The 461,373-nt window shown below is 56.1% G+C and carries 382 protein-coding genes, 11 tRNA genes and 12 pseudogenes (2 of these 405 running past the window's edge); 209 read left to right on the forward strand and 196 right to left on the reverse strand.

Annotated features, from left to right (window positions below; all coding sequences use genetic code 11):
- Both H6973_01405 and galE read right to left on the reverse strand, forming a co-directional pair.
- A protein-coding gene (locus H6973_01405) for an EAL domain-containing protein (protein ID MCP5124326.1) crosses the window boundary here: on the reverse strand, nucleotides 1-525 show its beginning. It extends 1,815 nt beyond the left edge of the window; only the first 525 of its 2,340 coding nucleotides appear in the window; the start codon lies at nucleotides 523-525; the stop codon falls past the left edge of the window.
- A 33-nt stretch (nucleotides 526-558) separates the two neighbouring features.
- Entirely contained in the window at nucleotides 559-1,530 is a 972-nt protein-coding gene (gene galE, locus H6973_01410) for a UDP-glucose 4-epimerase GalE (GenBank protein ID MCP5124327.1), read from the reverse strand.
- A 159-nt stretch (nucleotides 1,531-1,689) separates the two neighbouring features.
- On the opposite strand from galE, the gene H6973_01415 reads away from it, so the two are divergent.
- Nucleotides 1,690-2,076, forward strand: a complete 387-nt coding sequence (locus H6973_01415; protein ID MCP5124328.1) for a RidA family protein — start codon at nucleotides 1,690-1,692, stop codon at nucleotides 2,074-2,076.
- A gap of 36 nt (nucleotides 2,077-2,112) precedes the next feature.
- Here the strand turns inward: H6973_01415 and H6973_01420 are convergent, their stop codons facing one another.
- The 6 genes and pseudogenes from H6973_01420 to H6973_01445 all read right to left on the reverse strand — a co-directional run bounded on the left by H6973_01420 (nucleotide 2,113) and on the right by H6973_01445 (nucleotide 7,670).
- Nucleotides 2,113-3,435 carry a trypsin-like peptidase domain-containing protein gene (locus H6973_01420; protein MCP5124329.1) on the reverse strand — a complete coding sequence of 441 codons (1,323 nt, stop codon included), beginning with the start codon at nucleotides 3,433-3,435 and terminating at the stop codon, nucleotides 2,113-2,115.
- Nucleotides 3,436-3,450: 15 nt separating this feature from the next.
- Complete coding sequence (locus tag H6973_01425; protein MCP5124330.1) at nucleotides 3,451-4,113, reverse strand: tetratricopeptide repeat protein; 663 nt, start codon at nucleotides 4,111-4,113, stop codon at nucleotides 3,451-3,453.
- A 73-nt stretch (nucleotides 4,114-4,186) separates the two neighbouring features.
- Complete coding sequence (locus H6973_01430) at nucleotides 4,187-4,687, reverse strand: hypothetical protein (protein ID MCP5124331.1); 501 nt, start codon at nucleotides 4,685-4,687, stop codon at nucleotides 4,187-4,189.
- A gap of 70 nt (nucleotides 4,688-4,757) precedes the next feature.
- Nucleotides 4,758-5,429 carry a glycine zipper 2TM domain-containing protein gene (locus H6973_01435; GenBank protein ID MCP5124332.1) on the reverse strand — a complete coding sequence of 224 codons (672 nt, stop codon included), beginning with the start codon at nucleotides 5,427-5,429 and terminating at the stop codon, nucleotides 4,758-4,760.
- 293 nt (nucleotides 5,430-5,722) lie between these two features.
- Nucleotides 5,723-6,334 carry a cytochrome c gene (locus H6973_01440; GenBank protein ID MCP5124333.1) on the reverse strand — a complete coding sequence of 204 codons (612 nt, stop codon included), beginning with the start codon at nucleotides 6,332-6,334 and terminating at the stop codon, nucleotides 5,723-5,725.
- Between the two features lie 161 nt (nucleotides 6,335-6,495).
- A pseudogene (locus H6973_01445) lies at nucleotides 6,496-7,670 on the reverse strand (IS630 family transposase).
- A gap of 432 nt (nucleotides 7,671-8,102) precedes the next feature.
- Between H6973_01445 and rpe the strand changes: the two are divergent.
- From rpe to H6973_01470, 5 genes are all read left to right on the forward strand, one after another.
- Nucleotides 8,103-8,777, forward strand: a complete 675-nt coding sequence (rpe, locus tag H6973_01450) for a ribulose-phosphate 3-epimerase (protein ID MCP5124334.1) — start codon at nucleotides 8,103-8,105, stop codon at nucleotides 8,775-8,777.
- 3 nt (nucleotides 8,778-8,780) lie between these two features.
- Nucleotides 8,781-9,461 (forward strand): phosphoglycolate phosphatase, encoded by a 681-nt coding sequence (locus H6973_01455; protein ID MCP5124335.1) that lies wholly within the window; start codon nucleotides 8,781-8,783, stop codon nucleotides 9,459-9,461.
- Nucleotides 9,458-10,960, forward strand: a complete 1,503-nt coding sequence (locus H6973_01460; protein ID MCP5124336.1) for an anthranilate synthase component I — start codon at nucleotides 9,458-9,460, stop codon at nucleotides 10,958-10,960. Before H6973_01455 ends, H6973_01460 begins: the two co-directional genes overlap by 4 nt.
- Nucleotides 10,961-11,031: 71 nt before the next feature.
- Nucleotides 11,032-11,241, forward strand: coding sequence for a hypothetical protein (locus H6973_01465; GenBank protein ID MCP5124337.1), 210 nt, complete (start codon nucleotides 11,032-11,034; stop codon nucleotides 11,239-11,241).
- Between the two features lie 42 nt (nucleotides 11,242-11,283).
- Nucleotides 11,284-12,414 (forward strand): two-component system response regulator, encoded by a 1,131-nt coding sequence (locus H6973_01470; GenBank protein ID MCP5124338.1) that lies wholly within the window; start codon nucleotides 11,284-11,286, stop codon nucleotides 12,412-12,414.
- 11 nt (nucleotides 12,415-12,425) lie between these two features.
- Here H6973_01470 and pgeF read toward each other — a convergent pair whose 3' ends face one another.
- Both pgeF and rluD read right to left on the reverse strand, forming a co-directional pair.
- Nucleotides 12,426-13,172, reverse strand: a complete 747-nt coding sequence (gene pgeF, locus H6973_01475; protein MCP5124339.1) for a peptidoglycan editing factor PgeF — start codon at nucleotides 13,170-13,172, stop codon at nucleotides 12,426-12,428.
- Complete coding sequence (rluD, locus tag H6973_01480) at nucleotides 13,165-14,121, reverse strand: 23S rRNA pseudouridine(1911/1915/1917) synthase RluD (GenBank protein ID MCP5124340.1); 957 nt, start codon at nucleotides 14,119-14,121, stop codon at nucleotides 13,165-13,167. The genes pgeF and rluD overlap by 8 nt, the downstream gene beginning before the upstream one ends.
- Before the next feature lie 89 nt (nucleotides 14,122-14,210).
- Here rluD and H6973_01485 point away from each other — a divergent pair, with 89 nt between their 5' ends.
- The 3 genes from H6973_01485 to phaC all read left to right on the forward strand — a co-directional run bounded on the left by H6973_01485 (nucleotide 14,211) and on the right by phaC (nucleotide 17,473).
- Nucleotides 14,211-15,002 carry an outer membrane protein assembly factor BamD gene (locus H6973_01485; protein MCP5124341.1) on the forward strand — a complete coding sequence of 264 codons (792 nt, stop codon included), beginning with the start codon at nucleotides 14,211-14,213 and terminating at the stop codon, nucleotides 15,000-15,002.
- 56 nt (nucleotides 15,003-15,058) lie between these two features.
- Nucleotides 15,059-15,580 carry a nitroreductase family protein gene (locus H6973_01490; protein MCP5124342.1) on the forward strand — a complete coding sequence of 174 codons (522 nt, stop codon included), beginning with the start codon at nucleotides 15,059-15,061 and terminating at the stop codon, nucleotides 15,578-15,580.
- 84 nt (nucleotides 15,581-15,664) lie between these two features.
- Nucleotides 15,665-17,473: a class I poly(R)-hydroxyalkanoic acid synthase gene (gene phaC / locus H6973_01495; protein ID MCP5124343.1), complete on the forward strand. Its 1,809-nt coding sequence runs from the start codon at nucleotides 15,665-15,667 to the stop codon at nucleotides 17,471-17,473.
- A gap of 41 nt (nucleotides 17,474-17,514) precedes the next feature.
- Here phaC and H6973_01500 read toward each other — a convergent pair whose 3' ends face one another.
- The 3 genes from H6973_01500 to H6973_01510 all read right to left on the reverse strand — a co-directional run bounded on the left by H6973_01500 (nucleotide 17,515) and on the right by H6973_01510 (nucleotide 19,119).
- Nucleotides 17,515-18,339, reverse strand: a complete 825-nt coding sequence (locus H6973_01500) for a Uma2 family endonuclease (GenBank protein ID MCP5124344.1) — start codon at nucleotides 18,337-18,339, stop codon at nucleotides 17,515-17,517.
- A 148-nt stretch (nucleotides 18,340-18,487) separates the two neighbouring features.
- Complete coding sequence (locus H6973_01505) at nucleotides 18,488-18,862, reverse strand: clan AA aspartic protease (protein ID MCP5124345.1); 375 nt, start codon at nucleotides 18,860-18,862, stop codon at nucleotides 18,488-18,490.
- Nucleotides 18,859-19,119 (reverse strand): hypothetical protein, encoded by a 261-nt coding sequence (locus tag H6973_01510; protein MCP5124346.1) that lies wholly within the window; start codon nucleotides 19,117-19,119, stop codon nucleotides 18,859-18,861. The genes H6973_01505 and H6973_01510 overlap by 4 nt, the downstream gene beginning before the upstream one ends.
- Before the next feature lie 215 nt (nucleotides 19,120-19,334).
- Here H6973_01510 and H6973_01515 point away from each other — a divergent pair, with 215 nt between their 5' ends.
- The 5 genes and pseudogenes from H6973_01515 to H6973_01535 all read left to right on the forward strand — a co-directional run bounded on the left by H6973_01515 (nucleotide 19,335) and on the right by H6973_01535 (nucleotide 23,640).
- Entirely contained in the window at nucleotides 19,335-19,961 is a 627-nt protein-coding gene (locus tag H6973_01515) for a hypothetical protein (protein MCP5124347.1), read from the forward strand.
- A gap of 62 nt (nucleotides 19,962-20,023) precedes the next feature.
- Nucleotides 20,024-21,198, forward strand: a pseudogene (locus H6973_01520) (IS630 family transposase).
- Nucleotides 21,198-21,413 (forward strand): annotated as a pseudogene (locus H6973_01525) (DUF1566 domain-containing protein). Before H6973_01520 ends, H6973_01525 begins: the two co-directional pseudogenes overlap by 1 nt.
- A gap of 25 nt (nucleotides 21,414-21,438) precedes the next feature.
- Nucleotides 21,439-21,705, forward strand: a complete 267-nt coding sequence (locus tag H6973_01530) for a hypothetical protein (protein MCP5124348.1) — start codon at nucleotides 21,439-21,441, stop codon at nucleotides 21,703-21,705.
- A 33-nt stretch (nucleotides 21,706-21,738) separates the two neighbouring features.
- Nucleotides 21,739-23,640: a DUF4214 domain-containing protein gene (locus H6973_01535; protein MCP5124349.1), complete on the forward strand. Its 1,902-nt coding sequence runs from the start codon at nucleotides 21,739-21,741 to the stop codon at nucleotides 23,638-23,640.
- A gap of 269 nt (nucleotides 23,641-23,909) precedes the next feature.
- On the opposite strand, the gene H6973_01540 is transcribed toward H6973_01535, so the two are convergent.
- From H6973_01540 to H6973_01600, 13 genes are all read right to left on the reverse strand, one after another.
- On the reverse strand, nucleotides 23,910-25,661 hold the full coding sequence (locus H6973_01540; GenBank protein MCP5124350.1) for a hypothetical protein: 1,752 nt from the start codon (nucleotides 25,659-25,661) through the stop codon (nucleotides 23,910-23,912).
- A 191-nt stretch (nucleotides 25,662-25,852) separates the two neighbouring features.
- On the reverse strand, nucleotides 25,853-28,078 hold the full coding sequence (locus tag H6973_01545) for an ATP-binding cassette domain-containing protein (GenBank protein MCP5124351.1): 2,226 nt from the start codon (nucleotides 28,076-28,078) through the stop codon (nucleotides 25,853-25,855).
- Between the two features lie 57 nt (nucleotides 28,079-28,135).
- Entirely contained in the window at nucleotides 28,136-29,485 is a 1,350-nt protein-coding gene (locus H6973_01550; protein ID MCP5124352.1) for an HlyD family type I secretion periplasmic adaptor subunit, read from the reverse strand.
- Between the two features lie 53 nt (nucleotides 29,486-29,538).
- Nucleotides 29,539-32,031, reverse strand: a complete 2,493-nt coding sequence (locus tag H6973_01555) for a glycosyltransferase family 4 protein (GenBank protein ID MCP5124353.1) — start codon at nucleotides 32,029-32,031, stop codon at nucleotides 29,539-29,541.
- On the reverse strand, nucleotides 32,028-32,894 hold the full coding sequence (locus tag H6973_01560) for a hypothetical protein (protein MCP5124354.1): 867 nt from the start codon (nucleotides 32,892-32,894) through the stop codon (nucleotides 32,028-32,030). The genes H6973_01555 and H6973_01560 overlap by 4 nt, the downstream gene beginning before the upstream one ends.
- A complete protein-coding gene (locus tag H6973_01565; GenBank protein MCP5124355.1) occupies nucleotides 32,891-33,919 on the reverse strand; it encodes a glycosyltransferase family 4 protein in 1,029 nt (342 codons plus the stop codon). Before H6973_01565 ends, H6973_01560 begins: the two co-directional genes overlap by 4 nt.
- Nucleotides 33,916-36,381: a DUF4214 domain-containing protein gene (locus tag H6973_01570; GenBank protein MCP5124356.1), complete on the reverse strand. Its 2,466-nt coding sequence runs from the start codon at nucleotides 36,379-36,381 to the stop codon at nucleotides 33,916-33,918. Before H6973_01570 ends, H6973_01565 begins: the two co-directional genes overlap by 4 nt.
- Before the next feature lie 77 nt (nucleotides 36,382-36,458).
- Nucleotides 36,459-37,184 (reverse strand): class I SAM-dependent methyltransferase, encoded by a 726-nt coding sequence (locus H6973_01575; GenBank protein ID MCP5124357.1) that lies wholly within the window; start codon nucleotides 37,182-37,184, stop codon nucleotides 36,459-36,461.
- Entirely contained in the window at nucleotides 37,181-39,358 is a 2,178-nt protein-coding gene (locus tag H6973_01580) for an acyltransferase (protein ID MCP5124358.1), read from the reverse strand. The genes H6973_01575 and H6973_01580 overlap by 4 nt, the downstream gene beginning before the upstream one ends.
- Nucleotides 39,359-39,360: 2 nt before the next feature.
- Nucleotides 39,361-41,247 (reverse strand): hypothetical protein, encoded by a 1,887-nt coding sequence (locus tag H6973_01585; GenBank protein MCP5124359.1) that lies wholly within the window; start codon nucleotides 41,245-41,247, stop codon nucleotides 39,361-39,363.
- The gene (locus H6973_01590) at nucleotides 41,244-41,600 is read right to left on the reverse strand and encodes a hypothetical protein (GenBank protein ID MCP5124360.1); all 357 of its coding nucleotides are present in this window, start codon (nucleotides 41,598-41,600) and stop codon (nucleotides 41,244-41,246) included. The genes H6973_01585 and H6973_01590 overlap by 4 nt, the downstream gene beginning before the upstream one ends.
- On the reverse strand, nucleotides 41,591-42,541 hold the full coding sequence (locus H6973_01595) for a flippase-like domain-containing protein (protein MCP5124361.1): 951 nt from the start codon (nucleotides 42,539-42,541) through the stop codon (nucleotides 41,591-41,593). The genes H6973_01590 and H6973_01595 overlap by 10 nt, the downstream gene beginning before the upstream one ends.
- Nucleotides 42,542-42,597: 56 nt before the next feature.
- Nucleotides 42,598-43,566, reverse strand: a complete 969-nt coding sequence (locus tag H6973_01600; GenBank protein MCP5124362.1) for a glycosyltransferase family 2 protein — start codon at nucleotides 43,564-43,566, stop codon at nucleotides 42,598-42,600.
- Between the two features lie 74 nt (nucleotides 43,567-43,640).
- On the opposite strand from H6973_01600, the gene H6973_01605 reads away from it, so the two are divergent.
- The 3 genes from H6973_01605 (at nucleotide 43,641) to H6973_01615 (ending at nucleotide 47,536) form a co-directional block, all read left to right on the forward strand.
- A complete protein-coding gene (locus H6973_01605; protein MCP5124363.1) occupies nucleotides 43,641-44,444 on the forward strand; it encodes an ABC transporter permease in 804 nt (267 codons plus the stop codon).
- The gene (locus H6973_01610) at nucleotides 44,444-45,664 is read left to right on the forward strand and encodes an ABC transporter ATP-binding protein (protein MCP5124364.1); all 1,221 of its coding nucleotides are present in this window, start codon (nucleotides 44,444-44,446) and stop codon (nucleotides 45,662-45,664) included. The genes H6973_01605 and H6973_01610 overlap by 1 nt, the downstream gene beginning before the upstream one ends.
- Before the next feature lie 129 nt (nucleotides 45,665-45,793).
- Nucleotides 45,794-47,536, forward strand: coding sequence for a type I secretion system permease/ATPase (locus H6973_01615; protein MCP5124365.1), 1,743 nt, complete (start codon nucleotides 45,794-45,796; stop codon nucleotides 47,534-47,536).
- A 19-nt stretch (nucleotides 47,537-47,555) separates the two neighbouring features.
- On the opposite strand, the gene H6973_01620 is transcribed toward H6973_01615, so the two are convergent.
- Entirely contained in the window at nucleotides 47,556-49,415 is a 1,860-nt protein-coding gene (locus H6973_01620; protein MCP5124366.1) for an ABC transporter substrate-binding protein, read from the reverse strand.
- Nucleotides 49,416-49,481: 66 nt separating this feature from the next.
- Here H6973_01620 and H6973_01625 point away from each other — a divergent pair, with 66 nt between their 5' ends.
- Nucleotides 49,482-50,267: an enoyl-ACP reductase gene (locus H6973_01625; protein ID MCP5124367.1), complete on the forward strand. Its 786-nt coding sequence runs from the start codon at nucleotides 49,482-49,484 to the stop codon at nucleotides 50,265-50,267.
- 274 nt (nucleotides 50,268-50,541) lie between these two features.
- Here the strand turns inward: H6973_01625 and H6973_01630 are convergent.
- Nucleotides 50,542-50,628 (reverse strand) — tRNA-Leu (locus H6973_01630).
- A 107-nt stretch (nucleotides 50,629-50,735) separates the two neighbouring features.
- Here H6973_01630 and rnr point away from each other — a divergent pair.
- A complete protein-coding gene (rnr, locus tag H6973_01635; GenBank protein ID MCP5124368.1) occupies nucleotides 50,736-52,973 on the forward strand; it encodes a ribonuclease R in 2,238 nt (745 codons plus the stop codon).
- Between the two features lie 5 nt (nucleotides 52,974-52,978).
- Nucleotides 52,979-53,740, forward strand: coding sequence for a 23S rRNA (guanosine(2251)-2'-O)-methyltransferase RlmB (gene rlmB, locus H6973_01640; GenBank protein MCP5124369.1), 762 nt, complete (start codon nucleotides 52,979-52,981; stop codon nucleotides 53,738-53,740).
- Between the two features lie 37 nt (nucleotides 53,741-53,777).
- Here the strand turns inward: rlmB and H6973_01645 are convergent, their stop codons facing one another.
- Genes H6973_01645 through H6973_01655 form a run of 3 tightly spaced genes read right to left on the reverse strand, consistent with a single transcriptional unit; the run spans nucleotide 53,778 to nucleotide 58,129 of the window.
- A complete protein-coding gene (locus H6973_01645; protein ID MCP5124370.1) occupies nucleotides 53,778-54,923 on the reverse strand; it encodes a carotenoid 1,2-hydratase in 1,146 nt (381 codons plus the stop codon).
- 9 nt (nucleotides 54,924-54,932) lie between these two features.
- Entirely contained in the window at nucleotides 54,933-57,440 is a 2,508-nt protein-coding gene (locus H6973_01650; GenBank protein ID MCP5124371.1) for an ABC transporter permease, read from the reverse strand.
- Nucleotides 57,437-58,129 (reverse strand): ABC transporter ATP-binding protein, encoded by a 693-nt coding sequence (locus H6973_01655; GenBank protein ID MCP5124372.1) that lies wholly within the window; start codon nucleotides 58,127-58,129, stop codon nucleotides 57,437-57,439. Before H6973_01655 ends, H6973_01650 begins: the two co-directional genes overlap by 4 nt.
- A 118-nt stretch (nucleotides 58,130-58,247) precedes the next feature.
- Between H6973_01655 and H6973_01660 the strand changes: the two genes are divergently transcribed.
- From H6973_01660 to H6973_01760, 21 genes are all read left to right on the forward strand, one after another.
- Nucleotides 58,248-58,901 (forward strand): polysaccharide biosynthesis/export family protein, encoded by a 654-nt coding sequence (locus tag H6973_01660; GenBank protein ID MCP5124373.1) that lies wholly within the window; start codon nucleotides 58,248-58,250, stop codon nucleotides 58,899-58,901.
- Nucleotides 58,902-58,936: 35 nt separating this feature from the next.
- The gene (locus H6973_01665; GenBank protein ID MCP5124374.1) at nucleotides 58,937-60,556 is read left to right on the forward strand and encodes a chain length-determining protein; all 1,620 of its coding nucleotides are present in this window, start codon (nucleotides 58,937-58,939) and stop codon (nucleotides 60,554-60,556) included.
- A gap of 21 nt (nucleotides 60,557-60,577) precedes the next feature.
- Nucleotides 60,578-61,516: a tyrosine-protein kinase family protein gene (locus H6973_01670; GenBank protein ID MCP5124375.1), complete on the forward strand. Its 939-nt coding sequence runs from the start codon at nucleotides 60,578-60,580 to the stop codon at nucleotides 61,514-61,516.
- A gap of 3 nt (nucleotides 61,517-61,519) precedes the next feature.
- Nucleotides 61,520-63,202, forward strand: a complete 1,683-nt coding sequence (locus tag H6973_01675) for a TIGR03016 family PEP-CTERM system-associated outer membrane protein (protein MCP5124376.1) — start codon at nucleotides 61,520-61,522, stop codon at nucleotides 63,200-63,202.
- A 56-nt stretch (nucleotides 63,203-63,258) separates the two neighbouring features.
- Nucleotides 63,259-64,344 (forward strand): AAA family ATPase, encoded by a 1,086-nt coding sequence (locus H6973_01680; GenBank protein MCP5124377.1) that lies wholly within the window; start codon nucleotides 63,259-63,261, stop codon nucleotides 64,342-64,344.
- Between the two features lie 22 nt (nucleotides 64,345-64,366).
- A complete protein-coding gene (wecB, locus tag H6973_01685) occupies nucleotides 64,367-65,491 on the forward strand; it encodes a UDP-N-acetylglucosamine 2-epimerase (non-hydrolyzing) (GenBank protein MCP5124378.1) in 1,125 nt (374 codons plus the stop codon).
- 56 nt (nucleotides 65,492-65,547) lie between these two features.
- Complete coding sequence (locus tag H6973_01690; protein ID MCP5124379.1) at nucleotides 65,548-66,378, forward strand: DUF3473 domain-containing protein; 831 nt, start codon at nucleotides 65,548-65,550, stop codon at nucleotides 66,376-66,378.
- The gene (locus H6973_01695) at nucleotides 66,368-67,405 is read left to right on the forward strand and encodes a FemAB family PEP-CTERM system-associated protein (GenBank protein MCP5124380.1); all 1,038 of its coding nucleotides are present in this window, start codon (nucleotides 66,368-66,370) and stop codon (nucleotides 67,403-67,405) included. The genes H6973_01690 and H6973_01695 overlap by 11 nt, the downstream gene beginning before the upstream one ends.
- A gap of 19 nt (nucleotides 67,406-67,424) precedes the next feature.
- Nucleotides 67,425-68,987, forward strand: coding sequence for an exosortase A (gene xrtA / locus H6973_01700; protein MCP5124381.1), 1,563 nt, complete (start codon nucleotides 67,425-67,427; stop codon nucleotides 68,985-68,987).
- A 2-nt stretch (nucleotides 68,988-68,989) separates the two neighbouring features.
- Entirely contained in the window at nucleotides 68,990-70,141 is a 1,152-nt protein-coding gene (locus H6973_01705) for a TIGR03088 family PEP-CTERM/XrtA system glycosyltransferase (protein ID MCP5124382.1), read from the forward strand.
- Nucleotides 70,142-70,172: 31 nt separating this feature from the next.
- Nucleotides 70,173-72,095 carry an amidotransferase 1, exosortase A system-associated gene (locus tag H6973_01710; GenBank protein MCP5124383.1) on the forward strand — a complete coding sequence of 641 codons (1,923 nt, stop codon included), beginning with the start codon at nucleotides 70,173-70,175 and terminating at the stop codon, nucleotides 72,093-72,095.
- A gap of 144 nt (nucleotides 72,096-72,239) precedes the next feature.
- On the forward strand, nucleotides 72,240-73,202 hold the full coding sequence (locus tag H6973_01715) for a polysaccharide deacetylase family protein (GenBank protein ID MCP5124384.1): 963 nt from the start codon (nucleotides 72,240-72,242) through the stop codon (nucleotides 73,200-73,202).
- 81 nt (nucleotides 73,203-73,283) lie between these two features.
- Complete coding sequence (locus tag H6973_01720) at nucleotides 73,284-73,973, forward strand: Uma2 family endonuclease (protein MCP5124385.1); 690 nt, start codon at nucleotides 73,284-73,286, stop codon at nucleotides 73,971-73,973.
- A gap of 43 nt (nucleotides 73,974-74,016) precedes the next feature.
- On the forward strand, nucleotides 74,017-74,808 hold the full coding sequence (locus H6973_01725; protein ID MCP5124386.1) for a Uma2 family endonuclease: 792 nt from the start codon (nucleotides 74,017-74,019) through the stop codon (nucleotides 74,806-74,808).
- A 347-nt stretch (nucleotides 74,809-75,155) separates the two neighbouring features.
- Nucleotides 75,156-75,380 (forward strand): hypothetical protein, encoded by a 225-nt coding sequence (locus tag H6973_01730; GenBank protein MCP5124387.1) that lies wholly within the window; start codon nucleotides 75,156-75,158, stop codon nucleotides 75,378-75,380.
- Nucleotides 75,377-76,708 carry an IS66 family transposase gene (locus H6973_01735; protein MCP5124388.1) on the forward strand — a complete coding sequence of 444 codons (1,332 nt, stop codon included), beginning with the start codon at nucleotides 75,377-75,379 and terminating at the stop codon, nucleotides 76,706-76,708. The genes H6973_01730 and H6973_01735 overlap by 4 nt, the downstream gene beginning before the upstream one ends.
- A gap of 441 nt (nucleotides 76,709-77,149) precedes the next feature.
- Nucleotides 77,150-78,466 carry a UDP-glucose/GDP-mannose dehydrogenase family protein gene (locus H6973_01740; GenBank protein ID MCP5124389.1) on the forward strand — a complete coding sequence of 439 codons (1,317 nt, stop codon included), beginning with the start codon at nucleotides 77,150-77,152 and terminating at the stop codon, nucleotides 78,464-78,466.
- On the forward strand, nucleotides 78,463-79,689 hold the full coding sequence (locus H6973_01745; protein MCP5124390.1) for a glycosyltransferase: 1,227 nt from the start codon (nucleotides 78,463-78,465) through the stop codon (nucleotides 79,687-79,689). The genes H6973_01740 and H6973_01745 overlap by 4 nt, the downstream gene beginning before the upstream one ends.
- An 11-nt stretch (nucleotides 79,690-79,700) precedes the next feature.
- Nucleotides 79,701-80,924, forward strand: a complete 1,224-nt coding sequence (locus H6973_01750; protein MCP5124391.1) for a TIGR03087 family PEP-CTERM/XrtA system glycosyltransferase — start codon at nucleotides 79,701-79,703, stop codon at nucleotides 80,922-80,924.
- Nucleotides 80,925-80,984: 60 nt separating this feature from the next.
- Complete coding sequence (locus H6973_01755) at nucleotides 80,985-81,236, forward strand: hypothetical protein (GenBank protein ID MCP5124392.1); 252 nt, start codon at nucleotides 80,985-80,987, stop codon at nucleotides 81,234-81,236.
- A 75-nt stretch (nucleotides 81,237-81,311) separates the two neighbouring features.
- Nucleotides 81,312-82,655 (forward strand): phenylacetate--CoA ligase family protein, encoded by a 1,344-nt coding sequence (locus H6973_01760; GenBank protein ID MCP5124393.1) that lies wholly within the window; start codon nucleotides 81,312-81,314, stop codon nucleotides 82,653-82,655.
- A gap of 26 nt (nucleotides 82,656-82,681) precedes the next feature.
- Here the strand turns inward: H6973_01760 and H6973_01765 are convergent, their stop codons facing one another.
- Nucleotides 82,682-83,953: a glycosyltransferase gene (locus tag H6973_01765; protein MCP5124394.1), complete on the reverse strand. Its 1,272-nt coding sequence runs from the start codon at nucleotides 83,951-83,953 to the stop codon at nucleotides 82,682-82,684.
- Nucleotides 83,954-84,008: 55 nt separating this feature from the next.
- Between H6973_01765 and H6973_01770 the strand changes: the two genes are divergently transcribed.
- From H6973_01770 to H6973_01780, 3 genes are all read left to right on the forward strand, one after another.
- A complete protein-coding gene (locus tag H6973_01770) occupies nucleotides 84,009-84,830 on the forward strand; it encodes a class I SAM-dependent methyltransferase (protein ID MCP5124395.1) in 822 nt (273 codons plus the stop codon).
- 418 nt (nucleotides 84,831-85,248) lie between these two features.
- Entirely contained in the window at nucleotides 85,249-86,571 is a 1,323-nt protein-coding gene (locus H6973_01775; protein ID MCP5124396.1) for a putative O-glycosylation ligase, exosortase A system-associated, read from the forward strand.
- 198 nt (nucleotides 86,572-86,769) lie between these two features.
- The gene (locus H6973_01780) at nucleotides 86,770-87,729 is read left to right on the forward strand and encodes a class I SAM-dependent methyltransferase (GenBank protein MCP5124397.1); all 960 of its coding nucleotides are present in this window, start codon (nucleotides 86,770-86,772) and stop codon (nucleotides 87,727-87,729) included.
- Nucleotides 87,730-87,761: 32 nt separating this feature from the next.
- Here the strand turns inward: H6973_01780 and H6973_01785 are convergent, their stop codons facing one another.
- From H6973_01785 to rpsU, 18 genes and pseudogenes are all read right to left on the reverse strand, one after another.
- A complete protein-coding gene (locus H6973_01785; protein MCP5124398.1) occupies nucleotides 87,762-89,276 on the reverse strand; it encodes a lipopolysaccharide biosynthesis protein in 1,515 nt (504 codons plus the stop codon).
- Complete coding sequence (locus H6973_01790) at nucleotides 89,266-90,336, reverse strand: glycosyltransferase (protein MCP5124399.1); 1,071 nt, start codon at nucleotides 90,334-90,336, stop codon at nucleotides 89,266-89,268. The genes H6973_01785 and H6973_01790 overlap by 11 nt, the downstream gene beginning before the upstream one ends.
- A gap of 47 nt (nucleotides 90,337-90,383) precedes the next feature.
- Complete coding sequence (locus tag H6973_01795) at nucleotides 90,384-91,529, reverse strand: hypothetical protein (protein ID MCP5124400.1); 1,146 nt, start codon at nucleotides 91,527-91,529, stop codon at nucleotides 90,384-90,386.
- Between the two features lie 4 nt (nucleotides 91,530-91,533).
- Nucleotides 91,534-92,724, reverse strand: coding sequence for an FAD-dependent oxidoreductase (locus tag H6973_01800; protein MCP5124401.1), 1,191 nt, complete (start codon nucleotides 92,722-92,724; stop codon nucleotides 91,534-91,536).
- Between the two features lie 70 nt (nucleotides 92,725-92,794).
- On the reverse strand, nucleotides 92,795-93,724 hold the full coding sequence (locus H6973_01805) for a hypothetical protein (protein ID MCP5124402.1): 930 nt from the start codon (nucleotides 93,722-93,724) through the stop codon (nucleotides 92,795-92,797).
- Nucleotides 93,699-95,255, reverse strand: coding sequence for an MBOAT family protein (locus tag H6973_01810; protein ID MCP5124403.1), 1,557 nt, complete (start codon nucleotides 95,253-95,255; stop codon nucleotides 93,699-93,701). Before H6973_01810 ends, H6973_01805 begins: the two co-directional genes overlap by 26 nt.
- A gap of 17 nt (nucleotides 95,256-95,272) precedes the next feature.
- Entirely contained in the window at nucleotides 95,273-95,965 is a 693-nt protein-coding gene (locus H6973_01815) for a tetratricopeptide repeat protein (GenBank protein ID MCP5124404.1), read from the reverse strand.
- A 43-nt stretch (nucleotides 95,966-96,008) separates the two neighbouring features.
- A complete protein-coding gene (locus tag H6973_01820; GenBank protein MCP5124405.1) occupies nucleotides 96,009-97,103 on the reverse strand; it encodes a GNAT family N-acetyltransferase in 1,095 nt (364 codons plus the stop codon).
- A gap of 1 nt (nucleotide 97,104) precedes the next feature.
- Complete coding sequence (locus H6973_01825; protein MCP5124406.1) at nucleotides 97,105-98,331, reverse strand: glycosyltransferase; 1,227 nt, start codon at nucleotides 98,329-98,331, stop codon at nucleotides 97,105-97,107.
- Nucleotides 98,332-98,671: 340 nt separating this feature from the next.
- Nucleotides 98,672-100,501: an asparagine synthase gene (locus H6973_01830; GenBank protein ID MCP5124407.1), complete on the reverse strand. Its 1,830-nt coding sequence runs from the start codon at nucleotides 100,499-100,501 to the stop codon at nucleotides 98,672-98,674.
- Complete coding sequence (locus H6973_01835; GenBank protein ID MCP5124408.1) at nucleotides 100,498-100,656, reverse strand: AAA family ATPase; 159 nt, start codon at nucleotides 100,654-100,656, stop codon at nucleotides 100,498-100,500. Before H6973_01835 ends, H6973_01830 begins: the two co-directional genes overlap by 4 nt.
- A gap of 24 nt (nucleotides 100,657-100,680) precedes the next feature.
- A pseudogene (locus H6973_01840) lies at nucleotides 100,681-101,441 on the reverse strand (MBL fold metallo-hydrolase).
- A 233-nt stretch (nucleotides 101,442-101,674) separates the two neighbouring features.
- Nucleotides 101,675-102,499, reverse strand: coding sequence for a Uma2 family endonuclease (locus H6973_01845; GenBank protein MCP5124409.1), 825 nt, complete (start codon nucleotides 102,497-102,499; stop codon nucleotides 101,675-101,677).
- 119 nt (nucleotides 102,500-102,618) lie between these two features.
- Nucleotides 102,619-102,694, reverse strand: a tRNA-Ile gene (locus tag H6973_01850).
- Nucleotides 102,695-102,738: 44 nt separating this feature from the next.
- Nucleotides 102,739-104,712, reverse strand: coding sequence for an RNA polymerase sigma factor RpoD (gene rpoD, locus H6973_01855; protein ID MCP5124410.1), 1,974 nt, complete (start codon nucleotides 104,710-104,712; stop codon nucleotides 102,739-102,741).
- A gap of 79 nt (nucleotides 104,713-104,791) precedes the next feature.
- Complete coding sequence (locus H6973_01860; GenBank protein ID MCP5124411.1) at nucleotides 104,792-106,546, reverse strand: DNA primase; 1,755 nt, start codon at nucleotides 106,544-106,546, stop codon at nucleotides 104,792-104,794.
- Nucleotides 106,547-106,623: 77 nt separating this feature from the next.
- The gene (locus H6973_01865) at nucleotides 106,624-107,070 is read right to left on the reverse strand and encodes a GatB/YqeY domain-containing protein (GenBank protein MCP5124412.1); all 447 of its coding nucleotides are present in this window, start codon (nucleotides 107,068-107,070) and stop codon (nucleotides 106,624-106,626) included.
- 56 nt (nucleotides 107,071-107,126) lie between these two features.
- Complete coding sequence (gene rpsU, locus H6973_01870; GenBank protein MCP5124413.1) at nucleotides 107,127-107,342, reverse strand: 30S ribosomal protein S21; 216 nt, start codon at nucleotides 107,340-107,342, stop codon at nucleotides 107,127-107,129.
- Nucleotides 107,343-107,449: 107 nt separating this feature from the next.
- On the opposite strand from rpsU, the gene tsaD reads away from it, so the two are divergent.
- Nucleotides 107,450-108,466, forward strand: coding sequence for a tRNA (adenosine(37)-N6)-threonylcarbamoyltransferase complex transferase subunit TsaD (tsaD, locus tag H6973_01875; protein ID MCP5124414.1), 1,017 nt, complete (start codon nucleotides 107,450-107,452; stop codon nucleotides 108,464-108,466).
- A gap of 22 nt (nucleotides 108,467-108,488) precedes the next feature.
- Here the strand turns inward: tsaD and nadA are convergent, their stop codons facing one another.
- Nucleotides 108,489-109,571: a quinolinate synthase NadA gene (nadA, locus tag H6973_01880; GenBank protein ID MCP5124415.1), complete on the reverse strand. Its 1,083-nt coding sequence runs from the start codon at nucleotides 109,569-109,571 to the stop codon at nucleotides 108,489-108,491.
- 308 nt (nucleotides 109,572-109,879) lie between these two features.
- Between nadA and H6973_01885 the strand changes: the two genes are divergently transcribed.
- From H6973_01885 to ruvB, 5 genes are all read left to right on the forward strand, one after another.
- Complete coding sequence (locus tag H6973_01885) at nucleotides 109,880-110,524, forward strand: alpha/beta fold hydrolase (GenBank protein ID MCP5124416.1); 645 nt, start codon at nucleotides 109,880-109,882, stop codon at nucleotides 110,522-110,524.
- Between the two features lie 69 nt (nucleotides 110,525-110,593).
- A complete protein-coding gene (locus tag H6973_01890) occupies nucleotides 110,594-111,337 on the forward strand; it encodes a YebC/PmpR family DNA-binding transcriptional regulator (GenBank protein ID MCP5124417.1) in 744 nt (247 codons plus the stop codon).
- An 8-nt stretch (nucleotides 111,338-111,345) separates the two neighbouring features.
- Nucleotides 111,346-111,867 (forward strand): crossover junction endodeoxyribonuclease RuvC, encoded by a 522-nt coding sequence (gene ruvC, locus H6973_01895; protein MCP5124418.1) that lies wholly within the window; start codon nucleotides 111,346-111,348, stop codon nucleotides 111,865-111,867.
- A complete protein-coding gene (gene ruvA / locus H6973_01900; protein ID MCP5124419.1) occupies nucleotides 111,864-112,472 on the forward strand; it encodes a Holliday junction branch migration protein RuvA in 609 nt (202 codons plus the stop codon). Before ruvC ends, ruvA begins: the two co-directional genes overlap by 4 nt.
- Before the next feature lie 39 nt (nucleotides 112,473-112,511).
- On the forward strand, nucleotides 112,512-113,555 hold the full coding sequence (ruvB, locus tag H6973_01905; GenBank protein ID MCP5124420.1) for a Holliday junction branch migration DNA helicase RuvB: 1,044 nt from the start codon (nucleotides 112,512-112,514) through the stop codon (nucleotides 113,553-113,555).
- An 8-nt stretch (nucleotides 113,556-113,563) separates the two neighbouring features.
- On the opposite strand, the gene H6973_01910 is transcribed toward ruvB, so the two are convergent.
- On the reverse strand, nucleotides 113,564-113,851 hold the full coding sequence (locus H6973_01910; GenBank protein ID MCP5124421.1) for a hypothetical protein: 288 nt from the start codon (nucleotides 113,849-113,851) through the stop codon (nucleotides 113,564-113,566).
- Nucleotides 113,852-113,959: 108 nt separating this feature from the next.
- Here H6973_01910 and tolQ point away from each other — a divergent pair, with 108 nt between their 5' ends.
- The 7 genes from tolQ to H6973_01945 all read left to right on the forward strand — a co-directional run bounded on the left by tolQ (nucleotide 113,960) and on the right by H6973_01945 (nucleotide 119,215).
- On the forward strand, nucleotides 113,960-114,667 hold the full coding sequence (gene tolQ, locus H6973_01915) for a protein TolQ (protein ID MCP5124422.1): 708 nt from the start codon (nucleotides 113,960-113,962) through the stop codon (nucleotides 114,665-114,667).
- Between the two features lie 3 nt (nucleotides 114,668-114,670).
- On the forward strand, nucleotides 114,671-115,117 hold the full coding sequence (gene tolR / locus H6973_01920; GenBank protein ID MCP5124423.1) for a protein TolR: 447 nt from the start codon (nucleotides 114,671-114,673) through the stop codon (nucleotides 115,115-115,117).
- 160 nt (nucleotides 115,118-115,277) lie between these two features.
- On the forward strand, nucleotides 115,278-116,402 hold the full coding sequence (gene tolA / locus H6973_01925; protein MCP5124424.1) for a cell envelope integrity protein TolA: 1,125 nt from the start codon (nucleotides 115,278-115,280) through the stop codon (nucleotides 116,400-116,402).
- Between the two features lie 49 nt (nucleotides 116,403-116,451).
- Nucleotides 116,452-117,651, forward strand: coding sequence for a Tol-Pal system beta propeller repeat protein TolB (tolB, locus tag H6973_01930; protein ID MCP5124425.1), 1,200 nt, complete (start codon nucleotides 116,452-116,454; stop codon nucleotides 117,649-117,651).
- A gap of 134 nt (nucleotides 117,652-117,785) precedes the next feature.
- Complete coding sequence (gene pal / locus H6973_01935; protein MCP5124426.1) at nucleotides 117,786-118,325, forward strand: peptidoglycan-associated lipoprotein Pal; 540 nt, start codon at nucleotides 117,786-117,788, stop codon at nucleotides 118,323-118,325.
- 14 nt (nucleotides 118,326-118,339) lie between these two features.
- Nucleotides 118,340-119,083: a tol-pal system protein YbgF gene (ybgF, locus tag H6973_01940; protein MCP5124427.1), complete on the forward strand. Its 744-nt coding sequence runs from the start codon at nucleotides 118,340-118,342 to the stop codon at nucleotides 119,081-119,083.
- Between the two features lie 56 nt (nucleotides 119,084-119,139).
- Nucleotides 119,140-119,215, forward strand: a tRNA-Lys gene (locus H6973_01945).
- 105 nt (nucleotides 119,216-119,320) lie between these two features.
- Here the strand turns inward: H6973_01945 and H6973_01950 are convergent.
- Nucleotides 119,321-120,643 (reverse strand): homoserine dehydrogenase, encoded by a 1,323-nt coding sequence (locus H6973_01950; GenBank protein ID MCP5124428.1) that lies wholly within the window; start codon nucleotides 120,641-120,643, stop codon nucleotides 119,321-119,323.
- A 4-nt stretch (nucleotides 120,644-120,647) separates the two neighbouring features.
- The gene (gene alaC, locus H6973_01955) at nucleotides 120,648-121,883 is read right to left on the reverse strand and encodes an alanine transaminase (protein MCP5124429.1); all 1,236 of its coding nucleotides are present in this window, start codon (nucleotides 121,881-121,883) and stop codon (nucleotides 120,648-120,650) included.
- 386 nt (nucleotides 121,884-122,269) lie between these two features.
- Between alaC and H6973_01960 the strand changes: the two genes are divergently transcribed.
- The 4 genes from H6973_01960 to H6973_01975 all read left to right on the forward strand — a co-directional run bounded on the left by H6973_01960 (nucleotide 122,270) and on the right by H6973_01975 (nucleotide 126,567).
- Nucleotides 122,270-124,417 carry a type IV pili methyl-accepting chemotaxis transducer N-terminal domain-containing protein gene (locus tag H6973_01960; GenBank protein ID MCP5124430.1) on the forward strand — a complete coding sequence of 716 codons (2,148 nt, stop codon included), beginning with the start codon at nucleotides 122,270-122,272 and terminating at the stop codon, nucleotides 124,415-124,417.
- Entirely contained in the window at nucleotides 124,414-124,788 is a 375-nt protein-coding gene (locus tag H6973_01965) for a response regulator (GenBank protein ID MCP5124431.1), read from the forward strand. The genes H6973_01960 and H6973_01965 overlap by 4 nt, the downstream gene beginning before the upstream one ends.
- Nucleotides 124,781-125,227, forward strand: a complete 447-nt coding sequence (locus tag H6973_01970) for a chemotaxis protein CheX (protein ID MCP5124432.1) — start codon at nucleotides 124,781-124,783, stop codon at nucleotides 125,225-125,227. The genes H6973_01965 and H6973_01970 overlap by 8 nt, the downstream gene beginning before the upstream one ends.
- A gap of 107 nt (nucleotides 125,228-125,334) precedes the next feature.
- Entirely contained in the window at nucleotides 125,335-126,567 is a 1,233-nt protein-coding gene (locus tag H6973_01975) for a D-amino acid dehydrogenase (GenBank protein MCP5124433.1), read from the forward strand.
- 73 nt (nucleotides 126,568-126,640) lie between these two features.
- Here H6973_01975 and H6973_01980 read toward each other — a convergent pair whose 3' ends face one another.
- Both H6973_01980 and H6973_01985 read right to left on the reverse strand, forming a co-directional pair.
- Nucleotides 126,641-128,158 (reverse strand): fumarate hydratase, encoded by a 1,518-nt coding sequence (locus H6973_01980; protein MCP5124434.1) that lies wholly within the window; start codon nucleotides 128,156-128,158, stop codon nucleotides 126,641-126,643.
- Nucleotides 128,159-128,466: 308 nt separating this feature from the next.
- Nucleotides 128,467-129,150, reverse strand: a complete 684-nt coding sequence (locus H6973_01985) for an alpha/beta fold hydrolase (protein ID MCP5124435.1) — start codon at nucleotides 129,148-129,150, stop codon at nucleotides 128,467-128,469.
- 143 nt (nucleotides 129,151-129,293) lie between these two features.
- On the opposite strand from H6973_01985, the gene H6973_01990 reads away from it, so the two are divergent.
- The 9 genes from H6973_01990 to H6973_02030 all read left to right on the forward strand — a co-directional run bounded on the left by H6973_01990 (nucleotide 129,294) and on the right by H6973_02030 (nucleotide 142,163).
- On the forward strand, nucleotides 129,294-129,431 hold the full coding sequence (locus tag H6973_01990) for a lipoprotein (protein MCP5124436.1): 138 nt from the start codon (nucleotides 129,294-129,296) through the stop codon (nucleotides 129,429-129,431).
- 2 nt (nucleotides 129,432-129,433) lie between these two features.
- Entirely contained in the window at nucleotides 129,434-130,681 is a 1,248-nt protein-coding gene (gene lysA, locus H6973_01995) for a diaminopimelate decarboxylase (GenBank protein ID MCP5124437.1), read from the forward strand.
- A 74-nt stretch (nucleotides 130,682-130,755) separates the two neighbouring features.
- Nucleotides 130,756-132,075 (forward strand): hypothetical protein, encoded by a 1,320-nt coding sequence (locus H6973_02000; protein ID MCP5124438.1) that lies wholly within the window; start codon nucleotides 130,756-130,758, stop codon nucleotides 132,073-132,075.
- A 49-nt stretch (nucleotides 132,076-132,124) separates the two neighbouring features.
- The gene (locus H6973_02005) at nucleotides 132,125-133,672 is read left to right on the forward strand and encodes a GNAT family N-acetyltransferase (protein ID MCP5124439.1); all 1,548 of its coding nucleotides are present in this window, start codon (nucleotides 132,125-132,127) and stop codon (nucleotides 133,670-133,672) included.
- Between the two features lie 192 nt (nucleotides 133,673-133,864).
- Nucleotides 133,865-135,802 carry an acetate--CoA ligase gene (gene acs / locus H6973_02010; GenBank protein MCP5124440.1) on the forward strand — a complete coding sequence of 646 codons (1,938 nt, stop codon included), beginning with the start codon at nucleotides 133,865-133,867 and terminating at the stop codon, nucleotides 135,800-135,802.
- A gap of 98 nt (nucleotides 135,803-135,900) precedes the next feature.
- Nucleotides 135,901-137,229, forward strand: a complete 1,329-nt coding sequence (locus H6973_02015) for an SWIM zinc finger family protein (protein ID MCP5124441.1) — start codon at nucleotides 135,901-135,903, stop codon at nucleotides 137,227-137,229.
- Nucleotides 137,230-137,242: 13 nt separating this feature from the next.
- Entirely contained in the window at nucleotides 137,243-138,739 is a 1,497-nt protein-coding gene (locus H6973_02020; protein ID MCP5124442.1) for a hypothetical protein, read from the forward strand.
- 26 nt (nucleotides 138,740-138,765) lie between these two features.
- Nucleotides 138,766-139,845 carry an AAA family ATPase gene (locus tag H6973_02025; protein ID MCP5124443.1) on the forward strand — a complete coding sequence of 360 codons (1,080 nt, stop codon included), beginning with the start codon at nucleotides 138,766-138,768 and terminating at the stop codon, nucleotides 139,843-139,845.
- A gap of 11 nt (nucleotides 139,846-139,856) precedes the next feature.
- Nucleotides 139,857-142,163: a hypothetical protein gene (locus H6973_02030; GenBank protein ID MCP5124444.1), complete on the forward strand. Its 2,307-nt coding sequence runs from the start codon at nucleotides 139,857-139,859 to the stop codon at nucleotides 142,161-142,163.
- A 171-nt stretch (nucleotides 142,164-142,334) separates the two neighbouring features.
- Here H6973_02030 and H6973_02035 read toward each other — a convergent pair whose 3' ends face one another.
- Genes H6973_02035 through H6973_02045 form a run of 3 tightly spaced genes read right to left on the reverse strand, consistent with a single transcriptional unit; the run spans nucleotide 142,335 to nucleotide 147,816 of the window.
- Entirely contained in the window at nucleotides 142,335-145,001 is a 2,667-nt protein-coding gene (locus H6973_02035) for a molybdopterin-dependent oxidoreductase (protein ID MCP5124445.1), read from the reverse strand.
- Nucleotides 145,002-145,017: 16 nt separating this feature from the next.
- Nucleotides 145,018-145,368: a nitrite reductase small subunit NirD gene (nirD, locus tag H6973_02040; protein MCP5124446.1), complete on the reverse strand. Its 351-nt coding sequence runs from the start codon at nucleotides 145,366-145,368 to the stop codon at nucleotides 145,018-145,020.
- Nucleotides 145,369-145,383: 15 nt separating this feature from the next.
- Nucleotides 145,384-147,816, reverse strand: coding sequence for an NAD(P)/FAD-dependent oxidoreductase (locus H6973_02045; protein MCP5124447.1), 2,433 nt, complete (start codon nucleotides 147,814-147,816; stop codon nucleotides 145,384-145,386).
- 377 nt (nucleotides 147,817-148,193) lie between these two features.
- On the opposite strand from H6973_02045, the gene H6973_02050 reads away from it, so the two are divergent.
- From H6973_02050 to mobA, 3 genes are all read left to right on the forward strand, one after another.
- The gene (locus tag H6973_02050; protein MCP5124448.1) at nucleotides 148,194-149,660 is read left to right on the forward strand and encodes a NarK family nitrate/nitrite MFS transporter; all 1,467 of its coding nucleotides are present in this window, start codon (nucleotides 148,194-148,196) and stop codon (nucleotides 149,658-149,660) included.
- A gap of 8 nt (nucleotides 149,661-149,668) precedes the next feature.
- Entirely contained in the window at nucleotides 149,669-151,393 is a 1,725-nt protein-coding gene (locus tag H6973_02055) for a bifunctional protein-serine/threonine kinase/phosphatase (GenBank protein MCP5124449.1), read from the forward strand.
- Nucleotides 151,394-151,475: 82 nt separating this feature from the next.
- Nucleotides 151,476-152,093, forward strand: coding sequence for a molybdenum cofactor guanylyltransferase (gene mobA / locus H6973_02060; GenBank protein MCP5124450.1), 618 nt, complete (start codon nucleotides 151,476-151,478; stop codon nucleotides 152,091-152,093).
- A gap of 411 nt (nucleotides 152,094-152,504) precedes the next feature.
- On the opposite strand, the gene H6973_02065 is transcribed toward mobA, so the two are convergent.
- The 10 genes from H6973_02065 to H6973_02110 form a co-directional block, all read right to left on the reverse strand.
- Nucleotides 152,505-154,643 carry a type II/IV secretion system protein gene (locus H6973_02065; protein ID MCP5124451.1) on the reverse strand — a complete coding sequence of 713 codons (2,139 nt, stop codon included), beginning with the start codon at nucleotides 154,641-154,643 and terminating at the stop codon, nucleotides 152,505-152,507.
- Nucleotides 154,644-154,671: 28 nt separating this feature from the next.
- A complete protein-coding gene (locus tag H6973_02070; protein ID MCP5124452.1) occupies nucleotides 154,672-155,499 on the reverse strand; it encodes a hypothetical protein in 828 nt (275 codons plus the stop codon).
- A gap of 64 nt (nucleotides 155,500-155,563) precedes the next feature.
- Entirely contained in the window at nucleotides 155,564-156,718 is a 1,155-nt protein-coding gene (locus H6973_02075) for a prepilin-type N-terminal cleavage/methylation domain-containing protein (protein MCP5124453.1), read from the reverse strand.
- 34 nt (nucleotides 156,719-156,752) lie between these two features.
- On the reverse strand, nucleotides 156,753-157,178 hold the full coding sequence (locus H6973_02080) for a hypothetical protein (GenBank protein MCP5124454.1): 426 nt from the start codon (nucleotides 157,176-157,178) through the stop codon (nucleotides 156,753-156,755).
- A 55-nt stretch (nucleotides 157,179-157,233) separates the two neighbouring features.
- Nucleotides 157,234-157,755, reverse strand: a complete 522-nt coding sequence (locus H6973_02085) for a hypothetical protein (protein ID MCP5124455.1) — start codon at nucleotides 157,753-157,755, stop codon at nucleotides 157,234-157,236.
- A gap of 88 nt (nucleotides 157,756-157,843) precedes the next feature.
- Complete coding sequence (locus H6973_02090; GenBank protein ID MCP5124456.1) at nucleotides 157,844-158,383, reverse strand: DUF3011 domain-containing protein; 540 nt, start codon at nucleotides 158,381-158,383, stop codon at nucleotides 157,844-157,846.
- 78 nt (nucleotides 158,384-158,461) lie between these two features.
- The gene (locus tag H6973_02095) at nucleotides 158,462-158,650 is read right to left on the reverse strand and encodes a hypothetical protein (GenBank protein ID MCP5124457.1); all 189 of its coding nucleotides are present in this window, start codon (nucleotides 158,648-158,650) and stop codon (nucleotides 158,462-158,464) included.
- Between the two features lie 285 nt (nucleotides 158,651-158,935).
- A complete protein-coding gene (locus tag H6973_02100; GenBank protein MCP5124458.1) occupies nucleotides 158,936-159,757 on the reverse strand; it encodes a DUF4214 domain-containing protein in 822 nt (273 codons plus the stop codon).
- Complete coding sequence (locus tag H6973_02105) at nucleotides 159,754-160,128, reverse strand: hypothetical protein (protein ID MCP5124459.1); 375 nt, start codon at nucleotides 160,126-160,128, stop codon at nucleotides 159,754-159,756. Before H6973_02105 ends, H6973_02100 begins: the two co-directional genes overlap by 4 nt.
- Before the next feature lie 119 nt (nucleotides 160,129-160,247).
- On the reverse strand, nucleotides 160,248-161,045 hold the full coding sequence (locus H6973_02110) for a M23 family metallopeptidase (GenBank protein ID MCP5124460.1): 798 nt from the start codon (nucleotides 161,043-161,045) through the stop codon (nucleotides 160,248-160,250).
- A 173-nt stretch (nucleotides 161,046-161,218) separates the two neighbouring features.
- On the opposite strand from H6973_02110, the gene gorA reads away from it, so the two are divergent.
- The gene (gene gorA, locus H6973_02115) at nucleotides 161,219-162,571 is read left to right on the forward strand and encodes a glutathione-disulfide reductase (protein ID MCP5124461.1); all 1,353 of its coding nucleotides are present in this window, start codon (nucleotides 161,219-161,221) and stop codon (nucleotides 162,569-162,571) included.
- 55 nt (nucleotides 162,572-162,626) lie between these two features.
- The gene (locus H6973_02120) at nucleotides 162,627-163,274 is read left to right on the forward strand and encodes a gamma carbonic anhydrase family protein (GenBank protein ID MCP5124462.1); all 648 of its coding nucleotides are present in this window, start codon (nucleotides 162,627-162,629) and stop codon (nucleotides 163,272-163,274) included.
- Here H6973_02120 and H6973_02125 read toward each other — a convergent pair.
- Nucleotides 163,192-163,824, reverse strand: a complete 633-nt coding sequence (locus tag H6973_02125) for a LysE family transporter (GenBank protein ID MCP5124463.1) — start codon at nucleotides 163,822-163,824, stop codon at nucleotides 163,192-163,194. The genes H6973_02120 and H6973_02125 overlap by 83 nt on opposite strands.
- A gap of 314 nt (nucleotides 163,825-164,138) precedes the next feature.
- Between H6973_02125 and prlC the strand changes: the two genes are divergently transcribed.
- Both prlC and pta read left to right on the forward strand, forming a co-directional pair.
- Complete coding sequence (gene prlC / locus H6973_02130; protein ID MCP5124464.1) at nucleotides 164,139-166,178, forward strand: oligopeptidase A; 2,040 nt, start codon at nucleotides 164,139-164,141, stop codon at nucleotides 166,176-166,178.
- A 109-nt stretch (nucleotides 166,179-166,287) separates the two neighbouring features.
- Entirely contained in the window at nucleotides 166,288-168,447 is a 2,160-nt protein-coding gene (pta, locus tag H6973_02135; GenBank protein ID MCP5124465.1) for a phosphate acetyltransferase, read from the forward strand.
- A 10-nt stretch (nucleotides 168,448-168,457) separates the two neighbouring features.
- On the opposite strand, the gene H6973_02140 is transcribed toward pta, so the two are convergent.
- Nucleotides 168,458-169,030, reverse strand: a complete 573-nt coding sequence (locus H6973_02140; GenBank protein ID MCP5124466.1) for a methyltransferase domain-containing protein — start codon at nucleotides 169,028-169,030, stop codon at nucleotides 168,458-168,460.
- A gap of 435 nt (nucleotides 169,031-169,465) precedes the next feature.
- On the opposite strand from H6973_02140, the gene H6973_02145 reads away from it, so the two are divergent.
- From H6973_02145 to H6973_02170, 6 genes are all read left to right on the forward strand, one after another.
- The gene (locus tag H6973_02145) at nucleotides 169,466-170,254 is read left to right on the forward strand and encodes a GAF domain-containing protein (protein MCP5124467.1); all 789 of its coding nucleotides are present in this window, start codon (nucleotides 169,466-169,468) and stop codon (nucleotides 170,252-170,254) included.
- Between the two features lie 5 nt (nucleotides 170,255-170,259).
- Nucleotides 170,260-171,342, forward strand: coding sequence for an efflux RND transporter periplasmic adaptor subunit (locus tag H6973_02150; protein ID MCP5124468.1), 1,083 nt, complete (start codon nucleotides 170,260-170,262; stop codon nucleotides 171,340-171,342).
- A gap of 233 nt (nucleotides 171,343-171,575) precedes the next feature.
- A complete protein-coding gene (locus tag H6973_02155) occupies nucleotides 171,576-171,836 on the forward strand; it encodes an efflux RND transporter permease subunit (protein ID MCP5124469.1) in 261 nt (86 codons plus the stop codon).
- Nucleotides 171,837-171,852: 16 nt separating this feature from the next.
- Complete coding sequence (locus H6973_02160; GenBank protein ID MCP5124470.1) at nucleotides 171,853-171,990, forward strand: hypothetical protein; 138 nt, start codon at nucleotides 171,853-171,855, stop codon at nucleotides 171,988-171,990.
- Between the two features lie 5 nt (nucleotides 171,991-171,995).
- A complete protein-coding gene (locus H6973_02165) occupies nucleotides 171,996-172,766 on the forward strand; it encodes an efflux RND transporter permease subunit (protein ID MCP5124471.1) in 771 nt (256 codons plus the stop codon).
- A 64-nt stretch (nucleotides 172,767-172,830) separates the two neighbouring features.
- Complete coding sequence (locus H6973_02170) at nucleotides 172,831-173,586, forward strand: PEP-CTERM/exosortase system-associated acyltransferase (protein MCP5124472.1); 756 nt, start codon at nucleotides 172,831-172,833, stop codon at nucleotides 173,584-173,586.
- 289 nt (nucleotides 173,587-173,875) lie between these two features.
- Here the strand turns inward: H6973_02170 and H6973_02175 are convergent.
- Together H6973_02175 and H6973_02180 are read right to left on the reverse strand one after the other, a co-directional pair.
- Nucleotides 173,876-175,050: pseudogene (locus tag H6973_02175) on the reverse strand (IS630 family transposase).
- A gap of 70 nt (nucleotides 175,051-175,120) precedes the next feature.
- Nucleotides 175,121-176,295 (reverse strand): annotated as a pseudogene (locus H6973_02180) (IS630 family transposase).
- Between the two features lie 484 nt (nucleotides 176,296-176,779).
- Between H6973_02180 and larE the strand changes: the two are divergent.
- From larE to H6973_02215, 7 genes and pseudogenes are all read left to right on the forward strand, one after another.
- On the forward strand, nucleotides 176,780-177,538 hold the full coding sequence (gene larE / locus H6973_02185; protein MCP5124473.1) for an ATP-dependent sacrificial sulfur transferase LarE: 759 nt from the start codon (nucleotides 176,780-176,782) through the stop codon (nucleotides 177,536-177,538).
- A gap of 6 nt (nucleotides 177,539-177,544) precedes the next feature.
- Nucleotides 177,545-178,291 carry a nickel pincer cofactor biosynthesis protein LarB gene (gene larB, locus H6973_02190; protein ID MCP5124474.1) on the forward strand — a complete coding sequence of 249 codons (747 nt, stop codon included), beginning with the start codon at nucleotides 177,545-177,547 and terminating at the stop codon, nucleotides 178,289-178,291.
- Between the two features lie 155 nt (nucleotides 178,292-178,446).
- Nucleotides 178,447-179,374 (forward strand): annotated as a pseudogene (locus tag H6973_02195) (IS1595 family transposase).
- A gap of 223 nt (nucleotides 179,375-179,597) precedes the next feature.
- Nucleotides 179,598-180,656 carry an IS110 family transposase gene (locus tag H6973_02200; GenBank protein MCP5124475.1) on the forward strand — a complete coding sequence of 353 codons (1,059 nt, stop codon included), beginning with the start codon at nucleotides 179,598-179,600 and terminating at the stop codon, nucleotides 180,654-180,656.
- Nucleotides 180,657-181,113: 457 nt separating this feature from the next.
- Entirely contained in the window at nucleotides 181,114-181,803 is a 690-nt protein-coding gene (locus H6973_02205) for an IS630 family transposase (protein MCP5124476.1), read from the forward strand.
- The gene (locus tag H6973_02210) at nucleotides 181,804-182,169 is read left to right on the forward strand and encodes a transposase (GenBank protein MCP5124477.1); all 366 of its coding nucleotides are present in this window, start codon (nucleotides 181,804-181,806) and stop codon (nucleotides 182,167-182,169) included. It abuts the gene before it with no gap.
- Nucleotides 182,170-182,259: 90 nt separating this feature from the next.
- The gene (locus H6973_02215; protein ID MCP5124478.1) at nucleotides 182,260-182,571 is read left to right on the forward strand and encodes a transposase; all 312 of its coding nucleotides are present in this window, start codon (nucleotides 182,260-182,262) and stop codon (nucleotides 182,569-182,571) included.
- On the opposite strand, the gene H6973_02220 is transcribed toward H6973_02215, so the two are convergent.
- The 6 genes and pseudogenes from H6973_02220 to H6973_02245 form a co-directional block, all read right to left on the reverse strand.
- Nucleotides 182,545-183,057: an IS630 family transposase gene (locus H6973_02220; protein MCP5124479.1), complete on the reverse strand. Its 513-nt coding sequence runs from the start codon at nucleotides 183,055-183,057 to the stop codon at nucleotides 182,545-182,547. The genes H6973_02215 and H6973_02220 overlap by 27 nt on opposite strands.
- 10 nt (nucleotides 183,058-183,067) lie before the next feature.
- Nucleotides 183,068-183,415: a hypothetical protein gene (locus tag H6973_02225; protein MCP5124480.1), complete on the reverse strand. Its 348-nt coding sequence runs from the start codon at nucleotides 183,413-183,415 to the stop codon at nucleotides 183,068-183,070.
- 507 nt (nucleotides 183,416-183,922) lie between these two features.
- On the reverse strand, nucleotides 183,923-185,230 hold the full coding sequence (locus H6973_02230; GenBank protein MCP5124481.1) for a transposase: 1,308 nt from the start codon (nucleotides 185,228-185,230) through the stop codon (nucleotides 183,923-183,925).
- A gap of 25 nt (nucleotides 185,231-185,255) precedes the next feature.
- Nucleotides 185,256-186,184 (reverse strand): annotated as a pseudogene (locus H6973_02235) (IS1595 family transposase).
- Nucleotides 186,185-186,345: 161 nt separating this feature from the next.
- The gene (locus H6973_02240) at nucleotides 186,346-186,798 is read right to left on the reverse strand and encodes an IS3 family transposase (protein ID MCP5124482.1); all 453 of its coding nucleotides are present in this window, start codon (nucleotides 186,796-186,798) and stop codon (nucleotides 186,346-186,348) included.
- 11 nt (nucleotides 186,799-186,809) lie between these two features.
- The gene (locus H6973_02245; protein ID MCP5124483.1) at nucleotides 186,810-187,091 is read right to left on the reverse strand and encodes a hypothetical protein; all 282 of its coding nucleotides are present in this window, start codon (nucleotides 187,089-187,091) and stop codon (nucleotides 186,810-186,812) included.
- A 358-nt stretch (nucleotides 187,092-187,449) separates the two neighbouring features.
- On the opposite strand from H6973_02245, the gene polA reads away from it, so the two are divergent.
- The 9 genes from polA to H6973_02290 all read left to right on the forward strand — a co-directional run bounded on the left by polA (nucleotide 187,450) and on the right by H6973_02290 (nucleotide 196,450).
- Nucleotides 187,450-190,170 (forward strand): DNA polymerase I, encoded by a 2,721-nt coding sequence (gene polA, locus H6973_02250; GenBank protein MCP5124484.1) that lies wholly within the window; start codon nucleotides 187,450-187,452, stop codon nucleotides 190,168-190,170.
- A 55-nt stretch (nucleotides 190,171-190,225) separates the two neighbouring features.
- A complete protein-coding gene (locus tag H6973_02255; GenBank protein ID MCP5124485.1) occupies nucleotides 190,226-190,477 on the forward strand; it encodes an AbrB/MazE/SpoVT family DNA-binding domain-containing protein in 252 nt (83 codons plus the stop codon).
- Nucleotide 190,478: 1 nt separating this feature from the next.
- Entirely contained in the window at nucleotides 190,479-190,895 is a 417-nt protein-coding gene (locus H6973_02260; protein ID MCP5124486.1) for a type II toxin-antitoxin system VapC family toxin, read from the forward strand.
- An 86-nt stretch (nucleotides 190,896-190,981) separates the two neighbouring features.
- Entirely contained in the window at nucleotides 190,982-192,091 is a 1,110-nt protein-coding gene (lptF, locus tag H6973_02265) for an LPS export ABC transporter permease LptF (protein MCP5124487.1), read from the forward strand.
- Nucleotides 192,088-193,152, forward strand: coding sequence for an LPS export ABC transporter permease LptG (gene lptG, locus H6973_02270; protein ID MCP5124488.1), 1,065 nt, complete (start codon nucleotides 192,088-192,090; stop codon nucleotides 193,150-193,152). The genes lptF and lptG overlap by 4 nt, the downstream gene beginning before the upstream one ends.
- A gap of 213 nt (nucleotides 193,153-193,365) precedes the next feature.
- Nucleotides 193,366-194,745 carry a bifunctional UDP-N-acetylglucosamine diphosphorylase/glucosamine-1-phosphate N-acetyltransferase GlmU gene (gene glmU / locus H6973_02275; GenBank protein MCP5124489.1) on the forward strand — a complete coding sequence of 460 codons (1,380 nt, stop codon included), beginning with the start codon at nucleotides 193,366-193,368 and terminating at the stop codon, nucleotides 194,743-194,745.
- A 17-nt stretch (nucleotides 194,746-194,762) separates the two neighbouring features.
- Nucleotides 194,763-196,175 (forward strand): glutamate--tRNA ligase, encoded by a 1,413-nt coding sequence (gene gltX, locus H6973_02280; protein ID MCP5124490.1) that lies wholly within the window; start codon nucleotides 194,763-194,765, stop codon nucleotides 196,173-196,175.
- Between the two features lie 74 nt (nucleotides 196,176-196,249).
- Nucleotides 196,250-196,325: transfer RNA gene (locus H6973_02285), tRNA-Ala, on the forward strand.
- 49 nt (nucleotides 196,326-196,374) lie between these two features.
- Nucleotides 196,375-196,450: transfer RNA gene (locus tag H6973_02290), tRNA-Glu, on the forward strand.
- A gap of 311 nt (nucleotides 196,451-196,761) precedes the next feature.
- Here the strand turns inward: H6973_02290 and H6973_02295 are convergent.
- The 5 genes from H6973_02295 to H6973_02315 all read right to left on the reverse strand — a co-directional run bounded on the left by H6973_02295 (nucleotide 196,762) and on the right by H6973_02315 (nucleotide 200,746).
- Nucleotides 196,762-196,835 (reverse strand) — tRNA-Cys (locus H6973_02295).
- 65 nt (nucleotides 196,836-196,900) lie between these two features.
- Nucleotides 196,901-196,976 (reverse strand) — tRNA-Gly (locus H6973_02300).
- A 46-nt stretch (nucleotides 196,977-197,022) separates the two neighbouring features.
- On the reverse strand, nucleotides 197,023-197,580 hold the full coding sequence (pgsA, locus tag H6973_02305; protein ID MCP5124491.1) for a CDP-diacylglycerol--glycerol-3-phosphate 3-phosphatidyltransferase: 558 nt from the start codon (nucleotides 197,578-197,580) through the stop codon (nucleotides 197,023-197,025).
- A 14-nt stretch (nucleotides 197,581-197,594) separates the two neighbouring features.
- Nucleotides 197,595-199,406, reverse strand: a complete 1,812-nt coding sequence (gene uvrC, locus H6973_02310; GenBank protein ID MCP5124492.1) for an excinuclease ABC subunit UvrC — start codon at nucleotides 199,404-199,406, stop codon at nucleotides 197,595-197,597.
- The gene (locus tag H6973_02315) at nucleotides 199,403-200,746 is read right to left on the reverse strand and encodes a sigma-54-dependent Fis family transcriptional regulator (protein ID MCP5124493.1); all 1,344 of its coding nucleotides are present in this window, start codon (nucleotides 200,744-200,746) and stop codon (nucleotides 199,403-199,405) included. The genes uvrC and H6973_02315 overlap by 4 nt, the downstream gene beginning before the upstream one ends.
- A 409-nt stretch (nucleotides 200,747-201,155) precedes the next feature.
- Between H6973_02315 and H6973_02320 the strand changes: the two genes are divergently transcribed.
- The 10 genes from H6973_02320 (at nucleotide 201,156) to H6973_02365 (ending at nucleotide 214,296) form a co-directional block, all read left to right on the forward strand.
- On the forward strand, nucleotides 201,156-202,193 hold the full coding sequence (locus tag H6973_02320; protein MCP5124494.1) for a quinone-dependent dihydroorotate dehydrogenase: 1,038 nt from the start codon (nucleotides 201,156-201,158) through the stop codon (nucleotides 202,191-202,193).
- Nucleotides 202,187-203,194 (forward strand): tRNA dihydrouridine(20/20a) synthase DusA, encoded by a 1,008-nt coding sequence (gene dusA, locus H6973_02325; GenBank protein MCP5124495.1) that lies wholly within the window; start codon nucleotides 202,187-202,189, stop codon nucleotides 203,192-203,194. The genes H6973_02320 and dusA overlap by 7 nt, the downstream gene beginning before the upstream one ends.
- Nucleotides 203,195-203,236: 42 nt before the next feature.
- Complete coding sequence (gene ffh / locus H6973_02330) at nucleotides 203,237-204,607, forward strand: signal recognition particle protein (protein ID MCP5124496.1); 1,371 nt, start codon at nucleotides 203,237-203,239, stop codon at nucleotides 204,605-204,607.
- Between the two features lie 47 nt (nucleotides 204,608-204,654).
- A complete protein-coding gene (locus H6973_02335) occupies nucleotides 204,655-207,561 on the forward strand; it encodes an insulinase family protein (protein MCP5124497.1) in 2,907 nt (968 codons plus the stop codon).
- A gap of 58 nt (nucleotides 207,562-207,619) precedes the next feature.
- Complete coding sequence (locus H6973_02340) at nucleotides 207,620-210,121, forward strand: hypothetical protein (GenBank protein ID MCP5124498.1); 2,502 nt, start codon at nucleotides 207,620-207,622, stop codon at nucleotides 210,119-210,121.
- Between the two features lie 6 nt (nucleotides 210,122-210,127).
- A complete protein-coding gene (locus H6973_02345; GenBank protein MCP5124499.1) occupies nucleotides 210,128-210,439 on the forward strand; it encodes a DnaJ domain-containing protein in 312 nt (103 codons plus the stop codon).
- Nucleotides 210,440-210,447: 8 nt separating this feature from the next.
- The gene (gene grpE, locus H6973_02350; GenBank protein MCP5124500.1) at nucleotides 210,448-211,215 is read left to right on the forward strand and encodes a nucleotide exchange factor GrpE; all 768 of its coding nucleotides are present in this window, start codon (nucleotides 210,448-210,450) and stop codon (nucleotides 211,213-211,215) included.
- Between the two features lie 36 nt (nucleotides 211,216-211,251).
- A complete protein-coding gene (locus tag H6973_02355; protein ID MCP5124501.1) occupies nucleotides 211,252-212,997 on the forward strand; it encodes an Hsp70 family protein in 1,746 nt (581 codons plus the stop codon).
- Nucleotides 212,998-213,001: 4 nt separating this feature from the next.
- A complete protein-coding gene (locus tag H6973_02360; GenBank protein ID MCP5124502.1) occupies nucleotides 213,002-213,283 on the forward strand; it encodes a hypothetical protein in 282 nt (93 codons plus the stop codon).
- Nucleotides 213,284-213,525: 242 nt separating this feature from the next.
- On the forward strand, nucleotides 213,526-214,296 hold the full coding sequence (locus tag H6973_02365) for a 2-phosphosulfolactate phosphatase family protein (GenBank protein ID MCP5124503.1): 771 nt from the start codon (nucleotides 213,526-213,528) through the stop codon (nucleotides 214,294-214,296).
- Between the two features lie 26 nt (nucleotides 214,297-214,322).
- On the opposite strand, the gene H6973_02370 is transcribed toward H6973_02365, so the two are convergent.
- Complete coding sequence (locus H6973_02370) at nucleotides 214,323-216,143, reverse strand: ABC transporter ATP-binding protein/permease (protein ID MCP5124504.1); 1,821 nt, start codon at nucleotides 216,141-216,143, stop codon at nucleotides 214,323-214,325.
- Nucleotides 216,144-216,226: 83 nt separating this feature from the next.
- On the reverse strand, nucleotides 216,227-216,754 hold the full coding sequence (locus H6973_02375) for a cytochrome c5 family protein (GenBank protein ID MCP5124505.1): 528 nt from the start codon (nucleotides 216,752-216,754) through the stop codon (nucleotides 216,227-216,229).
- 311 nt (nucleotides 216,755-217,065) lie between these two features.
- Between H6973_02375 and H6973_02380 the strand changes: the two genes are divergently transcribed.
- Together H6973_02380 and H6973_02385 are read left to right on the forward strand one after the other, a co-directional pair.
- Nucleotides 217,066-217,142: transfer RNA gene (locus H6973_02380), tRNA-Arg, on the forward strand.
- A 79-nt stretch (nucleotides 217,143-217,221) separates the two neighbouring features.
- The gene (locus H6973_02385; GenBank protein ID MCP5124506.1) at nucleotides 217,222-217,482 is read left to right on the forward strand and encodes a hypothetical protein; all 261 of its coding nucleotides are present in this window, start codon (nucleotides 217,222-217,224) and stop codon (nucleotides 217,480-217,482) included.
- A gap of 21 nt (nucleotides 217,483-217,503) precedes the next feature.
- Here the strand turns inward: H6973_02385 and H6973_02390 are convergent, their stop codons facing one another.
- The 8 genes from H6973_02390 to H6973_02425 all read right to left on the reverse strand — a co-directional run bounded on the left by H6973_02390 (nucleotide 217,504) and on the right by H6973_02425 (nucleotide 225,950).
- The gene (locus H6973_02390) at nucleotides 217,504-218,364 is read right to left on the reverse strand and encodes an isocitrate lyase/PEP mutase family protein (protein MCP5124507.1); all 861 of its coding nucleotides are present in this window, start codon (nucleotides 218,362-218,364) and stop codon (nucleotides 217,504-217,506) included.
- Between the two features lie 67 nt (nucleotides 218,365-218,431).
- Nucleotides 218,432-218,944, reverse strand: coding sequence for an NADH-quinone oxidoreductase subunit NuoB (gene nuoB / locus H6973_02395; GenBank protein MCP5124508.1), 513 nt, complete (start codon nucleotides 218,942-218,944; stop codon nucleotides 218,432-218,434).
- 11 nt (nucleotides 218,945-218,955) lie between these two features.
- On the reverse strand, nucleotides 218,956-220,563 hold the full coding sequence (locus H6973_02400) for an NADH-quinone oxidoreductase subunit C (protein MCP5124509.1): 1,608 nt from the start codon (nucleotides 220,561-220,563) through the stop codon (nucleotides 218,956-218,958).
- 10 nt (nucleotides 220,564-220,573) lie between these two features.
- Nucleotides 220,574-222,028: a hydrogenase 4 subunit F gene (locus H6973_02405; protein MCP5124510.1), complete on the reverse strand. Its 1,455-nt coding sequence runs from the start codon at nucleotides 222,026-222,028 to the stop codon at nucleotides 220,574-220,576.
- Nucleotides 222,025-222,690 carry a hydrogenase-4 component E gene (locus H6973_02410; GenBank protein ID MCP5124511.1) on the reverse strand — a complete coding sequence of 222 codons (666 nt, stop codon included), beginning with the start codon at nucleotides 222,688-222,690 and terminating at the stop codon, nucleotides 222,025-222,027. Before H6973_02410 ends, H6973_02405 begins: the two co-directional genes overlap by 4 nt.
- Entirely contained in the window at nucleotides 222,690-223,646 is a 957-nt protein-coding gene (locus H6973_02415) for an NADH-quinone oxidoreductase subunit H (GenBank protein ID MCP5124512.1), read from the reverse strand. Before H6973_02415 ends, H6973_02410 begins: the two co-directional genes overlap by 1 nt.
- The gene (gene hyfB / locus H6973_02420; GenBank protein ID MCP5124513.1) at nucleotides 223,637-225,652 is read right to left on the reverse strand and encodes a hydrogenase 4 subunit B; all 2,016 of its coding nucleotides are present in this window, start codon (nucleotides 225,650-225,652) and stop codon (nucleotides 223,637-223,639) included. The genes H6973_02415 and hyfB overlap by 10 nt, the downstream gene beginning before the upstream one ends.
- Nucleotides 225,653-225,704: 52 nt before the next feature.
- Complete coding sequence (locus H6973_02425; GenBank protein MCP5124514.1) at nucleotides 225,705-225,950, reverse strand: helix-turn-helix transcriptional regulator; 246 nt, start codon at nucleotides 225,948-225,950, stop codon at nucleotides 225,705-225,707.
- Nucleotides 225,951-226,106: 156 nt separating this feature from the next.
- On the opposite strand from H6973_02425, the gene H6973_02430 reads away from it, so the two are divergent.
- From H6973_02430 to dauA, 3 genes are all read left to right on the forward strand, one after another.
- Nucleotides 226,107-228,371: an NADP-dependent malic enzyme gene (locus H6973_02430; protein MCP5124515.1), complete on the forward strand. Its 2,265-nt coding sequence runs from the start codon at nucleotides 226,107-226,109 to the stop codon at nucleotides 228,369-228,371.
- A 132-nt stretch (nucleotides 228,372-228,503) separates the two neighbouring features.
- Nucleotides 228,504-228,692: a hypothetical protein gene (locus tag H6973_02435; protein ID MCP5124516.1), complete on the forward strand. Its 189-nt coding sequence runs from the start codon at nucleotides 228,504-228,506 to the stop codon at nucleotides 228,690-228,692.
- Between the two features lie 55 nt (nucleotides 228,693-228,747).
- Nucleotides 228,748-230,493: a C4-dicarboxylic acid transporter DauA gene (gene dauA / locus H6973_02440; protein MCP5124517.1), complete on the forward strand. Its 1,746-nt coding sequence runs from the start codon at nucleotides 228,748-228,750 to the stop codon at nucleotides 230,491-230,493.
- Between the two features lie 57 nt (nucleotides 230,494-230,550).
- Here dauA and H6973_02445 read toward each other — a convergent pair whose 3' ends face one another.
- Together H6973_02445 and thyA are read right to left on the reverse strand one after the other, a co-directional pair.
- Entirely contained in the window at nucleotides 230,551-230,892 is a 342-nt protein-coding gene (locus H6973_02445; GenBank protein MCP5124518.1) for a hypothetical protein, read from the reverse strand.
- A gap of 142 nt (nucleotides 230,893-231,034) precedes the next feature.
- A complete protein-coding gene (gene thyA, locus H6973_02450) occupies nucleotides 231,035-231,829 on the reverse strand; it encodes a thymidylate synthase (protein ID MCP5124519.1) in 795 nt (264 codons plus the stop codon).
- 123 nt (nucleotides 231,830-231,952) lie between these two features.
- On the opposite strand from thyA, the gene H6973_02455 reads away from it, so the two are divergent.
- Entirely contained in the window at nucleotides 231,953-232,267 is a 315-nt protein-coding gene (locus tag H6973_02455) for a helix-turn-helix domain-containing protein (GenBank protein MCP5124520.1), read from the forward strand.
- 24 nt (nucleotides 232,268-232,291) lie between these two features.
- On the opposite strand, the gene H6973_02460 is transcribed toward H6973_02455, so the two are convergent.
- From H6973_02460 to mnmG, 6 genes are all read right to left on the reverse strand, one after another.
- Complete coding sequence (locus tag H6973_02460) at nucleotides 232,292-235,015, reverse strand: histidine kinase (protein ID MCP5124521.1); 2,724 nt, start codon at nucleotides 235,013-235,015, stop codon at nucleotides 232,292-232,294.
- Entirely contained in the window at nucleotides 235,016-235,309 is a 294-nt protein-coding gene (locus H6973_02465) for a hypothetical protein (protein ID MCP5124522.1), read from the reverse strand.
- Between the two features lie 19 nt (nucleotides 235,310-235,328).
- Nucleotides 235,329-237,425, reverse strand: a complete 2,097-nt coding sequence (locus tag H6973_02470) for a PAS domain-containing protein (GenBank protein MCP5124523.1) — start codon at nucleotides 237,423-237,425, stop codon at nucleotides 235,329-235,331.
- Between the two features lie 9 nt (nucleotides 237,426-237,434).
- The gene (locus H6973_02475) at nucleotides 237,435-237,809 is read right to left on the reverse strand and encodes a response regulator (protein MCP5124524.1); all 375 of its coding nucleotides are present in this window, start codon (nucleotides 237,807-237,809) and stop codon (nucleotides 237,435-237,437) included.
- Nucleotides 237,810-237,850: 41 nt separating this feature from the next.
- Nucleotides 237,851-238,189, reverse strand: coding sequence for a hypothetical protein (locus H6973_02480; GenBank protein MCP5124525.1), 339 nt, complete (start codon nucleotides 238,187-238,189; stop codon nucleotides 237,851-237,853).
- A 175-nt stretch (nucleotides 238,190-238,364) separates the two neighbouring features.
- Complete coding sequence (gene mnmG, locus H6973_02485; GenBank protein ID MCP5124526.1) at nucleotides 238,365-240,257, reverse strand: tRNA uridine-5-carboxymethylaminomethyl(34) synthesis enzyme MnmG; 1,893 nt, start codon at nucleotides 240,255-240,257, stop codon at nucleotides 238,365-238,367.
- 174 nt (nucleotides 240,258-240,431) lie between these two features.
- On the opposite strand from mnmG, the gene H6973_02490 reads away from it, so the two are divergent.
- Entirely contained in the window at nucleotides 240,432-241,169 is a 738-nt protein-coding gene (locus H6973_02490; GenBank protein MCP5124527.1) for a phosphoadenylyl-sulfate reductase, read from the forward strand.
- Nucleotides 241,170-241,295: 126 nt separating this feature from the next.
- On the opposite strand, the gene H6973_02495 is transcribed toward H6973_02490, so the two are convergent.
- From H6973_02495 to H6973_02530, 8 genes are all read right to left on the reverse strand, one after another.
- Nucleotides 241,296-241,979, reverse strand: a complete 684-nt coding sequence (locus H6973_02495; protein MCP5124528.1) for an SCO family protein — start codon at nucleotides 241,977-241,979, stop codon at nucleotides 241,296-241,298.
- Between the two features lie 6 nt (nucleotides 241,980-241,985).
- Nucleotides 241,986-242,465 (reverse strand): copper chaperone PCu(A)C, encoded by a 480-nt coding sequence (locus tag H6973_02500; GenBank protein MCP5124529.1) that lies wholly within the window; start codon nucleotides 242,463-242,465, stop codon nucleotides 241,986-241,988.
- A 124-nt stretch (nucleotides 242,466-242,589) separates the two neighbouring features.
- Nucleotides 242,590-243,567, reverse strand: coding sequence for a DegV family protein (locus H6973_02505; GenBank protein ID MCP5124530.1), 978 nt, complete (start codon nucleotides 243,565-243,567; stop codon nucleotides 242,590-242,592).
- 119 nt (nucleotides 243,568-243,686) lie between these two features.
- A complete protein-coding gene (locus H6973_02510; GenBank protein MCP5124531.1) occupies nucleotides 243,687-244,049 on the reverse strand; it encodes a diacylglycerol kinase in 363 nt (120 codons plus the stop codon).
- Between the two features lie 6 nt (nucleotides 244,050-244,055).
- Nucleotides 244,056-245,513 carry an aminomethyl-transferring glycine dehydrogenase subunit GcvPB gene (gene gcvPB / locus H6973_02515; GenBank protein ID MCP5124532.1) on the reverse strand — a complete coding sequence of 486 codons (1,458 nt, stop codon included), beginning with the start codon at nucleotides 245,511-245,513 and terminating at the stop codon, nucleotides 244,056-244,058.
- Between the two features lie 106 nt (nucleotides 245,514-245,619).
- The gene (locus tag H6973_02520; protein ID MCP5124533.1) at nucleotides 245,620-246,204 is read right to left on the reverse strand and encodes a DUF3501 family protein; all 585 of its coding nucleotides are present in this window, start codon (nucleotides 246,202-246,204) and stop codon (nucleotides 245,620-245,622) included.
- Between the two features lie 16 nt (nucleotides 246,205-246,220).
- A complete protein-coding gene (locus H6973_02525; protein MCP5124534.1) occupies nucleotides 246,221-247,549 on the reverse strand; it encodes a Fe-S oxidoreductase in 1,329 nt (442 codons plus the stop codon).
- Between the two features lie 61 nt (nucleotides 247,550-247,610).
- Complete coding sequence (locus H6973_02530; GenBank protein MCP5124535.1) at nucleotides 247,611-248,030, reverse strand: rubrerythrin; 420 nt, start codon at nucleotides 248,028-248,030, stop codon at nucleotides 247,611-247,613.
- Between the two features lie 225 nt (nucleotides 248,031-248,255).
- Between H6973_02530 and glmM the strand changes: the two genes are divergently transcribed.
- From glmM to H6973_02630, 20 genes are all read left to right on the forward strand, one after another.
- Nucleotides 248,256-249,593: a phosphoglucosamine mutase gene (glmM, locus tag H6973_02535; protein ID MCP5124536.1), complete on the forward strand. Its 1,338-nt coding sequence runs from the start codon at nucleotides 248,256-248,258 to the stop codon at nucleotides 249,591-249,593.
- Nucleotides 249,594-249,655: 62 nt separating this feature from the next.
- Nucleotides 249,656-250,408, forward strand: coding sequence for a triose-phosphate isomerase (locus tag H6973_02540; GenBank protein ID MCP5124537.1), 753 nt, complete (start codon nucleotides 249,656-249,658; stop codon nucleotides 250,406-250,408).
- Nucleotides 250,409-250,420: 12 nt separating this feature from the next.
- The gene (gene secG, locus H6973_02545; GenBank protein ID MCP5124538.1) at nucleotides 250,421-250,771 is read left to right on the forward strand and encodes a preprotein translocase subunit SecG; all 351 of its coding nucleotides are present in this window, start codon (nucleotides 250,421-250,423) and stop codon (nucleotides 250,769-250,771) included.
- A gap of 10 nt (nucleotides 250,772-250,781) precedes the next feature.
- Nucleotides 250,782-250,866: transfer RNA gene (locus H6973_02550), tRNA-Leu, on the forward strand.
- A gap of 65 nt (nucleotides 250,867-250,931) precedes the next feature.
- The gene (locus H6973_02555; protein ID MCP5124539.1) at nucleotides 250,932-251,288 is read left to right on the forward strand and encodes an NADH-quinone oxidoreductase subunit A; all 357 of its coding nucleotides are present in this window, start codon (nucleotides 250,932-250,934) and stop codon (nucleotides 251,286-251,288) included.
- Complete coding sequence (locus H6973_02560; GenBank protein ID MCP5124540.1) at nucleotides 251,279-251,755, forward strand: NADH-quinone oxidoreductase subunit B; 477 nt, start codon at nucleotides 251,279-251,281, stop codon at nucleotides 251,753-251,755. Before H6973_02555 ends, H6973_02560 begins: the two co-directional genes overlap by 10 nt.
- An 11-nt stretch (nucleotides 251,756-251,766) precedes the next feature.
- Nucleotides 251,767-252,471 (forward strand): NADH-quinone oxidoreductase subunit C, encoded by a 705-nt coding sequence (locus H6973_02565; GenBank protein MCP5124541.1) that lies wholly within the window; start codon nucleotides 251,767-251,769, stop codon nucleotides 252,469-252,471.
- A 61-nt stretch (nucleotides 252,472-252,532) separates the two neighbouring features.
- Complete coding sequence (locus tag H6973_02570) at nucleotides 252,533-253,792, forward strand: NADH-quinone oxidoreductase subunit D (protein ID MCP5124542.1); 1,260 nt, start codon at nucleotides 252,533-252,535, stop codon at nucleotides 253,790-253,792.
- The gene (nuoE, locus tag H6973_02575; GenBank protein MCP5124543.1) at nucleotides 253,792-254,289 is read left to right on the forward strand and encodes an NADH-quinone oxidoreductase subunit NuoE; all 498 of its coding nucleotides are present in this window, start codon (nucleotides 253,792-253,794) and stop codon (nucleotides 254,287-254,289) included. The genes H6973_02570 and nuoE overlap by 1 nt, the downstream gene beginning before the upstream one ends.
- A 6-nt stretch (nucleotides 254,290-254,295) precedes the next feature.
- Nucleotides 254,296-255,591 carry an NADH-quinone oxidoreductase subunit NuoF gene (gene nuoF / locus H6973_02580; protein ID MCP5124544.1) on the forward strand — a complete coding sequence of 432 codons (1,296 nt, stop codon included), beginning with the start codon at nucleotides 254,296-254,298 and terminating at the stop codon, nucleotides 255,589-255,591.
- Nucleotides 255,592-255,628: 37 nt separating this feature from the next.
- Complete coding sequence (locus H6973_02585) at nucleotides 255,629-257,986, forward strand: NADH-quinone oxidoreductase subunit G (GenBank protein ID MCP5124545.1); 2,358 nt, start codon at nucleotides 255,629-255,631, stop codon at nucleotides 257,984-257,986.
- Nucleotides 257,987-258,004: 18 nt separating this feature from the next.
- Entirely contained in the window at nucleotides 258,005-259,027 is a 1,023-nt protein-coding gene (gene nuoH / locus H6973_02590) for an NADH-quinone oxidoreductase subunit NuoH (GenBank protein MCP5124546.1), read from the forward strand.
- A gap of 23 nt (nucleotides 259,028-259,050) precedes the next feature.
- The gene (gene nuoI, locus H6973_02595) at nucleotides 259,051-259,539 is read left to right on the forward strand and encodes an NADH-quinone oxidoreductase subunit NuoI (protein ID MCP5124547.1); all 489 of its coding nucleotides are present in this window, start codon (nucleotides 259,051-259,053) and stop codon (nucleotides 259,537-259,539) included.
- A gap of 38 nt (nucleotides 259,540-259,577) precedes the next feature.
- Complete coding sequence (locus H6973_02600) at nucleotides 259,578-260,216, forward strand: NADH-quinone oxidoreductase subunit J (GenBank protein MCP5124548.1); 639 nt, start codon at nucleotides 259,578-259,580, stop codon at nucleotides 260,214-260,216.
- A 10-nt stretch (nucleotides 260,217-260,226) separates the two neighbouring features.
- Entirely contained in the window at nucleotides 260,227-260,532 is a 306-nt protein-coding gene (gene nuoK, locus H6973_02605) for an NADH-quinone oxidoreductase subunit NuoK (GenBank protein MCP5124549.1), read from the forward strand.
- Between the two features lie 3 nt (nucleotides 260,533-260,535).
- Nucleotides 260,536-262,488 (forward strand): NADH-quinone oxidoreductase subunit L, encoded by a 1,953-nt coding sequence (nuoL, locus tag H6973_02610; protein MCP5124550.1) that lies wholly within the window; start codon nucleotides 260,536-260,538, stop codon nucleotides 262,486-262,488.
- Nucleotides 262,489-262,506: 18 nt separating this feature from the next.
- Nucleotides 262,507-264,024: an NADH-quinone oxidoreductase subunit M gene (locus H6973_02615; protein MCP5124551.1), complete on the forward strand. Its 1,518-nt coding sequence runs from the start codon at nucleotides 262,507-262,509 to the stop codon at nucleotides 264,022-264,024.
- Between the two features lie 42 nt (nucleotides 264,025-264,066).
- Nucleotides 264,067-265,509, forward strand: a complete 1,443-nt coding sequence (gene nuoN / locus H6973_02620; protein ID MCP5124552.1) for an NADH-quinone oxidoreductase subunit NuoN — start codon at nucleotides 264,067-264,069, stop codon at nucleotides 265,507-265,509.
- Nucleotides 265,510-265,513: 4 nt separating this feature from the next.
- Nucleotides 265,514-265,861: a DUF2818 family protein gene (locus tag H6973_02625; protein ID MCP5124553.1), complete on the forward strand. Its 348-nt coding sequence runs from the start codon at nucleotides 265,514-265,516 to the stop codon at nucleotides 265,859-265,861.
- An 83-nt stretch (nucleotides 265,862-265,944) separates the two neighbouring features.
- Nucleotides 265,945-266,814: a phosphoribulokinase gene (locus H6973_02630; protein ID MCP5124554.1), complete on the forward strand. Its 870-nt coding sequence runs from the start codon at nucleotides 265,945-265,947 to the stop codon at nucleotides 266,812-266,814.
- Here H6973_02630 and H6973_02635 read toward each other — a convergent pair.
- Entirely contained in the window at nucleotides 266,704-267,690 is a 987-nt protein-coding gene (locus tag H6973_02635) for a DMT family transporter (protein ID MCP5124555.1), read from the reverse strand. The two genes, H6973_02630 and H6973_02635, sit on opposite strands and share 111 nt — an antisense overlap.
- Nucleotides 267,691-267,723: 33 nt before the next feature.
- Nucleotides 267,724-270,591 (reverse strand): DUF349 domain-containing protein, encoded by a 2,868-nt coding sequence (locus H6973_02640; protein ID MCP5124556.1) that lies wholly within the window; start codon nucleotides 270,589-270,591, stop codon nucleotides 267,724-267,726.
- Between the two features lie 210 nt (nucleotides 270,592-270,801).
- Between H6973_02640 and H6973_02645 the strand changes: the two genes are divergently transcribed.
- On the forward strand, nucleotides 270,802-271,230 hold the full coding sequence (locus H6973_02645; protein ID MCP5124557.1) for a phasin family protein: 429 nt from the start codon (nucleotides 270,802-270,804) through the stop codon (nucleotides 271,228-271,230).
- A 62-nt stretch (nucleotides 271,231-271,292) separates the two neighbouring features.
- Here the strand turns inward: H6973_02645 and H6973_02650 are convergent, their stop codons facing one another.
- Nucleotides 271,293-271,499 (reverse strand): YdcH family protein, encoded by a 207-nt coding sequence (locus tag H6973_02650; protein MCP5124558.1) that lies wholly within the window; start codon nucleotides 271,497-271,499, stop codon nucleotides 271,293-271,295.
- A 209-nt stretch (nucleotides 271,500-271,708) separates the two neighbouring features.
- Here H6973_02650 and ttcA point away from each other — a divergent pair, with 209 nt between their 5' ends.
- From ttcA to H6973_02665, 3 genes are all read left to right on the forward strand, one after another.
- Nucleotides 271,709-272,590 carry a tRNA 2-thiocytidine(32) synthetase TtcA gene (gene ttcA / locus H6973_02655; GenBank protein MCP5124559.1) on the forward strand — a complete coding sequence of 294 codons (882 nt, stop codon included), beginning with the start codon at nucleotides 271,709-271,711 and terminating at the stop codon, nucleotides 272,588-272,590.
- A 216-nt stretch (nucleotides 272,591-272,806) separates the two neighbouring features.
- A complete protein-coding gene (locus H6973_02660; GenBank protein MCP5124560.1) occupies nucleotides 272,807-274,240 on the forward strand; it encodes an undecaprenyl/decaprenyl-phosphate alpha-N-acetylglucosaminyl 1-phosphate transferase in 1,434 nt (477 codons plus the stop codon).
- A 298-nt stretch (nucleotides 274,241-274,538) separates the two neighbouring features.
- On the forward strand, nucleotides 274,539-275,495 hold the full coding sequence (locus H6973_02665; protein ID MCP5124561.1) for a cellulase family glycosylhydrolase: 957 nt from the start codon (nucleotides 274,539-274,541) through the stop codon (nucleotides 275,493-275,495).
- 11 nt (nucleotides 275,496-275,506) lie between these two features.
- Here H6973_02665 and H6973_02670 read toward each other — a convergent pair whose 3' ends face one another.
- From H6973_02670 to H6973_02715, 10 genes are all read right to left on the reverse strand, one after another.
- Nucleotides 275,507-276,619, reverse strand: coding sequence for a DUF1972 domain-containing protein (locus tag H6973_02670; protein ID MCP5124562.1), 1,113 nt, complete (start codon nucleotides 276,617-276,619; stop codon nucleotides 275,507-275,509).
- A gap of 6 nt (nucleotides 276,620-276,625) precedes the next feature.
- Nucleotides 276,626-277,567, reverse strand: coding sequence for a sulfotransferase (locus H6973_02675; GenBank protein ID MCP5124563.1), 942 nt, complete (start codon nucleotides 277,565-277,567; stop codon nucleotides 276,626-276,628).
- An 88-nt stretch (nucleotides 277,568-277,655) separates the two neighbouring features.
- A complete protein-coding gene (locus H6973_02680; protein MCP5124564.1) occupies nucleotides 277,656-278,570 on the reverse strand; it encodes an NAD-dependent epimerase/dehydratase family protein in 915 nt (304 codons plus the stop codon).
- Complete coding sequence (locus H6973_02685; protein ID MCP5124565.1) at nucleotides 278,545-279,786, reverse strand: glycosyltransferase family 4 protein; 1,242 nt, start codon at nucleotides 279,784-279,786, stop codon at nucleotides 278,545-278,547. The genes H6973_02680 and H6973_02685 overlap by 26 nt, the downstream gene beginning before the upstream one ends.
- A 247-nt stretch (nucleotides 279,787-280,033) precedes the next feature.
- Nucleotides 280,034-280,939, reverse strand: a complete 906-nt coding sequence (locus H6973_02690) for a sulfotransferase (protein ID MCP5124566.1) — start codon at nucleotides 280,937-280,939, stop codon at nucleotides 280,034-280,036.
- 35 nt (nucleotides 280,940-280,974) lie between these two features.
- Nucleotides 280,975-282,309 (reverse strand): O-antigen ligase family protein, encoded by a 1,335-nt coding sequence (locus H6973_02695; GenBank protein ID MCP5124567.1) that lies wholly within the window; start codon nucleotides 282,307-282,309, stop codon nucleotides 280,975-280,977.
- Between the two features lie 64 nt (nucleotides 282,310-282,373).
- Nucleotides 282,374-283,273 carry a glycosyltransferase family 2 protein gene (locus tag H6973_02700; GenBank protein MCP5124568.1) on the reverse strand — a complete coding sequence of 300 codons (900 nt, stop codon included), beginning with the start codon at nucleotides 283,271-283,273 and terminating at the stop codon, nucleotides 282,374-282,376.
- Between the two features lie 123 nt (nucleotides 283,274-283,396).
- Nucleotides 283,397-284,710, reverse strand: a complete 1,314-nt coding sequence (locus H6973_02705; protein MCP5124569.1) for a flippase — start codon at nucleotides 284,708-284,710, stop codon at nucleotides 283,397-283,399.
- 115 nt (nucleotides 284,711-284,825) lie between these two features.
- Nucleotides 284,826-286,223 carry an undecaprenyl-phosphate glucose phosphotransferase gene (locus tag H6973_02710; protein ID MCP5124570.1) on the reverse strand — a complete coding sequence of 466 codons (1,398 nt, stop codon included), beginning with the start codon at nucleotides 286,221-286,223 and terminating at the stop codon, nucleotides 284,826-284,828.
- A 495-nt stretch (nucleotides 286,224-286,718) separates the two neighbouring features.
- On the reverse strand, nucleotides 286,719-287,846 hold the full coding sequence (locus tag H6973_02715) for a hypothetical protein (GenBank protein MCP5124571.1): 1,128 nt from the start codon (nucleotides 287,844-287,846) through the stop codon (nucleotides 286,719-286,721).
- A gap of 303 nt (nucleotides 287,847-288,149) precedes the next feature.
- Between H6973_02715 and H6973_02720 the strand changes: the two genes are divergently transcribed.
- Nucleotides 288,150-289,316, forward strand: a complete 1,167-nt coding sequence (locus H6973_02720) for a polysaccharide biosynthesis/export family protein (GenBank protein MCP5124572.1) — start codon at nucleotides 288,150-288,152, stop codon at nucleotides 289,314-289,316.
- Nucleotides 289,316-291,571, forward strand: coding sequence for a polysaccharide biosynthesis tyrosine autokinase (locus tag H6973_02725; GenBank protein ID MCP5124573.1), 2,256 nt, complete (start codon nucleotides 289,316-289,318; stop codon nucleotides 291,569-291,571). Before H6973_02720 ends, H6973_02725 begins: the two co-directional genes overlap by 1 nt.
- 28 nt (nucleotides 291,572-291,599) lie before the next feature.
- On the opposite strand, the gene H6973_02730 is transcribed toward H6973_02725, so the two are convergent.
- On the reverse strand, nucleotides 291,600-292,037 hold the full coding sequence (locus tag H6973_02730; protein MCP5124574.1) for a low molecular weight phosphotyrosine protein phosphatase: 438 nt from the start codon (nucleotides 292,035-292,037) through the stop codon (nucleotides 291,600-291,602).
- Nucleotides 292,038-292,226: 189 nt separating this feature from the next.
- Nucleotides 292,227-292,322, reverse strand: a pseudogene (locus tag H6973_02735) (PEP-CTERM sorting domain-containing protein).
- Nucleotides 292,323-293,731: 1,409 nt separating this feature from the next.
- Between H6973_02735 and H6973_02740 the strand changes: the two are divergent.
- The 5 genes from H6973_02740 (at nucleotide 293,732) to H6973_02760 (ending at nucleotide 298,186) form a co-directional block, all read left to right on the forward strand.
- The gene (locus H6973_02740; GenBank protein MCP5124575.1) at nucleotides 293,732-294,859 is read left to right on the forward strand and encodes a branched-chain amino acid ABC transporter substrate-binding protein; all 1,128 of its coding nucleotides are present in this window, start codon (nucleotides 293,732-293,734) and stop codon (nucleotides 294,857-294,859) included.
- A 69-nt stretch (nucleotides 294,860-294,928) separates the two neighbouring features.
- Entirely contained in the window at nucleotides 294,929-295,216 is a 288-nt protein-coding gene (locus H6973_02745) for a hypothetical protein (protein ID MCP5124576.1), read from the forward strand.
- 205 nt (nucleotides 295,217-295,421) lie between these two features.
- The gene (locus H6973_02750) at nucleotides 295,422-296,327 is read left to right on the forward strand and encodes a branched-chain amino acid ABC transporter permease (GenBank protein MCP5124577.1); all 906 of its coding nucleotides are present in this window, start codon (nucleotides 295,422-295,424) and stop codon (nucleotides 296,325-296,327) included.
- 171 nt (nucleotides 296,328-296,498) lie between these two features.
- On the forward strand, nucleotides 296,499-297,416 hold the full coding sequence (locus H6973_02755) for a branched-chain amino acid ABC transporter permease (GenBank protein MCP5124578.1): 918 nt from the start codon (nucleotides 296,499-296,501) through the stop codon (nucleotides 297,414-297,416).
- A gap of 2 nt (nucleotides 297,417-297,418) precedes the next feature.
- Nucleotides 297,419-298,186, forward strand: coding sequence for an ABC transporter ATP-binding protein (locus H6973_02760; protein MCP5124579.1), 768 nt, complete (start codon nucleotides 297,419-297,421; stop codon nucleotides 298,184-298,186).
- 96 nt (nucleotides 298,187-298,282) lie between these two features.
- Here H6973_02760 and H6973_02765 read toward each other — a convergent pair whose 3' ends face one another.
- Nucleotides 298,283-300,130 (reverse strand): Hsp70 family protein, encoded by a 1,848-nt coding sequence (locus H6973_02765; protein MCP5124580.1) that lies wholly within the window; start codon nucleotides 300,128-300,130, stop codon nucleotides 298,283-298,285.
- Nucleotides 300,127-300,678: a DUF2760 domain-containing protein gene (locus H6973_02770; GenBank protein MCP5124581.1), complete on the reverse strand. Its 552-nt coding sequence runs from the start codon at nucleotides 300,676-300,678 to the stop codon at nucleotides 300,127-300,129. Before H6973_02770 ends, H6973_02765 begins: the two co-directional genes overlap by 4 nt.
- 246 nt (nucleotides 300,679-300,924) lie before the next feature.
- Here H6973_02770 and H6973_02775 point away from each other — a divergent pair, with 246 nt between their 5' ends.
- From H6973_02775 to H6973_02825, 11 genes and pseudogenes are all read left to right on the forward strand, one after another.
- A complete protein-coding gene (locus H6973_02775; protein ID MCP5124582.1) occupies nucleotides 300,925-301,290 on the forward strand; it encodes a response regulator in 366 nt (121 codons plus the stop codon).
- A gap of 439 nt (nucleotides 301,291-301,729) precedes the next feature.
- Nucleotides 301,730-303,811: a DUF4214 domain-containing protein gene (locus tag H6973_02780; protein ID MCP5124583.1), complete on the forward strand. Its 2,082-nt coding sequence runs from the start codon at nucleotides 301,730-301,732 to the stop codon at nucleotides 303,809-303,811.
- A gap of 734 nt (nucleotides 303,812-304,545) precedes the next feature.
- A tRNA-Pro gene (locus H6973_02785) sits at nucleotides 304,546-304,622 on the forward strand.
- A gap of 39 nt (nucleotides 304,623-304,661) precedes the next feature.
- Complete coding sequence (locus tag H6973_02790; GenBank protein MCP5124584.1) at nucleotides 304,662-305,372, forward strand: response regulator; 711 nt, start codon at nucleotides 304,662-304,664, stop codon at nucleotides 305,370-305,372.
- The gene (locus H6973_02795) at nucleotides 305,372-306,796 is read left to right on the forward strand and encodes a HAMP domain-containing protein (GenBank protein MCP5124585.1); all 1,425 of its coding nucleotides are present in this window, start codon (nucleotides 305,372-305,374) and stop codon (nucleotides 306,794-306,796) included. The genes H6973_02790 and H6973_02795 overlap by 1 nt, the downstream gene beginning before the upstream one ends.
- Nucleotides 306,797-306,863: 67 nt before the next feature.
- On the forward strand, nucleotides 306,864-307,655 hold the full coding sequence (locus H6973_02800; protein ID MCP5124586.1) for a DUF4129 domain-containing protein: 792 nt from the start codon (nucleotides 306,864-306,866) through the stop codon (nucleotides 307,653-307,655).
- 204 nt (nucleotides 307,656-307,859) lie between these two features.
- Nucleotides 307,860-308,897, forward strand: a complete 1,038-nt coding sequence (locus H6973_02805) for a DUF4350 domain-containing protein (protein ID MCP5124587.1) — start codon at nucleotides 307,860-307,862, stop codon at nucleotides 308,895-308,897.
- The gene (locus tag H6973_02810) at nucleotides 308,894-309,898 is read left to right on the forward strand and encodes a MoxR family ATPase (GenBank protein ID MCP5124588.1); all 1,005 of its coding nucleotides are present in this window, start codon (nucleotides 308,894-308,896) and stop codon (nucleotides 309,896-309,898) included. The genes H6973_02805 and H6973_02810 overlap by 4 nt, the downstream gene beginning before the upstream one ends.
- 62 nt (nucleotides 309,899-309,960) lie before the next feature.
- Complete coding sequence (locus H6973_02815; protein MCP5124589.1) at nucleotides 309,961-310,203, forward strand: PD-(D/E)XK nuclease family transposase; 243 nt, start codon at nucleotides 309,961-309,963, stop codon at nucleotides 310,201-310,203.
- A gap of 31 nt (nucleotides 310,204-310,234) precedes the next feature.
- Nucleotides 310,235-310,984, forward strand: a pseudogene (locus H6973_02820) (IS1 family transposase).
- A gap of 299 nt (nucleotides 310,985-311,283) precedes the next feature.
- A complete protein-coding gene (locus H6973_02825) occupies nucleotides 311,284-312,087 on the forward strand; it encodes a 2OG-Fe(II) oxygenase (protein MCP5124590.1) in 804 nt (267 codons plus the stop codon).
- Between the two features lie 18 nt (nucleotides 312,088-312,105).
- Here the strand turns inward: H6973_02825 and H6973_02830 are convergent, their stop codons facing one another.
- From H6973_02830 to H6973_02860, 7 genes are all read right to left on the reverse strand, one after another.
- A complete protein-coding gene (locus H6973_02830; protein MCP5124591.1) occupies nucleotides 312,106-313,209 on the reverse strand; it encodes a class I SAM-dependent RNA methyltransferase in 1,104 nt (367 codons plus the stop codon).
- Nucleotides 313,181-313,474: a hypothetical protein gene (locus H6973_02835; GenBank protein MCP5124592.1), complete on the reverse strand. Its 294-nt coding sequence runs from the start codon at nucleotides 313,472-313,474 to the stop codon at nucleotides 313,181-313,183. Before H6973_02835 ends, H6973_02830 begins: the two co-directional genes overlap by 29 nt.
- A 255-nt stretch (nucleotides 313,475-313,729) precedes the next feature.
- A complete protein-coding gene (locus H6973_02840; GenBank protein MCP5124593.1) occupies nucleotides 313,730-314,749 on the reverse strand; it encodes an HDOD domain-containing protein in 1,020 nt (339 codons plus the stop codon).
- A gap of 34 nt (nucleotides 314,750-314,783) precedes the next feature.
- The gene (locus tag H6973_02845; protein MCP5124594.1) at nucleotides 314,784-315,899 is read right to left on the reverse strand and encodes a hypothetical protein; all 1,116 of its coding nucleotides are present in this window, start codon (nucleotides 315,897-315,899) and stop codon (nucleotides 314,784-314,786) included.
- Between the two features lie 92 nt (nucleotides 315,900-315,991).
- Nucleotides 315,992-316,321, reverse strand: a complete 330-nt coding sequence (locus H6973_02850; GenBank protein MCP5124595.1) for a hypothetical protein — start codon at nucleotides 316,319-316,321, stop codon at nucleotides 315,992-315,994.
- A gap of 63 nt (nucleotides 316,322-316,384) precedes the next feature.
- Complete coding sequence (locus tag H6973_02855; protein ID MCP5124596.1) at nucleotides 316,385-316,627, reverse strand: hypothetical protein; 243 nt, start codon at nucleotides 316,625-316,627, stop codon at nucleotides 316,385-316,387.
- A 79-nt stretch (nucleotides 316,628-316,706) separates the two neighbouring features.
- The gene (locus H6973_02860) at nucleotides 316,707-317,690 is read right to left on the reverse strand and encodes a DMT family transporter (GenBank protein ID MCP5124597.1); all 984 of its coding nucleotides are present in this window, start codon (nucleotides 317,688-317,690) and stop codon (nucleotides 316,707-316,709) included.
- Nucleotides 317,691-317,798: 108 nt separating this feature from the next.
- On the opposite strand from H6973_02860, the gene H6973_02865 reads away from it, so the two are divergent.
- Nucleotides 317,799-318,275: an SUF system Fe-S cluster assembly regulator gene (locus H6973_02865; protein MCP5124598.1), complete on the forward strand. Its 477-nt coding sequence runs from the start codon at nucleotides 317,799-317,801 to the stop codon at nucleotides 318,273-318,275.
- A 36-nt stretch (nucleotides 318,276-318,311) separates the two neighbouring features.
- On the forward strand, nucleotides 318,312-319,760 hold the full coding sequence (gene sufB / locus H6973_02870; GenBank protein ID MCP5124599.1) for a Fe-S cluster assembly protein SufB: 1,449 nt from the start codon (nucleotides 318,312-318,314) through the stop codon (nucleotides 319,758-319,760).
- A gap of 150 nt (nucleotides 319,761-319,910) precedes the next feature.
- Here sufB and H6973_02875 read toward each other — a convergent pair whose 3' ends face one another.
- The 5 genes from H6973_02875 to H6973_02895 all read right to left on the reverse strand — a co-directional run bounded on the left by H6973_02875 (nucleotide 319,911) and on the right by H6973_02895 (nucleotide 334,315).
- Nucleotides 319,911-321,986, reverse strand: a complete 2,076-nt coding sequence (locus H6973_02875; GenBank protein ID MCP5124600.1) for a DUF4214 domain-containing protein — start codon at nucleotides 321,984-321,986, stop codon at nucleotides 319,911-319,913.
- A gap of 139 nt (nucleotides 321,987-322,125) precedes the next feature.
- Nucleotides 322,126-326,634, reverse strand: a complete 4,509-nt coding sequence (locus H6973_02880; GenBank protein ID MCP5124601.1) for a DUF4214 domain-containing protein — start codon at nucleotides 326,632-326,634, stop codon at nucleotides 322,126-322,128.
- Nucleotides 326,635-326,710: 76 nt separating this feature from the next.
- Nucleotides 326,711-327,418: an Rpn family recombination-promoting nuclease/putative transposase gene (locus H6973_02885; protein MCP5124602.1), complete on the reverse strand. Its 708-nt coding sequence runs from the start codon at nucleotides 327,416-327,418 to the stop codon at nucleotides 326,711-326,713.
- A gap of 102 nt (nucleotides 327,419-327,520) precedes the next feature.
- The gene (locus tag H6973_02890; protein ID MCP5124603.1) at nucleotides 327,521-331,945 is read right to left on the reverse strand and encodes a DUF4214 domain-containing protein; all 4,425 of its coding nucleotides are present in this window, start codon (nucleotides 331,943-331,945) and stop codon (nucleotides 327,521-327,523) included.
- A gap of 129 nt (nucleotides 331,946-332,074) precedes the next feature.
- Nucleotides 332,075-334,315 (reverse strand): filamentous hemagglutinin N-terminal domain-containing protein, encoded by a 2,241-nt coding sequence (locus tag H6973_02895; protein ID MCP5124604.1) that lies wholly within the window; start codon nucleotides 334,313-334,315, stop codon nucleotides 332,075-332,077.
- Nucleotides 334,316-334,753: 438 nt separating this feature from the next.
- Here H6973_02895 and H6973_02900 point away from each other — a divergent pair, with 438 nt between their 5' ends.
- Both H6973_02900 and H6973_02905 read left to right on the forward strand, forming a co-directional pair.
- Nucleotides 334,754-335,353: a hypothetical protein gene (locus tag H6973_02900; GenBank protein ID MCP5124605.1), complete on the forward strand. Its 600-nt coding sequence runs from the start codon at nucleotides 334,754-334,756 to the stop codon at nucleotides 335,351-335,353.
- A gap of 68 nt (nucleotides 335,354-335,421) precedes the next feature.
- Complete coding sequence (locus H6973_02905; GenBank protein ID MCP5124606.1) at nucleotides 335,422-336,639, forward strand: hypothetical protein; 1,218 nt, start codon at nucleotides 335,422-335,424, stop codon at nucleotides 336,637-336,639.
- A gap of 96 nt (nucleotides 336,640-336,735) precedes the next feature.
- Here the strand turns inward: H6973_02905 and H6973_02910 are convergent, their stop codons facing one another.
- The 9 genes from H6973_02910 to H6973_02950 form a co-directional block, all read right to left on the reverse strand.
- Nucleotides 336,736-337,092: a hypothetical protein gene (locus H6973_02910; GenBank protein MCP5124607.1), complete on the reverse strand. Its 357-nt coding sequence runs from the start codon at nucleotides 337,090-337,092 to the stop codon at nucleotides 336,736-336,738.
- 15 nt (nucleotides 337,093-337,107) lie between these two features.
- Nucleotides 337,108-337,602, reverse strand: a complete 495-nt coding sequence (locus tag H6973_02915) for a hypothetical protein (GenBank protein ID MCP5124608.1) — start codon at nucleotides 337,600-337,602, stop codon at nucleotides 337,108-337,110.
- A gap of 40 nt (nucleotides 337,603-337,642) precedes the next feature.
- The gene (locus tag H6973_02920; protein MCP5124609.1) at nucleotides 337,643-341,230 is read right to left on the reverse strand and encodes a response regulator; all 3,588 of its coding nucleotides are present in this window, start codon (nucleotides 341,228-341,230) and stop codon (nucleotides 337,643-337,645) included.
- A gap of 12 nt (nucleotides 341,231-341,242) precedes the next feature.
- Nucleotides 341,243-341,911, reverse strand: a complete 669-nt coding sequence (locus H6973_02925; GenBank protein MCP5124610.1) for an urease accessory protein UreF — start codon at nucleotides 341,909-341,911, stop codon at nucleotides 341,243-341,245.
- Between the two features lie 111 nt (nucleotides 341,912-342,022).
- The gene (ureE, locus tag H6973_02930; GenBank protein MCP5124611.1) at nucleotides 342,023-342,523 is read right to left on the reverse strand and encodes an urease accessory protein UreE; all 501 of its coding nucleotides are present in this window, start codon (nucleotides 342,521-342,523) and stop codon (nucleotides 342,023-342,025) included.
- 71 nt (nucleotides 342,524-342,594) lie between these two features.
- Entirely contained in the window at nucleotides 342,595-344,322 is a 1,728-nt protein-coding gene (gene ureC, locus H6973_02935) for an urease subunit alpha (protein ID MCP5124612.1), read from the reverse strand.
- Nucleotides 344,319-344,636 carry an urease subunit beta gene (locus H6973_02940; protein MCP5124613.1) on the reverse strand — a complete coding sequence of 106 codons (318 nt, stop codon included), beginning with the start codon at nucleotides 344,634-344,636 and terminating at the stop codon, nucleotides 344,319-344,321. The genes ureC and H6973_02940 overlap by 4 nt, the downstream gene beginning before the upstream one ends.
- A gap of 11 nt (nucleotides 344,637-344,647) precedes the next feature.
- Nucleotides 344,648-344,950 (reverse strand): urease subunit gamma, encoded by a 303-nt coding sequence (gene ureA / locus H6973_02945; GenBank protein ID MCP5124614.1) that lies wholly within the window; start codon nucleotides 344,948-344,950, stop codon nucleotides 344,648-344,650.
- Nucleotides 344,951-344,969: 19 nt separating this feature from the next.
- Nucleotides 344,970-345,851 (reverse strand): urease accessory protein UreD, encoded by an 882-nt coding sequence (locus H6973_02950; GenBank protein MCP5124615.1) that lies wholly within the window; start codon nucleotides 345,849-345,851, stop codon nucleotides 344,970-344,972.
- A 160-nt stretch (nucleotides 345,852-346,011) separates the two neighbouring features.
- Here H6973_02950 and H6973_02955 point away from each other — a divergent pair, with 160 nt between their 5' ends.
- The 6 genes from H6973_02955 to H6973_02980 all read left to right on the forward strand — a co-directional run bounded on the left by H6973_02955 (nucleotide 346,012) and on the right by H6973_02980 (nucleotide 354,081).
- Complete coding sequence (locus H6973_02955; GenBank protein ID MCP5124616.1) at nucleotides 346,012-348,033, forward strand: SpoIIE family protein phosphatase; 2,022 nt, start codon at nucleotides 346,012-346,014, stop codon at nucleotides 348,031-348,033.
- A complete protein-coding gene (locus H6973_02960) occupies nucleotides 348,030-348,467 on the forward strand; it encodes an ATP-binding protein (GenBank protein ID MCP5124617.1) in 438 nt (145 codons plus the stop codon). The genes H6973_02955 and H6973_02960 overlap by 4 nt, the downstream gene beginning before the upstream one ends.
- 162 nt (nucleotides 348,468-348,629) lie before the next feature.
- A complete protein-coding gene (locus tag H6973_02965; GenBank protein ID MCP5124618.1) occupies nucleotides 348,630-349,268 on the forward strand; it encodes a hypothetical protein in 639 nt (212 codons plus the stop codon).
- 173 nt (nucleotides 349,269-349,441) lie between these two features.
- Nucleotides 349,442-352,207, forward strand: a complete 2,766-nt coding sequence (locus tag H6973_02970; protein ID MCP5124619.1) for a valine--tRNA ligase — start codon at nucleotides 349,442-349,444, stop codon at nucleotides 352,205-352,207.
- 26 nt (nucleotides 352,208-352,233) lie between these two features.
- A complete protein-coding gene (locus tag H6973_02975; GenBank protein MCP5124620.1) occupies nucleotides 352,234-353,313 on the forward strand; it encodes a DUF2333 family protein in 1,080 nt (359 codons plus the stop codon).
- A gap of 12 nt (nucleotides 353,314-353,325) precedes the next feature.
- Nucleotides 353,326-354,081, forward strand: coding sequence for a metal-dependent hydrolase (locus H6973_02980; protein MCP5124621.1), 756 nt, complete (start codon nucleotides 353,326-353,328; stop codon nucleotides 354,079-354,081).
- A 166-nt stretch (nucleotides 354,082-354,247) separates the two neighbouring features.
- Here the strand turns inward: H6973_02980 and H6973_02985 are convergent.
- From H6973_02985 to gyrB, 4 genes are all read right to left on the reverse strand, one after another.
- Nucleotides 354,248-354,323: transfer RNA gene (locus tag H6973_02985), tRNA-Thr, on the reverse strand.
- 95 nt (nucleotides 354,324-354,418) lie between these two features.
- Nucleotides 354,419-355,153, reverse strand: coding sequence for a response regulator transcription factor (locus H6973_02990; GenBank protein ID MCP5124622.1), 735 nt, complete (start codon nucleotides 355,151-355,153; stop codon nucleotides 354,419-354,421).
- A 65-nt stretch (nucleotides 355,154-355,218) separates the two neighbouring features.
- Nucleotides 355,219-356,229 carry a histidine kinase gene (locus H6973_02995; GenBank protein ID MCP5124623.1) on the reverse strand — a complete coding sequence of 337 codons (1,011 nt, stop codon included), beginning with the start codon at nucleotides 356,227-356,229 and terminating at the stop codon, nucleotides 355,219-355,221.
- Between the two features lie 53 nt (nucleotides 356,230-356,282).
- Nucleotides 356,283-358,700 carry a DNA topoisomerase (ATP-hydrolyzing) subunit B gene (gene gyrB / locus H6973_03000; GenBank protein ID MCP5124624.1) on the reverse strand — a complete coding sequence of 806 codons (2,418 nt, stop codon included), beginning with the start codon at nucleotides 358,698-358,700 and terminating at the stop codon, nucleotides 356,283-356,285.
- Nucleotides 358,701-358,760: 60 nt separating this feature from the next.
- Here gyrB and H6973_03005 point away from each other — a divergent pair, with 60 nt between their 5' ends.
- From H6973_03005 to H6973_03020, 4 genes are all read left to right on the forward strand, one after another.
- Nucleotides 358,761-359,261: a transposase gene (locus H6973_03005; protein ID MCP5124625.1), complete on the forward strand. Its 501-nt coding sequence runs from the start codon at nucleotides 358,761-358,763 to the stop codon at nucleotides 359,259-359,261.
- A 94-nt stretch (nucleotides 359,262-359,355) separates the two neighbouring features.
- Nucleotides 359,356-359,664, forward strand: coding sequence for a transposase (locus H6973_03010; GenBank protein ID MCP5124626.1), 309 nt, complete (start codon nucleotides 359,356-359,358; stop codon nucleotides 359,662-359,664).
- Between the two features lie 336 nt (nucleotides 359,665-360,000).
- Complete coding sequence (locus H6973_03015; protein ID MCP5124627.1) at nucleotides 360,001-362,229, forward strand: hypothetical protein; 2,229 nt, start codon at nucleotides 360,001-360,003, stop codon at nucleotides 362,227-362,229.
- A 55-nt stretch (nucleotides 362,230-362,284) separates the two neighbouring features.
- Nucleotides 362,285-362,962: a hypothetical protein gene (locus tag H6973_03020; GenBank protein ID MCP5124628.1), complete on the forward strand. Its 678-nt coding sequence runs from the start codon at nucleotides 362,285-362,287 to the stop codon at nucleotides 362,960-362,962.
- Between the two features lie 211 nt (nucleotides 362,963-363,173).
- Here H6973_03020 and H6973_03025 read toward each other — a convergent pair whose 3' ends face one another.
- Nucleotides 363,174-365,330 carry a DUF4214 domain-containing protein gene (locus tag H6973_03025; GenBank protein MCP5124629.1) on the reverse strand — a complete coding sequence of 719 codons (2,157 nt, stop codon included), beginning with the start codon at nucleotides 365,328-365,330 and terminating at the stop codon, nucleotides 363,174-363,176.
- A 732-nt stretch (nucleotides 365,331-366,062) separates the two neighbouring features.
- Here H6973_03025 and H6973_03030 point away from each other — a divergent pair.
- The 4 genes from H6973_03030 to H6973_03045 all read left to right on the forward strand — a co-directional run bounded on the left by H6973_03030 (nucleotide 366,063) and on the right by H6973_03045 (nucleotide 368,592).
- Entirely contained in the window at nucleotides 366,063-366,827 is a 765-nt protein-coding gene (locus H6973_03030; protein ID MCP5124630.1) for an IS5 family transposase, read from the forward strand.
- On the forward strand, nucleotides 366,811-367,638 hold the full coding sequence (locus H6973_03035; GenBank protein MCP5124631.1) for an IS630 family transposase: 828 nt from the start codon (nucleotides 366,811-366,813) through the stop codon (nucleotides 367,636-367,638). Before H6973_03030 ends, H6973_03035 begins: the two co-directional genes overlap by 17 nt.
- Nucleotides 367,639-367,720: 82 nt before the next feature.
- Entirely contained in the window at nucleotides 367,721-368,101 is a 381-nt protein-coding gene (locus H6973_03040; GenBank protein MCP5124632.1) for a transposase, read from the forward strand.
- Nucleotides 368,080-368,592: an IS630 family transposase gene (locus tag H6973_03045; protein ID MCP5124633.1), complete on the forward strand. Its 513-nt coding sequence runs from the start codon at nucleotides 368,080-368,082 to the stop codon at nucleotides 368,590-368,592. The genes H6973_03040 and H6973_03045 overlap by 22 nt, the downstream gene beginning before the upstream one ends.
- Before the next feature lie 285 nt (nucleotides 368,593-368,877).
- Here the strand turns inward: H6973_03045 and H6973_03050 are convergent, their stop codons facing one another.
- Nucleotides 368,878-369,243, reverse strand: coding sequence for a transposase (locus H6973_03050; GenBank protein ID MCP5124634.1), 366 nt, complete (start codon nucleotides 369,241-369,243; stop codon nucleotides 368,878-368,880).
- Complete coding sequence (locus H6973_03055; protein MCP5124635.1) at nucleotides 369,244-369,933, reverse strand: IS630 family transposase; 690 nt, start codon at nucleotides 369,931-369,933, stop codon at nucleotides 369,244-369,246. It abuts the gene before it with no gap.
- A gap of 184 nt (nucleotides 369,934-370,117) precedes the next feature.
- Between H6973_03055 and H6973_03060 the strand changes: the two genes are divergently transcribed.
- Both H6973_03060 and H6973_03065 read left to right on the forward strand, forming a co-directional pair.
- A complete protein-coding gene (locus tag H6973_03060; GenBank protein MCP5124636.1) occupies nucleotides 370,118-371,176 on the forward strand; it encodes an IS110 family transposase in 1,059 nt (352 codons plus the stop codon).
- Nucleotides 371,177-371,579: 403 nt separating this feature from the next.
- Nucleotides 371,580-372,431, forward strand: a complete 852-nt coding sequence (locus H6973_03065) for an IS5 family transposase (GenBank protein MCP5124637.1) — start codon at nucleotides 371,580-371,582, stop codon at nucleotides 372,429-372,431.
- A gap of 319 nt (nucleotides 372,432-372,750) precedes the next feature.
- Here H6973_03065 and H6973_03070 read toward each other — a convergent pair whose 3' ends face one another.
- Both H6973_03070 and H6973_03075 read right to left on the reverse strand, forming a co-directional pair.
- Nucleotides 372,751-373,809, reverse strand: a complete 1,059-nt coding sequence (locus tag H6973_03070; protein MCP5124638.1) for an IS110 family transposase — start codon at nucleotides 373,807-373,809, stop codon at nucleotides 372,751-372,753.
- 323 nt (nucleotides 373,810-374,132) lie between these two features.
- A pseudogene (locus H6973_03075) lies at nucleotides 374,133-375,307 on the reverse strand (IS630 family transposase).
- Nucleotides 375,308-375,725: 418 nt separating this feature from the next.
- Between H6973_03075 and H6973_03080 the strand changes: the two are divergent.
- The 7 genes from H6973_03080 to H6973_03110 all read left to right on the forward strand — a co-directional run bounded on the left by H6973_03080 (nucleotide 375,726) and on the right by H6973_03110 (nucleotide 382,978).
- Nucleotides 375,726-376,796 carry a glycosyltransferase gene (locus H6973_03080; protein MCP5124639.1) on the forward strand — a complete coding sequence of 357 codons (1,071 nt, stop codon included), beginning with the start codon at nucleotides 375,726-375,728 and terminating at the stop codon, nucleotides 376,794-376,796.
- Nucleotides 376,793-377,923 carry a phosphoribosyltransferase domain-containing protein gene (locus H6973_03085; protein MCP5124640.1) on the forward strand — a complete coding sequence of 377 codons (1,131 nt, stop codon included), beginning with the start codon at nucleotides 376,793-376,795 and terminating at the stop codon, nucleotides 377,921-377,923. The genes H6973_03080 and H6973_03085 overlap by 4 nt, the downstream gene beginning before the upstream one ends.
- Nucleotides 377,923-378,660, forward strand: a complete 738-nt coding sequence (locus tag H6973_03090; protein MCP5124641.1) for a hypothetical protein — start codon at nucleotides 377,923-377,925, stop codon at nucleotides 378,658-378,660. Before H6973_03085 ends, H6973_03090 begins: the two co-directional genes overlap by 1 nt.
- Nucleotides 378,660-379,742, forward strand: a complete 1,083-nt coding sequence (locus H6973_03095; GenBank protein ID MCP5124642.1) for a cysteine protease StiP family protein — start codon at nucleotides 378,660-378,662, stop codon at nucleotides 379,740-379,742. Before H6973_03090 ends, H6973_03095 begins: the two co-directional genes overlap by 1 nt.
- A complete protein-coding gene (locus tag H6973_03100) occupies nucleotides 379,739-380,683 on the forward strand; it encodes an HpcH/HpaI aldolase/citrate lyase family protein (protein MCP5124643.1) in 945 nt (314 codons plus the stop codon). The genes H6973_03095 and H6973_03100 overlap by 4 nt, the downstream gene beginning before the upstream one ends.
- Before the next feature lie 128 nt (nucleotides 380,684-380,811).
- On the forward strand, nucleotides 380,812-382,236 hold the full coding sequence (locus H6973_03105; protein MCP5124644.1) for a threonine synthase: 1,425 nt from the start codon (nucleotides 380,812-380,814) through the stop codon (nucleotides 382,234-382,236).
- Between the two features lie 112 nt (nucleotides 382,237-382,348).
- On the forward strand, nucleotides 382,349-382,978 hold the full coding sequence (locus tag H6973_03110; GenBank protein MCP5124645.1) for a carboxypeptidase regulatory-like domain-containing protein: 630 nt from the start codon (nucleotides 382,349-382,351) through the stop codon (nucleotides 382,976-382,978).
- A 41-nt stretch (nucleotides 382,979-383,019) separates the two neighbouring features.
- Here the strand turns inward: H6973_03110 and H6973_03115 are convergent, their stop codons facing one another.
- Nucleotides 383,020-385,041, reverse strand: coding sequence for a hypothetical protein (locus H6973_03115; GenBank protein MCP5124646.1), 2,022 nt, complete (start codon nucleotides 385,039-385,041; stop codon nucleotides 383,020-383,022).
- A gap of 162 nt (nucleotides 385,042-385,203) precedes the next feature.
- On the opposite strand from H6973_03115, the gene H6973_03120 reads away from it, so the two are divergent.
- The 5 genes and pseudogenes from H6973_03120 to H6973_03140 all read left to right on the forward strand — a co-directional run bounded on the left by H6973_03120 (nucleotide 385,204) and on the right by H6973_03140 (nucleotide 391,711).
- Nucleotides 385,204-388,065, forward strand: coding sequence for an AMP-binding protein (locus tag H6973_03120; protein MCP5124647.1), 2,862 nt, complete (start codon nucleotides 385,204-385,206; stop codon nucleotides 388,063-388,065).
- Between the two features lie 284 nt (nucleotides 388,066-388,349).
- Nucleotides 388,350-389,524, forward strand: a pseudogene (locus H6973_03125) (IS630 family transposase).
- Nucleotides 389,525-389,713: 189 nt separating this feature from the next.
- The gene (locus tag H6973_03130) at nucleotides 389,714-390,403 is read left to right on the forward strand and encodes an IS630 family transposase (protein ID MCP5124648.1); all 690 of its coding nucleotides are present in this window, start codon (nucleotides 389,714-389,716) and stop codon (nucleotides 390,401-390,403) included.
- Nucleotides 390,404-390,769 (forward strand): transposase, encoded by a 366-nt coding sequence (locus tag H6973_03135; GenBank protein MCP5124649.1) that lies wholly within the window; start codon nucleotides 390,404-390,406, stop codon nucleotides 390,767-390,769.
- 633 nt (nucleotides 390,770-391,402) lie between these two features.
- Nucleotides 391,403-391,711 carry a hypothetical protein gene (locus H6973_03140; GenBank protein ID MCP5124650.1) on the forward strand — a complete coding sequence of 103 codons (309 nt, stop codon included), beginning with the start codon at nucleotides 391,403-391,405 and terminating at the stop codon, nucleotides 391,709-391,711.
- A gap of 182 nt (nucleotides 391,712-391,893) precedes the next feature.
- Here H6973_03140 and H6973_03145 read toward each other — a convergent pair whose 3' ends face one another.
- Both H6973_03145 and H6973_03150 read right to left on the reverse strand, forming a co-directional pair.
- Nucleotides 391,894-395,034: a DUF4214 domain-containing protein gene (locus H6973_03145; protein MCP5124651.1), complete on the reverse strand. Its 3,141-nt coding sequence runs from the start codon at nucleotides 395,032-395,034 to the stop codon at nucleotides 391,894-391,896.
- A gap of 203 nt (nucleotides 395,035-395,237) precedes the next feature.
- Entirely contained in the window at nucleotides 395,238-396,176 is a 939-nt protein-coding gene (locus tag H6973_03150) for a hypothetical protein (protein MCP5124652.1), read from the reverse strand.
- 251 nt (nucleotides 396,177-396,427) lie between these two features.
- On the opposite strand from H6973_03150, the gene H6973_03155 reads away from it, so the two are divergent.
- The 4 genes from H6973_03155 (at nucleotide 396,428) to H6973_03170 (ending at nucleotide 399,898) form a co-directional block, all read left to right on the forward strand.
- A complete protein-coding gene (locus H6973_03155) occupies nucleotides 396,428-397,087 on the forward strand; it encodes a fumarylacetoacetate hydrolase family protein (protein MCP5124653.1) in 660 nt (219 codons plus the stop codon).
- A 5-nt stretch (nucleotides 397,088-397,092) separates the two neighbouring features.
- Nucleotides 397,093-397,671: an NAD(P)H-dependent oxidoreductase gene (locus H6973_03160; GenBank protein ID MCP5124654.1), complete on the forward strand. Its 579-nt coding sequence runs from the start codon at nucleotides 397,093-397,095 to the stop codon at nucleotides 397,669-397,671.
- Between the two features lie 119 nt (nucleotides 397,672-397,790).
- Complete coding sequence (gene glgA / locus H6973_03165; GenBank protein ID MCP5124655.1) at nucleotides 397,791-399,038, forward strand: glycogen synthase; 1,248 nt, start codon at nucleotides 397,791-397,793, stop codon at nucleotides 399,036-399,038.
- Between the two features lie 59 nt (nucleotides 399,039-399,097).
- Complete coding sequence (locus tag H6973_03170; protein ID MCP5124656.1) at nucleotides 399,098-399,898, forward strand: DUF2189 domain-containing protein; 801 nt, start codon at nucleotides 399,098-399,100, stop codon at nucleotides 399,896-399,898.
- Nucleotides 399,899-400,033: 135 nt separating this feature from the next.
- Here H6973_03170 and H6973_03175 read toward each other — a convergent pair whose 3' ends face one another.
- The 8 genes from H6973_03175 to H6973_03210 form a co-directional block, all read right to left on the reverse strand.
- On the reverse strand, nucleotides 400,034-400,585 hold the full coding sequence (locus H6973_03175; GenBank protein ID MCP5124657.1) for a transposase: 552 nt from the start codon (nucleotides 400,583-400,585) through the stop codon (nucleotides 400,034-400,036).
- Nucleotides 400,586-400,671: 86 nt separating this feature from the next.
- Entirely contained in the window at nucleotides 400,672-401,004 is a 333-nt protein-coding gene (locus tag H6973_03180) for a DUF5615 family PIN-like protein (protein MCP5124658.1), read from the reverse strand.
- Nucleotides 401,001-401,228, reverse strand: a complete 228-nt coding sequence (locus H6973_03185) for a DUF433 domain-containing protein (protein ID MCP5124659.1) — start codon at nucleotides 401,226-401,228, stop codon at nucleotides 401,001-401,003. Before H6973_03185 ends, H6973_03180 begins: the two co-directional genes overlap by 4 nt.
- 209 nt (nucleotides 401,229-401,437) lie before the next feature.
- Nucleotides 401,438-401,785, reverse strand: a complete 348-nt coding sequence (locus tag H6973_03190; protein ID MCP5124660.1) for a hypothetical protein — start codon at nucleotides 401,783-401,785, stop codon at nucleotides 401,438-401,440.
- 132 nt (nucleotides 401,786-401,917) lie between these two features.
- Nucleotides 401,918-409,357, reverse strand: a complete 7,440-nt coding sequence (locus H6973_03195) for a hypothetical protein (GenBank protein ID MCP5124661.1) — start codon at nucleotides 409,355-409,357, stop codon at nucleotides 401,918-401,920.
- Between the two features lie 38 nt (nucleotides 409,358-409,395).
- Nucleotides 409,396-410,202 (reverse strand): NF038129 family PEP-CTERM protein, encoded by an 807-nt coding sequence (locus H6973_03200; GenBank protein MCP5124662.1) that lies wholly within the window; start codon nucleotides 410,200-410,202, stop codon nucleotides 409,396-409,398.
- A gap of 281 nt (nucleotides 410,203-410,483) precedes the next feature.
- Nucleotides 410,484-411,101 (reverse strand): methyltransferase domain-containing protein, encoded by a 618-nt coding sequence (locus H6973_03205; GenBank protein MCP5124663.1) that lies wholly within the window; start codon nucleotides 411,099-411,101, stop codon nucleotides 410,484-410,486.
- A 149-nt stretch (nucleotides 411,102-411,250) separates the two neighbouring features.
- Complete coding sequence (locus H6973_03210; GenBank protein ID MCP5124664.1) at nucleotides 411,251-412,378, reverse strand: hypothetical protein; 1,128 nt, start codon at nucleotides 412,376-412,378, stop codon at nucleotides 411,251-411,253.
- Between the two features lie 166 nt (nucleotides 412,379-412,544).
- Between H6973_03210 and H6973_03215 the strand changes: the two genes are divergently transcribed.
- Nucleotides 412,545-415,742, forward strand: coding sequence for a hypothetical protein (locus tag H6973_03215; protein MCP5124665.1), 3,198 nt, complete (start codon nucleotides 412,545-412,547; stop codon nucleotides 415,740-415,742).
- Nucleotides 415,743-416,215: 473 nt separating this feature from the next.
- On the forward strand, nucleotides 416,216-418,186 hold the full coding sequence (locus tag H6973_03220; GenBank protein ID MCP5124666.1) for a sigma-54-dependent Fis family transcriptional regulator: 1,971 nt from the start codon (nucleotides 416,216-416,218) through the stop codon (nucleotides 418,184-418,186).
- Between the two features lie 4 nt (nucleotides 418,187-418,190).
- Here H6973_03220 and mftB read toward each other — a convergent pair whose 3' ends face one another.
- The 22 genes from mftB to H6973_03330 all read right to left on the reverse strand — a co-directional run bounded on the left by mftB (nucleotide 418,191) and on the right by H6973_03330 (nucleotide 440,178).
- The gene (mftB, locus tag H6973_03225) at nucleotides 418,191-418,478 is read right to left on the reverse strand and encodes a mycofactocin biosynthesis chaperone MftB (protein MCP5124667.1); all 288 of its coding nucleotides are present in this window, start codon (nucleotides 418,476-418,478) and stop codon (nucleotides 418,191-418,193) included.
- Complete coding sequence (locus tag H6973_03230) at nucleotides 418,475-419,284, reverse strand: mycofactocin-coupled SDR family oxidoreductase (protein MCP5124668.1); 810 nt, start codon at nucleotides 419,282-419,284, stop codon at nucleotides 418,475-418,477. Before H6973_03230 ends, mftB begins: the two co-directional genes overlap by 4 nt.
- 101 nt (nucleotides 419,285-419,385) lie before the next feature.
- Nucleotides 419,386-419,568: a mycofactocin precursor gene (gene mftA, locus H6973_03235; protein MCP5124669.1), complete on the reverse strand. Its 183-nt coding sequence runs from the start codon at nucleotides 419,566-419,568 to the stop codon at nucleotides 419,386-419,388.
- Between the two features lie 77 nt (nucleotides 419,569-419,645).
- A complete protein-coding gene (mftF, locus tag H6973_03240; protein MCP5124670.1) occupies nucleotides 419,646-421,217 on the reverse strand; it encodes a mycofactocin biosynthesis glycosyltransferase MftF in 1,572 nt (523 codons plus the stop codon).
- On the reverse strand, nucleotides 421,166-421,930 hold the full coding sequence (gene mftE / locus H6973_03245; protein MCP5124671.1) for a mycofactocin biosynthesis peptidyl-dipeptidase MftE: 765 nt from the start codon (nucleotides 421,928-421,930) through the stop codon (nucleotides 421,166-421,168). Before mftE ends, mftF begins: the two co-directional genes overlap by 52 nt.
- Nucleotides 421,927-422,799: an electron transfer flavoprotein subunit beta gene (locus tag H6973_03250; protein MCP5124672.1), complete on the reverse strand. Its 873-nt coding sequence runs from the start codon at nucleotides 422,797-422,799 to the stop codon at nucleotides 421,927-421,929. Before H6973_03250 ends, mftE begins: the two co-directional genes overlap by 4 nt.
- Before the next feature lie 11 nt (nucleotides 422,800-422,810).
- Complete coding sequence (locus tag H6973_03255) at nucleotides 422,811-423,098, reverse strand: 4Fe-4S dicluster domain-containing protein (GenBank protein ID MCP5124673.1); 288 nt, start codon at nucleotides 423,096-423,098, stop codon at nucleotides 422,811-422,813.
- Nucleotides 423,092-424,420, reverse strand: a complete 1,329-nt coding sequence (locus H6973_03260) for an FAD-dependent oxidoreductase (protein ID MCP5124674.1) — start codon at nucleotides 424,418-424,420, stop codon at nucleotides 423,092-423,094. The genes H6973_03255 and H6973_03260 overlap by 7 nt, the downstream gene beginning before the upstream one ends.
- Complete coding sequence (locus H6973_03265; protein MCP5124675.1) at nucleotides 424,417-425,484, reverse strand: electron transfer flavoprotein subunit alpha/FixB family protein; 1,068 nt, start codon at nucleotides 425,482-425,484, stop codon at nucleotides 424,417-424,419. Before H6973_03265 ends, H6973_03260 begins: the two co-directional genes overlap by 4 nt.
- Nucleotides 425,485-427,518 (reverse strand): mycofactocin system FadH/OYE family oxidoreductase 2, encoded by a 2,034-nt coding sequence (locus H6973_03270; protein MCP5124676.1) that lies wholly within the window; start codon nucleotides 427,516-427,518, stop codon nucleotides 425,485-425,487.
- Between the two features lie 3 nt (nucleotides 427,519-427,521).
- The gene (locus tag H6973_03275) at nucleotides 427,522-429,495 is read right to left on the reverse strand and encodes an FAD-dependent oxidoreductase (protein MCP5124677.1); all 1,974 of its coding nucleotides are present in this window, start codon (nucleotides 429,493-429,495) and stop codon (nucleotides 427,522-427,524) included.
- Nucleotides 429,496-429,542: 47 nt separating this feature from the next.
- The gene (mftC, locus tag H6973_03280; protein ID MCP5124678.1) at nucleotides 429,543-430,610 is read right to left on the reverse strand and encodes a mycofactocin radical SAM maturase; all 1,068 of its coding nucleotides are present in this window, start codon (nucleotides 430,608-430,610) and stop codon (nucleotides 429,543-429,545) included.
- A 34-nt stretch (nucleotides 430,611-430,644) separates the two neighbouring features.
- Nucleotides 430,645-430,920 carry a DUF4242 domain-containing protein gene (locus tag H6973_03285; protein ID MCP5124679.1) on the reverse strand — a complete coding sequence of 92 codons (276 nt, stop codon included), beginning with the start codon at nucleotides 430,918-430,920 and terminating at the stop codon, nucleotides 430,645-430,647.
- A gap of 35 nt (nucleotides 430,921-430,955) precedes the next feature.
- Nucleotides 430,956-431,345, reverse strand: coding sequence for a DUF779 domain-containing protein (locus H6973_03290; GenBank protein MCP5124680.1), 390 nt, complete (start codon nucleotides 431,343-431,345; stop codon nucleotides 430,956-430,958).
- Nucleotides 431,346-431,464: 119 nt separating this feature from the next.
- Nucleotides 431,465-432,985, reverse strand: a complete 1,521-nt coding sequence (locus tag H6973_03295; GenBank protein ID MCP5124681.1) for an aldehyde dehydrogenase family protein — start codon at nucleotides 432,983-432,985, stop codon at nucleotides 431,465-431,467.
- A gap of 58 nt (nucleotides 432,986-433,043) precedes the next feature.
- Entirely contained in the window at nucleotides 433,044-434,048 is a 1,005-nt protein-coding gene (locus H6973_03300; GenBank protein ID MCP5124682.1) for a methyltransferase domain-containing protein, read from the reverse strand.
- A 19-nt stretch (nucleotides 434,049-434,067) separates the two neighbouring features.
- A complete protein-coding gene (locus tag H6973_03305) occupies nucleotides 434,068-435,588 on the reverse strand; it encodes a VWA domain-containing protein (protein MCP5124683.1) in 1,521 nt (506 codons plus the stop codon).
- A gap of 2 nt (nucleotides 435,589-435,590) precedes the next feature.
- The gene (locus tag H6973_03310) at nucleotides 435,591-436,667 is read right to left on the reverse strand and encodes a MoxR family ATPase (GenBank protein ID MCP5124684.1); all 1,077 of its coding nucleotides are present in this window, start codon (nucleotides 436,665-436,667) and stop codon (nucleotides 435,591-435,593) included.
- A 96-nt stretch (nucleotides 436,668-436,763) separates the two neighbouring features.
- A complete protein-coding gene (mdo, locus tag H6973_03315; GenBank protein ID MCP5124685.1) occupies nucleotides 436,764-438,026 on the reverse strand; it encodes an NDMA-dependent methanol dehydrogenase in 1,263 nt (420 codons plus the stop codon).
- A 405-nt stretch (nucleotides 438,027-438,431) separates the two neighbouring features.
- Nucleotides 438,432-438,857 (reverse strand): DUF1841 family protein, encoded by a 426-nt coding sequence (locus H6973_03320; protein MCP5124686.1) that lies wholly within the window; start codon nucleotides 438,855-438,857, stop codon nucleotides 438,432-438,434.
- Nucleotides 438,857-439,495, reverse strand: a complete 639-nt coding sequence (gene nth / locus H6973_03325) for an endonuclease III (protein ID MCP5124687.1) — start codon at nucleotides 439,493-439,495, stop codon at nucleotides 438,857-438,859. The genes H6973_03320 and nth overlap by 1 nt, the downstream gene beginning before the upstream one ends.
- Before the next feature lie 104 nt (nucleotides 439,496-439,599).
- Nucleotides 439,600-440,178 (reverse strand): superoxide dismutase [Fe], encoded by a 579-nt coding sequence (locus tag H6973_03330; protein ID MCP5124688.1) that lies wholly within the window; start codon nucleotides 440,176-440,178, stop codon nucleotides 439,600-439,602.
- Nucleotides 440,179-440,418: 240 nt separating this feature from the next.
- Here H6973_03330 and H6973_03335 point away from each other — a divergent pair, with 240 nt between their 5' ends.
- The 4 genes from H6973_03335 (at nucleotide 440,419) to H6973_03350 (ending at nucleotide 443,687) form a co-directional block, all read left to right on the forward strand.
- Entirely contained in the window at nucleotides 440,419-440,775 is a 357-nt protein-coding gene (locus H6973_03335; GenBank protein MCP5124689.1) for a BON domain-containing protein, read from the forward strand.
- 32 nt (nucleotides 440,776-440,807) lie between these two features.
- The gene (locus H6973_03340) at nucleotides 440,808-442,601 is read left to right on the forward strand and encodes an N-acetylglutaminylglutamine amidotransferase (protein ID MCP5124690.1); all 1,794 of its coding nucleotides are present in this window, start codon (nucleotides 440,808-440,810) and stop codon (nucleotides 442,599-442,601) included.
- 29 nt (nucleotides 442,602-442,630) lie between these two features.
- On the forward strand, nucleotides 442,631-442,969 hold the full coding sequence (grxD, locus tag H6973_03345) for a Grx4 family monothiol glutaredoxin (GenBank protein MCP5124691.1): 339 nt from the start codon (nucleotides 442,631-442,633) through the stop codon (nucleotides 442,967-442,969).
- 253 nt (nucleotides 442,970-443,222) lie between these two features.
- Nucleotides 443,223-443,687: a hypothetical protein gene (locus H6973_03350; protein ID MCP5124692.1), complete on the forward strand. Its 465-nt coding sequence runs from the start codon at nucleotides 443,223-443,225 to the stop codon at nucleotides 443,685-443,687.
- Between the two features lie 360 nt (nucleotides 443,688-444,047).
- On the opposite strand, the gene H6973_03355 is transcribed toward H6973_03350, so the two are convergent.
- The gene (locus tag H6973_03355) at nucleotides 444,048-444,413 is read right to left on the reverse strand and encodes a transposase (protein MCP5124693.1); all 366 of its coding nucleotides are present in this window, start codon (nucleotides 444,411-444,413) and stop codon (nucleotides 444,048-444,050) included.
- A complete protein-coding gene (locus H6973_03360; GenBank protein MCP5124694.1) occupies nucleotides 444,414-445,103 on the reverse strand; it encodes an IS630 family transposase in 690 nt (229 codons plus the stop codon). It abuts the gene before it with no gap.
- A gap of 61 nt (nucleotides 445,104-445,164) precedes the next feature.
- Between H6973_03360 and H6973_03365 the strand changes: the two genes are divergently transcribed.
- The 5 genes from H6973_03365 (at nucleotide 445,165) to H6973_03385 (ending at nucleotide 453,475) form a co-directional block, all read left to right on the forward strand.
- A complete protein-coding gene (locus H6973_03365) occupies nucleotides 445,165-448,389 on the forward strand; it encodes an alpha/beta fold hydrolase (GenBank protein MCP5124695.1) in 3,225 nt (1,074 codons plus the stop codon).
- 168 nt (nucleotides 448,390-448,557) lie between these two features.
- Nucleotides 448,558-448,923 carry an endonuclease domain-containing protein gene (locus H6973_03370; protein ID MCP5124696.1) on the forward strand — a complete coding sequence of 122 codons (366 nt, stop codon included), beginning with the start codon at nucleotides 448,558-448,560 and terminating at the stop codon, nucleotides 448,921-448,923.
- 172 nt (nucleotides 448,924-449,095) lie between these two features.
- On the forward strand, nucleotides 449,096-449,689 hold the full coding sequence (gene rnhB, locus H6973_03375) for a ribonuclease HII (protein MCP5124697.1): 594 nt from the start codon (nucleotides 449,096-449,098) through the stop codon (nucleotides 449,687-449,689).
- A 2-nt stretch (nucleotides 449,690-449,691) separates the two neighbouring features.
- Nucleotides 449,692-453,210 carry a DNA polymerase III subunit alpha gene (gene dnaE / locus H6973_03380; protein ID MCP5124698.1) on the forward strand — a complete coding sequence of 1,173 codons (3,519 nt, stop codon included), beginning with the start codon at nucleotides 449,692-449,694 and terminating at the stop codon, nucleotides 453,208-453,210.
- A gap of 34 nt (nucleotides 453,211-453,244) precedes the next feature.
- A complete protein-coding gene (locus H6973_03385) occupies nucleotides 453,245-453,475 on the forward strand; it encodes a hypothetical protein (protein MCP5124699.1) in 231 nt (76 codons plus the stop codon).
- A gap of 65 nt (nucleotides 453,476-453,540) precedes the next feature.
- Here the strand turns inward: H6973_03385 and H6973_03390 are convergent, their stop codons facing one another.
- The 3 genes from H6973_03390 to H6973_03400 form a co-directional block, all read right to left on the reverse strand.
- On the reverse strand, nucleotides 453,541-454,692 hold the full coding sequence (locus H6973_03390; protein MCP5124700.1) for a glycosyltransferase: 1,152 nt from the start codon (nucleotides 454,690-454,692) through the stop codon (nucleotides 453,541-453,543).
- Between the two features lie 233 nt (nucleotides 454,693-454,925).
- Nucleotides 454,926-455,654, reverse strand: coding sequence for an esterase family protein (locus H6973_03395; protein ID MCP5124701.1), 729 nt, complete (start codon nucleotides 455,652-455,654; stop codon nucleotides 454,926-454,928).
- Between the two features lie 77 nt (nucleotides 455,655-455,731).
- Nucleotides 455,732-456,685 (reverse strand): acetylxylan esterase, encoded by a 954-nt coding sequence (locus H6973_03400; protein MCP5124702.1) that lies wholly within the window; start codon nucleotides 456,683-456,685, stop codon nucleotides 455,732-455,734.
- Nucleotides 456,686-457,091: 406 nt separating this feature from the next.
- On the opposite strand from H6973_03400, the gene H6973_03405 reads away from it, so the two are divergent.
- The 4 genes from H6973_03405 to H6973_03420 all read left to right on the forward strand — a co-directional run bounded on the left by H6973_03405 (nucleotide 457,092) and on the right by H6973_03420 (nucleotide 461,310).
- The gene (locus H6973_03405; GenBank protein ID MCP5124703.1) at nucleotides 457,092-457,439 is read left to right on the forward strand and encodes a transposase; all 348 of its coding nucleotides are present in this window, start codon (nucleotides 457,092-457,094) and stop codon (nucleotides 457,437-457,439) included.
- A 10-nt stretch (nucleotides 457,440-457,449) separates the two neighbouring features.
- Nucleotides 457,450-457,962, forward strand: a complete 513-nt coding sequence (locus H6973_03410) for an IS630 family transposase (GenBank protein ID MCP5124704.1) — start codon at nucleotides 457,450-457,452, stop codon at nucleotides 457,960-457,962.
- Nucleotides 457,963-458,016: 54 nt separating this feature from the next.
- Nucleotides 458,017-459,993 (forward strand): DUF3131 domain-containing protein, encoded by a 1,977-nt coding sequence (locus tag H6973_03415; GenBank protein MCP5124705.1) that lies wholly within the window; start codon nucleotides 458,017-458,019, stop codon nucleotides 459,991-459,993.
- Nucleotides 459,994-460,170: 177 nt separating this feature from the next.
- Nucleotides 460,171-461,310: an ABC transporter ATP-binding protein gene (locus tag H6973_03420; protein MCP5124706.1), complete on the forward strand. Its 1,140-nt coding sequence runs from the start codon at nucleotides 460,171-460,173 to the stop codon at nucleotides 461,308-461,310.
- On the opposite strand, the gene H6973_03425 is transcribed toward H6973_03420, so the two are convergent.
- A protein-coding gene (locus H6973_03425; GenBank protein ID MCP5124707.1) for a hypothetical protein crosses the window boundary here: on the reverse strand, nucleotides 461,304-461,373 show its 3' portion. The gene runs 341 nt beyond the window's last position; only the last 70 of its 411 coding nucleotides appear in the window; the start codon falls outside the window, past its right edge; its stop codon occupies nucleotides 461,304-461,306. The genes H6973_03420 and H6973_03425 overlap by 7 nt on opposite strands.

Raw genomic sequence — 461,373 nt, forward strand, 5'->3', positions numbered from 1 at the left:
CAATACTTCTACCCAAACTTCGCTTCCATCCAGGCGGCGATGCACCCACTCGAACCGCTGATTGCCTTCCTGGAAGGCGGTGGTAATGATTGCCTGGGCTTTTTCAGCAGAACGCCGGCCATCTGGCTGAAATTCAGGTGATAAATCAGATGGTTGCCGATTAAGCACCTGTTCTTTACTCGTAGCGCGCATTAATCGAACCGTTGCGGCGTTGCAATCGAAAAAGCGCTCGTGATCGAGCAGCAAGTTGGCGTCGCAGGATTGCTCAAATAACTTGCGAAATAACTGCTCGCGTTCTCTCAAGCCCGTCGCTCGCGCCATTGTCACTCTCGTTCGCCGCCACTGGTAAAGACACAACGCGCCCAGGAGCACAACGAAGACCACCATCGCGATCGGCCAACGGTACCCATAGTCGGCGGAACCTGCAATCGATTGATGAGTCCAGCAGTACACTACCCAACACATCAGCACAACCGCCAGAATACTCACCATGAACGACAGGATAGCGTGGACCTTAGCGCTCATCGTCGTTTACCTTGTTCTTCTGTAATCAGCGCCTTAACTTATTGTTTCCCATTGCCAAGCATGAGCGATAATCGTCGCCAGATCGGCGTAACGCGGCGTCCAGGCCAGTTCCGCTTTCGCTTTTCGTGAATCGGCGACCAAGCGAGCCGGATCGCCAGGCCGGCGTTGGCCGTATTGCACTGGAATATCGCGTCCGGTCACCGTGCGAGCGGTTTCAACGACTTCCTGTACCGAGAAACCGTTGCCGTTACCCAAATTATAGGCAACGCTGTCCGCGCCATCCCACAAGCGCTGTAAAGCCAACAAGTGCGCTTCGCACAGATCATTGACGTGAATGTAATCGCGGATGCAAGTTCCGTCCGGGGTGTCGTAATCCTTGCCGAATACAGTGATATGCGGCCGGCGACCGCTGGCGGCTTGCAGCGCCAAGGGAATGAGATGCGTTTCCGGGTCATGCCGTTCGCCCAGTTCGCCTTCGGGATCGGCGCCGGCGGCGTTGAAGTAACGCAGGCAGACTGATTTCAGCTCATAGGCCGTGTCGTAATCCTCCAGGATCTGCTCGACCATCCACTTGCCGCGCCCGTAGGGATTGATCGGTTGTTTGGGATGCTCCTCATCGATTGGAGTTCGCACTGGCTCGCCGAAGATCGCAGCGGTGGATGAGAAGATGAAGTTGTTTACCCGCCGCGCTACCAGCACATCCAGCAGATTCTGGGTCTTAAATACATTGTTACGGTAATACTTGGCTGGATCGCGCACCGATTCGCCGACCTGGATATAAGACGCGAAATGCATGACGCCATCGAAACAGGTTTCCCGGCACACTTCATCCAGAATATCCCGCTCAAACAGATCGCCTAGTACAAATCGCACGCCCTTTGCCACCGCGTTTCGATGGCCGGTAGACAAATTGTCTAGCACGGTCACCTCGAACCCGCGTTGAACCAGTAATTTCACCATGTGGGAGCCGATATACCCCGCCCCACCGACGACAAGTACATGCATCGTCCTTTCCTCGCTAGTGCGCCAAAATTAAAAATTACTGAGTTGATTTAGCATAAACTGAAGTTACAGCCGATCGTTTCCTCTATCGCTCCTCTGCACGATACGCTCTAAATTTATTATCCTTACATCCTTCATCCTTCATCCTTTGAGAACATGCTTATGCCTCGTGAAATCATCAAGACTGATCAAGCCCCGGCCGCCATTGGCGCCTATTCCCAGGCAGTCAAGGTCGGCGACACGGTTTATCTGTCCGGCCAGATTCCCCTTAATCCGGCGACCATGCAGTTGGTAGAAGGCGGCATAGAGGCGCAGATTCGCCAAGTGTTCGATAATCTGGCGGCGGTAGCTCGCGCTAGTGGCGGCGGCCTGGCGGATACGGTCAAGCTCAATGTTTTCCTGACCGATCTCAGCCATTTCGCCCTGTTGAATCAGATTATGGCCGAATATTTCCAGGAGCCTTATCCGGCGCGGGCGGCGATTGGCGTTGCTGCCCTACCGCGCAGCGCGCAGGTGGAAATGGACGCGGTATTGACGCTCAGCGCGTAGCATCGACCTAAAAATCACCCATGCCATCAACTCCCATTAATCAACACGCGGTTTGCCATTCAGCCGCCCGCTTTTCATGCGTTTCGGGTCGAAAAACCTGGAGTTCACGATTTCGGCGGCGGCAATGGCAAAGTTCAGGTTCTGGCCCACCTTAGAGCCGAGCGTGGCGATGCCGATGACCGTGCCATCCCGCAGCAAGACCGGTCCGCCGCTGTTACCGGGACTGATCGGTGCGGAAATCTGGATGTAACGCACCCCATCAATCTCGCGCAAACCACTGATGATACCAGTGGAAAACGTCCCTTCCAAACCATAGGGATTGCCGATCACGAAAACATCCAGACCCACCAGATCCCGGTTGTAGGTTTCATTCAGCACCAGGCTGTCCCGAGTCTTCAGCGAAGTCGCTAGAAGCGCCAGATCCGGGGTTTTGCTGCGGCGGCGCACCTCGGCCCTCGATTCCTGATCGCCGCAGCGCACCGCCAGATTTTCCGCTTTCTCGATCACATGGCTGTTGGTCATAACCAATCCATCTGTGGAAACCAGCAATCCGCTGCCCAGGTTAGCAGTTTTACCATTCTGGAAAGTGACGATGAGACAGGTCAACGGGATGGCGTGTCGATAAACTTTCTGTCGGGGACTTTCCGTACTGCTACCCTCGGTTCGAACAATCTCCCCCGGTTGCGGATCGGGAAGCGGCGCCTGGACAGGACGACCGGTTTCTCCTGGATTGTTGGACGCGCCAGGGGAAGCGGTTGTAGCGGAGATCGCTCGCAAGGCTTGCAATGCGCCGATACGCACCTTATCCGTCTCATGGGTCGTAGCCAATTGCCGTAATTGCGCAGCCATGCGCGGTTGATCCTGAGCAAACTGGTAGGCATTAATCAGCGCGCCCGTCGCTCTTTGGGCGTCCCCCAGCTGACCGTAAATTTCCCCCAGCGTCAGCCAATGCGTTGCCTGCGCTGGCGCTAGAGAAAGCGCATAGACCGCCAGGCGTTCCGCTTCCCGCGGGCGGTTCAAGCGCAAATAGGTTAACGCGAGAGACCCGGCGATATCCGGATCGGCAGGGTCGGCGATGAAGGCTTGGCGGAATGCGGATAAAGCGCTTTTGAGGTTTCCGCGCCCGAGGTTCTCCTGACCCTGCTGGCTGAAGGACCGCGCCTGTTGAAGATCGCCAGGTTCTGGCTGACGCAGACTGCCTAGCAATTCGTGGAAAGTTTGTACGCTGGCCATATCCCCGGCAAGCGCGTGAATGATCATCTGCTGGACATGATAATCAAAGGTTTCGTACTGGCCAGCCACAGCCGGTCGCAACGCCAAGGCGATCGCCAGCGCCAATATTTTAAGCAGGACGCGCATGACGTGTTGATAACATTACTTGAACAGGGCCGGATTGGGCGCTAGGGGCGGGACAATCGCAGGTTGTGCAGGCAGATGGTACAAATGCAGAGTTTCCAGGGCGGCGTTGCGCAAGGCATCCACTGCTTCATCTTCAGCGATATAACGCAAAATTTCCTCGGCTTTCATTGGATTCTGTGCATAAAGATAGGTATTAGCAAGCGCCCCTACCGCTCGGCGCTGGTCGTTCTGGAGACCGTAAATCTGCGCCAACTGAAACCAAGCGCCCGCCCGAGTCGGCTCCAGCGACAGGGCTTGTTGCAAGGCGCGCTCCGCATCAATGAATCGGTTAAGCTTGCGGTAGAGCAGGCCCAGATGGTTGAAAGCTTCCACATGGCCAGAATCGTCCTGAACCGCCTGCTGAAAAGCCTTTAACGCCTCGTCCAGCCTATCCTGTTGTAAAGCGGCCTGTCCCCACTGGACGGAAGCATTAGCCGCCGCTGGATCGAGCGCTGTCGGTCGCGAGTTCTGCTCCAACATGCGCTGCATGGTCTGCACGCCTTGCTGATTGCCGGCGGCGGCCAGGTCGATCATCTGCTGCACGAAAAACCGGTTGCGTTCACTGTCTTGAGCAAATACCAGGCTAATACAGAAACCCGCCGCCAGGAGCGAAATGAACATCAGCCAGACATTTCTCATAACTGTCTTTCCGCATGGAAACCGGACAAATTCAAGAGCAACTCCTGGTTTCCATTCCTGATGCCTGGAACCTTTACAAGCCCTTGATCGCGTCATACTGCCGCTCCAGGCTCAATTGGCGGGTCTCAGCCTGTTGGACCGAAAGCTGACCTTGTTCAAGTTGAACTTCAAACTGCTGGATATTGCGCGTTAGTTGCTGTTGTTGGCGACGCAGTTCCACAGTCTTTTGTTCAGTTATGGATTTGGAGCGGCGCAATTCATTGATTCGGTTGGCCAGCGCCCGGTTTTTCGCTTTGAGCGAGGCCAATTGCCAACGCTGCGCAGCAACATCCTCGGCTTTCATCTGTCGCTCGGCTTCCAGATATGCGCCCTCTTCCCGCAGGGCGCGCAACTCGTTCAAGGTTTCGTCGCGTTCTCCCTGCAATTCCTGTTGACGCATTTCATAGTCACCCGCCGCTAGTCCATGTACGCCGCCGAAGAAACCACCGGTGCGCGGATCGTTGGTTGGATCGGTCGCGCAAGCGCTCAGGATAAGAAGGCTCAGGATACTGCTGGAAATAGTCAAGTTCTTCATTGGCATCAACCTCCTGCTTCCGGCTTCTTTTCAGCAAGAGCAAGGTCTTTCGGAAGCATGCTGGATTGGTTTATATGGATAGATTGTCATAAATTTGATGCAGACTAGCGACGTTTTGGCTTGATTGCTCCTCAGCCTGGCGAAGTTGCACTAAATTGGTTTCTAGTTGCCGGGTGTATTGATCCTCGTTTCCACGCTTCTGCCGCGATTCCTGGTAAACCTGCTGGGTATCGGCCAACTGTTTTTCAGTAAGCGACTGGACCTTCTTGGCTTTGGCGAGTTGCTGTTCCAGGCTGGTTTTTTGCCGGGCCAGAGCATCGCGGGAAACCTGGCCCGCCCGATACTCCTGCGCCAGGCGGCGCGACTCACGATCCAGTCGGGCGATTTCCTGATAGAGCTGACGGTTCTGCGCATCGGCTTCCACAATAAAATCCTGGTTGCGTTGAATTTCCGCGATCAGGAAATCTTCTTCGGTGGCGTACTGGGCCTTGCGTTCGGCGATGGAACTGCCGATGCCCGCGCCAATGATGCCGCCGGCCGCGGCGCCGATCAGAGCGCTCCTTCTGTTGTCACCCATCGCTGCGCCGAGCAATCCCCCCACGAGAGCGCCGACCATGGCGCCCTCGGCAACAGTTTGCTGCTGATCATTCATTGTCCCATCGGGGTTGGTGGCGCAGGCCGATAACAGGGCGGTGATGAGAAGGGTGACAATCATCGGTCTTGTTAATTCGGGAATAAACATTTTGTGTCTCCTGGAAAAACTTTATTCTGTTAAATCGCTGGTTATGATAGTGTCTTGATGAAAGTTGCTCATTGAGAGAAAAATCATCATATACATATTTTGACGCTCTGCTCGATGCGCAGGTTCATCAGGAAGGGAAGCGCGCCAGACTGAATAAAGGAGCCAGAAACGGTATCGTTCAGGCGGATTCAGAGGGGATTGGATGGATAAGGATGGGTGGGGATGGTGCCGGGTTACCTGGGGCCAGCGCCCCAGGTTGACAAGATATCGCGCTGCTGATTTGGAGCAACGGTCTATTCCTGCTGAACGGTCACTAATCCCTTGGGCTGACTAGCGTAGTAGGCGGCCAGATCGGCGATATCCTGTTTTGACAGCGGCTTGGCCATCCCACTCATAATAGGGTTCTTGCGCTTTCCTGACTGATAGTGTTGCAGGACCGTCCGCAGATAGTCCTCATGCTGGCCAGCCAGCCTTGGGTAAATAGGGGCGTTGCCGTTGCCGTCCGCGCCATGGCAGGCAACGCAGGTCGTGTTTTTGGCCTTACCGGCAGCGACATCGCCTTGCACGGGATAAGGCGCAGCGGCCGACTCGAAACTGGCCAGGTAAGCAGCGATATCCTGCATATCCTGTTCACTGAGCTGGAAGGCGTTGGCATGCATGGTCGGGTGTGTGCGCTCGCCCGCCTGGTAGGCTTTGAGCGCGGTCACGATATACTCCGCTTTCTGGCCGCCCAGTCGGGGTACATGATAAGTCGGGTACGCATTGGTATAGCCCGGAATGGCATGGCAACCGGCGCAGGTAGCGAACTTGGTCTTGCCGGCTTGAGGATTGCCGGCGGCCTGGGCGACGCCAGCCAAGCCGCAAATCATCAGGATGGCAAAAGGCCGCAGTAGGGATCGGGTCATGGTGGTCCTCGTGTGGAAGGTCTTTGGATTTGGTTCTAAAACCAGATAAAACTAGCTGGTATAGGGACAGATATCAATCATTAATGCCGAATTCCCGCACTTTTCTCCACAACGTGGCGCGGCTGACGCCCCGCATTGCCGCCGCTTGGTCGCTTTTTCCTCTAGTGGGCTGACACAGAAGTTTTGACAGGTTCAGAGGTTTCTAGGTCCACCGGGGTTTCAGAAGATTTCAAGGGAGGATAGAGGCGCTTGAGTTTGACCCGGGCCAAGTCGGTGCCGAACTGCCAGTGGATTTTGGTCTGACGTAGGTTGCGTGGGCCTTGCCAAGCGGCGATTTCCTTCCGCAAAGTTTCGAGGTTCGCAATGCGGCGATTCAAACACTGGCCGGCGAGAACAGCGAACTCACATTCCGCCATATTGAGCCAACTGCCATGCTTGGGGGTGTAATGAAATTCGAGCTTGCGGGTGATCCGGCGGGCTTCCTCTGGAGAAAAGACACTATACAAGGCCGCAGGAGTGTGGGTATTGAGGTTATCCACGACCAACCGGATTCGCTCCGCCTTCGGAAAGTACACATCAACGAGTTGCTGCATTTGCTGGGCAAAATCGCGTTTGGTGCGCTGTTTCGTGACATTAACATGACGCCACCCGCGCAAGGGTTGTACGAATAGAAATAAATTGGCGGTGCCTTCGCGTTTGTATTCACAGTCATAGCGCGCCGGTTGACCCGGGCGGGCGGGTTGAGGACAGCGGGTTTCGCTGGTCAATTGCACCGGACTTTCATCGAAGCACACTTGGGGGTATTGAGGATCATCGGGTTCGGCGTACAGGTCCAACACATCCTCCATATGCCAAACATAATCGGGACTGACACTGGGAATACACCATTCTTGACGTTGCCAGGGTTTGAGGTCGTTTTTTTAAGGATGCGCCGCACACTCTCACGGGAAATGGCTTCGATGGGCCGGAGTTCCATGAAGCGGTCCGCTAACAATTGGAGAGTCCACTGACAACGGCCAGCGGGCGGGGTACTACAGGCCAAGGCGACCAGAAAGGCGGCCTGTTTGCCGGTCAAGGCCGGGGGCAAACCGACTCGTGGCCGCTCGCTTAACGCCGCCAGCAACCCTTCGTCGACAAACCGTTGACGGGTACGATGAACGGTCGAAATCCCCAAGTGAAGGCTTTGGGCAATGGCCTCATCCGTCGCCCCTTCCGCAGCCTGCAGCAACACATGGGCACGGGCAACCTTGCGCGCCGCTGCCTTGCCTTTATGAATGACCTTCAGCAGGTCTTCCCGCTCCTCTTCAGTTAGATCAACCAGATACTTGTGGGCCATGGTGATTCCTCCTGTTGATCTCAACCATAGGGCACCCACCGCTACCTGTCAAAACTTCTGTGTCAGCCCACTAGCCTGGCTCAAGGCGTCAAGGATACGTTTTTTCCAGACAGCCGGCATCGACTCGCGCACATTCGCGTCAGGCGCAGCTTCGCTAAATGCGTTAGAGCGCTTGATCAGACAGGCCGGCAGATCGTCAATTCCTGTTCCTGGCAAGCGGCTTGAGTAGCCCTCAGCTCCCTTGTAATTACTGGGTTTCCATGCGCGAAGACACGCTGATTTTTCAGGTAATAAATTGATAATTAGATATTTTTATATAGAATTAAGCTAAACTAGTGTTCTCAGTACCTATGAGACGAATTATCTGTCTAAGGAAACTACGGTTAACTGATCGACCTGCCCACTGGAAATTCTTTAAGGTAGCAACTCCTTATGCACAATTATTTGATTGCTCCGTCCATCCTGTCCGCCGATTTCGCCCGGTTGGGCGAGGAAGTCGACGCCGTACTGGCGGCGGGTGCGGACTGGGTGCATTTCGATGTGATGGACAATCATTACGTCCCTAATCTGACCGTCGGCCCTATCGTGTGCGCGGCGCTGCGCAAGCACGGCGTCACTGCGCCGATTGACGCCCATCTGATGATTAAACCGGTGGATCGTATCATCCCCGATTTCGCTGCCGCCGGCGCGACCTACATCACCTTTCACCCAGAAGCCAGCGACCATATCGACCGTAGTCTGCAACACATCCGTGATTGTGGTTGTCAATCCGGCCTGGTTTTCAATCCCGCCACGCCGCTGGATTGCCTGAAATACGTGATGGACAAGGTTGACATGGTGTTGTTAATGGCGGTCAATCCCGGTTTCGGCGGTCAGAGTTTCATTAACGGCACCTTGAGAAAGTTGCGTGAAACACGGCGCTTGATTGATGAAAGCGGTTGCGCGGTGCGCCTGGAAGTGGATGGCGGCGTCAAAATCGACAACATCCGCGCCATTGCCGAAGCAGGCGCTGACACCTTCGTGGCCGGCTCGGCCATTTTCAATACCCCCGACTATTCAGCCACTATTGCCGCCCTGCGCGCGGAATTGGCCAAGACAGACAGCTAAATCATGTTCAAAAACATCACGGCGCTTTTCTTCGATCTCGATGGGACCCTGGTGGACAGTGTCCCCGACTTGACCGCAGCGGTAAATGTCATGCTGCGCCAACTGGGCCTGCCCGCGCGCGAAGAAGATCAGGTGCGCACCTGGGTCGGCAACGGCATGGATAACCTGATTCGCCGCGCCCTGGTGGGGGAGATGGACGCCAGCCAGGCCGATCCTGAATTGTTCATTCGCGCTAAGCCCTTGTACAAAGCGGCCTACGCTGAACATATCAGCGTCTATAGCGCGCTCTATCCGGGCGTTCACGACGGACTGGCCGAATTGCATGGCATCGGTTTCCCCATGGCCTGCGTCACCAACAAACCGGCGGAATTCGCGCAACCCCTACTGGATCGACTGGGCATCGGCGCATTCTTCGCCACGGTCGTTGGCGGCGAATGCGCGCCCAAGCCCAAGCCAGCCCCTGATTCGCTAATGCTGTGCGCTGAACGCTTGGGCATCGCCATTGAACAGGGCTTGATGGTCGGCGATTCGCTGAACGACGTGGGCGCCGCGCGCAACGCCGGTTGTCCGGTGGTTTGCGTCCCCTACGGCTATAATCATGGTTATGATATCCGCGACGCTCAGCCGGACGCGGTGATTGACTCCATTACCGAATTACCTGCGTTGCTTGCTACTAACCCATGACGCCGAATGACTTTAGCCGCCTGGCCAACGAAGGGTTCAACCGTATTCCGGTGGCCCGTGAAGTGCTGGCTGATCTTGACACGCCCCTGAGCGCCTACCTCCGCCTGGCCGATGTGCCCTACAGCTATCTGCTGGAATCGGTGCAGGGCGGCGAGAAATGGGGCCGCTATTCGATCATCGGGCTACCTTGTCGCAAGATCATCCGAGTGCGCGGCCAGCGGATCACGGTTGAGCATTCGGGGGAAATCGTAGAATCGCTGGAATGTCCCGATCCTCTGGACTGGATTGAAAGTTTCCAGAGTCGCTACCGGGTTCCAGCAACCGGCGAGGGGTTGCCCCGGTTCATCGGCGGACTGGTCGGCTACTTCGGTTACGACACGATTCGCTATATTGAACCCCGGTTGGCGCATTGCCCGAATCCCGATCCACTGGATAACCCGGATATTTTGTTGCTGGTGTCCGAAGACATGGTCGTCTTCGACAATCTGGCCGGACGGCTGTATCTGATTACCCTGGTCGATCCGGCTGTGGAGCGCGCCTATCTTCGCGCCCAGCAGCGCCTGGATGAGTGGGTGGAGAAATTGCGCGCCCCTCGTCCGCTGTATAGCCCACGTCGTTCCGCTCCCGAAGCAGGCGAAATTGAATTCGTGTCCGGCTTCACCCAGCAGGGTTACGAAAATGCCGTCGAACGGATCAAAGCTTATATTCTGGCCGGCGACTGTATGCAGGTGGTGCCCTCGCAACGCCTGTCCGCACCGTTCCAGGCTGCGCCGCTGGATTTGTATCGGGCGCTGCGCGGACTGAATCCCTCACCGTACATGTATTTCCTGAACCTAGGGGATTTTCACATTGTCGGTTCCTCGCCGGAGATTCTGACCCGGCTGGAGGACGGCTTGCTGACGGTGCGGCCTATCGCTGGCACCCGCCATCGCGGCGCAACTGAGGAACAGGATCAGGCGCTGGAAGCCGAGATGCTGGCCGATCCCAAGGAACTCGCGGAACATTTGATGCTGATTGACCTGGGACGAAATGACGTAGGTCGGGTCAGCGAGATTGGCAGCGTCCGCCTGACCGAGAAGATGGTGGTCGAGCGCTACTCGCATGTCATGCACATTGTGTCCAACGTGACTGGGCGGTTGCGTCCTGAACTCACGGTGATTGACGCGCTGCGAGCGACTTTTCCGGCAGGCACGGTCAGTGGTGCGCCGAAAATTCGGGCTATGGAGATCATTGATGAGCTGGAGCCGGTCAAGCGCGGGGTTTATGCCGGAGCAGTCGGTTATTTGTCCTGGTCCGGCAACATGGATACCGCCATCGCCATTCGCACTGCGGTCATCAAGGATGGTGTGCTACATGTTCAAGCCGGAGCCGGCATTGTCGCGGATTCCGTGCCGGAAAGCGAATGGCAGGAAACCATGAACAAGGGGCGCGCCCTGTTCCGCGCGGCCGCTTTGGCGGAACGAGGACTGGATGAACCGAGGGCGGTTGAGAAACCCTGAGTGTCCGAGCACACTGTCGGGCAAAAGCGCAGCGTTGCCCGACCTACTGTTCTTATTTTGGGAGAAAAAGCATGGAAACCGCACTGTTATGGATCGGCCGTCTAGCTGGTGCAGTAGGCGTCGTAATATGCCTGATCGCCGCCGGCACGCGGATAACCGGTGCTTTCTGGGTTGGGGGATTCCAGGCTGGAACCCTGTTTCTAGCTGGCGTTGCGGCGATGACGTTCGGTTGCCTGGCGTTGCTGGTGGTGCTGACCCTGCGCACGCATGGCGGCGGATGATCTGACATACCCTCTCATTGCAATTATGGAGGTTAGTCCATTATGAACAGCGCCGCTGATTTCACCGAACGGCAAACCCTCCTGATCGTGGATGACACGCCGGATAACATCGCTCTGCTTAGCGGTCTTCTCAAGAATCGCTATCGAATCAAGGTTGCTACCGAGGGCGAACGCGCCCTCAGGATCGCCGCACTAGACCCGCCACCGGATTTGATCCTGCTCGATATCATGATGCCGGGCATGGACGGCTACGAAGTCTGCGAACGGCTCAAGGCGAATTCTCATACAGCGGACATCCCGGTGATTTTCCTGACCGCCAAGGTACAGGTCGAAGATGAGGAGAAAGGTTTAAAACTGGGCGCGGTGGATTACATCACCAAGCCGATCAGTCCGCCGATCGTGCTGGCTCGGGTGGAAACCCACCTGATGTTGAAAAACGCCCGGCAGTTTCTGCAGGATCGCAACGCCTATCTTGAAGAAGAAGTGCAGCGCCGCACCCAGGAAGTTGTCGCTATTCAGGACGTAACGATCGTCGCGATGGCGTCACTGGCGGAAACCCGTGATAATGACACCGGCGGCCATATTCGCCGCACCCAGCACTACGTTCGGGCGCTAGCCAAAAAGCTGCAAACCCATCCGCGTTTCGCGTCCTTTCTGAGCGACGCAACCATCGAGTTGTTGTTCAAATCCGCGCCATTACATGACATTGGCAAGGTGGGCATTCCCGACCGGATTTTGCTGAAGCCGGGACGTTTTACGCCGGAAGAATTCGAGATCATGAAGACCCACGCCATTCTGGGTCGAGATGCGATTGTGGCGGCGGAGGAACATCTGAATACCCCTAAATCCTTTCTGCAGTTGGCCCGGGAAATCGCCTATTGCCATCAGGAAAAGTGGGACGGTAGTGGTTACCCGCAGGGACTGGCGGGCGAAGCTATCCCTGTTTCAGCCCGGCTTATGGCAATTGCCGATGTGTATGATGCCCTGATTAGTCGCCGGGTTTACAAGGACGGGATGCCCTATGATCAGGCAGTGGCCATTATCCGCGAAGGCAAAGGTCAGCATTTCGATCCGGATATGGTGGAAGCTTTTTTGGAGATCACTGATGAATTTCAGGCGATTGCCGAGCAGTTCGCCGACCATCAGGAGAGTGCAGAACATTCGTCCGGCTGAACAAGCGAGATTTACTCCAGCCAAATCAAACTCGCCATTCGCCCGGTGCGCGGTTCGCGGCGGTAGGAAAAGAACCGCTCCGGTTCGCTGAAGGTGCAAAATTCGCCGCCATAAATGGCTGAAACTCCCAAACTGCGCAACTGCCGCCGCGCCAGTTCATAAAGGTCAGCCAACCAGCGTCCCGCTGGCGAGGGTCGAAAACAAACCACATTCCCCGCGTCCAGTTTCAGGAACGCCGCGCGCACCTCTTCCCCGACTTCAAAGGCATCCGGGCCAATCGCCGGTCCCAGCCAGGCCAGCAGTTCCATCGGTGGCATCCCCAGGCGCGCCACGGTCGCGCCAATTACTCCCGCTGCTAATCCCCGCCAACCGGCATGAGCTGCCGCAACCACCGTCCCGACCCGGTCGCACAACAACACCGGCAGGCAATCCGCGGTCATTACCACGCAAGATCGGCCCGGCGCACGGGTCCAGGCGGCGTCAGCAATAACCGGCGCTGATACGGTTTCGGCCTTAACCACCGTTGTTCCATGCACCTGCTCCAGCCAGGCCGGTTCATGAACTCGGTTCAACGCCGCCGCCAACCGTTGCCGATTTTCAGCAACATTCGCCGGATCATCACCCACATGTCCGGCCAGATTCAGAGATTCATAAGGCGATTGGCTCACCCCACCCCAACGGGTTGTACTTGCCGCCCGCACTTGAGCCGGCGCCGGCCAGTCGGGAATGATGAGCGATTCGCACAAGCGTTCAGGCATTTTCATCATCGGCATCCTCTCCCAGTTTTGCGATTAACTCCGCCAAATCCGCCGGCGTCTCCGCCCGCCATTGCAGCCAGTCGCCGGTCGCCGGGTGCGCCAAGGTTAGTCGTTCGGCGTGCAAAGCTTGACGGCGAAAGCCTTGAACTACAGCAATGCAGTCTGGCGCTGCCCCTGGCGGCAGGCGCGGACGACCGCCGTACACCGGATCGCCCACCAGCGGCAAACGGATATGCGCCAAGTGAACCCGGATTTGATGAGTGCGACCGGTTTCCAGCTTCACGCGCAAGAGCGTATGGGCGCGGAACCGGCGCAGCACCCGGTAATGCGTCACCGCCGGTTTGCCGCCCGGCGTGACCGCCATCCGCTGCCGATCCACCGGATGCCGCCCAATCGGCGCGTCTACCGATCCGCCAGCAACCGGCGTCCCATTAACCACCGCCAGATACTCCCGCTCAATCGCTCGCGCCTGTAACTGCTCCACCAAGTTAGTGTAGGCCGGCAACCGGCGCGCGACCACCAGCAACCCGGTCGTGTCCTTGTCGAGCCGATGCACTAACCCGGCGCGCGGCAGCGTCGCCAACTCCGGAGCATGATGCAACAAGGCGTTCACCAGGGTGCCGTCGCGATTACCCGCCGCCGGATGGGCGACCAATCCGGCCGGCTTGTTGATCACCAGCAGATCGGCGTCCTCATAAACGATCGTCAGCGGAATAGCTTGGGCCACGGCGGCGGTTTCAATTTCTAATACCAGGTCACCGCTAACCCTCTCGCCACCTGCCACGGCATCACGCGGGCGACGAATCGCCCCATTAATCCGTAACTGACCAGTCTTAAGCCATTGTTGCAAACGGCTGCGTGAATAAGCCGGGAGTAACCCGGCCAGCGCCTGATCCAGCCGCATCCCGGCGCAGGCATCCGGGATTTGACAATCAATCCGTTCGGTCAAAGGCATGATGGTTTTTAGCGTTGTGGGCGTTATACTGAGTTTGGTAATCCATGTTACTTTCCGACCTTCGCCATTCCATGTTATTTCCCATGCGCTATCTATCCAAATTATTGATCACTTTGCCACTGGCTGTGATGCTCCTGGCCGGTTGCTCCCTGCTCCCGGATCAAATCGACGAAACCAAAGGCTGGTCGGTCCAGCGCTTGTACAGCGAGGCCAAGGAGGCCATGAACGAGGGCAACTATCAGACCGCGATCGGTTACCTGGACAAGATTCAGGCGCGCTACCCGTTCGGCCGCTATGCGCAACAAGCGCAGATCGACACTATCTACTGCCAGTACAAGGACGGCGAACCGGACGCCGCCATCGCCGCCGCTGACCGGTTCATTAAGGCCAATCCCCGTCATCCCTATGTTGATTATGCCTATTACATGAAGGGCCTGGTGAATTTCCAGCGCAGCAACACCCTGTTCGACCGGCTGGCTCCGGTTGATCGCTCCAAAACCGACACCAACACCGCCCGGCAATCCTACAATGATTTCTCCGAACTGGTGCGGAAATTCCCCAATAGCCAATACGCCGAGGATTCCCGCCAGCGGATTCTGTTCCTGCATAACAGCCTGGCCGCTTACGAGGTCCATGTCGCTGACTATTATTTGCGGCGAGGCGCATACGTGGCGGCGGTCAATCGCGCCACGTACGTGCTGGAAACCTACGCCCGCAGTCCGGTGGTTGAAGATGCGTTGAGCATCATGACTCAGGCTTATATCAGGATGGGTATGCCGCAGCTTGCCGCCGACAGCCTGCGGGTACTGGAGCGCAACTATCCACAATCGCCGGAGCTGCCAAAACTGAATGCGCTGGTCAAGGGAACCGGTTAAAACCCTGCTGCCAGCGACCACTTTTCTCCTGAGTTATCCATAGCGAGAGCTGCGCCATGTGGGATTTTTTCGAAACCGTTCGCCATCGCCACTCGGTTCGTCAATACCAGCTGGATATGCCGGTCGAACCGGAAAAACTGCACGCCATCCTGGAAATGGCCTGCGCCGCCCCTTCAGCCGGCGACTTGCAAGCCTACCGGATCATTGTGGTCAGCGATCCGGTTGAACGGCAGGCGCTGGCCCATGCCGCTCACGACCAGACCTTTATCGCTGAAGCGCCGATCTGTCTAGCGTTCTGCGCTGACCCGGCCCGTTCCGCCACCACTTTCGGAGAACGCGGCGCGAAACTCTACGCGGTGCAGGACACGACCATCGCCGCCGCCTACGCGCAACTGGCGATTGTCGCCGCTGGCATGGGTTCGATCTGGGTTGGCTATTTTGAAGAAGCGCGTGTAAGCGAAATATTGGGGCTGGAACCGGGTTTGACGCCACTGGCTCTTCTCAGCCTGGGTTATCCCGCCGAACTGCCGGAGTCGAGTTCGCGCCGACGATTGGACGAAGTGGTCGTGTGGCGATAGGCAGGTGGGGGCGCTCATTCAACAGCACCCAGTTGCTCACTGTCAAACCGTGAAGATCATCATTTTTTCAAAAGAGGTAACTCAATGGCCACTTCATCCGCCCCTGATCTCAAGAATGTCGATTTCAATAAGCTGGCCCAGAATCTGTCCAAGGTCGTCGAACAGAGCCAGCGGCTCTTGCAGGATTATCTGAAGCGCCAACAGCAGGGCGGCTCGTTGCCGTTAATCGACCCTGCGATCATTGGCAAATCGTTTCAGGAACTATTCCAGCAGCTACTTAAAAACCCAGACAAGTTGATCCAGGCCCAGGTCGACTTCTGGAAGAATTACCTTGACCTTTGGCAACACGCTTCCAGACGCATGTTGGGTGAAGAAACCCAGCCGGTGATCAAGCCGGAACTCGGCGACAAGCGCTTCAAGGACGAGCAATGGGCGGAAAATGTGGTGTTCGACTTCATCAAGCAGTCCTATCTGCTGGCTGCGGACAGTTTGCAGAGCGCGGTGCAGGATGTCGAAGGGCTGGATGAAAAAACGGCGCGCAAAGTGCAGTTTTACACCCGCCAGTTTGTGGATGCGATGGCGCCGACCAACTTTGCGCTCACCAATCCGACCGTGCTGCAAGCCACCTTCGACTCCAATGGTGAGAATCTGCTGAAGGGTTTGCAAAACATGCTGAACGATCTGGAGCGCGGTCGCGGCCAGCTGCAGATCAGAATGACCGATCTGGAAGCCTTCAAGCCAGGCGAAAACATCGCTTCGACGCCCGGCAAGGTCATCTTTCAAAACGAATTGTTGCAACTGATTCAATATGATCCCACCACCCCGACCGTTTATCAACGCCCCTTCCTGTTCGTCGCGCCCTGGATCAACAAGTTCTATATCATGGACCTGCGCCCGAAGAATTCGATGGTCAAGTGGATGGTCGATCAGGGCTTCACGGTCTTCATGACCTCGTGGATCAATCCCGACGAGCGTTTGGCGGAAAAATCATTCGATGACTACATGCTGGCCTGCGCGGCGGCGATGGACGCTATTGAACAGGCCACCGGCGAACGCGAGATCAACACCGCAGGCTATTGCCTGGGCGGCACTCTGTTGTTAAGCACCTTGGCCTACCTGGCTGCGCAGGGCGATGACCGGGTAAAGAGCGCGATTTGTTTTGCCTGCATGACCGATTTCAGCGAACCGGGCGAACTGGAAGTGTTCATCGACGAAGAAATTATCAGCCTGTTGGAAAAGCAGATGGGCGAGCAAGGCTATCTGGACGGCAGTCAAATGGCGGGCGTATTCAGCATGTTGCGGGCTAATGACTTGATCTGGTATTTCGTGGTTAACAACTATCTACTGGGCAAGGACCCCTACCCTTTCGATCTGCTGTACTGGAATTCCGACTCCACGCGAATGCCGAAAGCCATGCACAGTTTCTACCTGCGCAACATGTACCAGAATAACCTGCTGCGCGAACCGGGCGGCATCACTCTGGCCGGTACGCCCATCGACCTGCGCAATATCAAAACTCCGGTTTACTTCCTCTCAGCCAGCGAGGATCACATCGCCCCATGGACCTCGACGTATGCCGGTACGCAACTGGTCGGCGGCCCAGTGAAGTTTGTGCTGAGCGGCTCCGGACACATCGCCGGGGTGATCAATCCGGCAACATCCGACAAATACGGTTACTGGACGAATCCCGACGCCCCGCCTAATCCTGAAGATTGGCAGAAGAACGCGGTCAAGCAGGAAGGCTCCTGGTGGCCGGACTGGCTGGAGTGGCTCAAGCCGAATGCGGGTCTGCAAGTTCCCGCTCGCACCCCCGGCGCGGGCAAACTAAAACCTGTCGAGGATGCGCCGGGTTCCTATGTCAAGATGCGGTATGATCAATCGGTTAGGAAGTGATCAAAGTCCAACGCCTGATATTTCTCCGCATCGCCTGCGTGTCAATCTTCCAGGTGACTGAGATCAACACCCAGGGCGCGCAAGCGTTCGGCTAATCGTTCAGCACGCGAACGTTCTTCTGCTGCATGTTGAGCTTCCTGGTTAGCCCGTTGCGCTTCCTGGTTGGCCCGTGCTTCTGCGGATTCCGCCCGCTGGGCTTCCTGGTTGGCTCGTTGCGCTTCCTGGTTGACCCGTGCTTCTGCGGATTCCGCCCGCTGGGCTTCCTGGTTGGCCCGCGCTTCTGCGGATTCCGCCCAGCGGGCCAACTCCACGGAATTCAAGAAAGGTCGTCCGTCCGGGGTATAGAGTTCGAGGGTCTCTGGGGTCAACGCTAAACGGACGCCCAAGCGGGGACTCACCCAGCCGTTCAGGTGCGAGACCCGTTTCAGCGACGCCCCTTGCCGCAGCCAGATTTCCAGATGATTCTTCTCTGGATCATACAAATAGTATTCCTCGACGCCATACTGGTCGTAAAAGCGCAGCTTGTTGGCCATCTCCATCTGGCTGTTCGACGGCGATAGCACTTCAAAGACCACCTGTGGCGCGATCCCGCCTTCTTGCCACTGCAAGTAGGAGCTGCGCCGTCCTTTGGGCCGGCCAAACGCGACCAGCACATCCGGCGCCAGGGGGCCGGACAGCCGCCGATCCGGCACGGGATACCACAATAGGTCACCGGCGATGAATACGTGGTCGTCATCGGCGAAGAGAATTTCCAGATTCTCCTTGATCTTGACAATCCAGTCATACTGCTCCGTGTTGTCCGCCATGGGTTGACCGTCGCTTTCGGGATAGGGGTTCGCTGGATCAAAATAGGATAGGGGATTCATCGGTTCGTCTCCCTGGGTCTGGGACTCTTCCAGTACCCCGGCATCATCGGGCCTCGTATGGCGCAATTCAAGGGGCGCGGTGGCCGCGCTGACTCCGTGCTGACATACAGACTCTGGCACAACGGCTCGTTGCCTTCAAACAGTTCTTTTAGGTCAGGGTCAAGGCATCGAGATTAATGAGGGCTTTGGTGTGCCGCAAAAAATCCATACCGAGAATGCCCTGCAGGGAGAAACCGTAATCGAGTGCGCCAACTTCGACTGCAAAGGCCGATGCCGATAATGCGCCGGCGGTCAAACGATCCAGCGTTTTGATGAACACGAATTCGGAGCCACCCACGCCGCGAATCCGGCGCAGCGGATCCAGGGGTTCCAGGCAGACGTTGATCTTGAACAGTTCATCGGCGGACAGCAGGCTACCGGCGGAACCAGTATCGAGCAGTACGTCCGGCAATACAAGGCGTTGATCCTGGTGATCCAGGGTGACCTCGACAAAGGGCAGACCGTCTCGCAGGCGAATGTTCATGCGCTTTGCCGGATGCCGAGCCAACGGCGTTCGGTGATGGCCAGTTCATCGCGGTCGGTATGGGCGACATACAGTTCCCGGTCAGGGGCGGCATGGTGCAGGCGGACGTAGTCGCGCAAGGCGGATGTGGAGTCGGGATAGACGCCGATGATGGCCAGGCTGTCGACGATGCGTTGATCCGCTTCGGTATGGGCCTGGACAGCCTCAATCAGGAGCCATTGATGCGGATAGTGGAGACGACTTTGTTGCCAGTTCATGGGGGCGTTTCCAGAGTGGCTGTTAATGACATTCTCTCGTGCTTGGGGAAGCGTGATCGGTAGAAAGGATTGTATCGAGGCGGGTGAGTTTCCTTCAAATGATCCGATCCAGTGGCTATATTTAGTTTTTGGCAAAACAAGCGAAGGTGAATTACGCTGCGCGAATCCATCCTCATGAAATATCTAATTTTCAGTAAGCTGGAGGAATGATGCTCATGTTTTTACCCCAATCCTTGACCTTGACGCTCCCCCCTTTGAAAAAGGGGGGTTGGGGGGGATTCCGCCTCTGCGCTCTTGGGTTGGCTTTACTCATGGGCTTGATAGTCAATGCCCCCGCCCACGCTGCCGGCTTGAACGACACTGGCCAGACCACCTGTTACGATGATACCCAGGCCGTGACCCCGGAACCGAGCACTCATCCTCGTCAGGATTGTACGATTGGGCGAGATGCGGCGGCAGCGGCAGGCGTGTTGACCAAAGTGGGCGGTGGCCGTGCGGGTTTTGATTACACCAAGATTGCCAACGATGGCCGAGAGTTGCCCGCTGATGCGGTGCTCGGTTCCGGCCCCGGCGACTGGGCCTGCACCCGTGACAATGTGACCGGATTGCTTTGGGAAGTGAAGACCGATGACGGCGGTCTGCGAGACAGAGATTGGACCTATACCTGGTACGACGACATTCATACCGATAACAACGGTGGGAATCCCGGATCGCTGGGTTCCGATACCTGCGGCGGAACATTGCCTAACAGCCAATGCAACACCCAGGCGTATGCAGCGGTGGTGAATGCGAGAGGGTTATGTAGTTTTAACGACTGGCGCTTGTCAACGCTAGTGGGCTGACACAGAAGTTTTGACAGGTAGCGGTGGGTGCCCTATGGTTGAGATCAACAGGAGGAATCACCATGGCCCACAAATATCTGGTTGATCTAACTGAAGAGGAGCGGGAAGACCTGCTGAAGGTCATTCATAAAGGCAAGGCAGCGGCGCGCAAGGTTGCCCGTGCCCATGTGTTGCTGCAGGCTGCGGAAGGGGCGACGGATGAGGCCATTGCCCAAAGCCTTCACTTGGGGATTTCGACCGTTCATCGTACCCGTCAACGGTTTGTCGACGAAGGGTTGCTGGCGGCGTTAAGCGAGCGGCCACGAGTCGGTTTGCCCCCGGCCTTGACCGGCAAACAGGCCGCCTTTCTGGTCGCCTTGGCCTGTAGTACCCCGCCCGCTGGCCGTTGTCAGTGGACTCTCCAATTGTTAGCGGACCGCTTCATGGAACTCCGGCCCATCGAAGCCATTTCCCGTGAGAGTGTGCGGCGCATCCTTAAAAAAACGACCTCAAACCCTGGCAACGTCAAGAATGGTGTATTCCCAGTGTCAGTCCCGATTATGTTTGGCATATGGAGGATGTGTTGGACCTGTACGCCGAACCCGATGATCCTCAATACCCCCAAGTGTGCTTCGATGAAAGTCCGGTGCAATTGACCAGCGAAACCCGCTGTCCTCAACCCGCCCGCCCGGGTCAACCGGCGCGCTATGACTGTGAATACAAACGCGAAGGCACCGCCAATTTATTTCTATTCGTACAACCCTTGCGCGGGTGGCGTCATGTTAATGTCACGAAACAGCGCACCAAACGCGATTTTGCCCAGCAAATGCAGCAACTCGTTGATGTGTACTTTCCGAAGGCGGAGCGAATCCGGTTGGTCGTGGATAACCTCAATACCCACACTCCTGCGGCCTTGTATAGTGTCTTTTCTCCAGAGGAAGCCCGCCGGATCACCCGCAAGCTCGAATTTCATTACACCCCCAAGCATGGCAGTTGGCTCAATATGGCGGAATGTGAGTTCGCTGTTCTCGCCGGCCAGTGTTTGAATCGCCGCATTGCGAACCTCGAAACTTTGCGGAAGGAAATCGCCGCTTGGCAAGGCCCACGCAACCTACGTCAGACCAAAATCCACTGGCAGTTCGGCACCGACTTGGCCCGGGTCAAACTCAAGCGCCTCTATCCTCCCTTGAAATCTTCTGAAACCCCGGTGGACCTAGAAACCTCTGAACCTGTCAAAACTTCTGTGTCAGCCCACTAGAGGAACTATACCAACTAGCGGATCTTGATGCGGGTCCGAGTCCGACCATTGATGTGGGCTATTTTCCTGGCACAGCAATCTCTTGGTATTGGTCCTCCTCATCTTTCGCCTACATTCAGAGTTCCGCGTGGTTCGTGGACTTCAACCTTGGCGGCGTGAACGCCTACCCTAAGGCGAATGGCTACGGTGTGCGTCTCGCACGCGGCGGACAGTGATTGGGCGCTTTAGGAGAACCCGACAATGAATAAACGCATTGAAATTGCTCTTGGACTGCTCCTCTTGACCCTGTTGCCTGTCGTAGCCGCCGGGACCTGCCTTTCCACAATCCAGTCGACGACGTCGACCGAAGATTTCATTTTGGACGATCTCAACGGCACGGCCACCCACGCTAAAACCGGCATGACCTGGATGCGGTGTAGCCTGGGCCAAACCTGGGAAAGCGCCACGCAAACCTGTAGCGGCACAGCCACGGGCTACACATGGGGTGAGGCGCTGCGAGCGGCGTAAGGCTATGCTTTTGCCGGAGACAACGACTGGCGCGTGCCGAATGCCAAGGAATTACAAACAATCGTTGAAAAACAGTGCTATTCCCCTTCTATTAATGAGACCATTTTCCCACAAACGCCCCCTTCTAAGCATTGGTCTTCCTCGACCTATGCCAGACGTGTAACCTTTGCGTGGAGTGTGTCCTTCGTAATTGGCGGCGTGTACACCGACTTTAAGACGGGCAACGTCTACGTAGTACGTCTTGTGCGCGGCGGATCGTCCTTTAGCGATTATTCCGGGGACGCGGCTGCACCGCCGCCCACCCCCACCGCCACCCTTCCGCTTCCGATGGCCCGCGACCTCCCCGGTGCCATCACGAACGTCCCCTACGCCACGGTCATCAATGCCGCCGGCGGAACGAGTCCTTATATTTTCACCGCCACCGGCTTGCCGCCCGGTCTCAGCCTGACCGCGGACAACGGCATTTTGAGCGGCCTCCCCGACACCGCCGGCGAGTACACGGTCACGGTTACCGTCACCGACGCCCAAAGCCAAACCGGAACCCGCGACTACGCCCTCACCGTCGCCCCGCTGGTGCTGGGGCAGCGCCGTCTCCCCATTGGCGTACGCAACGCCCCCTACACGCAAACCCTCATCGCGCTGGGCGGCCAACCCCCCTATACCTTCACCGCCACCGGTTTACCCCCCGGCCTCACCCTCGCCGCCGAGGGCGGCCTCAGCGGTACGCCCACCGAAGCCCACGACGCCTCGATTCAAGTCACCGTTCAAAACCAGGACGGGCAAACGATCACGGTACCAGTCGGGTTGACCATTCGTGAAGTCGCCTTCACCCGTGACAACCCGGTCAAACCCGGCCAAACGATCAGCGCCGCCGTGCAGTATCCCGACGGCAGCAGTTGTGCATTGGACGAGCCGAACATTCTCACCCTGCCGATTGGCGATCCCAACGCCCCCGCCACCGGCCCCCAAGGCATCACCCTCACCGACGGCCTGCTGCAAGTCGTCCTGCAAAACTGCACCACCCACGGCATTCCCGCCACCGTCACCCTCGCCTACGGCGACCCGTTACCTGCTGGTGCGCAATACTGGAAATACGGCCCCACCGCCACCGACCCCGAACCGCATTGGTATCTCTTGAATGGCGCGGACTTAGCCGGCAACACCGCCACCTTCACCCTGATTGACGGTCACCTCGGCGACGCCGACGGACTCACCGACGCCCACATCACCGACCCCGGCGGGCGCGGTCTGCCCAACCTGGCCATCAGCGGCGGCATTCTCAGCCGCACCCCCGTCAACCAACCCTACCGCGCCACCCTGCACGCCCGCTACGAAGGCGCGGCCCCACCCGCCACCGAAACGGACGACCCCGCCTACCGCTGGAGTGTGACGGAAGGCGCATTGCCGCCCGGTCTCACCCTGGAAACCGCCACCCCCGACGGCCTCGACACCCTGCTCAGCGGCATCCCCACCCAGGTCGGCGTGTACTTCTTCACCCTCCAGGTCATCGACCCCACCCACGGCCAGGTCTTCGTCCAACAAGACTACCGCATTGAAGTCATCGCCGACGACCCCGCCGTCACCCTCATTACCCACTACTACCGCTCCATCCTCGACCGCGCCCCCGAGGACGACGGCGTCGCCTTCTGGAAAGACCAAATCACCGCCTTGCAAGCGCAGGGACAAGACGCCAAACCGGTGTTTCGCAACATGGCCTACTTCTTCTTCAACAGCCCCGAATACCTCGGGCGCAACACCACAAACCCGGCCTTCATCGGCAACCTCTACCGCACCTTCTTCCAGCGCGAACCCGAAGAGGACGGACTGGCCTTCTGGCTGGAACAACTGGCGGAAGGCAGTCCGCGCAACGACGTAATGGGTGGCTTCCTCTACTCCCAGGAATTTACCGACTTCATGGGGTATTTGGGGTTCTGAACCGGCGTCTCAATGAGCAGCATAGGGTACGCATTGCGCGCCCTATGCCTATGTTTATGATTACCGAACCCTTGCCGGTGGATCGCCGGTCTGGAAATCGTAACCGTTCAGTCCCCCCCTTTTTCAAAGGGGGGCTAGGGGGGATTCTGGCCCCAACGACCATGCGAAATCCCCCCCGACCCCCCTTTTTCAAAGGGGGGAGGTGAATGCTTACTGAAAATCGAGGTGCGGGACCCGCAGGGCTGGACTGGAGGGCGCAAGCTGCGTGTTTATTTTTCGTACAGCTTTTTGGCCGGTGCCGGTGACGCACCCGTCGCCTGACCTAATCCTCTAGCGACCGTGCTGTTGCCCAGAAAACCGAAGACCGCGGCGGCAGCCGGCAATGAACCACTCTCTCCCCCTTCCACTAGCACATTCGGCACTTTCACGGCATCGGGATTGGCGGCGATAAACGCCAACACTTCCTTGACCACCGCCAGTTGGTAAGTCAACTCCTTTCCCAACACCCCGGCCTGCGCTTGCTGACCGGCGGCGATTTCCTGCAAGCGCAGCTTCTCTCCTTCACCGCGTAACTGGGCTGCCGTGCGATCCTGTTTCGCTACCTCCACCTGGATTTCCGCCCGCACCAGTTCCGGTTGTTGTTCAGCAGTCGCTCGCGCTTTCTCGGTTTTAATCCGCTCCTCCTGCGCTTGCTGTTCCTTGCGGAAGGTAGTAATCATTTGCTGAGCCAACTGCTCTCGTTTGCGGGCCAGCAGTAATTCCGGCGGAATAACCGGATCGCCGAACCGCACTTCGCGGATCGAAACGCCAGCGTTGCGCGCCTCGGGAATCAGCGCATCCAGCACCGCCTGTTCCAGTTGGGGTCGTTTATCTTGCAAGTCCAACACCCGGCGCACGCTTTGCAAATTGTCGCCTTCCTGATCAACGGGGATGGGCGCCGTGGAACCGGTGACGTTGCGGACAATGCTTCTCACCGTGGGCGTGATGATCTTATCCTCGACTGCCTGTAAGTCGCCGACCGATGCGACGACAAAAGGCGCGTCTTCCGGCGTCACCTGAGCCAGGATGCGCAAATCCTGGGGAATCTCCCAGCCCTCAACCCGCAGCAGCACCGCGTTATCCGCGGCATTCTCCGGCGTCACGACTTCTTCGCGTTCAGCAGTCTGTTCGATCTGACCATTCTGATTCAGCGTCAGGTTGATGCGTCGCCGGGCATAACCGCCCTGATATTGCCAGGTCTGAATGCGGGTATCGACCAACGCGACCTCGTAAGCGCGCCGGTTCAGATAATAGGTGCCCGGCAACAAGGGTTCGCTCCATACGCCGCGACAGCCTCGGGGCACGAGCGGAATCGACAATTTGGCGGTCTGTTCATCATGAATCGGTTGACAAACATCGACGGACTTTTCCTGCACGTTAGACTTGATCACCGCCACGAAACCCGCTGGCACTGACGTCGCCCGCAAGGCATCCCCCTTGTTATAAACCTCGAACAAATACTGATTCAGCCGATAGCGACCCGGTTTCAACACGGTCAGTTGCGGACCCTTCTGACCCTTGCCGTCAGTGAGAAAGTAGGCAGCGTCGAGCATTTGCTGCTCGTCGGGCCAAGCATCGGCCAGAAATTGATCAGCGCGCAACGGCCTCCCATCACGGGCAACGATGTAGCCGTAATGACCTTCGGGAATTTCAGTCACCGGCAATTGTTCAACGTCGTACAAAATATTGAGCAATGGCTTGAAGTTAAAGCCGGGACCGAGAATCTCTGCCTGAGGTCCGGCCTCGCCGCTCATGGCGATGATATGGCCTGGCGGCAATTCGCTGGCCCCGTAAATCAGCTTGAGATGACCCACCTTGTCCTGGTCGATGATCACGAACGACGTCGCCAGCGCCATGAAGACTGCTGCCAATGACAAGGCAACGCGAGCGCCGGTTTGCAGCCAGCCGAATCGGGCGGGAATGAAGCGCGGGGCGAAAGCAGCGCCGAGCACGAAGAGAATGATTAGAAGTAAAATGCTCATCGGTCATCTCTCGTTTAGCCGTCGAATTTTACGAGTATGCGTTCACCTCCCCCCTTTGAAAAAGGGGGGCCGGGGGGGATTTCGCATGGGCGACGGGGCCAAAATCCCCCCTCACCCCCCTTTGCCAAAGGGGGGACTGAACGGTTACTTTTACGAAATAGCGATGGTTGGCCTTGATCATCATTCTGGCCTTAAAAGAACCCAGAAGACCCGAAAAAAGACAGGATTTTTGTATTCAACACTAACGCTAACGTCAGTGCTCCCAGCACAAGCACCCAGTCCCTTGCCTGGAACCGATATTCGGCCAGCGGAGTGCGAATCGGGCCACCGAAACCACGCGATTGCAAGGCTTCGGCCAAGTCGTCAGCAAAGCGCATCACGCTGGTTAGCAATGGCCCGAGCAGAGCCAGGCCGTTGCGAAACAAATAAACGCCATCGAGTCGAATTCCTCGACTTTCCTGAGCTTCACGCACTTCCTGAGCCAACATCGCCATCGTCGGCGCGAAACGCAATGTTCCTTCCAACAGAAACACGGCTTGAGGCGACAAGCCGCTGGCCAGTAACGATTCACTCAGTTCCTCCGGTGGCGCCAGGGCGAAGAACCATACACTGGCGGTCACCAGCGCCAACAAGCGCAATACCGCACCGATGGCTGCTTCCAGACCACTACCGAAACCAACAATTACCGCAAAAAGCAGCAAGGTTGGCCCGAGCACCCGCACAATCCGCCACCATGCGTCACTGTATCGCCCAAGCGCGATGCCCAGCAGCGCCAAGGTCAGTAACGGCAACAACTCGATCGGTCGGATTGCCAACAGAATCAACCCACATCCCAGCAGATAGACGACTAGCAGGGCGCGAGGGTCGAAGTATCTGGTTTGTAACCGTTCGGTCCCCTCCTTTGGCAAAGGGGGGTTAGGGGGGATTGTAGCCTCGTTGCTCGTGCGAAATCCCCCCCGCCCCCCCTTTTCCAAAGGGGAGAGGGGCGCGATAAAGGGATAATCAACGACAATGCGTCCCTCGGTCAAAAGCGCCCACCGAGAGCAAAGCGACTTGGCCCAGCGCGGGTCATGGGTCGTGACAACGATCGCGACGCCCTCGTCAGCGCATTCCCGGAGCAGGGCGCGCAATTCAGTGCGCGCCGTCGCGTCCTGACCGGCGGTCGGTTCATCCAGCAGCAGCGCCTGTGGCCGCGACCCCAGCACCGCGGCAATCGCCAAGCGCCGCTGTTCTCCTGCGCTGAGGGTATGCGGCGGACGATCCAGCAGCGGATTCAGGCCGAAACGCTCACTCAATCGTGCGCACCAGGCGGAATCATGACGGCGCAGGGCGCGCGGCCCAGCCGCTAACTCGGCTCGCACGGTGGGCGCGAACAGCATGTGGGTCGGCTGTTGCATGACCAGTCCAACGTCGTAGGCGACCTCTGCTACCGGCCGCTGCCCAATCGCTTGCCCCAACACCCGCACCGCTCCTCGCCGGGGACGCAACAAACCATTGCCATGCCGCAATAAGGTGCTTTTGCCAGCCCCGTTTGCGCCTAATAACGCTACAATTTCCCCCGGCGCAACGGATAAACTGGCCCCACACAACACGGGGCGCTCTTCGCGGTGGCATTCCACGCTATCCCATTCGATGATCGGCGTTGCTGTAACCGCAACCGGTAACGGCGATGCAGGCAATCCCTCGGGCGGCTCCAATCCCCAGTCCGTAACGGGACCGGCCAGCACCTGATCCGGCGTTCCGTCCGCCACCAGTCGACCTTGATGTAACACCAGCATCCGGCTGGCCAGTTCGGTGAGATCGTCCAGGCGATGTTCGGCAACGATTATCGTGATCCCGGCTTCATGCAGCTGACGCAATTGCTCACGCAATTGGCGGGCGCCAGCCGCATCGAGAAAGGCAAAAGGTTCATCCAGGATCAGGATGCGCGGTTGCAGGGCCAGCACTCCGGCCAACGCCACCCGCTGCTGCTCGCCACAAGACAGCGTATGGGGGGAACGATTAAGCAGATGGGCGATATCCAGCCGTCCCACTACCTCACTCACCCGCTGAGCGATGGCGAGCCGATCCAGTCCCTGGCAGGCTGGACCGAACGCCAGATCACGCGCGACTGTGGCCGCCAGACACTGAGCCTCGGGTCTTTGCAACAACAAGCCTACTTCCCGATACAACTCATGCGGCGATGCAGTGAGCGGATCGACTCCGATCAGCTGGAGATCACCCTGCCACTCGCCGCCGTGCAGGTGCGGAATCAGGCCATTCAACAACCGGCACAGGGTGGATTTACCGGAACCACTGGCCCCAGCCAGCACCACAAATTCACCGGCTTTGACAGTAAACTCTAGATGTCGCAGAACAGGCGTTTGAAGAGAGGGATAATGGTAAGTAAAATTTTGGAAGCTAATCAGTTCCGACACGCCATCCCCTTTCATCCGGAATGAGCCTGATAACGGATGCCTGGAGCCGGTCTGAGACTAATCCTCACGAAACGCCTGAGCCAGTCTGTCCTGGATCGGCCGCAACAGATAATTGAGGAAGGTGCGTTCGCCGGTCTTGATCATGACCTCAGCCGGCATCCCCGGTAACACCGTCAAACCCAGTTTGCTGAGCGTTTCCTTGCCGGTCGCGGCGACGGAGATCCGCGCCAGATAGTAGGCTTGATGAGTGGCCTGGTCAGTGAGCCGATCTGCGGATACGGTTTCCACGACGCCATCCACCACCGGCGTCGTGCGCGTGCTGAATGCGCTGAAGCGAATATCCGCCACCAGATTTGGATGCACTTTGTCAATATCAACGGGTGAAACCTGCGCTTCCACCACCAGCCGTTCGCCGCGAGGCACAATATCGAGAATCCGGCTGCCGGGACTAATCACGCCACCGATAGTATGAATTCCCATCCCAACCACCACGCCATCGGTCGTCGCGCGGATGTCGGTGCGGTCCAGCGTATCGCGCAACGCCCGTAGCCGCTCTTGCAGATCGAAATACTTCGCCTGAGTATCGCGCAACTGGCTGGCGACGTCCTCCTGAAAGGCTTTCTGTCGCTGGATAATCTGCAAGCGGGTCTCATTGATCTGGAGTTTGACGCGGCTGATGTCCGACAGATGTTCCGCCCGCTCGCCCTCCAGTTCCAAAGCCAACCGTTCCATCTCGCGCAGCCGCAACTTGTCGCCTAGCCCGCGTTCGAACAGTTTTTTCATGTCCCGCACTTCCTCGCCGTAGGAATCAATGCGCTTTTGCTTGATCGCCTGCAAAGCGCTCAGCCCGCGCGTCTGTTCCTCCAGCTGATCGATGCGCTGCTCCAGCACCGCAATTTCACCTTGAAGGGTCGCGTGACGCGCTTCAAACTCGCGTTGCTGGGCCATCATGATCTCTTTCACTCGCGGATCATTGCCAGCATCTTGCAGTTCCTGGGGAAAAACAATTTCTTTATGCTGCTCCCGTTCGGCCTGCAACCGGGCATACAGGGCCAGATACGTCAGATACTGATTGCGCGCCATTTCCAGTTGTGCGCGCACTTGCGTATCGTCCAGGCGCAGCAGCACATCGCCGGTTTTGACCTCATCCCCATCACGCACCAGAATTTCCTTGACGATGCCACCCTCCAGGTGTTGCACGGTCTTGCGGTAGCTGTCCACGGTGACGACCCCGGGAGCCACCACGGCGCTGTTCAATCCGGCCAGGGCTGCCCAGCCACCGAATACGCCAAAAGCCAGAATCAGAATCAGATAACCGGTTCGGCGCACCGGACGGTCGTCAATGGGAGCGTCAGGAATTTTAGGCGTCAATCCGGCAGTCGCTGATCGATGGATAGTGATTTGCATTGGCGTGGAATACTCCAGAAGTTTGAGAAGGACCTGAACGGCTGCGGAAATAATTAAGACAATCCAGCCTGGGCAATAAATCCCTCGGCGATCACCTGCCAGTCGAAGCGCGCAACCACATATTGCCGTGTGGCTTCAATGCGCTGCTCCCGATCGGCCTCTGGCTCGGTACGCAAGGCGTCCAGCGCGGCAGCCAAGTCCACCGGTTCCGCGAACGTTACCTGCTCCGAGGTCAAATCCAGCCCGCGCGCGCCAAATCCGGTCGTGATCACCGGCACTCCAGCCGCCAGATAATCCAACATCTTTAAATTGGTCCCGGAACCCGAAGTTATTGGATTCAGGGCGACATCGACCACGCTAAGCAGCGTATCTTTCATTGTATCGTCCACAACGCCCAGCAAGGCCAGATTAGGCGGCGCAGATCGCCCCTGGAAGGCCAGACCCGCGCTACCGACAACCAGGAATCGCCACTCTGGCCGCGCTGTCGCCAATTCCAGCAGAGATTCCACCGCCTCCAGATTGGGGCCATGCCAACTGCCCATGAACAGCGCAGTGAATGCGTCCGCCAACCCCAGCCGCCGCTGCGCCAACCGCCGCTGTGCCAATGGCGTATAACTGACCGATGCCAAGTCGACGCCATTGGCTACCTCGATCAATCGTGCTGGATCAGCGCCATACAGACGTTGCAAGGTCTCCCCGTCCCGCTCAGCGCAGACCAGGATCAACTGGCTTTCGGCGCAACACTGGGCTTCCAGTTCACGAACCCCTTCCAATAGCGCCCGACCCTGGGTGTTGTCGGGCAAAATCTCGCGCTTGAGCTGCCATTCCACATCCTGCGCTTCGTACCACAATGGCCGCTCGCCGGCTTCCCGCAGGGCTGGCAACAGGTAGGGATGACAGGCCACCACGACATCGGCTCCCGCTACCGAGCGCGCCAGCGCCCGACCGTAGGCCGGAGTTCGCTGATAGAGTTCGGGCATGGTCACATCGCCCACGGGAATATTGCCGACTTCGCCAGCCATTTGCCCCTCTGCGTCCCGGTGCGTCCGGCTCTTGGGCACACGGATTTCCCGCAATCCTGGGGCGATTTCCCGATCCAGCGGCGGTTCGCCGTACTCAGTGAACGTCACCAAATCCACATCACAGACTTTGGCCAAATGACGATAGAGATGATAGACCCGGCTTTGCCCGCCGCCACGGGGCGGGAATACGGGAAAGGTGGTGGCGACAGTCAGCTTGTGGCGATGTCCATTTTCTTTTACCAGAAAGGGGGCAGGAGGAATTTTTGTTTCCTCCTTTGACAAAGGGAGGCCAGGGGGGATTTCTCCCAGCAAAGTCGCCGCCACCCGCTCCCAGCAAATCGCCTGAACCCGACGCCAACCCTGTTCGCCCAGCCGCTGGGCCTCATCCTGATGAGTCGCCAGAAAAGTGATGCGCTCCGCCAGTGCTTCCGGTTCAGGCGCCACCGAGTAGCCAGTTTCGCCATCCACAACCAATTCATTCGGCCCACCGGCATCTAAGGCGGTCAACACCGGCTTGCCGCTAAGCATGGCTTCCAGAGTCACCAGGCCAAAATCTTCCCGGTCTGGCACATACGGCACGGCCAGTGCCTGAGCGTAATAACGCACCACCTCGTCATCATTGACGAAACCAGGAAACTCAATGCGTGGATCATCCCCCGCCAAAGCCCTCAACCGCGCCTCATCAGGACCGGTTCCAGCAATTTTCAGCTTAATCGGAACCTCGACTCGGCGCATGGCCTCGACCAACAAATCAAGGCGCTTGGGCCGATCCAGCCGACTCACGGTAAACAAATACGGCTCCCGTGGGAGAGGGTCAGAGTGGAAGGGGAGAGCAGCGCTAGGGAGGATTCTGGCCCCCCTCTTTGACAAAGGGGGGTTAGGGGGAATTTTCAGCAACGATGGCGGATAAGCGACCGCCACCTCGACATCTGAGGGAAAGTAACCGGTCCGGCCCGCCACCGTGCGCGAAATCGCGGCATAACGGCAAACTGCGCCAGGCGCTAATCCGACTCCATCCAGAAAATGCACTACCGTCCGCGCCAGCGGACCGGGAAAGGCCAGCAATTCCGGCGGATACTGATCGCGCTGCTCGATCAATCGCTCAGCCCGCTCGAATACCTCGGTCAGCGCCGCCCGCTCCCCAGGGTAACGCTCCAGCACCGCCAGCAATCGCCCCAGTTCCCCATCATGCGGCCCCGGCACAGCCAGCAGCCAACCTTCCGGATAGGTGTCATACAAGCCACGCAGGGGATGCAGCATATAACAGACGTGCTGCTCGTGCTGGACCATCCAGGACGGGTACTTGGTGCTGATTATTCGATCAAAATGGTTCAGATCAAGTTGGGAAAACGCCTGATAGCTGGCCAGAACCTCTGCAAAATCGCCCTCCCGACAAGGCAATTTAATCAATTCGGCCCGGTGGGAAGTGCGCTGATTCAAATAATCCAGCAATCCCCAGAACAGCTTTTCCGCTCCGCCGATGGCAAACGGCGCTGGACTGGGCGCAATGATCGCAATATTCATCGGCGAGTGGCGACCAAGGCGAAACGGACGTAGTTGCTCGGATGCAGCTCGGACGCATTGCGAATCCAGAAATAATCGAAGGTAAACGCTTCGGCGACCGGCTCGGCAATGCGCTCTATAAAAGAACGCGGGCTGTAAAACCGGCCATGCCGGTTACCCCAGCCCTCGGCGGCAAACAGGCGCGCACCCGGATCGAACGGCACGGCGTGAACAGCGCTGTAGGTTGGATCGGTCTGAACCGCCGGTTCATGGTATAAATAGAAGGGAATCACACATACCTTGCCGCCCGGCGCCAACACCCTAGCCAATTCGACGAACAACCGGCAGTCGGCGTCGCTCTCGAAATGCTCCAGACTACAGGTCAGCGCCGCTTTGGTGGCGAAACCGGCGGGGACTGGCATCGCGCAGGCATCGCCGCCAATCTGGTAACCGTGGATGCCCTCGGGATACATGATGTCCTGACTATAGCTGGAACAGCCCATCAACCGCCCCACGATCTCTGGCAAGGGCGAATGCTCGCTGGCCAAATCGACGAACACATCCTGCCGCTGGATTTGCAACAACTGAACGCATAAAAAATGTTCTAGGGTTTTCTCGGGACGGTTGCCGACATAATAGCCAGGATATCGCCCATCGTATTCGGCTTGCTGGTAATAGTTCTTATAATCCGCACCGTTCACGTTCAGAGGCGTCCATGACCAACCGCACTGCTCAGCCGTAGTCAGAATGCGCTCGACCTGCGCCGGCGAGGTATTGTCAATGCCGCCTTCAACGAGATCGAAGCCTTGTTCCCGGAACCATTGCACGGCTTCCGCATGAGATAGAGAACCGGTCGCGGGTTGATAGATGTAAGGGGTGCTCATAGCTGACTTCCCAATAATTGCTCCAGCACCCAATCCCATTTCATATTCAGGGACTGGTATTTTTCATAACCGGTTGCGCCCAGTGACGCAGCGACGCGCGGGCGGCTGGCCAGGAACTCAATGGCCTGGGCGATAGCCGCCGGATTCGGATCGACGACCAAGCCAGTCTGCTGATCGGTAATAAACTCCAGGGGACCGCCCGAATCGGTGCAGGTGATCACCGGCTTGGCGGACAACATCGCCTCCAGAGTCACATAACCATAATCTTCGTCGTAAGGACCATAAAACACGCCGAGACAATGGGCGTACAGGGATTGCAATTCCTGTTCGGTGATCGCCCCCAACAACCGCACCCGATCGCCTAGCCTGTGTTGTTCGATCAGTTCAGCGTAACGGATCATCTCGCCACCAGCGCCAGCAATCAACGCAGCTACCGGTGAGCGAACCTGGGCCATTGCTTCGATCAATAGTGACTGCCGCTTGAGTTTTTCCAGCCGGCTGGGAAAAAAGATGTAGGGTAGAGCTTCCGCCCGGTAGAATCGTTCCGGATGCAATGGCGGTGGATACAGCGCGCGCGATTCCAGGCCATTGAACCGCCGCAAGCGGGCGCAAACATTCTCGGCGATCGTAAAACGCTGGGAAATGCGCCCCAAATACGCGCTGTCTCGTTGCCGAATCTCATCGCGCAAAACTACTGACAGTGGGCCATCGTCCCGCCACAGATCGTAGGCGACCCGGTGCTGATGCAACAGCCACAGCCGTTGATTGGGGTGCTGGAGATAGTAAGCGGGAAATTTCAGACCGATCACTACATCCGGCGAATGACCGTTGAGCCGGGTAAAATCTTCGGTTTCCCAGGCCGTCATTGCTCGGGCCACTTCATGGTCGGGAGCGAAACGGAATGGCATTGACACGATTTCCGCCTGGTGATCCGCCGCGCGACAAGCGGCGAGCAGGCCCTCGGCGAGCAATTCAGCGCCACCGCGAATGAAGGGCGCTTGGACCGTGGCAATAGCAATTTTCACGGTTTATGTCCAATCACCGCATAATCCTGCGGACCGCAAAATACTTCATTCAACCAACTCGTCACCTGGGACTGTCCACCTTCGACGCTGAATCGCTGATGTTCGGGATAAGGATTCAAACGCATAATCTCCACCGGCGTCCATCCGCGTCCTTCCAGCAAAAAGCTGGATAGCAGCGGCGGCAGCGGATTACGGTGAGTGGGATCGAAATAGAAGTTGTAGGCGCTAACCATCAGATTTTCCGGGTTGGGGGTCTCGAAAATGACGATCCCGCCCGGACGCACCGTGCGTAGCGCCTCATCCAATACTCCGACCAGAACCGCCAGCGGCAGATGCTCAATGATATGCAGGCCGGTCACCGCCCCCAGACTGCCATCGGGCAAGGCGCGCAAACAGGCCAGGGCTTCAGCCTCATCCACTATTAATCCTCGCTCTCGACACTCCGCCACCATGGTCCGGTTGAGATCGATGCCGCGCGCTACAAAACCCTCCTGCGTCAACAGCTCCAGCCACTCGCCGCGCCCACAACCGAGATCCAGAATGGGATGACCTTCCAGCCCGGCTCCGGTCTGACGCAAATAGGGCAGGTAAAGCTGTAATCGTTGCTGGATATCGGTTCGCGCACCACGGAAATGATCCTCAAAGCTGACGTAAAGGGCATCCATAAGATGATCCTGCTCTCGCGCCAGAGTGGCGAGTTGCTGTTCATCCAGGGGCGCTGGCAAACGCTTGCGCGCTTCTTCCAATAATAAACCCAATCGACGCTGTTGATCGGCCAGGTTGCGCTGATAGGTCAACAGTCGTTGATGCATCTGGTTCAGTTCCTGCCGAGTCCGATCCTGAAATGCCTGATGCATCTGTGTCAGATCGACGGCATCCGCTTTGCCCGCTAAAACCTGCCAAGCTTCATCCAGATGCGCCACCTCAGCCTTGCCCGCCAGCACCCGCCAGGCTTCATCCAAATGCGCCGCCTCGGCTTTGCCCGCCAACGCCCGCCAGGCTTCATCAAGATGGGTGGCTTCAGCTTTATTGGCCAGCGCCCGCCAGACTTCGTCCAGATGCGCGACTTCAGCTTTACCGGTCAGGACCTGCCAGACTTCGTCCAGATGCGCGACTTCAGCTTTGCCGGCCAGGGTCTGCCAGGCCTCGTCCAGATGCGCGGCTTCAGCTTTGCCGGCCAGCGTCTGGCGCATTTCGGCTAAATCAGCGACACTCGCCCTGTCTCGTTCCAACCCACGCAAACTTTGTTGCAAGTCAAGCCACTCGCCGCCATTCGCCTTGGCGTCGGCCAGCCACTTGATTTGGATCAGTTCGTTTGCCAGTTCCCGTACTCCCTGTTTGACCTGCGCTAATTCCAGATTCACAACTTGGAGATCAGCCACCCGCTGGATTAGAGCCAGTTCCTGGGCAAGATGCTGCCGGTTCTTAGCCTCCTGCGCTTGGCTCCAATCATCGCGCGCTTCCAGCCAGCGCAAGCGGGTAATCAAATGTCGGGGACGTAAAATCAGGGTAGCCAGCGCCAATACACTTCCAATCACTGGCAGGCGATAGGCAGTTTGCAACATGAACGGCAGCCGCAGACCACGCACAGTCACGCCAACCCGGTGACCTTCTGGGCTGTACCGCAACTGCCCCAGAATTTCGATCTTTGTAGATCTTCCGCTCCGCAGTTGTTCTAGATGATGGCGTTTACCTGCGGTATCCGGCTCCCGGCGCAGCAACGCGCGATACGCATGGTCCACGAAGGTCTCGTCCAGCGGTTCCAGTAATTCCGGCAACCCATACGACGCTCTCTCTTCAGCCCGGGAAGTGTTCAGGTCAGGAAGAGCGCCTTCTTCCATCTTCGGCCAATCCGTCAACTCGACTGCAATGGCTCGCCCTTCGGATCCCAGCCGCAGTCCCTGAATGATGTCCATCCGGGTGCAAGCGCCACTGCGCAATTTTTCCAGATGATGTTCCCATCCGGCTGCATCCGGTTCACGGTGCAGCAGCGCCCGATAGACATTGCGCACGAACGCATCATCGCGGTATTGCAGCAATTCATCCAGCGTGTAGCGATCCCGGATCGGTAATTCCGCCGGCGACTCCAGCATGGGCGGATCTGGCAACCGCCATCTGGAAGGCGGCAATAAACCCTGCACCTCGACCCCAACCGCTTCACCCTCCGGTGAAAAACGCAGTTCTCGCAACAGATCAATCTTGTTGCATTCACCGTTGCGCAGACGGCTCAGGCGATCCTGCAAGCCGCCCGGATCCGGCTCCCGATGCAAAACACCCCAGTAGATCCCGGTCACAAACTCGGCATCATCGTGGCGCAGTAATTCCCCCAGTGAATAAAGCCACCGACGTGGGGCCGGTGCGGTTTCCGCCGGCGCAGCTTCTTGCTGACGCCGCGCGGCTTCTTCGCGAACCTTTTGAATTAACTGTTCAATGTCCAGACTGGAACTGCTCGATTCGATCACGCTTGACGAGTCCTCATGAGTTAAGGCTATCCGACAAAACCCTTAGCGGAGAAAAGTAGAGTCTGTATCCCTCCGGCTCACTCTCCTGCTACCTGTTGCCGGGTGGCGTGATCACTGAAAATCAGCAGCGTCGATTCCGGATAGGGCAGGCAGGGCGTCAGACCCCAAGTGTGCAAAGTTGGTTGGATGATTTGTCGTAACACTGCCTGATAGCGTCGCCGTCCGGCATTATCAAAGACGATCAGCCCCGGCGTATTTAATTGGCTCAATGCCTGGTGCAAGCACGCGACCCGCGCCCGGCCATCAATGACGATCACTTCATAGCGGTCGGGCGTTGCTGCAATCGCTGCGACATACTCCTGAAAATCCAGCTCCGCATAGCCTTTTCTCCCGGAGGAGCACTGTGGAGCCGCGCTAGGTTGTGGGGTGATCAGTTGACCCTCGATTTGGGAAAAACCAGCCAGATGTGGCTGGAAAATCTGCATCCAGTCCGGATCATGCTCGACAAACTGCACCTGAGCCGCACGTTGCGCCAACCATAAGGTGCTGGCCCCGGCACCGTATTCAAATACTTTAGCGCCAGGATGGAGCACCAGAAACCGCTCTACCAGCCGAGCGCTCGCAAACGTCCACCAGGGTTGCCCCAGCCGGATCAAATCTTCAACATCATAAATCGCCAAGAGCGAACGCAGCCACAATGCCCAGCGTTGATGCTCCATTCGGCGTTCCAGTGCCGCCAACACGCCACCCGACTCGGCATGGCGACGGAGAGTATGCATCAAATGCACATAAGCTGATTTCATATCCATTTCCTGGAGACTTCCTCATTGATGTCCACAGGATCAACTAACCGGCTATTCCTGTCAGTCTGATCAAAGGTCAAATTCGCATTAATCACTGGCGGGACCATCAGCGCAGTGGAATTTTCGAGCAGGCTGATGATAAATTTTTTGAAATCATCGTAAAGAAACATATTTCCATACCCACTGATATGATCGCCATCAAAAAAAAGCGGTTTCCCATCGATTGATGTCTTGCAGGTCTCACCAGGACAAAGGACTGGGAATGGATCCCAAATATGGATTCCTGGCGCTTGTTGGGCAATCTTCTCAAAAGATTCCATTACGGGCTTACGGTATTCCAGCAGATCGCTTCTCTGCATTTCCAGCCCAGGAAGACAAATCGGATTATTTTTATTAAACCAGTCCGAACATCGAAATGCAGGTGCGCGGAAAAGGGGTTTCGGAGCTTCAAAAATAACTTTAATTCCCTTGTCTTCAAGTGGTTTCAATAAATCAATGGCTTCCTGCACTGCCGAAGCACGCTCTTCATCCGAATGCTTATCCGACATGTGTGCCCTGATAATACCTTGTGGAAGCAAGGCCCATTGATCTCCCAAACGGACTAATCGTAACGATGACAAGAAGAGAATATCTCCGGGCTGTGCACGAATTTTAATATCATCAGAAACTGCTTCATAAAATTGTTGGCAATAGGCAGAATTCGCACTATGGCTATTGAAAAAACCGATATACGAACATCCTCCCTCAGTGTAAATAAGCACCTCAATGCCCATTTCCATGCTCAATCGTTTTAGCATTGAATAATAGGCACCCGTATGCGAATCGCCTACTGCAAATAGACGGATTTTTATTTTGCGATTACATTTTGGTGATAATTGCTGAAAAACACTGTCTTGAACCATTATATTACTAATGCTCAAAGGGCAATTAGTTTTACTAGATTCCCATTTGGATGATGCCGGATACCATAACGCTCTATCTTTAGTAACACTCAAAGACCATTCCCACTTATTTTGGAAAATGGCGTGACCCGCAAAATAACTAACAGCGACTACCGCAAGACCAGTCAATACTATGCCTGTCTCTGGCAGAGTTCGGAATATCGGCGAGTAACGAAATGGTCGTTCGATGAAGTAGTAAGAACCCGTCGCTAGAAGAAAGGTAAGCAACAGGACAATGATATAATCATCCATGGAGTCAATCCCTATCGTCCAACGAAACAAAACAATGATTGGCCAGTGCCAAAGATACAATGAATAAGAAATCCGGCCAATGAAAGTGACCCATTGATTACTCAGGCCATTCAAAATAAGACTGTTATCATGGTAGCGTAAAAAAAACAGCAGACCGGCTGTACCTAAAACAGGAAAAAGCGCCCAAGGGAAAGGAAAGTGATCAGTATGGGCAAAGATAAATCCAAGTAATATCAGTCCCAGAGAAGCAGCAACGCCCGTTTTCATCCACGGTCGGCCAAAGGAAGATAAGACACCAGGAAATTGTGAGGAAATCTGATAGAGAATCACACCAGAAGCCAATTCCCAGAACCGGGTGAAAATCATGTAATAAGCGAATGTTGCATCTCTTTTGGCAAACCACCATGCCAAAACAAGCGATAGAGCAGTTAGAATGAAGAATACCAGTGTAGATGCATACTTTCTTTGGTTTTCCTTGCCGACAACCCATAAGAAAAATAGTAGTGGAAAAACCAGATAAAACTGCTCTTCAACACCTAGTGACCATGTGTGAGTATAAGGATTAAAATCGGTTCTCGGTGAAAAATAGTCATCGTTTGTCTGAAATAATATCAAATTACTCAGGCCGAAAAACGCATACAGACCCGTTTTATCATTGGTATCACTAAGCCAACTGCTTGGAACAAACAAAGTCGATAAGAGGCTGGAAAATAATAGACAAATCATCAGCGCAGGTACAATACGCCGAATTCTTCGGGAGTAAAAACGGATTGCAAAGCGGATCAGGTTTAGATTTCCCTGTCGGTCCATCGAAGCGCTGACGACAAAGCCCGAGATCGCAAAAAAAACATCAACTCCAGAGAAACCTCCAGGCAACCATTCATGGTTCAAATGATAGGCAATCACCGAGAGGACGGCTAAAGCGCGAAGACCATCAATATAGGGAAGGTATTCCAGTGAGCCAGTCAATTTGCCAAGCATTGTTAACGGTCTTGATAAATTTGCAAGGCACCAAAACCCAATCCAAGGCGGCGTTCATCGTCGCCGATACCGAGATCCCTCGGACGAACCGGTTCGGGAACCTTGAAAACGAGCGTATCGGTAGGTACAGGCAGAGTAAACGCTAGCTTGTAGGTCTGGGGTCGCGCTTGGGCGGTAAAAATCGCCTGGGCAACACCCGCTGTCACCACAATCGGTGCGCCAACATTTGGACCGAACGCATGGATACCTATAATCAACGTAAATTGCTTGGGCAATGGCTGTTTAAAATGAAAAACTACTTGGTCAGAGTCGCTCCAGCAACCCCAGGATTCGTAATTATATAAGCCGGTGATCTCCGAAATAAAGCTGGAATTTACAGGTTGATTGAATTGTGCATGACCATAAAGTCTGACTCCATAAGGTGCCCCTCCTGCACACCCTTGCGCCGCAATGGCCTCCAGATAAGGTGTTGTTTCAAAACCACCCTTAGGTAATTGAATCGGATCGCAAGGTTCAAAGGGTTGCCAGCGAATGGTCTGCGGATTGTTGCCGATGATAGTGGCAACTCGTCGCTGGGGAGATAAAAGATAACTGATAACAGGATTAGTCCAAACCGAAGATATCTTTTGGAACTCTTCGCGACGGCCAAGTGGCAAGGCGGCAACGGCTTGATCAAACGGAATGAACCCCGCCTGATTCTGGAGCAGTGACCGGAAATCCCGGACATAATCGGTCCAGCGGGACAAACCAATGCTGTGGCTGCCCAAAATGCCTAGGGTCAGCACGACAATCAACACCAGATACAGCCGATCCTGCCAAGCGTATTGGATTGAGGGTTTGAAAATAGAGACTAAGACCAATGTTGCAAGCGGAACAGTCACCAAGGTTGCTTGGGCGCGGGCGGCAAACTGGGTATTCAGCCCATACCAGCGGACGTCGAATAGCAGCAGGATCAATAAAGCCAGCATTACCCCGCCTAACAGAAATGGAGCAACCCAGCGAACGAACCGCGTTTTCGGGAGCATCCCTCGTCCAGCATCGCGTAAATTATCAACAAAGACCCATAATAAAAGAATGGCTGCTAACAGTGACAACACGACGGCAGCATTGATTCCGTCCCAGTAAAGCCATTTCCATTCCAGCAACTGTGATAAAAATCCTGATCGGTTACCGATATCTCGGGGATAAAGGATCGCTATAAACTGGGTATAGCCGATGAACACGAACCAACCGGAGAGCAGCAGAAAAAGGACTCTCAGAAATCGGCTAGTGGCATTTTTAAATCGCCATAACGCCGCGATGATCAGAAATGGCGCCAGAAAGGACAGTGCCTCATGTAGATACAACGCTGGTAGCGCGATCACGGCGCACAATGTTACCGACCAAGCTGTTGTCGATCGGAATAGAATCAGATAAAACAGCATCCAGAAATAAGCGGCGGCGGGCGGCGCGTCAGTCACCGTCGGAAACCAGGATGCCAAGGCGCCAAACAGGTAGTGTAATAGGGGAAAAATAAAAAACGCCTTGTACTGATTTGGCAAAATCCAGTAACAGGATGATGTCAGGAGCAAGGGCAGTAGCAAGTTGCTCAGTCCCGCGATAATCATCAGCGCTTCAAGGTCATGCACCCCAAAACGCAGGGCTAGAATCACTGGTGTCTGTTGAAGCAACTGCACAGTTTGGCTGGTCGGCTCGATCGAGACGAAGTCGCTTCGGTTAATCACCCCAAACAGGTAATAGGCTCCATCCAGAAACAGGACGAGAAAATTCGCTGCCGCGATTGTGTGCATCGCCGCTGTCAAAATCAGTAACCCACCCGCTACCTTGGCAATATCCGCGGCAAACGACTCACGAAATGGCTGTTGTATCCCGACAAACCACGGATTCATGCTGGATGCCCAACGACCTGTTGCAAGATCGCGTGATCGCTAAAAATCAGTAAAGTGGATTCTGGGTAAGGCAGACAGGGCGTCAAACCCCAGGTAGGAATCGTCGGTAAGGTCAGTTGTTGCAATGCTGCGCGATAACGCCATCGTTCCGCATTATCAAAGACAATCAGCCTCGGTGTATTCAATCGGCTCAATGCCTGTTGCAGACAAATATCATAAGTCGCTAACAGTAACCGCAACCACAACCCTAATCGACGTTCACACCGCTGCTCCAGCGCCTCAAAAACTCCAACGCGTTGTGCGATTTGTCGAAGATCACGCATCAGATGCACATAGCTGGACTTCAAATCCATGACCACCCAGTTCCTCTCACTTTTCGTGCACTCCAACTCATGAGCGTCGCCAAGCCTGTAACCAACAATCCCATGACCACCAAAGCAATCAGTTGCGTCGCCGTCGCCGCCACTAAACCACTTTCCCAGCCCTCGCCTAGCGCCGCCAGTACGCCAGCCCAAGCCAGTTGTGGCGGCCCCAAACTGGCCAGACCGTTAATTGGCAACATAAACGCCACGGTCGCCGTCGCCGTCGCCAGGGTCGTCGTTACGAACGGCGCAGCCACCCCAAACGCCAGCGCTGCGGTATGAAACGCAGCGGTAATCAGTATCCAGAGCAACAGGCTGAGCAGCAAGGCCCGCCCGAGTTTTGCACTAGATAAACCCGCTAGACCCGCGCCGAGGTCCCGCCAGATTTGCTGGATTTTGGGCCAGCGCGCCAGTGTCGCATCAACCGCTGGTCGCTGGCGAAAGTAATGACCCACTCCAACCAAAATGGTCAATACTCCAACCGTGACCATCAGACCAGCGAAGCCCAGCCATCGCGCAAAATTCGTTCCGGGATGACCTTGAACCAGCAGAAGGATCGAAGCCCAACTCAGTAACCCAAGAACATCCAGCGCCCGAATTACGATCAGAACTCCCAGCCCCTTAGCCAGACCATCACCCTGATAACGTCGGATCAGCAAGGGCAGGGATAACTCGCCGAGTTTGATGGGTAACAGGGCGTTCAACAGATTATGCAACAAAGCAACCTGAGCGATTCCTGGTGACAGGCGAGCATCCATGACCACCGCCAGGCGCCAGGCGCGCAATATATAAGACAGGATTAGCGCCAGAGCCGTCCACAGCAGGAATGCTGGCGCCGCCGGCCAAAGCGCGCCTTTGAGTTTTCCGACTTCGCTGATCGAGACGGCGATGAAGAGCGAGAGCAGCGAAACGCCAGCAGCGACGCCCAGCAACCATTCTCGCCTACCCCAACTTTTATCCTTCAGGGAAGCAGGGACCTTTTGCCCATTCAACATAACGGCGGCAAGGGCGCGTCAGTCTCGAAGCCGCGTTCTTCAGCGATTAACGAGGTCAAGCGTCGGTCTTCAGTACGATTGAGGATTAATTCCGCCAGTAACCCTAGTGACAGCAACTGCACGGACAGAATGACCAAAAGAATGCCCAGAAATAGCAGGGGCCGGTTACCGATTGGCGCATCGCCCACCAACCAGAGTCCGGTGAGATAAAACAGGATCAGCGATCCGGCCAGGCCCAGAATGATGCCAATACCGCCAAATAAATGGCCGGGCCGCCGACCGTAACGAGTGATCAACAACACGGTGAGCAAATCGAGAAACCCACGGGCATACCGCTCGAACCCGTATTTGGACTGGCCAGCTTTGCGCGGATGATGCAAGACAGCAACTTCGCCAATCTTGTAGCCTTGGTTGTGCGCCAGCACCGGAATATAGCGATGCAACTCGCCGTAGAGGGAAATGTTCTGGTAAACCTCGGCGCGGGCCGCCTTGAATCCGCAATTGAAGTCCCGAAGGCGAATGCCGGTCAGCATCCGGGTGATCTTGTTGAAAAATCGGGAAGGCAAGGTCTTGGAAACCGGGTCCCGGCGATTTTCCTTCCACCCTGAAACCAGGTCATCGCCTTCATCGAGTTTCTGCAAAAATTTCGGAATTTCTCGGGGATCATCCTGAAGATCGGCGTCCATAGTGATAATGATTTCGCCCATCGCGCGATGGCTAGCCAACGCCAACGCGGTCGCCTTGCCAAAATTGCGGCGCAACCGCAACCCTCGGATGTGCGCGTCTCCCTGACTCAGCTCATGGATAATAGACCAGGAATGATCGGTGCTGCCATCATCCACAAAGAGGATTTCAAAGCCTTTATCCAAATCGCCCAACACGGTTTTGATTTGCTCAGCCAGTTCGCCAAGGGTATTTTCTTCATTAAAAACCGGGATCAGGATGCTAATGCTCGGAGTCACGCGGGGTTCCTTTATGAAAAATCATACTACATTGGTTATAATGACACACTTGCCCCGAAATGATAAGGAAGCTAATGATTCAAAGCGTGATGTTCCGCTCCCTGTGGGCGTATCGGGGTTTCATCCTGGCCAATGTGCGCCGGGAATTCCAACAGCGTTATACCCATTCCCTGTTGGGTGGGTTGTGGGCGGTGCTGAATCCGCTGACGCTGATTGTGATCTACACGGTGATTTTCGCCGGGATCATGCACCCCCGACTGGCGGGTCAGGAAGACCAGACCTTCGCCTACAGCGTGTACCTGTGCGCGGGTTTATTGCCGTGGATGGCCTTTGCCGATCTGGTTAGCCGGATGCAGAATGTTTTTCTCCAGTATGGCAACCTGATCAAGAAATCCAGCTTTCCCCGTTCTTGCTTGCCCGTCATCGTGGCTCTGTCGGTGCTAATCGACTTCGGCATTGTATTCACTCTGTATCTGGTGTTTCTACTACTCGTTGACCACTTTCCAGGTTGGACAGTGTTGGCGTTTCTACCGGTTTTTCTGATTCAACTGATTTTCAGCCTCGGCCTGGGGTTGCTGACGGCAACGCTGAATGTGTTTTTTCGCGATGTCGGCCAATTCGTCGGCGTGGTCCTGCAATTCGGCTTCTGGTTGACGCCGATTGTGTATAGCGCCAGCATCCTGCCGGAAGCGGTGCGAGCGCTGCTGTGGTTGAACCCGCTCTATCCGCTGACTGCAGCCTATCAGCGCATTTTCCTGAATCACGCGCTGCCAGAGTGGACAGGATTGTTCGGCGTCGCGGCGCTGGCGTTAACCCTGCTGCTCCTGGCGGGCCGGCTGTTTTTAAACCGAGTCGGCGAAATTGTGGATGAACTGTGATGGGAAAACTGGTTATCAATAACATCGGCAAGGCCTATAAGCGCTACCCGAACCGCTGGTCGCGGTTGCTGGAATGGTCGGACCCGCACGGTCGCCCGCGACACGAAGCCCACTGGGTGTTACGCGGCGTGAGCTTCGAGGTGGCGCCTGGCGAATCGGTAGGAATCATTGGCGCTAACGGCGCGGGCAAGAGCACTCTGTTAAAGATCATCACGGGCACGACCCAGCCGAGCCAAGGTTCGGTTGAGGTGAGAGGCCAGATAGCCGCACTGCTAGAACTGGGGATGGGCTTTCACCCGGACTTCACTGGACGGCAGAATGTACTGATGGCCGGGCAACTGCTTGGACTCTCTGTCGCAGAAATCACCGCACAGATGCCAGCGATCGAGGATTTTGCGGAAATCGGCGACTATATCGACCAGCCGGTGCGAACCTACTCCAGCGGCATGCAGGTGCGCTTGGCGTTCAGCGTAGCGACCACCATCCGCCCTGATATTTTGATCGTCGATGAAGCCCTGTCCGTAGGCGATCTTTACTTTCAACACAAAAGCTTTGAACGGATTCGTCAATTCCGCGATCAGGACACTACCCTGCTGTTTGTCTCGCACAGCCCAGGAGCGATAAAAACTTTGTGCAACCGCGCTATCCTGCTCGACCAGGGAATCATGGTCCGCGATGGCTCGCCAGATGTAGTGCTGGATTATTACAACGCGATCATTGCTAAGCAGGAGGTCGATCAGCATATTCGCCAGGTCGAATCGGAAACCCGGAAAAACACCATCCGCTCCGGCAATCAGGCCGCCGTGATTGAAAGGGTAGATATGATATTGGATGGTCAGAGTGTGCGGGCTGTGCAAATCGGCGAGGCGGTGCGTTTCCGGATTGATTGCGTTATCCATCAGGATCTGGAGGAATTGACGGTCGGTTTTCTAATCCGGGATCAGTTGGGCAATGACGTGTTTGGCACCAATACCTGGTATCTGGGTTCCAGCCGGCGTGGATTGAAAGGAGGTGATCGCTGCTGTTTGGAGTTCGAATTTCCCGAGTTCAATCTGGGCGTGGGTAATTACAGTGTGACCTTTGCGCTGCACAGCGGTCATGCGCACGTCAGCAATAATTATGACTGGTGGAATCAGGCCCTGGTATTGCAAGTAGTGCCAGGCAGCAGCTTCCGGGCAACCGGGGTAGGGTATTTGCCAACCTTGAGCCATTGGATTTAACCTGCTGTCAGCTTAAAAACAGGAACTTTCGCCTGCTATGGAATCCACGCGCCTACTGTTACAATTCGCTTTTGAGAATTTTGTGCTTAATGACCCCTTTTCCGCTGCACCGCCAGGGATCTCTTGCCTATGAAACCCAAACTGCCGCCTTCCGATCTGCAAAAAGCCCTGCGCGTTTGCCGGCAATCCTTCCTTTCTGCTGCTTTCTTCAGTCTGTTTATCAATCTTTTAATGTTGACTCCCACCTTGTACATGTTGCAAATGTACGACCGGGTGCTGTCCAGCCGCAGCGAGTCAACATTATTGATGATCACCCTGATCGCCATTGCCGCATTTATTGTCCTAGGCGGGCTGGAACTGGTGCGCTCCCGCATTCTGGTTCGAACCGGCGCTCGCCTTGACAGCCTGTTGAATCCTCGACTGTTCCAGGCCATGTTTGACCAAAACCTGCAACGCCCCGGCGTCAGCAGTCAGGCGCTGAATGACTTGAACAATCTGCGGCAATTTCTGACCGGCAGTGGTCTGTTCGGCTTCTTCGATTTGCCCTGGACGCCCATCTATCTGGCGGTGATGTTTCTCCTTCATCCAATCCTGGGCTGGTTTGCCATCGGCAGCTCCATTCTGGTATCCAGCCTGGCGATCGCCAACGAATTCGCCACCCGCAAACCACTCAATGAAGCCAACGCCAAGGCAATTGCGAACAATAATTACCTGACCAGCAATCTACGCAATGTCGAAGCTCTGGAAGCCATGGGCATGTTGCCTGACATTCGCCGTCGCTGGCTGGAACGGCACCGCGAGGTGCTGGGTTTGCAGGCGCAGGCCAGCGATCGAGCGGGTTTGCTCAGCAGCACCAGCAAAACCTTGCGTATGCTGTCGCAGTCGCTCATTCTGGGTATTGGCGCCTATCTGACCGTTGAACACCTTATGACAGGCGGTATGATGATTGCGGGTTCAATTCTGATGGGTCGGGCGCTGGGTCCCATTGACCATATCATCGGTAACTGGAAAGGGTTTCTCTCCTATCGCGCCGCCTATAGCCGCCTTAACGAACTGCTGCGCCTTGTGCCGGAGCGGCGACGCTACATGCCGATTCCAGCGCCCGAAGGATACTTGACCCTGGAAAACGTCGTAGCCGCACCACCAGGTACAAACGTCGCTGTATTGCGTGGACTCACCTTCTCGATCGCCCCAGGCCAAGCGCTGGCGGTCATCGGCCCTAGCGCCGCGGGCAAATCCACCTTAGCGCGGGTGATCCTAGGCGTTTGGCCGGTAGCCGGCGGCAAGGTACGGGTGGATGGCGCCGATATCCAGCATTGGAACCGCGAAAATCTGGGTCCCTATATCGGTTACCTGCCGCAGGATATCGAGTTGTTTGCTGGCACAATCAGTGAGAATATCGCCCGCTTCGGCGAAGTGGATCCGGTCAAAGTGGTGGCGGCGGCGCGCCAGGCCGGAGTTCACGAAATGATCCAACGCTTACCGCAGGGCTACGATACCCCCGTTGGCGAAGCGGGCGGTTTCCTCTCGGGCGGCCAGCGCCAGCGCGTCGGTCTAGCCCGGGCGCTGTATGGCGAACCCGTGCTCATCGTATTGGATGAGCCAAATTCCAACCTCGATGACCAGGGTGAGTCGGCGCTCATCCGGGCTATCAACGAGCTGAAGGAGCAAAGACGCACGATCGTGGTCATTACGCATCGCACCAGTATCCTCAACGCCACGGATCACATTCTGGTCTTGCGCGAGGGACAAGCGCAAATGTTCGGCCCACGCGAGCAGGTGCTGGGGCAATTGATCCGTCCGGTGGCGACCCCCCCACCCGCATTGCCTAATTCCCAAGTCGCCATGCATGTTCAGCGTGCTCAGGGTTAGGCCGCGCGTTAAAGGTGGATTAATCGGTTCTCTCCGATCCCGAATCGCGTTGGCCTGACGCCGCCTTGGCGGGATCAATCCACCAGGCGTTCAGTTGCACCCCCTGCAAAGGGGTCACAGCCGGGTAGCCGAACTTGTCCCAAAAGGCGAGTCGGGCGTAGGGAATATGCCAGTGCGGAATCACCAGGTAATTCCATTGCAGCGCCCGATCCAGGGCCCGCACCCGAGTCATCAGGCTGGCGCGATCCGGCGCGGCGATCACCTGCTCGACCAATGCATCCACTGCGGGATTTTTGAGACCGGCCAGATTGCGGCTGCCCGGCTGGTCAGCGGAAGCGCTGCTCCAGAATTCCCGCTGTTCGTTACCGGGAGACAAGGATTGACCCCAGACATGCACGATCATGTCGAAGTCAAAGCTGCGCACCCGGTTCTCATATTGCGCGGAATCCACCGTGCGCAGGCTCATCTCGATGCCTAGCCGCTCCAGATTGCGGGCGAACGGCAGGCCAATCCGCTCCCAGGTCGGTTCGGCAATCAGCAACTCGAACCGGAACGGTTCACCGGTTTTTGCATTAACCAGCTTGCGGTCGCGGAAGGTCCAGCCAGCCTCTTGCAACAGTTCCAGCGCCTTGCGCAGATTAGCGCGCAATTGCGCGTCATCCTTGGCCACCGGCGGCTGGTACTCGGTTGTAAATACTTCCTGCGGCAGTTCCTTGCGCAACGGTTCCAGCAGCGCCAATTCCTTTGGGGATGGCAATCCGCGCGCGGCTAGGTCCGAATTATCGAAATAGCTCCGGGTCCGTTTGTATTGGTCAAAGAACAGGTTGCGATTGCTCCATTCAAAGTCGAAGGCATAGGCCAGCGCCTCACGAACCTTGGAATTTTGAAACAGCGGTCGCCGCAGGTTGTACACAAATCCCTGCATCCCAGATGGCAATTGATTTGGGAAGGTTTCTTTCTTGACCCGTCCCTCGCGCAAGGCTGGAAAGTCGTAACCAGTGGCCCATTGCTTCGCGACGTTCTCCACGCGCAGGTCGTAAGCGCCAGCCTTGAAGGCTTCCAGCGCCACCGTGACATCCCGGTAGTAGTCATAGCGCAAGCGGTCGATATTGTACTGACCTCGGTTCACCGGCAGATCCTTACCCCAGTAGTGTTCATCGCGAGCATAAACAATGAACCGACCCGGTTCAAAGCGCTCGATTTTATACGGACCACTGCCAACCGGCACATCCAACGTAGTAGCGCTAAAGTCCCTGTTTTCCCAATATTTCTTGGACAGGATCGGCATGTGGCCGACAATCAGCGGCAATTCCCGGTTTTCGCCGGGGGCAAAAGTGAATTTTACGCGCCGCTCATCCAGTCGCTCGACGCCGGTCACATTGGCATAGTAGAAACGATAGGAGGGGTGGCCCTTGCTCTTCAACGTCTCGAAGGAAAACAGCACGTCATCCGCCGTGATCGGACTGCCGTCATGAAATTTCGCCTGGGGGCGCAGGGTGAACGTCGCCGAACTGCGATCATCGGGAACTTCCACGCTTTCGGCGATCAGTCCATATTCGCTGAACGGTTCGTCGGCGCTGCTGGTCATCAGGCTTTCAAATAACTGACCAATCTCGACAACGGATTCACCCTTGATATTGAATGGGTTGAACGTATCAAAACTGCCGATCGCCGCGAACCGCGCCTCGCCGCCTTTAGGCGCATCGGGATTAACGTAATCAAAATGCGTGAAATCCGGCCCATATTTTGGCTGACCATGTAGCGCGATGCCGTGCATCGGTTCCGCGAACGCCACCGTCGCCAGCGGCAAGCCGCCGAAGATCAGCAGACTAACGGCAACGGCCAGCCCGCCGGGAAAACAGAATTTTGCACGATTCATGTCTATCCTTTACAGTTTGCCTGTTCAACTCATTTAGACGATAGCAAAACATCAAAGGAGTTCATTATGGGCTTTCTCGCCGGCAAACGCGCCCTGATTCTGGGGGTCGCCAGCAACCGCTCCATCGCCTGGGGCATCGCCCAAGCCATGCATCGGGAGGGCGCCGAACTCGCCTTGACCTATCAGAACGATAAGTTGCAACCCCGGGTCGAAAAAATGGCCGCCGAGCTGGACAGCTCCATCGTTCTGCCCTGCGAGGTGGAGCGGGATGCTGACATCGACGGCCTGTTTGAAGCGCTCAAGCAACATTGGGATGGATTAGACATCATCGTTCATTCCATTGCCTACGCGCCGCGCGAGGCGCTGGAAGGCGATTTTCTGGAGGGGATCAGCCGGGAGAATTTCCGCATCGCCCACGACATTAGTTCCTACAGTTTCGCGGCGCTGGCTAAAGCGTCCCGACCATTGATGAAAGGTCGGCGTGGGGCGCTGGTCACCATGACTTATCTGGGCGGGGCGCGGGCGGTGCCGAACTACAACGTTATGGGTTTGGCCAAGGCCAGTCTGGACGCCAATGTGCGCTATCTGGCCCAAACCTTGGGGCCGGAAGGCACCCGGGTGAACGCCATTTCCGCAGGACCCATCCGCACCCTGGCGGCCTCCGGCATCAAGAACTTCCGCAAGATGCTGGATACTTTTGAACACATCGCGCCGTTGCGTAAATGCGTAACTATTGAAGAGGTCGGCAATACCGCAGCTTTTCTGTGTTCGGACCTGGCTTCCGGCATTACTGGAGAGATCATTTATGTGGATGGTGGTTTTAACACCGTCGCGCTGGGAGCAATGGAATAGGCATTGTTTGCTCCAGATGCAATTCGGGATTCGCTCGGCGAATCTGGAAAAAGCGGCGTTCACTCAAGCGTGGCGGCAAACGCAAGATTAAGCGGACATCACCATTTCCCCAACGACCCTGTTCACTTTCGACGGCTCGCATTTTCCCCAAATCATCAGGTTGAGCGCTGACCATTGACATTGACGCTGACCGGAAATCAGGACGCTGGCGCAGCATGGATTTATCGACGGTGGGAACGCAAAAAAGCCCGGCATTAAACCGGGCTTTTTAATCTGGTGCCGAAGAGAGGACTTGAACCTCCACTGGGTTTCCCCAACTAAGACCTGAACCTAGCGCGTCTACCAATTCCGCCACTTCGGCTTGAAAGCATCGCTTGTATTACGACGGGAGCGGACTATACGGATAGACCCCACAACTGTCAACCCGTTCCCCTTCACCAATTTGTAATTTATCCATAATGATCTGAAATGAAAAATAAAAAACGCAGTTCCTGGCAACAGATTGATCCCTTTGCCGTCCGAGAACAAGAAAAATATGGACGAACCATTCCCAGCCGTGAACTGATTCTCCAGACTCTGGAAGAACGCGGTATGCCGCTGACTTTGGAAGAACTTTGCAAGGAGTGGCGGCTGGATGAATGGGAAGTCGCAGCATTGTCTCGTCGGTTGCGCGCCATGGAGCGGGATGGACAGCTCATCCGCAACCGCCGCGAGGGTTATGGCCCGGTCACCCGGATGAATCTGGTCACCGGTCGCGTCATCGGCCATCCCGAAGGCCACGGCTTCCTCATTCCCGACGAGGGTGGGGACAGCTTGTTCTTCTCACCCCGGCAAATGCGCAAGCTGCTGCACGGCGACCGGGCGGTGGCGCGCGTGATCGGCGTCGATTACCGGGGACGCCGCGAGGGCGCAGTCGTTGAAGTGCTGGAGCGCAACACTGAAACGGTGGTCGGGCGGTTCTGCGAGGAACGCGGCGTCTATTTCGTCATCCCGGACAATAAACGAATCAACCAGGACATCATCGTACCCGCAGAGGGACGTGGCGCAGCCCAGGCCGGCCAGATTGTGATTGCCGAACTGATTGAGCAACCGAGCGCCCAGAATCGACCCCTCGGACGCATCAAAGAGGTGCTGGGCGATCACATGGCCCCAGGTATGGAGATTCGCATCGCCATCGCCAGCCACGGCATCCCGGTGGAGTGGCCGGAGGCGGTGATCGAGGAAGCCCGTCAGTACGGTGAAACAGTCCCGGAGTCCGCTAGTCAGGGACGCTGGGATTTGCGCAACACGCCGCTGGTCACGATTGACGGCGTCACCGCCCGCGATTTTGACGATGCGGTGTATTGCGAGCGGCGCGGGAACAATTGGCGGTTGCTGGTCGCCATCGCCGATGTGTCGTGGTACGTGCAGCCCGGAACGGCGCTGGATCGGGAAGCCCGCAAGCGCGGAAATTCCGTGTATTTCCCAGACCGGGCGATTCCGATGCTGCCGGAAACGCTGTCCAACGGCCTGTGTTCGCTGAACCCGCGTGTTGACCGGTTGTGCATGGTCTGCGAAATGACGATTAACGCCGAGGGCCGCATTATCCGTTCCCGCTTCGCTGAGGGGGTGATGCGTTCTCAGGCGCGTCTGACCTATGACACAGTCGCCGCCATCGTTGCCGAACGCAGTCCTCAGCTCCGCGCCGAGTATGCTGAACAAGTTCCACACCTGGATCGCTTGCTGGAGTTGTATCAAGTGTTGCGCATCTCGCGGGAACAGCGGGGCGCGATGGATTTCGATACCCAGGAAACGGAAATTGAGTACGGCGCGGACCGCAAGATCGAACGCATTTTGCCCACCGAGCGCAACGATGCGCACCGGCTGATCGAGGAATGCATGATCGCTGCTAACGTCGCCGCCGCCCGGTTTCTCCAGCGCCATAAAATGCCGGGGTTGTACCGGATTCACGAGGGACCGACCGAGGACCGGTTGAACAAGCTGCGCGCTTTTCTGGGCGAACTGGGATTAGGGCTGGGCGGCGGCGATAAACCTGCGCCGCGCGACTACACCCGGTTGCTGGAACAGGTCCACGAGCGGCCGGATGCACATCTGATTCAAACCGTAATGCTGCGTTCGCTGGCCCAGGCGGTTTACAGCCCCGGCAATCTTGGCCATTTCGGCCTGGCGCTGGAGACTTACGCGCATTTCACCTCGCCGATTCGCCGCTATCCTGATTTGCAGGTGCATCGCGCCATTCGTCATGTTCTCCAAGGCGGTAAAGCCGTAGATTTTTCCTTTACCCACGCCGATCTGGTGGGGCTGGGCGAGCATTGTTCGATGACCGAGCGGCGGGCGGATGAGGCGGTGCGCGATGCCATGGAATGGTTGAAATGCGAATATATGCTGGACAAGGTCGGACAGGTCTTCGATGGCATTATTACGGGAGTGACAGGATTTGGCTTGTTCGTGGAATTGCGCGGCGTGTATGTGGAAGGTCTAGTGCATGTGACGGCGCTGCGCAATGACTTCTATCGCTTCGATCCCATCGGCCATCGTTTGCAGGGCGAGCGTTCCGGACGGATCTACCGGCTGGGCGATGTCTTGCGGGTTCAGGTAGCGCGCGTGGATCTGGATGAACGCAAGATCGACTTTGAGCCGGTGGAAAGCCAGCGTGGCGAATCAATGCACCGCAATCGCTATCCGTTGCGGCGGCGGAAGGAGTAAATCTCTTGGTTGAAGAACTGATTTATGGCCTGCATGCCGTCGCGGCGGCGCTGGACTATGAGCCGGAACAGGCGCGTGAACTGTGGATTGAGCGCCAGCGCCGGGATCGGCGGATTGAGGCGGTGCTAGATACTGCAACCCGGCTGGGTCTCACCGTTCACCGGGTTGACCGGACGGAACTGGATCGCTTGAGCGGCAGCGCACATCATCAGGGCGTGGTGGCCCGCCTGGCTGCCCGGCAACAGAAATACGGGGAGGATGATCTGCCAGCGCTACTGGCGGCGGTCGAAGGGCCGCTCCTGCTGCTCGTCCTGGACGGGGTGCAGGACCCGCACAATCTTGGCGCATGCCTGCGCAGCGCAGCGGCGGCGGGTGTTCACGCCGTCATCGCGCCGGCTGACCGGGCCGCTGGTTTGAACGCGACGGTGCGGAAAGTCGCCTGCGGGGGAGCGGAAATCGCACCGTTCATACCAGTCATCAATCTGGCTCGCACTCTGCGCGGATTCAAGGAACAGGGCATCTGGGTCATCGGCGCGGCGGGCGCGGCGGGCGCGAGTTTGTATGAGGTGGATTTCACGCCGTCAACAGCGATTGTGCTGGGCGCGGAGGAGAAAGGTCTGCGCCGACTGACCCGGGAAGTTTGCGACCAGCTAGCGCGCATTCCCATGGTCGAAGGCGGCGTCGAAAGTCTGAATGTATCGGTGGCCGCGGGAATTTTTCTGTTCGAGGTTAGGCGGCAGCGGGGCGTAAGAGCAGGATTCGATTAGTAACGGAACCTCGGGTAAAGCCGATTGCAAAGTCAACCTATCGTTCATACCGCGTCATCTCTAGATAACCCTGTCCCTGGATAGGACGCTCTCCGGCGCGACCGGCCACCGCCACCGCCCCTTCCCAATAACGCACAGTCAGCCGCATTTCCTGATCCGCTGCTTTCGGCGTCACCGTCAAATCCAGCTTTTCGTCAGGCAACCGCAACCGCCAACCCGCCGGATACCGGTCCCCAGTCTGCGGGCTGATCCATTCACCCAAAGGTTGCACATCCACTGCACCCCACCGCAGGAGGCGCGCCTGACCCTTCTGGTCAACCAGCACGCCCTTGCTGAACGTGTCCATGCCACCGTTTTTCAGACGCAAGCGGTAGAACATGAGGTCGCGTCCATCGTCGAGTTGCAGCGCGAACCAGTCCCAGCCACTTTGCTCTGACCCCAGGGCGCTGGTGCTCCACTCCCGATCCAGCCAGCTTGAACCCTGAACCTTGAAGATTTGCCCATTCAGGTCAATTGCGCCCATCGTAGGCAATCGGGTATGGGAGTAGTAATACGACGCATTACCAGGTTCAGCGCTTTTCTGGCTCCACCCCCGATCGCCTTGTAAAACCACCGGCTTACCGATTTCGAGGGTCAAATCGAGCGTGATGCCGCCTTCCCGCGCCCGCAACCGCATGGGGAAAGCGTCAGCTGCAGTCCCGGCCAATTCCCAATCCTCCAGCCAGACCCGAAACGGCGTCGCTCGCGCCCCGGCCAAACCCAGCGCACCCCGGCTGAACCGCTCAAAGCTGGAGTGTTTTTCACTGGCAACATCGGTCAGTGCGAAATGGCCCATGTAAACCTGATTCGTTCGCCAGGCTGAATCGGCTGCCGGCGGATTGGGACTCAAGGCGATGCGAAACAGGGTCAATTGATAGCCGAAGGGTCGGCCAGCGGCGTCCGCCAAATTGCCCGTCACATACCACCACTCGTTGCGAAACTCCGGATGCGGCCCATGATCCTCCGGGAAACGAAAGGGACGGGGCTGGTCAGCGCGCTGATAGCCGGCGCTATCGTCGCCGCTCAGCACGCTGCTGACGGTCACGCTCTCAATCGGTTTGAGGTGGGGGCGAGTGAAGTAACCGATCAGGGCTACTCCAAGCCCAACGATGAGCAGACCGTACCCTCCATATCGTTTATTCATAGCAAATCTTCACTCCATCCGCAGCGCTTCCGCCGGTCGGGCGCAGGCCATGCGCCAGATCGGATAGAGTCCAGCAAGCAGCGCCGCGAAGATCGCCAGCGCCACGGTTTCCAGCAACAACCACGGATTGACCTCGAACGGCAAACTCCAGCCAAACGCCCGGCGGTTGATGACAAAAATCAGCACTGCCGCCAACAGCAGTCCGGTCGGAATTGCCAATAATCCCGCCGCCGCTCCCATGAAACCCGTTTGCAACGACACCAGTCCGCCGATTTCGCCCGCGGTCATGCCGGTTGCGCGTAATACCGCGAATTCCCGCGCCCGTTCCAGTTGCAGGGCCAGCAGGGCGCTTAATACCCCGACGACAGCAACCAGAATCGCCAACAATCTTAATACATTGGTTATCGTGAACGTGCGGTCGAATATTTCCAGAGTACGCGCCTGAATATCACGGTTGGAGCGGAACAGCAGCGGCTGAATCGGCCCCAGCCGTTCCTGCAAGCGCTCGCGTAGCACTTTCAGATCTTGACCCGGCGCGGCGAACACTGCGGTTGAACTCACTGCCGGATCGCGCCAATAACGTACATAGCCGGACTGATGCAGCAGAATCCGCCCGTGTTCCGAACCATAGTCCAGGAACACCCCGGCAATCGGGAACGTACGGGGACCCTGGTCGGTCGGCAATGTCACCGTATCGCCAACCCCGAGTTGGCGGCGATAGGCTAGTGGTTCCGAAATCAGCACCGCTTCGCCCGTCTGGAACGCCCGCCATGCCGAATCGGAATCACCGTTGATCAGTCGATAACCGGCCTGAGAAGCTGGCGCGAGATCCGCAGCGATCAGGATCACCGGGCGGTCATCGAGATCAATCCGGATTCTCCGATAGGTGGAAATCGCCGCTACGCCCGGCGTATTGCGCAATACCGCCAGCGCCTCGGGCGCCAGCGCTTCCGAACGGCTGCCGCTCTCCTCGATGCTGGGGGGAGCAATATACAAATCGGCATTGAGCAAGTCGTTGATCCAGATGGTCACCCCACCCCGGAAACTGTCCACCATGACCCCCACGCCCACCGTCGCGGAGAAGGCTACCATCAGCGCGGCTACCGCAATGCCGGTGCGGCTGAGATGACGGGCGACATCCCGGTTGGCCATGCGCGCCAGCAACCCCAACCGGGCGGTCAATAGCTGGTTCAATCGCACCAGCCCGACCACCAGCGGCGGAGTCAGCAACGCACAGCCAATAATCAGCAGGAACAAACCGGCGAAACCGGTCACCAGCGATCGGAAAAACAGCAATACCAGTCCCCCAGCTGCCAACAACGCCACTCCTGCCCACAGGAAACGCGGCATGGACGCATGCCAGCGCTTTTCCAGATAAGCGCGACTTAAAACAGCACCGGGTGGAGCATCCGCTGCCTCGCGCGCTGGCAGCCAGGCCGCCGCCAGCGTCGCCAACACGCCCAGAACCGCGCCCTTGGCCAGTGAGCCGGGATCAATGAAAAACTCGCGGACGCTGAGGACGTAGTACAGATCATTGATGGTGCGCGTGACCAGATGCACCAGCCCGGAACCCAGCCAGAGACCCAGCAATCCTCCCAGCAACGTACCTGCCAGACCGAGTAACAGCGCCTCGCCTAATACGCCAACAAACAGTTCCCGGCGACTGACGCCCAACGCTCGCAACCTGCCCAACAGTGTGCGGCGTTGCACGACCGAAAAAGTGATGGCGTTATAGATCAGGAACATGCCTACCACCAAAGCCAGCAGGCTCATCGCCGTCAGGTTGAGCGAGAATGAGGCGCTTAAATCCGCCATCGCCTGATTGCGTTCACCGGCCCGCTCCACTCGCAGGCCGGGAGGTAATTGGGATTGCAATGCAGCGGCCTGTCGTTCCCCAGCGGAACCGTCGGGCAAGATGAGATCGATGTGACTCAAGCGTCCTGGCAGACCGAGCAAATGTTGCGCCGTCGCCAGGTCGGCAATGATCAACCCGTCCAACTCGGGTCCGAGCAACGTCCCAACACTTTGCAATGGGAATCGTTGCTCCTCGCGCTTCAAGGTCACCCGCCCACCGAGCAACTCCGGCAACAGCGCAGCCTGTGAATCCAGCAGCAGGGCGCGCAGGTTGAAGTCGCTACCGGTCAGATCAGCGGCGGCCTGGCGAAACGGCCCTTCGGCGAAGGGATCGACGCCAAGAATCTGCAAGAGTTGCCCCGGTCGATCCGCATTGGGCAAATAGCCCGTAACCACGGGCGCGGCAGGACGCAGACCCTGCTCAACTCGCAGTTGCACATATAACGCTTCCGGCACGCCTTCGGCGCCGCCGACGATGCGATGGGTTGCAGCGCCGCTGATCCGCTCCATCGCCAGGTCGAAACTCCGGCGGGCGCTGGCATTGGCTAGATCTACCGCCACCACGACAGCGACACCCAGAGCAATGCCCAGAATGGCTAGGCCCAATTGCCAGGGATGGCGCCACGGATGCCGCAGCAACGCCTTCCAGAAGAGTGGAGTCACCGGATCATCTCTCGAATATGGCCAGACTCCAATAACAGCATCCGATCCGCCCGGGCGGCGACCTCACGACTGTGGGTCACCATGACAATCGTAGTTCCCGCCTGCCGATGCAGTTTCAACAGCAGTTCCAGAATCTGCTCACCGGTTTCCATATCGAGATTGCCGGTCGGTTCGTCAGCCAGTAACAGCAAGGGTCCGTGAGCCAATGCCCGAGCAATCGCCAGCCGTTGCTGCTCCCCGCCCGACAACCGCTCGGGAAAACTGCGCCGGCGATCACCCAAACCGATATTGTCCAGCAATTCCAGCGCTCGATCACGTTGTTCCGCTGTGGCAAGTCCATTGAGTTCCAGCGGCAGCAGCAAATTTTCCTCGGCGGTGAGCGTAGGAATCAAATTAAAAAACTGGAAGACAAAACCAATATGACGACGACGAAAGCGGGTGCGGTCGCGTTCATGTAAATCTGTCAGAACCTGGCCGTTAATTTCAATCCGCCCGGCGTCCGGCAAATCGATGCCGCCCAGCAAATTGAGCAAGGTCGACTTGCCGGAACCGGATTGGCCCAACAGGACGATAAACGCGCCGCGCTCAATATCCAGGTCGAGATCGGCGAGGATGACGCGCTGTTGCTCCCCTTCAGCATAGCTGCGAGTCAGCCGGCGAATTTTGATGAAAGCCGATGAATTATGCATGATGACTCTCTATAATCATGGGCGATTATGGTTTATCGATAGTCGACTGGACTCATATACAGTGTCATCGAAACTCAGCAATTCAAGATCAATATTGACGAGCATAAGGCTGTAGAGGATGCGGCGCGCGATGAAATCAAGGCACAGGGCATCAACTGGACTCATGTTGATCGCAGCAGGCTTGCTGGGAGCATGCGCTTCTTTTCAGGGCGGCGAACAGTTGCCCGCTTCAACTAACTATGGCTCTCAAACCACCTCGCCCGATCAGTATAACTATTTGATTGGTCCTGGCGATCAGGTTCAGATTTTTGTCTGGCGCAATCCTGAAGTATCCCAGTCGGTCACCGTCCGACCGGACGGCAAGATTTCCACGCCACTGGTTGAGGATCTACAGGCCAGCGGCAAGACGCCCACGCAACTGGCCCGTGATCTGGAAAAAGCGCTGGAAACCTATATCCGCCAGCCCATTGTCACGGTGATTGTGGCTGGCGGCATCGGACCTTATAGCGAACAAATTCGCGTAGTAGGCCAAGCCGCAAAACCACAGGCCATTGCCTACAAGCGCAAAATGACTTTGCTGGACGTCATGATCGCAGTCGGTGGATTAACCGAATTTGCCGATGGCAATAACGCGAAAGTGGTGCGGATTGTTGACGGCGAGCAAAAGGAATACGTAGCGCGGGTCGATGATCTGCTCAATGATGGCGACATCAACGCCAATGTCGACATGCTACCGGGCGATATTCTGATCATTCCTGAATCCTGGTTCTAAACGCGGCGAATCCTGCAAAAACCGAAGGTGCAGCCATGCAAGAAATCATTGGACAATTACTGGATTATTTACGCGGCATCTGGCGCAACCGTTGGTACGCGATGGTTTGCGCATGGATTATTTGTCTCATCGGCTGGGCGGTGGTTTACCGAATGCCGGATCAATATCAGGCTTCCGCCCGGGTGTTTGTGGATACTCAGTCGGTCTTGCGCCCACTTCTGCAGGGATTGGCGGTGACCGTCAATCCGGATGCTCAAATTGGATTGATGACGCGCACGCTGTTAAGCCGTCCCAACCTGGAGAAGATTGCCCGCAACGCGGATCTGGACATTCGCGCCCAGGATACCGACGCGCTGGAGGATCTGCTCAACAGCCTGCAAAAGCACATTGGACTGGCCAGCGCGGGACGGGAAAATCTGTACACCATCACCTTTACGGATCGCGATCCGCAAGTGGCTAAAAAAGTGGTGCAGGCGGTCGTCACTGTGTTTGTGGAAAATCTGCTGGGCGAAACCCGCCAGGATACCGATACCGCCCAGCGTTTCCTGGAGAAACAGATCGCCGAGTATGAAGGCCGCTTGACCGAGGCGGAAAACCGCCTGAAGGAGTTCAGAATCAAAAACGTCGGGATGATGCCCTCCGAAGGAGAGACGTACTACACGCGCCTGCAGCAGGCCGGCACTGATTTGGACAATGTGAAATTGGAATTGAACCAGGCGGAGAGTCGACGTAATTCGCTGCTGATGCAGATTGGCGGCGAGGAGCCGACCTTTGGCATTGGTCCCCAACCGGGAATCGCTGGTCCCGCCGGCCCGGCTGGCGACCCTGCCTTACCCATTGATGGCCGAATTCAGATCCTTGAGCAAAAGCTTGACGAGCTGCTGCTCAAATACACCGAACGGCATCCCGATGTCGGCATTCTCAAGCAAACCATTGCCGATCTGCGCCAGCAGCGCGAACAGGAACTGGAGCAATACCGGGCCAGCATGGCCGCCAACGCCGCCGCCAGCGCCGCCAGCAGCGGCGCCGGATTGGGCTTTGGCCCGGCAGGGATCGACGCCAATCCGGTTTATCAGCAACTCAAGGTCGCACTCGCTCAGGAAGAGGCGAATGTCGCCTCCCTCCAGGCGCGCCTGGCGGAATATGAAAAGCGTTATAAGGAATTGCAGGATCAGGTCAATACGATCCCGCGGGTTGAGGCAGCGCTGGCTGCCCTGAACCGTGATTATGACATCAATCGCAAGAAATACGACGAGCTGGTCGCCCGACGGGAATCCGCCCGGCTCTCCCAGGAAGCTGAACAAACCAACCAGGATATTCGCTTCCGCATCATCGATCCGCCCCGTGTGCCGCTCGACCCGACCGGGCCTAATCGGCCGCTGTTAATTTCTGGAGTATTGGTCGGTGGACTGGGAGTAGGGGGTGGAATTGCATTTCTGCTGGCGCAGCTTTGGCCAACCTTCGACAGTCGGCGCAGCCTGTTACACGCCACGCAGATTCCAGTCTTTGGCAGTGTCAGGGCGGTGCTTTCCCCGGCCGCTGCTCGTCGCCAGCGCTGGATGCTGCTTGCTTACCTGGCCCTGGGCAGCAGTCTGCTAGCGCTCTATGGCGGATTGCTGGTTGTCGAAACCATGGGCTTCAAACTGCCTGTATGATCCATCCGGGAATATAGATTAATGAATATCATTGAAAGGGCGATGCTAGGCCGGTCGCCGCCGCCCAGGGAGGAATTGGCATCCGTTCCGCCAGGCGACTCTCCAGCGCCACGATCAGTGGACCACATCATCGAACGGGCCGCCGTAATCGCGAAACCCGAACCCTCACGGGTCAATCCTCCGAAACGCACCCAGCGTTCAACCGTGCTGGATTTTGATCGTTTGCGCACCATGGGGATGCTGGTGCCCGACGCCCGGCGCAGCCAGATCAAGGAAGAATACCGGCACATTAAACGACCGCTGCTGATGAATGCGGCGGGCAAGGGCGCTACTCTTGCCAAGCACGCCAACCTGATCATGGTGACCAGCTCCCGGCCGGGCGAAGGTAAAACCTTCACGGCCTGCAATCTGGCCCTGAGCATCGCCGCTGAACGCGATCGTACCGTATTGCTGGTCGACGCGGACGTTATTAAACCTTCGTTAGCTAAAACTCTGGGGTTCGAAACCGACCGGGGATTGGTGGATCTGCTGATTGACGCGCAGTTGGAACTGGCGGATGTGCTGGTCGACACCAATGTGCCCTCGCTGACCGTGCTGCCCGCTGGCAGCACTCACCACTTATCCACAGAGCTGCTGGCCAGCGAGAACATGCGCAAGCTGGCGGTAGAAATGAGCAACCGCTACTCCGACCGGATTATTATTTTCGACTCGCCGCCGTTACTGGTGACGACGGAGGCGAGCGTACTGGCGACGTTGGCTGGCCAGATTGTCATGGTGGTGGAGGCGTCGCGCACCCATCAGTCCCAGGTTCAGGAAGCGCTAGCGTTGCTGGATCCCAACCAAATTGTCGGATTCGTCCTCAACAAGGCGCAAAGAGTGCTGGGCGCAGATTATTATGGCTATGGCTATGGCTATGGCTATGGCTATGGCGCCGATCAGCGCGATGACGCTGAAGAGTGATGCATGTTGGCGCTGAACTTGAGAGGGCATTGCCGGCATCTTTCGCCAGGTTTAGTGCTATTAGCGTTTACATTCGTCGGATTATCGGCTAAGGCCCAGGAAGGAGATGGCCGTCCGGTCAACGAGTGGCAAATTACTCCCAGGATCAGCGTTGGAACCACCTTTTCAGATAATATCCGGTTAGCCCCGTCCGACGAAGCGGAAAGCGATCTGGTTTTGCAGGTCGATCCCGGTGTTTCAGTGCGCAAACAGGGAGGCCGACTTGAGCTGCGCTTTGATTACACCGCCCAAGGTTTGCTCTATACCCAGCAAGGCGAAACGAAACTGAATAACAAATTACTGGGTTCCGGAACGGCGGAGCTTTACCAGGATCATCTATTTCTGGATGTCCAGGGTTCGATTTCGCAAGTCCCTAACACGACCGGTGGGCGAGTCGACGCCAGCAATTTAGGGCTGGGTGGCGGATCGGGATCGTCGTTCGCTACCGGTTTGTTTAACAATCTGAACCTGGGCTTGCCGGGGAGCGCTGATCTGTTTAATCCAGTGGGTCTGTTCAGCGATATTGCCTTAACCGGCGATCAGACGACCGCGAGCAGCTTCAGCCTCAGTCCCTATTGGCGACAGAATTTCGGTGGATGGACCGAGGCGCTGTTACGTTATCGCTACAGCACGACCGGATTTAACCAGGATAGTGGCAGCAATAGTCAATCCGGCGCTTCCGATGGCGATATTCAGCGTGTCGAAATGAATCTCAAGAGCGGCCAACGATTCAGCGCGCTGAACTGGAGCCTGGATTATTCCCGTCAGCAACAAGCCCTGCAGGGAAACAGCAACGATAACCCACAGCAGGAGAGTGGCGACAGCACTGAAGAGAGCGTCAAGGGCCGGGCGGACTACCGGCTCAGTCGACGCTGGGCGCTGCTGGCCGAGGCCGGTTATGAGAATAACGATGTCGCTACTTTCCAGAATGATAATCGCAATGGTTCCTATTGGGGATTGGGTGCGATCTGGTATCCAAACCGGTTTTTTTCGCTGATCGGTTTATACGGACCAGATGTTAACGAAATTGCTGCCCGCTGGACGCCTTCACCCCGACTGAATTTCGAGATTAGCCGCCGCGACCAGGCGGTGGGCGTCAGTCCTGGAGTGCATTGGAATGGATCAATGGATTATCGTAGTCGCTATGGCCGCTGGTCAACCAAGTACACTGAGGAAGTGACCAGCACTCAGCAGTTGTTGAGTAACCCAGTCACGCTGGATGATCAGGGTCAGATCATTGTCGTTGACAGCCCTTTTGGATTGACCGATCAGCAGTTTTTGCAAAAGCGTTTCGAGACCGAATATACCTATCAGCGCGGGCGCAATGGCTGGACGCTGAAAGCGTTCAGCGAAGACCGTCAAGGCGAAGACGATGCCGCTTCGGAAACCGCCTATGGTCTTGGCGGGCTTTGGACCTGGCGATTTGCGTCGCGCACGGCGTCGTTTCTGGGAACCGGCTGGGAACATGACGAATCAGGCGACAACCAGCAGAATGATTATTGGGTGTCGGTGATCGGCCTAGCCCGGGTATTTACTCCGGACTCGGGTGGACTTATTAGTTATCGTTATTATCAGAATGATGCTGAATCCAGCGATCAGGGATTTCGCGAAAACCGACTCAATGTCCGTTTCAGCACGAAATTTTGAACCAGGGCATGCGACTCTGCGCCCCTGCTCCTACAAATATCGATTAACAAGACTCTATGTATATTGATTACTACGGTTTCAGCGCCAAACCCTTCCAGTTGAGTCCGGACCCGAAATTCTTCTTCGGCAGTAGTGGGCATAGCCGGGCGCTGGCCTATTTGCGCTACGGTTTGAGTCAGGGCGAAGGCTTTATCGTCGTCACTGGCGGTATTGGCGCTGGTAAAACCACGTTGGTGAAAAACCTGTTCAGCGAACTTGATTCCCGACAGGTGGTTGCCGCGCAACTGGTGACTACCCAGTTGGAGGCAGACGATCTGTTGCGCACCGTGGTGGCTTCCTTTGGTCTGCCCTACGAAGACGCCAACAAGGCGATTCTGCTCCGGCGTTTTGAAAATTTCCTGCGTGACCATGCCGAGCATGGCCGGCGAGTGTTGCTGGTGGTGGATGAAGCGCAGAACCTGCCGATTCGTTCCCTTGAGGAGTTGCGGATGCTCTCCAACTTTCAAGTCGCCGAACGTCCGTTATTGCAGAGTTTTTTGCTGGGACAGGAAGAATTTCGCTTTACGCTGCAAGATCCCGGCATGGAGCAGCTTCGCCAGCGCGTGATTGCCTCCTGTCATCTGACTCCGCTTAGTCAGGATGAAATTGGTCCCTATATCGAACATCGTTTGCACATCGTAGGCTGGCAGGGTCTTATGCCGCGCTTCAGCGAGGACGCCTACACGACAATCTATCAGTACACGCAAGGTATCCCGCGTCGGGTCAATGTGTTTTGCGATCGCTTGCTGCTCTACGGGTTTCTTGAGGAGATTCAGGAGTTTTCCCATGAATCGATCACTGCAGTAGGCAATGAACTGGCGCAGGACGAACAAAGGGCCGGCGCCCGGGGACAGACCAGTGGCAGTGGTCCGCTGCTGCGCATCGGTCACATCATGGAGCAACGCCTGCTGGAACTGGAAGAAACCGTGGAAACGCTTCTGCGGCATCCCGAATGGCAGGATGCGCAAATAGAACGCATGGAGCGGCGGTTGATGCTTTTGGAGCCGACGGTCCGCCAACTCCAGCGGCAGTTAACCAACCTGACACAGCAAGTCAGCGAACATGATCCAGCGGATGAAACTCCGCCCGAAGAGCACCTTTAATTTTCTAATCTTTGGCCATTTCATGACTGCTACATCTTCCAAAATTCTCTGCGTAGTGGGCGCTCGCCCCAACTTCATGAAGATTGCGCCCATCATGGCGGCGCTGCGTCAAACCTCGGGGCTGGATGCGCGGCTGGTGCATACTGGCCAGCATTATGATGTGGAGATGAATCAACGCTTTTTCGAGCAGTTGGGCATCCCAAATCCAGACATTGATCTGGAAGTCGGTTCCGCTAGTCATGCGGTGCAGACCGCTGAGATTATGAAGCGTTTTGAACCGGTGGTGGATGCCGAGCAACCCGCGGCGGTGCTGGTGGTGGGCGATGTGAACTCGACCATTGCTTGTGCGCTGGTCGCGGCGAAGAAAGGGATCAAAGTCGTGCATGTCGAGGCGGGGCTGCGCAGTTTTGACCGGGCCATGCCGGAGGAAATCAACCGGGTTCTGACCGATCAGATTTCCGATTTGCTGTTCACCACGGAGCGGGAAGCGTTGACCAACCTGACCCGGGAAGGCGTCGACCCGACCCGAGTGCAGTTCGTCGGCAATGTTATGATTGACACCTTGCGGTCTTGTTTACCACGCGCCGTTTCTCCGGAACAGACATTGGCGACCGCTCCGGATCCGGCGGTGTTTCTGAACAATCCGAACGGTTATGGGATTTTGACTCTGCACCGACCGAGCAATGTCGATGATCCCATCATTCTGGAACGCCTGCTGAACGTCTTAGGTGAAATCAGCGCTGATCTGCCGTTGGCCTTTCCCATTCATCCCCGCACCCGGGCCATGATCGACAAGGCTGGCTTGAGCGCGCGACTGGATAGTCCGCATTTTTGTTGTCTCCCGCCGCTGGGCTATCTGGAAATGCTGGGCTTGATGCAGGGGGCGCGGCTGGCCTTAACCGATTCCGGGGGGGTGCAAGAGGAGACGACTGCTTTGGGCGTCCCTTGCCTGACCCTGCGCGAGAATACGGAACGACCGGTGACGGTGACTGAGGGGACCAATACGATCGTTGGCGCCGATCCCAAGCGCATTCGCCAGGCGGCGCAGGAGGTGCTGACAAGCGGCGGCAAGGCGGGGCGGATTCCCGAGTATTGGGATGGGTGTGCGACGGAACGGATTGCTGCGAAGTTAGCGAAATGGCTGTGACGCCCCTCACCCCCAACTCTCCCACGGAGCGAGGGGAGCGTTTGCGGGTAAACGCTATGACCGTGGATGTGGAGGACTATTTCCAGGTCTCGGCGTTTGAGCCGTATATCCGCCGTGAGCAGTGGGATCAACTGCCTTGCCGGGTTGAGCGCAATACCTGCCGGATTCTGGATTTGTTTGCGGAACAGAGCGTTAAGGCGACCTTTTTCACCTTGGGCTGGATAGCGGAGCGATATCCGCAACTGGTGCGCCGCATGGTTGCCGAGGGTCACGAACTAGCCAGCCACGGGTACGACCATACCCGCGCAACTCAGCAAACGTCAGCCGTTTTTCGCGAGGACGTGACTCGCACCAAGGCGTTGCTGGAGGATGTGGGCGGCGTAGCGGTTCAGGGTTATCGGGCCGCCAGTTACTCCATCGGGGCCGGTAATCTGTGGGCGCTGGCGGAACTGGAACAGGCCGGCTATCGCTACAGTTCAAGTATTTATCCCATTCGCCATGATTTGTACGGAATGCCAGAAGCGCCGCGCTTCGCCTTTCAGCCGGATAACGCGCCGGCGTTGCTGGAAGTCCCAGTGACCACGGTGACGGTATTTGGCAAAACCCTGCCCTGTGGCGGCGGCGGCTGGTTCCGGCTCTGGCCCTATCCGTTGTCGCGCTGGGCCTTGCGGCGAGTGAATCAGCAGGATGGACAATCGGGCATCTTTTACTTCCATCCCTGGGAGATCGACCCGGAACAGCCGCGCCAGCCGGGCGTTAATTTCAAAACCCGCTTACGGCATTATCTGAACTTGAGTCGCATGGAGGGACGCTTGCAGGCGTTGTTGCGCGATTTTCATTGGGATCGGATGGATCAGGTGTTTTTGCGAGAGAGATATGAACGATAGCAATTTGCAGATTCATCATCTCGATGCAATAAACGCGGTGCGCTGGGATGCGTTCGTTGATGCTTGCCCGGAAGCGACGTTCTTTCATCGGGCGGGTTGGGCGGAGGTGCTGCACCAAGCGTTTGGCCATAAGGCTCACTTTCTCTATGCCGAGGCAGATGGAGCGATTCAGGGGATACTGCCGCTGGGTCATATCCGCAGCTTGTTGTTCGGCAATGCGTTAATTTCTACGCCATTCTGCGTATTGGGCGGCGCGGTGGGCGATGAGGCTGCATGTGCGGCTCTGGAAAAGGCGGCGATTGAATGTGCGCAATCCTTGCGCGTCGATCATCTGGAATTGCGCCATGCCCAACCGCGCCATCCCGACTGGCCGGCCAAGCGGGAACTCTATGTCAATTTCCGAAAGACTATTGATCCTGACCCGGAAGTTAATATGAAAGCCATTCCCCGTAAGCAACGGGCGATGGTGCGCAAGGGGATTGAAGTCGGTTTGCAAGGTGAAATTGACGCTAGCGTGGAGCGGCTGTATCTGGCTTATTCGGAGAGTGTGCGCAATCTTGGTACCCCGGTGTTCTCTCGTCGGTATTTTGAGACGCTGAAATCGGTATTCGGGCCGGATTGCGAGGTGCTGACCGTGACCCATCAGGGACAAACCGTGGCCAGCGTGATGAGCTTTTATTTCCGTGATGAAGTGTTGCCTTACTACGGCGGCGGCACGACGCTGGCCCGTGATCTCAAGGGTAACGACTTCATGTACTGGGATCTGATGCGCCGGGCCTGCGAACGCGGAGTGCGCGTATTCGATTACGGGCGCAGCAAGGTCGGCACCGGTTCTTACAGCTTCAAGAAAAACTGGGGATTCATTCCTGAACTGCTGCACTATGAATTCCAGTTGGTGAAGGCGACGAAGCTCCCTGACGTTAATCCCCTCAATCCCAAATACCGGCTGTTCATTGACGCCTGGAAACAACTGCCCTTGCCGGTCAGTCGCTGGCTGGGTCCCTTCCTGGCGCGCAGCCTGGGGTAAAGCGAGAGTCGTTGCGTATATGGAAAAAATCGCAGTCTCTCCGACTTGGCGCACCGCACTACCAGCGCTAATTATCGCGCTGCTGGCGATCATGGGGCTGTACTGGCCTACGGTAGCAGTAATGGCAACGAAATGGTGGCATTACGAAACGTATGCGCACGGGATGTTGGTCGCGCCCATTGTTCTGTACATGATCTGGACCCGGCGCGATGAACTGGCGGCATTGCAACCGCATGGCGCGATATTGGGCTTGGCTTTGGTGCTGCTGATCAGCCTCGGTTGGCTGGTTGCCGATGCTGCGCAAGTTGCCGTCGTGCAACATTTTGCGGTCGTCGGGATCATTCAGGCGACTGTTTACGCGCTGCTCGGTGGTCAAGTCGCCTGGGCTATGGCGTTTCCCTTGGCCTATCTCCTGTTCGCCGTGCCGGTGGGCGAGGCGCTGATTCCACCCATGCAGCAGATCACTGCCTGGTTCACGGTTGAAGGCTTGCGCCTGACCGGAATTCCGGTGTTATGGGAAGGGCTGTACATCATGATTCCCTCCGGCAATTTCGAGATTGCCGAAGCCTGTAGCGGCCTGCGTTATCTCATTGCTTCGGTTGCTCTGGGATTTCTCTATGCTTATCTGACCTATCGCAGTATCTGGCGGCGACTGGCGTTCATCGCGTTGTCAGTGATCGTGCCAATCATCGCGAATGGTATCCGTGCTTACGGTATCGTGATGATTGCCCATCTGAGCGATATGAAATACGCGACCGGCATAGATCACCTCATCTACGGCTGGTTTTTCTTCGGCTTGGTGGTGCTAATGATGTTCTGGATCGGTTCGTTCTGGCGGGAAGCGCAAGAAGACAGAGCGCAGGAACTCAAGGACAGGGATCAGGAGGCCAGCAGTCAGTCGACAGGGAGCCTGGAATCCAAAGGCTGGAGACTAAAGACTAGCGTCGGGTGGACTGTGGCGGTGATCCTTGCGACAGCAGTTGGTCCCTTGTGGGCGATGTGGACTGATCGCGAGGGTTTGGCTATTGCGCCGATTGTGTTGCAAGCGCCCCAGGCGGTAGCCCCCTGGCAGGGACCGGAAACGGATACGGGAACCTGGGAGCCGCAATTCAGCGGCGCGGATGTGATCGTCCGCAGCCAGTATCGGCTGAATACCCAGACCGTGCGCCTCTACATCGCTTATTACCGGCAACAGCGCCCGGACGCCAAGCTGGTCAGCAGTCAGAACAATTTGTACGATCGCAAGCGTTGGCGTTATCTGGGCAGCGCGGGCCAGGCGCACATCCAGGCAGGCGATGTCGAATGGCCATTGCAAGCGACACACCTGACCGATGGATTGCGCAAGCGGCTGGTATGGAGCGGTTATTGGGAAGGCGGACGGATGGTGGTTTCCCCCTATCTGGCCAAGGTGTGGGAAGCTTGGGACCGCCTGAGCGGCGCCCGGCGCGGCGCGGCCCTGCTCGCTGTGGCGGCAGATTACGATATTCAACCGGATGAAGCCGAGACTGTCTTGCGGCAATTTCTGCAAGCCATGCAACCGGGTATCGCGGCGGCGCTGGCTGGCGTCAGCGGCGAAAACTAACAATGGCGGACAACCCACTGCCTTTGGTGGCGCACATCATTTTCCGGCTGGATTATGGCGGCCTGGAAAACGGGCTGGTTAACCTGATCAATCGAATACCGCCAGAGCGCTACCGCCACGCGATCATCTGCCTGACCGATTACAACCCGGAGTTTCGTCGCCGCATCCAGCAACCGGATGTTGCAGTGTTCGCCCTGCATAAACGCGAAGGGCATGATCTCGGGTTATACCGGCGCTGCTGGTCATTGTTGCGTCGCTTGCGCCCGGCGATTGCGCATACGCGCAATCTGGCGGCCCTGGAAATGCAGTTACCCGCATGGCTGGCGGGTGTGCGAGCGCGGGTGCATGGCGAACATGGCTGGGATCGTGATCCGGCGCTGATGCACCCTCGCCATCATCGCCTGCGGCGCTGGCTGCGCCCCTTGGTCAGTCACTACATCGCGCTATCGGGTGAAATTGCCAGTTATCTGGAAACGCGGGTTGGCGTAACGCCAGAACAGGTTAGCCGGATTATCAACGGCGTGGATAGTGTGCGTTTTCACCCCGGCGCTGACCGGTCGTTGTTACCGGCGGGATTTACATTGCCGGAAACGTCGGTGATCGGTACGGTCGGACGGCTGGAGAAAGTCAAGGATCAGCTCAATCTGGCGCAGGCGTTTATTCAGTTAGCGCAAAAGGTTCCCAATGCCCGGCAACGCTTGCGACTGGTGATCATTGGCGAGGGTTCACTGCGAGTCGGGATTGAAAGCCTGTTGAATGAGGCGGGACTGCGGGACTTGGCCTGGTTGCCGGGCGCGCGGGATGATGTGTCCGAGATGTTGCGCAGCTTCGATCTCTTTGTGCTGCCCTCTCAGGCCGAGGGGATTTCCAATACGATTCTGGAGGCGATGGCTTGTGGGTTGCCTGTCGTGGCAACCGAAGTGGGCGGTAATGCCGAGCTGGTGGTTGCCGGGAAGACCGGGCGGCTGATTCCGGCCAGTGATCCGGAGGCGCTGGCGTTGGCTATTCGGGAATATATGGATGACCCTGGACGGATGCTTGCCCACGGCGCAGCGGGTCGACAACGGATTGAGGAACGGTTCAGTATGGAGACGATGGTGGATGCTTATCTAAAGGTTTACGACAACGTATTAAAAACTCCTCTCTCCCCTTGAAGACGAGGAGTTGGGGGAAAGAGGGAAAACCATGTGCGGTATTACCGGTATTTTCGACACACGCGGTCGCTGCGAGATCAACCGCGATCTTCTGCATTGCATGAACGAGTCTCAGCATCACCGGGGACCGGATGAGGGCGGTTTGCACGTTGAACCTGGCGTGGGTCTTGGTCATCGGCGATTATCGATTATCGACCTTTCCACCGGTCAGCAACCGTTGTTTAATGAAGATGGCTCGGTGGTCGTGGTCTTCAACGGCGAGATTTATAACTTCCAGGAACTGGTTCCGGAACTGGAAGCCCTGGGGCACGTCTTCCACACGCGCAGCGATACCGAGGTCATCGTTCACGCCTGGGAAGCCTGGGGCGAGTCCTGCGTGGAGCGCTTTCGCGGCATGTTCGCCTTCGCCCTGTGGGATCGTAATCAGCAAACCCTGTTTCTGGCTCGCGACCGGCTGGGCGTGAAACCGCTGTTCTACGCCCTGCTCCCGGAGGGGCAATTGCTCTTCGGTTCCGAACTCAAGTCGTTAATGGCGCATCCCGGATTAGGGCAGGAGATCGATCCCTGCGCGGTCGAGGAATACTTTGCCCTAGGCTATGTCGCCGAACCCCGCACCATTTTTACCGGCGCTAAAAAGCTGCCGCCGGCGCATACGCTGGCGGTTCGCCGGGGGCAACCGTTACCGGAACCGCGCGAATACTGGGAGGCGCAATTCACCCTGAACCAGCAGTTAACGGCGGCGGAAGCAAGCGAGGAACTGGTTGCTCGTCTAAAGGAATCGGTGCGCCTGCGCCTGATTTCGGAAGTGCCGCTCGGCGCGTTTCTGTCCGGCGGCGTCGATTCCAGCGCCGTGGTGGCGATGATGGCTGACCTATCCAGTGAACCGGTCAATACCTGTTCCATCGCCTTCACCGACCCAGCTTTTAATGAGGCGCAATTCGCCCAACAGGTCGCGGATCGCTATCGAACCCAGCATTTCGTCGATACCGTTGAGAGCGATGATTTCGACCTGATTGACACCCTGGCCTGGTTGTACGATGAACCTTATGCGGACAGCTCGGCGATTCCCACCTATCGGGTGTGCCAGTTGGCGCGCAAGCATGTGACCGTGGCGCTGTCCGGCGATGGCGGCGACGAAAGTTTCGGCGGTTACCGGCGTTATCGGTTGCATTTGATGGAAGAGCGGATGCGATCACTATTGCCCTTGGGCATTCGCCAACCGCTGTTTGGTTTATTGGGACGGCTTTATCCCAAGGCTGATTGGGCGCCCCGGGTCTTCCGGGCCAAGACCACCTTTCAGGCGCTGGCGAAGGATTCGGTGCAGGCCTATTTTCATTCAGTGTCGATCCTGCGTGACGAGATGCGCCAACAGTTGTTTTCCGACTCATTTAAAGCGCAACTCGGCGGCTATGACGCTCTGGAGGTGTTTCGTCGTCATGCGCGTCGCGTTGAGACCGACGATCCGCTGGCGCTGATTCAGTATCTGGATCTGAAAACCTATCTGGTCGGCGACATTAACACCAAGGTTGATCGGGCCAGCATGGCGCATTCGCTGGAGGTGCGCGAGCCGTTGATGGATCATCCGCTGGTGGAGTGGCTGGCCGCCCTGCCGTCTGCGCTGAAAATGGGTCAGAGGGAAAGCAAGTATCTGCTGAAGAAAGCGATGGAGCCGCATTTGCCGCACGAGATCATGTATCGCCCGAAAATGGGGTTTGCTGTGCCTTTGATCCGCTGGTTCCGAGGTCCGTTGAGGCAGCGGGTGCGCGATGCGCTGACCGGAGAACGGTTGTTGCGTACGGGGTTGTTCAATGCGAATTATCTGCGCCATCTAGTGGAAGCGCATGAATCCGGGCGGCGGGATTACAGCGCGCCGATTTGGACTACGCTAATGTTCGAGGCGTTCCTGCGACAGATGGATGATAATAAGCGGGTCGTCAATCAGTCCGTCCTATAAGCATAGCTATGGGGCAGCACTGCGCTTTTGCCTGATCTACGGTGTAGATTCCTCTGGGTATCAAGCCTGATGACAATGTTGTATAAAAACTCCGCTCTCCTGGTGAGAACGGATGGAGTTTTAGGAAAACATGACCTTACGCTTATGACATTCCGCACCGCCTTTACTCTAGTTTCGCCGGCAGGCCCCCGCGCCGGTCTGTCCATCCTGATTTTTCATCGGGTGCTGCCGGAACCGGATCCGCTATTTCCCGGCGAGATAGATGCGGCGCGGTTTGATCTGCTCCTGGGTTGGTTGCAGGAGTGGTTCCGAGTGCTACCGCTGGCGGAAGCGATGGAGCGGTTGCGGCAAGGCGAGTTGCCAACACGAGCAGCAGCGATCACCTTTGACGATGGCTATGCCGATAATCATGCGGTGGCGTTGCCAATTTTGCAGCGACATGGCTTGTCGGCGACCTTCTTTATCGCCGTGGGCTTTCTGGACGGCGGGCGAATGTTTAACGATACGGTCATTGAAACAGTGCGCCGTTGTGGGCAACCGGTGCTGGATTTGACCCCGCTGGATCTGGGACGCCATGATGTAAGTTCCCTAGCGGCGAAACGGCAGGTCATTCCGGCGTTGTTGGACCGGATCAAGTATCTGCCGTTCACGCAACGCCTGGAGACGATCGGGGCGCTGGCGGAAATCGCCCAGGTCACGTTGCCGGACGATTTGATGATGACCCGGCAACAGGTGACAGCGCTGCATGGGGCGGGAATGGGCATTGGCGCGCACACCGTGCATCATCCGATTCTGGCGCGATTGGAAAACCGTGAAGCGGAGCGGGAAATCGCGGACAGTCGGGACGATTTGCAGGCGCTGCTGGGTGAACCGGTCACGCTGTTCGCGTATCCGAATGGCAAGCCGGAGACCGATTATCGTCGTGAGCATGTCGAGATGGTGCGGCAGCTGGGCTTCCGGGCGGCGGTGTCGACGGCTTGGGGCGTGGCGCATCGGGACAGCGACAGGTTCCAACTGCCGCGCTTTACGCCCTGGGAGCGGCCGCGCTGGCGATTTGGCTTGAGCCTGTTGCGGAATTATGGACGGGGGTTGGCGGTCTTGGGTTGAGGAACTGGAAACTTGCTCGGATAATCGCAGCCCACGGCAACACCCTGGGCATTCAACGGGATTTTCAATGGAGACCTGGCCATGGCCTTTACCGCGCAACAACTAGCTGAGCGGATGCCGGATTTCCGTGAATTGCTTAGCGATGAACCGGAAATGGAAAGTACGCAGCATTATCAGCAACTGGCGTTGCTGGTCAGTCATCTGGAGTGGCGCTGGCAGGAGCGGCAAGATTTTTTCATCGGCGCCAATCTGACGGTGTATTACACGGACGAGCAATTGCAACACCGGCTGTTTCGCGGGCCGGATTTCTTTCTAGTGCAGGGGGACGTAGCGCGCGCGCCGCGCAATTCCTGGGTGGTGTGGGCGGAAGGCGGCCGTTACCCGGATTTGATTATCGAATTGTTGTCAGATGCGACGGCGGCGGTGGATCGAACTGACAAGAAGAGTCTGTACCAGAATATTTTCCGCACCCGGGAGTATTTCTGGTATTCCCCAAAGACCGGAGAGTTCGCGGGATTTCGGCTGGACCGCCGCCAGCGGTATGAACCGATTGCAGCGAATGCGCAGGGGTGGCGCTGGAGCGATGAATTGGGGTTGTATCTGGGGGTGAAGGACGGTTGGCTCCGGTATTTTGAGCCAGATGGCGCCTTGGTGCTGGGGCCGGAGGAAACGGCGCGGCAAGCGCAGCAATGCGCCGAGCAGGAACGCCAGCGCGCCGAGCGTTTGGCGCAACGCTTGCGGGCGCTGGGGATTGATCCGGACCGCGAATAATTCCTCCGCGCGGCGATCCAACACTGATTTGGAGCTCAACATCATGAGTACAGCCCTTCTCGTCCATCCGCGTCCAGTCGATCTGCCGGAACCCTACGACGGCATGCCGGTTTCCGAGGCCGATTATTGGGAATTTTATTACCTCGGCCATGACGTTACTTATGAATGGAACAATGGGATTCTGGAGGAAAAGGGCGTGTCGGATTACCAAACGTTCCAGGTTTACGATTGGTTCATTCAGTTGTTGACCGAGTTCCTCCATGCGCATCCCATCGCGGATCGAGTCGGGTTGGAAATGGGTTTCCGCCTGACTTTATCGAACAAAACAGCGATTCGTCGCCCGGATTATGGCGTGGTATTGCATAATAATTCGGTTCCGCTGACCGGACCGGCGCAAAGCTACCGGGGGATTTTCGATGTGTGCATCGAGGGAGTTTCCACATCCAGTAAGGCCAAGCAGGAACGGGATACCGTGGTTAAAAAAGGTGAATACGCGGCGGGTGGCGTGGTGGAATATTATCTGTTGCACCATTCCCCTAAACTCCGGCAATTCTACCGCTTGAATGCGCAAGGCGTTTATGAACCCCTGCCAGTTGCGCCGGGTGGGATTATTCGTTCCACGGTGCTGCCGGGTTTTCAGTGGCGGGTGAATGATCTGGATCGGCAACCGTCGCTGGAAACCCTGGTGGACGACCCGGTGTATCAAGGCTATGTGCGGTTGCCGTATCAACAGGAACGCCAGCGCGCCGAGCAGGAACGCCAGCGCGCCGAGCGCCTCGCTGCCCGGTTGCGCGCATTGGGCATTGATCCTGATGTGGAATCGGATCAAGAGTAAGGAAAATTAATGGCATCGACGAACCTGCATGATCGGGATTTCCATGCCTGGATGGTCCAGCAGACGGCGCTGCCCATTTGCGCTGAGCAATTGCTCAACGAAGAATATTGGCCTGAATAGAGATGAAATTGGACTGATGCGTATGCGTAGTTGTGTACTATTATGTATCACTACAGAGGGTTTTAAGTGGTTAATCATAATTCAGAGTCATCGACTCTTGGCCTCTCGGTTGTTATCCCCGTTGTAAGGGTTCAGCCCTCCCTTTCTTTGGGTTGGGCACCGTGGGACACTGGAGGCTGATTTGCGCCTCTCTTGACCGACCCGATTGACCGTGTTTTGATCCGTCCATGCGCCTGAGTGATTATAGTCTTCGACAGATTGACGCTGCCTACCCCCAGTCTTTAGATCGGGAGGGATTGCGTTATTTGTCGTCCCAGTTGCTCGCGGATCTGCACGAGGCGCGGGAACGGTTGGATCAAGGGCCGACGAACAGTTCGCGTCCGCCGAGTAGTCGAGCGCCGTGGGAACGCGGTGATCGGGGGACCCAGCGCATGATGACGGGGTACCGGTGACAGAAACTGAGAATGCCGCACCCTCGACTGAAGCCTTAGCAGCGGCGGTGAACGCCCCGGACGGGACACCGGCGCGCAAGCCCGGGAAGCAACCGGGCGTCCCCGGTTTTGGACGGCCCCAGATTCTGCCTGCCCCTCACACGCAATCGCATTATCCGGCGATATGCGCGGGGTGTGGCCAGTCCCTGATCAACGGGGGGAACGCGGTGGCCTACACCGGCTTTCAATCCATCGATTTGCGCGAGGGTGAACCGGACGCTTTGGGCTTGCAGGTCGACGTGACGGATCATCGCGATTATGAAGTCACCTGCGCGTGTGGACACCACACCCGGGTCACACCCGGCCAAGGGGCCGTGGATGCGGCGCTGACCCACGTCACCCTGAACGAATGGCGGCGGGTCGGCCCCGGGTTGGGCGCACTGATCGTGGCGCTGCGCCTGCGCTTCCGGATGGCGCGCCCGCGCCTTCAAAAATTTCTGCATGATTGGCTGGGGATCGACCTGAGTATTGGAACGATCCATCAAGCCACCCAGGAAGCCGGTGCGGCGGTCCTGCCGGTGGAAGCCGAGCCGATCGCCGCCGTGCAAGCCAGTGGTCCACTCCTTGTGGACGAAACGCTGTGGCTCGAAGGTCGCCACACGGCCTGGTTGTGGGTGTTCACAGCCGCCACGGTGACCCTCTACGCCATCGCCGGTCGGGGTCGGGCGATTCTGGACACGGTGTTGGCCGGCTTTAACGGGTGGTTGATGAGCGATGGGTGGTGCGCCTATCGGCATTTCGAGCCGCGGTTGCGGTGCTGGGCGCATCTCCTGCGCAAGGCGCAGGGGTTGATCGACAGTTACGGTCAGGAGACCTGCGCGTTTGGCCGCCACGTGCTCGACTTGTTGAAAGTCCTGATGGCGGCAGTGTACGCCACCCGGGAAGGATCACCTACCGACGACTTGCCGACCCGGTATGCCGAGGACTTGGCCTGCCTGCGGATGACCTGCGAACCCCTCAAAGACCACACCCATGCGAAGACTCGGGCGTTAGCGGTGGAGTTACTGAATGACTGGGACGCGATCTTCCAGGTCTTGCATCATCCTGAGTTACCGCTCACCAACAACGAGGCCGAGCGTGCGCTCCGTCACTGGGCGATTCTTCGTAAGATCAGCCGCGGCACCCGCACACCCACCGGTTCGCGCACCTTCACCGTACTGGCCAGCGTCATGACGACCTGCCGACAGAGGGGCCATTCCCCGTCGCCCGATCGCCGCGCCGCCATCGCCGATCGCCGCGCCGGACGCCCCTTGGCCTCTCTACCCACTCCCGTTATGCAGGGGGTGTGAACGGTTACGGTAATGTGTACACAACGCCCACATGTACTATATCCTGCTGCAAGAGAATGACAACAAAGGCGCCAACCGACAGGTCAATTTGCCTAAATACGTGATCCTGGACACAGAGACCCTCTCGTGGGGAGCAAGAGAGCCTATTCGTGATATTAATCAGGTGCCATCATGTTGGGTTCAGACTGAGATATTGAAGCCATCAGAATTCGGGCTTGACTGGCAGATTTTAAAAGCTTTGCAGATATCAGGATATTTATTGCCAACGACAGCAAAAGAGAAAATAACCAGGAGCTTAGATAATTTAACTTAGCCGAAGCCTGCTTACGTTTATGTGGTTCCTGAAGGTGAATGTGTTTCGGATACACGCCTAAAAACCACATTAGAGAAGCGATAGCAATTGTTTCGAGTCAAACATCGCGTTAACCAAGGAACATCCCAATGAAAATCGCAATATTTGGTATGGGCTACGTCGGCGCAGTATCCGCTGCTTGTCTGGCCCGTGATGGCCACGATGTAGTCGGCGTCGATCTTGATCAAAACAAGCTTGATCTCTTGCGTAGTGGTCGTTCACCGATTGTGGAGGAAGGTATCCAGGAACTCACTCATCAAGTGGTCAAAGCTGGCCGATTGACGGTCACGGAGAATGTACAAGAGGCTATCGCCCGCACTGATCTATCCTTTGTCTGTGTTGGAACGCCCTCCAAGCCCAACGGCAGTCAGGATTTAAAAGCCATCGAACGGGTGGCGGCTCAGATCGGCGAGGCGCTCGCGCCGGTCGATAACTATCACGTTGTGGTGGTGCGGTCCACGATAAAACCGGGTACGGTTGAGAAACGGGTGAAACCGATTCTGGAGGAACATTCCGGTAAACAGGTAGGCAAACATTTCGGTCTGGGTTTCCAGCCTGAGTTCCTACGCGAAGGCTCTTCCATCAAAGACTATGACCACCCACCGTTCACGGTGGTCGGCGCTGACTCGGAGCGCTCGCTGGCCCAGGTGCGGCCGGTGTTCGAGCACCTGCCCTGTGAATTCATCGGCACCAACATCGGCACCGCAGAAATGCTCAAATATGCCTGCAATGCGTTTCATGCCCTCAAGATCGTATTTGCCAACGAAATTGGGCGGTTATCCCAAGCGATGGAGGTTGACGCCCGCGAGGTTATGCGCTTGGCGACTCTCGACCGGCATCTGAACATCTCTCCTGCTTATCTGCGCCCCGGCTTCGCCTTCGGTGGTTCCTGCCTGCCCAAGGATCTGCGCGCGTTGCTGTACATGGCCAAGGAACAGGATTTGGACTTGCCCATGCTGAGCGGCGTGATACCCAGCAACCAGCGTCAGATTGAACACGCGGTAGAATATGTGTTAGGCAGCGGCAAGCGACGCATTGGCCTGATCGGTTTGAGCTTCAAGAGCGGCACCGACGATTTGCGCGAAAGTCCCCTGGTGGTCATGGCTGAGCGACTGATCGGCAAGGGTCTGCAACTCAAGGTTCACGATCCCAACGTGCAGCTTTCCCACCTGATTGGCGCTAACCGCCGTTACATCGAGGAAACCATCCCGCATATTGCGTCGCTGATGGTCGAGAGTTGCGACGAACTCATTGAACAGTCGGAACTGATGGTGTTGGGTCTGAGCGATGCCGATTTAATGGAGCGTCTCGTGACGCGCGCCAAGCCGGAACAGATCGTGCTGGATTTAGTCAATCTGTCCTATCGCGAGCGGTTGTTGGCCCAGTACCGGGGGATTTGCTGGTGAGCGAACGCCCTCACCTGCTCTTCGTTTCTCCACGCTTTCTATTTCCCACTGATCAGGGCGGCAAGATTCGCACCACGCAAATCCTGCGGGGTATGAAAGGTGGGCGCTTTGAAATCATTCTGGTTTCGCCAGCCTCGATTGGGGCGGAACAGCGGTTCGCCGCCGAGTTACAACAAGTTTGTGATCGCTTTGTCTCCTGGCCATCCGTGGATGACGGGCGGTTTTTTCGGTCGCTGCGTCTGCGGCATCTCGTTTCGCGCTTGCCGGTATCGATCGCAGCGGATTATTCGACGGCTGGCGCTGCGGTTATCCACGCTGAATTGGCGCAGTCACCTACGGTGGCAGTATTCGATTTCCTGCATTCAATGGTCATGGCGCCGGACACTTTGCCGTGCGCATCGGTCTTGTTCACCCATAACGTGGAAGCAGAAATTTTCAACCGCCATGCCCAAGTTGCCGCGAATCGGTTGAAAAAAGCACTGTGGCGCTCCCAGTTCCGCAAAATGAATGCATTCGAGCAGGCAGTGATTCCGCGTTTCGATACCGTCGTGGCCGTGTCGGAGCGGGACGCAGGGGCGTTTGCCCGAATAGACGGCGCGCGTAATATAGAAGTCATCGGCACGGGCGTTGATCTGGAATTCTTTACCTATACACCGCCTGGCGATCAGGAGCGCGTGGTATTCACTGGCGCTATGGACTGGCTGGCCAACATCGATGGCATTGAGTTTTTCATGCAGGAGGTCTGGCCGCAAGTGGCGGAACAGCGCCCGCGAGCGTCGATGACCATCGTTGGGCGCAACCCTTCTCCTGCTTTGATAGAGCGCGCCAAGAGTCGGGGACTGCCATGGCAATTCACCGGCTTCGTCGACGATATCCGGCCCCATATACAGGGCGCGGCGGCGTATGTGGTGCCGCTCCGGGTGGGCGGCGGCACCCGCATTAAGGTGTACGAAGCCATGGCCACGGGTATCCCGGTGGTGTCGACGGGTCTGGGTGTTGAGGGGTTGCCCCTGCTTGCGGACCAGCACTATTTACATGGCGACACCCCGAAGGCGCTGGCCGATGCAATAATACAACTGTTGGAAAACCCGGACTTACGCCAGCGGCTTGCCTTTCAGGCTCGGCATTATATCGAAGAGAACTTTTCCTCTAATGCCATCGCTCGCCAGTTCGAGGATATTTGCTGGCGCACGACGTTTCCAACCGATGATTCTGCAAAGTAATAAGCCCGCTGATGCATAATCTGCTGTTTTTGGTCCACCGCATTCCCTTTCCGCCCAACAAGGGCGACAAGGTGCGTTCCTTTCATCTGCTGCGCCATCTCGCCCAGCATTACCGGGTTTGGTTGGGAACCTTTATAGATGACCCGGATGATTGGCGACATGTCGACGAGGTGCGGCGCTTCTGTGCCGATGTCTATTGCGCGCCGCTGGAGCCGCGTCGCGCCAGGCTGTGGAGTCTGCGTGGTCTGACGACCGGCGAGCCGTTGACCCTGCCCTATTATCGTCATGCTGGCCTGCAAGCCTGGGTCGATCGCGTGGTTACAGAACAACGGATTGAACGAGCGCTGATGTTTTCCTCGGCAATGGCGCAATATGTGCGCTATTCTCCGCATGATCGCTTGCGGCGAGTGATGGATTTCGTCGATGTCGATTCCGCCAAGTGGGCGCAATATGCGGACGGCAAACCGTGGCCCCTGAGCTGGATTTACCGCCGCGAAAGTCAGCGGTTGTTAGCGTTCGAGCGATCCGTGGCGCGGGAATTCGCCGCCAGCGTGTTCGTGACTGAGGATGAAGCTGCGTTGTTCCGCCGCCTGGCCCCGGACGTTCCCGCTGAACGGGTGATCGCCGTGGCGAATGGCGTAGATACTGACTACTTTAATCCTGATCGAGAATGCCTGAATCCCTACTCGATGGACGAGCGAGTGCTGGTGTTCACCGGGGCCATGGATTACTGGGCGAATGTCGATGCGGTGGATGGGTTTGCCCGAGCGGCGTTTCCTGAAATCCATCGCGCCACGCCGGAGAGCCGGTTTTACATCGTCGGGGCGCGGCCTACGGCGGCGGTGCAGGAGTTGGCGACGTTACCTGGCGTTTGCGTGACCGGAACGGTGCCGGATGTGCGGCCTTATATCACCCATGCCGAGTTTTCGGTCGCGCCGCTGCGCATTGCCCGTGGAGTGCAAAACAAGGTGCTGGAAGCAATGGCGATGGGTAAACCGGTGCTAGCGACATCGGCGGCGATGGAGGGCATTGGGTCATCGTCACTCCCCTTTGAAAAAGGGGAGCCGGGGGGGATTTTGGTCGCCGATGATCCCACAGAGCTGGCGCAACAGGCGCTGGCGCTGCTGGCGGACCCGGCGGGAGCACAACAAGAGGGGTACAGGAATCGCGAGTGGGTGCTGCACCATTATGATTGGGATCGCAACCTGAGCCGGATGTTATCGCTGCTGGAGTGATCGTTATGACGATTAACGATGTCCCTGATAGTGTTTGCAGCGATCTACGGAGTGAACCAAATGACTGACCTGAGCAATATTGAAAGCCTGGTGCTGGAGCATCTGCGCGCCATTCGCAGCAAGCAGACTGATCACGATGAGCGGTTTGACCGGCTTGAATCCCGGCTGTCGAGTCTGGAATTGACGGTTGCGGGTATGCGCCGGGATTTGGCGCACATGTATGGCGATATTGTTGAGCAACATGTTCACCATGATCAACCCAATACACGCATTGAAAGACTTGAAAGGCGTCTGGATCTGCGGGAGGGTTAGGCGATCTGAAGGATTAACCATGACGTTTGCTTTCCGGCGCATAATCGGATCAAAGCATTGTTAGGAAATGATTTTATGAGCGAATGGTTGGCGCGCAATCTATTTTTGCCTCTGCATGAACGCCTGCGGGGCCGTTCGACGCTAGTTTGTTACCGGTCGCTGCGGCGCACGGAAAAACTGGATCGCACCGGTCTCCGAGCGCATCAGGATGATAAGCTGCTGACTTTGCTACGTCATTGCTGGAAAGATGTCCCTTTTTATCGGGCGCGCTTTGCGGCACTGGGTATCAAGGATGTCTCGGACATCAGCCTTGACCTGTTTCGGCGATTGCCGCCGGTGGAACGCCTTGATGTGCGCGAGAGCGTCGAAGAGATGGTGGCGCGCGGCTTCAAAGGCCAACTTATTCGTCACACCACCGGTGGTTCCACGGGTCAGCCGCTAGTGTTCTATACGGATTTGGAGAAGGAGTCTTGGCACAACGCAGCCAAGCTGCGCGGCCGGGCCTGGTTCGGGGTGGCGCCGGGCAGCCGGCAGGTGGATTTCTGGGGTTCGCCCGTGGAACTTTCCAAGCTTGACGCGACCCGCCGCTTCAAGGATCGCTGGTTCCTGAATCATATTGTGTTGTCAGCGTTCGATCTGACCGATGAGGGGCTGGCGCGAGATGCCGAGGTATTGCGCCGGTTTCAGCCCCGACTGGTGTACGGCTATCCTACGGTGCTCTATCATGTGGCGCTGTTCATGGAGCGTCGGCTGGAATTATTTGGCGATTGGCGTCCGCAACTGGTGACCTGCACCTCCGAGGTCATGTATCCGAACCAGCGATACAAGATGGCTGAGGTCTTTGGTTGTCCTATTGGTGACGAGTATGGTTCGCGGGATGGCGGCCATTTGGCTCACGAATGCCCGGCGGGCGGGTTGCACATCGCTGCCGAGCATGTGTTGTTGGAGGTCGATCAGCCCAATGAGGAGGGAGTTGGGGAATTGCTGGTCACTAATCTGGATGGTTTCGGCATGCCCTTGTTGCGCTATCGAGTGGGCGATCGGGTGAAGTTGCTGAATGAGCCGTGCCCGTGTGGCATGACGCTACCCACTTTGGGGCAGATCGCCGGGCGCACCAGCGACTTTATTGTGGGCCGGGACGGTGCGCCCATCCATAGCGCGGCTCTGCGGTATGTGCTACGCGAATTGTCGGACCTGAAACAATTCAAGATCATTCAACGTCAGGATCTGTCGCTGGACGTGTTGCTGGTGCGTGATCCGCCGTACCCGGAGAAGAAGTTGCAGGAAATACGGGGTAAGATGCACCGTACATTGCGAATGGAGGTGCCGGTGCGTTTTTCTTTCCCGGAAAATATTCCGCCAGGTAAGTCTGGTAAATATGTGACTTTGGTATCCGAAGCACAACAACTCTGTCAATGAATCAGTGCGCCCAAATGCAAACTGACTCAACGCAGGCTGGTATGGATACGGCAAAATTCCTGCACCAGTGCGGGAATACGGGTCTCCCAGGAATTTTCCCGTCCATGGGCGATAATTGCTTCCCGGTCCCAGGAGGAACGCCCCAGCGCAGTCATGATCGCTTCACGCAGGGTTCCCCAATCGCCATAGGGTACAATGATGCCAAGTTCCGGTTTACCGACCACTTCACGGTTGCCACCCACATCCGTCGTCACTACGGGCAAGCCACACGCGCAGGCTTCCAGGAACACATTAGCCCAACCTTCCATCTGCGTGGCCAGTACAAAGAGATCGCCAGATGAGTAGACGAAGCGCAGGCGTTCCGGGGAAACGGGTCCTAAGAAATGGACACGGTCGTTTAGGCCGATATTTTTAGCCAGAATTTTTAGGCGTTCTTCCCAGTTTCCTTCTGGCCCTGGCCCGCCAGCAATGACGTAATGCAGATTTGGAAAGCGGTCGAGCAGCTTTGGCATGAGGGCGATGACATGATGATAACCTTTGCGCTCGAATAATCCACCTACGGAGATCATCACTAGTGCGTCTTGGGGAATACCGAGCAAGTATCGGCATTCAATTCGATCTTCCCGGTGGAATTTGCCATAATCAACGCCATTGGCGATGACTTGTATTTGTTCCGGGTCGATACCGATGGTATGGATAGCCATTTGGCGCAACGATTCGGATACCGAAAATACCCGGTTTGCGGTGCGCAGCGCCCGCTTAGTCAGCCATTGGCATATCCATGGACGTAAGATGTACGCGCCGCGTAAGGTTGCTGTAAACGGTTGAGTACCGCGTAGGGTTATGGTGAAAGGTTGGCCGAGCCACTTGGCTAGCAACCAGGCTGCAACGCCGTCCGGGTAGCCGAAATGGCTGTCGATGAGTTCGAAACGGAACTTGCGGCGCAAGCGCAGCAGGGTGGGCAGCGAACCCAGTGCTTCAAAGAAAGAATCGGTGAATTTCAAAAGCCCAGGGATTGACAGAAAACGTGGGTGGTACACTTCAATTCCTTGTTGCGCTTCATAGTACGGCACATCAGGCCGAAATCCGGGGCGTAAGCATCGTAACCAGCGCTGTAATGGGAACCACGGTACTGGCGCTACGACGACCAGCGGCAGATGTTGGGCTACTCGGAACATGCGTTCACGCACGAAGGTGCCATAGGTCGGTTGCGCTGAGTTCGGGAAAACGCGAGTGTAAACTAATAGACGAGGGAAGCTATCGGGCCTTATGGTAGCGGATATGTTTCGTTCGTTCATGTAGCAAGGTTCCCGTAGATTTTAATGGTAAGCAGGTACATGGGGAATAACATAAATGACTGGGAAAATGAAGCGTGATACTGAAAAATGGGATTATAGCTCTGATCCGAACTTCTACCGCTATTATGAAGAGCAAAGCTTATCCTCGGCTACACTTGAAAGGCTTGCAACAATCCGGGATAAGATACTCGACTTTCTTGGGAATAGTGGTAAATCGTCCGCAAGTGTGCTGGATGTCGCTGATATCGGTTGCGGCGCGGGAACCCAGTGCCGGATATGGGCCGAACGAGGTTATAACGTTTTTGGCGTCGATATCAATGAGCCGCTGATTGAGTTAGCGCGCCGCCGCACCCACGAGTCTGGGCTTGCTATCCGCTTTGAAATCGGCTCTGCAACGCAGTTGCCCTTCCAGGATGAATCAATGGATGTTTGCTTGTTGCCAGAGTTACTGGAGCATGTTGAGGATTGGCAAGGGTGTTTATGTGAAGCTTCCCGGATATTAAAGCCGGGTGGCGTGTTGTATTTGAGTACTACGAATGTTCTTTGCCCGAAGCAGGAGGAGTTCAATCTGCCCCTGTATAGCTGGTACCCTAGCTTTCTCAAGCACAGGTATGAGCGATTGGCGACGACTACGAGACCGGAATTAGCGAATTATGCTCGGTATCCGGCGGTTCATTGGTTTAGCTTTTATGGACTTTCTTCTTTCTTGGCTGGGCATAAAATTCATTCTTATGATCGCTTCGATATTCTGAATACTGATAAGATGGGAATCGTGCTGCGTCTTTCTATCTCAATGGTCCGTGCGCTCCCACCATTACGCTTTGTAGGACACATCTTCACGCCTTACACCGCGATATTTGGGGTGAAGAATGCTTAGAAGCCGGACCTATCCATGCGGAATGGATATACCACCGATATGGGTTTTTCTAACTAACGGGGCGCGAGCTGAGCGGAATCGGTCTAATACCGGAGAGCGCATAGGCGCTTGCAGGTGATTAGGCCGATTACCGCTCCAGCGAGTTGATAGGCGGAGCGCGCAGCGCGACACCTGCAACTCGCGTCGAGCGAAGCTCGGCTCGCGCCCCGATAAGCGGAGCGCGAAGCGCTCCGCTTATCAAGTGTGTAGTGCTTCATACGAGTTGACTTGACTGCATGGTCACATAAAATATTTTTACAAATATAGATAGAAATTATTATATTTCTATAACCTGTAAAGGACTGCTATATTCCAATTACTGCGCTTCACTCATGGAAATATGCCTTGATTGGTCAAAATCGGTTAGGATCTGGCTAATATGCGTGACTTATTAATTGTTTCCATTGTGCTAGTTTTTGCGGTCATGGCGCTTTGGCGACCGTGGATTGGTATCATGAACTGGACATGGTTGTCAATCATGAATCCGCATCGCTTTTGTTGGGGTTTTGCTTATTCTGCCCCACTCGCGGCAATTGCAGCAGCCTCAACTCTAGTAGGCTTGCTGTTCACTAGAGAGCGGCAATCGCCGTTCAAGAGTGCGCCAGTTTGGTGGCTGCTTGCATTTATCCTATGGATAAATGTGTCGTGGCTCATGGGCATAGACGTAGCAGGAGATTACGCATTGTGGGATAAAGTCATGAAAATTTACCTCATGACGTTCATTGCATTAATGCTCCTGCAAAACCGCTATCAAATAATGACCTTCGTTTGGGTCACTACAGGGTCACTGGCCATTTTAGGGGCCAAGGGTGGCTTATTCACCGTGATAACTGGCGGCAATTACCGTGTGTGGGGACCACCCGGCAGTTTCATCGAGGATAATAACTCGTTGGCGCTGGCGCTGATCATCATTATTCCGCTGCTGCATTTCCTTCAATTGCAAGTGAAGAATAAATGGGGCCAACATGGTTTGAGCCTGATCATGCTGCTCTGCGTGGCAGCAGCGCTGGGTAGCCACTCACGAGGGGCATTGCTGGCTCTGCTTGCTATGGGCGCGATGTTCTGGTGGCGCAGCCAGCGTAAGGGCATCATGAGCATATGGATCATAGTGGTGGTGCTGGCTTTGGTGCCGATCATGCCAGATGCATGGTTTAATCGGATGGAAACGATCGAAACTTATGAAGAAGACGATTCCGCTATGGGCAGAATCAATGCCTGGATTGTCGCTTGGGAAGTCGCTAAGACGCATTTCTTCGGTGCTGGTATGAATTACCAATACCCAGAATTTTTCTATGCTTACGGCACTTACGAGACCGAGGTGCGGGCTGCCCATAGTATCTATTTCCAGGTTCTCGGTAATCATGGATTTGTCGGACTCGGCTTGTTTTTGTTGATCTGGTTTTCAACCTACCGCGTTGCTGACTGGCTTAGGAAGTACGCTCGCGCTATCCCAGAAGCGCAATGGGCAGGAGACTTGGGTGCGATGGTGCAAACCGGGCTGGTCGGTTATGCAACGGGTGGCGCTTTTCTCAGCTTGCCCTATTTTGACCTGCCTTATAACATGATGATCATGGTGGTGTTGGCGAAGCACTGGGTGGAAGCTCGAGGCTGGGAACGCGATTCGCAAATACCATTTTTGGAATATGCTGCTGGGCTAAAGAAGCGACGCCAGTTGGATACGATTACTGGTATAGTACCTTAGTGACCCGATCTTTGGTTCGACGGCGCTTCGCGCCGACAAAAACGGGGCGCGAGTTGAGCTAACTTCGGGTTCTCGGCGCGTAGCGCCGTCGAACCTTCGTTGGAACGTCACCCCTGCGGGACGACGAAGTCGCCCCGATAGAATCTTAAATTGGGTGCTGGACCACATCCAGCCTTAGAAATCAAACGATTGTTAATTATGCATTCATCACAAAACTCTGAAAACTTGCGTTACCATGCAAGTGATCCAGCCTATAGTGGCAAATACGATGTGGTACCGCCTCCAGTCGGACACCGTTTGCGCCCCTTGGTAAAAACATACATTCCTAAGAAGGAAAACGGCGACTGCATCGAAATCGGTTGTTCTCCTGGCGGGTTCCTCACCCTATTCGGGGATTTAGGTTATACGTTGCATGGCATAGATTTCGACCCACGTATTCAAAATGAATTGCCACAGTGGTTAATCAAGAACGGCTACAAGCCTGGCGAATTTATCATCAATGATTTCACCATTCACTCATTCGCTATGCAATATGATGTAGTGTATTCGCTTGGCTTCATTGAGCATTTTACTAACTGGGCTGATATCCTATTGCGGCAGGCTGATTTGGTAAAGGAAGGAGGCTATCTGCTGATTGGAACACCCAACTATGCCGGATTTTTCCAGCGTCTGTTGCACAAACTTTTTGAGAATGAAAATTATATGACACATGTAACATTATCTATGAATCCCGAGCTTTGGCGTAACTTATTGGAAGCTATTGGTTTTCGTGTAATTTTTGCCGGAACCGTAGGTGCTTTTGATCTCTGGACACGAGGGACGGAAACATTACCGCGTATCACCCAGGAATTGCTGTGGACGGTAGAAAAACTGCGTCCGACACTGTCGGCAATTGAAGAATCAAGTCTTTATGCAATGTCTCCTTATTTGGCGATCGTAGCCCAACGGGAAATAGCCGTTTTGCCCTCTGCGCGGTACGCTGATGCGACTGTGCGAGCCGGTTTTGAACCTTTACTGGCACAGGCGAAACAAAATGATCGTCGCACGGAAGAACTGGCTACGACCGTTGTTACGGAATTAGAGAACTACCTGCGGAGACGTGCCTGCTTGACTACCCTACTGAAGGATAAGCTGCGTAGACTGTTGACCCGTAGTTGAGAATTTTGTGTGATTGGCATGAATGACTCCAACTATTCCACTGCGGGCAGCCAATATTTTAACCGAGGCCAACGCTGATTGATCTCCCGCAAAAGAGTATGTTCCGGACCGGCAGGCTTACCCGCTAAGCGCCATAACAGCAGCAGGGTCGTAATATAGACTGTAGCCCCCAATGGCGCTAATATAGCAAGCATCCGCAGTGCCCGCCAAAAATCGGCTGTATCCGCTTCCATCATCAAGCTTAATAAGCTCCAGATGGCAATTACCATACCTAAGCCAGAAAACAAAGGACGATAGGCGTAATGAATGATTACCTTCGCACTTAATTGTAACAGAAGATATGAGCTTGTAAGATAGGCTAGGCTGGATAGTACCATTCCTCCCAAGAATCCGTAGGCCACGCCGATGGCACCAGCCTGCCAAGCGCCAAGTATGGACAATGGCAAGGTCATCAGTAAGCTGAATAAGGCTAGCAAAGCATATAGCTTGGGTCGGCCTTGAGCCAAGATAATGGATTGAGCACCCGTACTGAACAATCGTATTAATCCGGATACAGCCAATACTTCAATAAAGGGCACTGCCTCCAGCCATTTTATCCCCAACAGCACACACACCAATGGTTCAGCGGTGACAGCGATGCCTAGGGCTAAGGGTGTAGCCAAGGTGATGATTAAACCGATGCTGTCCAAATAGAGTTGGCGTATCTTCTCCGTATTGCCCATAACCTTGGAGTAACCTGGATAGAGCGTACGGGCGATGGGCCAGACAAGTTCGGTTGTAGGTAGGTCGGCGACTTCGCGCCCCACCTCGTACAAACCTACACTGCTCACATTGGCGAAGCGCCCGATGATGAGGGAAGGACTTCGGGTAAGCAGGGCACCAAACACGCTGGCCAGCATGATCCAGGTCGAAAAACGGAATATTTCGCGCCAGCGCGCCAGTGTTAAGCTCGGGCGGTAGTCGGACATTATGTAGCTTAATACCACCAGCGCCACCTGACTGCTCAAGGTGCCGATAACCAATGCCCAGTAGTTTTTCCAGACCAACGCCATGCTAATGGTGGTAGCAAAAGCCACTAACTTGGCCGCTAACCTCAGCCGGAATTCACGATCGAAACGGAGTTCTTTGCGAAATTCGACAATGCCAACATTCTCAAAACCGCTGATGAACGAGCCGAGTGCCAAGACGTGGTAAATATCTACGAGTGCGGGGCTGGCATAAAATGCTGCCGCCAGTGGTGCCGCGAGGAAGATCAACAGGCCCATCAAGCTGCCGCGCAACACGGACAGAGTCCAAACCGTATTGTAGAGGCTAGTGTCCTGGCCTTTCTGGCGGATCAGGTAGAGATCGAAACTAAAGTCAAAAACCAGTTCTAGAATACTAATAATTAGACTGGCCAGGGCCACTAGACCGAAGTCAGCAGGAACCAGTAAGCGCGCCAAAATAAGGGTGCTGATCAGCCCCAAACTACGGATGGTGAGGCGTAGCAACACCATCCAAGCCGCACTCTTGGCAAGGCGTCGGCCCATATCCCGATCAATACTCATTAGGCACCAAAACCCTAGGGACAGAAGACCGGAGAGCCTCATGATAGACCGCAACGATCCGCTCGGCGATAGCTGACCAGCGCAGGTCATGTACTGTATCACGGCAGACCGTGGATGATGGTGAAGAATCCAGGAAGCGCTGTATCCCAGCTCGAATGGCTGTGCTGTTTTTAGGATTGACCTCTTGCCAGCAGGCAGGAGGGAAGTTCTGGTCAAAAGCATGGTAAAGAGTACAGACCACTGGGGTACCGGTAGCTAGAGCTTCCAAGGCGACATTGGGCGTTACTTCCGTATAGCTAGGTATCAGCACCGCTTGGGCGGCCGCGAAGGCGGAAACATAAAATGGGTCATTCTGTGCATATGTTCCCAGGTAGTGTACTTGCCCAGCTCCTTCCTTCAGGCAGGCATCGAGATAACTCTGCTGAGATTTTCCCACTGCACCGAACAGGACGAGGTCGACTTCCAGCCCACGTACAGCACGCACCGCTCCGAGTTGATTTTTCTCCGGACTCAGCGAAGCCGACATCAAGACAAAAGGGCGTCTACTCTGCCACGTTTTCAGAAATAGGGCAGGGTCGGCAGAGAAAAAAGCATCGTGGATGCCATTGGGGATGATATGGATGCGCTCGACATTGATACTGAAATTATTGCGTATAGCATTAGCCTCATTCTGCCCAAGAGCAATGATCCGCTCTGCTCCCGCAAAAGCGGAGAAGCTTTGTCCCCAACTCGTGCTTAGCTGGTAGCTAGACAGGTAACGTATCAAGATGTGCAACAAGCGATCACGCCAGCCTTCGAAACGGTTGTAAGGTAAACTTAGCACTGAGGAGAGCACTACCGGAACACCAGCATCACAGGCGGCCTCAACAATACGATGGTTACCCGAGCCAGTGCAGAAGACATGCAAGAGATCAAAATCGGTTAGACAGTCCGTATTGATATCGAACAGACGCGATTCTACTCCTAGCCCACTCAGAGCGACGAGAGTATTATGAATCTTATTTTGTACACCACCCTGACGCTGCCATAGCATAGGATATGAAATCAGGCCAACCTTCATCTTATTTGAACACAAATATTTTCTTATTAATAATCAGTAAGTTGTTTCTAAATCCGCTTGAGTGGGCGTCCTTCGCTCATCTCCAGCATTAACCCGTCCATGAAAAACTTGGTTGCCCAGTTCGGATAACGGAAGCGCATGTAGTCACCATTGATTGGGTAGGAACCAGCCATAGCCCCGCGTATACCAGGGTGGGCGGTTGCAAGATCCTGCAGGGATCTATTAAAGCAGTTAATCCGGCGAGCATGTTCCACCAGCGTTTTGTCACCCGTGATATGCGACAGGCGCATCCAGTTGATCGCCATTTGTGAGTTACCAGTCACACAGGTCCAACGGGTATTACCCGGCTGCCATCGTGGTGTCAGCGATCCGGGTAGGGAACCATCTTGGCGCTGGTTGGATATAACCTTGCGCGCCATGTCTTGCCCACACGCGATAAAATCTTCGCGACCAGCAATGGCTCCAACTTCAAAGATACCACGGATGGTATAAGCAATAGTATGGATAATTGCAGTCTCAGCTTCACTCAGGCAGTTGTCGGGTATCCAGCCATTATCCTGCGCTGTGCCCAGTGCCCAGCTGACGTTAGCCACAGCGGCATCGATGTAATGTTGCTTCTCCAAGGCTACGCCGGCTTGGGCCAAGGCAAAAGCAGAGCGGGTATTGTAAGGGTTAATACTACGAGAGGAAAAAGGTGATGAGAAACGCCGCCAGCACCCATCCGCATCCTGAGCAGCTACCAGCCAGTCCGCAGCCTTAACCAAGGCGGTACGTAAAGTTTCATCGCCGCTTTCGATCCAGGCGCGCGTCCAACCGAATAAAACTTGACCTGTGTTGAAGATAGTAGGAACAACCACTTCAGCATCCATGCGCCCGGCACGCACACCGCCTTCCAGCAGTTGTTCACGCGCCTCCCATCGAGCCATACGCAGGGCGCGCTCAGCATATTCAGGCTGTTGGTAGTGTTGAGCGTAGTCATACAGAGTGGGGATAATGTAGCCGGTAGTCTCTGGATAAGAAGCATGCCAGCGCCCTAGCTTGATGTCATAACTATGCGCTACGCCGTCATCCGGTGTGGCGTCTTGAGCACGGGCCAACCAAGCAGCAGCAGCCTCCAAGTGCTGTTCTATTGATTGCAGTTTAAAACGGCCGCCACCCAGTTTATCTCTGATGGTTGCAATCAAGTATCGCATATTCTTATCCTTTTAGTTTCACGCGGCCAAATGACGTTGCCATAGGCAACCACTTGTTTATGCCTTGTTTGAGGCGTTCACGCAAGACCTCATATTCCAAACCTGGACATGGATCGTTCCAGCGCCAGTAGGCGTCTACTACCCGTACCGGTCCGAGATCAGGAGGCCAAGTAGAACCGGTGATTGCCTCGGCCCAACCATCGGTAACGGGTTCACGCCAGATCCGTGCTTCAGACAAGATTTCCGATTGCGGCAATGCTAACCCTGCCTCGTCGCAGAATTGAATCCAAGGCAGGTTGACGCCATTGATCGTAGCCACTTCATGCTGGAAGTCGGTGCGCGCAACGGTCGGTTCAATCATCAGCAGACGGTCGCTCGGGCCATCCTGCTTGAATTCGATGCCGCCCATACCGATGAAACCGACAGCAGCAAAAAAATCCTCCGTAGCAGCAATGAGTTTCTCCTGAAACTGCCGAGCCACTGTGCAGCTAGCTGTACCGCCTACTTTGGGTGGCCAAGAGCGTAGCTTGCGGCCAACGAAAGAAGCCAGTGCACCAGCCTTACTGCGATATTGCAGGCAGAAATAAATATCGCAGTCTTCACCCTGAATCCACTCCTGCACTATCATTTCGGCCATTACCGGCGCGATCTCCGCATATAGCCGATGTACTTCGGCTGCATCCTGCACAATGTAGCCCTTTTTGAAGCGGGTACCATAATTGTAATTTTTGTAAGCAGGTTTCAGGATGCAAGGGAAGCGCAATTCGGCCAGCCGTTTCAGATCGTCAGCATTGTGCAAGGTAAGCGAACGAGGTAGCGGAGCCTGATACCGCACGGCTAAGGTGTGGAAACGATCCTTGTCCATCAGGGACATCAGCATATTGTGCTCCGGCAATTGGATACGGCATACAGCCTGGATGGCCATACGGTGCTCAGAGACAGTCCTGACCGTGGCCTCCTGGGTCAGAAATAAGATGGGGGGCGTAGGTTCCTGCCGGGCTAAATCAATGATCTGTTCGACGAAGCGTGAGCCGGATAAGGTATCAAATAATACCTTGCGTCCATAACGCGAGCGCATACCGGCTTGGTTAGCGGTAGTGTCGATACAAACACAGTTAACCCCCTGCGGTGCGAGGCTGCGTAACACGCCCAAACCGTTGAGTTCAAGTCCAATGATATAGGCGGAGGGAGTCATTATCTGATGGTTATTCTGTTCGAGGGGCGGTGCATACAAGAGACGACGGTAATTTTAGCACGGGTTGTGATTATGGCTGCTCGAAACAGTCGTTGATGATGCGTTGAGAGAAGATGTGCGCTCCTTTAGGAGCGAGATGATCCATATCGCTGAAATAATCCGGTTGGTCAGCATAGAGCGCGTTGTAGGCCAACAACCGGAGGTTGAGCCGTCGCGCCTGTTCTGCAAACCAAATGCGCACAGCCTGATAGTTAGGTGAGTCGACATAGTGCAGGTATGTGGAAGTGACCGGGAATTCTACCATGCATGTTTGAATGCCCCGGTTCCGTAAATTGCTGAGGAGCGATTGGTAATCTGCGGCGAAGGGGTGGACGGCAAAATCGCTCATAGGAATATGTAAAGCAGCCCGTTCGCGCGCTTTCTGCTCTTGTGCTTCTGTAGTTAGGGCAATCCAATTATCGTTGCCTTCGATCCAGCCACTAGCGTGAAAACGTGTACGACTGGCGAAGGTTCCTTTGCGTAGCCATACTTCCCAATAGGCTAGAAGCTTGGGCCGATGGTAACCGCTCAGAGTGCGCAGGTTGATGGTATCCAGTTCTTGGGGAGACCGCCCGAATTGTTCGTTGTAGCCTAGCATCTGTTTAGCGCGGTACTTGGCAAACATGTGCGCATCAGCCTGTACAATCGCTCGTGTAAGCTCAGTACGCGCCAGTAATACATTTATTTTGTATGCTAAAGTGTCGATGCTTTCGCCTGGGAAAGCCAAATTAACCCAATCCTTCGGCGGTTGAAAACCTAGAGCCATATGTGAATCACCAAAGCCTGCTTGTAAAGCTGTAGTCATTTGAAACAGGCGCAAATGAGTAGGCAGATGATCATTGGGTTCGACGTGGGTACGTATCAGCCATTCCGTTGCTACCAGTGCAAACACACATAACCCAGTAAGCAAGGCTAAGGTGGTAAGGACATAGGATTTAAAACTGGAAGTACAGAAATTCACTGTAGTTTCCGATCAGCAACCAAGTAAGCGACACGAAACCAAGAATGGCGATAAAAACAGTATTAAAGCGACTTGGCATCCAGCGGTACCAACCCCAATGCAGGGCCAGTGGATGTGCGGTGTAACCATCCAAGGTAGGTCGAAATTGCTCCATGATTTGCTGGGTGTTAGGCATAAGCCAGATCACTATAGCCAGTCCAGTTAACCAGATGAGACCGCTTGACCAAGGGGCCAAGTCATGATTGAACATGCCATCGAAGGTTACACTCCAATCGGCCAGCCAAGGAGTCAAATCAGCCAGTCGGCTTGGTAGGGACAACCCATTCAGACCAAACATTGCACCTAGAATTTCTGATGCAGCAGAATAACTCTCTGCACGAAAAGGCACCCAGGCTAGAGTGACTGCAAGGAAAGTAAGTGCGATTGTCAGTACTTTACGCCAGCCATACGCCGGATTAATAGAACAGCCACGCTGATTAAGAAAGGTGTGCCAAATATGGTTTGCCGCCAAATAAAAACCATGCAATCCACCCCAGATCACGAAGTTCCAACTTGCACCGTGCCACAGTCCACCTAAGAGCATGGTGGCAAATAGGTTGAAATGACGCCGGATAGGTCCTTTACGATTCCCACCCAAGGAGATATACAGGTAGTCACGCAAGAATCTCGACAGAGTCATGTGCCAGCGGCGCCAGAATTCGATGATATTGTGAGATTGATAGGGCGAATAAAAATTGATCGGCAGGCGCACTCCAAACAGCAATGAAAGCCCTACTGCCATGTCGGAGTAGCCGGAAAAATCGAAGTAGATCTGAAAACTATAGGATAGCCCCCCCCCCCAAGCCTCAAACAGGGTAAGTGCTACGCCAGCCTGAGCGGCGTTGAATACTGGCGTAGCATAGATTGCGATGCCATCAGCAAGCACTGCCTTTTTAAACAAACCGATAGTGAACACCGTTAGCCCCACGGCTAAATTTTCCCAATTCAATCGATAGGTTTCTGCATGGGCAAACTGTGGCATCATTTCTTTATGGTGCAAAACTGGGCCGGCAATAAGATGTGGGAAATAGGTAACAAATAAGCTGTAGTTGATAAAATTCAGTTCCTTAGCCTTACCACGATAAGCGTCGACTAAAAAGGCAATTTGAGTGAAGGTGAAAAAAGAAATTCCTAGTGGTAAAACTATTTCTGCAGTGGACAGATTTGTACTTAATATAATGTTAGCGTTTTCGATGAAAAAATTAGCGTATTTGTAATATCCCAGTAGAGTAAGGTCGCCGATGATGCCCAATATCAACAATTGCTTGCGGCACTCCTCTCTCACTAAGGCACAGCCAATTATGTAGTTAAATAGGATGGAACCGACTAATAGGCTTAGATAGATTGGGTTCCACCAGCCGTAGAAAAATAGTGATGCAGCTACTAACCAAACTATAGTAGCCCGCTGCCAACCACTTGCACCAATTACATAGAATACTAACAAAACTATTGGCAGAAAGCCAAATAAAAAATTGAGCGAATTAAATAACATAGGTTTAGTATTGTCTATTACCAGTGACCTGCCTGCTTCAATTTTTTGCGGAGACCGGGTAATGGATAACCAAGTTCGTAGGCGCGGATAGCATATTTTTTGGAGCTAGCGAAATCTTTCAATTCGAAATACAATAAACCCATATTGTAGTGTAGCTCAGCGGAATTAGGCATAATCTTTTCGGCTTCTTTGTATTTTTGTTGGGCAGGTACCAGCGCACCAGATTTATGTAAGTAAAGACCAAAGAGCAACCAAACATTGCCATCGTTCAGCTTGAAGTTTAGTGCCCTTTGAAGATAGCATTCAGGATATATATCGCTTTTCTTATAAAGATTAGTTTGCTTAAAATAATAATTTATAAGTGAGTATAATGCCCGATGATGGTTTGGAAATGCTCTTAAGGTATAGTCGATATCACCTATTGGATTTTTTCCCGTGGTTTCACCGCTTTCCAAGTATTCGACTTTTGGCGTGAAGTGATGTTGTTCAACAATTTTCAAAATATTTCCTCGATGATTAGGATTTGTATAATCATAGGGTCCATAACCCTGCCCTTTTCCTTGGCAGGGTGCTCCAGAAAGGGTATTGCCTACCCACGGCGCAGAATCCTTCGGCAAAGGTGGTACCGTGGCCCACACTTGCAATGGTGATAGCATTAATGAAGCTTCTAGAAAGATAAACCAAAAAATTCGATTAGCTATACTTTGCATTAAAATAATTCCAAATAATCCAAAACTATATCCAAATATTTCATCAAAAATCTCTCAAAATTCTTCTCATAAAAACTTTCGCGATGGATTTTAACCGATGGTAATAACTAGCAAGCTTACGGCCTCCAAAATGATGGATAGCAGACATCAAACCTTCCAGGGTGCGTGGATTAAAAGCAATAATGCCATATCGTTCACGGCGATCGCTCATCCAGTCCCGCTTGTAGGGATCATCACCGATAAGATAATCGACTTCATGGACCTTATCTTCATCAATCACCTGTTGCATAAGCGCCGTAGTCAACACCGATCCTGCTGATAAACGTGCATAGTCCTGATGATAGGCAAGTTTGACAATATAGGCTATGCCGCCCGTTACCAACCATAGTTGAGCAGCTAATGGCTGTTCCTCCAATCGCATCACGCCTAACCTCAACCAACCTTCTCGAGCAGCCAGGCGACAGAGTTCTGGAATGAAATCGGGAAAAGGCTCCGGGCGCTTCCAACTATGATTGTAGACCATAACAAAATCCGCAATCATTGATTCAAGCTTATCATCGGACTGCGTTTGAATATCAAGGCGATAGCCGGGCAGCTTTTGCAGCCGCTTTCGCGAACGAACTATAGTGTTCCGCAATTGTGAAGGGCGTTCTGCAAAATAATCTTCAAAATTTTGCTGATTGACTTTTAAATACCAATTGCCAAAGCAGAAGTATTGATCAGCCCACCATCCTGCATTTTGTAAGCCCATCAATAGTCCAGTGAAAAATGGTGTATCCGGATCCAGGGGGCGAAGATTCATTTTTATCCAGGGAGGATTTTCCTGTGTCAACGCCGTAATAAAGTGAGCAATCTTATTTTCATCTATTTCAGGTACGCCCAGTGGCCCGAACAAAGGTGTATAAAAATTCGCCAAGCTATGCAGAGTGCGAGGTTCCTCGCTGACAACCTTGCACGGAAGACATGGCGCATATACATCGTCGGCTGCACCCAGTGGAAAAACTCGAACTTTTGTTCCATCGGGCAAAGATGTACGCGCTAACAGTTCAAACCATTGTGGCGTCAGATGGATATCATCTATTGGTCTATCACCAGAAGTAGTTTTTAGAGATGAACACCACTCAATGCAAAAGCTCATATTAGTGATTATTCTCTAACAAATCAGCAAGTAATTTCGTTCGGTTGCGTCGGGATGCGCTAGTTGCCTGCTCCAGGCGTGGCCTGAGTGCGGTTCCAGTTTCTACACCGCCCAGAAAGCTTAGCAGAACTTTGGCAATCTGTTCAGAAGAGTCAAGGCGCGCCAGATAACGATAACCCGCCTGTCGCAAGACCTGCGCAGTATCGCCGGCTGGATCGGTCAAACCCAGGATCGGCCGGCCCGCACGCAAGTATTCATACAGTTTGGCCGGAATTTGATCATTGCAATTCGCCGCCTGCAAAACCAACAACCCATCCGCTCGCAGCATTTCCTCCAGCGCCTCACGGTAAGGCAGAGGCGGCGCCAGCTCAATGACATCAGTAATCCCGTACTCCACCGCCAAACTTCTCAGCTCATCATCATGCGCTGTAGCGCGTAACCTCAGGATAAAGCGCGCTGGACTCAATTGCCCTGACTTCAACAAAATGCCGATACCTTGAAATAACTGGGTCGGGTCACGCTCGCTCGGATAAACAATGCCGCTATGCAGCAGGGTAATTCTGCCCGGATGTAGCGGCCCCTTGGTTTTAGCGCTGGCATCCAAACCGGCAAAACTCTCTTCATCATAACCGTTCTCGACCAACGCCAAGCGCTCGGACGGTATCGCTGGATAGCGCTGGCCATAATAACGAATCGCCCCTGGCGAGGTAAACACACAATAAGCAGCTCTCTGGAAAGCGGTCTCTTCAATTGCCTTGAAAGACTGCCAAACCTTTGGATGTGCCGGATAACCCTCTTGCGCCATGGGATCGCGGAAATCAGCTACCCAGGGCAACCCGGAACGCTGATGCAAAATCGCCCCAATCTGATGAGCGGTTGCAATTGGATACGTAGACCATAGTACAGCAGGCTGATAGCGCTGGATCAACCGCAGACCTGCCGCGACCGCACCCCAGCGCCAGGACATCCAGCGATCCGGTCGCGCCAGAAATCTCGGATAGCGGCCACCAATGCTCAAATGGCGGGCTGCATCCAGTGCAAACGCTCGATGCACTACTACATCCTCTGGCACCTCCAGCAACAAATCGTTGCTGGTCCGTTCATAAGCACGGGGATGCGCGGTCAACACGATCGGTTCCCAGCCAAAGGTTGGCAAATGCTGGACAAAGCGCAAGGTACGCTGAATCCCACTGCTACCAGCTAGCGGTGGGAAGTGGTAAGCGATCATCAAGATGCGTTTTTTTCGCATATCACGGTTGCCTGCTTCGACTATAATTTCACCCTCTTCCTTGCTCCCCAGCATCCGCCATGAAGGCGAAGAACATGAAAAACACCTATTTAAATCGATTCCTGTACACGCTCAATGATTGGAAAGATTCCATATTAAACTACTTCATGCATCGCGTGAAATGTGCAGGTTACGGTTTTCACAATTTTGCCAACTTTAAACAGCGAGTGCTGATCAGCTTCGCCTAGCTCCAAAAGAACCCTCGAAGAACCACATTGGAGCACAATTTTCTGGTCGCCGCGGGTAGCGACGCTGCCTGCTAGTGGGATTAGCGAAGGCTTCACTGTATGGCGTTGTGCGTATTTCCCCGCAGCCACAACTCCAGCATGGTTAGAATCCACACTAACTCTCCGTAATAAGCCGCATGTACCTCTCGATGCATCTGGCGCGCCTGGTCAAGAAACGCCGGCTGGAACCAGTCGCGCTGTTTCAGAGAGTCCAGAGCGTCATCAGTGATCGCCAGCAAGCGCGGATCGGAGCGGGTCCAGACCCCGAACGGCAGACCGAAACCGTGCTTTTTCTTATTGATGATCGTATCGGGCAAGAAACCGCGCACCGCTTCCTTGTAAAACCAGCGTAAGGTCATCCCACGCAGTTTTTCAGCGGAAGGAATCCGGCACGAGAGCGCTACGACTTCGTCATCCAGCAAGGGATAGGCGATCTCGACCCCAGCCAACCGGCAAGCAGTGTTAATCTTGACCAGATCGTTGTCATGTAGCGTGAAATGCCAGTCCAGATACAGCATCCGGTTCAGATCCGAGGCATCCCTGGGCGCGAAGAATGCGGCCTGTTTTAATTCCAGCGGCTCCAGGGTACTGACCTGGTTCAAAAAATCCGGGTTGAAGACTTCAATCGGCTCATGGCGCACCAGGAAAGCGTAGCTGTCCATCCGGTCCGGCAGAGGAATACGGGCCTGTCTGACATAGCTATGCGCCTTGCGGGCCAGTGGGACCGTGGCCAGCGGTTTAACGGCTATCGCCAGCAAGGCTTGTAGCGCAGAAGGCAAACGTCCGAACAGTTCAAAAATCCCTTGCGTGGCGTAGCGTTCGTTGCCGGCAAACAGTTCATCGCCGCCATCGCCGCCCAGCAAGCGGGTGATCCCCTGTTCCTTAGCAAAGCGGGCGCAACAGAATGCCGGCAACAGCGAGGAATTGCCAAAGGGTTCATCGGTTATATTGGCGATTTGCGGAAGCCACTCCGCCACATCGTCGGGCGTAACGTAGTACTCATGGGGGGTGGTCTGGAAATGGCGCACGGCGGTGCGCGCATAGTCCATTTCGTCATAACCCGGCGCATTAAAACCGATGGAATAAGTGTGGGCTGGTTGAGTCGCGCGGGCCAGCATTCCGGCGACTGTGGAGCTGTCGATGCCGCCGCTGAGAAATGCACCGAGGTGTTCCGCTGAAGTCGCGCCGGCTTCGCGCCGAATGACGGTCTCGATGATCTCCAGCATTTCACGCCCGGTCGCGGTAATGTCAATCGGCGTTTCCGTAAATTCAGGCAGCCAGTACGGCGCCACCTGCACTGCGCCGTCCCGCCATTCGAGAAAGTAACTAGCTGGCAATTTGTGCAGGCCCCGGTAAATGGTTCGGGGACTCGGAATCATATGGCAGTACAGGTAATCGTAGATCGCCTGTGGATCAATGCCGGCGTCAAATCCGCCAACGTGGGTCAGGACAGTGGGCGTAGTAGCGAACAGCAGATCGTCTGCTTGCGGCGCATAATAAAGTTGCTCAATACCGATGCGATCAATGGCCAGCAGAGCCGTACGGCGTTCGGGATCCAGAATCGCCAGGGCAAACGCGCCGGACAGCTTTTGCAGTGCAGCGGTTCCACAGGTGCGGTAGTCCGTCGCCAATCGACGCAGCATCTCCGGCATGTCGTTACCGGCGTCAATATGCCGCGCCCGACCCGCGATGGCCAGCAGCAGACCCTGATCCTCCAGAACTTCGCCGCCGATCACTGCACAGCATGCGCCCGCGACGCTGAGAGCAGCCAGTTCGCGCAGGGGGGGCGTTAATGCAGCCTGAATTCGCTCGACACCCATCGAACGGGCGGGGTTAAAATAGCCGGCAAGGCTGGAAGCACGACTCAAAAGATTTAAGGTCATTGATTAAAACCTTTAAAGACCATATCGCTGTCAAACACTGTCGCTAGACGAGGAATAAAAGCGGTCTTGTCAATATAGTAACGATCCTGAGTACGCACCCGCACAAAGTCGGCAACGCCGTAGGGAAGCGGCGAGACATTGCGTTTTGTTGTCATGGTTTACTTTGGCATGACTGCTCGTCAAGGCAGCACGATATTTATGACGTGATCCCGCTCCCGCGCCATATCCAGCAACTGTTCCCGCAAGACTGCCCGCGCCTCATGATCGCCACGCACCAACCGTACCTCACCAGGTAAGTGGCTTATCCGTTTCACAAAATTGAGAAAATCGCGCTGATCGGCATGGGCGGAATAGCCGCTGATGGTATCCACACGGGTGTGGATGGGATAACGCTGACCGTCCAGATCCACCCAGCCGCCGTGCGGGCCATATTTCTGAATGGCGTACCCCGGCGTTCCCGCCGCCTGATAACCGACCAACAACACCTGATGGCGCGCATCACCCAGCATCGCTTTCGGATAAACGACCCCGCAGCTTGCTGCGGGGTATTAAAAGACGATACTACGCAGCAAGCTGCGAGGTATGTATCCCGAACGAGAATCAAGGCTTCATCGCAAGTGAAGCCGACCTTGAGCGCATCTTCAATCACCAGAGGCAGTAGCTGGGCCGAGGGTTTGGAGCAGAGAATTGATCCCCGGAAGCCGGCGGCCAACAGATACGGCAGACGACCAATATGGTCGATATGGACATGAGTGACGATCAGCGTGCGCACGTCAGCGACCAGAAAGTCAATGCGATGGCGCTCCAAATCGCTCCCATCGCTGGCTTCCTCGCCCTGGAACAGACCGCAATCCACCAACAGCGCATGGTCGGCGTCGAGTTGCAGGCGGTGACAACTGCCGGTGACGCCCCGCGCGCCGCCGTGATGGGTAATTTGCACAGGCATAGGCGGATGATGAGTTCGATTGAATGGTCAGGAAATCATCTTAAGGGATTTTACAACGGTTCACACCCATCATCACAGATCGTTGTAGCTCAGATGAAGCAAAGCAGAATCCAGGCTACAATCCTGACACCTAACGCCTGGCGCCTGAAACCTTTACAGGAAGTTGGATATGGTTGCAATTCTGGAACGAAACCGCGTTACTCCATGCGAATTTGAGTAAATCACTACTACGGTTCAATTCCCAGCGCCCGCAAGCGCGCCATTAATTGTTCAGCCCGTTGCCGCTCCTGCTCCATACGCTGTTCGACTTCGATCGCCCGCTGTTCGGCTTCGATCGCCCGTTGTTGTTCGCGCCGCACCAGCTCCGCCCCGGTGGGAATCAGTTGTCCATCGCGCATCATCCAGCGCAGCCACAGACCGGTTTCCCCTTCGTACTCGCCCTGCCACACGGTCAGACCCAGGCCCACCTGCTCCAGGATGCCGCCGACCTGCTCGATATAGCCTTGGCTCAGACCATGAAATTGATAAATGCGTAGCACCCGCTCGGACAGCCGCCGCCAGGGATCGAAAATCACGTAATATTCAATACCAATAGCGGCGTATTTACACCGCTTTTCGACCTCCTCGCCACCTTCTCGGTTCGAGACAATCTCCACCGCAACCAACGGCGGTTTGCCGTCCTGAACCCAGACAAAGTAGGAACGGTTGGCTTTCTGGCTTAAATCCGGCCCCAGACCAGGAATATCCAACGCCAGCATCATGTCGGGAACGACCGGCGGTTGGCGCAGCGCATGGAACAGACCGACATTGGCCATGGCCAGGAAGGGACGATGGTCGGGCGCGCATGCCGGGGGATCGGTCCAGGCGGTATAAAGCGGCTCGGTTAATAACCGCTGCTGCTTTTCCGAAAGAACGTTATCCACGGGCGTATCGTCCTCGGTCACCAGAGATTCCATCTCGCGCTCGGTCATGGCGCGCACTTCCGCCAATTCTTCTTCCCAGTCCTCCAGGCGCCGGAGTTCCGGCATAGGGGTTGTCACTGTCGCGCTCATTCATTGCATCCTCGGGTCATGGCCTTCCTCGGTATCGGGATCAATCCGTCTAAGAGCAGCGCGAGTGGCGCTGGATCAAGCGGGGAGCGGCGTGGTCACCGATGCCTCGGTGACCGTGTTGGTGGGCCCTGTAGGATTTGAACCTACGACCAAGGGATTATGAGTCCCCTGCTCTAACCGCTGAGCTAAGGGCCCGAAACATCAAATTTTAACTCTAATTCTTCACTGTCGCCAGCCGGTTACTCCAAATCCAGGAAACTGCGCAACTGTTCGGAACGATTGGGATGGCGCAGTTTACGTAAAGCTTTGGCCTCGATCTGACGGATGCGTTCGCGAGTAACGTCGAACTGCTTACCCACTTCCTCCAAGGTATGATCAGTAGGCATGTCAATCCCGAACCGCATGCGCAACACCTTCGCCTCGCGCGGCGTCAAGGTAGCCAGCACCTCGCGGGTCGCTTCGCGCAAGCCTTCGACCGTAGCTGCGTCTACCGGCGACATAACGCTGAGATCCTCAATGAAATCGCCCAGATGCGAATCCTCGTCATCGCCTATTGGCGTTTCCATCGAAATAGGCTCCTTAGCAATCTTCAGCACCTTGCGCACTTTGTCCTCGGGCATTTCCATGCGAATAGCCAGTTCTTCCGGCGTCGGTTCACGGCCCATTTCCTGGAGCATCTGCCGGGAAATCCGGTTTAGTTTGTTGATCGTCTCAATCATATGCACCGGAATACGGATGGTCCGGGCCTGATCGGCAATCGATCGGGTAATCGCCTGGCGAATCCACCAGGTCGCATAGGTCGAGAATTTATAACCGCGCCGGTATTCAAATTTATCCACGGCTTTCATCAAACCAATGTTGCCTTCCTGGATAAGATCCAGGAACTGCAAACCCCGATTGGTGTACTTCTTGGCAATCGAAATCACCAGCCGTAAGTTCGCCTCGACCATTTCCTTTTTTGCCCGCCGCGCTTTGGCTTCGCCGATGGACATGTGGCGGTTTATGTCCTTGATTTCATGCACTGATAATCGCGCTTCCTGTTCAATCGCCTGCAAATGGCGTTGCGCCTCTCGCACCTTCTCGCGACAAACAGCCAGAGCCACCGAATATTTCCTGTCTGCCTGGATCTGTTCATCAATCCAGTCCAAGCGGGTTTCATTCTGTGGGAAAGTCGTGATGAACGTTTTACGCGGCATCTGCGCCTTGCCCACGCAGAGAGACATGACTTGTTTTTCATGGGTGCGGATGCGTTCGGCCATCTCATGTAGCTTGGCAATCAATTGATCGAGGGTTTTGGGCACGAGCCGGAGTTCCAGAAAACGTTCGCCCAGGTGCTGGCGCAGCGCTTGGGTCTGCGGATCCTGAATACCCCGTTCATCTACGCTGGCCAAAGTCTGTTCAAACAGCGCGCGCAGGTCAATGAAACGACGAGTGGCCTCTTCTGGATCAGGACCGCTCTCGATCACGGTATTCTGGGTCCCTTCCTCTCCTTCGCTTTCGTCATCGCCGTCCTCCACTACTTCCTCATCTTCCTCTGGCGTTTCCGACGTTTCCGGCGCTTCCTCCGATGATTCCGAAACCACTTCCGACGCTGGCAGCGTCTCACTTTCCTCTTGCTCTTCTTTCTTCTTACTGGTTACGTCCGGTTCTTCGCCGATAACCGGTGCGCTCTCCTCCGGCAGCGGTGGCGCAGGTTCCTCAATATCATTGAAACCGCTGATGACATCGGCTAATCGTGTGCCATTTTCACTGATGGATTCATAAATTTTTAACAACTCACCAATTGTCAGAGGATAGCTGGCCAGCGCCGATAGCACCTGGCTCATGCCTTCCTCAATCCGCTTGGCGATCTGAATTTCACCTTCGCGGGTTAACAACTCGACGGTTCCCATTTCCCGCATATACATCCGCACCGGGTCCGTGGTGCGGCCAAATTCGCTATCTACTGCCGCTAACGCGGCGGCGGCTTCCTCGGCGACTACATCATCATCGGCGTTGACCGGATTTTCGTTGAGCAGCAAAGTCTCAGTGTCGGGTACGAATTCATGGACTTCGATACCCATGTCATTGATCATGGCAATGATATCTTCGATCTGCTCGGGGTCGACGATATCATCGGGCAAATGGTCATTCACCTCGGCATAGGTCAGGAAGCCCTTTTCCTTGCCGCGGGCGATCAACTTCTTCAATTGTGACTGTTGCTGCTCGCTCATGACCTGTTCACATGCTGGATGGGTAAAAAACTCAAACTAATAATCATACCATGAAATTTCCATTATCCTTATAAAAGGATTATTGGACTTTCCTGAATTGTCCAAAGTTCCGCAATGCTTCTGCGCGCTCTTCTCTGCTCAGAGGGCTAGGCATTCCACGTTGCAACAATGTTTCCAGCCACTGTTTCACCGGGTCGGCGCGCCGCCGCAAGTAATCCAGAATATCGACGAACTCTGTCTCAAATTGATATTCTTCTTCCGGAGTTTCGGCTTCCAGGCGCCATTGCGCCAACCGCTCCAGAATGGCACCCTCGCGTGTGTCGCGATAGCGTTCGAGTAAGGCAGCGGCAGTCAGCTCGGGATGGGCGCGCAGCGTAGCGGCCAATTCCGCTAATAATTTTATGCCAGGTTCCTGGCTATTGCGTAATACCGGGTCATCATCCAGCATTGCCTGTTGCGCCAGTTCCGGTCGATACAACAGCAGGGCAATGGCTTTGCGCAACGGCGTGCGAGCGAGCTGCGCATTATTGTTATCAGCCGGTTGCGGGGTCGGGGCGGGGGGACGCAATCGAGTGTTGACCAACTGTGCTTCCTGTTGCAAGCGCGCACTCATAAGATCACGAAAATGTCCCTCGGGCAGTTTTTCCAGGAGTGGCCGGGCCAGTTCGGCCAGACGAGCGCGCCCCGCCAGCGTGTCGGGATGGGCACGGGCGCGCAATTCGGTAAACAAATAATCCGCCAGTGGCGTCGCATTTTCCAATCGGCGCTCAAAGTTCGTGGAGCCTTCCCGACGCACCAGGCTATCCGGATCCTCGCCCTCGGGTAGAAACAGGAAGCCAATCTGCCGGCCATCGCGCAGGAACGGCAACGCGACTTCCAGCGCCCGCCAGGCGGCCGTTCGTCCCGCCGGATCGCCGTCAAAACAGAACACTAGATCGGCAACCACCCGGAACAAACGTTCGATATGCTCAGCGCTGGTGGCGGTGCCCAGGGTAGCGACGGCATAGGAGATATCATGTTGGGCAAGCGCCACCACATCCATATAGCCTTCGACCACAACCAATCGTTGCAAGCGCTGGGTGCGGGTGCGCGCTTCATGGAGGCCGTATAATTCCAATCGCTTGTGAAATAGCGGCGTCTCTGGCGAATTGAGATACTTCGGGTTAACGTCGGCGTCCAGCGTTCGACCACCGAAGGCGATGGTTCGGCCTCGTGGGTTGCGGATCGGGAAGATAATTCGGTCCCGAAACCGATCACGCAGACGATTTCGTTCGTCGCGGCTGGCCAAGCCGGCGCTCATGAGCTGTTCGGGCGTAGCGCCGGCCTGGCGCAGGATCTGACTCAAGGCGTCCCAGCCTGGCGGCGCGTAGCCAATGCCGAACACGCCAGCGATCTGGCCGGTCAGACCGCGTTGGCGCAGATAGTCCACTGCGCGCTGGCGGGTCGGATGTTCTCGCAGCTGTTGGCGGAAATAGCGGTCAGCCTGGGCCAGCCATTCCAGCAGGGCGCGGGATGAGTCGCTCTCGCCACCACCGCTTTTCGGCATTTCCAGACCCGCCAGTCGGGCCAGTTCTTCAACGGCGTCCAGAAATTCCAGTCGTTCATAGGCCATCAAAAAACCGATGGCGTTTCCGTGAGCGCCGCAACCAAAGCAGTGATAGAATTGCTTGCGCGGACTGACCGAGAATGAGGGCGTTTTTTCGGCATGAAACGGACAGCAGGCCATAAAATCATGGCCGGCGCGACGCAACGGCGTTCGGGTGTTGATCACCTCGACCAGGTCCACTCGGCTGAGCACCTGATCGAGAAATTCCTGGGGAATACGGCCAGCCATAACCCCAAAGCCTAGTCGAAAAACGTCGGTCCGCCAGTCAATGGAGACAAGATGCGTGATCGTTGAAAGATGCAGATTCAGCCGCCGAAGCGGGCTTTAACCCGGGCGCTGACCGTACCTATGTCGACCTGGCCCTGCGCTTGATCCTTGATGACGGCCATGACCTTGCCCATGTCGCGCATGGATTGGGCGCCGGTTACCGCGATTGCATGAGCAATCAGCGTTTCCATCTCGGCTTCGCTCAGCGGGGCAGGCAGATAAGCCTGAATTAGATCGATTTCGAACGCTTCCTGACTGGCCAAGTCTGCGCGACCGGCGTTTTGATACTGCGTCAGGGATTCCCGGCGCTGCTTGATCATTTTCTCCAGCACAGCCAGGGTTTGCACATCGCTCAGTTCAATGCGCTCGTCCACCTCACGTTGCTTGATAGCGGCCAGAATCAGGCGGATAACGCCCAGGCGATTTTTATCCTTGGCGCGCATGGCGGTTTTCATGTCATCCTGAATACGGTCTTTGAGGGACATGCGGACAGACTCGCGATGTGCTTGGAATAGCGGGGGGAGAGGTAAGGCGGCCAAACTCAATAGAGGCGGGTGCGGCGGGCGACTTCCCGGGAAAGTTTCTTCAAATGACGCTTGACGGCGGCGGCCCGCTTGCGCTTGCGTTCCTGGGTGGGCTTCTCGTAAAACTCCCGGCGGCGGACTTCGGAGAGAACGCCAGCTTTTTCACAGGAACGCTTGAAACGGCGCAATGCAATGTCAAACGGCTCATTTTCCTTAATTTTCACGGCAGGCATTAAGACGTCACCTCATTCATTTAGAGTCTGGATCAGGGAAAAAGTGGATTATCAGAAAACATTGTATTGTAATCATACCCTCTACTAAATGCAAAACAGAAAGCCGTATGTTGATACTAGGTCTTGAAACATCCTGTGATGAAACCGGCGTGGCGCTCTATGACAGCGAACGCGGGTTGCTGGCTCACGCCCTGCACAGTCAGGTCAAACTGCATGCGGAATATGGCGGAGTCGTGCCGGAGCTGGCCTCGCGCGATCATGTCCGCAAGACGTTGCCATTGTTGCGGGAAATCTTCCGGCAAGCGCGCATCGAACCACGCGATGTCGAAGGCGTGGCCTACACTCGCGGGCCGGGCTTGATCGGCGCATTGTTGGTAGGCGCAGCGATCGGGCGCAGTCTGGCCTGGGCTTGGGGCGTTCCGGCGATTGGCGTTCACCATATGGAAGGTCATTTATTGGCACCAATGTTGGAAGCCGAGCCGCCGGAATTTCCTTTTGTGGCGCTCCTGGTGTCTGGTGGACACAGCTTGCTGGTGCGTGTGGAGAGCGTGGGCGGTTACCGAATTCTAGGCGAGTCCATTGACGATGCGGCAGGCGAGGCGTTTGATAAAACCGCCAAGCTGTTAGGATTGCCGTATCCGGGTGGGCCAGCCTTGGCCAAGCTGGCTCAGGAAGGCGTTCCGGGGCGTTTCAAATTCCCGCGACCGATGACCGACCGTCCAGGTTGCGATTTCAGCTTCAGCGGGTTGAAAACCGCCGCCATTAATACTTGGCGTAAGCTGGAGCCGACGCCGCAGAATCGGGCCGATGTAGCCCGCGCGTTCGAGGAGGCCGTGGTGGAAACCATGGTCATCAAATGCCGGCGGGCGTTGGAGGAAACCGGATTGCAGCGATTAGTCGTGGCGGGCGGGGTCGGCGCGAATCAGCGGTTGCGGGCGCGGTTGTTGGAATTGGCGGAGGAGCGGAGCGGTCAGGTCTACTATCCCCGCCTGGAATTCTGCACCGATAATGGCGCAATGATCGCCTATGCGGGCTGGCGGCGGCTGGCGGCGGGCCAGGCGGCGGATACCGCGATTGACGTGCTACCGCGCTGGCCGCTGGATCATCTGTCAGCGGTGGATTGAAGTCGATCTTCAACCTCACTCTTCAGGCATCGCTATTCCCCAACACGACCTGCCGCCGTTGCCTGGCAAAGTCCAGCAGGCGGCGAATCGGCAAGGCCGCGCGTTCGCGGATGGCTTCATCGATGTAAATCTCATTGTCGCCGGTCTCCAGCACGCGCGCCAGATTGCGCAAGCCATTCATCGCCATCCACGGACAGTGCGCGCAACTGACGCAGGTCGCGCTCTTCCCCATGATCGGCGCCTCCAGCAGGGTTTTGTCAGGAGCGGCCAGCTTCATTTTGTGGAACAAGCCGTTGTCGGTCGCTACGATGAATTTTTTCGCGGGCAATTCCTGCACCGCCTTAACCAACGCGGTCGTTGATCCCACTAGGTCGGCTTGCGCGATCACGTCCAGCGGCGACTCTGGATGCACCAGCACCTGGGCATCGGGATGCTCGGCGCGCAATTGACGCAGACCGTCGGCCTTGAAGGCTTCATGGACGACGCAAGCTCCGTTCCAGAGCAGCATATCGATGCCGGTTTGCTGTTGCACATAAGCGCCCAGATGCCGATCAGGCGCCCAGATCAGTTTCTCGCCTTTCTCCGCCAGATGCTTGATCAGCTCCAGGGCGATCCCGGAGGTCACGACCCAGTCAGAGCGGGCTTTCACGGCGGCGCTGGTGTTGGCGTAGACCACCACGGTCCGGTCGGGGTACTGGTCGCAAAAGGTGGAAAACTCATCAGCGGGACAGCCCAGATCCAGGGAGCATTCAGCACGCAAGTCCGGCATCAGCACCCGTTTTTCGGGATTGAGAATCTTGGCGGTTTCGCCCATGAACCGCACCCCAGCAACAATCAGCGTACTGGATGGGCATTCTGTGCCGAAACGCGCCATATCCAGAGAATCCGAGACGTAGCCGCCGGTGGCATCGGCCAGTTCCTGCAATTCCGGGGAGGTGTAGTAGTGGGCGACCAGCGTGGCGTCGCGCTCTTTCAACAAGCGCTGGATTCGGTCAACCAGGTCAGCCTTCTCGGTGGCGTCCAGAGTTTCGATCACGGTCAACGGCACCTGGGCCGGCGTCAGACGGTGGTCTTCGATAGCAATTGCAGGGGTAAAGGCGCTCATATCAATACTCCGGCGACGGTGTTTGGCGCATCGCTCAATTATTTTGGAATAGCAAGGGATTCCAGTTTGCTTGCACAGGCAAGATACCAGTTTTATAAATTTGGTCAGCCCCATTTCGAGTTAGTTTCATTTTGACACTATCAAGGAGAAATGGCGAATTTTTTACCGGCTGATGAAACTGGAGCATTGCTGGCGGTTGCGTGGGGCGTTGCCGCTGGCGAATGATGACAATTCTTTTAACCTGTTCCAGCCGACCGGTGGTCAATTTCGGCTAGAATGCTCGCTTTTACTCAAATCACCCGGAGTCAATGATGGCGGCCCAGCGCGAAACGGTAGTACTGGTGCATGGTTTGTATGTCCATGGTCTATGGATGCGCCTGTTGGAGTACTGGCTGGAGGAATCCGGCTATCACACCGTGAATTTTTCCTATCCGAGCATGACCCGTTCGCCGGCGGAAAACGCCGAAGATCTGCATCGATTATTGGAACGGTTGGAGTCGTCTACTGTGCATTTCCTGGCCCACAGCATGGGTGGCCTGGTCGTGCGCTATCTCTTCCATCACTATCCTAAGCAACGACCAGGGCGTATCGTCACGCTGGGTACTCCGCATCAGGGGAGCTATGCAGCGCAGATCATGCACTACAGCGGTCTGGGCTTCTTCGTAGGACGGGCGTTGGAAGAGGGATTGCTGGGCGGCGCGCCAGCCTGGAGCGCGCCGAATCTACTGGGTTCGGTTGCGGGTACGCTGAACATCGGTGTTGGCCTGTTGTTTCCAGCCATGCCGGCCCCGGCCGACGGTATGATTGCGGTGGTTGAAACACAGTTCCCCGGCATGGCCGACCACATTTGTTTGCCCGTCTCGCACATGCAAATGCTGGTCGACCCGTCCACGATTACCCAGTCCTGTGCGTTCTTCGCCACGGGCCGATTTCACCACCCGCGTCATGAGTAGCCGCGCGGCAAAGTGCTAAACTGATGATATTGAACTGTATCGCAAAGCAGACCCGGCAAGAGGCTTCGTATGGCTGGACATAGTAAATGGGCCAATATTCAACATCGGAAAAATACGCAGGACGCCAAACGCGGTAAGTTGTTCACGCGCTTGATTCGGGAGATCACTGTTGCGGCGCGCATGGGCGGCGGCGATCCAGGGGCGAATCCGCGTCTGCGCCTGGCAATGGATAAGGCGCTGACCGCCAATATGCCCAGAGACACGATCGAGCGAGCGATCAAGCGCGGCGCAGGTTCCCTGGAAGGCGTGGAATACGAAGAAATTCGCTACGAGGGTTACGGCCCGGGCGGCGTAGCGGTGATGGTCGACGCTGTAACCGATAACCGCAATCGCACGGTGGCGGAGGTGCGTCACGCCTTCAGCAAATGCGGCGGCAATTTGGGCACCAGCGGCTCAGTCGCCTTTCAGTTCACCGAACAAGGTGTATTGAGCTACCCGGCGGACAGCGACGAGGACCGAATCATGGAAGTGGCTATCGAAGCCGGCGCCGACGATGTCGTCACGAACGATGACAGTTCGGTGGACGTATTGACCGAGCCAGCGGCTTTTCAGCAGGTGCGCGAGGCGATGGCTGCGGCGGGCCTGGAACCGGAGAGCGCCGAGGTCACTCAACGCGCCAGCTCCAACACGATGCTGGGTTTGGAAGATGCGCAGAAAATGGTCAAGCTCCTGGATTTGCTGGAAGACCTGGACGATACCCAGAATGTCTATTCCAATGCTGATATTCCCGAGGATATTCTGGCGAACCTCTGAGCGTGACGATCATACGGCTGATGGGTATCGATCCGGGTTCGCGCATCACCGGTTATGGCGTTATCGACATGGAGGGGTCGCAGGGACGCTATGTCGCCAGCGGTTGCATTCAAACGGCCAGCGATCGCCCCTTGCCGGAGCGCTTGAAAACCATTTTTGAAGGCGTGACCGAGGTGATTCACGAGTATCAACCGGCTGAAGTAGCTGCCGAACAGGTGTTTATGCATCGCAATCCTGATTCGGCGTTAAAGCTCGGTCAAGCCCGGGGCGCGGCCCTGTGCGCAGTCGTGATGGCGGGATTGTCGGTCAGCGAATATGCGGCGCGCGCGATTAAACAGGCGGTGGTCGGCGGCGGCGCGGCGGATAAAACGCAGGTGCAGCGTATGGTCGCCCGGTTATTAAACCTGCCGCAATCGCCTCAGGCTGACGCCGCCGATGCGCTGGCCGTAGCGATCTGTCATGGGCACACCCGGCAGACTCTGAACCGGCTGGGCGCTATCGCTGGGCTGACCCGGAGGCGTCGGCGGTGATTGGGCGTCTGCGCGGACTGCTGGCCTGGAAACAGCCGCCTTATTTAATGATCGATGCCCACGGGGTCGGTTATGAACTGGAGGCGTCGCTAATGACCTTCCAGACCCTGCCGGAAGTCGGGGCGGAAGTGACGTTATTGACGCATCTAACCGTGCGCGAGGACGCCCATACCCTGTACGGCTTCGCCAACCTGGCAGAGCGGAGTCTGTTCCGCCACCTGATTCGCGTGACTGGGATTGGTCCGCGGCTGGCGCTGCTGATTCTATCCGGGATGAGCGTGGAACTGTTCGGGCGCTGCGTGCGCGAAGGCGACGCCACATCGTTGACCCGGCTACCGGGCGTGGGCAAGAAGACCGCCGAGCGGCTGATTATTGAAATGCGCGACCGGATCGGCGAACTAGGAGTGTATCCGGCTACTGTGGTTCTGCGCGGTGAACGAAACGTCGCAACCAAGGCCAATCCGGTCGATGACGCTATTAGCGCCCTGGTGGCGTTAGGGTACAAGTTGCCTGATGCGTCGCGCATGGTGCAGTCGCTGGAGACCGAAGGACTGACCAGCGAAGCGATCATCCGCCAGGCTTTGCAAGCCAGCGTGCGCCGGTAAGCTTTTTCAACCTTTAGCCTTAGCCTTTAGCCTTGGATCATGAACGCGCCAGACCGTCTGATTACACCAGCCGCCAATAACGAGGATACCGTCATCGACCGGGCGGTGCGGCCTCGTCGCCTGGCGGAGTATATTGGCCAACAGGCTATGCGCGAGCAGATGGAGATTTTTATTCATGCTGCTCGCGCTCGGGGCGAAGCGCTTGACCATGTTCTCCTATTCGGGCCGCCAGGGCTGGGCAAAACTACGCTGGCGCACATCGTTGCCGCCGAAATGGGGGTTAACCTTCGGCAAACTTCAGGCCCAGTGCTGGAGCGACCCGGCGATCTAGCGGCGCTGCTGACCAATCTCGAACCACGCGACGTGCTGTTTATTGACGAGATTCATCGCCTCAGTCCCATGATCGAGGAAATCCTGTATCCGGCAATGGAGGATTACCAAATCGACATTATGATTGGCGAAGGCCCGGCGGCGCGCTCGATTAAACTGGATGTGGCGCCTTTTACCCTGGTCGGCGCGACAACCCGCGCCGGGTTATTGACCTCGCCGTTGCGCGACCGGTTTGGGATTGTGCATCGTCTGGAATTTTATACCGCCGAGGAGTTGACCGAGATTGTCGCCCGGTCTGCGCGGATTCTCGGCATCGAGATTGACGTTCCGCCAGGTGCGGCGGAAATTGGCCGGCGTTCGCGTGGTACGCCGCGTATCGCTAATCGCCTGCTGCGTCGGGTGCGCGATTTCGCCGAGGTGCGGGCGGATGGCCAGATCACGGTTGATGTAGCACAGCGGGCGCTCGATTTGCTTAAAGTGGATGCCTGCGGTTTCGATGAAATGGACCGGCGCTTGTTGTGGTTGATGATCGACAAATTCAGCGGCGGCCCCGTGGGACTGGATACTTTGGCGGCGGCGATCAGCGAAGAACGGGGAACGATTGAGGACGTGTTGGAGCCCTACCTAATCCAGCAGGGCTTTCTAATGCGCACGCCGCGCGGACGGGTAGCAACCGCTCATGCCTATCGGCATTTCGGACTCATTCCCACGGCTTCGGCAACGGGCAGCGATTTGTTCAGCGCCGGTTCCTGAACCAGCGATTAAGGTTTGGACGAAGACGGAGGCGGTATAGATTGGGCAGCGGGATTTGGAAGCGTTGATCGAGTTGATTTTGACATTTTTTCCAGGGCGATGTCATATTCATCTACCGTGAGCGTACCATCGTTATCGCTGTCGGCGGTATTGAAGTCCAGTCCTTCGACATCAGCGGCCTCGTCGGCGCTAATCAGGCCATCGCCATCGGTATCGGCTTCTTCGAAGGTTAGTGGCGCTGCAGCTATGACCGGCAGCATAATCAGCAACAAAATCGGTAAAATGAAAGCGCGCATAAGCGATTCTCCATGAAATATTGTTTTTCTGCGGAGCGGTCGTCGGTCATCCGCTCCGCAAAGCAGAATTTTAGTGGAAATAATAAAGGAACCTGAGGGAGATTGCGGGTGACCCATGAGACGTCATTCTGGAGCCTGATCGCCAATGCCAGTGTGATCGTGCAATTGATCATGCTGGTATTAGCATTGATTTCGCTGGGCTCGTGGTGGGTGATTGTTAAAAAGCATCTGGTGCTGAGTTCTGCAAAGGGCGCAGCCGACCAGTTCGAGGATGATTTCTGGTCAGGTATTGATCTGGCGTCGCTATACGCCCGCATCAATCGCCAGAAGGAGCCAGTCTGGGGGATGGACGCCATTTTTCTGGCGGGTTTCCAGGAGTTCCTGCGATTGCGCGCCCAGCCGACCGTCGATCCGGAATCTGTGGTCAGCGGCGCGCAACGGGCGATGCGGGCTACCGGTTCACGGGAGTTGGATGATCTGGAAATGTACCTGCCCATGCTGGCGACCGCCGGCTCGACCAGTCCGTACATTGGTCTGTTTGGCACGGTTTGGGGCATCATGAATGCTTTTATGGCGTTAGGCGTGACCCAGCAGGCGACTTTGGCGCAAGTGGCGCCGGGCATTGCCGAAGCGCTGATCGCGACCGCGATGGGGCTGTTTGCCGCCATTCCGGCAGTGATCTTCTATAACCGTTACGCTCATGACGTGGATCGGTTGGCTAACCGCTACGAGACTTTCATGGAGGAATTTTCCAACATTCTCCAGCGGCAATCCTACCACTTGCGCAGAAACCGCGCTCCGGCAACCCAAAGTTAGCTTATGTCCCGGCGTCGTTCGCATAGTCGCCTGAAGGCGGAAATCAACATTGTTCCCTATATCGACGTGATGCTGGTGTTGTTGGTGATTTTTATGGTCACCGCGCCATTGTTGAACCAGGGGGTTGAAGTAGATTTGCCGCAGGCCCCGGCGGAACCGCTCGAAATGCAGAATCAGGAAACTGAAGTTGTGGTTATGTCCGTGCAAAAAGATGGCTCGTGCCATTTGAATGTCGGTTCGGAACAGGCTCAATCCGTGAACTGCAAGACCCTGGAACCGCGTTACGAAGAGACTCAGGAACATTTGAACCAGAAACCGCAACCGCCGGTGCTGATCCGCGCCGACCGTGAAGTGCGCTATGAACAAGTCATCGAAGCGATGGCGGCCTTGAAAGGGGCGGGCGCCATCAAAGTCGGACTATCCACTGCGCCTCCTGATTCGCCACAATAATTGATTTGATGGGTGAGCGGCGTTGATGTTGCGTTCAGAACAGGGTTCTCGGCGACAGAACTTGATCGCATCCGCTTTCACGGTTGCGGTCCATGTGATAATCGGACTTCTTTTGTTGTTTACATTGAATCTGTCGGATACGCCTCATCCTGAGGGAGTATTGGCTGAATCGATTCCGGCTGAAGTGATTGATGAAATTGCGATCCGGGAAGAACTGGAGCGACTGGCTGAATTGGAACGCCAGCGTCAGCGCGCGGAAGCCGAACGGCAGGCGGAACTAGCGCGAGCAGAGCGGCAAGCCCGTGAAGCGGAGGAGCGCCAGCAAGCGGAAATCCAGCGGCGGAAGGAAGAGGCTGCGCGCCGCAAGGCGGAAGAAGAAGCTGCGCGCCGCAGGACGGAGGAAGAAGCTCGGCGGCGAGAGGTGGAGGAAGCGAAGCGCAAAGCGGCTGAGGAACGCCGTAAGATCAGAGCCGAGGAGCGGCGCAAGGCAGCGGAAGAGGCGCAACGTCAGGCCGAGGAGCAGCGCAAACTTGCGGAACGGCGCAAGGCAGCGGAAAAGGCGCAACGTCAGGCCGAGGAAGCCCGAAAAGCTGAAAAAGCTCGAAAAACCGAGGAAAGACGTAAGGCAATCGCTGAAGCCAAGCAACGCAAGGCTGAGGAAGCCCGAAAGGCCGAGGTTAAACGTAAGGCTACTGAAGCTGAGGCCAAACGCAAGGCTGAGGAAGCCCGAAAGGCCGAAGCTGAGGCCAAACGCAAGGCGGAAGCGGAGGCGGAGGCCAAACGCAAGGCGGAAGCGGAGGCGGAGGCCAAGCGCAAGGCCGAAGCGGAGGCGGAGGCCAAGCGCAAGGCCGAAGCCGAAGCTAAACGCAAGGCGGAAGCCGAAGCCGAAGCCAAACGCAAGGCAGAAGCCGAAGCCGAAGCCAAACGCAAGGCAGAAGCCGAAGCCGAAGCCAAACGCAAGGCGGAAGAAACACAGCGGCTTGCTCAGGAGCTGGCGGCTGCGGAGTTCGCCAAACGCCGTATCGAACCCTACATTAAAAGGCAGTGGAGTCCTTTACTGAGTGGCGGTGCGAAATTGAGTTGCGAAGTTGTCATATCGGTCAACAACACTGGATCTGTAACCAAAGTCAGGATTGTGAAGTCCAGCGGCGACGCTCAGTTTGATGATTCGGTGAAAGCGGCCATTCTCAGCGCTTCGCCGCTACCCATGCCTGCTAACGATTACCAGGCGACTTATATTGCGAAGCAATCCCTGAAAATCAGATTTTCCCTGGATTCTAATTGATGGGAGAATATCTAGTTTTCCGGTTTGCCTGTTCCAGGGGAGTTAACTCTTGAAACTCGTTGAGAAACTTTTTAGCGTCTTGATTCTGTTGTTCGGCGTCGCGAGTCTTGTCCATGCCCAGATCAGTCTGGACATCACCAAGAAAGTCGAAAGCGGCGGTACGCCGATTGCCATTGCCCCCTTCAGCGGCGGCGCACCCGAGGATATCGCGGGCATTGTCGCTGCGGATTTGCGGAGAACCGGCAAATTCGCCCCGCAACCACCCAATGCCCAGGCTAATTATTCGGTTACCGGCCAGGCGAGTCCGGGCGGCGCGCGAGGTTATATCGTGCAGTTTCAGTTGAGCAACGCTCAGGGCAGCGCATTGCTGAACCTGTCCTTTGATATCCCTGCCAATCAATTGCGGCCAGTTGCCCATCGGATCAGCGATCTGATTTATGAAAAGCTTACTGGAGAAAAAGGGTTGGCAGGCACGCGCATCGCCTTTGTCGCGGGCGGCGGCGGCAACTGGTATCTGGTGGTCGCAGACGCCGACGGGCAAAATCCCCAGGTTATTCTGCGTTCTGGACAACCGATTATGTCGCCGTCCTGGGCGCCGGATGGCTCCAAACTGGCCTATGTCTCTTTCGAAGGCCGCCGACCACAAATTGTCGTTCAGGATGTTTATAGCGGAGCGCGACGGGTGGTTTCCGCAGCGCCTGGCATCAATGGCGCTCCATCCTGGGCACCAAACAGTCAGCGGCTGGCGTTCACTTTGTCCAAGGACGGTAATCCGGAGATCTATGCGCTGGATCTGGCGACTGGGTCGCCAGTCCGGTTGACCAGCAATAGCGCAATTGATACCGAACCGGTCTGGTTGCCGGATGGCGGCATTGTGTTTACTTCGGACCGGGGCGGATCGCCGCAGTTGTACCGGATCGGCGCGGGTGGCGGCGCAGCGCAGCGTCTGACCTTCGAGGGTGACTACAATGCCCGGCCAGCGGTTTCGCCTGATGGACGCTATGTAGCGATGATGCACCGGCGTGGAGGCCGATTTTACATTGCCGTAATGGACTTGCAAACTCATCAGTTCCGCGTCCTGACCTCGGGGGGCAATGCCGAATCACCCAGTTTTGCGCCAAACGGCAAAATGATTGTCTATTCCGACGGCCAACGATTGGCTGCGGTATCGACGGATGGAACCATTCAGCAGGATTTTGCCCTGCGTGGCCGAGCGCGCGACCCAGCTTGGGCGCCCTACGGCCGTTGATTTGAATATTGACTTTAAAATTGGGGAGAACCGCGATGAACAATTGTATCCGCATCTTGATGGCTGCCGCCTCGCTGGCGCTGCTTGCCAGTTGTGCGTCAACCGGCGAAAACACGGACCCGATTCCACAGGACATGCCACAATCGGAAACCACGGGACAGCCTGGGCAGGAAGCCTATAGCTATGCTTATGGTCAGGCGCCGGGGGGATACGACACTTATGACACCAGTAGCGGAACCTATGGTAGCTATCCTGGCGGGGGAACATCGGATTATGGACAATCGGGATTGCCAGCCCAACCACAACCGCCGGAACCCGCGATGCCTGGCATGGGCGGCAGCATGGTTTCAGCGGATCGCATCGTATATTTCGATTTCGATAGCGCTAACGTCCGCTCCGATAGTCAGGCTATTATCGAGTCGAATGCGAACTATTTACGAGGAAACCCGCGCATTATCACACAACTCGAAGGTCATACCGATGAACGGGGTAGCCGCGAGTACAACATCGCGCTGGGCGAACGCCGTGCGAATGCCGTGCGTCAGGTCATGAGCGCCATGGGCGTCTCCCCCCAACAAATCCGGGTCGTCAGCTACGGCGAGGAACGCCCGGCGGCCAGCGGCTCCGATGAACAAAGTTATGCGCTCAACCGGCGCGTGGAAATTGTCTATTGATGAGATTAATCATCATGCCAAAATCGGGGCTTGCCTGGCTGGTGGTATTTCTATTAGGCGGCATGGGTTCTGTCGGCGTTGTTCGCGCCCAAGCGCCCGAGAGTTCGCTGACGCTGGAACTAATTCAGCGCATCGAGCAACTGGAACAGGAAGTTCGATACATCCGTGGAGAACTGGAGGTTTACCGTCATCAGGTCGAGTCGCTTCAGCGGGAACGGTCGGCGCCGGATCATCCGGCGCAACCGGCAGCGCCTCTGGCAACTGCTCTGCCATCGGTTGCGCCAGCCACTGAGCAACGGGTTGAAACTGATCAACCGGTATCTGTTCCGTCCTCTACGGGTGATCGGCCACCCGTTATTCAGCCAACGCCGACAGCTGCTGTTGGAACGGAACAGGCGAATTTCGATGCTGCCTTGCGTGAGTTTGGCGAAGGTCGTCACCCACAGGCTATTAACGACTTTCGACAGTTCCTGCAGATGCATCCCGCCAGTCCCTTGGCCAGCGAGGCGCAGTATTGGTTGGGCGAGTCCTACTATGTTGTCCAGGATTACGATGCCGCCAGAGAAAGCTTCATCAATTTGGGGGTGCGTTATCCGAATAGCGAACGCCTCCCTGACGCATTGCTGAGATTGGGCTATGTCTATGAGATAACTGGCGATATCAACCGAGCGCAGGAGGTCTTGCAAAAATTACTTCACGTCTATCCCGATACGCAGGCCGCTGGTTTGGCCAAACAGCGGTTACTATTGTTGCGCTGATCCGGGATCAGGACTTGTGGTTTTGGCGAATTGTTGTAACATAATCATCCCTTTTGGGGCCGTTAGCTCAGTTGGTAGAGCAGCAGACTTTTAATCTGTTGGTCGTTGGTTCGAATCCAACACGGCCCACCAATCTAATCAACGCCTTGGCGGATCATCCGCCAAGGCGTTTTTCATCCCTGTGTCATCCCTACGCAACTCGTTCCGAAAGCCGATCTATTGCCTGCTTCCAATCCATCAGTCAAAGCCCAGATGCTCCAATCGAATGCGCGTGACTGGGGCGGAGATCGCGTCCAGCGCCTCAATAGCGGCAATTGCCTCGTTCATCCACTTTTCCTGAATCTCATAGGTCAACAGGATAATCGGCACATCACTGGCGCCGAGCGCTGGTTCCTTCTGTACCAAGGCTTCAATACTAATATCCCGGTCGGCCAGGATACGAGTCACCTCGGCGAGCACCCCTGGCCGATCCTGCGCCTGCAAGCGCAGGTAGTACGCAGTTTCCACCTCGGTCATGGGCAATACCGGCAGATCGGACAGGGCGTCCGGCTGAAACGCCAGATGCGGCACCCGGTTGTCCGGGTCGGCGGTCAGGGTGCGCACTACGTCGATGATGTCGGCCACCACAGCTGAAGCGGTCGGCTCGGCCCCCGCTCCGGCCCCGTAATACAAACTCTGTCCTAGCGCGTCGGCCTGCACCAACACCGCGTTCATCACCCCATTAACGCTGGCTAATAACTGCTCTTTCGGGATCAGAGTCGGATGAACCCGCAGTTGCGCACCGTGGTCATTGCAGCAGGCAATTCCCAGGTGCTTGATGCGATAGCCCAGTTCTTCAGCATAGGCGACATCTTCGCGGGTGATACGACTAATGCCCTCGATATAAACCCGGTCGAATTGCAAGGGAATGCCAAAGGCAATGGACGCGAGAATGGTCAGTTTATGAGCGGCATCGATGCCCTCAACATCGAAGGTCGGATCGGCCTCGGCGTAACCTAGCGCTTGCGCCTCGGCCAGCACCTCGGGAAAGTCGCGGCCCTTGTCGCGCATTTCGCTCAGAATAAAGTTGGCGGTGCCATTGATGATCCCCGCGACCCATTCGATGTGATTGCCGGCCAAGCCCTCGCGGATCGCCTTGATGATCGGGATGCCGCCGGCCACCGCCGCTTCAAAACCGACCATCATGCCGGTCGCTTGGGCGGTCGCGAAAATTTCGTTCCCGTGCTTGGCAATCAGCGCCTTATTGGCGGTCACTACATGTTTGCCGTTGGTCAGCGCCTGTAAAACCAGACTGCGCGCCGGCTCGTAACCGCCCATCAGCTCGACAATGATCGAAACTTCGGGATCATTCACCACATCCAGCGCTTCTTCGGTCAATTTCATACCGGCGATGTTGGCGGTCGTGGTGTCGAGATTACGCGCAGCTGCATGGGTGATCACGATTTCGCGACCCGCGCGGCGGCTGATTTCCCCGGCGTTGCGAGACAGGACGCGCGTGACGCCGCCGCCGACCGTGCCCAGACCCAGCAGACCCACTTTAACGGGAGGATATGCGCTCATTAATTCAAGCCTCCACTGCTTGCGCCAAGGGGGGCGCGTATTGATCCCGGCTGTCCCGGCGGAACATCTCACGGATGCCGCGCAGCGCTTGCCGGGTGCGATGCTCATTCTCGATCAGGCCGAAGCGGACGTGATCATCGCCGTACTCGCCAAAGCCAATGCCCGGCGAAACCGCGACCTTGGCTTCGGCCAGCAATTTTTTGGAAAACTCCAGTGAACCGAGGGGTTGGTACTGTTCAGGAATCGGCGCCCAGACAAACATCGTGGCTTTGGGTTTTTCCACTTTCCAGCCCAAGGCGTTCAAACCTTCACACAGCACATCACGGCGCTTGCGGTACAGTTCGCGGATTTCCGCGACGCAATCCTGCGGCCCCTCCAGCGCCGCGATGGCCGCCACCTGGATCGGCGTGAACATGCCGTAATCCATATAGGACTTCATACGCGCCAGCGCCGCGATCAGCGTCGGGTTGCCACACATGAAACCCACCCGCCAGCCGGGCATATTGTAACTCTTGGACAAGGTAAAGGACTCGACGGCGATCTCCTTGGCGCCGGGAATTTGCAAAATCGAGGGCGCCGTGTAACCGTCAAACACCAGATCGGCATAGGCTAGATCGTGAATCACCCAGATTTGATGCTCACGGGCGATCTCCACCACTTTTTCAAAGAATTCCCGTTCCACGCACTGAGTGGTAGGGTTGGCCGGGAAGTTCAGCACCAACATCTTGGGATGCGGCCAGGAGTCCTTGATCGCTTTTTCCAGCTCAACGAAGAAATCCACGCCGGGAATCAGCGGCACATGGCGAATGTCGGCGCCGGCGATGACAAAGCCGTAAGGATGAATCGGATAAGCGGGATTAGGAACCAGCACCGCATCGCCCGGCCCCATGGTCGCCAGCGCCAGATGCGCCAGCCCTTCCTTGGAGCCGATGGTGACGATGGCTTCACTGTCCAGATCGAGATCGACGTGATAGCGGGTTTTGTACCAGTTGCAGATTGCCCGACGCAGACGCGGAATCCCGCGCGAGACCGAGTAGCGATGAGTATCGCCGCGTTGAGCGGTTTCAACCAGTTTGGCAACGATATGCTTCGGGGTAGGCTGGTCGGGGTTGCCCATGCCAAAGTCGATGATGTCCTCGGCCCGCGCGCGGGCTTGGGCCTTCAGGTCATTGACGATGTTGAAAACATAAGGCGGCAGGCGTTCGATGCGTTGAAAATCGGCGTTCAAGGTGGTTTCCATAAAGTTGATCCAGGGGGCCGGGCGTGCGCGCCAAATTCAGGGGGTGTGGCGGCCCTTTCAAGCGGCTTGCGATTCTACCCGTCAACAGGGCGTTTGTTGCGTTCGATCATTTCGTCCGGATTAAGTCCTTATGATACTTCAATGCCTTTGAAGAAGCGGTGAAGAATCGTTAACATCACCCGAGTTTTGAAAAACTCACTTACAGTTCGCTTAAATAAAGCGTGACTTCGGAGAATGGAGAATCTTGACAACCTTTTCGTCCCCTGGACCTCAGCGACGATCGTTAACAGGAAATGATTTTTTATTGTTTACCTTTCTATAATAAGTAATATTCGTGACTTGAGGATATCGCGTCAACAAGTCAGCACAGTGCTTAAGGGGGAGGCATGTTTCATCTTGAATTGGGCAAATACCGGAACATCGTTCTGTCGATTGCTCTATTTATTTTCTTCGACTTGGCCGTGCTAGTACTCAATTTCGTGATTTCCAGCCAGATCAGCAATGATGCGTTGATGATTAACCTGGCGGGCCGTCAGCGCATGTTATCCCAACGCATTACCAAGACAGCGCTGCAAGTTGAGTATCGGATCCGCGATGGCAAGCCTTTTAGCAATGAGTTAGCTGAATTCAAGAAGGCGTCGACCGTTTTCGATCAAACATTGACGGCTTTCTCGCAGGGAGGTCGCACCACCAGCGGAACGGGTGACGAAGTGAATCTGGCGGCGATAGGAGATCCGACAGCTCAGGGAATCCTGCGTGAAGCGCGCGACATTTGGACACCGATGATCACTGTCGCCAAATCGCTTACTGATAATACGAACATTATGCAGGCAAGTCAGTTGGCGCGGTTGATGGAAGCGGCCAATTTGCAGCTGCTCAAGCTAATGAACGATCTGACCACACGCGTTGAGCAAATCGCCTCGGACAAGGCGACGATGCTACGCGCGGTACAGGTCACCGGCATTACCCTGGCGACTATCAACTTCATTGTCATTCTATTTCACTTTATTGGCCATCTGCGCCGCAGCGACCGCGAACTGGAGCATGCGCACAAGGAAACCGCCGATATTTTGCGCACGACGCAGGAAGGTCTTTTTCTGCTGGACCTCGAGTTTAAGATCGGATCACAGCACTCGACAGCGCTCAACAGCATCCTAGGCGTCGCTACACTGGCCGGAGCCGATTTCATCGACATTCTTAGGGCGCGCGTTGATCAGAAGACCCTGAAGACTGCTCGGGAATATCTTGATCTTCTACTCAAGCACGATGTCAAGGAAAAATTGGTCACTAGCGTGAATCCGCTTAACCGTGTTGAGATGCTGCTTGACCAGGGTCCAGGCAAACCTGAAACACGCTTTCTCCAGTTCGCGTTCAATCGGGTCAAGGAGAAAGGCAAGATCACCCATCTTCTGGTCACTGTCAGTGACATTACCCGCCGCGTTCTGCTGGAGCAGGAACTCAAAGCGACCGAGGATCGCGCGCGTGGGCAACTCGGAATGCTGATGGAAATCATCCAGATCGAACCATTTGCGCTGCATCAGTTCCTGCGGGCGGCGGCTGATGGATTGCAGAACATCAACAGTCTCCTGCGCGATCAATCCGAACCGGTTACCGGACGGAGTGGTCTCCTGCGCGATCAGTCCGAGCCGGTTACCGGACGGAGTAGCCTCGTGAACGCCCTTTTCCGCCAGGCGCACCGAATCAAAGGCGACGCGGCGGCGCTGGGCATAAGCAGCCTGGCCGATGCATTCCACCAGCTTGAAGACCTACTCTCCGGATTGCGCGAGCAACCCTCGCTGTCGGGTGAGGACTTTCTACCGGTCACCGTGCAGGTGAAAGGACTGTTCGAACAGATCGAGGCCATTGAGAACGCGGTTATCCGTATTTCACAGGTTCGTGGTGTCGCCACCGTCGAAGCGCCGCGGCCACAGCACGATCCCAATACCGCCAAATTGCCCTTCGTGCAGCGCTGGCGGGATTTCGCCAACCAGATTGCTGCTCGTCATGGCAATACCGTTGAGATCAGCTACAAGGGCATCGACGTCGCCACGTTGCCCGATGGGCTGAGTAGCGCGGTCAACACGATCATCAATCAGTTTATCCGCAATGCCATAGTCCACGGCATCGAATCATCCGATGCCCGCAAAGCGTTGGGTAAACCGGAAGCAGGCCGGCTTTCGATCTATATTTCACAGAATGACGATGGATCGGTCGAGTTGAGCTTCCGCGACGATGGCCGTGGTATTTCCGTCCAGCACATCCGCGATACTGCCATCGCCAAAGGCCGTTTGACTGCCGAAGAGGCCGCCGCCTGGGATAACCGGCGCATTGTTGGTCTCATTTTCGAACCCGGAATCAGTTCTCACGCGGAGGTCGACGCGGATGCGGGTCGCGGCGCCGGGCTGGATACCGTCGCGGAACTCGTGGTCCGTTTCGGGGGGAATGTCCGCATTGGGACGACCCCGAACGAGTATTGCCACTTCCGGGTTCACCTGGCGCCGCGCGCGATCATGGAGGGGCCGGCAGCAACATGAAAAAGCTACTCATCGTAGACGACTCGAATATCATTCGTAGCAAGATTGCCCGCTGCCTCGGCAAGTATGGCCTCGAGATCGCCGGCATGGCGTCCAACGGCCAGGAAGCGCTGACTCAGTTTAAGGCGACTCGCTGCGACCTGGTGACCATGGACCTGACAATGCCGCACATGGACGGTATCGAGTGCATCCGTGCGCTGCGCGAGATTGACGCTCATGTGCGTATCCTGGTTGTATCCGCGCTGGCGGATAAAGCGACCGCCATCCTGGCCCTGAAGGAAGGAGCGCAAGGTTTCCTGTGCAAGCCCTTTACCGAAAGCGATCTCACTGAGGCAATCGGTGAGCTTACATCAGACGACGACAATGACTGAAGCAGAACTGCGCATTTTTATCGGTATTGTCCAACATTACTTCGAGCAGCAGACCGGTTGCCCCGCTGAAATGGGAACGCCCTTTCTTGGCGATCCGAATGTACTACCCGTCTTCGACTTTACGGGCGTTATTGGCATTTCGGGCAACCGTCGAGGATGCGTCTATTTCACTGCGCCGAGCGAAATGTTGCGCCAGATTCTCGTGCATGGCGGCGAGAGTGATGTGTCGCGGGAAAACCTGGCCGATCTGGCGGGAGAAATCAGTAACACAATATCGGGGAACGCCCGGCGGGCGTTCGGTCACGAGTTCATGATCTCGGTGCCCATCGTCGTCACCGGGCGAGAGCAGTCAATCTCGCTCCCTGAGAGTGTCAAGGCGTATGTCATGCCATTCCGCTGGCGCGAGCAGGATGCCGCGCTTGTGGTGAGTGTCGTCTAGGCATTTTTCGGATTAACGATGCATTTATTAGTTATACCGTTTCTCGATCTTTGCTGGCTCCACATTCCACAAATGTCTAGACGCGATCTTCAGAGAAAGAACAGAAAATGCATGTAGGTATCCTTGGCGCAGGCGTGATCGGCATCACCACCGCCTATAGTCTCCTACGCCGGGATATACGCGTCACGGTCATCGACCGCGCCTCCGGGGTCGCTCGGGGCGCAAGCTTTGGGAATGGCGGACAGTTAAGCTATTCTTATGTCAATCCACTGGCGTCGCCCGATTTGCTGAAGACGCTGCCCCGCATGATCGCCGGGCGTGATCCAGCATTCCGGGTTCAACCCATCCTCAGCGTGAAATTAGCGCAATGGGGGCTGCAATTTCTCATGAATTGCCGATCGGCGATCACGGCCCGGAATACGACGCGATTGACCCGGCTGGCGCTCTTTTCCAGAGCAGCCTTGCATCGTATCATCGAGAAACACCGCTTCGATTTCCATTTTCGCAAAAATGGCAAAATCGTATTGCTTTCCAGCGCCGCGGAGATGTCTCACGCCCGGAAGGCTTGCTGGATGAAGAATGCGCTGGGCTGTTCAATGCGAGTTCTGGATCGCGCTGCCCTCATCGATTTGGAGCCATCATTAACCGATGGCCCAAACGATTTCGTCGGCGGCATCCATGCGGAGACCGACGAGGCCGGCGATTCCTGCGCCTTTACTCAGGGACTGGTTGATCTTTGTTATCAGTCGCCTGATTTTCAACTCCAGCTCGGAACGGATATTAAACGGATCCGCCACGAGAACCACCGGATCACAGCCATTGAAACCGATCAGGGCGATTTCACCGCAGACGCCTACGTGCTGGCGTTGGGTGCTGAAAGTCCGTTAATGGCTAAAACCTTGCGCCTTAATCTTCCCGTCTATCCGCTGAAAGGCTACAGCGTCACGGTTCCACTCGGTAAGAGCGCGCCGGTAGCCAGTGTTACCGATAGCCGGAACCGGACGGTTTTTTGTGCGCTTGGCCATCATCTGCGGATCGCCGGCATCGCTGAACTGGTTGGTTACAACGATCACGTCGACCGAAATCGAATTGATCAGCTGATCGGACTGGCCCAAAAACGCTTTCCTCGCGGCGGCGATTACACAATGGTGATCAGTCGCTGGCAAGGATGGCGCCCGTTAACGCCCTCTAGTCTTCCCTTGATTGGGCCAGCACCGAAATATGACAACCTGTTCGTCAACACCGGACACGGCTTGTTTGGCTGGACCCTTGCCTGTGGCAGCGCTGAACTGATCGCCGAGTGGATAAATCCCCGCTATCGCTGCTCCATGGAGTTTTGACGGGCTGACCAATTTCAAGCATTACCCACCCCTCTCCGACAGGAAGAGGAGTGGAATGGTTACCGTCCCTTCATCAAGCCGCTTCCACCACTGGTAGCTTCCCGATCTTCATCCGCCATTCCTTCGGCCCGGTTTGATGAACGCTACTGCCCTGAGCATCGACGGCCACGGTGACCGGCATGTCCTTGACCTCGAATTCATAGATCGCTTCCATGCCCAGATCCTCGAAAGCCATTACCTTGGACGCCTTGATCGCTTTGGACACCAGATAAGCCGCGCCACCGACCGCCATCAGATAAACCGCTTTATTATCCTTGATCGCGTCAATCGCGATTTGACCGCGCTCGGATTTGCCGACCATGCCCAACAAGCCGGTCTGCTCCAGCATTTGTCGGGTGAACTTGTCCATGCGGGTCGCCGTCGTCGGGCCAGCGGGACCGACGACTTCATCGCGCACCGGATCGACCGGACCGACGTAATAAATAAACCGGTTAGTGAAATCCACCGGCAGCTTCTCGCCCCGGTTAAGCATATCGGTCATGCGCTTATGGGCGGCGTCACGACCGGTCAGCAACTTGCCATTCAGCAGCAATACTTCGCCGGGCTTCCAGGACGCTACGTCCTCGCGAGTGACTTCGGACAGTTCGATCCGGCGGGCGTTGGTCGGCGCATAGGTCAGCTTCGGCCAGTCCTCCAGACTCGGTGGCTCCAGTTTGGCCGGGCCGCTGCCGTCCAGGTGGAAATGCACATGGCGGGTTGCGGCGCAGTTCGGCACCAGAGCGATGGGCAGGTTGGCGGCATGGGTCGGGTAATCGAGCACCTTGACATCGAGAACCGTGGTCAAACCGCCCAGACCTTGCGCGCCAATACCGAGCGCGTTCACCTTCTCATACAGTTCGATGCGCAGCTCCTCGGCGCGATTTTTTGGTCCACGGGCAATCAATTCCTGAATGTCGACCGGCGCCATCAGCGATTCCTTCGCCAACAGCAACGCTTTTTCCGGCGTACCGCCAATGCCGACGCCCAGAATACCCGGCGGACACCAACCGGCGCCCATGGTCGGTACGGTTTTCAACACCCAATCGACCAGATCATCCGATGGATTCAGCATGGCGAACTTGGATTTAGCTTCCGAACCACCGCCTTTAGCTGCACAAATGACCTCGACATGGTGGCCAGAGACGATTTCGTAATGGACGACAGCCGGCGTATTATCCTTGCTGTTTTGGCGTTTACCGGCGGGATCGAGCAATACCGAAGCGCGCAGCTTGTTATCCGGGTCCAGATAGGCGCGGCGTACGCCTTCGTTGACCATCTCCTGTACGCTCATTGTTGCATCCCAACGCACTTCCATTCCCACTTTCAGGAACACCAGCGCGATACCGGTGTCCTGACAGATCGGGCGATGGCCCTCGGCGCACATCCGCGAATTGATCAAAATCTGGGCAATGGCGTCCTTGGCGGCTGGACTTTCTTCACGCTCATAAGCGGCCGCCAGCGCTTTGATATAGTCTACTGGATGATAGTAACTGATGTACTGGAAGGCGTCAGCAATCGACTGAATGAAATCGTCCTGGCGAATAGTCGTCATGTCATGCTCCCACAGGCGAGTGAAATCCTCTTAGCGAATAGTATTCATACTTGTTCTCTCACGGACAAAAAAGGCGCAAACCGGCGCCTGGAAGCGAGAGTGCGATTAGTTTAACATCCCTGTCTGGATAAGCGTGGCAAGTCCTGAAAATCCGCTTGTATTATAGACTTGCAAAACCCAATCACTTGTTGGCCCTGCGCAAGCATTCATTTGGCGCAAATGCTGAGGGCCAACCGTCCAGCAGCCTGGTTCGATGGAAGCCCAGGCAAGTGGAATTCATGGAGTTTCTTCCTCGATGGTTCGATAGGTCAGGCAGTCGGCGCCGCCAGCACCCGCTTCAACCAGTCGGCGATGTCGCGAATTTCCTGCCAGCACACTTCATGGCCCATACCGTAGTCGCTCCATTCCACGGCATAGCCCAACGCCTTCAGAGCTTCAGCGCTCTGTTGACCATAGCGCATCGGGATCACCGCGTCATAGTCGCCGTGCGCCATGAAGATCGGCGTCGGCTGATTCGCGGGCCGGCGTTCACTGTTCAATTTGCCCACCAGAGGGATATAACACGACAGGGCCAGGATACCGGCCAGTCGATCTGGGTAGCGCAAGCCGGTATGCAGGGCCATCGCGCCACCCTGGGAGAACCCGGCCAGCACGATGCGCTCGGCAGGAACGCCGCGCTGTTTTTCCCGCTCCAGCAGCGCGTAAATCGCGCGCTCCGAGGCATGAACGCCATCTGGGTCTTCCTGGCGTGGTAAATCCATGCTCAGCACGTCATACCAGGCGCGCATCTGCATCCCGTTATTAATCGTCACCGGGCGAATCGGCGCATTGGGGAAGACGAAGCGGACGCCTAGTTCTGCTGGCAGGCGCAATTCGGGGACAATCGGTTCAAAGTCATGCGCGTCGGCGCCCAGGCCATGCATCCAGATCACGCTGGAGCGGACCGGGCCGGTCGGTTCAATCTCAACAGTGGTCAATGCTGGGTCGGTCATGAGTACAGTTCCCGTCTCAGTGAATAAAGAGTTCGCATTAGCCGCAAAGCCTTCCTGCTTGTCAAGCCGCACTCGCGTATGCAAGGCGGGTTATATTCATTCATACTTCCTGCTTTCCGAACCAAGGAATCTACTGCATGCCCATGCCCCGCCCCCTATTCTTCCTAGCCTGCCTACTAGCTACTGCGTTACTTTCCGGCTGTGGCCAGAAAGGCGCTTTGTATCTGCCGGAAAAGCCGCAAGCCCCTGCATCCGAACAGCATCCGCCAGCGAAACCCTGACTATGGATTACTTCGAGTATCGTGATGGCCGGCTGTACGCGGAGGCCGTTCCGGTCGCCGACATCGCCGCCGCCGTCGGCACTCCGTGCTATATCTACTCCCGCGCCACCATTGAACGGCACTGGCGCGCCTTCGATCAGGCGTTTGGAGCGCATCCACATCTGGTGTGCTACGCAGTCAAAGCCAACAGCAATCTGGCGGTGCTGAATGTGCTGGCCCGACTCGGATCGGGGTTCGACATCGTCTCCGGCGGCGAATTGGCGCGGGTGCTGGCGGCGGGCGGCGATCCCGGCAAAATCGTGTTTTCGGGCGTGGGCAAGCGTCGCGACGAGTTGGAGCAGGCGCTACGGGCAGGCATTCGCTGTTTCAATGTCGAATCCGCAGCGGAACTGGAATTGCTGAAAAGAGTTGCGGCGGAACGCGGTCAACGCGCCCCCTTTTCGCTGCGCATCAATCCCGACGTCAACGCCAACACCCATCCTTACATCTCCACCGGACTCAAACAGAATAAATTCGGCATCGATCCCGAGCGGGCGCTGGCTCTCTATGAACAAGCTACCGTTTCGCCACATCTGGAAATCGTTGGCGTGGATTGCCATATTGGTTCGCAACTCACGCAGGTCGCGCCGTTTGTTGATGCCTTGAACCGAGTGCTGGCGTTGGTTGCGCGCCTCGCAGAGCAGGGCATTCGCTTGCGTCACCTCGACCTCGGCGGCGGGTTGGGCATTCGCTATCGTGACGAGGAACCGCCCTTACCCGCCGAACAGGCGGCGGCGCTCATGCAGCGCCTGTGCGGTCAACCCCATGAAATTCTGATCGAACCGGGACGAGCCATTGTGGGCAACGCCGGTATTCTGGTCACCCGGGTGGAATTATTGAAACAGGGCGATGCAAAGAGTTTTGCCGTCGTCGACGCCGCCATGAACGATCTGTTGCGACCGGCGCTCTACTCCGCCTGGCAAGCGATCATCCCGGTTGAACCACGGGCTACTGGCGAATCAAGACGTTATGATGTCGTCGGACCGATTTGCGAAACCGGCGATTTTCTCGGCAAGGATCGAGAATTGAACATCGAAGCGGGTGATTTGCTGGCGGTGCGCTCCGCTGGCGCTTACGGCTTCGCCATGAGTTCCAACTATAATTCCCGACCACGCGCTGCTGAAATCATGGTCGATGGTGAGCAGTTCCACATCGTGCGCCAACGGGAAACCATCGCCGATCTCTATGCCGGCGAATCGGTGCTGGTGTGATGACCCGTACCGGGAGGGACGAAAAATCTCGAAAAATGATTTAAAACAAACTTTTTGCCACCGAGGATAACATCATGCAAGACATCATGCTGTTGGATTGGAATTTGGCGAGTGCGCTACGCTACCAGTCCCCCTACCTACCCAAGCCCGCGCTGCCGGTGCATGTCACGCTGACCGTCCCCAACGAGATCGTCCAGATCATCAGTAACGATCCCCTGCTGCACCAGCAAATGGTGGACGCCTGCCGGCTGCGCCTGTTGGAAGCCGTAACCAAGATCGACAAGGTGCGGGAAGAGACGGACAAGCTGATTAAAAAAGACATGGATGCATTTTTCGAGGAAAACAAGCATAAAGTCAGAATCCTGCGCATGTTGAAACAAAATGTGCCTTTGCCAGATTTTGCCGAAACCTATCAGGAGTTCTTGACCAAGTTCAACAAATTCGAAATAGACCATGCTCTGTACAACGCACAAATCGCCGCTCAGCATCAATGGGAAACCCTAGCGGAACAGCACAAGGAATATAAGAAGTATAAAAAGGATGTGGTCGTCAAGGTTGCGCTGGGCGCCACGGGACTCGGTTTGGCCGGCGCCGGCCTCGCCCTGGCGATACCCACCGGCGGCGCCAGTCTGGCCCTGGCGGTCGTCGTCGCCTGGCGTTCTCTGGTAGATGGTCTTAAGGTGCTAGCCGCGCTCATAAAGGAAGCCGAGACCGTGGGCAAGGAAACCCGAAAACTGCTTGAATCGCTCAAAAATCGCTACGACAATAAAATCAAAGGTAACGTTGCTGTCCAGGAAGTGGCGGCGTCGGTTATCAACTCATTGTTGCAAACGGAAGTTGGCAATATCAGCAAGGCCAAGAGCAAGAACGAGTTGTGGAAGCAAAAGCTGGCGGGCATTCGCACCCGCGCCCACAGCCTCTCCATTCAACTAAACGAATTGCTGGTGAAACAGGATGCGCTGACCGACCTGCTGTTGGCTATGGAGCTGCAAATCGAGGAATTCGCGATTTACTACGGACGCAATCATAAAAACGTGCGCAAAAAGCTCGAGAAGCTCAGAAAGGCCGTCTCGCAAAAAAACACTCTCATACTCAAGGTCAAGCAAATCCTGGACAGCAATAAAATCCCGACCTTTCACCTGCGCGCTGAGGACGGACTCAAAGCGCAGCAACTGGCTGCCCAAGCGCTCGCTGAACTGGAAAACAAAAGCCCCGGCTGGACGCAGAAATTCGATAGCTATTTCGCCCTACTGGTCAATGTTGGCCTAGCCGCCGCCGGCGACACCGTTGGTTTCGTTGGCGCTAAGACCGTAGTGGACTGGGCGCTGACTGGCGCGACGGCGGCCAATGACTTGGCAACCAACATCAAGGATCTCTGCGAAGCCATCGGCTAATGTTTTGATAAACGCCTTATTCGGCCTTTAACCGTCAACCGTTAACCTCATGACTGAACGAACCTCTGAACCGCCTGTTCAACACCGGCTCAAGCTGCGCAATCTGCGCCTGTCGGACTATGACGATGTGCATGACATCATGGAAATCGTTTATCCCAACATGGATGGGGCCTGGAGCCGCGAGCAGTTCGCCTCGCAAATCGCCCGCTTTCCGGAGGGGCAGGTCTGCATCGAGGACAACGGCAAGGTGGTGGCGGCGACCATCAGCCTGATCGTGGATTACGGTCGCTACGGCGACCGTCACACTTACTGGCAAATCATCGGCGACGGTTATCTCACCACCCACGATCCGAACGGCGACACCTTGTACGGCGTTGATATCTTTGTCCATCCCGATTACCGCGACATGCGCCTGGGCCGGCGACTGTATGACGCCCGCAAGGAATTGTGCGAAAAGCTCAATCTGCGCGCTGTTATCGTCGGCGGGCGGATTCCCGGCTATGGCCGTTACGCCCACGACATGACGCCGCAACGGTACGTGGAGCTGGTACGAGCCAAGGAGCTAGTCGATCCCATCCTCACCTTTCAGTTGGCCAACGACTTCCATGTGCGCAAGATCGTGACGGGTTACCTGCCGGATGATGATGAATCCAGAGCCTACGCCGTGCTATTGGAGTGGCTGAATATCTATTACGAGGATAAGGAAATCCTGATCGGCGGCAGCAAATCGGTGGTGCGGATTGGCGTCGTGCAGTGGCAAATGCGCCAGACGGCTTCGCTGGAAGATTTGTTGCAACAGGTTGAATACTTCGTCGATGCGGTAGCCGGCTACAAGACCGATATCGTGTTGTTTCCCGAGTTTTTCAGCGGTCCCCTCATGGCGCTGTTCAATCAGCGCAACGCCGCCGAGGCGGTGCGGCAACTGGCGGAGTACACTGAACCGCTGCGCGAGGCGATCCTGCAGCTCGCGTTGGCCTACAACGTCAATATCATTGCCGGCAGCATGCCGGAATATGTCGGCGGCATCCTGCATAACGCCGCCTATCTGTGCCGACGCGACGGCACCTGGGACAAGCAATCCAAGCTGCATATCACCCCCGACGAACAAGCCTACTGGGGTCTGCAGGGTGGCGATCGACTCCAGGTGTTCGAGACCGATATCGGCAAAATCGGCATCCTGATCTGCTATGACGTCGAATTTCCCGAACTGCCGCGTCTGTTGGCCGATCAGGGGATGCAAATCCTGTTTGTCCCCTTTTGGACCGACACCAAAAATGCCTATTTGCGGGTGCGGCGCTGCGCGCAGGCCCGCGCCATCGAAAATGAATGTTATGTGGTCATCTCCGGCAGCGTAGGCAACCTGCCGAGAGTGGAAAACATGGATATCCAGTATTCCCAGGCGGCGGTGTTTACTCCCTCCGACTTCGCCTTTCCTCACGACGCCATTGCCGCCGAGGCGACGCCGAATACCGAGACGCTGCTCATCGTTGACCTGGACCTGGACAATCTCAAGGAACTGCGCGTGCATGGCAGTGTGCGTAACTTTCGTGACCGACGGATGGATCTTTACAAGATCGCCTGGACTGGTCGAGGCTAAAAATAACGCTAATCCATCGACTTGCGAGCTTGTACCCAAGATCACAACCGGATGGATTGACGAAAGCCGTTCACGTTCTAGACTTAACTCGCAAGTTCCTGAACCGGACCAGCGTCAAACGCCTTCAAGCGGCTGATCTGCCTCTGGCCACGGATATGACAATTCTATGTCCACCTAAGGAGAAACCCTGCAATGTCCGATGTCAAAATTTACCCAGTGCCTGCCGAAGTCGCCGCCCACGCCTGGATTAACAATGATCAATACCTGGAAATGTATAAGCGTTCGGTTGATGATCCCGAGGGCTTCTGGGCGGAGCAGGCGAATCAATTCGTGACCTGGTTCAAGCCCTGGGACAAGGTGCTGGACTGGGATTTCACCAAGGGCCACATTCACTGGTTCGGGGGCGCCGAACTCAATGTCAGTTATAACTGCCTGGATCGTCATCTGGACACGCGCGGCGATCAGGTCGCCATCATCTGGGAAGGCGACAGCCCGAATGAGGACAAAAAAGTCACTTATCGGGAATTGCACCAGGACGTTTGCAAATTCGCCAATGCCTTGAAGAGCCTGGGCGTCAAACGAGGCGATCGAGTGTGCATCTACATGCCCATGATCCCGGAAACCGCCGTCGCCATGCTGGCCTGCACCCGAATCGGCGCTATTCACTCTATCGTCTTTGGCGGCTTTTCGCCTGACTCGTTGAAGGACCGGATTAGCGACGCCGAGTGCAACGTAGTGATCACCTCCGACGAGGGTCTGCGCGGCGGACGCCAGGTGCCGATGAAAGCCAATGCTGACAAGGCGTTGCAAAGCACGCCCAGCGTCCAGAAAATGGTGGTGGTCAAGCGCACCGGCGGTAATGTCTCCTGGGTGGAGGGCCGTGACGTGTGGTATCACGACGTCATGGCCACAGCTTCCGCAGACTGTCCGCCGGAGCACATGGGGGCTGAAGACCCCTTGTTCATCCTCTACACCTCCGGTTCGACCGGCAAGCCCAAGGGCGTGCTGCACACCACCGGCGGCTATCTGTTGCACACCGCCATCACCCACAAGTACATCTTCGATTATCACGACGGCGATATCTACTGGTGCACTGCTGACGTCGGCTGGGTCACCGGGCACTCCTACATCGTTTACGGTCCGCTGGCTAATGGGGCGACCTCGGTCATGTTCGAAGGCGTGCCGACCTATCCAGACGCGGGCCGATTCTGGCAGGTGGTCGACAAGCATCAGGTCAACATCTTCTACACGGCCCCGACCGCGATCCGCTCACTGATGCGCGAAGGCGAAGGGCCGGTCAAGGCTACGTCGCGCAAGAGCTTGCGGCTCCTGGGTTCCGTGGGTGAACCGATTAATCCCGAGGCCTGGGAGTGGTATTATCACAATGTAGGCGACGGTCGCTGCCCGATTGTCGATACCTGGTGGCAGACCGAGACGGGCGGCATTCTGATCACACCGCTGCCGGGCGCTACGGCGCTGAAGCCCGGCTCCGCGACCCGCCCATTCTTTGGCGTTTGCCCTGCGTTGGTTGATGCCGAAGGTCAATTCCTGGAAGGCGCAACGGATGGCAATCTGGTGATCACCCATCCCTGGCCGGGCATGATGCGCACCGTGTATGGCGACCATCAGCGCTTCATCGATACCTACTTTGCGATGTACAAGGGTCTGTACTTTACCGGCGACGGCGCACGGCGCGATGAAGACGGCTACTACTGGATCACTGGGCGGGTAGACGACGTCATCAACGTCTCCGGCCACCGCATGGGCACTGCCGAGGTCGAGTCAGCGCTGGTGCTGCATCCGGCGGTCGCTGAAGCCGCGGTGGTTGGTTTCCCGCATGATATCAAGGGCCAGGGCATCTACGCCTATGTCACCCTGAAGATGGGCGTGACCCCGACCGAGGAATTGCGCAAGGAACTTATCGCGCACGTCCGCAAGGAAATCGGGCCTATCGCTTCTCCTGATGCGCTGCAATGGGCGCCCGGTCTGCCCAAGACCCGCTCCGGCAAGATCATGCGCCGCATTCTGCGCAAGATCGCAGCCAATGAAGTAGATGCGCTGGGCGATACCTCCACTCTGGCGGATCCGAATGTCGTCACCGATCTGGTGGATAACCGGGCGGTGAAGTGATGACCTGAGGTTGGGCTGAGAGTACGCAGCCCAATCAATCAGTAAAATGTAGCGCGGTTCAAGGGCGGATGCCCTGAACCGCGCTACCTTGTCCCGTCATGTTTGCATTAACCACTGAACAGATTATCACGTTTGCCCCCGACGACGCTTCCGTGAAAGCCGCTCGCGGTCTAGCGCGGCCCGGCAAATGGGCGGCGCTTGGTCAGAACAATCGCGCCCTGTGGGGCGAATGCAAGGGCAGCGCGCTTTATCAGGTCTGCGTTGACCCAGATGAACCCGCCTTCAAATGCACCTGCCCGAGTCGCAAATTTCCCTGTAAACACGCCCTGGGTTTGCTGCTCATGGCGTCCGGTCAGCCCGAAACGGTGCAACCGGGCGAACCGCCGGACTGGCTCAATGAATGGCTGGCCAAGCGTGAGCAAAGCGCCAAACGCAAGGCGGCGCGAGCCAGCCCTGATGCTGATCTCGATCCTGAACAACAAGCTAAACGGGCTGCCGCTAAGGATAAACGCACGACAGAACGGCAGCGCAAGGTGGATGCGGGACTGGAGGAACTGGAACGTTGGCTGCGCGATCTCGCGCGGCAGGGACTGGCGCACGTTCAACAACAACCAGCCCGTTACTGGGATGGCATGGCGGCGCGGTTGGTCGATGCCCAGGCCCCGGGGTTGGCTCGCTGGCTACGAAACATGGCCAGTATCCCTTCGAGTGGCGAAGGCTGGAGCGAACGTCTGCTGGCGGAACTGGGTTCTCTATATTTACTGCTGGAAGGCTATCGACGCCTGGAAAGTTTGCCGGAACCTTTGCAAGCGGATATTCGCTCGCGCATCGGCTGGAACTGGCAGGAAAGCGATTTACCTGCGGACGCCTGGGTGCGCGACTGCTGGCTGATGATCGGCCAGCGCAGCTATGAAGAAGAGCAACTGCGCGTGCGGCGTGCCTGGCTCTGGGGGCGGGAATGCGGACGACTGGCTCTGGCGCTGGATTTTGCGTATCAAAATCAGCCGATGCCGCCTATCGCCGCGCCGGGAACCTGGATTGAGGCGGAACTGGGCTTTTTCCCCAGCCATTGCCCGCAGCGCGCCCTGTTGCGCAACCCGGTACTAATCGAGGCACAAGGCAAGCCGCCAGCATTGGCCGATGGCGCGGCTCTGCTGGAAGCCTATTCCGCAGCGCTCGCACAACAGCCGTGGCTGAGCATTTTGCCGGCGGTGTTGGCGGATATGATGCCGGTGCGAGGCGATGCCGATCACTGGTGGCTGCGTGATCAGGCAGCGAACCGGCTGCCGGTGAATCCGGGATTCAGCGAGGGCTGGCGTTTGCTGGCGCTGGGTGGCGGAATGCCGCTGACCGTGTTTGGCGAATGGAATGGGGAACAACTCTGGCCGCTGGGCGCCTGGACGGAAAAACGGTTCGCAGCATTCTGAAGGGGATTCATGCATGGCATGGCAGGAACTGGCGACGTGCGCCCTGCTGGGTACTGAGCGACAAGCGCCGCAGTTGACCGCGGGCGAGAGTGCGCTGGGCGATTTGTTGATCCGCCTGGATGGCGAAGATCGGGAAGACACATTGTTGCGCGCGGCGGGGACGCTGGCGCTGTGGCGGCGAGCAGGCCAGAAACTCGCGTCTGACCCGCGACCGTTGTCACCGCCCTGCCCACCGGACGAAATACCCGTCTGCGGCGCCCGGGCCAGCGAACATCTGACGCTGATGCTGCAAGGCCATTACGTAGAACTGCTGCCTGAGTGGTTGATGTTGTTGCGCGAGACCGGGCGGCGGGTTCCCGAGGAATACCTGCCTGCACTGCTAGACGCCGGCGCGAAACAGGCGGAACTGCGCCCGGCTCTGTTACCGGTATTGGGGCAACGCGGCCGCTGGCTGGCCCAGCAGCAGACGGCCTGGAGCTTTGCCGTCGAAATCGATGATGAACATCTCTGGCAGACCGGCCAATTTGAGGAACGCCTGGCGCTGCTGCGGCAATTGCGCGCGACGCAGCCGGAGCGCGCCCTGGAATTGCTGATGGCTACCTGGAAAGACGAACCGGTCCGCCACCGCAAGCCGTTTCTCCAGGTTCTAGCCGATGGGTTAAGCATGGCCGACGAGCCGTTTCTGGAAACAGTGTTGGATGATCGCAACGCGGAAATTGCCCGGATCACTGCTGACCTGCTGGCCCGTTTGCCGGAATCGCGACTGGCGCAGCGACTGACCGCACAGGCATTGGCGCTACTGCGATTAGTCCCCGGTAAACGCGACCGATTGGATGTTTCGCTGCCCGACGATGACACTGCCCTAGCGCGGGACGGTATCACCGGTTCACCGCCCGCGGCTTCCGTCAAATTGGGCGAAAAGGCATGGCGTCTGAGCCAGATTATCGGCGCGATTCCACCTACGACCTGGCAACAGGAATGGCAACGCACCCCAGCGCAAATCCTAGCCGCCAGCCACGATAATGAATGGCGCAAGGCGCTGCTGGAAGGCTGGGCGCGGGCGGCGGAACGGCATCGCGATCCCGACTGGGCCGAGGCGCTGTTGCCGATCTATTCCGACCATGCGACCTTGACGGCGGCGCTGGCCGCGGCACTGCCGCCGGAACGTCTTGAAGCCTACTTGCTCAATCTGATGAATGAAACTTCGTCGGGCGGCCGGGCGACCGCGTTGGTGGTGCTCAGTCACGTCGAGCGACCCTGGAGCGTCGCGCTGGCCCGGGCGATGCTGGAGCAGGTGCGTCAGCGTATCCGCGAGGACAAACAACCGGATTGGTGGCTGGCCAGCGCATTGCGCGGTTTCGCCCGCTGGATTCCGCCGGAATTGAGCGGGGAAGCGGCGGCAAATTGGCCGAGAGAGGCGAAACAATGGCGTCAATGGGAAAAGGCGGTCGAGGATTGTCTTGATCAGCTACGCTTCCGGCGGAAGATGCGCGAGGCTATTGCAGAATAGAATCTATTCCACCGAGACTTTGAACTATGAGCACCTTACTACGCGAACATGCGGAGCAACAATTTGCCGAGGAACTGCATGTTCTGGCCGAAACCGACCGGCGTCCCCGTCCGCCGAACTGGCATCGCTCACCCCAGGCGGTGGCGACCTACCTGCTGGGCGGCGCGCTGGATAACGGCTTCACCATCACCCCCAAATACATCGGCAACCCGCGCTTGATGGAAATCGCTATCGCCACGTTGGCCACCGATCGCGCCCTGTTGCTGCTCGGTGTGCCGGGCACCGCCAAAACCTGGGTATCGGAGCATCTGGCGGCGGCGATTTCCGGCGATTCCACCGCCCTGGTGCAAGGCACTGCCGGCACCAGCGAAGAGGCCATTCGCTACGGCTGGAACTATGCGCGACTACTTGCCGAAGGACCCTCGCCAGCAGCGCTGGTCGCCGGTCCCGTGATGCGCGCCATGCAAACCGGCTGTATCGCTCGGGTCGAGGAACTGACGCGCATTCCCGCCGACGTGCAGGATTCGCTCATCACCATCCTGTCCGAAAAAACCCTGCCGATCCCGGAACTGGATACCGAAGTGCAGGCGATCAAGGGTTTCAACATCATCGCCACCGCCAACGACCGCGACCGGGGCGTCAATGAACTGTCCAGCGCGCTGAAACGCCGCTTCAATACGGTCGTGTTGCCGACGCCGGACACGTTGGAAGAAGAAGTCAGAATTGTTCAGCAACGAGTGACCGCTCTGGGCCGGGCGCTGGAGTTGCCCGCTGAACCACCGGCGCTGGAGGAAATTCGCCGTCTGGTGACCATCTTCCGGGAGTTGCGCGCCGGGGTGACGCTCGATGGCAAGGCCAAAATCAAGTCGCCCAGTGGTACCTTGAGTGTCGCTGAAGCGATTTCCGTGCTCAATAACGGGTTGGCGCTGGCCGCACATTTCGGCGACGGACGTTTGCAAGCCGGCGATCTGGCCTCCAGCCTGGTGGGCGCAGTAGTGAAAGACCCGGTGCAGGACGCGATTGTCTGGCGTGAATACTTGGAAACCATCGTCAAGGAACGCGACGGCTGGAAGGATCTGTACCGCGCCTGCCGCGATGTTTCGTGAGTCAGCCGGTCATGAGCGATCTTCTTCTGCTCGGCATTCGCCATCACGGTCCCGGCTCGGCGCGTAGTGTATTGAAAGCGTTGACCGAGTGGCAACCGGACCTGATCCTGGTTGAAGGACCGCCGGACGCTCAGGATTTATTGCCGCTGGCTGCGGATCCCAGCATGAAACCGCCGGTGGCCTTGCTGATCTACGATCCCGCCGAACCGCGCCGCGCCGTTTATTATCCGTTCGCCGAATTTTCCCCGGAATGGCAGGCCATTCAGTACGGACTGCGTCGCCAGACGCCGGTGCGCTTCATGGATTTGCCGCAAGCGATCCGCATGGTGCTGGATATTGAAGCAGAGACGGTGGCGGAGCCTACCGGACCGATGGATGAGGCCACTACTGAAACGGAAGATATTGAGTCGCAACATACTGAAGACGAGGCGCAGGACGAGGATGGAGATGGCAATGAGGATTCCATCCTCCCCGACATCCGCCGCGACCCGCTGCGCTGGGTCGCCGAGACGGCGGGTTATGGCGATAGCGAACGCTGGTGGGAACACTTGGTCGAGCAACGCCAGGACAGCAGCGAACTGTTCCAGGCCATTCAAGAACTCATGTCCGCTCTGCGCGCGGAAGCCGACACGCAATCGCCATCGAGCGAGTTGGAGCAACAGCGGGAAGCCGCGATGCGCAGCCACTTACGGGCTGCGCGCAAGGAAGGCTTTGCACGCATTGCCGTAGTCTGCGGCGCATGGCATGTTCCCGCCCTCGCCGAACTGCCCCCGGCGCGCGAGGATACCACCCGCCTCAAGGGGCTGCCCAAGCGCAAGCTGGCCGCGACCTGGGTGCCCTGGACGTATGGCCGGCTGACTTATGCCAGCGGTTACGGGGCTGGCATCGAAGCACCAGGGTTCTACCAACATCTCTGGGAAAATGCTGGGGAACCGACCATTCACTGGTTGGCGCAGGTGGCGCAACTCCTGCGTGAGCGTGATCTGGCGGCTTCCACCGCCAGCGTGATCGAAGCGGCGCGACTGGCCGACGCTCTGGCCGCCCTGCGCGAGCGTCCGCGACCCACACAGGAAGAATTAAACGAGGCCACGCTCTCTGTACTCTGTCATGGCGATGTCACCCCCCTCCGCCTGATTGAAGAACAGCTACTGATTGGAGAACGCCTGGGCGAAGTGCCGGACAGCACGCCGATGCTGCCCTTGCAACAGGATTTGCAGCGCCTTCAAAAGCGTTTGCGGCTGCCACCGGAAGCCGGTCAGCGCGTGCTGGAACTCGATCTGCGCAAACCGAACGATCTGGAGCGCAGTCAGCTTCTGCATCGACTTAATCTGTTGAACATTCCCTGGGGCCAAATCGAACGGGCCAGTGGCAAGGGCACCTTCAAGGAAAATTGGCGCTTGCAATGGCAGCCCGAGTTGGCAGTGGCGGTCATCGAAGCGAATTTGTGGGGCAGCACTATCCTGGCCGCCGCGACCGCTCGGGCCTGTGATCGCGCGCGGAATACCGATCAATTAAGCCCGTTGACGGAACTGGTTGAGCAAACCCTGCTGGCGGAATTGCCCGAAGCCATCGGCGAGGTCATGGATCGGTTGCAAAACGTCGCCGCCTTGACTAGCGACATCCCGCACTTGATGGACAGCTTGCCGCCACTGGCGCGCATTCTGCGTTATGGCAATGTTCGCCAGACCGATGCGGGGCTGGTCGGACACGTCGTAGACGGCCTGGTGACGCGCATTGCCATTGGCTTGCCGGCGGCGTGCAGTGCGCTGGATGACGAAGCAGCGGAAGAAATGTTTGGCCGGGTGCGGGCAATGCAGGACGCCATCAGCGTGTTACAAGACCCCGAACAGACCGAGATCTGGCGAGCGGCGTTGGCAAAGCTGGTGGATCAGGCTAACCTGCATGGATTGCTGGCCGGATACGCCTGCCGCGTGCTATTCGAGCAGGACGTTTTGTCCACGCCGGAAACCGCGCGGCGGATGGGGCTGACCCTGTCGCTGGCCGGCGAACCGGCGCGGGCGGCGGCGTGGCTGGAGGGTTTCCTGCACGGCAGCGGCCAATTATTGCTGCATCATGCGGCGCTGTGGGACATTCTGGACGGCTGGGTCAGTAACTTGTCAGGAGAAGCATTTGTGCCGCTGTTGCCGTTGCTACGCCGCACCTTCGCCCGTTTCCCGGCCCCAGAGCGGCGGCAAATGGGCGAGCGCGTCAAGCGCGGGAGTTCCAGACACGCGCCGACTCCAACCGAAATGGACGTGGATGTGGCGCGGGCGGATCGAGTGTTGCCGATTCTTGCCCAAGTGCTCGGGCTAGCTTAGAGGCGTTTCCACGAGTTTTTCCGCTGTTAGAAAAAAGACAGTATCTAATTTATTAATTAGATACTTATAAAAAATTTGTGGTGCTTCGTTCGCAACATGCAAAGAATTTCTCCATGACCTCACTTGTTCAAAAAAGAGAACCCATGATTCAGAACTGCTCAACAAACAGTATCAAGTTTGGGCAATCAGTTGCCGCAACTCGGGCACACAGGAGCCGCAGTTGGTGCCTGCTTTCAGCGCGGCGCCAATCGCTTGCGGCGTAGTCAATTGCTGTGCACGAATTGCAGTAGTTAATGTGTTCAACCCAACTCCGAAACAGGCGCAGACGATGCGGCCTTGATCGCGCTGGCCCTGGCCCGGTCGGCCTGCCAGCAAGCTGGCGCGTTGGGCGGAATCGAGATTCTGAACAGCAAATAGCCCGGCCAGCCAGCCGCGTAGCGGCAGTTCATGGCTAGGGGCGACAAACAGGCAAGCTTGCAACCGGCCATCGACCAGCACCGCGCCTCGATAGCGGCCCGCACTGGGGTCAGCGAACTCCAGCCATTCCCAACTTGGGTCATCGCCGAGCAGGCCGCGCGCCCAGGTCGGCCAATGCTCGACCACCATTTCCCCCGCCAATTCGTAGCGCCAACAGTCACGGTCACGGATACTGACCCGGTATTCAACATCAGGAGGAGGCATTGCTTGGCGGCAAAGCAGAAACCCGTGCCAGCAGGGACGATAGGCTTGGACGCGCACCGGCGTATGCTTGGATTCAGGCTGGCCGGATAGCGGGTCGACAGCGGGATTTACAGCCGCATTGATCCGCCCGCGCGGCGCCAGCGGCGAACCCCAATGCATGGGGACAAAAACGCTGCCGGGTTGTTGCTCTGGACTGGTGCGCACCCGGACAATCATTTCACCCCAGCGGCTATGGACGCGCGCCAGGGTATTTTCGCTGACGCCGCAGGCCAGCGCATCCGCCGGATGAATCTCCAGATAGGGTTCTGGGATGTGGCTGGTCAACCGAGCGGTCTTACCGGTGCGGGTCATCGTGTGCCATTGATCGCGAATTCGCCCGCTGTTGAGTACCAACGGGAAGCTGTCATTCACGGTATGCGCTGGTCCGCGCGGGCCGACCGCGATGCAGCAGGCTTTGCGATCGGCGGTGAAGAATCCGCCAGCCCCGAACAGACGGGCCGCGCCTGCCGTCGCGCTGCGCGGCAACGGCCACTGCACCGGTTGCAGGGCGTCGTAATCTGCATCGGCTAATTCGGCGAGCGCGGAGATATCGAAGTCGCGGTGGCCCACTTCATTCTCAAACCCCGACAGAGCCGCATGTTCACGGAAAATGGCCGCCGGCGATTCAAAAGGAAACAGCGCGCCGAATCCCAGCCGCCGGGCAACTTGCGTGACCGCCCACCAATCAGGTTGCGCCTCGCCAGGCGGCGGCAGAAAGACCCGTTGGCGAGAAATCCGCCGCTCGGAATTGGTCACCGTGCCCTCTTTTTCGCCCCAGGTCAACGCGGGTAGTTTGATGTGCGCCAAACGTACTGTGTCCGTATCCGCAACGGCATCGGACACAACGACCAGTGGGCAGCACTGTAAGGCTTCACGCGCGCTGTCGGCGTCAGGCAGGCTCACGACAGGATTGGTGCCCATGATCCAGAGAGCCTTGATACGCCCGTCAGCAACCGCCTGAAACAACTCAACCGCTTTCAAACCGGGACGATGGGCGATGACCGGCGCTTGCCAGAAACGCTGCACCCGCTCCACATCATCCGGCGCAAAGTCCATGTGTGCGGCCAATTGATTGGCCAAACCGCCGACTTCGCGCCCGCCCATCGCATTCGGCTGGCCGGTGACCGAGAATGGCCCCATGCCTGGTTGACCGATGCGGCCCGTGGCCAGATGGCAGTTGAGGATGACGTTGACTTTATCGCTGCCGTGTGCGGACTGGTTGACGCCTTGTGAGTAAACAGTCACCACCTTTCGGGTACGTCCCCACAATCCATAGAATTCGGCAATCTCGCTTTCCGGCAAACCGGTTTGGGCAGCCACCGCAGGGACATTGGGCGCAACCTCGCGCGCCGCCTGGTACGCAGACCAGAAACCAGCGACATGTTGATCCAGAAATTCCGGGTTGAGCTGGTCCTGCTGATGAAGATGCACCAGTAACCCGTTGAACAGCGCCGTATCAGAACCGGGTTTGAGGGGCAAATGCGTCTCAGCTGCGTCGCAGGTCGTAGTGCGGCGCGGGTCGATCACCACCAGCTTGGGCTTGCCGCCGCGCCGCTCGCGTGCGGCGAGAATGCGTTGATACAACACCGGATGGCACCAGGCGAGATTGGAGCCAACCAGGACGATCAGATCCGCTTCCTCCAGGTCTTCGTAGCAACCGGGCACCGTGTCCGAACCGAAGGCGCGTTTGTGTCCCGCCACTGACGAGGACATGCACAATCGCGAATTGGTGTCGATATTGGCGCTGCCGATGCCGCCTTTCATCAACTTGTTGGCAACGTAGTAATCTTCGGTCAGCAATTGCCCAGAGACGTAGAAGGCCACGGCATCGGGGCCATGTTCTTCCACCGTGCGGCGAAACCCCTCGGCAACCGCATTCAATGCTTCATCCCATGAGGCGCGCTGCCCGGCGATTTCGGGGTACAGCAGGCGATCATCCAGACTCAGCGTTTCGCCCAGCGCCGCGCCCTTCGAGCAGAGCCGTCCGTAATTGGCCGGATGCGTCTCATCACCTGCGACTTGCGCGCTACCGTCAGCATTAATGGCAACCTTGACGCCACAACCCACGCCGCAATAGGGACAGGTTGTGCGCACGGTTTCGCCAGAACTGTTCGTCACCCTGCTCTCCTGTCATTCAAGCGGTTGCAGGAACAGCCGTTGACAGGCTGACTACGTTGTTCAACCCTAGCCAGAGCCGCCCGTTGTCCAAGCGCACCGGGTAGCGGGTGGCGCAACCCTCATCCGGCGCGACCGCCTGACCGCTTTCCAGTTCCAGCACCCAATTATGCAGTGGGCAGGTGATGCGGTGACCGTGGACGATGCCCTGCGACAGCGGGCCGCCCTTGTGCGGGCAACGGTCGCGCAGAGCGAATACCTGATCGTCCGCCGCGCGAAAAACCGCCACATTGCCGTGCGGCGTATGGACCACGCGCGAACCCAGACGGGGAATGTCGTCCAACGCGCCGATTTCGTGCCAGTCATGCATGATATGGATCTCCTCTTAGCCGACTTGCCGCAAAGGCTGGAATTCGTGAGCATCCACCCGCCCGCTGGCGCGTTCCGTCCAGGGATCGACCTGCGCATATTTTTGCGATTCGAGGAACCGGGCATAAAGCGCCTTGCGGTTTTCTTCGTCCTCGACGATGCGCGATTTTACATAACTCAGGCCCACCCGCTCGATCCACGGCGCGGTGCGTTCCAGGTAGCGGCCTTCTTCCCGGTAGAGTTGCATGAACGCGCAGCAGTATTCCTTGACCTCTTCTTCGGTCGCACACTTGCAGAGCAAATCGGTACCGCGAATCTTGATGCCGCCATTACCGCCGACATGGATTTCATAACCGGAATCGACGCAGACCACGCCAAAATCCTTGATAGTGGCTTCGGCGCAATTCCGCGGACAGCCAGACACGGCCATTTTGAATTTGTGCGGTGTCCAGGAACCCCAGGTCATCTTTTCCAGCTTGACGCCCAGCCCCGTCGAATCCTGCGTGCCAAACCGGCACCAGTCGGTGCCGACACAGGTTTTCACCGTACGCAAGCTTTTGCCGTAAGCGTGGCCGGAGACCATGCCAGCGGCGTTCAAATCGGCCCAGACTTTCGGTAGGTCCTCTTTCTTGACGCCCAGCAGGTCGATGCGCTGGCCGCCGGTCACTTTCACGGTGGGAATTTGGAACTTGTCAGCGACGTCGGCGATGGCGCGCAACTCCTTGGGGTTAGTCAATCCGCCCCACATGCGCGGCACCACCGAGTAAGTGCCGTCTTTTTGAATGTTGGCGTGGACGCGCTCATTGATGAAACGCGACTGTTGATCGTCTTGCGCCTCGCCCGGCCAAGTGGAGATCAGATAGAAATTGATCGCGGGCCGGCAGGAATGACAGCCATCCGGCGTTTTCCATTCCAGGAATTTGAACACCGCGCGCAGACTGGTGAGACGTTGTTCGCGGATCGTCTGGCGGACCTGATCGTGGCTATATTCCGTGCATTTACACATCGGTTTCTCAGCAGGCGTCTTGCCGATGGTGCCGACCGTGGCGGCCAGGATTTGCTCAACCAGGCCAGTACAGGAACCGCAGGAGGCCGAGGCTTTGGTGTAGGCGCGCACTTCGTCGAGCGTAAACAACTTTTTGTCAGCAATCGCCTTGGTGATCGCGCCCTTGCATACGCCGTTGCAGCCGCAGATTTCAGCGTCATCGGCCATGCTCATCACGCTGAAGCCGTCGCGTCCGGAATCCGCCATGTGGGCGTGGCCGAACAACACGGTTTCGCGAAACGCGCCAATATCGGTGTTTTCCCGCAGCAACTGGAAATACCAACTGCCGTCGACCGTGTCGCCATACAGCACCGCGCCCTGTACGCGGTTTTCCTTGACCACCAGCTTCTTGTAAACGCCCCGCGCTGGATCGCGCAGGACGATCTCTTCACAGTCCGGTCCGCCGTTGAAATTACCAGCGGAAAACAGATCGATTCCGGTCACTTTCAGCTTGGTGCTGGTCACTGAGCCTTGATAGCGCCCGATGCCGTAACGCGCCAGGTGATTAGCGCAGACTTTGGCTTGTTCCCACAAGGGCGCAACCAGCCCGTAGCACTGACCACGATGCTGCACGCACTCGCCAACGGCGTACACGCGCGGATCGTAGGTCTGCATGGTGTCGTTGACGACAATGCCGCGCTCGCAGTAAATCCCGGTTTGTTTGGCCAGTTCGATATTGGGCCGGATGCCGACGGCCATCACCACCAGATCTGTCGGGATTTCCAGACCATCCTTGAAATGCACCGCGCGCACCCGTTCTTCGCCGAGCAGAGCGGCGGTTTGCGCGCCCATCAGAAAACGCAGACCGCGCTCTTCCAGACTCACCCGCAACATATCCGCCGCGACCGGATCGAGTTGCCGTTCCATCAAGGTGTCGAGCACATGGATAACGGTGACGTGCATCCCTTGTTTCATCAGTCCGTTGGCGGCCTCCAGACCCAGCAGGCCACCGCCGATCACCACCGCGTTTTTGCCGGTGCGCGCCGCCGCCAGCATGGCATCCACGTCGTGAATGTCGCGGAAGCCGATCACGCCCGGCAAGTCGTTACCCGGAATCGGCAAAATAAACGGATTGGAACCGGTCGCCAACAACAGCCGGTCGTAAGGCGCTACCGTTCCGTCGGCAGACTTGACTTCGCGCCGCGTGCGGTGAATTTCGACGACCGCATGACCTGCGTGTAAGCGAATGCCTTTTTCTGCATACCAGTTCAGATCGTTGATCATGATCTGATCGACGGTCTTTTCGCCCGCCAGCACCGGCGAGAGCATGATCCGGTTGTAGTTGCCGTGTGGCTCCGCCCCAAACACGGTGATATCAAATTTATCCGGGGCCAGTGCGAGCAATTCTTCCACCGTCCGCATCCCCGCCATCCCGTTGCCTATTAGAACCAGTCTTTCTTTCATTGATTGGGCATCTCAAACATAATTGGGAAATCGGTCATTAATCTGATGAGTAATGAAAAACAATACATTGGGCGGGCTGGATTTGCGCCAACGCCATGATTGCTGAGTTAGCAAAGATTATTCCATTTAATAATTTTTATTTAATAAATTGTTTTATATTTAATTTTTTACGAGTGATATACGGACGCCTAATTGCTTGCATGGGTATTGCACTAAAAACATCCGCTGGTTTGCTCGACTCTGATTAAAATGGTGCATCGCAGCAGTATATTTAGTGGGGTCATACAACATTTTTATAATTAAAATAATTACTTAACTTTTTGGCTTAGTTTTTGTAGAGGACATCTCACCTTTTCACCACTTTGGAGCACCGCCTCGTGAGCGTCCCCAAAATCAACCTGTTATCGTTTAGCGGCAGTGTGCGCACCTTGCACTTGGGCTGGGTCGCCTTTTTCATCAGTTTCTTCGTCTGGTTCAATCATGCGCCTTTGATGGCCTCGATTCGTGAAGCGCTCAACTTAAGCGATCAGCAAGTGAAAACCCTGCTAATTCTTAACGTCGCCTTGACGATTCCCGCCCGCATTATCATCGGTATCCTGGTCGATCGCTTCGGGCCACGCATCATGTACTCCCTGCTCCTGGCGATTTCCAGCGTACTCTGCTTCTTTTTCGCCATAGCGGATAGCTTCGAACAGATGGCGCTGGCGCGTTTTCTGCTGGGCTTCGTCGGTGCCGGCTTTGTCATCGGCATTCGGCTGATTAGTGAATGGTTCCCGGCCAAGCAGGTCGGTCTAGCGGAAGGCATTTACGGCGGCTGGGGCAATTTTGGTTCGGCTGGCGCTGCCCTGACACTACCTACCATTGCGCTGATGTTCGGCGGAGCAGACGGCTGGCGCTATGCGCTGGCGCTGACGGGCGTTATTGCGCTGGTTTATTCCGGCATCTTCTACCTAATGGCGCGCGACACGCCGAAGGGTTCAACGTATTTCAAACCCAAGAAAATGGGCGCGATGGAAGTCACCAGCAAGGGCGATATGGTGCTATACATCATCATGAATATCCCCATGTACGCGACGCTGGCGTTGCTGACCTGGAAACTGTCCCCGGCTAATCTAAGTCTGCTCAGTGCAGATATTTCGACCGGCATTTACATCGCCCTGGTCATCCTGTTCGCTTATAACGTTTACAAAATCATTCATGTCAATAGCGAGGCGCTTTCCCAGCCGATCCCCGAAATTCACCGCTACAAGTTCAAGCAGGTCGCGGTGCTGAACCTGGCCTATCTGGTCACGTTCGGATCAGAGTTGGCGGTGGTGTCGATGTTGCCGCTGTTTTTCAAGGACACGTTTAACCTGTCACTGGTCCAGGCGGGTTTGCTGGCTTCAGGCTTCGCTTTCATGAATCTGGCGGCGCGTCCGGGCGGCGGGCTGATCAGCGATCATTTTGGCCGCAAGAAGACGCTGACGATTCTGTTGCTGGGCTTGGCCGTCGGCTATTTCGCCATGAGCCAAATCAATTCATCCTGGCCACTGACTGTTGCGGTCATTACGACCATGGCCTGTTCGTTTTTCGTGCAGGCGGGCGAGGGCGCAGTCTTCGCGATGGTGCCGCTAATCAAGCGTCGTTTGACCGGCCAGATCGCGGGCATGACCGGCGCTTATGGCAATGTAGGCGGGGTGCTGTTCCTCACCGTGCTTTCTTTCGTCGATGCTTCGATCTTTTTCCTGGTGATCGCCGGTTCAGCGGTGGTGGTGCTCGGCATCACGCAATTGCTCGATGAACCCGCCGGCCAGATCGCCGAGATCATGCCGGATGGCACCGTGCAGATGATCGACGTCGCTTAAAGTAAGGCATGACGCGCACCCTGCAAATCCGCCTCGGTCAATTTTCCGACCGAGGCGTTAAACCGGCGAACGAGGATTTTCATGGTGCGCGCATCCCGGAAGGCGAAACGCTAGAGTTGAAAGGCGCCGCGTTTGCGATCGCCGACGGGATGAGTTCCAGCGAATTAGCCCGATTGGCGTCTGAATATGCAGTCAAGAACTTTCTCAACGATTATTTCGCCACCCCGGATTCCTGGACGGTGCGGCATTCCGGTGAACGGGTTCTGAGCGCACTCAACCGCTGGTTGTGCGGACAAAGCGTAGCGTTGCATGACCCCGCGCGGGGCATGGTCACCACCTTCAGCGCCCTGGTGCTGAAATCCACTACAGCCCATATTTTTCATATCGGCGATACGCGCATCTGGCAATGGCGCGACGCCACGCTGGAGCCATTGACGCGGGATCACCACAGTTGGGCCAGCGCCCAGCGGGTTTATCTGAACCGGGCGTTGGGCATCGACACCCACCTGGAAATCGACTATCGCAGCCTGCCGGTTGAGGTTGGCGACCGGTACTTGTTCACCACCGATGGTGTCCATGAATACGTGCCGCCTTTGCAGATCAAGCGCCTGCTAGGCGAATACAACGACAATCTGGACGCCGCCTGCCGCACACTGACCGCGGCTGCCCGCGCTGCCGGTAGCCCGGACAATCTGACCTGCCAATTGCTGTGCATCGATGACCTGCCTGCCCCGGATGTCGACTCGGTCTTCCGGGAATTGACCGAGTTGCCGTTCCCGCCGCCTTTGGAACCGGGCATGATTCTGGACGGCTATCACATTCTGCGGGAAATCCACGCCAGTCCGACCAGTCAGCTTTATCTGGCGCGCGATGAGGATTCCGGAAAACAGGTTGTGCTGAAAACGCCGTCTGTGAATTTTGAGGACGACCCCGGCTATCTGGAGCGTTTCCGCCATGAAGAGTGGGTGGGTCGGCGTATTAACAGTACGCACGTCTTGAAAATCATTGAACCCGTGCGGCGGCGGCGTTTTCTTTACCACATCCTGGAACACCTCGATGGTCAGACCTTGCGGCAATGGATGGCGGACCATCCGCGTCCCTCGTTGCCCAAAGTCCGGGAGATTTTGCAGCAAGTCGCCTGCGGCATCCGCGCCTTTCATCGGCTGGATATGTTGCACCGGGATTTGAAACCGGAAAACATCCACATCGATCATCATGGCACAGTGCGGATCATTGACTTCGGTTCAGCGAAAATCGCCGGTATTGCTGAAATCGCCTCACCCATCCCGCAAGTCGACCTGCTCGGCACCAAGAACTATGTCGCCCCGGAAGTTCTATGTGGGGAGCCGGCTACAACCAGCGCCGATTTATTTGCTTTTGGCGTGATCGCCTATGAGTTGCTGACCGGCCATTTACCCTACGGCGAGCGGTTAGGCCGGGAGGTCAACGCCAAGTGGATGAACCGGTTGCGCTATATCCCGGCTCGGAATGAGCGAACGGACTTGCCGGTTTGGGTGGATGGCGCTTTGGAGAGGGCCGTGCAGCTTAATCCAAAACGCCGCTACGTGGTTGAAACCGAGTTGATCTATGACTTGCGTTATCCCAACCCGGATTTCATCGAACATCCTGTTCGGCCTTTGCTGGAGCGTAATCCCATCGGTTTCTGGCGCGGGGTAGCGCTACTGTCGCTGCTTGGGAATCTGGTGCTCATGTATTGGCTGCATCGCGGTTGATGTGTTCCATATTGGATGGAGCTGTAGAGAAGGCGTCCTGGGTCAGGCAATGGAGCCATCGTTCAGTACGAGGTGATACGTCATGGTGATTGACTGTCAGAAAATGGCAACGGGTCTCATTCTGTCGGGGGGACGCGCTGAGCGTATGGGCGGTCAGGATAAAGGGTTATTGCCACTGGCCGGCGAACCGTTGATCGCCCATGGCGTCCGCCGACTGCGGCCCCAGGTGGCTGAACTTCTGATCAGCGCCAATCGTCATCAGTACCTGTACCGAACATTTGGATGTCGGGTCGTGAGCGATGATCCACAGATGCGGTTTCGTGGACCGCTGGCGGGCGTGCTGGCTGCGATGAGTGTGGCCAAAACGCCCTACCTGCTGACTGCACCCTGTGATTCGCCATTGCTGCCACCGGACTATGCGCAGCGCATGAGCGAGGCATTAGGGCGAAAAAAGGCGACGGTCAGCGTGGCGTTTGGCCGGGGATGCTGGCAACCCGTGTTTGCGCTGTTGCCAGTGGCTTTACAGGATGACCTGACGGCATGGCTGGTTGCTGGTCAAGGCGGCGCCGGTCGTTGGCTGCAGCGCCACCAACCTGCGCAAGTAGCGTTCGCCGATGAAGCGATGCTATTGTGCAACGTGAATACGCCACAAGATCTGGCGCGGCTGGAAGCAGAATTCCAGCCAGACCAAGCGCTTTGAGTAGTGTTCCAGACATGGTCCGAATTACGCATAGGCTAAAATGCGAATTAAGAGCCAACTAATATCATTAAATATCAGGACTTTCGCTTATGGGCTATTTTTTACCATATATAGATATTTATTGATCATTACCATACTTTATATGGTAGCCAAGCGAAAGTCCTGAATATAAATATGTTATGTTACTCATCGAATTGCTGACGAAAATCCAGAATCGGGTTTTCAACGAGTTGAGGATGAAGCTCTTAATTCGCATTAAAGCGTTCCCCTTATAATAGGGGGGATGCTAAAGCCCGTTCCGCCTAAAGGCAAAGGTTTATACCCTGCCGATTAGCAATTAATGCAACGGAACCAGAAATCCGCCTGAGATGACAACTATATATCGCAACTTCTCCAAGCCGATTTCATGCGTTAGCCCTGGCTGATGGGGGCAGGATGTTCTTTAGCCAGCGCCATACGGGCGAACCGAACAATTTCTGCTGGCAATACTGGCTTCATCAGGCAGGGCGCGGTTGCGCCATCGGCAATTAACGCCGCTTCCAATCCATCGCGTCTGGGGGGAAGCAGCAACAACGCTGGCAAGCGCGACCAGTACATGTCGACGCGCGCCTGACGGATATAAGCGACCAATTCTTGATCTGATAGCCGGTCGTCCAGGTTGACGATGACATGCACGATGTTATCGTGGGATTGCAGCTGGGTCTTGGCCTCAGCCGATGACCGGGCGGTGAAGACGCTAAACCAGGCGCGCTCCAACTCGGCAGCGATCAAGTCATCCTCTGTACCGCCTATTCCGAGAATCAGCACCCCCGGCGCATGGCTTTCCTGGGATTCTTCCTGAGAAAACGCGATGTCGGGTATATCCACCCGATATTCGGTCGCCAGAGCCGACCAGAAACGCCAACCGATAACCCGCACCGCTTCATCGACCGAGGTATCGCCGGACACAATATGGCGGGCTGCTGAGGACGACAGAGAACTGAGGTTGTTCAATCCCAGCGGTCCCGCGGACCATTCGGTCCCGCTGCCGCGAGTGATAGCGCTGCGTAGAGACGGCGGGGGTTCGATGATTTCGGTGATGGGGAACCGCCCGGCGTAACCGGTGTAGCCACAATCCTCACAGCCCGCTGCGCGGTAGGGTGGTAGAACGCGCGTCATCGTTTTGAAGGCGGCTTCTTCAGCGCGCAGAGTGTCTTCCTGGATCGGAATCCGGCACGCCGAACATAAACGTCGGCACAGGCGCTGGGCGACGATCCCAACCAGGGTGTCCGCCAGGATGGTGGGCTGGACGCCCAAGTCTAGTAAGCGCGGTATCGTGGATAAGGCGTCATTGGTGTGCAGCGTGGAAAAGACCAGGTGGCCGGTAAGAGCCGCCTGGAAAGCGATGTCCGCGGTTTCTTCATCACGGATTTCGCCGATCAACAATACATCCGGATCTTGGCGCAAGACGCTGCGCAGGGCGCTGGCAAAGGTCAGGCCGGCTTTTTCGTTGACATCCACCTGGGATAAGCCGGGTAGGACATATTCCACCGGATTTTCCACGGTGATGATGTTGCGGTAAGGGGCGCTGAGTTCGCCTAGCAAGGCGTACAGGGTCGTGGTTTTCCCGGAACCGGTGGGGCCAGTCAGCAGCACCAGTCCCGAACTGTTGCGCGACAGGCGGCGCAGGGACTGGATTTCGGCGGTGGAAAAACCGTTTCGGGTCAGTTGGAAACTGCTGCTTTGATCAAGAAACCGGATGACGATCCGCTCGCCGCCGCGCGCTGGCAGCGCGGAGATCCGCAAGTCAAAGTTGCGTCCCTCGACGTCCAAAGACAAGCGTCCATCCTGAGGCGTCCGGTTATTCGATGGATCCATCCCGCTGTTGGCTTTAATATACCGAGCCAACTGGAGATAGACGGGTTCTGGCAGCAAGGCGACGCGCCGTAACATGCCGTCCACCCGAGTCCGAACGGCGCCGCCCCCAAGGAACGGTTGCAGGTGCAGGTCCGAGGCTCCCAGAGCGACCACGTCCTGAAGAAGCTGTTTGGCGAGTCGGATCACGGCGTGTTCATCGCGGCCTGCCGGATGTTTGGGATCCAGCACCAGTAAACCGCTGGAGCGTTTCCCGATCATCGACTGATGCGAGTAGGCGATTTGGATGGCCTCATCAATCTCTTCCGGGGGAGCCAGCAGTAATTGCGCATCGCTTTTGGCGAACCGGATGAATTTGATCAGTTCATCATCACAGGGATTGGCGATGACCACTGACAACACGCCGTCGTCGAGCGCGACTGGCAGGCACAGATTCTTGCGCACCCCGGTGGCGGGCAGGACGCGCAACGCTTCCGGCGTAGCTCTCAATGAAGTGGCTAAAGGCGTTTTGGTCTCCGCCGAGATCGCCTTGGCAAAAACCGGAATACTGACCCCGGCGACGCTCGCTAATTTCTGCCAAGCCGTTTTCAGCGAAGCCGTCAGTTCAATCGAAGCGAGTTGGGGACAGTCGGGAAAGGCGCAACAGGCCGCCTGACGGAATTTTTCGATGGGATTCATGGATGGGGGTAAGGCCATATCAGCTTCTCATGTCTTTGGGAAACGATCATTGCGCCCAGAACCAATGGCCTTCTTGGGTGATCGCGAGGTTCTGCCCTTCGGTCACGGCCATAATGACATAGCTCTTGGATTCTGGGCTGAGGAAGAAATCCACCCCCGCTATGTTGAGGTCAATCTGGTCGGGCAACACGCCGTGTTGCTTGCGATAAGCCTCAACCTTGTTGCGGGCGTTGATCAGGAGAGGCACAAGCTGCTGCTGCGTTGTGCTGATCGCAAACGTAGGTTGATCCTCAGCCAGTGGCGGGGGACCGTCCCAGTAGTGATGAGCCAGGAATCCCAGCGCAACAATCAGGAGAAAGGTCAACATCAGCAGCGATGCCGGGTTGTTCCATCGCGAGCGTTCGTGATCATGCGTGCGATGGCCCGGCGATGGGCTTTCCCCATCCACAGTTTCACGCACGGCCTGATCGATGGCTTCAGCGATGGCAACCGGCGCTTTCGCCTCGGGTTGGCCCAGCGCGGACGCCCAGGCGACGTCCGGTGAAGTTGCCAAGGCGAGCGGCGCTGCGCTATCGCTGGCCTGTTCGATTAGTCCTTGCAGGTCGGTCGGCGAGGCTTCCAAGCGTGAGCCAGGCGCGGCGTGAGCGTCTGCCGGTCGGCGGTCCGACGAGGGGCGGGCGGCCTTCGGCGGGGCCGTAAAATCGGGCGACAGGTTCCGATCCGCTTGCTCGATCAATTCCAACAGGTCTAGCGGCGGGCCAATCGATGACGGCGGCGACGCCTGGGCGACGTCCGCGCAACGGTCCATCGGTTGTATAGACTCGTTCGCGGCAGCCACCAGCGCGTCTAATTCACTTTGGGGTTCCGTGGTCATGGCAGATCCAACGTGATCGATGGGCAGGCGTACTGAGTTAAAGAATTCTGCTCCCCGCTACTTTTTACCTCGTCCAGGCATCGTCCACATAAAGATCCTTGTCAGCGGGTTTCATCCCTTTAGCATTGCATTGATGCCCAGTGCAACACCAATGACAGGTCATCGGAAGATCTGTGTAAGAAGCATCAAAATTTTGCATACATTCATTGACATCCGATGTTCCCTTGTACCACTGGTCATGACACTCATCGACGCTGGCGCATTGCTTTCTCAAAGTCCGACTGCCATCGCCCGGTTGCTCTAATATATTCATGGCAAAGGGTTTGTCAGGAGGGCAAACTACCTCGCGGGGTTTCATGAGGCAATCCATTGCAGTGTCACACAACTGAATCGTGCGCTGTTCCTCGGTCAGCTTTGGCGTTGTCCAGCGAGATGCTGTCGGAGTCACAGGAGGTTGGACAGCGGGCTGAACGGCTGGGGCCGCAGTCGTGACCGGAGCAGGCGTCTGCGCGGTTCCTGTTTGCGCTGAAGGCGATTGCTGAGCGGGCTGAGTTGCGGTCGTGACCGAAGCAGGCGCCTTTGGGGTTCCTGTTTGCGCTGAAGGCGATTGCTGCGCGGGCTGAGTCGCTGTCGCGCCCGGAGTTGCAGTGACCGGGGGGGTGGACGTTACTGTGGTCGCGCTTGAACCAGGCGAATTGCTATGGGACTGCGCCGTCGCTTGCGTACAGGGCAGGTTGCTCAGATAAGCGCTCCCGGCTACGATTGAGGGCCTAATTGCTGAACTAAGAATCATCCCGTCGCGGTCCAGCAAAGCGATGGCCTCCCGTGCTACAGCGACACCCATCGCACCATCCTGAATCCGAGCCCCTATCATCACTGTCGCCATATTGATATTGTTATTGATATTACGCCCAACTGCCACAAGCTTTGGTTGTATGGTTACATATCGATTCTGAAGCCTATCTCGCGGAAACATCTGCATAAAAGCATCCGCATTAGGAATTGTACTTTCTATTCGACATAAATCCCAACCTTTGTCATTTGCTTCGGTGATCGCATAGGTCCGCAACGCATCGTATTGCACCAGGACATCCGCAGCACGGGCGCGGGCGGTGTAATTTAGGTAGGAAGGGATAGCAATCGTCGCCAAAATGCCGACAATCGCGATCGTGATGATCACTTCAAGCAGCGTGAAGCCGCGGGATCTGTCATGTTTCATGAGGATTTCCTGGGTCATCATTGAGCTTGCCGGATTAGTAGCTTTGTTCCTGGGTGACCGGGCCAAGCGTGGCCTTCAAAATGTAATGGTCATCGCCGGCGAGGCGATAAGTGACCAGGTTCGCTAACGCTGGATTCGGCAGTTGATCGGGCAGTGCGCCCGTGCGCTCACGGTAGGCGTTCACCTCTTGGGCGGTTTCCGCTAATAAGCTTTCCAGATCGGCGCGCACCGTCTGGATCGACGGCCCGGCCAACCAGTACCGCAACTCATCTTTCTGCCAGAATAGCACCGCCGCCCAGCCGATCACCGCGATCACCGCGATCACCCGGAGTATGAGCGTCTGAAGCGCGCTTCTTGCGCTAGCACGGCGTTTCTCTTGAGCGGCGGCGATGCGCTCGGCATCGTGGATTTCATTTTGCGTCGCCGTAATGTGCGATTGCAGATTGTTATCGTTACTCATAGTCGGCCCCAAAATAGTCAGCGATTCAGTGGTTGTTCAACGACCCATAATGGTTCTACTGGTTCATGATGCCTTTAACGTCGCCATCCTCGGTCACAGTACAGATTCCTCGATGATGGCCGCCGGCCACCGTCACCTCGTACATGCCGCTACCTGTCGATTTGGATTTCATGGGGATAGCAGTGCCGTTCTCAAGTTGCCAATAGCGATCGGCTTCCTCTGCACAGGCGACTTGCGCTTCCGCTGGCGCGCCCGCGCTTCCGCCGCCGCTGTCCTCGCCACCGCTCAGCGGATTGATAACGAGATCGGTGATGCTCATCCGGGTGCTCACCACACAGTTAAACTCGTACCGTTTGGCGCCTTTAGCAATCTGTCCAGTCAGGCTGTAGCTATTGCGGGAGTCGTTGAATTCGACATCGCGATATCGATAGCCTTTGTAGCCCTTGTCACCGATGGCTTGCTTGCAGATTTGAGTGACATCGGCTTGGGTTTCGCTTTGCAGGTCAGCCATCGCGGCGCCTGAGAGAATCCATGCTGCCGTACCGGCGATGAGCGCTCCAACGATCGATTTCTTCATAAAAGACTTCCTCTGATAACATTGTTGTATTGATTGCCATCACTAAAAGAGTCATCGCGTTTAATCTTTTGATGCTCTCCCATTCTTTTCAGTGTCCAGCCCGACGATAGATGACTTCGTTCTCCCGCTTGCCTTCTTGGGAGGTGACGAAGCCGCCCCGAATGCGATTGATGTCGAAAATGATATTGCCGACATGCAGGCGTTCGTCGTTGATGTAGCCGTTGATGGTTTGTCCATTGGCGTCAGCCCGAACCCGGCCATTCTCCTGGATGGTCATGACCACGTCGGTATCATAAAGGGTATTGTGACCGTGAAAAGTACCAACCATCCATCCCGGCACGTAGGAGGTGTGGCGACTACCATGGTAGGCGTCGTCGTTGTATTTACTGTCGGAATCGTAGTGATTGTTATCGTCGTGGTCCTTATTGTTACTGAGGACGGCCCCAAGAATTGCTGCGCCCAGGATCACGCCAGCTGCTACCTTGGCATCCTTGCTGCTGTCTTTAGAGTGGTCGTCGGATTCGATCCGGAACTTAGCGCGGCAGCCGTCATCCACCCAGATACCTCGGCGGTCGTAATCCCAGGTCTTGCCTTGTTGGCAGGGGGAATTCGATAATTGATGGACCATCGTTACGTATAGTCAAACCGTTTTTAGATAATTTATAAATTTTTAATTAATTACAAACGCTTATTATTGAAAAATCGATTAACATAAAACTGTTTGACTATAGCCGTGCGTCGATGTGGCGCAATGCCGGTAACGGTTGTTATCGCTGGCACAAGTCACGGTTTCATCCGCACTGGCGATTCCTCCCCAAGATGCGGTTAGAAACAGGGCTATCCACGTTGCTGGGTAGCGGGTTTTCAGATGTTTGTCGTTGTTGATGGGGTTCATAATGGACGCTCCTCGGTTGCTCAGGACGATATCGGTATGTTAATAACTCGTGAGTCATAAGTTCTCAATAACTTGTTGAAGTTGTTAAAATTCGCCTATTCGACAAGTTATTGCCATAGGAGTAAGAAACCAATTATCCTTCAAAGGGATATATGCTGTTCAACCCCAATGCTTCATGAGAACTTGTGACTCTCGAGTTAATAAGAATAGTACAAGGGATGGCGCGTAGCGCCGGGGTGGTTCGGGATATCAGCGAATGGGGTCGCGAAATGGCCATCCCAGCGCCTAGAAGCCCAATGCTTCCATAAAGGCCGTAAACTCAGGCGAGTAGAGGAAGCTGCCCATCACCTGATTGCGGGGCGTCCCTTCAGCCAATCGCTCCAGCCAGAAGGCATAACCGCCTTCATCCGGTTCGCGCTGGAAGAAGGTGAGATACAGGTTGGTGATGAATTGCCGATCCGTCGTGTTGCGGCCCAAGTATTCCGCGCTGTTGAAGAAGAAATTGGCCATGTCGCGGAACACCGGTTTTACGTCGGTGTCTTGCGCTTGATTCTGCATGATCCGTTTTCGCCAATAGTCTAATCCATCGATCTCTGGATCACGGCTTAGAATCGAGGCATAGTAGTGAGTAATCAATGTTGTTGTAGGATCATCATTAGGGCAGACACTCCGTACAGGATCAGCTAACTCACTGCACTGTAAATTTGCCTTGAAGCTATCAGTAATGCACATCCGAATGCTGTGCCAGATTCCTTCACTAGCGGAAACGAACGGCTGTTTAATTACGGAGCCGACTGAATTGTCTTGTTCCCACCAGTCAATTTGTTGCCATTGATTCATATCAATAGGCGGAGATTCAGAGGTAGAGCTATAATAAATGTAGTAATGCGGTCTGGATACCGTAGAGTAAATAAAAAAGTCTAATCTTTCATTGTCACAAACTGGCCAAACTATAGGATTTGGCACAATACCATCATCCGCTAATACTGTATATTCAGCGAAGGCACTGACTTCGTTACCCCAAACATCAACAGCAAAAATGCCTATTTTATTAAAACCAAGACTTCCATTTATCAGGAGATGCTTTGCGCCAACGCCCGCTGTCATAACAACAGTTGTTCCATTACATGGGTTTGATAGTTAATACCACTAATCTGATAATTATATTCATCAAGCCATACAGTATCTATTCTATTTATAGAACAATAAAGCGTGTCTGGCATGTACGGCGACAAAGCGGTACATGGCGCTAAATTTACTGTGGCAGTAATATCAGGAAGAGGATCAGAACTCTTAAATACTGGAGGTGAAACTTCAATAGTAAGATTGCTTGCCAGTGCGGATGAAAAACTTGCTCCTAGACCAGCAATGCAGCCTTGGGCTAGACAGAGACTGATGAACCCCTTGCCGACTTTCCTCAAAAGAAAAGTCAACAGGGTGACAGGCTTAGGGGGAGGGTTATGAGAAAGTGACATCATCTGCTTCTCCTTGAAGAGTAAGGTTGAGTGACAAACGAATAGGAAGCAGATTGACTATAGACGAGTGATATAGAACTTTCCTATGTCACTGGAAATTTTTTCAAGAATTCCTGACCCCATCACCTCATGGGCGGCACAAGCAGCGTCGGATCAGTGCGCGCCTCCCGCCAGTTCATGCGCCAATCCAGATGTGGCCCCGTGACCCGGCCACTCTTGCCCACTGACGCAACAATCTCACCTTTATGCACCTTCTGCCCGACGCGGACGTGAATCTGGTCCAGGTGCATGAGTGTGGAACTCACGCGATAGCCATGATCAATGATCAGCGTGGCGCCGCTGTAGTACAAATCCGGCTCGGCCAAAGTCACAATGCCATCGGCAGGCGCGCGCACTGGCGTCCCGATCGGCGCAGCGACATCCACGCCATAATGCGGCTGCCGAGGCTGCCCGTTCAGAATCCGCTGGCTGCCATAGACCCCACTGATGCGTCCGGTCGTGGGCCAGGCAAATCCACTTAGGAAATAAGGGGTAGGAATTTCCTGCTGCCGGGCCGCAGCGACCTGAGCGTTTTCCCGGCGAATTCGCTCCAGCACCGCTGGCGGCGGCGTCACCTTGCTCGGCGGCAGACCATTAAGGCGTTGCGTTTTATACGTCCGCTGAGCAATAGGCAACGATTGTCGCTCTTGATGACCATCAGGAAAAATCGCGCGCAAGCGAACTTGAGGCGGGGCATCGCGGTGAAAGCCGAACACGAACACCCCTTCCGGCGTCACAGGCACCGGCTGTCCATCCAACTCCAGGCGCGTTCCGGGCGGCGCCTGGCCGATGATCAACCCGCCCTGAGTCCACTCGCCGCGCCAATGCAAATTCTCAGTGCCGGCCCATAGCGGCCATAACCATAAACCTGCACAGATCATCCAGATTTGCATCTTCATCTACAAGCACCTCCGATTTCCAGATTTCGCTAACAATAGGCCGCTCAAACAGGCAGAACCACCGATTACACGCTATATTAACCACATTCACTATTGGCTATTCCAGGGCGATTCCATACCATGATCGTATCAAGTCCCATTCGAGGAGGGGATGCATGGCTGAACAGCACTATGATCTGATCGCTATCGGCGGCGGCAGCGGCGGACTGTCCGTCGCCGAGCGGGCTGCCCGTTATGGCGCCCGCTGCGCGCTCATCGAATCAGGCCGGCTGGGTGGCACTTGCGTGAATGTCGGTTGCGTACCCAAAAAAGTGATGTGGTATGCCGCCCATCTCGCCCACGCGCTGGACGATGCGCCAGGCTATGGCTTTCGCCTGGATTACTTCGGTTTCGACTGGAAAAAACTCAAAAACGCCCGTGATTCCTTCATTCAGGGACTCAACGAATGGTATCTGGATTACTTACAAAAAGCTGGGGTTGAACTGATTCGCGGCTTCACCCGATTTATTGACGCCCATACCCTTGAAGTCGACGGCGTACAGTACAGCGCCGATCATATCGTTATCGCCACTGGCGGTCGACCGCAGGTTCCCTCCCTGCCCGGCGCTGAATTCGGCATGACTTCTGACGGCTTCTTTACCTTGCAAAACTGCCCCCCACGCACCGCCCTGGTCGGCAGCGGGTACATCGCGGTCGAGCTGGCGGGGATGCTGAATGCCCTGGGTTCCGAAGTAACGTTGTTGGTGCGCAAGGATCATGTACTGCGCTCCTTTGACGCCATGCTCCGCGAACAGTTGATGGAGCGGTTGCGCGAGGACGGCATCACCGTACTGACGGAAACACAGGTGCGAGCAGTGGCGCGGCTGGCGAACGGCGCACTCAATCTGCATTGCGAAGGTCAAGCCAATGTCTTGCGTGTCGATACACTGATCTGGGCAATTGGCCGTGACCCGAATACGGACGCGCTGAATCTGGCGGCGGCTGGCGTAGCGGTTCAGCCCAACGGCGTAATCCCCGTTGATCCCTTTCAGAACACGAACATTCCTGGCGTCTACGCGATTGGCGACGTGACCGAGCGATTTCACCTGACCCCGGTCGCAATCGCTGCCGGTCGCCGACTGGCGGATCGATTGTTCGGCGGGCAACCGGATCGATGCTTGCCTTACGAAAATATTCCCACAGTCGTGTTCAGCCATCCTCCCATCGGTACGGTGGGACTCACCGAGGAAGAAGCGCGGAGTCAATACGGCGATGCGGTGAAGATTTACCAGACTCGTTTCCGGCCTATGTATCATGCTTTTACCACCCGCCAGCCGCCGATGGTGATGAAACTGGTGTGCGTGGGTCCAGAAGAGAAAATTGTCGGCGGGCATCTCATCGGCGAAGGCGCGGATGAGATGCTGCAAGGCTTTGCCGTCGCCATTCGCATGGGCGCCACTAAGCGCGATTTCGACGACACGGTCGCCATTCATCCCACCAGCGCCGAGGAAATGGTCACCATGCGGTAAGCGATTCAAAGCGTTTCCTGACCTGACCCCTGACCCCTGACCCGTGATAACTACCATGCCTATTCGTTCTTTTGAGCAACTTGCTCCTCGCATTCATCCCACCGCCTATATCGATGAGACCGCCCTGGTCATCGGCGATGTTGAAATCGGCCAGGACAGTTCGATCTGGCCGATGAGCGTCGTGCGCGGCGATATCCAGAGCATCCGCATCGGCGCGCGCACCAGCATCCAGGATGGAACGATCATTCATGTCACCCACGACAGCCGCTTCTGTCCGGGCGGCCAACCGACCGTGATCGGTAATAGCGTTACCGTGGGCCACAAGGTCATTCTGCACGCCTGTACGATCGAGGACTTCTGTCTGATCGGCATGGGCGCGATCGTCATGGACAAGGCCGTCGTGCAATCCCGGGTGACCATCGGCGCAGGCAGCGTCGTGCCGCCCGGCAAGGTGCTGGAGAGCGGCTTTCTCTATGTGGGCAGTCCCATCCGGCAAGTCCGCCCACTGACCGAGCGCGAATTGGAGTTCCTGGAATACTCGGCGCAGAATTATCAACGCTTGAAGGATCGCTATCGGGCGCTGACCGCACCTGCCGAAGCGGCCCACGATCCAGCGCCCATCAAATCTGAAGCATCGCCAGTAGCGCCGCCAGTAGCGCCCAAACCCCGCACCCGCCGATCAACAACCCCGAAACGTGGTTAATCCAACGCAATACTTGAGGACTCAAGCGTCCGCGCATCAACCCGATTCCGCCGGCTAACAGCAACCACCAGAGCAGCGAACCGGCGAATACCCCGAACACCAGGACGCCGGCAGCTATAAAATCCTGACCTACCGCAGCCAGACCCAAGCCCGTAAAAATCCCCACGAAGGCAAGAATGGTCACCGGGTTGGTTGCGGTCAGCGCCAGTGTAGAAAAATAATCGCCCATTAATCCCGCGCGTGTGGGTCGAACCCGGAACTGCTTGGCGACCGGCGACGCTTGCCAAGTTTGCCAGCCTAGACAAAGCAGGAACAATCCGCCGAATACCTGCAACTCGACCCGCCAAGCCAGCAACAGCCCGGACAATGAGGCCAGGCCGAAGCCGGCAATACCGCCATACAAGGCATCGGCGCTGGCTGCGCCCAGTCCCGACAAGATACCCGACCAGCGCCCGCGCGTCAGGGTGCGCTGGATGCATAACAAGCCGGTGGGTCCCATCGGCGCAGCAATCGCCAGTCCGATCAGCATCCCCTTGAACCACAGCAACATCTTTAACCTCGTTTCAGGCTTTGCCTGTTCTGCGTCAGGCCGGGCTATACTTTATCCGTAACCATTCCATCTACCCCCTGCCCGGATGACCCATCATTTAGCCAATGCGTCATGAGGCCCTTCGTCATCACTCTTCTCATCGCCAGCGTACTGTGTGTGCTTTACATCATCATGATCTAAAACCGTCTGGTCAATCTGAAACACAATGCTGGCATGGTCTGGTCCAATGCAGCGCAATGTCTGGTATACCAGCGAGAACTACATGTGCTCCCATGCGCCATGGAGCATCAAAGAAAACCCAGGATTAGCAAAAGATGACCAATTCCTTACTCACCACTGCCGATCTACCTTCGTACCAGGCCATCCTGCCGGAGCACATCGAACCGGCGGTTGATGAACGCCTGACCGCCAATCGCGCCGACCTCGAACGCTTACTGGCCGCAACCACTGAACCCACCTGGGAAAACCTGATCCACCCACTGGAGGAGCTGGAGGATCGGCTGAACAAAACCTGGTCGCCGGTTCGGCACCTGCACGCCGTGCTCGATTCCGAGGCGTTGCGCGCCGCCTACAACGCTTGTCTGCCGAAATTGAGCGCTTACTACACCGAACTCGGCCACCATGAAGGCTTGTATCGCGCCTATCAGCAGATCGCCGAGAGCCCTGAATATGACCGACTTGACGCTGCGCAATGCAAGGTGATCGACGACGCCCTGCGTGATTTCAAGCTATCCGGCATCGCCTTGCCATCGCAACAGCGCGACCATTACAAGACGATCATGCAGGAGTTGGCGCAACTGGGCGCGCAGTTTGCGCAAAACGTCCTGGACGCCACACATGCCTGGACCCGGCAGGTAGCCGACGAAACGGCCTTAGCCGGACTGCCGGAATCCGCGCGCGCCCTGGCCCGCCAGACCGCGCAACAACGCGAACTCGACGGCTGGTTGCTGACTCTGGATTTGCCCTCCTATCTGCCAGTGCTGAACTACGCGGATGACCGCGCCTTGCGCCAAGAGATATATACAGCCTATAGCACCCGTGCCTCCGATCAGGGACCGACTGCCGGTCAATGGGATAATGGGCCGCTGATCGAGCGCATCTTGGCGTTGCGTCATGAACTGGCTCGATTGCTCGATTTCGATGACTACACCGAGTACTCGCTGGCCACCAAAATGGCGGATACACCCGATCAGGTGCTGGATTTTCTGCAGGACCTGGCCCGGCGCGCCCGTCCCCAGGCCCAGTGGGAACTGGAGGAGTTACGGGAGTTCGCCCGCGAACATTTCGGCATGGAGACACTGGAAGCCTGGGATATCGGCTATTACTCGGAGAAGCTGCGCCAGCATCGCTATCAGTTGTCGCAGGAAGAATTGCGTCCGTATTTCCCCATCACGCGCGTACTCCCCGGTTTATTCGCCGTGGCGGAACGCTTGTTCGGCATTGCGATTCGGCCGCTGGATAGCATGGAAGTCTGGCATCCCGACGTGCGGGTTTACCAAATCGTCGATGCTACGGGTAACCCGCGTGGGCGGTTCTATCTGGATTTGTATGCGCGGCCTAGTAAGCGTGGCGGCGCGTGGATGGATGGCTGTCTGGCGCGGCGACGCATCGGGGACGCCATCCGGCCACCGGCGGCCTATCTGGTGTGCAACTTTACGCCTCCGGTAGGCGCTGACCCGGCGTTGCTAACGCATAACGAAGTACTAACCCTGTTCCACGAATTCGGCCATGGCCTGCACCACTTGCTGACCAAGATCGACTATTTGCCGGTTGCTGGTATTCACGGTGTGGAATGGGATGCAGTGGAACTGCCGAGTCAGTTTTTGGAGAACTGGTGCTGGTCGCGGGAGGCGCTGGATTTACTGGCGGGTCATTACCAGACTGGCGAACCGCTACCGGAAGCACTTTATCAGCGGATGCTGGCGGCCAAACATTTTCAGGCAGGTATCCTCATGGTTCGGCAGCTGGAATTCAGCGTGTTTGATTTCCGCCTGCACCGCGAATATGAACCGGCGCGCGGCGGACGAGTGCTGGAGATTTTGGACGAGGTCAGACGGCAGGTCGCAGTGATCATTCCGCCTGTCTGGAATCGGTTCCCCAACGCCTTCACGCACATCTTCTCCGGCGGTTACGCCGCAGGTTACTACAGTTATAAATGGGCCGAAGTGTTATCAGCGGATGCGTTCAGCGTGTTTGAAGAGGATGGAATTTTCAATGCGGCGACGGGCGAACGTTTCCGGAAAAGCATCCTGGAAGTGGGTGGTTCTCGACCAGCATTGACCAGTTTTGTCGAATTCCGGGGACGGGAGCCATGGATCGAGCCGTTATTGCGCTTGAGCGGGATCGTAGCTTGAAGCAGGCGCTGGTTCTTCCTGCCGAAGCATCCGTGTCTGTATCGGCCCGATCTAAACGGGTGTATGCTGCGTTGCACTGCAACATTGCTTACCTCAAGAAGGAACGGCCATGACTACCGCCATCTTTGTCGTCCCTACCGAGCAACGGGTTGGCCTGACCACCGTTGCGCTCGGCCTGGTTCACGCCCTGGATCGCCAGGGCATTCCCGTCGGCTTTTGCAAACCTATCAGCCAGCCCCACGCGACCGATACCGGTCCGGAACGCTCGACCCGTCTGGCGCGCACCGTTACCAGCCTGGTTCCGCCGGAACCGATCCCTATTGCCGAAGCCGAAAACTTGCTGGGGCACGACCAGGAAAACGTGCTGCTGGAAGAAGTCATTACCCGCTACGAGCAGGCGGCGCAGAATGCCAATGTCGTGATCGTCGAGGGTCTGGTCGATACTGAGGAGCAACCCTACAGTACTCACCTGAACGCCAAGATGGCGCTCAGTCTCGGCGCGCATATCATCATTGTCGCCGCGCCGGGTCACGATACGCCGCGCCAAGTCGCCGATACCGTGGAAGTGGTCGCCCAAGCCTATGGCGGCATTCGTCATGAACGGATGCTCGGCTGCATCCTCAATCTGCTGGACGCGCCGGTGGACCCCTCCGGGCATATCCGCTTCGATTTCAGTCGCGCTGCGGATAACCATGATCCCAGCCGCGAGGCCGAATTTCGCGCTGAATGCGCCCGGCGCTGGCCGGAAACTTTCAAGCTGCTGGGCTGCATTCCCTGGCAACGCGACTTGATCGCCCCCCGGGTGCAAGACATCATGCACATGATCAGCGCCCAGGTCCTCAACGAAGGACATTTGAACCGGCGCGTGACCCATGTCGCCCTCGGCGCGCCGACTCTGGTCAATGCCTGTCAGGAACTGCGGGCCGGCGCCATGGTGATCGTTCCCGGCGATCGCGACGATCTGTTGCTGGCCATCTGCATGGCGGCGATGAGCGGCACCCAGGTCGCGGCAGTGCTGCTCACCGGCGGTCTCAAGCCGGATCCCCGCGTCTGGAAACTGTGTGGACCGGCGCTCGACACCGGCCTGCCGGTGCTAACCGTGTCCTACACCGCGCTGCAGGCAGTGCTCTATCTGCCTTACCTTAACCTGGAAGTGCCGCTGGATGACCGCACCCGCATGTCACAGGCGGTGGAAGCGGTCGCCTCGCATATTACGCTGGACTGGAAGGAGCCATTGTTGACCACCATCGAGGAGCGCCGGCTGAGTCCACCAGCCTTCCGGCACATGCTGGCGGAGCGCGCACGCCGGGCTAACAAACGCATTGTTCTGCCTGAAGGCAACGAACCACGCACCATCGAAGCAGCGATTATCTGCCACCAGCGCGGTATTGCTCGTTGCGTACTCATGGGCGATGCCGGACGCATGCATCGGCTCTCCGCCCGTCGCGGCATGAGTATTCCACCGGACATTGAGATCATCGATCCGACCCATATTGAGCAACGCTACATTGACGCCATGGTGGAATTGCGCGCGCATAAGAGTCTAAATGCGGGGTTGGCTGAAGAGCAATTACACGATCCCGTGGTGCTCGGCACGATGATGTTGCAACTGGGCGAGGTAGACGGACTGGTCTCCGGCGCAGTGCATACCACCGCCAACACCATCCGCCCAGCTTTGCAACTGATCCGGACCGCGCCCGACGTCAAGCTGGTGTCGTCAATCTTCTTCATGTGCCTACCGGAACAAGTGCTGGTTTACGGCGATTGCGCCATCAACATCAACCCGAACGCCGAAGAACTGGCTGACATCGCCATTCAGAGCGCCGATTCCGCCCAAGCCTTCGGCATCACCCCGCGCGTGGCGATGTTGAGCTACAGCACCGGCGCGTCCGGCAGCGGCAGTGACGTAGAAAAGGTCAAGGAAGCGACGCGCATTGCCCGGGAGCGGCGGCCGGATTTACTGATCGATGGCCCTCTGCAATATGACGCCGCCACCATCAAGGCGGTCGCGGAAAGCAAGGCCCCGGACAGTCAGGTCGCAGGCCGGGCCACGGTGTTCATTTTCCCGGATTTGAATACGGGCAACACAACGTACAAAGCGGTTCAGCGCAGCGCCGACGTGATCAGCATTGGCCCAATGTTGCAGGGGATGCGCAAACCAGTCAATGATTTGTCACGGGGGGCGCTGGTGGAGGATATTGTTTTCACTATTGCCCTGACCGCGATTCAGGCCGAACAGGCCGCGGTGCGGGAGCGGGGCGCGCGCTGAATTAGCCGATTTATTCTCGTTCAAACACTTCCACCCGCGCAGGCGGCAGGTTGCCCCAAACAATTCGGCTGGACCGCCGGCGGAAATGCGGCAGCAGGCGCAGAGGAACGCCGCGTAAATCGTAGGTGTACTGGATCAGGAGGCCGCCGGGGGGCAACAGCGTTTCAAACTGCTCGGCGATAGCGCGAGTGGTCGTAGGATGCAGGGAGCGCAACGGCAAGCTGGACACGATGCTCCCAACGCCGCGCGACCGGTCATCATCAAGAAGTGCGGTCAGTTGCGCGGCGTCGCCCTGAATGATGCGTAATTGGGGAAAACGCTGACGCAGATGGTGGGCCAAGGTCGGCGAGCGCTCAATAACCACCAGCTTCCACGGCGGCAAGCCATGCTTGAGCAGCGCCGCGGTGACTGCGCCGGTGCCGCCGCCCAGCTCCAGCACCAGTCCATCCCGATCCAGAGGGACATGAGAGGCCATGCGACTGGCCAGCAAAGGCGCGCTGGGACAAGCTGCGCCCATGGCGCGTGGATTCGCCCAGATTTCCCGTGTGAACAGCGCCAGCGAAGCCGCGCCCGGATTTTGCATCAGAACCTTCACGAGACGTTTCATATCCTACCCAATTCAAAAGATCCAAAAGTGCGGTGCTCGCGAAGGCGCCCAAGCGCATCGCCCACGACCGGACATACCCATCAAGCGCAAGAATAATCCTGGAAGCTACACAGCCATCCAATGACCACAAGTCTAACCTTTAGTTCACTTGTGGCGTCTGCCTTGATTCGGGCAAGGCGCTGCTCAATCGCTCTCAGGCTCACCACCTATCAGTTCCTCATCGCGAACAGATCGATAGCTTGCAGCTCGTAACTCGTAGCCTGGATTCCGCTACGCTTCATCCAGGCTACAACATCTAACAACAGCCTGTGATGCGGAACTGATAGGTGGTAAGCGCTCTCAGGATACCCCTTCACGCGGAACCCATGTATCCTTAATGTAGAAATAATGCTGTGCAATGAGACAGGCACGATGCGAACCGAGAAATCCCGTGATGAAGGCAATCCAACCTTGAACCCACTCGGCGACTTGCATGAGTTAGCCGTGTTTTTGAACACCGAGGATGATCTCGAATCTCGGTTGGATGAGCTGGCCCGACTGGCGGCGCGGGCGACGTCCGCCGCGAGTTGCTCCATCATGTTGCTGGCGGACGATGAAAGCGAGACACCCTATCTCAAACTCTGGGCCTGTACGGAAAAGTTGCCAGCCGAGGCATGGACCGGCAAGCTGGATAATGTGGAATCCATCGCCAGCCGGGTTCTGGAGCGGAGCGAGCCTGTTCTCATTCCCGATATTCAGACGTCCGAATTCGCCGCGCTCGCCCGGCGCCGCGTCAATCTGGGCTTCAGCTTTATCAGCACCCCGATTCAAACTGGCCAACAGACTGTGGGCGTCATGAATTTATCCGGACGTCCGGATGCCGCGGTTTTCGGCGACGCCGATTTGATTCTGGCTAACATCGTCGCGGCACTGATTGGACGTTCCGTGCAGGTCGAATGGCTGCGCAAACTGGTGCGTTCGCGCCTTGCCCAGATGGCGGTCGCTCGTCAGGGCGAGCAGGCGGCACTACGGTTAACCGACGGCGGCGTACCGCCATCGCGCCTGGCGAAGATGCTGGCCAAGTCCTTTTATAAAGACATGGCGGCGGCGGGTTTCAGTTCGGGGCAAATCATCGAGGCGGCCTCGGAAATTATTGGGCAGATTTCCGGCGACCTGTCGCGGCATAAGAAACGCCTGGAACGCGAGGGTGGAGAGGATTGAGAGTGATGAAAAATCCATTAGCAATCATGTTCGTCATTGCCGCGTCAACGATGTTGGCCGCCTGCTTGCCCAAACCTGCGGAAACGCCGCCGGCGGTTCGGCCAGTGAAATCCATGGTGGTGGCTGCGGAACCGATCGATCGAGTTTCGCAATACGCTGGTGAGGTGCAGGCCCGCCATGAAATCACCCTGGCGTTCCGGGTCGGCGGCAAGGTCATTGAGCGTCCGGCGGAAATCGGGCAACAGGTTGAACCTGGGGATGTGCTAATGCAACTGGACGCCGGCGATCTGGCGCTGAATGAGGAAGCGTTGCGCGCGCAACTGATCGCTGCCCAAGCTGATCGTAACCAGGCGCACGCCAAATACGATCGGGCTAAAGCGCTGTTAGGCCGTAACTTAATCAGCCGTAACGATTACGATACCCTCAAGGGCGCTTACGAAACCGCCGAGGCCCGGGTGCAACAAGCGGAATCGCAGCTTTCGGGCGGCGCCCGGCAAACCGGTTACACGCAGTTGCAAAGCGACCAGGCCGGGGTGATTACCGCGGTTCAGGCCGAGGTTGGACAGGTCGTCACTGCGGGCCAGCCCGTACTCAACCTGGCGCTGCCTGGCGAGAAAGAGGTTGAGATCAGCGTGCCAGAGAATCGCTACGATGAGCTGCGGGTCGGAGATAAAGTGCAAATCAGCCTGTGGTCGGCGCCGGGCCAGACTTATCAGGGACAGGTGCGGGAAATCGCGCCGCTGGCCGATCCGCTGACCCGCACCTATGCGGCTAAGGTGACTTTCGTGGATGCGGACAGTGCGGTGAAGCTGGGCATGACCGCCTCGGTGCGGGCCAGTCGCCGTCTGGCCTTGCCGGCCATCCGCCTGCCGCTGACGGCGCTGATCGAGCAGGACGGTCAACCGGCGGTGTGGGTGGTGGATCCCCAGAGCCTGAAAGTTTTTCGGCGCCGGATTGAATTGGGTCCCTTCTATGAAAACCAGGTGACCATTGCTCGGGGTTTGGCGCCTGGCGAGCGGGTGGTCACCGCAGGGACGCATAAACTCTACCCGGAGCAGCAGGTGCGCTTGCTGGACGGGACGTTGTGAAAGGCGGTCAAACATTTCCCGGAACAATGTCCATTTACCGTGGAGCAAATTATGGATAACTACTGGCCGGATTAAATGAAATATATCGGGAAAGCGAAAGACCGGCAGACTATACTTTAGTCGCCGATCGCTTTAATGCTCCTTGCTTCCCAATACACTGAACTATCAACTTTCCGTGCGAAACGTGGCCAGTTGTTGAACCGGTAATTTTCTCAGGATCATCGAACCTCATCATGAAAGGCCCCAACCTGTCTGCCTGGGTGATTGGTTATCCCGCGTTGATTCGCTATCTGGTCGGCTTGTTGCTGCTAAGCGGCGCGTATGCCTATTTCGCGCTCGGGCAGATGGAGGATCCCGAATTCACCCTCAGGGGCATGGTCATCACGGTTTACTGGCCCGGCGCGACCGCCCGGGAAGGAGCAACAGGTCACCGACAAGCTGGAGGAAAAATTGCAACAAGCCCCTTGGCTGGACTACATCCGCAGTTACTCTAAACCCGGAGAAGCTGTCGTGTTTATTATTGTCCAGGAATCCGCACCCGCCCAGGAAGCGCCGGGTATCTGGTATCAGGTGCGCAAGAAAGTGGGCGATATGCATCATGAATTGCCCGCCGGAGCGCAAGGCTTGATTAGCCTCTTTCATGGCTAACAAGCATGTTACAGGTTGACCAGGATAAAGCGCGGGTGATGGGGATCGACGCGCAGAATTTTGCGCGCAATCTAAATGCCGTCCTGGATGACTTGCCTATCACTCAATACCGGGAAGGCGACCACACCATTGATGTCTTGTTGCGCACCCGCCAGGACGAACCTGACAATCTGCAGAGTTTTAAGGATCTGTATATCTATACTAATCATCAACGCTTTGTGCCTTTGGGACAAATTGCCTATATGGAGAAAACTTTCGAGGAAGGCATTATTTGGCGCCGCAACCGGTTCCCGGCGACCACGGTGCGCGCAGACATTCCCGATGGCGTTCAATCCCTTGACGTGACAGCTCAGCTTGATCGCGCTTTGGATGCTTTGCGCGCCCGGTCGCCTGATGGTTACCGGATCGAAATCGGCGGTACCCAGGCAGCCAGCGCCAATTCCCAGGGTTCAATTTTCGCGGTCATGCCTTGGATGTTGGCCGCTATCTCCACGCTGCTGATGTTCCAGTTGCAGAGTTTCCAACGCACCCTGATGGTTCTGCTAACTGCGCCGCTGGGCATTATTGGTGTCACACTGTTTCTACTGATCTTTCAACAACCCATGCTGACAGCGCTAACAGCAATTTTGGCCCTGATTCCGTTGACGCAAAGCACCTTCTGGGCGCCGATGGCGGTGGCGATCATGGGTGGATTGTTGGTAGCGACGATTCTGGACCGGTTGGCGCTGCCAGCCATGTATGCGGCCTGGTTTAAGGTGCGGCCACCAGGGTCTTAATTACGTTGGCAGCGAGTTTAGTCCAGCCCGAATCCAGGGCAGAACATCTATTCAAGGTGATTACATGACGACTCTGTCTTTGGATAGCTATTTCCAGAGTTACTTTGACGTACTCTTTGCCAATACGCCGGAATTGCTGGAGCAGGCTCATCGAATTCGCTATGACGTGTATTGTCGCGAGTTTCACTATGAGCGGGAAGAAGACTGTCCGGGCGGTATAGAGCGGGATGAGTATGATAAACATTCTTTACATGTTCTAGTTGCGCATAAGACAACGAAGGTCGGCGCAGGATGTGTGCGGATGGTGCAGCCTCCGGCGGATGATCCGGACTTTTTGCTGCCGATGGAGTTGCATTGCGGCCATACCTTGAATCATCCCGAACGCCATCCTCAGCGCATTCCGCGCCACAGTCTCGCCGAAATTTCCCGGTTGGCGGTGCATACTTCATTCCGCCGGCGTTTGGGCGAATCCGAATCACCATTTGGCGCTCTGAGCTATGAACTGGATCAACAGGAGCGCCGCTCCTTTCCCATGGTCAGCCTGGCGTTATTTGCCGGGGCCACAGCGTTGCTGGCGCTGGCACAACGCCCCCATATGTTCGTGATGATGGAGCCACGCCTGGCGCGGCGGCTGCAGGGTTTGGGCTTCCCTTTTGTGCAGGTCGGAGAACGCATGGATTACCATGGCGTGCGGGCGGCCTATCATGTAACAATTGATGAATGCCTGGAATCCTGGGGAGATACCATGCTGCAAATGTATCATTTAATTCACACTGCTTTGCGGGAACGCGCAGCCCGGCAGGGTTTGCCGTTTGCCTAGTCCAAGTTCGGCTGGAGCTGCTTGCCTCAAAGGCTCTTTGATTTGGATAAATGACTAAATAAAGTCTATATTCAGTCTTGTGAGTCCAATGATTCTGCGGGTTCCATCCCGGATGAGCTGGAGAACCTAGGCTTAAGTCAATACCGACAAATTCTTTCAGGAATGAATAAGATCATCTACGAAGTACGGATGGAGACGATCTACATCCATATTATTTGTGATGCCCGCAGAGATATGAAATCACTTCTCACGAAACGATTATTCAGGCCACATTGATAAGGAACAAGGTCTAGTGGGCTGACACAGAAGTTTTGACAGGTTCAGAGGTTTCTAGGTCCACCGGGGTTTCAGAAGATTTCAAGGGAGGATAGAGGCGCTTGAGTTTGACCCGGGCCAAGTCGGTGCCGAACTGCCAGTGGATTTTGGTCTGACGTAGGTTGCGTGGGCCTTGCCAAGCGGCGATTTCCTTCCGCAAAGTTTCGAGGTTCGCAATGCGGCGATTCAAACACTGGCCGGCGAGAACAGCGAACTCACATTCCGCCATATTGAGCCAACTGCCATGCTTGGGGGTGTAATGAAATTCGAGCTTGCGGGTGATCCGGCGGGCTTCCTCTGGAGAAAAGACACTATACAAGGCCGCAGGAGTGTGGGTATTGAGGTTATCCACGACCAACCGGATTCGCTCCGCCTTCGGAAAGTACACATCAACGAGTTGCTGCATTTGCTGGGCAAAATCGCGTTTGGTGCGCTGTTTCGTGACATTAACATGACGCCACCCGCGCAAGGGTTGTACGAATAGAAATAAATTGGCGGTGCCTTCGCGTTTGTATTCACAGTCATAGCGCGCCGGTTGACCCGGGCGGGCGGGTTGAGGACAGCGGGTTTCGCTGGTCAATTGCACCGGACTTTCATCGAAGCACACTTGGGGGTATTGAGGATCATCGGGTTCGGCGTACAGGTCCAACACATCCTCCATATGCCAAACATAATCGGGACTGACACTGGGAATACACCATTCTTGACGTTGCCAGGGTTTGAGGTCGTTTTTTTAAGGATGCGCCGCACACTCTCACGGGAAATGGCTTCGATGGGCCGGAGTTCCATGAAGCGGTCCGCTAACAATTGGAGAGTCCACTGACAACGGCCAGCGGGCGGGGTACTACAGGCCAAGGCGACCAGAAAGGCGGCCTGTTTGCCGGTCAAGGCCGGGGGCAAACCGACTCGTGGCCGCTCGCTTAACGCCGCCAGCAACCCTTCGTCGACAAACCGTTGACGGGTACGATGAACGGTCGAAATCCCCAAGTGAAGGCTTTGGGCAATGGCCTCATCCGTCGCCCCTTCCGCAGCCTGCAGCAACACATGGGCACGGGCAACCTTGCGCGCCGCTGCCTTGCCTTTATGAATGACCTTCAGCAGGTCTTCCCGCTCCTCTTCAGTTAGATCAACCAGATACTTGTGGGCCATGGTGATTCCTCCTGTTGATCTCAACCATAGGGCACCCACCGCTACCTGTCAAAACTTCTGTGTCAGCCCACTAGTGGGCTGACACAGAAGTTTTGACAGGTTCAGAGGTTTCTAGGTCCACCGGGGTTTCAGAAGATTTCAAGGGAGGATAGAGGCGCTTGAGTTTGACCCGGGCCAAGTCGGTGCCGAACTGCCAGTGGATTTTGGTCTGACGTAGGTTGCGTGGGCCTTGCCAAGCGGCGATTTCCTTCCGCAAAGTTTCGAGGTTCGCAATGCGGCGATTCAAACACTGGCCGGCGAGAACAGCGAACTCACATTCCGCCATATTGAGCCAACTGCCATGCTTGGGGGTGTAATGAAATTCGAGCTTGCGGGTGATCCGGCGGGCTTCCTCTGGAGAAAAGACACTATACAAGGCCGCAGGAGTGTGGGTATTGAGGTTATCCACGACCAACCGGATTCGCTCCGCCTTCGGAAAGTACACATCAACGAGTTGCTGCATTTGCTGGGCAAAATCGCGTTTGGTGCGCTGTTTCGTGACATTAACATGACGCCACCCGCGCAAGGGTTGTACGAATAGAAATAAATTGGCGGTGCCTTCGCGTTTGTATTCACAGTCATAGCGCGCCGGTTGACCCGGGCGGGCGGGTTGAGGACAGCGGGTTTCGCTGGTCAATTGCACCGGACTTTCATCGAAGCACACTTGGGGGTATTGAGGATCATCGGGTTCGGCGTACAGGTCCAACACATCCTCCATATGCCAAACATAATCGGGACTGACACTGGGAATACACCATTCTTGACGTTGCCAGGGTTTGAGGTCGTTTTTTTAAGGATGCGCCGCACACTCTCACGGGAAATGGCTTCGATGGGCCGGAGTTCCATGAAGCGGTCCGCTAACAATTGGAGAGTCCACTGACAACGGCCAGCGGGCGGGGTACTACAGGCCAAGGCGACCAGAAAGGCGGCCTGTTTGCCGGTCAAGGCCGGGGGCAAACCGACTCGTGGCCGCTCGCTTAACGCCGCCAGCAACCCTTCGTCGACAAACCGTTGACGGGTACGATGAACGGTCGAAATCCCCAAGTGAAGGCTTTGGGCAATGGCCTCATCCGTCGCCCCTTCCGCAGCCTGCAGCAACACATGGGCACGGGCAACCTTGCGCGCCGCTGCCTTGCCTTTATGAATGACCTTCAGCAGGTCTTCCCGCTCCTCTTCAGTTAGATCAACCAGATACTTGTGGGCCATGGTGATTCCTCCTGTTGATCTCAACCATAGGGCACCCACCGCTACCTGTCAAAACTTCTGTGTCAGCCCACTAGGGCCATCGCGCTATTTAAGGGCCGCACGACATTGTGCGCTGCCGGAGGCTATTGCGCGCCGGACCATGGTGACGCAGGGCATTCAAAGAATCAGCGCCAGGTTTTCCCCAGAGTGGTCGCGTCGCGTCCGACGCGCATCTTCGCCAAATTGGACATTCAGATGATTTTCAATGCCCAATGCCCGCGGACAGTCACCATGAACCATTTCGATCATTGAATGAACGATCCAACAGCAAGCTGTGGGCTATTAGCCCGGCGTATGCAACATGGGGCCAGTTTTCTGTTTTAATGTTACCCGGATTTGAAGCCACTATAGCCTTCTTGTGGAGCGAACTACCGCCGTGACGACCGAAACGACCTCTGCTTTGGCTGAAGCTGGCTATCGACATCTACTAGACCTCTTACGCGGCATGGAGTCGATCGCCGTGGCCTGCTCTGGAGGACTGGACAGCAGTCTGCTGTTGGCGGCGGCGCACCAGGCGTTAGGTGAACGAGTGCTGGCGTTGACTGTGCAGACGCCTTACATGACTTCCCACGAAATCAGCGAGGCCCGGACCTTGGCCGCCAAGTTGGGAGTGCGTCATCAAGTGCTGGAATGGCCGATTCCGGAAGAAATTTCCCATAATCCCCCGGATCGCTGTTACCGTTGCAAGCGGACGCTGTTTGCCGAGTTGCAAACCATCGCTGCTGCTGAAGACTATGTCTGGTTAGCCGATGGAACGAATCGCGACGATCTCGACGACTACCGTCCAGGTATGCGCGCTCTGCGGGAATTAGGCATTCGCAGCCCCTTGTTGGAAGCCGGGTTGGGCAAGGCTGAGATCCGCCGGTATGCCCAGGCCCTGAATCTGGCGGTTTGGAACAAGCCCGCAGGAGCCTGCCTGCTAACCCGTCTGCCGCATGGGGCCGAGGCGCGTCCCGAATTGCTGCGCCGGGTGGAAGCCGCGGAACAGGCGCTGCTTGACCTTGGGTTCAGTGCAGTGCGGGTGCGGTGCCATGACGATCTGGCGCGTATTGAAGTGCATCGTGCCGAACATGCCCGGTTGCTTGAGGAGACGATCAGCGCCCAGGTGGTTGCAGCGTTGACCGCTTGCGGTTTCCAGCATATCACCCTGGATTTGCAGGGCTACCGGATGGGCAGTTTCAATATCACGCCAACGGCGGAGTGAAGCGCCATGAACGAAGCCACGTTACGAACCCTTCTGGAACAGGTGCGTTCCGGCGACCTGGCGGTTGAACAGGCGGTGGAACGATTGCGCGATCTACCCTTCCGCGATCTGGGCGAGGCGGTGCTGGACAACCATCGGGAATTACGACGCGGCCAGCCCGAAGTCATCTATTGCGCGGGCAAGACCATTGCTCAGGTTCAGGCGATCATCGCCGCCTTGCTGGAAGGCGAAAGTGACATTCTGGCCACGCGCGTCCCACTGGCAATGGCGCAAGCCATCATGGCGGATTATCCCCAGACTCGTCACAATCCCCTGGCCCGCACCCTGGTCATCCAGCGGCGTGAACGGACCTTGACCGAGACGACCATCGCCATTGTCACCGCCGGCACCTCCGATCAGGCGGCTGCTGAGGAGGCTGCGGAAACAGCGCTGTTGTTCGGCAATCGCGTGGCGCGGATCAATGACGTGGGCGTGGCCGGTTTGCATCGGTTGCTGGCCCGGATGGAAATCATTCGTAGCGCGCGAGTGATCATCGTCGTGGCCGGGATGGAAGGCGCATTGGCCAGCGTCGTTGCCGGCTTGACCGCACGCCCGGTCATCGCTGTCCCGACCAGCGTGGGCTATGGCGCGAATTTCAGCGGATTATCGGCGCTGTTGGGCATGTTGACCTCCTGTGCCGGCGGTGTCGGCGTGGTCAACATCGACAACGGCTTTGGCGCGGCTTGTCTGGCCAGCATGATCAATCAGTTATGAACAATGGTGGTGACCTGCGGTATACCCATCTACGCCTCTTGTATTTTAAATATGGCTCAATATGGATTCCAGGCTGTTGAAGATGGCTCGCCCTGCCAAGGGACAGGAGCTACACTGAAGAGGTTTTGAACCGCCGCGCTCCAGGTTTCCCGTCGATGATCAACCTTCAGAATCTACTGGACGATGTCCGGTGTTACGAAACGGTCCGCCAACTGCGCTGGCCCGATGGGGTTCACTGCCCCCATTGTGGGGCGGCGAACGTGACGAAGCAGGGTCACGACACGACCCAACCGGCGCGACAGAAATATCGGTGTGCCGGGTGCCATCGCTCTTTTGACGATCTAACCGGGACGGTGTTGGCCGGCCACCACCCGCCGTTACGAATTTGGATATTATGTTTATATTTTATGGGTTTGAACTTGTCTAATGCCCAGATTGCCCAAGAGTTGGCGTTGAATCCGGAGACGTGCAGCGGATGACCGAGCAACTGCGCCAAGGTATCGTCGCCCGCCAACCCGAACCCACCTTGGCGGGGGAAGTGGAATGCGACGAGGTCTATATGGTGGCCGGGCATAAAGGGCATCCGGACGCGGTGAAAAAAAAGGCCGCCGCGGGCGGCGTCGCCGGCTGAAGGGGGCACGGGGTCGAGGCACCCTGGAGCAGGAAAAGCCGCCGATTCTCGGCATGATTGAGCGCGGCGGCGCGGTGGTCGTCCGGATGCTGGATAATGTCCAGCAAGCGACCATCCAACCGCTCCTTCAGACTTTCATCGCCCCGGGAACCCGGGTGTATACCGATGAATATGCAATCTATAACCCATTGAAGGATTGGGGCTTTGATCATCATACGGTGTGTCACAGCCGGGGTGAATACGCCCGCGACGACGATGGCGATGGCTTCCATGAGATTCATGTTAATACCGCTGAGGGTTTCTGGTCCCTGTTGCGTTCCTGGTTGCGACCCCATCGAGGAATTTCGCAAGAAAAGCTGCCGCTCTACCTGGGCTTCTTTCAGTTCGTGCATAACGTCCGCATTCGGGGCAAAGGCTTGCTCAGACCTCTCTTGGAACTGCTGGTCGCCTAACAACGCCAACTGACTGGAATCCATATTGAGCCTTAAATATATTATTTTTCAAATTTTTTCTTCTTGAGGATTTGTTCTCTCCATTTTTTGCCTATTCGACTATGAAACTCCTCCCTCTCAGAGACTAATGGAATGGTCCGCCCCGCTCCTCCAACGAGCCCAAAGCGGGCAAGATAGTGAATGCTGACTCACATCATATTAACCGAGATAACGGAGCGGACCCATGAAAGAGTATACCAATGAGCGCGTCATTAAGGTTGTCGGCATTGATCTGGCCAAGCGGAGTTTTCACGTTTACGGCGTGGACGAGAACGGTCAACGGGTGATCCGCAGGACCTTCAACCGGGTACGTCTGAGTGAATTCATGGCGAATCTGCCCGCCTGTACGGTGGCCATGGAAGCCTGTGGCAGTGCGCACTATTGGGCGCGGCAGTTCCGGGAGGACGGCCATGAGGTACGGTTGATCGCGCCCCAGTTCGTGAAGCCCTTTGTGAAATCCAATAAAAACGACGCCGTCGATGCCGAGGCGATTTGCGAAGCGGCCCAGCGGCCCAGGATGCGGTTGGTGGCGATCAAGAGCGTGGAACAGCAAGATATCCAGGCGATTCACCGGATGCGCAGTTTGGGGGTGGAACGCCGCACCGCCCAGGTCAATCAGATTCGCGGTTTTTTGTTGGAATACGGCATTGAAATCCCGCAGGGGCGTGTGGCGGTGAACCAGCGCCTGCCGGAGATTCTTGAGGATCCAGAGAACGGCCTCAGCGAGCGCTTCCGGGCTGAGCTACGCGAGTTGGCTGACGAACTCCGTCACTTGGATGAACGGGTTGCTCATTATGACGCCCAGATTGAGACCCTGGCGGAAAGCCATCCGCAGGCGCAAGCGTTGATGACGATCCCCGGTCTGGGCGCCAAGGGCGCGACCGCGTTGGTAGCGGCCGTCGGCGAGGATCCCCGACTCTTTAAGAACGGGCGGGGTTTGGCGGCTTGGCTGGGCCTGGTGCCGCGCCAGCACTCCACCGGTGGACGGGACCGCTTACTGGGTATCAGTAAACGGGGGGATGTCTACCTGCGGCAGTTGCTGATTCATGGCGCCCGCGCCGTGTTGCGCTGGGTCGAGCGCAAGGACGATCCGACGAGCCGCTGGGCCCGGGGACTGAAAGGCCGTCGCCATGCCAACGTGGCGGCCGTCGCGTTGGCCAACAAGATCGCCCGGATCGCCTATGCGGTGATGACGACCGGCCAGCCCTATGATGCGGCCAAAGGCGCTCTGGCTCCGGTTTGAGTCTTTCTACGCTTCATCCGCGACCCGGTCGCTACGACCACCCCAGTACCTCCCACCATAAGTTGCGAAGAGTGAATCTCACGGTGATGGCATGAAAGACCAGTTCTGCATTTCCGAAAACCTGATTCGTACAAAAGCCGGCTCTGCCGAGACTGCGAGACTGATAAGGACGGAGATGCGCGCGAATTCCATCAGGGCACGAGGGCAGGCGAGCGCCTCAACACGATGCCGGATATATGGCCGCAACTTTTCCTTCAGCCAAACGGCGATTTCCTCTTGCATCGCGGGGCGGACCATATATGTACTAAAAATAACATATTTATTTTATTATTGTTTTTTTGATATAGGCTTGCCAACGATTATCCCTACATTATCAACGAACTGAGCGTTAATCAAATTGTCTAATAACTATAGAAGACCTCTTTAGAGACTCTAAATTTATAGAGGAGGTGCGGCAATGAACGCGGAATGGATGTTTGATGCACGTAAAATACCGGATGAAGTGATGAATTACATCCGGCGTATTGCGGTTCGCGCGGTCGAAGAGAAGCATTATGGTCCGGAGCTTGTTGCTGATTTTTTGGGTATCGACCGAACGAGTATTTATGATTGGCTTCGCAACTATCGTTATGAAGGAGAAGAAGCCCTGGATACCCGGAAAGCGCTCGGCGCCACGTGTGTGATGACTCCGGATATTGATCGATGGTTAAAAGAAACGATACTCAATACGACGCCGGCGGATCATGGCTATGATACGGTTTTATGGACTTTAGAGATCATGGTTAATTTATTGAAAGAGTACTTTGGTTTATGGGTATCGGATGCCACGGTTCGTCTGCATTTACATCAATTAGGACTGAGTTGTCAAAAACCTTGTTATCATGCCTTAAACCAGGATCAGGAGGAAGTTAAAAAGTTTATTAATGAAGAATTTAAAGAGATTCAGAAGCGGGCTCAAGAACTTGGAGCGGATATTGCGTTTCAGGATGAGTCATGGGTTCAAGGCCATACGCGTTCTGGACGGACGTGGGGCTTAGTCGGTCATCCGCCTGAAATTAAAGTGAGTGATGACCGGGGTGGGTTTCACATTTTATCGATGGTTACGGCGACGGGCGAGTTAATATTTGAAGTGACCACTCAAAAATGAGTGAGTGGGGTTTTCATTGCCTTTTTAGAGAAGGCATTAGAGGGTCGAGAGCGCCCATTAATTGTCATCACGGACAATGCGTCTTATCATACCTCGAAAGAAGTCAAAGCCTTTCTTGAGACGCATCGAAAACAAATCCGCTTGTTCTTTCTTCCCCCCCACTCGCCAGAGTTAAATCCGGATGAACAGGTTTGGAATGAGATCAAAAATGATCATCTGGAAAAGGAGCCAATTAAAAACCGGGCTGATTTCAGAGCGCGCGTTTATTCTGCTTTGGAAAAGCTAAAAGAATTTCAGGAAAGGGTCAAATCATTTTTTAGGCTCCCTGATACTCAATACGCTAATCCTGAAAAAGCTCCAGCATGATTTTTGTGGGGATAACTATTAGCAAGACAATAGAATTACCCAAAAAAGCCCAAATTATTTTAGTTTCGAAATTTTTGTTCGAGGTGCGCGATGTCTTGGCCGAAGGAAAAACCGTTTAATCGCTATCCCAGTGATCTCACCGATGCGGAATGGGAGAGGGTTCAACCCCTTTTGGAAGAACGCGAGCCAAATACGCGAGGACATCCCCGAGAAGTGGATCTCCGCGAGATTTTAAATGCAATTTTTTACATCAATAAAACGGGTTGTCAGTGGCGATATCTTCCCAAAGATTTTCCGGCGTATACCACCGTCAGCACTTATTATCATCAATGGATCAATAACGGTGTTTTCGAGAAAATTATAGTCAAACAGTTTTTAGATAGTTTGAAAAACCGCTGTTAGTGCATCAAAAAGAGTTTGACAATTTGGAAGAATTTTTTTCAACTTCCCCTTAAGAATAGCCCAGTAGTTTTCAATAGGATTTAAATCAGGTGAATAAGGAGGTAAGAATAACAACTGATGTCCATTTTCTTCAATAATGCTTCTTGTTTCTTCCGATTTATGAAAGCTTGCATTATCCATAACAATAATACAATTTTTTGGGAGTACGGGGATTAAGCACTTCTCAAGCCAAGTATTAAATATCTCCGTATCCGTATAAGATGCATAGGCCAGCGGAGCAATAATTTCATTATTGATGAGACCACCAATCAAATTAAGTTTTTCAGTGGGTTTGCTTTTCCTCTCACCGATAATGATTTCGCCCCTTGGGCTCCAACCCCATTCATTTCTGATATTGTCATGAAATCCAGATTCATCAACATAAACAACATCACGAGACCCATCTTCACGCGACGCATTTTGCTCTAATTGTTGAGTAAACTCCATTCTTTGCTGTTCATCTCTTCCGTCGTACAGAAATGTTTTTTTTATAAGTAATCTTTAGCGCCTTTAATCTTGATTGAACAGATGAAGGTTTAACAGAAAAATGTTCCGCGATTTTCTTTATAGTCACAGAAGGATTGTTTCTAATGTAATCAATTAAATCAGAGTCACGAAACTTTCTTGCACGAAATTTCGTTCTTTTCTTTGGTTTAACATCACCTGTTTGCAAATACTGACGAATCCAACGATTCAGGGTGTCCATCCCGATTTTGAATAAGGTAATTATGTCAATTTTCGACGTACCATTCAAATAATTCTGTATCACTCTTGTTCTTAAATCTTCACTATATGGCTTGGACATTGAGATACTCCTTAGTTTGTCTAGTTTCTCTATTATATAATAACTAACAAAAAACTGTTTGACTATATAACCACAAACGTTTCCATCAATCATTGGACTACCGGACACCCGCTCAGGTGTATCTGGGATCGTTGCAGGACAATGGTGACAGGATACGTGTTTATCAACCCGCCTCTCTCTTAATTTCATAGAATTTTGGTCTTGACAAGGGGGAGTATCTTAGATTTCACACTGCCGTGACTCCAGAATCCGATCAACGGCCTCGATGCAAAAGTCCGCATCCAGGGTGGTGCTGATCGCCCAACCCAACACATAGCGGCTGTACAGCAATTCCCGTTCTCTCTGTTTAGACCTTTTTCGAATAGATCAATTCTAGTGATTATAGAATACAAGAAAAGAAAGAAAAAATATCCCCTAAGCGTTCAAAGACGCTTAATAGCTTATATATTAAAGAGACCCTGATAACCAGACTAAGAAAATAGAACATGCCCACAGTCTAACCAGACGCTAAGAGGTATTCGGCTGTAGGAATCCACCATAATGTCCATAGATAATCGCACGCCAGAGTGATTCCCAAGTATCAATAAAGAATTCGGTAAAAAGTCCTTTTATTTTGATCCATAACGCGGTGCGTGAATGAAAACGCTGGCGAGCAGCCTGGAAAAAGGCACAGCCATATTCCTGGACTTGATCAATAAGAAAAGCCAGCATCATCAACATCGCAAAAACGGTCGCTAAATACTGTTCCCCATGTCCATCGTTGTGTTCAAATTCGTAGTCTTGATTTTTCAGGGTATTGAAGACTTGATTTTCAATGTGCCAGCGGCTGCGCCCTCCTTTCATCACAAGATGGACATTTTTTGCCGTGAGTGTGATGTCCGTCACCCATGAAAAGTTGAATTCCTGACCGTCGCGAATTTCCCAATAATCGAGAAAATTGACCATTAAATCGGGATGTGATTTGTTCAAAGGAATGCCATTGATCCACCGATAGCCTCGGAGAATTTTGTCGTCTCCTAAGACCTCAAATTCTTCATATTGACCCGTGTAAATACGATGTTTAACCTCAGCAAAGAGAGCGTCCTGACCTCCCAGTTTTACCGAAATAATATAACCAATATTTAGTTCTTTCAGTAACTTGATGTGCGGACCGTTCGCGAATAGACTATCTTCCACCACGCGCAAAGGCCAATGAGGAAAGGTTTCACGAAGCGCTTTTAATAGGCGTTTGCCCGCATTCGCTTCACAATCGTTTTTGGTTTCACCATCTTGATGTGTAATGGCTTCGGGAAAAAAAGGGATGACTTGTTTCTGGTTAGGATGAACGATCACCGCGCCTAATAATTGATGATAATAACTCACTTCACCCTTGCGATGCTGACGGGTACAGCAGTGCGGGCAATGAACATTTGATGAAGCGAATTCCCCGGTACCATCAATACTGATTAAAAAATGTCCTAAATAACGAAAATTTTCCAAAAGACCTTGATCATAAAGTCCTTGGTTAATTTGAATAAAGGGGGCGCGAAGTTCGAGGGGATCCACGCGATCCAGCACCGACCGCATCTGGGTATCGCAGGGCGCTTGTTCAACGCCATATAATGATTTTAAATTTGCGCGAATTCGTGCTTCATTGCGGTGTTCATCAAATTTTAACAAGGAAGGATATTTTAAGCTGAAGACCGCTAAACCCGACATTAAGACATCGGTTAATGAATATTGTTGGCCATAACGACGGGGGTCAGGGATGTTTTCAAAGGCCCGCCGCGCCTGATTCAGGAGCGCTGGCGCTGACACCGTTTGATTTAGGCTCAATATGGATTCCAGTCAGTTGGCGTTGTTAGGCGACCAGCAGTTCCAAGAGAGGTCTGAGCAAGCCTTTGCCCCGAATGCGGACGTTATGCACGAACTGAAAGAAGCCCAGGTAGAGCGGCAGCTTTTCTTGCGAAATTCCTCGATGGGGTCGCAACCAGGAACGCAACAGGGACCAGAAACCCTCAGCAGTATTGACATGAATCTCATGGAAGCCATCGCCATCGTCGTCGCGGGCGTATTCACCCCGGCTGTGACACACCGTATGATGATCAAAGCCCCAATCCTTCAATGGGTTATAGATTGCATATTCATCGGTATACACCCGGGTTCCCGGGGCGATGAAAGTCTGAAGGAGCGGTTGGATGGTCGCTTGCTGGACATTATCCAGCATCCGGACGACCACCGCGCCGCCGCGCTCAATCATGCCGAGAATCGGCGGCTTTTCCTGCTCCAGGGTGCCTCGACCCCGTGCCCCCTTCAGCCGGCGACGCCGCCCGCGGCGGCCTTTTTTTTCACCGCGTCCGGATGCCCTTTATGCCCGGCCACCATATAGACCTCGTCGCATTCCACTTCCCCCGCCAAGGTGGGTTCGGGTTGGCGGGCGACGATACCTTGGCGCAGTTGCTCGGTCATCCGCTGCACGTCGTCCGGATTCAACGCCAACTCTTGGGCAATCTGGGCATTAGATAAGTTCAAACCCATAAAATATAAACATAATATCCAAATTCGTAACGGCGGGTGGTGGCCGGCCAACACCGTCCCGGTTAGATCGTCAAAAGAGCGATGGCACCCGGCACACCGATATTTCTGTCGCGCCGGTTGGGTCGTGTCGTGACCCTGCTTCGTCACGTTCGCCGCCCCACAATGGGGGCAGTGAACCCCATCGGGCCAGCGCAGTTGGCGGACCGTTTCGTAACACCGGACATCGTCCAGTAGATTCTGAAGGTTGATCATCGACGGGAAACCTGGAGCGCGGCGGTTCAAAACCTCTTCAGTGTAGCTCCTGTCCCTTGGCAGGGCGAGCCATCTTCAACAGCCTGGAATCCATATTGAGCCAAAAACAAAAATTGAGGCGAAAAATCACTTTTCATAATACACTGATTATATAGAAATTTTCAAGAGACCGGGAATTGCTGGCGGCTGTACCAATCCATGACCGCCATCAGGTAAACAAAGCCGGAGGCCAGTCGGACATAGGTAATATCCGTACTCCATACTTGGTCACAGCGCTCAATGGACAGGCCCCGCAACCGGTAGGGATAGATGGGATTCTCCACGTTCGGTTGACTGGTATTGGGTTTCTGGTACACCGCGTCCAGTCCCATGATGCGCAACAACCGTCGAACCCGCTTGACGTTGACGAGATGTCCGAGACTGCGCAAGTAAGCAACCATGCGCAGAACACCGTAGTAGGGCGTTCGCGTATACTGCTCATCCAGGAGGCGCATCAGGTTCAGGTTTTCCGCGCGCTCACCGACGGGCTGATAGTACAAGCTGGAACGATTCAGGCCCAGTAGTTCGCATTGTTTCCGGAGACTGAAGGTGGAGTTGTGGGGTTCAATCAGCATCTTCCTGACCTCTAATGCAGGGCTGAGGACTTTTTTTTCAGCCAGTCCCGCTCGGCAATCAGTTGTCCAATCTGCCGGTGCAATTCATCGATTTGCCCCTGTTGCGTCTCCTGTACCCGCGCTGGTTTACCCGAGAACGCTTCTGGAATCGCCGCCAGGGCCTGTTTCTTCCAGGCGTTGATCTGAGTGGCGTGAATACCATACTCTGCCGTCAGCTGATTGCTGGTTTTCTGTTGACGAATCGCCTCCAAGGCCCCTTTGGTCTTGAACTCAACCGTATGCCTTTTGCGCACTCCTGCCATATTTCACCTTGCCTTTCGCTGTTGCCTTCTCTCTTAGAGCCTGGTCTAAAATATGGGGAGCATCATAAAGATGCGGAGTGAATGTTTGATTTTTTGATTTTCCAATATTAGACCTGCACTCGTCGATTTTTGTGCAAGCGCCCTCCCAGCGCGAAATATCCTGGTAAAAAAAAGCCCATTTAGGGCGGGCGGGTGAATTGATCGAATGGGTTATCGCTACTGCAAGGTTATTTAACGTGCCGACAGCTACGGCTATTCGTATCCTGGCGCACCCGAAAAACCAGCCGCATGCAGTTCGACCCGCTATCCCTTCCTGCTCTGAAGTGCGGGGTTTCTCGCGGAGAATCTGATGACAATAACCAAACCCCTGCTCTTGGTGGATGGCTCCTCCTGGCTACACCGGGCGTTCAATGCCCTGCCGCCGTTGAGCAACCGAGCCGGTGAACCGACCGGCGCGTTGTACGGAATGCTGAACATGCTGCACAAGCTGCTGGCCGACTATCAGCCAGACTATCTGGTGGTGGTGTTCGACGCGCCCGGCAAGACGTTTCGCCATGAGTGGTTTCCCGATTACAAAGCGAACCGGCCGCCGCTCGATCCCCAATTGGCGCAACAGATCGAACCGGTGCATGCCTGCGTTCGCGCCCTGGGTCTGCCGTTGCTGCAAGTGGCGGGCGTAGAGGCGGACGATGTAATCGGTACATTGACCATTCAGGCCACGGCGCGCGGTCTGCCGGTGCTGATCGTCAGCAGCGATAAGGATCTGGCGCAACTGGTGAGCGACCGGGTTCAACTGCTGGACACCATGAAAAATACCGTCACTGATGTTGCCGGCGTCGAAACGAAATTCGGGGTGCCCCCGAGCTTGATTGTGGACTGGCTGGCGCTGGTTGGCGATACGTCCGACAACATCCCCGGCGTACCGGGCGTGGGCAAGGTCACCGCCGCCAAGTGGCTACGGCAATATGGCTCGCTGGATCAATTAATCGCCAATGCTGCTACCGTTTCCGGCAAGATCGGTGACAAACTACGCGCCGGTCTGGAACAGTTGCCGCTCTCCCGTCGCCTGGCGACCCTGGATTGCCAAGTGGCGTTGCCGGTCACGCTCAATGATCTCTGCCCGGCGTCACCCAATACCGCCGCTTTGCGCGCACTGTACGAACGCTACGAGCTTCGCTCCCTGTCGCGGGAGTTGCCAACAGAGAACGATGCTCCCTCTCCCCCAACCCCTCGCCCGCCAGCGGACGAGGGGAGCGAACAGTCACCACCGACTTATTCCCTGATCCTCGATCCAACCGTGCTCGACGCCTGGCTGAAGCGGTTACAAAACGCTGAATTGTTCGCTTTCGACACCGAGACCACCAGTCTGAATTACCTGGACGCTCGCATCGTCGGCGTGTCCTTCGCAGTGGTTCCCGGCGAAGCGGCCTATGTTCCGCTGGCTCACGACTACCCTGGTGCACCCGACCAGTTGAACCGGGAACAGGTGCTCGAACAATTCCGACCCCTCCTGGAAAATCCCGACCGGGCCAAAGTTGGGCAGCATCTCAAGTACGACCGGCACGTTCTCGCCAACCACGGCATTGCCTTGCGCGGCATCCGCCATGACACCCTGCTGGAATCCTACGTGCTGGATTCCACCGCCCGTCATGATCTCGATTCCCTGGCGGAACGGCATTTGAATCTGCGCACCATCCACTATGAAGACGTTGCGGGTAAAGGCGCAAAGCAGTTGACGTTTAATGAAGTGCCGCTGGAGCAGGCCGGTCCTTACGCCGCCGAGGATGCGGATGTCGCCCTGCGCCTGCACCATTGCCTGTGGCCGCGCCTGGAGCAGGAGCCGGGGTTGCGGCGACTCTACGAAAACCTGGAAATCCCGTTGATCGAGGTGTTAGGCGACATAGAGCGGACCGGGGTTAAAGTGGATGCGGCGGCCCTGCGTCAGCAAAGCGGCGAATTGGCCCACCGGTTAAGAGAACTGGAACAGCAAGCTTGGGATCTGGCCGGCGAACGCTTCAACCTCGGTTCACCCAAACAGTTACAGCGCATTCTGTTTGAGCGACTCAAACTCCCAACCGGCAAAAAAACCCCGACGGGTCAGATTTCCACCGCCGAGGATGTGTTGCAGGAACTGGCGCTGGAGTATCCCTTGCCCAAGGTGATTTTGGAACACCGGACGCTCAGCAAGCTGAAATCGACCTATACCGACCGCTTACCCGAGCAGATTCACCGCATGACCAGCCGGGTGCATACTTCGTATCATCAAGCCGTTGCAAGCACTGGCCGGCTGTCGTCCTCCGATCCCAATTTGCAGAACATTCCAACCCGCACTCTGGAAGGGCGGCGCATTCGCCAGGCGTTTGTGCCAGAACCGGGTTGGGTGATGCTGGCGGCGGATTATTCGCAAATCGAGCTGCGGATCATGGCCCATCTGTCCGGGGACGAGGGTTTACTGCACGCTTTCGCCGCCGGCGCTGACATTCATCGGGCTACCGCCGCCGAGGTGTTCGGAACTACGCCGGAACAGGTGAGCGCCGAACAGCGCCGCAGCGCCAAGGCCATCAATTTTGGCCTGATCTACGGCATGTCGGCCTTCGGACTGGCCCGGCAACTGGGAATCGAGCGCGAGGCCGCTCAGGATTACGTGGCGCGCTATTTCGCCCGTTATCCCGGCGTCAAGGCGTACATGGAGAACACTCGCCGCCAGGCTGCGGAAACGGGTTACGTGGAAACGGTGTTTGGCCGGCGGTTGTATCTGTCCGAGATTCGCGCGCGTAATGGCCAGCGTCGGCAGGCCGCCGAACGGGCTGCGATTAACGCGCCGATGCAGGGCACCGCCGCCGATATTATCAAGCGGGCGATGCTGGCCGTGCATTGCTGGTTGCAAGAGTCAAATATTGAGGCGCGCATGATCATGCAGGTGCATGACGAGCTGGTTTTTGAAGTCGTCGAGGGCGTGGTCGATGCGGCGAGCGCGCAAATTCGCGCGTTGATGGCCGCCGCAGCTGACTTGAAAGTGCCCCTGGAAGTGGACATCGGAACCGGCATGAACTGGGATGAGGCGCATTGACGTAGATGCAAACCAAGCATATGCTTGGCCTATGCTCTTCACCGGAGAAACGATCATGTCTACCTCCACTGCCGAACGCCGCGCCCGCCTGTTCCGCAATGGCCGCAATCAGGCCGTGCGCATTCCGCGCGAATTCGAATTGCCCGGCCAGGAAGTCGTCATCCGCAAGGACGGCGACCGCCTGGTTCTGGAGCCTGTCAGAAAATTCAACAATATCGCTGAACTCCTCGCCTCCTGGGAAACGATTGAGGATGAGGAGTTTCCCGAAATTGAAGATCCACCCATCAAGTCCGAGGACATCTTTTGACATGGACAGGCCACGCTATCTGTTCGACACCAATCAGTTATCGGCATTGATAAAGCATCCCGTAAGCCGGCTGGCGGAGCGCGTTGCGGCGCTGGATAGCGAGGCGTTTTGCACCAGTGTTATTGTTGCCTGCGAACTGCGCTACGGCACCCTCAAAAAAGGATCTCCGCGTTTAATCGACAAAGTCGATAAACTCCTGGCGCAAGTCAAAGTATTACCCCTGGATGCGAGAGTCGAGCCGCACTACGCGGAAATTCGCGTCGCCCTGGAAAAAGCGGGACAACCCATTGGGCATAACGATCTGCTCATCGCCGCGCACGCCCGCGCCCTGACGCTTACCCTGGTGACGGATAACTTGAGTGGGTTTTCCCGCGTATCAGGACTTGCTGTCGAGAACTGGCTGATCGCTGATGTCTGAACCGGGTATAATTCCACCTCACCCATCGACGTTCATTCCAGAAGCCGGTGCGTCACCCGTTGCACTGACAGGGGAAACTATCCAGCGTGCCTTCGATCATCGACCGTTATTTGATCCGCGAGATCGGTTTAACCTTGCTGGCAACAGTGCCGGTTCTCTTGCTCATTGTCCTCAGCCATCGCCTGGCCGGCTATCTGAACAAGGCCGCCAGCGGTTTGCTGGCCCGGGATTCCATCTTCCTGCTGCTCAGTCTGCAATTGATCGAGGTGCTGATCTTCCTAATGCCATTGGCGTTCCTGTTGAGCGTCATGCTAGCGCTGGGCCGGTTGTACCGCGATCATGAAATGGCGGCGCTGGCGGCGTGTGGTCAAGGTCCACTGTCAGTTTATCACGCCGTATTTCTGCTGGCGGCGCCGGTGGCTTTACTCACAGCGGGTCTGGCGCTGTTCGTAGCCCCGATCACCATGGAATGGCAATTTGAAGTGCTGAATCGGGCGCGCAAGGAAGCCGAAGTTTCAATGTTTACACCCGGAACCTTTCGTGAAGTACTGGAGGGCCGCCATGTAGTGTACATCGGCGCTCTTGAAGAGCGTGAGCTGCGCGACGTTTTTATCCAGACCCGTGAAGCTAACGGCGAACTCAGCATTACCACGGGTGAACGGGGTCGGCAGGAAACCGATGGCCAAGGCATCCGCCACATTGTGCTGGAGCAGGGTCATCGTTACCGGGGTGCGCCGGGCCGTAGCGATTATGATCTACTCAGCTTCGAACAAGCCAAGGTGCGTATTGATACCCGATCGCCTACCGAGACGTGGCGCCACCGGGAGACCTTGCCGACGCAAAAATTACTGCATTCTCGCGAACCCGGACATATTGCTGAGTTGCAGATGCGTCTGAACAGCCCGATGCAGTTGCTGCTGATCGCCTTGTGGGCGCCGTTGCTCGCTCGCGCCAATCCGCGTGAAGGCCGTTATGGGCGGATCGTTGCAGCGATGCTGATCTATACGATTCACTTCAATCTAGTCGGGGTCGGCGAATCCTGGCTGACCCATAGCGTCGTGGATGGGCGTCTGGGCCTATGGTGGGTGCATGGGATTTTCTTGCTGTTCGGCCTGGGATTATGGTTGCATTATCAGGTCGGTGGCCAAATCCTGCGCCGGTTGCTGCGCCTGCTACAGCGCTCCAGAATTTCATGAATCGGCTTGATCGCTACATCTTCCGGGCCGTCGCCACGGCAACGCTGGTGACGTTGCTGGCGTTGCTGCTCCTGCAATTCTTTTTGAGCTTGCTGGTGGAGCTGGAAGATGTGGGCAAAGGCCATTACCACTTCCTAGCGGCTTTGCGCTATCTACTGTTAATCCAGCCCCAGCGCATTTACGAATTATTCCCGATGGCTTTGCTTGTGGGCGCTCTCCTCGGCATGGGCGTACTGGCCAGTGGCAGCGAACTGATTGTGATGCGCGCCGCCGGCCTGTCCCTGACCCGGTTGACCGGGTCGGTCTTACAAGCTGGATTGTTGTTGAGTCTAGCGGTCATAATCGTCGGCGAGTTTGTTGCGCCGCCACTGGAACAATTTGCCCGTGAGCAGCGCGCGGTTGACCAGGGCGCTAATCTGGCCATCCGTGGCGGGCGCGGTTTCTGGGCGCGTGATGGCGAGCGGTTCATTCACGTCCAGGGCGTATTGCCGGGTGTCCGTTTGGCGAATATCCATGTGTTCGATGTCGGCGCGGACGCCCGATTGCAAAGCATCCTGCATGCCGAGAGCGCGCGCTATCAATCCGGGCGCTGGCTGTTGGAAGGCGTTGACCGCAGTATTCTGGAGAAGGATAAGGTGCTAACCGAGCATTTGGCTCACCAGGTCTTTGTTTCCGCGATCAGCCCACAGATTCTGGAGGTGCTGGCCGCTGATCCAGACGAGTTGTCAATTCGCGATCTGCAAATCTATGTCGACTATCTGGAGGATAATGGCCTGGATGCGCAAAGCTATCGGCTGGCGCTGTGGCGCAAGCTGCTGGCGCCTTTGGCTTATTTGGCGATGCTAGTCATTGCGATGCCTTTTGTATTTGGCCCCCAACGTTCGACGGGCGCTGGACAGCGTTTGCTGATCGGACTCTTGCTCGGGTTAGTGTTTTTTCTGCTCAACTACATGTTGGGCAATGTGGTGCTGTTGTATGGTTATCCGCCCCTGGTTGGCGCTATGCTGCCGTCCCTGTTGTTCCTGGGCGCGGGTTTTTACACGCTGCGCCGGTTGCGTTGAAAGAAACTCCGATGCGCGCAGAGTTATTCCTTTGTTGAAGGACGACGTTCTGTATGCGAATTAAGAGCTTCATCCTCAACTCGTTGAAAACCCGATTTCTGGATTTTCGTCAGCAATTCGATGAGTAACGTAACATATTTATATTTAAGGATATTAGTTAGCTCTTAATTCGCATTCTGTACAATAAGTACCATTTTCAGGAGAGACTATCCCATGCAACAGCTTTCAGTGTTGATTCTGGCCGCTGGGCAAGGCAAGCGAATGGTGTCGGATTTGCCCAAGGTGTTACACCGCTTGGGAGGCAGTCCCCTATTAGCCCATGTGCTGACCGCCGCTCACCAGCTTGAGAACGCCGCCACCCGGGTTGTCGTGTATGGACACGGCGGTGAGGCGGTGCGCGCTGCCTTTACCGACGAACCTAATCTGTTGTGGGTTGAACAGGTGGAACGACTGGGCACCGGACATGCGGTGGCGCAGGCCCTGCCCCTGCTTGATGATGCGGGAATTACGTTGGTGCTGTATGGCGATGTGCCCCTAATCCAGTCTGAGACCCTGCAGCCGCTGGTCGATGAGGCCCGGCGAGGTCGGCTGGCGCTGCTGACAGCTGAATTGGATAGCCCGACGGGCTATGGGCGCATCGTCCGTGATGATCAAGGTCAGGTCCAGCGCATTGTCGAAGAGAAAGACGCCACTGCTTCAGAACGTTGCCTGTCCGAGATCAATACCGGGATTCTGGCGGTTTCCACTACAAAGTTGCGGAGTTGGGTTGCTGAGCTGCGTAACGACAATGCACAGGGTGAGTATTATTTAACCGATATCATCGCGCTCGCTGTGCGGGATGGCGTGCCGGTCGAGCCATTCACGGTGACTGGCCCGCTTGAAGTCCAGGGTGTCAACGATCGCCGGCAACTCGCCGAATTGGAGCGTTACTACCAGCGCCGGCAGGCGGAAAAGCTGATGCAGGAGGGCGCAACTTTGCTCGATCCAGCCCGAGTCGATGTGCGCGGCGTTCTCGCGGCCGGACGGGATGTGGTGATCGATGTGAATGTCGTATTCGAGGGAACGGTGCGTTTGGGCAACCGAGTCAAAATTGGGCCGTTTTGCGTATTGAAGGATGCGGTCATCGGCGACGATGTGGAAATTCTCTCGCATTGCTGGATCGACGGCGCGGAAGTCGGGCCGGGTTCACAGATTGGGCCATTCGCTCGCCTGCGGCCGGAAACCCGCCTGGCGGCGGGCGTGCATATCGGCAATTTCGTCGAGACCAAGAAGACCCATATCAGCCCCGGCTCCAAGGTCAACCATCTGACTTATCTGGGAGATGCCGAGATTGGCGCCGGAGTCAACGTCGGCGCCGGCACTATCACTTGTAATTATGATGGCGCCAACAAACACAAGACGGTCATCGAAGATGACGCCTTTATCGGCTCTAACAGTTCGCTGGTGGCCCCGGTGCGAATTGGCCGGGGCGCGACCATTGGCGCCGGGTCATCCGTCAGCCGTGATGTGCCGGAGGGCAGCCTGTGTCTGACGCGCGCGCCGCGCAAGGAAGTGACAAACTGGCAACGACCAGTCAAGTCGAAGAAGCTTTGAGAAACGAAGATCAAAAAATGATCAAGACCCGTTTTGCCCCCAGTCCCACGGGGTATCTGCACATCGGCGGCGCGCGCACGGCGCTGTTTTCCTGGTTGCATGCCCGTCATCACGGCGGCGTTTTCGTCCTGCGCATTGAGGATACGGATCTGGAGCGTTCCACGCCGGAAGCGGTCAACGCCATTCTGGAAGGTATGAACTGGCTGGGACTGGATTATGATGAGGGGCCGTTCTACCAGACGCAACGCTTTGACCGTTACCGCGAGGTGTTGCAAGGTTTGCTACGCGAAGGTCTGGCTTATTACTGCTACTGCACACGGGAAGAATTGGAAGCATTGCGCAGCGAGCAAATGATTCGTAAGGAAAAGCCGCGCTATGACGGTCGCTATCGCAATTATCAGGGGCCGCCCCGCGAGGGGGTGGAGCCGGTAGTGCGCTTCAGAAATCCCCTGGAGGGCGAGGTCGTGGTCGAAGATTTAATTCGCGGCAATATCGTATTCAAGAATGCCGAACTCGATGATCTGATTATCGCTCGCGCCGACGGCACGCCGACCTACAACTTCTGCGTGGTGGTGGATGACATGGATATGGGCATCACTCATGTCATTCGCGGTGATGATCACATTAACAATACGCCGCGACAAATTAACATTCTCAGAGCATTGGGTGCGCCCATTCCCCAATACGGCCATGTGCCGATGATTCAGGGGCCGGACGGCCAAAAATTGTCCAAACGGCATGGCGCGGCCAGCGTGATGGAATATCGCGACCTGGGTTATCTTCCGGAAGCGGTGTTGAATTATCTGGTGCGTCTGGGCTGGTCCCACGGCGATCAGGAAATTTTCTCACTGGACGAGATGATTGAGCTTTTTGATCTGAGCCACTGCAACAAGGCGCCCTCGGCGATCAATCCATCCAAACTGATCTGGCTGAATAAGCATTACTTGAAGACGCTGGATCCGGTGCATGTTGCCCGGCATTTAAGCTGGCAGATCGGTCAATTGGGCGTTGATCCGAGTGAAGGGCCGCATTTAACTGAGGTAGTAGCCGCGTTCGCTGAGCGTTCTGATACGCTGAAAGATATGGCGCAAGCGGCGTTGTTTTTGTATCGAGACTTTGCAGATTACGATGCGAAAGCCGCCAGCAAAAATCTGACTGTCGCTGCCGAGGCGCCTTTGCGGCAGATGCATGAGACGCTGGCGGCTTTGCCGGAATGGCGGGCTGGGGACATTCATGAAGCCGTCAAACAGGTTGCCGAAACCTGCGGACTAGCGCTGGGTAAGGTAGCGCAGCCGTTGCGGGTCGCGGTATCGGGTGCTGCAGTGTCGCCGCCGATCGATGTGACTTTGAAGTTATTGGGTCGGTCAAAAACCCTGGCGCGAGTTGCGCGGGCCTTGGGGTCTATTGGCCAACGGACTGGCGGGAATTAATTGAATGATTGAATGATTGAATGGGGATTGACGAGCACCCAGAAGTTTTTTAGAATAGCTGTCTTCGATTTAAAGGGGCCATAGCTCAGCTGGGAGAGCGCCTGCATGGCATGCAGGAGGTCGTCGGTTCGATCCCGTCTGGCTCCACCAAATCAGCCGTCATTGCGATGACGGTTTGTTTTCTTATTCTCACCTCCACGTCCCCATCGTCTAGAGGCCTAGGACATCGCCCTTTCACGGCGATAACAGGGGTTCGAATCCCCTTGGGGACGCCATCCTTTACGGTATCATGCTAGAACTTGCCCAATAAGCGCCCAATTTACGGGGTTAAACGAGTATGGATTATCCTGGATTGATGCGCCATTGAGCCAGGAACATCGCCGGAAACTGATTCAGGCCGAACTGAAAGAGAACCCGAGAACCTTGGGGTAGCGGGTTAAGATATTGGAACGCTGCCCCGGTTTCTACCCCGCTTTTTAGGTTGGATGCTATGAGACAGGTTAAACGTCATTGGACGCTAAAGGCATGAAAAAACCCGCGTTTGAGCGGGTCATTGGACTTCCTTAAACCGTGTTAAATCCTGTAATGGAGGCTAGGGTCGGAATCGAACCGGCGTCCACGGCTTTGCAGGCCGCTGCATAACCACTCTGCCACCTAGCCTGAATGGGCATTCCGGTCCATTCCCGGACGATAAAAAAACCCCGAAGAATCGAGGCCTGGAAATTTGGAGCGGGAAACGAGACTCGAACTCGCGACCCCAACCTTGGCAAGGTTGTGCTCTACCAACTGAGCTATTCCCGCTACGTAGATCGGGCATTTTATCCTGAAAAAATGGCCTGTCAAGCCCCTATTGCCGCCGAAACGCTGGCCAGGCCGCCGCCAGATAATGGAACATCGACCATAGCGTCAACACTGCAGCAACCACCAGCAAACCCAGCCCTGCTTTGAGTGTCGGAAACAATCCGACCGGCTCCCGATACAACAACAGCAACACTGCCACCATTTGCGCAGTAGTCTTGAACTTGCCGATCATGGAGACCGCGACCCGCCCATGATCGCCAATCTGCGCCATCCACTCCCGCAGCGCCGAAATAGCGATTTCCCGCCCAATGATCACTGCCGCCGCAATCGCCATCAATGGCGTCGGAATCGCTTGCACCAACAACACCAGCGCTGTCGTCACCATCAGCTTGTCGGCAACTGGATCGAGAAACGCGCCAAACGCTGAGGTCTGATTCCAGCGCCGCGCCAGATAGCCATCCAGCCAGTCAGTCAGCGCCGCCAACCCAAACAGGGCGGTGCAAAGCAGATTGGCGCCGCGAAACGACAGGAAAAAGACGCCGACGAATACCGGAATCAGGGCAATGCGCAACAGCGTTAATAAAGTCGGCAGATTCAATCGCATAATTCAACGCACGATCAACCATCGCCATGGAAGGCGTCATAAATCCGCTGAGCCAACTCCGCACTAATGCCCTCTACCCGGGAAAGATCCTCGATGCCAGCTTGCGTCATCTGTTTCACGCCGCCGAATTGTCTCAACAAGGCTTGTCGCCGGCGGGGACCAATCCCGGAAATATCATCCAGCGCCGACCCAGTCCGTGCTTTGGCGCGCCGCTGACGATGACCGGTGACTGCAAAGCGATGCGCTTCATCGCGGATTTGTTGAACCAGATGCAGGGCAATCGAGTCGGCGGATAAAATCACCGGACGGCGTTCATTGAACAGATAGAGCGTCTCTAGGCCCGGTTTACGCTCCGGCCCCTTGGCGATACCGACCGGCATGACCCCCGCTATTTGCAGCTCTTCCAGCATTTCACCCGCCTCGGTTAATTGTCCCTTGCCTCCGTCCACAAAAAGAATATCAGGTAAGCGTCCATTTTCCTCAAGCAATCGGGAATAACGCCGGGTCAGGGCCTGACGCAAGGCTGCGTAATCATCGCCGGGCGCGATTCCTTCAATATTGTAGCGGCGATAATCCGCCTTGAGGGGACCTTCGGCGCCAAAAACGACGCAGGCGGCAACCATTGCCTCGCCACGGGTATGGCTGATGTCAAAGCATTCCAGGCGCGACAGTGCATGATCGACGCTCAGCGCTTCCTGCAACGCCGCTAAACGGCGGCGCATTCCCGCCTGACTGGCCCACTGCGCGGCCAACGCCTGTTCGGCGTTGCGCTGCGCCAGTTCCAGCCAACGCGCCCGCTCGCCGCGTGGATGCGGAATAAGCGCAACTCGTCGGCCTGCCCGCTCCTGGAGCGCCTGCGCGAGCAGTGGCGCATCCAGCGGTTCATGGCTCAGTAGCACCTCGGCGGGAATAACCTTGTCCAGATAATACTGCCCTAGAAAGGCGCTCAGGATGGCGCCGGGTTCCTCATTTTCCGGCAACGTCGGAAAAAAGGCTCGGTTGCCCAGCAAACGACCCTCGCGAAACACAAAAACTTGTACGCAGGCTGCGCCATCGCACAACGCGCAAGCCACGACATCCAGATCGCCGCGTTCCCCTTCGACATGCTGGCGCTGTTGAATGCGTCGCAACTCAATAATCTGATCGCGACAGCGCGCCGCTTCTTCGAATTTCAATTCAGCCGCCAGCGTTTCCATACGCTGCGCCAAGTCTTCAATCACCTGACCGCTGCGACCTTCCAGGAACAATACAGCGTCATGCAACTGGCGCTCGTAAGCCTCGTTGCTAACCAAACCCACGCAGGGCGCGGTGCAACGCTTGATCTGGTATTGCAGGCAGGGACGTGCGCGGGCGCGGAAAAAACTGTCTTCGCACGAACGCAAGCGAAAGATTTTCTGCAGCAGATCTAGTGTATCGCGCACGGCGTTGGCGTTGGGATAGGGTCCGAAATACCGACCTGGACTGCGTTTGGCGCCACGATATAGCGACAAACGGGGAAATGCGTCGGCGGAAACATGTATGTAGGGGTAACCCTTATCGTCGCGCAGCAGGATATTGTAGCGAGGCTGCAATTTCTTGATCAACACGCTTTCCAGAATCAGCGCCTCGACCTCGGTGTGGGTCACCGTAACTTCAATGGCATGAATCTGTGAAACCAGACTCCGGATTTTAGCCGAGGTCTGGTTTTCCCGGAAATAACTGGAAACCCGCTGTTTAAGATTGCGGGCCTTGCCGACATAGAGCATCTGGCCATCTTCGCCCAGCATCCGATAGACGCCGGGCAAGGTGGTCAGGGTTCTGAGAAAGGCTTTCGGATCGAATGTCACATACTATCCCGCCGGATATCGTATTTCTCCATCAAGCGGTAGAGGGTCATGCGCGACACACCTAGCTCTTGCGCAGCGCGGGCAATGTTAAAGCGCGTCCGCAACAAGGTTGCTTGTATCACGTCGCGATCCGCCGCCATCCGCGCTTCATCCAGGGTCACAAACTCGCGAATGTCAGTGCGCCGCTCCAGCTCCAGATCAGTGGGAACGATGTAGGGACCTTCGCTCAACAACACCGCACGGCGAATCCGATTCATCAAATCCCGAACGTTGCCTGGCCAATCATAGCGATTGATCACTTCCAGTGCATCGCGGCTGAACCCTTTGGCTGAGGTGCGCGTTTCTGCGGAAAACTTGGTGAAGAAGTGCCGGGACAGGAGTTCGACATCAGCCTTGCGCTCGCGCAGGGCAGGCGTGCGCAAGTGCAATACATTCAGCCGATAATATAAATCCTCGCGAAACCGGCCTTCCTGCACGGATTGTTCGAGATTGGTGTTGGTTGCGGTAATCAGCCGGACATCGCTGGGAATCGGCTTGGTGCCGCCCACCCGGCGAATTTTCTTCTCTTCCAGAAACCGCAACAGATTCGCTTGCAGTTCTGGAGCCAAGTCGCCGATTTCGTCCAGAAACACCGTGCCGCCATTCGCCGATTCCATCAGACCAACATGACGTTCGTTGGCGCCAGGGAACGCGCCTTTCTCATGTCCGAACAGTTCGGATTGAATCAGGTTCGGCGCCAGGGCTGCACAGTTCATCACCGCGAACGGCGACACCGCCCGGGCTGAATAATCATGGATGGAACGGGCGGTCTGCTCCTTGCCGGTGCCGCTCTCGCCGGTAATCAGCACCGGCACATCGACCTCCGCGGCTTTCTGAATCCCGCGAAACAGCGTTTGCATGACGGCGCTGTTGCCAATCATTCCGTATTGTGATTCCAGCTCGTGCTGTTGCCGAAGGGTGCTCTCGCCTAGAGTGGCCATACCGTAGGCATGTCCCAGGGTAACGACGAGGCGTTGCGCGTCAACCGGCAACGTATGGTAATCGTAGCAGCGTTCGGTGACGATACTGGAAAGCTGCTTGCGATCAATGCATTGGCGAGATAAAGCCAGCACCCATTGCATCTTGCGACGGGCCAGGATCAGATCAGTCAGCCATTGAATGGATCGCTCGGATTCACAGCTGAACAGGATGCCCAGTCCGACTTCGAACTGATGTTCCGTCAACAAGGCTCTAGCTGGGGTGACTTCGTCGGCCCAATAGATTTCCCAGTCAGCCGCCGCAATCTTTTGGAGTAGCGTCTCCTCAACTGTTCCCGTGCTCAGAATTAGAAGCTTGCGCATCGTATTTACCTGCTCTTTGTCATTGTCTGTAGGGGTCTCGACCTTGAAGTCTCATGAAGGTTGCCCTTTTGGTCATTTTGACAGTCACGCAAAATCGACAATTATCGCGTAGAGGTCGAATGAAATATATCGGCTTTTCGTCCGATATTTATTTTTAAATCAAAAATATACTGCCATAATGAGCGCGGATTTCAAACTGCCTCACAACCAGGCGTATACTCATTTTAGCTCGTCATACAAGCCAAATCGCTTCATTGACCATGCATGAAACCATTACTGAGCATAATATTACAAAACATTCGGAATAATGAATACTATTTACTCAACAAAAATTTTCCTGGTTACACCAAGTCCGGGATTTGGCAACCGTTGTTATTGATTACTTTTGTTACTTAAGTTGAGAATTTCAATGTCTTATCATTTTCTGCGCACGCTATTGTTTCAACTTGATCCTGAAAATGCTCACCAGTGGATGAGCATTTTTTTGCGTATCACGCCCCCGTTTCCTCTGAAAACATTCTTCATGCGCCGCGTTCCCGCCGCGCCGCTGCAGGTAATGGGACTACACTTTCCAAATCCAGTCGGGTTAGCGGCAGGTCTGGACAAGAACGGTGAGTGCATCAGGACCTGGGAAGCGCTGGGCTTCGGCTTTATTGAGATCGGAACCGTGACGCCTCGTCCGCAGCCCGGCAACCCGAAACCTCGCATGTTCCGGTTGCCAAAGGCCCAAGCATTGATCAACCGCATGGGTTTCAATAACCGGGGCGTTGATTATTTAGTGGAACAGGCGCAGCGGACCCATTTCAAGGGCGTGCTGGGAATCAACATTGGCAAGAATGCCGATACGCCTGTTGAACAGGCAACCGAGGATTATTTGATCGGTCTGCGCAAGGTCTATTCCTGGGCCAGTTACGTCGCCGTCAACATTTCTTCACCCAATACCCCCGGCTTGCGCGATCTGCAGTATGGCGCGGCGCTTAACCGGTTGTTGGCCGCTTTGAAAGCGGAACAGCAGCGCCTGGCGGATCGCTATGGTCGTTATGTCCCCTTGGCGATAAAAATTGCGCCGGATCTGGCCGATGTAGACTTGGCCACCGTAGGGCAGGCGTTGCTCCGTCATCGAATGGATGCGGTGATTGCCACTAATACGACTTTTTCCCGCGTTGGAGTCGAGCACCTACCTGACTCCGAGGAAACGGGTGGTCTGAGCGGTGCGCCTTTGATGGCGCGCTCTACCGAAGTCGTCCGGCAATTAGCGAACATTCTCGGCGGCGAGCTGCCAATCATTGCTGCTGGCGGCATTCTGAGCGGGGCCGATGCAGCGGCCAAGATTGCGGCGGGCGCCCGTCTGGTACAGATTTATACGGGTCTAATTTATCGAGGGCCGGCATTGATCCGGGAAGCCGTTGAGGCGTTGCGTGAGCAGTCCGGGCAGAAATCATGTTAAACCGTCTGATCTCGATTGCCCCTATGCTCGATTGGACGGATCGACATTGTCGGTTTTTTTTGCGGCTGCTCAGCCGTCGGATAGTGCTTTACACCGAGATGACGACGACCGGTGCGGTGTTGCACGGCGATCGGCAACGTATACTGGCTTATGACCCGGCTGAACATCCCTTGGCCCTGCAATTGGGCGGCAGCGATCCCGATGAATTGGCGCAGTGCGCAAGGATTGCAGCGGATTGGGGTTACGATGAAGTTAATCTGAATGTCGGCTGTCCTAGCGACCGGGTGCAATCCGGCCGATTTGGCGCCTGTCTGATGGCAGAGCCGGCTTTGGTCACGGAGTGCGTCGCGGCGATGCGGGCGGCAGTGGAGCTACCTATCACAGTGAAGACCCGGATCGGTATTGACAGACGAGACTCCTATGAGGAGTTGGCGGATTTTGTCGGTCAGATAGCGACAGGCGGTTGTCAGGTCTTTATCATTCATGCGCGCAAGGCTTGGCTACAGGGTTTAAGTCCCAGGGAAAACCGGGAAATTCCGCCCCTGCGTTATGGGGTTGTGCATCGCCTGAAACAGGATTTTCCCGGACTGACGATCGTGTTAAATGGAGGATTGAGGACCCTGGATCAGATTGCGGAACAGTTGCGGCAAGTCGATGGGGTGATGATCGGGCGAGCGGCTTATGAGAACCCGTATTGGCTGGCCGGGGTAGATGCGCGGTTTTTCGGTTCGGATGCGCCGCCGCCGAGTCGTCATCAGATCATTGAAGCGCTGCTTCCTTATATAGAGAGACAGCTGCGGCAGGGAACGCCATTGCACTGCATAACCCGGCATACTTTGGGACTGTTTCATGGCGTACCGGGCGCGCGGGCGTGGCGGCGGACATTGAGTGAGCGGGCCTGCCGGCGCGGCGCTGGAGTGAAGGTCGTCGAGGGCGCTTGCAACTGGCCGCTGCAAGAAGGCCAAGATATCCAATCTTGCTCAATTCACAGCGACCGGTAATATAGTCCATCTGATTCAAAGCGCATTAAAGGTCAATTCCGCATGTTTGAAAATCTCAGCGAACGACTGCTCCGCACCATTAAGAACCTGCGTGGCCAGGGCCGCCTGACCGAGGACAATATCAAGGACGCCTTGCGCGAAGTTCGCATGGCGCTCCTGGAGGCCGACGTGGCGTTACCCGTCGTGCGCGAATTCATCAATCGGGTGCGCGAACGGGCTGTTGGCGGGGAGGTGCTGCTCAGCCTGACCCCTGGCCAAGTGTTGATCAAGATCGTTCATGAAGAACTGATCCGCACGATGGGCGAGGCCAATGCTGAATTGAATCTGCGAACGCAACCGCCGGCGGTAGTGCTCATGGCCGGTCTGCAAGGCTCAGGCAAGACCACCAGCGTCGCCAAGCTGGCCCGCTGGATTAAGGAGCATCAGCGCAAGAAGGCGATGGTGGTCAGCTGCGACGTGTATCGACCGGCGGCCATCGAACAGTTGCGCAAGCTGGCCAGCGAGGTCGGCGCTGAATTCTTCCCCAGCGATCCAGGGCAAGAACCTGAAGCCATTGCCCGCCAGGCTCTGGAGCATGCTCGCTTGCACGGGATGGATGCGTTGATTGTTGATACTGCAGGTCGTCTGCATGTCGATGAGCAAATGATGGCGGAAATCCAGCGGCTGCATGTTGTGCTGGAGCCAATTGAAACTTTGTTCGTGGTCGACAGCATGACCGGTCAGGACGCTGCTAACACGGCTCAGGCCTTCAACGCCGCGCTACCGTTGACCGGGGTGGTGTTGACCAAAACTGACGGTGATGCGCGTGGCGGCGCGGCGTTGTCGATCCGCCAGATTACCGGCCAACCGATCAAATTTCTGGGCGTGGGCGAAAAGACCGCTGCGCTGGAGCCATTTTTCCCCGACCGGGTGGCTTCCCGGATTCTTGGCATGGGCGATGTCCTGAGCCTAGTGGAGGAAATGGAGCGCAAGGTCGACAAGGAGAAAGCGCTCAAACTGGCTCAGAAAGTTCAAAAAGGCAAAGGTTTTGATCTGGAGGATTTTCGTGAACAAATGGAGCAAATGATGGGCATGGGCGGCATTGCCGGGTTGCTGGAGAAAATGCCGGGGTTCAACGCCGCGCCGTCCGCGCTCAAGGAGCAGGCGACTGATAAAGAGGTCAAGCGCTTAATTGCCATCATTAATTCCATGACGCCGGGGGAGCGCCGCTTCCCGGATATTATCAAAGGCTCGCGCAAACGCCGGATCGCAGCCGGTTCGGGAACCCAGATTCAGGATGTGAATCGTCTGCTCAAGCAATTCAGCCAGGCGCAAAAGATGATGAAGAAGATGAAAGGCGGCGGCATGATGAAGATGATGCGCGGCTTGCAGGGCCGGTTACCGCCAGGCAGTTTGCCGCCGATGAAGTTTTAATCCGCTCCTTAGCATTCGCACACGATTCCCAGACTATGACTCATCCTATGACTCATCCAGCCTTTCAGCACCTGCGCAGCCATTCCGTTCCCGCCCTGCGACTGGAATTCCAGGAATATCGCCACACGGCCACCGGCGCCCGGCATCTTCATCTTGCCGCCGACGATCCGCATAACGCCTTCATGGTCGCCTTCCTGACCGTACCCCAGGACTCCACCGGCGTCGCGCATATTCTTGAACACACGGCGCTCTGCGGCAGCCAGCGCTATCCGGTGCGCGATCCCTTCTTCATGATGATCCGCCGGTCGCTCAATACCTTCATGAACGCCTTTACCAGCAGCGACTGGACCGCCTACCCGTTTGCCAGTCAGAATAAAAAGGACTTCAATAACCTGCTGGATGTCTATCTGGACGCCGCTTTCTTCCCGCTGCTCGACGAGCGCGATTTCGCCCAGGAAGGCCACCGGCTGGAGTTCGCCCAGTCCGACAACCCAGAGTCGGAATTATTATTCAAGGGCGTGGTGTTCAACGAAATGAAAGGGGCGTTCAGTTCTCCGGTGCAGCGCCTGGGTCAAGAACTACAACATCGGCTGTTTCCGACGACGACGTATCACTATAACAGCGGCGGTGACCCTGAGGCGATTCCCAGCTTGACTCACGAGCAACTCAAGGCGTTCCATGCCCGGCATTATCATCCCTCAAACGCGCTGTTTCTCACCTACGGCGACATTCCGGCTGATGAACATCAGGCACATTTCGCCACGCGGGTCCTTGATCGTTTCCAGCCGCTCACGCTAAACCTGGCCATTCCTGACGAACGTCGTCGTCCTGCGCCCATCGCCGATCTCATCCACTATCCTCTGGACAGCGTTGCCGATCTGCAGGACCAGACCCATATCGTCCTGGGCTGGCTGCTCGGCCCGATTACTGACCCCCTGGCGACGCTGCGGGCGCGGTTACTCAGCGATATTCTTTTGGATAACAGCAGTTCGCCACTGCGCAATGCGTTAGAAACTTCCGACCTGGGCGCTGCACCCTCCCCCCTGTGCGGTTTCGACACGTCCACCCGCGAGGCCACCTTTGTTTGTGGTCTGGAAGGCTCCAACCCGGAACACGCGGAAGCGGTCGAAGAATTAGTGCTGAAGGTGTTGCAGCAGGTCGCCGCCGAAGGCGCGCCGCAAGAGGCGATCGACGCCGCTCTGCATCAACTCGAATTAAGCGAACGGGAAATCACCGGCGACGGCTTTCCCTACGGTTTGCGCCTGTTGATGGAAGTCCTGACCCCGGCTATTCACGGCGCTGATCCCTTGCCGGCGCTGGACAGTGATCCCCTGCTGGCGCAATTGCAGGTGGAAAGCCGTGATGCTGACTTCGTTCCACGTCTGGTCCGGGAACTGCTGCTGAACAATCTTCACCGGGTGCGGTTGACTATGGCCCCGGACGCCGAATTGAGCGTCCAACAGGCAGCAGCGGAACGGGAACGGCTGGCAACAATCCGTGCGGCGCTGACCGGAGGCGACCAGGCCCGGATTGCCGAACAGGCGCGCATCCTCGCTGAACGCCAACAGCATCAGGATGACCCGGAACTCTTGCCCAAGGTCACCCTGCATGACGTGCCGCCGGAATTGAAGATCGCCGAGGGCGTCGCCCGACCGGTCGGCAAGCTGCCTGCGACCTGGTATGCCCAAGGCACCAATGGCATGGTTTACCTGCAAGCCGTTCTCGATCTGCCCGCGCTGCAACCAGATGAAGTGGATCTGCTGCCGCTGTTCTGCGCCTGTTTAAGCGAAGTCGGCAGCGCCGGGCGTGATTATCGCGCGACCCAGGCCCGCCAAGCGGCGGTCACCGGCGGCATCAGCGCCCGCGCCACAGTGCGCGGCGGCGTCGACGATGTGCATCAGGTCAAAGGCGTCCTGGTTTTAGCCGGTAAGGCGCTGGCCCGCAATCAGGCTGCCTTGTCCGAACTGTTGTGGGAAACTCTGACCCGCCCCCGCTTCGACGAGTTGCCTCGCTTGCGGGAGTTGGTAGCGCAGATGCGCGCCCACCGCGAGGAAGCGATCACCGACCACGGTCATGTTCTGGCGCTCACCGCCGCCAGCGCCGATCTCAGTCCAGTCGCAGCACTCAGCCATCGTTGGGAAGGCTTACGCGGTTTGAAAGACCTCAAGACGCTCGATGATGCACTGGATGACCCCGAGGCGCTAGCCGCTTTTGCCGCCCGCCTGGAGCGGTTGCGCGACCGGCTGCAAAACGCGCCCCGACAATTGCTAGTCGTCAGCGAAGCAGAACGGCAGGAGGACATCGCCGCCGCGCTGGCAACTCATTGGCCGGATAGCGTCATCACCCCAATCGAACCCTTTACCCTGGCCGCCCCGGACGCATCGTCGGCTCGGCAAGGCTTCAGCGTCAACACCCAGGTCAACTTTTGCGCCAAGGCTTACCCGACCGTCCCCCCCAATCACCCCGATGCCCCGGCATTGCAGGTGCTGGGCGACTTCCTGCGCAATGGTTACCTACATCGGGCGATCCGCGAGCAGGGCGGCGCTTACGGCGGCGGCGCTGGTTACCATCCCGACAGCGGCGCATTCCGCTTCTATTCCTACCGCGATCCCCGGCTGGCGGAAACCCTGATGGATTTCGACCGGGCGCTGGACTGGCTGCATACGCATCCACATTCCGCCCAAACCCTGGAGGAAGCCATCCTCGGCGTCATCGCCGCGATTGACAAACCCGGTTCCCCAGCGGGCGAAGCCATTACTGCCTTCTTCGGCGGATTATTTGGCCGCACTCCCGAACAGCGCCGCGCGTATCGGCAACGGGTGCTGGCCGTCACCCTGGACGACCTGCAACAAGTGGCGACCGCTTATTTGCGACCGGAACAGGCGCGTTGCGCCGTGCTTAGCGATGGGCGAACGCTGATGCAACACCAGGATCTGGCCATTACGACCGTTTGAAGGCTTTAACCGGACATGCACAGGTCGCTGCTTCCCAAAGTTCCAAAGGTTCAACCGCATGCGTAAATCGTCTTCATCGCCACGCCTCGATGCGCTACCTACCCCCGAGTTGATCGCTCGCGGCCAAGATTTGTTGTCTGCTCATAACTATAAAGATGCTATCGACGTCTACAAGCTGCTGCTGAAACGCGAACCGCAACCCGAGGCCGGCTGGCGCGAATCGCTGGCCACCGCCTATCTGGAGCGCGCCCGGCAACTGGCGCACAAGGCCATGTATCGGGAAGCGGCGGTGCTGTGGGAAAACATCCCGACGATCTGTGGCCAAGCCCCACATCCGGAGGGGTGCGTGGAATGGCTGCTCCAGTCCAACCAGTATGCCAAAGCCATGCGCGTCTACGCTCAGTATCAGTATACGAGCGCACTGGCCGGCGCAGGCGAGCTGGAAACGCAGTTAGCGGCGCTGGCGCTGGCGGGCCAGAAAGACATCCTGCAGTTACTGCCTCAGGAAACCCCGTTACGGCGGCAACTCGCCACGGCGCAAGCGGCCTTGCGCGCCTACGGAAAAGGCGAGTCGGAAAGCGCGGTGCGCGAGCATTTGCAAAACATCCCGATCCGTTCGCCCTACCGGGATTTGCGCCAAGCGCTGTCCGCTCTACTGAAGCTGGACACCGATCCGGTCGAGGCCGCTAAGCTGGTCGAACGCATCGCCACGACCTCTCCCTACCACGGTCTTGCCGAGATCATCCGCGCTTGCGCGGCCCCGGAACCGGCTCCGGAATTGATGGCGCTGGACGCTGCTCAGCGTGAACTGGCCGCCCACCTGTTGGGTCTGGATGCGCGACAACTCAAACTGCTCAAGGATTGGGCGAAGCTCGGCACGCCTCCTGACGACAAGGCACTGTTCGGATTCATTATTTCTAACTTGACGGTTCTGGATCAGGAACAAGCCCGCCGCGCCTGTCTGGCCCTGCTGTCCGTCTATCCTCGTGGGCAACCGATTTATACGCAGCGCTTTGGGCCGTTGCCGGCCTTTGAAGCTCAGCGCCTGCAAGCGCTGTACGCCGAGCGGGAACATCAAGATCATCGCGCCTTGCGCCACTGGCAAGCGTGCGTCGATGAACTGATCAAGGAACGCCACAACCTCGATCATCGGCTGATGGCGGCGCTCATTCTACGGCACATGGCGGAGTTGGCGAAACACGGCGATTTTGGCTGGGGACAGGACCCGGAACCCGCCCATTATCTGGAGAAAAGTCTGGAATTTGATTCCGAAGACCGTGAGACCTATCTGAAGCTGATCGCGTTCTACAAGGACGGCCACTATGAGAAGGAATACCACCAATGGGTAGAGCGCGCAGTCAAACAATTCCCTGAAGATCCACAGGTGCTGATGGCGGCGGTCGCGACGGCTACGGCGCGCAAAGCCTACAAGAAAGCCGCCGGCTTCGCAGTGCGGGTGCTGGAGCTGGACCCGATCAACACCAAGGCTCGCACGGTCCTCATCAACTCGCATCTCGCACACGCGCGCAAGCAGATGCTGGCGGGTAAATATCCCCTAGCGGAAAAGGAACTGAACAGCGCCGGTCAATGGGAGCGCGAGAACGCCCGCAGCGGCATCATTGAAATCAACCGGGGGTTGCTGGCCTTCAAACAGCGTCAGCGCGAACTGATGCAAAAATGGTTCCAGGAAGGTCTGCGCCTGGCTGGCAGTCCCGTGCTGGGCTGGCTGCGGTTGGCGGTAGAAGCCTATCGCCTCAAACTCGAACCGGTTACCTTTCAACGTGATCTGGGACTGGGTGACCCACGAAAATTCACGGTCCACCGCGCTGAGCTGATGACCTTGATCCAGTGGGTCAACACCTATCGGGAGGAAAGTTTCGCGGACATCGGCTCGCTGCTGGAAGACCTGGAAAAGCCGCTGAAGAAGGCCCTCCGGGAAATCAGCCATCAGGATGACTGGATTTCGATTTGCGAATGTCTGCACGAAGCGCCGCACTATGAATTGCTGGAATACGCGGCTACCCAGGCGCTTGAACAACATCCTGGACGACCGCTGTTCATCTATTATCAAATTTACGGTCGCGCTGAAGGCGACGCGGAAGAGATCAGAGACCGCGACTACGACCGATTGGAGACCGCTCTGGAGACTGCCGATGAGACGGACGACCAGCGCAGCGCGATGCGGATCAAACGGTTCCTCAGTCAGGGGGGGCCGCCGATACCCTTCCGCCGGTCAGGCGGCGGCCCGCGAAGCTTGCCGATTCCTGTTTTGCCTCCCAACATGCGGGCGGAAATGGAGGAAATCCGCCGGGAGTTGGAACGATTACCGCCCATGCTCAGAGGCCCGATGCTGGAGAGGATGCTGGATGGCCTGCCAGAGGACGACGATTTCCCGCCTGAAGTACAACGGGCGCTGATGAAGGCGCTAATTCTCGGCGACAGTCGGCTCCAAGAGATTCTCGACAGCGATGAGGAGGATGACGATGATGATGATGATGATGATGATGATTTCCCGCCGCCTCGGCGCGGTCGCAGCCGCCCCGGAAGACGCCGAAAATAAGCAGCCATGAGCCTGTCAAATCCTTTCAACATACTGGGCGTCGCAGAAACCGCCGATGACGCCGCCATCAAAAAAGCCTACTTGCAAAAGGTGCGCGAACATCCGCCGGAGCGCTCTCCCGAACGCTTCCAGGCCATCCGCGCGGCTTACGAGGCCATTAAAACCCGCCGGGATCGGTTAAGCTATCGCCTGTTCGAGCATGAAACGCCCGACCCAGCCCGCCTGGTGGCGTCCGCCCTGCAAATCGGCGTGCGCCGTCGCCCGACTGAACAACAACTACGGCAATGGCTTAACAACCGCTTGACCGGTCAGAAATAAAAGGCACTATGGACACTGAAACCACTGAACGCCTGCTGGACCGCTTCCGCGCCTATCTGAACGAAGAACCCGAAGCGGTCCCTGCTGAAACAGGTCAGGAAAAAAGTGCGGTTCAAGAAAGGCGGCGCACTGATCTCTACTCGCTGTTCGCCGAATTGGTCGCGTTGAAAAACGAAGTCCGGCTAGAATCGCGCCAGGTCAAAACCGCTCTTGATGAATTCCGGGCGGTGTTTGAAACCCTGCAAATCAGCCAAAATCAACTGAGCGATGAACTGGAGCGCGCCCGGGATGCGATCCCTGAACAGCAACGGGCGGCGCTGAAACCTGTTTTACTTGAATTGTTGGAACTGCGCGACCGTCTGGAAGCCGGGCTGCGCGTTTTGCAGAACTACCACCCCACGCTGATGGTGCGGTTGCTGGGACGACGGCGTCGGGAACGTAATTTTCTGGAGGCGATTGCCCAGGGCCAGGACATCAGTCTGCGCCGGCTGGATCAAATTCTGAATGCGCAACAGGTGGTGGCTCTGGAAGCCGAGGGCAACCCGCTCGATCCCCACACCATGCGCGCCGCCGAGTTGGATCAACGCAGCGACCTGGCTAACGGCATCGTCACCGAAGAACTGCGCAAGGGCTATCTCTGGCAAGGCGAACTGCTGCGATTGGCGGAAGTCAAGGTGAATCGTCGACTAGAACCGGCGGCTGATTCCGCGCCGGTGGAAGAGCATAAACCGCCAAAGGCAAACCCACCGCCAGAACCGCCCGCTACCAGGCCTTAACATGACTTCTCTATTAAAACCCGAGTAATCAATTCCATGACTGAAAAAATCATTGGTATCGACCTGGGCACCACCAACTCTGAAGTCGCGGTGGTGGAAAACGGTCGCGTCACCGTCATCGACATCACCCCCGACCATCCGATCCTCCCTTCCTTCGTCGGTCTGGCCGACGACGGCTCCATCCTGGTTGGCGAACCGGCCAAGAACCAGTACGTGCTGTATCCAGAGCGCACTATCAAGTCCATCAAGCGCAAGATGGGCGGCGCTGACCGGGTAGAGCTGGGCGATGCGACCTACACTCCCCAGGAAATTTCCGCGATCATTCTGCGGCAGTTGAAAACGGTCGCCGAGAAACACCTTGGCGAGCCGGTGCATAAAGCGGTGATCACGGTTCCCGCCTACTTCTCCGACGCGCAGCGCCAGGCAACCCGCGAAGCCGGCGAAATCGCCGGCCTGGAAGTGATGCGGATCATCAACGAACCGACCGCTGCCGCCCTCTCCTATGAAGCCAACCACCAGGATCACAAAAAGGTGCTGGTCTATGACCTCGGCGGCGGCACTTTCGATGTCTCGGTGGTTAGCATCGAGGAAAACGTGGTCGAGGTGTTGGCCAGTCATGGCAATAACCAATTGGGCGGCGACGATTTCGACGCCAAGATCGTGACCCACCTGGTTGAACATTTGAAAAATCACGGCGCCGATCCGATGACTTCGCGCAAGGCCATGGCCCGCATTACCCGCGCGGCGGAAAACGCCAAAATCGCCCTGTCCGATCAGCCTTACGTGCGGATTGAGGAAGAGTACCTGCTGGACAAGGGCGGCATGCCGGTCAACCTGTCCACGGAACTGGCGCGTTATGATTACGAGGCGATGATCGCCGGCTACATCGACGAGACCCTGGAAGCGGTGCATATCGCGCTCAAGGGCGCTAATCTCACCGTGTCCGATATTGACGAAGTGTTGCTGGTCGGCGGCGCGACTCGCACCCCGGTCATTACCGAACGGCTGGAAGCGGATCTGAATCTCACGGTGCGCGCCGAGGTCAATCCAGACTTGTGCGTGGCTACCGGCGCGGCGATTCAGGCCGGAATGCTAGCTGGTGAAGACGTTTCGGCGGTGCTGGTGGACATTACCCCTTACACCTTTGGCACCAGCGCCCTGAGCGAGCAGGATGGCGTCATCTACCCCTACAAATATGTGCCGATCATTCATAAGAATACCCCGATCCCGGTGACCAAGAGCGATGTATTCTATACCGTGGTCGACCACCAGAAACAAGTGCAAGTGGATGTTTACCAGGGCGAGGATCCTGATGCATTGAATAACATTCTGATCGGCGAGTTCATGGTGGAAAACCTGAGCAAGGCGCCGGCGAATAACCCGATCGTTATTCAATTCGCGCTCGATCTGAATGGCATCATGAACGTGACTGCCCGGGAAAAGAACACTGGGCTGGAGAAATCGATCCGCATTGATAACGTGCTAACCCGTTACGAGGAAGGCGAGTTGCAAACGGCGCGGCAACGAATCAGTCGACTGTTCGGCGGCGAGGAGCAGATTGCGGGCAAAACGGAGGACGTCAGCGAGCATCAGCGCATGGTGCAGGCGCGGGCGCTGGTGGAAAAAGCGGAGCGGTTGCTAGATAAAGCCGCCGAGGATGATCGTGAGGAAATAATCAACCTGATTGAAGCGATCAAGGACGCCTTGAGCAGCAATAATCTCGATGCGTTGAAGGAACCGACCTCGGCGCTATCCGAAATTCTGTTCTATCTGGAGTCTTAGCATTATGGAGCGTTGCCCGGTCTGTCGCGCCCGATTCAAGGAAGAACCGATTTGCTATCGTTGTGGCGCTGATCTGGGGCCGTTGCTGGCGATCGAAACCGAAGCCGCCGGTCTGGAAAAACAGGCGGTGACTCTGTTGGGGGTGGGTCAATGGCTTGAAGCTCGCCAGACGGCCGAGCAAGCGCTGACGCTGCAATACAGCCCCCTGGCGGCGGTAGCGCGGAACTTTGCCCATCGCGAGTTAATCGCCAGTGAGACGCGGCGATTGGAGCAGCTTTTGCTGTGAACTGGCTCCCCACAAATTTTCTCCTTTTCTCCCAAGGGACAACGGAGGATTCAGCAACTAAAAGACCCCATACAATCTTTCCACAACTGCCCGATGTCCGTCTGTTTGCAAGAAAGGCCGTCGTTTAGCCAACACTTGCAGCGGATGCATGGCGATTTACGCTGGCGTAGATTAACCTTATGGAAGTAGTGGATACTCAGCTGATTCGACCATAAAGCCAACCACCCATAAGAACTGTCGCCATGGAAATCTTTGTTTATCATACCCCCGACCAGGTCCCCGATTTGAGCAAAAAAGCCCGTAAGGGTGGCCTCCAGCTCGATATGCCAGCCTGTGCGATCGTCATTGACGTGCTGCGCGCCACGACCACCATGGCTACAGCGCTGGAATCCGGCGCAGAAGCGATTCAGGTCTTTGATGACATTGATGAACTGTTCCGGGTTAGCAAACACTGGCCGGCTGGACAGCGCTTGTTGGCGGGGGAGCGCGGCGGCGAAAAGCTGGAGGATTTTGACTTGGGCAACTCACCGGCTGAATGTACGCCGGAACGGGTCGGCGGCAAGCGATTATTCATGAGCACCACCAATGGGACTCGCGCCCTGGAGCGTGTGCGTCAGGTTCCGATTTTGCTGACAGCATCGCTGACGAACCGGGCGGCGGTGGTGCGCTATCTGCTGGAACACCAGCCGCATACCGTATGGATCGTCGCCGCCGGCTGGCGCGGTGGATTCTCTCTGGAAGATACAATCTGCGCAGGGGCTATCGCCTGTGCGCTTAGCGTCGAACGCGACAGCGACTGCGCGGGGGATGATGAATCCATTGCCGCCATGGCGCTGTTCGAGCAGTGGGAGGATCGCCTGCCGAAACTATTGCGCTACGCGCACCACGGGCGCGGCCTGGCCGCGCTGGGTTGTGGCGACGATCTGGATTATTGCGCCCGGATCGATAGCGTCGATGTCGTGCCGGTACAGGTCGAGCCGGGGGTGTTGAAGGCGGCGATGTTGGACGTTTGAAGGATTTTTTGACCCGCAATCTTTTCCTAATCCAATCCTAGCAACCGCTCCTCTTCCCGCGCCGCCTGCTCCTGTTGCTGTAAGGCCCACATTTGCGCATATATCCCATCCTGTTGCAGCAACTCCCGGTGCGTACCCTGTTCTCGCACCTGGCCATGCTCCAAAACCAGAATCTGATCCGCATCGACAATGGTCGACAGCCGGTGCGCGATCACCAGCGTGGTGTGATCGGTGGCCACCGCGCGCAACGCCTGCAAAATAGCCTGCTCAGACTTGCTGTCGAGCGCCGAGGTGGCTTCGTCGAAAATCAGAATACGCGGCCGTTTCAGGATCGCCCGGGCAATCGCCACCCGCTGTTTCTCACCCCCCGATAACTTTAAACCCCGTTCTCCCACTACCGTGTCGTAACCCGCCGGCAGCGCGGCGATGAACTCATGTAATTGCGCCATGCGAGCAGCGGCGACAATTTCTTCGCGGCTGGCATCGGGCCGGGCATAGGCCAGGTTGTAGTACAAAGTGTCGTTGAACAGCACGGTATCCTGTGGAACGATACCGATGGCGGCTCGCAAACTTTGCTGTGTCACCGCGCTAATGTCCTGGCCATCTATCAGGATACGTCCGTCAGTCACATCGTAAAACCGGAACAGCAATCGCGCCAAGGTTGATTTCCCTGCCCCACTAGCCCCGACCACCGCCAGTTTGCGGCCCGACGGCACAGTAAAGCTAACGTCGAACAGAATTTGCCGGTCGGATTGATAACCGAAACTCACCTTCTCAAAACGCAGTTCACCCTGCATGACTTGCAATTCGCGGGCGTTGGGGGTGTTGCAGATTTCCGGAGCGCGTTCAAACAAACGGATCAGATCGTCCATATCCGCCAGCGCATATTTGATCTGCCGATAAACGATGCCGAGAAAATTCAGCGGGATGAACAATTGCAGCAACAAGGCGTTGACCAATACCAGATCGCCTAGCGTCAACTGTCCGGTGGCTACCTGACTGGCGGCGACGAACAGGATCAGCGTCACCCCGACCGCAATGATCGCGCCCTGCCCGAAGTTCAACGCTGACATCGAGGTCTGGCTCAATACTGCGCTATTCTCCCAATCGGCAAGCGTCGCATCGCAGCGGCGTAATTCCCAGTCTTCATTGCCAAAATATTTGACCGTTTCATAATTGATCAGGCTATCGAGAGCTTCATTATTGGCTTGCGATTCCAGGCGGTTCATCAAATGGCGGTGCTCCATGCGCCAGTTGGTGATCGCCAGAGTGAACGTTACATAAAAAGCAACGCTGCCAAATACGATCAGGGTGAACACCGGTGGATAACGGCCCAGCAACAGCGCCGCTGCCAGCAGAAATTCCACCAGCACCGGCAGGATACTGAAAGCCAGGTAATTCAGCAGGGTGCTTAAACTGCGCGCGCCTCGTTCCAGATCGCGGCTAATCGCGCCCGTTTTGCGCTCCACGTGGAAGCGCAGCGATAGATCATGCAGATGGGCCAGGGTGCGCACGGTCAAGCGGCGCATAGCCCGATAGCGCACCCGGGCGAACAGTACATCGCGTAACTCGCTGAACAGCGCGTTGCCTAGTTTCAATACCCCATAAGCCAGCAACAAGATGGCTGGCAGGGTCATCGCAGCCTGTTGCGTGGCGTCCAGGTGATCGACAATCTGTTTGAGCACCAAAGGCACCCCGATATTGGCGACCTTGGCCAGCACCAGACAACCGAGAGCCAGCAACACCCGTCCACGATATTCCCAGAGATAGGGTAATAGCGCCCGGAGATTAGCCCCGTCGCGGCGTTCATGATGGGGTTTTTCGGTATAACGGAGATCGGGACGCATAGCGGTGTCGTTAAATTAAAATGAAAAAGGGCCATCCGCCGAGGATGGCCCTTTATCGGAACAATATCGGTGATTTTCCAGGATTACTTGGCTTCTACCGGGGCCGGAGCTGGAGCCGCTTCTGCAGGCGCTGCTTCGGCTTTGATACCGGATTCGCCCAGCATATAAACAATCGAATCATGGAGATTCGCCTCGGTCAGCGAAGGATCGCCACCCTTAGCCGGCATAGCGCGGATACCGTTAACCGCATGGTTCACCAACGTGTCTATACCCTGTGCAAAACGCGGTTCCCAGGCAGCCTTGTCGCCAACTTTCGGCGCGCCCAGCGTGCCTGCGGCATGGCAGGCCGCGCAGACCTTATTATACACCTCCTTTCCAGACAATTTCACGGCGACTGCCGGTTTGGGCGTTTCAAAGGAAACCTGGCTAACGGGCTTGATACGTTCAAGGATAGCTGCCTGTTTCCGCGAACCATCGTCAGGTGGGACGTTATCAATGACACCAATGAGAGAGGCGCCCATGAACAGAACGGCTGCTAGCAATATTAATGCTGAGATTAAAGTGACGGTCGTGGTCACAACGGAATTATCGACTTGCGGGTTCACACTCATACCTCACTGAACGCATTTGTAACCTGCACATCCCCGAATGCGTCGCAACAGACTCGGTATCGATGGCTCCCCGTCGCCGGGCGCCAGTCCTTGCGTAAGCACTTTGGGTAGGAAGGTTTTGATTTGGGCTTGTTATCTTGTAGTTTGGGCAAGGCCAGACCTGCCAATGATAACGTCATTTGGCTTGATCTGGAAATCGGGTAATAAATAGGATTTTGTTGGATACCGCCGGTATCGCTGGATAAAAATTATGGCCAAACCACTGGACGAAAACCGGTCATCACAGGTATTCTTAATTACTTATTTCCAACGCGCCCGTAGCTCAGTTGGATAGAGCGTCGGCCTCCGGAGCCGAAGGTCATGAGTTCGAGTCTCGTCGGGCGCGCCAAGTTTTTCAGTGGATTGTAAAGATTTACATCAGTCCGTTATCACGATAGGGAGTTTTGCCAATGAGAATGTCTGGACTCTTGGCGATCGGTTTTTTGGCCGCTATCTCGCTGGGTTGCACAACCAGCTATATGGCAGATGATCAGAAATTCACAGAACCCAATATGACAGCGGAGCTGGATGTCGGCGAATCAGCCGAAGCTATTCTCTTGAAATATGGAAAACCCATCTATAAAAAAGGGCGTCTGGATTCCGAGGGGCGGAAAATTGAATACTGGTTTTATCCAAGCGCGGTGCTGTCTTTCAAGGATGGTAGCCTGGATTCCTTCAAGCCCAAGTAGTTTCTTCCCTCTGCGCCGATGTCAACGGCCGCAACGATAGCGGGTTTCACCGGCGTAGTATTCCGGAAAGCCCACCGCTGCTTGTAGCGCTTCAAAATCCAGCGCCTCCGGCGATTGACCCTGCTGAATCTGCGCTAACGCTGTGCGCATAGCCTTGATCGACACATTCAGCAAGGTCAATGGATAGACGGCAATCCGGTAGCCCATCGTTTCGAGTTGCGCAGGCGGCAAAACCGGCGTCTTGCCAAACTCGATCAGATTGGCCATTTTCGGACCGGGAACCTCGTTGCAATAACGGCGCATTTCCGCCTCGCTTTCCGGTGCCTCCAGGAACGTGATGTCAGCGCCGATCCCGGCAAAAGCGCGGCAACGCTCAATGGCTTCATCCAAATCGTCAGTAGCCCGGGCATCCGTGCGCGCCATGATCAGGATATCGCTACCTTCATTACGGGCGTCCACCGCGGCTTGTAGACGTATTAGAGCCTCTTCACGGGTCACCACGGCTTTTCCCTGGGTGTGCCCGCAACGCTTGGGCATGACCTGGTCTTCAAGCATGATGCAGGCGAAGCCAACTTGCGCATAGCCTTGCACGGTGCGTTTGACGTTGAGCGGATTACCGAAGCCGGTATCGCCGTCGCCGATAATGGGGATGGACACGGCGCTACAGACATTGCGACCCTGATCGACCATTTCTCCGTAGGAAATCAGACCGGTATCGGGCAAGCCAAGACGCGCGGCGGAAACGGCGAAACCGCTCATGAACGCCAGCGGAAAACCGGCTTCTTCGATCAGTCTGGCCGAAATGGCGTCATGACAACCGGGCATGAGCAACAGGCCAGGTTGGGCCAGCAGAGCGCGTAATCGGTCAGCGGGAGTAGGCATTGGGGTTGCTCCTCAGTTGTCAGGGAAATTTAAAGCAGTACAAGGTTCTTCTACCGATTATAGAAGATCACTGCTCCTGCAATAACGCCAACAATCCCTCCAACAATTGCGTGGGAGTGGGTGGACAACCGGCAATGTGCAAATCCACGGGTATCACCTCAGTTACCCCGCCGACACAAGCATAGCTCCCAGCAAAGACGCCGCCGTCCCATCCGCAATCACCGACTGCCACGACCCATTTCGGATCAGGCGTCGCCATGTAAGTACGTTCCAGCGCCTCGCGCATATTTACCGTCACGGGTCCGGTGACCAGCAGCACATCGGCATGGCGCGGCGAAGCGACGAAGTGGAACCCAAAGCGTTCCAGGTCATAAAAAGCGTTATTAAGTGCATGAATTTCCAGTTCACAGCCGTTGCAGGAACCGGCATCGACCTCGCGGATCGCCAGACTGCGCCCCAACCGCCGCCGGGCAGCCTGATCGACTTTTGTCCCCAATTCGGCCAGCGCCTGTTCGGAAGGAGCCGGCGCCGGGATCGTGAGCGGCGACTGCCAGAGATTTTGCAATAAAAACTTACGCATGGCGGCGCAGCCTAGAGGTCATGGCCCGAATACGAACCGTTGAACGATTTATTGCACAGTGGAAAATCGGCGACAATATTGTTTTCAATCGCCGCTTCCAGCAACGGCCACTGGAACCAGGACGGATCGCGGGGATGACAGCGCGCCACAGTTCCATCGCCGTTCAACCGCAGCCAGACGAGAATATCGCCGCGAAAACCTTCGACTAACGCCACGCCTTCGCACGATTGACCGAGAGCATTCAACGCTATCCGCACCGGCCCGGATGGCAACTGCTGCAAAATCCGCTCGATTAACGTCAAACTCTGCTCCACTTCACGAATTCGCAACCAGACTCGGGCATTGACATCGCTGTCCGTCAGCAACGGCGTCTCGAATTCCAGCTCATCATAAGGCGGATAGCTGGGAGTGCGCCGGGCATCGAAAGCACGGCCTCCCGCTCGTCCCACATAACCGCCACAACCGAATTGCCGGATCAGCGCCGGTTTAACAAAGCCGGTGTTGGCGGTGCGGTCTTGCATCGAGGCGGTATTGTCATACAACGCGATCAATGGCGGGAACTGGCGGCGAATTTCCGCGACCAGGGAGCGCAAAACATCTATGCCTTCGGTGGACAGATCGGCGGCCACACCGCCGGGAACGATGCGATCCATCATCAGGCGATGGCCGAAACAGGCGGCGCTGGCGCGTAAAACCTGCTCACGCAACACCGCGCAATAGGCCAGCATGACGGCAAACGCCGCGTCATTGCAGATCGCGCCGATGTCGCCGCAATGATTCGCCAATCGCTCCAATTCCGCCATCAGCGCTCTTAGCCAGTGGGCGCGGACGGGAACCTCGGTCTCGGTTGCCGCTTCCGCAGCGCGGGCAAAAGCCAGCGCATAGGCCACGGTGCTATCACCGGAAACTCGCCCAATCAATCGCGCTGCCTGTTCCAGCGAAGCGCCATTGAACAAACTCTCGATACCCTTATGGACATAACCAAGCCGCTGTTCCAAACGCGCCACCGCTTCGCCATTAGCGGTAAAACGGAAATGACCGGGTTCGATGATCCCGGCGTGAACCGGCCCCACGGGAATTTGATGCAGGCTCTCGCCTTCCACCGGCAGGAACCGATAGGGCGGCATTGCCGTAGCCGGTGCAGTGGCTGCGCCCAGTGGATGGCGCACTGGCCAACGCCCATGATCCAACCACGGGCGCAGATCGGGAGCATCGACCGGTTGCAAGCCAAACAGGTCAGCAATCGTCCGTTCCAAGCGCTGTGCCGGAGGGTGTAAGCGACCGACCGAGGGAAAGCGTCCCTCCGGGCAGGGCAGGCTGGCGATGCAAAATCCCCCCGGCGCTTCGCGCCACCCCCCTTTGACAAAGGGGGGTTGGGAGGTCAAATTGCTTCCCCCTTTGACAAAGGGGGGTTGGGGGGGATTTATCGAAGCTTCATACACCGCTAGATGCGCCACACCCCCTTCACCCCACAGCCCCAACAGCGTCCATGCGCCGCTTGCCAAGCCTTCGCTCAAAGTCTTCCAGATTTCAGCCGTCACCACAACTCGGGGCCAGGGACGATGCGCAGCAACGAGTTGACCGGCATCGAGAATCGTCTGCAAAGAGTGTGTACTCATCATGGCGCCCTCACCCCAACAACGCTGCAACGTGCCTGAACCAGTCCACCAACGGCCCCGGCAGCCAGATTCCGGCCACCAGCACCAGCGCCAGATGGGTGATCATCGGCAATGCGGTGATCGGCGCAGGTCCCGGCGCATTCGCGCCCCTCGATTCGCCAAACGCCATCTCATGCAGCCGCCAGAGCAACAGGCCAAATCCCAGCAATAATCCAAGAACCAGCGGCAACGCCAGCCACGGTTCACGGGAAAAGGTGGAGCTAACCACCAGAAATTCGCTCATGAACACCCCAAACGGCGGCATTCCGGCAATGGCGATCACTCCGATAACCAGTCCCCAGCCTAACAACGGATGAGTCGCGGTCAAGCCGCGAATGGTAGAAATCCGTTGCGTCTCCTTGACCTGTGAGATATGGCCCACTGCAAAGAAAATCGCCGACTTGGTCAGGCTGTGCATCGTCATGTGCAGCAGTCCGGCAAAATTAGCCAATGGCCCGCCCATGCCAAAGGCGAAGGTAATAATGCCCATGTGCTCAATCGACGAGTAGGCAAACAACCGTTTGATATCGCCGCGCCGATAGAACATGAACCCGGCGAACACCAGCGACAACAGCCCCAGTCCCACCATCAGCGGCCCCGGCGCTAAAGCGAATGGATTAGCATTCATCAGCATCTTGAAGCGCAGCACTGCATACAAGGCTACGTTCAGCAACAAACCCGATAGCACCGCCGAAATCGGCGTCGGGCCTTCGGCATGAGCATCGGGCAACCAAGCGTGCAGCGGAACCAGACCGGCCTTGGTGCCGTAACCCAACAGCAGGAAAATGAACGCCAGATTAAGCAGGGCCGGATCAAAGGCGTGAGCGTGGGTCAATAACTGATCCCAGGCCATGGCCGGTAGTCCCTGACCCATCGCCGGTTGCGCCGCCAGGTACACCAGGATGGTGCCAAACAGCGCTAAAGCAATGCCGAGACTGCCGAGAATGAAATACTTCCAGGCGGCTTCCAGCGCCTCGCGGGTCCGGTAAATACCCACCATCAGCACCGTGACCAGCGTCGCCAGTTCAATCGCCACCCACAGCAAACCGATGTTATTGGCCAGCAGCGCCAGGTTCATGGCGAACAACAACGCCTGATACATGGCGTGGTAAAAGCGTAGATACTTCGGCGTCAGTCGCCCGGTTTCCAGTTCATGGGCGATATAGCTGGCGCTGAACACGCTGGTGGTGAAACTGACCAGATTGTTGAGAAAGATCAAATAGACATTGAAATCATCGACGCGCAGATAAACATTCGCGTCTGGCCGCGCCTCGAACAAGATGACGGACGCCAACAAGCTGACCAACGCCGCACTGACATTCAGCCATGCGCCCAACCGGTAATGGGATAATCCCACCAACAGCAGCGCTGCTCCGGCGGGAACCGCCAGCAGCGCAGTCAGCGCCATTCCGCCTAAAGCGCTCATCGCCGCCGCTCCCCGCGAAAGGCATCCATGGTTTGCATATCCACGCTGTCGAAACGTTCGCGAATACGGAACAGGAAGACGCCAATCACGATCAAGGCGATCAGCACCGAGAACGCCACGCTGATCTCCACCGCCAGCGGCATCCCCTGCGCTCCGGCCGCCGCCAGCACCAGGCCATTTTCCAGAGACATGAAGCCAATCACCAGGCTCACCGCGTTCTGGCGATTGACCATCAGCAACAGTCCCAACAACACCACCGCCAGGGCAAACGCCAGATCTTCCCGCGCTACTGCATCAGCCCCCGTGGTTACGGGCAACATGACCAGAATCGCCAGCGCCACCAGCGCCGCGCCAGCCAGCATGTCACGACCGACGCCACCGACGACTTCCAAAGTGCGGTGGATGCCAAGTTGCCGAATAATGCGATGCAAGGCGAGCGGAATGAAAATCGCCTTGAACACCAGCGCGATCCCAGCGGTGACATACAAATGGTGGGCTTCCTGAATGTACGCCTGCCAGCCCACCGCCAGCGCCAGTGTCAGTGAATGCAGAGCAAAGACCTTGAGCAGCGCGTACAGACGGTCTTGGTACAGCAGCAGCAGGCTGATGACCACCATGCTGCCCGCCAGAAAGTGGGCGATGTCAAACTCCAGACTGTGCATCACAGGCTCCGCGAAACGAACAGCAACAGCGCGCCGAGCAGACCGAGCATTAGCGCCGCGCTGAGAAATTGATCGACGCGGAATACCCGCATCTTGGCGATGCTGGTCTCGAACAGCGCCAGCAGAAACCCGCCCAGCGCCAGCTTGACCAGATAAGACGCCACGCCGAACAGATAAGCCGTTAAGCTTTCCCCGGCGGTAGCCATGCCCCAGGGCGCGAAGATGCAGCCGAGCAGCGACAGATACAGCAGCAATTTGAGCGAAGCGGCCAGTTCAATCAGCGCCAGATGGCGACCGGAGTATTCCAACACCATCGCCTCATGCACCATGGTCAATTCCAGATGGGTCGCTGGATTGTCCACCGGAATACGGGCGTTTTCAGCAATCGCCACGATCATCAACGCCATCAGCGCCAGCGCCAGCGACACCCTCAGCCCGACATTGGCGGTGAGCATGAACCGGGCCACCGACGACAATTCTGTCGTGCCGGCCAGCAAGGACAAGGTGAACACCATCATCAACATGGCTGGTTCCGCCAAAGAGGCGATCATCATCTCGCGGCTGGCGCCGATGCCGCCGAAACTGGTTCCGACATCCAGGCCGGCCAGCGCCAGGAAAAACCGGGCCGTTCCCAACAGGGCAACGATGGCGATCAAATCGGCGGTCCAACTGAACGGCAAACCGCTGGCGAAGGTCGGCACCAGCGCCGCCGCGACCCAGATGGCGGCAAAAATTAGATAAGGCGCGACTCGGAACAGCCAGGAGGCGGAATCCGCCAGCACGACTTCTTTGCGCAGCAGCTTCAGCAAATCACGGTAAGGTTGCAGAAGGGACGGCCCGCGCCGGCGCAACAACCGTGCTTTCAACGCGCGCACCCAGCCGGTGAGCAGCGGTGCCAACAGCAGGATCAGCAGCATTTGTCCGCCCTGGACCAGATAATCAGCGATTAGCGCCATAACACCATCCCCAGCAGTAGCAACACCAGTGCGCCGAACACCAGACTGAGATAACGGCGAATCGTCAGATATTGCAAATGGTTCGCGCGGGTCGAAATCGTGATAACCGCCTGGGTGATTGGCGCATAGCCATAGTCCCAGACCGGGTCGCGCAGCTTGGCCTCGAAGTGCGCAGCTCGCCCATCACCGGGCGGCGGCATCATCACCTGCTCGCGGGCCTGGAACACCACGCTGCCGAACACCCGGCGAATCGGTTGGGCAAAACTGCCGGCGGTGTACTGGGTTGCCGGATTAGCGTCCGGGAAACCACAATCCCAGGCGGGTCCGCGCCGGATCCGGCCAGAGGCAAATCGGTGAATCAACATCGCCGCCAATACGGCAGAGAATCCCATGAACAGCAGCACCAGCAGCCCATTGTAAGAGGCTTTGACATCGGCCACTGGCGCCAGGCTCAACCAGGGTTGACTGTGTTGCGCTGGCAACTGCGCGCCGCCGTTAATCAGCCCGACCACCGGCCCCAAACCATCCACTACCAGTCCCGGCAGAATCCCAGCCAGCAGGCACAGCGCCGCTAGGATAAACATCGCGGTCAATGAATAACGATCAGTCTCATACGCGCGCGCGGCATCTGGCGAACGCGGGCGACCGAGGAAAGTAATTCCGAAGGCTTTGACGAAACAGGCGGCGGCCAGGGCGGCGGATAACGCCAGCAGCGCTCCGGCTGTCGGGGCCAAGAACTTGAGCAGCCATTGCGGCAATTCCGGGGTGAGCAGAATCGCCTGGAAGGTCAGCCATTCCGAGACAAAGCCGTTCAAGGGCGGCAGCGCCGAAATCGCCGCTGCGCCGATCAGGAACGCCAACGCGGTCCACGGCATCGGGTGAATGAGTCCACCCAATCGTTCCATGTCGCGCTCGCCAGTGGCGGTCAACACTGCGCCGGTTCCCAGAAACAGCAGGCTTTTGAACAGGGAATGATTGAAGACATGAAACAGCGCGGCAGTCAGCGCTAGCGCGGCGCTGGCGTACATCTGACTGCCTTGGAACGCCAGCGCCAGACCCAGGCCAATAAAAATAATGCCAATATTTTCGACGGTGTGATAAGCCAGCAACCGTTTCAAATCGTGCTGCATCAGCGCATACAGCACCCCAAGTACGGCGGTAATTCCGCCCAGCGCCAGCACCAGTCCGCCCCACCACCACGCCACCGGCTCACCTAACAGGTCGAAGACGATGCGGATGAAGCCGTAGAGGGCGACCTTGGTCATGACGCCGCTCATTAATGCTGACACATGACTGGGCGCGGCGGGGTGCGCCAGCGGCAACCAGACATGCAGGGGAACCAGCCCGGCTTTGGAACCGGTTCCCAGTAGCACCAGAATCAACGCCAGCGCCGCCAGTCCCGGCGTCAAGGCATCGGCCCGGATCGTAGCGAAGTCGTAGCCGCCGTTGGGACCCGCCAACAGACCGAAGGCCAGCAACAACGCCAGCGTGCCGAAGCAAGCCATGACCAGATACAGATAACCAGCGCGGGCGTTGGCCGGTTCCCGATGATGGGCCATGACCAGCGCCCAGGAGCTAAGCGACATGAATTCCCAGGCAAACAGGAATGTGAAAGCATCGTCGGCCAGCAGCACCAGGTTCATACCTGCTAGAAAGGCCGGGTAAAACGGCAACACTCGCTCAGGGGCGCGTTCATGCTGGCCATAACCCAAGGCAAACAGGCTGGCGACCGCCCCGCCCAGATTGACCACGATCAGAAAGAAAGCCGATAACGCATCCAGGCGGAAATGTACCCCCAGCCAAGGCAGACCGAGGGGTAAAGTCAGCGTGACGGGCGCGGGGGTGCTTAACAGATGCGCCAATGCCAACCCCAGCAGAATGACGCACATAACCAGACTGATGCTATAGATTTGACGGCTGCAACCTGATCGGCGCAGTACAGTGATCGCATAGAGGCCGAGGGTGAGCAGGGCCACGGATAAGCCGAGTAATATTGACAATGGCATGATAGTGAGATTCATTCGCGGCCCTAAGTCACCCAAAGATTAGTCGATATTCCTAGCGTTTCAACCGAACCCCACGCCCGCCGCTTTCACTGATCGCGCCTTCGCCGATTAATTCCACACCGGCGGCTTCCAACGCTGCGATGAGCTTGACCAGAGAATCAACATTGCCACGGATCGTACCGTCGCTGCCTTCCATGCGCTGGATCGTGGGCAGGGATAAGTCAGCCGCTTCGGCAAGGGCGCGCTGGTCCATACCCAACAACGCTCGCGCTGCTTTTAACTGGGCCGCTGTGATCATGATGGGTTGTCTTTGAAAAATGAAAATTAGCTTATGATAGGTTATTATTGATGTAAAATAAATAATATCTGATGTATTATTATCCATTAACCGCATATTACGCAAACTGTGGACCACCCTTATCCTGCTATCATCGCACCAGGAGTGACTTGAACCATGGCTGACGATTTCAATGAACGCGCCCTGCGTTACCATCGCATGGCCCCCTACGGCAAGATCGAAGTCACCCCAACCAAGCCGCTGGCTAACCAGTTCGATCTAGCGTTGGCCTATTCGCCGGGCGTTGCCGCCGCTTGTGAAGCGATTGTCGACGATCCCCATGAAGTCTCCACCGTCACTGCGCGCAGCAATCTGGTCGCGGTCATCACCAACGGCACCGCGGTTCTCGGGCTGGGCGACATTGGTCCACTGGCGGCCAAGCCGGTCATGGAAGGCAAGGGTGTATTGTTCAAGAAGTTCGCCGGCATCGACGTGTTCGACATCGAAATCAGCGAGCGCGACCCAGATAAACTGGTTGAAATCATCGCCAGTCTGGAGCCGAGCTTTGGCGGCATCAACCTGGAAGACATCAAAGCCCCGGAATGCTTTCAGGTCGAACGCCGGCTACGCGAGCGGATGAACATTCCGGTGTTTCACGATGATCAGCATGGCACCGCCATCATCACCGCCGCTGCCGTACTGAACTCCCTGTTGCTGATGGGCAAGGAGATGGGTGAGGTGAAACTGGTCACCTCTGGTGCCGGCGCGGCGGGCATCGCCTGTCTCGATCTACTGGTGGGTTTGGGCCTGAATCGCAAAAACGTCATCGTTTGTGACAGTCGGGGCGTGATCTATCAAGGCCGGGGTCCGCTCGACCCAGAGAAAGCTGCTTATGCCGCAGACACTCCGGCGCGCACCCTGGCCGAGGCCATTGTGGGCGCTGACATCTTCCTGGGGTTGTCCAAAGCCGGGGTGCTGACCGGGGAAATGGTGAAAACCATGGCGGCGCGACCGCTAATTCTGGCCCTGGCTAATCCGGTGCCGGAAATCATGCCGGAAGAAGCAAAAGCGGCGCGACCCGATGCGATTATCGCTACCGGTCGCTCGGACTATCCCAACCAGGTCAATAATGTCCTCTGTTTTCCCTACATTTTCCGGGGGGCGCTGGACGTGGGCGCCACCACCATCAATCAGGAGATGCAACTGGCCTGCGTCCGCGCCCTGGCGGAACTGGCCTGTGAGCCACATTCCCAGGAAGAAACCGCCGCTTACAGCGATCAGCCGATCAACTTCGGGCCGGAATACCTGATTCCCAAACCGTTCGAGCCGCGCCTGTTGCTCACCCTGCCGCTGGCCGTCGCCAAAGCGGCGATGGATAGCGGCGTAGCGACTCGCCCCATTGAGGATTTCGCTGCTTATCACACTCAACTGAGCCAGCGCGTTTACCGTTCCGGCCTGATCATGCGCCCGGTGTTTAGCCGCGCCAAGGCCGATCCCAAGCGGGTGATTTACGCCCAGGCGGAAGAAGAACGCATGCTTTGGGCGGTGCAAGGCATCATCGACGAGGGTTTGGCTCGGCCCATCCTCATCGGGCGGCGCTGGCGCATCGAACAGCGCATCGCCGAGTTAGGCTTGCGCATCCGTCCTGAGCAGGATTTTGAGATTATTGATCCCCAGCACAATCCTTATTACGAGGAATGCTGGCAGGAATATCATCGGTTGCGTGGACGCTACGGCGTCGATCCCAACAAAGCCCGGGTCCGGGTCAACACGCGCGCTACGATCATCGGGGCGCTGCTGCTGCGCTTGGGTTATGGCGATGCGCTGCTGTGCGGCTTGATTGGCGGCTATCCTGATCATGTGGAATATGTGTTGGATATCATTGGCCTGCGCGAAGGCGTCAAGACCCCGGCGGCTATGAATATGCTAATTAGCGCCCAGGGACCGTTGTTCTTCTGCGACACCGACATTAATGCCGATCCCACTGCCGAAGAAATCGCCGACATCGCTTTGCTGGCGGCGGAGGAAGTGAGCCGCTTTGTACCGCCGAAAATCGCCTTATTGTCCCACTCTAGCTTTGGTTCGCACAAGTCGCCATCGGCGCGCAAGATGGCTGAGGCGATAAAACTCATCCGCCAGCGCGCCCCCGATCTGGAAGTCGATGGCGAGATGCGCGGCGACGCGGCCTTATCCGAAGAGTTGCGCAATCGGGTCTTTCTGCACTCGCCACTGAAAGGCGCAGCCAACCTATTAATCATGCCAAGCGCTGACGCCGCCAATATCTCTCACAACCTGCTCAAGGAAATCACCCATAGCGTCTCGGTGGGACCGATTATGCTCGGACTGGCCAAGCCGGCGCATATTCTGACCCGCTCGGCGAGTGCGCGGCGGATCATCAACATGACTGCGATTGCGGTGGTTGACGCGATGACGGCCTCATGATTAAGAGGTCTTTTAACCAACTGATATATCGACAGAACTGTTGCAAAACCCCTTTCCGTTATACCCACTCAAAGGGGTATGACGGAAAGCATGCGCCTTGGCGCACTTTTACTTAACAAGGTAAACCATCCCATGCCCCTGACCATTTCTGAACTCGAAGCCTTCAAAAATTCCGTGACGTTCCTGACGCAACTTAGAGCGATTCCCCTGCCTATCATCGAGTTTTATCTGGAAAATGAATGTGGTTACCGCATTAAGGAGCCTGATGCAGATGAAGAAAAGACCGTCATGATTCGACCCTCCGGTCTTTCGCAGGAATGATCGATCGCGAAGCCGCGATCCACAGTCATTGAGAGGAGGATGTCCTGGAACCCGTATGAAACCCGATCGACAACACGCACTGTACCTGCCCTTTGGCACAGCCCTGCGCGACAAGCTGCGCGGCGGCTATAACTGGTCAAAACTGCAAGCGGATTTACTGGCCGGCGTTACGGTGGGCATTGTCGCCGTGCCGCTGGCCATGGCGCTGGCCATTGGCAGTGGAGTACCGCCGCAATATGGTTTGTATACGGCCATTGTCGCTGGTCTACTGATCGCCCTGACCGGCGGTTCCCGATTCAGCGTCTCCGGGCCGACCGCCGCCTTCATCGTCATTCTGCATCCCATTGCTGAAAAATATGGACTCGGTGGTCTGGTCACCGCCAGCGGCATGGCGGGCATCATGCTGATCGGTATGGGCGTGGGGCGGATGGGCAAGCTGATTCAGTTCATTCCCTATCCGGTGACCACTGGTTTCACGACGGGCATCGCGGTGGTGATCGCCAGCCTGCAATTCAGAGATTTCTTTGGCTTGCACCTGGCAGCGCAACCGGAACACTTTCTGGAGCGGATCTGGCTGACGGGGCAGGCGCTGCCAGGTTTACATCTACCGGATTTCCTGATTGGCGTGGTGACGCTGACATTGTTGCTGCTCTGGCCGCGTTTGAAAACCGGGTTACCCGCGCCACTGGTTGGCATGGTCGTCGCCACCGCAATAGCCTGGCTACTCAGCCGGACCGTGAACGGTTTCGAGGTCGCCACCATCGCGTCTCGTTTCAGCTACGTTCAGGAGGGACAAACCCTGCCTGGCATCCCGCCCTTCCTACCGCAATTTGTTTTGCCGTGGCAGTTGCCCGGCCCGGATGGTCAACCGTTAGGATTATCGCTGCCATTGCTGAAGGAATTGCTCGGTCCCGCCATGGCCATTGCGTTGCTCGGCGCGATTGAGTCCCTGTTATGCGCCGTGGTCGCTGACGGTATGACCGGGACCAAGCATGATCCCGATGCGGAGCTGATTGGGCAAGGCATTGGTAACACGATTGCGCCCTTCTTCGGCGGCATCGCCGCGACCGGTGCGCTGGCGCGCACTGCGGCGAATATTCGCGCCGGTGCCCGTGGTCCGTTCGCCGCCGTATTTCACGCCCTGTTCATCCTGCTGGTGTTGCTGGCGCTGGCGCCATTGCTGGGCTATCTACCGATGGCGGCGCTGGCGGCCTTGTTGTTGCTAGTGGCCTGGAATATGAGCGAACTGAAACACTTCCGCCACATTTTCCAGGTGGCCCCCGGCAGCGATATCCTGGTGTTGCTCGTTTGCTTTGGCTTAACGGTGATTTTCGATATGGTGATCGCGATCAGCGTGGGCGTGGTACTGGCTGCGCTGCTGTTTATGAACCGGATGGCGGCGCTCACTGGCAGCAAGCTGGTGGAAACGGATCATCCACATCTGGAAAGCCCCCTGCCCGACGGCGTGCAATTATATGAAGTCGCCGGTTCGCTGTTTTTCGGCGCGGCGGAAAAAGCGATGAGCGCTTTACACGATATCGCCGGACGTCCGCGAGCGGTGATTATCGATATTAGCGGCGTCACGGTCATGGACGTATCGGGCCTGGTGGCGCTGGACTCCGCAATTGAACGCTTGCGGGGCGATGGCATTCTGGTCGCGGTAGCGGGAGTACATGGTCAACCGGCGCTGCTGATGCGGCGGGCCGGTTTACACAACATTCCCGGCAAATTGTTGTTGTCCGCCAGCTTGCCGCAGGCCCTGACGCGGGTGCGACGCTATCTTGGCAAAATTATGCAGTGAGTTCGCTCGTGCTGACCGGGAAGATTTCTGAGCGGCCGGATGGATGGTCAATCTTGCTCAATCTTCCGCCAAAGCCCTCTCGATTCGATTGATCCAGATCAATGCCTCGTCCTGGGTCAACAACAAAATTTGCACCTGATTGCGGAAATCCTGCCAAGATTTTTCGATGTGCTCGCCGAAATTGTCTACGGAAACTACGATCCATCTCACCGGCGAATCGGTTGCCTGGACACTCTGCATCGATCTCGCCCCCTGCTGTAGACACAATGAATAAGTGTCCAGCGATCGACGAACCGAACCAATAGCGGCGATGTTCATCAGTCCACTAATCCGTAATGCGCATTGCCAAGCCAGTAGATTCACCGCTTGCTGGCGTTCAAACATTCTTTCAGTATTCATTATCTAGTCCTCGCTGCATTCTCTTATTGTGCATCGCAACATAATTTATCGAAACCGTCAAGCAACTTTTTTTCCAAACAGTCAGCAATCAGAGTCAATCCTTGTTCTGCGATCATTATGACCGCAATAAATAGCTAAACGATCAAACCGCCACCGGCGCCTTGATCGCCGGATGGTGCTGGTAGCCGACGATGGCGAAATCGTTGTATTGATAATCGAACAACGAATCTGGCCGTCGGTCAATGATCAATTGTGGCAGTGGATACGGATCTCGGCTCAACTGCAAGCCCACCTGCTCCAAGTGATTGAGATACAAATGGCAGTCACCGCCGATCCAGATAAATTCACCCACAGTCAAATCCGTTTGCTGAGCAACCAGATGAGTCAGCAGCGCGTAACTGGCGATATTGAACGGTACGCCCAGAAACAGATCCGCGCTGCGCTGATAGAGTTGGCAGGACAGCGCGCCATTGGCGACATGAAACTGAAACAGCAGATGGCAGGGCGGCAACCGCATCTGCTCCAGTTCTCCCACGTTCCAGGCGGATACAATAATCCGTCGTGAATCGGGATCACGGCGCAGCTGTTCAACTACATTGGCTAATTGGTCAATGCGTCGTCCGTCAATCGTGCGCCAGGCCCGCCATTGCGCGCCGTAAATAGGACCCAAATCGCCATTTTGGTCGGCCCATTCATCCCAGATGGTCACACCGTGTTCATGCAGATAGTGAATATTGCTGTCGCCGCGCAGAAACCACAGCAGTTCGTGGATGATCGAGCGCAAATGCAGTTTTTTGGTGGTGACGAGGGGAAAGCCAGCGCGAAGATCGAAACGCAACTGGGCGCCGAACATACTGAGGGTTCCGACCCCGGTTCGATCCTGCTTGCGAACGCCCCGATTCAGCGTCTGCCGCAACAAGTACAGATATTCATTCATTGCCGATGATTCTGATAGCCGGTTTTCGCGTCGGGACAGTAGTATTTTATTGTGCAATGCAATATATTCATTCCTATTCTACGATTGAATAGAGTGACCGTCTGACCGGTCACAGGGTAACGCATGACTGTCAAAGCAACCTCCTCGATTCAGGTTATCACCCGGCTCTCACTGATACTGGACGAACTGGCCGCGCATGACGAGCCGGTCAGCCTCAAAACCTTATCCGGCGCCACAGGACTGCATCCTTCAACCACCTTCCGGATCCTTGCGTCTCTGATCGAACATGGCTTCGTGGAGCGCAGCATCGCAGGTCATTACCGTTTGGGAATCCGGTTGTTGCAGTTGGGCAGCCAAGTGCATGGGCGCATCGGAAAACGTTCGCTGGCCCATTCATTTTCAGCTACTCCCGATGAATGGAGCGAAGCAAACGGCTAAAGCGGCGTTCTTTCTCCCGAGCCTTTATCCGGTTCCCGGCAATTCCACGATAAAGGTTGCACCCCGCCCAGGTTCGCTTTCTACCCAGATACGCCCATTGTGGTGTTCGATGATCTTCTGGCTAATCGGCAACCCCAAGCCAGTGCCCTTTGGCTTACCGGCATGAGCGTTGCTGACCTGATGGAATTTTTCGAAGATCAGCTTATGCTGGTCAGCGGTGATGCCAGGGCCATTGTCGATGACCTCGATGCGCCAGCGATTCAGACTCGGTTGCAAACGAATGGTTACTTCGCCGTCCTGTTCAGGACAGAATTTCACCGCATTGGACAACAGGTTGATGATAACCTGGGTTAGCCGGTCGTGGTCGCCGTCAATGATCACTGGTCCATCTCCCAGATCCTCATGCAACATCACCGCCTTGTCGTAAAACAACTGGCTGGTAGAGTTAATGGCGTCCTGAATCAGCCCGCGCAGATCGATTTGATCGATGTGCCAGTCGATGCGACCGGAATCGATCTTGGCCATATCCAGCACCTGGTTGATCAATCGGGTCAGTCGCTCGCTTTCCTTGACGATGATGCTCAGGAACTTGCTGCGTTGCGCTACCTCCATGTCGGGATTGGCGAGGAGAATCTCTGAAAAGGCGCGGATTGATGTCAGTGGCGTGCGCAACTCGTGAGTTACGGTAGAGATGAACTCATCCTTCAGGCGGTCCAGTTCGCGCAAACGGTTGTTCGCCTCGCGCAATTCGGCGGATGCTGCTTCCAGTTCCCGGGATTTTTGCTCCAGCCGGCGACTGTATTCGAGGACCTGAGTGCTCTCGTCAAGGATCGTCATGACCTCTTCGATGCTGAGCACTTCACCCATCACAATCGACGAGATCATGACCCGGGCGGATGCGGCGCCGATGGCTCCGGCCAGCAAGCGCTCGGTGTAATGAATCAGCCGGGAATCAGCTTGCAACGGATAACCGCCATGATCCTGAGCATAACGGTCGAAGGCTTCGGTCGCGCGCTGTGGGCCGAGAAACCGGGCCAGCAGATCATACAATTCGGCGGTTTCCACCACGCCCCGCCACAGCAGCGAATCGCCGTCATGGCGTTCGCGCTTGAAAATATCGACAAACTGGCTGCCCTGCACTTGTTCCAGAGGATCCGGCTGGCTCAGCATCGAGCCAAATACCAGCCCACCAATGTTGGCCAGCATGCTCCAGAAGACCGAATGCATGTAAGGATCGAGATGCTCCAAACCTAGCAGGGCATACGGTTTGAGTAGCTCCAAGCCCCACGGACCGATTTCCACGAAATTGGTATCGATCCAGCCGGAGCGGGCCATGGCCGGCAACAGCAGGGTATAGGCCCAAACGATGAAGCCGCCGCTCAGGCCGATCAAGGCGCCCCGCCGATTGGCGCGCTTCCAGTACAGCCCGATCAGAATCGGCGGCGCGAACTGCGCAGCGGCGGCGAACGACACCAGTCCGCTGGCAACCAGCGCGTAGGATTCGCCGACAAAGCGGAAATACAGGTAACCCAGCAGGATCAGGATGATGATGCCGACCCGGCGGATACCCAACAGCAAGCCGGATAAATCAGTCTGGCTGGCCAGCCAGCGCGGATTGGCACGCAGCAGGATCGGCATGACCAGGTCATTGCAGACCATGGTCGACAGGGTGACGGTTTCAAACATGATCATGCTGGCGGCGGCAGATAAGCCGCCCAGAAACACAAAGAGCGCCAGCAGGGGCATGTGTTCGGCCATGGGCAACGCCAGCACGAAGGTATCGGCGTCCACGACACCCTGGTTGAACAGCAATCGCCCCCCCAGGGCAATCGGTAACACGAAGAGATTAATGGCGAACAGGTACAGCGGGAATAGCCAGATGGCTTTGCGGATGTGCGTTTCATTGACATTTTCCACCACCAGCACCTGGAATTGCCGGGGCAGGAACAGGAACGCCATCATCGACAGGAAGGTCAGCGACAACCAGCCGCCGTAACCGCCCGGCACCGCTTCAAAGCGCAGCAACGGCGCTAAATCCGGGTGCGCGGCCGCCCGCTGAAATAGATCGCCGGGACCCTCGAAGATCAGGAAGGTGACCATGACGCCGACCGATAGGAAGGCCAACAGTTTGAACATCGATTCGAAGGCAACCGCCGCCACCATCCCTTCATGGCGCTCGGTGTTGTCAATGTGCCGGGTGCCAAACAGAATGGTGAACACGCTCAGCACCAGGGCGACAAAGAAGGTGGTGTCCATCCACACCGGATGCTGCGTGGAGATCGCCAGACGATTGACGTCCGGATATTGGCGCAGCAGGCTGAAACTGGCGGCGACCGCTTTCAGTTGAATCGAGATATACGGCAGAATGCCCAGCATCACGATCAGCGTCACCATCCCGGCCAGCAGACCGCTTTTTCCATAACGGGACGCGATGAAGTCGGCAATGGAGGTAATGCGATGCACCTTGGTGATGCGCACAATCCGCCGCAGCACGAACCAGAACAGCACCGCCATCAGGGTGGGACCCAGATAGACCGGCAGGAAATCCACCCCGCTGACCGCCGCTAATCCAACGCTGCCGTAAAAGGTCCAGGCCGTGCAGTAGATCGCCAGCGACAGCGTGTAAATATAGGGATTGGCGATGATCGAGCGCCCGGCGTCGGCGCGTTGATCGCCGTAATAGGCAATACCAAACATTACGCCCATGTAGGCCAGGGCGCTGGCAATGATAACACCATCGCTCAACATTCAGGAAGGCTCCGGCGGATCCTGTGCATCGGTATCGCTGCCCGGCCGCGAGAAGTCTTTGATGCGGGTCGCTCCAGATTTGGGTGGTTCGGAGGGTTCGCGGATTTCCGAGTGCTCCACCACGATGATTAATAAAACGATCAGCACCAGCCATACCAGATAAAGGTAAAAGTACAGCAAGGGTATCCCGAACGGCGCCCACGAGCGGTTGAATAGGTCCAGCACGGGATAGTTGATGGCCAGAAAGCCGCAGATAAACAGAATCGTGATGTATTCCCGGGATTGTTGCCGCATCGAAAATACCTTTAAACCTCTAAAAATTAGCCTGTGTCTTGCGAATTTCCACCATTTTGTCGGAGGCATCCAGCGCCTGGCCGAGGGTCTTGACGCCTTGTGCTTCCAGCAGATCGAGCAATTTGAGAAAGACCTGCGCGGTGACCAGCGAATCGCCCAGTGCCGTGTGGCGATCGTGGACATCCACTCCCAATCGGTCGGCGATGGCGTCCAGATTGTGATCATCGGTGTAGTCGTGCAGATAGCCGGATAGCAACAAAGTGTCCAATACAGGGTTGTCGAAGCGAACACCAACTTTCTGCTCTTTCATCTTGAGGAATTTCATGTCAAAGGCGGCGTTATGAGCAACCAGCACGGTTTGGTCATCGCCAACAAATTTGCGAAACTGCGTCAGCGCCACATCGACGCTCGCTTGGTCTTTGACCATGTCATCGGTAATGCCATGAAAGCGAATGGATGCTTTGGGAATCGGTCGGCCCGGGTTAACCAGCTGGTCAAAAATTTCTCCTGCCAGAACTCGCTGGTTAACAATGCGCACTCCGGCAATCTGGATGATTTCGTCGCCCTTGGAAGGCGTCAGTCCAGTGGTTTCGGTATCGAACACCACGTAGGCAAGCGCACTGAGTGGGTAATTGAGCAGTTCGCCCCACTCCTTGCGATGTTCGAACAGAGAGAAATCGTAGAATTCTGGACGCTCCGGCAGATTTTTCGGCGGTTCCTTCCATTGACGCGCTGAAGTTGGCAGAGGTAGACGCAACAAGGCATAGCCCGGTCGACGATGAGATTGACTCCAGATGTCGCTGTTATGCCGACGCAGCACTTCGCCGACCGTGGTTGCGCCGACCAGATCCTCCATGTGCGCGCTCAGCCAGTGTTCCAGCCGATCAGCGGACAGGGGCTGGCCCGGCCAGATAATGTCCAGGTAAACCCGGCGGTTGCCCAACAAACATTCAATTTCAAAGGTCGAGCTGACGCCATATGCGTGCAGGTGTTCAAGTGCATGCTCCAGCAGCAGCATGATCGAATGATTGTCGATATTCAGCCAGAGTGGTTCGCCCACCATTTTTACCTGAAGACTGCTGCGCTTCTCCAGGTGGTGGATAACGCTGCCAATCAGATCGGCGGAGTACACATCGTTCATGGGCCAGCGGCTGGCGTACAAGTCCCGCAGTTCCAGGGCCAGGTCTTGCAAGCGTTGGCTAAGCTGTTCGCTTTCCTGCACGATCACCTGCTGAAAGGCTTCCCGCTGCGGTTGTTCCATATCGCCGAAGTTTGTGACCATTTCCGCCGCCGCCCGCAGATTGGCCAAGGGCCTGCGTAAATCCTCGGCACGAGTTTTGAGCAGGGAACGATCGACTTGCTGGGTGACATCGCGGAAGGTTACGACGAAGGTGGAGATGCGCCCGGCAACGCCCGGCAACAAACTCACTCGACAGTGAAACAGGGTTTCATCATCCACGGTTGCACAAACAAATTCGGCATCGCTGGCCGATTTATTCTCCCTACTGCCTTGTTGACGGTAGCGCAGCAATTGCAGAGTGCTTTCAATCGGCGCGCGGGTCCAGAGATCATAGAGCGAACGCCCCAAGCCCAGCGCTTCGCGGTTGGGGAGCAGTTTCACCGCTGCCGGATTGTAGAGCAGGATGCGCGCTTCGTCATCGCAAACCAGCACCCCTTCCGACAACTCGCGCAGAACCGTTTCCAGCCGGGCTTTCTGTTCCTCGATTTCCTGAGTGCCAGTTACGGCGGCGGCGGCAGCTTCACGGCGGGCTTTGTGCAGGGCCTCGCCCAGTTCGAGTAACATGGTCGGAAATTCACCCAGCCAATGTTGCCTGGGCAATTCCAGCATGTAACCGGGATTGCTGCGGGTGATAATTCGCGCGCCGCGCGCCAAGGCGCCCAGGGGAATGAAGCAGTGCCAGTCCAGCAGCGACCAGACAACGGTGACGCCGCCGATGATGGTGAATGCGGCCAGGATGAGCCAGAGCAGCAGCAAATCGCGCGCATCGGATTCAGGAACCGTTTGGAAAATCCGCCAGCCAATCCAGAGCAACGAAACCAGCGTCAAGACGGCTGGAATCAGCCACAGCAACCAGATGCGGGTCCGATAGCGCATGATGACGATTCAATCCGCTTCAGTCAGCAGCTCGCGGACCCGCTCCACGACCTCCTGCGTCGAGAAAGGTTTGGTGATGTAGTCATCTGCGCCTAACGCCAAGCCCTTTTCCCGTTCGACCTCGCGTCCCTTGGCCGTCAGCATAATAATGCGCAAGTTGGCCCACTCTGGATTGGAGCGAATGGCTTGGCAGACTTCGTAGCCGTTTTTGCGCGGCATCATGACATCAAGCAACACCAAATCCGGCAGTTCGGCGGTGATAGCGGCTAGCGCCGCTTCGCCATCCGAGGCGGTTCGCACCTGGAAGCCCGCCTGCTTCATCAAAAACTCCAAGGACAGGACGATATTCGGTTCATCGTCCACCACCAGAATCTTGTTAGCCATATCCATTCCCCCGGTCAGCGGGTTTGTTCGCTCGGGCGATATTACGCGGATTTCTCATTACTGCTGCGTACAGAGTCTTTCTCGTGCGGTTCCGATGTGGGTTCGTTTTTGCGGTTGGCAGTCTCCTTGGCCGCGACGACCCCGCTTCCTCCACTAGCCTTGGCGACCGCCTCCCAGAATTTTTGCACCATTTCCATCGAATGAAATTGACTGGGTAACAGCGGTTTGAGCAAACCAAGGGCGTCGAAGTTGATAACACCGCGCTGCATATTGTCGCGGACGACCTGCAAAATATCGTCATGCAGGGGTTGTACGTTTGGCAAACCCAGAAACTCGCGCATTTCCTGGGCGGTGGCTTCAACGCTAACATTGACTTTCATCAAGAAACATCCTCGTGCTTCGGAACGGCAGACCTGGCTGCTCGAACCAGGCCACGAAATAGGGAAACGTCTAACTCATCAAGAATAGCAGGAATAGCCGGACTCTTCCGCACTGCATCTTGCTGTGAATCATTTTCAACCGGGTGAAACTAATCGAAATCGCTCCTTCGGGCAACTATTTGCCTATGTTTCGGCGAGATGAAGAGCGTTTAAGATGAATGAGCAACAAGGAAATCGCCGCGGGAGTAACCCCCGGAACGCGACTAGCGTGACCCAGGGTGCAGGGTCGGTGGCGATCAAGTTTCTCGCGCACTTCCCGCGACAGGCCATGGACTGAGGCATAGTCCAAATCAGCCGGTAACGTCAGTTCCTCATACCGGCGTTGCCGTTCGATCTCTTGACGCTGGCGATCAATGTAGCCGGCGTATTTGGCTTGAATCTCCACTTGCTCGGCAACCTGGGGATCGGCGACGCCAGGCCCCATCCCAGACAAGCTCATCAGCCCAGCGTAAGTGACCTCGGGCCGACGCAGTAACTCAGCAGCGCGACTTTCCCGGGTGAGCGCGCCTTGTAAAACCCGTTGCGCGTCTTCCCCGGCCAGTTCCAATGGGCGCACCCACAAGCCACGTAACCGCTGACTTTCCTGCTCGATGGCTTCGCGCTTGGTTTCAAACGCGCGCCAACGTTCATCATCAACTAATCCCAATCGGCGTCCCATTTCGGTCAGGCGCAGGTCAGCATTATCCTCGCGTAATAACAAGCGATGCTCCGCGCGACTGGTGAACATCCGATAGGGTTCCGGCGCACCTCGAGTGATGAGATCATCGATCAAAACACCGAGATAAGCTTCGTCGCGTTTTGGCCACCATGGCGCTTCGCCGCGAACGCGCCGTCCTGCATTGATCCCGGCCAGCAAGCCTTGCGCGGCAGCTTCTTCGTAGCCGGTGGTGCCATTGATTTGTCCGGCGAAGAACAGGCCTTGAATGGATCGGGTTTGCAGCGAGTAATCCAGATCGCGCGGATCGAAAAAGTCGTATTCAATCGCATAGCCAGGCCGGGTGATATGGGCTTTCTCCAAGCCCTTCATCGAACGCACCAGTTGATATTGAATATCGAACGGCAGGCTGGTGGAGATACCGTTCGGATAGAATTCATGCGTGTGCAAGCCTTCCGGCTCCAGGAAAATCTGGTGGGAGTTCTTGCCAGCAAAGCGGTGAATCTTGTCCTCGATCGACGGGCAATAGCGCGGTCCCACCCCCTCGATCACGCCGGTGTACATTGGCGAACGGTCCAGGCCGCTGCGAATGATGTCATGAGTCTGTTCGCTGGTATGGGTGATCCAACAGGAAATCTGTTGAGGGTGTTCGTCAACCGAACCCAGGTAGGAGAAGACCGGACAGGGTTCATCGCCCGGCTGTTCAATCAATTGTGCGAAATCAATGCTTCGTCCATCCAGCCGCGGCGGCGTCCCGGTCTTTAACCGGCCCACATGCAGGGGTAGTTCCCGCAACCGCGCAGCTAAAGCGTTCGCGGGGGGATCGCCCGCGCGACCGCCTTCGTAGTTCGTTAATCCGACATGAAGGCGTCCGGCCAGAAACGTGCCGGCGGTGAGTATTACTGCCCCGGCGGCGAAGCGGATGCCGGTCTGTGTGATGACGCCCATGACTCGGTCGCCCTCAATGATTAAATCGGCAGCGGCTTGCTGAAAGACACGCAAGTTCGATTGATTCTCAATGAAGTTCCGCACGGTGGATCGGTAGAGCGCCCGGTCAGCCTGGCAACGGGTGGCGCGCACTGCCGGCCCCTTGCGGCTGTTCAGAATGCGGAACTGGATGCCGGCCTGATCGGCGGCCTGCGCCATGACGCCGCCGAGTGCGTCGACTTCCCTGACCAGATGCCCTTTGCCGATGCCACCAATGGCCGGATTGCAGCTCATGGCGCCCACGGTTTCGATGGTATGGGTTAACAACAGGGTTTTCAGGCCCATGCGCGCTGCGGCCATGCAGGCTTCTGTCCCGGCGTGGCCGCCACCGATTACGATGACATCAAAAGGTTCAGGGTAGTGCATAGCAAGGTATCAGGCGCCAAAATCAGAAATTGAAATTCTAATATCAAAAAGGAATAAATATATAGATATTCATTCCTTTTGGGTTTATAAAGACCCTGCTAAATTCTACAGCTAAACAGTCAGGCATTCAGGCCCTCCTTTTTCCCACTTGCCATGATGACAAGGAACTTTACGATGAATCCGGCGCAGGCGCAGCCTCTTTCCCAACCCTCCGTCGATCAGCCGTGGTTTGATCTGGAAACGATGAATCGTGAGCTGGAAGTCCTCCCTGCCGAGGAGCGGGTGGCGTGGGCATTGGAAAATTTCCCGAACCGCATCGTAATGACCTCCAGTTTCGGAGCACAATCAGCGGTTTGCCTGCATCTGGTTACCCAACAACAGTCGAACATCCCCGTTTTGCTGGTCGATACCGGTTATCTGTTCCCTGAGACGTACCAGTTTATTGACAAACTGGCCGAGCGGTTGTCCCTGAACCTTCGTATTTATCGTTCCCAATACAGCCCGGCTTGGCAAGAGGCCCGTTACGGCAAACTTTGGGAACAGGGGTTGGAAGGAATCGACCGTTACAACCAGTTGAACAAGGTCGAACCGATGCAACGAGCCTTGCATGAACTGGGCGTGAAGGCGTGGATTTCCGGTCTGCGGCGGCAACAGGCCAAAAGCCGTCAGCATCTCGATGTGCTCTTATGGCGTAATAGCCGTTGCAAGGTTCACCCCATCATCGATTGGACTGATCGCGATATTTACCGCTACCTGAGCAAGCATGGCTTACCTTATCACCCGCTCTGGGAGCAGGGCTACGTTTCCATTGGCGATGTGCATACCACCCGCCGGCTGGTGGATGGCATGAGTCCCGAGGAAACCCGCTTCTTCGGCCTTAAACGCGAGTGTGGTTTGCATGAACATGTCTGAGAGACTTACCAACGTAGCCTGTCGCCTTCAGCCCATCATGCAGCCAGCCGAACCGCCCCGCCGCCGCGATATTGACTGGAGTCTGCTGGCCACTACCTGACCTCTGAAGTCCTAGCAGGTAGGCCATTAGTGCGCTGCAGCGTCGTATTCCAGTATCTTCCGAAAATCGGCAGCCATAGCCTCCGGTTGGTGTTCGGTGAAAACCGCGCGTAGCCGCACTTGTGGGTCGATGAGCATCACAGTCGATGAATGGTCGACCGTATAATTCCCCTCCGGCGCATCAGGAATTTTGTAGTAAACACCGAACTGTTTGGCTAACCCAGCCAGTTGCTCGGGCGTCCCGGTTGCACCCTGGAACTTTGGGTTAAAGTAGGGTACATACTTTCCCAGTCGTTCCGGCGTATCCCGGGCCGGATCCACGGAAATGAACAGATAAGCATTGTGCTGATCCAGATTCTCCCGCGCCAGAATTTTCTGCATCTTGCTTAACTCCAGCAGCGTCAATGGGCATACGTCCGGGCAGAAGGTGTAACCGAAGTACACGAAGACCCACTTTCCGCGCCAGCGTTCTCTGGTGAATGGCTGCCCCTCTTGGTCGATCAGCGTGAAATCCTCAACCGGCCGGGGCGGTTCCAGGAAAATGCCAGCGATGGTTGGCGGCTCGGCGCGATTAGAAAGAAGTCCGAAATTTAACCACAGACCAAAGCTGAAGGCCGCTATTCCAGCCGCTATGACTAGCAGCATCCTGGCGCGTGGCGTGATGCGTGGATTGGGGAGACCGAAACGATCTTTATCTGAGCCAGGCTTCATGGCGTGTTAATCGTGATGGTGATGGGCATGGCCGTTAGGCGCCATGTCGGCATCCTTGCCCCGCACCGTGACTTCAATCGGGATTTCGCCCGCTTTCTCAAAGCGCAGCATCAGCGGAAAGGTCTGGCCTGCAGTTAAGGGGTGCTTCAGGCCGATCAGCATGATGTGCAGCCCACCCGGCTGCAGAACGGTTGGTCGATCAGCCGCAACTTCGATCGTTTCCACCTTGCGCATTCTTGCTACATTATTTTCCATAATGTGGGTATGCAATTCGATGGTTTCCGCGACTTCACCGGAGCCTCCCAACAGGCGATCGGCCTCTGGCCCGGTGTTAGTTAAGGTCATGTAGACCGCACCATTGGTCATGGTCGGAGGGCTTTCTCGCGCCCACGGCTCGGTGATTTGAATCGTTTCCGATTCGGCGGCAAAAGCGGACATGCTGGCAATGAGTAGGAAAACCGTTAGAAATCGAGTCATTACTTTCATTGCAATATCGTCTCCTGATAGAGTGATTGAAACTAATAACCCATAATTATACTGATTTTTCCGTTGGAAATCCGACTTCAGATGATCTAGTCGACCTGGAATTCATCTACCGCACTTGTTATTTTTATGGGTTCTCCAGCGTCATTGTCAGCGCTCTCGGGAATGTGGCCGGGGGACCGGCGATATAAGCCAGCGTAAACGCGCCGGGACCAACGTTGATCCCTCCGGCGGTGCTCATGACCGAGAGTAGCGTTTCAATCCCGCATTCCTTGGCGTAACGTTCGAAATCAATAAATGCGCGCTTGCGGCGAATCACCTCAGGATCCCCGGCGTAGCTGGTGTTCACAATGCGCGTGGCTAGTCCTCGGTCAATCGCCTGCCGGGCAATATTAAACAGCTTGATCAAGGCCCGATCAAACCCCCGTTCCTTGTCAACCGCTTGGCTTTTGCCGCGATGAAAACCAATGATCGGCTTAATGTCGAGCAGCGAGCCAAAGCGATAACCAAGCAGACCAATGGATTTTTCACCTTTTTTGCTGCCTCGGTGATGAATATAGAACAGATCTTCAGGAACCAGGTAGCCGTAGACTTGCTGGCTTAGCTGTTCAATAATCTCACGCAACACGCCGAAGGACAGATTATGTTCATCCAGCAAGCGCACAGCTTCATGAACCAGTACGCCCTCACCCGCAAATAAAGTCTTGCTGTCCAGAACGGTCAGATAGAAGGAACCTGTCATGCCTGCTTTCTGGCGTCGTTCGCGGTATTGTTTAAGGATCGCGTAGGATGCTGCGGAGGCGTTAGCGAAAATCGGACTGCGGGTCTGGGCAATAGTGATAACTAACACCCGATCATATTTCAATACCAGATCATCAAGGAACAGATCCATGATTTGTTCCATGGAAAACGGCACTGTTTCAGCATCCAGAGTCTTTTCCGCCAGATACTTGCGATAAAAAGCCTGAGTGGCTTCTGGATCGCGCACATCCTTGAAAAGACCATGACCTAAATGCAGGCTGATCGGCATAATGTAGATATTATTTTGTCGAATATAGGCTTGCGGTAGATCGCAGGCTGAATCAATGACGATTCCGGTTCGCACGGTTGTCTCCTCTATTGCTACTGTTTGCAGAATCAATCTACAAAGAGTAGCAATAGAGAATCAAGAATGGATTGAAAAAATGACAGTCAAGTCAGTCGATGCGCGATAGCGATAGAAAGTCAGCTCAATAAAATCAGCAGCCAGACTACAGCGGCGTTCAACAGGGCCATGAACACTGCTGCCGAGCCTATATCCTTGGCCCGACCGGATAATTCGTGCCGCTCCGGGCCAATACGGTCGATAGCCGCTTCGATACCGGTATTGAGCAGTTCAACAATGACAATCAGCAGGAGGCTACCAATCAGTAACGATCGTTCCACAGCATTATCGCCGAGCCATAGCGCTAGTGGCGTCATGATTGCACACAGTAGTCCTTCCTGGCGGAACGCCTCTTCGTTGCGCCAGGCGGCTCGCAAACCCGCCCAGGAATAGCCGGTCGCATTGACCAGGCGACGCCAACCGGTGTGCTGCTGGAAAGCCATGATCGTTCAGGACTCGCCAACTGGATGCCAGGCCAGGTCCATTTCGCGTGCGGCTCGCACTTCGTCCAAACGGCGCACCGGTCGGTGGTGCGGCGCACCTTTGACCTGTTCAGGGCCGGCTTCCGCTTCCCGTTGAATTTGCCCCATCGCCGCGACAAAACCATCCAGTTCCTCTTTGCATTCGGTCTCAGTTGGCTCGATCAACAGACATTCCGGCACCAGCAACGGGAAATAGGTGGTCGGCGCGTGATAGCCAAGGTCAAGGAGACGCTTAGCGAAGTCCATGGCCGTAATACCCAGGGTTTTGGCCTGACGTTTCAGAGTGATAATGAATTCATGACTGGCTCGCCGTTGTGGGAAAGCGGCATCGAAGCCGGCTTTCATCAGTTCCGCCATAAGATAGTTGGCATTCAAGGTGGAGTAGTCGGCGACCCGTCCCATGCCGGCGCGACCGAGCATTCGAGCGTAAATACAAGCGCGCAAGATAACGCCGGCGTTACCCATGAACGCTGACAGTCGGCCAATGCTCTGTGGACGGTCGGCCTCGCTAAGCCAGCGGTAGCGTTCGCCTTCCCTGGCAACAAACGGTATGGGTAGGAAGGGCTCCAGCCGGGCGTTAACCGCTACTGGTCCTGCGCCGGGTCCGCCGCCGCCATGCGGGGTGGCGAAGGTTTTGTGCAGATTTATATGCATCACGTCAAAGCCCATGTCACCGGGTCGGGCTTTGCCGAGAATGGCGTTGAGATTAGCCCCGTCGTAGTAGAGCAGCCCCCCCGCATCGTGGACGATGGCGGCAATCTCGGTGATGTGGCGCTCAAATACACCCAGTGTCGAGGGATTGGTCAACATCAGCCCGGCTGTTTGCGGCCCGACCGCTTGGCGCAAGGCGGCGAGATCCACATCGCCTTGTGCGTCGGTAGGAATTTCCCGAACAGTGAAGCCGCACATGATGGCAGTGGCGGGATTGGTGCCATGCGCGGCGTCGGGAACCAGGATTTCCTGTCGGGCCTGATCGCCATGCGCGATATGATAGGCGCGGATCATCGCTACCCCAGCAAACTCGCCCTGAGCACCGGCCATCGGTGTCAGTGAGACAGCTTGCATCCCTGTCACCTCCCGCAGCATCTCCTGCAACTCATAAAGACAGGCCAGAAAACTCTGACTGATGTTCTCAGGGGCCAGTGGGTGACGGTTTAGAAAACCCGGTAGCGAGGCCAACCGGTGGCAGGCGCTCGGGTTGTACTTCATGGTGCAAGAACCCAGGGGATAAAAATGGGTGTCGATGGAAAAGTTTTTCTGCGACAGCCGAGTGTAGTGGCGCACGGTCTGCAATTCCGAGACTTCCGGCAACGGCGCGGATTTGGAGCGGCACAAATGAGCAGGCAGGTCGGACAGCGCTTCTTCGGGAGCAGCGGCGGGAACAACGCCTTGTCGGCCTGGCCGGGACTGGTCGAAAATCAGCATCAGGAACACCCACTCAGGTTGGGAAGTCAGCATTCACTCCCCTCGCTCGCTGGCGGGAGAGAAGTTGGGGAAGGGGAAATCCCTTTCCCATAAGGAGAGAGAGACTTTAAGCTAGATCGCCCAACAACGACAAGCGTAAACTTTCGGGGATCACCGGAACCTCAGCGGCGTATTCCGGGTGATTGACGCTGATCGCCAGCGCCGCGCCTTCTTTAAAATGGTTTTTCATCTCCGGCGTAAGTTCGAAGCGCAGGAAATGTACGGCGCTGGTTTTCTCCTCGTTTTCCCGCTCCAGGTCCTCGTCTGCAATGGCGAATACGCGCGCGCAGCCCTCGATCTGAATCCAGATGGCGTCCTCGATTCCCTTTAGGCAGGCGAGCATTCGCCGCCGTTCGTCAACATCCGGGTACTCAATCAGCAGAGTCGCTTTGAAATTGCTTCCATCGGGAACCAGAGGGTTATAGGCTTCCAACTCGCTTTGAATGCCTTCTTCCTCGAAAATCTTTTCGATGCGCAGCATTTCCTGAATCTGATAACGAAGGGTCAGTTCGTCCTCGAACAGCAAGGTCAGGTGATTGCCTAGCGCCAGACTGCGATTCTGTTTGTGAGCGAGTACCCGTGCTCGAAAAGCGGGGCGTTCCCGAGCGTATTGCTCCAGGGTCATCAGGCTGTCACGGGTGATCAGTGACATAACCAGTCCTCCACAGTTAAAGCCCGTAGGCGATCCGAATCAGAGAGATAGGATGTTGCTTCTGCGCTTGGGTTTCACCCATGCCCTGACAGATATGCCGGCCCGCGATCGCGCAGTCCGAACTGACATAATCCGGATTGACTTCGGCCATTTGCCTGAAGACTGGTCGGCCAATTTTCATCGACGTGTCGAAGTATTCGCTCTTCACGCCCCAGGTGCCATCGTGGCCGGCGCAGCGTTCGACGGTATTGACGGTCGTGTTCGGAACCAGTTGCAACAACTCGCGGGTCTTCTGCCCCAGGTTCTGCACTCGCAGATGGCAGGGGATGTGGTAGGAGACCGTGCCAAGCGGCTGTTTAAAATCGGTTTTGAGCAGGCCGTCTTTGTTGCGCAGCGCCAGGTACTCAAAGGGATCAAACATGGCTTCGGCGGCCGCCTGTACATCAGCGTCTTCCGGGTACATCAGTGGCAGCTCTTGCTTGAACATCAGGGTGCAGGAAGGAATGGCGGTCAAAATCGCGTAGCCTTCACGCGCCAGCTTCGCCAGCACCGGAATGTTGATTTCTTTCAGCCGGTTCACCGATTCCAGGTCGCCCAGTTCAAGCTTTGGCATTCCACAACAAGCCTCCTTTTCCACCAGGCGGGTCGGAATCTCATTGTGGACCAGAATCTTTAGCAGGTCGTGGCCAATACCCGGTTCATTGTAATTGATGTAACAGGTGGAAAAAATCGCCGTTTTGCCGGGGGTGCGCTCGCCATCGCGCGCGGGAAAATGACCATTGGCCTGGGCGTTGGCGCGAAAGCGTTGTGAGGCGTAATCGGGTAGTTGGCGGTCGCGATGAACTTTCAGCATTTTGTCCATCATGCCGCGTATGGCTTTGTTTTTGTTAGTGGCGTTGACCGTCTGCGCCACCACGGGAATCGCCAGCAACTTGCCCAGGGCGTCGGTGCTGGTCAGTAGCTTATCCCGGAACGTGACCTCGCCCTTCTTGAACTTGACCGCCTTGGCGCGCAACATCAGGTGTGGAAAATCCAGGTTCCAGGGGTGGGGCGGTACATAAGGACATTTGGTCATAAAGCACACGTCGCAGAGATAGCATTGATCAACGACCTCTCCGTAGCGGGCTTTAGGGATGCCATCCACCTCGCCGGTCTCACCTTCATCAATCAGGTCGAACAGCTTGGGGAAGGCGTTGCACAGGCTGACGCAGCGCCGGCAACCGTGGCAGATATCAAAGACCCGCTCCAATTCGGCGGACAGCATGCTTTCGTTGTAGTAGTCGGGATTTTTCCAGTCGATGGGATGTCGTTTTGGCGGCTCCAGATTGCCTTCGCGGACGCTCATGATAGCCTCTCCTCCAGTGGCGCCTGAGAATCAGGGCGGGCGTTCAGCCCGCCCCGCACCTTCAGTCAACCAACGCGTCCAGAGCTTTTTGGAAGCGGTTGGCGTGTGAGCGCTCGGCCTTGGCCAGCGTCTCGAACCAGTCACCAATTTCATCGAAGCCTTCGTCACGGGCGGTTTTCGCCATGCCGGGGTACATGTCGGTGTATTCGTGGGTTTCGCCCGCGACCGCCGATTTCAGGTTATTGCGCGAAGAGCCAATGGGCAGACCCGTAGCAGGATCGCCGACGTGCGCCAGATAGTCCAGGTGACCATGGGCATGGCCGGTTTCGCCTTCCGCTGTTGAGCGGAACAGAGCCGAGACATCGTTCTGGCCCTCGACATCCGCCTTGTTGGCAAAATACAGGTAGCGACGATTAGCCTGTGATTCGCCGGCGAACGCTGCTTTCAGGTTTTCTTCGGTCTTGGAGCCTTTGAGCTGCATCGGTAAAGCCCTCTCTTTTAGATGGTGGAAATAGGGGAAGACCTCAATAATTACAAGGCCGAATAAAGCATAATTTGCATAAGGCCATCTAGCTAATTGACTTTGGCAATGATGTCAATAGTTATTGCTTATCCTTGGAGGTTCGTATCGATGTAACTTCTTGGGTATGCGCCGCGCTGTTGCGTGGCTATAATCCCTGGTCATACTGAATCAGGGGGTATGGCGATGGGAAAAAGATATTTCGGTACGGACGGTATTCGCGGGCGAGTCGGGGAATATCCGATTACGCCTGAGTTCATCCTCAAACTGGGTTGGGCGGTCGGACGCGCTCTGCGGAGCCGGGATTTCAACAAGGTGGTGATCGGCAAGGACACTCGTATTTCTGGCTACATGTTTGAATCTGCGCTAGAAGCCGGATTGTCCGCAGCGGGCGTCAATATCGCCCTGCTAGGTCCCATGCCGACCCCTGGCATCGCCTATTTGACGCGCACCCTGCATGCCTGCGCCGGCGTCGTGGTCAGCGCTTCGCATAATCCCTACTATGATAACGGCATCAAATTCTTTTCCCGCGACGGACAAAAGCTGCCCGACGAAACCGAGGAGCACATCGAAGATCTGTTGGAGCGGCCGCTGGAAACCGTCGAGCCGGATGCTCTCGGCAAGGCTGAGCGCATCGTGGATGCCTCCGGTCGTTATATTGAATTCTGCAAAAGCACGATTCCTGCCGGCTCCAGTCTGGCGGGTATGAAAATCGTGGTGGATTGCGGGCATGGCGCGACCTACCATGTCGCGCCCAGCGTGTTTAACGAACTGGGCGCAACGGTGATTCCCATCGGCGCATCTCCCGATGGCCTGAACATTAATTTGGACTGTGGCTCTACCAAGCCAGCGGTAATGCGCGAAACGGTTCAGGAAGAGAACGCCGATCTGGGCATCGCTTTAGATGGCGACGGCGACCGGGTCATTATGGTTGATCATCGAGGCGAAATTCTCGACGGCGATGATTTGCTGTTTATCATCGCCCGCGATCGCCTGCGCGCCGGCAGTCGGTTCAATGCGATTGTGGGCACATTAATGACCAATCTCGGATTGGAAATAGCGTTGCGGGCGCTAGGACTCGAATTGCATCGCGTCCAGGTTGGCGACCGCTACGTGATGGAGCGAATGCTGGCCGAAAATTTGATGCTGGGCGGCGAAAATTCCGGGCACATTATCTGCCGGGATCGCACGACAACCGGCGATGGCATCATCTCGGCTCTACAAGTGCTGGCAGCGATGCTGCATTCTGAAAAGAACCTGCATGACCTCAAGGCGGGCATGACCAAGTACCCGCAAACCTTGATCAATGTGTCGGTGAGTGGCGCTGTGGATATCCAGCGCCCGCCAATCCTTGAAGCGGTGCGCACCGTCGAAGCGCAAATGGGAGATCATGGCCGGGTGCTGCTGCGTCCCTCCGGCACTGAACCCGTGGTGCGGGTCATGGTCGAGGGGCCCGATGCCGCTGTGGTTGAGCGCCACGCTCGCGAACTGGCAACTGTTGTCAGAGATACTCTGTCGGTATGATTGATTTCCAGCAACGAAATCCGTAAGCTTCACCGGTTTTTCAGAATCCAGGAGAAAAGAACATGCGCCGTAAGCTGGTGGCCGGAAATTGGAAGATGAATGGCTCGGCGGAAAGCATCCGCGGGTTGTTAGAGGGGATTAAGGCGGGCGCCGTCGAGGTGGCGGCCGTTGAACTGGCGGTGTTCCCCCCGTTTGTTTATCTCGGGCTGGTTGAACAACAGCTCAGCGGGACCACGATTGCCTGGGGAACCCAGAATCTTTCTGAACACGCCTCGGGCGCTTACACTGGCGAAGTGGCCGGCCCGATGCTTCAGGATTTCCATTGCGCCTATGTCATCGTCGGTCACTCCGAGCGCCGCACCTTGTATGGGGAAAGCGACGAGATGGTGGCGCGCAAGTTCGCTGCAGCCCGCAAGGTAGGCGTCAAGCCGATTCTCTGTGTCGGCGAAACTCTGGAAGAACGCGATCAGGGCGTGACCGAGTCAGTCGTGGAACGGCAACTCAAGGCGGTGCTGGATCTGGAAGGCATCGAGGCGTTCAATGACGCAGTCATCGCTTATGAGCCGGTCTGGGCGATTGGTACGGGGCGGACGGCTACGCCGCAACAGGCGCAGGACGTTCACGCTTTCATCCGCGCTAAGCTGGCCGAGCAGAATCCGACGGTGGCTGCTGAAACCCGCATTCTCTACGGCGGCAGCATGAAGGCAGCGAATTCCGGGGAATTAATGGCCATGGCGGACATTGATGGCGGTCTGATTGGCGGCGCTTCGCTGGACGCCAAGGACTTTCTGGCGATTGCCCGTTCAGGCTGCTAAACTGTAGTCATCATGGTTTATACCCTCATCCTCGTCGCGCATGTCATCATCGCCGTTGCTCTGGTAGCCTTGGTGTTGTTGCAGCAGGGCAAAGGCGCTGATGCGGGCGCGGCGTTCGGGAGCGGCGCTTCCGCAACGATGTTTGGATCGCAGGGTTCGGCGTCTTTCTTGAGTCGGACAACAGCGGTTTTGGCGACGGCGTTCTTTTTGACCAGTTTAACGCTGGGTTACTTTGCGACGCGGACTTCGACAGCGCCGGAGAGCGTGATGGAACGAGCGGTATCCGAAACGCCTGCGCCGCCGCCCGAGACCGTCCAAGGTCCGGTCGATGTGCCGCAGTTGCCGCAAGATACTAATAAATAGTGGTTACCATGCCGATGTGGTGGAACTGGTAGACACGCTAGCTTGAGGGGTTAGTGGCGCAAGCCGTGCCGGTTCGAGTCCGGCCATCGGCACCAAATCAGGCATCCTGCCCTGTCGATTGCCAGGGTGTCTTACATATCTCAGTAAGGTGTGACTCCCAATGCTGTCCAATTACCTTCCTGTCCTGATGTTCGTAGTGATCGCCCTGGCGATGGCCGTGGTCGTCATCAGTCTTGGCTTTTTCCTCGGTCCCCGCCGCCCTGATAGCGCGAAATTATCGCCTTATGAGTGCGGTTTCGAGGCTTTTGAGGATTCCCGGATGAAGTTTGATGTCCGCTATTACCTGGTGGCCATCCTGTTCATTATCTTCGATCTGGAAATCGCCTTCCTGTTTCCCTGGGCAATTGTTCTGGACCAGATCGGCCTGTTCGGATTCGCGGCGATGGCAATCTTTCTCGGTATCCTGGTGATCGGTTTCATCTACGAGTGGAAGAAAGGAGCCTTGGAATGGGAATAGAAGGCATTCTGGAAAAAGGCATGGTGACCACCACTGCCGACAAGCTTATTAACTGGGCGCGCACCGGTTCGATGTGGCCGATGACCTTTGGTCTGGCTTGCTGCGCGGTGGAGATGATGCAGGCCGGCGCGGCGCGTTACGACCTGGATCGGTTCGGCATCGTGTTCCGGCCTAGCCCGCGCCAATCCGATGTGATGATCGTTGCCGGCACCCTGTGCAACAAGATGGGGCCCGCCTTGCGCAAGGTTTACGACCAGATGGCCGAACCGCGTTGGGTCATTTCAATGGGTTCCTGCGCGAATGGCGGTGGTTATTATCACTATTCCTACGCTGTGGTGCGCGGCTGTGATCGCATCGTGCCGGTTGACATCTATATACCGGGGTGTCCGCCGACTGCGGAGGCGCTAATTTATGGCATTCTGCAACTGCAGAATAAAATTCGCCGCACCAACACCATCGCCCGTTAAGAGAATCCTCCATGGCTGAAGCGCTTCAGACTCTGCTGGAAAAGTTGCAAACGCGATTTGGCGACACCTTGCTGGACTGTCGGTTGGATCGCGCCGAGGCGACTATCGAAATCTCACCTGATCAGGCGATCGCTATCTTTACCGCTCTGCGCGATGAACCGGATTTTGCTTTCGAGCAAGTCATGGACGTGTGCGGGGTCGATTACGCGGCTTATGGCGATGTAGAATGGGCGACTAGTGAATCCACGAACCAGGGTTTCAGCCGGGGCGTCGTGGAGCGGGCCACTGGGCGTGGTTCAGCAGCTATTCAGGCGGCCGCTGCGGGGCGAACCTTCGCTGGCAAGGGCCGCTTCGCTGCTGTTTACCAATTGCTTTCGGTGTCGCGCAACCAGCGTTTGCGGGTTCGGGTATTTGCCCCGGATGATGAATTGCCGGTTGTGCCTTCGGTTGTGCCCCTTTGGGCTGGCGCCAACTGGTTCGAGCGCGAAGCTTTCGACTTGTTCGGCATCGTGTTTGAAGGTCACCCGGATTTGCGGCGTATCCTCACCGATTACGGGTTTATCGGTCATCCCTTCCGCAAGGACTTCCCGCTGGTTGGCCAAGTGGAAATGCGCTATGACCCCGAGCGTGGTCGCGTAGTGTACGAGCCGGTGAGCATCGAACCGCGCGTGTTGGTGCCCCGCGTTATCCGCCAGGATAACCGCTATCTATCTTAGACTTGCTGTGTGCCCATAATGATGATCCTAAGGGTTAATCCAAGAAAACAAGGATTGAAACATGCCCGAGATTCGTAATTACACCCTGAACTTTGGGCCGCAGCACCCCGCCGCGCACGGCGTGCTCCGCCTGGTGCTGGAAATGGATGGCGAAGTCGTGCAGCGCGCCGATCCGCATATTGGTCTGTTGCACCGGGCCACCGAAAAACTGGCCGAGAGCAAGCCGTTTAATCAAAGCATCGGCTATATGGACCGGCTTGACTACATGTCGGCGATGAGCAACGAACATGCTTATGTGCTGGCGGTCGAGAAGTTGCTGGGGATTGAGCCGCCGGTGCGCGCCCAGTACATCCGGGTGATGTTTGCGGAAATTACCCGTATTCTGAATCACCTACTGTGGATTGGCGCGCATGGGTTGGACATCGGCGCCATGACCATGTTCCTGTATGCCTTCCGCGAGCGTGAGGATTTGCTGGATTGCTACGAAGCAGCCTCTGGCGCTCGTCTGCATGCGGCCTATTTCCGGCCCGGCGGCGTTTATCGTGACCTGCCCAAGAGCATGGCGAAATACGAGTATGAGAAATCGCAATGCCACAGCAAAAAGGATGTGGATGAACGGAACACCCATCGCCACGGGACCCTGCTGGATTTCATTGAGGCGTTTACCGAGCGCTTCCCGCAACGGGTGGATGAGTACGAGACGCTGTTGACCGATAACCGCATCTGGAAACAGCGCACCGTCGGCATTGGCGTGGTGACGCCGGAACGGGCGTTGCAACTGGGTTTTTCCGGTCCGATGCTGCGCGGTTCCGGTTTCGCCTGGGATCTGCGTAAGAAGCAACCTTATGAGGTTTATGACCGACTGGACTTCGATATTCCAGTTGGAGTCAATGGTGACTGCTATGATCGCTATCTAGTGCGGGTCGAGGAGTTGCGTCAGGCCAACCGGATCATTAAGCAGTGCGTGAAGTGGTTGAAGGAAAATCCCGGCCCGGTGATGATCGGCGACCACAAGGTCGCGCCGCCGTCGCGCGAGACAATGAAAGAGGACATGGAGGCGCTGATTCACCATTTCAAACTGTTCACGGAAGGTTATTGCGTCCCCGAGGGCGAGGTCTATGTGGCGACCGAGCATCCCAAGGGCGAATACGGGATTTATCTGATTTCCGATGGCGCCAACAAGCCCTATCGAGTCAAGGTGCGGGCGGCGGGTTTCGCCCATCTTTCATCTATGAACGAGATGACCCGGGGCCACATGCTGGCCGACGTGGTGGCGGTCATCGGTACGCAGGATATCGTTTTCGGGGAGGTTGACCGCTGATGAGCGCGCATAACCACGATGTATTGTCCGCCCATGCCCGTGCGGAAATTGATCACTGGTTGACCCGCTACCCCGCTGATCGGAAACAGTCCGCCGTACTGGCCGCCTTGCGCGAGGTCCAGCATGAGAATGGCGGCTATCTCACGACGGAATTGATGGACGCGGTGGCGGATTATCTCGACCTGCCGCCCATCGCTGTTTATGAGGTCGCCAGCTTCTACTCAATGTTTGAACTGAAACCGGTCGGTCGGCACAGCATTTCCGTCTGCACTAACATTTCCTGCATGTTGCGCGGTGGCGACGCTATTTTGGCGCATCTTGAGAAGAAGCTGGGCATCAAGCTTGGTGAAAGCACTCCCGATGGTAAGTTCTACCTGAAGCGGGAAGAAGAATGCCTGGCGGCTTGTTGTGGCGCGCCAATGATGCAGGTTGACCATGTCTATTACGAGCAACTGACTCCCGAGAAGGTGGATCAGGTGCTGGATCGCCTGGAGTAAACCACAATGGCTAACGAGGTGTGCTACCGGACGCTGGGCCTGGATCGGCCCTGGTCGATGGAGACCTATCAAAGCGTGGGCGGCTACGCAGCCTGGAAGAAAATTTTGGCCGGTGAATTGACCGGCGATCAGGTCATCGACCAAGTCAAGAAATCTGGATTGCGCGGACGGGGCGGCGCGGGATTCCCGACCGGTTTGAAGTGGACGTTCATGCCGCGCAACGCTGCGGTTCAAAAGTACATGGTGTGTAATTCCGACGAGTCGGAGCCAGGCACCTGTAAGGATCGCGACATCTTGCGCTTTAACCCACATGCCTTGGTGGAAGGCATGGCCATTGCCGGGTTTGCTACCGGTTCCACGGTCGGTTACAACTACATGCGCGGCGAATTTCTGGACGAGCCTTACCGGCGGTTTGAGGATGCGGTCAAGGAAGCGTATGCCGCCGGGTTGCTTGGCAAGAATATCCAGGGTTCCGGCATTGACTTTGATTTGTACCCAACCCTGGGCGCTGGCGCTTATATCTGCGGTGAGGAAACCGCCCTGCTGGAGTCGCTGGAAGGCAAGAAAGGCCAACCGCGCTTCAAACCGCCATTTCCCGCCAGTTATGGTCTGTACGGTCGCCCGACCACCATCAATAACACCGAGTCGTTTTCTTCGGTGCCGGCGATTGTGTTAAATGGCGGTGAATGGTTCGCCAGTCTAGGGACAGCGAATGCGGGGGGTACGAAGATTTTCTCGGTGTCTGGGCATGTCGAGAAACCGGGTAATTTCGAGGTGTCGCTGGGTCTGCCCTTCGCCGATCTGCTGGCTCTAGCAGGCGGTGTTTGGAAAGGGCGTCAGCTCAAGGCGGTGATTCCTGGCGGTTCCTCGGTGCCAGTCGTACCGGGCGAGACGATGCTGAAAGCCAACATGGACTACGATTCCATCGCCAAGGTGGCCGGTTCGATGCTCGGCTCCGGCGCGGTGATCGTGATGGACGACACCACCGACATGGTTAAGGTGCTGCAGCGCGTCTCGCGGTTTTACTTCTCTGAATCCTGCGGGCAATGCACGCCCTGTCGCGAAGGCACCGGCTGGTTGTATCGTGTGGTCACCCGAATTGTCGAAGGCAAGGGCAGGCCCGAGGATCTGGAATTACTAGACAGCGTGGCCAGCAAGATCGAAGGACGCACCATTTGCGCGCTAGGCGACGCCGCGGCCATGCCGGTGCGCAGTTTCGTCAAGCATTACCGTCACGAATTCGCCTATTACATCGAGTACAAGCGCAGCATGGTTGCCGGCGCTACGGCGCTGGCTGCATGAGCCGCGAAACCACTAACACCGTTGCAGTGGGTAAGAGATGAGCGAGGAACAGGTCAATATCGAAGTTAACGGCATTGCGCTGCAAGCCCGTAAGGGCGCGATGCTCATCGAGATCACTGATGCGGCGGGCATTCCTATCCCCCGGTTCTGTTATCATAAGAAACTGTCCATCGCCGCCAATTGCCGGATGTGTCTGGTCGAGGTGGAAAAGGCGCCCAAGCCGCTGCCGGCCTGTGCGACTCCGGTGATGGAGGGTATGAAGGTTTATACCCGATCGCCCAAGGCGCTGGCCGCGCAGAAAGGTACCATGGAATTCCTGCTGATCAATCATCCGCTGGATTGTCCCATTTGCGATCAGGGCGGGGAGTGCGAGTTACAGGACGTAGCGCTGGGTTATGGCGGCGATGTATCGCGCTTTGCCGAGCGCAAGCGGGTGGTTCGGGACAAGGATATCGGTCCGCTGATCGCCACGGAAATGACCCGTTGTATTCACTGCACCCGTTGCGTGCGCTTCGGTGAGGAAATTGCTGGGTTGCGTGAGCTGGGCGCGACTGGCCGCGGCGAAAATGTGGAAATCGGCACATTCGTTGCTCATAGTGTGATTTCGGAACTGTCGGGCAATGTCATCGATCTGTGTCCGGTCGGGGCGCTGACCGCTAAGCCTTCCCGCTACAAGGGACGTTCCTGGGAATATGTGCAACACGCGGGCGTTGCGCCGCATGATTCCGTCGGCTCCAACATCTTCATCCACACCCTGCGTGGCCAGGTAATGCGGGTCGCGCCGCGCGAGAACGAGTCGATTAATGAAACCTGGATTTCCGACCGGGATCGATTCGGTTACGAGGGCATCTACAGCGACGACCGGTTGGCCGGACCGCTGGTTGACGGCGTTGAAGCGAGTTGGGAATCCGCCCTGGAAGCGGTAGCGACTCATTTAAAGGATGTGATCACCCAACATGGTCCTGCTGCCGTCGGTTTTCTGATTTCCCCGACCGCCACGGTTGAGGAAATGTATCTGGCGCAAAAACTGGCGCGGGGTCTGGAGGTCGTGAATATTGATCACCGGCTCAGACAGGCTGATTTCAGCGATCAGGCGGCAGCGCCGGTGTTCCCCTGGCTGGGGCAGGCGCTGGAGGATTTGGAAAAAGTGGGTGCGGCGCTGCTGATCGGCTCTAATGTGCGCATGGAGCAACCGCTGGCTGGCCATCGTTTGCGCAAGGCGGCGCTGGCGGGCGGGCAGATCATGTTCATTAATCCCCGCGACTTTGAATTTCGCTTCCCGGTCGCCGCCAAGCGGATTGTTGATCCTGCCGGCATGGTAGCGGCCTTGGCCGGCGTCGCCCAGGCTGTTGCCGAACTGAAAGGCACAACTCTACCGGGAAATCTGGCGAGTTTGGCGTCCGGAGCTCCAGGTGAAACAGAACGCGCGATGGCTGCTCACTTGGCGAATAACGCAGCAAGCACGGTGCTGCTAGGCAATTTAGCGCTGGCGCATCCCGCGTTGGCCGCACTGCGGGCGCTGGCGGGTTTCGTGGCGCAGCAGACCAGCGCCTGGCTGGGTTATTTGCCGGAAGCGGCGAATTCTGCCGGTGGCTGGTTAACCGGCGCGTTGCCACACCGTCTGCCAGGTGGTCAATTGGCGCCGATCGCCGGTCTGGATGTGCGGGCAATGCTGGAAACTTCGCGCAAGGCTTACGTGCTGATTGGCGTTGAACCGGAACTGGATTGCTGGGACGGCGCGGCGGCGCTGAAAGCCATGCAGAGCGCGGAACAGGTGATTGCACTGAGTCCCTACGCCAGTGCAGTCAGTAAACAGTACGCAAAAATCATTCTGCCCGTTGCTACCTTCGCGGAAACTTCAGGAACCTATGTCAATGCCGAAGGGCGCTGGCAGAGTTTTCAGGGCGCGACCAAACCGTTTGGCGAGGCGCGTCCAGCCTGGAAGGTCTTGCGCGTGCTGGGCAACCTGTGTGGGGTGAGCGGTTTCGATTACACCAGTTCCGAGGAAGTTCTGGCCGAGGCGCAAAATGCCTGCGCTCAGGTACGGCCGGATAATGCGCCGGATTTCGGCCAACCACTGACTCTGTTCCAGACCGATGGCCTGTTGCGGGTAGCGGATGTGCCGATTTACGCCACTGATCCATTGGTTCGACGCGCCCGTTCCTTGCAGACCAGCGCTTTGATGCGGCCTGCCGAGGTGCGTTTGCATCCGGATGTAGCCCAGGAACTGGGGGTCGCTGGACGCGAACAGGTTCAGGTGCGCCAGAACGGCGTCGCGGTCGATTTGCCTTTAATGCTGGACGAGAGCATTCCCCGAGGATGTGCCTGGATTCCGGCGGGGTTGCACGGCAGTATTGCGCTCGGGCCGGCAGTGGGGCCGGTGGCCATTCAATAACAACCAGGATCCGGGATCATGGAAACGCTGTGGACGGTCATCTTTAACCTTCTGAAAATTGTCGCCGTACTGATGCCGCTGTTGTTGGCGGTGGCCTATCTGACCTTTGCCGAGCGCAAGATTATTGGCTATATGCAGGTGCGAATCGGGCCCAACCGGGTCGGCCCCAAGGGTTGGCTGCAACCGATTGCTGACGCCATGAAGCTGATGTTCAAGGAAATCGTCATTCCGACCCGCGCAGATCGTTTCCTGTTTCTCCTGGCGCCGGTCGTGTCCTTCGGTCCAGCGCTGGCGGCCTGGGCGGTGATTCCCTTTGGCGATGGCCTGATGATTTCGCATCTGGACGCCGGTCTGTTGTATCTGATTGCCTTAACTTCGATGGGCGTTTATGGGGTGATCATTGCCGGATGGGCCTCGAATTCCAAATACGCCTTTCTGGGTGCCATGCGTTCGGCGGCGCAGATTGTCGCTTATGAAATCGCCATGGGTTTCGCGCTGGTCGGGGTGTTGATGGCGGCGGGCAGTCTGAATCTCAACCAGATTGTACTGGCTCAGCAAGGTAACCTGTTGCACTGGTTCTGGTTGCCGCTGCTGCCGTTGTTCCTGGTGTACTTCATCTCCGGCGTGGCGGAAACCAACCGCGCGCCGTTTGACGTGGCGGAAGGCGAATCAGAGATCGTGGCTGGCTTCCATGTCGATTATTCTGGTATGGCTTTCGCGGTGTTCTTCCTCGCGGAATACGCCAACATGATCCTGGTGTCGGCGCTGGCCTCGACCTTGTTCCTGGGCGGCTGGCTGTCGCCGTTCGAGGGCGTTCCGGTGTTGGGCAGTCTGTTTGCCTTCGTACCTGGGGCGATCTGGCTCATCATCAAGATCTCGTTCCTGCTGCTGTTTTTCCTCTGGTTCCGCGCGACCTTTCCCCGCTACCGCTATGATCAGATCATGCGCCTGGGATGGAAGGTGTTTATTCCAGTGACCCTGGTGTGGATCCTGGTGATCGGGCTGGGCGTACTGGGCCAAGTCGGTCCGTGGTTTGATTGATGCGGAGTAAAGTGATGAACACACTGAACGCCCTTCGTTACTACTTCAAGAGTTTCGTGTTGTGGGAACTGTTGCTGGGTTTGGGAGTGACCGGCCGTTATCTGTTTTCCAAAAAGATCACGGTGCAATACCCGGAAGAGCTAACCCCGTTGTCGCACCGGTTTCGCGGTCTACATGCCCTGCGTCGTTACCCGAATGGCGAGGAACGGTGTATTGCCTGCAAACTGTGCGAGGCGGTTTGTCCAGCGCTGGCGATTACCATTGAATCCGAGCAGCGCGAGGATGGCACCCGGCGTACAACCCGCTATGACATTGATTTGTTCAAGTGCATCTACTGCGGCTTCTGCGAGGAAGCCTGTCCGGTGGATTCCATCGTGGAAACCCGGACCTTTGATTATCATTTCGAGAAGCGCGGCGAGCATATCATGACCAAGGAGAAGTTGCTGGCGCATGGCGACCGTTGCGAAGCCCAGATTGCCGCCGACCGGGCCGCTGATGCGGCTTATCGCTAACCGGCCCCGTTTCCAGAAAATAACCAGCAGGTCCGCTCATGGGATTTGAAAAATTTCTGTTCTACGTCTTTGCTCTGATCTTGATCTTTGCTGCGGTCAGAGTCATCACGGTGCGCAACCCCGTACATGCCGCGTTGTTCCTGGTGCTGGCGTTTTTCACTAGCGCCGCGCTTTGGCTGTTGATTGAAGCGGAGTTTCTGGCCATTACCCTGGTGTTGGTCTATGTCGGCGCGGTGATGGTGCTGTTCCTGTTCGTGGTCATGATGCTCGACCTGAATGTCGATCCGGTGCGGGAAGGCTTCATCAAATACCTGCCGGTCGGCGCAACTGTCGCCCTGCTTATTGTGATTGAAATGGGGCTGGTGGTTAGTTCCAATTATTTTGGCCCGGATCAGTACAGCCTGATGTCCCATGCGGCGGATTACAGCAATACCAAAGAGCTGGGCAGCGTCTTGTACACCTTTTATGTCTATCCATTTGAGATTGCCTCGGTAATCCTGCTAGTGGCGATCATTGCCGCCATCTCGCTGACTATGAGGCGTCGGGAAGGCGTGAAATCCCAGGATCCAGGGCAGCAGGTGCGCGTATCGCGGGATGATCGGGTGCGTGTGGTGCGCATGGCCCCGGAAAAGAAACTTGCGCCCCAATCATCCCTCATTCAGGACAACCAGGATTGAAAGAAAACCGATGATTGCACTGACTGATTACCTTGTGCTGGGCGCAATCCTCTTTTGTCTCAGCGTAGCCGGTATCTTTCTGAACCGGAAAAACGTCATCATTTTATTGATGTCGATTGAGTTGATGCTGCTGGCGGTGAATTTTAACTTCATCGCTTTCTCGCAGTTCCTCGGCGACACGATTGGCCAGGTTTTCGTATTTTTCATTCTGACCGTGGCCGCGGCTGAATCGGCCATTGGCCTGGCCATCCTGGTGGTGCTGTTCCGTAACCGCCGCACCATCAACGTCGCCGACCTCGACACGCTGAAGGGTTAGCCCATGCAAAATGTCTATCTCGCGATTGTGCTGGCGCCCTTGTTCGGCGCCATTATCGCCGGTTTGTTTGGCCGCAAGATTGGCCGCGCTGGCGCTCACTGGGTGACTATTATCGGCGTGGCGATTTCCTTCCTCTTGTCGTTGGTGGTGCTGCGTCATCACGTTCTGGACGGCGCTGATCCCTACAACGGTTCGGTCTACACCTGGATGGTGGTCGAAGGCATTCGCTTCGAGATCGGCTTCTTGGTCGATAATCTGACCGCGGTGATGATTTCCACCGTGACTTTCGTGTCGCTGATGGTCCATATCTACACCATCGGCTATATGCATGACGATGATGGCTACCAGCGTTTCTTTAGTTATATCGCATTGTTCACCTTCGCTATGTTGATGTTGGTGATGGCTAACAACTTCCTGCAATTGTTCTTCGGCTGGGAAGGGGTGGGTCTGGTGTCCTATCTGCTGATTGGCTTCTGGTATAAGCGTGAAAGCGCCATTTTTGCCGGGTTGAAAGCCTTCCTAGTCAATCGAGTGGGGGATTTCGGTTTTCTGCTGGGCATCGCCGCCGTGCTAATGACATTTAACAGCATCGATTACGCGGATGTGTTCGCCGCCGCGCCATTGGTGAAAGAGATGACGGTGCAGGTGATTCCCGGCGTGGATTGGTCGCTGATGACCCTGATTTGCATCCTGCTGTTTATTGGCGCGATGGGTAAATCGGCGCAGGTCCCACTGCATGTGTGGCTGCCGGATTCGATGGAAGGTCCGACGCCGATCTCGGCATTGATCCATGCCGCGACGATGGTGACCGCCGGTATTTTCATGGTGGCGCGTATGTCGCCGTTGTTTGAATTGTCGGAGACCGCGCTGAGCGTGGTGCTGGTCATTGGCTCGATCACTGCGCTGTTCATGGGCTTCCTGGGCATCATCCAGAATGACATCAAACGGGTGGTGGCCTATTCGACCCTTTCGCAACTGGGCTATATGACGGTCGCGCTAGGCGTATCGGCCTACTCGGCTGCGATTTTCCACCTGATGACCCACGCCTTTTTCAAGGCGTTGCTGTTCCTTGGCGCAGGATCGGTGATCATCGCCATGCACCATGAGCAGGATATCCGTAAGATGGGCGGGTTGTGGAAGTATATGCCGATTACCTGGTTCACTTTCCTGGTGGGCACCCTGGCGTTAATCGGCACACCAGGCTTTGCCGGCTTCTACTCCAAGGACAGTATCTTGGAAGCCGTGCATTACTCGGAGATCGCTGGCGCCGGTTTCGCCTACTTCTCGGTCATGCTGGGTGTATTTATCACTTCGTTCTACTCATTCCGCTTGTACTTCATTGTGTTCCACGGCCAGGAGCGTATGGATCATCATACAAAGGAACATCTGCACGAAACCCCGGCGGTGGTGACTGTGCCTTTGATGATGCTGGCCATTCCCTCGGTGATCATCGGCGCCTTGGCTATTGAGCCGTTGCTGTTTGGCGGAGGATTCAAGGATGCTATCTTTATTGCGCCGGAACATGATGTCCTCAAGCATCTCGCCGAACATTTCCACGGTGCGGTTAGCTTCGCCGCACATGGCTTAACCGGGTTGCCCTTTATTTTGGTGCTGGCTGGATTCGGCTCGGCATTCTATCTGTACATGATGCGACCGGATCTGCCGGAACTGATCCAGCAAAAGTTCGCGGTGCTGTACGACATCATGGTGCGCAAGTACCTGTTCGACGAAATCTACCAGTCGGTGTTCATGCGCGGCAGTCGGGAGCTGGGAACGGCGCTGTGGAAGTATGCCGACGCCGGGCTGATCGATGGTGTGATGGTTAATGGTTCGGCCCGCCTGGTTGGCTGGTTCGCCGCCATCGTCCGATATATACAGACCGGTTATCTGTATACGTATGCCTTTGCTATGATCATCGGCCTGCTGATCCTGTTGACTTGGTTCGTCGCCCGCTAACCTGGAAGAAGAAAAACCATGCTGTCGGAACTGCCTCTGTTGAGTCTCGTTATCTGGTTCCCGATCCTGGGCGGCATTGCGGTGTTGTTCGTGGGTGACGAAAACCCCGCGCGCGCCAAGGCGCTGGCCCTGACGGTCGCGATCCTGAGTTTTCTGATCGGTATCCCACTGTTTTCGTCGTTTGACGCCACCACGGCGTCCATGCAATTCCAGGAATTCGTGCCGTGGATTCCCATGTTCAGCGTCAATTACCATCTGGGTGTTGATGGGTTCTCCATGCCGTTGATCCTGCTGACTGCGTTCATGACCGTGCTGGTGGTGATCGCCGGCTGGGAAGTGGTGCAGTACCGGATTGCCCAGTACCTGGCGGCGTTCCTGATCATGGAAGGGTTGATGATCGGGGTGTTTGCCGCGCTGGATGCGATTCTATTCTATGTGTTCTTCGAGGCGATGCTAATCCCGATGTTTCTGATCATTGGTATTTGGGGCGGGCCGCGCCGAGTGTATGCGACGATCAAGTTTTTCCTGTACACCTTCCTTGGTTCGGTGTTCATGCTGATTGCTCTGATCTACCTGTACAACCAATCGAGCAGCTTTGAGATTCTCGATTTCCACAAGCTGCCGCTGAGCCTGACCGAACAGGTGCTGATCTTCTTCGCCTTCCTGCTGGGTTTTTCGGTTAAGGTGCCGATGTGGCCGGTGCATACCTGGTTACCGGATGCTCACGTTGAGGCGCCGACCGGAGGGTCTGTGATTCTGGCGGCGATTACTTTGAAGATTGGCGGTTATGGTTTCCTGCGGTTTGCCCTGCCGATTACCCCAGATGCCGCCGGGACGCTGGACTGGTTGGTGATTACGCTGTCGCTGATCGCCGTGGTCTATATCGGTCTGGTAGCCCTGATTCAGCAGGATATGAAGAAGCTGATCGCCTATTCTTCCATCGCACACATGGGGTTTGTAACGCTGGGCTTCTTCATCGTGTTCAGCATCTATCGCGATACGGGCAGCCTGAGCGGCGCGGCTATGGGCATTGAAGGCAGCATGGTGCAGATGGTGTCACATGGCTTCATTTCCGGCGCGTTGTTCCTGTGCGTCGGCGTGCTGTACGACCGGGTGCATTCCCGTCAGATCAGGGATTACGGCGGCGTCGTCAATACTATGCCGATTTTTGCCGCTTTTATGGTGTTGTTTGGCATGGCCAACGCCGGGTTGCCCGGCACTTCAGGATTCGTTGGCGAATTTATGGTGATTCTCAGCAGCTTCAAGGCTAGTTTCTGGATCGCTTTTTTGGCTTGCACCACCCTGATCCTAGGTGCGGCCTATACCCTGTGGCTAGTCAAACGGGTGATCTTTGGCGAAATCGGCAACAGCCATGTCGCTGAACTGAAAGACGTGAGCACCCGTGAAATCATCATGCTGAGTCTGCTGGCGGCGGCGGTGCTGCTGCTCGGGGTTTGGCCAGATCCACTGACCTCGGTGATGCATACCTCTGTGGATAATCTGCTTCAGCAGGTTACCGCATCCAAGTTATTGTAATTGTTCCTTGCAGAGAAGAAATCGGAGAATAGGGATAATCCAATGAATTTCGTCGCCCCTGATTTCATGCCGGTTCTGCCGGAACTGTTCGTACTAACTCTGGCCTGTTTGCTCCTGGTCATTGATGCGTTCCTGGAACAACGGCAACGACACATTACCTACGGATTGGCGCAGCTCACCCTATTGGGCGCGGCGCTGTTGACCCTGGTGACTTACGCCCATGCGCCGGTGACCACTATGTTTGGTCATTACATCAAGGATGCAATGGGTGATTTGCTCAAGTTGTTCATTTATCTCGCCACCGCCGCTGGGTTTCTGTACTCGCGCGATTATCTGCGTCAGCGTGACCTGTTCAAGGGCGAGTATTATGTGTTGGGCCTGTTTGGGGTGCTGGGCATGATGATCATGGTGTCAGCGCACAGCCTGCTCACCGTGTATCTGGGCCTGGAATTGCTCTCGTTGTCCTTGTATGCGCTGGTGGCGACCGACCGTGACTCCCCGGTCGCCTCCGAGGCGGCTATGAAGTACTTCGTGTTGGGTTCATTGGCCTCCGGGATGTTGCTGTACGGGATTTCGATGATTTACGGCGCGACCGGCAGCATCGATCTCCAGGTCGTGGCCGATGTGGTGGCCGGCCAGGGCATGGAAAACTTGGTGCTGGTGTTTGGACTGGTGTTTCTGGTCGTCGGCTTGGCGTTCAAGCTGGGTGCCGTGCCGTTCCACATGTGGGTGCCGGATGTTTATCAGGGTGCCCCCACCTCGGTCACGTTGTACATTGGTTCAGCGCCCAAGCTGGCGGCCTTTGCTCTGATCATGCGGGTTCTGGTCGATGGTCTAGGTACGTTGCAGGGTGACTGGCGGGAGATGCTGATTATTCTGGCGGTGCTGTCGATGGCTGTTGGCAATCTGGTCGCGATCGTCCAAAGTAACATTAAGCGGATGCTGGCCTACTCGACTATTTCCCATGTCGGTTTTCTGTTGCTCGGTATTCTAGCCGGCACCGCTGAGGGTTACGCAGCGTCCATGTTTTACGCTATCGTCTATGTGTTGATGGCGGTGGGAGCGTTCGGCATGGTCATCCTGTTGAGCCGCACTGGCTTTGAGGCGGAGAACATTGATGATTTCAAAGGCTTGAATGATCGTAATCCATGGTTGGCATTCCTGATGATGATGATCATGATGTCCATGGCCGGCGTGCCGTTTTTGGCGGGGTTTTATGCCAAATGGGTGGTGTTGCAGGCGGTGGTGGACATCGGCTTGGTCTGGTTGGCGCTGGTGGGTGTGGTGTTCTCGGTGATCGGCGCTTTCTACTATCTGCGGGTGGTCAAATGCATCTACTTCGACAAGTCCGAGGCGGGCGAGCCGGAGATTGAAATGAGTCGGGATACGGAGATCGTGATCAGCGCGAACGGTTTGTTGTTAGTATTGCTCGGCTTGTATCCGACAGCCTTGATGACTTGGTGCGCGACGGCGATGCTGAATTGACCGGATGACGCAAAGCCTGATTGTCGGTCTGTGGCTGGTGTTGGCGGCGGTTGCCGCTAACCTGCCTTGGTTGACCGAACGCTGGTGGTTTGTAATCGCCCGCCTTGATCGGCGGGCGAAGCCGTTTTGGTTGCGGCTCATCGAATGGGGTCTGTTGTATGGTCTGATCATCGGTATCGGGTTGGGGCTGGAATATAAGGCGACCGGCGCGATGCATGAACGGGACTGGGAGTTTTACACGGTGACGCTGTGTCTGTTCGCGGTCAGCGCGCTACCTGGATTTATTTATCGCTATCAGCTGAGGCGATTGCTGGAACAGGCGGGGCGTACTTGTACTCAGAGAACAGAGTGAAAGATAGCGGTAACCTGTTTGCTGCACTGCAATATAACTCGGGGTATAATTAAAGCCGCTTGAATTCACTTCGCGGAGCGGCCATGTCCAAACAGCATCCGATTATCGCTATTACCGGTTCGTCCGGCGCTGGCACCTCAACGGTTCGGGTCGCGATGGAACACATCTTTCGGCGGGACGGGATCAATGCCGCGATTGTCGAAGGTGACAGCTTTCACCGTTACGACCGCGAGGAGATGCAGCGACAGGTCGATCTAGCATTGCAAGAAGGTCGTAATTTCAGTCACTTCGGCCCCGAGGGTAATCTGTTCGACCGGCTGGAATCTCTGTTCATGGAATACAGTGAGCGGGGAACCGGGTTGCGGCGCTATTATCTCCATGATCAAGCGGAAGCCGATCGCTACGGCCAGAAGCCCGGCATTTTTACGCCCTGGACCTTGTTACCGCCTGGCAGCGACCTGTTGTTCTACGAGGGACTGCATGGCGGGGTCATCACCGATAAAGTCAATGTGGCGCGTTATGTCGACTTGCTGATTGGCGTGACGCCCATCGTCAATCTGGAATGGATCCAGAAAATCCATCGTGACACCGCCGAACGAGGATATAGCGCTGAAGCCGTAACCGATACCATTCTGCGGCGGATGTATGATTACACCCATTACATCGTGCCGCAATTCTCCTGCACCGATATTAATTTCCAGCGGGTGCCAACGGTGGATACCTCTAATCCTTTCAGCGCCCGCGATATTCCAACCCTGGATGAGAGTTTCGTAGTGATCCGCTTCAAGGAGCCGCGTAAAACCCATCCGGATTTTCATTATCTCCTACATATGATCCACGACTCATTCATGTCGCGTCGCAATACCATTGTGGTCCCGGGCGGCAAGATGGGTTTTGCCATGGAACTGATCCTCCAACCTTTGATCGAGCAGCTGATCCGCCGGGAGTATTGAAGGGTTTCCGGTTTCTCCAGGCGAAGATTCAGACGCCCGCAGAGTAATCACCGCGACGCCTGCCAGCGTCATCAACCCGCCCAGCAGCAATTTCCAGGTCGGCTGATCGCCCCACACCATTACGCCCAGTAAGACCGCCAGCACCGGCGCCAGCAACAATAATGGCGTGATCAGGCTGACCGGATAACGGGTCAACAGATAATAGACAATACCGTGCCCCACTAGCGAAGCGCCAACGGCCGAATAGACCGGCATGGCAAAATCCAGCCAGTTTGCGGTGCGCAACGCTTCAACTTGTCCCTGTTCCAGTAGCAGCGATAACAACAACAGATTCGGAGCAGCTACCGCACCGATCCAGGCTTGTAGTGTAAAAACGCTGACGCTCGATAAACGGCGCATCAAAATCGTCGCAATCGCCATGACCAGCGAAGCGCCAGCGATCCACGCCAAGGCGTCCAGATGGGCAATTACCGTCGGATCGAAGCCAATAATCATCACACCGGCAAAGGCGGCCGCGATTCCGCCAATTCGCCAACGGTCCAACCGCTCACCTAGCCATACCACCGCCAGCAGCGCCGAGAAAGGGACATAGAGCTGCGCGGCGATCGCCACTGAAGAAATGTCGCCGCTGACATCCAACCCAATGAAAATCATACTGAAATGAAAGACACCCAACAGAAAACTGATTTCCAGCACCGGCCGCATTTTTCCCGGAAACCAGCGCAACCAGGGCCATAGCAGCAGAATCAGCACCGTGAAGCGCAGAGTAGAGAACATCAGCGGCGGAAAATGCTCGACGCCCGCTTTTCCCGCCAGGAAATTCAGCGACCAAGCCACATTTGCCAGCAGCGCCAGCAACAAGTCACCCGGTTTCACAGGCAGCGCCAGGTAAGACGCGCCAATCCGGGTTTAGACCTCCTCACGGCGCCACTCGGTTTGCAGGGCATTCAGGAACCGGGCATCCAGTTCCGCTTCCTCTTCAGTAGGTAAAGCGCCCGTCAGACACCATTGCTCACGTAATGCTTTCGAATCGTAAAGCGCCTCAGGTTTGGTGACGTCCCCGGCCAAGGAGGCCGACAGCCGAGCGACCTGGTATTCCATCCGCATCTGAGCAAAAGCGGGCGGCGATTCCATTCCTGCAACGATCTCCATGCAGACACACCAGATCTTCTTGCGTTCCAGGTTGTGCTCCAGCTCCGTGCGGAGTTGCTTCACTTGTTCGGGGGGGGCGGTCAGCGCCTGACAGACCCGGTCGAACCGGTGTTGCAGCGATTCCTTCAACGATTCTGGTAGTTCCGGCAATGTCGCCCATTCCTGTCGCACAGCTTCCAACACCGCAGCATCTACCGGCTGCGTTATGAGTAGCGCCTCCAATCGGCCGCACAACCGCGAGTATTGATGTAAGTGCTGGAAAACTTGCTCGTCACGGTTTCGGCGCAGCGCCTGTTCATGGCCGGTAAACTGGCGAACAGCGCTCTCAAAGCGCTGTTCAAGGATGCGTTGTTCCGTCCGGGGTATGGAGCCAATAGCGCCCCACGCCTGCTGGACCGCCTGCAATCGCGCCTGCGCTTGCGGCAGATGTTCGTGATCGACCTCGACCAGTGCTTCGATTTCCTCGCATAGCGCCTGTTTGCTGGCTAGGTGGGCCTGGCGTTCGTTATCAGCAGCTTGATGTTCCGCTTGGCGGCGGGCGAAGACTGCGTCACATGCGGCGCGAAATGCTTTCCAAAGGGATTGTTCCTGGCGAGGCGATGCTTGCACGGTCGGCGGCCATTCCGCCTGGGCGCGCTTAGCGGTTTCGATAGCGACGCGCAGATCAGTGCTGTCCATGACCCCCTGAACCTGATCGATGAGTTGCTGGCGACGTTGCACTTCACGATCACGCTCAGCGTCCAAATGGGTGTCCAGGCGTTGTAAAACCCGTTGAAAGCGACGATCCAGAGGTTTGCGGTCGGTGCGGTTGACCGGACCCAGTTTGTACCATTGTTCCTGTGCGCGGCGACGCACCCGGTCGGCTTCCCGCCAGTCAACCTGTTGCCAGTCTGTAGTCACTTCAAACTGTTCCAGGTGGGCGCACAGCGCGGATTTTTGCGCAAAATGCTGCTGGCGCTCACGCGCCTGAGCTTCAAAATGAGCCTGACAAGGCGCATAAGCACGTTCGCAGGTGCTGTTAAATCGCTTCCAGAGTGCTTTGGGCGCTGCGCCTTCCTGATGATCCAGCGCCTTCCAGGCATCGCGAGCCTGTTGAATGCGCCGCGCAATTTCGGTAGGGTCAATGTCCAGGCCAATCAATTCCTGAGCGGTAGCGCATAATTGTTCGCGCGCCTGATGAGCGCCCCAGCGCCGCCAGTCGCGCAGCTTGCCCAGTTGCGCGGCGCAGCTTTGCAGGCGCTCCTCGATTTGTCCCATCTGCGCCCGGCTTAACCCAATATTCTGTTTAAGCTGCCGGCGGGCTTGTTCTTGAAGGTCCGTTGCTTGTTGTGATTCACCGTTTTCGATCGCAGCCTCGAGTTGCGCGGTCACTTCTTGAAGTTCCTGCCATTCCCGATCGCGCTCCTGAAGCTGACGCTGTATCCGAGCGCGCAATTTATCGAGGAGGCTATCAAATTCATTCTGCAATTCAGCAGCTAACGTGCGAGATTCGGGGCGTTCCAAGGAGTCCCATTGCTTGCGTAAGGGGGTGATGTCGGTTTCCTGGACTTCACTGGGTTGCTTCAACAGTTTTTCCATCTGTTGCAAGACTTCGCGCAGGCGATTAGCGTGAACCTGGTTGTGTTGCAAGATGCGCTCCTGCTCGTGAATAGCGGCGACCAGTTCCTGAAAGCGTTGTTCCAGCCGCCGACCCTCACTATCCTGGACGGCACCAAAATACGCCCAAGCGGCGGGCGCTTCGCGAGTTCCATACTGGATGGCGGCTATAAGTTCGGCGCTGGATTCGCCTTGTTGGCGCAACCGCTCCAGCAGGTTTTCCAGTGAGGCAATCAGTTCCAGACGTTGGGTCCGGCGATTGGCGCTGGTCTGTCGTTCAACTAGAAAGCGTTCCCGTGCTTGGTTATAGCGCTCCCGCTGTTCCGGGGAAGTCCCGGTTTCATGGCTTCGCCATTCCTGATCCAGCTTCGGGAACCGACCCGCATTAAGCCCGCTTTCACCATCCCAGCGCAGGTTTTCCATTTCATTGCACAGCCGTTCGAGGCACGCCGCTTGGGCCTGAGCTGTTTGATGGGCGTCCAGTCGCTCTTTGGCCTGGCGATAGACGCGCTTGTCGCGGTTGCGGCTTTGGCGAACCACCTGCTCGAGTAGTTCGAGATCCTGTACCCGCTCCAGCGCGGCCAGACGCATATCCAGATGCGCGTTTTGCGCAGCGATCTCGGCCAGAGCCGTTTCTGATGTAACCTGTTCCAGCGCGGCCAGACGCAGCTCTGGTTCAACCGCGTGGCGCAACAGGAACTCAATCAGCATCGGATCAGCGCTCTGGCGCAAGCGTTCCAACCGCTCGGCCAGCGGCGGCCCTTCGACAACCTTGCCGGCCAGCAGGCGGTGATACTGGTCTTGGGCGGCAGCGCGCACTTCCAGGTTCGCCTCTTCACGAGCAAGCATCTGGAGCAGGTCGAGATCATCGAGACGCGCCAGCGCAGCGCAACGAATCGCAGGATCAGCATCGCGCCGCGCTAGTTCAGTCAATGTCGGGTCAGTCGGCTCCAGCCCCTGCAAAGCCTGTTTGCGGGTCTCGGGATCAGTGTGTTGCCACTTGGGCTTGAGAAAACGGCTCAGGATCATGGGGTGATCAGCATGATTGCAGAGTAGTGGGGAGATGTTGCCGGCCAGGATAAGGTCGGATCAACTGATGATTAATGCACTACTTTATCATATCCAGTGATAAGCCGTGGCCTTGGCATTAGGATGTTTGCACTAGTTTTGCCTGTTACATTGATTTCAGGTTAAACCGATGGAGCAAAATTCGGATAATAGTCCGAAGAGGAGTGAACAATGAACGGGCAAACAATTAAGAACCTTCCCGAGGCCCTGGATCACCTGGAACAGATTTTTGAGGGGCGCGTCTTGCGGGCGTTAAGGCGTCTGGGCGTGCCGACCCGTGATGATTTACAGGGCATTGCCCGACGGTTGCAAGAGATCAATGAGCAAATCAGGGAACTGGCAGGCGACCGGCAGACGATCATGACCGCCCAGGCAGCGAACTTTGATGATTTGAAACTGATCACTGGGATCGGGCCGGTGCTGGAAAACAAATTGAATGCCGCCGGCATCCAGCGCTATGAACAGATTGCCGCGTTGACCGGTGCGGACATCGAAAAACTGGAAACCGAGGTGATTCACCTGAATGGGCGCATTCGTCGCGATGGCTGGATCGGTCAAGCGAAAGAATTACATGTAAAAAAGTACGGGGAGTTAACGTAGATCGGTGGTCGCTATGCACTCCCCTCGCCCGTTAGGGGGGAGGGGCCGGAGGATGGATCGGCTTAGGCGTTCAGGTCGGGAATGATCTTGCTTTCCAGATGGGCGATCATGTCTTTAAGCATGAGTTTGCGTTTTTTGAGACGTTTTAGTTCCAGTTCGTCGACCAGAGGGTCTTTGGCCAGGCGGGCGATCACATCGTCCAGGTCGCGGTGCTCGACGCGCAATTCGACGAGCCGGTGTTTGTAATGTTCGATGTCATGGGTCTCCATAGGTGGAGTTCTCCGAAAAATGGCGGGGTCTGGTTTGTCCGGCACAGCCAACAGGGTCCGGGCGGGTTCCCGACACACGGCTTTCGCGGTGGTCATGGAAACGGAGTCTAGTCCGCTGGCGAACCGGCGGCAAGCCATCCGCCTGACGCTATTACGGGGAATTTCGGGTAAAGTTCCCGGTTGCACAACCGGTTCCCGGAGACTCAGAGATGACAGCGCCGATCAGAAAACAGCAATTCAACTTTAATAAACTCCAGAAGCGCCTACGCCGGAATGTGGGCCGGGCGATTCAGGATTTCAACATGATCGAGGATGGCGACCGGGTGATGGTGTGCCTGTCCGGCGGCAAGGATTCCTTTGCTATGCTCGATATCCTGCGTAACCTGCAAGGGCGGGCGCCGGTGGATTTTGAGCTGGTTGCAGTCAATCTCGACCAGAAACAGCCGGGCTTTCCCGAGCAGGCGCTACCGGCCTATCTCCGCAGTATCGGCATCCCCTTCCATATCATCGAGCAGGATACCTATAGCGTCGTCAAGCGGGTCATTCCCGAAGGCAAAACGACTTGTGGACTCTGTTCGCGATTACGGCGAGGAATCCTGTACACCTTCGCCGCTGAGCAGGGCATGACGAAAATCGCGCTGGGCCATCACCGGGATGACATCCTGGAAACCTTGTTTCTCAACCTGTTTCATGGCGGCAAGCTCAAGGCCATGCCGCCGAAGTTGCTCAGCGATGATGGCCGGCATGTGGTGATCCGTCCGCTGGCTTATTGCCAGGAGCGCGATTTGGCCGCTTATGCCGAAGTTCGTCAATTCCCAATCATTCCCTGTAACTTATGCGGTTCGCAAGATAATCTGCAACGTCAAGCGATCAAGGCCATGTTGCGGCAATGGGAGAGACAATTCCCTGGGCGAGTAGAGAACTTGTTTGCTGCACTGCAAAATGTAGCGCTTTCGCATCTGGCGGATATCCGATTGTTTGATTTTACTGGACTCGGCGCGCGTAATGGCGGGCAGGCCCCGGATTGGTTGCCGGGGGGGCGTGAAGAGGTGGAAGAACATGCAGATGCATTTCAAAATGAAACATTGTGAAAAACACTTGTTTCAAAATTCAATAGTCTTGTCTCTTCTCTGACCTCTTTCTGGCGATTTTAAGTACAGGTAAATCCTGATAGGTATTTTTTTTCGTTGGGCTATTCGCAGGATAGCCCAGTGGCGCGGTTTACGAGAGTTAAGATGGCATTTATCTTGCTGATCACGGTTAAAGAGATACCAGATACCCTGGTATAAGTTTTACGGGATATTGGCATGTTTTGGCATGGGTGGCTGTTGTTGCTGGGCGTTGGCGTGATGACCTCACTGATGGGAACCATTCTGGGCCGGATGTTTTTCCATTATCTGGTTTTTGATGATGATTCCGGCGAGGTCAAGCAACCTTCTGTCGGTGCGCGGTGCATTGGTGGGTTGGGTATCCTTGGTGCGGTTTTGATGAGTTTAAAGATGGCCCATGTTCATCAATGGATGAGCAGCGCCGAAGTGGGAGTGGTGGCGAGTAGCGTTTTGTTTCTGTTCGTCATCGGGGTTGCTGATGATCTTTGGCGATTGAGCTACCGGATGCGCGGTTTGAGCCAGGTATTGGCGACGGGTCTGATGGTGTATGGCGGTGGGATTGTGCTCGCTGACCTGGGTGAAATCATGCCGAGCATCGCGGTAGAATTAGGATCATTGGCGCCGGTGTTGACAGTGTTTGCGATATTGATGGTGATCCATGCGTTCAGAAAGATGGATGAGATGGAGAATTTGGCCGGTGCGGTGGCGTTAGTCAGCCTCTTGTTGCTGGCGATAGTGATGCTGGGAGCTGAGCAGCCGCAGTGGCTGGTTTTGCTGGCGGCTTTGATTTCGGGGGTGGTCGGCGTCCTTGGTTTTAACCTGCTTTGTCGCCTTCGCGGTCGAGCGCTGACGTGGCTCGGTAGTGGCGGTGCGATGGTGTTGGGGCTGCTGTTGGCCTGGTTGTTGATCGGGATGTCTCAGGGGGCGGCGCGGGTGATTACGCCGATGACCGCTTTGTGGTTATTGGCCATCCCGTTGATTGATGTGCTGGCAGTGTTGATTCGGCGCGTCGGACATGGCCAACCGCTGTTCGCGCCTGATCGCTTCCATTTGCATCATTTGTTGTTGCGCGCAGGGTTCAGAGCGACTGATGCCGTTTTGATGATTGTGCTGTTGCAAGGGCTGTTGGGGGTCGTGGGTCTGGCGGGTTTATTCGAGGGAGTTGATGAGGGGTGGATGTTGGCCGGGTTTCTGGCGGTCGCTGCAGGATGGGTTTGGGCGGTTTTTCGCACTGAGCGTTGTCTGCCCGCGTTACGGCGCTTGCAGCACCGGTTGGGGTGGGCGAAAGCGGAGAGTCAGGGCGTGTTCGTCGGTCATTTTGGTCTGGAAGCGGCGGTTCGCGTGGCATGTACCCTGCAAGATGAAGTCACGGCTGATAGCGAATATGATTTGCAAGTCTATCAACTGGATAAGGATAGCGATGATCCGCGCTTGTATGCGCTTCTGGAGACGCCGTTGGCGGAGGGGAGCCGGTGTGCGTGGGAGTTGGAGCAACGAGTCAGGCGCTTGAGAAGGAGTTTCAGTACGCTTGAGGGGGTCGAGGTGCGCCAGTACGTGCGTCGCGCGGAGCATGAGCGGCGGGTGCAGCAACGGATTGTGGCTCAGGATCGGCGGCAGATCGATCATCGCTAGACCTGCAGTCGGAGTGACCACCGTTAATAGTCCTACAGAGAGGAGGGGCGCGGGTTGGTGCGTTCCATATCTCATCCAAGATCACGGGTCAGAACAAACGCGGATCATACAGCCATTTCAAACGAACGCCGGTCAATGCCTGTTACCTTATGTTGCTATTCACTGATATTTTATACACATGACTGCTTTTTGCAAATTATTGATAAGGCTAATCTGCATTATCGCTCTGAATACTCTTTTCACTTCGGCTCATTCCACTGAGTGGGGGCCTTTTCGTGGCGCTACTGCGAGCGTCGAAATGAGTGAAAAGGATGTTGCTGACTTTGCCAATCTTGGCGGCAATCTTTTGCGAATCGGTTTTAATCGAATGCCATTGATGCATAAAGAACCACCTTATGAATTTAACGAAAAAGCTTTTGCAAAGCTCGATCAGATACTTGACTGGTGTAAGCATTACGGTGTCAAAGTCGTGATTGATCCACATACAATGCCTGGTACTGAACGCAATACAAGCACATCACCAGATGACGAAATTTGGCATGATTTTAAGTATCATGATTTGCTCAATAGTCTTTGGGATCGTATTGCCAGACAATACCAAAATCGAAATGATGTCATTGCCGGATATAACCTGCTGAATGAACCAGCCGCTAGGTTATTGCCGTTTCCAGACGGACCTGCTGACTATAACACATTGATTCGGCGGCTTGTTGAAACCGTGCGCAAACAGGACAAGACAACGCCAATTATTATTGAACCTCCTGTTGGCCGTACTGTATTAGGTCTACGAGTGAATAGAATGCAAGGCTTGACCTATCTTGAGCCACTCCTGTATCCAAATATTATTTACAGTCCACATATGTATGAACCTGGCTCGTTTACCCATCAAGGGGTTAAGGATTTCAAAATCGGCATTAAATATCCTGGCCGCATTGGTTTGCGCTATTGGGATAAGGAGGCTTTGCGGAAAACATTGGCGCCAGTGGTAGAATGGCAAAGATTACATCAGGTACCAATTTATATCGGCGAATTTAGTGCTTCGCGCTATTCAGGCGAGAGCGGCGAGCACTATCTTCGCGATTTGATCGATTTATTCGAGGAGTACGGCTGGAGCTGGACCTATCACGCTTGGCGAGAAGCGCCGGTGTGGGACACTGAAATTGCGGGTACAGAGAAAGATGACCGAGCCAAGTCGGCTAATGCACCACGCTTGCAACTACTCAGGGATGCTTTTGCTCGTAACCGCGTTCCTTGAGAACGCTTTTCCTATCTATCGAGCCAGTCCAATAAAAGTTTTTCATACTGACCCAATACCTGATCCCAGGTGAACGCTTCCTGGAACCGCTGGCGACTGGCGGCACGCATCCGGTTGATTTCATTGTCATCGTCCAGCAGTCGATCCAGTTCCCTTGCACAGTCGTCTTCGTCGGTGAAGTAGTGAGCGTCGTCCCCTGCAACCCAGCGGTTAAAGCAGTTGTCGTGGGCCAACACCGCATTTCCAGCACCAAGCGCCTCAACCAGCGAGGGATTAGTGCCACCGACGCGATGCCCGTGAATATAAAGACGGCTGTAGAAACGCAGGGCTTCGACAATGTCCTTATCATAAATTGCTCCGGGGAACAGCACCTCGTTGCTGGCAGCTTGGCAAACAGCTCGATGGAAGGGTTTACTATCCTGGTAGTGACCCAGCATGACCAGCATTACACTGCGCGGTTTTCGGGAGAAGGCGCGGACAATTTCAAGAATAGAATTTTCCGGTTCAGGACGGGCGATAACAGTGATGAAGCGTCCGGGTGAAAGACCCAGAGCGTTTAATTTGATAATGTCAGCATCAGTAATTTCCTGTGCGCCATACGGGATCATGGTGATTTTGTTGCGAGAGACACGGGTTGCAAGGTGATTCTTGATTGCTGGGTGATCAGCGATCAGGTGATTACCAAACCAGCAGCCGCAGCGTTCATTGAGCCAAAGCCAGGCGCGCTCGTGAAAGCGCCATTTTTCGCGCCGCCATTCGATGCCGTCCATATTGATCAGGTTGCGAATGCCCTTGAAGCGGTAGGACAGACAGAAAGCAGCAGTATTGTAGCCGAGCGTCAAGACCAGACTGCTTTGGTTTGATTTTATTAAGTGTTGTATGGAGCGCCAGTCGAAGATGATAGTGCCCATTGCACCTTCTTTTTTCACGGGAATGGTGAAACGACGCACACCTTGCCATTCATCTTCTATAATCGGACCGTCATCGCCGTTTTTCTGGCAGTAAACTGTGACTTCCCATCCTCGTGCGACTAGATAAAGGGATAGATATTCCGCAAAAGTCTCAAAGCCACCATGTTTGGCAGGGATACCGCGAATGCCTGCAATTTCGACAATTTTCTCCATCAATCCTTATCCACTTGAGTATCCTAATTCGCGCATTACCACATTAAATTCGGCTTGAATCGTGGGATGTAGTTCAAAAGGAGGTTTAGGTTCAACAGGGTGCAGGATTTTTTTTGCATATTCGTCAAATTTTTTGTCAATTGCTAATTCGCAGAATTCTCTTAATGCTGTTAGAGTCTTCGATGTTTCCAAGCAAAGATTCTCATAGATGACAGTGTGAACATCTTTAGGATATTCAACTTGTAGTCGAAGTCCTTCACGCATCGTAATAATCCACTCCACAGCAGCCATGTCGGTATGGCGAGTAAAACCAGCAATTTCTTTTGTATGCGCCGCTAAACTAGGATGTTCTGGAACTAACTGTTCTACTAGAAGTTTCCATTTACGTTTATCTATACCCCACCAGTCGTGAGTTTCTCTAATTTTCTGTTTACCTAGTCGTTTTGACCAGTTCTGTATGGAATAACAAGTGTCCCATCCATTGCGTGTAAGGAAAAGAAATTTTGCGTCTGGAAATATTTTTTTCACAAAAGGTAAACGAAAAACTAACTCAGGGTACTTATCTACTACACGTGAAGATCCGGTTAATGTTAAATACCAGCCAAATAATCGATGCATGGATTTTTTGACTGATTGTGTAGCCTCTAAAGCTCCTAATCTGTATTTAGCATCTTCGCGTGAGTAACTACCGATTAAATCTTCTCTATCGTAAGCTGAGTGCCATATAGCTTTTGGTTCGTTAAGAAAACCCACATTTGGATGAATAGATAACACAATACCGAGAACTGTTGTACCACTTCTTCCGGTACCGACGATAAAAATTGGTTTTTGGACAGACTTAGGTGCTGGAATACGTTTTTCAATGTTGAAAAGTGCAAATATTAGTGGATTGATCCACCGTCCTTGTGTTGTTAGAGGCCGTCCTTCAAACAAGCTATAACTCAACAAACGACTGTAAAGTTTTGTTGGACGTTTTTTTATATATTCTTTGTCAATTTGAGCAATCATAATTAGTTTTAACAATTACCAATTATAGTTAATCAAGATTAGATAACCAATTCCAGTGCGCTCTTATACCAGTTTCCATATCAGTTTTTGGTTGCCAATCGAACTCAATTCTTGTTTTAATTATATCTAAAGTAATCTTCTTAACATCAAATGCTCTTCCTGACCGGTAATCAACGTCTAAATTTTTTCCGGAAACCCTACGGATTATTTCTAGCAAGTCATTAAGTGAATAACCAACACCACTTCCCACATTGAATACTCCGACCTCGTCACCAAAGCCAGCTTTCACACAGAGAGAAACAAGATCACTAATATAAATGTAATCGCGAATAACCGAGCCGTCTCCCCATATCTGAATTCGGTCACCATCCTTCAATCTTTGTAAGAAAGTGGAGATAACACCTTGCACACCAATATGCCCCTGTCGAGGACCATATGGATTAGATGGGCGAAGAATAACAGGTTTGATTGCATGCAATTGTTTGAACATTAATAGATAATTTTCAACAGCTACTTTGATTACACCATACGAGCAAATCGGGTTTAATGGATGTGTTTCTGGGACTGGCTCGATAGTTGGATTTCCATATACTGTGCCTCCAGAAGAAAGATAAACAATACGCTTAACCCCTAGCTTAATCATTTGTTGGATTAGCTGCACAGTACCAACTAAATTTCCATTGATATCAGCAACAGGATCAAGGTTTGAAGTACTCGGCACAGATGTACTGATTAGGTGAAAAACAATGTCCACATCTTGCAACGCCTCTGCAATCTGCGCAGAGTCGCTAAATGCTCCAATACGGTAATCTACAAAAGGATGGGGTTTCTGATAGCGATTTGGATTGCGATCAAAAACACGAATTCGGCAATCGATTGCTCTTAGCTCGTCAACAAGATGTGAACCAATAAATCCATTACCGCCCAGAACTAGTACGCGCATCTAGCACCTTTTTATAAATACTCATTAACTTTTCGTATTGCTGTTCATCGTTAAATTCCGAATCAGAATATTCTTTAGCTCTACGTCCCATTTCGACTGCTTTTTCCGAATTATTCCATAAATCAAGCATTGCATCTGCTAATAATCTTATATCGTGAGCTGGGTATACAATTCCTCGCTCACCGTGCTTTACCAATTCAGGAATTCCACCACGATCTGTTCCAATTACAGCCTTTCCAAAAGCAAAAGATTGATTGATAACATAAGGAAAATTTTCATGCCACACAGACGGAACTACAACGAATCGGGTTCTCTTCAATATATCATCTAAGGCAGTACCCCAAAGCGATCCAACAAATTCAATATTATTTAAGCCAAGACTGTTAGCTAAAGCTTTGAGCTTTCCTGCGTCAGGACCGTTACCTACAATTTTAAGGCGAACTGTTGGTGCAAGTGCTGCTGCGCTTACAAGTATATCTACACCTTTTTCATCAATCAATCGCCCAAAGTAAAGTCCATAATCTTCATAATCCGGACTGTATGGATATTTCCGGCTTTCAAATGGATTGCGTAGCATATCCCAACAAAATGAACCCACACCCCAAAAATTTTCAGTTTCACGCGCCATAAATTCACTTGAAAACAAATACATATCAACATACTTACTATAGATATTCATGGCATTATGCGAGTAAGCCTCCAGACTGCTTGCAATACTGAATGCCAGTGAATCCTTACAACAACGATTGACAATAGCTTTATAGAAACGCTTACCTCGGCAATCAGTACAGATATGTCCATGATGATAGAGTTTGTAATTCGGACAGATGTGCTTATAGTCATTGCAGGACATTACCACCGGCACATCTGCTTCGTAGGCCGCCACCAGGATAGATGGCGTTAAGTGAACATGAATAGCAAACGCATGTACTAAATCAGGTTTTGTATCATCTAGCAAACGAGCAAATTTTTCTTTTGCCTTGAGTGAGTAAATCATCCGCTTAATATTAAATGCACGTCTCAAAATATTACCATCGCTGTACTCGGGTGGATCAATAAAATACTTTTCATATGGGCTAGGTCTATTGTCTGATGTGCTGGTTGAAAAATAAACAACCTCATGCCCATGTTCTTCAAGTAATCGGCCGGTTTCAAAGAAAAATACTTCAGCACCTCCGGTGAGCTTAAAGAACTTATGAGTTAGTAATAATTTCATTTCCGTCTTAATCGAAAGGTGAAAATGCGAAGTAAAAACGCGACTAGCTATCTAATTGGTTGGCCTATCAGTGTAAAGTAACCTCGAACCTCCATTAATACTCCTCTAGGGCAACCCAACCTATACTCGTGTTCCTGCCACTCATCGATAATGCTTAAATTGCGGCCTATTTAGATACTAAATTATTAAAATTTTTTATATAGAAATCGAAAGTGGGTTAATTTTTAGCTAACCTTAAAATCATACTTTATATTTTCCATAGTTTTATGGGTCTTTCTAAGCAAGATTCTAGCTTGATTATATCATTTTCATAAAAAGACATTAATCTCTCATAAGTAATTGGATTAATCTTGGTTGATTTGTCAAGATTTGCACTACGAAGTTTGTTACGTAGCATTTTTGCTAATGAGTACAGACGGATTGTCTTAAAAAAACCACGAATAACCTTTTTAGAAAAACCTTTTGGATGGATTATTCTCTGCAAAACTAAATTTTTGGGGATTCCAGACTCATTATGAACTTGACCCATCGATGCAAAAGGATAGTAATCCACCCCCAAAAATTGATATATTTCTCCCATTTCTTCATTAAGGTTTTTTATCCATTCTTCAAATATTATTATTTTCACATTAGTAAATTCTTTACAATACGAATAAACTGCATCACTTAACATTCCACATGCTCGGTAGTGCCAAAAGAACTCATAGTTTTGGTTAATGCGATATTCCTCTGCATCAAGCGCCGCTTCAAAATTCAAAGTTTCTCGGCCATCTCTTATTAAATGCATGTAATTTGAGAATGCCCTATTTGCAGGATTTCTAATCATTATTATAATCTTAACGTCCCCTAATATTTTTTTAATCTTTGGGATTGCGCCATTCCAGTAGTAAAGCGAGTCAGGACTTGCTTCACCACGCAAAGGATATGCATCAGAATTGTCAAATAATTTCTTATATTCATCGAAATTTTTGACTATTTGAGACTCTACTAAGTCATCACCAGGGCCTTTTAGTGGAGATGGGTAGCAGCCATACGAAAAAAATTTCGGTTCCTTCTTGGCAGGAGTAAATATTTGCGGATGTTCTCCTAAATACTCGAAAAGCGAGGTGGTTCCTGCTTTAGCAGCACCAACAATTAGAAAGTTTGGTAACATCAATCAAGCCCTCAAATTGGTCGAAATACCTTAAATCAGTCTACTACTAAATTATGTTTTCTAATGATTAGAGCATTTGAATATGCTAAACTTAGGCCTATCAATATCCAAAATAGCAAGGCTATAGGCTTCGCTTGAAAAGGGGATGTTGTTACAGCCATTACTATAAATAAAAAAAGCACTGTTCGCATACTGCTGAAGAGTGCTATATCAAAGTCAACATGCGAATAGCGAATCATACTCAAATTTTTCCATATTTTTAATAGAAAGACTATAAAAAGGATAAATCCTAATAAACCATGTTGACCAGCTATGGAAGCAAGATTATTGTCTTGAAAAACACCTTTCGGAATATAGTATCCACCAGCCAAAACATTTTCTTCTCTAGAAGTTGCTAATTTATAGTAAACGATGCTCCCCCAATTTCCAGCGCCTATACCTATTAAAGGTGAATCCGATAAGATATTTAAAGTTGCAAGTGCATACGTTATTCGGCCTACAGTAGTGATATGCTCGTAGTAACTAATATCAAATAAAGACGAGAACCGATCAGCTATAAATGAAAATGCGCTATTCTCGCTATTGCTTAGTGAAAAAACGGTAATTAGCGCAACAAGAGAAAAAAACATTAAAGTCACTAGTAAAAGAGGACGTTTTATCCATTCTGAGAAAAGTACAACCAATATAACACTAAACAAAAGTAACCAAACAGTTTTTGACGCAGCAACCAAAATCAAAATTACTCCGCCTAACATATAGTAAATTGGGACATGAGACCTTTCATCGAACAAAAATCTTTTTAATTTATAGACTATCACTATTGAAATCAAAATAATAAAAGAAAAAAAATTCTTACTCAGCAATGTCCCAGATACAACATTTTGCAATATTCCCGATGTTCTATATTCAGGCTTTGATAAAATATAGTCATTCAAGAAAAAGAGAGTTACTTGCTCACCCCCAACGATTTGAAGAAATCCAATTAACCATTGGATTCCAATAACTAAAAGACTTATTCGTAAGAATCTTATAATATGAATTCTTTTTATCGAACAAGATAAAAGTAGAAAGGCAATAGGAACATATTTCAATTCTATAAAGATAGAGTAAACTGATTCTACAGGGGATACACCTTGAATTAGGCTTGATATTATCCATACAGTGATAACAATAGAAAACAGTGCCTCAGTCTTATAAAATTTTCCCTGAATATTTTTTTCTGCTACATAGCAAAAATAGAAAAAACCCAAAAAGATAAAGTCGATTAAGTCAAAAAAATCGCCTAACTTAAACTTTAAAAAAGGTTCTAGGCTTAGAATAAAAAAATAAAGGCCTAACATATAAATTAACATTGTTGGTTGTTGTAGCACTACTGCTGTTCCCCTATAAACTACGACGCCTCAATGGGCAATAACTGCATTTAATAACCAATCACTACTGTAAGGATTTTTTAGAAATGAGATAAGCGCCTTCAATATATCCGATAATGGGCGATATACTGCGAAATTTAGCAGCGGCCGACAAACTATGGATAAAGCGTCCAAACTCAGAGACAAAAAAGTCTACCCATCGAAAGCCACATATTTTCTTATTTTTTCTGAACCAGTAATGGTGATTTACAAGCTGCATCTTGAACAATCTTTTAAGTGAAAGCCTTGAAACAGGAGACTGCCTGTGTTCGCATCGCCAGCTTGTATCTATTATTAAACGATACTTCCCAGCAACTCGACAAGAAAAATCTAAATCTTCTCCATAACCATAATCAGAAAAATGTTCATCAAACAGAAAATCTCGAAAGACTTTTGTAGCATATGCCATCATAAAGCCATTGAGAGCTTGAGTTTCAATTACCTGAGTACCTGCTGCTATGGGATAAACAGCATAACCTGATTTCTTTAACCCCGCACGATTAAAAGAAAACTCTGGTAGGAGAAAAAGCCGACGCATAAAAGACGTAGGCGACATATTCCCATCAATCCCACCAACTCCACCTAAATTACTATCATTATTATTCAACTTTATAATTTCTTTAAATTTTTTAATACAATTTATATCCACAACTGCATCATCATCCAAAAACAAACACCACTCACTATTTGGGTTTAGCTTGCCAATCCCCAAATTACGTTGGCGAGTTAATCCCTTGATCGAACTAAAATAACGTAAAAGATCATCATTAAATGATTCAACAACAACTCTACTTCTGTCATTAGGACTTGAGTCAACGATAATTACCTCTATTGGTTGAATGACTTGCCGCAATATATGCTCCAAACAAATTCTAAGATCGTCTGGTCTGTTAAATGTCGCAATTATTACCGATATGGCGCTCATCACTAAAGATTCCACTGTTAAGCAAATCGGCAAACACCAAAGTGATACTCAAGTTTTTTCAAGATGGTATGGAAACATGATGAGCAACTTAGCTGCACTTAATGAGCATCTGCCTTTATTTTGCTATTTCGAGATCAAGGGTTCACTCGAAAAAACTAGTTTTCTAGCGGAAAAATAATACAAAATATTTTGTGTTGCAACTACAAAAGCCGTAGCAATTGACGCCCCCAAGGCTCCATAAACCGGAATCAAAATCAAACAAAGAACTATTGCACCTGATGCTGACACAATCGTTATCCGACGCAGTGCACGTTCGTTCCCGGTCATCATCAACAGATAGCCGACACTGCCAGTCGCAACATTCACAAACTGACCGCAAGCCATAATGCGAAGAAAATTCCCGGCAGCCTCAAATTTACTCCCAAAAAGATGCAGAAAAGCACCTGGAAAAAACAAAAACATCATGAGCGCCGGAGAAGCAGCCAAGATCATCAATCTCGTTGATGACTTCACCACATTTCTTAATGCAGCCAGATCGCCCTGTTGATGCAACTCGGCAAACTTCGGCGCGGCAATGCTATTTACCGCCACCAGAACAAAGCTCACCAACATCGCCGTGCGGTTAGCCGCATTGAACAATCCCACTTCATAAGTCGTGGAAAAAACACCCAACATCAACGTCGGCATCCAAGCAACAATCAAATTCATGATTGCCACCCAGAAAAGCGGTACAGAGGAACTGAACAGTTCTTCTATAGAAAACCGCCCAGCTTCCTGCGGATGGTGATTCGTCGATATCCTCCACCGCCAAACCCCGAAACCGAGCGTTACCACCGCAGCCATTACATAAGCCGCTGACGCACCCGCTACACCAAACTGAATAATCAACAACGGGCTTAACAAAATCATCAACGCCGGCGCGATCACACTCAACGTCGCAATTGCGTCGCGAATGCGTTTCATTCCTTGCAACGCCTGCGCATGAATCACAAACAGCGCAAAGGGTGGCACTGCAAGACTCATCACTTGCAAAGGCAACGAAAGCGCGGCTTCGTTGAAAACCACAGTCGCTATCCAGTGGGCGGACGCGAACATGACTCCTGCCAGCACCAAAGAAATCACCACTGTCAACTTGAAGCCAAGACGGTAAACCCCCTGCACCCGCGCATAGCGCCCAGCCGACTCCGCCGCCGCGATAAACCGGATCAACGTATTATCCAGGCCAAAACGCGCTATGACTGCAGCAATCGTGACCAGAGTAAACGCCAAATAGTAAATACCCGAACCCTCCGGTCCCAACATCCGGGCAATCAACAGATTCAATCCGAAAGCTGCAAGCGCCGCCAGAAACTTCAGCGACGCCGCCGTACTGGCTCCCCGCAGCAACTCGCGCAGGTGGCCATCCATCTGGGTAAATTGAAGACTTAGTACTTTCATTATTTATATTGCCAGGCTGATCAGGCAGCGTGGCAGGTCAAGTTTTTCGGAAACTACCGTACCCTACTCATGGCATCGATCTCCCCACTCATCCAACCTAGCCTCTTTCTTTCCCTCAATACGCCTCTCGATCCCAAAGCACTCTTAACGCCGTATACGCAACAATCTGCAGATCCACGCGCAACGACCAATGCCGAATATACCAGAGATCATACTCCACCCGCTTCTGCATTTTCTCAATTACCTCGGTCTCGCCGCGCCAGCCATTTATCTGCGCCCAACCAGTAATTCCCGGCTTCACCTTATGCCGCAGCATATATCCTGGAATCAACTTGCGATATTGTTCATTATGCGCCACGGCATGTGGGCGCGGCCCCACAATCGACATCTGCCCCATCAGCACATTAAAAAACTGCGGCAATTCATCCAGCGAAGTACGGCGCAAAAACGCTCCCAAAGGCGTTACTCGGCGATCATTCCGCTGCGCCTGCACCACCTGATCGCCATCCTCGCACACCGTCATCGTCCGGAATTTCCAGATATTGATCTTGCACCCATCCAACCCATAACGGGTTTGCTTAAAAAGCACCGGCCCCGGCGACGACCGCTTCACCGCAAGCGCGATAACCACCATCGGCGCCGCGATCAGCACCAGAATCAACATTGACAACACCACATCCTCTACGCGCTTCGCCAGACCATTGACCCCCGACAAAGGCGTTTCAAAGATACTGATCGTGGGCATGTTACCGATGTTGATCCATTGCGCGTGCAACAGATCGAACACAAAAAAGTCCGGCACCAGATACACCGCCACCGGGGCGTCCGCCAAGCGCTGAATCAACTGCGCAATCCGATCCTGCGCCTTCAATGGCAACAGGATGTAAACGACATCAATCCTCCCGCTGTAGGCGCATTCAACCAAATCCTGAAACGAACCCAACAAAGGCGCTGGTAGGTTTGAAGGCAACCGGTCGTCGCCATAACCAGGTTCACGGTCATCGAAAAAGCCCAGCAAACGTAAACCAAGCGCCGGATTGCGCTGCAGATATTGCGCGAACTGACAACCATGCGCATTCGCCCCACCAATCGCCACTGTCTGCATGCTGAAACCGCGCATGTGCAAAAAAGACAACAATTTTCGCAGCGCCAGTCGATAGCCTATCAGTCCCAGCGGCGTTCCGACTGCCCACAGACTCATGGCCAAGCGCGAAAAATCGCTCGTGCTTTTGGTAGCGTACCCCACGATCAGCAACCCTACCCCGACCAGCGCCCATACATACAAAACCGGCATCTGCCGCCAGAAATGATAAAGGTCTGTGCTTTCAGCGCCCACCATGAATAGCACCGTCGCCAGCAACGCAACGGCTGCATAATGAGATGACCAAGAGACGCCCAGAATCTCAACGCAAGACCATAAGCCTAATACAATTATCAGCGCATCCATCAACCGATGCGCGACTGATGACAAAGAGTGATGAAAACGAATACCCGGAGGATGATGTTGAATCATATTAGTTTATTCATAAAATAAAATTTTTTACACATTAAGTTTTTAGAACAGTAGATGAACTCAGTGTTAATCTGAAAAATTTACGAGATTACCACTCATTAATTTAGGATAATTGCACTATTTTAGTGCACAAAGAGCCTCTCCAGCCCACTAAAAAGAGCCATAAATCATTACGTACCGAAATTCTTAGCAAGAATTAGACCACACCTACATTCGAGTCGATGCTCAGCGCGATTCCCCGAAAAAAAGCCCCCTTGGCGGAACAGAATTTGCTTTGAATATTCAGTTGCTAATCAATCAGGAACGGGTCGGGAAAACCGGCTAGGTCGTTGCCGTATGGGGGCCGGCGCTCCAACCGATGAGAAGACGTGATGTTTCAAATTGAAATGGAGGTGTTTCACATCATTTCATTTTGAAACAAGCAGAGGTCGCAAGCCTGCCCTCTGTTCTGTTGTAAAGGGAGAACTCAACCTATCGCGTTGTGGTGTAGCGCTCTTAAGGTGCGCCTGGCTCTTGCAGATAACCGCTCAGCTCAACAAAGCCTAGACCCGGATGGCTCCCGCTAATCGTCACTGCGCCTTCCCAATACACCAGATAGGACGTAGTTCGCCCATCGAACTCACTATTTTTGATCACCGGCGTCACCGTCACATTAATACCCTGGGCTGGCAAGACGATAGTCCAGCCCATCGGATAGGTCGCGCCAGTCTGCGGACTGGTCCATTGCCCAGTCGCCGCCAGCCGAAAATCCGCCTCCGTCAACACAACAGTTTCATCATGCAGGGTGTACGTACCTGAGCGCAAAACAGTTTTACCATTGCGGTCGAATAGATCGTACAGCATCACATTGGCTCCGTTATCAAGCTGCAAGGCGAACCAGTTCCAGCCCAGTGCCGCCGGACGAAAGTCTCCCCATTGATGATCAAACCAGACCTGACCCGTGACCTGCTGCATCTGGCCAGGCAGACCGGCCATGCCGGTCGCGCGCATCCGGGGGCGCGAATAGTAATAACTGGAGCCCGCCTGCTGAAAATCCAGCAGACCTGTCCCGCCCTGCAATACCGGCGGCTCACGACTTTCCAGCGACAGGTTCAGGGTGAATTTTGGATCATTTACCTGTAGCGTGTCGCGGCCATCGCCGCCAGCCATCCGCCAGTCGCCCAACTGAAAAGCGAATTGACCTGGCCGGTCGGTGGTCGGCTTGCCGGCGGTGCGCCGCTGTGCGGTGTAGTGACGGCCACTAGCCTGATCAAGAAATGAAGCGTGCGCGACCGTCCAAGTGGCCAGACTGTTGATCACGAACAGCGCGTAATGGAAGCTGTAGCGGCGCTGGTCAGATCCCCAAAGATGTCCGCTGTAGTACCACCACTCCATATAATGGGGGTGTGGCGCGTCATCTTCAGGGAGCTTGACCTGCTCCGTAGCGGTGTAAGTCACCTCATAACCATCGGCGGCAGTCTGATTGACCGGCAGCAGACCCTGACGCCAGAGTTCATGCAGGCCCCAACCCAGGAGTCCAACCAACGCCAGCAGACTGAGAAAAACCATGCGTCGGCTGCGACTGCGACTGCGGCTGTGGCTGCGGCTGCGGCGACTCGACTGGCTGCGACTGCGAATTAACATGGGAAAGATGTCTGTCCTGTTTCGCGTAATAGAGTCCCGCGATTATATACCAAATACCCATGCGCAAAAGTCCGCTGGCAGACGATAACCTATTGAATCACTGACAAGCCCGTTCCGGCAAAAGCTCAATTGTCATCGAGAAACGATATGGATCTGTTACGAAGTGGTATAAAAATTGCTAAACTGCTCATAATGAGCGTTACATTCGCTGATTTTGGTATAGAATCTCAGGTAAATTGGCCTAAAGTTGTTCCTGAACTTACCAGAACCCCTTAACCGGATAGATTTGTTATGCTGTTATTGATGTATGAACATCTCCGCCAACCCGTTCCGGTTCCCCGGACAACGACGCGCGCCCTCAGACTGACAGTGAGCCTCCTGGCGGCAACCCTCCTTCTGTCCGCCTGCGCCGCGCCAGGCATGAATACCTATCAGATGCGCACCGAATCATCGGTGACGCTGCCAGCTAAGCCGGGCGATGAAGCTGCGCCCGCCGAGGTCAAGGTCCAGCCGATTACCGCGGAATTAATCATCGCCCAGGAACGCGCCGCCACCCCGCGCCCGCCCGCTGAACTGCCCAAGCCGGTTGCTTCCGACTACAAAATCGGCCCCGGCGACATCTTGACCATCATTGTCTGGGGACACCCCGAACTGACCATTCCCACCGGCGAGTTTCGTAACGCCGAACAGGCCGGCACCGTGGTTGCCGAAGACGGCACCATTTTCTACCCCTTTGTCGGTATCGTGCCGGTCGCGGGCAAGACGACACGCGAGGTGCGGAACTTGTTGACCCAACCGCTTAGCAAGTTCATTGAATTAGTCCAGCTTGACGTGCGCGTCGCTGCCTATCGCAGCAAGCGGGTCTATGTGGTGGGCGAAGTGGTCAAGCCCGGCCTGCGCGAGATCACGGATATCCCAATGACCCTCATCGAAGCAATCAACCGCTCTGATGGCTTCACCGGGCAGGCCGACCCCGCCAATATCACCCTGACCCGCCAGGGCCAAACCTTTCGGGTGGATTTGCAAGCGTTGTACGAAAATGGCGCGGTGGACCAGAACATTCCATTAGAGCCGGGCGACATCGTCAACGTCCCGGATCGCCAGCTTAACAAGGTGTTTGTGCTGGGCGAAGTGCAAAATCCCGGTTCCTTCATCATGAACAAGCGCCGCAAGACCCTGGCCGAGGCCATCGGCGACGCCGGCGACGTCTTGCACACCACGGCGAACCCGCAACAGATTTTTGTCATGCGCGGTCAGATCGATCAACCGGAAATTTATCATCTTGATTCGCGCAGCCCCGACGCCCTGTTGCTGGCTGATCGCTTTCCCTTGCAGCCCCGCGATATTGTCTATGTCGATACCGCGGATGTCGTGCGCTGGAACCGGGTGATCACCAACATCTTGCCCACTGCGACCTTGCTCAATACGACGGGCACCACCTTCCCGCTGTTCCGGGCGCCGGTGCGCTGATGGTCGACCTGCCTGACGCTCCAGCGTCTGAACGAACCACGCCGCCAGTCCCAGCCCAACGCGCATCCTTCGACGCCCTGGACGAAGAGATTGACCTGGGCGAGTACCTGGCCATCCTACTGGAATACAAATGGTTTCTCCTTGCGGTCATCCTGATCGCCGGCTTGGGAGGCGGACTCTATGCGTTCCTGGCCACGCCGATCTACAAGGCTGACGCTCTGTTGCAAGTTGAACAGAATTTTGGCGGCGGTCTAACCGCGCTGGCTGCATTAAAACCGATGCTGGAGGGCGATGAGGCCGATCCGGTCACCACTGAACTGGAGCTACTGCAATCGCGCATGGTGCTGGGCCAAGTAGTGGATCGGCTCAAACTCGATTTGTATGCCGAACCGATGTATGTTCCGCTGATCGGCGCCGCTATTGCCCGACACTACACTGGCGAAGGGGTCAGTCTGCCCTGGCTTGGGGCGGAAACTTATGCTTGGGGTGGCGAAGAAATCACCCTGGATGCTCTGGATACGCCACCGGCGCTGCTGGGAGAAGATTTGACCCTGGTAGCCGGTGAGGCTGGCCGCTTCACGCTGTTCGACCCGGATGAACAGCGCCTGCTGGAAGGCCAGGTCGGCGAACGCGCTACCGGCGGTGGAGTGAGTTTGTTCATTTCCCGGCTGAAGGCGCGGCCCGGTACGCACTTTATACTGCGGCGCGATTCGCGCATTACGGCGATTGATGAATTACTCGAACAGCTTTCAGCGCAGGAGCGCACTCGCGGCTCCAGTATCATCGAGATCAGCCTGTTGGGGCCGCAACCGGCGCAGTTGACGCAGATTCTGGATGAGATTCTGCAAACCTATGTGCGCCAGAATGTCGAACGCCGCTCGGCGCAATCGGAAAACACCCTGGCTTTTCTGGAAACGCAGTTGCCCTTGCTGAAAGATCAACTCGATACTGCCGAAGCGGCTTACAACACCTATCGTTTGCAGGAAGGATCGGTCGATCTGACCAGTGAAACCCAGAGCGTGCTGAAGTCCATCGTTGAGTTCGACGCCGAAATCCTGAAATTGCAGCAGGAACGCGATGATCTGCGCCAGCGCTACACTCCGGCTCATCCCCTGCTCAAAGCGCTGGACGCCAAGCTGGGCCGGTTGCGGACCGGTCGCGAGAAACTCGATGCGCAGGTGTCGAAACTACCGATCACCCAGCAGCATATTCTCGGGTTGGCGCGTGATGTGGAGGTCAACACCCGGCTGTACGCTGGCCTGCTGACTACCGCGCAAGAGTTGCGGGTCGCCCGGGCGGGTACGGTGGGCAATGTGCGGATTGTTGATGTTGCCGTGGCGCTGGATGAACCGGTGAAACCGCGTAAGGCGTTGGTGCTGGCGGTCGCCCTGCTGCTAGGTTTGGTAGTAGGGCTGGGGTTGGTGTTTCTGCGCCGCCAGTTGCAGGTGACGGTCGATGACCCGGATCAGATCGAGCATCGGTTGGGTCTGCCGGTGTACGCCTCCATTCCGCACAGCAAACGCGAGGTTGCAATCGCCCGCGTACTGAAACGCCATAGAGGCGACGAGGGCCAGTTGCTGGCAATAGTCGATCCGGAGGACGATGCGGTGGAGAGCTTGCGCAGTTTGCGCACCACCTTGCATTTTGCTTTGATGGATGCGGATAACGGGGTCTTGTTGATCACCGGCTCCAGTCCAGGGCTGGGTAAAAGCTTTATCTCAAAGAATCTTGCGGTTGTTTTGGCTCAGTCCGGCAAGAAAGTGGCGATTGTAGACGCCGATTTGCGCAAAGGTCTTTTGCATCAGGGTTTTGGCCTGTCCCGCGAACAGGGCGTGTCCGAGTATGTGAGCGGGGTTGCCCGACTGGAGGAGATTCTCAAGGCGACTGTTTTACCCAATTTGATGGCGATCACGACGGGCCAGCGTCCGCCGAATCCCTCGGAGTTGTTGATGCATCTGCGTTTTGAGGAATTGTTGCAACAATTGAATAAGCTGTTTGACATTGTCATTGTCGATGCGCCGCCAGTGCTGGCGGTGACGGATGCAGCGATTGTCGGGCGGATGACGGGCGCGACTCTGCTGGTGGCGCGCGCCGGCAACCATCCGATGCGGGAACTGGAGCAGACGATCAAGCGCCTCGCTCAGGCTGGGGTGCAAGTTAAGGGCTTCGTGTTTAACGATCTGGACGTCAATCGCTTGCGCTATCGCTATGGCTACAAGGGCTATGTTTACCGCTATTCGTATAAGAAGAGTTAAAAAACCAAACAGTGGTAGCGGACCGCGGTTATAGCTTGTCCATCCAGGCATCGAGTGCATGATCGATGAGAGCTAAAGCCTTTTCATAAGCAGCCTGTTCTTGTTGGTAGGGATCGGGGATGCTCTCCCCGATCCAGTGCCCCAGTAAAAACACCTTGCCACGCAGGGTCGGGTCCATCGCCAACACGGCGTCGCGCTGGTAGGGTTCCATGACGAAGATGAGTTGCGCCCAACGCAACAGATCGTGATTGACCTGTTGGGCGCGATGGCTAGAAATATCCAGACCTCGGGCGCGCATCAGGGCTTGGGCGGGTTCTTCGGCGGGATGGCCGGTCATTGCGCCGATGCCGGCGGAGCGGATGTCGGCTGGCTGGCTTTTCGCCTGCAAACGCTGGCGCAGAACTGCAGCGGCCATGGGGCTGCGGCAGATGTTGCCGGTGCAAAGCACCAAAATACGTTCAAACATGAGGAATCCGCATAAGAAGGGTAGCGTTTGGAAAACGTGGTGGGTAGAGTGGTCATTGCCCACCCTACGATCTTTCAGACACTACTCGTTTTTTGCGAAACCAACAAGAAAGCCGCCACCGGCGTTGCGCGCGATGACGGCCTTGTATCCCAGGGGTCGGGGCGTGGCCGCCCTGGCCCGCTCAGCGTATCAAGCCAGCGTTTTCGCCAGCCGGCGGCGACTGACCAAGCCCAGCAACCCGGCGCTCAGCAGCAGCAACGTACCCGGCTCCGGGGTAGCGACAACTCTCATATTGACGATCTTGAATCCGGGGATGTTGCCACCAGTGGGGTCAGAGATGTCTATCTTGCCGTCTTTAGGGCCGAGGGAACCATCAACTGCATTCAATAAAGTGTTAAAACCATTCCAACCCACGAGGTTGGATTCGGTAAAGTTTATCTCTGCTGTGACGCCATCTATCTTGAAGGTTCCCGTCACCCCCAGGGTGCCGGTACCGGTGGGGTCGCTAACCTGCGGGAGGCCGACGGACTGCAAGAGGTTATTCACCGCCACCAACACCGCCGCCGACGTGCTGCCGTCATAGTTGATATCGAAACCGAAGCCAAAGGAGGTGGAAAGCGGCGAACCGAAGGTGAAGTCGTAATCCCCCGGCGTCAGTCCGGTCGACGACAATGCGCCGCTGAAAATGGGCGTCAGCGGCACGCTGCTCAACAGCGGGGTGCCCAAGAACAAAAACGAATCCACACTGGCGCTGACGTTGTAATTGCCGTCTGGTAAGGCGACCAGGTGGACGTTGCCACTCAGGTTGCTCAAGGTTGCAGTGAAGGTCAGCGGATTACTATCGGTGTCGTTCAAACCGAACCCCGTGACCTCCGCATCGCCACTCAGGTTTAAAGTACTGATAGCAGCGGCTTGGGCGTCGAGGGCGGGACCCATGGCAAGCGCGCCCAATATGAGGAAGGATGCAACAGAGCGTTTCAGATTCATAAACTTCACTCCCCTTGGATAAAGGATCGATTGAATTGACGGTTAAGGATGCATTCTAATCCTGCGAGGTAATATTCCTCAATAAACAGGAAATGTCTGAATTTTCTGCAAAAATCATACCGATATATAAAAATCAATGACTTGATTTAATTCTTTCGGTTCTACTGTAAAATTTTCTGACAGTATTGATTCATGAATAATTACATCTTATTTAGCATAAGATGCTGTTATTTATATAATAATATTTAATTTTTTCTGCTAAATCCAATACCGAAAGTTTCGACAAGGTGTAAAATTTCCTGACACTCACAAGACTCTCTACTTGCCAAGCAAAAGATCATCCCCACTTAAAAAACTGGCCAACTTAATAAATAATAAATTGATATTATTTAATTTTATTTAAAAGCCCGATAGCAGGACAAGGTCGTCAAATGGAAGGTTGCGTGTAAAGTTTTCCGACGCCAGGGAGGGTTTCAGCAGGCTCCATGTCCATCTACAGGCGTCAATCACGAGACTGCTTGTTTCTTGGGCAACATTAGCAGGCCCTGCTGCATTATGGGGCAAGTGACAGCATGGCAATTAGCCACTCTGTGGCGGCCCGACGCATTTGACGGTTTTTAAATCACTGCTATTGTTGATTGTTTAACAATCTTTCCCGATCACTATTCCCTTTCGATAGCTGACCCGACTCACGAGGAAATCATACTATGAAAAAACCACTTTTGGCGCTGGTCGCCGCAATCGGTTTGGCGACCGGCAGCCTGGCCTATGCGGCGGACGCGGTTAAAATTGGCCTGATGGCGCCCTTGACAGGTTCCTGGGCCAGCGAAGGGCAAAGCATGAAGAAGATTGTCGAGTTGCTGGCCGAACAGCAAAACGCCAAAGGCGGGGTGTTGGGCAAGCAGATCGAGGTGATTACCGAGGATGATGGCGGTGATCCGCGCACGGCATCCTTGGCCGCGCAACGCCTGACCACCCAAGGCATTGTGGCGGTCATCGGTACTTACGGTTCTTCGGTCACCGAAGCGACCCAGGCGATTTATGACGAGGCGGGCATTCCACAGATCGCCAACGGCTCCACCGCGATTCGTTTGACTGAGAAAGGTCTCAAGCGCTTCTTCCGCACCGCGCCGCGTGACGATGAGCAGGGGCGGATGGCGGCGCAAACCATTGAGAAGCTGGGTTTCAAGAAGGTCGCTATTCTGCATGACAGCACCTCCTACGCCAAAGGTTTGGCCGATGAGACCAATGCGCTGCTGAAGAAAAAAGGGATGGAAGTGGTGTTCTTCGACGCGCTGACCCCTGGCGAACGGGATTACAACGCAATTCTGACCAAGTTAAAGGGCGCGAATCCCGATGTCGTGTTGTTTACCGGCTATTACCCGGAAGCCGGTCTTTTGCTGCGGCAGAAGCGCGCCATGAACTGGCCGGTCCCATTTATCGGCGGCGACGCCACCAACAATCCCGATCTGGTTAAGAGTGCGGGTCAGGAAGCGGCGGAAGGTTTCTATTTCCTGAGTCCACCAGTGCCGCAGGACCTGGATACGCCGGAAGCCCAGGCTTTTTTGGCGGCTTACCAGAAGAAATACGAGGAAGTCCCGGCTTCCATTTGGGCGGTCTTGTCCGGCGATGGATTCCGGGCGGCGGTGGCCGGCATTGAAGGCGCAAAGTCCACCGACGGCGGCAAGATCGCCGAATACCTGCATAAGGACTTGAAGGATTACCCTGGCTTGAGCGGCCCGATCTCGTTTGATGAAAAGGGCGATCGCGAGGGCGAAGTTTATCGGCTCTACAAGGTCGATGCCGAGGGCAAGTTTGTGATGCAAAAGTTGTAGAAATTGTTGATCCTCTCTCCCACTGGGAGAGGGGCCGGGGGTGAGGGTGGCGAAAGGTAACAATCAATTATGTTGATCTACAAAGCGATGTATAAATTTGTGGAGGACGGAGTCCACGCCGAAGTGCTGGATTTTCCGGGGGCGATAACCTGTGCAGACAATCTGCCTGAAGCGAAGCGGTTGCTGGCAAGCGCCTTAGTCGATATGGCGGAGACTTGTCTGTTATTGGGCGAGTCTTTACCCTCCCCGGATTCAACCTGTACCGACGCTGATGCGGATCTTGAAGAACCTATTTATTTACTATTGACCGCGGCTTCCCGCATCAGCGTGATGCCAGAAGAAATAATTACTGCATGAAACGGCGAGGTTTATTGCTTCATTTACGCCAGCAGGGTTGTCAGTTATTGCGAGAAGGTGATGAGCACTCGATTTGAGAAAATCCGGCTAATCACCATCGTACTGCTATTTCTCGTCATCGTGAAATCAATGAGTTCACGGCTGCGGGTATTTGCCGACAACTTGGCGTTCCTTTCCCTTCAATCTGAATCATCCCGGCGGTTTCGTGGAAGAATTCCTTCAGCAGCTCACTAACGGTCTGGCCGTAGGAGGCATCTACGCGCTCATCGCCTTGGGCTACACGATGGTCTATGGCGTACTCAAGCTCATCAACTTTGCCCACGGCGATTTGTTTACCTACGGCGCTTATCTGGGCCTCACTCTGTTGGCCTCCCTGGCGTTGACGGACCGGCTGGGATTTTTCATGGGCGTGCTGGTTCTGGCGCTGATGGTCATGGGTTTGGTTGCCGTATTGGGGGCTATTCTGGAACGAGCGGCTTATCGGCCCCTGCGCGGATCGCCGCGCTTGTCCGCCGTCGTCTCAGCCCTGGGCGCATCGATCTTTCTGCAAAACACCCTGATGCTGATTTACGGGGCGCGTTTTCAGGTCTATCCCGATAACATTTTGCCCGTTGCTTCCCTCGATCTGTTCGGGTTGCAGATTCCACTGATGCGGGTGCTGATTGTGCTGGCGTCGGTGGTGATGATGGTGGCTTTGTATCTGTTTATCCAGAAGACGAAGATTGGCGCGGCGATTCGGGCGGCGGCGATTGATCAGGGCGCGGCGCGACTGATGGGCATTGATGTCAACCGGGTTATTTTGCTGGTGTTTCTGCTCGGCCCGGCGCTGGGCGGCGCAGCGGGATTAATGGTCGGTTTGTACTATGGACAAATCAACTTCACGATGGGCTGGGTTTACGGCATGAAGGCGTTTACCGCCGCGATCCTTGGCGGGATTGGCAACATTCCCGGCGCGATGGTCGGCGGATTATTGTTGGGGGTGGTGGAGGCTATGGGGGCGGCTTATCTCTCCATCGCCTGGAAAGACGCCATTGCTTTTTGCGTGCTGATTTTGATTTTAATTGTGCGACCGACCGGGTTATTGGGCGAACGGGTGGCGGACAAGGTTTAAGGTTTAAGTTTTAAGGCTGGATGATAACAGGCAGCAATTCCCGGTCTCTTTTTCCAGCATATTGAATCGCAATGATATTTTTCTTAATGCAACCTTGAATATACAGAAAAAACTTCTTGAAGATCAAAGATCAACCAAGAGACCGGGAATTGCTGGATAACAGGAAGAATAATGGGTCGTTTTACCTCTTTCGCTGCTGCCTTATTCATTGCGTTGATGGCTACGGCCCCGCTGTTGCTGAATGCCTATTATATCGATGTGCTAAACAGCATCGGACTGTATGCCTTGCTGGCGCTTAGCCTCAACCTGATTCTGGGCGAGGCGGGACTGTTCAATATGGGTCATGCGGCGTTTTATGCGATGGGGGCTTACACTGCGGCGATCCTGAATACCCGTTACCAAATTCCCATTCTGTGGACGTTGCCATTAAGCGGTTTGGTGGCCGGGTTATTTGCATTGGCAATAGCGCGACCGGTAGTCCATCTGCGCGGTGATTATCTGCTCATCGTGACGATCGGCATTGGTGAAATTGTGCGTATCGCCTTGGTCAATGATGTCTTTGGCATTACCGGCGGCGCAAATGGCGTCTTTGGCATCAGTCGCCCTAACCTGTTCGGTTTCGTCATTCGCCAGCCACAGCATTTCTATTATCTGATTTGGGGCTTTGTGGCGCTGACCATTTTCCTCTTTCTGCATTTGAAAAATTCACGATTTGGCCGGGCGCTTAATTATCTGCGCGAGGATGAAATCGCTGCGGAGGGGAGTGGCGTCAATACGGCTTATTACAAGCTGGCGGTTTTTGGGCTGGGCGCAGCTTGGGCTGGTATGGCCGGAACCCTGTTCGCTGCGAAGATGACGATTATTTCACCGGAATCCTTCAGTTTTTGGGAGTCAGTGGTGTTGTTCATGATCGTCATCCTTGGCGGGGCGGGTAATATGGCCGGTGTGCTGCTGGCGTCGTTTCTGGTGATCGGCCTCCCAGAGCTGTTCCGGGAATTCTCCAGCGCCCGGATGCTAGTGTTTGGGCTGGTGATGATGGTGATGATGGTGGTCCGTCCGCAGGGGCTGTTGCCGGCAAGAGGTCGATGATCATGGATCTGCTCACCCTGCATCATCTGACCAAAACCTTCGGCGGTCTGACAGCGGTCAAGGACGTATCCTTTAGCGTTGACCAAGGCGCGGTCGTTGGACTGATCGGTCCCAACGGTGCGGGCAAGACTACGGTCTTTAACCTGATCACCGGTCAATATCGGTCCGATCAGGGTGAAATTACTTTCGCCGGCGCTCGGCTAAATGGTCTTCGCACCCATCGTATTATCACTCTGGGCATTGCCCGCACCTTTCAGAATATCCGGCTGTTTCAGAAATTAACCGTTCTGGAGAATGTGCTGGCCGGTTGTCATTATCGGATGCGCAGCGGGATTCTTGGCGCGATGTTGCGCCTGCCCGCTCAGCAGCGCGAGGAGCGGGAGGCGATGGAGCGCGCCTTGCAGGAACTGGAATTCGTCGGGCTGGGCCAGCAGGCGTCTACCATGGCGAAGAATCTGGCTTACGGCGATCAGCGGCGCTTGGAAATCGCCCGGGCGCTGGCGACCCAACCGCGCCTGCTGATCCTGGATGAGCCAGCTGGTGGTATGAACGAGCAGGAAACCGGGGCGTTGATTGGGTTGATTGGGCAGATTCAAGCGCGGGGCGTCACGGTTTTGCTAATCGAGCATGATATGCGCCTGGTGATGCGCGCCTGTGAAAAGCTGGTCGTGCTGGAGTATGGCGGCAAGATCGCTGAAGGGCCACCGGATCAGGTGCGCTGTGATCCCAGGGTAGTTGAGGCGTATCTGGGCGCTGACGATGAGGCGTGATTCAGGGATGATAAGCGTCCATCAACGGGATGGGTTGCCGACAACAGCAACCCATCTTGTTCCATTAGATAACGAGTGCATTCGAGCGAGCGATAGCTACTTCTCTCCGCGCACGTCGAACTCCACCTTCCAAGTCTCTGCGCCGGTGCGTGATACAGCTTCCAGACGCAGCGTGCCGACCTCGGTCACGGCGGCATGAAGGCGTACCGGCACCACGTCGCCCGGTTGCCGGTCCTCAGCGGGGAGATTGGCCTCGATTTCCTCCAGTTCCTCCAGTTCCTCCGGCGCCCACTGCTCCAGCACCGTACCGACCTGATCGACGCGCCGCACCGAAGAGCCAAAGAACCGGAAGCGCACCGGCTCGCCCACCACCAGCCCCACTTCCTGTGGCGGCAGTTCCGCCTGCGTCCCCTCTTCCATGCCGAACGGTGCAATGCATAAGCTCTGAATGGGCGGCTCCATGCCCGGCACCGCCGGCATCGCGCTTTCTACACCCACATAGTAAGACTTGGCGGTGCCGCCACGAATCCGCACCCCGCGCCCGCGCCGCACGTAACCGTAATAGGCCGCGCCGCGCGCCACCGCCAGATCAAGATCGGCTCCTTCCAGTAACCGTGCGGGCGGCGCGCCCTCGGCGGTCAGCCAGCCGCTCAGCAAGTCCAGCGTTCGCTCTAGCAACGAGTGCGCCTTGAAGACGCCGCCATTGAACAGCACAGCGGTTGGGTGCAGGAAACTAGCGTGTTCCGGCAGGCGATGATTCTCAAACCCAGCCAGATCGCGGGTCGCTTCCACCTGCCGGCTCAGGAACGCGGCCAAGTGACGGGGCATGGCGGCATCCTGCGCGTAGGGCAGTCCCAGTTTGGTCAGCGCCGCCCGCGCCCGGATCGCCGGTCGCGCTGATGCCTCCACCTGCGGGAAGAATCCTTCCACCAAGGTTCGCGCCACTTCGTCACGGGTCAGTTCAGTGCGCAAAGTGCCCCCGATCAGCCGGGAACCACGACTTGGCACCACCACCGGCACGGCGTCGATGCTGGCATCGCTCAGCAGCGTCTCCTTGGCGGTGCGGCAACCATGCGTCAAGCCCTGCAACTGCCAGGGATCCAGTTGTGTTCCCTGCTCAGCCAGCTTGGCGCGAACCGTATGGGCCAGGGCCAAATCCATGTTATCCCCGCCCAGCAGGATATGATCGCCGACCGCTACCCGCACCAGTTCCAGGGAGCCGTCGCGTTCGGTCACGGCAATGAGCGAGAAATCGGTGGTGCCCCCGCCCAGATCGATGACCAGAATGATATCGCCAAGCTTGACCTGCTTTCGCCATTCGCCCCGGGTCGCCAGAATCCAGTGATACAACGCCGCCTGAGGTTCCTCCAGCAGCACCAGATGACGGCCCAGTCCGACGGCTGCCGCGGCTTCGGCAGTCAGTTCGCGGGCCGCCGGATCGAAAGACGCCGGTACGGTCAGCACCACCTCTTGTTCAGCCAGCGGCGCATCGGGATGACGCAGATTCCAGGCCGTGCGCAAATGCTCCAGATAGCGCATCGAGGCTTGCAGCGGCGATACCCGCTCGACTTCCTCTGGCGCTTCCACCGGCAGAATCGCCGCGCGCCGGTCAACCCCAGGATGGCATAACCAGCTCTTGGCGCTGGCCACCAACCGAATCGGGGTGCGTCCCCCCATACTCTGGGCCAGTTCGCCGACCACAAAGGGCGGTTGCTCGCCCCACGGCAAGGTGCGATCCTCGGGGCGCAATTCATCGGGATGCGGCAGGTAGAGAAAAGACGGCAATAATGGCCGTTCTTCAACCGCACCGGGCGCGGTTAATTGAGGGATGGCTTCGATCCAGTCGACCACCTCGTCCAGATCGCTGGCTTGCAAATCTACAGCGGCGATCACGCAATGCGTGGTTCCCAGATCAATGCCGATGGCGAAACGGGCTTCGCTCATAGTTCGACCTCCGCTGGGGCCAGCACCCGGACATCATGACCTTCCGCCAGTTTCGGCAGTTTGATCTCGGCTACCCGCCAGCCGCGATGCATCAAGGTTCCGGTGAAGGGCGGCTGGCCGACTACATTGCCGGTCAAACGCACCGCAGTCGCGTCGAAACCAGCGGGCAGAGTTAAGCGAGCGCCCTCGGTTTCCTCGCGGACTGGCGCGATTTGGAGATGATCGCGGATCACCTTGCGGCAACCTTCATGCACGACGCGCGCTGCGCCGCCAATTTCAGCGTCGGAATAGGCAGTGACGTTTTCCTCCAGAAAATCCACGAACCGCCCTTCCTGCTGCAACAGGGCCAACAGTTGGAGGGCGGATTCGGGCAAGGTATCGTGCAGCGCCGGCCTGGATTGACCGGCCTTGACGGGGCCCGTCGATACCGATTCACTCTGTTCCAATTGCGCCACGCGACTGGCGAACGGATGATCAAGCAGCATTCGCCAAGCCAGGCGCAACGTCAGCGCCAGTCGGGAGAGAAAATTTGATTGTGAAGCATTCATGAAACAAACTCCTTAAATCGAATCGGTTTATGCGGTATCCTATCATGCGTTAGCGGGAGGTCTGGCTTATGATGAAAAAACTGCCGTTTTTAAGCCTGATTTCGCTGATGAGATTGGCGTACACTGTTACGGCCCGCTAAATTTAAGCATGAAGGACAGCCCGGATTGGCTCTCATTAGATTCTGTCTCCCGGATTGCGAACCGGTGCGTGAAGCAGATAGACCCGATTATCCCAGGAGTGGCAGCATGGCCCGCATACTGATTGTCGACGACTCGCCGACCCAAACGCTGAGTCTCGCCAAAATTCTCAAAAAACATGGGCACGAAATCCTGACGGCGACCGACGGCGTACAGGGTGTCGAAGTCGCCAAGGCTGAACTGCCTGATCTCGTCCTGATGGATGTGGTCATGCCCAAGATCAACGGTTTCCAGGCCACCCGACAGATTACCAAGAATCCGTCGACCAGCCATATTCCCGTGATCATTGTGACCACCAAGGACCAGGAAACCGACAAGATCTGGGGAGCGCGGCAAGGCGCCAAAAGTTATGTGATCAAACCGGTGGAAGAAGCAACCCTGGTCGAAACGATTAATCAGTTCCTTCCTCGATAGGCTGTGGATTTCAATCCATTCCGGGCAATCCCCGGCATAGGACACCGGCAAGCCTCGATGGCTGGCGCGGTAATGGTCGATCAGCCGGTTTTGGGCGATGCGATAAAGCCATTCCCCCAACCCCCCTTATTTCGAAGGGGGGAGTTTCTGCGCTGACTTAAGCTCTATCGCTTAGCGTTAATGAGAATGGGTATTAACAGCCCTGCGGCCAGGCGGTGAGGATCAATCGCGTTGCACCCGATCTAAGAAATGCGATGGATACACATAGTCACTTGTCAAAATTGATCGTTACATCTAATCTTCTCAAGTGACTTTTCATCCCTTCTTTCTTGACGCTCAACTTATGGAGATTGCGTTATGCCACCGCATGTCATTACCCCCCCCCGTTTCGTTTATATTATTGTTTATAATAACAATTTTTAGTTCATCTGCCCATGCGGTGACCTTCACGGTCACGAACCTCGACGACAGCGGCATCGGTTCGCTGCGCCAAGCTATCCTCGACGCCAACAATGCTGCGGCCACCGATGACACCATCGTGTTTCAGTCCGGTCTCAGTGGCCTGCTGTTGACCGCTGGCGGTATGACCATTACCGGCAATTTGACCCTCGAAGGGCCGGGAAACAGCGTGACCATCAATGGCAACAACGCCGCGCGGATTTTCACCGTCAACGCCGGGGCAACCGTGACGCTCTCCAAGTTGAAACTGCGCAATGGGGGGATTACTAACAACGGAACATTGACTGTCAATGACAGCACCATTGAATCGAGCACCTGGAGCTATGGCGGCGCGATTTCCAACAGTGCAAGTGGGACGTTGACCGTTAATGACAGTATCTTGTCTGATAACGTAGCCACCAGTCGCGGTGGTGGTATCTACAACCGCTCTGGCATAATAACAACAAATAGATGTTTGCTATCAAATAACTCTGCTAGTGTTTCTGGAGGCGGTATTGACAATTACTCTGGGACAGCGACCGTGAATGACACGGCTATATCCAATAACTCAGCGGTCTACGGAGGTGGTTTAACTAATGGATACGGTGCATCAATAGCTGTAAATAACAGCACCCTTTTTGACAATACCGCGTCGCTGAGTGGAGGTGGTATTCAGCATGCGCGAGATGGCAGCACGCTAACAATGCGTAATAGTACGCTATCGGGTAACTCCTCCCTTGGAGGCGCTACTGGCATCGACAATGGCGGAAGTGGTATCTACATCTACGATGCGACTGCCACCCTACTTAACAGCACGATTACCAGTAATTCCGCAGCAACACCGTCGGGACCCGGAGGCGGGATTCGTTTGGATGGTGGTGGAATCTTATCCATCGGTAACACCATCGTTGCTGGCAATACATCACCGAACGGCAAGGAAATCTACCGGGATAGCGGCACCTTCACCTCCCTGGGCCACAACCTGTTTGGTGAAAGCGGCTCCTCCGGCTTGATCAACGCCAGTCCCATTGACAGCGACTTGATTCTGCCCAGTCCGGTTAACACCGCAATTGGCCCGTTGGCGGACAACGGTGGCCCGACGCAAACTCACCTACTCCTGCCCGGTAGTCCGGCGCTCGACGCGGGCGATAATTTGCTGGTGCAAAATGTCACCACCGCCCAGCGCGGCGAAACGCGCATTCAGAATGGCGTGGTCGACATCGGCGCAGTGGAGGGGACAGAATCTTTCAGCTCGACGGAACCCCTGACGGTGACCAAAACCGGCGGCAATGGCGCGGTCACCAGTGACCCGGCGGGCATCACTTGCGGCGCAACCTGCACTGCCGACTTCACCCACGGGATTGACGTCACCCTCACGGCGGCCCCGGATACCGGTTACAGCGTCAGCGGCTGGAGCGGCGATTGCTCCGGCACCGGCGCGATCTGCACGGTCACGATGGACGCGGCCAAGACCGTCACGGCCCTGTTCGCCAATGTCGCCCCGACGACCTATCGCCTGACCACCATGACCGCTGGCACCGGTACGGGCACCGTCAACGGCGCAGGTTCTTATGCCGAAGGGGTGGCGATCACTCTGACGGCGATCCCTGGCGCGGGCAGCACCTTTATCGGTTGGAGTCCCAGCCCGTGCGCCACCCGCTTTGCCATGCCAGCTAACGACCTGACCTGTACCGCCACGTTTACCGCCACGCAGCAAGACCCGGCCACCACGCTGATCACTCACTATTACGTCTCGATTCTCGAACGCGCCCCCGAAACCGACGGTCTGGCGTTCTGGCAACAGCGCATCGCGGATAACCAGGCGCAAGGCGCGGATGTGAAACCGGTCTTCCGCAACATGGCGAATTTCTTCTTCAACAGTGAGGAATACCTCGGGCGTGGCACCACCGACCGGCAATTCATCACCAACCTGTACCTGACCTTCTTCCAGCGCGAGCCGGATGAGGGCGGCTATGCCTTCTGGCTCGATCAACTGGCCGGCGGCATGACCCGCAACCAGGCGATGAGCGGCTTTCTGTTCTCGCCCGAATTCACCGATTTCATGAAGGATTTGGGTTTCTAGGGGGCTGTTGCAAACGTTTTAACAGGTTATCGTTCCCACGTTCCAGCGTGGGAACGCCCTCCTCAGGGAGATCGCCCCTGGTATCGGTCCATTGTGAACGGCTTCGGTCAAAGCACGTCAAGTCTCAGCTCCAACATCGAGAGTCATGACCTGGTTATAGCAAATCACTACCAGAACCAGTTCGGGCTGCGCCACAAGAAAGATTTTATAATTAATTGATTAAATTTAATTTTATTCATATAGAGAAACCCGCCACTAAAACTCGGCATAATTATTGCTTACCTAAGTAATAAACCAATTCAACTCACACAATAATTTGAGGTCAACATCCCATGTGTATGATCCTGATCGGTATTGGACTCATCGCCGCCGCCTTCGTCGCTGACGCTAAAGAGAAATCATTCTCCGGCTGAATACTGGATTGTTGCTGCAATAGACTGGAAAAAGAAATCAGGAATTTTAACCTCTTACAGTTCTAATTCTCCACAGCTTGTTGCGTACCATCTCGCTTTTGATACCCCGCAGCAAGCTGTGGGATCGTTCATTAAAGCGATTCATCGGTGATATGAAACCGATGGCAAAAAAATGGTGAGTAGTATCTGAACGACGAACGATATCGCGCCGGAAGGCTAAACCCACAGGAGCTTGCATCGCACACTTCGTAAGTGCAATATAAGTGCAAATCGCTAAAAGTCGCGGTTACAGATTATCTTAACTTGTTGATTTTTTCGTATCGGGGTGTAGCTCAGCCTGGTAGAGCGCTGTCTTCGGGAGGCAGAAGTCGCAGGTTCAAATCCTGTCACCCCGACCAATTTCCAATCACTTAATCTCTTCCCTTGGCTCGTTAGCGATGAGTGATCATCTTCTCATTGTCGACGACGACCCCGGCTTACGCGAGTTGCTCGGCGACTATCTGGGCCGCAACGGCTTCCGCGTAAGCGGCGTGGCCGACGGACGCAGTCTGTGGGCCACACTGGACCAGGAAACGGTTGATCTGATTATTCTTGACCTGATGCTGCCCGGCGATGATGGATTGGTGCTGTGCCGCAACCTGCGCGCCCGTTCACGGATTCCGATCATCATGTTAACCGCGCGCGGCGATGACACCGATCGCATCATTGGCCTGGAAATGGGCGCTGATGATTATCTGCCCAAGCCTTTCAATCCTCGTGAATTGCTGGCCCGTATCAAAGGCGTCTTACGTAGAGTCCGCGATCCGGCGGGCGACCCGGCTGAAGCAAAACGCTTCCACTTTGCCGGATGGACTTTGGATGTGGCTGCTCGACAACTGGTTGCCCCGGATGGCGTACTGGTTCCCTTGGGCGCCAGCGAGTACCGATTGTTACGGGTCTTCCTGGAGCGTCCGCAGCGCGTGCTGAACCGGGATCAATTGCTGGATCTGACTCAGGGTCGGGAGGCTACGCCGTTTGATCGCAGCATTGACGTGCAAGTCAGCCGCCTGCGCCGCCGCTTGCGCGACGATCCCCGCGAGGCGACAATTATCAAGACCCTGCGCAATGAGGGTTATCTGCTGACCGCGCCAGTTCATCCGGATTATTGATGAGCCTGCCGCCTCAATCCCTGTTGGGCCGACTGATTCTGTTCCTGACCAGCGGCCTGATCATGGCGCAACTGCTCAGCGCCGCCATCCTGTTGCAGGATCGTGATCAAGCGCTCTACCACGCCATCGGCGGACATATCGCTCAGCGCATTGCGGCCATCGTCAAGTTGCTGGATACGCTGGATGAGGCAGAACGTCGGCGTTTGGTCACGGCGCTGGATCTGCCGCCGACCCATCTTAGCCTGGATCTACCCTGGTCTGACGAGTCGGTGACGGACGAGCGTTATCAGACGACGTTGTTCCGCACCCTGCTTCGCCGGCAACTGGGGCCAGAGCGATCTTTTCAGGTCGTCATTACCGATGAGTTACCGCCGCCGCCACCACCGCCCCGCGCCAACCGGCCTCGCCCGGTTGACCCAGACTCCACTATGCTCCACCAGCGTTGGACTGACCGACCGCCGCATTGGCGTATGCACGCCATGATGCTGGGTCTGCGCAATTTCGTGGTGCAGGTGCGACTGATCGATGGAACGACGGCAACTTTCCAGCAAGTCTTGCCGGAAGATGTGATCGCCTGGCCGGCCCGCTTGCTGTTGATTCTGCTGATTTTGCTGGTTTCGGTCGTTGTGCTGGCAGTGCTGGCGGTGCGCGCCCTGACCCGTCCTCTCAGCGTGCTGGCCGATGCCGCTACGGAACTGGGCCGCGATATCCGTCGTCCGCCGCTGGCTGAAACAGGACCACTGGAGGTCCGCCGCGCCGCGCAAGCGTTTAACACCATGCAGGAGCGGCTGATCCGTTACCTCGAAGACCGCAACCGCATCCTGGCGGCTGTTTCGCACGACCTAAAGACGCCCATTACCCGCTTGCGCCTGCGAACCGAGTTGCTGGAAGATTCGCCGTTGCAGGCCAAATTTCAGGCCGATCTTGAAGAGATGCAATGCATGGTGCAAACCTCACTGGATTTTCTGCGTGGCGATGAGGATTCCGAGCCAATGGCGCCGGTGGACATGAATGCCTTGCTGGATTGTCTGCGGGAGGATGTTGAAGATACCGGTCAAGAGGTGCGGATCGACGGCGCAGTCACCCTGCCATTGCGCTGCCGACCGCTGGCGCTGAAGCGCTGTTTGAGCAATCTGGTGGAGAATGCCTTGAAATATGGACAGCGCCCTGAAATTGAGATTATGGATTGTCCAGACCGACTGACATTAACCGTCCGCGATCATGGCCCCGGTATCCCGACTGCCGAGTTGGAGCGGGTGTTTGAGCCGTTTTACCGTTTGGAAAGTTCGCGCAGCCGTGATACCGGCGGCGCTGGCCTGGGATTGAGCATCGCCCGCAATATCGTTCGCGCCCATGGCGGTGAGTTGATTCTGCGCAATCATACGCAGGGCGGATTAGAGGCCGTGTTAGAGCTTCCGCGCTGATTCGGATAGAAAAAGGGCAGGGTAGTTAGCGCAAGTGGGACGAATCGCAATAATATTGGCGGTATTGATGATGGTACCGGAGTTACTGGCGTTTCCTGGGACAGGCTTTGCCGCCGATGCGCCTCCTCCTCCTGGCGCTCCCCCGCAAGAACAGAAGGAGTATCTGGCGAATGCAATCTGTGAGCAACGCCGCGCCCGTGAGGCGGAACTGGCCCAATCCGATAGCGTCGTCAAACAGGCGCTGGCCGAGATGCTGAAAGCGCCTGAACTGCAAACCTGCGAAGTCAGGGAACGCTGGCGCTGGCGGGATGATGGCGCTATGGAACCCCCTTCACGTTCGCCCCGTGATCCCCGTCCAGGTCAATGGTTCGCAGCGACCGTCGAAGCGCTGCTCTGGTTTGCCGTCGGGCTGTTCGTCATCGTGACAGGCTGGTGGTTATGGCGCCACGCGCCGAAGGCTTTCAGCCATGCCAGACCGCGCGTTGTTAAATCCGGCTCACGGTTAGTCCAGGGCCGTGATGAAATCACCGCTCCACCGGATGCCGGGCTGGGAGACGCCGCTTGGCAATTGTGGAGCGAAGGTCAACCGCGCCAAGCGTTGCGTATGCTGTATCAAGGCAGCCTGGCCGGGCTGGCGACTCGGCGCGGTCTCCCGGTGCGACCAAGCGCGACCGAAGTCGAATGTCTGCGCCTAGCTACGGCGCAACTGACCGATCCCGAACTGCTTGAATTTCTGCGCCGCCTGACCCGCGTCTGGCAGGTAACTGCCTACGCCCACCGCTTGCCGGACGAGGCCGAAGTTCATGGCTTATGTGCGGAATGGCCCCGGCATTTCGCTAGGGCAACTCGCGATGAATAGCTTTCGGCCCACGTTTCTCTCAAAGTCTCTATCTCCCCCCTTTGAAAAAGGGGGGTTGGGGGGGATTCTGACGAGCAGCGGTAACCTCGGGCGTTCAAATCCCCCCTCGCCCCCCTTTGCTAAAGGGGGGATTGAACGGTGCGAGGCGCTTGAAAAGTGTGGGGCAATTTTTTACGAATCGCTTGGAGTAGGAGCGCGACCGGCATGACCCGTCGTCGGTTATGGCTGATCCCACTGATTTTGTTGGCGCTGTTCAGTATCGGCGGGATATTGCTATGGTTAAGCCAGCATCTGATCCAGCGCAGCGAAGAGGTTTATACCGGTTATGATGAAGCCGCGCGGCGCAATCCCTTTTACTTGGCGGATCGGCTGTTAACCCGGCTGGGCCGCACGGTCCATAGTGTGCGCCGTCTCGACGAATTACCTCAACCGCTGGCATCCACCGCGACCCTGCTAGTAGCTATTCCCAGCTATGCGCTCAGCGCTGCTGACAGCCAGAGGTTGCTGGACTGGGTCCATGCGGGCGGACATCTGCTGATCAGTGTGCAACATCCTTATGAACCCGGTCAGGGACATGATTACCTGCTCAATTCGCTTGAAATCCGTAGTCATCGCGCTGAAAAATCGGTCGCCGATCCGGTTGCGGTCAAACTGAATGAAGCCGGGCCGCCCCTACAAGTCCGGTTCCGCTCGGATTTGCGATTGAATGACGCTTTCTGGCAATCCTTTCAATGGGGAAAGGGGCGGGTTACGCTGCTGAGCGATCTTGACCCATTCACCAACCACCGGTTAGCCGAATACGATCATGCCGATTTTCTATGGGCGTTGCTCCAGCAGGGCGCTCCAGACGGCGAGGTTTGGCTGCAATACCGGATGCTGACCCCCTCGCTGGTGCAACTGCTGTGGCAATACGCCTGGATGCCGCTGGCTGGGCTGATTTTGACTCTACTGACGGCGCTGTGGAGCTACAGCCGGCGACTGGGGCCACTGTTGATCCCGCGTTCCGGGGAACAACGGCGATTGGCGGAACATCTGCGCGCCTGTTCCCGTTTCCTCTGGCGTCACGGCGCTGGGCCGATACTCCTTCAAGCCGCCCGCCACTACGCCTTGCGCCAGATCGAACGCCGCCAGCCTGGCGCACCGCTGGATATCGCGCTGCTACCGCACTCCGACCAACCGCTGCATGAGCGCGATCTGGTGCAAACTCTGCAAACCCTGCAACGACTGAATCGTTCCCCATGAGTGAAATTTCCCCCGCTGCCGCCGTGAACCCGCTCTCCAGCGCCGAATTGCAATGGGCTGGGGACTTTCTGCAAGCCCTGCGCCGCGAAATCGGTCAAGTGTTGATCGGCCAGCAAGCGGTGGTTGATCAAGTGCTGATTGCTCTCGGCGCCGCCGGTCACGTCCTGGTCGAAGGCGTCCCCGGACTGGGCAAAACCCTGTTGGTGCGGGCGCTGGCGGCTTGCGTCAACGCCCGCTTCGCCCGCATTCAGTTCACCGCCGACCTGATGCCCAGCGATGTGACCGGCCATGCCCTGTACAACCTGCGTGAAGAGCGGTTCGAAATTCGCCGGGGGCCGGTATTCTGCCACTTCCTGCTGGCCGACGAGATCAACCGCGCCCCGGCCAAGACCCAGGCGGCGTTGCTGGAAGTGATGCAGGAAGGACAGGTGACCATCGAGGGTCAATCCTTTCCGTTGCCACCCCCGTTCATGACGCTGGCGACGCAAAATCCCATCGAACACGAAGGCACCTATCCGTTACCGGAAGCGCAGCTCGACCGGTTTCTGCTGAAAATTCAGATCGATTACCCCAACTTTACGGAAGAGACCGCACTGCTGCGTCAGGTCACTGACGGACAGGTCGGCGACAAGCTGGATGTATCGCGGGTGCGGGCGGTGGCGGATCCGGAACGGGTGCTCACCTTGCAACGAATCGCCGCCCGGCTAAATCTCGATGATGCGGTGCTGGATTATGCGGTACGCTTGGTCGCCGCGACCCGGAAAACGCCGGGATTCGCCATTGGCGTTGGGCCGCGCGGCGGCATTGCTCTGATTCGCGCTGCCCGCGCCCAAGCCTTGTTGAATCAGCGGGATTTCGTGACGCCCGACGATATCAAGAGCATCGCCAAGCCGGCTTTGCGCCATCGGCTGACGCTGGCGGCGGAGTATGAAATGGAAGGGGCACAAGTCGATGAAGTGTTGGATGATCTATTGCGGCGGGTGGCCGCGCCGAGAGTCTAAGGTGTGACTCAAGCGACCAAAAGTAAAAGTCCCTTGACAAATGAAGCTGATAAACTTTACTTATGAAACATTCCATTGACCAAAAAATTGACTGTGTGTTCAAGGCTCTGCTCGGCACTGAATGCAATCGCCGGTTGTTGATCCACTTTCTGAACGCGATCCTCGCCGGTGAATTTGCCACGTCGATTGTCGAGGTCGAGATTCTCAATCCCTACAACGAGCAGGAATTTCTCGACGACAAGTTGAGCATTGTCGGTAGTGTTCTAGATTTGGATATGCTATATTTTAGTCTAAAATTGTATTAAGTATTTTAATATTTTTTTAAGGAATTTAAATATGGTTTTAAATCCTGTCGTTTGCCCTGTTTGTCGTCATGAAAAAATCGCAAAGCGTGGAAAAACGGAGAATGGAAAACAACGCTACCTTTGTCAGAATCCAGAATGCTCGGTCAAAACATTTATTTTAGACTACGATTACAATGGCTATTTGCCAGAAGTTAAAAACCAGATTATTAATATGGCGATCAATGGCAGTGGCATTCGGGATACTGCGCGAGTTTTAGAAATCAGTCCGACCACCGTCATTAACGAATTAAAAAAAGAATCTTGCCTTGAATCCATCAATCGAACAGTGCTGAACCGCTTAAATCCATCTGAAGTCATCGTTGAGATTCAAAAAGTTGAAGATCAAGAGGCGGAGTTAGACGAGATGTGGAGTTACGTCCAGCGCAAAGCACATCCGCGTTGGCTGTGGCATGCCATCGATCACACGACCGGAAAAATTCTCGCTTATACCCTCGGTGATCACAAAGATGAAGTGTTTTTAAAGCTTAGAGAGATTCTAGAATCTTTCGGAATAACCCGATTTTACACGGATGACGGGGGAGCCTACGAACGCCACTTGCCACCCGAACAGCATACGGCCGGTAAGGCGAATACTCAAAAAATTTAACGGAAACACCTCACCCTACGGACGCGCATTAAAAGATGAGTCAGAAAGACGATTTGCTTCTCCAAACTCGATAAGATGCATGACATCGTTATTGGTCTATTTATTAATCGGTATGAATTCGGGGTTTTAGTATAAAAACCATGTCTGGAACACTACCCCAAGAGCCATACTTCTTCGGAGGTGGTCGCCATCATACGCTCCTGTCTTACGCTCATCTGATTGACGATTATCACGCTAGCAAAAGTGAATAGCCATGACCCAGAGTGTAGGGATAACAGTGAGCCAGACTATGGTAGCCGCACCAAGCCATCGCAGCGATGGATCGCCGTTTCATCAGAATTTCACAGCGTCCGATTAAGCTTATGTGCTGATTTCGGTCATCGCTTCGACCGCAGCACTTCTTATTCTCAAACTCCTTACCGGACGGCTGCTGTATGTTCCAGGAAATTCTACTGATTCCCGCTGCTGGCGCATTGGCCTTCACTGGTCTCAAGCTGCGCAAGCAACGTCAGTATCGTCAATTGCAAGCACGTCAGAATACGCTGGTCACGCAGTACAGCGCAGTTCTCAAGCTGCCTGAGCAACTTCCGGAGCGATTGCCTGACTTTCAGCAACGTCTTGCGATGGTTTCCGAACCGTTGCCAATAGCCGCTTTCGAAAAACTGCAGGAGGCAGCGTTGCGCTGCGCCAGCACCGAGCGCAGCTATTTCCCGGCGCACAAGAAGGGCGGCACGGTCGCTTACGAAGACTTGCATCAAAGGGCACCGGAGATTATCGCTTTTTACCAGTCAGACTACTTACGCCGGCTTTGCTCAGCGGTGATCGGCGAGCCGGTGTTACCTACGCCGATTAACGATCAAAGCTCCTGTTCGTTGCTGTTCTACGATCGGCCACGCGATCATATCGGTTGGCATTATGATTACAACTTCTACAATGGCCGGCATTTCACCGTATTGCTGCCTCTGGTCAACCGCCATCTTCAGGAAGATCGACTGTCTTCAGCACAACTGGCGATCCGGCAGGATGATCAGGAGGTCATGATTCCCACTCCGCCGAATACCTTGATCCTGTTTGAAGGCGCGCGCGTGTTTCATAAGGTGACTCGGCTGGAAAAGAACGAGTTGCGGGTGATTCTCAGCATGACCTTTTGCACCCGACCGCAGACTTCGCTGCTCAAGGGCGTGATTCGCCGCATCAAGGATATCGCCTACTTCGGCATGCGGGCGTTGTGGAGTTGAACCTCAGCAAGAGAGGCTTCACCCTTGACGCTGCAACAGCGCCAGCGTCTCAACATGATGAGTTTGCGGGAAGAAGTCATAAGGCATCAGCGCCTCCACAGTGTAACCTCTCGCAGTCAGCGCCGCCAAATCCCGACTCAGGGTACCGGCGCTGCACGACAGGTAGGCCAGGCGATCCGGTCGAAATTCCACCGCCGCCCAGTCGCGCACCGCCGGCTCCAGCCCGGTGCGCGGCGGATTGACATACAGCAATCGGGTTCCCATCGCTGGCGTCCAGGTCCGTAACTGCGGAAGCCGGTCGGCGCACTTGCCGCGCAGCACTGTGACTACCGGCGCATTTAACCCGGCGCATTCCACCGCCTCGCCACTCAGTTCCACGCCTAACACTCGCGCGCCGTGCCGGGTCCAGCGCGCCAGACTGGCGCCAATGCCGCAGTACAGATCAGCCAGGAAATTGCCTGGTTGCGGGGTCAAAAACGCTTCCGCCGCATCCAGCGCCCGCCGGTACAGCTGGGAAATCTGCTGCTGGAAGGCGGTTGGACCATAAATCAGTCCAAGGCTATCCCGCGAACGCGCTTGGCCCCACAACAGTGTCCAGCCCTTGCGGGCAAACAGCCGTCGCCCTGCTGCCGGATGTAGATGCAGCCACAACCCTTCCAGTCCAATCGCCGCCAGTTCCAGCTGCGGCGCTGCATTGAGCCAATCCGGGTTGGGAACGTGATGTGCTTTCAGAATCAGGGTTGCTTGCGCGCCGGATTGCACAAAGAACGCCAGAGGAAATTCCGGCGCCGGCGGTAATGCCCGTATTAACCAGCGGATCACAGCGCGCACGGATTCGGTGTGAACCGGACAATCAGGAATCGGAATTAGCTCATCGCGCCGCCATAAACCAAAATTCCAGCCAGTTTCCGCTGTCCAGACCGCCGACAAGCAAACTTTGCGCCGGTAATTCCAGCGAGCGTCGCCAGTCACCGCGCGCATCGCTTGCAGCCGATCTGCCCAAGGCGCCAGCCTTCGCTGCAACCACTGGGTCTTTTGCGCCTCGCTGGCGGCGGCGCTCCAGGTGCGATGCGCGCAGCCTGGACAACGGGGTTCACAACCCGGCAGAAACAGTGGATTCACCCGGCAACAGAGGGTAGGGTTGTTCCCGCAGCAGGCGGCGCTGGATGGCGGTGTCAATGTCCATCCCGTTGAAGGCATAGACGCCGGGAATATCGGTTTCCTCAATACCCTCGTCCTCAACCACGGCAAGCGGCATTGACTCGCCAAGGGCATAGACGCCATTAATAGTGGTCTCGAAGATGCTCATGTCGCCGCCAGCCGCTGGCGCTTGCGCCAGCCAGCGGTGGCGCGCTGAACCGGTCAGGAGGTATTTGTAGAGTTTCATGCCGGATTCTTCATTAAGCTTTGCACTTCAAAAAGCAAGACGAGGCGGGAGAAAAACAATGGTCAGTAGTTATCTGGTTTGCGACGTTTGTGGCGGATTTGGACCCCCGGCCAGTTTTCTTAGCGAAAACGGCTTGCGACTCTGCTATCAATGCTGGTATCAGGAGCGATATGACAACCACCCGCCCGTTAATGCGCACGAGTCCAGGGTGAAGGAATCTGTAGAGTCCGCTTCCAATGCTCCCGCCTCTCCCGATCAATCGCGCAACAGTTCATAACTGGCGCGATACGTATCGGCCAGGGCCGCCATGTAGGCTTCGTTGACCTGTTCAGCGTCCAGTCCCGATTCCTTCAGCGTGGCCCAGTCGCACTGTTCATAAGCCAGGGTACAGGCCAGAATTTGGCCCAGCGCGCCTTCGTGGTGCAACAACGCCGCATTGATGTCGTCCTCCAGTGGCAGCGCCGCCAGCACCTCAGACATGGGCGCTTGCGCCACCAGATCGAGCACCGACAGCAAACCCACCATGAAATTGCTGTCGAGCTGCTTAAGACCCAGTTGCTCGCCCAGTAACTCGCACATTTTGGCGCGCACCAAGGCAATGGTCATCAGATCGCTGCGAGCGCTCTCGACGCCAGACATCGAGATCAGCGTCGCCCAGGAACGCACAGTGCGCAGTCCCAGTAGCGCCACCGCCCGCTGGATCGATTCGACCCGTTGCGGCAGACTGAAATAGGCGGAATTAATGTAGCGAAGCAATTTATAACTGAGAGCGACATCCTGAGCAATCAGGGATGCAATTTGCTGGAGATCAGCATCGGACTGATTCAGCGCGCTGACCAACCGTACTACGGCCAATTGATTGGTCTGAATCCCCTGAAATTTGAGCAACCGGGGCTGGGAAAAGTGGCGCCCCTGGAAAAAATTAAACCCCAGCTTTTGGCACACCTCGAGCTGATGTTGATCTTCAATCCCGCTGGCAATCACCGCTAAACCCCGTTGATGGAACCGGGTCAGCAGCCGGCGCGCTTCCGGTTCCGGGGTAGTCGATATATTCAGACGCACATATTCAACGGTCTCCAACAGCGCCTGGTAGGCTTCATTGTCCACATACCCGTCGAGCAGAAAGCAATAACCTTTTTGGCGCAAAGCCTTGAGCGCGGCGATCAGCGGTTCATCCACGCTGATGTTGGCCATGACTTCGAACACCAGACGCGGGGAAGCCTCTATCAGTTGCCGCAACGTTCCTTGAACCAGCAAGACATGGACGACATTCAAAAAAATCTCCTCCTGTAAATTTTCCTGTGATGCTCTATGCGTTTGAAACTAACCGCAAGTTTGACGGATCATTCGCGGCTTCTTGAGGAAACCAGACAGAATCCCATTCATTATTGAGTTCGATCACCTTTAAAATGCCTAAACTTCGACTTCCTGCAGGACGCCAACTCATCCCTTTTTTCTTCTGACGACGTCCGATAACTTGATCACAGCCTTTCTCGATAGAACCACTTCCGATGGGTTTGCCTGCAATCTGACGACTTCGATAATCGATAATTTCATGCTGATGTTTTTCAAGATAATTGATCAGTTCAAGATGCTTTTCTGCATTTTTGGGTTGCACCTGCTCGACTAAGTAATTCAAAACCGTGACAACATCACCACGCCAGAGGTGATAGAACATAAACTTTAGATGCTGATTCTTCTCATCCTTATTCAAGGCAATCATACTCATTAAATCACGAATTTTTTTACCAAGATGGTACCAATCCAGGATAATCAGCACGGTGATACCAAATACCGCCCAAAGATGCTCACGAATGATTTTTGCGCCATCTGTAATCGCGATAATCGGCAATGGCTTTTCTTCTTTCCCATAATCTTCAATCACCCGGCTTTTCAGAATATCAGCAACCGGAATGATCGCTTTCCCCTGTCGATCAATCGGTGCGGTCAGGTATTCAAGATCGCCGTCTTTATTTTCAAAGAGAATGACGTCACTCGATACGGCAGACGTCTTCTTCGGTGCGGATTTCTCTGGCACTTCTTCCTTTATAACTGATTGTTTTCTTATACGATTTTCTTTCTGACCACGGACTTGAATGGCATCTTCGAAAATCAGAATTTCCCGACTTTCTGGGTCGTAAATATCAACATCAGGGTCAATGTTGATGACAGAACCACTCGTCTTCGATAAGGTTTCTTCCACTTGCGCGACGCACGCTTGACTGAGCGCTTGCGCCTTTTCAACCACCACATGGTGGATTTTTTGGTCACTGAGTTGTCGGAACCCGGTGACCCTCTCTATTAAATCGGATACATCGATATAGCTTAAGCGATTGCTATAATAAGCGGAGAATTCTTTTAACCGATCACTCACATAATCTTCCTGAAATTGATCCGTCAAATCAAAGTAGGTTCGATGAGGCAAACTAGGGTATTCTCGATCAATAAATCGCTGAAGTCTAAATTCAAAAGGTCCATGAAGCGTCTTAATCTTGATGGGTGTTGTCCCATTGCAAATCAAGTCTTTTTTTTATCCTGAATAAAGATGTTTTGAGCCGCTTCTAACAAATCAGCCTGAAGATCCGGTAGTGCATTTTTCTTAAATTCTTCAACTGCACCTTCAATACAATGCAAGCTTTGATTTCTCCAATCCAAAGAATATGTTCGTGTGGATCGATGATCAATAATACGACCTTCATCATCACGAAGAATCAATTCAACGGTCGGCATGGCGCTTCTCCAGATCAAAGAGGAGGCGTGGTTTTTTACAGAATTTCTGGACGCATCCTCAGCCGCCGCCCGATCGGCAGCCTTCCATGGATTTCGCCCTTTTTCAAAATCAATCAATGCCCTAATAGGCCGGCTCCAAAAGAGTTCTTGAAAAAGCAAAAAGTTAGATATCAGTATACCCTATGGTTTGTCTATCACAGGAAAATTTACAGGACCAAAAATCTTGTTCTCCCCAGCCAGGCGTTCCAGCCCTACCTCGGTCAGCGTGTCGAACAAAACCTGGGTATGCTTCATCTCGGCGCTCAGCAAGGTGGCCTCCTCGAAAAGTTCACCCGCCTCGGTGGGATGATAAGAGAGTTGATAACCTTCTACATGGAGGTTTGGATCATAGATTGGCTGGCGGCCCAGATAAATTTCCTTCATCAACGTCCCCGATTGAATTGAAGACCGTTTAACAGACCCCTAATAATACCAGCAATGCCGGCCTTTCGGCGGAACTGAATTACGAACGAACCGAGAATGAACGGTTTGCCAAATCGCCCGCCGCTGTGGAGGCCATTGGCGCTGGTGGCGGCGTGGGAACCGCAGCCGGTTCAGTCGGCGGCGCAACCTTGCCCAAACTCAGCTGCGACAGCAACATGCCGGCGAACATCAGGACACAGCCCAGAATCCCGCGCCCCGCCAAGGTTTCATTCAGCAGCAACCAACCGCTTAACGCCGCGAACACGGTCTCCAGACTCAGAATGATTGCGGCATGAGCGGGGGGCGCATCGCGCTGGGCCACGACTTGCAGGGTGTAGGCCACTCCGACCGATAACAAGCCGCCGTAGAGAATCGGCAGCGCCGCATCCCGCAATCCCTGCCAATGAATCGGTTCAATGACGACAGCGACGCCCAGGCTCAGCGCTGCGCAAACCACGCACTGCAAACAGGCCAGCCGCACCGGCTCGATATGCCGTCCTGACAGCCAGCCAATCACCAACACATGACCGGCCCAAAAGAACGCGCCGATTAACACCAGTCCATCGCCCTGGGCCAGGGTGAATACATCGGTCATGGTCAGCAGGTATAAGCCCGCTGCCGCCAGACCCGCTCCGATCCAGGTTTTCCACGGCGTGCGATGTCCCCATAGCAAGCCCAGCAAGGGCACGATGACTACATACAGTCCGGTGATAAAACCGGCCTTGCCTGCTGTGGTATGTACAATACCGATTTGTTGCAGGGATGCGCCAGCAAAGAGAATCAGTCCAGCCAGCAAACCGCCAGTGAACCGCCAGCGTCCGCCGTCAGGCTGCATCAGTGGTCTGGAATGACAGCGGATAAGTAATAGCGGTAACAGGGACAAGGCGCCCAACAGAAAGCGAACGCCGTTGTAGGTGAAAGGACCCACATGATTCATGCCAACCCGCTGGGCAACGAAAGCCGAACCCCAGATCAGAGCAGTCAGCAGTAATAACAATTCGGCTCGCAAGGCCCTGGAAGTCACGGAAGATGCGCCTTTGGATGGTATGGTTGGCAAATGGGTTATTTGGAACTATTCTACCTGAAAATAGTACTAATCCGGTACCGATTAGACGAGCCATGCGGAGCCGCCATGATTCGCATCACCCGAGAAGCCGATTACGGCATTTTGTTGATGACCGCGCTGGCCCAGGCTAAAGGCCAACCCTGTAGCGCTGCCGCTCTGGCGCGGCAGCGCCGGTTACCCTTGCCGATGGTCAGCAAGATTCTGAAGACGCTGACCCGCGCGGGTTTACTGAAATCACAACGCGGCGCGCAAGGCGGTTATATCCTGGCGTTGCCCGCCGCAGAGATTTCCGCCGCCGATATTATTGGCGCGCTGGAAGGTCCCATTGCCATCACCGCCTGCAGCGATGAATCCCATGACCGTTGCACCCGGCAGGAAGATTGTGAGGTCAGCGGCCATTGGCCACGCATCAACTTCGCCATTTATACTGCCTTGCAAAGTATTAGCCTTGAGGAGTTAAGTCAGCCCCTTGCGTCGCGCCCAGTGCGCTTTCACTCTTTGAGCCGGGCAACGACCGTTCGCACGGTTGACCGTCCTGTTTGAAACCCTTGCCTGAATCCGTGAGAGGAATCTTGATTTATGACTGATAGCCCCCCTACCCTCGAACGTCTCGCTGCCAGCGATTACAAGTACGGCTTCGTCACCGATATCGAACAAGACACCGTGCCGCCGGGGCTGAACGAGGACGTGATCCGGCTGATTTCCGCTAAGAAAGAAGAGCCGGACTGGCTGTTGGAGTGGCGGTTGCAAGCCTTTCGCCACTGGCTGATCCAAAAGCAACCTGAGTGGGCGCGGGTGTCCTATCCACCCATCGACTATCAGGCGCTTTCCTACTACGCCGCGCCCAAGCAGAAAGGTGACGGTCCCAAGAGTCTGGACGAGATCGACCCGGAATTGCGCCGCACCTACGAAAAGCTGGGTATTCCGCTGGCGGAGCAGGCTATCCTGGCGGGCGTGGCAGTCGATGCGGTGTTTGACTCGGTATCGGTGGCGACCAGCTACAAAGGCAAATTAGCGGAGCATGGCATCATTTTTTGCTCTTTTTCCGAAGCGGTGCGCGAGCATCCCGATCTGGTGCGCCAGTATCTTGGCACCGTGGTGCCCTATCGAGATAATTACTACGCGACGCTGAATTCAGCGGTGTTCTCCGATGGCTCTTTTGTGTATATCCCGCCGGGGGTGCGCTGTCCAATGGAATTGTCGACTTATTTCCGCATCAACGCCAGCAACACCGGGCAGTTTGAGCGGACGCTGATTATTGCCGACGAAGGTTCGTATGTATCCTATTTGGAAGGCTGTACGGCGCCGCAACGCGATGAAAATCAACTTCATGCAGCAGTGGTGGAGTTAGTGGCGCTGGACAACGCCACGATTAAATACTCCACAGTGCAGAACTGGTATCCCGGCGACGCCGAGGGCAAAGGCGGCATTTATAACTTTGTGACCAAGCGCGGGTTGTGCAGGGGCCGTGATTCCAAGATTTCCTGGACCCAAGTGGAAACCGGCTCCGCGATTACCTGGAAATACCCCAGCTGCGTGCTGCGCGGCGAAAATTCGGTCGGCGAATTTTACTCGGTCGCCTTGACCCGCGATTATCAGCAAGCGGACACCGGCACCAAGATGATCCACATTGGCAAGAATACCCGCAGCACCATCGTGTCCAAGGGCATTTCCGCTGGGCGTGGCCAGAACGCCTATCGAGGATTGGTGAAAATCCTGCCGACCGCAGAAAACGCCCGTAATCACTCCCAATGCGATTCATTGTTGATGGGCGACCAGTGCGGCGCGCACACCTTTCCCTACATCGATGTGCAAAACCCCAGCGCCCAGGTCGAACACGAGGCCAGCACTTCGAAAATCAGCGAGGATCAAGTTTTTTACTGTAAGCAGCGCGGCATCAGCGCCGAGGATGCGGTGAGTTTGATCGTCAACGGTTTCTGCAAGGAGGTGTTCAAGGAACTGCCGATGGAGTTTGCCGTCGAGGCGCAGAAACTGATCGAATTGAAGCTGGAAGGAAGCGTTGGCTAAGGCAATCCCGATACATATATGGTCCGCCCCGCGATACTCCCACTACGTTGAACGATGTAGTAGATCGGTCGGCGCAGAACCTCCCCGCTGCGCCCGACTGACTTTCCAGCAACGCAGCGAACGACTCATGTGAATGGTTCCGCGCAGCTCTCAAAATCCCAACTTTTCCATAAACAAGGTAAATTCCGGCGAGTAGAGAAACCCGGACATGGCGTCATTGCGGGTTATGCCGTTCGCTAACTGCTCCAGCCAGAACGCATAACCGCCCTCATCCGGCTCCCGCTGGAAAAAGGTGAGATACAGGTTGGTGATATATTGCCGGTCGGTCGTGTTACGCCCTATATATTCGGGACTGTTGAAGAAGAAATACGCCATGTTTCGGAAGACCGGTTTGGCATCCTCACCTGCGGCCTGGCGTTCGTCGATCAATCCTTTCCAATACGCCAGTCCGTCCGCCTCCGGTTCGCGTTCGAGAATCGAAACGTAGTAGTGAGTAATCAGTTTGATGGCGGAATCGGAGAACGTTGCAGTACAGGTCAAATCACTGGCTGGCATGGTGAATTGGCCCCCGGCCGCATCACAGGGGCTGGGACTCCAGCCGTCAAAGAGACTGCCCGGATCTGCAGTAGCGGTCAGGATCACCCGCTCCCCGGTGGTATAGCGGCCCGCGCCATGAACTGCGCCGCGACCATCGCCCGCCGTCTTCAAAGTCAACACATAGCTCACCGTTTCCGTGCTGAAAAATGTGGCGGTGCAAACCAGGTTGCTGGCGGGCATTTTGAAACTGGCCGCGCAGGGGTAAGGCGTCCAGCGCGCAAAATAATTACCCGCATCCGGGGTAGCCGTTAATGTTACGGTATCGCCATCAGCATAATCGCCACCGCCATTCACCGCTCCATTACCGACTTTCTCCAAGGTTAACCGGCAGGTTTCCGGAGGAGCGCCGGTCAAATTGAGCTGGCCCACGCCGCAGACGCCTTTGACCGCCTCTGGCGTCCCACTGTCACTGGCCGTGCCATCGCCTAATTGCCCGTATTCGTTCTTGCCCCAGGCCCGGACCGCGCCGTCGCGCTGGGTAACCAGGGTATGCCGATCCCCGGCGGCGATTCTTTCCACCTCGCTTACGCCTGACACCGGCATGGGCATACAGCGGGACGTCGACGTGCCATCGCCTAACTGACCGTTCTGATTATCGCCCCAGGTCCAGACCTGGCCATCGGCAGTCAAGGCTACGCCATGCCCCAGACCACTGGCTAATGCGCTAATCGCACCGATCCGGCTCAGATCTACTAATTTCAGGGGAGTCTTTACATGAGTCTCCGCGGTCTCTTGGCCGAATTGGCATTTCTCATTATTACCCCAGCCCCAGAGCGCGCCATCCCCCGTCCTGGCGAGGGTGCGCGCCGAGGTCGAGTCACCACCCGCAGTGATCACCCGAACATCCGCCAAACCAGGTACGAGCTTGGCTGTCGCTGAACTGAAGGTATTGCCGGTCCCTAACTGACCGTAATCGTTATCCCCCCACGCCCAGACCGCGCCATCGCTTTTCAGCGCCACACTATGCACTTCGCTGGCTGCCACAGCGACCACTCCAGTCAAGGGCGGAAAGGTCGGCGGACTCGTATCCGTGCCGGGGACTTCGATGACGACGGGGGTTGGTGTCAGCGCTGTATCCGAACTGTTGTTGCCCAACTGCCGGTAGGAATTATTGCCCCACGCCCAGACTGTGCCATCCTGCTTGACCGCCAGGCTATGCGATTTCCCCGCCGCGACCGCAATCACATGACTCAGGCCGCTGACTTGAACGGGTTCCTGGCGATTTGCGGTCGTCCCGTCACCTAACTGCCCGAATTCGTTCTTGCCCCAGGCCCACACTGTGCCATCCTCGCGCCGCGCCACGCTGTGTTGACCACCACTGGCCACCTGCACCCAGTCATCATTAGTCGCCGAGGGAGTTGCCGCTGCCGCCGCTGATGCGCCAGTCCAGCGCGACCAGCGAATGGGAAATTTACGATTTCGCCCTGCACTCGGGTTACCGATCTGGCCGCTCTGGTTCGACCCCCAAGCATAACCCCAGGGTTGATCGGCGGCGCCATTGGCCAGGGAATGTTCGCTCCCGCCGGACAGGTCGCTGGCGCCAGCCCCGATTGGCGACAGCAATGGAAGAGCGACAATGGCCAGGAAATGAGAGAAAGGCAAAGATGTAAAACAGTGTCGATGATGCATGGACATTTCCTCTGAGATTGGGAGCGTGTGTAGAACCTCCCTCTCCCCATACGAGAAAAGCCGGGGGCGAGGGTGATTTTTCAATCAGTTAAATGCGTTTTGTACGATCTCCCTCTTTGCCAAAGGGGGACGAGGGAGATTACGGCGGCGTACTTTGACCGAAGCTGTTATTGCCCCAGCAAACGACCGTTCCGTCGCTTTTCACGCCGCAAGCGTGAGTTCCGCCTGTGCTAACTTGCTTAAAAATCCCCGCCGGACGGTTGGCTTGGCCATCCAGATTATGTCCCCAGCAGGCGACTGTATGGTCACTTTTGACGCCGCAGGAGAAATCCCAGCCTGAGGCTGCCTGGGAAAAAGTCCCTGCGGGTGGATCAGCTTGACCTTCCTCGCTCCTTCCCCAACATTCGATCGTATTGTCCTTTTTCACGCCGCAGTTGTGCCAGTAGCCGGCGCTGACCTGGGTAAACAAAAGGTCATGCGGGACAGTAGCTTGACCATAATCATCATTACCCCAACAGACCAGGACGCCATCCTGCCGTACTGCGCAGGTATGGGCATAGCCTACGCTAACATCCGTGAAGATCCCTTCAGGTGGTGCGGTATCATGGTAGATGCCTCCCCCCCAGCAGGCCAGCGCGCCGTCGCTCTTCAGGGCGCAACTGTGTGTATCGCCTGCGCTGACTTGAATGAAGACGCCATTGGCAGGGGGCGTTGCTTCGCCGTAGCTGTTCCGCCCCCAGCAAGCCAGTGAGCCATCGCTTTTTACGCCGCAGGTATGCAGGTAGCCTGCGCTGACCTGCTGAAAAGTCTCTGCGGGAGGTGTTGCTTGGCCGTTTCCGTTATTCCCCCAGCAAACGACCGTATTGTCGCTCTTCACGCCACAAGTATGCGTATTGCCCGCGCTGACCTGAAGATAGGAGTCGCCCGTTGTATTGCCAAAGACCGCCTCAACCGTCTGAGCGTCGCTCATCGTGAGGGTGCAAGTCGGCGCAGTCCCCGAACAGGCGCCGCTCCAATGGCTAAACGGCGAGCCGTCGACAGCGGTTGCTGTCAATGTTACCTCTGTAGGGCGCGCATAACTTTTCCGGCAATCCACGCCACAGTCGATTCCCGCCGGCTGACTGGTCACGCTACCCGATCCGGTCGAAACGACTTCCAAAGGTACATAGTAATCCCCGAAAACCGCAGGCGTCGCTTCGCCATTCTCGTTCCAGCCCCAACAGGCGACCATACCATCGCTTTTCAGGGCGCAGTTGTGGTAACTGCCAGCGCTGATTTGCGTGAAGGTTCCGACTGGCGCGGTCGCCTGGCCGTATCCATTGCTTCCCCAACAGATGATCATGCCATCGCGCTTCAGGCCGCAGGTATGCCAATTTCCTGCGCTGACTTCGGTAAACGGGTCGGAGGGAATATTTTGCGTGTAATTTTCATCTCCCCAGCACTCGATCATTCCATCGCTCCTCACACCACAGGCGTACCACATACTGGCGCTGATTTGGGTAAAGGTTCCGGCAGGCGGGGTAGCCCGGCCATACTCGTTATCGCCCCAGCAAGTAATCGTTCCATCGATCTTCAAGCCACAGGCGTAATCATCGCCCGTACTGATTTCGGCGAAGGTTGCATCGACCGGTGGGTTCGCCTGACCCTGATCATTGCGTCCCCAGCATTCGACCGTACCGCCATCTTTGACACCACAGGTATACCCATTGCCAGCGCTGACTTGAGTGAAAATACCGGCTGGCGGCATCGTTTCGCCGCGAGCGTTCACTCCCCAGCACGCAACGGCGCCGCTGTCGCGCACCCCGCAGGTGTGTGAATTGCCCGCACTGACCTGAGTGAACGCGCCCGCTGGAGGGGAGGCTTGACCTTCATCATCTATCCCCCAACACGCGACCGCCCCATTTCCAGTGACGCCGCAGGTGTGAGAGCCACCCGCGCTGACCTGAATGAGGGTCGTAACTGCGTTGACACAGCCTTGGCGAATGATTTGATTCACACGTCCCTGAAACTCCGCGGTGGCGACAAAGGCGCGTCGAGCCTGTTCGCGAGTCAGGTCGCCACTGTCCAGGCGATTGAGCCAGTAGGTGAAGCCATTGAGATCCGCGCCCCGGCGCAGGAAGGCGTTGTACAGGTCTTGCAGATACTCGCTATTCGTGCGCGCACGGTTGTGATATTCCGGGCTGGTGGCAAACAGGCGGGAAATCGCTTCCGCCGCAGCATTGATTGCCTCGGTCCCCTGACATTGGGCGGTCTGGAACTGTTCGAGCCAGTAACGAAAGCCGTCATCATCCGGTAGCCGCCCAAGCAGACCGCGATAGAAGTCGATAATCGCCAATGCTTCCGCCCGACTGGCGGTCTCGCCAAACTGGCCGCGCATGTAATTGGTGAATTCCCCCGAAAACAGGAATTCATAGAGAACGATATCGCGCGGCAAGCCCGCGGCCAGTTGCCCGATCCAATAGGTCAGACCGGCCTGATCCGGCTCGCGCTGGAAAAAGGTGTGGTAGAGATCGGCGACGTATTGGGCATCTGCATTGTTTTTGTTTAAATATTCGTCACTGGTGAAGAACTGTGCGGCCATAACCCGGAAGACTTCCGGCCGGTCGACGCCGAGATTTTGTAGCCGCGCTACTTCGTCTTCCCAATGCGCTTGGCCGCTGGGTTCCGGGACGCGGCCGAGAATGGACTCGTAGTAATGCTGGATTAACGCCGCGGACGCGTCATCGGGTGGGGTATTGCGCGCAAAAAAAGCCGTACAAACCAGTGACTGGCTAGGCATGGTAAACACAGCGGTACAGGGGGCGGGACTCCAGCCAGCGAAGTACGTTTCTTCCGACTGAGGCACTGCGGTTAAAGTAACCGTCTCCCCAGCTTGATATTGCCCCCCTCCACTTACTACCCCATTGCCGTCCGCGAGAACGGTCAACGGTAAAATCGGCAGAGGCTCAAAGGTTGCCGTGCAGGTCAGGGGATTGGCGGGCATGTTAAACTGCTCGGCACAGGGGTTGGGACCCCAGACCGCAAGAGTGCTTCCCGTATCCGGTTCCGCGGTGAGGACCACGGGTTCACCTGCGGCATAATTGCCACTACCTTCAACCATGCCACTGCCATTGCCGGCAGTATTCAGCGTCAGCGGGTAGGTTACAGTCTCTGTGCGGCTGAATTGGGCCGTGCAGGTTAAAGCGTGATCCGGCATGATGAAGGGATCGTCATTGCAGCGTAGGGGACTCCAGCCGTCAAAGCGACTGCCCGCGTCCGGGGCTGCGGCCAGGATCACGGTTTCGCCTTTGGCATACGCACCGTTACCGCTAACCGTCCCGCCGCCGTCGCCACTCTTCTCCAGCGTGAGCGGACAGGTCGTCGACGGTGCGGTTTTAATATTGAGTTCGCCGATCCCGCAGGCGCCTTTAACCGCTGTGGGCGTCGGATTATCGTTTGCCGTTCCGTCGCCTAGTTGACCACTTTGGTTGCCGCCCCAGGCCCAGACCGTCCCATCGCGTTTGGTCACTAATGTGTGCGTTTCACCCGCACTGATGGTCTCAACATCATCGATATCGATAACCAGAGGCGTACAGGTGGGGTTTGAGGCGCCGTCCCCCACCTGACCGTGCTGATTGTCGCCCCAGGTTGCGATCAAGCCTCCAGCCATCAGGGCAACCCCATGCGCGCCGCCGCCTGCTAACCCCTGAAGTTCACCCAGGTTACTTAGATTCATGAGTTGCATGGGCGTAGTCTGCTGTTCCGGAGCCGCTTCACCCAACTGGCATTTCGCGTTATTGCCCCAACCCCACACCGTTCCATCACGGCGTTGAACCATGGTATATGCTGTGCCAGTGGCGGCGGGTGTGCTGGCGTAACCTCCCGCCACAATGGTTTTTACCTCCGTCAAACCAGGAGCTTTCTGCGCCGTGGCCGAACCGAGCGTGTTGCCTGTCCCCAGTTGTCCGTATTCATTGTCGCCCCACGCCCACACCGTGCCATCGCTTTTCAGCGCTACGCTATGCACTTCGCTGGCCGCCACCGCGATCACGCCAGTTAACAGCGGAAACGTCGGCGGACTTGTGTCCGTGCCGGGGACTTCGATCACCACCGGCGTCGGCGTTAATGCGCCGTCTGAACTGTTGTTGCCCAATTGGCGATACTGGTTATTGCCCCAGGCCCAAACCTCACCCGTGCGAGTGACCGCCAGGCTGTGATATTTGCCAGCGGCGACGGCGATTACATCTCTTAAACCGGGAACTTGGGCGGGTGTGGATCGATCCTGGGTCGTGCCATCGCCTAACTGGCCATGTCCATTCTGGCCCCAAGTCCACACCGTGCCATCGTCGCGCAGGGCGACGCTGTGCCACTCGCCGCTCGCCACCTGAATCCAGGCCGGAGCGGTCGTCTCCGCCGATGCGCTCGTCCCGTCGGGCGACCACAAAAAGGGGTATGGCCGACTCTTGCCCTTGGTATCCGTACCGACTTGACCGGCTTGATTCGCGCCCCAGGCATAGCCGTAAGGGCTGTCCATCCCAATCGCCAGGGAATTTTGACCGCTGCCGGCCAGACCGGCGGCTCCTGCCCCAACCGGGCCGCACAGACCTAACACTCCCAGCCATAACCAAAGAACCTGTAGCGACAGTACTTCACGCAGTGTTCGATTCATTACCCTATCCTCCCTCAATTAAGTGTTCATCTTCTCCCTTTCGTAAAGGAGATCGAGGAGCTTTGAGACCGAAGCATCACGACAGTGGGGTGGGTGTTTCGACAAAAACCTCGGCGAGGCGGCCTGCCGTCAACACGCGTTCACCCCAGATCAGTAGGGTGTCATCATCCGCTGCCGCCAACCGCGCTTGTGTTGCTTCATCCAATGGTCCGAATTTCAAAGTTAATAGTCGTTGCAATAACAACAATTCCCCCTCTTTAAGGCCCTCTTCTCGACCCTCTTCACGGCCCTCTTCACGGCCTTTTTTACGGCTCGCTTGTTCCCACTCCCGTGTCCACTCTATTACCCGTTCCGCTAACATATTGCGTACCTCGCTCAGTTCCAATACGGTTGCAATGCGTACTTCCGGTACGCGGGCCGGCAGCAGCACATCGCGCAACCAGACCGCAAACGCCCGACGCAAACTGGCTTGTTCCAGGGCCTGTAACCAGTCGATCAGGTGTTCCACGACCGCTTGTAATTCCTCCGGCCCCCGGCTGCTCTCCAGCTGGAACAGCGCCACCGCCAGATTGTGCAACGGCGCCAGTGTTTCGGGCGGGTAGCGGTTCTCTTCCAGCAGCAGGTACTGTAAACGCGGCTGATAGCGCTCCAGACCCGCTGGCGGCGGGACGATCAAGTCTGCGACCTCAGTCTTCGCCGTCCAGCGGAACTGGCCGTTATACAGCACCAAAGGCAATACCGGCGGCAATAACCTCTCGTCGGTGAGCTGCTGTGTGCGGATCAAATCCTGGTACAGGTGATTTTGCCATTCGATCTTCCTGTCCTCTCTCCTCTGTGAAGAATCTCCTCGTTCTCGCCCCCCTTTGAAAAAGGGGGGTTGGGTGGATTACGGCGGCGTGCTTTGACCGTACTCGTTATTACCCCAGCATACAATCGCGCCATCCGTCTTCAACCCGCAGGTGTGATACCAACCAGCACTGATATAGTTGAAGATCCCAGCAGGGCGGGCTGCCTGGCCATATTCATTATCCCCCCAACAAGCGACTGTGCCGTCTTCCTTGATGCCACAGGTGTGAAGTCCACCGGCGCTGACCTGTATAAAAATTCCACCGGGCGGCGTCGCCTGGCCAAACCAATCACCGCCCCAGCACTGCACCTCACCGTCGTTCTTCAAGCCACAGGTGTGCGTTTCGCCCACGCTGACTTGGGTAAAGATGCCGGCGGGAGGCGTCGCCCGGCCATCGTTATCCACGCCATTGCTGCCCCAACACACGATTGCGCCATCGCGCTTCACCCCGCAGGCATGTCCTCCTCCAACGCTGACTTGGGTAAAAGCTCTGACGGGCGGCGTCGCCTGGCCATAGTCGTTCCGTCCCCAACAGACCACCGCACCATCGCTTGTGACGCCGCAGGTGCTCCAGCCTCCGGCGTCAACTTGGGTAAAGACATCGGCGGGCGGCGTCGCCTGGCCATCGTCGTTCCATCCCCAACAGTCGATGGTTCCATCATGCTTCAGGCCACAATAGTGGCCAGCGCCCACGCTAATTTGGGTGAAAGGCCCTGCTGGAGGAGCTTGCGTCCCCAAGTATCCCCAACAATCGAACGTTCCATCACTTTTTAAATGGCACGTTTGTGTCGCACCCGCAGAAATTTGCGGAGAAACGTTGATCGCGCTGATAAATACCGCTTCAGCCGACTGCGCATCGATCATGGTGACCTGGCAGGTCGGCGCAGCGCCCGAACAGGCGCCGTTCCAATGGCTGAATCGCAAGTCAGGCGCAGGGGTGGCCTCCAAAGTCACTACCGTACCGGATGGATAGTTTTCGCCACAATCCACTCCACACTCGATCCCGGCAGGATGGCTGACTACGACGCCAGCGCCTGCCGTTAGGACGACTTTGAGAAACATATAGGAAATACCGATAGGAGATGCGGTTCGACCATCTCTGTTATCTCCCCAGCAATCGATGGTGCCATCGGCCGTGAGGCCACAAGCATGCCGCCAGTTCGCAGTCACCTGAGTGAAAACCCCGGAAGACGGCGGCATCGCCTGGCCAAACTCATTGTCACCCCAACACGCGATTGCGCCCTCTTGCTTCAGCCCACAGGTGTAAAAGCCGCCTACGCTAACTTGCGTGAAACGGCCGGCGGGGGGCGTGGTCGAGCCGTTGTAGTTCCACCCCCAGCATTCAACCGTGTGATCGCTCGTGACGCCACAGGTGTGAAGACCACCCGCGCTGACTTGCGTAAAGTGTCCGGCGGGCGGCGTCGTTTGGCCTTCAAGATCTCTGCCCCAACAGACCACCGCGCCATCCATTTTCAGCGCACAGGTGTGATACCAGCCCGCGCTGACTTGAGTAAAAACGCCCACAGGGGCCTCCGCCTGGCCAACGATGTTGTCTTCAAAGTCGGTATTGGACCCCCAGCAAATAACCGAGCCATCGGTCTTCAAGCCACAGGTGTGATCCGAACCAGCGCTGATTTGGGTAAAGATGCCCGCAGGCGGCGTCGCTTGACCAAACCGGCTGGAACCCCAGCATTCAATGACGCCATCGCGCTTTAGTCCGCAGGTGTGAGCATCACCCGCACTGACCTGAATGAAGGTCCCGGTAGGAGGCGTGGCTTTACCTTCAAGGTTCTGCCCCCAGCAAACCACTGCGCCATCGCGAGTCAGGCCACAGGTATGCAAACTTCCCGCACTGACTTCAGTGAAGGTGAGTTGAACACAGCCCTTCTCGATGATCTGACCTACCCGTTCCTGAAACTCCGGCGCAGCAACAAAAAACTGCCGGATTTGCTCACGCGTCAGATCGCCGCTCTCTAGGCGGTTCAGCCAGTAGTTGAAGCCGTCCACCTCCGCGCCCCGGCGCAGGAAGGCGTTGTACAGGTCTTGCAAATACTCCTGGTTCGAGCGATGGCGGTTGAGGTATTCCGGGGTATTGGCAAACTGGCTCGAAATCGCTTCAACCTCGGCGGTGAGCGCCGCTGCACCCTGGCATTGCGCTGTTTGAAACCGATCCTGCCAGTACCGGAATCCCTCTTCTTCCGGTAAGCGATCCAGCAAACCTCGATAGAAATCGACAATGGTCAACAGCTCAGGTCGGCTAGTGGCGGCACCCAGTTGCGTTTCCAGATACGTGGCGAACTCTGCCGAGAACAGGAAGTGATACAGCACGACCTCGCGAGGCAGACCCGCGGCGAGGGATTCGGTCCACGTCATCGTCTCATCCGCACTCGGCGCACGTCGCCAGAACGTCTGGAAGAGATCGGCGATATATTGCGCATCGCTGGTATGCCGGCCTCGATATTCTGTACCCGTGAACAACTGCCCAGTAATCAGCCGGAACACTTCCGCGCGATCCACGCCCAGTTGTTCCATTCGGGCGACTTCCTCAGTCCATTGAATTCGCTCCGCCGTTTCCGGGGCGCGATCCAGAACGGTTTGGTAGGTCGCTCCGATCAAGGCGACGACCTGGGGATCTGGAGCCGTTATGAACGTCGCGGTACAGGTCAAGGGTTTGCTGGGCATGGTGAACACCGCGGCACAGGGCGCGGGAGTCCAGCCAGCGAACTGCGATTCATCCGAGCGCGGCGTGGCCGTCAGCGTCACCGTCTCCCCCGCCTGGTATTGACCACGCCCGCTCACCGTGCCTTGACCGCCACCTTCCTGTAAAAGGGTCAATGGGACAATCAGTGCCGGCTTAAAGGTGGCGGTACAGGTCAAATCATAAGCTGGCATGGTGAAATTCGCTGCGCACGGTACGGGACTCCAGCCGGTGAATTGGCGATTCGCATCCGGTTCCGCCGTGAGCGTGACGGTCTCTCCCGCCGTGTAATTGCCGCTACCCGTGATGACGTCTCCACCCTCCCCGGCTTTATTGAGGCTCAAGGCGTAGATTGCGGTTTCCATCCGAGTGAATTTGGCGGTGCAGGCCAAGGCTTCTGCGGGCATGGTGAAACTCGCCGCGCACGGTTCCGGCATCCAACCATCAAACCGACTGCCCGTGTCCGGCGTCGCCGTCAAGGTTACAGAAGCGCCCGCCGCATATTCGCCCTCACCCTCGACCGCGCCACGGCCTTCCCCAGCCGTGCTCAGGGTCAATGGACAACCGGCGGGCGGTGCGTTCTTGAGGTTCAGAGCGCCCACCCCGCACACGCCCTTGACCGGCGTCGGCGTCGGGTTGTCATTGGCCGTGCCATCGCCTAGCTGACCGTATTGATTGTTGCCCCACGCCAGAACCGCGCCATCGCGCCGCGTGACCAGCGTGTGCGCTTCCCCGGCGCTGATCGTCTCGACGTCATTGACGTTAGTCACGATCGGCATACAGGCCGGGGTTGAGGAGCCATCTCCCAATTGCCCGTGTTGATTGTCGCCCCAAGCCACCACTCGCCCGTCAGTCAGTAGTGCCACACCATGAGCGCCGCCGCCCGCCAAGACCTCAATTTCCCCCAAGGTCCTCGGATTCAAATCCGATAAGGGTTTAGGCGTCATTTGCGGCGCTGAAGTCCTCTCGCCCAATAATTGACATTTGGCATTATTGCCCCAGCCCCACACCGTACCCTCGGCATCCCGCGCCAAGGTATAGGCGGCGCCGGTCGTCACCGAGGTACTGGCGTAGCCCCCCGCGACAATCGCCTTGATCCTAGTCAATTCCAGTACTTGCTGTGCGGTGGCCGAACCGAGGGTATTGCCTGTCCCCAGTTGTCCGTATTCGTTATCGCCCCACGCCCACACCGTGCCGTCGCTTTTCAGCGCTACGCTATGCACTTCGCTGGCCGCTACCGCGATCACGCCGGTTAACAGCGGAAACGTCGGCGGACTTGTGTCCGTGCCGGCGACTTCGATCACCACCGGCGTCGGCGTTAATGCGCCGTCTGAACTGTTGTTGCCCAATTGGCGATACTGGTTATTGCCCCAGGCCCAAACCTCACCCGTGCGAGTGACCGCCAGGCTGTGATATTTGCCAGCGGCGACGGCGATTACATCTCTTAAACCGGGAACTTGGGCGGGTGTGGATCGATCCCGGGTCGTGCCATCGCCTAACTGGCCATGTCCATTCTGGCCCCAGGTCCACACTGTGCCATCGTCGCGCAGGGCGACGCTGTGCCACTCACCGCTCGCCACCTGAATCCAGGCCGGATTGGTTGCTTCTGCCGTAGCAACGGTCCCGCCGGGTGACCACAAAAAGGGGTATTTCCGACTCTTACCGCCAGTGTCTGCGCCGACTTGACCAGCCTGATTCGCGCCCCAGGCATAGCCGTAAGGGCTGTCAATTCCAATTGCCAGGGAATTTTGACCGCTGCCAGCCAAGCCGGCGGCCCCTGCCCAGGCTGTTAATAAACATATAAAAATACCAAAGAGAATCAAAAAGGAAAGAGATAGATATCTTGCATAATAGGATTGGTGCATCGGAGTATCCTCCTGAGGGAAAATCCATCATCAACGATTATTAAAACCTGACAAAGTCGGCGCAGGGGATCGCGCTTCAGCAGGTGCATCTTCCTGCGTCATTGAGGCGCGAGTGAGAAATTCAGCGCTGCAACGATTTATACGCGCGGGCAAGGCGTCTTCCGGCGATGGCGGCAATACGCCGCGCCCCTGCACGATAAAGCGGTTTTTTTCCTCGGGATCGATGACGCCACAACGTCCGCTGAGCTGGCCAGTGGCATCCAGATAAGGGGGATTTAGCGTCGCCAAACTGCCGCTGATGTCGGTAGTGGGCGCGTTGTTCTGCACCGTCCCGTCATTGCCGCTGACTTCCGAGGAGGCGTTGAGGACATCATTTATTGTCGGAGCATCGTGCAGAAATGCCTCGGCATTCACCACAATGTTGCCGCCCTTGCCTTGTCTCGCCTGAGCGGTGACTTTACTGCCATCCAGCGCTACGGCATTGATGCTGTTGAGGGTGACATCCCCGCCTTGCGTGGTGGCGTCGCCGAATACGGAACTGCTGATTTCCGAGCCATTGAGCAATTTCAAGTGGTCGGCGTTGATCAGCAAATTGCCGCCGGTAGTGAATTTGGAAGTCGCGGAAATCCTGCCGCCATCGTCGATGGTTAAGGCCGGGGTGGTCAGCATCACATCGCCCGCGTTGCCCGCATCACGCGCCCCCACGAACAGGCCGGCCTCGTTGCCTGTGATGTTCACTGCGCGACCCGCCGTGATCGTCACCGAGCCTCCCTTTCCCGGACCATCGGTGAAGGCATCGATTTGTCCGTCATTGCGCAGAATGAGGGTATCGGCAACGGCCAGATGGATGTCCCCGCTGCTATCGGTGGAGTCGAGATAGGCGCTGCTGGTAATTCCGGTCAGGTATTGGGAACCCCGTCCGTCCACCAGCAAGTTGCCGGTGGTGATCGTGATTGCTCCAGCATCGCCTGCCCAGGTTCCGGCCAGAATTTGTCCAGCGTTCTGGAGCGTCAGCGTGTTGGCGATACTCAGATTTACATTACCGCCGTCACCGCTGGAGCCAGGATTAGCGCTGCTGGCGATCAGCCCTCTATTTACTCGCAGGTTATTTGCCGTAATCGCCACTGATCCAGCATCGCCCCCGGCAAACGTGCTGGCGAAAATCCGCCCGCCATCGCGGAGCGTCAGGGTGTCGGTCACGACAAGCGCCACATTTCCGGCATCGCCCGCGCTGCGGGTTACGCTCTCCATGTTGCTATTGGCTAAAAACAGGTTATCCGCGCTTAACCGCAACGACCCCGCTGCGCCTTCACCCAGGGTTTCGGTGGTCAACCACGCGTCCACCAAGCCCACGTTCCCGGAAATCGCAGCATCGATGCCCTGACCGGCTTGCGGGCCATGCGTATTGGCGAACACCCGGCCACCCTGGCTGAACCATTGTCCGCCGCGAATGAAGATCGCGCCGCCGCCTGCGCCGCTGGCGTCCAGATTGCCCAGGGCGACCTCGCCGAACGGTTCCCCCAAATCGATCGTCACCTTTTCCGCGTTGGGATCCCGCTCAATGACCAGCGTCCCCAACCGCGCGAAGCCGCGCATCGTCAAATCATGCGTTGTGGGAATGACTTCACCGGAGGAATTGACGGTCGCCACGTTCAACCGGCCCGCCGGAGCATAAACGGTGGCGTTGCTCAGAGCGATGTCGCCGCCAATGAGCGACAGCGTTTGCCCGTCGGGCGCTTGTAGAAAACTTCCCTGAATGGCGATAGTCCCCGGCGTATTCCCGAGAAAACCAAATGCTTCCACCGGCGCAACCGTGAGTAAGGTATTCGCGGGCATCCGGGCGTCAAATCGCCCGCCATCGCCCAGCCGCAAATAATCCGCGGTGCTGGCGTGAAAGGATCCCGATACATCCAAACGAGCATTTTCCCTAAACAGCACCCCCGCCGGATTGAGCAAATAAAGGTTCGCGCCGGGAATGGTCGAGCGCAGCATTCCATCAATCGTCGAGACTTGTCCACCAGTGACTCGGCTGATGATATTGCTCACCGAAGGCGGGCCGCTGAAGGTTGCGGACTCGCCCTGGCGAATAGAAAACTGTCCGAAGCTATGGAACAGATTGCCGCCGTGTTGCTGCCCTAGATCGGCAGTAATGGCATAATCAGGCCCTGGCAAGGCCCCGGTCGGCCCCAGTGTCCCATCCAGAACAATTTGCGCTGAACTGCTGACGTTACTCAGCGCCATGATGATCGCCCATCCCCTTGTATAACGCATTATGTCCTTCCTTTTCATAATGGATCATTTATGATTATAGACACTAATTCCATTTGGTTGTCAATCAGATTGTCAGCGTCTAGTGCAGATTCGCTAGGGCGAGGACTGGTAACGCTTCGATCAGGCGTTCAAGTAGGGCGTTGACCATCGCTGGATGTGAACATAACCGTTTGTGACATGATCACCCCCTCCTTTGATGATCTTTCAGTTTTGATTCTTCGAGAACTCTTGTGAAACCCGGCTCATTGGGCAAGTTAAGCCCTCAATCTCGCTGGAGATCGGTCGTATTGCTTTTTATATCAATGGGGTGTCGAGGTGGTCTCTTCCCGACTCGACTGATTCCACAACACGAACTCTCGAAGAACCTGAAAGCAATTGCAAATAGGAGCATATAATTTTAAAGTGTACTGAGGTTTCAACCATTATGAGTGAGCGAATATGCGCAAGAAAGAAAATACTAATCGTGAACAAGAAATTACTTTTAATCAGCAGGTTGTTTCTGAAGCCGTGGACATCCTTGAGCAAGATTTAGAAGCATTTAAATTATCTGTTTCCAGAATGGATTCCGATACTTTGTCTTCATACAAGGTTGTTCTCGATCAAGAGATCGGAAAGCGGCGAGATCAAGAACTGGATAAAGTGATGGAATTCTTCAAGACACTGTCGTTTGAGGATCAAAAGAGATTTTTGAATTCCGTGCAATTATCTCTACCATCAAAAGAGAAGTTGGTGGCCTATGGCGAAGAAAAAAGAGAGAAGGAGAAAAATCCTTTTCGTATGTATCAGAATTTCCCAAACGAGGAAAACCCTGAATATAAAATTGCGCCATTGGTCAATGTGGAGTTAAAGGATGTATTCACGGGTGGAAACCCGAATAACAAACCATGGTTGGCAAACCTCTCCAGAGAGGATAGATATGAAAAATATGGAACTATTAGGAAGCTGGAACAGGATATGGGTTTTCTGGACACGCTGATGGAAATTCCCAAGGCGGTCTTCAAGCAACAGGATAGCCATTGGGTGGATTGCTGTAAGTAGCCCTGTGGCAAAATTAGCGTTGACTCCTCCCCTTATGCATCCGCAGTCGAGGGGAGGTGGGATTATCCATGAAGATATATGAAATAATGCTGTTGGTACCGCTCCTTCATAGCGGCTTTGTTCATGCCCAGGAAAACTGGTGGGATAAATCAAAGGAAACCGCACGGGATATTTGGAATCAATCCAGACAAGTCGCTGGCTCTGCCATAAATTTCTTTGATACGGAAGAGCAAAATGAGCAATTTTCCAAAATATGGGACGAACTTAGGCCAAAACTGGATAAAGTCTCAGCTCTGGAAGAAGAACGTAAGGATTTACCAGAATCGTCGTTGATCCGCCGGGATAAGCAGTCCAATCAGGAGGACATCAACGAAATTCTGGATGAAGCGATTGACATCCTGGGAATATCCAATGCCCGTCAAATACGACAAGAAATAGATTCTCTGGAAAAACAAATCCAACAGGCCAGGGAACGAATCACCGGCTATCACCAGGAGCAGGTTAGTGCCCCGGTCAAATCCAATTGGAAAACGACGGTTGACGATTATGCAAGGAAAATCGACGGAGAAAAACAACTCATTGAAAAATATCAGCAGGAAATAGAACAGAAAAAACAGCGCTTTTTAGCGGAGTTAAATCAACTGGGATTGCAGGTCAGTAGGGAACAACTGGATTTGCTTTTAACGAGCGTGGTGGGCAACGATATAATTCAAAATACCATCGTTTACAGTAATGTAAGATTAGTCAGCCAGCAACTGATGGAACTGACTACGAAAACGGGCGAAGACCTGAATATCAGCAAACGCTATTATGGCATGTACACCGTTCTATTAAAAATATTGCTGCACATGCAAAATAGTTTTATTACCGAGATCGATCAGGTTTATCTACCCCGTATTGCCCAAATCAAGAATGAAACAGTAAAACTGATGGCTAACTCCAGGAATCTCCTGTACCGGGAAGCCGATGATAACCGGCGCACACACTTAAAGGCGAATATTGAGGCGCAGGAACTGACCTTGAAGACCGCCGACTTGTATAGTCAACATCTTGGCGAACAACGTCGAAAAATGATAGTAGCGCGAGACAAGACACAAATTGATTTACGTGTCGCCCTGAATACTTACGACACGGTTAAGCTCAGTGGTGAACTGGTTAATCTTCTGCGCTCAAGCTCAAAATCTTTCGATGAGTTACTCAATATCCAGGCGCCTGATTTGTTAGTTTTTCAAAATTTGCAAATGAAGGAAGAATTTTCCGCCTTGACGACAAAGTTGAGAAATTAAGTAGTCTTTAACGGAAATAAGCCGATCAATCACGTTTATGGATGTATTATAACTACTGAGAACCTGAAATCGACGGATGACTGTTAATTTATCAAATCAATAATTCACCCATGTCCCACCATGACAACCCTGCCGGTTCGTCCAGCCATCGCGATTGCCATTCATCCACGGGTTTGCAGATCGGCGACCACGGGGCGGTGGGCGGTCTTCTCCGCTGTTGCCTCCCTGCAAGCGGGTGTCCTGATCATAGCTGTTAATCCAGTGTCCCCGACTGCCGCTGCTGTTGAGCCACTGCTCCGCATTCGGACTCGGGCAATCATTCCAGTTCACCGCACGCACTGGCGCGCCCCTTCCCGCTCCAATAATTCCTAGAATCACCACGGGTGACCATCTGCCGAGAAGACGTAAAAACTGACGACGAAGTTCGTCCGGCTTCGCTGATTCCATATTCACGCTGCTTTTCATAGGTCACCAATAGACATTGGGATTATTAATGGCTTCATGCGATTTCGGCGCTGGCGCTGGCGTTGACTTTGACGCTGCCTGCGAAGACTGGTAATTGCGCCATTGCTGTTGAAACCATGCCTTATCCGCTTTTTGCTGGTCCTGCATCTGTTTGACAGCGGCCTGCAATTGCGCCTGATCAGTTTGACAACGCTCCAACGCCTGTTTCAAAGGATTGACATCCTGGAGAACAGGATTTAACGTGGCTTTGAACTGTTGCCAGGTTTGCGCTTGTAATTGCAGGGCCTGGATTTCCTCGCGCAGCTGCATGAGGGACTGCTGGTCAACCGCCGATTGCCGCCAAAGCACCCAGCCGACAACGTGTAGAATCAAGCTCAGCGCCAGCAGAATAGCGCCGGCCACCCACCATCCTGTTGCTGGTGATGACGGCGCTGGCGTCAACACCGGTCCGTTCATAGCCGGTAACTGGAGCGTGGATTCAGGGGAATTCGTCGTCATGGCGCAACACCTCGCGCGATACCCAGGGAGACATTTGAGATCATGCCTGCTTCTTAATGGATTGCATCACCTCGCGCAATCGTTGTAGCGCCTCTTCAAAACGATAGTCGATGGTCGCCTTCTCGATCGCCAGAAACAGCTCGATGGGCAGAGCTTCCGCCAGAATCGCCCGATGGGTCGCCAGATAATCCAGCGCTTCGGCGTCGCTTTCGCTGAGCAATCTCTCCAGATGGCTCAGGACCGGCCCCAACTGATCCCGGCCCACTATCGAGGAGGCCGGCGCCGCCGACGGAGGCATAGCCAGCACCGTGCGTAAACCCTTTGTCAAAGCCTCTAATAGTTGACCGGTTTGTATAAGTAACGGTTCCAATGCGGTGCTGTCTGCGTGTTCCCGCAGCGCTTTTTCCAGGTCGGTGGCCCGCATCTGGAGCGAAGTCGCGCCGATATTGCCCGCCACCCCCTTGAGGGTATGCGCCAAGCGTTCCGCGGTCTCCCGGTCAGCATCCGCCAGCGCCGCGCGGATTTGCGCCACGACCTCGGTTTGGCTGATGGCAAACTTGCCCAGTAAATTGCGATACAGCGAACGATTGCCGCCAACCCGGCGCAAACCCGTAGCGGTATCCAGGTCAGGCAGGATAGGCAATTCTAGCGCCTCGCTCGATCGCCCTGCCGTCACGCGCCGCCGGCGGGCAGGCGTCCCGGTTTTTGACGGGAACCAGTGTTGGAGCGTGTGAAACATAGCCTCGGGTTCAATCGGTTTGGCAATATGATCATTCATCCCAGCCTCCAGGCAGCGTTGCCGCTCCTCGACCAGAGCATGCGCTGTCATGGCGATGATGGGCAATTCCGCGAATCGCGCATCGGCGCGAATCCGGCGAGTCGCCTCGAAACCATCCATTTCCGGCATCTGTAAATCCATTAACACTCCATGGAACGGTTCGCCCTCCAGGCTGGCTTCCAGTCGAGCGACCGCTTCCTGACCGTTGTTAGCGATCACGACCCGCGCGCCGGCTACTTCCAGTAGTTCAACGGCAATTTGCTGATTCAATTCATTATCTTCGGCTAGTAGCAAGCGCACTCCGTCCAGTCGCGTCTGCGGTTCCCCTTGCCGGGCGTGATAATGCGCTCGCGCTTCGCCATTTGCCGGTGGGAACAGGTTCATCAAGGTGTCCAGCAGCAGCGAGTAGCTGATCGGTTTGATCAAGAAGTCTTCCACGCCGACCGCCTCGGCGTGGGCGCGCACCTCCTCGCGCCCGAAGGCGGTGACCATGACGATGCGCGGTGGCGTTGTCAGCGTATCGTCCTGCTTGATTCGCCGGCTGGTTTCTATGCCATCCATGTCAGGCATCTTCCAGTCGATAAACACGATACGGTAAGGGTCGATCCGGTCAGCAGCCTGAATCCTGGCTATGGCTTCGGGTCCCGAAGCAACGGCGTCGACCCGCAAGGCGAGGGAAGCGAGCACTTCGGTGAGGATCTCAGCGGCAGCGGCGTTATCATCCACCACCAAGGCGCGCAGGCCTTTCAGAATGGCGGGTAAAACCGGACGCCATACGCAGGGGGCATCGCTCACGCCCAGCCAAACCGTGAAATAGAAGGTGCTGCCAACGCCCAGGGTTGATTTCACCCAGATGACACCATTCATTAATTCCACCAGGCGCTTGGAAATGGTCAGTCCCAGGCCAGTGCCGCCGTATTTGCGGGTTGTGGAGCCATCGGCCTGGATAAAGGCCTGGAACATGCGCCCACGCTGTTCTTCAGTCATGCCAATGCCGGTGTCGCACACCGCGAATTGCAGTTTAACCTGATCGTTGGCGCGTTCCCGCTCCTGGACGTCAACAATGATCTGGCCCTGTTCGGTGAATTTGATGGCGTTATTGATCAGATTGACCAGAATTTGCCCGAGTCGCAGCGGATCGCCGACCAAATGCTGCGGCAGGTTGCTGGGTTCATGAAACAGCAACTCCAGTCCCTTGTCGTAAGCCTTCTGGCTGACCAGCGTGGCGACATTGTTCAGCACATCATCGAAACGAAAATCAATCCGCTCCATGTCCAGCTTGCCAGCCTCGATTTTCGAGAAGTCGAGGATGTCATTAATGATGTTGAGCAGCGAAGCGCCCGCGCCGTGGATCTTTTGCACATAATCGCGTTGCTTGGCGGTTAGCTCAGTTTGCAAAGCCAGGTGTGCCATGCCAATGACGGCATTCATAGGTGTGCGGATTTCGTGTGACATATTCGCCAGGAAGGCGCTCTTGGCGCGGGTTGCTTCCTCGGCCCGTTGTTTTTCTCCAGCCAGTTCCAGGGTGCGCTCCGCAACTTTGTTTTCCAGTTCAGCGTTGATCTGTTGCCAGTCGCAACGGTTGACCAACAGCATTTGCCGCATGTGCTCCTGAGCGGCGGCCAGCGTATCCATTTCCCGCCAGGAAGGCGGCAGCGCGACCGGCTGTTCCAGTTCCATGCAGCCAATGCGCTCGCTGTCCAGCACCAGCGCTTCCAGCGGTCGCGCCACCCGCCGGGCAAAACGGGTCGCCACCAGAAACGTGGCTATTAACACCGCGATGAACAGCGCCAGGAAAACCAGACTGTGGCGTGGATTCAACGGGATGAAATCACTGCGCGGCGCAGCAACCACGATGATCAATTGCTGATTGTGTAACGCGATGGGCAGAAAATGGCCCACCCAGTTTTCCCCAGCGTTGTTGAAGAACAGCACCTGCTCAGCAGGCTTGCCCATGGCCTGCCACTGCGCCACCGCGCTGGTCAGGGGCGTGAAACCGCTTTCGGCAACCGTTTTCAGCACGCTGGCGTTGACATCCGCATCGGTCCGAATGCGCGCATCGCGAGGTAGACCGAGCAGACGACCATCGGCCAGCATGATGGCGACCCAGCCGTTAGGGCTGATATTGATATTGCGGGTAAATCGGGATAGATCGAGTAATTTCAGGTCCAGGGCGATCACGTACAAGCGCTGATTGGCCGAATCGCGCCAGCGACTCGCGGCGGTCATGCCCGGTTCGTGAACGCTGGGAAACCGGTAGGGGTCGCTCCAGTACAATTCATGATCCTGGGTGAGGCGCAATGCCCCCTGATACCAGCGCTGTTGACGAGGATCGTAATCGCTTTCGCGCCATTCCTCGCCGAGCAACGTATAACCCTGGCCCCATTTCCGCCAGTATTGCTCGCGCCCCCATCGTTCCCTATCGGTAATCCGGTTATGCCATTCGCCGTTAGGCATTCTCACCAACAAAAATTCGCGGCCGGTCTCCTCGGCAAATCGCAGCGAGGAGATGAGTTCGCGTTCCGCAAGGATTGGAATAAACAGGCGATTGAAGCGTCCCAGATCATCGATCGTGAAGGTGTGATTGTGTCCCCACTCCCGGGTGTCATCTGCGATCCGGTCAATTTGGCTGAATAGAGCTTCAACCTGGGCGCGGATGACATTGGCGCCCTTATACATGGCGCTGGCGGCGAGTTCGTCGACCATCCGCGAGAACACCAGGAAATAGGCGGTTATGGCGAACACCAAAATAGCTAGAGTGACCAGCGACCAGGTTTGCCAGATGAGATCGTGGCGCAGGCTTCGACCGTGATGCAGCTTAACCTCGGCAGGAATAGAGTTCTGGTTCATGAGGGTGCGCGGTCAGGATCGGAACAGTCGGGAATACTGGGTTTCATGCAGCGCCCCAGCCAAAGCCAGACCGGGAGCGGCGGCGCCGATATCCTCGTCCGGCAGGGTCAGCGCTGAGTGAACGGCGTCAATCAGCACGGGCGTAGCAGCGACCAGCAATCGTTGGCTAGCGGTCTGGCCGAGCGGAATCAATCGGGTCGCGGCGGCGACCTGGTTTTCAACCCAGGTCCAAGCCAAACCGGTGGTTGCCGCCTGCAGGGGAATCTCCCATTTCACCGCCGCCAGACTGAACAGCGTGGCGAAACACACCTGGGATGCATTACGCCAGGCTACCGCTTCGGCCATGCCCAGGTCGGTCAACAAGCGGGCCAGCGCTGCGCCTAAATGGGTATCCTCCCGCTGCAACTCCGCAGCCTCGCGCGAGGCATGTAATCGGGCGTTCCAGCGACGGACTTCGCCAGCATTGGCAACTTGCCATCCTTGATAGAGCCGGACGAAAATCGGCAGGTCAAGTCGCCGCAGATTGTGGTCCAGTAGACCCAGAATCCAGTGGCCCGCGCTGAGTTCATTTTGCACCCAACCTTGTTCAACAGCGCATTCCAGTCCCTGCGAGTAGGCGTAAGCCCCTACCGGGAGAGCGGGGCTGCATAGCTGCAACAGGCGGGGTAACGCCAGGGGAATCCTCTCCCCCAATCCCTCTCCCGCCAGTGGGCGAGGGGAGCAAACCGTTATGCCGGGATGAGTCTGCGGCACAACGGGTTGCCAAAAAAGAACTTGGGCAGAATGCCCAGGCTATGCCGGATCATGGTGATGGTGATGGTGATGATGATGATGATGATGATGAGCGCCTGCACCGCCATGCGCCCCGGCTTCCGGCTCGAAGGGCGCCTGTTCATGAATCACCGTCAGCCCTAGTTCATCCATCATTTTGTCCAGCACATGATCGTGAAGATAGCGCACCCAGCCCGAGCGGATTTGCAAGGGGATATGACGGTTGCCCAAGTGGTAAGCAGCGCGCGCCAGAGACAGTCCATCGTCGGTATAGGCAGTGGAAACGCGCTCTGCAGCGGCGCGAACCTCAACCACCAGACCGGTCGTGGCGCGTAGCAAATCGCCATGCCGCAGCACCGTGCCGCGCGGCAAAAACAGACCCACGTCCGCGCCACTGTCCAGCCAGGTTCGCAACCGGCTTTTCTGGCGCAGTTCAAAGGGCAGGGTCAATGTCGTTTCGGCAGGCAACGCCTCACGCAAACGCTCGACAATTTGTAATTCCACGGGTTCGGCAACGTCCATGAGCGACCTCTTTTCGTTGATGCATAATGAGTGAGGCGGCGGACTTCCCCTCGTTTTTCTCCAGTCAATTATTAGAACAAAAAGTAGCGTTGCGCCAGAGGCAGAATAGCGGCAGGTTCACAGGTCAGCAGGACGCCATCTGCCCGCACCTCATAAGTTTGTGGATCAACATCGATTTTGGGCAGAGCATCGTTATGAATCAGGTCACGTTTACTGACTGTGCGCGTGTCGCGAACTGCGGCCAGCATGCGATGCAGACCGAGCGTATCCAACGCGCCGCTATTCAAAGCCGCTTTGGAAACAAAGGTCAGGCAGGTCGCAGCCAGCGCGCCGCCGAAGGCGCCGAACATGGGTCGATAATGCACCGGTTGCGGTGTCGGAATGGAAGCGTTGGGGTCGCCCATGGGCGCAGCGATGATGAAGCCGCCCTTGATGATCAGCGCTGGTTTCACGCCGAAGAACGCGGGCCGCCACAGCACGATGTCCGCCAGTTTACCCACTTCCAGCGAGCCGACCAGATGGCCGATGCCGTGGGTGATCGCTGGATTGATGGTGTACTTGGCGATATAGCGCTTAACCCGGAAATTGTCGGCAGGATGGCTCGCTTCGTCCTCTGGGGCAGAGGGCGGTAAAAGGTTGCCTCGCTGCACCTTCATTTTGTGAGCGGTTTGCCAGGTACGGGTGATCACTTCGCCGACCCGGCCCATCGCTTGCGAGTCGGACGAGATCATCGAGAACGCGCCCAGATCGTGCAGGATATCCTCGGCGGCGATGGTCTCGCGGCGAATGCGCGAGTCGGCGAAAGCCACATCCTCGGGAATGCCGGGGTCGAGGTGGTGACACACCATCAGCATGTCCAGATGTTCGTCCACCGTGTTGACCGTGTAGGGCCGGGTAGGATTGGTGGAGGAGGGCAGCACATTGGCTTCGCCACAGGCGCGAATGATATCCGGAGCGTGGCCGCCGCCGGCGCCTTCAGTGTGATAGGTGTGAATCGCCCGGCCCTTGAAGGCGGCCAGCGTGTCCTCGACGAAACCGGATTCATTCAGAGTATCGGTATGAATCGCCACCTGCACATCATAGCGCTCGGCGACCGCCAGGCAATTATCGATCGCCGCCGGGGTCGTTCCCCAGTCCTCATGCAGTTTCAGGCCCATCGCCCCGGCTTCGATTTGCTCCTCCAGCGCGGCGGGCTGGCTGGCGTTGCCTTTGCCGAGAAAGCCGAGATTCATCGGTAAACCTTCCGCCGCCTGCAACATCCGCCGCAGATTCCAGGGACCCGGCGTACAGGTCGTCGCATTGGTGCCGGTAGCTGGCCCGGTGCCGCCGCCGATCATCGTAGTCACGCCGGACATCAGCGCTTCTTCGACCTGTTGTGGGCAGATGAAATGAATATGGCTGTCGATGCCGCCGGCGGTGGCGATCAATCCTTCGCCGGCAATAGCCTCGGTGCCGGGACCGATGATGATATTCACATTCGGCTGGATGTCGGGATTGCCGGCTTTACCGATGCCAGAAATACGCCCATCCTTGATACCGATGTCGGCCTTGACAATGCCCCAGTGATCGACGATCAGCGCATTGGTGATCACCATATCGACCGCTCCGCCGCCTTGGGGGCGTTGCGACTGGCCCATGCCATCGCGGATCACCTTGCCGCCGCCAAATTTCACTTCCTCGCCGTAAAGCGCATCGTCGCGTTCGACTTCGATCCACAGTTCGGTATCTCCCAGCCGCACCCGGTCGCCGGTGGTGGGGCCGTACATCTCTGCGTAAGCGCAGCGGTCAATGCGGCTCATGGCTGCTTCTCCAGCGATCCCATTACTTCAGCGCGGAAACCGTAGACTTCCCGGGTTCCCGCATAATCCACCAGATCCACCTCGCGTTCCTGGCCGGGTTCAAAACGTACCGCTGTGCCGGCGGGAATATCAAGCCGGCAGCCGCGCGCCAGCGCCCGGTCGAAACGTAGGCCGGGGTTGGTTTCGGCAAAGTGGTAGTGTGAACCGACCTGAATGGGCCGATCGCCGGTATTAGCGACGTTCAGATGAGTGACGCGACGACCGGCATTCAATTCGAGGTTGCCGTCAACAGTGATGATTTCACCGGGAATCATGCGGTATCTCCTCAAGGAATCGGGTGATGGACGGTAACCAGCTTGGTTCCATCGGGAAAAGTCGCTTCGATTTGCACCTCGGGAATCATTTCCGGGACGCCCTCCATCACCTCATCGCGGGTCAGCAGGGTACGGCCATGACTCATTAATTCGGCCACGCTTTGCCCTTCCCGCGCGCCCTCCAACAGGGCGCAGGACAGATAGGCGACGGCTTCCGGGTAGTTGAGTTTCAGACCCTTGGCTTTGCGCCGTTCCGCCAACATGCCGGCGGTAAACAGTAATAACTTGTCTTTTTCGCGGGGAGTGAGTTCCATGGGCGTTCTCGAGTTGCGATCAGGTATTCCAGAAGCGTGGAGGACAGGGGGGACGGTTGAATAGTAACGGTCTCAATAACTCCCATGCCAGGATAAAAAATCGTTGGGCGCGCGAAGTCGAAGGACCGAGGTAGCGGCCAATCAGTACGCCATCCAGCTGGGTCACAGCGACCCGCTCGTTGTCCAGCAAGCGGTGACTATTCCATGCAGCCCGAATGGCGTCACTCTCTCCACCCCAACCCTCCCCCACAGGGGTGGTAGCGGTCTTGGCGGGAGTGCATAGCAATGTAGCGCTCACCGGTTGACCTTGTAAACCCCAGGCGGCGTTAAGCGCGGAATCACCACCTGTATAGTTTGCCTGTTCCAGATAGAGCGGTTCGCCATCGCGCCAGAGTTCCAGCGTTTGCCGGCATTTGCCTGTCGTAAAGGTTTCATCGGCGGCGGGCCGGCCCAGACAGAGAATTTCCCAGCCCAGAAAGCGGGCGTCGCCGTGCAGCTCAACCTGGGTCAGGGTATGGACCTGCGCACCGCTGTAAACGATATTCTCCTGAGGCAGCCATTCCAGCGCACTGCCAGCGGTGACTGTCAATTGTTGAATTTGCCTGGCCAGGGGGCCGGTGCTGCGGTAGAACTTGCCTGCGGCTGGTGTGGTGAGCAGGGTGTGCGCGCCGGTTTCAATCTGTGCATCCACCTGTAACTCATCACCACCGACCACCCCGCCAGGAGGATGGAGAATAGCGACATGACAGACCTCCGATCCTTCGGGATAGAATGGCCGCTGCACCCGCAAGGGACCTTGATGAGCGCATTGACCTAGAACCGTGCGAGAACTGCAACGCTGAAAGCCTAGCCTTAGGGAAGCCCGCCAACCCGTGGTGGATGGAGAAGTCGCGACGGTCAGGATGGCAGCGCTCCGCAAGTGGCGTTCGAGTCTTCGGGTTGGGAAATACGGCTATTGGTTCATAAACAGTCTAGCCTATTCTTTAATAGGAATCGGGTGTGGTTGCGCCCGGCGGCAAGCGATTTTTCAACAGCGAGAACGGAACGAAACGGATGGACAAATGGCGCTGGAACCCGAGCAAGCATTAGTCGGCAAGACCGCTGAGAGGCCAGTTCAACCCCCGGTGCAAGTTCGTCTGGGTTTGGCGACGCGCCTGTCGCTGGCGTTGGTGAGTGCGGTGGCGCTCGTGTTTGTCACGGCATTTTATTATGACTATCAGAAGTCGCATCAGCACATGCTGAACAGCGTCAACGCCGCCATCGCGGGTTTAAGCAGTGCGATTATTGGCAACCTGCAAGGTATTTTGGCGGATATCACAGCGGTTGCATCCGAGTTGGCGCAAACTGTTCAACAGGGAAAAGATGCCGAGGCATTACGCACGGTGGCTACGGACGCCATCATGGACAGTTCCTACTGCAATGTGGTAACCGTGGCGCTGGACTCGATCAACAGAGCGATTCCTTCGCAAATCCGGACGCAAATCCTGAGCTGTCGCTATAGTCATTCCAAAGTCGCTTGCAAAGTGACCATGGCCCCAGAGAATCGGGAGCCGATGATTCAGGATTCCTCCTCGAAAACATCAGAACAGGGGATATGGAGCGAACCCTTCCTAAATCCTGACACGGGTGAAGCAGTCTCCGCCTACACGGTGTCAGTCTATCGCATGGAGAATGACGCACGGGTGAGGGTCGGCATAGTAAATGCGGAACTTTCTTTAAGTACTTTGGCGACCGCTATCCAGCGTCTACGGATTTTTGAAACGGGGTATGTGTTCATCCTGTCCGGCGATGGCCGGTATCTGGCCCACCTGGATACACAACGGGATATGTCCGAAACGATCTTTGATGTGGCGCGCTTTCAGAAGAATCAAAACTTGCTGGAGATCGGCCAGCGAATGATCCGGGGCGAAACCGGCTTTGCCGCCCTGTGGAGTCCTTACCTACAAAAGCCGGCCCGGATTTACTTTACGCCCTTGCCTGGAACCGATTGGTCGATTGGCGTCGTATTCGGTGAGGAGGAGTTGTTTGCGAATCTGCAGACATTAGCCGGTGAGGTTATTCTTATTGGCGCCGCCGGGTTATTACTACTGCTGGCGCTGGTGGTGCTGATTGTTCGCCAGTTTACCCGACCCTTGCTGGTGCTAACGGAGAAAAGCACCGCCATTGCCGGCGGCGATCTGGAGGTGGCGATCCCGCCGCCGCGCACGTATGACGAAGTCGGGGTGTTAACCCAATCCTTTGCCGAAATGCGCCAGGCGTTGTGTCGGCAACTGGATATCCTCGCTGAAACTCGGGCAGTACAGGCGCGGATCGACAGCGAACTGAAAATCGCCCGCGCCATTCAGGACAGCTTTTTGCCGCACGACCCAGTCAGTTTGGCGGCCAAGGGTGGTTTGGAAGTCGCAACCTGGTTTGAGCCGGCGCGCGAGGTGGGTGGCGACTTGTTCCAGTGTTTCTGGCTGGCGGATGGACGGCTGTTTTTGTGCATCGGCGACGTTGCGGGCAAGGGCGTTCCCGCCGCGCTGATGATGGCGGTCACCACAACGTTGGTGAAGGCCATGGCTACGACGACTCCGGATCCCGCTGGGGTTTTGGGACAAGTCAATCGTGAATTGTGTGTCCTGAACGACCGGTTGTTGTTTGTAACCTTTTTTGCAGCGGCGCTGCACCCGGAAACCGGTGTTCTGACCTTTGGCAATGCGGGACATAATCCGCCGTTGATCCGCCATGCCGATGGCAGCGCCGAATTCATGAAGATTGCGCCAGAGTTGGTGCTCGGCGTCGAAGCGAACTGGAGCTACGCTTCAGCGACGCTCCGCTTGCCGCCAGGAGATATGCTGTTGTTGTACACCGATGGAGTCACCGAGGCCATGAATGCCGCAGGTGAATGTTTCGATTCCTGGCAGTTGCTGGAGGTCTGTCGCGCAACGGATATTGCCCATCCGCGCCAGCTGATCGAGAAAATCATAGTCGCGGTGGCCACGCATGTAGGATCAGCTGAGCAGAGCGACGATTTAACTCTGTTAGCGGTGGCGCATCCGGATTCTCTTGCCGAACCGACTGTGGAGGCGCAAACAACGTGACGCCTGAAAATTTCGACGAAAAAACCGTCCGCTTGCAGCTGCCGGCTGAACTCGATCATTTACCGGCGCTTCTCGATCATATTCGCGAGATCGCCCAGAACGCCCAGTTGGTCGAAGCGCAGATTTCCCGGCTGGAACTGGCAGTGGAAGAAACGCTGGTCAATGTATTTAGTTATGCCTATGACGAGCAAACACGCGCTGATGGCGCCGTATTTTGTGAAGTTACCATCCGGGCCGACGGGCTGACCGTGGAAATCATCGATCACGGTCCGCCGTTCGATCCGTTAGCCCGTCCCGATCCGGATACAACTCTGGAACTGGAGCAACGTCAACCGGGCGGGCTGGGCATCTTGCTCATTAAAACTTTGGTGGACGAAGCGCGCTATCGTCGTGAGGACGGGCGTAATGTACTCAGCCTCCGCATCAACCGGTGAGGGATAATCCGGTCATAGTACGCGCTATGGGTTCAGGGGCAATATGTGTGATGGGCAACAGTAAGGACAATTTCAATGGAATTAACGTTATCCACTTAATATTTGATATATTGTGATGATAATCAACCCCGAAAAATGCCCAAGTGGGCCAAGAGAGCATCAATGAACAAATCTGTTGTAGCCCTGGCAGCGATGGGACTGCTATTCACCACCGGTTGCGCCTCCCTGTACGGTGGAGATAAGGACAAAGCCGCGATGGAAAAAGCGCCCACTCCCCAACCGGCAACGACTCCGGCCATCCAGGAGCGTGAGGTCACCACCATGACCGCCACCGTGAAAGCAGTCGATCTCAAACAGCACCTGGTGACGTTGAAGCCCAAAGGTGGCAAGCCGTTTACCATCCATGTCGGCGAAGAAGTCCGCAACCTGCCGCAGGTGCGGGTGGGCGATCAGGTCGTCGCTCGCTACACCGAAGCCATGGCGGTGCGGTTCAGCCGGGACACCTCAGGCGGATTGACCAACAAGCGGGAAACGCTGAGCGGCGATCGCGCCGCGCTGGGCGAGAAGCCGGCCGGCAGCGTGCGCAATACCGTGGAAATCATCGCCAACGTCCTGGCGATTGACCACAAGACCCGCAAAGTGACGCTTCAGGGGCCGGAGCGGACATTAACCGTGCGGGCGCCCAAGGATGTCGATATCAGCCGGCTTGACGTGGGCGATCAGATTTTGCTGACCTACACCGAGGACCTGGCCATTGCGGTCGAACCCGCATCCCCCAGGAAACCCGCTAAAAAGAAATAGTCGCTCTCGGCGCGGATCGCATCGGTAAAACCCGCTCAACAGCGGGTTTTTTCATGGGGTTCGCTTTTTGGAGCGAACCCGCACACCCGCTAACTGGGTTATACTTTTTGCAAGGTTAAAAACTTTTGCTGGCTGCGCCACATCCGCCGATTCTCACCATCCGAAGACCGCACATGGACAAGACTTACGAACCCCACACCATCGAACCGCGCTGGTATGCCTTCTGGGAAGAGCGCGGCTGCTTCGCGCCCAGCGGCCAGGGCGCGCCCTACTGCATCATGATCCCGCCGCCTAACGTCACGGGCACCCTGCACATGGGCCACGCCTTCCAGGACACTATCATGGACGCGCTGACCCGCTATTACCGGATGCGCGGCTACAACGCCCTGTGGCAGCCGGGCACCGATCATGCCGGCATCGCCACGCAAATGGTGGTCGAGCGACAACTGGCTGGCGAAGGCAAGACCCGTCACGATCTGGGCCGCGAAGCGTTTATCGAACGGGTCTGGACCTGGAAAGCGGAATCCGGCGGCGCTATTACTCAGCAATTGCGACGCATGGGCGCATCGGTGGACTGGGCACGGGAACGCTTCACCATGGATGACGGTTTGTCAGCCGCAGTGCGTGAAGTGTTTGTCCGCCTGTATGAAGAAGGGTTGATCTACCGGGGTCAACGGTTGGTCAACTGGGACCCGGTGCTGCATACCGCTGTCTCCGATCTGGAAGTCGTCAGCGCCGAGGAAAGCGGCTTCCTCTGGCATATCCGCTACCCTCTGGCCGAGGGCGGCGGCGATTTAATCGTCGCTACGACTCGCCCAGAAACAATGCTGGGCGACACTGCGGTCGCCGTTCACCCGGACGATGAGCGGTACAAACATCTGATCGGCCTTCACGCGGCGCTACCGCTGACCGGGCGCAATATCCCTATCATCGCCGATGAGTACGTCGATCCCGGCTTCGGCAGCGGCTGCGTCAAGATCACCCCAGCCCACGACTTCAACGACTACGCCGTCGGCCAACGCCACCAATTGCCGCTGATCAACGTCTTCACGCCCGACGCCCGAATCAACGACAATGGTCCCGAAGCCTATCGCGGTCTGGATCGTTTCGAGGCTCGCCGGCGCATCATCGGCGATCTGGAGGAACTGGGACTGCTTGAAGAGACGAAACCGCACAAGCTGATGATCCCGCGCGGCGACCGCAGCCATGCGGTGATCGAGCCGTTTCTCACTGATCAATGGTATGTGAAAGCCGCGCCGCTGGCCGGTCCCGCCATCGCCGCAGTGAAAACCGGCAAGATCAAGTTCATCCCGGAAAACTGGGACAAGACCTATTTTGATTGGATGAATCGCATCGAAGACTGGTGCATCAGCCGGCAAATCTGGTGGGGCCATCGTATCCCGGCCTGGTACGACGCTGACGGCAAGGTCTATGTGGGTCACAGCGAAGCCGAAGTCCGCGAGAAACACCGGCTTGGGTCAGACGTAGCATTAGAGCAAGACCCGGATGTGCTGGACACCTGGTTTTCGTCGGCGCTCTGGCCGTTCTCTACCCTGGGCTGGCCGGAGCAAACCGGGGCGCTCAAGACCTTCTACCCTACCAGCGTTCTGGTCACCGGCTTCGACATCATCTTCTTCTGGGTGGCGCGGATGATCATGATGGGCCTGAAGTTCATGGGCGATGTGCCTTACCGGGAGGTCTACATCCACGGTCTGGTGCGGGATCACGAAGGCCAGAAGATGTCCAAGTCCAAGGGCAATGTGCTGGACCCGCTGGATATCATCGACGGCGTGGCGCTCGATGATCTGGTCGCCAAGCGCACCACCGGATTGATGCAACCGCAAATGGCCCCGCGCATCGAGAAAAGCACCCGCCAGCAATTTCCCAGCGGTATTCACGCCCACGGCACCGACGCGCTGCGCTTCACCTTCGCCGCCTTGGCCACAACGGGCCGCGACATTGTGTTCGATATGGGCCGGGTTGAAGGTTACCGCAACTTTTGCAACAAGCTGTGGAACGCCGCTCGTTATGTGCTGATGAACACGGAAGGGCAAGATACCGGTTTGACTGGCGGTGGAATTGAACTCAGTCAGGCCGACCGCTGGATTCGCTCCTGTTTGCAGCGGACGATTGAAGAAACCAACGCCGCTGTACGGGACTACCGCTTCGACCAAATGGCCCAAGCGCTGTATGAATTTACCTGGAACGAGTTTTGCGACTGGTATCTGGAACTATCCAAACCGGTGCTTAACGATCCAGCCAGCTCCGAAGCGGCTCAACGCGGGACCCGGCAAACGCTGGTTCAGACGCTGGAAACGTTGCTGCGCCTGTTGCATCCCTTGATGCCGTTCATTACTGAAGAAATCTGGCAACGAGTCGCGCCATTGGCGGGGGCTGCGGGCGACACCATCATGCTCCAACCTTACCCGCAGGCTGACCCAACATTGGTCGACGCGGCGGCAGTGAGCGACATCGAATGGTTGCAACAATTCCTCAGTGGGGTGCGCCGGATCCGCGCTGAAATGAATATCGCTCCCGGCAAACCACTACCGGTGTTGCTCCAGCATGGTTCAGACGAAGACCGGCAGCGGCTGGAACGGCACCGGCGGGCGCTGGCAACGCTGGGGCGACTGGATACGATGGCCTGGTTGGATGACGATGAGCCGGCACCAGAAGCGGCCACCGCCCTAGTCGGTGGTATGAAGGCGCTCATCCCGCTGTCTGGTCTGATCGATAAAGCTGCGGAAACCGCCCGGCTCGACAAAGAAATCGCCAAGCTGCGCAAGGATGCCGAACGCGGCGCGGCCAAACTCGACAACGCCGATTTTTTGGGCCGCGCTCCGGCGGCGGTCGTGGAAAAGGAACGCGCCCGCGTGGCTGAACTCCAAACCGCTATCGCCAAGCTGGAAGAGCAGTTGGCTAAAATCCAGCAATTGTGAACATCCACCCGAACAAGGAACCCACGATGACCGATCCATCCTCCACATCCGCGAATAAACCGAACCTGGGTAATAAAGTCACTAAGGTTGCCACCTATTACAATCCGCGCACCTGGAAAGAGAAGGGCTTGTGGTGGACACTGGGCCTGTTTCTAATCACCTACGTCATTGTCGTGATCGTGCTCGGCTTTGTCTGGTCGCGTTCGCCCAGCGAGTTCGACGTTCACCAGAGCGCATTGGCTATGGCGAAGAACGAACAAAAGAAACTAGTGCCTGGCTACGTGACGACCGCCACCGCGATTCGCATTGCCGAAACTCTGCTGGATAAACCCGGCGGTTATCTCAGTAATGATGTGACCCCGCCAGGAGTTTATCTGGATAACATTCCCAACTGGGAATTTGGCGCTCTGACTGAACTGCGAGATCTGGCGCGCTCGATGCGTAACGATTTCAGCCGCTCCCAGACCCAGTCCGTCGAGGACAAGGATTTGCAGGTTGCCGAGCCGCAATTCAACTACGATTCAGAATCCTGGATTCTGCCGTCTTCCGAGTCGGAATACCGCAAAGGCATAAACGCCCTGTACCGTTACCTGGAGCGACTGGCTGATGAAAAAGCCCATGATGGTCAGTTCTTCACTCGCGCTGACAATTTGAGCGCCTACTTGGCGGTCGCCGAGAAGCGGTTGGGCAGTCTGGCGCAACGGTTGGCGGCCAGCGTGGGGCAAGCCCGCATCAATACCGATTTGGCTGGCGATCCCAACGCTCGCCAGTCCACACCCACTCCGGGTCAAGTTGAGGTAAAAACCTCCTGGTGGAAAATCGATGACATTTTCTTCGAGGCGCGCGGTTACGCCTGGGCGTTGCTGCACACGCTGAAGGCCCTGGAAATCGATTTCCGCGATGTCCTCCAAAAAAAGAACGCCCTGGTCTCTCTCCAACAGATCATCCGTGAACTGGAGAATACCCAGGCGTTTATCTGGAGTCCGATGATTCTCAATGGCACCGGTTTTGGGCCGATGGCCAACCACTCGCTAATCATGGCCTCTTATATATCCCGCGCTAACGCAGCCATCATCGACCTGCGCAATTTGTTGCAGCAGGGTTGAGAACCGGGACGGATGGCCGATTTCAATACCCACCTGATGGGAGCGGCGGCGGTCAGCGGCCTGGCCGCTACCGTGCTGGTCATGACCGGCCAGTTTCCCCACCAGGCGATCATTGGCTACTTCGTGCTGGGCGTGATCGGCGGATTGTTGCCGGATATCGATTCCCCGCACTCCATTCCCGTGCGCCTTGCTTTCATGGCGCTGGCGGTGATCGCCGGCTTTCTGGTGGTGTTTACCTTCGGATCCCGCTATTCCTTGACGGAACTGATCCTGCTATGGATCGGCTGCTTTGTGCTGATTCGTTATGGCGTCTTTGAACTGCTCGATCACTTCACCGTCCATCGTGGGTTGCTTCATTCCATTCCCATGGGCGCTTGCTGCGGATTGATCACCACTGCCGTTGCCTATCATGTCTTTAATGCGTCAGTTACTCACGCTTGGCTGTGCGGCAGCTTTATCACTCTGGGTTTTCTCGTCCACTTACTGCTGGACGAGTTTTACAGCGTTAATCTGTTCGGCAAGAAGTTGCTGAAAAAATCCTTTGGCACCGCCTTCAGCTTGGGCAGTATGAAACAACCCTTTGGCACGATGACGCTGTATCTGGCGGTGATTGGCCTGTTTTATCTCTGCCCGTCACCCCAGCCCTTTGGCGAGGTGATGCTGAGTCAAAAGACCTATCGCAGTGTTGCGCAGCGCCTGCTGCCCGGCGAGACATGGTTTGCAGGTTTTCTGCGTCGGGTGACGCCGACGCAGTTGCCTGCGCTTTAGAGACGGCGCAGCGTATCTCAAGACATAAGACGCTGGCCGCGCTATGCCCACCAGTCGGGCGAACATATTTCAGCCGCGATGGATCGGCTTGAGGAACGGGTTACGCAGAAATTACGCAGAGCTGAAAAACGCTTGGCGGGATAGTGGCGTAAGGCGTTGTTTATGCTGGTGCCGGAAAGAGGAATCGAACCTCCGACCTGCTAATTACGAATCAGCTGCTCTACCGACTGAGCTATTCCGGCGATTTTTGGAGCGCGAATGATAGCTTGTTGAGCGCTATAAAGACAAGAGTAGTTTTAGATCCATGCGTATTCGCTACCCTCTTCTTCCCACGCATTCAAACCTCCTTGAAGAATTGGCGAATCGCTGGAAGATGGCGGCGGCTCACCTCCAGCCGGTCAGGGATGTCGTGAAAAACCAGCGCTACGCTCCCATCAGCAGCTTTCTCCAACCCGGCAATATGGACTGCCACCGCCAACGCATTACGATGAACCCGCACCACCCGCGCCCCCAGTTCCTGTTCCAGGTTTTTCAACGATTCCTCAATCAACGCCTCGCCGTGGCGGTAGCGCACCGTGACATACTTCTGATCCGCCTGGAAATAAAACACGTCCGCCAACGGAATCAAATCCAGACGCTGCCCAATCCGAGCGCGAATATGCGCGCGACCGCTATCTATCGATTGGTCCGCCGCCAACCCGCTTAACTGCGCGCGATTGACGCGGCGGGCGCTGGTCAGCACCTGCTCCAGCCGTTCCAGCCGCACCGGTTTCAATAGATAAGCAATCGCCTGGGCATCGAAAGCTTCCAGCGCATAATCGCTGTATGCAGTCGTGAACACCACCGCAGGCGGCTGCTCCATTTCCGCCATCCGCCGTGCAGTTTCCAAACCATTTAGCCCCGGCATCTGAATATCCAGCAGTACGACATCGGGATTAAGCCGTTGCGCTAGGCGCAGGGCATCAGCCCCGGCGCCCGCCTCGCCGCAACACTCATGATCGGGCAGGCGATTCAGCAGTTCACGCAAGCGGGCGCGTGCCGGAAGTTCGTCATCAACGATCAAAATACGCATGACGGACAGATAACCTATTATATAAATTATTCTTTAATTCAATGAATCACTCGCCGTTACTTCCCTCATTCCCGCAACGGAATCGTGAACGTGACCTGGTAGCAACCAGCCGATTTAACAATCTCCAGGGGAGGGGAGCGGGGATAGGCCAAACTCAACCGCTGGCGAATGTTGTCCTGAGCAATACGCTGACCCGATTCGCCATCGACGACCGGACAAGGATTAGTCAGAGTAAAACATAACCGTTCGGAATGCTTGTCGATGCACAGCGTCAGCGTGCCCCCTTTCGGTAATCGTTGTAAACCATGCCGAATAGCGTTTTCAACCAACGGCTGCAACACCAGTGGCGGCAAGGGGGTATCGAGAGGCAAATCCTCGGCCAGTCGCCAGTCCACTCTCAGTCGATCCCCCATGCGCAAGTGTTCAATAGCCAGATAACGGCGCGTCAATTCCAATTCTTCAGCCAGGGAAATCGAACTGCGATTGGTCAGCGCCGAACGCAACAAATCCGCCAGGTCCAATACCGCCTGTTCAGCCTGAGCAGGTTGACCGGGAATCAGGCTGGCAATGGTATTAAGCGTGTTAAACAGGAAATGAGGATGAATACGGGCCTGCAAAGCGCGCAAACGAGCGTGGGATTCAGCTTTGATCTGCCATTGCCACTGGTGGCGGATATAGAAATAGCGCAAGGCGATCAGGGTGATAATACCGGAAATCGCCAAGTTACGAGCAATGAAAGTGAGCGGAGGAACACCCAATTCTGGTGATGGGGCCAGAAATCCGCCGCCAATAAGTGAGAAACTCAGGGTGACCAGTTGCGTAAGACCCAGTACCGTTAAAGTCGTTGCAGCGGGTCCCATCCGCGCCAGCCAGCGCTTGCACAGACAGAGAACTGCAGCAGCGCCCAGCACCACCCATTGTACGAACAGGGAAATCAGCGCTAGACGATTCCAGAAGTCACCCAACCGGTCAGCTTCGCTCAGCGCCAACACCAGCGCAAACAACTCGGCCAGTAAAATAGTCAGGAAAACCGTCAGGTTAGCGCAGAAGTTAGGTAGAAATCCCGGATTTTGCAAGCGTTCACTCCTCTCTCCCGCAAGCAGACGAAGGTTGAGTGCGCGCCTTACCCTCAAATATCCAGATTCAATGCATCCAGAGCGTTCTGTTCAATAAAATCCCGGCGTGGCTCCACCTGATCGCCCATCAAGGTCGTGAATACTTCATCCGCAGCCACGGCATCTTCGATCCGCACCTGCAACAGGCGGCGGGTTTCCGGATTCATGGTGGTTTCCCAAAGTTGATCCGGGTTCATTTCCCCCAGGCCCTTGTAGCGTTGAATATGCTGTCCCCGCTTGGCTTCATCGAGCAGCCAGTCCATAACCGCGCGGAAGTGATTGACCGGTTGCGCCCGCTCGCCGCGCCGCACCTCGGTGCCTTCCTGTTCAAAAAAGCCTGCTAATCCAGCGCCGAACTGCGTCAAAGCGGCGTACTCCGGGGAAGCGAAGAACTCTGCCGTTAACCGAACTTGCCGAATCATGCTATGTGCGCGACGAATAATGATGATGCTGTAATCACTGCCATTTTCATGGGGTTCAACCACTGCTTCATAGGTCGAACGCGCATCTTGTCCATCGTTAAGCCGCTTGATCAGGCGCGCGGCCCATACGCTGAGACCGGATTCGTCATGCAATTCGCCAGTGCTCAACAGTGGTTGATAGATGAGCTGCTCCAATAAAGCGGCGTCATAACGGCGGGATAAGCGCTGAATCATTGCTATGACAGTCATATAATCTCGCGCCCTTTCTTCCAGCGCTGCACTGCTCAGGGGAGCGATTTCACCATTTTTCGCCACCAGCATGGCTCCTTCGAGCGCAGTCTGGAGCAGATAGGCGGACAACTCGGCGTCATCCTTGACATATTGCTCTTGCTTGCTCTTTTTGACTTTGTACAACGGCGGCTGCGCAATATAAACATGACCGCGCTCGATCAATTCCGCCATTTGCCGATAGAAAAATGTCAGTAAAAGGGTGCGAATATGTGATCCATCAACATCTGCATCGGTCATGACAATCACGCGATGATAGCGCACCTTGTCGGGATTAAACTCCTCCCGTCCGATTCCGCAACCGAGAGCGGTAATCAGCGTCCCGACCTCAACAGACGCCAGCATCTTGTCAAAACGGGCTTTTTCCACATTCAAAATCTTGCCCTTGAGCGGCAGGATCGCTTGAAAGCGCCGGTCGCGGCCCTGCTTGGCCGAGCCGCCGGCGGAATCGCCCTCGACCAGAAACAGTTCCGACAATGCCGGGTCCTTCTCCTGACAATCCGCCAGCTTGCCCGGCAGTCCAGCGATATCCAGAGCGCCCTTGCGCCGGGTCATTTCACGGGCGCGCCGCGCTGCCTCGCGGGCGCGGGCCGCATCAACAATTTTACTAGTGATTGCCTTGGCTTCTCCAGGATTCTCCAGCAAATATTCCTGCAACTTTTCCGAAACCACCGATTCGACTGCTGGCCTGACTTCGGAAGACACCAGCTTATCCTTGGTTTGCGAGGAGAACTTTGGATCGTGCAGTTTCACCGACAACACCGCGGTCAAGCCTTCGCGGGCATCATCGCCGCTGGTCTCCACTTTAGCCTTCTTCAGAATCCCTTCCGCCTCCATGTACTGATTCAGCGTACGGGTCAATGCGCCGCGCAGACCTGCTAAATGAGCGCCGCCATCGCGTTGCGGAATATTATTGGTGAAGCAGAATACATTTTCCTGATAGGAATCATTCCATTGCATCGCCAGCTCAACCCGGATATCGTCACGGGCCGCATCCAGATAGAACACCTGTTCATGTAGCGGCGTCTTGTTGCGGTTTAGATGTTCGACGAATGCCTTGATTCCGCCCTGATATTCAAAACAGTCTTCCTTGCTGGTCCGTTCGTCGTGGAGGCGGATACGCACTCCGGAATTCAGAAATGACAATTCGCGCAAGCGCTTGGCCAAGACGTCGTAATGAAAATCGATGTGGGTAAAGACGGCTGAACTGGGTTTGAAGTGAATTTCGGTGCCGGTCGAATCGGTTTCGCCGGTCACCCGCAACGGTGCCTGTGGATCGCCGAGCCGGTATTCTTGTTGGTGTAATTTGCCATCACGGCGGATAGTTAACCGCAGAGACTCAGACAGCGCATTGACCACCGATACGCCTACACCGTGCAGACCGCCGGAAACCTTATAGGATTTGTCATCGAACTTGCCGCCGGCGTGCAGCACGGTCATGATGACTTCAGCAGCGGAACGGCCTTTGGAATGCTCGTCCGTGGGAATGCCGCGGCCATTGTCGGTGACCGTGATGGATTCGTCAGCGTGAATGATCACATTGATTTCCGAGCAGTAACCCGCCAGCGCTTCGTCGATGGAGTTATCCACTACCTCGAACACCATGTGATGCAGGCCGGTGCCGTCATCCGTGTCGCCAATATACATGCCCGGCCGCTTGCGCACGGCGTCCAGTCCTTCCAGGACCGTGATGCTCGACGAGGTGTAAGACGAATCATTCATAATGCCAGATTTCCTGAGTCCGTGAAGGGTAAAGATTATATCACTTCCCGAACTTCAGCAGTGTCGCCAAGCATCAAGTCCCTCACCACCTATCAGTTCTCGTTGGCGTGGACCGTGGAAGCCGGCCCGGCGGATGTCGGTTTTGCGGCACAGCACACCCTTCTGGAGCGGGTGTGTGCCTGGCTTCCCGCAGGGGTCGAGGTCTTGTTCTGCGCGGATCGTTTTTATCCCTCGGTTGACTTATTGCGGTGGCTGGATGCGCAACCGGGCTGGCATTATCGGTTACGGTTAAAAGGGAATCTGATCGTCGATCCTGGATTTGGGGACATCACGACGACGGGCGCGTTGGCTCAGGGCCATTCGGAACGCTATTTATCCCATGTATGGCTCTTTCGGGAGGGTGTGCCGACGAACCTGGCTATTTGGCAGGAACTGGGGCATCCGGAACCGTGGATCATCGCCATGAAGGACCCGCCGAATCGCACAACCGTCCAGGATTACGCCAGTCGGTGGGGGATTGAGCCGCTGTTCTCCGATTTCAAAAATCGCGGTTTTCAATGAGAAGACACGCAGTTACAGGCCGCAGATCGGCTCGACCGGTTGCTGCTGATCATGACGCTGGCCCTGCATGGGTGTGTCCGGGTCGGCCAAGACGATGCGCGCGATCATCCCACGCCGTTGGAAAAAAACGCACGCGCAAACCGATCCCGAGCATTGGACCTTTCGAAAACTCGCCCGGAGCGCCGTTTCCTGGTTCACGCGCGGTCTGCGGGTGCTGGAAAGGCGACTTCGGATGGAACTCCCCTTACCTCCTTATCTACCCGATTTGCCCCATGATGAGGAACTGATAGGTGGTAAGGTGATTGAAGGGATTAATAACTCGATTAAAGTAGTGAAATGCGTGGGTTACGGTTTTCGCAATTTTGCCAACTTTAAACAGCGAGTCCTGATCAGCTTCGCCTAGCTCCACAAGAACCTTCGAAGAGCCAATTTTAATTCCCAGGTTCATATTGATACCTCCGAATCAATTTGAGCCGGGTGATCGAACCAATCTGGTCCGCTGCTTATCGCAACTCACTTTGGATTTTCACTAAAGCGCAGACCATTTCTTAGTGCTCACAGGACTTTTGACCGAAATGGTCTTTGCCTTGCAATAAAATTGCTTCGCAAGCGGTACAGTGGCGATATCCGATGGCTAAACACAAACATAAAGTCGCCTTCCGCTAAAAAACCGCTGCCTCCAACAGCGAATAGCAAGCCATTCATTAACGTCTCTAATGTTTGCGCGAGGACGAAGTCAATGAAATTCAGAACTTTCCAGTGGCTCTCGATGAGCTTGGGATTATGGTGGGGTTTGCTGGTCGGGCCAGTCTGGGCGGACGAGTTGCCGCTACGCATCCTGTTGGCCAACGATTCAGCCGCTGACTACGCTGGCGACCAACCCGCAGTGGCGCTCTTTCAAAATCTTGCTGTCGGAGATAACAGCGAGGCGGCGATCAAGAATTGGGTAAAAACCACCTTCGGCGCTGAATTCTCCCATGTGTATGACGCCAAATCTCCCCTTCCCAGCGGCGTGATCAGCCGCTTCAGCATCGCCAAATACGGCGTCTGGAATCGTCTGGAAACAAAAGAAGGCGACGGTCGTTCACTCTATGCTTTGATTGATCTACCCGGCAAAAGGAACTTGTGGGTGATCAATACCCACTTCTCCCCGGAACCTAAACAGCGCCTGGCGCAAGCCAATGATCTCCTGGAACATATTATTGCTGAGACCTCTCAGGATGACTACCTGGTGGTGGGCGGTCAGTTAAATATCACCGATGCCGACGATCCCGCCCTGGAAGTCCTCCAGACCGTGCTGCAAGTGGAAGGCCCGTTGCTGATCAAACAGGAAGATGGCGATGTCTACGACTGGTTACTGACCGATGCCGACTTAGCGTCATACCGCTTTGCACAGGCCCAATACGCCCAGAACAAGAGCCGGAAGTTGCAGAAGGCGCTCGATCTCGAAAGAATTCGACGCGAGTTGTATCGGTTGATCAAGGACTACCGGATCGACCTCTCCGGCTATTTTCAACCGCCGCCGCCAGTCACGCTGGATAATGCAGTCACGGTCGAAGGCGCAGTCTCGCCACAGCTTCTACGCAACCACCGCGAGTATCGGTTTACGCCGACGGGGCCGCCGGCTCTGCGCAGTCTGCATATTGAGATGGAAAGCGCTGGTCCTGGCGACGCCGATTTGCAGCTGGCCTATTGGTCGAACCAGCACAACCAATGGGTCTTCTACGCCAACCAGGCCACGCCCGGCACCAGCAATGAAAGCGTAACGATCACCAATGGCAGTCTGCTGAACCGCGAGTGGCGGATTCTCGTGGAGTACAGCGGCGGTTCGTCGGCTCCTTATCGATTGCGCGCCTTTTCGGTGTACGACCTACAAGCCTTGCATGGCCTTCTCCATCCTTCCGGGCCAACCGGCATCGCGCCGCCGGGACCGGTCGCCAGCGCGCCTTGGCAGAACGTTCAACCGGGCGGCTGGCAATTCTATGCCCTCGATGTACCGGCGAACGCCGCCGACTTGTTGCTGGAAGTGACGCGCACCGGCGGCGGCGAAGCCCATGTGTATGTCCAGAAGGATGCGCCACCCTGGTTCAATAACGCGCTGATCCAGTTGCAGAATAGCAATATTGTACACACGCTGTCCCTCAACAGCGCCAGCACCCCTCCGTTGAGCGCAGGGACCTGGTACTTTGGAGTACATACTCCTGGCCCCCAGGACGCTGACTTTGATCTGAATACGACGCTATCCTGCTGCGCCGGTCCGCCGCCGGTGATGGGCAGCGACATTCCGCTCGCCAATGGCGTACCGCAAACCGGATCGGTCTGGTTTGGGGACTGGCAGTATTACACCCTCACGCTGCCGACGAACGCCACCCACCTGGAAATAACGCTTACCGGTAATGGACCCGGCGACGCCGACCTCTATTATGGCGGCAGCCAGCCGCCTGCCCTGGGAGTCACTACGACCAACAGCCGGCGACGCGGCCATTCTCAGGAGTATCTTGCTTACAGCATCGGCTCGCCGTGGGGGCCGCTCCCCGGCCCCTGGCCTCAGTCCGTGTATATCGGCGTCTATGGATACAGCGCCGCCGCCTATGCAGTGACCGCTACCTGGTCCGACCCGGTTACCACACAAACGCTACCGGGCGGCGGACAGGTGTTTTCCATGCAAAACTTCTACGTGTATGACCCCGATCCTTTGGTCTTCGCCATACAGGTTCCGGCGGGCGCTCTTTATCGCGATCTACGCATCGCTGTGCAAACGCCTGATGATGTCGTGCTTTACGTGCGGCGGGACAACGCGCCCGACAAACTCAATTTCGATTTCAGCGCCGGCGTGGCCAATGGTCCCGAGATCATCGTTACCCCCGCCGCCACGCCGGCGTTAACCGCTGGGACGTGGTGGTTTGCGGTGTACAGCAATAATGGGCGCAGCGATATCACGGAAATTCGCGCCGAGTTACGTCCGTAATGCTCTCCATCTATTGACAACCAGGTCCGAGCGATCGGACCTTCAGGAGATTCTCATGAAGCTTTTCGGCCACGAAGCGCTGAGCAGGGAGGCGCTCGCTCAATTCATCGAGGGCCTACCCCCCAATCTCAAATTTCTCGGTCCTTTACTGACTGAATATACGGTTCATCATGCGCTTAATCGTGATGTGCTCGACGTGATCACCGCCGGGCATTGGCGTTCGGGCGGACAAAAACACCACTTTATGCGAGCTGATGGTCAAAGCGAGCGACAGGCCTACGAATTGGGCAAGCGGTGGGTTGCCAGCAACGGCAAAGAAGCCGCCGTCAGCTTGCGTAAACTGTTTAAGGCCGGCTCAACCCGAAACTTTAATCAGAACTTCGTCGCTGGACCGCTGGGGTATGCTTTTCATGCGCTTCAGGATTCGTATGCTCCAGCCCATGTGACCCGCACGAAGAGAGGGATGGATTTCATAATCACCCGCATTCATGTCTATGATGAAAAGAATAAGACGGCGCATGGTTCATGGCCAGGCCATGACGCCCTGGATCAAAAAGCGTCGGTCAACTGGCGAAACCCTTTAGGCCAGGAGGCGGTAGCCGCTTGTCGCGAGCTGGCCAAGATCGTGGTCGTCTCGGCGCTGGAAAAGACCGATACCGGTTTTGAACGACGCTGGACAAGTCTTTGGCAGACCTTTGTTTCGGTTTTTCTGCTGGAACGACTCAGTGTATAGCCGCTCATGTCAGTTGTGGAAACCATTGCCATTAACAGTTATGAGGTGAAGACCTTGCTCCCGACGATGAAAGGTATAATCTAAAATACTATCCATCTTCAGTCTTAAACCACTGTCCGATTTTCGGGATCCACTATAGTTAGCCGCTTCATCCAGTGTGATCCGATGATCGCTGTTACTGGATGAAGCTTTGAATGGCTACAGAACGGTATTACGGCAAGAACCGTTGGTAATACTCGTTGCTGTGCAGGAAGTGGTCAATCAGGCCGGCGGAAGACTGACCGCTGTCCAGTACCTCAACCCAATAGTCAAAGCCACCTGCTTCTGGAGCGCGTTGCAACATGCCCAGGTAGAGCAAGGTCACCATGATCTTGTTGTTCATCATCTGACGATATTCCGGCGATTCTGAAAAACCGACCATCAGTTGCCCTCGGGTGAATGCGCCGCTGTTGAGTTGTTCAACCCAGAAATTCAATCCTTCGTTGTCCGGTTCCCGACCGAGCACGTTGCGATAGACGAGAATCGCGAAGTCACGATGACTCAAAGCGCCATAGGTTTGCTGGAATTCCGGCGAACTGGCAAAGGCTTGAGAGATCGTGTCCAACCCGGAACCCGCCCGGTATTGCTCAATCCAGTAGTTCAGGCCCCCGGTGTCGGGGATGCGGTTGAAGTAGGCGAAGTAGAGCCGGGCGACCGGGGAGACGGTTTGGCCGAATTCAGGGGAGGCGAGGTAACCCTGGATGATGGCAGTGCGGGTGGTCGCGCCGTTTTGTAGTTGGCCCGTCCAGTACTCAATGCCGCTGTCGTCGCCTTCGCGTTGGAGGAAATCCCGGTATTGCTGCATGACGAAGAACCGGGCATTGGCGAATACGTCATTATCCTTGAGGTCGGGGTTGGAGCCTTCCTGGAGTTCGACCGGGTCGGGGATGCCGTCATGATCACGGTCATTAGCGGCGCTGTTGAGGATGAAATGCGCGGTGCAGGTCGTGTCCGCCGACAGGGTGAGGGGAGTTCCACACAGGGTGGGGGTCCAGCCGGCGAAGAGGGAGTCAGAGTCGGGCAGGGCCATCAGCGTGATGACGGTTCCCTGGGCGTAGCGAGTTGCGCAGGCGCTGCCACAATCAATGCCGGTTGGGATGCTGACCACGGTACCGTCGCCCGCACCGACTTTTTCCGCGGTGAGCGTATGTTGAATGGTGGTGAAATGAGCGGTCACCGTGCACGCTTCGCTAATCGGGCCGGTGGTGTAAGTGGTTCCATTCAAGGTTCCCTCGCAACCAGTGACCACGGCGCTGTAACCGGTGTCCGGGGTGACGGTGAAGGTGGTCGTGGCTCCGTGGTTCACGGTCTGTGATGCGGGGGTGATCGTCCCATTGGTTCCCGCCGTGGCGCTGACGGTGTAGTGGTTCGCGCTGAACGTGGCGCTGACGGTGCAAGCGGTGCTAATCGGGCCGGTGGTGTAGGTGGTTCCGTTCAAGGCTCCCCCACAACCGGTGACGGCGGCGCTGTACCCCGTGTCCGGGGTGACGGTGAACGTGGTCGTGGCTCCGTGGTTCACGGTTTGCGAGGCGGGGGTGATCGTCCCATTGGCTCCCGCCGTAGCGGTCACGGTGTAGCTGCTGTTCAGCGTGAAAGTCGCTGTGCAGGTGAGCGCTTGGGCTGGCATGGGGAAGCTAGCGGCGCAGGGAGCGGGACTCCAGCCGGTGAAGGTGCTGTTGGCGTCTGCCGTGGCAGTGAGCGTGACCGTTGCCCCTGCCAAGTAACTGCCGCCGCCCGTGACGACGCCGGTACCGGTGCCAGCGGCATTCACCGTTAGGGTATAGGTGGGATCGGGAGCAGGGCCGGGATCGGGAATGATGTTGAAAGTAGCGGTGACGCTCTTTTCGATATCCATGGTGACGGTGCAAGTACTGCTACCTGAACACGCGCCGCTCCAGCCGGCGAAGGTCGAGCCGCTGGCGGGCGTGGCGGTGAGGGTGATGGCGGTTCCGCTGGCGTAGCTTTCTGTGCAGTCGCTACCGCAGTTAATGCCCGTGCCGGTGACCGTGCCGGTTCCTGTACCGGCTTTGAAAGTGGTCAAGGTATAGCCGCTATCCTCAACCAGAGTCTCTAGCCCCAGCTCTACTCCCGTCAGCTCAATACCGCTGGGGCTGGCTCCGTAACCGTCTAAGCGGAAGGCGATCTTGTAGGTTCCAGCGGGAAGCTCGCCAATGTAGATACTTTCGGGTTCCGTAGAGACGGGCGGAACATACCGCTGGTCAATTTCCCGTACCGTATTCTCATTAACGAAGACTCGTAAAAATCCTTCGCCGCCTTCAACAAACCGATAAGAAAAACGCAAGGTATTAACGGGTTCGGTAGTAGTCACGCTTGTGACGAGCCACGACGCTTCAGTAGGTGTAGCAGTGGCAGTAGATGCCGTTCGCTGAGATTTAGAAAGCTGCTGACCAAGAGTGATAGTACTACATAGCCACGTTCCAGGCTTGCACTGCGCTGATCCTTCGTACCCATCCAGAATAGCATCCACTGATGACAGTGAAGAATATTCAAGATGGGAACTCTGTTTTTCCACTGATACCGGAGTACAGGTCGATCCGATAATATGGCATTCCTTATCCTTTTCATATTGCTTGTTTAGATCATCAAGCGTTTTCCCTGATTCCACCGATAGTGGATAGCCCATACCGGTTTTTATATCGTCAGCCGTAATCGGATCAACTAAGTTATGGTTGTTTAAAGCATCGAGATAGAATATATCGATGGTCTTCCCATAAAACCGGTAAGGTCGGTCGTGATCGCAAGTAATGTTCAAGCCATTAGCACCTCCACATTTAGCGTCTGGGTTAGTAGGAGTGACATCGATGTTGTATCCGAATCTCAGGTGCAAATCTGTTTTATCCAAAGGATCAAACGAGCATTTATGACTGGCTCCGCAATTATCGCCACCAAGGAGAAGAAGCGTTAGATACCTGTAAAGCTCCAGGGGCACCGTGGGTGATCACGCCAGATATCGATGCCTGGATGAAAGAGACGATCTTAGAATCTGTCTGGCAAAAAAGTATCTACCAAAGTCAAGCGGTTTTTACATTCAGGACAAGCCATGGGCTATCCAAGCGACCTAACAGACACCGAATGGGATCGGATTCATCACCATTTTCAACCCAGCGACCGGCGTGGTTGTGGGTGTCTGCATCCGCGTAAACTGATTGTCGACGCCATCTTGTACGTCGTGAAATCTGGCTGCCAGTGGCGCATGCTGCCCAACGATTTTCCGCCGTGGCAAACGGTTTACGATCATTTCAGCCGATGGAGCAAACGCGGTGTCTGGGAATCGGCACTGGATCAGCTCAACACGCTCTATCGCCAAGCCCACGCGCGTTCGGTATCGCCCAGTGACGGAATCATCGACGCGCAGAGCGTCAAAACCGAGTACGCGAGTGAAGAACGCGGCATCGACGGAGGCAAGACAGTCAAAGGGCGTAAGCGCCATATTGGGGTCGATATACTCGGCAACCTCCTGCAGGTGTCCGTGCACGCAGCCCATTGCGCCGATACCGTGGCGGGGGGTCCTGTCATGGCGCGTGCAGCGGAGAAGCACCCGAGCATTGACGCGTTTTCTGGTGATGCGGGCTATCGCGGGACGGCCGTGAAGTTCGTGGACGAGACGCTCGGGCTGGTCCTGCACCTCTCAACCAAGATCAAAGACGGATGGGCCGTCCTTCCGAAACGTTGGGTTGTCGAGCGCACGTTCGCTTGGCTCGGTCGCTTCCGCAGGCTCAGCAAGGATTTTGAGATCCTGACGGGCACAGCCGAAAATATGATCCGCATCGCCATGCTGAAGAAAACGCTTGCAAATTGCATCTGAACTTTTGCCAGACAGACTCTTAAATTCAACTCCACAAGAGCAGGGTGATGATACGGTATTGTGGACCTCAAAAATCATGGTTGATTTGCTAAAAGAACGCTTCGATCTCTGGGTATCGCCGTCCACCGTGAATCTGCACCTTCATGCGTTAGGCTTGAGTGTTCAAAAATCCTGTTATCGTGCTTTTGGCCGTGATCCCGCCAAAATCAAAAAGTTTATTGATGAAGACTTCCAAGAGATTCAGAAACTTGCGCAGGAGCTGAACGCTGATCTTGCCTTTGAAGATGAATCTTGGATCGGATGCGGTAATCACTCTGGACGGACCTGGGGACTTGTGGGTCAGCCGCCTGAAATCAAAGCCTGTGATGAAAAGGGCGGTGATCCTGTGCTCTCGATGGTCACGGCGGACGGTGAATTGATGTTTCAGATCACGACGGAAAAACTCAACAGTTCCGTCTACATTGAATTTCTGAAAAAAGTGTTGCGTAGCCGAACTCGACCCTTAATAGTCATTGCCGATCGAGCGTCTTATCCTACCTCAAAGGAGGTGAAGAAGTTTGCCGAGGACCATGCACAAAATATCCGGTTATTCTTTTTACCGCCTCATTCACCCGAGTTAAATCCCGATGAACAGGTCTGGAATGAGATTAAACATCGCCAGTTAGAAAAACAACCGATTAAAGGTCCTATCGACTTTGAGCATCGCCTGTATTCTGCTCTATTCAAACTACAGAATTTTAAAGAAAGAATTCAGTCATTCTTTAAACTACCCGACACTCAATATGCGGATCTTAAACCGTCTCCAGCATAAACAATATGGGGATATCTATAGTCAAACAGTTTTTTATTAGTTAATATATAATGAAGAAGTTAGCTCAATAAGGAGTATTGCAATGTCCAAGCCGTATAGTGAAGATTTAAGAACAAGAGTGATACAGAGTTACTTGAATGGTCTGTCGAAAATGGATATCGTTACGCTTTTCAAAATAGGGATGGATACTTTGAATCGTTGGATTCGTCAGTATTTGCAAACGGGGGATATTAAACCAAAAAAAAGGACTCAGTTTCGTGCAAGAAAATTCAGTGACTCTGATTTAACGGATTACATTAGAAACAATCCTTCGGTGACCCTCAAACAAATTGCAGAACATTTTTCGGTTAAACCCTCATCGGTTCAAGCAAGATTGAAAGCACTCAATATTACATATAAAAAAAACAATTTCTCTACGAAGAAAGGGATGAACAACAAAGAATGGAGTTTATTCAACAATTAGCGGCGAATGCATCCCGGGGAGATGATGCACAACAAATTGTTTATGTAGATGAATCTGGATTTCATAATAATGTAAGAAATGAATTTGGCTGGAGTCCAAGAGGCGAAATTATTTTTGGTGAAAGGAAAAGCAGACCCACTGAAAAACTAAATTTATTGGGTGGACTACTCAACAATGAAATCATTGCGCCACTTGCCTATCAATCTTATACAGATACGGAGATATTTAATACTTGGCTTGAGAAATTCTTAATCCCTGAACTTCCAAAAAATTGTATTATCGTGATGGATAATGCTCGTTTTCACAAATCGGAAGAAACACGAGAAATCATTGAAGACAATGGCCACCAATTGTTGTTTTTGCCTCCTTATTCACCGGATTTAAATCCCATCGAAAACTACTGGGCACTTCTTAAGGGAAAGTTGAGGAAAATTGTTGCAAATTTTCAAAATCTTTTTGATGCGTTAGTTGCGGTTTTCCAAACTATCTAAAAACTGTTTTACTATATTAGAAAGACTATAAGATATTACTGAATACCACTAAAATATTCCATTCTACATGTAAAAACAGCCTGGACAAAAAATATAAAATAATTGATAACCCAGCCATAAGTAGAGCTGCTAAAGCTCTCTGTATAATAGTTTCTCCTTCGATACTATGATCACTGTCAAAGCTAACTGGATGTGTACCTAAAAATTTTAGAATTGCCTTAGAGACTAATGGAATGGTCCGCCCCGCTCCTCCAATTGTCTTGCTAATAGTTATCCCCACAAAAATCATGCTGGAGCTTTTTCAGGATTAGCGTATTGAGTATCAGGGAGCCTAAAAAATGATTTGACCCTTTCCTGAAATTCTTTTAGCTTTTCCAAAGCAGAATAAACGCGCGCTCTGAAATCAGCCCGGTTTTTAATTGGCTCCTTTTCCAGATGATCATTTTTGATCTCATTCCAAACCTGTTCATCCGGATTTAACTCTGGCGAGTGGGGGGGAAGAAAGAACAAGCGGATTTGTTTTCGATGCGTCTCAAGAAAGGCTTTGACTTCTTTCGAGGTATGATAAGACGCATTGTCCGTGATGACAATTAATGGGCGCTCTCGACCCTCTAATGCCTTCTCTAAAAAGGCAATGAAAACCCCACTCACTCATTTTTGAGTGGTCACTTCAAATATTAACTCGCCCGTCGCCGTAACCATCGATAAAATGTGAAACCCACCCCGGTCATCACTCACTTTAATTTCAGGCGGATGACCGACTAAGCCCCACGTCCGTCCAGAACGCGTATGGCCTTGAACCCATGACTCATCCTGAAACGCAATATCCGCTCCAAGTTCTTGAGCCCGCTTCTGAATCTCTTTAAATTCTTCATTAATAAACTTTTTAACTTCCTCCTGATCCTGGTTTAAGGCATGATAACAAGGTTTTTGACAACTCAGTCCTAATTGATGTAAATGCAGACGAACCGTGGCATCCGATACCCATAAACCAAAGTACTCTTTCAATAAATTAACCATGATCTCTAAAGTCCATAAAACCGTATCATAGCCATGATCCGCCGGCGTCGTATTGAGTATCGTTTCTTTTAACCATCGATCAATATCCGGAGTCATCACACACGTGGCGCCGAGCGCTTTCCGGGTATCCAGGGCTTCTTCTCCTTCATAACGATAGTTGCGAAGCCAATCATAAATACTCGTTCGGTCGATACCCAAAAAATCAGCAACAAGCTCCGGACCATAATGCTTCTCTTCGACCGCGCGAACCGCAATACGCCGGATGTAATTCATCACTTCATCCGGTATTTTACGTGCATCAAACATCCATTCCGCGTTCATTGCCGCACCTCCTCTATAAATTTAGAGTCTCTAAAGAGGTCTTCTATAGTTATTAGACAATTTGATTAACGCTCAGTTCGTTGATAATGTAGGGATAATCGTTGGCAAGCCTAAACGAGCCCAAAGCGGGCAAGATAGTGAATGCTGACTCACATCATATTAACCGAGATAACGGAGCGGACCCATGAAAGAGTATACCAATGAGCGCGTCATTAAGGTTGTCGGCATTGATCTGGCCAAGCGGAGTTTTCACGTTTACGGCGTGGACGAGAACGGTCAACGGGTGATCCGCAGGACCTTCAACCGGGTACGTCTGAGTGAATTCATGGCGAATCTGCCCGCCTGTACGGTGGCCATGGAAGCCTGTGGCAGTGCGCACTATTGGGCGCGGCAGTTCCGGGAGGACGGCCATGAGGTACGGTTGATCGCGCCCCAGTTCGTGAAGCCCTTTGTGAAATCCAATAAAAACGACGCCGTCGATGCCGAGGCGATTTGCGAAGCGGCCCAGCGGCCCAGGATGCGGTTGGTGGCGATCAAGAGCGTGGAACAGCAAGATATCCAGGCGATTCACCGGATGCGCAGTTTGGGGGTGGAACGCCGCACCGCCCAGGTCAATCAGATTCGCGGTTTTTTGTTGGAATACGGCATTGAAATCCCGCAGGGGCGTGTGGCGGTGAACCAGCGCCTGCCGGAGATTCTTGAGGATCCAGAGAACGGCCTCAGCGAGCGCTTCCGGGCTGAGCTACGCGAGTTGGCTGACGAACTCCGTCACTTGGATGAACGGGTTGCTCATTATGACGCCCAGATTGAGACCCTGGCGGAAAGCCATCCGCAGGCGCAAGCGTTGATGACGATCCCCGGTCTGGGCGCCAAGGGCGCGACCGCGTTGGTAGCGGCCGTCGGCGAGGATCCCCGACTCTTTAAGAACGGGCGGGGTTTGGCGGCTTGGCTGGGCCTGGTGCCGCGCCAGCACTCCACCGGTGGACGGGACCGCTTACTGGGTATCAGTAAACGGGGGGATGTCTACCTGCGGCAGTTGCTGATTCATGGCGCCCGCGCCGTGTTGCGCTGGGTCGAGCGCAAGGACGATCCGACGAGCCGCTGGGCCCGGGGACTGAAAGGCCGTCGCCATGCCAACGTGGCGGCCGTCGCGTTGGCCAACAAGATCGCCCGGATCGCCTATGCGGTGATGACGACCGGCCAGCCCTATGATGCGGCCAAAGGCGCTCTGGCTCCGGTTTGAGTCTTTCTACGCTTCATCCGCGACCCGGTCGCTACGACCACCCCAGTACCTCCCACCATAAGTTGCGAAGAGTGAATCTCACGGTGATGGCATGAAAGACCAGTTCTGCATTTCCGAAAACCTGATTCGTACAAAAGCCGGCTCTGCCGAGACTGCGAGACTGATAAGGACGGAGATGCGCGCGAATTCCATCAGGGCACGAGGGCAGGCGAGCGCCTCAACACGATGCCGGATATATGGCCGCAACTTTTCCTTCAGCCAAACGGCGATTTCCTCTTGCATCGCGGGGCGGACCATATATGTACGAAAAATAACATATTTATTTTATTTATTGTTTTTTTGATAGAATTACCCAAAAAAGCCCAAATTATTTTAGTTTCGAAATTTTTGTTCGAGGTACGCGATGTCTTGGCCGAAGGAAAAACCGTTTAATCGCTATCCCAGTGATCTCACCGATGCGGAATGGGAGAGGGTTCAACCCCTTTTGGAAGAACGCGAGCCAAATACGCGAGGACGTCCCCGAGAAGTGGATCTCCGCGAGATTTTAAATGCAATTTTTTACATCAATAAAACGGGTTGTCAGTGGCGATATCTTCCCAAAGATTTTCCGGCGTATACCACCGTCAGCACTTATTATCATCAATGGATCAATAACGGTGTTTTCGAGAAAATTAACACGGCGCTTCACCAAAAATTTCGTCAAGAAGTAGGGCGAAATGAGACCCCAAGCGCCGCGATCATTGATAGCCAATCGGTGAAAGGCACTCAGGAATGTGCGGATGAAACAGGATTTGATGGAGGCAAGTTAGTTAAAGGAAGAAAAAGGCATATTCTAGTGGATACAATGGGTTGTCTAATTTATGTCGGGGTGCATGCCGCGAATATTCCGGATGTAAAAGGCGCACCACAGGTATTACAAGGTGGGCTATCCATCGCCAATACGATCCGGAAAGTTTGGGCCGATGGTGCTTATCAAGGTGAGTCCCTGGCTCAATGGCTTGAGAAAAACTTTAACTGCACGATTGAAGTTGTTAACAAAAATAAAGAAGAGAAAGGATTTCAGGTTTTACCTCGGCGATGGGTTGTTGAAAGAAGCCTCGCTTGGTTGGGGCGATCTCGTCGATTAAGTAGAGATTACGAAAGGAAGCCTGCATCGAGTCAAAGTCAAGTCTACCTTGCTTCAATTCGATTAATGTTGCGAAAAATATTTAAGAATCGTGAATTATTGCAGGAACCCATTTTAGAGGCTGCGTAGGATATTAAGTTTTCGTACATATATGGTCCGCCCCGCGATGCAAGAGGAAATCGCCGTTTGGCTGAAGGAAAAGTTGCGGCCATATATCCGGCATCGTGTTGAGGCGCTCGCCTGCCCTCGTGCCCTGATGGAATTCGCGCGCATCTCCGTCCTTATCAGTCTCGCAGTCTCGGCAGAGCCGGCTTTTGTACGAATCAGGTTTTCGGAAATGCAGAACTGGTCTTTCATGCCATCACCGTGAGATTCACTCTTCGCAACTTATGGTGGGAGGTACTGGGGTGGTCGTAGCGACCGGGTCGCGGATGAAGCGTAGAAAGACTCAAACCGGAGCCAGAGCGCCTTTGGCCGCATCATAGGGCTGGCCGGTCGTCATCACCGCATAGGCGATCCGGGCGATCTTGTTGGCCAACGCGACGGCCGCCACGTTGGCATGGCGACGGCCTTTCAGTCCCCGGGCCCAGCGGCTCGTCGGATCGTCCTTGCGCTCGACCCAGCGCAACACGGCGCGGGCGCCATGAATCAGCAACTGCCGCAGGTAGACATCCCCCCGTTTACTGATACCCAGTAAGCGGTCCCGTCCACCGGTGGAGTGCTGGCGCGGCACCAGGCCCAGCCAAGCCGCCAAACCCCGCCCGTTCTTAAAGAGTCGGGGATCCTCGCCGACGGCCGCTACCAACGCGGTCGCGCCCTTGGCGCCCAGACCGGGGATCGTCATCAACGCTTGCGCCTGCGGATGGCTTTCCGCCAGGGTCTCAATCTGGGCGTCATAATGAGCAACCCGTTCATCCAAGTGACGGAGTTCGTCAGCCAACTCGCGTAGCTCAGCCCGGAAGCGCTCGCTGAGGCCGTTCTCTGGATCCTCAAGAATCTCCGGCAGGCGCTGGTTCACCGCCACACGCCCCTGCGGGATTTCAATGCCGTATTCCAACAAAAAACCGCGAATCTGATTGACCTGGGCGGTGCGGCGTTCCACCCCCAAACTGCGCATCCGGTGAATCGCCTGGATATCTTGCTGTTCCACGCTCTTGATCGCCACCAACCGCATCCTGGGCCGCTGGGCCGCTTCGCAAATCGCCTCGGCATCGACGGCGTCGTTTTTATTGGATTTCACAAAGGGCTTCACGAACTGGGGCGCGATCAACCGTACCTCATGGCCGTCCTCCCGGAACTGCCGCGCCCAATAGTGCGCACTGCCACAGGCTTCCATGGCCACCGTACAGGCGGGCAGATTCGCCATGAATTCACTCAGACGTACCCGGTTGAAGGTCCTGCGGATCACCCGTTGACCGTTCTCGTCCACGCCGTAAACGTGAAAACTCCGCTTGGCCAGATCAATGCCGACAACCTTAATGACGCGCTCATTGGTATACTCTTTCATGGGTCCGCTCCGTTATCTCGGTTAATATGATGTGAGTCAGCATTCACTATCTTGCCCGCTTTGGGCTCGTTGGAGGAGCGGGGCGGACCATTCCATTAGTCTCTTAGTGCCAAAAGATTTTTCAGAATTAGTCGGGTACACCCCAAATAGATTTGCGACAGCTACAAATGGAACTGATAGAATAGATGAACCTATAGGAAAATAGTAGAGGATATGATTATTAACTATTTCTAGTTGATAAGGTTGATAACCATGTGACTCGATTTTTGGCAAATTATAGCGATCAAGCTGAATAGACCCATGATCTAGCAAAGACTGACTGACTAGTGGGCTGACACAGAAGTTTTGACAGGTTCAGAGGTTTCTAGGTCCACCGGGGTTTCAGAAGATTTCAAGGGAGGATAGAGGCGCTTGAGTTTGACCCGGGCCAAGTCGGTGCCGAACTGCCAGTGGATTTTGGTCTGACGTAGGTTGCGTGGGCCTTGCCAAGCGGCGATTTCCTTCCGCAAAGTTTCGAGGTTCGCAATGCGGCGATTCAAACACTGGCCGGCGAGAACAGCGAACTCACATTCCGCCATATTGAGCCAACTGCCATGCTTGGGGGTGTAATGAAATTCGAGCTTGCGGGTGATCCGGCGGGCTTCCTCTGGAGAAAAGACACTATACAAGGCCGCAGGAGTGTGGGTATTGAGGTTATCCACGACCAACCGGATTCGCTCCGCCTTCGGAAAGTACACATCAACGAGTTGCTGCATTTGCTGGGCAAAATCGCGTTTGGTGCGCTGTTTCGTGACATTAACATGACGCCACCCGCGCAAGGGTTGTACGAATAGAAATAAATTGGCGGTGCCTTCGCGTTTGTATTCACAGTCATAGCGCGCCGGTTGACCCGGGCGGGCGGGTTGAGGACAGCGGGTTTCGCTGGTCAATTGCACCGGACTTTCATCGAAGCACACTTGGGGGTATTGAGGATCATCGGGTTCGGCGTACAGGTCCAACACATCCTCCATATGCCAAACATAATCGGGACTGACACTGGGAATACACCATTCTTGACGTTGCCAGGGTTTGAGGTCGTTTTTTTAAGGATGCGCCGCACACTCTCACGGGAAATGGCTTCGATGGGCCGGAGTTCCATGAAGCGGTCCGCTAACAATTGGAGAGTCCACTGACAACGGCCAGCGGGCGGGGTACTACAGGCCAAGGCGACCAGAAAGGCGGCCTGTTTGCCGGTCAAGGCCGGGGGCAAACCGACTCGTGGCCGCTCGCTTAACGCCGCCAGCAACCCTTCGTCGACAAACCGTTGACGGGTACGATGAACGGTCGAAATCCCCAAGTGAAGGCTTTGGGCAATGGCCTCATCCGTCGCCCCTTCCGCAGCCTGCAGCAACACATGGGCACGGGCAACCTTGCGCGCCGCTGCCTTGCCTTTATGAATGACCTTCAGCAGGTCTTCCCGCTCCTCTTCAGTTAGATCAACCAGATACTTGTGGGCCATGGTGATTCCTCCTGTTGATCTCAACCATAGGGCACCCACCGCTACCTGTCAAAACTTCTGTGTCAGCCCACTAGTAATGCATATTTTGAGTCTGATATCTGGCCAGCTGGAGCAGCAATGAAAATCAAGAAATTAATTGAGAATATTGCCATCACTACTAAGCTAGCGTTCTGCTGGATAGTATTAGTAAATTTCAAGATTCAGTCCCGCGATAAATGTGCAGATAGAGTTAACGAGACGGTTTTATAGCCGCCTCGGGCCAATAAAATTGAGCAATTACCGAACCGGCGGCGTGTATTGTAATCCGCCCTGCATCCACAGCGCATTCAGGCCACGCGCGATTTTCAATGGACAATGGACTTGGTTAAGTCAGGCTTTTTTGGTTTTAATCGACCTTCACTGGGGAGTGTACTAGAAAGTGCGATCAATCGTTACGCTTGGAGAAACCAACGGATGGAAATTTGTTGCCAAACGCAATGTTCAACCTGGCACGTCAATACGCATCCTGTTGCTCGGTAAACGCGGTAGTCTGGTGCTCTGGCTAGAAAATCTGCATCGCGCTTGCCTTCGACTCGGTCATGCCGCACGGATATTCGCTATCAATGGCGATACGTGGAACTCGCGCCTGCGGGTTAAATGGCAGGGGCGAAGCGCGACGACCGCTGACTGGATGTTGACCCGGTTCGAGCGAACTTTGGCGCGATTTCGTCCTGACGTGGTGATCGTGACGGGTGCGTTTGGCGTTTCGCTGGACTATTACCGGATTTTGCATGACCGGTCCCAGCGACCGTTGATTGCAGGTCTGGTCGGCGATCGCTTTCCACTCAACAGCAAGGCGCGGGCGGATGGTTGCGACCGGTTGTACTTCACCGATACCTATTTTTTCCAGGATGCTGAACAGGCTGGCTTTGCCCCAGCCAAGCGTTATTTGCCACTGGCGGTCGATCCCGACCAGTTCCAGCCGAGCAATGCGCCTCGTGATCCCCAACTGTTGTTCGTCGCCAGCCGCACCGGGTTCCGTGAATCGACAGTCCGTGGTTTGCATGAACCGGCGCGGGTGATCGGCACCGACTGGAGCGCGCTGGCCGCTCAGGGATTTCACCATGTGCAAAACCGCAAGATCGGTCGCGGCGCGCTGATTCGGCTGTACCAGCGCCATCAGGCGGTGCTCAATGTCCGCAATGAAGCGAATGTTGAACATGGTTTGAATCAGCGCAGTTTTGAACCGCTGGCCTGTGGCGCAGTCGTCTTAAACGATCATTTGGTCGATTTACCGCGTTGCTTCGAGCCGGGCCGGGAAATTTTGGTGTACCACAACGCCGATGAACTGAACGATCTGGTCGCCCGCTTGCGACGGGAGCCGGAGTTTGCCACGCGCATCGCAGAGGCGGGTCGTCAACGGGTGCTGGCCGAGCATACTTATGCACATCGTGTCATATTCATTCTGAATGATATGGGCATATTGCCTTCCGTAAGGAGAACCTCTTGACGTTGCGAACCGTGACCGCTCCTATCCAGGCCGGTTGTTTGGACTTGATGCTCCGTCGGGAGGAGTGGCCGCTGAACGAGTGCCTGACCTACGCGACCCGCCAGAATCCCCGGCGGCTGTACCTGTTCGTCAGCAAGGTGCTGGGCAAGCACTGGCCGGTGCGTCCCAGCGTCATGCGCGAGGTTCACCAGCGGTTGGCGGCGAAAATTGCCGATCTGCCGGGTCCGCTGCTGGTGATCGGCATGGCGGAAACCGCGACCGCACTGGGACGCGGGGTCGCCGAGGAAGCCGCCTTGCAAAATGGGCGCGATGACGTGCTGTATCTGCAAACGACCCGCTGCCGGTTGGTGCGGCCCTTGGCTTTCGCCTTCGATGAGTCTCACAGCCACGCCCCGGATCATGCAGTTTACCTGCCGGAGCCAGCGCTACAGCCCCTGTTTCAGGCAGCGCGCAGCCTGGTGTTGGTGGACGATGAGATTTCCACCGGGCGCACCCTAGTGGAGCTGGCCCGCGCTTATTTACAGGTCAATCCACGAGTTGAGCAAATTGCCTTGATCAGCATCGCCTGCTGGCTGAGTGCAGTGCGGCAGCGGGAGTTGGCGGCGCTGCTGGAGCGTCCCGTCCAATTCCCGGCGCTGATTGAAGGTGAATTCAGTTTTACCGCCGATCCGGCGTTTCCGCCGCCTGCGTTGCCTGATGCCTTCGCTGATTCGGGACAATACCATGACGCTATCGCCACCGATCCTGCACGTAACGGATTGATCGCTGGATGTTGGGGCGATCCCCTTTCCTTCCGGGAGAGGGCCAGGGTAAGGGAGGCTGATCGCCCGCTGACTGTTATCGGTACCGGCGAATATGCCTACACGCCGTTCCGCGTTGCTCTGGCTTTGGAAGAGGAAGGCTACGACGTGCTTTACCAATCCACGACGCGCTCGCCAATTTTGGTCGGAGACGCCATCGCCATCCGGTGGGAATTTACCGATCATCAAGGCGATGGCATTCCCAATTATCTTTACAATCTGGACCCTGACCGGTTTCCGGTGGTGATCTACGAACATCCTGCATTGTCCCAGGCGCATGTCTTGCCAAGCATGCTCGGCGGTTTGGCGCTTGCCGTGGAGGAATAATGCCGCGCGTGGTGGTTTTTCTCGATCTGGACGACACTATTCTGCAAACTGCTCCCAAGTGTCCGCCTGATGAGCCGTTAGCGCCCGCCGCTTTTAATCGTGCGGGTGAAGTATTGTCATTTATGACCCGCGCTCAGCAACGCTTGCTGAATTTCTGGCTGGAGCAAGGGATCGTGATTCCCGTCACCGGGCGCACAGAGCGCGCGCTAGAGCGGGTGGCGATTGACTTTAATTCTTGGCGCATCACGCATCATGGCGCGGTGATTCGCCAGCCGGACGGTTTGTTGCCCGTCTGGTGGACGAGCGAAGTGCGTCCGGTATTGGCGGCGGCCCGGTCGCTGCTAGAGGACTATTGGAATCGTTTGAGCGGCAAGGCGACTGGAGAAGGCTACCGGATCAGCCGTCATGAGATTGACCATTGCCTGACCTATCTTTCTGTCAAGGCCGATGATGACGGTGCAACGCTGGCGCGGCTGGCGGCGCGTTTGCAACGGAAAGGATTGCCAGCGGAACTGGCGTTGCACTGGAACAGCAATAATCTGGCGCTGATGGTTCGGGGGGCGCAAAAGCACGATGCGGTGCGGCGCGTGGCGGAGGCGTTGCGGCGTGAAGGACCGATTGTCGCCATTGGCGCGGGCGACAGTTTGACCGATCTGCCCTTCATGCGCGTCTGCGATTTTGCCCTGACGCCCAGGGATAGTCAGATTCAGAACCAAACTTGGAGCGAGTATCGCTGATGGCGCTGTTCACCGGCAGTTATCAACCCGAGGATACAATCTTCCTGTTGAAGCCGTTGCAACTGGAAATGGTGGATGTGGCCACCAAGGAATGGCTGATTCAGTCTGGTCAGCGTCATTACAGCGAGATGCTCGCCCTAGAACGCGCGCCGGGGCCGCGTTATTTGCAATTGTTTGAGGCGTTGACCGACCGTTACGCCCGACGATTAGCGGCGGAGATCATAGCGTTAGCACGCTACTTGGCGGAGAGCCGGCCCCGGCAGATCACCATCGTGTCGCTGGCCCGCGCCGGCACGCCCATCGGCGCGTTGCTCGCGCGCGCCCTGCGGCATCGGGGACGCTTCGATGCGCGCCACTATTCGATTTCCATCATTCGCGACCGAGGCATCGACGAAAACGCCCTGAAATTCATCCTTCGCGCCGAGGGCCGTGATGCCAGCGGACTAGCCTTCGTGGACGGCTGGACCGCCAAAGGGGTGATTACCGAAGAGTTGCGCCGGGCTTTGAGACACTGGAATAACCATCAGCCGGAGCAACTGGAAGCAACGCTGCATGTCGTGTCAGATATTGGCGGAACCGCCGATGTCGCGGCAACTTATGACGATTACGCGATGCCCAGCGGCGTTCTCAACGCCACAGTATCGGGATTGACCAGTCGCTCGATTCTCAATGCCGCTATCGGTCCCGACGACTTCCACGGTTGTGTGTTTTACCAGGAATTTACGCCCTGCGACCGTTCAAACAGGTTTCTCGATCAAGTAGCCCGGCATTTTCCCACGGTTGAACCGGGTGCCGTGCGCAGCAATCTGGAAGAACGTCAGGAGCGACGGCGGGCGATGACGGATTTTTTAGCGCGCCTTCATGATCGTTACCGCATCAGCGACCGCAATTTCATCAAACCCGGCGTCGCTGAGGCGACCCGCGTGTTGTTGCGTCGCGTACCGGGACGACTCCTGCTGCGTGATCCTGCGCATCCTGACGTTGAACACCTGCATTGGTTGGCTCAGGAAAAGCAGGTTCCCATCACCATCGATCCCGCTATGCCGATTCAGGCAACCGCTCTCATCAAGGATCTGTTATGAGTGTCATTCCTGTCGACTTTCGCGCGTCTCACGCCCATTTTCACGCCGAGTCCGCGCGCACCCTGTCAGCGACCGAATTGGGCGCATCGTTGTACGTACCGGCCAGCCGCCCGGATCTGGCGCAGATCGCACAGGGGCAAAAACCGCTCTCGGTGCGCTCGCTGATTTTCTGCACCGAAGATGCCTTGCATGAACGGGACCTGGAGCCGGCGTTGCAGCGACTGGCGGCGCTGTTGCCGGAGCTGGAAACCGGATCGGCGCTGCGTTTCATTCGTCCGCGTAACCCGGCGGTGTTACGCCGATTGTTGCGCATGGAGGGCATTCAACGAATTCAGGGATTTGTCCTGCCCAAGGTCGGACCGCGCTCGCTGGGGGATTGGTTGCGGGTTTGGGATGACCGCTATGATCATTGGCTGATGCCCGTGCTGGAAACCCCGGAAACCTTTGATCGCCGGCAGATGGAGGTGTTGCGCGATGGGTTTGAGGATAGCGGATTGCGCGACCAGGTGCTGTGCTTGCGGATTGGCGGCAACGATCTGTTGAACCTGCTAGGCGTTCGCCGGGCGCGCGGCGCGACAGTGTATGACACACCGTTGCGTAGCGTGATCGCCGATCTGGTCTGCGTGTTTCATCCGGTGGGCTACACGCTGAGTGCGCCGGTGTTTGAACGCCTTGATACGCCGGAGGTGCTGGCGCGTGAGGTGGAGGCTGATCTTCAACATGGGTTATTGGGTAAAACAGCGATTCACCCCCTACAGATTCCGGTGATTGAAGAACAATATCGAGTCTCTCGCGACGATTACGAAATGGCCTCGGCTATCCTGCGTCCCGATGCATCCGCTGTGTTTAAGTTGCGTGGGACATTTTGCGAACCGGCCACCCATCAACGCTGGGCAGCGGGTATCCTGGAACGAACCAGAGTGTTCGGCGTGGTGGGGTAAAGCCTATCTTGCCTAACAAATACAATAAGACTAAACCAGCGCTGATGTTGATTGGCCAGAGTAACCACTTTGACTGAAAAGCGTTTATAAAGCGTATTTGACACGAAATTTAACGAGGAATCACCCACATGCGCTACATCAGCACCCGGGGCGGCATGGCCCCCGCATCCTTCTCCGACATTCTGCTAGGCGGTCTAGCCCCGGACGGTGGTCTGACCTTGCCGGAAGACTATCCAACCTTGGCGCCGGGGGAACTGGCGAGTTGGCGTGGGCTGTCCTACCCGGAACTGGCTTTCGCGATCCTGCACAAGTTCGCCGATGACCTGCCGGCGGAAGATTTGCGCGCGCTGATCGACAAAACCTACACAGTCGAAGCGTTTCGCACTGAGGATATTACCCCGGCTAAAACCTTGCTGGATGGCGTCTGGTTGCTGCAATTGTCCAACGGCCCGACTCTGGCGTTCAAGGACATCGCCCTGCAATTACTCGGAAACCTGTTCGAGTACGCGCTGCTCAAGACCGGCGGTCATCTCAATATTCTGGGCGCGACTTCGGGCGATACCGGCTCCAGCGCCGAATACGCGATGCGTGGCAAACGCAGCATCCGGGTGTTCATGCTGTCGCCGCATCAGAAGATGAGCCGGTTTCAGACCGCACAGATGTTTTCGTTGCAAGACCCCAATATCTTTAACATCGCGGTGCGCGGGGTCTTCGACGATTGCCAGGACATCGTTAAGGCGGTGAGCAACGACGCCGAGTTCAAGGCCCGTTACGCCATTGGCACAGTTAATTCGATCAACTGGGCGCGGGTCGCTGCGCAGATTGTTTATTACTTCAAAGGCTGGCTGGCAGTCACCGAGCATGACGACCAGGAAGTATCGTATGCCGTGCCGTCCGGTAACTTTGGCAATATCTGCGCGGGTTATATCGCCAAACGTATGGGTTTGCCGATTCGCCGGTTGATCCTGGCTACGAATGAAAACAATGTGCTCGATGAATTCTTCCGCACTGGGGTTTACCGGGTGCGCAAGCCGGATCAGGTGACGCACACCAGCAGTCCCTCGATGGACATTTCCAAAGCATCTAACTTTGAGCGTTTTATCTATGATGCCGTCGGTCGCGACCCTGGGGTTGTCCGTGAACTCTGGCGGCAAGTGGATGACTATGGATTCTTCGACTTGTCCGGTACGGATGCTTTTCGCGACATCCAACGGTTCGGTTTTGTGTCTGGATCAAGCAATCATCCAAACCGCATGGCGGTCATCCACCGGGTATACCAGGAATGTGGCGTCATCATCGACACCCACACCGCTGATGGAGTGAAGGTCGGACTGGAGTATCGCGAGGAGGGTGTGCCGCTACTGTGTTTGCAAACCGCCCTGCCGGCTAAATTCGAGGAGTCGATCGTCGAGGCGTTAGGACGACCGCCAGAACGCCCGGTAGGGTATGAGAACATTGAAGCGTTGCCGCAACGGTTCGAGGTAATGGAGGCGGATGTCAACAAGATCAAGGCGTACATCCGCCAGAAGGATGCGCCTGTTGTTCAGAGATGATCCTTAAACAGGATGGGAATCAATAGGCGCTCTCCAAACTCTAATGATTGAGACAGTTCATTTAGAAAGTCCATTTTTGACACAGCTCATGGAAAGCAAAAGGAGATCGGAAATGGCTATGATCCGTTTGATCAACTTAACCATAGTAGCGCTCGCGCTCAGCACTGGATTGAATCTGCTGGCCAGCGCGCAACAGACAGACTCTGTTCCTCCTGCCTACAGCCCGCCTCCGTCTCAGCAACCACTCTCGCCGAGTGAAGGTATCCAGTTCTATACCCGCCCCGGTTATGGTGAACCTGCGCCGGTTGCTCCGGCGCGAACTCCGTCTTATCCCGGTTGGGATCGTGGTTATGCTGGGATGGATTCAGGGGAGGATAGCGGTCCCGATTGGTTGCCGCCCGGTGGTCTGGTCCACATTCAGGAGAGTCAAGGCGTTCGGTACGTCTCGGGAGGGATTGGCGAAGGCGAACGCGATGAACTCAATGCCTTGTCCAGTCAATTCAACCTGCGCCTGTTGTTTGCGATGCAGGGTAGTGGTGATTATCTGGCCGATGTTCGGGTGAGCATCATGGACGAAAGCGGCAAGACGGTTCTCAACGCGGAATCTCAGGGACCGTGGTTTTTCGCGCAATTGCCGCCCGGCGCTTATCGCGTAGAAGCTAACGTGCTCAATCAGACGCAACAACAGGCGGTCCGCGTGAGCAGCACCCGTCAATCCCATTTGAATTTCTATTGGCGCTAAAGCTTCTGCCCACGGCGCACCGCCGCGCTGGGGATAAATTTTCAGCCTCCTCGCTTGCGGCGCTTGGGGGCTGCCTGTTTTTCCAGCAACTGTTGCGCGGTGCTGGAACCTGTGTATTCGACAATCTCCCGCAGGGTGGGAATCCTTAGCATCGCGCCCTCCTTCAAATAATCCATGCTCGATTTGGAAAACGCCTGGGGGTTAGCCATAAATAGCGCCTTCATCATGATATCCCGGTCAATACTCGGATCAGGACGAACATCGGTTGCGACATCCCACAAGCGTTGATTAGCGGAGATCGGACCGTATTCATCACCTCCCTTGTATCGGAGTCGAGAAGGTTGGGCCGATTCCATTACTGACGGTTTTTTATCAGAAGCGTGTTCAGCTGAGTCTGTTGGCGGTGATTCAGCGGGCAGTGGTTCTTCAACAGTCTCTAGCGTAGGAAGTTCAGAAGGCGATGCTTGAACGAGCGGTTGGCTGGGCGGTTCTTCAGTCGACTCCGGCATGGGAGATTCGCTGGACGGCTCTTCAACGAGTTCCGCCACCGGAGATTCGACAGGAGGCAAAACCTCGGCAGCCGCTACCTCCTGTGTTGATGCTTCCGAGTCAGTGACGGTCATCACTGGGGTTTCTTGCTCGGAAACCATCGTCGTGAGCGTCTGAGTTGCCGCCGTCGTAATTTCTGCGGCCACAAAAGACAGCAACGGCGTGGCTGAAACCGGCTCCAGATGTTGCGAATCTGACTGGGAGGCTATCGCTACAGGTTCGGATAACGTGGTTTCCAGCGCCGGTTCCGGTTCCAGTTCCGGTTCGGAAACTTGGGCAGGTTCCGATTCCAACACGGCGACAGACGCCAGTTCCGGTTCCGGGGAAGGAACTTGGACAGGTTCGGGTTCGGGTTCGGGTTCGGGTTCGTGCGTGGTCACTGACGCCGGTTCGGGTTCGAGTTCGGGTTCCTGCGCGGCCACCGACGCCGGTTCGGACGCAGGTTCGGGCGCGGGTTCCGGTTCCGGTGCGGCCACTGACGCCGGTTCGGGTTCGGGTTTGGGTTCGGGCGCGGCCACTGACGCCGGTTCGGGTTCGGGTTCGGGAGCGGGCGTGGCCACCGGCGTGGGTTCCGGTTCCGGCGTTTGGACGGTAGTTGGGGCAGGTTCCTGTTCGGGTTTAGAGACCATCGGTTCAGGCGCTGATTCAGCGGGCAAACTCCCTTCGCTCTTTGGCGGAGAAGGGTTGGGGGAGAGGGGCAACGCGGCTGACTCTTCCACCGCCGCCAGGCGCAGAGCAATCGGCGAACCGGTTAAATCGGCGATTTCCCGGTAGCTCGGCACACGCAGCATAGCGCCGATTTTGAGACCATCGATGCCTGCGCTGGAAAATGCTCCGGGATTCGCCTTGAACAGCGCCTGCATCATCTGTTCGCGGGTAACTCCCTCCGGGCGGAGTTTGAGCGCAATGCCCCATAACCCTTCGCCTGACGCAACCGGACCATAGACTTGGCTGGTTTGGTCAGTGAATGCCACCGAGGAGGTTCCCACCGGGAGGGGTGGCAATTCGGGCGCCGCCGCATGAACTTCAGCCTTCGTCGCCGGGGGAGATGGCCTTGTCGCTACTATCCGGGGTTCGCTGAGAACGGTTTTGGTCCGGCCACCCGCCGGTTGCGCCAATCGCTTCACTGGATCAAGCAACACGGTAAATTCGCGAAACGTCTTGCCGCGCGGCCAACCAAACTCCAGCAATAGCGCCAGCGATGGCTCGCGGATCGGTTCGGTCGAAACTACCTTAACGTAAACCCGGCTTTCTTCATCATACTGAATAGAGAAAACCAACTTTTCCAGGGTCGGCGTCTGATCAAGTCCGAATTCCTCGAACATTGCCGGGGACGCCACCTTGACCGAAACCCGGGTAATATCTTCAGGAATCAGGGTTGGTAACGGAATCCTGGCATCGAATAGCTGATTCAATGCCGATTGGACTTGAATCTCGCTGACTTCCAGAGCCAGGGCGCTCATCGGACCCCAGAGCCATAAAGCCAGCCCACAGTGAAATAATCGACGGATCATGAACGGATATCCTCATGCAAGCCGCAGCGACATGGCAAAACTGGCCAATTATTGCCGATACAACACGCTTTCTTCACTTTCTATTCTATAAAATGTCAGGCTTAAACGCCGGAGCCTGGTTCAGGTTGCCGCTTAAATCCTCGCTACCTACGGACTGTCGCCATGTCTTCCGATCGTGATGGACTGCCTACTTCCGCTGAAACAGCGACTTCTTCCACGCCGGATATTATTGAGGACGCCGCTGCGCGCCTGCTAACCCTGCTGCGCGAGCTGTTACTGGAAATTCGCCAGTCGGAGCGCGCTGTCGAAGGGCTCTCGTTGGACAGTCATGTCGATCGCGACCTGGCGCTGGACAGCCTGGCGCGTACCGAGTTATTGCAGCGCATCGAAAAAGCCTTCCAGGTTCGACTGGATGAACAGGTGCTCACGGTCGAAACCCTGCGGGATTTGCTGGCGCTTATTCAACAAGCCCGAGGCGAACCCATGAAAGCCATCACTGTGGTTGAACCACAGGCCGCCACCCTGGAACGGTCTGCCGCCAGCGCGCCAGCTCGCGCTACTACGCTGCCTGAGGTCCTCGATTGGCATAGCGAAGCGCACCCTGACCGGGTCGCTATCCAGATTTACGGTGCGCATGACCAGATTGATCATACCTTCACCTACGCCAGTCTGCGTCAAGGCGCGCGGGCCGTGGCAACCGGGTTGCGAGGGCGTGGATTGCAACCGGGGCAGACCGTGGCCATCATGCTGCCTACCGGCTCCGAATACTTTCTCAGCTTCTTTGGCATCCTGTTGGCCGGCGGGATACCCGTACCGATCTATCCGCCGGTGCGTCCTTCGCAAATCGAGGAACATTTGCGCCGCCACGCCCGGTTGCTGCGCAATGCTGAATCCGTAGTCCTCATCACTGTTCCCGAAGCCAAGCTGGTGGCGCGACTGCTTCAGGCGCAAGTCGAACATTTGCGGCATGTCGTCACAGCTGACGAGCTGGCACAGGAACCGGCGTCGTGGAGCGATGCGGCCATTAAAACCACGGACCTGGCCTTTTTGCAATACACCTCGGGCAGCACTGGCGATCCCAAGGGAGTGATGCTAACCCATGCCAACCTGTTGGCTAATCTACGGGCTATGGGACCGCGAGTGGACGCCAACTCCAATGATGTGTTCATCAGTTGGTTGCCACTCTATCACGATATGGGGCTGATCGGCGCTTGTCTGGGCAGCTTGTACTACGCCTTCCCGCTGGTGGCGATGTCGCCGCTCAGCTTCCTGGCGCGGCCCTCGCGCTGGTTATGGGCGATTCACCGGCATCGCGGCACACTGTCCGCCGCGCCCAATTTTGCCTATGAACTCTGTGTGCGCGCCATCCAGGATCACGAGATTGAAGGTTTGGATCTCAGCTCCTGGCGCATGGCGCTCAATGGCGCGGAACCGGTCAGCCCGGCGACTCTGGAGCGTTTCATTGCCCGCTTTGAACGCTACGGTTTTCGGCGAGAGGCAATGGCGCCAGTCTATGGACTGGCTGAGTGTTCGGTCGGACTGGCGCTGCAACCGCCGAACCGGGGGCCAGTCATCGATCGGGTGCAACGTCAAGTCTTCATGGCCAATGGCCGGGCGGAGCTAGCCCCACCTGATGATGAAAACGCCCTGCTCTTTCCCGCCTGTGGTCAGCCCATTCCCGATCACCAAATCCGCATTGTTGATGAGCAGGGCCGTGAGTTGCCGGATCAGCGGGAAGGTCGCCTAGAGTTCAAAGGCCCTTCGGCCACTGTCGGTTATTACCGTAATCCCGAGGCAACCCGTCGGCTGTTCCCGCATGGCGATGACTGGCTGGATTCCGGCGATCGCGGTTATCTGGCCGATGGCGATATTTACCTGACCGGACGGGTCAAGGATTTGATTATTCGCGGCGGACGCAACATTTATCCCTATGAACTGGAGCAGGCGGTGGGCGAAATTCCCAGCATTCGCAAGGGTTGCGTAGCGGTCTTTGCCAGTAGCGATCCGGCGACTGGCAGTGAACGCCTGGTCGTGGTGGCCGAAACCCGCGCGACGCAACCGGAAGCGCGGGAGCGTTTGCGGCAGCACATTCAGAATGTCAGCGTCGATCTATTGGGAATGCCACCGGACGATGTACGGCTGACGCCGCTGCGTACGGTGTTAAAAACCTCCAGCGGCAAGATCCGCCGGGCGGCGATTCGGGAATTGTATGAGCAAAATGCGCTGGGGCGCGGTGGCCGGGCGATCTGGCTGCAATTGACGCGGATGACCCTGGTCAGCGCCTGGGCGCGGATGCAGCGCTTGGGACGAAATGTCGGTGAGCGGCTGTTTGCCGGGTATGCCTGGGCCGTGTATGGCGTGTTGGCGCCCTTTACCTGGTTGGGCATCATGATCCTGCCAAGACCGGAATGGCGCTGGACGCTGGCCCGGATGGCGTCTCGACTATTGGCGTGGGCTACAGGAACGCCACTGACCGTGTGTGGACTTGAACATCTACCGGCGGGCGCTTGCATCCTCGTGGCGAATCATTCCAGCTTTCTGGACGCTTATGTGTTGATGGCGGCGATTCCCCGCCATTTTCATTATGTCGCCAAGCGGGAATTGCTGGATAACCACTGGATCGCCCGACCACTGCAACGCATCGGCACCCTGTTTGTTGAGCGTTTCGATGTGCAGCGCAGTGTAGAGGAGGCGCGCAAGGTGGCTGAGGCCGCTCACGCCGGTCAATCCCTGGGTTTTTTCCCGGAAGGGACATTTAAACGGATGCCCGGTCTGTTATCGTTCCGCATGGGCGCGTTCATGGCGGCGGCGCAGGCGGGCGTTCCAGTAGCGCCGGTGACGATTCGCGGGACGCGCGATATTCTGCGCGCTGGCTCCTGGTTTCCCCGTCGAGGACGCTTGGAGGTCATTGTTGAACCGTCGATTCAACCGACCGGCGATGACTGGTCAGCGGCAGTGCGCTTGCGGGATGCGGTGCGGACGGTGATTCTGCGCAACTGCGGCGAACCGGATGCGGGGGAATAGGCATGAGGTTTCAGGGTTCAGAGGTCGGATTTTCTGGTCGGCTCAATCCTCAGATTGAGCGTTCGCGTGCTGAAGGGTAGGGCGGGTTAACGTAGCGTAACCCGCAGCCGCCGAAGTCCATGAAAATCATAGTGTTGCGGGCTGGCACCCTAACCCGCCCTACACACAATTTATAGTCAAAAAGTTTTTAGATAGTTTGAAAAACTGCTACTAGTGGGCTGACACAGAAGTTTTGACAGGTAGCGGTGGGTGCCCTATGGTTGAGATCAACAGGAGGAATCACCATGGCCCACAAGTATCTGGTTGATCTAACTGAAGAGGAGCGGGAAGACCTGCTGAAGGTCATTCATAAAGGCAAGGCAGCGGCGCGCAAGGTTGCCCGTGCCCATGTGTTGCTGCAGGCTGCGGAAGGGGCGACGGATGAGGCCATTGCCCAAAGCCTTCACTTGGGGATTTCGACCGTTCATCGTACCCGTCAACGGTTTGTCGACGAAGGGTTGCTGGCGGCGTTAAGCGAGCGGCCACGAGTCGGTTTGCCCCCGGCCTTGACCGGCAAACAGGCCGCCTTTCTGGTCGCCTTGGCCTGTAGTACCCCGCCCGCTGGCCGTTGTCAGTGGACTCTCCAATTGTTAGCGGACCGCTTCATGGAACTCCGGCCCATCGAAGCCATTTCCCGTGAGAGTGTGCGGCGCATCCTTAAAAAAACGACCTCAAACCCTGGCAACGTCAAGAATGGTGTATTCCCAGTGTCAGTCCCGATTATGTTTGGCATATGGAGGATGTGTTGGACCTGTACGCCGAACCCGATGATCCTCAATACCCCCAAGTGTGCTTCGATGAAAGTCCGGTGCAATTGACCAGCGAAACCCGCTGTCCTCAACCCGCCCGCCCGGGTCAACCGGCGCGCTATGACTGTGAATACAAACGCGAAGGCACCGCCAATTTATTTCTATTCGTACAACCCTTGCGCGGGTGGCGTCATGTTAATGTCACGAAACAGCGCACCAAACGCGATTTTGCCCAGCAAATGCAGCAACTCGTTGATGTGTACTTTCCGAAGGCGGAGCGAATCCGGTTGGTCGTGGATAACCTCAATACCCACACTCCTGCGGCCTTGTATAGTGTCTTTTCTCCAGAGGAAGCCCGCCGGATCACCCGCAAGCTCGAATTTCATTACACCCCCAAGCATGGCAGTTGGCTCAATATGGCGGAATGTGAGTTCGCTGTTCTCGCCGGCCAGTGTTTGAATCGCCGCATTGCGAACCTCGAAACTTTGCGGAAGGAAATCGCCGCTTGGCAAGGCCCACGCAACCTACGTCAGACCAAAATCCACTGGCAGTTCGGCACCGACTTGGCCCGGGTCAAACTCAAGCGCCTCTATCCTCCCTTGAAATCTTCTGAAACCCCGGTGGACCTAGAAACCTCTGAACCTGTCAAAACTTCTGTGTCAGCCCACTAGCGCATCAAAAAGATTTTGAAAATTTGAAACTACTTTCCTCAACTTTCCCTTAATAATGGCCCAGTAGTTTTCGATATAGGCTTGCCAACGATTATCCCTACATTATCAACGAACTGAGCGTTAATCAAATTGTCTAATAACTATAGAAGACCTCTTTAGAGACTCTAAATTTATAGAGGAGGTGCGGCAATGAACGCGGAATGGATGTTTGATGCACGTAAAATACCGGATGAAGTGATGAATTACATCCGGCGTATTGCGGTTCGCGCGGTCGAAGAGAAGCATTATGGTCCGGAGCTTGTTGCTGATTTTTTGGGTATCGACCGAACGAGTATTTATGATTGGCTTCGCAACTATCGTTATGAAGGAGAAGAAGCCCTGGATACCCGGAAAGCGCTCGGCGCCACGTGTGTGATGACTCCGGATATTGATCGATGGTTAAAAGAAACGATACTCAATACGACGCCGGCGGATCATGGCTATGATACGGTTTTATGGACTTTAGAGATCATGGTTAATTTATTGAAAGAGTACTTTGGTTTATGGGTATCGGATGCCACGGTTCGTCTGCATTTACATCAATTAGGACTGAGTTGTCAAAAACCTTGTTATCATGCCTTAAACCAGGATCAGGAGGAAGTTAAAAAGTTTATTAATGAAGAATTTAAAGAGATTCAGAAGCGGGCTCAAGAACTTGGAGCGGATATTGCGTTTCAGGATGAGTCATGGGTTCAAGGCCATACGCGTTCTGGACGGACGTGGGGCTTAGTCGGTCATCCGCCTGAAATTAAAGTGAGTGATGACCGGGGTGGGTTTCACATTTTATCGATGGTTACGGCGACGGGCGAGTTAATATTTGAAGTGACCACTCAAAAATGAGTGAGTGGGGTTTTCATTGCCTTTTTAGAGAAGGCATTAGAGGGTCGAGAGCGCCCATTAATTGTCATCACGGACAATGCGTCTTATCATACCTCGAAAGAAGTCAAAGCCTTTCTTGAGACGCATCGAAAACAAATCCGCTTGTTCTTTCTTCCCCCCCACTCGCCAGAGTTAAATCCGGATGAACAGGTTTGGAATGAGATCAAAAATGATCATCTGGAAAAGGAGCCAATTAAAAACCGGGCTGATTTCAGAGCGCGCGTTTATTCTGCTTTGGAAAAGCTAAAAGAATTTCAGGAAAGGGTCAAATCATTTTTTAGGCTCCCTGATACTCAATACGCTAATCCTGAAAAAGCTCCAGCATGATTTTTGTGGGGATAACTATTAGCAAGACAATAGGATTTAAATCAGGTGAATAAGGTGATAAAAATAATAATTTATGTCCATTTTCTTCAATATCCCCCGTTTATAGATACTGACGAATCCAACGATTTAGAGTGTCCATCCCTATTTTGAAAAGCGCAATGATATCAATTTTCGACATGCCATTCAAGTAGCTCTGTATCACTCTTGTTCTTAAATCTTCACTATACTGCTTGGACATTGATCGCCATCCGTTCGGCGGTGCGGGATGAGGGATGACGAAGGTCATTGTCGCTCAGTGACCATACAGTGACGATCAGCCCTAGCCGAGAGATGCACCGGACTCGACACTATAGACCTTACTTGACCTATATGGAGACCCGCATGAACATCCGCTAAACCCTTCGGCAAAGTCAGCCGCCTTTCACGCAGAGGCGGCGCTGAGCGCGATAATCACCCATTCATGAGAGGCGGCCGGAATTCTGATGTGAATCTATCTGGGTAACTTGCAAATTTAAGCTGGAGTGGAATTGTTTTAAATAAAAATTTCAAGTGTTCATCAAGTAACGTTTTTAACGTTCCTTTGAGCAAACCGGCGCAACTGCGCAATAATGGCCTTTAATCAGGAGATACGACATGAAGAAATCTTTGATCACTCTAAGCGGATTGTTATTGCTAATGGGAACTGGCGTCGCGCTGGCGCAGTGGAATAAAGGAAGTGGAGCTTTTCCTCCTTTTGAAGAGGTCGACACCAATAAGGACAACATGGTCAGTATGGATGAAGCGAAAGCACATCCGGGTGTGGTTGCCGCGGTGACGAAGGGAGCAGATACCGCCGAGGCGGACATGAAGAGTTTTTTTAGCGCTGCTCATCAGCAGGATAAGAACAAGCCTTATGATTCCCCCATAACCAAGGAGGAGTGGCGGGGCATAACCGGCCAGTAAGCAAATATCGGTTGGCAGGCGTTGCTGAACGGTTGGGCGCGACCTGTGGCCGGCTTTGAGTAACCGGTAGGTAACAAACCCAAACAGCCTACCGGTTACTAACGCACGAAGACGTCGATTGGATCGACCTGAACGCCCGCATTGCCGAGGTGTATCGCCAACTCGCTGGAGGTGAACGCTTATCAGAATCCCAACCCCTGCATGAAGTCGGTGAACTCTTGGGAATAGAGGAAACCGGCCATCGCGGTATTGCGCGGCATACCGCCCGCCAACTGCTCCAGCCAGAACGCATAGCCGTCCTCATCCGGTTCGCGCTGGAAGAAGGTCAGATACAGGTTGGTGATGAATTGCCGGTCGGTGGTGTTGCGACCCAGGTATTCCTCACTGTTGAAAAAGAAGTTCGCCATCTCCCGAAACACCGGTTTGGCGTCTTCCCCTTGCACCTGTTTCTCAGCGATCAAGCCTTGCCAATAAGCCAGCCCCTCCGCTTCGGGTTCCCGTTCGAGGATCGAGACGTAGTAGTGGGTGATCAGCGTGGTGGCCGCCGGATCGGCGATGACCACGGAATAGCTTTCCTGGGTCGGGGCGGGGGCGTCACTGCGGGCCAGGACTTGGACGGTGAACGGGTAGCGCCCCACGCGGGTGGGCGTCCCGCTCAGGGTCGCGGTCGCGCCATTGCCGGTCAGGGCTAATCCGTCCGGTAACGCGCCCGCAGCCAGGCTCCAGTCGTAAGCAGAGTCCGCTGGACATTGGCCTTGATCGCACTGGACCTGGAAGTCGGCGCGGTAGGGTTCGCTGATGGGCAGAACGGCGGGCACCGCGCCGTCAATGGTGTTGAGGGTAATACCGGGGCCGCCCGGATCGAGGATGTTGCCGTCCACCGCAAGATCAGAGTCGCCAATGTCGCCATCGACGATCAGCAGGGTGATGGCGTTGCCTTCGATAATTGCGCCGGGCAGGACGTACCAGTGCGGTTCCGGGTTGTCGCGGGTGCGACCGTATTTCCAGTATTGGGCATTGGGGGGCAGCGGTTCCGGGTACACCGTGGTCAGGGCCAGGACGGTTTGGCCGGGCTCACAACCGGTGACGGTGATTTCCAGCAGGCCGTAGAGCAGGGTGACGCCATTGGGGCCGGTGGTGGGTGCGTCCGGATCACCCACCTTGAGGGTCCGGGTGGTGATGTCGGCGGTGGTGCAGGCTTCCGCGACGCCGTTGAGGGTTTGTTCCGGTTGCTCCGGGTTGGGTTGGGTGAAGGTAAAGTCACGCACCGTGAGCACGGTCTCTTTTGTGGCCTGCTGATTCAGGGCGTCGGTGACGGTCAGCTGGACTGCGGCGATGTTGCGCTCGACCGGGGTCCCGCTCAGCACGCCGCCCGGTGTAAGACTCAAGCCCGTAGGCAACCCGGCGGCAGTGAAGATGTAAGGTGGTTGTCCGCCGAGCGCGGCGAGCGTTTGCGAGTAAGGAACATTGACCAGGGCGTTCGGGAGATGAACGGTGATCAGGGTCAAGCCCGTACTCACCGTCAGCAAATAACGGCGTGAACTGCGCTGTCCAAGGGCATCGGTCACCGTGACCGTGACCACGAAGGGGCCGCTGGCGGTCGGCGTTCCCCGGAGAATGCCCTCGGTGGTGAGGGTCAAGCCGGTTGGCAATCCAGTCGCGGCGTAGGTATAGGGATATTGGCCGCCAATGGCGGTGAGGTAGGTGGCGTAGGGGACCTGAGCGATGGCGTCGGGCACGTCCGGCGTGGTCACCGCAGGCGCGTCAGCGGTGACGGTCGCCGTGAAGCGGGCCACCACCGCGCAGTCAGCCGTGATCGGACTGGTGGTGTAGGTCGTGCCGGTCAGGGTTCCTCCACAACCGGCAACGATGGCCGTGTAACCGGTGTCAGGGGTGACAGTCAGGGTGGCGGTGGCGTTGGGATTAACGGCCTGTGTGGCGGGGGTGATGGAACCGTTGATGCCGGTGATAGCGGTCACGGTATAGGCGCTGGTGTTCGGATGGAAACTGGCGCTGATCATACAATCGCCAGTGATCGGGGCGGTGGTGTAGGTGTTTCCGGCGAGTGTGCCGCCGCAGCCGGTGACGTCCGCCGCATAGCCCAGATCGAGGGTGACCGTGAAGGTAGCGCGAGCGCCGCTGTTGACGGTGGCGGTGGCCGGGCTGATCGTACCACCCGCGCCAGCGGAGGCTGTGACCGTGTAAGTGACAACGCTGCCGCCGCTGCCGAATTCCACTGCGCCGATGTCGACCGTACCGCCGACGATGCGCGGGAAGCCGGCACCCCGTTGGTCAGTGGTGACATCGGCGGGAATCAGGGTGTTATCGCCGGCGTTAATCGCAGGACTGCCGGCTGCCAATGCGTGCGTAGGGGTGGGGCCGCCGTTGTCGAGGAGATCGCCGATGGCTGTCGTAATCGGCCCAGCCAACACCAAGTCCGTTTCCGCGCGCGTGGCGTTCACCAAGCCATTGACACCATTTTCGCCGAACAGATTGTGACCTTGAGAAGTGAAGCCAGATTCGGCGCCATTGAAGACTTCATTGCCGGTAGACGCGATATTACCGGCGACCAGGCTATTACCTACATTCACGACATTACTATATCCGTTGTAAATTCCGCCACCGCTGCCGACCGCAGCGTTGCCGGTCAGGGTGCTATTGATGACAGTCAGTGTCTTTGCATAGCGGTCATTAAAAATTCCACCCCCGTCGCCGCGGGATAGATTGCCAGATATCGTGCTATTGCGCACTGTCAGTGTGCCACTGTTACTGATTGCGCCACCACTTCCTCCATTACCGGCCACGGTAGACTCGCTCAGGGTAAGAATGCCTTCGTTTTTAATTCCGCCGCCGACCGCGAGACAACAATGATAATGATAATTATTGAGCAAGACACATTGGCTTATAGTTAGGATACCGGAATTAACAATGCTGCTACCACTATCCCGGATCGTTAAGCCGCGTAGGGTCGCACTCGCACTGGAGCTGCTGAAAACCACTGATTGTCCGTTACCGCTCACAGCCAGGATATCGCTCCCGGGACCATTGATGGTGAGCCGGCTACTAATTGCGATTTCCCCGCTAGTCAAGGTAATCGTTCCGGTCAGGCCCGGCTGAAATTCAATCGTGTGGCTACCTGTAGCCGCATTGGCGTCAAGCACTGCTTGGCGCAACGAACCCGGACCGCTGTCATCCAGATTGGTGACGGTGAAGGTTGCAGCCTGCGCCACAGGCAAGCTCAAGGCCAGAATCAGAAACAGGCTCACTGCCCCGGCGTACCAGCCCCGTGAGGCCCAACGCCGCCAAATATGATGAATACTCATGAAACATTATCCTTGATGGGTGAATAAACTACGGTTCACTTTGTAATGATAGCGACAAAAGGAACCAGTTGAGAACACGAAACATGATCTATGTGGGAGAAAGGATAACGTAAAAAAATAGAAATGTGACAGTTTCTCTCGTAGATGAGCGGTATACTCTTTAATAATCCACGGCGCTTCGTTTGCAACTCGCAAAGAGCTTCTCAGGGCATCGCTTCATTCGGATCAATGCCCGCCTGTTTCAGTAGCGCCAACAGCCGCTCCTTCTCCGCCCGCTCCTGTTCGGCGCGTTGTTGTTCCTGTTCTGCGCGTTGTTGTTCCTGATCCGCCCGTTGTTTTGCCTGTTCGGCCTGTTCCCGCACCTGTTCCAATTCCCGTTCAATATCCTGCAACTCTTCCAGGACCTCGTCTTCCAGATCCATTGCATCGGCAATTTTCGGCTCGGCCACCGCCCGCTGGAGTCGCCGCAAAATCGGTCGATACCGTTCCGGCATTTCCGCTTCGTCAATCGTCAGCAAGTGCCGGTCGCCATGCACCCGGCTTTGGTCAAAAACTTGCAACATTTCTTCTACTTCGGTTCGCCGTCGCCCCCGCAGTTTCGGAATCTGGATCACATAACTGTCATGGGTCAGGCTTTCAATGAACGCCTCCTTTTGAGCTAAGGGGGTTCCGGTCGCCACATCGGTGACGTCCCGCCGCACCCGGATCACTGGCGCATCGGTGTGCTCCAGCGCGTGGCCCAGAAAATAGATGGTCAGCAGCGGCAAGCCTTGTCGCACCCGTTTGGCCTTCGCCTGACCGGCGTTCAACTCGACCTCACGAGTGTTGTCCGGGTCGCGGTATTGCGCACCCAGATAGCGCCGAAAGCGCATGATATCGGTTGGGTATTTGGCTTTTTGCAGTTCGATCAGCACCTGCCGTTCTTCGCCCGCCGCATTGCGTACCCGTGCGGCAAAGTCCATCCGGTACACAGTCAGGATGCGTTCGCCTGGACGGTCGATTTCGCTGGTGCGTTCCTGCGGGCGAAATTCCAGACTGACGATTTCCTCCTGCAGGATGCCGCCAATTAGCAATTTCGCCAGGGCATTGTCTTCCAGCAGATACTTGAACACGGTGTCATACAGGGGGTTAGCGATGTACATGGGGGTAGTTCCTCAGACCTGGAGCAGCGGCGGACCCCATGAAGCATAACGCAAAAAAATGGCCCTGGAGCAAACATTACCGAGGATCAACGGTATACTTGAACGATTTACTAATCGCATTTGAAGGCGGACGCACACTCGATCGTCAGCGCATCGATGCCTTCAAAGCGGCTTGCCTGCTAATCAATTCCTCTCCCACAGAGAGATTTACAGAAGAAAAAACAGCACATCATCGACGCAGGAAACGTATCATGATCTATCAACACCGTTATCTGGACGGCAGTCCGCTTGATCTGCCCATCGGCAAAATTGTATGCATTGGCCGAAACTATCTTGACCATATTCGCGAACTGGATAACCCGGTTCCCGAAACACCCATCCTGTTCATGAAACCGGCTACCGCTCTGGCCGCCCTGGACCAACCCATCCAGTTACCTGTGGGACGCGGTGAATGCCATCACGAGGTCGAGTTGGCGGTGCTGGTCGGGCAACTGTTGCAAAACGCTGAGGCTGAAACCGCATGCCAGGCGGTCGCGGGCTATGGCGTTGGTCTGGATTTGACCCTACGCGATTTGCAAAACAAACTGAAGAAAAAGGGTCATCCCTGGGAAACCGCCAAGGCGTTTGACGGCTCCTGTCCGTTGTCGCCGTTCCTGAAACCGGAGGCGCTTCCTCATCCCCAGGCAACTGATTTAAGCCTCAGTGTCAACGGTGACGTTCGTCAGAAGGGGAATACCCAACAGATGATGGTCAGTGTTTTTGAACTGATGGCCTACATGTCCACGCACTTTAGCCTGCAACCGGGTGATGTAGTGCTAACCGGAACCCCGGCGGGGGTCGGGCCTCTCGCCCCCGGCGATGTCCTGATTCTGAATCTGGCCGGATACGAGTTTTCCGCACGAGTGGCCTGAACGGCATGAATGTCCTGATTATCTACGCGCATCCCAATCCGCGCAGCTTCAACCGGGCTATTTTGGAAAAGGTCGACGCCACTTTGCGCGAGCAGGGTCACGCCACCCGGATTCATGACCTTTATCAAATGCAATTTCGCTGTGTCCTGGATAGCGAAGATTTATTGCGCAACTGGCGCGGCAACCTGGCGGACGATGTGCAACGCGAACAGGCAGCGGTTCGCTGGGCGCAGGGACTGGTATTGATCTATCCGATCTGGTGGTTTGGCCCACCGGCGATTCTGAAAGGTTGGATCGACCGGGTTTTTACCCGAAAATTCGCCTTTGACATCGACACCCACGGCATGCGCGGCTTGCTGACGCACGAACGGGCGCTGATTCTCAATACCCTGGGCGGGGATGAAGCCACTTACCAACGGGAGCGCTGGCATGAATTGCTGGTTCGCCCTATTGCCGAGGGCGTACTTGGTGCCTGTGGCGTTCGTAATATCGTTCACCAAGCGTTCTATCAGGTGCTCTCGATCTCTCATGCCGAGCGGCAGGCGATGCTGGATCAGGTTGGCGTCCTGGCAACCGCGTTCTAACTGCCCTTCCAAAAACCATGCAGTGCTTGGCATAATGCCCGCTATTATTCGCCCGTCGTCGCGGCGGGTTTTAAAACAACCCACACTGCCATCCACTAGGCCAAGGGAGCATAACAACAATGCGCGTTCTGCTGACCACGAATGAATATCCGCCCTATGTTTATGGCGGCGCCGGCGTTCACGTCGAGTACCTGTCCCGCGAACTGGCGAAGCTCACCCCGGTCGAGGTGCGCAGTTTCCACGACCAGACGCTTGATGACGGCCAATTGCATGTGCGCGGCATTAAAATGGACACTACCCATTTTGCCGGTTGTCCACAGTCCTTTGTTTCACCACTCAAGGCGCTGAGCACCTGTCTGGCTTTCGTAGGCCAAGGCATTGGCGATGACCTGGAAGGCGGCAATGCCGAAATTATCCACTGCCACACTTGGTATGCACACTTCAGCGGCATCCTCGCCAAAATTCTTTACAACATCCCAATGGTGATTACAGTCCACTCGCTGGAGCCGCTGCGACCCTGGAAGCGTGACCAACTCGGGCATGGCTATGATTTGTCGCGCTGGATCGAGAAAAGCGCCCTGGAGACCGCCGACGCTATCATCGCCGTCTCGCGCAGCACCCGTGAGGATATTTTGCGATTGTTCGATGTCGATCCAACCCGAGTTGTGGTGATTCCCAACGGGATCGATACCGAAGAATATCAGCCGATTCACGCCCCAGACGTGTTGAGCAAACACGGCATCGATCCTGACCGTCCTTTTGTGCTGTTCGTCGGACGCATCACCCGGCAGAAAGGGTTGTACTATCTGTTGCAGGCCATCCCTCATATTGATCCGAAATTGCAAGTTGTGCTGTGCGCTGGCGATGCCGATACTCTGGCCATGCAACGTGAAATCGAAGAGATTGTCCGCGAACTGCAAAGCCACCGTTCCGGCATCGTCTGGATTCCCGAGATGTTGCCGCGCAAGGAAACGATCGCGCTTTACTCGCACGCCACCATCTTCTGTTGCCCCTCGATCTACGAACCGTTTGGCATTATCAACCTGGAAGCCATGGCCTGTGGCACCCCGGTGGTCGGCAGCGCTGTAGGCGGTATTTGCGAAGTTGTCGTGGAAGGTGAAACCGGTCTGCTGGTCGACCCACATCTGTCCTTGGAGTCGCCGCATGACCCGGTTTCGCCCGCTCGTTTCGAGCGCGGTTTGGCTGAAGCCATCAATCGGATTGCTAACGATCCGGAATTGTGCCGGCAAATGGCTGAAGCGGGCCGCGAACGAGTCGAGCGGCATTACAGTTGGCGCAGTATTGCCCAGCAGACCTATGACCTCTATCGCCGTTTACGTTCTCAACGCAATGGGAACAGTGATTAAAATTTCGGTCTTACTCTCATCGCTCCAACCAAAATTCGACTACTGAAGGAGGCACTGCGATGACGGATACGATCCGGGTTGTGGAAAGCTCGTTGATAACGCCGAAAGTTCGGATTATCGCCACCGACCGGCCTTGGGAGTGGCTAGGCGCCGGCTGGAAAGATCTGTGGCAAGCGCCGGCGGCGAGCATTCCTTATGGACTGATTTTTATGATCATGGGGTATGTGCTGGTTTATTTGGTCGAGGCGCAATTTCATTACGCATTGGCCTTGACCACCGGTTTTCTTCTCGCAGGTCCGTTCCTGGCGATGGGCCTGTATGACATCAGCCGCCGGTTGCAGATGGGTGAACCGGCGACTTTGGGACATGCGCTCACCGCCTGGCGGCATAATACGATGCCGATTTTGCTGTTCGGCATCGCGATCGGTTTGCTGATGATTGTCTGGGCGCGTCTATCCGCGGTGCTTTTCGGGTTGATCATCACCGGCCAGAACATGACCCTGAGTAGCGCGGTCTCCCAAATATTCTTTTCAGGGAGCGGCCTGACTTTTCTACTGGTCTTCATTGGCGTAGGCGCCGTCATCGCCGCCGTAGTTTTCGCTATTAGCGTAGTCGCCATTCCAATGATGCTGGATCGCAAGGTCGACTTTATTACCGCGGTGCTAACCAGCCTTACCGCCGTCCGCGCCAATCCGGGGCCGATGGCGCTGTGGGCGGCGCTGATCGTGGTCTTTACGGGGATTGGCCTGATCTCCTTCTACATCGGTCTGGTGATTGCCCTCCCGCTGATCGGCCACGCGACCTGGCATGCTTACCAGGAACTGGTTGACGATAGCTCAATCGAGCAGCAACCGGTCTAAACTCTCTTTGCCCACCGTCAAAACTGACCGGATGCAGGGCGCGGTTATGGCTGATGCCTGACCCGCCCTACGCGCTGATCAACCGGCCAGTTGGGTAGTTGGGTAGGTCGGGCAAAAGCGCAGCGTTGCCCGACATCATTCCCCAAAGCTCGCAACATTGGCCGCCAGTTCGGGATGGCCCGCCCAATCCAGCGGATACGCGCCGTTTTCCACGAAGCGGTGAAAACTCGAATAGGGCCAATCCGCTACCCGCGCCACAAGGCCATGTTTGACCGGGTTGTAGTGGAGGTAGTCGCAGTGAATGTCGAAATCGCGTTGATCACGAATCGCATGTTCCCAGAACCGCCGTTGCCAAACGCCCCGGCGTCGATAGCGGTGGCGGGAGTCCGTCGTCGGTTGTTCGCCGCCACCCGCCGCCAGCCAGGATTGGGTGAAGTGTTTTTTGATCGCGCCCCAGCGTTTGGAATAATCGGCGTCGTCCGGCGGCAAGGTCCAGATGGCGTGCAGGTGATCGGGCAACATCACCAGGGCATCCACCCGGAACGGCCAGCGTTGCCGGCCATCGCGAAACGCCGCGCGCAACAAGTCCCGTGCCCGATCGTTGCCCAAAATGGCCGCCCGTCGTTCCGTGACCACCGTGAAAAAGAACGACCCGCCCGGCACATAGCACCGCCGGTAATCCGCCATATTCCCCCGTAGGGTACGCACCGCGTACCAGTCATTGTCCACGCCCCGAAAAAGGTACGCGATGCGTACCCTACCTGGCTACCTGGCTAATACAAGTCGACACACGCGGCATTTGCCGTGATCAGCGCAGATTCCAGCAATTCCCGACGGTTGATCAGCGCTTGAGCAGTCATTTGCCAGGTTTGATTACCGGTTTTCAGCAGAATGATTTTAGGAGGCTGCCCATATAACGTGGACAGATCAACGAAATCGCTATCCTTGGTGACAATGATAAAATCGTGCTGACGAGCGTAAGCCCAGATGGACGTGTCTGATGATCGCTCCAATCCCAGTAAGGCTATTTGTGAAGAACCCGGATAGTGGAGGGCGATGAGTGATACCATTCGCCTGGATAAATTCTCGTCGAGTAGAAGCTTCACGCTGCTTTAATCCAAGTCACCGTTCTTTCCCGATCAGCAGCAAAAGCCAGGCAAGCCATGATATCGGTATGGGTTAATTCGGGGAAATCTTCGATGATTTTCGCTGGCGTCATACCACTGGCCAACCAACCGAGCACGTCATAAACTGTGATCCGCAAGCCCCGGATGCAGGGTTTGCCGCCGCGCTTGTCAGAGTCTATAGTAATAATATCATTATATACCATAATATTACCTTTGTTTTTCATTCGTAACTATCCCCAACACTATCCAACTTTTCCTGTTGGAGCAACCCCTGTTGGCCCGGTCATGCTGAAGCCCAATAAGGCTCAGAGATAATAGGCGCTCCGGCTTTCTAGCGGAAGCGGCGCGAGCGGCAATGCGCTAGGTTTAGCAAGGGGTAGGTCGGGCAAAAGCGCAGCGTTGCCCGACGGGTTCAAAGGATTGGAGGCACATGTCGGGCACGTCCTGTGCCCGACCTGCCTGGCTGATAGGTCATGACCGTGAAGAAGTACGTTGCGCCGGGCGTGGTTGAACGGCGATAGCGCATTGGCCAATTTCCGAGTAGGTCGGGCAAAAGCGTAGCGTTGCCCGACGGGTTGATGGGGGTGGAGGGCGCATGTCGAGCACGTCCGGTGCCCGACCTACCTGGCTGATAGGTCATGACCGTGAAGAAGTACGTTGCGCCGGGCGTGGTTGAACGGCGTAGCGCATTGGCCAATTTCCGAGTAGGTCGGGCAAAAGCGAAGCGTTGCCCGACGGGTTCAAAGGATTGGAGGTGCATGTCGGGCACATCCTGTGCCCGACCTACCGGGCTCAACATTCAGAAAAGTAGGTCGGGCAAAAGGGGCACATGTCGGGCACGTCCTGTGCCCGACCTACCTGGCTACCTGGCTAACCCGCCCTACGCGCTCGGCTACTCGGCTGGAATATCGCAAATGTTACCAGGGCCGGGGACAGGAGGTTTTGGTTTCAAGCTCCCTTGATCTTTAGTGCAATTAGTTAATTTACAAGCAAAGTCTGCAGGATTCTCTCCATCTAATAACCAATCTAGAGCCTTGCTTGCAGCATACCCCGCAAGAAAACCTCCAATTACGAGGAGAGGGCTTTTTCCTTCATAATCAACTATATTGATCGGATCATTCACCACATACCCATACAAATTCGAGTCCTCTCCCCCGAACAGAATCGGATCTTTCGCCGTCCATCGTCCCGTCTCCGCGTCATAATCCCGCGCCCCAAACCTGACGAGTCCGATATCCGCGTCGTACAATCCGCCCGCAAAACCAAAGGGCTGGAAGCCGGGATTCGTATCCTCCACTACGTTGCCGAACTCGTCATACTTCATTTGCTGTGCGATGCTGCCATCGGCAGTATTAACCACCAGACGCGGGCTGCCGAGATGATCGGTGAGGAGGCGGTAAGTCACGCCGCCTTTGACCAGATAATCGGGCACATTAACTCGCGTGGCGTAGACAAACCGGCTGACCACGTTGCCGCTACCGTCGAGTTCGGCGATGGGCTTGAGTTGATCCTGGTAGATGAAGCCCTGCACCAGCGCGCCGCCGACTTTCTTGCCAATCCGGCGGTTTTGGCCATCGGTGACATACTCGATAGCGGTACCGTCGGGCAGGGTCACGACTTTGAGGTTGCCGAGTACATCGTAGGTGTACTGGGTGACTGCGCTTCCCACGGTCTTGGTCGTCAGTTCGCCGTTTTCGGTGTAGGTGTAGCCAGCGCTGCCGTAACTCAGTAGCCGGTCCTGGTCGTCATAGGTCGGCGGTGTGGTCAATCCCGGCCCACTCAGGCGGTTGCCGTTCGGGTCGTAGGTGTAGTTGGCCGTGACGACGTTATCTTGTTTAACCTCGTTGAGCCGACCGGCCAGGTCGTAGCCATACTCGAAAGTACGAGTCACGCCTGCAACCGTCTCGACCTTCCGGGTGATCCGTCCTAACTGGTCGCGGGTGTATTGACTGGCCAGCAGCGTCGTACTTCCGTTTTGAGCGGTGGAACTCGCCATTTCGCCAAAGCTGTTGTAGCTCAGACTACTGGTGACGCTGCCCAAGGTCGTACCGGTCAGCAAACCATTTTGCGGACTGCGGCTCAGCATCAATGCGCCCGCTTGGGTCAGCAAGCTGTCGGCGTCGTACTGGAAGGCGATGGGATCGACGTTGTTGAAGCTCAGCGACGCGACCCGGAAGTCGTTGTCGTAAGTCCATTGAACGCTACCGGTCACGGCGCCGGTCCAGGTCGCTTGCGCCAGCAGCGCGCCGACGTAGTCATGGGCCAGCGTATCGCCGTCCGGAGTCGTGATGCGGTTCAACTGGCCGGTGGTCGCGTCATAGGCGTAACCCATCGTTCCGTCTGGCAAGGTCAGCGTATCTAGCCGACGAGCGTGGTCGTAGTTGAAGCGCAGGGTCCGGCCATCCGGTCGGGTGACTTGGGTCACCTGCCGATCCAGCGCGTAAGCAGAGCGTGTACTGGGGTCGCCTGCGCCAATGGCTGGCGGCGCGTACTCCGCTTGCAGATTCACCGGCGTGTAGGCGAACTCGTGGGTGGGGCGGCCCGGCGGCGTCAAGGCGGTCAGATTGCCGTTGGCGTCGTAGCCGTAGCCGATCTGCCGGGTGTCGGGCAAGGTCTGCTGAAGCACTCGACCGACCAGGTCGTACTGGTAATCCATGGTACGGCCTAGCGGATCGGTGGCGGTTTGCAAATAACCTTGGCCGTTGTAGTTGCGGTTAAAGGTGCGAACATCCGCGCCAGTGCCCTGGGTGAGACTGCTTGGACGCCCCCGACTGTCGTAACTGACATTCAGGTCAGCCAAACCGGGAACACGCACTTGGGTGGGGCGGCCTTGCGTATCGATCACGGTGCTGACTTGCCGACCGGTGGGACTGGTCACCGTCCAGGTGCGGGTCGCGGCGTCAAAGACGCGGGTGGTGGTGCGACCGTTGATCTTCATGGTGTCCGTGATCTGGGTCAAGCTCAGCAGATTGTCTGGATCGGCCAGGTTCACCGTCTGCGTGCGGGTGATCGACTGGCTCAGACCGTTGGGCAGAGTGACGACGCTGTCCACCAGCGGCGCTTGCATCCCGAACCGGGGATCGGGATGTCCGGTTTGTTCAGTCGTCGTCCCGTTTGCCAAGATGGTGGTCCGGGTCGCGTCGGTGTCAATTTGGATTTCGGTGCGAGTGCCGTCGGCGGCGGTGTCGATGCGACGCTGATCGCCGGAGGGTAGATTCTCGACCGCGTAGGTCGTGGTCCGGCCCTCGGCGTCGGTGATGGCGACTTGGTAGTCGTCGGCATTTTCGCTGCGCGCTAGAGCCTTGAAGCCGCCGGCGGGGTCGCTGTCGCGGGTGAGTCGCCCCAGCGTGTCGTAGGTCATTTGCCAGCTTAGGTTACGCGGATTGGTGAAGGTGGTGAGCAGCCCGCCGGCATCCTGGTAGGTGAATTGGTGGATCTCGCCCGCCGGGTTGGTGATGCTTGCCAAATAGCCGTCGCTGTTAGTGGTCAGGGTAGTGCGTTGTCCGTAGGGACCGACGATGGCGGTGGGATCGCCCGCGCCGTTGCGCTCGATGGTGGTGATGTTGTGGTCACCGTCGGTGACGCTGATCAGTTTGCCGTTGCCGTCATAACCGAAGGTATACAGCACCGCGCCGGTTTGCGTGTTGAGCGTCCGCAGATGGCGACCCTCTGTATCGAAGACGTAAACTTCCCGGCCATCTTCGGATGGATAGACGGTATCGGTGGGAGCGGCACCAGCCAGCTGCAAGGTATTGGGCGAACTGGGCGACATCTTGGAGATCCCAACAGAGGACCTGCCGTTCAATAGCAGATTGCCTTGAGGATAGAAGGCGAGTCTGAAGACAAAACCGCCCCAGTCGGCCTGCAAGGCAGGGGTGTGGTTGATGACTGTACCCGGCTTGCCGGTGCCGGCAACGGTGAAGATCCGTCCCTCCGGCGTGATCCGCCGAACGTAGCCTCCGTCAGTGGTAAACGCATTGCCTCGCGCGTCGACGACGACACTGTACGGTGCCTGTATGTAGGCTTCAGTGGCTGGAACCCCCTCAATAAAGCTTGTACCCGCAGCAGGTTTTTTGCCGGCGAAATTATGCAGGACGCCGTCCGGAGTGATTTTCCAGATGCGTAGGATGGCGCTAAAAGTTTGACAGACATAGAGATTACCTCGGGCATCAAGGGTCAGACAGCGGATGTAATTTAGACCGGCTTTCGTGGCTTGCTGCCCTTCAGCGGTGTCGCCCAATAGCGTCCCACCCCCGGCGACGGTCTGAATGATGCCGTCGGGACTGACTTTACGGATCCGCCCATTACCGGCGTCGCCAATGTAAATATTTCCTTGGCCGTCTACGGCGACCTCATTGGGGCTTTCGAATGTGGCTTGCGTCGCCGGGCCACCGTCACCGGAGAAACTCCATACGCCATTGCCGGCGATGGTCGTGATGATGCCCGACCGATCTACCTTGCGAAGGCGATTATGAGAGTTATCGGCAATGTACAGGTTTCCAGCGGCATCGAACGCCAAGCCGCCACCGTCCGCTGACATAGACAGGCTGGCCTCCGTAGCGAGACCTCCATCACCGAGGCCGTCGGCGGGACTGCCGCCGCCGGCGAATCGGGTTAGTGTCCCGTCCGGCGCCAACTTCCATACGAGAGAATGAGAACCATAGGTGCTGAAGTAAATGTTCCCCGCCGAATCGACGACAGTATGTTCTGTCGACGAACCCATAGTCTGGTAATTGTAGTACAAGTTTATGGGAAAGACCTGCGTGATCTCGTAATCGAGTGGGCGATACCCTTTTTGTAGTTGGCCGTCGCCCCGATAAAGCACCCGGCCTGCCTGATCGTAGGCGTGATGCACATCCAAACTCCAACCGGCAAGCGTGGCAGGCCGTGCGTCCCAAGTGCTTAAAAGAAGCTGGTAGTCTTGCCAGATGGTTACCGGAAAACGGGTAATGAAGCGGGCGCCGGTCATCCGGTTACCGCGACCTTCATGCCCGAAGTTACGAACAGCTACGCCAAGGTCTGCGGCGCTGTAGTAGTTGCTTGGATAGACATAACCGATATTAACCTTGGCCGCCACCGTTCCTTGCACTGGTCGGCCATAGCTATCCTTGCCGTCCCAAGTCACTGTCGTGCTCAGATGGGTTTGGGGCGAGAAACTCTGCTTGATGATCTGACCCGCTACGCGCACTTCCAAGTCGATGCGAAGGAGATCCGAACGTACTGTATCGCCACTCAAAGGAATGGTCAGGGTGCGCGTTACCGCGTTGCCGGATACCCGGTTGCTGCGATAGTTGAGCGTGAAGGGAGTGCCGGCGACGGTGACCCGTTCACCCAATACCTGATTCTGGCATTCAATGACGGAGCCGCCATTGCAATCTGGATCAGGTTCGGGACTGGGAGAGGGTGCCGGAGGATTGTCTGGGGGAGTTGCATCAGGAGGTGGCCCCCAACCGAGATTCGTGTCCCAGATTGATAAATGAGCCATCTGCGCCCGCCATAGACTCTGACCGGGCGTGTAGAGGGTAGCCAGTTGGGTGCGTTCAGCATCGGTGATGCCGAACTCGGCCAACCGAGCAGTGCTGGCCGGGGTTCCTTGGCCGTCGAGGTCCAAAACGGCCATGCCGTTCGCCACGCTCAGAATTTGAATAATTCGCCCGTCATCGGACGGCACCCAAGCCCCTTGATCGGCATCGTAATAACCCACCGGCACGATGATGCCCACTGGCAGATCGAGGAAGTTTTCCAGATAGAAGACGACCGGTTGGTTGAACAGCACGTCCTTGCCGTCGCGCTTGATGACGGCTTCATCAGCACTTAACTCTACCGCGTAGGTGTAGCCGGAGGTGGGCGGCAGATCGGCGGGCATCGTCTGCGGGCCATTGGGGCCGATGGTGAATTCGGTCGCATGGATGTGAAGCGTATCCACTGTTTGGGTGCTGCCATCGGGTCGATAGATTTGCGCTTGAGTACCCGCCGGGAACAACACGGTCGCTTGGCGGGTACCGTCACTGTCGTTGCTCAGGCTGCCGCGCGCCACCTGCATCGGTGCGTTGTCGCCAAAGGTGATCGCGGTCACCTGCGCATCGCGTTGCTTGAGCACCACGTCGGGCAGCCAGGCGTAATCCTCCCACGGTACGTCGAGATGACGCTGGGCCGGTAGGTAACCGCTGCGGGTATATTGCACGATCAACACCCCACCGCCGTTGACCACTAGGTCGAACATGCCATCGGCGCGGGACAGGGTGCCGCCCAATTCAGGGTGACCATGAATCGTGATCTGAACGCCGGACAACGGTGAACCATCGTCAGCGAGCACTTTGCCACGCACCAGCGCCGCGCGCTGCGGTTCAATCGTGCCGGGCGCGACGCCGGTTTGAATCGGATTGGAACCGGTATAGAGGAATTCGGTGGCGGCGTCGGTGGTGGTCGGCACCGTGCGGTCGAGCGGCGGGGCGACGTCCTTCGGATTGGGCGGCAGCGACAAACTCTCCTCTTGCACCTGCACGTTAAACGACTGGATCGCCTTCCCGCCTTGCCCATCGCTGACCTCGACGGTCACCGAGACCTCACCCGCCGCCGTGGGCGTCCAGGTAATCAGGCCATTGGCGTCGATGCTCATCCCGGTCGGCGAGACGTTCAACGCATAACTCAGCGGATCGCCATCGGCATCGGTGGCGTTCACGTCATAACGATAAGGCTGGCCAACCGTCGCCGTCGTTACGGGTGATGAGATGATCTGCGGATCGCGATTGGTTGGGGTTGGCACGGTGACCGTCACGGTCGCCGTATCCGGGTCGCTAGTCAACAGACCATCGTTGACCATTAACTGCGCAATGTATTGGCCGGCCAGATCGGGAATGAACTGCGCCAGGACTTGATCGGCGTTCTGCAACGCCGCCGTGCTGCCCACCGGCTGCGTGGTCAGCGCCCATTGATAGGTCAAGACATCGCCGTCCGCATCGCTGGAACCGGAACCATCCAAGGTCACCGTGTCACCGACCTCTACTTGCCGATCCGGCCCGGCGTTGGCCACTGGTTTCGAGTTTTCGGTACTGATGGTCACCGTGTCCGGGGCGCTGTTCACCGTCCCATCGTTCACGATGAGCTGCGCCACATACGCGCCCGATTGATCGGCGATGAAACTGGGATTCACCGTGGTTGGATTGGTCAGCGTCGCGGTGCTGCCCACCGGCACACTGGTCAAGGTCCATTGGTACGTCAACGGATCGCCATCGGCATCGGATGAGCCCGCGCCATTCAACTGCACCGTCGCGCCCAACGGCACGGTCTGCGCCGGGCCGGCTTCGGCCACCGGCGGGGAATTTTCCGTCGAAATCGTCACGCTGTCGGGCGCGCTGTCCACCTGGCCATCATTGACCAGCAATTGCACGGTGTAGGTCCCGGCCTGATCCAGGGTTAGATTGGGGTTGACAGTCGTGGCATTGACCAAGGCGGCGGTACTGCCCGCCGGCTGGCTCACCAGGGTCCAGGCAAAGGTCAAGGTATCGCCATCCACATCGCTGGAGGCACTTCCGTCCAAGGTCACCGTCGTCGTCACCGGGGCGCTCTGATCGGGTCCGGCATGGGCCACCGGCGGAGTGTTCTCCGTGGAAATCGTCACGGTATCTGGGGCGCTGTCGGCCTGGCCGTCGTTCACCACCAACTGCGCGGTGTAATCGCCCGGTCGATCCAGGGTCAGGCGCGGATTCACCGTGGTCGGATCGGCCAGGGTGGCGGTGCTGCCGGCGGGTACCGTGGGCAAGGTCCAGTCATAGGTCAAGTCGTCGCCATCGGGGTCGGTCGAGCCGCTGCCATCCAGGATCACGGTCATGCCGACCGGAGCGGTCTGATCGGGACCGGCGTCGGCCACTGGCGGGGCATTGCTGGCCGCCAAGGTCCCCACGACATGGTGGGTAAAGTTGAAACCGACATTGCTGGGATTGCTGAAGCGCAAGATGACATTGGTCACCGTCGCCCCTGCCGCCAATTCTCCAGTCGGCAGAAGCACAGCCACATAAGGATGCCCATCGCTGGCGGTCCCGCTCGGGTTGGCCAGCGACACGGTGTTTGGGGTGATCGAACTGACATGCAGTTCTAGCGGTGCCAGAAGCGGGTCGGCCCCGGTATTCGTCAGGGTCGCCACCGTATCAAACGTCCGCGTCACCCGATTGAAGCGCAACCCGGAAAAGGTCACCGCCACCTGCGCGCTGACATCGGCGCTCACCGTCCCGCCGGGACTGGCGGACTCCGTCCGCAACACCCACCCGCTCAACAGGAGCGCCAATAACACCAACCCACTAATCCACTGTACCGATGACCGCACCATCGCCATGATCGCAATCTCCCAAACGAAATCTTTTTTGCTGTTGTTCAAAAGGAGGGGGTGCGATGGGTGCACCCCACTGGCTGAACCGTCGGGCAACGCCGCGCTGTTGCCCGACCTACGGTATGCAAGCTATCTCGCCGTCGCGCCGCCAGTCCGCCCAATAACCCCGCGCCAATGAGCAACGCTGTGGAGGGTAACGGTACGGTCACCGGTTCCAGCGTCCACGTCACCGGATCGCCAGTACCCGCATAATCAAAGGGGTAACGAATACCGTCGGAGGCGCCGTCGATGTCCACAGCAAACAGGGCATCCCCACCGATCGGATCATTCGTAGCGAACAAAGACAAAGTCGCTGTTGCGTTCAGTAGATAGAAAGAAAACCCATCCAAGGGCGACCCACTCGGCGCGTGTTCTGTCAGGTTTAGAGTGAAGCTGACTGTGTTGCCCAACGTGAGCGGTTGCAGAAATTCGTTGAAGAAATCGCTGTCGGCCAGCGTGACCGGACCGGGAGGCAATGTACCGGTAACACTACCAACAGAACTGGCAGCGCCCAAAATCCCATCAGTAAAGAAATCGGTCACCGTGACGCTGTTCGATGCGGGGTCGTAATTGAGGAAATCAAAGGCCAGAGTCGCCGTTACACCCGACAAAGAAGACGTGTCCAACATAAACCGAAGCACGGTGGCCCCGGCGATGGTTGGGCTGCTGCTCAAGCTCAGCAACAAACCCAGACTTCCTAGCCACCGTAACTGGTGCCGCCGCAATGACGATGGAGTGCTCGCGGTCTGGCCAATCCACATCGGACGCCACAATTTCCTAACCTGTAACCTCTGGCGGTTTCTAATGCGCATTTCTTGAGTTCCCCTGGCAGCGCTTACAAATTAAGCCGATCATCGGCATTCTGAGCACAAAGGAACTTACAGATAGCTTACAGATTCGGAGTTTTTGTACCCGAAGCGGCGATATCCGGGAAAACCGACGCCGTGCCGAAATTCAACGTGGGAACGATAAGATCAAGGGAACAAGAGAGTGGTCGGTCCGGGCGGCGGCTCTAACCCGCTATTCAGAGGGATATTGCGGTGTTAGCGGGTTACGCGATGTTCACCCGCCGCACCGTGCGGATAGGCCGCGATTAGCTCGTCTTCTTGGCCACCAGGATTATGATTTGCCTCCGACGAGAAGAAGCCCTGATCTTGATAGACTCCAGGTTCATGAAGCCGCAGGATTCCAAGAGCGCGCTCAGCCGCCGCCTCGACCAGAATTGGGCATGACCACCGGTCCAGCGCTCCCACCAGGCACGCACGGTGATTAACAAAATCTCCCAGTGACTGCGTAACGGCAGCGCGATCATCAGAATGCCATTGGGACGAAGCCGCCGGATGGCGGACTCGATCAACTCAGGAGCTTGCAGGTGCAGATCGTCGATGTCAGTGTTCACGACGATATCGACGCCGCTCTCCGCTATTTTGGCAGAATCACCAAGCTGTTCATGTCCGGATCGATCGGCCCGAGTCCATTCAATCGAATTGGCTATGCCATTGCCACCGCATTCCATTCCAACGACACAGCCTGCATCCTGCGCACCACCACTCGGTTTCTGGTTATCGCATCTCACGCAAAAAATTCGCCGTGCTTGATAGCGGGTGCAGATATCCAAAACGACTGGACGAATGCACAGATTTTCCTGGGGTTTTTGTCGAATATGCCGGCTTAAAGAATCCACCTGTTTGACCACTGGGTTTGCAATCATATTGCCTCTCCTCTATCGGCAACTCATCGATCTTGGCCGATCCAATGATGTAGAGACACCTCATAAGACGCTACTATGGATGTAAAGAACTTACAGATCGCTTACGGATTCAGAAGTTGTTTATCCGAAAGGGCAAAGCCCAGAAGAGGTCACGGCTTGATAGTCTTCGACGTTGGAGTTCGCAGCTTGTCGAGTAACTCCGCGCGGCTGTGAACTTCCAGCTTGGCATACAGGCGGCGTATGTAGGTGATGGCGGTCTGAACACTGACGTTCAACCGCACCGCGATCGCTGCTTGGGAAAGACCTTCGGCCAGCGCCAGACCGACTTCCTGTTCCCGAGGGGACAGACGCCAGCCTTGCAGATTGCGATAGAGTTGCAGCCGCAGCGGTTCCTGATGCTCGATCAGCACGCCGATCAAGCCGTTGTCGGCTGGAGAATAACCGGCGGTCTCCAAACCCGAGTGAACCGTGGGCGGTTGCAGCCAATAGGCGCGGAAAACGAATCGACCACGGGCATTGGTGTGGGAGAAAGTCGGCGGAGGCGCATCCCAACCCTGAAAAATGCCGTCGAGGTTAGCGCAAAGTTGTTGCAACACGGGCGGCACCGTGACCGGTAGGCTTGAAGACCCTTGTCCCACGGGAAAAATGCCATAGGTGGCCAGGAACAGTAAGTTTCGAGCCGCATCGCTGAGATAGACCACGGAGCCATTGCGCGTCAGGATCACCAGCCCAGTTTGGCCGCTGTCCACATAGTCCGTAGCCGTTTCGCCACGCGCCTGCAAGCCATGCTCCAAATAAGGCAGCAGACGCCTGAGTTGCTGGATATCTTCAGCGTCAAACGGTTGCTGATGCTGAGAGCGGGCCAGCGAGATGCCGCCGACCATGGCGCCATAATTACAAACTTTCGCCTGCACTCTGTAATGGTGTTTATAGGGCCGGAACACTGCATGATAAAAATCGCTGCGGTAAAACCGGTCGTCCAAAATGCGTACGTCTGTCATTATGAGATGGTGGCGGTACCAATCGACCGACCGTGAGTGATAGGGCTTGACATAAAGCCGATTCCACTCGCTTTTGACGGTTTCCATGACCTCTGGAATCACATGCTCGGGAATCACGAATGTCGGCAGTATGTGCTCGTTGACCCCTGTATACACATTACTTTCCGAAGGAATGAACGTGTGCAAGGCGCGTAGCACTTCCGGAATCAAAACCTCCCGGTTGAGACCCAGGCAGCATAATTGACGCAGAGAGGCAAGGGCTTTGGCGCGTTTCATCCTTTGATCCCATCCGGTTTCGTTCGCAGCGGCTCTGCTGTAACGCTTCTAAATGTCCCCTGCTCAGGGGACAACATTTTTAATATTTATAGCTAGACTTTTGATCAAATGTTCAGATTTTTCGAATGACTGTTCAACTGAGCAGAACGACGTTGGATCTTCAGCCATGAAACCTCAAAAAGCCTATCTATCTACATCCTCCGCAGGATTAGCTAAATTCAATCAGCCTTGGCTTCCGACGGTTTTCCCCCGCGAACGACTGTTTGAGCAACTGGATGAATTTGCTGACCGGCCTGGTATCTGGATCGGGGCGCCAGGGGGCTACGGCAAGACCACGCTGGCGGCGAGCTACATGGAGGCGCGGGGGATTCCCTGCCTGTGGTATCAGATTGACGAAGATGACGCCGACCCAGCGACCTTCTTTTACTACCTCGGGATCGCGGCCGATCCGCACGGCGCCGGTCTGCCCTTGCCGCTGCTGACGCCGGAATACCAAGGCGATCTGTCCGCGTTCGCCCGCCGCTATTTTCGCGCCCTGTTCCAGCGCGTCGCCCCGCCCTGCATCCTGCTGTTCGACAACTACCATCGCCTGCCGGCAGCGGCGCCGTTGCACGCGGTGTTGGCGGAGATGCTGGACCATCTCTCTGCCGATGTGCGTTGCCTGGTGACCAGCCGGGGGGAGCCGCCGCCCGCCTTGACGCGGGCGCGCTTGCATGGGTCGCTGGCGATGATAACCGCCGAAGAACTGCATTTGACCCTGCCCGAAGCCGAGGGCATCGCCCATTTACAGACTGAGCGATCATTCACCGTTGCCGAGGTGCAGAATCTGAACGCGCAGGTGCAGGGTTGGGCAGCCGGGTTGACGTTACTGTTGCGGCGCGCCTGTCGGGCTGGAATCCCGCCGCCGCTGACGACCACCGAACTGGTTTTCGATTATTTCGCAATCGAAGTGTGGGACCAACTCGATGCGCCTTTGCAGACCTTTCTGCTAAAGACGGCCTTGTTGCCGAAAATGACCGTTGCCATGGCCCGCCAATTGACTAGCGAGGATCAAGCGGAGGCGTGGTTGAACGCCTTGGTGCGGCGTCATTGCTTCACGTTTCGCAGCGAAACGGTCGAACTGGGTGCGTCCTGTGCACAAATCATGTACCAGTATCATGATTTGTTCCGCGGTTTCCTGTTGCGTCAGGGACGCGGCATGTTGCCTGCTCTGGAATATGAACAAATGCAGCGCCAGGCAGCGGCGCTGCTCGAAACGGCTGGCGAACTGAGCGAGGCGGTTGAACTGTGGCAGGCATTGCGCGATTGGGAACAGCTCAGCCGACTGGTGATGCAACAGGCCGAACTGTTACTGCGGCAAGGTCGCAGCCAACTTTTGGAATCCTGGCTGAGCCGGTTGCCATCGGCGATTCGGAAACGCTCGCCTTGGCTGCTGTTTTGGCTGGGCCAATGCCAATTGTCCCGCGACGCGGTCGCTGCCCGCACCACCTTAGTTCGAGCCTATCGTCGCTTCAAGCACGCTGGCGATGTCACTGGTCTGTGGCTGGCGTGGGCGGCCATCACCGATACCTACGGTTTGGCCTGGGATAATTTTCACGCCGCTGGCGGCTGGCTGGTGGAATTCGAACGATTGCGGACCCGCTACCCGAGTTTTCCCTCGACCACCCTCGAAGCGCGGGTCACCTGCGGGGTATTTAATCTGCTGGTCCACGCCCGGCCGGAGCACCCGGAATTCGCTGACTGGGAACGACGCATCATCCAGCTATTGCAAACCGATTGCCCGCCGGATTTGTATCTGGTCTCGCTCAATACGTTGTTGCTCCACTACATCTGGAACGTCGGCCAACACGGCAAGGCCGCTTGGGCGCTGAACATCCTGCGCGCCGCGAATGCGGATGTTACCTATGTCGAACCAGTACTGCGCTGTGCCTGGTATTGGGGAGAATTTTGCTATCAATACTGGTACGAAGGCGATCTGGCGCGGTGTCTCGCCATTGCCGAGGCGGGATGGTCCATCGCCGCCGAATACGGCGTCAACCTTTTCAACGGCATCCTGTTATCGGCTTTTATGCATGCCAACCTGAGTGCCGGACGACTGGAGGCCAGCCGGACGGCGCTGGAGCGGTACACGCGATTACAGAAGTCCTTCCGGCCTCTGGAACGTGTCCTCTACGATGTCCTGAGTGCTTGGGAAGCCTGGCAATCCGGACGCCTGCCTGAAGCTCTGGAGCGATTGGAACAAACCCTGCGAGTGGCTCGTCGCACATTTTACCATACCACCGCAGTCATCCATTTGGCCTTGGCGCAGGTACACGCCAGCTTGGGTCACCGCTCGGACGCCTTGCGCCACTTGGCTGGCATGCACTCATGGATCAGGGCGACGCGCAGCCAAGTCGCCACCTTCTTACGCACTTTGGCCGCCGCGCAGTTCGCCCTGACCTGGGGACGGAAGGCTCGCAGCTTGAAGTTGTTGCGCCGGGCGCTCGCGCTGGGCCGAGCGGAAGGCTATATCTTTTTCACTTTCTTCAAGCCGGACGATGTGGCCCGGCTTTGCGCGGCGGCGCTGGATGCCGATGTCGAAGTCGAATACGTCCAAACCCTCATCCGCAAGCGTGGGTTACGGCCCGATCCATCGGTTGCGATATCGGATCACTGGCCCTGGCCGGTGAAGATTTATACCTTGGGCCGGTTCGGGCTGGTGGTGGATGGCCAACCGGTGACATTCGGCCGCAAGGCGCAGCGCAAGCCACTGGAATTACTCAAGCTCCTGATCGCTTGGGGCGGACGGGACGTTAACCAGGCACGGCTCGCTGACGTGCTATGGCCGGACGCCGACGGCGACGCTGGCCAGCAAGCCTTGACGATCACGCTCCACCGCCTGCGCCGGCTGCTGGGTCATGAACATACCTTAAACGTGCGGAATGGCCGACTGTCCCTGGACCCGCGCTATTGTTGGGTCGACGTGTGGTGTCTGGAGCGTCGGATCAGTCAGACTCTGACTTGGGTTAGTGAGGCGAACCGGGGAGAGGCTGCATCAGCGGATTTGGCCACTGCGACGGATACGCTCTTGCGCGCCTATCGCGGCCCGTTTCTGGGTCAAGACTCCGAATTTTGGGCGATTCAGACTCGTGACCGCTTGCATAACCGGTATCTAAGGAGTTTAGAGAAATTAGGTGAATACTGGGAAAAACTGGCGGATTGGGAAATGGCCCAGGCGTGTTATGAAAGAGGAATGGAGATGGAAATTACAGCGGAGCGCTGTGTTCAAGGCTTGGAGCACCTTCATGAGCGATTGGAGAAACCCGTTTCCATCACTTCCAGCTTTGCATTGAAACCCTGGCCGACCACTACCAAAGCAGGGTGATGAAAATGCGAGGTGTTGAGTGGTATTTTCAGCGGATAGGCTTGGAAGTCCAAACAGTCAGAGTAGTTGCGGGCTAAACCGACAAATCGGTTAACGCTTTAGTCAGCGTTTCCTTGGTTAGAGCGCCAGCCCGTAACCCGCCGATTCGGTTGTGATTTCGGCGGATTACGCTTCGCTAACTCGCCCTGCGCGGGAAATATAAAACCTACCGGGAATTGGTATCACGAATCGGGAAGTGCGGTTTGCCCTGCTTTTCGTGCATATCCTGAATGAATCCATGCAGGAGGTCTATTTTTATAATGGGTGTTTATGCGGAAAGAAGATGTCATGACTTCATCCAGCCTGTGAACCTCCCTGACTTCCATTCAGACACCCGTTAATCGCATTGATATTGGGTAGCAATTCGATTCGATGTTCGATAAATGTTGACCCTACGTTAGATAGGGGAACTTTCTAAGTATTAAGGAGGAACCATGTCGGACGAGACGGCTGCACATGCGAAACACATCCTATCTGTGGTGCAGGGAACCGGGAATTCACCTCTACTTGAAGCCAGTATTGCGCGCTCCTGGATCCGCTGTGTTAATAACTACGGTCTCGATGCCGTCCAATCCCATCAACCTCGAGTACTCGAACAGTTCCGTCTGCGGGAACATCGGGAACGCTTGGATGACTTTCTGGAAATCGCCCAGATCGAAGTGAACAACCTCTATCAGCGAATCGCTGGCTCAGGCTTTGCCGTGATCCTGACGGATGGCGACGGCGTGATCGTCAATTGGATTTGCGACGTCAATCTGAGCAGACCTTTTGAACGAGTTGGCCTATGGCCAGGCGCCATCTGGAATGAGGAAAACGAAGGAACTAACGCCATTGGCACCGCCCTGATCGAGCAACGCGCCCTGACCATTCACCGTAATGAGCATTTTTGCAGTCAGCATATCCAGTTAACCTGTTCGGCGGCGCCGATTTTCGATCCTCAGGGTCGCTTGTTGGCGGTGCTGGATATCTCCGCAACGAGTTCCCAGGATTCCAAGCAAAGCCAGCTCCATACTCTCGCGCTGGCTTACTTGAGCGCTCGGATGATCGAACACGGTTTTTTCTTGCGAGTATTTCGTCAGCAATGGATACTGCGTTTCCATCACCAACCGGAGTTGGTCGGCCAAAGCAGCGAGGGTTTGCTGGCTTTTGGTAACGATGGCCGTATCCTAGCCGTTAATCAAAGCGCGGCGGATCAGCTCAAACAAGCGCGTTATCAACTCATCGGCCAACACATCGACGCGCTTTTCGCCATCACCTTAGAAACTTTGCTCGGCTACGCCGGTGGCCAGCCTAGAGCGCTATGGCCGATCGTCGATGCGATGGGCAATCGGTTTTTTGCGCTGCTCTATGGATCTGAGCAACGGTTACCCAAGAACCGGCCGCGCTTGACGGCGTTTGAAACTAAGCCCTTGCCTTTAGCCATGAAAACCCTGGAAAGCTTGGCTGGGAAAGATCCGCTGATGGATTACAATGTCAATTGTATTCGGCGAGTCATGAATAAGCGTGTCAACATCCTGTTAACCGGAGAAACCGGCACCGGCAAGGAGGCATTCACCCGAGCGATTCACGACGCCAGCGAACGAGCTGGCAAGCCTTTTGTCGCGGTGAATTGCGCTTCGATCCCGGAGACGCTGATCGAAAGTGAGTTATTCGGTTATAAATACGGAGCGTTTACTGGCGCGCGTCAGGAAGGCCGGCGCGGCAAGATTTTGCAAGCGCATGGCGGTACGCTGTTTTTGGACGAGATCGGCGATATGCCGCCGCCGTTGCAAACCCGGTTGCTGCGGGTTCTGGAAGAGAAGGAGGTGCTACCGCTCGGCAGCGATACGCCGGTGCCGGTAGATGTGTTCCTGATCAGCGCTACTCACCGTAATTTGCGAGAGTACATGGCGACCGGAGCGTTTCGGGAGGATTTATATTACCGGTTAAATGGCCTGGAGTTACGCTTGCCCGCTTTACGTGAACGCAGCGACCGGTTATTGCTGATACGCAATGTATTGGCTGCGGAAAGCGATGGTGCCAATTTGTGTATCTCTGATGATGCATTGATGGCGCTGAACGCTTATTCATGGCCAGGTAATATCCGCCAATTGCGCAATGTCCTGCGCACGGCGGCGGCATTGTGCGATGATCAATGTGTTCGGCTGGAAAATCTACCGGCGGAGATCACTGGGTCAGTGTCGAATGATGCGTCCTGGCGCGCCTTGAATTATGGCGCAATAATGCCGAGCGCTACGGTCACAGGGGGTCTCGCGCAAGCTGAGCGGGAAGCGCTGTTGAGTCAACTGGACCGTCATGGTTGGAATATCACCAATACCGCTGCGCATTTAGGTTTTAGTCGCAACACGCTGTACCGCAAGATGCGCAAGCACGGTATTCAGCCGCGTGAGTATCCGACCCCTTGAGCGGCTAGGTCACCTGCGTCAAAAGGCCCATTCGTTCCAATTGCCCGACGGCCTTAACCAGCGTCTCGCTGGCAGACAGTGGCATGTTGCGCGAGGCCAGGAATTCATCCAGAATCTCTTGTAGGGAACGGCGACCATCCAGGCGGTTCATGAACTCGACCGCCTGATGGGAATGCAGGAAATAGAGGCGGCGGTTGTCGTAACGGTATGCCAGACCGCCGAAGCGCTCTGGGCGGATCGCCACCCCCGGCGCTAGCCGGTAACAGGCCACCAGTTCGACGGTTGCGTTCATTTGAGCATCCTGCCGGCGTCGATATTAAGCTTCTGTCCCGTCACGTAGCGAGCTTCCCCAGAAACCAGCCATAATGCCGCGTTGGCGACATCTTCCGCGTCGATCAGCTTGACCGGTAGGGCATTGCCTTGGCGGATGAATTCGACCAAATCCTCGGTCGCCATGTCGGCAGCTTGCGCCATACCGGTGATGATGTCGGTGTCGACAGCGGTGGGATGCAGGGTATTGACGGTGATATGGTGCGGGGCGAGTTCATGGGCTAGCGAATGAGCCAGTCCGACAACACCCCATTTGGAAGCGCAGTAATGAGCCATGCCCGGCTCGCCGCGCAATCCAGCCACAGAAGACGTCATCACGATACTGCCGCCGGTTTTTTGCGCCAGCATCTGTGGAACGACATATTTCACCGCCAGCCAATAGCCCTTGAGATTGACATCGATCATCGTGTCCCACCATTCCTCGGTGATGTCCCAAGTCAAGGCCATATCGGCGATGCCAGCGTTGCAAATCAGAATGTCAATACGTCCGAAAGTGGCGACTGTTTCCTGAACCGCTCTTTCCATCGCTGCGCTGTCACGGACATCGGCGACCAGTTCCAACGCCTGGCGTCCGCACTCTCGCACCTGCCGGACGGTTTCCTCCAGGTCGCTGCGCTTTGCCAGCGAATAGCGTGGATAGGAAAGATCGCGGCAGATATCCAGCGCTGCAATGTCGGCCCCTTCGCGAGCCATCAGCACCGCATGCGCTCGGCCCTGGCCGCGCCCTGCGCCGGTGATGAACGCTACTTTGCCTTCCAGTTTGCCCATGAGTCCCGCCTTGCTCGGTTTCAACCGGCCTTAATATGACGAATTGGGTGAGCGACTATCATATGACGAACCGGTCCCTCAAAGACCGGTCAGGGTTGGCTTCAATAAACGCCGCACATGCCGTCGATGCTGACTTCTTCGATCAGTAGCTCTTCGGTGACTTTCGGCAATTCTGCCAGCGGTTCAGGCTGTCGGGCCGCTGCTTCGGCGCTCGGTGCGGCTTCTGCAATCGGCGCTGGGTAGGGAGTAGGCGGTTCGGGACGTTGTTCGACAGGGATAAACATCGGGATGATCTCCTTCATGTTGACAATAGACAAGGATACGACAAGAGTAGAACGCAGCGGGGATTAGGCATGGCCGGTTATCTCCGCCAGATCAGGCGCGGCAGCAATGGCCGCAAGGTGCGCCGTTGCCGGCAGCCGCGCCAGAGGCCCACTTGGTAGGCGGCCAATTCCAAGCCATACAGGCCAATGAAAACCGGTCGTGACAGTTGAGGTTGCAGCCGCCGATGATCAGCCAGCGGCGCAATGATGAGCAACAGAAAAATAAAGGGCAGTCCATGCGGCTGTATCCCGCCGATAGCCAGCAGCGGCAAGCTGTAATAGCGAACGGTGCTGGCGCTTAGATGATACAGAGCCGCCGCATGTTCCCGGCCCAGCGCGACGGCGACCCGACCGATGGATAGCCTGACTCCGATGCGCCGCAACTCACGCTGCTTGTGGATGAGTTCCGTGCTCAACAGAGTTGCAGCGACTGCCGCCGGCCCCAAGCCCCAGCCTTCAAACCACGGCACGAGCAGCACGCTCAAAAGCAGCAACAGGCTGACGCGCGGCAAATGCATCAACCGTCGGCCTTCGGGATAGCGTTGTTGCAAATCGGCTTCGGAAGAACCGTAGTCGGCGCGGCGGCGCAGCCAGTCCTTCCAGCGCACGCGATGGTCATGCACGACTCGGCCAGCCGGGACGTACCAGGCGCGGTTTCCACTGCGCAACGTGCGCCAGATGAAATCTACGTCCTCGCCAACCCGCAACGTCGCATCAAAGCCGCCGTGCGCAAGCAGCACATCACGGCGCACCAACAGGTTGCAGGTCGGTAAGTAGGATACGGCGGCATTCGGGGCGACTTCCGTTTCCACCGCGCCCATATCCAGTGGCGAGCGCACCGCCTCAAACGCCGCCACAGCGCCACGGGCAGGCGGGGCTATGATCCGGCCGCCCACAATCGCCATCGCTGGCTGGTCCAGATAAGGCAGCAGGCTGCGCAGCCAGTCAGGTTCGGCGACACAGTCGTTGTCGATGAACGCCAGTATTTCGCCACTGGCTATTGTCGCCGCCAGATTGCGGGCGGCGGACTGACCAATGTTGCGTTCCTGGCGCACAAGCTGGATTGGCAAGTCGCGCAGCGCCTCGGCCAGCGGCGGCTCAGACGCGTCGTCGACTATGATAATTTCACGCCGGTCAGCAGGATAATCCAGCGCCAGCAGCGATTGCACACAACGGCGGGTGGCCTCGGTGCGACCGTGCGCTGGGATAATGATCGAGACCTGCGGCCAAACCGTTATCCCTGCTGGACGCCGGATCAATAGCCGGCGGCGCACCAGGTTATCCAGAAACGCGGTGATTGCCGCTGGCGTCATTCCCGGAACTTGAGTCGCCAGTTCGGCAATGCTGTGAGGTTGTGGCAACGCGCTGAGCAATGCCGTGGCCTGCCGATTCAAGCGCAGCGCCAGCAGCGGACGTAGACACAACAAGGTTCCGCCCTGCTCATCCGCTATGACGGATAGATGGGGTTGCAGAGCGTAGCGCGCCGGTTGGGCTGATGGCGGAACAAGTGGCGGCGCGACGGCGACTGCGCCGCCATCGTCGGGCCATTCCGCCTGCTTCATGCCTTGCTGGACTGGATAAGCCATTGCCGCCACGCTGCTTCGTAGCACGCGGCTTGCGCCGCCAGATAACACTCGCCCCGGCTTGCATTCGCCAGACAGGGATCGCCCACCACGCCGGTTGCCGTCAAGGCCCGCGTCCCCTTCGCAATCAAAGTGGCTAACGCTGCATCCATATCGCCTGTATGACCCGGCGCGGCTTGCTCCATGCACACCTGTTCCGGGCGTAGATACAGTAGTTCCGAGGTTTCCCACTCACCGGCGTGCAAGCCGAGGGCGTTGAACGGCAAACCTGCCTCGGCGGCAATGGCCAGCACCGCCTCGCCACAGATCGTCATGGGGTCGGGAATCCACACGGCCAACGCCGGCAACTCCTGCCGCAAGCGCGTCTCCGCCAACGCCAGCGCCGATCCGTTGCCGCCATGCGCCGACAATACAATCAATCGTTGCACACCCCAATCGACCATGCGCCGGGCGCAATCCACGATCACCGCCGCTAGCGTTTCCACCTCCAGACTCAACAGGCCGGCAAACCCGCTGTGCTCGTCGGAACAGCCAATGGGAATCACCGGCGCCACCATCGCCGGCAACCGTTTCGCCAATTGTCCGGCCAGCGCCGCCGCCCGGTAGGTATCGGTGCCCAAGGGCAAATGCGGGCCGTGTTGCTCGGTCGCGCCCAGCGGCAAAATCACCGTCGTGACGCCAGCGGCGACGGCTTGCGCTGCGTCCGGCCACGTTAATTCAGTCAGTCGCTGAATATTCAAGTCCGGTGTTCCAGAAAACCGCGTTGACGCAAAAACTCGATGATGGCGTCGGCTTGTTGTTCTGGCGTGCCGCTATCCAGAATTTTTCCAGCCTTGCCAGCGACGCCAGCGGACATGATCTGGGCGATCCGATCCGGGACGGGGGCGGAAGCGTCAGGAGTAAACATAGCCCGCGCCCGTGGACGGGGCGGCATGATTTCATGCAGGGTCATCGCTGGAAAGTGCAGATCCTGCGGCGACAACCCTAATTCCTCCAGCCCGTAGAGCGGAATCGGCATGTGTTTGACCCGCATCAGGCTCGGCAGACTGGCCTGGCGCAGATGCGCTAATCCAGTTTCCAGTCCTAAAACCGCCGGCAAAGTGATTTCACTCTCGGCTCGCGCCCCGCGCGCTAGCCGCCGCTGTACACGCATCCGCCCAGGTTCCAGCTCGAACTGGGTCACATCGGTGGCGACCGGCCAGTCCAGATGCTCCGCCAGCAGCGCAGGCACGGTGCCCGATCCGCGATCCGCGCTATGCCCGCCGCACAGCACCAGGTCGGGGAGTTCTTTCACGCGCAGCGCCGCCGCCAGCAGCGTCGTGGTGACAATCGGTTTGAGGCTGCCCAGCCCGTCATCCCACACGCGCAGCGCTGCATCGGCCCCCGCGGCCAGCGCATCCTGTAGCAAGCGATCGGCTTCGACGGGTCCTACGCTCAACACGGTCACGGCTCCATTGGGCGGCCGCAGCCGCAATGCCAATTCCAGCGCGCTTTCATCGGCGGGATTCATCATGTACAGCACGCGACCGGTATCGATCGACCCGGTTAACGGATCGACCTCGATGGTGCTGGGATCGGGAACATATTTAAGACAAACCGCGATACGCATAGGTCAATCCTTCACGATTCCCGGAAGGTCACGCCATAACCGCCGTCCGGGTAAGTCCAGCGAATGGCCCCCTCCTGATTGCAAGCGATATAGCAGGTGCCGCACTCGAAGCATTGTTCGTAGTTGAACAGGATGCCGCCGTCGTCCAGCGGGACGAACAGATTGGCCGGACAGACATAGACGCAGGCGTGGACCGAGCATTCGTTGCGGCAGATGTCCGAATTCACCACGATATGCGGGGTCGCCGCCACCCGAAAGCGCACGGTGCGCATCTTCTCTTCATGGGTGGTCATCACCATAGATAAGCCCTCGCCACCTGATAGACATCACGGAGCAATTGCCCCGGCTTGATCGAAGACTGACGGATCATCCGGTAGGCCAGCGGCAGAATCTTCCGTTTAGGCGCGCCGTCCACCCGGAAGATTTGTTCCATTCCCTGCGCAACCATTTCGGGGTAAAGATTTTGCAGACGCGGCCCATTGACAAAGGACGGCGCATGACGGTAGGCCCGGAAGTCGGTAGAAACGTTGCGCTGCTTCAAATTTTTCTGATAAGCTGCGAGGACGCGCGCCGAGAAATTTCCCTTTTGACAGGCGAGTATCGCGGTTTCCGCCGCCGCCAACCCGGACTGCATCGCATAATTCATACCTTCCAGATACAAGCCAGCGGCCAGGCAGAACCCGGCGGCGTCGCCAGCCACCAACATGCCGTCGGTGTAAAGCTTTGGCTTCATCGCCCAGCCGCTTTCAGGAATCAGGTGCGCCGAATACTCACGCAACTTGCCGCCGCGCACCAGCGGCGCGACCGCCGGATGGGCTTTGAAGCGCTCCAACAGTTCATAGGGTCGCTTGCGCCGCTCCACGAGCGACGAAATTTGACCGATCAGCCCCAGCGACAGCGAATCGCGGTTGGTGTAGAGAAAGGCGCCGCCATGGACATCCTCGGTAATCGCCCCCAGATATTCGTAAGCGATGCCATCATGGCCGGTGAGGTGGAAACGATCCTCGATCACCGCCGGGTCCAGCCCGATCACTTCCTTAATCCCCAGCGACAGTTCATGAGGGTGAAATTCACGTTGCAGACCGGCTTTCTTGGCCAAGAAGGAATTGACTCCATCGCAAGCGATCACCACCTTGCCGTAAATCTCACCCTGTTCGCGGCGCACCCGCACCCCGACGATGCGACCTTTCTCTTGCAACACATCATCGACGACCGCCGAGGTCAGCACGAAAGCGCCCGCTGCTTCCGCCTGAGCGGCCAGCCAGCGGTCGAACTTGGGTCGCAGCACGGTGAAGCCGTTGTAGGGCGCGGTGGCGTAACCGGGGCCAGCGCAACGAAAATCCAGCGCCACCGCCGTGCTCTTTGACATGAAGGCGATATCGCGGCGGCAAATATGCCGCTCTACTGGGGCTTGTTCCCACCAGTTGGGAATCAGTTCATTGAGAATGGCGCTGCCGTAAAACACTGCGCCGGAGACATTTTTTGCGCCGGGATATTCACCGCGCTCCAGCAGCAGCACCTTGAGTCCGGCGCGGGCGCTGAGCAGCGCGGCGGCGCTGCCTGCTGGTCCCGCGCCGACGACGATGACATCGAACTGTTGTTTGGCCGAGGGTGTGGTCATGGCGTCATCTCCAGGACCCGGTGGGTGGTGAGGGAGTCAGCTGGTGCAGCCGGTTCGCTGCGGTTCTCGGTAGTGATCGCGGCCAGCGCCTGCAACTTGCTCAGCAAAATCGGCAGGATTTCGTGCAAGTCGCCCACCACACCCAAATCCGCTCGTTTGAGCATTGGCGCGGTGCGGTCGCTGTTGACGGCAATCACCGTCTCGCTGCCGGTGATGCCGGACAGATGCTGGCCAGCGCCAGACACGCCGAACGCCATGTACAGTTTGGGGGCGACGATCTGGCCGGTCGAGCCGATGAAGCGATCCACCGCCAACCAGCCGCGGTCCGCCGCAACCCGGGTGCCGCCCAACGCCGCGCCAATCTGTTCGGCCAGCTGCCTCACCAGCGTCATGCCTTCCGGCCCGCCGGTGCCGAAGCCGCCCGAGACGATCCGTTCAGCCTCGCTCAAGCTTACGGTGCGTGGATCGGCAGGCAGGGTCCGCAAGGTGCGGTCGCGGAAACGGGTGGAGTCGAGTTCCGGGCGCACCACGGTTACTTCAGCGGCGCGTCCATGTCGGAGCGCATCGACGCCGCGCACGCCGGGGGTGAGCATGGCGCAAATCAGCGTAGCGTAAGGCCAGATCAGCCGTTCCTGGCAGGCTCCGCCATAGGTGTGGCGAATCACCTCCGGGTAACCGTCGCCGACGATGCCAATCCGCATGCAGCAGCCGACCAGCGGCAACCGCCAACGCACTGCGAGCCGGGGTAACCAGGCGCGGATTGGGCCGCTGTCCGGGGCCAGCAACAATAGTGGATGTTCCTGGAGCAAGAGCGGTGCTAGGGCCTGTAGCCAACCGTCGGCGCTGAAGTGCGCCAGCGCTTCATGCTCCACGATTGTGATGCGATCTGCGCCGTGCGCTGCGAGCGTCTCCGCCAGTGGCTCCACTCCATTGCCGCATAGAATCGCCTGAACTCTAGCGCCGAGCCGGTCCGCCACCTCGCGGCCTTCCTCCACGCATTCCAGGCTGGCGAGGGTCAATTCGCCTTGTTCGCATTCGGCGATAACGACTACGAATCGATCCATTTAGACAGCCCTCCCGGCGCGTTCGCCTTCGATAATCGCGGCATGCGCCCGGCGCGGCGCGACGCAGTCGCCGATCCGGTAGAGCGCAGGCACCCGCCCTTTCAGCGTTTGGTAAAGATCTTCGTCGACTTCGCGGACTTGCGAAAGCATGTGAGTGGCGCGGGCATTGTCGGTCTTCAGCGCTTGATACAAGCTATCGTCGGCCTGACGGTGGATTGCTAGCACCACGGTATCCACCGGAGGGAAATGCACCATTTGACCGCTGTAGTTGTGCAGCGCCATGACCACGCCGTTGTCGATGCTGAGGACCGAATGGTTCGGCGTGCAGCGAATGCCCAGCCGCCGGGCCTGGCGGTACCAGTTCTCCAGATCGAGGGTGACGCCCAAATCCTGACCGACGTACAGGGTAGGGGTGACTACTTCCACTTCGCAGCCCTGTTCCGCCAGATATTCGGCGACGCTCGTGGCTTCGTGAAAACCGAGCCGATCGATGATCAACACTTTGCGGCCTGGCGTGACTTTGCCGGACAAAATATCCACCACGTCGGCCACGCTGGGGCTGTCGCCACCGGGAATGGCGGCGCGGTTGGGAACCGAGCCGGTCGCCACGATCACCGCATCCGGTTTAGCGGCCAGCACCGAATCCAGCGTCGCCGTGGTTTCGGTGCGCACTTCGACGCCTAGTTGTTCGATCTCATGCAACAGATTACGCACGATATCGCCAAATTCGGCACGCCCGGCCACCCGCACTGCCCACACCACTTGGCCGCCCAGACGGGCTTCCTTTTCCAGCAAGGTGACGTGATGCCCTCGACGGGCGGCGACGGTCGCAGCCTTCAATCCGGCGGGGCCGCCGCCGATCACCAGTACGCGCTTGGGTTCGGCGACGGTTGACAGAGTGCTGACTCCATAGCGCTTTTCCTGACCGGTCGCTGGGGTTTCGATGCAACCCATCCACCGGTTGAGTCCCATGCGTCCCACGCATTCCTGGTTGCAGGACAGGCAAAGCCGGATATCGTCGGTTCGATTTTCCCGCGCCTTGCGGGCGAATTCGGGATCGGCGATCTGGCCGCGCACGATGCCGACCAGATCAGCGTGGCCTTCGCTCAGGATACGCTCGGCCTGGATCGGGTCTTTGATCCGTCCCACCCCAATCACTGGCAAACGCACTGCCTTACGAATCGCCGAAGGAATGAACAGCGCATAATCCGGGCGAATCCGCATCGAAGCTTCGATCATGTACAAGGTCTGAGTGGCGGTGCCGATGCTGGTGTTGATCAGATCGATCAGCCCGTCCGTTTCCAGAATCCGGGCGACGGTGACGGCCTCGTCGAGGGTAATGCCATCGCGGATCAATTCATCGCCGCACAGCCGCACGCTGATCACATAGTCGCGGCCCACTTCGTTGCGAATGGCGGCGATGATCTCGCGTAGCAGCCGTGCGCGGTTTTCCAAGCTGCCGCCGTATTCGTCGCTGCGCTGGTTGGTGTTGCGCGACAGGAACTGGCGGACGATGGAGGAATGCGAGCATTGCAACTCCACGCCATCGAAACCGCCCTCGCGGGTGTAGGCGGCCACACGCGCATAACCCTGGATAATCTCCAGAATATCCTCGTGCTCCACCGCTTTCGCTACTTCGCGGAACAGGGGATCGGCCAGCGCCGACGGCGCCCAGGCGGGTAGCCGGGTGAACATGCTGCTACTCTGGCCGCCATTGTGGTTGATCTGCGCCAGGATCGGCACGCCTTCAGCGTGAACCGCTCCGGTGATGCGCCGGTAATGCGGAATGACCCGGCGATGAAAAGCGTGAATCAGTTTCTCATAAGGGTGATCGGTGGGATGCGTGGACTGTTCTTCGGTGATGATCAGTCCGGTTCCACCGCGCGCCCGTTCGCGGTAGTAGTAAAGATGCCGCTCGCTAGGCATGAAATCTTCGGCGTAGTTGGTCAGATGCGCCGAGAACACGATCCGGTTCTTGACCGTGATATTGCCGATCCTTAGCGGAGTAAACAGCAGGCGTGGACGATGGCTCATGGCTTAGACCTCCCGTCCGGCTCGATAGCCTTCCAGAATCGCGTGACTAAGATAGCGCGGCGCGACGCAGTCGCCGGCCCGGAATACCCGTAAACCGCTCGCCTTGAGCGCGAAATACAGGGCTTCGTCGGGCCGCTCCGGCGACACGTCCACCACCAAGTCAATCTCGTCGAGGCGGATTTCCCGGCTATCGAAATGGTCCGCGCCGATCACGCTGTGTTCGGTCACTTCCAGCGTGTCGAATTGCGGGCGGAAGACGATGCCACGGGCGGCGGCGCGCTGATTCCAGGCGGTCAACTCCAGCGATGCGGTCAAACGCTGACCGACAAACATATCGCTAGTGACCACTTCGACCTGCCAGCCGCGCTCGGCCAGCCACTCGGCAACGGCCATGCCGACCGGATCGCCCAGGGTGTCGAGAATCACGGCGCGACCTGGCGTGGTTGGAACTTCGCCGCGCATGACTTGCCGGGGATTGATCACCGGCGCGTTCGGGTGAAAGCGCACGCCGGCTTGCTGGCCCGGCATTCCTCCCACGGCCACGATCACGGCGTCGGGGGCTTCCTGACCGACCTGTTCGGCGGTCATTTCCACCCCGGTGTATATCTCGATTTCCAGCTTGCGGACTTGCCGCTCCAGCCAGTCCACCGCCAACGCCAGCCGCTCGCGGCCAGGCGCGGCGGCGGCGAGCCGGACTGCGCCGCCAAGCCGCGGTTCGCGTTCGTACAAAGTCACCCGGTGGCCGCGCAGCGCCGCGACCCGCGCCGCCTCCAGACCAGCCGGTCCACCGCCCACGACCAGGACTCGATGCGGCGTCCGAGCGCGCTTCAAGGGGGCGAATTCGGCCTCACGTTCGTAGCCGGCAGCCGGATTATTGGCGCAGCTCAAACGCGGGTTCTGCACCAGGCCGATGAGATTGTCCTGATTGGCGAGCAGGCAAGGACGAATATCGTCGGCGCGGTCTTCACGCCATTTGCGCGGCAAGTCCGGATCGGCGATTAAGGCGCGGGTCATTTCCACAGCGTCGGCTTTCCCGTCAACCAGCAGCGTCGCCGCCATTTTGGGATCGACGATGCTGCCCTGGGCAAAGACGGGCAGCGCGACCGCCGCTTTGATCCCCGCCGCCAGAGGGACGGCGAAGCCGGGCGGTTGATACAGTCCGGGCCGGGTCAGGTGGCTGGTATAGATGCTACCGCTGGTGACGCTGATGAAGTCGATGAGTCCGTCACTCGCCAGACAACGGGCGATCTCCACTGCATCTTCCGGCTTGATCCCGGCCCAAGGCGCGTGTTCGTCGCCTGATAGGCGCAGCCCGACCACCGCGCCGCGACCCAGTTCCTCACGCACGCTTTTGATGACCTGACGGGCGAAACGCAGCCGGTTGTCCAGCGGGCCGCCGTAGTCGTCGCCACGTTGATTGGTCAACGGTGACAGAAACTGGCGAATCAGGCTGTCCTGACCCGCGTTCAGTTCGACCCCATCCAGGCCGCCGTCCCGAGCGTAGCGGGCTGCCTGCCGGAAACCTTGGATCACGGCGGCGATGTCGTCGGTATCCATCGCCTGGGGCAGTTCGCGGCTGTTGACTTCCGGCACCGGTGACGGCGCCCACAGCGGCAACTGGGAATAATGGCTGCTGCCTTGCATCCCGCTATGGGTCAGGTGCGCCAGCGCCAGCGCGCCGTGGCGGTGCAGCGCGTCCGCGATTTGACGATAACCGTCCACCACGGCAGCCTCGTAGCCGAATATCGCATACTCGTAAGGCCAGTCGGACGGATGAACGACGCTGCCTTCCAGAACGATCGTTCCCGCGCCGCCGGCGGCGCGGGTTTCGTAATAGGCGACGTGCCGTTCGGTGAAGCGGTTATGGGTGGCGAAGTTGGTCCGATGGGCGGCGAACACCAAACGGTTCGGCGCGGTTTTACCGCCTAGCGGCAGAGGAGCAAAAAGTCCGGTAGGGCGGTCTTCTGGCTTGTTCATGACCTTGCCTCACACACTACGGATTTCACGCATGGCTTGGATCGGACTCATGGCGGCGCGATGCCTGCAAGTTGCGATGCGGCTTTCACTGGTATCGGAAACGGCGCCGGTTGCTGAAACACGCAGTCCGGGTCGGGCGCATCCAGGGATCGCTGGGTAAAGTGTTTGACGGCTATGCAACCGCCGTGGCATTGGTCGTAGGCGTTGCAGGTCTGGCAACTGCCGCCAACTTGCCATTCCCGCAGATGCGCGAACAGTGGCGAGTGGCGCCAGATACCGGCGAACCCGCCCGGTTGGCGCACGTTGCCGCCGGAAAACTCCGGAGCCAGCATGAACGGGCAGGCGTACACTTCGCCGACTGGGTCCACACAACAGACGATACGCCCAGCGCCGCACAGATTCAGCCCGTCCATCGGTTGCCCGTAGGCCGACAGGTGAAAGAAAGAATCGCCGGTCAGCACGTCGCGATGGTTCAGCAGCCACTCGTACAGTCCGCGGTTTTGGGCGTGGGTCGGACGCAACGCTTGCCACACCGCGCCGCCGCGTCCGGTGGGACGCAGCCGCGTTAGCCGCAACTCGGCCCCATATTGCTGAGATAGCGCATAGAGCGCATCGAGCTGCGGATAATTGCGGCGGGTGACGGTAGCGTTGATCTTGAAAGGAAACCGGCGCTTGGCCAGCCGCTCCATCGCTTGGCGGGCGCGGTCGTAAGAACCGTCGCCGCGCACCGGATCGTTGGTGGCCGGGGTCGCACCATCGAGACTGATTTGCACATCCAGATAATCGCGCGATGCGATCCACGCCGCCGCGTTATCGTCGATCAAAGCGCCGTTGGTGCTGAACTTAACGCCAATACTGCGTGTTAGCGCGTAGTCCATCAATTCGCGAAAGTCTTTCCGGCTCATCGGCTCGCCGCCGCCGACGTTGATGTAAAACACCTTCATCTCTGCCCATTCGTCGATCAGCCGCTTGGCCTCGGCAGTGGTGAGTTCATCGGGCCGACGCTTGCCGGAGGAAGACAGACAATGCACGCAGTGCAGGTTGCAAGCGTAGGTGATTTCCCAAGTCAGGCAGATCGGCGCGTTCAGGCCCTGCCGAAAGATTTCGTAGCTCATCGACTAACCCTTTAAACGGTGGCGACGCGGGCCATCAGGCTTCGGCGGTGGTTGGATCGATGCCTGCCCGGATTTCCGAAATGCGGTTGGCCGGAAATCCACCTTGCTCAGCGTGTTGCTTTACCAGGTCGGCGTTGGGTGCGATGTAAACGCAATAGATTTTGTCGTCGGTGACGTAGCTTTGCACCCATTGGATCTGGGGTCCCAACGCACTCAGCACCCCGCAGGACTTTTGCGAAATGGCTTTCAGATCGGCGGGGGACAGCTTGCCCGCGCCAGGTAATTCACGTTCGATGAGATACTTGGGCATGACGTTAAACCTCTTTGGTGGATTTAATGGTTTTTTTATAGTGTGGTTGTTATCCAGGCGCGTTCTGCATCCAGATCTGCTTGTTCTTCATCGGTGAACAATCGCGAGCGGGTTAAGAAACGCAAGCCTTCCGGGCCTTCCAGGGAAAACATCCCGCCTCGGCCAGGGACGACATCGATAGTCAATTGGGTGTGCTTCCAATACTCGAACTGGCTGGCGCTCATATAGAACGGGCAACCGCCGATTTCTCCTAACCGCACATCGCCATCGCCGACGATCAACTCGCCTTCTGGATAGCACATCGGCGAACTGCCATCGCAACAGCCACCGGATTGGTGAAACATCAGCGGGCCGTGTTTAGCCTTGAGTCGAGCAATCAAGTCCAAGGCGGCGTCGGTCGCCAAAACGCGGGAAACGGTGACCACTGATCCCTCCTTCTCCACTTCACGGCAAGAGCCGTAGGGTACGCATTGCGTACCCTACATATCTGCGGCAGCGGGTTACGCTCACATCGAACTCGCCGACGCGGTTACACGGCTTGCGTTTAGAAGAACCCCATCGCCTTGGGGTTGTAGCTCACCAGCAGATTCTTGGTCTGCTGGTAGTGGTCGAGCATCATCCGGTGCGTTTCCCGCCCAATCCCCGATTGCTTGTAACCACCGAAGGCAGCGTGCGCCGGGTAGAGGTGATAGCAGTTGGTCCATACTCGTCCGGCTTTGATGCCGCGGCCCATTCGGTAGGCGACATTCATATCGCGGCTCCATACACCCGCGCCTAGCCCGTACAGCGTATCGTTGGCGATGGACAAGGCGTCGCTGACGTCCTTGAAGGTAGTCACCGCCAGCACTGGTCCAAAAATTTCTTCCTGGAACAAGCGCATCCGGTTATGGCCCTGGAACACGGTCGGCTGAACGTAGTAGCCGCTGCGCAGTTCCCCAACCAGTTCAGCTCGTTGCCCGCCGGTCAGACATTCCGCGCCTTCCTGGCGGCCGATGTCCATGTAGCTGAGAATTTTTTCCAACTGTTCGGAGGAGGCTTGCGCGCCGATCATGGTGTCCGTATCCAGCGGGTGGCCCTGCTTGACCGCTTTCACCCGCGCTACCGCCCGCTCGATGAAGCGGTCATAGGCGGATTCTTGAATCAGCGCCCGCGAGGGACAAGTGCAGACTTCGCCTTGATTGAGGGCGAACATGGTGAAGCCTTCCAGAGACTTATCGAAGAACTCGTCGTCCTGGGCGCAGACATCGGCGAAGAAGACATTGGGCGATTTGCCACCCAGCTCCAGCGTCACCGGAATCAGATTTTGCGCAGCGTACTGCATGATCAGTCGCCCTGTCGTCGTTTCGCCGGTGAAGGCGATCTTGGCGATGCGCTTGTTGCTCGCCAGCGGTTTGCCCGCTTCCAGCCCGAAGCCGTTGACCACATTGACGACGCCCGGCGGCAGCAGATCCTGAATCAATTCCATCAGCACCAGGATGGATGCCGGCGTCTGTTCAGCGGGTTTTAGCACCACGCAATTGCCCGCCGCTAAGGCCGGTGCCAGCTTCCAGACCGCCATCAAGATCGGGAAATTCCAGGGAATGATCTGGCCGACCACGCCCAACGGTTCATGGAAGTGATAGGCGACGGTGTCGTCATCGATTTCCGACAGCGCGCCTTCCTGAGCGCGGATGCAGCCCGCGAAATAGCGGAAATGATCAATCGCCAACGGCATGTCGGCGGCCAGGGTTTCGCGCACGGATTTGCCATTGTCCCAGGTTTCCGCCACCGCCAACATTTCGAGGTTGGCTTCCATACGGTCGGCGATGCGGTTAAGCCGATTGGCCCGTTCCGCCACGGACGTGCGGCCCCAGGCGTCGGCGGCAGCATGGGCGGCATCCAGCGCTAGCTCGATATCCTCAGCGGTGGAGCGAGGAATTTCGCAAAATCCCTGACCGGTGACTGGGCTGACATTCTCGAAGTATTCGCCTTTCACCGGCTCGACCCACTGGCCGCCGATGAAATTCTGATAGCGGGGTTTGAAGCTGATCTTGGAACCGGGTTGTCCGGGTGATGTGTATAACATCGGAGTTTCTCCTAAGGTTTGGTGGTTCTTGGCGACGGCCTTGTGCGGCGCCATTTTTTCAGGCGGTGAGTGGCGATCCGGCCTGTCGCCCTTTCGGGTCAGACCGGTCAATGACCAACCAGCCGCCGTGATATTCAAAATATGCACAGCGCCCGCCCAATCTTTGCCCCAGCGCTAGCAAGCGGTCTCGATCAAACACCTGTCGATGGCCGTAGCGGGGATCGGGCGTGGCTTCGAGCGGCACTGCAATAATCAATCGCTGGGCGGTAAGTTGCCACAAATGGGCAACGGCCTGTTCGGTTTGCTCGACTTCAAGATGCTCTAGCAGATGTAACGCGGTCACCACATCAAAGCGCGCTGGGAGCGGCGCCAGCTCCCGCTCGATGTCCTCGGCCAGCAGGTCGGCGACGCCGAATGCGACCTGAGCCAGACCCTCATGACGGGCGTAATCGTCGGCAAATCCCATCAGGGCCGGATTTACGTCGCAACCGGAAATGTCGCCCAGCGTTCCCGTTGAACCGCTCACGCGCGCCAGCAGCAACGGGAAAAAACCAAAACAGGTCGCCACATCAAGTACGGTTGGCGGCAACGCGGCGGCGGGCAGCGCCTCGATCAAATTCAGCGCATACCGGTAAATCGCGCCAAATAGGCCGATGAAGTCGTTGGCGATCTCGTTAGGTTGCCCCTGTGATTGCGTCAAACCGGCGCTGGCCTGCGTCGCCTTCAGCGTGTTGGCGTAGAACAGCCGCCAGGCACGGCGCTCGTTGCCAGCCATGGAACGCACGATGTCGCCCACCGAACGCTCGAATTCATCCTGTTCGCTGTAACCGCTATCGATGCGCTGACGCTGCCCCGCCAGCAGCGGCAACAACTCCGTCACCACGTAGTAGCCGAGATTGTTGTCGATTTGCGCGGCGTCGAAGTCGTGGACGATGATCAGTTCATCCGTCGGCATCGTGGAAATCAGCGCGTAAAGCTGGAAATGCGCGCTGGTGGCCAGTGGGGCGGCGCGCTGCTCCAAACTATCGATCAGCAGCGCATGGCGGTGGCGTGACAGCATCATGAAATCGGGCGCTCCATGATCAGTGCCGGGTGACCGAACGCCGCAACAACGCTTCGGTCGCCTGACCGAGTTGTTGCAGGTTACGGACGACTTCGGTTTGGTGGCAGACCGGCTCGTACAGCGGCATATCGCAACTACCCAGCGACCAACTGCCGCGCGGTTCCGGCGACAGCCACAATAATTGCTTGGCGCGGCGGCGGATTGCCTCCAGCGCCCACACTTGGGGTGGGTTGCGGTTGCCGCGTCCGTCGCCGAGCACGATCACGGTGGTTTGCCGGGTCACTGCCGCTAAATAGCGGTTGTGAAACAGGCTGAGAGCGCGACCGTAGTTGCTGTCTACCTCGGTGTCGAGCAGCCCGCTGTTGAACACGGCGACGATGGCATCGTCAATGCTCAATTGATCGAAGTAGGCGCTGACTTCCACCAGATCGCTGACGAAGGCAAAGCTGCGCACCTGGCCGAACAGGTTTTGCAGGTTATAGACCAGGTGCAGCATAAAGCGGGCAGTGTTGCGCACCGACAGGCTGACATCGCAGATCACCGCCAGCCGGGGTTTGTCATCGCGGTAATGGGTCATGACCGGCTGAAATGGGATGCCTTCATACTTCATATTGCGGCGCAGGGTGAGCGGCACGCTGATTCGGCCACGCGGGCTGATTTGCCGGCGGTAGGAGCGCGCGCCGCGCATCCGTCGACACAGCCGCTGCACGATCTCGGCCATCTCCCGGCGTTCCTGTTCCGAGAAGTGGTCATCGTGCGCCCTGCGGCGCGGTGGATCGGAAATTTTCGCAGGCGGTCGCAACGCCAGTTCCCGTTCGAGATAGCGCTTCAACAACTCCGGTAGATTGGCCATGCCGCCTTCCAGTCGTCTGGCCAAGCGCCGGATCAACTGCTCGTCAACATCGAGATCGTTCAGTTCTTCCAGCAACTCCGTCACGGCGTCGGCGATCAAATCCGCATCCAGCACCGTTAGGGCCTCACTGAAATTCAATTCGCCCGCGTGACCGGCGTTCTTTACCCGCCGGACCTTGAGCAGTTGCGTCGCCTTCTGCATGACCTGATCGAGCAATTCCTGGTGACGGCTCAGCAGCAGGTTCTGGCCAAATTCGGCCAGACAGAGGTCATGATCGTCTTGATGCGCGTTGAAATGCGCGACCATGTCCTCATCCTCAAAATAGTCCCGAATGTCGAGAGAGTCTTCGTGGGCATGGTCGTCGTCAGCGTGGCCGCTGGCAAGATTTGATTCGGCAGCAGCTTCCGGGGGATAGGGTTCCGTTGCATGTGGCAGTTGCGGTTCCGCCGCTGCTTCAGGAGAGAGCGACGCCTTGGGCAAGCTGAAAAACTGTTCAAACAATTCCTCAAAGAACGGCAGGTCGCGCAAGTCCTTGATTAAGGTACTGCGCAGGACAATACGCACCGTGTCGCGATCATGCAGCGCGACCCATGTCAGCGCCTGCATCGCGTCCAGCGATTCGGCGGGCGAAATCCGCACTCCTTGCTTTTTCAGAAGGAAAATAAAACGGTTAACCACGGTATCCATCATTATCCACCGGTGCGGCCATCGGTGCGGCCACGATAGCTGGTGAAATAGCGGGTCGTGTGTTCCTGGCGACGCTGTTCCAGGTAATTCACATCCAGCTCAGCGGGCCGGGTTGGCGGATGCAGCGAAATTTCAGTGGCTGAGGGGATCGCTGGCGGATTCTGCGTTTGCAGCGGCTCGCCAATCCACGGTAACTGGTCATTGACCTGCTGGGTATCGCGCTCGTATTTGATCAACAGATGGAGGGTTTCCTCCAACAGCGCTGGGGTCAGCGCGTCGGCGTTGAGCAGCACCAGCGCCTGCGCCCAGTCCAGCGTCTCGCTGATGCTGGGCGCTTTGCGCAAATCCAGAGCGCGTAACCGGCGGATCACTGCAACGACCTGGGCCGCCAACGTTTCTCGCAACGCTGGTACTTTCATCCGAAGGATATCTAACTCCCGCTGTTCGTCCGGATAGCCGATGAACAGATGCAGACAGCGGCGCTTGAGCGCGTCGCTCAGGTCGCGGGTGTTGTTACTGGTGATGATGACGTAGGGAATGGTCGCGGCTTTGACCGTGCCAAGTTCCGGCACCGTGACCTGAAAATCACTCAGTACTTCCAGCAGGAAGGCTTCAAACTGTTCTTCGGCGCGGTCGAGTTCGTCGATCAACAGCACCACGGGGTCAGGGGAGCTGATCGCCTGAAGGATCGGGCGGCGCACCATGAAATGCTCCGAAAAAAACACATCCTCGTGCAGATGCAATTGCGCAACCGCCTCATGCAGATCGCTGACACCCTCGAATAGGCGACTGATTTTGTCGCGCAGAATCTGCGTGTAGAGTAATTGCTTACCGTACTCCCACTCGTAAAGCGCGTGCGCCTCGTCCAGCCCGCCATAACATTGCAGCCGAATCAGCCGACGCTCCAAAGCAGCCGCTACCGCTTTCGCCAGTTCGGTCTTGCCGACGCCTGCCGGTCCTTCGATCAGGATCGGCTTGTGCATTTGCAAGGCTAAAAAAGCGACGGTCGCCAGTTTGCGGTCGCATAAGTACTGCTGATCGCGCAACTGCGCGATGGTTTGCTCGATCGATGCGAACATGCGCCAACTCCGCGCCTGAACGCTCGGTAGACACCGAGCGTTCAGGCCATCAAGGGGAATGCTCAAGATTGAGCTTAGCGCCCAAAGGGAGCTTGTCTAGTAAACGCCGACCAAGGAATGACGCACGACGGGCGCTACGGACTCGAAGTTGCATTCGCGAGCATTGCCCGGTGTCGAGCCATCGCCGAGCACGTGATGAGTAATCCGCTCGATGTCGCGATCATCGCCGGCGATCTTCGCGCTGCTCATCTCCGCGTAGCGCCCTTGTCCCATCCGTGACTTGGTGTAAGAACCGACGCTGGTGAAATTGGCGGGAATGTTGACATCCTTGCTCAATCGAATCGCGGCTTCCACAGCGCGTTCGGCGGCTGAAACGTCCGACAGACCATCCACGTTTTCGCCCATTGCCTTAGCGATGTCGCGGAAGCGCTTGTAGCAGGTCGGCATGTTGTATTCCCAGACGCGGGGCAGGGCAATGGCGTTGTTCAAGCCGTGATGCGAGTCATAGAAAGCGCTGACCGCATGGGAAATGGAGTGGATAATGCCCAGACCGCCGCTGTTGAACGCCTGCGCGGAGATGTAAGAGGCGTACATCATGTTGGTGCGGGCTTCAAAGTTGAGCGGTTCCATGACGGCGCGCCGCAGGTTTTGCGCGACCAGTTCGATACCCAGCAATGCACTGCCCAGACTCGGCATGAAGTCGATCCGGGAGACATAGGGTTCGGAAGCGTGCGCCAGGACGTCGAAACCACAGAAGGCGGTCAGATCCTGCGGCATGGAGAAGTGCAGGACCGGATCGTTGATGCTCAGCGTCACCGGAACGTTTTCGTCCATTCCCAACCATTTGTAAGGGGCCTTTTCCGAGGTGGTGTCGGTGATCACGTAGGCCCAACTGGTCTCGGAACCGGTGCCGGCGGTGGTGTTGACAGCGATATGAGGCGGATTGTTAGGATTGTCGGACTTGTTGAAGCCGTCGAATTCGTTGATGTTGCGGCCATCGTGGGAAACTACGATACGCGCGCCTTTGGTCGCGTCGGTTACGCTGCCGCCGCCAACTGAAACGAAGCTGTCGCATTTCTCACGGGTATAAAGGTCGGCGATGTCCATGACGTTATAGTCCTTGGGATTGGACTCAATTTTGTCATAGACCACCACGTCAATATCCCGATACTTGAGCTTGCCGACGATGTCTTCGACGATCCCGGTGCCTCGCAACCCAGAGGTGGCGAGTACGCAGCGTTTGAAGTTGAGCTTGTTAGCTTCCACGCCGACCATTTCGTAAGCGCCTGGACCGAGCAGGCCACGGGGAATGCGATGAAATTCTTTGATTGGAAACTGCCAGAGTTTGTGGGCTTCCACGGTTGACTCCTCTTCCTTTGATAGCTATGAGCGGATGAAGTCCGCATTATTTCCCTACCTTTAAAGATAGGGACGTTGCCTTTCGAGCGGCTCAGGTCGCGTCCGAGCCGTTCGGCAATCATTATTCGGCATGAGTGAGTTAGCTGACTCGCTGACGCCTGATAGGGAGGGGTCTTAACAATAAGTAGGCCAATATCGCAATCAATATCATCGTTATTTTACATTCTATTGTTTTTATTTAAAATAAAAATTTTTATAGTAAGGTCGTTAAACTTATATGATCGAGTGTGGAACAAGGCTGTTGTGAAAGAACCGTAACATGCACTGTGTCAAACTGTCACGGTCTGTGCAACACAGGGGAGTGGACGCCTGCCAGAGGGCCGAAATCCCTATCTGGTAGTCGGACTAACCCAACCGCCGCAACCGCTCCAGATAAACCCGCTCGTCCGGCTCCTGACCGTTCCGCTGCGCTTCCCAGAGTGTTTCGCCCAGACATTCCATCATCGCATGCTCGGCGGTATGCGCGTCGCCCATTCGCTGACAGAGTTGTTGATAAACATCGAGGATACCCACGGGCCGGTTGCCGCCTAACTGTTCCTGAATAGCGATGTGCATACCCATATGCAGAAAGGGATTGGTCTGCCCCCCTTCAGGCATATATTCCCGATTCAACGCAGTTTCGGCATCAGTCAACACCGGCTGATACTCGGGATGTTCGTTGATCACGCCGGCGATCAGTTGCTCCAGAGGCTCCAGCACCTGATCCTCACGTGCTTTTTCCCAAACCGTGCAGTAGTAGCGACGCAAACTGTCGCGGTCATTGCCAAACATCAGGACGCCTCGTTCTGGTCAGGGTATTCACAAAGATCGCGTATCGGGCAGATTGGGCAGTTGGGCTTGCGGGCCGTGCAAATATAGCGACCATGCAGGATCAGCCAATGATGCGCATCCTGCTTGAATTCTTCCGGTGTCGCCGCCAGCAATCCGTCTTCGACCTCACGCACGGTTTTACCCGGCGCCAGTCCGGTGCGATTGGCGACCCGGAAAATGTGCGTATCCACCGCAATGGTCGGCTCGCCAAAAGCCGTATTCAGGATGACATTCGCCGTTTTGCGACCGACTCCGGGTAAGCTTTCAAGCGCGGCGCGATCACGCGGCACCTCCCCGCCGTGGCGCTCCAGCAACAATTCGCACATCTTGAGAAGATTCGCTGCCTTGGTGTTGTAGAGACCAATCGTTTTGATGAATGCCTTTAAGCGGGTCTCACCGAGCGCCAGCAGCGCTTGGGGCGTATTAGCAACCGGGAAGAGCCGGGCGGTCGCCTCATTGACTTTTTTATCCGTTGATTGTGCGGACAGCATGACGGCCACCAGTAACTCGAAGGAGCTGTGATAACACAACTCGGTCGTGGGTTGGGGACAGGCAACTTGCAACCGGGTAAAGAGTTGGTGAATTTTCGTGGAATTCATGCAGGGCGTCAGACGAGAACAGACCATGAAAAAGCCAGCAAGCCCAATGGACTGCTGGCTCAGTAGTCAGCCGCGACGCTATCGCCGGGCGCGGCTTCGCTGCCTCAAGCGTACTGTTGGGCGACGAAATCCCAATTGACCAGATTCCAGAACGCCTCAACATATTTCGGACGGGCGTTGCGGTAGTCAATGTAATAGGCATGTTCCCAGACATCACAGGTCAACAGCGCCTTCTTACCAGCGGTCGCCGGCGTGCCTGCGTTGCTGGTGCTTATCAGTTCAATGGAGCCGTCCGCATTTTTGACCAGCCAGCCCCAACCGGAACCGAAAGTGCCCACGGCGGTTTTAGTGAACTCTTCCTTGAATGTGGCGAATGAACCGAACTTCGCCTTGATCGCCTCAGCCAGCGCGCCGCTCGGTTCGCCGCCGCCATTCGGCTTCAGGCAATTCCAGTAAAAAGTGTGGTTCCAGACCTGCGCGGCATTGTTAAACACGCCGCCCGAGGCTTTCAGGATGATCTCTTCGAGCGACAGGTTCTCGAATTCCGTACCCTTGATCAAGTTGTTCAGGTTGGTCACATAGGTCTGATGATGCTTGCCGTAGTGAAATTCCAGGGTTTCCTTGGAAATATGCGGTTCCAGCGCATTTTGGGCGTAAGACAATGCAGGTAGCTCGTGAACCATGATCGATATTCTCCTTGAGTTCAGTAATAGGGGTAGCACGCCCGGTTGGAACCCGGTGACAACGTGAAGTTTCGTCAAGGGGGGCAGGGCGCATCAACGCGGCAAGTCTAGTCGTCGCTTCCCGGCGATGCAATGCAGGTTTCACCCGGCAAGGGTGTGTTATCCTTGCCACCATCCCGTGTGCCGGACCGGTGCGAAGCCGCTCCGCGCCCTTCGTTTCAGCTCATGGAGATCGAATCGATGAACAAGCTCACCTTGATATTTGCCCTGCTGGCCGCTTTGAGTATCGCTGGTTGCGCCACTTCCGGCGGCGGTTCCAGCAGCGATGACAATGCGACCAGCGCCTCCAGCTCCAGTGGCAGTGGTCGTGACGCTCCCCAGGTCAGCGACGCGGAGATTACCTCTTCCATCCAGCAGGCTTTCAGTCAGGATGACCTCCTCTCCAAAGCCAATATTTCCGTCAATTCCAATCAGGGCGTGGTTAGCCTTAGCGGTCGACTCAGCGCGCGCGCTGCGAATCGCGCAGTATCGGTTGCGCGCGCCGCGCCCGGCGTGCGGCGGGTTCTTTGGGCCAGCATCGAATACATCCCCGAATAATGGCTCGTTGTTCCAGGGAACCTTGAACGCTCATGTGCGGTATTGGCGGCGAATTACGCTTTGATGGCGGTGAACCGGATTTAGCCCTGATGGGCCGGATGTTGCGACGTTTGGCCCGGCGCGGCCCCGACCACGAAGGCGTCTGGTCGGACGGTCCCCTGTTGTTCGGTCATCGCCGCTTGTCGGTGATCGATCTCAGCGACCGGTCCAACCAGCCGATGGTCGATTCCGAACTCGGGTTAACGCTGGTGTTTAACGGCGCGATCTACAACTACCGGGAACTGCGGCAGGAATTGAGCGCTAAAGGTTATCGCTTCTTCTCCGAGGGCGATACCGAAGTCATCCTCAAGGCTTACGCGGAATGGGGCGAATCGTGCGTCGAGCATCTCACTGGCATGTTCGCTTTTGCGCTCTGGAATCTACGGGAACACACCCTGTTTCTCGCCCGCGACCGGTTAGGCATTAAGCCGCTTTACTACAGTCGGACGCCGCGCGCCTTCCGCTTTGCCTCGAACAGCCAAGCGCTACTCGCTGCGCCGGACGTGGATACCGCGATTGACCCGGTGGGGTTGCATCATCAATTGACCCTGCACGCCGTGATCCCTGCACCGCGAACGATTCTGCAAGGCATTCGCAAATTGGCGCCAGCGACCACGCTGACTATTGATGCGCAAGGTCAGGAACAACAGCGAGTTTACTGGCGCTTGACCGCTCGCCGTCCGGCTAAACCCCGTACTGAAGCCGAATGGACGCAGGCGGTGCATGATGCATTGCGGTTGGCGGTGAGGCGGCGGCTGGATGTCGCCGATGTGCCGGTTGGCGTATTACTGTCCGGGGGACTGGATTCCAGTCTGCTAGTCGCGCTACTCGCTGAATCCGGGGTCCGCGATCTGCGCACCTTTTCCGTCGGCTTCGAGGATCAGCCGGAGGAGCGGGGCAGCGAGTTCGAGTATTCCGATCCGGTGGCGGCCCGCTATCAGACCCGTCATCACAAATATCTGATCCCCAACGATCAGGTCTTACAACGCCTGCCGGAAGCCGTAACCTGCATGGCTGAACCCATGGTCGGCCAGGATGCCGTAGCGTTCTTTCTGCTGGCGGAACAGGTTTCCCAGGCGGTTAAAGTGGTGCAAAGTGGTCAGGGCGCTGATGAAGTCTTCGGCGGCTATTTCTGGTATCCGCGCATGGCTGCGGAAACTGGCGATGCCGTGGAGCGGTTCCGACGGCATTACTTTGACCGCGATCACGCCGAATTTCTGCAAACCGTCGCACTGGCCTATCATGGTCCGGATCACACGGCGGAACTGATTGCCGCACGACTGGCGGAGCCGGACGCGGAGGAATACCTCGACCAGGTACTGCGGCTGGACGTGACTACTCTGATCGTCGATGATCCGGTCAAGCGGGTAGACAATATGACCATGGCCTGGGGGCTGGAAGCACGGGTACCGTTCCTGGATCAGGAGCTGGTAGAACTGGCCATGCAGTTGCCGCCGGAATTGAAAATTGGCGGCGGCGGCAAACAGGTGTTGAAAACCATCGCCCGAGGTCTGTTACCGGATGCCGTGATCGATCGACCCAAGGGCTATTTTCCGGTGCCCGCGCTCAAGTTCGTGCGCGGGTCATTCCTGGATTTCATGCGCGATATTGTGAATTCGCGAGCCTGCCGGGAGCGCGGCCTGTTCCAGCGGGTGTATCTCGACACCTTGCTGGCTGAACCCGAGGCGCATCTGACCCGGTTACTGGGCAGCAAGCTGTGGCATTCCGCCCTGCTGGAGTTGTGGTTGCAATTGAACGTCGACCCAGCAACGCGGGTCAATGGTTGAGAATCTTTCTCATTAATCGAGGTAAACCGATGGATGCTTTGGAACGTATTAAACAACAAGTTGAAAACAATCCGGTGGTGATCTACATGAAGGGCACGCCGGAAGCGCCGCGTTGTGGCTTCTCGCATCGCGCCTCGCAGGCGCTGGCGGCGACGGGCCAGCCCTTCGCCTACGTGAATGTGTTGGAAGACCCGGAGATTTTTGACAGTCTGCCGCGCTATGCAGATTGGCCAACCTTCCCGCAAATTTATATTGATGGCGAACTGGTCGGCGGTTGCGACATCACCCTGGAGCTTTATCAGAACGGGGAGTTGCAAAAGCTGATGGAGGATGCGGTGGGCAAAGCGGAAGCGCCATCCGCCGCCTAAGCTATGTTCAGTCATGACCGGCCCGGCATGCCGGGCTTTTTGTGTGATTGCACAATGCGAAAAATTTTTCGAGAATCTCTAGAAAAATGCATTGTAAGTGCTACAATGATCGCGCTCAGGCCGTAGCAGTGACTGTAAAATACATAGCCGTTGCTTTAGCCGGGTAAACCACCGATAAGGAGCGCCCCCTCCTCTCATGATTACTATCAAATAAGGCTGACTTCTACGCCACCGTTGAGCGAGGTGAACTATCATGTCCAGTGTTTTGCAGCAAATCGCCGAGCAATTCGAGTGCATCGATCCTGACAAAGCTAATGAGTTGCGTCGGATTGAACAGGTCTATACCCGTTTTGGTTTTGATGACAATAACACCGCGCAAGGCAGTGATCAGGATGGTGCCACCCGTCGTATGCTTCACTATCTGCCACGGATGGCGCGCATGAAAGATTTCCGGCTCTACCGGATTGGGGTCGGTGAGCAGGAAAACGGTGGTTATGCCCACCAGGCTGTCGCTTTACTCGACGCCCACCACTTGCCCACGCCGGGCAACACTCTGGCGGTTCTGGACCCGATTGGAACGGAGGCTTCCACCCCAACCGCAAGCGATGAAACCTCCCATCAATACTTTTTTGAAGTCTGGCAGACCTTGCAGCACCATTATGGCCACGGCTGCGCATTAATCCCCGATCATCAAGCGTCGGCACGGTCCGTGCGTTAATCAAGATCCCCCCAGCCCCCCTTTTTCAAAGGGGGGAGAAGTTTCCCCCTGTGGTTGGTTCCTCCCTTTAACAAAGAGGGGTGAGGGGCGCGCAGCCAGAATCCCCCCCGGCCCCCCTTTTTCAAAGGGGGGAGACATTTCCCCTGTGATCGGTTCCCCCCTTTGGCAAAGCTTCTGCTGTCGGTTCCCCCCTTTAGCAAAGGGGGGTGAGGGGGGATTTGAATGTTGCAGCCGTCAACTCTTCCCCTATACTTTATCCATCCTTGATATAGGGGAATGCACATCATGACGCGCTCAATTCGTTTCTTATTCATTCTGTTGACGCTGCTATTGTCTTGCTAATAGTTATCCCCACAAAAATCATGCTGGAGCTTTTTCAGGATTAGCGTATTGAGTATCAGGGAGCCTAAAAAATGATTTGACCCTTTCCTGAAATTCTTTTAGCTTTTCCAAAGCAGAATAAACGCGCGCTCTGAAATCAGCCCGGTTTTTAATTGGCTCCTTTTCCAGATGATCATTTTTGATCTCATTCCAAACCTGTTCATCCGGATTTAACTCTGGCGAGTGGGGGGGAAGAAAGAACAAGCGGATTTGTTTTCGATGCGTCTCAAGAAAGGCTTTGACTTCTTTCGAGGTATGATAAGACGCATTGTCCGTGATGACAATTAATGGGCGCTCTCGACCCTCTAATGCCTTCTCTAAAAAGGCAATGAAAACCCCACTCACTCATTTTTGAGTGGTCACTTCAAATATTAACTCGCCCGTCGCCGTAACCATCGATAAAATGTGAAACCCACCCCGGTCATCACTCACTTTAATTTCAGGCGGATGACCGACTAAGCCCCACGTCCGTCCAGAACGCGTATGGCCTTGAACCCATGACTCATCCTGAAACGCAATATCCGCTCCAAGTTCTTGAGCCCGCTTCTGAATCTCTTTAAATTCTTCATTAATAAACTTTTTAACTTCCTCCTGATCCTGGTTTAAGGCATGATAACAAGGTTTTTGACAACTCAGTCCTAATTGATGTAAATGCAGACGAACCGTGGCATCCGATACCCATAAACCAAAGTACTCTTTCAATAAATTAACCATGATCTCTAAAGTCCATAAAACCGTATCATAGCCATGATCCGCCGGCGTCGTATTGAGTATCGTTTCTTTTAACCATCGATCAATATCCGGAGTCATCACACACGTGGCGCCGAGCGCTTTCCGGGTATCCAGGGCTTCTTCTCCTTCATAACGATAGTTGCGAAGCCAATCATAAATACTCGTTCGGTCGATACCCAAAAAATCAGCAACAAGCTCCGGACCATAATGCTTCTCTTCGACCGCGCGAACCGCAATACGCCGGATGTAATTCATCACTTCATCCGGTATTTTACGTGCATCAAACATCCATTCCGCGTTCATTGCCGCACCTCCTCTATAAATTTAGAGTCTCTAAAGAGGTCTTCTATAGTTATTAGACAATTTGATTAACGCTCAGTTCGTTGATAATGTAGGGATAATCGTTGGCAAGCCTATAGGGTTGCTGGCGTTTGTTGCGCCAAGGCCAGCTCAAGCGGCGTTCAGTGCGCCAGCAGCTTCGACGATTGCCTGGTTCTATGCCGCCGCGTTTAGTCGATCACCCTTGCCGAACTCGACCTTGCCCGATTATGGTGACATCACCGGACTGACCTTCTGGACCGATGTTTATCTGGACGGGGGTGCCGGTTTCGAGCAATTTCAGGGCAATGTCAATGCCATTGCGGATTTCTTCGTCACATCGGACGAGTTTCAAGCGAAATACCCAGCGTCCTTGACGAATGAACAGTTCGTGACGGCCCTGTATGAAAACATGCTGGGCCGGTCACCGGACCTGGCGGGGCTGGATTATTGGGTGAGTCGCCTGGATGCGGGTGATTCACGGGGGACGGTGCTGGCGAATTTCGCTAATACGCTGGAGAACCAGGGTAGTAACCCGACGCGGGAGGCCGCGCTCCAGGCGTTCATCGCCTTCATCGCGGCGGATGCGAATGGAACGATCACGCCGACCGAGGCGGCGGCGTGGCTGGCGACGAATCCGGGCCTGGATGGGGCGATGGTGGATGGCGGGGTGAGTCTTGCGGAAATTCGTGCGGTGCAGTTGGACGGCGCGGATGGCGAGAACCGCTACGATCTGTTCGTGGGTCAGGCGCTGACCACGGGTCCGGCGCAGGTGGTGTTTTCCGAAGGGCCACAGATGACCTTGGCGTTTACGCTGCGCTCTGGCCCGACGGGATTGACGGTCCACCACGACACGGGTGCGCTGACCTACCAGCCGCCGGCGGGCGTGCTGGCCGGGTCAAAGCCCTTTGAGATGCGCGTGACGTCCGGGACGGCGACGTTCGATGTGGTCGGCAGTCTGGAACTGGTGGCGGCGCAGCAAGTGGAGACGGCCACCTCCAATGGGGTGAGTCTGATCACACTGGGCGATCTGGTGGAGATTGACGGCGATGCGTTGCCGGTGGGGGCCGATGCGGTGTTGAGCACCGGCACAACGGCGGAGGGCGATCCGATGGTGACGCTGACGCTGTCTGCGCCCTTGGCGGAGGGCCGCACGGTGCGCGTGAACACCAGTGCGTTGAACGCACTCTCGACGACGGCGGTGTCCGTGGCGGAAGCGGAACCTTATGCGGTGCTGGCCAGTGTAGATCAGGATTGTTCCGAGGATGCGCCGCGCCGTTGGCAATCGACCAAGGGCTTTTTTATCAAGGGCTTTTTTTATGACGGCGCGCGCGTACCGCGTCATTTGCTGTTGGAAGAGACACTGGAAATCCCGGTTGGAGAAGAGTCTATTACCCTGGTTTACAAAGTGGCTTCGGTGCTGTGTGCCGCCTATGCCGTGGGGGGTGCGGAGCTGGCGCACGATGCCCAGCCGGTGCTGTTCATCCACGGCTTTAACCAGGGGGATGAGCTGGGTGGTGGCTCTGGATCGGACGATACCACCTGGAACCGGATGTTCACCGAATTACAAACCCGGATGGGCGGCAGCGTCAGCCAACCGAAAATCCTGCCGTTTGAATTTCGCTGGCGCACCAACACCCGCTTTGAGGATGTCGCCGTGGACCTGTTTCATGCGGTGGCGTTGATTAAAACCCAGACCGGCAAGAATGTGCATCTGGTGGCGCATTCCTTTGGGGGCCTGCTGGCGCGGACTTATTTGCAAGGATTGGCAGAGGTGGCCGTTAGCTATGCCCCGCCGGTCGCTTCGCTGACCACGGTCGGCACGCCGCACAGTGGTATTTTTGCCAACGAGAGCGCGGACTATCCGGCTGGTCGCGATGGAGTAGGTGGTGGCTTTATCGCCGTATGTAACCAACTCTCCTGTCTTCAAGCGGGGAAAGTTAGTGACAACCTCAGCGATGACCTGCCCGGATGGTCGCTCACGACGGGATCCATCATCCGCGACCTGAAGAGTAGTACCAGCCATCCGTTTTTGGTTAGGGATCTGCCGGTGCAAGTGCTGATTGGCTTGCGGACTTCCGTGTCCGGTTGGCCCTTGAATAAGCAGGTCACACTGACGGATGGCGATGGATTGATCTCATTGAATGGTCAGCGTTTTATGCCCAGTGATCGCAAAACGAAGGCGTTACGCCGGAATGAGTCGGTTTTGCAGGCGAAGGTGACGGAGTACCTCATCGCACTGTATGGGATTACGAACGTGAATCTTCAGGGAGATGACAGAATCGTCGATGGGTCGGTGTTTCCGGGATTCGCCCACACCCCGAATTCTCTGGATGATGAGACCTTTAATGGTGTCCGCGCCCTGAAAGCCGAAGTGAACGTCGAGGACGGTGACCACGAAATTCTGCTGCCTCTGGCGAACTGGATTAGGGCGCATTCCTCCGGGCCGGATTCGTCCATCGAACCGGAGATGGTGACCATTACGGGCGGCACCTTCCTGATGGGCAGCCCGACCAGCGAAGTGGGCCGAAATGATAGTGAACAGCAACACTCGGTGACGGTGGCGAGTTTTGCGATGGGCAAATACGAAGTCACGGTGCAGGAGTTTCGCCGCTTTGTCCAGGCGACCGGGTATCAGACGGAGGCAGAGAGAAATGTGGATGCATCCGGTTGTAATGTTTATGTCGGTGGGTCATGGGCTTATCGTGCGGGTTACGACTGGGCGAATCCGGGTTTTACCCAAGGAGACAACTATCCGGTGGTGTGTGTGAGTTGGAACGACGCGACAGCCTACGCGCAGTGGTTGAGCCAACAAACCGGGCGGGCGTATCGCTTGCCGACGGAAGCGGAATGGGAATACGCCACACGGGCGGGGACGACGACGGCTCGTTATTGGGGCGAGAACCCGGATTTGGCCTGTAGTTATGCCAATGTCGCGGATCGGACGGCGCAGCAAACCTACCCGAATTGGACGATCCATAACTGTACTGATGGCTATACCTACCCCGCGCCGGTTGGTTCGTTCACCGCGAATGCCTGGGGTTTGCACGATGTGCTGGGGAATGTCTGGGAATGGACCTGTTCGCTCTGGCAAAATCCTTATGGGGGTCAGGAGAAGATATGTAATATAAATGATACATCTGGCGTCCGGGTGATACGGGGCGGTTCCTGGAGCCACCCTCCCGCCTGGGTGCGTTCGGCGAACCGCACCGGGATCAGGCCGACGGACCGTTTCTACGGCCTCGGTTTCCGTCTTGCCAGATCGTTGTGACTCAATCCCCCCTAACCCCCCTTTTTCAAAGGGGGGAACCAGAAGCGCCTTTTTCAAAAGGGGGAACTGTTTTCTCCCCCCTTTAACAAAGGGGGGTCGGGGGGGATTCCGACCCAATCCCCCCGCACTCTTTTTCAAAGGGGGGCCGGGGGGATTCGGAGCCTCAGCATGTTGCCCTATCACATTGAAAACAAATCGCTCGCCCGCGAGTTACGCAAGAGCATGACGGACGCCGAGCAGATTTTATGGAAACGATTGCGGCGTAAGCAGATTTTAGATACGCCCTTTTATCGACAGAAACCGCTGGATCGCTATATCGTCGACTTCTACTGCGCCGCCGCTAAGCTGGTCATCGAACTCGATGGTTCACAACACTATACCCCGGACGCGCAGCAAGATGACGCGATACGCACCCAAACCCTGAACGCAATGGGACTGCGGGTGTTGCGCTTTGATAACCGGCAAGTGTTGCAGGAACTGGAAACGGTGATCGGAGTGATCTTTGCGGAAGTCGGGGCACGGCTGAGGCGGTGAGAATCCCCCCCGGCCCCCCTTTTTCAAAGGGGGGAACCAGAAGCTCCTTTTTCAAAGGGGGGAACCGAACGGTTACACTCCAGATAGCCTTCAGGATCACCGTGCAACTCAAGCCCGTTGCCGCTAAACTTCCGGGTCGAACATTCCCCTTCACGCCATTTCCTGTGCCCTGATGTCTGATACCCTCCTGATCGCTGGAGTGGACGAAGCCGGTCGCGGTCCGCTGGCCGGTCCAGTGATCGCCGCCGCCGTTATTCTCGACCCTACCTACGCCATTCCCGGACTGGCCGATTCCAAGCAACTCAGCGCCGCCCAGCGTGAACGACTAGCGGCTAAAATCCGCGCTCATGCCCTGGTCTGGGCGCTGGGGCGAGCCGAGGTTGCTGAAATCGACCGGATCAACATCCTGCAAGCCTCCCTGCTGGCTATGCGCCGCGCCGTAGAAAACCTGACCCTGGTTCCCGAACGAATCCTGGTCGACGGCAAACATTGTCCGCCAGGACTTGCCTGTTCCTGCCAGGCTATCGTCAAGGGTGACGCTACCGTACCCGCTATCAGCGCCGCCTCAATCCTGGCCAAGGTCGCGCGCGACGCCGAACTCTGCGAGCTGCACGAGCGCTATCCCGCCTACGGCTTCGCCCGCCACAAGGGCTATCCCACTCTTGCGCATCGGGAAGCCTTGCGTCGCTTTGGCCCTTGTTCCGAACATCGCCGCTCCTTTGCTCCCGTTGCCGCCGTCCTGCACGCCGCCGCTGTCTGTGAATGACCATGACCACACCGTTCGTTCATCTGCGCCTGCACACTGAATACTCTCTGGTCGACGGACTGATTCGCATCAAGGAATTGGTGAAACAGGTTGCCGCCACCAGGATGCCCGCCGTGGCGGTCACCGACATGAGCAATCTGTTCGCTCTGATCAAGTTTTACAAAGCCGCCCTGGGCGCGGGCGTTAAGCCCCTTGTCGGCGTCGAGACCTGGGTGCAGCGGCAAGGGAGAGAACCGGCCCGCCTGGTGTTGCTGTGTCAGAATCTGGAAGGTTACCGCCATCTGACCCGGCTGGTCAGTCGCGGTTATCTCGAAGGTCAGCAACGCGGCGTTCCGATCCTCCATCATGACTGGCTCAAGGGGAACACTGCCGGCTTGATCGCCCTGTCCGGCGGGCGCGATGGCGACATCGGCCAGGCGCTGCTCAATGACCGTCTCGACCAGGTCCGCGCCTGGCTGGCCGACTGGCGACAATTGTTCCCGGAGCGCTTTTATCTGGAAGTGCAGCGCACCGGTCGCCCTCGGGAAGAGGAATATCTTGAAGCAGTCGTTGACCTGGCGGCGGAGAGTCTTACGCCGGTGGTGGCGACCAATGAGGTCTGCTTCCTGCGTCACGAGGATTTTGAGGCGCATGAGGCGCGTGTGTGCATCCACGACGGCGTGGTGCTGGATGACGCCAACCGACCGCGCCGTTACAGCGATCAACAATATCTGCGCGCTCCCGCGGAAATGGCGGAGCTGTTCGCCGATCTCCCCGAGGCGCTGGAGAATAGCGTTGAAATCGCCCGACGCTGCAACCTCTGTCTGGAACTGGGTAAAAACGTATTGCCCGATTTCCCGGTGCCCGAGGGTCTGAGCGCCGCCGATTATTTCGCCGCCCAAGCCCGCGCCGGACTGGAACAGCGCTTGCGTAAATTGCTCAATGTGACCGCCGCCGATTTCACCGCGCGTCGCCAGCCCTATGATGAACGTCTGGAACTGGAGTTGAAGGTCATCATCCAGATGGGCTTTCCCGGCTATTTCCTGATTGTCGCCGACTTTATCCAATGGGCGCGCAATAACAGCGTGCCGGTAGGGCCAGGACGCGGCTCCGGCGCCGGATCGCTAGCGGCCTACGCGCTAGGCATTACCGATCTGGACCCGTTGGCGTATGAGCTGCTGTTTGAGCGTTTTCTGAATCCCGAACGGGTGTCCATGCCCGATTTCGACATCGATTTTTGTATGGAAGGCCGCGACCGGGTGATTGAATATGTCGCCCAGCGCTACGGTCGGGAACGGGTCTCGCAGATTGCGACTCATGGCAGCATGGCGGCTAAAGCGGTGGTGCGCGATGTGGGTCGGGTGCTCGGCCATCCCTACGGCTTCGTCGACCGCATCGCCAAGCTGATCCCTTTTGAACTGGGCATCACCCTGGACAAGGCCATCGAACAGGAAGCCGAGTTGCGCCGGTTGTATGAAAATGACGAGGAGGTGCGCACGCTGATCGAGTTGGCCCGCAAGCTGGAAGGACTGGCGCGCAATGTGGGCAAACATGCGGGCGGTGTGGTGATCGCCCCGGTAAACCTGACCGATTATTCGCCGCTGTACTGCGAACAGGACGATCCTAATATCGTCACCCAGTTCGACAAGGACGATGTGGAAGCGGCGGGACTGGTCAAGTTCGACTTCCTGGGCTTGCGTACCCTGACGATTATTGACTGGGCGTTGCAAACGGTGAACGCGCAACGGCAAGCGCGCGGCGAACCGCCGCTGGACATCGCCGATATTCCTCTGAACGATGCCCCGACTTTTGCCTTGCTCAAGCGTTATGAAACGACGGCAGTGTTTCAGTTGGAATCCAGCGGCATGAAAGACCTGATTCGCCGCCTGCAACCGGACTGTTTCGAGGACATTGTGGCGCTGGTGGCGCTGTTCCGGCCCGGCCCGCTGCAATCGGGCATGGTCGATGATTTCATCGATCGCAAGCATGGCCGCGCCCGCATCGAGTATCCACACCCGGCGCTGGAACCGATTCTGAAACCGACCTACGGGGTCATTCTGTACCAGGAACAGGTGATGCAGATTGCTCAGGTGCTGTCGGGCTACAGTCTGGGTGGGGCGGATTTGCTGCGTAGAGCGATGGGAAAAAAGGATGCCGCGAAAATGGCCAAGGAACGGGATGGGTTTGTCAACGGCGCGCAGGAACGTGGCGTCGAGCCGGAAACTGCTTCTTATATTTTCGATTTAATCGATAAATTCGCAGGTTATGGCTTCAACAAGTCACACAGCGCCGCCTACGCCCTCGTTTCCTATCAAACCCTTTGGCTCAAAACCCATTATCCTGCGGCGTTCATGGCGGCGGTGCTGTCCTCGGACATGGATAAAACCGACAAGGTCGTGGTGTTTATCGAAGAATGTCGGCGTATGCGCCTGCAAATCGCGCCGCCGATTGTTAATGTCTCCGAATACCGCTTCACGGTCGGCGACGCTGGGGAAATCCGCTATGGTCTCGGCGCGATTAAAGGCGTTGGCGAGGGCGCCATTGAAGCGCTGGTCAACGAACGTCGCCAGAACGGAGCGTATCGCGATCTGTTCGATCTATGTCAGCGGGTCGATTTGCGCAAGCTCAACCGGCGGGTGCTGGAATCGCTGATCCGGTGCGGAGCGCTGGACGATCTCGGCGCTAACCGGGCGACGCTGGCTGCGCAAATGCCGGAGGCTTTGCAACTGGCCGAGCAACACTCGCGCAACAACGCCGCCGGTCAAAACGACATGTTCGGTCTGGCCACGGCGGACAAGACGCCGCTCCGGCCCCTGCATATCGCCAAGAAGCCGGAATGGACCCAAGAGGAGCTGTTGCGGGGTGAAAAGGAAACCCTGGGTCTTTATTTAAGCGGTCATCCGCTGGATCGCCTGGCGGGGGAATTAACAGCGCTGGGCGTGGCGCGTTTAAGCAACCTGACCGGAAGCAATGGCGCGCTGCGCCGGGGAAATAACCGGTCGCTGCTGATCGCTGGGTTCGTGGTCAGCGTGCGCACCCGTAATGCCAACCGGGGCGGGCGCATGGCGTTTGTCACTCTGGATGATGGTTCTGGACAGATGGAAATCCGCATTTTCCCAGAGGTGTATGAGCAACACCGGTCTTTGATCGTCGAAGATGCTATTCTGCTCGCGCAGGGAGCGCTGAGTTGGGACGAGTTCAATCAGACGACCCGCTTGAACGTGGAACGGGTGCTGGATTGGGACACAGCGCGGGCGGAATATGCCCGTCGGTTGTTATTACGGTTAGACGCGGCGCAGTGCGCGGCAGGTGCGTTGCGACAACTGGCTAGCATTCTGGCCGAACATCGCGCCGAGGGCCGATGTTCGATCTGGATCGAATACACCGGTCCCCAAGCGCGGGTAGAACTGGTTTTAGGCCAGAACTGGCGGGCCAAGCCCAGCGACGCCTTGCTGAAACGGTTACGGGATCTGACCGGCGGGGAAGGTCGAGTCACCTTGTTATATGATCGCTCATCGGTCATAGAGCATACGGCATCGTGACATTGGAATAAGTTTACTTTTCAGGAGAATCGTCATGACGATGTTCCAAGAACTGCGCAATCAGCAGCGTGACCTGCTAGAGCAACTGGATGAACTGGAGGAGGCAGTCATGGAATTGACTGCGCTATTGGAGAATGCCGTTGCAGAGGACGATGAATTTGATGACCGGCATGAACGCCTGGCCTGGCTGCATCGTCAACATGCGGGTGTGCTGGTCGTACTCGGCGAAACGGAACGGGCGTTACTGGCGTTCGGTGAATTTTAAGATCCCCCAATTCCTCTAGGCGTCGTTATCCCCCCGACCGCGCCTTCTAAAGGCCGTCCGAGCTATTAGGCCACAAGGTCTTGATAAAACGCCAGTAATGCCTCGGCCAGACGCTGCGCGTTCCACTGTCTGGCGTAAACGCGGCCCTCCTCGCCTAGTCGCCGCCGCAACTCAGCATCATTTAACACTCGGCGAACTTGAGCAGCGAAATGCTGGATGTCCTCTTCAGCCACCAGTGCGCCCCTTTCGGCCGCCAGGATGTCGCAAGTACCCATTACCGCAGTGGAGACTACCGGCACACCGAGACTCATCGCCTCCAGCAGCACCAGTCCTTGCGTTTCAGTCCGCGAGGCGAACACAAAAGCATTACCGGCCTGATAGCAGCTGCTTAGATCGGTGGATCGCTCCAAGTAATTAATGAAAAGCAAATTTTTCTCCAGGCCCAACGTACTTCCCAGATGGCGCAACCGTTTCTTTGCGGGGCCTTCGCCAGCAATAATCAGCACAATATTGGAATGGGTCGTCCCCTTCAATTCGTGAGTGACGCGCAGTAGAAACTCAATGTTTTTCTCGAAAGCCACCCGGCCTACGAACACCAACACCGGTTGATCATGGCTAATACCGTGCCAGGCGCGAAACGCTGCACCATCTCCTTCCGGCAAGTCGCCTCCCGGTATACCGGTCGGAATCACCCGTATTCTGGTGCGCACCCCGTACTGAACTAATATCTTGCGCATTGCCCGCGAAGGCGCTACCACTCCATCCAGTTGATTGCATTGCCGGCGTGAGAACCGCCGCGCCGCTGCGCGCCAGACGTTCTTCGGGAGAATCGGCAGGTAATGAAACAAGTATTCCTCAAAAAAGGTGTGATAAGTTTCAACACAAGGTACGCCCAAGCGGCGCGCCAGCCGTAAACCTGCATAATGCGCGACAAAAGGCGTCTGAATGTGAACCAGATCGAAATGTTGGGTCTGGAGAATCGCCAGGCGCTGAGTGAGCAGTCGAGGATGCATCATGCGATCCTCGGGGTCGAACAGGACCTGACAGGAGGTAACCCGGTCAATGCCCGGTTCGTCGGCGGTCTGTGGGGTATATCTTGGCGCGACCAACCAAATTTCGTGCCCCAATTCTTGCAACTCGCGCCGAAAGGTCTGAATGGAAGTGGAAACGCCGTTTACTCGGGGAAAATAGACATCCGTCAACATTAGAATTTTCATAATAGAAATCGGCGGTGCGCACGGTGCTGGACGAAATGAGGATTGTGGATAGAATCCAGCGATCCGAAGAGTTGCTCCTTATTGTAAAAACGCGGCGTTTAGCAAGCGAAAATCTCCAGAGTCTTTTCACACCGCTCCCGCCAGTCGGAACTGGTAAAAATCACCATGAAATCATCTCCGCCAATGTGGCCAACAAAATCCAGGGTTACAGCAACCATTGGCGAAAGATCCCTTCACACATACAGATCCACCATCTTGCGCCAGTATTTCGGACTATGCGCTCGCCCCTGCCAAACGTGCAGGGCGTGCCAGACGCCCTTGCGCCATAACGATTCACTGAGATGACGGTTATTGTCCAGGAATGGATCCCGGTCGCCAACGACCAATACGATATCCAAACGATTTAAATGATTAAGAAAATGCGCATCGTTGAGATTCGGTATAAAGTGGCTGGGCGAGTTGTAGTAGACATGCTCATCATAATGACCATCGAACAGATTGCGAAAATGCTCGACCTCCAAGGTCAGATCGTAGCGGCCGCTCAACGCTGTCACTTTATGAAACGCCTGCGGATAGCGGAACGCCAGATTGACCGCATGGAACGCTCCAAAACTGCATCCGTGTGAAATGACGCAGGGATGGGGATTTTTTTGCCACATCAGCGGCAGGACTTCATTGAGCAAATAGTCTTCGTAACGCAGGTGGCGATGAACGCGGTCCCAGGGTTGACACCAGAAACAATAAAAGCTTTCCTGGTCAATGCTATCTACGCAATAGAGTTGCAATTGGCCCTGCTCGATCTTGGGACGCAGCGCCTCAACCAGACCCATATCTTCATATTCATGAAAGCGGCCACAGCGGGTGGGAAACACTAGAACCTTGGCTCCGGCATGGCCGAACACCAACAGTTCCATTTCCCGATCAAGTCGCGGGCTACGCCACTTGTGATATTCCCGGTTCATACACGTAAACCCTCAGATCATTCATTGATCTGAAATTTAACGCGCCGGGTTGACAGGGTGATGACAGTGCGGTCTGCTCAGACGCAGTTGAAGAAATACGCCAGCGCATCCTGCAACCGCGCCCCTTCGGCAGCCAAACCATCGTGGTCGAAATGACCAGCCTGGAGGACGAACAATTCCCGGTGACCCGCAAGCGCATTGTAAATAGCAAACTGACCGGGAGGCGGCACTGCGGGATCGAAGCGGGCGGCGGCTACATGCAGGGGAATGCGCAGACGCTGCGCCGCGATGGCCGCATCGAAATAGCGCAGTGTCGCCAGCGCCTGGCCGGTTTGCTGCTGATAGCGGCGGATCGCCTCGCCGCTGCCGACGCACGGCGAAGCCAATCGCAACGGATGGTGGCCGAAACTGGGCACGTTCAGATGAGCGCGGCGAAAGCGCGGGTCCCACGGCAGGGCCAGCGCGCCGATGCCCCCACCGAAACTGATGCCCATATAATCCAGTGATCGCGCCACCGCCGGGAACAGCTCCAGCAACGCCGAGGCGGCGCACCATACCGTATCGGCGGCGCACCCGCCGTGGATATAGGTTTCGGGCCGCTCAATGCCATGCAGCACATGAGCATCCGGGTTGCTGGGCAGATCGGCGCGAGCGCTGCGGGAAATGCCGCGCGCGCAGGGAAAGATCAGCGCTGCCCGCCGGAAAGGGAGATGAAAGTCCGGTTCTTCGCGTCCGCCGTAACCGTGGCTGACCACCACGCCCCGCTCGACCGGCTCATCGCGTGGTCGGGTCAACCAGCCGCCTATTCGTATTCCGTCCAGTGAAGTAAAGGCAATCTCGAATACCCGGGTGTGTGGTTGTGGACTGGGCTGCTCCCACAGCATTGGTTCGACCGCTACGGCGTCGGCGCGCGCCCGCAGATCGCGCCAGAAGGGGTCGAAATCCGCCAGAGGCTCTGGCGCGGCAACGGCCAGCAGCGCCTTCAGATCATAACCATGTGTCGGATCAAACGGATAAGAATGGTGAAACATGGGCGTCAGTCAGTAAAATCATAAATATCAGAGGTTATTGCAAAATTCAAAAAGTTGCATGATTGTAAGCCATAGCCACTAATAAGGTCTTTGTAGCATCAAGATGCAGGGGCTTCTCAAACTGGATGTTAAAATGTTTGCACTCTAGCAAAGAAGGAGAGTTTTCACAGCCGGCGCCGAATCGCTATGCTCCCTTTGACCATCAACCCAAAGTACCCTCTGCATAGCTCGCAACCGTTCAGTCCCTCCTTTGGCAAAGGCTCCCGCCATTCTGGCGAATCCCCCGACCCCCTGTTTCAAGGGAGAAATTCGCGATTCAAAATCTATTGAGAAACGGTACTATAGTCAAACAGTTTTTTATTAGTTAATATATAATGAAGAAATTAGCTCAATAAGGAGTATTGCAATGTCCAAGCCGTATAGTGAAGATTTAAGAACAAGAGTGATACAGAGTTACTTGAATGGTCTGTCGAAAATGGATATCGTTACGCTTTTCAAAATAGGGATGGATACTTTGAATCGTTGGATTCGTCAGTATTTGCAAACGGGGGATATTAAACCAAAAAAAAGGACTCAGTTTCGTGCAAGAAAATTCAGTGACTCTGATTTAAAAGATTACATTAGAAACAATCCTTCGGTGACCCTCAAACAAATTGCAGAACATTTTTCGGTTAAACCCTCATCGGTTCAAGCAAGATTGAAAGCACTCAATATTACATATAAAAAAACAATTTCTCTACGAAGAAAGGGATGAACAACAAAGAATGGAGTTTATTCAACAATTAGCGGCGAATGCATCCCGGGGAGATGATGCACAACAAATTGTTTATGTAGATGAATCTGGATTTCATAATAATGTAAGAAATGAATTTGGCTGGAGTCCAAGAGGCGAAATTATTTTTGGTGAAAGGAAAAGCAGACCCACTGAAAAACTAAATTTATTGGGTGGACTACTCAACAATGAAATCATTGCGCCACTTGCCTATCTATCTTATACAGATACGGAGATATTTAATACTTGGCTTGAGAAATGCTTAATCCCTGAACTTCCAAAAAATTGTATTATCGTGATGGATAATGCTCGTTTTCACAAATCGGAAGAAACACGAGAAATCATTGAAGACAATGGCCACCAATTGTTGTTTTTGCCTCCTTATTCACCGGATTTAAATCCTATCGAAAACTACTGGGCTATTCTTAAGGGAAAGTTGAGGAAAATTGTTACAAATTTTCAAAATCTTTTTGATGCGTTAGTTGCGGTTTTCCAAACTATCTAAAAACTGTTTTACTATATGTCCACTGCTCTTCTTCAACAAACCATTATATTCAGCATGTTGCTAGGTTCTGTTTGGCCGGCTCTTTCCGCCTCCTCCCTGATCCTGCACGACTTTGAGCGCTTCGCTAGCCCCACGCCGGGAATCACGATGAGCGCCTGGACGACTGATCCCGACCTTCCTTCCGGGCGGATTAGCTATCGACTGGAACCCGTACAGCGCGAGGAGAGTCGCCAGGCGCTCTATCTCCAGTACCACTTCCATCCTGGCGCAACCGAGGCGATGGGTTGGCAGCTCGGCCTGCCTGATCTCGACGCATCGGCTTACGATCATCTGGAATTGTGGATTCGCGGCGATGAACAGACCGGTTTCGCCAAGTCGCTGAAACTGCAATTCAAGCAGCCTCTAGCCGGTGGTCCATTCGGTTTGTTGCGCCAGGGCAGTACGGTAGTGGATGGGATTACCCGCGACTGGCAGCGTTTTCAGGTGCCGCTGCGCTGGATGAGCGGCATTGAAGACTGGAGCCATTTGCGCCAATTCGCCCTGGTGTTACAGCCGCGCCGGTCACCTGTGATTCAGGGCGCTTATTGGCTGGACGATCTGGCGCTGGTCAAGACCGGTCAGCCCGGCCCCAGCATTTATGATCGGATGATCCCACCGAGGAAAACCGCCTGGGAAACGGCTCTTGGCGGCAAGGAAGCCGCACAACCCTATATTCATGCGCGGCTGGCGGGCTGGCTGGAGCGACTGATCGTTCCCGCAACGGAACTGCCCCGGGACGACCAGGCGTTTCTGGCGCAATTGGCGCGCGATACCTGGCGAGGACTGGCGGCATTCAGCGACCGGGAGCATGGCTTGCCGCTGGACACGGTGCGTTTCAACGGCTCGATTGCGCCCGAGCGCGCCTGGGTGGGCGACTACACGAATGTGACCAATATCGGTCTATATCTCATCGATATCATTGCAGCGCGGGAACTAGGGCTGATTGATCCGCATGAAGCACGAGAACGGCTCAGTCGGACGCTCGATACCCTGGAGCAGCTGGAAACCTGGCAGGGATTTTTCTTTAATTACTACGACACGACGACTCTTGAACGCACCAGTCATTTTATATCTTTCGTCGACTCGGCCTGGTTGAGCGCCGGATTAATAGTCGCGCGCAACGCCCTGCCCGAACTCGCCGAGCGCTGCGCCCGATTAATCGACCGGGAAGATTATGGGGTATTTTACGACCCGGTCGATCAATTGATGATGCATGGCTACTATGTCCATTTACCGCACCGGGCGGAATTTAACTATGGCCTGTTGTACAGTGAGGCGAGGCTGGGCAGCCTGATCGCAATCGGCAAAGGTGAGGTTCCAGAAGAACACTGGTACCGTATGGCGCGCACCTTCCCGCGCTATTTCGACTGGCAGTCGCAGTCTCCCAAGCAGCGGGTTACGCGAACGGTCAATGGCTATGCCTTTCCCGGTGGTTATTACGCTTGGAAGAAGCTGAAGTTTGTGCCTTCGTGGGGCGGTAGTTTATTTGAGGCGCTGATGCCGATGCTGGTGCTGGACGAGCAACGGTATGCCCCAGCCAGTTTGGGTCGGAATGCCGTAGCCCACACGGAAATTCAGCGCCGCTTTGCCCTAGAGCATCTGGGCTATCCGGTATGGGGCCTGTCGCCCAGTTCTAAACCGATCGGCGGTTACGGCGAGTTTGGAGTGCGGATTCTGGGCGTGCGTGGTTACCGGGCCGGCGCGGTGACGCCCCATGCGGCGGCGTTGGCTCTGATGGTCGATCCGGCGGCGGCGACAGCGAATCTGCGTCAATTGGCGCAGCGCTACCCGGTTTATGGTGATTTCGGTTTCTACGATGCAGTCGATCCGCAAACCGGCCAGGTGGCGTACAATTACCTGGCCCTGGATCAGAGCATGATCCTCATTGCGCTAGCGAATTATCTAAAAAATGGCGTAATTCAACGCTACTTCGCTGCTGATCCGATTATCCAACAGGTGTTGCCACTGCTCGACGCGGAACGGTTTTTTTGAGGTTCTTCGATACTTTTTGTGGAATTGATGCAGCAATCCGTAGCAATCTGTAGGTCGGGCACCGGACGTGCTCGACATGGGCTTTCTTGTCGGGCAACGCTACGCTTTTGCCCGACCTACAGTGTGAGTTCCATCAAGAATCCTCGAAGAACCTTTTTTGATTCACAAAGATTCCCTATGGCCCACGTCGACTTCGAAAATATCGATAAAATCTATCCGGATGGGACGCAGGCTATCTGCGATTTCAGCCTGACCATCGCTGACGGTGAACGGGTGGCGCTGGTTGGTCCTTCCGGTTGCGGCAAGTCCACTCTGCTGCGTCTGCTGGCCGGGCTGGAGACCCCGACTAACGGTCTCCTGTCCATCGGCGGCGAGGCTGTCAATCACCAGTCGCCGCAACAGCGTAATGTGGCCATGGTTTTCCAGGACTATGCTCTATACCCACACATGACCGTGCGGCGCAACCTGGAATTTCCCTTGAAGATGCGCGATCTGCCCTGCGTCGAAATCGAACGGCAGGTGCACTGGGTTACCGAACTGCTGAGCCTCGGCGGTTTGCTCGATCGCTTGCCCCGCCAACTCTCCGGTGGCCAACGCCAGCGGGTTGCGATGGGGCGAGCGCTGGTGCGGCAACCCAGCGTATTCTTGATGGACGAACCGCTGTCCAACCTGGATGCCCAGCTGCGGGGGCAAATCCGCGCCGAGATTGGCGAACTGCTGGAGCGAACCGGCGCTACCACGCTTTATGTCACCCACGACCAGGCCGAGGCCATGACCCTGGGTCAGCGTGTCGTTGTGTTGGACCAGGGTCGCCTGCAACAAATCGCTTCCCCCCAGGAGCTATACGAACGTCCCGCCAATACGTTTGTGGCTGGTTTCATTGGCAGCCCGCCGATGAACCTGCTTCCAGCGCGGTTGACAGCAACCCGCGAAGACCGACTGCGGCTGCGCGTAGGCGAACAAAACCTGCCGCTGGCCTTGTCCGGGTCGACCACAGCGCTCTGGCGGCAATGGCTGGAAACGCCGCTCAGCGTTGGCATCCGCCCTGAGCATCTGCGTCTGGCCGCCGAAAAGGATGAAGGACTGCGGGCCACGGTGCAGGATGCGGAATACCTGGGTCACGAAACCCTCCTGTACCTGCGCGTCGACGGTCTGGCGACCTCCACGCCGGTGATCGTCATGCGCCTGTCTGGCCTTCGCAGCCTTCATAAAGGCGAAAGGCTTCATCTGGTTCTAAGTCCTGCTCATCTGCATCTGTTTGACGCTGCCGGCTTGGCGCTCGATCATGGTGTCGTCAGCCGCGACGCCCGCTATTGATACTCTCGCCAATACTCCGGCTGAGGATCGCGGCAACCATGAGCAAGCTGCTGATACCGGTTA

The organism is Gammaproteobacteria bacterium (genome assembly GCA_024235095.1).
In the GTDB taxonomy this organism is placed as follows: domain Bacteria; phylum Pseudomonadota; class Gammaproteobacteria; order Competibacterales; family Competibacteraceae; genus UBA2383.

Excerpts from the sequence above, each read along its gene's own strand:
- H6973_03385 (MCP5124699.1), top strand. The coding sequence starts at position 453,245 with ATGACGATGTTCCAAGAACTGCGCAATCAGCAGCGTGACCTGCTAGAG.
- H6973_02905 (MCP5124606.1), top strand. The coding sequence starts at position 335,422 with ATGAAGATATATGAAATAATGCTGTTGGTACCGCTCCTTCATAGCGGC.
- H6973_01550 (MCP5124352.1), bottom strand. The coding sequence starts at position 29,485 with ATGCAAATCACTATCCATCGATCAGCGACTGCCGGATTGACGCCTAAA.
- H6973_03265 (MCP5124675.1), bottom strand. The coding sequence starts at position 425,484 with ATGGATCGATTCGTAGTCGTTATCGCCGAATGCGAACAAGGCGAATTG.
- H6973_02225 (MCP5124480.1), bottom strand. The coding sequence starts at position 183,415 with ATGTCCAAGCCATATAGTGAAGATTTAAGAACAAGAGTGATACAGAAT.
- H6973_01490 (MCP5124342.1), top strand. The coding sequence starts at position 15,059 with ATGTGGGATTTTTTCGAAACCGTTCGCCATCGCCACTCGGTTCGTCAA.
- H6973_01975 (MCP5124433.1), top strand. The coding sequence starts at position 125,335 with ATGCATGTAGGTATCCTTGGCGCAGGCGTGATCGGCATCACCACCGCC.
- H6973_02155 (MCP5124469.1), top strand. The coding sequence starts at position 171,576 with ATGAAAGGCCCCAACCTGTCTGCCTGGGTGATTGGTTATCCCGCGTTG.
- ybgF (MCP5124427.1), top strand. The coding sequence starts at position 118,340 with ATGCCAAAATCGGGGCTTGCCTGGCTGGTGGTATTTCTATTAGGCGGC.
- H6973_03200 (MCP5124662.1), bottom strand. The coding sequence starts at position 410,202 with ATGCGCATTAGAAACCGCCAGAGGTTACAGGTTAGGAAATTGTGGCGT.
- ureE (MCP5124611.1), bottom strand. The coding sequence starts at position 342,523 with ATGGACGTTGCCGAACCCGTGGAATTACAAATTGTCGAGCGTTTGCGT.
- H6973_02755 (MCP5124578.1), top strand. The coding sequence starts at position 296,499 with ATGGGTCGTTTTACCTCTTTCGCTGCTGCCTTATTCATTGCGTTGATG.
- H6973_02815 (MCP5124589.1), top strand. The coding sequence starts at position 309,961 with ATGAAACATTCCATTGACCAAAAAATTGACTGTGTGTTCAAGGCTCTG.
- H6973_03120 (MCP5124647.1), top strand. The coding sequence starts at position 385,204 with ATGTCTTCCGATCGTGATGGACTGCCTACTTCCGCTGAAACAGCGACT.
- H6973_03285 (MCP5124679.1), bottom strand. The coding sequence starts at position 430,920 with ATGCCCAAGTATCTCATCGAACGTGAATTACCTGGCGCGGGCAAGCTG.
- H6973_03115 (MCP5124646.1), bottom strand. The coding sequence starts at position 385,041 with ATGATCCGTCGATTATTTCACTGTGGGCTGGCTTTATGGCTCTGGGGT.
- sufB (MCP5124599.1), top strand. The coding sequence starts at position 318,312 with ATGACTGATAGCCCCCCTACCCTCGAACGTCTCGCTGCCAGCGATTAC.
- H6973_01675 (MCP5124376.1), top strand. The coding sequence starts at position 61,520 with ATGTTGGCGCTGAACTTGAGAGGGCATTGCCGGCATCTTTCGCCAGGT.
- H6973_01645 (MCP5124370.1), bottom strand. The coding sequence starts at position 54,923 with ATGAATAAACGATATGGAGGGTACGGTCTGCTCATCGTTGGGCTTGGA.
- H6973_01425 (MCP5124330.1), bottom strand. The coding sequence starts at position 4,113 with ATGAGAAATGTCTGGCTGATGTTCATTTCGCTCCTGGCGGCGGGTTTC.
- H6973_01470 (MCP5124338.1), top strand. The coding sequence starts at position 11,284 with ATGAACAGCGCCGCTGATTTCACCGAACGGCAAACCCTCCTGATCGTG.
- H6973_01435 (MCP5124332.1), bottom strand. The coding sequence starts at position 5,429 with ATGTTTATTCCCGAATTAACAAGACCGATGATTGTCACCCTTCTCATC.
- H6973_03090 (MCP5124641.1), top strand. The coding sequence starts at position 377,923 with ATGCCGCGCGTGGTGGTTTTTCTCGATCTGGACGACACTATTCTGCAA.
- H6973_02825 (MCP5124590.1), top strand. The coding sequence starts at position 311,284 with ATGTTCCAGGAAATTCTACTGATTCCCGCTGCTGGCGCATTGGCCTTC.
- H6973_03400 (MCP5124702.1), bottom strand. The coding sequence starts at position 456,685 with ATGTTTCACCATTCTTATCCGTTTGATCCGACACATGGTTATGATCTG.
- H6973_03095 (MCP5124642.1), top strand. The coding sequence starts at position 378,660 with ATGGCGCTGTTCACCGGCAGTTATCAACCCGAGGATACAATCTTCCTG.
- H6973_02430 (MCP5124515.1), top strand. The coding sequence starts at position 226,107 with ATGGCTGACGATTTCAATGAACGCGCCCTGCGTTACCATCGCATGGCC.
- phaC (MCP5124343.1), top strand. The coding sequence starts at position 15,665 with ATGGCCACTTCATCCGCCCCTGATCTCAAGAATGTCGATTTCAATAAG.
- H6973_02770 (MCP5124581.1), bottom strand. The coding sequence starts at position 300,678 with ATGAATGCTTCACAATCAAATTTTCTCTCCCGACTGGCGCTGACGTTG.
- H6973_01690 (MCP5124379.1), top strand. The coding sequence starts at position 65,548 with ATGACCGTGGATGTGGAGGACTATTTCCAGGTCTCGGCGTTTGAGCCG.
- H6973_02360 (MCP5124502.1), top strand. The coding sequence starts at position 213,002 with ATGGAGCGTTGCCCGGTCTGTCGCGCCCGATTCAAGGAAGAACCGATT.
- rnr (MCP5124368.1), top strand. The coding sequence starts at position 50,736 with ATGAAAAATAAAAAACGCAGTTCCTGGCAACAGATTGATCCCTTTGCC.
- H6973_03015 (MCP5124627.1), top strand. The coding sequence starts at position 360,001 with ATGAAATTCAGAACTTTCCAGTGGCTCTCGATGAGCTTGGGATTATGG.
- H6973_02370 (MCP5124504.1), bottom strand. The coding sequence starts at position 216,143 with ATGCGTCCCGATCTCCGTTATACCGAAAAACCCCATCATGAACGCCGC.
- H6973_02740 (MCP5124575.1), top strand. The coding sequence starts at position 293,732 with ATGAAAAAACCACTTTTGGCGCTGGTCGCCGCAATCGGTTTGGCGACC.
- H6973_01455 (MCP5124335.1), top strand. The coding sequence starts at position 8,781 with ATGTTCAAAAACATCACGGCGCTTTTCTTCGATCTCGATGGGACCCTG.
- H6973_03060 (MCP5124636.1), top strand. The coding sequence starts at position 370,118 with ATGAAAGAGTATACCAATGAGCGCGTCATTAAGGTTGTCGGCATTGAT.
- H6973_02020 (MCP5124442.1), top strand. The coding sequence starts at position 137,243 with ATGGCATGGCAGGAACTGGCGACGTGCGCCCTGCTGGGTACTGAGCGA.
- H6973_02445 (MCP5124518.1), bottom strand. The coding sequence starts at position 230,892 with ATGAATACTGAAAGAATGTTTGAACGCCAGCAAGCGGTGAATCTACTG.
- mftA (MCP5124669.1), bottom strand. The coding sequence starts at position 419,568 with ATGTTTATCCCTGTCGAACAACGTCCCGAACCGCCTACTCCCTACCCA.
- H6973_01500 (MCP5124344.1), bottom strand. The coding sequence starts at position 18,339 with ATGAATCCCCTATCCTATTTTGATCCAGCGAACCCCTATCCCGAAAGC.
- H6973_02790 (MCP5124584.1), top strand. The coding sequence starts at position 304,662 with ATGAGTGATCATCTTCTCATTGTCGACGACGACCCCGGCTTACGCGAG.
- H6973_01530 (MCP5124348.1), top strand. The coding sequence starts at position 21,439 with ATGAATAAACGCATTGAAATTGCTCTTGGACTGCTCCTCTTGACCCTG.
- H6973_02025 (MCP5124443.1), top strand. The coding sequence starts at position 138,766 with ATGAGCACCTTACTACGCGAACATGCGGAGCAACAATTTGCCGAGGAA.
- larB (MCP5124474.1), top strand. The coding sequence starts at position 177,545 with ATGAACGAAGCCACGTTACGAACCCTTCTGGAACAGGTGCGTTCCGGC.
- rpsU (MCP5124413.1), bottom strand. The coding sequence starts at position 107,342 with ATGCCTGCCGTGAAAATTAAGGAAAATGAGCCGTTTGACATTGCATTG.
- H6973_01485 (MCP5124341.1), top strand. The coding sequence starts at position 14,211 with ATGCGCTATCTATCCAAATTATTGATCACTTTGCCACTGGCTGTGATG.
- H6973_01670 (MCP5124375.1), top strand. The coding sequence starts at position 60,578 with ATGAATATCATTGAAAGGGCGATGCTAGGCCGGTCGCCGCCGCCCAGG.
- grpE (MCP5124500.1), top strand. The coding sequence starts at position 210,448 with ATGGACACTGAAACCACTGAACGCCTGCTGGACCGCTTCCGCGCCTAT.
- H6973_01655 (MCP5124372.1), bottom strand. The coding sequence starts at position 58,129 with ATGCATAATTCATCGGCTTTCATCAAAATTCGCCGGCTGACTCGCAGC.
- H6973_01775 (MCP5124396.1), top strand. The coding sequence starts at position 85,249 with ATGCGTGACTTATTAATTGTTTCCATTGTGCTAGTTTTTGCGGTCATG.
- thyA (MCP5124519.1), bottom strand. The coding sequence starts at position 231,829 with ATGAATGAATATCTGTACTTGTTGCGGCAGACGCTGAATCGGGGCGTT.
- H6973_02690 (MCP5124566.1), bottom strand. The coding sequence starts at position 280,939 with ATGTTACCAAACTTTCTAATTGTTGGTGCTGCTAAAGCAGGAACCACC.
- H6973_02335 (MCP5124497.1), top strand. The coding sequence starts at position 204,655 with ATGACTCATCCAGCCTTTCAGCACCTGCGCAGCCATTCCGTTCCCGCC.
- H6973_02835 (MCP5124592.1), bottom strand. The coding sequence starts at position 313,474 with ATGAAACTCTACAAATACCTCCTGACCGGTTCAGCGCGCCACCGCTGG.
- H6973_01725 (MCP5124386.1), top strand. The coding sequence starts at position 74,017 with ATGAGTACAGCCCTTCTCGTCCATCCGCGTCCAGTCGATCTGCCGGAA.
- H6973_03140 (MCP5124650.1), top strand. The coding sequence starts at position 391,403 with ATGAAGAAATCTTTGATCACTCTAAGCGGATTGTTATTGCTAATGGGA.
- H6973_03410 (MCP5124704.1), top strand. The coding sequence starts at position 457,450 with ATGGAGTTTATTCAACAATTAGCGGCGAATGCATCCCGGGGAGATGAT.
- H6973_02215 (MCP5124478.1), top strand. The coding sequence starts at position 182,260 with ATGTCTTGGCCGAAGGAAAAACCGTTTAATCGCTATCCCAGTGATCTC.
- H6973_02045 (MCP5124447.1), bottom strand. The coding sequence starts at position 147,816 with ATGAAAGAAAGACTGGTTCTAATAGGCAACGGGATGGCGGGGATGCGG.
- H6973_02415 (MCP5124512.1), bottom strand. The coding sequence starts at position 223,646 with ATGGCGCTAATCGCTGATTATCTGGTCCAGGGCGGACAAATGCTGCTG.
- ttcA (MCP5124559.1), top strand. The coding sequence starts at position 271,709 with ATGACAGCGCCGATCAGAAAACAGCAATTCAACTTTAATAAACTCCAG.
- tsaD (MCP5124414.1), top strand. The coding sequence starts at position 107,450 with ATGTTGATACTAGGTCTTGAAACATCCTGTGATGAAACCGGCGTGGCG.
- acs (MCP5124440.1), top strand. The coding sequence starts at position 133,865 with ATGTCCGATGTCAAAATTTACCCAGTGCCTGCCGAAGTCGCCGCCCAC.
- H6973_03030 (MCP5124630.1), top strand. The coding sequence starts at position 366,063 with ATGGGCTATCCAAGCGACCTAACAGACACCGAATGGGATCGGATTCAT.
- H6973_03130 (MCP5124648.1), top strand. The coding sequence starts at position 389,714 with ATGAACGCGGAATGGATGTTTGATGCACGTAAAATACCGGATGAAGTG.
- H6973_03350 (MCP5124692.1), top strand. The coding sequence starts at position 443,223 with ATGTCCAGTGTTTTGCAGCAAATCGCCGAGCAATTCGAGTGCATCGAT.
- H6973_02465 (MCP5124522.1), bottom strand. The coding sequence starts at position 235,309 with ATGCGGCAACAATCCCGGGAATACATCACGATTCTGTTTATCTGCGGC.
- H6973_03230 (MCP5124668.1), bottom strand. The coding sequence starts at position 419,284 with ATGGGCAAACTGGAAGGCAAAGTAGCGTTCATCACCGGCGCAGGGCGC.
- H6973_02560 (MCP5124540.1), top strand. The coding sequence starts at position 251,279 with ATGGGAATAGAAGGCATTCTGGAAAAAGGCATGGTGACCACCACTGCC.
- H6973_02410 (MCP5124511.1), bottom strand. The coding sequence starts at position 222,690 with ATGCACAGTCTGGAGTTTGACATCGCCCACTTTCTGGCGGGCAGCATG.
- nuoL (MCP5124550.1), top strand. The coding sequence starts at position 260,536 with ATGCAAAATGTCTATCTCGCGATTGTGCTGGCGCCCTTGTTCGGCGCC.
- H6973_03160 (MCP5124654.1), top strand. The coding sequence starts at position 397,093 with ATGAATGTCCTGATTATCTACGCGCATCCCAATCCGCGCAGCTTCAAC.
- rpe (MCP5124334.1), top strand. The coding sequence starts at position 8,103 with ATGCACAATTATTTGATTGCTCCGTCCATCCTGTCCGCCGATTTCGCC.
- H6973_01580 (MCP5124358.1), bottom strand. The coding sequence starts at position 39,358 with ATGCTTGGCAAATTGACTGGCTCACTGGAATACCTTCCCTATATTGAT.
- H6973_02145 (MCP5124467.1), top strand. The coding sequence starts at position 169,466 with ATGCGAACCGAGAAATCCCGTGATGAAGGCAATCCAACCTTGAACCCA.
- H6973_01505 (MCP5124345.1), bottom strand. The coding sequence starts at position 18,862 with ATGAACATTCGCCTGCGAGACGGTCTGCCCTTTGTCGAGGTCACCCTG.
- H6973_01770 (MCP5124395.1), top strand. The coding sequence starts at position 84,009 with ATGACTGGGAAAATGAAGCGTGATACTGAAAAATGGGATTATAGCTCT.
- H6973_02150 (MCP5124468.1), top strand. The coding sequence starts at position 170,260 with ATGAAAAATCCATTAGCAATCATGTTCGTCATTGCCGCGTCAACGATG.
- H6973_02105 (MCP5124459.1), bottom strand. The coding sequence starts at position 160,128 with ATGATGTCACTTTCTCATAACCCTCCCCCTAAGCCTGTCACCCTGTTG.
- dusA (MCP5124495.1), top strand. The coding sequence starts at position 202,187 with ATGTTAAACCGTCTGATCTCGATTGCCCCTATGCTCGATTGGACGGAT.
- lysA (MCP5124437.1), top strand. The coding sequence starts at position 129,434 with ATGGATTACTTCGAGTATCGTGATGGCCGGCTGTACGCGGAGGCCGTT.
- H6973_01830 (MCP5124407.1), bottom strand. The coding sequence starts at position 100,501 with ATGACCTTAAATCTTTTGAGTCGTGCTTCCAGCCTTGCCGGCTATTTT.
- H6973_02030 (MCP5124444.1), top strand. The coding sequence starts at position 139,857 with ATGAGCGATCTTCTTCTGCTCGGCATTCGCCATCACGGTCCCGGCTCG.
- H6973_01420 (MCP5124329.1), bottom strand. The coding sequence starts at position 3,435 with ATGCGCGTCCTGCTTAAAATATTGGCGCTGGCGATCGCCTTGGCGTTG.
- H6973_02510 (MCP5124531.1), bottom strand. The coding sequence starts at position 244,049 with ATGGCTTTCCAGCAGCACACCGGTTGGCGTCGCCTGGTCAATGCGACC.
- dauA (MCP5124517.1), top strand. The coding sequence starts at position 228,748 with ATGAAACCCGATCGACAACACGCACTGTACCTGCCCTTTGGCACAGCC.
- H6973_02645 (MCP5124557.1), top strand. The coding sequence starts at position 270,802 with ATGAACGGGCAAACAATTAAGAACCTTCCCGAGGCCCTGGATCACCTG.
- H6973_02125 (MCP5124463.1), bottom strand. The coding sequence starts at position 163,824 with ATGTTGCTGTGGTTCAAGGGGATGCTGATCGGACTGGCGATTGCTGCG.
- gyrB (MCP5124624.1), bottom strand. The coding sequence starts at position 358,700 with ATGAATGATTCGTCTTACACCTCGTCGAGCATCACGGTCCTGGAAGGA.
- mnmG (MCP5124526.1), bottom strand. The coding sequence starts at position 240,257 with ATGCACTACCCTGAACCTTTTGATGTCATCGTAATCGGTGGCGGCCAC.
- H6973_01860 (MCP5124411.1), bottom strand. The coding sequence starts at position 106,546 with ATGGCTGGCCGTATTCCCCAGGAATTTCTCGATCAGGTGCTCAGCCGA.
- H6973_01460 (MCP5124336.1), top strand. The coding sequence starts at position 9,458 with ATGACGCCGAATGACTTTAGCCGCCTGGCCAACGAAGGGTTCAACCGT.
- nuoF (MCP5124544.1), top strand. The coding sequence starts at position 254,296 with ATGGCTAACGAGGTGTGCTACCGGACGCTGGGCCTGGATCGGCCCTGG.
- H6973_02100 (MCP5124458.1), bottom strand. The coding sequence starts at position 159,757 with ATGACAGCGGGCGTTGGCGCAAAGCATCTCCTGATAAATGGAAGTCTT.
- H6973_02200 (MCP5124475.1), top strand. The coding sequence starts at position 179,598 with ATGAAAGAGTATACCAATGAGCGCGTCATTAAGGTTGTCGGCATTGAT.
- H6973_02715 (MCP5124571.1), bottom strand. The coding sequence starts at position 287,846 with ATGTTAATTCGCAGTCGCAGCCAGTCGAGTCGCCGCAGCCGCAGCCAC.
- H6973_02730 (MCP5124574.1), bottom strand. The coding sequence starts at position 292,037 with ATGTTTGAACGTATTTTGGTGCTTTGCACCGGCAACATCTGCCGCAGC.
- H6973_02470 (MCP5124523.1), bottom strand. The coding sequence starts at position 237,425 with ATGCGCTATCGGACCCGCATCTGGTTGCTGTGGCTGATTCCAGCCGTC.
- pal (MCP5124426.1), top strand. The coding sequence starts at position 117,786 with ATGCCACAATCGGAAACCACGGGACAGCCTGGGCAGGAAGCCTATAGC.
- H6973_02615 (MCP5124551.1), top strand. The coding sequence starts at position 262,507 with ATGCTGTCGGAACTGCCTCTGTTGAGTCTCGTTATCTGGTTCCCGATC.
- H6973_01790 (MCP5124399.1), bottom strand. The coding sequence starts at position 90,336 with ATGAAGGTTGGCCTGATTTCATATCCTATGCTATGGCAGCGTCAGGGT.
- H6973_03105 (MCP5124644.1), top strand. The coding sequence starts at position 380,812 with ATGCGCTACATCAGCACCCGGGGCGGCATGGCCCCCGCATCCTTCTCC.
- H6973_01835 (MCP5124408.1), bottom strand. The coding sequence starts at position 100,656 with ATGACAACAAAACGCAATGTCTCGCCGCTTCCCTACGGCGTTGCCGAC.
- H6973_03175 (MCP5124657.1), bottom strand. The coding sequence starts at position 400,585 with ATGGCGGATTACCGGCGGTGCTATGTGCCGGGCGGGTCGTTCTTTTTC.
- H6973_02460 (MCP5124521.1), bottom strand. The coding sequence starts at position 235,015 with ATGTTGAGCGATGGTGTTATCATTGCCAGCGCCCTGGCCTACATGGGC.
- H6973_03330 (MCP5124688.1), bottom strand. The coding sequence starts at position 440,178 with ATGGTTCACGAGCTACCTGCATTGTCTTACGCCCAAAATGCGCTGGAA.
- glgA (MCP5124655.1), top strand. The coding sequence starts at position 397,791 with ATGCGCGTTCTGCTGACCACGAATGAATATCCGCCCTATGTTTATGGC.
- H6973_02490 (MCP5124527.1), top strand. The coding sequence starts at position 240,432 with ATGAATCCGGCGCAGGCGCAGCCTCTTTCCCAACCCTCCGTCGATCAG.
- hyfB (MCP5124513.1), bottom strand. The coding sequence starts at position 225,652 with ATGCCATTGTCAATATTACTCGGCTTATCCGTGGCCCTGCTCACCCTC.
- H6973_02565 (MCP5124541.1), top strand. The coding sequence starts at position 251,767 with ATGGCTGAAGCGCTTCAGACTCTGCTGGAAAAGTTGCAAACGCGATTT.
- H6973_03110 (MCP5124645.1), top strand. The coding sequence starts at position 382,349 with ATGGCTATGATCCGTTTGATCAACTTAACCATAGTAGCGCTCGCGCTC.
- H6973_02630 (MCP5124554.1), top strand. The coding sequence starts at position 265,945 with ATGTCCAAACAGCATCCGATTATCGCTATTACCGGTTCGTCCGGCGCT.
- H6973_01740 (MCP5124389.1), top strand. The coding sequence starts at position 77,150 with ATGAAAATCGCAATATTTGGTATGGGCTACGTCGGCGCAGTATCCGCT.
- ruvB (MCP5124420.1), top strand. The coding sequence starts at position 112,512 with ATGAACGCGCCAGACCGTCTGATTACACCAGCCGCCAATAACGAGGAT.
- H6973_02365 (MCP5124503.1), top strand. The coding sequence starts at position 213,526 with ATGGAAATCTTTGTTTATCATACCCCCGACCAGGTCCCCGATTTGAGC.
- H6973_03210 (MCP5124664.1), bottom strand. The coding sequence starts at position 412,378 with ATGAAACGCGCCAAAGCCCTTGCCTCTCTGCGTCAATTATGCTGCCTG.
- H6973_01605 (MCP5124363.1), top strand. The coding sequence starts at position 43,641 with ATGATTCAAAGCGTGATGTTCCGCTCCCTGTGGGCGTATCGGGGTTTC.
- H6973_02745 (MCP5124576.1), top strand. The coding sequence starts at position 294,929 with ATGTTGATCTACAAAGCGATGTATAAATTTGTGGAGGACGGAGTCCAC.
- H6973_02725 (MCP5124573.1), top strand. The coding sequence starts at position 289,316 with ATGGTCGACCTGCCTGACGCTCCAGCGTCTGAACGAACCACGCCGCCA.
- H6973_02920 (MCP5124609.1), bottom strand. The coding sequence starts at position 341,230 with ATGAACCAGAACTCTATTCCTGCCGAGGTTAAGCTGCATCACGGTCGA.
- H6973_03335 (MCP5124689.1), top strand. The coding sequence starts at position 440,419 with ATGAACAAGCTCACCTTGATATTTGCCCTGCTGGCCGCTTTGAGTATC.
- H6973_02500 (MCP5124529.1), bottom strand. The coding sequence starts at position 242,465 with ATGAAAGTAATGACTCGATTTCTAACGGTTTTCCTACTCATTGCCAGC.
- H6973_02810 (MCP5124588.1), top strand. The coding sequence starts at position 308,894 with ATGAGTGAAATTTCCCCCGCTGCCGCCGTGAACCCGCTCTCCAGCGCC.
- H6973_02940 (MCP5124613.1), bottom strand. The coding sequence starts at position 344,636 with ATGATTCCCGGTGAAATCATCACTGTTGACGGCAACCTCGAATTGAAT.
- H6973_02975 (MCP5124620.1), top strand. The coding sequence starts at position 352,234 with ATGACCGATCCATCCTCCACATCCGCGAATAAACCGAACCTGGGTAAT.
- prlC (MCP5124464.1), top strand. The coding sequence starts at position 164,139 with ATGACCAATTCCTTACTCACCACTGCCGATCTACCTTCGTACCAGGCC.
- H6973_01665 (MCP5124374.1), top strand. The coding sequence starts at position 58,937 with ATGCAAGAAATCATTGGACAATTACTGGATTATTTACGCGGCATCTGG.
- H6973_02065 (MCP5124451.1), bottom strand. The coding sequence starts at position 154,643 with ATGGCCTTACCCCCATCCATGAATCCCATCGAAAAATTCCGTCAGGCG.
- H6973_01950 (MCP5124428.1), bottom strand. The coding sequence starts at position 120,643 with ATGAGCGCATATCCTCCCGTTAAAGTGGGTCTGCTGGGTCTGGGCACG.
- H6973_03155 (MCP5124653.1), top strand. The coding sequence starts at position 396,428 with ATGATCTATCAACACCGTTATCTGGACGGCAGTCCGCTTGATCTGCCC.
- H6973_01695 (MCP5124380.1), top strand. The coding sequence starts at position 66,368 with ATGAACGATAGCAATTTGCAGATTCATCATCTCGATGCAATAAACGCG.
- H6973_03295 (MCP5124681.1), bottom strand. The coding sequence starts at position 432,985 with ATGTTATACACATCACCCGGACAACCCGGTTCCAAGATCAGCTTCAAA.
- H6973_01990 (MCP5124436.1), top strand. The coding sequence starts at position 129,294 with ATGCCCCGCCCCCTATTCTTCCTAGCCTGCCTACTAGCTACTGCGTTA.
- H6973_01540 (MCP5124350.1), bottom strand. The coding sequence starts at position 25,661 with ATGAGCATTTTACTTCTAATCATTCTCTTCGTGCTCGGCGCTGCTTTC.
- H6973_02075 (MCP5124453.1), bottom strand. The coding sequence starts at position 156,718 with ATGAAACATGACAGATCCCGCGGCTTCACGCTGCTTGAAGTGATCATC.
- H6973_02140 (MCP5124466.1), bottom strand. The coding sequence starts at position 169,030 with ATGCAAAATCCGGGCGCGGCTTCGCTGGCGCTGTTCACACGGGAAATC.
- gorA (MCP5124461.1), top strand. The coding sequence starts at position 161,219 with ATGGCTGAACAGCACTATGATCTGATCGCTATCGGCGGCGGCAGCGGC.
- nirD (MCP5124446.1), bottom strand. The coding sequence starts at position 145,368 with ATGCATGACTGGCACGAAATCGGCGCGTTGGACGACATTCCCCGTCTG.
- glmU (MCP5124489.1), top strand. The coding sequence starts at position 193,366 with ATGCAACAGCTTTCAGTGTTGATTCTGGCCGCTGGGCAAGGCAAGCGA.
- H6973_02970 (MCP5124619.1), top strand. The coding sequence starts at position 349,442 with ATGGACAAGACTTACGAACCCCACACCATCGAACCGCGCTGGTATGCC.
- H6973_02805 (MCP5124587.1), top strand. The coding sequence starts at position 307,860 with ATGACCCGTCGTCGGTTATGGCTGATCCCACTGATTTTGTTGGCGCTG.
- secG (MCP5124538.1), top strand. The coding sequence starts at position 250,421 with ATGGTTTATACCCTCATCCTCGTCGCGCATGTCATCATCGCCGTTGCT.
- H6973_01625 (MCP5124367.1), top strand. The coding sequence starts at position 49,482 with ATGGGCTTTCTCGCCGGCAAACGCGCCCTGATTCTGGGGGTCGCCAGC.
- H6973_03055 (MCP5124635.1), bottom strand. The coding sequence starts at position 369,933 with ATGAACGCGGAATGGATGTTTGATGCACGTAAAATACCGGATGAAGTG.
- wecB (MCP5124378.1), top strand. The coding sequence starts at position 64,367 with ATGACTGCTACATCTTCCAAAATTCTCTGCGTAGTGGGCGCTCGCCCC.
- H6973_03100 (MCP5124643.1), top strand. The coding sequence starts at position 379,739 with ATGAGTGTCATTCCTGTCGACTTTCGCGCGTCTCACGCCCATTTTCAC.
- H6973_01980 (MCP5124434.1), bottom strand. The coding sequence starts at position 128,158 with ATGACGACTATTCGCCAGGACGATTTCATTCAGTCGATTGCTGACGCC.
- H6973_01750 (MCP5124391.1), top strand. The coding sequence starts at position 79,701 with ATGCATAATCTGCTGTTTTTGGTCCACCGCATTCCCTTTCCGCCCAAC.
- H6973_03020 (MCP5124628.1), top strand. The coding sequence starts at position 362,285 with ATGAAGCTTTTCGGCCACGAAGCGCTGAGCAGGGAGGCGCTCGCTCAA.
- H6973_02425 (MCP5124514.1), bottom strand. The coding sequence starts at position 225,950 with ATGATCACAGCGGCCCAGTTAAAAGCAGCGCGAGCGTTGTTGGGTATG.
- H6973_01575 (MCP5124357.1), bottom strand. The coding sequence starts at position 37,184 with ATGAAATCAGCTTATGTGCATTTGATGCATACTCTCCGTCGCCATGCC.
- H6973_02205 (MCP5124476.1), top strand. The coding sequence starts at position 181,114 with ATGAACGCGGAATGGATGTTTGATGCACGTAAAATACCGGATGAAGTG.
- glmM (MCP5124536.1), top strand. The coding sequence starts at position 248,256 with ATGGGAAAAAGATATTTCGGTACGGACGGTATTCGCGGGCGAGTCGGG.
- H6973_01430 (MCP5124331.1), bottom strand. The coding sequence starts at position 4,687 with ATGAAGAACTTGACTATTTCCAGCAGTATCCTGAGCCTTCTTATCCTG.
- H6973_02625 (MCP5124553.1), top strand. The coding sequence starts at position 265,514 with ATGACGCAAAGCCTGATTGTCGGTCTGTGGCTGGTGTTGGCGGCGGTT.
- galE (MCP5124327.1), bottom strand. The coding sequence starts at position 1,530 with ATGCATGTACTTGTCGTCGGTGGGGCGGGGTATATCGGCTCCCACATG.
- pgeF (MCP5124339.1), bottom strand. The coding sequence starts at position 13,172 with ATGCCTGAACGCTTGTGCGAATCGCTCATCATTCCCGACTGGCCGGCG.
- H6973_01825 (MCP5124406.1), bottom strand. The coding sequence starts at position 98,331 with ATGATCGCTTACCACTTCCCACCGCTAGCTGGTAGCAGTGGGATTCAG.
- H6973_03270 (MCP5124676.1), bottom strand. The coding sequence starts at position 427,518 with ATGAGCCATCGTCCACGCCTGCTGTTTACTCCGCTAAGGATCGGCAAT.
- H6973_03190 (MCP5124660.1), bottom strand. The coding sequence starts at position 401,785 with ATGCACCTCCAATCCTTTGAACCCGTCGGGCAACGCTTCGCTTTTGCC.
- H6973_02600 (MCP5124548.1), top strand. The coding sequence starts at position 259,578 with ATGGGATTTGAAAAATTTCTGTTCTACGTCTTTGCTCTGATCTTGATC.
- H6973_02345 (MCP5124499.1), top strand. The coding sequence starts at position 210,128 with ATGAGCCTGTCAAATCCTTTCAACATACTGGGCGTCGCAGAAACCGCC.
- H6973_03250 (MCP5124672.1), bottom strand. The coding sequence starts at position 422,799 with ATGCGTATCGCGGTTTGTCTTAAATATGTTCCCGATCCCAGCACCATC.
- H6973_02455 (MCP5124520.1), top strand. The coding sequence starts at position 231,953 with ATGACTGTCAAAGCAACCTCCTCGATTCAGGTTATCACCCGGCTCTCA.
- H6973_03215 (MCP5124665.1), top strand. The coding sequence starts at position 412,545 with ATGAAACCTCAAAAAGCCTATCTATCTACATCCTCCGCAGGATTAGCT.
- rpoD (MCP5124410.1), bottom strand. The coding sequence starts at position 104,712 with ATGAGCGAGCAGCAACAGTCACAATTGAAGAAGTTGATCGCCCGCGGC.
- H6973_02710 (MCP5124570.1), bottom strand. The coding sequence starts at position 286,223 with ATGATTCAACATCATCCTCCGGGTATTCGTTTTCATCACTCTTTGTCA.
- nth (MCP5124687.1), bottom strand. The coding sequence starts at position 439,495 with ATGAATTCCACGAAAATTCACCAACTCTTTACCCGGTTGCAAGTTGCC.
- H6973_02070 (MCP5124452.1), bottom strand. The coding sequence starts at position 155,499 with ATGACCACGGAACCCCAAAGTGAATTAGACGCGCTGGTGGCTGCCGCG.
- H6973_01810 (MCP5124403.1), bottom strand. The coding sequence starts at position 95,255 with ATGTTATTTAATTCGCTCAATTTTTTATTTGGCTTTCTGCCAATAGTT.
- H6973_02540 (MCP5124537.1), top strand. The coding sequence starts at position 249,656 with ATGCGCCGTAAGCTGGTGGCCGGAAATTGGAAGATGAATGGCTCGGCG.
- H6973_01820 (MCP5124405.1), bottom strand. The coding sequence starts at position 97,103 with ATGAGCTTTTGCATTGAGTGGTGTTCATCTCTAAAAACTACTTCTGGT.
- H6973_02795 (MCP5124585.1), top strand. The coding sequence starts at position 305,372 with ATGAGCCTGCCGCCTCAATCCCTGTTGGGCCGACTGATTCTGTTCCTG.
- lptG (MCP5124488.1), top strand. The coding sequence starts at position 192,088 with ATGAATCGGCTTGATCGCTACATCTTCCGGGCCGTCGCCACGGCAACG.
- mftC (MCP5124678.1), bottom strand. The coding sequence starts at position 430,610 with ATGAGCTACGAAATCTTTCGGCAGGGCCTGAACGCGCCGATCTGCCTG.
- H6973_02015 (MCP5124441.1), top strand. The coding sequence starts at position 135,901 with ATGTTTGCATTAACCACTGAACAGATTATCACGTTTGCCCCCGACGAC.
- H6973_01560 (MCP5124354.1), bottom strand. The coding sequence starts at position 32,894 with ATGAGCACCCCTTACATCTATCAACCCGCGACCGGTTCTCTATCTCAT.
- H6973_03205 (MCP5124663.1), bottom strand. The coding sequence starts at position 411,101 with ATGATTGCAAACCCAGTGGTCAAACAGGTGGATTCTTTAAGCCGGCAT.
- H6973_03275 (MCP5124677.1), bottom strand. The coding sequence starts at position 429,495 with ATGAACAAGCCAGAAGACCGCCCTACCGGACTTTTTGCTCCTCTGCCG.
- H6973_02320 (MCP5124494.1), top strand. The coding sequence starts at position 201,156 with ATGTCTTATCATTTTCTGCGCACGCTATTGTTTCAACTTGATCCTGAA.
- H6973_01710 (MCP5124383.1), top strand. The coding sequence starts at position 70,173 with ATGTGCGGTATTACCGGTATTTTCGACACACGCGGTCGCTGCGAGATC.
- H6973_02875 (MCP5124600.1), bottom strand. The coding sequence starts at position 321,986 with ATGCATCATCGACACTGTTTTACATCTTTGCCTTTCTCTCATTTCCTG.
- H6973_02865 (MCP5124598.1), top strand. The coding sequence starts at position 317,799 with ATGATTCGCATCACCCGAGAAGCCGATTACGGCATTTTGTTGATGACC.
- H6973_01755 (MCP5124392.1), top strand. The coding sequence starts at position 80,985 with ATGACTGACCTGAGCAATATTGAAAGCCTGGTGCTGGAGCATCTGCGC.
- H6973_01865 (MCP5124412.1), bottom strand. The coding sequence starts at position 107,070 with ATGTCCCTCAAAGACCGTATTCAGGATGACATGAAAACCGCCATGCGC.
- H6973_01985 (MCP5124435.1), bottom strand. The coding sequence starts at position 129,150 with ATGACCGACCCAGCATTGACCACTGTTGAGATTGAACCGACCGGCCCG.
- H6973_03145 (MCP5124651.1), bottom strand. The coding sequence starts at position 395,034 with ATGAGTATTCATCATATTTGGCGGCGTTGGGCCTCACGGGGCTGGTAC.
- H6973_02120 (MCP5124462.1), top strand. The coding sequence starts at position 162,627 with ATGCCTATTCGTTCTTTTGAGCAACTTGCTCCTCGCATTCATCCCACC.
- H6973_02760 (MCP5124579.1), top strand. The coding sequence starts at position 297,419 with ATGGATCTGCTCACCCTGCATCATCTGACCAAAACCTTCGGCGGTCTG.
- H6973_02990 (MCP5124622.1), bottom strand. The coding sequence starts at position 355,153 with ATGCGTATTTTGATCGTTGATGACGAACTTCCGGCACGCGCCCGCTTG.
- H6973_02900 (MCP5124605.1), top strand. The coding sequence starts at position 334,754 with ATGCGCAAGAAAGAAAATACTAATCGTGAACAAGAAATTACTTTTAAT.
- mftB (MCP5124667.1), bottom strand. The coding sequence starts at position 418,478 with ATGAACGCAACCGTCGAACTGGTGGCCTGTTACCGGCTAGCGCCGGGG.
- mobA (MCP5124450.1), top strand. The coding sequence starts at position 151,476 with ATGGTGATTGACTGTCAGAAAATGGCAACGGGTCTCATTCTGTCGGGG.
- H6973_01760 (MCP5124393.1), top strand. The coding sequence starts at position 81,312 with ATGAGCGAATGGTTGGCGCGCAATCTATTTTTGCCTCTGCATGAACGC.
- grxD (MCP5124691.1), top strand. The coding sequence starts at position 442,631 with ATGGATGCTTTGGAACGTATTAAACAACAAGTTGAAAACAATCCGGTG.
- H6973_02375 (MCP5124505.1), bottom strand. The coding sequence starts at position 216,754 with ATGAGTGTGAACCCGCAAGTCGATAATTCCGTTGTGACCACGACCGTC.
- H6973_02955 (MCP5124616.1), top strand. The coding sequence starts at position 346,012 with ATGGCGCTGGAACCCGAGCAAGCATTAGTCGGCAAGACCGCTGAGAGG.
- H6973_02685 (MCP5124565.1), bottom strand. The coding sequence starts at position 279,786 with ATGAAATTATTACTAACTCATAAGTTCTTTAAGCTCACCGGAGGTGCT.
- H6973_03260 (MCP5124674.1), bottom strand. The coding sequence starts at position 424,420 with ATGACCACACCCTCGGCCAAACAACAGTTCGATGTCATCGTCGTCGGC.
- H6973_03420 (MCP5124706.1), top strand. The coding sequence starts at position 460,171 with ATGGCCCACGTCGACTTCGAAAATATCGATAAAATCTATCCGGATGGG.
- H6973_03390 (MCP5124700.1), bottom strand. The coding sequence starts at position 454,692 with ATGAAAATTCTAATGTTGACGGATGTCTATTTTCCCCGAGTAAACGGC.
- H6973_02170 (MCP5124472.1), top strand. The coding sequence starts at position 172,831 with ATGACGACTCTGTCTTTGGATAGCTATTTCCAGAGTTACTTTGACGTA.
- H6973_02260 (MCP5124486.1), top strand. The coding sequence starts at position 190,479 with ATGGACAGGCCACGCTATCTGTTCGACACCAATCAGTTATCGGCATTG.
- H6973_01960 (MCP5124430.1), top strand. The coding sequence starts at position 122,270 with ATGTTTCATCTTGAATTGGGCAAATACCGGAACATCGTTCTGTCGATT.
- H6973_01795 (MCP5124400.1), bottom strand. The coding sequence starts at position 91,529 with ATGCGATACTTGATTGCAACCATCAGAGATAAACTGGGTGGCGGCCGT.
- H6973_01585 (MCP5124359.1), bottom strand. The coding sequence starts at position 41,247 with ATGAATCCGTGGTTTGTCGGGATACAACAGCCATTTCGTGAGTCGTTT.
- H6973_01515 (MCP5124347.1), top strand. The coding sequence starts at position 19,335 with ATGTTTTTACCCCAATCCTTGACCTTGACGCTCCCCCCTTTGAAAAAG.
- nuoE (MCP5124543.1), top strand. The coding sequence starts at position 253,792 with ATGAGCGCGCATAACCACGATGTATTGTCCGCCCATGCCCGTGCGGAA.
- H6973_03360 (MCP5124694.1), bottom strand. The coding sequence starts at position 445,103 with ATGAACGCGGAATGGATGTTTGATGCACGTAAAATACCGGATGAAGTG.
- H6973_02585 (MCP5124545.1), top strand. The coding sequence starts at position 255,629 with ATGAGCGAGGAACAGGTCAATATCGAAGTTAACGGCATTGCGCTGCAA.
- H6973_02720 (MCP5124572.1), top strand. The coding sequence starts at position 288,150 with ATGTATGAACATCTCCGCCAACCCGTTCCGGTTCCCCGGACAACGACG.
- H6973_02475 (MCP5124524.1), bottom strand. The coding sequence starts at position 237,809 with ATGGCTAACAAGATTCTGGTGGTGGACGATGAACCGAATATCGTCCTG.
- H6973_01845 (MCP5124409.1), bottom strand. The coding sequence starts at position 102,499 with ATGAGCGCGACAGTGACAACCCCTATGCCGGAACTCCGGCGCCTGGAG.
- H6973_02480 (MCP5124525.1), bottom strand. The coding sequence starts at position 238,189 with ATGAAAGTCAATGTTAGCGTTGAAGCCACCGCCCAGGAAATGCGCGAG.
- H6973_03320 (MCP5124686.1), bottom strand. The coding sequence starts at position 438,857 with ATGTTTGGCAATGACCGCGACAGTTTGCGTCGCTACTACTGCACGGTT.
- H6973_02525 (MCP5124534.1), bottom strand. The coding sequence starts at position 247,549 with ATGAGCGTCCGCGAAGGCAATCTGGAGCCGCCAAAACGACATCCCATC.
- H6973_02895 (MCP5124604.1), bottom strand. The coding sequence starts at position 334,315 with ATGCGTTATACAAGGGGATGGGCGATCATCATGGCGCTGAGTAACGTC.
- H6973_01590 (MCP5124360.1), bottom strand. The coding sequence starts at position 41,600 with ATGGATTTGAAGTCCAGCTATGTGCATCTGATGCGTGATCTTCGACAA.
- H6973_02800 (MCP5124586.1), top strand. The coding sequence starts at position 306,864 with ATGATGGTACCGGAGTTACTGGCGTTTCCTGGGACAGGCTTTGCCGCC.
- H6973_02080 (MCP5124454.1), bottom strand. The coding sequence starts at position 157,178 with ATGAGTAACGATAACAATCTGCAATCGCACATTACGGCGACGCAAAAT.
- H6973_01660 (MCP5124373.1), top strand. The coding sequence starts at position 58,248 with ATGCGGCGCGCGATGAAATCAAGGCACAGGGCATCAACTGGACTCATG.
- H6973_01885 (MCP5124416.1), top strand. The coding sequence starts at position 109,880 with ATGATGGCGGCCCAGCGCGAAACGGTAGTACTGGTGCATGGTTTGTAT.
- H6973_03040 (MCP5124632.1), top strand. The coding sequence starts at position 367,721 with ATGTCCAAGCCGTATAGTGAAGATTTAAGAACAAGAGTGATACAGAGT.
- H6973_02165 (MCP5124471.1), top strand. The coding sequence starts at position 171,996 with ATGTTACAGGTTGACCAGGATAAAGCGCGGGTGATGGGGATCGACGCG.
- H6973_02980 (MCP5124621.1), top strand. The coding sequence starts at position 353,326 with ATGGCCGATTTCAATACCCACCTGATGGGAGCGGCGGCGGTCAGCGGC.
- H6973_01680 (MCP5124377.1), top strand. The coding sequence starts at position 63,259 with ATGTATATTGATTACTACGGTTTCAGCGCCAAACCCTTCCAGTTGAGT.
- H6973_01765 (MCP5124394.1), bottom strand. The coding sequence starts at position 83,953 with ATGAACGAACGAAACATATCCGCTACCATAAGGCCCGATAGCTTCCCT.
- H6973_03305 (MCP5124683.1), bottom strand. The coding sequence starts at position 435,588 with ATGGATACCGTGGTTAACCGTTTTATTTTCCTTCTGAAAAAGCAAGGA.
- H6973_01780 (MCP5124397.1), top strand. The coding sequence starts at position 86,770 with ATGCATTCATCACAAAACTCTGAAAACTTGCGTTACCATGCAAGTGAT.
- H6973_01615 (MCP5124365.1), top strand. The coding sequence starts at position 45,794 with ATGAAACCCAAACTGCCGCCTTCCGATCTGCAAAAAGCCCTGCGCGTT.
- H6973_02220 (MCP5124479.1), bottom strand. The coding sequence starts at position 183,057 with ATGGAGTTTACTCAACAATTAGAGCAAAATGCGTCGCGTGAAGATGGG.
- H6973_02390 (MCP5124507.1), bottom strand. The coding sequence starts at position 218,364 with ATGCCTACTCCCGCTGACCGATTACGCGCTCTGCTGGCCCAACCTGGC.
- gltX (MCP5124490.1), top strand. The coding sequence starts at position 194,763 with ATGATCAAGACCCGTTTTGCCCCCAGTCCCACGGGGTATCTGCACATC.
- H6973_03300 (MCP5124682.1), bottom strand. The coding sequence starts at position 434,048 with ATGATGCTGTCACGCCACCGCCATGCGCTGCTGATCGATAGTTTGGAG.
- H6973_02700 (MCP5124568.1), bottom strand. The coding sequence starts at position 283,273 with ATGAGCGCCATATCGGTAATAATTGCGACATTTAACAGACCAGACGAT.
- H6973_02640 (MCP5124556.1), bottom strand. The coding sequence starts at position 270,591 with ATGATCCTGAGCCGTTTTCTCAAGCCCAAGTGGCAACACACTGATCCC.
- ffh (MCP5124496.1), top strand. The coding sequence starts at position 203,237 with ATGTTTGAAAATCTCAGCGAACGACTGCTCCGCACCATTAAGAACCTG.
- H6973_03405 (MCP5124703.1), top strand. The coding sequence starts at position 457,092 with ATGTCCAAGCCGTATAGTGAAGATTTAAGAACAAGAGTGATACAGAGT.
- nadA (MCP5124415.1), bottom strand. The coding sequence starts at position 109,571 with ATGAGCGCCTTTACCCCTGCAATTGCTATCGAAGACCACCGTCTGACG.
- H6973_01785 (MCP5124398.1), bottom strand. The coding sequence starts at position 89,276 with ATGAGTATTGATCGGGATATGGGCCGACGCCTTGCCAAGAGTGCGGCT.
- ureC (MCP5124612.1), bottom strand. The coding sequence starts at position 344,322 with ATGAGCCGCATTGACCGCTGCGCTTACGCAGAGATGTACGGCCCCACC.
- H6973_03010 (MCP5124626.1), top strand. The coding sequence starts at position 359,356 with ATGCGCGCGATCATCCCACGCCGTTGGAAAAAAACGCACGCGCAAACC.
- H6973_02055 (MCP5124449.1), top strand. The coding sequence starts at position 149,669 with ATGACGCGCACCCTGCAAATCCGCCTCGGTCAATTTTCCGACCGAGGC.
- H6973_02315 (MCP5124493.1), bottom strand. The coding sequence starts at position 200,746 with ATGCGCAAGCTTCTAATTCTGAGCACGGGAACAGTTGAGGAGACGCTA.
- H6973_03065 (MCP5124637.1), top strand. The coding sequence starts at position 371,580 with ATGTCTTGGCCGAAGGAAAAACCGTTTAATCGCTATCCCAGTGATCTC.
- H6973_02775 (MCP5124582.1), top strand. The coding sequence starts at position 300,925 with ATGGCCCGCATACTGATTGTCGACGACTCGCCGACCCAAACGCTGAGT.
- pgsA (MCP5124491.1), bottom strand. The coding sequence starts at position 197,580 with ATGCGATTGAATCTGCCGACTTTATTAACGCTGTTGCGCATTGCCCTG.
- xrtA (MCP5124381.1), top strand. The coding sequence starts at position 67,425 with ATGGAAAAAATCGCAGTCTCTCCGACTTGGCGCACCGCACTACCAGCG.
- H6973_02520 (MCP5124533.1), bottom strand. The coding sequence starts at position 246,204 with ATGTCACTGATCACCCGTGACAGCCTGATGACCCTGGAGCAATACGCT.
- H6973_02085 (MCP5124455.1), bottom strand. The coding sequence starts at position 157,755 with ATGAAGAAATCGATCGTTGGAGCGCTCATCGCCGGTACGGCAGCATGG.
- H6973_03255 (MCP5124673.1), bottom strand. The coding sequence starts at position 423,098 with ATGGTGATGACCACCCATGAAGAGAAGATGCGCACCGTGCGCTTTCGG.
- H6973_02765 (MCP5124580.1), bottom strand. The coding sequence starts at position 300,130 with ATGAGCGAAGCCCGTTTCGCCATCGGCATTGATCTGGGAACCACGCAT.
- H6973_03340 (MCP5124690.1), top strand. The coding sequence starts at position 440,808 with ATGTGCGGTATTGGCGGCGAATTACGCTTTGATGGCGGTGAACCGGAT.
- larE (MCP5124473.1), top strand. The coding sequence starts at position 176,780 with ATGGAGTCGATCGCCGTGGCCTGCTCTGGAGGACTGGACAGCAGTCTG.
- H6973_01440 (MCP5124333.1), bottom strand. The coding sequence starts at position 6,334 with ATGACCCGATCCCTACTGCGGCCTTTTGCCATCCTGATGATTTGCGGC.
- tolR (MCP5124423.1), top strand. The coding sequence starts at position 114,671 with ATGTCCCGGCGTCGTTCGCATAGTCGCCTGAAGGCGGAAATCAACATT.
- H6973_02665 (MCP5124561.1), top strand. The coding sequence starts at position 274,539 with ATGAGTGAAAAGGATGTTGCTGACTTTGCCAATCTTGGCGGCAATCTT.
- H6973_03150 (MCP5124652.1), bottom strand. The coding sequence starts at position 396,176 with ATGTACATCGCTAACCCCCTGTATGACACCGTGTTCAAGTATCTGCTG.
- H6973_02880 (MCP5124601.1), bottom strand. The coding sequence starts at position 326,634 with ATGAATCGAACACTGCGTGAAGTACTGTCGCTACAGGTTCTTTGGTTA.
- H6973_01730 (MCP5124387.1), top strand. The coding sequence starts at position 75,156 with ATGCGCCTGAGTGATTATAGTCTTCGACAGATTGACGCTGCCTACCCC.
- nuoB (MCP5124508.1), bottom strand. The coding sequence starts at position 218,944 with ATGCGTAAGTTTTTATTGCAAAATCTCTGGCAGTCGCCGCTCACGATC.
- H6973_02255 (MCP5124485.1), top strand. The coding sequence starts at position 190,226 with ATGTCTACCTCCACTGCCGAACGCCGCGCCCGCCTGTTCCGCAATGGC.
- H6973_02670 (MCP5124562.1), bottom strand. The coding sequence starts at position 276,619 with ATGGAGAAAATTGTCGAAATTGCAGGCATTCGCGGTATCCCTGCCAAA.
- H6973_02405 (MCP5124510.1), bottom strand. The coding sequence starts at position 222,028 with ATGAGCGCTTTAGGCGGAATGGCGCTGACTGCGCTGCTGGCGGTTCCC.
- H6973_01965 (MCP5124431.1), top strand. The coding sequence starts at position 124,414 with ATGAAAAAGCTACTCATCGTAGACGACTCGAATATCATTCGTAGCAAG.
- H6973_02650 (MCP5124558.1), bottom strand. The coding sequence starts at position 271,499 with ATGGAGACCCATGACATCGAACATTACAAACACCGGCTCGTCGAATTG.
- H6973_03170 (MCP5124656.1), top strand. The coding sequence starts at position 399,098 with ATGACGGATACGATCCGGGTTGTGGAAAGCTCGTTGATAACGCCGAAA.
- nuoK (MCP5124549.1), top strand. The coding sequence starts at position 260,227 with ATGATTGCACTGACTGATTACCTTGTGCTGGGCGCAATCCTCTTTTGT.
- H6973_02660 (MCP5124560.1), top strand. The coding sequence starts at position 272,807 with ATGTTTTGGCATGGGTGGCTGTTGTTGCTGGGCGTTGGCGTGATGACC.
- H6973_02855 (MCP5124596.1), bottom strand. The coding sequence starts at position 316,627 with ATGAAGGAAATTTATCTGGGCCGCCAGCCAATCTATGATCCAAACCTC.
- nuoH (MCP5124546.1), top strand. The coding sequence starts at position 258,005 with ATGGAAACGCTGTGGACGGTCATCTTTAACCTTCTGAAAATTGTCGCC.
- H6973_01890 (MCP5124417.1), top strand. The coding sequence starts at position 110,594 with ATGGCTGGACATAGTAAATGGGCCAATATTCAACATCGGAAAAATACG.
- H6973_01415 (MCP5124328.1), top strand. The coding sequence starts at position 1,690 with ATGCCTCGTGAAATCATCAAGACTGATCAAGCCCCGGCCGCCATTGGC.
- H6973_01610 (MCP5124364.1), top strand. The coding sequence starts at position 44,444 with ATGGGAAAACTGGTTATCAATAACATCGGCAAGGCCTATAAGCGCTAC.
- alaC (MCP5124429.1), bottom strand. The coding sequence starts at position 121,883 with ATGGAAACCACCTTGAACGCCGATTTTCAACGCATCGAACGCCTGCCG.
- H6973_02240 (MCP5124482.1), bottom strand. The coding sequence starts at position 186,798 with ATGCTGATTGAACCCCACAACTCCACCTTCAGTCTCCGGAAACAATGC.
- rnhB (MCP5124697.1), top strand. The coding sequence starts at position 449,096 with ATGTCTGATACCCTCCTGATCGCTGGAGTGGACGAAGCCGGTCGCGGT.
- H6973_02965 (MCP5124618.1), top strand. The coding sequence starts at position 348,630 with ATGAACAAATCTGTTGTAGCCCTGGCAGCGATGGGACTGCTATTCACC.
- H6973_01715 (MCP5124384.1), top strand. The coding sequence starts at position 72,240 with ATGACATTCCGCACCGCCTTTACTCTAGTTTCGCCGGCAGGCCCCCGC.
- H6973_02435 (MCP5124516.1), top strand. The coding sequence starts at position 228,504 with ATGCCCCTGACCATTTCTGAACTCGAAGCCTTCAAAAATTCCGTGACG.
- H6973_01910 (MCP5124421.1), bottom strand. The coding sequence starts at position 113,851 with ATGCGCGCTTTCATTTTACCGATTTTGTTGCTGATTATGCTGCCGGTC.
- H6973_02090 (MCP5124456.1), bottom strand. The coding sequence starts at position 158,383 with ATGGTCCATCAATTATCGAATTCCCCCTGCCAACAAGGCAAGACCTGG.
- H6973_03310 (MCP5124684.1), bottom strand. The coding sequence starts at position 436,667 with ATGTTCGCATCGATCGAGCAAACCATCGCGCAGTTGCGCGATCAGCAG.
- H6973_02495 (MCP5124528.1), bottom strand. The coding sequence starts at position 241,979 with ATGAAGCCTGGCTCAGATAAAGATCGTTTCGGTCTCCCCAATCCACGC.
- pta (MCP5124465.1), top strand. The coding sequence starts at position 166,288 with ATGACTACCGCCATCTTTGTCGTCCCTACCGAGCAACGGGTTGGCCTG.
- H6973_03185 (MCP5124659.1), bottom strand. The coding sequence starts at position 401,228 with ATGGTATATAATGATATTATTACTATAGACTCTGACAAGCGCGGCGGC.
- dnaE (MCP5124698.1), top strand. The coding sequence starts at position 449,692 with ATGACCACACCGTTCGTTCATCTGCGCCTGCACACTGAATACTCTCTG.
- H6973_03195 (MCP5124661.1), bottom strand. The coding sequence starts at position 409,357 with ATGGCGATGGTGCGGTCATCGGTACAGTGGATTAGTGGGTTGGTGTTA.
- H6973_02000 (MCP5124438.1), top strand. The coding sequence starts at position 130,756 with ATGCAAGACATCATGCTGTTGGATTGGAATTTGGCGAGTGCGCTACGC.
- H6973_01620 (MCP5124366.1), bottom strand. The coding sequence starts at position 49,415 with ATGAATCGTGCAAAATTCTGTTTTCCCGGCGGGCTGGCCGTTGCCGTT.
- H6973_02705 (MCP5124569.1), bottom strand. The coding sequence starts at position 284,710 with ATGAAAGTACTAAGTCTTCAATTTACCCAGATGGATGGCCACCTGCGC.
- H6973_01720 (MCP5124385.1), top strand. The coding sequence starts at position 73,284 with ATGGCCTTTACCGCGCAACAACTAGCTGAGCGGATGCCGGATTTCCGT.
- H6973_02095 (MCP5124457.1), bottom strand. The coding sequence starts at position 158,650 with ATGAACCCCATCAACAACGACAAACATCTGAAAACCCGCTACCCAGCA.
- H6973_02570 (MCP5124542.1), top strand. The coding sequence starts at position 252,533 with ATGCCCGAGATTCGTAATTACACCCTGAACTTTGGGCCGCAGCACCCC.
- H6973_01555 (MCP5124353.1), bottom strand. The coding sequence starts at position 32,031 with ATGAATATTGCGATCATTGCGCCCAGTCCAGCGCCGTTTGCCATCGGC.
- H6973_01970 (MCP5124432.1), top strand. The coding sequence starts at position 124,781 with ATGACTGAAGCAGAACTGCGCATTTTTATCGGTATTGTCCAACATTAC.
- H6973_02530 (MCP5124535.1), bottom strand. The coding sequence starts at position 248,030 with ATGCAGCTCAAAGGCTCCAAGACCGAAGAAAACCTGAAAGCAGCGTTC.
- H6973_01815 (MCP5124404.1), bottom strand. The coding sequence starts at position 95,965 with ATGCAAAGTATAGCTAATCGAATTTTTTGGTTTATCTTTCTAGAAGCT.
- H6973_02355 (MCP5124501.1), top strand. The coding sequence starts at position 211,252 with ATGACTGAAAAAATCATTGGTATCGACCTGGGCACCACCAACTCTGAA.
- gcvPB (MCP5124532.1), bottom strand. The coding sequence starts at position 245,513 with ATGCTGATTTTCGACCAGTCCCGGCCAGGCCGACAAGGCGTTGTTCCC.
- H6973_02340 (MCP5124498.1), top strand. The coding sequence starts at position 207,620 with ATGCGTAAATCGTCTTCATCGCCACGCCTCGATGCGCTACCTACCCCC.
- H6973_02110 (MCP5124460.1), bottom strand. The coding sequence starts at position 161,045 with ATGATCTGTGCAGGTTTATGGTTATGGCCGCTATGGGCCGGCACTGAG.
- ureA (MCP5124614.1), bottom strand. The coding sequence starts at position 344,950 with ATGGAACTCACTCCCCGCGAAAAAGACAAGTTATTACTGTTTACCGCC.
- H6973_03395 (MCP5124701.1), bottom strand. The coding sequence starts at position 455,654 with ATGAACCGGGAATATCACAAGTGGCGTAGCCCGCGACTTGATCGGGAA.
- H6973_03045 (MCP5124633.1), top strand. The coding sequence starts at position 368,080 with ATGGAGTTTATTCAACAATTAGCGGCGAATGCATCCCGGGGAGATGAT.
- H6973_01465 (MCP5124337.1), top strand. The coding sequence starts at position 11,032 with ATGGAAACCGCACTGTTATGGATCGGCCGTCTAGCTGGTGCAGTAGGC.
- H6973_01510 (MCP5124346.1), bottom strand. The coding sequence starts at position 19,119 with ATGAACTGGCAACAAAGTCGTCTCCACTATCCGCATCAATGGCTCCTG.
- H6973_02400 (MCP5124509.1), bottom strand. The coding sequence starts at position 220,563 with ATGAGTACACACTCTTTGCAGACGATTCTCGATGCCGGTCAACTCGTT.
- H6973_03220 (MCP5124666.1), top strand. The coding sequence starts at position 416,216 with ATGTCGGACGAGACGGCTGCACATGCGAAACACATCCTATCTGTGGTG.
- polA (MCP5124484.1), top strand. The coding sequence starts at position 187,450 with ATGACAATAACCAAACCCCTGCTCTTGGTGGATGGCTCCTCCTGGCTA.
- H6973_01800 (MCP5124401.1), bottom strand. The coding sequence starts at position 92,724 with ATGACTCCCTCCGCCTATATCATTGGACTTGAACTCAACGGTTTGGGC.
- H6973_02915 (MCP5124608.1), bottom strand. The coding sequence starts at position 337,602 with ATGACGACGAATTCCCCTGAATCCACGCTCCAGTTACCGGCTATGAAC.
- H6973_02680 (MCP5124564.1), bottom strand. The coding sequence starts at position 278,570 with ATGCGCGTACTAGTTCTGGGCGGTAATGGATTTATTGGTTCACATCTT.
- H6973_03070 (MCP5124638.1), bottom strand. The coding sequence starts at position 373,809 with ATGAAAGAGTATACCAATGAGCGCGTCATTAAGGTTGTCGGCATTGAT.
- nuoN (MCP5124552.1), top strand. The coding sequence starts at position 264,067 with ATGAATTTCGTCGCCCCTGATTTCATGCCGGTTCTGCCGGAACTGTTC.
- H6973_02555 (MCP5124539.1), top strand. The coding sequence starts at position 250,932 with ATGCTGTCCAATTACCTTCCTGTCCTGATGTTCGTAGTGATCGCCCTG.
- H6973_03415 (MCP5124705.1), top strand. The coding sequence starts at position 458,017 with ATGTTGCTAGGTTCTGTTTGGCCGGCTCTTTCCGCCTCCTCCCTGATC.
- H6973_01705 (MCP5124382.1), top strand. The coding sequence starts at position 68,990 with ATGGCGGACAACCCACTGCCTTTGGTGGCGCACATCATTTTCCGGCTG.
- H6973_02005 (MCP5124439.1), top strand. The coding sequence starts at position 132,125 with ATGACTGAACGAACCTCTGAACCGCCTGTTCAACACCGGCTCAAGCTG.
- H6973_03370 (MCP5124696.1), top strand. The coding sequence starts at position 448,558 with ATGTTGCCCTATCACATTGAAAACAAATCGCTCGCCCGCGAGTTACGC.